General features: G+C 53.5%; 257 protein-coding genes, 1 tRNA gene and 3 pseudogenes (2 of these 261 cut by a window edge). 129 read left to right on the top strand and 132 right to left on the bottom strand.

The genetic code is table 11. The features are described from left to right. Positions 1–90: the end of a DUF1559 family PulG-like putative transporter gene (locus tag SH573x_RS02565; protein ID WP_479352730.1), read on the top strand. 1491 nt of this gene lie to the left of the window's left edge; the window shows 90 of its 1581 coding nt (coding positions 1492–1581); the start codon falls outside the window, past its left edge; it ends in the stop codon at positions 88–90. Positions 91–937: 847 nt separating this feature from the next. Here SH573x_RS02565 and SH573x_RS02560 read toward each other — a convergent pair. Continuing rightward, on the bottom strand, positions 938–1888 hold the full coding sequence (locus SH573x_RS02560) for a nucleoside hydrolase (RefSeq protein ID WP_479352729.1): 951 nt from the start codon (positions 1886–1888) through the stop codon (positions 938–940). 356 nt (positions 1889–2244) lie between these two features. Here SH573x_RS02560 and SH573x_RS02555 point away from each other — a divergent pair, with 356 nt between their 5' ends. Beyond that, positions 2245–3276, top strand: coding sequence for a hypothetical protein (locus tag SH573x_RS02555; protein ID WP_479352728.1), 1032 nt, complete (start codon positions 2245–2247; stop codon positions 3274–3276). Positions 3277–3482: 206 nt separating this feature from the next. On the opposite strand, the gene SH573x_RS02550 is transcribed toward SH573x_RS02555, so the two are convergent. The 3 genes from SH573x_RS02550 to SH573x_RS02540 all read right to left on the bottom strand — a co-directional run bounded on the left by SH573x_RS02550 (position 3483) and on the right by SH573x_RS02540 (position 8930). Beyond that, entirely contained in the window at positions 3483–4868 is a 1386-nt protein-coding gene (locus SH573x_RS02550; protein ID WP_479352726.1) for a dockerin type I domain-containing protein, read from the bottom strand. A gap of 120 nt (positions 4869–4988) precedes the next feature. Continuing rightward, complete coding sequence (locus SH573x_RS02545) at positions 4989–8330, bottom strand: protein kinase domain-containing protein (RefSeq protein ID WP_479352724.1); 3342 nt, start codon at positions 8328–8330, stop codon at positions 4989–4991. 15 nt (positions 8331–8345) lie between these two features. After that, positions 8346–8930: a sigma-70 family RNA polymerase sigma factor gene (locus tag SH573x_RS02540; protein WP_479352722.1), complete on the bottom strand. Its 585-nt coding sequence runs from the start codon at positions 8928–8930 to the stop codon at positions 8346–8348. Positions 8931–9221: 291 nt separating this feature from the next. Between SH573x_RS02540 and SH573x_RS02535 the strand changes: the two genes are divergently transcribed. The 3 genes from SH573x_RS02535 to SH573x_RS02525 all read left to right on the top strand — a co-directional run bounded on the left by SH573x_RS02535 (position 9222) and on the right by SH573x_RS02525 (position 46027). Then, the gene (locus tag SH573x_RS02535; protein ID WP_479352721.1) at positions 9222–24770 is read left to right on the top strand and encodes a putative Ig domain-containing protein; all 15549 of its coding nucleotides are present in this window, start codon (positions 9222–9224) and stop codon (positions 24768–24770) included. A 625-nt stretch (positions 24771–25395) separates the two neighbouring features. After that, complete coding sequence (locus SH573x_RS02530; protein WP_479352719.1) at positions 25396–45066, top strand: putative Ig domain-containing protein; 19671 nt, start codon at positions 25396–25398, stop codon at positions 45064–45066. 133 nt (positions 45067–45199) lie between these two features. After that, on the top strand, positions 45200–46027 hold the full coding sequence (locus tag SH573x_RS02525) for a hypothetical protein (protein WP_479352718.1): 828 nt from the start codon (positions 45200–45202) through the stop codon (positions 46025–46027). A 197-nt stretch (positions 46028–46224) separates the two neighbouring features. Here SH573x_RS02525 and SH573x_RS02520 read toward each other — a convergent pair whose 3' ends face one another. Next, entirely contained in the window at positions 46225–46794 is a 570-nt protein-coding gene (locus SH573x_RS02520) for a Uma2 family endonuclease (RefSeq protein WP_479352717.1), read from the bottom strand. Positions 46795–47073: 279 nt separating this feature from the next. Continuing rightward, positions 47074–47757 carry a PEP-CTERM sorting domain-containing protein gene (locus SH573x_RS02515; RefSeq protein WP_479352716.1) on the bottom strand — a complete coding sequence of 228 codons (684 nt, stop codon included), beginning with the start codon at positions 47755–47757 and terminating at the stop codon, positions 47074–47076. 223 nt (positions 47758–47980) lie between these two features. Here SH573x_RS02515 and SH573x_RS02510 point away from each other — a divergent pair, with 223 nt between their 5' ends. Next, a complete protein-coding gene (locus SH573x_RS02510) occupies positions 47981–48556 on the top strand; it encodes a sigma-70 family RNA polymerase sigma factor (RefSeq protein WP_479352715.1) in 576 nt (191 codons plus the stop codon). Positions 48557–48605: 49 nt separating this feature from the next. After that, complete coding sequence (locus tag SH573x_RS02505) at positions 48606–52112, top strand: WD40 repeat domain-containing serine/threonine protein kinase (protein ID WP_479352714.1); 3507 nt, start codon at positions 48606–48608, stop codon at positions 52110–52112. Between the two features lie 93 nt (positions 52113–52205). Here the strand turns inward: SH573x_RS02505 and SH573x_RS02500 are convergent, their stop codons facing one another. Continuing rightward, positions 52206–53171 carry a longin-like domain-containing protein gene (locus tag SH573x_RS02500; RefSeq protein WP_479352713.1) on the bottom strand — a complete coding sequence of 322 codons (966 nt, stop codon included), beginning with the start codon at positions 53169–53171 and terminating at the stop codon, positions 52206–52208. Positions 53172–53245: 74 nt separating this feature from the next. Here SH573x_RS02500 and SH573x_RS02495 point away from each other — a divergent pair, with 74 nt between their 5' ends. Beyond that, positions 53246–53605, top strand: a complete 360-nt coding sequence (locus tag SH573x_RS02495) for a DUF2834 domain-containing protein (RefSeq protein WP_479352712.1) — start codon at positions 53246–53248, stop codon at positions 53603–53605. Positions 53606–53724: 119 nt separating this feature from the next. Here the strand turns inward: SH573x_RS02495 and SH573x_RS02490 are convergent, their stop codons facing one another. Next, a complete protein-coding gene (locus SH573x_RS02490; RefSeq protein WP_479352711.1) occupies positions 53725–54594 on the bottom strand; it encodes an SDR family NAD(P)-dependent oxidoreductase in 870 nt (289 codons plus the stop codon). A gap of 74 nt (positions 54595–54668) precedes the next feature. Beyond that, a complete protein-coding gene (locus SH573x_RS02485; protein ID WP_479352710.1) occupies positions 54669–55700 on the bottom strand; it encodes an SDR family NAD(P)-dependent oxidoreductase in 1032 nt (343 codons plus the stop codon). A 305-nt stretch (positions 55701–56005) separates the two neighbouring features. On the opposite strand from SH573x_RS02485, the gene SH573x_RS02480 reads away from it, so the two are divergent. Continuing rightward, the gene (locus tag SH573x_RS02480) at positions 56006–56173 is read left to right on the top strand and encodes a hypothetical protein (RefSeq protein ID WP_479352709.1); all 168 of its coding nucleotides are present in this window, start codon (positions 56006–56008) and stop codon (positions 56171–56173) included. 124 nt (positions 56174–56297) lie between these two features. Here SH573x_RS02480 and SH573x_RS02475 read toward each other — a convergent pair whose 3' ends face one another. From SH573x_RS02475 to SH573x_RS02455, 5 genes are all read right to left on the bottom strand, one after another. After that, positions 56298–57470: a zinc-dependent alcohol dehydrogenase gene (locus SH573x_RS02475; protein ID WP_479352708.1), complete on the bottom strand. Its 1173-nt coding sequence runs from the start codon at positions 57468–57470 to the stop codon at positions 56298–56300. A gap of 39 nt (positions 57471–57509) precedes the next feature. Next, entirely contained in the window at positions 57510–57950 is a 441-nt protein-coding gene (locus SH573x_RS02470) for a hypothetical protein (protein ID WP_479352707.1), read from the bottom strand. Positions 57951–58311: 361 nt separating this feature from the next. Continuing rightward, positions 58312–60669 (bottom strand): alpha/beta hydrolase-fold protein, encoded by a 2358-nt coding sequence (locus SH573x_RS02465; protein ID WP_479352706.1) that lies wholly within the window; start codon positions 60667–60669, stop codon positions 58312–58314. 40 nt (positions 60670–60709) lie between these two features. Then, positions 60710–61171, bottom strand: coding sequence for a MarR family winged helix-turn-helix transcriptional regulator (locus SH573x_RS02460; RefSeq protein WP_479352705.1), 462 nt, complete (start codon positions 61169–61171; stop codon positions 60710–60712). Positions 61172–61421: 250 nt separating this feature from the next. Beyond that, on the bottom strand, positions 61422–61745 hold the full coding sequence (locus tag SH573x_RS02455; protein ID WP_479352704.1) for a tetratricopeptide repeat protein: 324 nt from the start codon (positions 61743–61745) through the stop codon (positions 61422–61424). A gap of 254 nt (positions 61746–61999) precedes the next feature. Here SH573x_RS02455 and SH573x_RS02450 point away from each other — a divergent pair, with 254 nt between their 5' ends. Together SH573x_RS02450 and SH573x_RS02445 are read left to right on the top strand one after the other, a co-directional pair. Then, entirely contained in the window at positions 62000–63631 is a 1632-nt protein-coding gene (locus SH573x_RS02450) for a dockerin type I domain-containing protein (RefSeq protein WP_479352703.1), read from the top strand. Positions 63632–63685: 54 nt separating this feature from the next. After that, a complete protein-coding gene (locus SH573x_RS02445; protein WP_479352702.1) occupies positions 63686–64960 on the top strand; it encodes an RNA polymerase sigma factor in 1275 nt (424 codons plus the stop codon). A 74-nt stretch (positions 64961–65034) separates the two neighbouring features. On the opposite strand, the gene SH573x_RS02440 is transcribed toward SH573x_RS02445, so the two are convergent. The 3 genes and pseudogenes from SH573x_RS02440 to SH573x_RS02430 all read right to left on the bottom strand — a co-directional run. After that, a complete protein-coding gene (locus SH573x_RS02440) occupies positions 65035–65529 on the bottom strand; it encodes a hypothetical protein (RefSeq protein ID WP_479352701.1) in 495 nt (164 codons plus the stop codon). A gap of 15 nt (positions 65530–65544) precedes the next feature. Then, positions 65545–66177 carry a PEP-CTERM sorting domain-containing protein gene (locus tag SH573x_RS02435; protein WP_479352700.1) on the bottom strand — a complete coding sequence of 211 codons (633 nt, stop codon included), beginning with the start codon at positions 66175–66177 and terminating at the stop codon, positions 65545–65547. A gap of 551 nt (positions 66178–66728) precedes the next feature. Further along, a pseudogene (locus tag SH573x_RS02430) lies at positions 66729–66989 on the bottom strand (DUF1559 family PulG-like putative transporter); the annotation flags it as partial. A gap of 1547 nt (positions 66990–68536) precedes the next feature. Between SH573x_RS02430 and SH573x_RS02425 the strand changes: the two are divergent. Next, a complete protein-coding gene (locus tag SH573x_RS02425) occupies positions 68537–76147 on the top strand; it encodes an SdrD B-like domain-containing protein (protein WP_479352699.1) in 7611 nt (2536 codons plus the stop codon). A 105-nt stretch (positions 76148–76252) separates the two neighbouring features. On the opposite strand, the gene SH573x_RS02420 is transcribed toward SH573x_RS02425, so the two are convergent. The 3 genes from SH573x_RS02420 to SH573x_RS02410 form a co-directional block, all read right to left on the bottom strand. Continuing rightward, positions 76253–76603 (bottom strand): hypothetical protein, encoded by a 351-nt coding sequence (locus tag SH573x_RS02420; RefSeq protein WP_479352698.1) that lies wholly within the window; start codon positions 76601–76603, stop codon positions 76253–76255. Then, positions 76600–78060, bottom strand: coding sequence for a Gfo/Idh/MocA family protein (locus tag SH573x_RS02415; RefSeq protein ID WP_479352697.1), 1461 nt, complete (start codon positions 78058–78060; stop codon positions 76600–76602). The genes SH573x_RS02420 and SH573x_RS02415 overlap by 4 nt, the downstream gene beginning before the upstream one ends. Positions 78061–78661: 601 nt before the next feature. Then, on the bottom strand, positions 78662–81730 hold the full coding sequence (locus tag SH573x_RS02410) for a hypothetical protein (RefSeq protein WP_479352696.1): 3069 nt from the start codon (positions 81728–81730) through the stop codon (positions 78662–78664). Positions 81731–82121: 391 nt separating this feature from the next. Here SH573x_RS02410 and SH573x_RS02405 point away from each other — a divergent pair, with 391 nt between their 5' ends. Then, complete coding sequence (locus SH573x_RS02405) at positions 82122–86750, top strand: CARDB domain-containing protein (protein WP_479352695.1); 4629 nt, start codon at positions 82122–82124, stop codon at positions 86748–86750. 87 nt (positions 86751–86837) lie between these two features. Here SH573x_RS02405 and ispH (SH573x_RS02400) read toward each other — a convergent pair whose 3' ends face one another. The 5 genes from ispH (SH573x_RS02400) to SH573x_RS02380 all read right to left on the bottom strand — a co-directional run bounded on the left by ispH (SH573x_RS02400) (position 86838) and on the right by SH573x_RS02380 (position 91148). Continuing rightward, positions 86838–87707, bottom strand: a complete 870-nt coding sequence (gene ispH, locus SH573x_RS02400) for a 4-hydroxy-3-methylbut-2-enyl diphosphate reductase (RefSeq protein WP_479352694.1) — start codon at positions 87705–87707, stop codon at positions 86838–86840. A 91-nt stretch (positions 87708–87798) separates the two neighbouring features. Then, positions 87799–88218, bottom strand: coding sequence for a transcriptional regulator (locus SH573x_RS02395; protein WP_479352693.1), 420 nt, complete (start codon positions 88216–88218; stop codon positions 87799–87801). Continuing rightward, positions 88208–88819, bottom strand: coding sequence for a hypothetical protein (locus SH573x_RS02390; protein ID WP_479352692.1), 612 nt, complete (start codon positions 88817–88819; stop codon positions 88208–88210). Before SH573x_RS02390 ends, SH573x_RS02395 begins: the two co-directional genes overlap by 11 nt. A 69-nt stretch (positions 88820–88888) precedes the next feature. Beyond that, a complete protein-coding gene (locus tag SH573x_RS02385) occupies positions 88889–89683 on the bottom strand; it encodes an MBL fold metallo-hydrolase (protein ID WP_479352691.1) in 795 nt (264 codons plus the stop codon). Between the two features lie 25 nt (positions 89684–89708). Next, the gene (locus tag SH573x_RS02380; protein WP_479352690.1) at positions 89709–91148 is read right to left on the bottom strand and encodes a PhoPQ-activated pathogenicity-related family protein; all 1440 of its coding nucleotides are present in this window, start codon (positions 91146–91148) and stop codon (positions 89709–89711) included. A 269-nt stretch (positions 91149–91417) separates the two neighbouring features. Between SH573x_RS02380 and SH573x_RS02375 the strand changes: the two genes are divergently transcribed. Then, the gene (locus tag SH573x_RS02375; protein WP_479352689.1) at positions 91418–91972 is read left to right on the top strand and encodes a Uma2 family endonuclease; all 555 of its coding nucleotides are present in this window, start codon (positions 91418–91420) and stop codon (positions 91970–91972) included. Between the two features lie 14 nt (positions 91973–91986). On the opposite strand, the gene SH573x_RS02370 is transcribed toward SH573x_RS02375, so the two are convergent. From SH573x_RS02370 to SH573x_RS02350, 5 genes are all read right to left on the bottom strand, one after another. Then, on the bottom strand, positions 91987–92367 hold the full coding sequence (locus tag SH573x_RS02370) for a hypothetical protein (RefSeq protein WP_479352688.1): 381 nt from the start codon (positions 92365–92367) through the stop codon (positions 91987–91989). Between the two features lie 84 nt (positions 92368–92451). Further along, positions 92452–93726, bottom strand: coding sequence for an ABC transporter permease (locus SH573x_RS02365; protein ID WP_479352687.1), 1275 nt, complete (start codon positions 93724–93726; stop codon positions 92452–92454). Then, positions 93723–94703, bottom strand: a complete 981-nt coding sequence (locus SH573x_RS02360) for an ABC transporter ATP-binding protein (protein ID WP_479352686.1) — start codon at positions 94701–94703, stop codon at positions 93723–93725. Before SH573x_RS02360 ends, SH573x_RS02365 begins: the two co-directional genes overlap by 4 nt. 262 nt (positions 94704–94965) lie before the next feature. Further along, a complete protein-coding gene (locus SH573x_RS02355) occupies positions 94966–98235 on the bottom strand; it encodes a protein kinase domain-containing protein (RefSeq protein ID WP_479352685.1) in 3270 nt (1089 codons plus the stop codon). Beyond that, positions 98232–98798 (bottom strand): sigma-70 family RNA polymerase sigma factor, encoded by a 567-nt coding sequence (locus tag SH573x_RS02350; RefSeq protein WP_479352684.1) that lies wholly within the window; start codon positions 98796–98798, stop codon positions 98232–98234. Before SH573x_RS02350 ends, SH573x_RS02355 begins: the two co-directional genes overlap by 4 nt. Before the next feature lie 185 nt (positions 98799–98983). On the opposite strand from SH573x_RS02350, the gene SH573x_RS02345 reads away from it, so the two are divergent. The 4 genes from SH573x_RS02345 to SH573x_RS02330 all read left to right on the top strand — a co-directional run bounded on the left by SH573x_RS02345 (position 98984) and on the right by SH573x_RS02330 (position 121544). Then, positions 98984–99532 carry a cysteine hydrolase family protein gene (locus SH573x_RS02345; protein WP_479352683.1) on the top strand — a complete coding sequence of 183 codons (549 nt, stop codon included), beginning with the start codon at positions 98984–98986 and terminating at the stop codon, positions 99530–99532. 319 nt (positions 99533–99851) lie between these two features. Then, a complete protein-coding gene (locus SH573x_RS02340) occupies positions 99852–117815 on the top strand; it encodes a putative Ig domain-containing protein (protein WP_479352682.1) in 17964 nt (5987 codons plus the stop codon). Between the two features lie 246 nt (positions 117816–118061). After that, the gene (locus tag SH573x_RS02335; protein WP_479352681.1) at positions 118062–118628 is read left to right on the top strand and encodes a hypothetical protein; all 567 of its coding nucleotides are present in this window, start codon (positions 118062–118064) and stop codon (positions 118626–118628) included. A gap of 282 nt (positions 118629–118910) precedes the next feature. After that, positions 118911–121544, top strand: a complete 2634-nt coding sequence (locus SH573x_RS02330) for an SDR family oxidoreductase (protein ID WP_479352680.1) — start codon at positions 118911–118913, stop codon at positions 121542–121544. Positions 121545–121569: 25 nt separating this feature from the next. On the opposite strand, the gene SH573x_RS02325 is transcribed toward SH573x_RS02330, so the two are convergent. The 9 genes from SH573x_RS02325 to SH573x_RS02285 form a co-directional block, all read right to left on the bottom strand. Then, entirely contained in the window at positions 121570–122052 is a 483-nt protein-coding gene (locus SH573x_RS02325; protein ID WP_479352679.1) for a DUF6714 family protein, read from the bottom strand. Between the two features lie 108 nt (positions 122053–122160). Continuing rightward, complete coding sequence (locus SH573x_RS02320; RefSeq protein WP_479352678.1) at positions 122161–123501, bottom strand: ankyrin repeat domain-containing protein; 1341 nt, start codon at positions 123499–123501, stop codon at positions 122161–122163. 215 nt (positions 123502–123716) lie between these two features. Continuing rightward, complete coding sequence (locus tag SH573x_RS02315; RefSeq protein ID WP_479352677.1) at positions 123717–127289, bottom strand: beta strand repeat-containing protein; 3573 nt, start codon at positions 127287–127289, stop codon at positions 123717–123719. Between the two features lie 156 nt (positions 127290–127445). After that, positions 127446–130805: a protein kinase domain-containing protein gene (locus SH573x_RS02310; protein WP_479352676.1), complete on the bottom strand. Its 3360-nt coding sequence runs from the start codon at positions 130803–130805 to the stop codon at positions 127446–127448. Positions 130806–130827: 22 nt separating this feature from the next. Then, positions 130828–131427, bottom strand: coding sequence for a sigma-70 family RNA polymerase sigma factor (locus tag SH573x_RS02305; RefSeq protein ID WP_479352675.1), 600 nt, complete (start codon positions 131425–131427; stop codon positions 130828–130830). Between the two features lie 118 nt (positions 131428–131545). After that, entirely contained in the window at positions 131546–135217 is a 3672-nt protein-coding gene (locus SH573x_RS02300) for a hypothetical protein (RefSeq protein ID WP_479352674.1), read from the bottom strand. 549 nt (positions 135218–135766) lie between these two features. Further along, complete coding sequence (locus tag SH573x_RS02295; RefSeq protein WP_479352673.1) at positions 135767–136297, bottom strand: AAA family ATPase; 531 nt, start codon at positions 136295–136297, stop codon at positions 135767–135769. 36 nt (positions 136298–136333) lie between these two features. Then, positions 136334–149578, bottom strand: a complete 13245-nt coding sequence (locus tag SH573x_RS02290) for a cadherin-like domain-containing protein (RefSeq protein ID WP_479352672.1) — start codon at positions 149576–149578, stop codon at positions 136334–136336. 584 nt (positions 149579–150162) lie between these two features. Continuing rightward, on the bottom strand, positions 150163–155007 hold the full coding sequence (locus tag SH573x_RS02285; protein WP_479352671.1) for a PKD domain-containing protein: 4845 nt from the start codon (positions 155005–155007) through the stop codon (positions 150163–150165). A 338-nt stretch (positions 155008–155345) separates the two neighbouring features. On the opposite strand from SH573x_RS02285, the gene SH573x_RS02280 reads away from it, so the two are divergent. The 6 genes from SH573x_RS02280 to SH573x_RS02255 all read left to right on the top strand — a co-directional run bounded on the left by SH573x_RS02280 (position 155346) and on the right by SH573x_RS02255 (position 163232). After that, on the top strand, positions 155346–158846 hold the full coding sequence (locus SH573x_RS02280; RefSeq protein ID WP_479352670.1) for a serine/threonine protein kinase: 3501 nt from the start codon (positions 155346–155348) through the stop codon (positions 158844–158846). Positions 158847–158853: 7 nt separating this feature from the next. After that, positions 158854–159411 carry an ECF-type sigma factor gene (locus SH573x_RS02275; protein ID WP_479352669.1) on the top strand — a complete coding sequence of 186 codons (558 nt, stop codon included), beginning with the start codon at positions 158854–158856 and terminating at the stop codon, positions 159409–159411. A gap of 253 nt (positions 159412–159664) precedes the next feature. Then, entirely contained in the window at positions 159665–160702 is a 1038-nt protein-coding gene (locus tag SH573x_RS02270) for a heparin lyase I family protein (RefSeq protein ID WP_479352668.1), read from the top strand. A gap of 158 nt (positions 160703–160860) precedes the next feature. Beyond that, positions 160861–161796, top strand: coding sequence for an SRPBCC family protein (locus tag SH573x_RS02265; protein ID WP_479352667.1), 936 nt, complete (start codon positions 160861–160863; stop codon positions 161794–161796). 61 nt (positions 161797–161857) lie between these two features. Then, positions 161858–162517 carry a hypothetical protein gene (locus tag SH573x_RS02260; protein ID WP_479352666.1) on the top strand — a complete coding sequence of 220 codons (660 nt, stop codon included), beginning with the start codon at positions 161858–161860 and terminating at the stop codon, positions 162515–162517. 82 nt (positions 162518–162599) lie between these two features. Further along, positions 162600–163232: a hypothetical protein gene (locus SH573x_RS02255; RefSeq protein WP_479352665.1), complete on the top strand. Its 633-nt coding sequence runs from the start codon at positions 162600–162602 to the stop codon at positions 163230–163232. A gap of 60 nt (positions 163233–163292) precedes the next feature. Here SH573x_RS02255 and SH573x_RS02250 read toward each other — a convergent pair whose 3' ends face one another. The 3 genes from SH573x_RS02250 to SH573x_RS02240 form a co-directional block, all read right to left on the bottom strand. Beyond that, positions 163293–163517, bottom strand: a complete 225-nt coding sequence (locus tag SH573x_RS02250) for a hypothetical protein (RefSeq protein WP_479352664.1) — start codon at positions 163515–163517, stop codon at positions 163293–163295. Positions 163518–163745: 228 nt separating this feature from the next. After that, positions 163746–164006, bottom strand: coding sequence for a hypothetical protein (locus SH573x_RS02245; RefSeq protein WP_479352663.1), 261 nt, complete (start codon positions 164004–164006; stop codon positions 163746–163748). Between the two features lie 301 nt (positions 164007–164307). After that, on the bottom strand, positions 164308–164805 hold the full coding sequence (locus SH573x_RS02240) for an FtsH/Yme1/Tma family ATP-dependent metallopeptidase (protein ID WP_479356857.1): 498 nt from the start codon (positions 164803–164805) through the stop codon (positions 164308–164310). Between the two features lie 117 nt (positions 164806–164922). Here SH573x_RS02240 and SH573x_RS02235 point away from each other — a divergent pair, with 117 nt between their 5' ends. Beyond that, positions 164923–166866, top strand: a complete 1944-nt coding sequence (locus SH573x_RS02235; RefSeq protein WP_479352662.1) for an SGNH/GDSL hydrolase family protein — start codon at positions 164923–164925, stop codon at positions 166864–166866. 261 nt (positions 166867–167127) lie between these two features. Here the strand turns inward: SH573x_RS02235 and SH573x_RS02230 are convergent, their stop codons facing one another. Further along, the gene (locus SH573x_RS02230; RefSeq protein WP_479352661.1) at positions 167128–168126 is read right to left on the bottom strand and encodes an SMP-30/gluconolactonase/LRE family protein; all 999 of its coding nucleotides are present in this window, start codon (positions 168124–168126) and stop codon (positions 167128–167130) included. Between the two features lie 193 nt (positions 168127–168319). Between SH573x_RS02230 and SH573x_RS02225 the strand changes: the two genes are divergently transcribed. The 6 genes from SH573x_RS02225 (at position 168320) to SH573x_RS02200 (ending at position 176333) form a co-directional block, all read left to right on the top strand. Next, positions 168320–172021: a hypothetical protein gene (locus SH573x_RS02225; protein WP_479352660.1), complete on the top strand. Its 3702-nt coding sequence runs from the start codon at positions 168320–168322 to the stop codon at positions 172019–172021. 335 nt (positions 172022–172356) lie between these two features. Then, the gene (locus SH573x_RS02220) at positions 172357–172941 is read left to right on the top strand and encodes a thioredoxin family protein (protein ID WP_479352659.1); all 585 of its coding nucleotides are present in this window, start codon (positions 172357–172359) and stop codon (positions 172939–172941) included. A 109-nt stretch (positions 172942–173050) separates the two neighbouring features. After that, complete coding sequence (locus SH573x_RS02215; protein WP_479352658.1) at positions 173051–173989, top strand: glycosyl hydrolase family 18 protein; 939 nt, start codon at positions 173051–173053, stop codon at positions 173987–173989. A 175-nt stretch (positions 173990–174164) separates the two neighbouring features. Beyond that, the gene (locus SH573x_RS02210; protein WP_479352657.1) at positions 174165–174872 is read left to right on the top strand and encodes a hypothetical protein; all 708 of its coding nucleotides are present in this window, start codon (positions 174165–174167) and stop codon (positions 174870–174872) included. Continuing rightward, positions 174865–175443, top strand: coding sequence for an RNA polymerase sigma factor (locus SH573x_RS02205; RefSeq protein ID WP_479352656.1), 579 nt, complete (start codon positions 174865–174867; stop codon positions 175441–175443). The genes SH573x_RS02210 and SH573x_RS02205 overlap by 8 nt, the downstream gene beginning before the upstream one ends. A 614-nt stretch (positions 175444–176057) precedes the next feature. After that, positions 176058–176333: a hypothetical protein gene (locus SH573x_RS02200; protein ID WP_479352655.1), complete on the top strand. Its 276-nt coding sequence runs from the start codon at positions 176058–176060 to the stop codon at positions 176331–176333. Between the two features lie 12 nt (positions 176334–176345). Here SH573x_RS02200 and SH573x_RS02195 read toward each other — a convergent pair whose 3' ends face one another. Further along, positions 176346–177824: a S8 family peptidase gene (locus SH573x_RS02195; RefSeq protein ID WP_479352654.1), complete on the bottom strand. Its 1479-nt coding sequence runs from the start codon at positions 177822–177824 to the stop codon at positions 176346–176348. A 756-nt stretch (positions 177825–178580) separates the two neighbouring features. Between SH573x_RS02195 and SH573x_RS02190 the strand changes: the two genes are divergently transcribed. Then, positions 178581–179246: an ACT domain-containing protein gene (locus SH573x_RS02190; protein WP_479352653.1), complete on the top strand. Its 666-nt coding sequence runs from the start codon at positions 178581–178583 to the stop codon at positions 179244–179246. A gap of 70 nt (positions 179247–179316) precedes the next feature. Beyond that, positions 179317–180054 carry a hypothetical protein gene (locus tag SH573x_RS02185; protein WP_479352652.1) on the top strand — a complete coding sequence of 246 codons (738 nt, stop codon included), beginning with the start codon at positions 179317–179319 and terminating at the stop codon, positions 180052–180054. A 13-nt stretch (positions 180055–180067) separates the two neighbouring features. On the opposite strand, the gene SH573x_RS02180 is transcribed toward SH573x_RS02185, so the two are convergent. The 3 genes from SH573x_RS02180 to SH573x_RS02170 all read right to left on the bottom strand — a co-directional run bounded on the left by SH573x_RS02180 (position 180068) and on the right by SH573x_RS02170 (position 189220). After that, a complete protein-coding gene (locus tag SH573x_RS02180) occupies positions 180068–184051 on the bottom strand; it encodes an RAD55 family ATPase (RefSeq protein WP_479352651.1) in 3984 nt (1327 codons plus the stop codon). Then, complete coding sequence (locus tag SH573x_RS02175) at positions 184048–184677, bottom strand: hypothetical protein (protein ID WP_479352650.1); 630 nt, start codon at positions 184675–184677, stop codon at positions 184048–184050. Before SH573x_RS02175 ends, SH573x_RS02180 begins: the two co-directional genes overlap by 4 nt. Before the next feature lie 598 nt (positions 184678–185275). Continuing rightward, entirely contained in the window at positions 185276–189220 is a 3945-nt protein-coding gene (locus SH573x_RS02170) for an SUMF1/EgtB/PvdO family nonheme iron enzyme (RefSeq protein WP_479352649.1), read from the bottom strand. Positions 189221–189512: 292 nt separating this feature from the next. On the opposite strand from SH573x_RS02170, the gene SH573x_RS02165 reads away from it, so the two are divergent. The 4 genes from SH573x_RS02165 to SH573x_RS02150 all read left to right on the top strand — a co-directional run bounded on the left by SH573x_RS02165 (position 189513) and on the right by SH573x_RS02150 (position 193162). Beyond that, entirely contained in the window at positions 189513–190244 is a 732-nt protein-coding gene (locus SH573x_RS02165; protein WP_479352648.1) for a zinc ribbon domain-containing protein, read from the top strand. Positions 190245–190427: 183 nt separating this feature from the next. Then, a complete protein-coding gene (locus SH573x_RS02160; protein WP_479352647.1) occupies positions 190428–191303 on the top strand; it encodes a ThuA domain-containing protein in 876 nt (291 codons plus the stop codon). Between the two features lie 128 nt (positions 191304–191431). Continuing rightward, a complete protein-coding gene (locus tag SH573x_RS02155) occupies positions 191432–192778 on the top strand; it encodes a sensor histidine kinase (protein WP_479352646.1) in 1347 nt (448 codons plus the stop codon). A 192-nt stretch (positions 192779–192970) separates the two neighbouring features. Continuing rightward, positions 192971–193162 (top strand): hypothetical protein, encoded by a 192-nt coding sequence (locus SH573x_RS02150; RefSeq protein WP_479352645.1) that lies wholly within the window; start codon positions 192971–192973, stop codon positions 193160–193162. 84 nt (positions 193163–193246) lie between these two features. On the opposite strand, the gene SH573x_RS02145 is transcribed toward SH573x_RS02150, so the two are convergent. Further along, positions 193247–193543 (bottom strand): cupin domain-containing protein, encoded by a 297-nt coding sequence (locus SH573x_RS02145; protein WP_479352644.1) that lies wholly within the window; start codon positions 193541–193543, stop codon positions 193247–193249. Positions 193544–193926: 383 nt separating this feature from the next. On the opposite strand from SH573x_RS02145, the gene SH573x_RS02140 reads away from it, so the two are divergent. After that, positions 193927–195147: an Lpg1974 family pore-forming outer membrane protein gene (locus SH573x_RS02140; RefSeq protein WP_479352643.1), complete on the top strand. Its 1221-nt coding sequence runs from the start codon at positions 193927–193929 to the stop codon at positions 195145–195147. 134 nt (positions 195148–195281) lie between these two features. Here SH573x_RS02140 and SH573x_RS02135 read toward each other — a convergent pair whose 3' ends face one another. Further along, on the bottom strand, positions 195282–208556 hold the full coding sequence (locus SH573x_RS02135; RefSeq protein ID WP_479352642.1) for a DUF4394 domain-containing protein: 13275 nt from the start codon (positions 208554–208556) through the stop codon (positions 195282–195284). Here SH573x_RS02135 and SH573x_RS02130 point away from each other — a divergent pair. Next, complete coding sequence (locus SH573x_RS02130) at positions 208555–208731, top strand: hypothetical protein (protein ID WP_479352641.1); 177 nt, start codon at positions 208555–208557, stop codon at positions 208729–208731. The two genes, SH573x_RS02135 and SH573x_RS02130, sit on opposite strands and share 2 nt — an antisense overlap. 261 nt (positions 208732–208992) lie before the next feature. Here the strand turns inward: SH573x_RS02130 and SH573x_RS02125 are convergent, their stop codons facing one another. The 8 genes from SH573x_RS02125 to SH573x_RS02090 all read right to left on the bottom strand — a co-directional run bounded on the left by SH573x_RS02125 (position 208993) and on the right by SH573x_RS02090 (position 221345). Continuing rightward, positions 208993–209298, bottom strand: coding sequence for an alpha/beta hydrolase (locus SH573x_RS02125; RefSeq protein WP_479356856.1), 306 nt, complete (start codon positions 209296–209298; stop codon positions 208993–208995). A gap of 72 nt (positions 209299–209370) precedes the next feature. Continuing rightward, positions 209371–210948, bottom strand: coding sequence for a hypothetical protein (locus SH573x_RS02120; protein ID WP_479352640.1), 1578 nt, complete (start codon positions 210946–210948; stop codon positions 209371–209373). A gap of 53 nt (positions 210949–211001) precedes the next feature. Next, positions 211002–211793: a YopT-type cysteine protease domain-containing protein gene (locus SH573x_RS02115; RefSeq protein WP_479352639.1), complete on the bottom strand. Its 792-nt coding sequence runs from the start codon at positions 211791–211793 to the stop codon at positions 211002–211004. A gap of 11 nt (positions 211794–211804) precedes the next feature. After that, positions 211805–212935 carry a hypothetical protein gene (locus tag SH573x_RS02110; protein ID WP_479352638.1) on the bottom strand — a complete coding sequence of 377 codons (1131 nt, stop codon included), beginning with the start codon at positions 212933–212935 and terminating at the stop codon, positions 211805–211807. A 149-nt stretch (positions 212936–213084) separates the two neighbouring features. Next, on the bottom strand, positions 213085–215046 hold the full coding sequence (locus SH573x_RS02105) for a hypothetical protein (RefSeq protein ID WP_479352637.1): 1962 nt from the start codon (positions 215044–215046) through the stop codon (positions 213085–213087). Continuing rightward, complete coding sequence (locus SH573x_RS02100) at positions 215046–217367, bottom strand: hypothetical protein (RefSeq protein WP_479352636.1); 2322 nt, start codon at positions 217365–217367, stop codon at positions 215046–215048. The genes SH573x_RS02105 and SH573x_RS02100 overlap by 1 nt, the downstream gene beginning before the upstream one ends. A gap of 84 nt (positions 217368–217451) precedes the next feature. Then, positions 217452–219581 (bottom strand): hypothetical protein, encoded by a 2130-nt coding sequence (locus SH573x_RS02095; RefSeq protein WP_479352635.1) that lies wholly within the window; start codon positions 219579–219581, stop codon positions 217452–217454. 111 nt (positions 219582–219692) lie between these two features. Continuing rightward, positions 219693–221345, bottom strand: a complete 1653-nt coding sequence (locus SH573x_RS02090; protein WP_479352634.1) for a hypothetical protein — start codon at positions 221343–221345, stop codon at positions 219693–219695. A gap of 326 nt (positions 221346–221671) precedes the next feature. Here SH573x_RS02090 and SH573x_RS02085 point away from each other — a divergent pair, with 326 nt between their 5' ends. Continuing rightward, a complete protein-coding gene (locus SH573x_RS02085) occupies positions 221672–222304 on the top strand; it encodes a sigma-70 family RNA polymerase sigma factor (RefSeq protein ID WP_479352633.1) in 633 nt (210 codons plus the stop codon). Between the two features lie 59 nt (positions 222305–222363). Here the strand turns inward: SH573x_RS02085 and SH573x_RS02080 are convergent, their stop codons facing one another. From SH573x_RS02080 to SH573x_RS02065, 4 genes are all read right to left on the bottom strand, one after another. After that, the gene (locus tag SH573x_RS02080) at positions 222364–227061 is read right to left on the bottom strand and encodes a protein kinase domain-containing protein (protein WP_479352632.1); all 4698 of its coding nucleotides are present in this window, start codon (positions 227059–227061) and stop codon (positions 222364–222366) included. Between the two features lie 277 nt (positions 227062–227338). Beyond that, a complete protein-coding gene (locus tag SH573x_RS02075) occupies positions 227339–227518 on the bottom strand; it encodes a hypothetical protein (protein ID WP_479352631.1) in 180 nt (59 codons plus the stop codon). Next, entirely contained in the window at positions 227508–227987 is a 480-nt protein-coding gene (locus tag SH573x_RS02070) for a hypothetical protein (protein WP_479352630.1), read from the bottom strand. The genes SH573x_RS02075 and SH573x_RS02070 overlap by 11 nt, the downstream gene beginning before the upstream one ends. 75 nt (positions 227988–228062) lie before the next feature. Further along, on the bottom strand, positions 228063–230105 hold the full coding sequence (locus tag SH573x_RS02065) for a hybrid sensor histidine kinase/response regulator (RefSeq protein WP_479352629.1): 2043 nt from the start codon (positions 230103–230105) through the stop codon (positions 228063–228065). A gap of 540 nt (positions 230106–230645) precedes the next feature. Here SH573x_RS02065 and SH573x_RS02060 point away from each other — a divergent pair. The 6 genes from SH573x_RS02060 (at position 230646) to SH573x_RS02035 (ending at position 247816) form a co-directional block, all read left to right on the top strand. Next, on the top strand, positions 230646–231794 hold the full coding sequence (locus SH573x_RS02060; RefSeq protein WP_479352628.1) for a fasciclin domain-containing protein: 1149 nt from the start codon (positions 230646–230648) through the stop codon (positions 231792–231794). Positions 231795–231833: 39 nt separating this feature from the next. After that, a complete protein-coding gene (locus tag SH573x_RS02055; RefSeq protein ID WP_479352627.1) occupies positions 231834–232490 on the top strand; it encodes an RNA polymerase sigma factor in 657 nt (218 codons plus the stop codon). Beyond that, positions 232490–233275, top strand: coding sequence for an anti-sigma factor domain-containing protein (locus SH573x_RS02050; protein ID WP_479352626.1), 786 nt, complete (start codon positions 232490–232492; stop codon positions 233273–233275). The genes SH573x_RS02055 and SH573x_RS02050 overlap by 1 nt, the downstream gene beginning before the upstream one ends. A gap of 148 nt (positions 233276–233423) precedes the next feature. Next, positions 233424–242909 carry an ELWxxDGT repeat protein gene (locus SH573x_RS02045; protein WP_479352625.1) on the top strand — a complete coding sequence of 3162 codons (9486 nt, stop codon included), beginning with the start codon at positions 233424–233426 and terminating at the stop codon, positions 242907–242909. A gap of 131 nt (positions 242910–243040) precedes the next feature. Next, entirely contained in the window at positions 243041–246433 is a 3393-nt protein-coding gene (locus SH573x_RS02040; protein ID WP_479352624.1) for a DEAD/DEAH box helicase, read from the top strand. A gap of 1008 nt (positions 246434–247441) precedes the next feature. Next, positions 247442–247816 (top strand): hypothetical protein, encoded by a 375-nt coding sequence (locus SH573x_RS02035; RefSeq protein ID WP_479352623.1) that lies wholly within the window; start codon positions 247442–247444, stop codon positions 247814–247816. A 427-nt stretch (positions 247817–248243) separates the two neighbouring features. Here the strand turns inward: SH573x_RS02035 and SH573x_RS02030 are convergent, their stop codons facing one another. The 6 genes from SH573x_RS02030 to SH573x_RS02005 all read right to left on the bottom strand — a co-directional run bounded on the left by SH573x_RS02030 (position 248244) and on the right by SH573x_RS02005 (position 253167). Continuing rightward, a complete protein-coding gene (locus SH573x_RS02030; protein ID WP_479352622.1) occupies positions 248244–250202 on the bottom strand; it encodes a fructose-bisphosphatase class III in 1959 nt (652 codons plus the stop codon). A 172-nt stretch (positions 250203–250374) separates the two neighbouring features. Further along, a complete protein-coding gene (locus SH573x_RS02025; protein ID WP_479352621.1) occupies positions 250375–250704 on the bottom strand; it encodes a hypothetical protein in 330 nt (109 codons plus the stop codon). 431 nt (positions 250705–251135) lie between these two features. After that, a complete protein-coding gene (locus SH573x_RS02020) occupies positions 251136–251873 on the bottom strand; it encodes a hypothetical protein (RefSeq protein ID WP_479352620.1) in 738 nt (245 codons plus the stop codon). A gap of 186 nt (positions 251874–252059) precedes the next feature. Further along, complete coding sequence (locus SH573x_RS02015; RefSeq protein ID WP_479352619.1) at positions 252060–252647, bottom strand: hypothetical protein; 588 nt, start codon at positions 252645–252647, stop codon at positions 252060–252062. Positions 252648–252667: 20 nt separating this feature from the next. Beyond that, entirely contained in the window at positions 252668–252862 is a 195-nt protein-coding gene (locus SH573x_RS02010; RefSeq protein ID WP_479352618.1) for a hypothetical protein, read from the bottom strand. Between the two features lie 35 nt (positions 252863–252897). Next, positions 252898–253167 (bottom strand): hypothetical protein, encoded by a 270-nt coding sequence (locus SH573x_RS02005; protein ID WP_479352617.1) that lies wholly within the window; start codon positions 253165–253167, stop codon positions 252898–252900. Between the two features lie 433 nt (positions 253168–253600). On the opposite strand from SH573x_RS02005, the gene SH573x_RS02000 reads away from it, so the two are divergent. From SH573x_RS02000 to SH573x_RS01965, 8 genes are all read left to right on the top strand, one after another. Beyond that, positions 253601–253885, top strand: coding sequence for a hypothetical protein (locus SH573x_RS02000; protein ID WP_479352616.1), 285 nt, complete (start codon positions 253601–253603; stop codon positions 253883–253885). Positions 253886–253982: 97 nt separating this feature from the next. Continuing rightward, positions 253983–254921 carry a hypothetical protein gene (locus SH573x_RS01995; protein ID WP_479352615.1) on the top strand — a complete coding sequence of 313 codons (939 nt, stop codon included), beginning with the start codon at positions 253983–253985 and terminating at the stop codon, positions 254919–254921. Positions 254922–255005: 84 nt separating this feature from the next. After that, a complete protein-coding gene (locus SH573x_RS01990) occupies positions 255006–255854 on the top strand; it encodes a hypothetical protein (RefSeq protein ID WP_479352614.1) in 849 nt (282 codons plus the stop codon). Beyond that, entirely contained in the window at positions 255851–256696 is an 846-nt protein-coding gene (locus SH573x_RS01985; protein WP_479352613.1) for a hypothetical protein, read from the top strand. The genes SH573x_RS01990 and SH573x_RS01985 overlap by 4 nt, the downstream gene beginning before the upstream one ends. A gap of 5 nt (positions 256697–256701) precedes the next feature. Next, entirely contained in the window at positions 256702–257535 is an 834-nt protein-coding gene (locus tag SH573x_RS01980) for a hypothetical protein (RefSeq protein ID WP_479352612.1), read from the top strand. Continuing rightward, positions 257532–257999: a hypothetical protein gene (locus SH573x_RS01975; RefSeq protein ID WP_479352611.1), complete on the top strand. Its 468-nt coding sequence runs from the start codon at positions 257532–257534 to the stop codon at positions 257997–257999. The genes SH573x_RS01980 and SH573x_RS01975 overlap by 4 nt, the downstream gene beginning before the upstream one ends. Next, positions 257986–258519: a hypothetical protein gene (locus SH573x_RS01970; RefSeq protein WP_479352610.1), complete on the top strand. Its 534-nt coding sequence runs from the start codon at positions 257986–257988 to the stop codon at positions 258517–258519. Before SH573x_RS01975 ends, SH573x_RS01970 begins: the two co-directional genes overlap by 14 nt. 29 nt (positions 258520–258548) lie before the next feature. Next, positions 258549–259334 (top strand): hypothetical protein, encoded by a 786-nt coding sequence (locus SH573x_RS01965; protein ID WP_479352609.1) that lies wholly within the window; start codon positions 258549–258551, stop codon positions 259332–259334. Positions 259335–259452: 118 nt separating this feature from the next. Here SH573x_RS01965 and SH573x_RS01960 read toward each other — a convergent pair whose 3' ends face one another. Genes SH573x_RS01960 through SH573x_RS01950 form a run of 3 tightly spaced genes read right to left on the bottom strand, consistent with a single transcriptional unit; the run spans position 259453 to position 263723 of the window. Beyond that, the gene (locus SH573x_RS01960) at positions 259453–259911 is read right to left on the bottom strand and encodes a DUF5990 family protein (protein ID WP_479352608.1); all 459 of its coding nucleotides are present in this window, start codon (positions 259909–259911) and stop codon (positions 259453–259455) included. 17 nt (positions 259912–259928) lie between these two features. Further along, a complete protein-coding gene (locus SH573x_RS01955) occupies positions 259929–260225 on the bottom strand; it encodes a hypothetical protein (protein ID WP_479352607.1) in 297 nt (98 codons plus the stop codon). A 54-nt stretch (positions 260226–260279) separates the two neighbouring features. Further along, positions 260280–263723, bottom strand: a complete 3444-nt coding sequence (locus SH573x_RS01950) for a PAS domain-containing protein (protein ID WP_479352606.1) — start codon at positions 263721–263723, stop codon at positions 260280–260282. 364 nt (positions 263724–264087) lie between these two features. On the opposite strand from SH573x_RS01950, the gene SH573x_RS01945 reads away from it, so the two are divergent. From SH573x_RS01945 to SH573x_RS01935, 3 genes are read left to right on the top strand one after another with little or no spacing between them, the layout of a single operon-like run. Then, positions 264088–266445 (top strand): PSD1 and planctomycete cytochrome C domain-containing protein, encoded by a 2358-nt coding sequence (locus SH573x_RS01945; RefSeq protein ID WP_479352605.1) that lies wholly within the window; start codon positions 264088–264090, stop codon positions 266443–266445. Further along, positions 266435–267856 (top strand): DUF1501 domain-containing protein, encoded by a 1422-nt coding sequence (locus SH573x_RS01940; RefSeq protein ID WP_479352604.1) that lies wholly within the window; start codon positions 266435–266437, stop codon positions 267854–267856. The genes SH573x_RS01945 and SH573x_RS01940 overlap by 11 nt, the downstream gene beginning before the upstream one ends. Before the next feature lie 46 nt (positions 267857–267902). Then, entirely contained in the window at positions 267903–268427 is a 525-nt protein-coding gene (locus SH573x_RS01935; protein ID WP_479352603.1) for an HD domain-containing protein, read from the top strand. 107 nt (positions 268428–268534) lie between these two features. Here SH573x_RS01935 and SH573x_RS01930 read toward each other — a convergent pair whose 3' ends face one another. From SH573x_RS01930 to SH573x_RS01920, 3 genes are all read right to left on the bottom strand, one after another. Beyond that, a complete protein-coding gene (locus SH573x_RS01930) occupies positions 268535–269821 on the bottom strand; it encodes a class II aldolase/adducin family protein (RefSeq protein ID WP_479352602.1) in 1287 nt (428 codons plus the stop codon). A gap of 237 nt (positions 269822–270058) precedes the next feature. Continuing rightward, positions 270059–271549, bottom strand: a complete 1491-nt coding sequence (locus SH573x_RS01925; protein ID WP_479352601.1) for an aldehyde dehydrogenase family protein — start codon at positions 271547–271549, stop codon at positions 270059–270061. 122 nt (positions 271550–271671) lie between these two features. Further along, positions 271672–272403, bottom strand: coding sequence for a hypothetical protein (locus tag SH573x_RS01920; RefSeq protein WP_479352600.1), 732 nt, complete (start codon positions 272401–272403; stop codon positions 271672–271674). A 571-nt stretch (positions 272404–272974) separates the two neighbouring features. Here SH573x_RS01920 and SH573x_RS01915 point away from each other — a divergent pair. The 7 genes from SH573x_RS01915 to SH573x_RS01885 all read left to right on the top strand — a co-directional run bounded on the left by SH573x_RS01915 (position 272975) and on the right by SH573x_RS01885 (position 281548). Beyond that, positions 272975–273970 carry a DUF3592 domain-containing protein gene (locus SH573x_RS01915; protein ID WP_479352599.1) on the top strand — a complete coding sequence of 332 codons (996 nt, stop codon included), beginning with the start codon at positions 272975–272977 and terminating at the stop codon, positions 273968–273970. 436 nt (positions 273971–274406) lie between these two features. Further along, positions 274407–277187, top strand: coding sequence for a DUF1549 and DUF1553 domain-containing protein (locus SH573x_RS01910; RefSeq protein ID WP_479352598.1), 2781 nt, complete (start codon positions 274407–274409; stop codon positions 277185–277187). An 18-nt stretch (positions 277188–277205) separates the two neighbouring features. Then, entirely contained in the window at positions 277206–278720 is a 1515-nt protein-coding gene (locus tag SH573x_RS01905) for a DUF1501 domain-containing protein (protein ID WP_479352597.1), read from the top strand. Between the two features lie 164 nt (positions 278721–278884). Continuing rightward, positions 278885–279034: a PEP-CTERM sorting domain-containing protein gene (locus tag SH573x_RS01900; RefSeq protein ID WP_479356854.1), complete on the top strand. Its 150-nt coding sequence runs from the start codon at positions 278885–278887 to the stop codon at positions 279032–279034. A 193-nt stretch (positions 279035–279227) separates the two neighbouring features. Further along, entirely contained in the window at positions 279228–279869 is a 642-nt protein-coding gene (locus SH573x_RS01895) for a hypothetical protein (protein WP_479352596.1), read from the top strand. 231 nt (positions 279870–280100) lie between these two features. Further along, on the top strand, positions 280101–281114 hold the full coding sequence (locus SH573x_RS01890; protein WP_479352595.1) for a TadG family pilus assembly protein: 1014 nt from the start codon (positions 280101–280103) through the stop codon (positions 281112–281114). Continuing rightward, the gene (locus SH573x_RS01885; protein ID WP_479352594.1) at positions 281114–281548 is read left to right on the top strand and encodes a TadE/TadG family type IV pilus assembly protein; all 435 of its coding nucleotides are present in this window, start codon (positions 281114–281116) and stop codon (positions 281546–281548) included. The genes SH573x_RS01890 and SH573x_RS01885 overlap by 1 nt, the downstream gene beginning before the upstream one ends. A gap of 142 nt (positions 281549–281690) precedes the next feature. Here the strand turns inward: SH573x_RS01885 and SH573x_RS01880 are convergent, their stop codons facing one another. From SH573x_RS01880 to SH573x_RS01850, 7 genes are all read right to left on the bottom strand, one after another. Beyond that, on the bottom strand, positions 281691–284435 hold the full coding sequence (locus tag SH573x_RS01880) for a formylglycine-generating enzyme family protein (protein WP_479352593.1): 2745 nt from the start codon (positions 284433–284435) through the stop codon (positions 281691–281693). Between the two features lie 86 nt (positions 284436–284521). After that, positions 284522–286039 carry a hypothetical protein gene (locus SH573x_RS01875; protein ID WP_479352592.1) on the bottom strand — a complete coding sequence of 506 codons (1518 nt, stop codon included), beginning with the start codon at positions 286037–286039 and terminating at the stop codon, positions 284522–284524. Beyond that, entirely contained in the window at positions 286032–286748 is a 717-nt protein-coding gene (locus tag SH573x_RS01870) for a hypothetical protein (protein WP_479352591.1), read from the bottom strand. The genes SH573x_RS01875 and SH573x_RS01870 overlap by 8 nt, the downstream gene beginning before the upstream one ends. Positions 286749–286974: 226 nt before the next feature. After that, the gene (locus SH573x_RS01865; protein ID WP_479352590.1) at positions 286975–288042 is read right to left on the bottom strand and encodes a hypothetical protein; all 1068 of its coding nucleotides are present in this window, start codon (positions 288040–288042) and stop codon (positions 286975–286977) included. Between the two features lie 546 nt (positions 288043–288588). Beyond that, positions 288589–290625, bottom strand: coding sequence for a glycoside hydrolase family 97 protein (locus SH573x_RS01860; protein ID WP_479352589.1), 2037 nt, complete (start codon positions 290623–290625; stop codon positions 288589–288591). A gap of 31 nt (positions 290626–290656) precedes the next feature. Further along, the gene (locus tag SH573x_RS01855; RefSeq protein ID WP_479352588.1) at positions 290657–291820 is read right to left on the bottom strand and encodes a cysteine desulfurase family protein; all 1164 of its coding nucleotides are present in this window, start codon (positions 291818–291820) and stop codon (positions 290657–290659) included. Beyond that, the gene (locus SH573x_RS01850; protein WP_479352587.1) at positions 291817–292215 is read right to left on the bottom strand and encodes an ArsR/SmtB family transcription factor; all 399 of its coding nucleotides are present in this window, start codon (positions 292213–292215) and stop codon (positions 291817–291819) included. Before SH573x_RS01850 ends, SH573x_RS01855 begins: the two co-directional genes overlap by 4 nt. Before the next feature lie 82 nt (positions 292216–292297). Here SH573x_RS01850 and SH573x_RS01845 point away from each other — a divergent pair, with 82 nt between their 5' ends. The 3 genes from SH573x_RS01845 (at position 292298) to SH573x_RS01835 (ending at position 294464) form a co-directional block, all read left to right on the top strand. Beyond that, positions 292298–292846: a class I SAM-dependent methyltransferase gene (locus SH573x_RS01845; protein WP_479352586.1), complete on the top strand. Its 549-nt coding sequence runs from the start codon at positions 292298–292300 to the stop codon at positions 292844–292846. A 123-nt stretch (positions 292847–292969) separates the two neighbouring features. After that, entirely contained in the window at positions 292970–294052 is a 1083-nt protein-coding gene (locus SH573x_RS01840; protein ID WP_479352585.1) for a DUF4380 domain-containing protein, read from the top strand. Positions 294053–294167: 115 nt separating this feature from the next. Continuing rightward, positions 294168–294464: a hypothetical protein gene (locus SH573x_RS01835; protein WP_479352584.1), complete on the top strand. Its 297-nt coding sequence runs from the start codon at positions 294168–294170 to the stop codon at positions 294462–294464. A gap of 13 nt (positions 294465–294477) precedes the next feature. Here the strand turns inward: SH573x_RS01835 and SH573x_RS01830 are convergent, their stop codons facing one another. Then, positions 294478–294903 (bottom strand): IS1096 element passenger TnpR family protein, encoded by a 426-nt coding sequence (locus SH573x_RS01830; protein WP_479352583.1) that lies wholly within the window; start codon positions 294901–294903, stop codon positions 294478–294480. 555 nt (positions 294904–295458) lie between these two features. Then, on the bottom strand, positions 295459–296154 hold the full coding sequence (locus SH573x_RS01825) for a PEP-CTERM sorting domain-containing protein (RefSeq protein WP_479352582.1): 696 nt from the start codon (positions 296152–296154) through the stop codon (positions 295459–295461). 1340 nt (positions 296155–297494) lie between these two features. On the opposite strand from SH573x_RS01825, the gene SH573x_RS01820 reads away from it, so the two are divergent. From SH573x_RS01820 to SH573x_RS01805, 4 genes are all read left to right on the top strand, one after another. Then, positions 297495–297842, top strand: coding sequence for an ArsR/SmtB family transcription factor (locus SH573x_RS01820; RefSeq protein ID WP_479352581.1), 348 nt, complete (start codon positions 297495–297497; stop codon positions 297840–297842). A gap of 27 nt (positions 297843–297869) precedes the next feature. After that, entirely contained in the window at positions 297870–298337 is a 468-nt protein-coding gene (locus tag SH573x_RS01815; protein WP_479352580.1) for an SRPBCC family protein, read from the top strand. A 303-nt stretch (positions 298338–298640) separates the two neighbouring features. Next, on the top strand, positions 298641–299453 hold the full coding sequence (locus tag SH573x_RS01810; protein WP_479352579.1) for a DUF899 domain-containing protein: 813 nt from the start codon (positions 298641–298643) through the stop codon (positions 299451–299453). 44 nt (positions 299454–299497) lie between these two features. After that, positions 299498–300487: a DUF3224 domain-containing protein gene (locus tag SH573x_RS01805; protein WP_479352578.1), complete on the top strand. Its 990-nt coding sequence runs from the start codon at positions 299498–299500 to the stop codon at positions 300485–300487. A gap of 131 nt (positions 300488–300618) precedes the next feature. On the opposite strand, the gene SH573x_RS01800 is transcribed toward SH573x_RS01805, so the two are convergent. Both SH573x_RS01800 and SH573x_RS01795 read right to left on the bottom strand, forming a co-directional pair. Next, entirely contained in the window at positions 300619–303171 is a 2553-nt protein-coding gene (locus tag SH573x_RS01800; protein ID WP_479352577.1) for a hybrid sensor histidine kinase/response regulator, read from the bottom strand. Positions 303172–303296: 125 nt separating this feature from the next. After that, entirely contained in the window at positions 303297–303515 is a 219-nt protein-coding gene (locus SH573x_RS01795) for a hypothetical protein (RefSeq protein ID WP_479352576.1), read from the bottom strand. Positions 303516–303564: 49 nt separating this feature from the next. On the opposite strand from SH573x_RS01795, the gene SH573x_RS01790 reads away from it, so the two are divergent. Continuing rightward, entirely contained in the window at positions 303565–303777 is a 213-nt protein-coding gene (locus tag SH573x_RS01790; RefSeq protein ID WP_479352575.1) for a response regulator, read from the top strand. 346 nt (positions 303778–304123) lie between these two features. Here SH573x_RS01790 and SH573x_RS01785 read toward each other — a convergent pair whose 3' ends face one another. Further along, positions 304124–304441, bottom strand: coding sequence for a response regulator (locus tag SH573x_RS01785; protein ID WP_479356852.1), 318 nt, complete (start codon positions 304439–304441; stop codon positions 304124–304126). Between the two features lie 239 nt (positions 304442–304680). After that, a complete protein-coding gene (locus SH573x_RS01780) occupies positions 304681–306741 on the bottom strand; it encodes a hybrid sensor histidine kinase/response regulator (protein WP_479352574.1) in 2061 nt (686 codons plus the stop codon). A gap of 485 nt (positions 306742–307226) precedes the next feature. Between SH573x_RS01780 and SH573x_RS01775 the strand changes: the two genes are divergently transcribed. After that, positions 307227–307493, top strand: coding sequence for a hypothetical protein (locus SH573x_RS01775; RefSeq protein WP_479352573.1), 267 nt, complete (start codon positions 307227–307229; stop codon positions 307491–307493). Positions 307494–309845: 2352 nt separating this feature from the next. Here the strand turns inward: SH573x_RS01775 and SH573x_RS01770 are convergent. Continuing rightward, positions 309846–311660, bottom strand: a complete 1815-nt coding sequence (locus tag SH573x_RS01770; RefSeq protein WP_479352572.1) for an alpha-amylase family glycosyl hydrolase — start codon at positions 311658–311660, stop codon at positions 309846–309848. Positions 311661–311919: 259 nt separating this feature from the next. Between SH573x_RS01770 and SH573x_RS01765 the strand changes: the two genes are divergently transcribed. The 4 genes from SH573x_RS01765 (at position 311920) to SH573x_RS01750 (ending at position 317831) form a co-directional block, all read left to right on the top strand. Next, positions 311920–313812: an AI-2E family transporter gene (locus tag SH573x_RS01765; RefSeq protein WP_479352571.1), complete on the top strand. Its 1893-nt coding sequence runs from the start codon at positions 311920–311922 to the stop codon at positions 313810–313812. Positions 313813–313855: 43 nt separating this feature from the next. After that, positions 313856–316447 (top strand): response regulator, encoded by a 2592-nt coding sequence (locus SH573x_RS01760; protein ID WP_479356849.1) that lies wholly within the window; start codon positions 313856–313858, stop codon positions 316445–316447. Positions 316448–316559: 112 nt separating this feature from the next. Beyond that, positions 316560–316916, top strand: coding sequence for a response regulator (locus SH573x_RS01755; RefSeq protein ID WP_479352570.1), 357 nt, complete (start codon positions 316560–316562; stop codon positions 316914–316916). A gap of 84 nt (positions 316917–317000) precedes the next feature. Next, a complete protein-coding gene (locus SH573x_RS01750) occupies positions 317001–317831 on the top strand; it encodes a transglutaminase-like domain-containing protein (protein WP_479352569.1) in 831 nt (276 codons plus the stop codon). Positions 317832–317870: 39 nt separating this feature from the next. Here the strand turns inward: SH573x_RS01750 and SH573x_RS01745 are convergent, their stop codons facing one another. From SH573x_RS01745 to SH573x_RS01735, 3 genes and pseudogenes are all read right to left on the bottom strand, one after another. After that, positions 317871–322805, bottom strand: a complete 4935-nt coding sequence (locus SH573x_RS01745) for a PAS domain-containing protein (RefSeq protein ID WP_479356847.1) — start codon at positions 322803–322805, stop codon at positions 317871–317873. Between the two features lie 6 nt (positions 322806–322811). Continuing rightward, a pseudogene (locus tag SH573x_RS01740) lies at positions 322812–323597 on the bottom strand (chemotaxis protein CheB); the annotation flags it as partial. A gap of 359 nt (positions 323598–323956) precedes the next feature. Continuing rightward, on the bottom strand, positions 323957–325768 hold the full coding sequence (locus SH573x_RS01735; RefSeq protein WP_479352568.1) for an FAD/NAD(P)-binding protein: 1812 nt from the start codon (positions 325766–325768) through the stop codon (positions 323957–323959). A 63-nt stretch (positions 325769–325831) separates the two neighbouring features. Between SH573x_RS01735 and SH573x_RS01730 the strand changes: the two genes are divergently transcribed. From SH573x_RS01730 to SH573x_RS01710, 5 genes are all read left to right on the top strand, one after another. Then, positions 325832–326341 carry an MOSC domain-containing protein gene (locus SH573x_RS01730; protein ID WP_479352567.1) on the top strand — a complete coding sequence of 170 codons (510 nt, stop codon included), beginning with the start codon at positions 325832–325834 and terminating at the stop codon, positions 326339–326341. After that, positions 326338–326583 (top strand): DUF3891 family protein, encoded by a 246-nt coding sequence (locus SH573x_RS01725; RefSeq protein ID WP_479352566.1) that lies wholly within the window; start codon positions 326338–326340, stop codon positions 326581–326583. Before SH573x_RS01730 ends, SH573x_RS01725 begins: the two co-directional genes overlap by 4 nt. 733 nt (positions 326584–327316) lie before the next feature. After that, positions 327317–327592, top strand: coding sequence for a hypothetical protein (locus tag SH573x_RS01720; protein WP_479352565.1), 276 nt, complete (start codon positions 327317–327319; stop codon positions 327590–327592). An 847-nt stretch (positions 327593–328439) separates the two neighbouring features. Then, a complete protein-coding gene (locus SH573x_RS01715) occupies positions 328440–329486 on the top strand; it encodes a hypothetical protein (RefSeq protein ID WP_479352564.1) in 1047 nt (348 codons plus the stop codon). Between the two features lie 55 nt (positions 329487–329541). Beyond that, positions 329542–330795: a hypothetical protein gene (locus SH573x_RS01710; protein ID WP_479352563.1), complete on the top strand. Its 1254-nt coding sequence runs from the start codon at positions 329542–329544 to the stop codon at positions 330793–330795. Between the two features lie 57 nt (positions 330796–330852). On the opposite strand, the gene SH573x_RS01705 is transcribed toward SH573x_RS01710, so the two are convergent. Together SH573x_RS01705 and SH573x_RS01700 are read right to left on the bottom strand one after the other, a co-directional pair. Further along, the gene (locus SH573x_RS01705) at positions 330853–334218 is read right to left on the bottom strand and encodes a patatin-like phospholipase family protein (RefSeq protein WP_479352562.1); all 3366 of its coding nucleotides are present in this window, start codon (positions 334216–334218) and stop codon (positions 330853–330855) included. A 98-nt stretch (positions 334219–334316) separates the two neighbouring features. Continuing rightward, positions 334317–334667 carry a helix-turn-helix domain-containing protein gene (locus SH573x_RS01700; RefSeq protein ID WP_479352561.1) on the bottom strand — a complete coding sequence of 117 codons (351 nt, stop codon included), beginning with the start codon at positions 334665–334667 and terminating at the stop codon, positions 334317–334319. A 319-nt stretch (positions 334668–334986) separates the two neighbouring features. Here SH573x_RS01700 and SH573x_RS01695 point away from each other — a divergent pair, with 319 nt between their 5' ends. From SH573x_RS01695 to SH573x_RS01640, 12 genes are all read left to right on the top strand, one after another. Continuing rightward, positions 334987–340518: a DEAD/DEAH box helicase gene (locus SH573x_RS01695; protein WP_479352560.1), complete on the top strand. Its 5532-nt coding sequence runs from the start codon at positions 334987–334989 to the stop codon at positions 340516–340518. A 1-nt stretch (position 340519) separates the two neighbouring features. After that, positions 340520–342589 (top strand): 3'-5' exonuclease, encoded by a 2070-nt coding sequence (locus SH573x_RS01690; RefSeq protein ID WP_479352559.1) that lies wholly within the window; start codon positions 340520–340522, stop codon positions 342587–342589. A 3-nt stretch (positions 342590–342592) separates the two neighbouring features. Next, on the top strand, positions 342593–345475 hold the full coding sequence (locus SH573x_RS01685; protein ID WP_479352558.1) for a DUF8741 domain-containing protein: 2883 nt from the start codon (positions 342593–342595) through the stop codon (positions 345473–345475). An 11-nt stretch (positions 345476–345486) separates the two neighbouring features. Continuing rightward, positions 345487–346287 carry a DUF429 domain-containing protein gene (locus SH573x_RS01680; protein ID WP_479352557.1) on the top strand — a complete coding sequence of 267 codons (801 nt, stop codon included), beginning with the start codon at positions 345487–345489 and terminating at the stop codon, positions 346285–346287. Between the two features lie 81 nt (positions 346288–346368). Then, positions 346369–351207 (top strand): Eco57I restriction-modification methylase domain-containing protein, encoded by a 4839-nt coding sequence (locus tag SH573x_RS01675; protein WP_479352556.1) that lies wholly within the window; start codon positions 346369–346371, stop codon positions 351205–351207. After that, positions 351185–353155, top strand: coding sequence for a hypothetical protein (locus tag SH573x_RS01670; protein WP_479352555.1), 1971 nt, complete (start codon positions 351185–351187; stop codon positions 353153–353155). Before SH573x_RS01675 ends, SH573x_RS01670 begins: the two co-directional genes overlap by 23 nt. Before the next feature lie 44 nt (positions 353156–353199). Next, positions 353200–354201: a restriction endonuclease gene (locus SH573x_RS01665; RefSeq protein WP_479352554.1), complete on the top strand. Its 1002-nt coding sequence runs from the start codon at positions 353200–353202 to the stop codon at positions 354199–354201. 122 nt (positions 354202–354323) lie between these two features. Further along, positions 354324–357041, top strand: a complete 2718-nt coding sequence (locus SH573x_RS01660; protein ID WP_479352553.1) for an AlbA family DNA-binding domain-containing protein — start codon at positions 354324–354326, stop codon at positions 357039–357041. Positions 357042–357061: 20 nt separating this feature from the next. Continuing rightward, on the top strand, positions 357062–358156 hold the full coding sequence (locus tag SH573x_RS01655) for a protein-tyrosine phosphatase family protein (protein WP_479352552.1): 1095 nt from the start codon (positions 357062–357064) through the stop codon (positions 358154–358156). A 53-nt stretch (positions 358157–358209) separates the two neighbouring features. Further along, positions 358210–360312, top strand: coding sequence for an AAA family ATPase (locus SH573x_RS01650; RefSeq protein ID WP_479352551.1), 2103 nt, complete (start codon positions 358210–358212; stop codon positions 360310–360312). Position 360313: 1 nt separating this feature from the next. Further along, positions 360314–361429, top strand: a complete 1116-nt coding sequence (locus tag SH573x_RS01645; protein ID WP_479352550.1) for a 5-methylcytosine restriction system specificity protein McrC — start codon at positions 360314–360316, stop codon at positions 361427–361429. 92 nt (positions 361430–361521) lie between these two features. Further along, complete coding sequence (locus tag SH573x_RS01640; RefSeq protein ID WP_479352549.1) at positions 361522–362346, top strand: DUF8606 domain-containing protein; 825 nt, start codon at positions 361522–361524, stop codon at positions 362344–362346. Between the two features lie 462 nt (positions 362347–362808). Here SH573x_RS01640 and SH573x_RS01635 read toward each other — a convergent pair whose 3' ends face one another. Further along, positions 362809–363450: a hypothetical protein gene (locus tag SH573x_RS01635; protein ID WP_479352548.1), complete on the bottom strand. Its 642-nt coding sequence runs from the start codon at positions 363448–363450 to the stop codon at positions 362809–362811. A gap of 44 nt (positions 363451–363494) precedes the next feature. After that, entirely contained in the window at positions 363495–363692 is a 198-nt protein-coding gene (locus tag SH573x_RS01630) for a hypothetical protein (protein ID WP_479352547.1), read from the bottom strand. 274 nt (positions 363693–363966) lie between these two features. Here SH573x_RS01630 and SH573x_RS01625 point away from each other — a divergent pair, with 274 nt between their 5' ends. Further along, positions 363967–364212, top strand: a complete 246-nt coding sequence (locus tag SH573x_RS01625; RefSeq protein ID WP_479352546.1) for a helix-turn-helix transcriptional regulator — start codon at positions 363967–363969, stop codon at positions 364210–364212. Positions 364213–365032: 820 nt separating this feature from the next. Here the strand turns inward: SH573x_RS01625 and SH573x_RS01620 are convergent. Next, entirely contained in the window at positions 365033–365254 is a 222-nt protein-coding gene (locus SH573x_RS01620; protein WP_479352545.1) for a hypothetical protein, read from the bottom strand. Between SH573x_RS01620 and SH573x_RS01615 the strand changes: the two are divergent. Beyond that, positions 365168–365629, top strand: a pseudogene (locus tag SH573x_RS01615) (tyrosine-type recombinase/integrase); the annotation flags it as partial. The gene SH573x_RS01620 and the pseudogene SH573x_RS01615 overlap by 87 nt on opposite strands. A gap of 262 nt (positions 365630–365891) precedes the next feature. Here SH573x_RS01615 and SH573x_RS01610 read toward each other — a convergent pair. The 5 genes from SH573x_RS01610 to SH573x_RS01590 form a co-directional block, all read right to left on the bottom strand. Then, positions 365892–365965, bottom strand: a tRNA-Val gene (locus SH573x_RS01610). An 85-nt stretch (positions 365966–366050) separates the two neighbouring features. Continuing rightward, positions 366051–367463 (bottom strand): RsmB/NOP family class I SAM-dependent RNA methyltransferase, encoded by a 1413-nt coding sequence (locus tag SH573x_RS01605; RefSeq protein ID WP_479352544.1) that lies wholly within the window; start codon positions 367461–367463, stop codon positions 366051–366053. A 230-nt stretch (positions 367464–367693) separates the two neighbouring features. Then, a complete protein-coding gene (mobA, locus tag SH573x_RS01600) occupies positions 367694–368263 on the bottom strand; it encodes a molybdenum cofactor guanylyltransferase (RefSeq protein ID WP_479352543.1) in 570 nt (189 codons plus the stop codon). A 329-nt stretch (positions 368264–368592) separates the two neighbouring features. After that, positions 368593–371040: a flagellar hook-basal body complex protein gene (locus SH573x_RS01595; protein WP_479352542.1), complete on the bottom strand. Its 2448-nt coding sequence runs from the start codon at positions 371038–371040 to the stop codon at positions 368593–368595. 161 nt (positions 371041–371201) lie between these two features. Then, complete coding sequence (locus tag SH573x_RS01590; protein WP_479352541.1) at positions 371202–371639, bottom strand: flagellar hook assembly protein FlgD; 438 nt, start codon at positions 371637–371639, stop codon at positions 371202–371204. 211 nt (positions 371640–371850) lie between these two features. On the opposite strand from SH573x_RS01590, the gene flhA reads away from it, so the two are divergent. From flhA to SH573x_RS01565, 5 genes are all read left to right on the top strand, one after another. Beyond that, the gene (gene flhA, locus SH573x_RS01585) at positions 371851–373941 is read left to right on the top strand and encodes a flagellar biosynthesis protein FlhA (RefSeq protein WP_479352540.1); all 2091 of its coding nucleotides are present in this window, start codon (positions 371851–371853) and stop codon (positions 373939–373941) included. A gap of 108 nt (positions 373942–374049) precedes the next feature. Beyond that, the gene (gene flhF, locus SH573x_RS01580) at positions 374050–375267 is read left to right on the top strand and encodes a flagellar biosynthesis GTPase FlhF (protein ID WP_479352539.1); all 1218 of its coding nucleotides are present in this window, start codon (positions 374050–374052) and stop codon (positions 375265–375267) included. Next, entirely contained in the window at positions 375264–376373 is a 1110-nt protein-coding gene (locus SH573x_RS01575) for a hypothetical protein (RefSeq protein WP_479352538.1), read from the top strand. Before flhF ends, SH573x_RS01575 begins: the two co-directional genes overlap by 4 nt. A gap of 84 nt (positions 376374–376457) precedes the next feature. After that, positions 376458–376709, top strand: coding sequence for a hypothetical protein (locus SH573x_RS01570; RefSeq protein WP_479352537.1), 252 nt, complete (start codon positions 376458–376460; stop codon positions 376707–376709). Positions 376710–376835: 126 nt separating this feature from the next. Beyond that, on the top strand, positions 376836–377621 hold the full coding sequence (locus tag SH573x_RS01565) for a FliA/WhiG family RNA polymerase sigma factor (RefSeq protein ID WP_479352536.1): 786 nt from the start codon (positions 376836–376838) through the stop codon (positions 377619–377621). A gap of 416 nt (positions 377622–378037) precedes the next feature. Here SH573x_RS01565 and SH573x_RS01560 read toward each other — a convergent pair whose 3' ends face one another. Beyond that, complete coding sequence (locus tag SH573x_RS01560; protein WP_479352535.1) at positions 378038–380446, bottom strand: ribonuclease R family protein; 2409 nt, start codon at positions 380444–380446, stop codon at positions 378038–378040. A 144-nt stretch (positions 380447–380590) separates the two neighbouring features. On the opposite strand from SH573x_RS01560, the gene SH573x_RS01555 reads away from it, so the two are divergent. The 4 genes from SH573x_RS01555 (at position 380591) to SH573x_RS01540 (ending at position 384346) form a co-directional block, all read left to right on the top strand. Further along, on the top strand, positions 380591–381001 hold the full coding sequence (locus tag SH573x_RS01555) for a response regulator transcription factor (RefSeq protein ID WP_479352534.1): 411 nt from the start codon (positions 380591–380593) through the stop codon (positions 380999–381001). 182 nt (positions 381002–381183) lie between these two features. After that, the gene (locus tag SH573x_RS01550; RefSeq protein WP_479352533.1) at positions 381184–381594 is read left to right on the top strand and encodes a DUF423 domain-containing protein; all 411 of its coding nucleotides are present in this window, start codon (positions 381184–381186) and stop codon (positions 381592–381594) included. 339 nt (positions 381595–381933) lie between these two features. Continuing rightward, positions 381934–382584 (top strand): hypothetical protein, encoded by a 651-nt coding sequence (locus tag SH573x_RS01545; RefSeq protein ID WP_479352532.1) that lies wholly within the window; start codon positions 381934–381936, stop codon positions 382582–382584. Between the two features lie 217 nt (positions 382585–382801). Continuing rightward, complete coding sequence (locus SH573x_RS01540; protein WP_479352531.1) at positions 382802–384346, top strand: PAS domain-containing sensor histidine kinase; 1545 nt, start codon at positions 382802–382804, stop codon at positions 384344–384346. A 112-nt stretch (positions 384347–384458) separates the two neighbouring features. Here SH573x_RS01540 and SH573x_RS01535 read toward each other — a convergent pair whose 3' ends face one another. The 3 genes from SH573x_RS01535 to SH573x_RS01525 all read right to left on the bottom strand — a co-directional run bounded on the left by SH573x_RS01535 (position 384459) and on the right by SH573x_RS01525 (position 387080). Further along, positions 384459–385442 carry a GspE/PulE family protein gene (locus tag SH573x_RS01535; RefSeq protein WP_479352530.1) on the bottom strand — a complete coding sequence of 328 codons (984 nt, stop codon included), beginning with the start codon at positions 385440–385442 and terminating at the stop codon, positions 384459–384461. A 67-nt stretch (positions 385443–385509) separates the two neighbouring features. Continuing rightward, positions 385510–385989: a hypothetical protein gene (locus tag SH573x_RS01530; protein ID WP_479352529.1), complete on the bottom strand. Its 480-nt coding sequence runs from the start codon at positions 385987–385989 to the stop codon at positions 385510–385512. 20 nt (positions 385990–386009) lie between these two features. Next, positions 386010–387080, bottom strand: coding sequence for a lactonase family protein (locus SH573x_RS01525; RefSeq protein WP_479352528.1), 1071 nt, complete (start codon positions 387078–387080; stop codon positions 386010–386012). Positions 387081–387341: 261 nt separating this feature from the next. Here SH573x_RS01525 and SH573x_RS01520 point away from each other — a divergent pair, with 261 nt between their 5' ends. The 8 genes from SH573x_RS01520 (at position 387342) to SH573x_RS01485 (ending at position 396419) form a co-directional block, all read left to right on the top strand. Further along, positions 387342–388310 carry a type II secretion system F family protein gene (locus SH573x_RS01520; RefSeq protein ID WP_479352527.1) on the top strand — a complete coding sequence of 323 codons (969 nt, stop codon included), beginning with the start codon at positions 387342–387344 and terminating at the stop codon, positions 388308–388310. A gap of 42 nt (positions 388311–388352) precedes the next feature. Then, positions 388353–389615, top strand: coding sequence for a type II secretion system F family protein (locus SH573x_RS01515; RefSeq protein WP_479352526.1), 1263 nt, complete (start codon positions 388353–388355; stop codon positions 389613–389615). Between the two features lie 47 nt (positions 389616–389662). After that, positions 389663–390121 carry a hypothetical protein gene (locus SH573x_RS01510; protein WP_479352525.1) on the top strand — a complete coding sequence of 153 codons (459 nt, stop codon included), beginning with the start codon at positions 389663–389665 and terminating at the stop codon, positions 390119–390121. Next, positions 390111–390659 (top strand): hypothetical protein, encoded by a 549-nt coding sequence (locus SH573x_RS01505; RefSeq protein ID WP_479352524.1) that lies wholly within the window; start codon positions 390111–390113, stop codon positions 390657–390659. The genes SH573x_RS01510 and SH573x_RS01505 overlap by 11 nt, the downstream gene beginning before the upstream one ends. Before the next feature lie 109 nt (positions 390660–390768). Further along, complete coding sequence (locus SH573x_RS01500; protein WP_479352523.1) at positions 390769–391137, top strand: hypothetical protein; 369 nt, start codon at positions 390769–390771, stop codon at positions 391135–391137. 27 nt (positions 391138–391164) lie between these two features. Beyond that, positions 391165–392193, top strand: coding sequence for a DUF1559 family PulG-like putative transporter (locus SH573x_RS01495; RefSeq protein ID WP_479352522.1), 1029 nt, complete (start codon positions 391165–391167; stop codon positions 392191–392193). A 2-nt stretch (positions 392194–392195) separates the two neighbouring features. Next, positions 392196–392639, top strand: coding sequence for a hypothetical protein (locus SH573x_RS01490; protein ID WP_479352521.1), 444 nt, complete (start codon positions 392196–392198; stop codon positions 392637–392639). Between the two features lie 99 nt (positions 392640–392738). Then, complete coding sequence (locus SH573x_RS01485) at positions 392739–396419, top strand: mechanosensitive ion channel domain-containing protein (RefSeq protein WP_479352520.1); 3681 nt, start codon at positions 392739–392741, stop codon at positions 396417–396419. Between the two features lie 182 nt (positions 396420–396601). On the opposite strand, the gene SH573x_RS01480 is transcribed toward SH573x_RS01485, so the two are convergent. The 9 genes from SH573x_RS01480 to SH573x_RS01440 form a co-directional block, all read right to left on the bottom strand. Next, positions 396602–397390, bottom strand: a complete 789-nt coding sequence (locus SH573x_RS01480; RefSeq protein WP_479352519.1) for a transposase — start codon at positions 397388–397390, stop codon at positions 396602–396604. A 197-nt stretch (positions 397391–397587) separates the two neighbouring features. Next, entirely contained in the window at positions 397588–399039 is a 1452-nt protein-coding gene (locus SH573x_RS01475) for a c-type cytochrome (protein WP_479352518.1), read from the bottom strand. A gap of 210 nt (positions 399040–399249) precedes the next feature. Beyond that, positions 399250–400773, bottom strand: coding sequence for an OprO/OprP family phosphate-selective porin (locus SH573x_RS01470; protein ID WP_479352517.1), 1524 nt, complete (start codon positions 400771–400773; stop codon positions 399250–399252). Positions 400774–401216: 443 nt separating this feature from the next. After that, positions 401217–405275 carry an ATP-dependent RNA helicase HrpA gene (gene hrpA / locus SH573x_RS01465; protein ID WP_479352516.1) on the bottom strand — a complete coding sequence of 1353 codons (4059 nt, stop codon included), beginning with the start codon at positions 405273–405275 and terminating at the stop codon, positions 401217–401219. Then, positions 405259–405966 carry a phosphorylase family protein gene (locus SH573x_RS01460; protein ID WP_479352515.1) on the bottom strand — a complete coding sequence of 236 codons (708 nt, stop codon included), beginning with the start codon at positions 405964–405966 and terminating at the stop codon, positions 405259–405261. The genes hrpA and SH573x_RS01460 overlap by 17 nt, the downstream gene beginning before the upstream one ends. After that, positions 405966–407099: an adenosyl-hopene transferase HpnH gene (gene hpnH / locus SH573x_RS01455; RefSeq protein ID WP_479352514.1), complete on the bottom strand. Its 1134-nt coding sequence runs from the start codon at positions 407097–407099 to the stop codon at positions 405966–405968. Before hpnH ends, SH573x_RS01460 begins: the two co-directional genes overlap by 1 nt. Then, a complete protein-coding gene (locus tag SH573x_RS01450; RefSeq protein WP_479352513.1) occupies positions 407096–409261 on the bottom strand; it encodes a terpene cyclase/mutase family protein in 2166 nt (721 codons plus the stop codon). Before SH573x_RS01450 ends, hpnH begins: the two co-directional genes overlap by 4 nt. Positions 409262–409437: 176 nt before the next feature. Beyond that, the gene (locus SH573x_RS01445) at positions 409438–410058 is read right to left on the bottom strand and encodes a superoxide dismutase (protein WP_479352512.1); all 621 of its coding nucleotides are present in this window, start codon (positions 410056–410058) and stop codon (positions 409438–409440) included. Positions 410059–410396: 338 nt separating this feature from the next. Continuing rightward, positions 410397–412670, bottom strand: a complete 2274-nt coding sequence (locus SH573x_RS01440; protein WP_479352511.1) for a bifunctional diguanylate cyclase/phosphohydrolase — start codon at positions 412668–412670, stop codon at positions 410397–410399. 439 nt (positions 412671–413109) lie between these two features. Here SH573x_RS01440 and SH573x_RS01435 point away from each other — a divergent pair, with 439 nt between their 5' ends. After that, complete coding sequence (locus SH573x_RS01435) at positions 413110–415026, top strand: hypothetical protein (RefSeq protein WP_479352510.1); 1917 nt, start codon at positions 413110–413112, stop codon at positions 415024–415026. A 781-nt stretch (positions 415027–415807) separates the two neighbouring features. On the opposite strand, the gene wecB is transcribed toward SH573x_RS01435, so the two are convergent. The 7 genes from wecB to ispH (SH573x_RS01400) form a co-directional block, all read right to left on the bottom strand. Continuing rightward, on the bottom strand, positions 415808–416953 hold the full coding sequence (wecB, locus tag SH573x_RS01430) for a non-hydrolyzing UDP-N-acetylglucosamine 2-epimerase (protein ID WP_479352509.1): 1146 nt from the start codon (positions 416951–416953) through the stop codon (positions 415808–415810). 81 nt (positions 416954–417034) lie between these two features. Beyond that, positions 417035–418165 carry an anti-sigma factor family protein gene (locus SH573x_RS01425; RefSeq protein WP_479352508.1) on the bottom strand — a complete coding sequence of 377 codons (1131 nt, stop codon included), beginning with the start codon at positions 418163–418165 and terminating at the stop codon, positions 417035–417037. 121 nt (positions 418166–418286) lie between these two features. Then, positions 418287–418934 (bottom strand): RNA polymerase sigma factor, encoded by a 648-nt coding sequence (locus SH573x_RS01420; protein WP_479352507.1) that lies wholly within the window; start codon positions 418932–418934, stop codon positions 418287–418289. Between the two features lie 82 nt (positions 418935–419016). Next, positions 419017–419901, bottom strand: a complete 885-nt coding sequence (locus tag SH573x_RS01415) for a bestrophin family protein (protein WP_479352506.1) — start codon at positions 419899–419901, stop codon at positions 419017–419019. Positions 419902–420141: 240 nt separating this feature from the next. Beyond that, complete coding sequence (locus tag SH573x_RS01410; RefSeq protein WP_479352505.1) at positions 420142–421446, bottom strand: dihydroorotase; 1305 nt, start codon at positions 421444–421446, stop codon at positions 420142–420144. A 133-nt stretch (positions 421447–421579) separates the two neighbouring features. Then, entirely contained in the window at positions 421580–422557 is a 978-nt protein-coding gene (locus SH573x_RS01405) for an aspartate carbamoyltransferase catalytic subunit (RefSeq protein ID WP_479352504.1), read from the bottom strand. Positions 422558–422662: 105 nt separating this feature from the next. Continuing rightward, positions 422663–423598 carry a 4-hydroxy-3-methylbut-2-enyl diphosphate reductase gene (ispH, locus tag SH573x_RS01400; protein ID WP_479352503.1) on the bottom strand — a complete coding sequence of 312 codons (936 nt, stop codon included), beginning with the start codon at positions 423596–423598 and terminating at the stop codon, positions 422663–422665. A gap of 189 nt (positions 423599–423787) precedes the next feature. Here ispH (SH573x_RS01400) and hpnC point away from each other — a divergent pair, with 189 nt between their 5' ends. The 4 genes from hpnC (at position 423788) to SH573x_RS01380 (ending at position 427601) form a co-directional block, all read left to right on the top strand. Then, positions 423788–424660: a squalene synthase HpnC gene (gene hpnC / locus SH573x_RS01395; protein WP_479352502.1), complete on the top strand. Its 873-nt coding sequence runs from the start codon at positions 423788–423790 to the stop codon at positions 424658–424660. A 74-nt stretch (positions 424661–424734) separates the two neighbouring features. After that, a complete protein-coding gene (locus SH573x_RS01390; RefSeq protein ID WP_479352501.1) occupies positions 424735–425718 on the top strand; it encodes a phytoene/squalene synthase family protein in 984 nt (327 codons plus the stop codon). Beyond that, positions 425711–427087 (top strand): hydroxysqualene dehydroxylase HpnE, encoded by a 1377-nt coding sequence (hpnE, locus tag SH573x_RS01385; RefSeq protein ID WP_479352500.1) that lies wholly within the window; start codon positions 425711–425713, stop codon positions 427085–427087. Before SH573x_RS01390 ends, hpnE begins: the two co-directional genes overlap by 8 nt. A gap of 292 nt (positions 427088–427379) precedes the next feature. Then, positions 427380–427601, top strand: a complete 222-nt coding sequence (locus SH573x_RS01380) for a hypothetical protein (protein ID WP_479352499.1) — start codon at positions 427380–427382, stop codon at positions 427599–427601. Positions 427602–427799: 198 nt separating this feature from the next. Here the strand turns inward: SH573x_RS01380 and SH573x_RS01375 are convergent, their stop codons facing one another. Then, entirely contained in the window at positions 427800–429287 is a 1488-nt protein-coding gene (locus SH573x_RS01375) for a deoxyribodipyrimidine photolyase (RefSeq protein ID WP_479352498.1), read from the bottom strand. A 178-nt stretch (positions 429288–429465) separates the two neighbouring features. Between SH573x_RS01375 and SH573x_RS01370 the strand changes: the two genes are divergently transcribed. Continuing rightward, a complete protein-coding gene (locus SH573x_RS01370; RefSeq protein WP_479352497.1) occupies positions 429466–430521 on the top strand; it encodes a prepilin peptidase in 1056 nt (351 codons plus the stop codon). Positions 430522–430523: 2 nt separating this feature from the next. On the opposite strand, the gene SH573x_RS01365 is transcribed toward SH573x_RS01370, so the two are convergent. From SH573x_RS01365 to SH573x_RS01355, 3 genes are all read right to left on the bottom strand, one after another. Further along, complete coding sequence (locus tag SH573x_RS01365; protein WP_479352496.1) at positions 430524–431840, bottom strand: hemolysin family protein; 1317 nt, start codon at positions 431838–431840, stop codon at positions 430524–430526. Between the two features lie 131 nt (positions 431841–431971). Next, a complete protein-coding gene (locus tag SH573x_RS01360) occupies positions 431972–433387 on the bottom strand; it encodes an FAD-dependent thymidylate synthase (protein WP_479352495.1) in 1416 nt (471 codons plus the stop codon). Positions 433388–433424: 37 nt separating this feature from the next. Beyond that, entirely contained in the window at positions 433425–437621 is a 4197-nt protein-coding gene (locus SH573x_RS01355; protein ID WP_479352494.1) for a hypothetical protein, read from the bottom strand. Positions 437622–438002: 381 nt separating this feature from the next. Between SH573x_RS01355 and SH573x_RS01350 the strand changes: the two genes are divergently transcribed. The 6 genes from SH573x_RS01350 to SH573x_RS01325 all read left to right on the top strand — a co-directional run bounded on the left by SH573x_RS01350 (position 438003) and on the right by SH573x_RS01325 (position 445703). After that, entirely contained in the window at positions 438003–438809 is an 807-nt protein-coding gene (locus tag SH573x_RS01350) for a hypothetical protein (RefSeq protein WP_479352493.1), read from the top strand. A 338-nt stretch (positions 438810–439147) separates the two neighbouring features. Beyond that, entirely contained in the window at positions 439148–439837 is a 690-nt protein-coding gene (locus tag SH573x_RS01345; protein ID WP_479352492.1) for an FHA domain-containing protein, read from the top strand. A 165-nt stretch (positions 439838–440002) separates the two neighbouring features. After that, complete coding sequence (locus tag SH573x_RS01340) at positions 440003–442120, top strand: serine/threonine-protein kinase (protein ID WP_479352491.1); 2118 nt, start codon at positions 440003–440005, stop codon at positions 442118–442120. Positions 442121–442124: 4 nt separating this feature from the next. Beyond that, on the top strand, positions 442125–443474 hold the full coding sequence (locus SH573x_RS01335; RefSeq protein WP_479352490.1) for a hypothetical protein: 1350 nt from the start codon (positions 442125–442127) through the stop codon (positions 443472–443474). Between the two features lie 39 nt (positions 443475–443513). Continuing rightward, positions 443514–444185, top strand: coding sequence for an RNA polymerase sigma factor (locus SH573x_RS01330; protein WP_479352489.1), 672 nt, complete (start codon positions 443514–443516; stop codon positions 444183–444185). A 396-nt stretch (positions 444186–444581) separates the two neighbouring features. Then, on the top strand, positions 444582–445703 hold the full coding sequence (locus tag SH573x_RS01325; RefSeq protein WP_479352488.1) for a TlpA family protein disulfide reductase: 1122 nt from the start codon (positions 444582–444584) through the stop codon (positions 445701–445703). Positions 445704–445877: 174 nt separating this feature from the next. On the opposite strand, the gene SH573x_RS01320 is transcribed toward SH573x_RS01325, so the two are convergent. Beyond that, complete coding sequence (locus SH573x_RS01320; protein ID WP_479352487.1) at positions 445878–446903, bottom strand: dihydrodipicolinate synthase family protein; 1026 nt, start codon at positions 446901–446903, stop codon at positions 445878–445880. 221 nt (positions 446904–447124) lie between these two features. Here SH573x_RS01320 and SH573x_RS01315 point away from each other — a divergent pair, with 221 nt between their 5' ends. After that, a complete protein-coding gene (locus SH573x_RS01315) occupies positions 447125–449437 on the top strand; it encodes an ArnT family glycosyltransferase (RefSeq protein WP_479352486.1) in 2313 nt (770 codons plus the stop codon). A gap of 145 nt (positions 449438–449582) precedes the next feature. Here the strand turns inward: SH573x_RS01315 and SH573x_RS01310 are convergent, their stop codons facing one another. From SH573x_RS01310 to SH573x_RS01290, 5 genes are all read right to left on the bottom strand, one after another. Beyond that, entirely contained in the window at positions 449583–450569 is a 987-nt protein-coding gene (locus SH573x_RS01310; RefSeq protein ID WP_479352485.1) for a hypothetical protein, read from the bottom strand. 14 nt (positions 450570–450583) lie between these two features. After that, complete coding sequence (locus tag SH573x_RS01305; protein WP_479352484.1) at positions 450584–451084, bottom strand: hypothetical protein; 501 nt, start codon at positions 451082–451084, stop codon at positions 450584–450586. A 421-nt stretch (positions 451085–451505) separates the two neighbouring features. Next, complete coding sequence (locus SH573x_RS01300; protein ID WP_479352483.1) at positions 451506–452063, bottom strand: hypothetical protein; 558 nt, start codon at positions 452061–452063, stop codon at positions 451506–451508. A gap of 66 nt (positions 452064–452129) precedes the next feature. Beyond that, positions 452130–453237, bottom strand: a protein-coding gene (prfB, locus tag SH573x_RS01295) for a peptide chain release factor 2 (RefSeq protein ID WP_479352482.1) whose coding sequence is annotated in 2 segments (ribosomal slippage) — positions 452130–453164 and positions 453166–453237 — 1107 coding nt in all. Because the reading frame shifts where the segments join, the coding sequence is not laid out codon by codon here. 210 nt (positions 453238–453447) lie between these two features. Further along, the gene (locus tag SH573x_RS01290; RefSeq protein WP_479352481.1) at positions 453448–455007 is read right to left on the bottom strand and encodes a hypothetical protein; all 1560 of its coding nucleotides are present in this window, start codon (positions 455005–455007) and stop codon (positions 453448–453450) included. Between the two features lie 287 nt (positions 455008–455294). Between SH573x_RS01290 and SH573x_RS01285 the strand changes: the two genes are divergently transcribed. The 3 genes from SH573x_RS01285 (at position 455295) to SH573x_RS01275 (ending at position 459677) form a co-directional block, all read left to right on the top strand. Continuing rightward, entirely contained in the window at positions 455295–457001 is a 1707-nt protein-coding gene (locus SH573x_RS01285) for a PulJ/GspJ family protein (RefSeq protein ID WP_479352480.1), read from the top strand. Between the two features lie 24 nt (positions 457002–457025). Next, positions 457026–457412, top strand: a complete 387-nt coding sequence (locus SH573x_RS01280) for a hypothetical protein (protein ID WP_479352479.1) — start codon at positions 457026–457028, stop codon at positions 457410–457412. Positions 457413–458330: 918 nt separating this feature from the next. Then, positions 458331–459677: a 3-keto-alpha-glucoside-1,2-lyase-like domain-containing protein gene (locus tag SH573x_RS01275; protein ID WP_479352478.1), complete on the top strand. Its 1347-nt coding sequence runs from the start codon at positions 458331–458333 to the stop codon at positions 459675–459677. A 24-nt stretch (positions 459678–459701) separates the two neighbouring features. Here SH573x_RS01275 and SH573x_RS01270 read toward each other — a convergent pair whose 3' ends face one another. Then, complete coding sequence (locus SH573x_RS01270) at positions 459702–460211, bottom strand: hypothetical protein (protein ID WP_479352477.1); 510 nt, start codon at positions 460209–460211, stop codon at positions 459702–459704. Between the two features lie 256 nt (positions 460212–460467). Then, positions 460468–461373, bottom strand: the 3' portion of a protein-coding gene (locus tag SH573x_RS01265; RefSeq protein ID WP_479356846.1) for an ABC transporter permease. The gene runs 741 nt beyond the window's last position; 906 of the gene's 1647 nt are visible here — the last part of the coding sequence; its start codon lies beyond the right edge, outside the window — the gene reads right to left on this strand; it ends in the stop codon at positions 460468–460470.

Genomic DNA, 461373 nt, shown 5'->3' with positions numbered 1-461373 from the left:
TCGGTGGTGCTGCTACCGGGCAACTTGCCTAAAGAAACGCTTGTCCATCTGTTTCAAATGAACGACGGTCAGGCCATCCAATTGCCATAGTCGCTGAATCTACCTGAGCAGCTCGTTTAACCCGTAGCCGCCAGGCGAGGCGCACCCTCTAACCCAAGCCTGCGTTTACCTGAGCATCTGCATGCTTAAAAAAAAGACTGACCACTGCACGTGCACTCCTGCGATTGCCTAGCCTTCGGCTACGGGTTAAACGATGCATCTCGTTTAACCCGTAGCCGCCAGGCGAGGCGCACCCTCTAACCCAAGCCTGCGTTTACCTGAGCATCTGCGTGCTTAACCACATGACTCACCCCTGCACGTGCACTCCTGCGATTGCCTAGCCTTCGGCTACGGGTTAAACGATACATCTCGTTTAACCCGTAGCCGCCAGGCGAGGCGAACCCTCTAACCCAAGCCTGCGTTTACCTAAGCATCTGCGTGCTTAACAAGAAGACTGACCACTGCACGTGCACTCCTGCGATTGCCTAGCCTTCGGCTACGGGTTAAACGATGCATCTCGTTTAACCCGTAGCCGCCAGGCGAGGCGCACCCGCTAACCCATGTCTGCGTTTACCTGAGCATCTGCATGCTTAACAAGAAGACTGACCACTGCACGTGCACTCCTGCGATTGCCTAGCCTTCGGCTACGGGTTAAACGATGCATCTTCGTTTAACCCGCAGCCGCCAGGCGAGGCGAACCCGCTAACCCAAGCCTGCGTTTACCTGAGCATCTGCATGCTTAACAAGAAGACTGACCACTGCACGTGCACTCCTGCGATTCCGTAGCCGCCAGGCGAGGCGCACCCGCTAACCCATGCCTGCGTTTATCTGAGCATCTACGTGCTCAACAACAAGACTGACCACTGCACGTGCACTCCTGCGATTGCCTAGCCTTCGGCTACGGGTTAAACGATTGGGTCGTAGCGGCTTCTAGCGCTCGCCAGAAGTCGAGCCGCATACCTTCGGCATCGATGGATTTGAAGACTTGGACCTTACGCGGATTATCGGGATATTGCTCGACGTGGTCGGCGGCGTGAATGATCGGAGCGCCGACGAACACCGGTGTAGCCAACTCGGGACGCAGCAAGGCTTCGATTAAGGCGATATCCCACATAACTTTGGATTGACTCTTGGCAGTTCGAGGGAACGTCTCCCAGCGATTTACAAGCAGATCCCACACCCCGCCTTTGCCTTTGAGCTTTTCATCAACTTCGGACTTACCGAGTTTCATGTCGATGCTCACCGAACGGGCCGGCATGTGTATATATTCAACTTGAGATTCGAAAATAGCTTTAACAGCGTGAATGTCATTGCGCCAGTTAAAGATGCCAGGCCCCCATTGACCATCTTTGTAGTCTCCATCTATAAAAGCAAAGGTCACCTTGGGCTGGATCGAAGGATCTAACACAAGTGCTGAAGCCAGATTCGTGCAGGCGCCTAGCGCGACAACCAGCAACTTGTCCTCAGGACTACCGGCATGCGCCTGCTGGATGATCAAACGAGCCGCAGGAGAATCGACCGGTGTTGTGGGCGAAGACATCGAACGATCGGCGCCGACTGGATGGGGAATCCGATCCTTCAGTTTCATCGCCACCAACAGCTGCTCATTGAGTGCTTGGCTTTTATGGACCGAGTCGTTACTTTCGGTGGATCGCGTAAAGTGGGCTGAAGTCACTCCCACCACCCGGAACTCCGGGGCCACCAGAGCGCGAACGATGGCATAAAGATCGTCGATTTCATTCGCCGTGTCAGCATCGACAATAAGTCTCCGGCGCTCTTGGCCATAGCTAAGCGAGCAGTGGGCCACAGCCAGGATTATGAGCATCGCGCGGATAAGATGGATGGGCATCGTCAATATTGTATTCAATAGCTTGTGGTAGCGACGCGAGACAAACGATCGTGGCATTCTAAGCTAGCTGCGGCCGTAACCCAAGTCTGCGTTTACCTAAGCATCTCGTTTAACCCGTAGCCGCCAGGCGAGGCGCACCCTCTAACCCAAGCCTGCATATACGTGAGCATCTGCGTGCTTAACGACAAGACTGACCACTGCACGTGTGCTCCTTCGTTTGCCTCGCCTTCGGCTACGGGTTAAACGATCAAGGCTAGGCGAAATTTTTGTTTCGTTATGGACTGCTGGCGGCATTGGACTGCTAGCGGTCCAAGCACCATCAGGCATTCAGCAGCTCCCAAGGGACGAGTCAGAACATGAGATTTCAACATTTGCTGGCAGTCGCCACTGTCAGTGGCTTACTTACACTCGTCAGTACGGAGTCAGGCATGTCGCAGTCAGCGGAGTCCATCGCGGTCGTTACTTCGTTTGATCGTGAAGATTATCGTGGTCAGGTAAACGTGCGCTGGTCGAGTGACGCAACTACTACTTTTGCGTTCAAAGGCACCGACAAGTGGTTAACATCTGATCAAGTCCGACTGCCTGCTGGCCTGAAAGATATCACGATCGATGGCGCCATGGACTGGACACATTACAGCGAGGGGAAACAAAAGTCGGCCGGCAAATCGACTCGATCGGTCGTCGATCTAACAAAAGCGATGCAGACGTTGCGATCCCAGGAATCTTGGGGCAAACGCATGCAGAAGTTTGTCGCTGCTTTGGGAAAAATCGAAAGCCAATACCCAGATCCTCAAATAGCTCCGTCGGAGTGGATCGAACAAAGCGAACCAGCTATGCCTGCCCAAATCAAAGCCATGGAACAGAAACTGAAGCTTGATCTGCCCCCAGAGCACAAGCAGATGATGCAAGACTACGGAACGTGGTCTCTGGCCGACTCCTTTTGTGTGTCACTTGACCAATTAGATCGATCCGACAAGCAGATGCTTTCGGTCTGGGAATCCCCGGCCTCAGAGTTCGCTTCGCTTTCCGCAGCCACCAAAGAGATCTATCGATCGAGTGTGATGTTGTTTGTCGAAGCAGGAGATGGGTATGGAGCTATGATCTATCGTCCCACGGCTGCTGGTGGCGAGTACTATTGGACACATCAAGATCAGCTCGACCAGCCCCTTAAGTTGATCGATAGCCGAGGTCAAGCCCGTGATTACTCAGGCGCCATGCGATGGTTAATCGCAACACAGGTGCTATTGCAGTATGAGAACGCGTGGCCCGAGGCCGTGTTCATCGACCGCAGTTCACCACAGCCGGTGAGCTATCAACTACGACTCGATTTTCCTGACCTCAAGAAGATCGACGCTCGACTGGAGTTAGAATGGGCCAAACTCGAATGACCTGGGCTATTAACTCCTTCACGTGCCTGGCCTGCGTTTACCTAAGCATCTTCGTTTAACCCGTAGCCGCCAGGCTAGGCGCACCCTCTAACCCAAGCCTGCGTTTACCTAAGCGTCTGCGTGCTTAACAACAAGACTGGCCACTGCACGTGCACTCCTGCGATTGCCTAGCCTTCGGCTACGGGGTAAACGATTAGGAACCCAACTTAGCGCCACGAAATCCGCTTCGTTTCAAACTGTTCGAGCGGCGCTGGTAACTGGGCGCTTTCACCGGTGGGTGATGCTGTGTTCAAATAATTGATGATGAGTAAGACATCTAGCGCCGCCACGACTCCATCTTGATTGACGTCCCACTTGTACGGGGATTCTAGTTCAAGGGCGCTCAGCGTTCGAGCGCCACCGCTGTTCAGCTCGTTGATGACCAGGAGGGCATCGATGGGTGTGACTTGACCGCTAACGTTGACATCTAGAGGGTTGCGATAGTTGTGCCAGGGTGAGGGAAACAGATCGGGCGTTGCTACGATCATGCCATAGGTCAGCGAGCCGCTGGAATCCATGGCCGCTACTCCCAAATATAATTCTCCATCACGCTCGATCAGATCCGTGAAGGTCGGGCTGGTGAAGCTCTGATTCTGTAGAATCGCCAGTTCTGATGCGAGAACCGGAACGTCGACTTCGATGCCTAAAAGACTGGCCAGTGCCGGATCACGAATGATTACAGCGTTCCCAAGATCGGTATCGACCAACATCGCGTACCCAGAAGCTTTCAGCGCCACCAAATTTTCGAAACCATCCTGCGGTACGAGGTTGCCCTGCATATTCCACAAAACGATACGCGATTGTCCCGCAGCGTCGATGGTCGTGCCGGTGTAATAGTCTTGGCTCGCCAGCCGGCTCAGCCCCACGGGTGCCGCAAACGTAGAATCTGTCGGCATAGTCAAAGAAGTTTCAGTAACCACCAGTTCTTGATCCAGCCTGGCAGCCACAGGCACCTCGTTCTCCGCCCCCATAATAACCAGGCCATCCACCGTCACTGCAGCATTGCTGTAAATCTCGCCATTCAAACTAACCGAGTTCAATTGGGCGCCGTCCAATCCAAAACGAACCACCTGAATCAACTGATTGGATTCGTAGGCAACCACCACGGAACCATCCGAATGTTGATATCCGTCCAACGGTACCACGTTCCCAAGCGATATTGGCAGGTCAGGATTCAGCCAGAGAATCGCGTGGGTAACGCCTTCTTCAAACGACGCGAAACCTATCCCAGTATCCGCATCGAAGGCTTTCTCCAGCACCGCATCGACGGCCCCCACTGGCAAGGTCAGCGACTGTGAAGCCGTGCCCAGCGAATGGCCTTGCGGATGCACACCTGTGGTCTTAATCTCGTTATCGGACACGATCGAAAACTGTCGATACTGATCAGTCGCCGTGGACTGAACGCTAGAGGCCAACGCAGGATTGATGGCCACGTCTTTCACGTGCCAGCCAAACGGTAGAAAGGCCTGCGCAGCCATCACGCATCTCAACTCCAGTGCCTCTTGCGATAGGTGCCGCTTCGAAGAGTGCCACTGCGAACCACGGGAATTCATCGTATCGCTGCAATCAAAGGTTGGAGACGGGGATAGAGCAACCAGGCCGTTCAGTTGGCTGGATGTCTGTGTTACCCGACTGGAGCCTCAATCTTGCAGATCGCCCATGAAAATAACCGATCAATTCTCTGGTTTGTCTTCCATAATGGGACTGAACGCGGCGAGTTCACCGTCGGCAGCGCCCAGTTTTTTGGCGCGCTCAAGCAGCTGGCGGACGGCAACTTTAACGGCAGGGTCCAGTGCCTGAATATCCTGAATATCTGAACCGACCATGGCACTGGCCTCGATCAGTAACGCGTTTTTCATGCCCAAAGGCAGATCGGGTAACGCGTCACCCGGGTCCGCTTGTTTAGCCCGCTCAGCTTCCATGGCTTCCAGCAGGGTACGTGCCTCTCGTGCAGTCTCCAGAGCGAGCGGATACTGCTGAGCATCCAAGAATGTACGGGCGTAATCATTGAGCGCGCGTGGGACTTCGACTTGATATTCGGCCACCTCGGATTGGCCAGCGGCTAACTGGCGAGCCAATTCAAGACTCTGTTGTGCCAGCTGTTTTCTAAGGTCCAGGTCACTATCGGTTTGTTGCGTCAGCAGTTCCAGGCGCGCATGCATACTATCGAGCAAGTGCCCGCGCGCAGGCGTGAAGGCAGCGTCTTTCTCTAATATTTGATGGACAATTGCATCGCTGGCATCAAGTGCCTGTAAGGCTTCTGGCCAGCGCTTGAGTTGAATGAAGGTCGAAGCCAGTTCATAGTGATTGAGGGCGACCGGCAGATATGCTTCGGACGAATAGTCCAATTGCTCAGCTTGGATACGCAACGTTTCGGTCGCAGCCTGCAGGGGCTCGATGGCTTCAGTTAGTTTGCCCATATCTCTCAAGACGATAGCGATATTGCTCTGCAGCATGGCCTTCACTTGCTGGTACCTCCGATTGGCTGGGTCGCCAGCGATCAACTTATCGAGCACTGGCACAGTGGCTTGCCATCGCTCAACCAACGGCCCCTGGTTGCCCAGCTCCAATTCTGGACCACCAGAGTTCAGAGCTGCCACGACCAGATTCCATTGATGACTGGGCACACCTGGTTCCAATTCAATCAATCGCTGCGTCTGGGCAATAGCGGCCTCATAGTTGGCTTTGGCTCCAACGTTGTTACCCATGCGGCGTTCCGCTAGCGCCAGATTGGTCAAGACCTTAATCTTTAATTCTCGAATGCGGAGCGAGATAGCGTCGTCTTCTTGTACCTGGTTGAGTAACTCTAACGCATGGCTGAGATGTTGCTTGCTGTCGGCGGCTTGATTCAGATCCAGAGCAATCGTGGCTAGCGTCATGTCGCAAGCGGCGGCGCTGCGTAGATAGGCGGGATGATCTGGATAGTCCCTACGCAATGCCGCAAAGGCATCTCGCGCCTCCTTCAATAAAGGCAGAGCATCATCGCGTTTGCCTACCCACGTAAACGCACTGGCCATGGCAAAAGTGGAACTAGCGAAGCTGGCTCGCAATTCACGTTCGATAGAGCTTGGGCCGGATGCTTGCCGAGCATCCGCCGGGGCATTCGATTCCATCACACTTCGGCACGCAGCCGTCGCCTCTTCCAACATAGGAATAGCTCGTTTGGCTTCGCCCGATTCGATCAAGTGATTGGCCATGACAACTAATGTATCGGCAACCAGCGAAGCACGTTCAGCCGGCGAAATCTCGCTGTCGGGTATAAGATCAATCAGCGCCAGGGCGGCTTCGGTTTCTCGTTCGAGAGCGGCTGTATCGCCCACGCGCATGGCGACTGCGCCCAGTCCCGCATGCGCTCGCGCTAGTTGGTAAGTCAGCGTGGGATTGCCCGTATTAGCGTCCAGAAAGCTACGGAAGTAATCCCGCGCGCGTTCCAACAATTTGCGCGTAACCTCTTGCGATCCAGGTGCCCGCGGCAGAAACTCCGTTTCAGTCGTAACGGCCAATAGAAGTTCATCGGCGGCCTCGATGGATGCCTTCAGTGCGTCTTCGGCCGAACGTTTGGCTGCCGCTTCGCTGGCCACAGCAGTTGACAACTGCAGGTTCTGTTCGCGAAAGATGACCGCCGCCGCAGTGCTGCCGACCATCAACAAAGCGACCAGTCCTACGCAAGCAGTCAACATGGCCGTGAAAGATGGATTGCGACGCAAAAAACGCCACGCTTTGCCAGCAGCAGACATCGGGCGTGCGTGAATGGCTTGCCCACTGGCAAAGGCTCGCAGATCTTCGGCAAACTGTTGCATAGATGCGTATCGCGCGGCCGGTTCCGATCGCATCGCATGCAAACAAATGGTTTCCAAATCAGGGGGAATCGCAGGCGCAATCAGTCGAGGTGGTACCGGTGAGCTTTCAACAATTTGCCTGAGTACTGCCGCCGCTCCACCGCGATACGGGGCGACGCTGGTCAGTAGTTGATAGAGAGTAGCGCCTAGCGAATAAATGTCACTGGCAGGCGTAAGACACGCATCGGCGGTCACTTGCTCTGGGCTCATGAAATCCGGCGTGCCCAGCAGGTCACCGGTGCGCGTAACCTGAGTTGCATCCACATCGGTCTGCCTGGCCAAGCCGAAATCGGCGACCTTGATGCAAGACCAATCGAACGCAAGCAGCAAGTTGCCAGGCTTGACATCGCGATGCACCAGCGACCGCGCATGAGCCGCCGCCAATCCATCCGCTGCAGTAGCCACCAGAGTTGCCAGTCGCTGGTAACTCATAGCTCTTGGGTCCACGCTGCGTTCACTCAGCAACTCAGCCTTTCGGCCTACGGATGGATCGACCCGCAGCGAATTAGCCGTCCCGCCCGAGACGTACTCCATAACCAGGTACAATTGAGGGTTATCGCTCGCCAATGTGCCGAAGTCGAATATCCGCACAATATTGGGATGCTCAAGCTCTGCCAATAAGCGAGCTTCACGCAAGAAACGTTGTCGGTCGCGTTGTGAATCTCTCGAGAGGACTTTGATCGCCACTTCGCGCTGCAAACGCTGATCGTAAGCCAGGTAAACCGATCCTGAACCGCCTGTGGCCAGTAAACGATCGACTACGAATCGATCCGCGGGCAAACGCCGCTGCAAGCCGTCAATGGAGAGTACGTCTCGCGCGAACGCATCGACCGCAGTCGGCTGCACCTGTTCTCGTTGGGTCGTAGGCGGGTCGGTGCTGATAACCTTGTCGGTCGGGCTGGCCGGATCGACGGGCCACTGGTTCAACCTAGAGCGCAGCCGCTCGAATTCAGGTTCGCTCGAGTACACAGCCGCTGATTTGGCGCGGACGCCTTCAGCCAGTAACTGCAGTTCATCATCGTCGCTCAAAGCAGCCAAAGATTGTGCACACCGGCTACAGTTTTGTACGTGCAATACAACTGTAGAGTCCAGCTCCTCCACACCATCTAACCATTGACGCAACTGCCGAGTCGTAGGACACAGATCAGAGCTGCCCGGTGATCCATCGGAATTCATGCTACGCGCAACCTATTAAATGGGAAGGTCGTCAGCTAGCAGGGCCACCTCATATCGCAATCGCTTCAGTACCCGACTGCGAGCTACGTAGATGCGATCGATGCTGGTCCCCAGATCCTTAGCCAATTGCTCTGCGTCAATCTTTTCAATCCAAGACTTTGCAAACATTATCCATGTCTCTTCACTGAAGTGAGGTCTGCTGCGCTCCAGAGCTTTGGCAAATATGGTTTGTTGAAACTGCTCGTTCCACATGCTGTCGGTCAAACTAACGTCCTGATCCAGATCACCCGGCGCGGTGGTCACATCGATCTGCTTCCTGGCAAGCCGCCGAATTTCATTGAGGACAATGCGTGCCAGCCAGTCGCGGAAAAATCCCTTGGTGCGATCATATTCAAAATTGCGAATGGCTTTGGATACGCGCAGCAATACCTCTTGTGTCACATCGGCCGCGTCAGATGATTGCAACTCGCGCCAGCGACAATAGTTGTAGATCAATGGGCTGTAGACATCCACAAATTCTGTCCAAGCCTTGGCGTCGGAATGATCGCGCAAACGCATAACCAGGCTTGGCGGCGTCGGAGCATCTATCTTGCGGCTCAACTGGTTACCCTTCGCGTAGCAAAATCTTGCGCGGCATTCTCCTGGAAACATACATATTGTAGCTGAATTATTTGCAATCTCCTCCGCGGAACATCTTGGAGTTCGAGGATTCGCAGCGAAGCCCCGCTTCGGCAATATCGACCAGGCTGGTCTTTAATCGTTTCTTTCACAAAGTCGGAAATCGAGTGCAAGATTTGAGAGATAGGCAGGTAACTCGGGCAGCCATGACTTTAGCTTTGCTCAAATTGAATCGGTCTCCAGACCACGGTTCTTTGCCAGCGGAAAATCCTGATGCAGCCCGAACACCTCCTCTCGCCCAGCCATCGTCGCGTCTCTAGTCGATCCAACCAAGGCTCAAGCCGCCTCCAGCGCCAGCAACGACGAATTCTATTCGAACAGTTAGAAGCCCGGCGAGTTATGGCCGCGGCACTGCTCGAGAGCACTGCCCTGCCCCTCCCAGAGTACGGGATCGAGCTGGCAACCACTCGTCTGGCTAGTGACAACCTACCTGCCGAAGGTGAAGGCAACGAGCCTGCCACCTTCTATTACAGTCCCAGCATCCCGGGTTACGTCAAGAACAGCAACCATTCCAAACTGTTCGTCGATGACTCCGACATCGTCAAACTGACTGTCTACTCCAATCACAATTGGAAACACGAAGTCTACTTCGATGGCAGCGATGTCGGACTGAGTAGCGATGGCGAAAACGTCGATGCCTTTGCCATTCGCGCCGACGGTAGCCTGCTGTTTTCGACCACGGGACATGCCTACGTCTCCGGCGTTACCGCCGCCTCCGAAGACATCATGCTCTTCCGGCCAACCAAACTCGGCTCACACACAGCCGGCTCCTGGGAAATGTTCTTCGATGGCAGCGATGTCGGACTGAGCAACTGGGAAAGCCTCGATGGCATCTCCGAGTTACCCGACGGTCGACTGATCATCTCTGCTCAACGCAGTGCACAAGTGCCCGGTGTCAGCGGCACCATTCAACCCGAAGATCTCTTAGCCTTCAGGCCTATTACCACTGGCAGCCATACTTCAGGCACGTGGTCCAACTACTTCGATGGCAGCGATGTCCATCTCGGGGGCTGCCTGGAGAACATCGATGGTGTCTCCGTGGATAACGATGGGACTACCATTCACTTATCCACCACCAGCTTGTTTTGGGTACCCGGTCTGCTCGGATTCGGACGCGACATCTTTACCTTCGAAGCTACCCAGTTAGGCTCAACCACTCGCGGCAGTTTCAATACCCCGCTGACGCTCAACGGCAGCCATCGCGGACTGCTGTTCAATTCGATTAACGCCATTCACGTGCCCAGCGCAGCTGTCGTCAATCAACCGCCAGTGATTGCCGCCATCGGTTCACCTTCGATTCCGGAACTGGCCCCCTACTCTCTCCAGCTCGTGGCCAATGATCCCGATACGCCCAACTCGCAGCTAGCCTGGTCGCTGATCTCGGGGCCAGCAGGCGCCGCGCTGAGTGCCACAGGTCAATTCACTTGGGCTCCAACTGAATCCCAAGGACCTGGAAACTTTCCCGTGATCGTGGCTGTCTCCGATGGCAGTCTCTCGGCTCAAGCTACCTTTACGATCTCGGTTACCGAAGTCAATCAAGCGCCGACTATCGCACCACTGGGCAGTCAATCCATTGATGAAGGAGCGTTACTCAGCGTGCAAGTGGGCGCCAGCGACGCCGACTTGCCGGCTCAGGCCCTGACCTATTCGCTCGGACCGGGCGCACCCAGTGGAGCAACCATCAGTAGCAGTGGACTATTTCAATACACACCCACTGAAGCTGATGGGCCGGGCGAGTTGATCGTGCCGGTGATTGTGACCGATGCATTGGGTGCTTCCAGCACCGCCAGTATTTCCATCACGGTGCGCGAAGTCAACCAAGCACCAATCATCGCGCCGCTGGCTTCGCCCACTATCGAAGAGGGCTTCACTTATAACATTCTGTTGTCGGTCAACGATCCAGATCTGCCAGCGCAAACCTTGACTTGGTCGCTGGTGTCAGGCCCCACCGGCGCAGTGCTCAATCCCACCACCGGTCGCTTCGCTTGGCGGCCCACCGAAGCGCAAGGGCCCGGCGTGTTTCCGATCGTGGTCGCGGTTTCCGATGGCGATGTGAGTGCGCAAGCTACCTTCACTATCACGGTTACCGAAGTCAATCAAGCACCGATCATCGCACCGATTGTTTCGCCCACTATCGAAGAGAATGAAACCTATAACGTTTTATTCTCAGTCAGCGATCCGGATCTGCCTGCACAAACCTTGACCTGGTCGCTCGATTCAGGTCCCACTGGTGCAGTTGTCAATTCCACCACCGGCCGCTTTGCCTGGCGACCCACCGAATCGCAAGGGCCTGGCGAGTTTCCAATCGTGGTATCCGTCTCCGATGGGAACTTGAGCACGCAAGCTACATTCACCGTTACGGTTACCGAAGTCAACCAGCCGCCGGTGATTCAGCCTATCAGCGATCAAACGCTCAATAACAATCAAACCCTCAGCTTAGTAGCGGTGGCCAGCGATCCGGATCTGCCGGCTGGTACCCTTACCTTTAGTCTGGTCACCGCTCCGACTTCCGCTACGATAAATCCACAAACTGGCCAGATCACCTGGCTGGCCGATCAAACCGGTACGGTTCCGTTCACCGTGCAAGTCACCGATCAAGGTGGGCTATCAGCTACGCAATCTTTCCAAGTCAATGTGGTGGGCTTGGAACTGCGCGAGCTGGATAACTTTGCCACGGAGTTCATCCAAACGCTGACGTTACCCAGCGCTGCTTCGGCTCTGCACATCGAATTCGAAACGCCCAGCTTCGATAGCACCAGCCAGCGCGATATTCGCGATGCCTTTGAGATCGAGCTAATGGATCTAAACGGCGATCCGTTGGTCTTGCCGTACACCAGTGGCACTGAAGCAAGTTTCAATTGGAGCGAAGGACTGCCGCCTCTTCAAGCCGAAGGTGTCATCGCGAGCATCGCCAATCCTGGCGCGGTATCGTCGGTGACGATCAACCTGGCGGGTCTGGAGACCGGAACACAATTTCAATTGCGATTGCGACTGGTCAACAACGATAGTGACAATGGCACAATCGTGCGCATCAATAATTTCGACTTTGTCACGGCTACCACTGCCCGGCCGGCCGGTGCCACCTTTGCGACTCCTACTAGTCTTGCCGGCGAGATCAACTTCGCCACGCTGCAAGACGTCACCGGCAATTTCGCCCTGAGCTATGGCCGCACGACCCTGGCTGGTGAAAATGACCGACTGCTCGTCGACGTGCAGTTACAGAATGAGAGTTCTCAAACGTTCCGCGATCCAGTGCTGCTGGTTATTAAGAATCTCTCGAGTCTCGACGTAAACGCCTTACGCCCAGATGGCCTAACGCCCGAAGGCCATCCTTATTTTCGTGTTTCCGCTGTCGGTGACACACTCTCGACCAGTCAAACTTCGTTGGCTCGACAGATTGGTTTCTTGAACTCCAGCAACGCTCGCTTTGACTATGAAGTACAAATCCTGGCAGCGGTCAATTCGGCGCAGGGTAACTTTGTTAGTGTTCCATTGACGAGTATCGAAGCGGGTGATGTCTACAGCTACATCGCCCAGGCGAGTGATGCAGATGGTGATGCGCTGAGTTACTCAATTGCTGCTGGACCGAGCGTGGCCTCGATCGATCCGGCGACGGGCCAGTTGACTTGGACTACGACCAGTGGCGATGTGGGCCTGCACCGCATCACCATCCGCGCGACCGATACCTTTGGAGCATTTATTGAGCAGACCTTTGATTTGCAAGTATTCTTGACGCTGCAGAATCGTCCACCAGTGTTTACGAGCGACCCAGTCACCGATGCGATCGCTTCGAGCGGCTTTGAAATCAGCACCGTGGCCACGGGCAACAGGACAGCCGGCGTGAGTGTCATCAGCGGATTGCAAGGACCGCGGTTGGTATCCATCAATGCCGGCGATCAGTCGGTCAGTGTGCATGCGGGCCAGAACAATGATCGGTTTGATGATACGACCGTTTATTCCACTGGTGAACCCAAGCCGACTGGTGCTGTGATCGACGTGGGCTATACGGTGGATGTGGGATTGCCGCCGTTCCTTGTTTCGCAAGATCGCAATGAGGTCCTGGGCATGGATCAAGGCGATCTCAATGGCGATGGAATTCTGGATTTGGTAGTGATGACTGCGAGAATTGAATCGACAAAAGCGCAGGGCCAACGCAACTACATTGAAATCAACCGTATGCTCGGAGATGGGGACGGCAATTTCGATGCACCAACCGTGATCGCTTCGATTCCGACGAATAGCTTTACAGACTCAATAAGCCAAGCCAAGCTTCTAACGATTGCCGATATTGATGGCGACGGCCGTATGGATGTGACTGCACTTCAAGAAACCACGCCGCGATTGGTTACCGTTCGAGGACTGGGCGACGGTAGCTTCGAGCCAGTCGTGTTCACTACGCTGGCTACGCCGCTGAACGACTACCGATTGGTGGACCTTGATCAAGATGGCAACTTGGACATCGTCGGACGCACTACATCGTTTGTTGATTTGGGTTGGATGCGCGGTGCCGGCAATGGCACTTTTGCTCCTTTTGTGCGACTAGCAGTCGGGGGAGGTAGTTGGGGACTAACGAGCTCGGATCACTCGCGACCCTATGGTTTCGCTGATATGGATGGTGACGGAGATATCGACATCGTCAATAGCCAAGGTATCGGCGCTAACATCGTCACCTGGCTGAATGATGGCTCGGAGAATTTTACAGTTGGGGCTACGATCGATCCGCCTGGCAGCGGAAATCGTGGTGCATATGTGTTGCACGTTGCCGATTTTACCGGTGATGGAAGGTTGGATATATTCACGATCAATTTAAATCCAAGCGTGGAACGTGTTGAACTGTTTATTAGAAGTTCAACTGGTTTGAGTTTCACCCCGCAACTGAGCGCCGATGTATATGACCTTGCAGGAAATTTGGCAGGTAGCGATCGACCTGTAGACATCGACGGAGATGGTGACCTGGATTTCATCATTGCCAACAATATCGACTCCAACCCGACATCACCTCAAGTCTTGGTCAACGATGGCACGGGACAATTCAAGCGAACCGATTACCCGATGGCCGATTTTCCAGGGCATATTCTGGCTACGGCAGGGACCAACCGCGATGTTGCGCGGGGAGCGATGTTTGGGGACTACAATCGCGACGGTGTGATTGACTTCTCTTACATGACGTCAAATGAAGATGGTGGCTATGACTTCAACGGCGTTGGAATTCGCCTGGGAACGCGGCCAGGTGAGTTTGGTGCCACGCGAACTGTTGAAAACATGACCCTCAATTTTAACGATCAAGAAGTCCACGCAGCAGATTTCAATCTTGACGGTAGGATGGACCTGCTCACTTTGAGCAACGCGCGGATGTCGCTGGGAAATGGCGATGGTACCTTCCAGCCCTCCTTTCCAGCCACTTCGATCTCCGCAGGTTTTGACAATGGAGTTATTGCGGACTTTAATTTGGATGGCATCCCTGATTATGTCGCTGGACGTGCGGCGGGCAGCAGTGACACCAGAAAGTTCTACGTCGCATTGGGGAATGGTGACGGGACATTTGATGCAACCTTGGGACCTGTATCACCCGGACAATTTTATCAATACTCAGACATTCGAACGGCAGATTTTAACGGCGATGGCTATCTGGACTTGATTGCCAGAGCTTCCGTAGAGAGGTTTACCGATGTTTATCTGAACGACCCCGCCAATCCCGGTACCTTCACTGGCTCGTTTCGCACTGTGACTACGGTTCAAGGTGTCAATGCGACGGGCTTTGAGCAAACAATTGCCACGGGCGATTTTGATAGTGATGGAAAAGCGGACTTCGTCACCGTTGATCAAGTGGCCGGCCAGCCGCTCAAGCTGCAGACATTTTCAGGCGATGGAGCCGGTAACTTTACAGTCACCGGCGAATCGTTTGCCTTCGACGACGCGATGTTTGCGGTCAATTTTTACTACCCCTATGTGCTGCAGTCTGGGGATGTTAACGGCGACGGTCTACTGGATGTCGTTTCCTTCGGCTCGTATGGGTTCATCATTCATCTCGGTCATGGCGACGGTTTGTTCACCTCCATTGATCACTATCCTATAGAGAGAATCAATCCAGCTAGAGCGAAAACGGGTTTCTTGGTCGACTTCAATCAAGACTCGCACCTTGATCTGATTCATCATTCGTTTAATGAAACGCTTTCGATTCGACTTGGAAAGGGAGACGGCAATTTCGCCGAGCCGCAACGTGTCGGCACGCTGGGCGGTGGCGATGTCCTGACCTTTGCAGACTTTGATAACGATAGCCATTTGGACATGGCCGTAGTGATGACGCAAGCCGACAACTATAGCAACGAAGATGTTGTCTTCTATTACGGCACTCGCAATGGACTCATCGATCAACTCGCTGTCGACCTCGATGGCGATGGTAATGAAGAGGTACTAGCGGTCAACGAAGCCAACGATCGCTTGAAGATTTTTACAGGCGACAATCTCGATCGCTTGAATCGTCGCAATGACTTGCTCACCGGACGAGCACCTCAAGCGGTCGCGACAGGAGATCTAAACCGCGACGGTCGCCCAGAGATCATCACCGCCAATCGGGCTGGTCGATCGATCTCTGTCTTTAGCGGATCACTGGCCAGCGGTTACACATCTAGTGAAATTCTCGTTGGCAGCGCACCGATCGATGTGCTTACTCGCGATATCAACGGCGACGGACATACCGACGTACTTGTCCTGGATGAAGTTGCCAATGCCATCTGGGTTCTCAGCGGTAGTGCGAGCGGTGCTCTATCAACTCCAGTAGCTATCACTTTAGGCGACAAACCAGGCAAATTCACCGTGGCTGATGCAACCGGCGACGGACAACTCGACGCAGTCATCACACTCCCCGACTCCAATCGACTGATGATCCTGAGTGGCATAGGCTTCCAGCCTGTGGGCGCACCCATCTACGTCTCTCTCACTGATTCACCTGGCGATATCCAAGTCACCGACCTCAACGCCGACGGCAATCCCGACTTGGCTACTACGTTACCAGGCTCGAACGTCCTGAGCGTTCTCTATGGTCGCGGCAACAATCAATTTGCCCGAGCCCAAAACATCTCAGTCGGCGACAAGCCCACGCGAGTCACTCTGGCTGACGCTGATGAAGACGGCCGCATGGACTTGATCGTCGCCAACTCGGGCGATAACACGGCTAGCGTCATCTACAATCGCTTCGATCCTAACGAAGTCTATCGCTACGACTCCGATGCCATTGATCCCGACAACGACACACTTACCTATTCGATCGTCGATGGTCCCGGCGGTTTGATTATCAACAGTACAACTGGTCAACTGCTGTGGGCCGCTTCTCCCGATCAAGTCGGCGAGCACACTGTGACGATCGCCGCCAACGATGGTCGCGGTGGTATCGCCACGCAGTCGTTCAAGATCGATGTCCAGCCTGCTCGCGACAATGCCTTGCCACTGATTGCCACCGAGCCCAACACAAAAATGGGTGCTGGCGAGACCTTTACTTATCAAGCCACTGCGCTGGACAATGATCGAGATACCTTGCGCTATAGCTTGATCAATGCGCCTGCGGGTGCCACCGTTGATCCGACCACTGGCAAAGTCACTTGGGACGCACGAGCCGATATGGCGCTGAGCCTTGCTCCGCATGGAATCAACAGCACAGGTCATGTTGAAATCGAAGCTCACCCGAGCCTTCAACCGACCAGTCTCACGGCCGAGGGATGGTACCACTTTACTGGATTGCCAGCGAGCAATGGGCGCTCCAACATCATTACTTCGGGGCCTGCCACATCAACTGGCACGTCCTATACTTTGTACAACTCTGGCAATACATCCCTACGATTGGAAATCGATTATCCATCGCCCGCAGCAACGTTCACTTACAGCATCCCGTACGTGCCTACTGCTAATCGTTGGACGCATTTTGCCATCACTATCGACGATTCCACACGCGCGGCCAAGATCTACGTTGACGGGGTGGAACGCGGTTCGACTACCATACCCGCTCCGCTAGTCTACAATCCGACTGAGAATTACCGCGTTGGCGACAGCAGTGTCTTCTTCACGCGATCAATCATCGACAACTATCGCTTGTGGAATGTCGTTCGTACTCCAGCAGAAATCGCTGAAGGTCTGTCGAGGCAGTACGATGGCGATACACGCTTAGTGCTGGACTATCGTTTCGACGAACCTCAAACACTAACCGTTCGCGACTTTTCACCCGCAGGTAACGACGGTTATCGCACGGCCAATGGTCTGCTGCCAGTGTTCGTGCCCGGCCTGGCCGAGACCGGCAGTCATCAATTCACCATCGGCGTCGAAGATGGCCGCGGCGGCTTTGACGAGCAATCTTTTACGCTCGATATCCTGCCTGAACTACGCGGCTCAATACGCGGTCAAGCCTTTGATGATCTCGACAGCAGCGGTGCGCGCAATGGCACCGAACCTGTTCGCCCCGGCGTGCACTTGTTTATCGATGCCAACAACAATGGCTATCCTGATCCAAGCGAATCGCAAACCACCACCGATGCCAGCGGCAACTATCAATTTAACGGACTTTTGCCTGGTGAATATGCCGTTCGCGTGTCAACGTTGGCTGGCTACCAGACGCCATCGCCGGGCAATGTTTCGGTGACGCCCAACACAAACAGTGTGGTTGATCTGGCGATGGTGCAATTGGCGTTGGGGCAGGTCCAGGGGCAGCTTCGCACCGAAGAGCTCGATGCGATCGCCTATTGGAAAGTCTTTGCCGATTTAGATAACGATGGCCAGCTCGACGCGGGCGAACCAACGACGATCAGCGATCGCAATGGAAACTTCGCGCTTGGTGGACTGAGCGCTGGCACCTATACGATTCGCGCAGAATTGCCAGCGGGTTGGAGTGTCGCTAACGGAACGAATGGCCAGACCGTAACACTGCCTGCGAACTCCATTTCGACTGGCAATAACTTTACGCTTGAACCCACCAATTCTTCGGCTGCCGGTGGCTTGAGCTTTGTTACTACGCCCACACTATCCCTGGAGGCTCGACAGACGTTTCGCTATCCATCGGTAGCGATGAGCATTCGTAACGATGCACTCCGTTATGACCTAGCGCTAGCTCCAGAAGGCATGTCGATTGATCCAGTTACGGGATTGATTGGGTGGCGGCCAGCGATTGCACAAGTCGGCGAGCATCCAGTGGTTGTGCGTGCCATGAGCGCTGCTGGATCCATTGCTTTGCAAGACTTTACCTTGACTGTCACCGCTCCCAATACTCCGCCCATATTGACGAATGAGTTTCCTGGTACAGCCTACGTCGGACTTGTCTATGCCGTGAATCTACTCGCGCAAGACTCCGATTCCCAAGCGATCACCTTCAGTCTGCTGAGCGGTCCAAGCACTGCCACGTTGAATGCAACGACGGGTGAACTGCGTTGGACACCCACGTTGACTGATGTGGGTAACGCCACCTTCTCGATCGAACTGCGCGATAGCAGCGGTGCAAGCAGTGTTGTGAGCTCCTCGATTGAGGTGGTCAATTCACAGCCTGCTGCCACGCCATTTTCGATCACGCTCCCGCGCACCCAAGTCGGTCTGGGGCAAAACTACCTGGCCCGAGTCCAGGGTACCGATGCTCTGGGTCGACCGCTGACATGGAGTTTGTTCACGGGGCCGACGGGTTTACTGGTAAGTTCCAGTGGCACGCTCGAGTGGACACCGGGTAATGACGACTTCGGCGCGCACTCTGTTGTGCTTGAGGCCACCGCTGTTGATGGCGCTACCCAGAGCAGTTCCTTTACATTGCAAGTCGTGGGACGCCCGGTGAACAGTTCACCAAGCGTGACTTCGACACCCACCACTTCCACTACGCTGGGCAGAGAATACCAATACGATGTCCAGGTGGTCGATAGCGACACAGATCCACTGTCCTACGCTTTGTTGAATGCACCGGTTGGCATGAGTATTCATCCATCGCTGGGCACTATTCGCTGGACGCCTGCTGTGGACCAATTGGGCGAAAGCGATGTATCGGTGCAAGTAACGGATCCAGATGGAGCTACGGCGACTCAAAACTTCAAAGTCAAAGTATCGCGCTCAGGCGGACCTCCAGCCATCACCTCCGTCCCACCCACCGAAGCGTCCGTGGGTACGGGATATTTGTATAGCATCGTAGCTCGCGATGCCGAAGGTGACCCGCTAACCTTCCGCTTGTTGGCCGCACCAGTTGGCATGACCATCGCGCAGACCACCGGCGTGATCTCCTGGACACCTCAAGCCGGTCAAGTGGGTCAGCAAGATGTGGTCATCGAAGTCAGCGATGGCATCGGCGGCGCGGTCACGCAAGCCTTTGCCATTCGCGTGGCCGCCGGTGCGCCGAACTTGCCGCCGGTGATCAGCAGCAATGCGCCACGTTTTGGTTCCGTGGGTGCGGAGTATAGCTACACACTGCAAGCGACCGATCCTGAAGCGACAGCGATTGTCTATTCACTGGGTCAAGCACCCGTGGGTATGACCATTAATCCAGTGAACGGTGCGGTCGCTTGGACGCCTGCCGTCGGGCAAACGGGCAAGTTTGTGGTGACGCTGATTGCCACAGATGCAGGTGGCGCCAGCGCCATCGAATCATTCGAGCTGGATATTCTGGCCGCCAATAGTTTGCCCACGATTATCAGCACCGCTCCGCAGGAAGTCACCGCTGGCGCCCTCTTCACTTATCAAGTACTTGGTCGCGATGCCGACCTTGACTTACTGCGATACGAACTGACTACAGCACCAGCCGGCGCAACCATCGACAGCTTTGGCAAGATCAGTTGGCCAACTACCGTCGCGCTGATTGGCCCACACAACTTTGCGTTGCGCGTCAGCGACTCACGCGGCGGTGTCGTCACGCAAAGCTTTACGTTGAACGTTATCGAAGATGTGGTAGCTCCCAGGGTCAGCGTCATCGAAAGTCTGGGCGATGCCAATCGCAACATTTTGCCATGGCAAGGTCCATTCATCGTTTATGTCCGCGCCATAGATAACGTGGCGGTGGCTTCGCTAACGCTCTCGGCTAACGGTCAAGATATCGCGCTCGACGCTGCCGGAACCGCTACGTTTACTTTCGAAGACTGGGGCTTCCAAACGATCAATGCCACCGCTACGGCAACGGATACCAACGGTAATGTTACTACGCGCACTATCAGCTTTGACTACGATATCCCCGAAGGTTGGAGTGGTGCCGGTACGGAAGACATTCCCGTCGTGACTATCACCAGTCCAAGCGATACAGCTGCGGCATTTGGGCGAGTCGTCATCAATGGTACGGCCACCAGTCCTAACTTCGGCAGCTATACGCTCTCCTATCGTCGCTTGGAAGGTGTTACCTACACACAGTTCTTCGAGAACACGAGCGCTGTAGCCAATGGTCAGCTGGGTGTGTGGGACACGACTCAGCTAGTCAACGGCGAGTACGTCCTGCGCCTCGAAGCACGTTCCAATAACGGTATTGTCAATGTCGTCGAACATAACGTGGGAGTCAGCGGCAATTTGAAGCTCGGCAATTTCAACTTGAGCTTTACTGATATGGTTGTGCCGATTTCAGGTATTCCGATCGCGGTGACTCGCATCTACGATTCGCTCCAGGCAGATAGTACCGATGACTTTGGTTACGGCTGGCGACTCGAGTACCGCAATACCGATCTGCGCGTGGGGCTGCCCAAGAGTGGACTGGAAGACATCGGCATTTACACACCACTACGGTCGGGAGTAAAGGTGTATTTGAATGTGCCCGGCCAAGGTCGTCAGGGCTTTACCTTTGATCCTGAGAATCGCGTCCTGCCTGGCTTTGGTGGTAACAATCTAGTCTTGGCACGACCACGCTTCACACCGGATCCAGGTGTGACCAGCTCGCTTAGCACCGGTACCAGCAGCTACTTACTAGTTAACGAACTCGGTGAACTCTTTGCACCAGGTAACATTCCTTACAATCCAGCTTCGCCCGACTTTGGCGGCACTTACACGCTGACCACGCGCGATGGAATTGTTTATCGCATCAATGGCGCCGATGGCAAGCTTAACTCAGCCACTGATGCCAATGGCAATCGGATCACCTTTACCGAGTCCGGTATCTCCGGCGATACGGCTAGCAACATCGAGATCCAGCGCGACGCGCGGGGACGCATCACCTCGATTATCGACCCCGAGGGACAAGCAGTCCGCTACGCTTACTCGGCTGCCGGTGATCTGATCTCTGCAACCGATCGCAATAACAACACGGCCACCTATCAATACGATCCTGCGCGACCCCATTACCTGTCCGCGGTGCTCGATCCGCTAGGCAACACCGGCATACGCGGTGAATACGACAGCCAGAACCGATTAATTTCACTGACCGATCCAAGCGGTAATCGGCTGAACATTACGACTCAGCTAGATAACAGCAGCCAGTTGGTCGTGGATGACCTGGGCAATGCCACCTTGTACGTCTACGACAACCAAGGCAATACCAGCGCCGTCACCAACGCGCTGGGCAATACGACGCTCAGCAACTACGATGCCCGCAATAATCTCTTGGCCGAAGTCGACGCGCTCGGTCGCGAAACTCGCTACACCTACGATGCGTTTGGCAATGTGCTGTCCATTACCAATGCGGATGGCGGTGTAACGCGTACCAGCTATATCAATGCAGCTCGCGGACTGGTCGGCTCGGTCACCGATCCACTGGGTAACACGACGACCTACACATACGACGCCGCCGGTAATCCGTTGAGCTCGGTAGATAGCACCGGGGCCACCGCCATTTCCACGTACGATGCTCGAGGAAATCGCACGCGTTTCGATAACCCGGTCAGCGGCACAGTGACGACTACCTACGATGCCAATGGCCACGTCGCTTCCGAGACCAACGCCCTGGGTCAACAGCGAACCTTTGTCACCAATCTTCGCGGCCAGGTTACTTCGCGCAGCTGGACGCAGACGATCGAAGGCACACTGACGACGCTGACCGAGTCCTTCCAGTACGATGCCAACGGCAACTTGATTCGTCAGACCGATGCCTTGGGCAATGTAACTCAGTTCACTTACGATGCCAACGATCGCAAGACCAGTAGCACAGACGCGCTGGGCCGCACCACGCGCTTCAACTATAACAATCGCGGTCTGCTGGTCGAGATCGTCCATCCCGATGCCACCCCAGCTACGCTGGCCGACAATCCTCGCGAGCTGTTTGAGTACGATGTTCTCGGTCGCAGAGTGGCAACAACTGATGAAGCCGGACGCACGACGCGCACGGTCTACGATGCAGTGGGCCAAGCCCTACAGGAACTATTCCCGGATGACACGCCAGCCAACCAGACCGACAATTCGCGCACGACGTTCCAGTACGACGCAGCCGGGCAATTGATTGCCATGATCGATGCCAACGGCAATCGAACGGAATATGAGTACAACGATCTGGGCAATCGTACGCTGACTCGCGATGCCTTGGGCAATGAAACGACGGTACAGTTCGATGCCCAAGGTCGACGTACTCGTGCGACCAATGCTCTGGGTCAAACGACCCAGTACTTCTACGATGCCAGTGGTCGATTGGTAGAAACTATCACCGCCGATGGTGCACGCACGCGGCAAACGTATGCAGCCAATGGACTATTAACAGCTCAGCTCGACGCAAGCGGCCAGGCGACCAGTCTTGAGTATGACGCGCTGGGCCGAGTGGCCCGCACGATCGATGCAGTAGGGGCAGTATCTGAGTTCACCTATGACGAGCGCGGCAACCTCGTGACAGTGCGCGATGCCAACGGCCAAGTGACTACGTATCATTACGATGCGTTGTCGCGCCAAGTCGCTGAGCAGAAGCCGCTGGGACAAAGTGATCGTAAGAGCTTTGATGCTGTCGGCAATATGATTGCTTACACTGATTTCAACGGTGCGCAGCATACCTATGCCTACGACGAGCGGAATCAGCTGACGCGCAAATCGATCGCCGGTCAAGCGGACGTGCTGAAGAGTTACCTGGCCAACGGTCTGTTGGCCGCCGAGACCGATGCTCGCGGGACCACGGTTTATAACTACGATAGCCGCAATCGTCTGATCAGTCGCATCGATCCCGATGCGACCACGCTCAGCTATAGCTACGATGCCGTGGGCAACCGCACGACGGTGACCTCGATCGCGGGCAGCACCAGCTACGAGTTTGATGCTCTGAATCGTTTGCAATCGGTAACGGATCCAAATGCGGCTGAAACGACTTATACCTACGACGCGATTGGTCGGATTACCCGTATCAACTTTGGCAATGGAACCCTGGAAGAGCGCGATTACGACGCGGCTCACCGCGTAGTGCGTATCGAGACACTGCGAGGCGCTACGACGCTCGAACGATTGCTGTATACCTATGATGCCAACGGCAACCGCACGGCGGAGACTGATTTAGCTGGTCGCCGCACCGTGTATGTCTACGATGCCGAAGATCGCCTGGTCCGAGCCAGCCAATTCGCTGCTGGTAGTTCTGTGCCAAGTCAAGTTACCAGTTACGCTCTTGATGCGACCGGCAATCGGCTACTCCGTGTAGACTCAGCGGAAGGCACGACCAGCTATATCTACGATGCCAACGATCGACTGCTGACCGAAACGACCGGTGGTGTCACGACAACGTATGCGTATGACGCCAACGGTAACCTGCTCAGCAAGACGCAAGGCACTGCAGTCACTCGTTATCAATACACGGGCGAGAATCGCTTGTTATCGGCGGACACCGATGGCAATGGAGTTGCCGAGGTTGTCTACCAGTACGATTCGCAAGGCAATCGCATTGCTCGCACCGAAAATGGTGTCACGGTACGGTACCAGGTCGATACCAATCGGGCTCTGTCGGAAGCTCTAGTTGAGTATGTGGCCGGTACGGGCGTGGTTACGTCGTATACGGTTGGTCACAAGCTGATCTCGCAGCAGCGCGGTGCGACGACGGCCTATTATCATGCCGACGCCCTGGGCAGCACGCGGCAGCTGACCGATCAAGCAGGTAACGCAGTAAAGACCTACAGTTACGATGCCTTTGGTCAAGTCGAATCGGAGACCGGTTCGTTCACCAACGATTTCCTCTATGCCGGTCAGCGCCGCGATCCGACGACTGAGCTCGACTATCTGCGCGCTCGCAACTACGACGCGGCGACGGGCCGCTTCACGAGCGTCGATCCGTTTGCGGGCAATCTGTTCTCCGGCATAACGCGCCATGATTATGTCTATGGCAATGCCAACCCGCTCAAGTTCGTCGATCCGACAGGTCGCTTCTCGATCACCGAGTTCAGCTTTGTGAACAATACGCTGCTGGACATTCAGACTGCGTTTATCTCCGAAGGCTTTGCAGCGTTCAAGCGGGTTGGTCGCATCGCGGACAAGCTACTGTTGCCGGGAACCGTCATGCAGAACGTGGGCATGGACTTGATTGCGTCGAATAGTCCATCGGCCGTCTATGGGTTCAATATGTTTATGATCGGGACACAGATGCGGGCGGCGGGGCTGGACTTTGTGCGCCTGGCGGTTGGTGCGATCTATATCAACACAGCTCGCGCGGCTACGACGATCGAAGGCAAGATTGGCCCGATCGAATTCGAGCTGAGTCTACTGGGTGACGTGTTTGAGACCGACATCGACGTGGATGGATTGCTGGACGAGTTCATCGCCAGCACTGAAAGCGTCTTAGAGGTCAATGGTTTGACCGAGTACATCGTCGATGGCACCGGACCGTTTGAATCCGGACTCAACCAGTACTTGGGCATAGCCGAGGAAATACTGGGGCTGTGAGATGTGAGGTGCAATGTGTAACTCAACCGCAACGCAGGGCTGTTTTGTTTAACTGAAACCGAAGCCGAAGGTTTTGATGTTGCGCCTTTTGAGTGGCCATCGTCGTGCGGTCGGTGATTTTCCTCGGGCGGCGATCACTAATGGTGCGTGGTTTTGAGTGAATTGATCGAGTACGAAGAAATCCAAACCTAACTCGGCTCGGTCACTTCTCAGACTGTTTGGTGACAGCAAACCAGAAAGGTACGGTGCCACCAAATTGCCAATTTTTTTCCGAGTATTTTCGTACTCGTACTCGTACTCGTACTCGATCGGTTTACTCGGACACTATCACTGAGCATTGACCGCCGGCTGATGAGTTGGCTGGTTTGCGTTTCGGCGTTGAGTGAATCGATACTTCTTACCAGTTTTTCTTGCAGGTGAGTGCAAGATTCAGCTACCAGGCAGGTAACTCAGGCGACCAGGTCTCTATTCTGGGCCCACCGCCGGGCCAATTTGCTTGAGCCCCCTCATACGGTAGCTGCTGATGCCTCTTCTTCCACCGCGATCCTCCGCCCGTTCACGTCCCTCTGCTCGTCAATCGCATAAGCGATCCATCCACCTAGAACAGCTCGAAGCTCGCCGCGTCATGGCCGCTGCTCTGCTTGAGAGCCTTTCCCTGCCCAGGCACGATTACGGTATCGAACCAGCCATCGCCCAGATGGCCACCTTGCCTATGCCTGCCGAAGGTGAAGGCAACCAGCCTGCCACCTTCTATTACAGTCCCAGCATCCCAGGTTACGTCAAGAACAGCAACCATTCCAAGCTGTTCGTCGATGACTCCGACATCGTCAAATTGACCGTCTACTCCAATCACAATTGGAAACACGAAGTCTACTTCGATGGCAGCGATGTCGGACTGAGTAGCGATGGCGAAAATGTCGATGCCTTCGCCATTCGTGCCGACGGTAGCCTGCTGTTTTCGACCACGGGACATGCCTACGTCTCCGGCGTTACCGCCGCCTCTGAAGACATCATGCTCTTCCGGCCAACCAAACTCGGCTCGCAGACAGCCGGCTCCTGGGAAATGTTCTTCGATGGCAGCGATGTCGGACTGAGCAACTGGGAAAGCCTCGATGGCATCTCCGAGTTACCCGACGGTCGACTGATCATCTCTGCTCAACGCAGTGCACAAGTGCCCGGCGTTAGCGGCACCATTCAACCCGAAGATCTCTTAGCCTTCCGGCCCATTACCACTGGCAGCCATACTACCGGCACGTGGTCCAACTACTTCGATGGCAGCGATGTCCATCTCGGGGGCTGTCTGGAGAATATCGATGGTGTCTCCGTGGATGACGATGGGACTACCATTCACTTATCCACCACCAGCTTGTTTTGGGTACCCGGTCTGCTCGGATTCGGGCGCGACATTTTTACTTTTGAAGCTACCCAGTTAGGCTCAACCACTCGCGGCAGTTTCAATACCCCGCTGACGCTCAACGGCAGCCATCGCGGACTGCTGTTCAATTCGATTAACGCCATTCATGTGCCCAGCGCAGCTGTCGTCAATCAACCGCCAGTGATTGCCGCCATCGGTTCACCTGCGATTCCGGAACTGGCCCCCTACTCTCTCCAGCTCGTGGCCAATGATCCCGATACGCCCAACTCGCAGCTAGCCTGGTCGCTGATCTCGGGGCCAGCAGGCGCGGCGCTGAGTGCCACGGGTCAATTCACTTGGGCTCCAACTGAAGCTCAAGGACCTGGAAGCTTTCCCGTGATCGTAGCTGTCTCCGATGGCAGTCTCTCGGCTCAAGCTACCTTTACAATCTCAGTTACCGAAGTTAATCAAGCGCCCAGTATCGCGCCCATTGCTTCGCCGACTATCGAAGTCAATACAACGTATAACGTCCTTTTGTCGGCCAGCGATCTTGATCTGCCGGCTAATACTTTGACCTGGTCATTGGTATCCGGTCCACAGGGGTCTGTAGTCAACTCTACGACTGGCCGCTTTGCCTGGCGACCTACAAGCGCGCAGGGAGCTGGCGTGTATCCGATCGTGGTAGCGGTCTCCGATGGCAGCGCGAGCACGCAAGCCACTTTCACGGTGACCGTTACTGCAACCAATCAACCACCCAACATCGCGCCGATCGTTTCACCGACCATCGACGAGGGCACCACTTATAACGTTCTGTTGTCCGCCAGCGATCCGGATCTACCTGCGCAAACCTTGACCTGGTCGCTCGATTCAGGGCCCAACGGCGCAGTGCTCAATTCCACCACCGGTCGTTTCGCTTGGCGGCCCACCGAAGCGCAAGGGCCCGGCGTGTTTCCGATTGTGGTCGCAGTTTCCGATGGCAGCTTGAGTACGCAAGCTACGTTCACCATCACTGTAACCGAAGTCAATCAAGCGCCGATCATCGCACCGATTGCTTCGCCCACTATCGAAGAGAATGAAACCTATAACGTTTTATTCTCAGCCAGCGATCCGGATCTACCTGCGCAAACCTTGACATGGTCGCTGGTGTCAGGACCCACCGGCGCAGTGCTCAATTCCACCACTGGTCGCTTCGCTTGGCGGCCCACTGAAGCGCAAGGACCTGGCGAGTTTCCTATCGTGGTCGCAGTATCCGATGGCGATCTGAGTGCGCAAGCTACCTTCACTATTACGGTCACGGAAGTCAATCAAGCACCCAGCATCGCACCGATCGTTTCGCCCACTATCGAAGAGAATGAAACCTATAACGTTTTATTCTCAGCCAGCGATGCGGATCAGCCTGCGCAAACGTTGACATGGTCGCTGGTGTCAGGCCCCACCGGCGCAGTGCTGAATCCGACCACCGGTCGATTTGCTTGGCGCCCAACCGAATCGCAAGGACCTGGCGACTTTCCGATCGTGGTCGCAGTTTCCGACGGCAGCTTGAGTACGCAGGCCACCTTCACGATTACCGTGACCGAAGTTAATCAAGCACCAATCATCGCGTCGATCGCTTCGCCAACGATCGAAGAAGGCGCCACCTACAACGTTCCGCTGTCAGCCAGCGATCCTGATTTGCCTGCGCAAGAGTTGACATGGTCATTGGTGTCCGGCCCCAGTGGTGCAGTAGTCAACGCCACCACCGGCCGTTTCGCCTGGCGACCCACCGAATCGCAAGGGCCGGGCGTATTTCCAATCGCCGTAGAAGTCTCCGATGGCAATCTGAGCACGCAAGCCACGTTCACCGTCACCGTGACCGAAGTCAATCAGGCGCCGGTGTTCGTGCCCATTGGCAATCAGACGATGAGCAACAATCAAACCCTCAGCTTATTAGCGGTGGCCACGGATCCGGATCTGCCGGCCAATGCACTTACCTATAGTCTCGTCACCGCTCCGACTACCGCCACGATAAATCCTCAGACCGGTCTGATTACTTGGTTAGCCGATCAAACTGGTACGGTCCCGTTCACGGTTCAAGTCACGGACAACGGCACACCAGCTCTGTTCGATACAGAGTCGTTCACCATTATGCTTGCTAGTTGTTCGTTCGATGCCGAGGCTTATACCTTCGGCGAATCGGGCGGTAGTACAAACCCAGGGAGTGGTTCGATTGCGGGGTGCGGTGTACAGTTGGTCGAAGGAGATTCGTTTGCAGTCAATGCGAGTGTGGATGTTACGATTCCCGCCGAGCCTTCGCATTTTGTTTTCCGCTACAGCGACCTCAATTTTGATAATGCCGATAACCGTGGCTTTGTAAATGACGCTTTCGAAGTCGCCATTGTTGATGCCGCAGGAAACTCACTGGTGCACGCAGTTGAGCCAGGGCGTGACGCGTATTTCAATGTTTCGGAACAAGCGTTAACTCAGGCTGGCGTCAACGCGCAGGTTACCGGCAACGAAGTCAAACTTGACCTCTCCCATATTCCTGCTGATACTGTCGCAACGATCATTTTCCGGCTCGTCAACAACGATGCCGACCAAACGACGGGCGTGCGTATTACGCCCGTTTCTATCACGCCTGGCGCATTGGGCACACCGAGCGGTCTTGTTCCGCCAGCAATCGTGGAAAATCCGGTTGTCAACCTCAACGCATTCTCCGACGTTACGCCGAGCATGGCGGTGCACTACGGCAATTCATCGTATAACCCTGCGAGCGGCTCGTACTTCGCCAACTATTCGCTTCAGAATTTAGCCAACTACGCCATTGATGGTCCGTTTGTGGTGATCGTCAAGAATATTAGTTCTGCCGCCGTAGCGATCGTCGCTCCCGATGGATTTACAACTACTGGCGAGCCTTACTACATTGTAAACGGTTCCGAAGTATCCGCCGATGGAAGCTTGGCTGCAGGTGCCGCTAGCTCTAATAACGTCCTCGAATTCCGCAACGCCACTGGCACTCAGTTCTCTTATGAGCTGCAGATTCTCGCTTCACCGAATGCAGCCCCTGAATTTGTCAGCACACCAATCATTCTGGTCGAAGCCGGACGATCTTATGCGTACGCTTCGCGAGCCGTTGACCCGAACGCAAGCGATACACTTACGTACGAACTGCTGGTTGCGCCGAGCGGCATGTCCATCGACCCTGCTACAGGCTTGATCAATTGGTCTACGCAAACGGCCAGTATTGGTAACAACTTGGTTCGCATCAAGGTAAACGATGGTCGAGGTGGAGCCGACGAACAGGCATTTGCCGTTGAAGTTCGTACCGTCGTTCCCAACCGCCCGCCCGTGATTATCTCAACGCCAGAAGTTACGGCCTATGTCGCCAGCGCCACTTATCAATATTCAGTGAATGCGATCGATGCTGATGGGGACGCAATCACATACAGCCTCGATGTTGCACCGGTCGGTATGTCTATTATTCCGACGACCGGTCAGATTACTTGGCACCCCACGTCAAGTCAACTTGGCGTTCACACCGTTCGAGTCATTGCGAACGATGGACGTGGCGGCACCGCGACTCAAGAGTATCAAATGCGGGTTCTACAGGATGCGGAAAACAACGCGCCGGTGATTGTCAGCGACCCCGTCGAATCACTATTTGTTCCAGGCTTCTCCAATCCCGCTTCAGGCACCGTTTCGCCCCAGCGAATCAGCTTGGATCTTGGCAACGGACAATCATTTGACGGCACCGTCTCGATCACTCTACCCGACGACGCAGCTCGCTTTGCGGATATTGTGTTGGCAGTCGACGAATCGGGTTCGATGGGAGGTGACCAAGCTTGGGTGGCGGGAATGATTCCACTGCTTGACACGGCCTTGAAAGCTCAGGGAATTGGCTCAGATACCGCCCATCCCAATCGCTTTGCCGTTATCGGATTCGGCGGTGGGCGCGATGGCATCACCGTTGGGCACTTCCTGAACCAGGAACAGCCGACAAAATACACGCTCTACGGCCCGAACAATACGGTAGTGGCATCGGGGTTGTACAACGAAGTCGTACCCGAAGAGTTGCTGAATCTCGCGTTGCCTGACGACGGTCGCTATGTCTTAGTAGTCGAAGCGGCCAATCCAACGGATCTGGCTGCCGGAATCGACATTGGCATCGAAGGCAAATTGAGCGAGGGAATCCGCCAAGAATCATTAATCCTCGGTACCTTGGTCAATGATCGCCTTTCGCCGGGACAACCAGTTCAATACTCATTCTCGCTAACGACTCCGACGCTGTTGTATTTCGACTCTCTAGAGAAAGATTCGCGCATCCAGTGGACACTACGCGGTCCGAGTGGGACGCTTGGGAGCTCAATTGACTTCGACAGCTCCGATGTCTCACTAGCAAACCCTGTCTACGACGCGGCGGCAGGTGCGTACACACTCACGATTGATTCGAACGTCGATGTTGCTGCGGATTACCGGTTCCGCGTTCTCGATCTCTCAGCAGCACCACAAATTACTTCGGGCGACTTGGTCGCTGGTGAGTTCACTGAAAAGAATGAAACTTTTGCCTATCGATTGCAAGTCCCGGCTGGCCAGCAATTCGAATTTGTCAACACGATCACGGCAGCTCATGCCGGCAGTAAGTGGCGATTGATTGGGCCTGAAGGCAACGTCGTGACTCTACCCGGCAATGTTCCCTCGCGATTGCTCGGCGTCAATCAGCCGAAGTTTAAACTGGCGACCGGTGGTGAATATTTCCTTTTGTTGGAAGCGGCACAAAGCCCGAGGGAAGGGAACGCAGCTCTCCGAGTCCCATCGAGATTCACTTTCACCGCTACCATCGCCGATCCTATCCCGCCCACACCTCTTGCATTGGGCGACTCAGTCAATGGCGTAATCGCTTACGTAGGCGATTTCGTCGAGTACTCGTTTAGCTTAGCAGAGCGAACCAATTTGTACCTAGATTCGCTAGTTGCCAACGGCATGACCTGGACGCTAGCTGGTCCTGCAGGCACGCGCTCGGCAATTCGATTCGACCAAACCGATTCGTTCAATAGTGCTGACCCTGTGCTTGACCTGGTGTCAGGTGACTATCAGTTGCGCGTCGATAGCAATGGTTTGCAGGGACCTTTTGCATTCAGACTGTTCGATCTTGATACTGCCAACGTCATTACTCCGGGCACAACCTTCAGCGGCGAATTGACGATACCCAGTGAAACTGATTTCTATAAATTCAACGCCAGCGCAGGCGATGAGTTCACCATCGATGTGGTCACGGCCAGCGATGCAATCAACACCGAATACAAAATCTACAACGCGCACGGTTTGAAAATCTTCGAATCGAGCCGGCACACAGATGCTTCATCCATCAAGATTCCAGTCTCTGGAGCTTACTACCTGTTGGTCGAAGGTTGGGGTGAAAACGCCGGTCTGGATACGTATTCAATGAACGTGGTTCCGATCGTTACCTCAACACTACCACTTTCTTTTGGGACAGCAGTCAACGCAGCGATCACAACGCCCGGCCAGAAATTCGTCTATACGTTTAACCTTGCTAGCGATCGTCAGCTTTACTTCGATGCCCTCACGAACAATGCAAACTTGGTTTGGTCGCTTGATGGCCCAACTGGCAATATCACTACCAGTCTCCGGTTTACTCAGAGTGATTCGAACGATCGTGTGGACGCGTCGATCGATGCCCGCGCAGGAGATTATCGCTTAACTGTGAATGCTCTCGCCGACAATCTCGGCAATTTTAGTTTTGCAGTTTTAGATCTATTCAACCCAGTGCATTCAACCGCCGTCACGCCAAGCCCTGGAATCGCGAATCCAGCGGTGACGATTACTCCAACATCAGGCTTGCTCGCGAATCAAACCGAAGTATTCCGCTTCAATGCAATAGCCGGCGATGTGTTCTCATTTGTGACCACTGTGGTCGGTACAACGCAAAGTTATTATCGCATTCTCGACAGCAATGCAGTTGAAGTTATTCCACGGACGGCAATTGCCACCGATCAGCTAAACAAAGTTTTTAGTAAAGGTGGAACCTACTACTTGCTCGTTGAAGGCAGGATATCGGACACAGTGGTCGACAACTGGTCCATGGCTATGAATTACGTTCAAAACAACGGACCCACAACTTTCGGTGGAACTCCGCTAGTTTTGGGAACGGCCACCAGTGGCAATCTTTCGGTTGCAGCACAAGTCGACTTGTACAAATTCAGCGTTCCAACTCGTGGAAATTATTACTTCGATTCTCTGACAAATGTTGGAACCATTCGCTGGGACCTGATCGGACCAACAGGGACGTTGGTTTCGAATCGCCCCTTTAACGCGACTGACGCACAGAACCAAGCGAACGTTGCCTTCGATCTAATACATGGCGACTATCAGATTCAGATCGATGCTACTAGCGGAACGCCTGGAGCGTACAACTTCAAATTTGTCGCCTTGGAAGCCGCTACTCCCATCGCGTTTGGGACACCCTTCGGCGGGAATCTAACTCCGCCCAACGCAACCGATTTTTATAAATTCAACGTCGTTGCTGGAGAGCAATTCTATTTTTCAGTGGAAGCAGCCAGCGATGTCGACAACTCCGTCTATCGCGTGATTGATCCGTTTGGTCAAACTGTTTTCACAGCCAATGGCCTACGGAATTTCGGCCCTACGACACTGGATTTCAACGGCACTTACACGCTGCTCGTCGAAGGCGAGCGCGCCAATACGGGTATTGATACCTACAGCCTCAATGTTCATAAAATTCCAGTTGCCGCTGAAACGCCGCTTGTCTTTGGGGCTACGCTCGCCAATTCCTTCACCACGCTTGGTCAATCAGCGGTTTACACTTTCTCAATAGCTGACCACACACAAGTCCACTTTGACTCGCTTACCAACTCAGCAGTCTACAACTGGACATTGACGAATGCGTTCTCGACGATTGTCAATGCGAGGCGTTTCGATCAAAGCGACTCATCCAATGTTGCGCAAAGTGTGATTGAATTGCCGCCCGGTGAGTACCGACTAACCGTTGCTGGCATAGGGGAAACTCAGCCTTACTCCTTCCGCTTGCTTGATATTTCCAGTGCAACAGCCATAGCATTGGACACACCGACCACTTCGATTCATGCCAACACGAAGTCGACTCAAGTTTTCGATTTTCTGGTCGACGCGGGCGACACACTCTTCTTTGACGCCCAGGGTGCGACCGGCTTTAGCACCTCGGCAACTTGGAGATTGATCGATCCCTATGGAAATGAAGTCTTCGAGCAGGCCCTTACGACCGACTCTGGCTTGCTGACACTGGAGCATGGTGGCAGATATCGCATCCTTGTCGAAGGTCGATTCAGCGATACGGGATCCAACGGCCAATTTGTTTTTGAAGTCGTCGATTTGGGCAATAGCCTCGCTCCCGTCGCTCCAACCACGCTCATTCTTGGAACGGTCGTCAATGGGAGCATTAGCAAGAGGTTTGAGACCGATCGCTTCACGTTTACATTGAACGAAAATGCGTTGGTATATTTCGATTCCCTGACGAACGACGCGACGTTGACATGGACACTTGAGAATGCAGCTCGCACGTTAGTAGCCGGTCGAAGTTTCGAATCTTCGGATTCGTCCAGTAATGCCGCACCGGTGCTGAGCCTCAAAGCTGGCGAGTACACGTTGAGCGTGACATCATCCGAGATCGAGCCCTATAGCTTCAGTCTTCAAGACCTTTCAATGGCGGTGCCGGTGGTATTAGGCACGCCGTTCACTGCTGAATTGAATCCCGGCAGGCAGACTGACATCTATACATTTACAGCCAACGCCAATGAGCCGATATTCCTAGACGTAGTAACAACCTCGAGTGCTGGTTCAGCCTACGTGCGCGTCGTCGATCAATTCGGAGCCGTTGTCAAGCAACAAACGAGTTTAGCTGACATCGAAACATTCACACTCCCTGTGACCGGGACGTACACGTTGTTGGTCGAGGGCTTGCGTACCGTCACAGCACCCGTGAGCTACGAGATCAACCTGATTCCGCCTTCCAGGCTTCAAGTGCCTCTGGTAGTCGGCGAAACGCAGGCAGGATCGATCGCTGGGATTGGCGATGTCGTCGAATACGCGTTCAATCTGCCCAACCAGGCGAACTTGTACTTCGACTCGCTCACGAATACTTCAACTACCACTTGGACCTTGGAGGGTCCGGCAGGAGTCGTAGTTAGCAATAGGCCATTTGACCTTAGCGATTCGTTTAATTTTGAGACTCCGCTGCTGTCTCTGCCTGCTGGCAATTACAAATTGACGGTCGATGGAACTGGCGAAGCCGTAGGCAATTTTTCGTTCCGGATGCTGGATGTCGCCGCCAATGCCACTCCGATTGCTTTAGATTCCAGCTTCAGCGATACCTTATCTATTCCCAACCAGACCAACATCTACCAGTTTGACGCGATTCTTGGTCAGAAAATCCTCGTAGATTTTATGGCAGCGAGTGATACAGACAACTCACTCTATCGCATCTTCGATCCGCTCGGAAACGAAGTGTTTGAACTGCGAGATTTACTCGATGCCGAACTCAACGCATTGCAGCGGACGGGTTCGTACACCCTACTCGTCGAAGGCTGGCGAGCGAACACCGGTCTGGACACCTACGAATTTGCGATTCGATCGCGAAACACTCGCAGCGAATCGCTCACTTTAGGTTCAGTGGTAGCCGACACATTAGCGATTGGAGAAGAAGTCGAATACTCAGTGACTATCCCGAATGATATGTTTGTGGTCTTCGACTCACTCACCAACGCATCGCGACTGACTTGGTCCATCGCCGGGCCAACAGGCCAGGTGATTTCGAACCGTCCATTCAATTTCTTTTCAACGACCACGTCCGCGTTTGAGCTTCGCGCTGGAACTTACGTGTTGTCCGTTGATGGTGCCACCGATTTTTCCGGTGACTTCGGATTCAGCCTGACTGACATCGCGACGGCCACGCCTTTGACACCTGGAATACCGATTGTTGGCACTCTCAACCCTGCCGACGAATCGCAACTGTTTAAATTTAACGCTGTGGCTGGTGACAACTACTCATTCGATGCAATCTCGGCGACGAATAATCTGGGAGCTTACCGTTTGATCGACCCCTATGGTCGCGTTGTATTCTCGCAGACCATCAATGGTGATCGACTGAATGTCGCGTTGACCATGACAGGCAGTTACACATTGCAAGTCGAGGGTCGATTTGATGCGACTGTGCCAAATGCCTACCAACTGAATGTTTTGTTTAACAGTAATACGCCGCCACCTGCATTTGTCGGTGCTACGCTCGTGCTAGGTGCGACGCAGTCTGGCAATTTGTCAACCGCCGCGCAAATCGATTCCTATCGTTTCACACTTGCCGACCGCTCCCTAGTGCACATGGACGCGTTCACCAATAGCAGCACGGTTCGTTGGTCACTCCGTGGACCGCGTGGTGTCGAAGTTACCAATCTCGCATTCACGTCTACCGATTCGTTTGGATCGACCACGTCACACTTGAATCTATTCCCGGGCGAATACCAACTTGATATTGCCGCAAGTAGCGGAACACCCAGTGCATACGCATTTGCGCTTCGCGACTTTGACGATGCGATTCCCGTTACACCAGGTACTGTATTTCCCAGTGTGCCCGAGGATACGATTGGCGTAGAAACGGACCTCTACAGGTTCAGCGCATTGGCAGGCGAGCGTTACCTGATTGACATCGTTTCGACAGGTGCAGTGAACGACGCGGAATTCAAACTGATCGATCAGTACGGCACCGTCATCAAGACTTCTGTCAGCGGGCTGCGAGACTTGGATCAAGTGGTCATACCGCACAACGGAGTCTACACGCTGTTGGTCGAAGGGCGCGTAAGTAACACAGTGCCCGACCAATACTCTGTAAATATCGTGCCAATCCTGACAACAACCAGCATACTCGCACCGGGAGTTTCCACCGTTGCCACGTTGACCAGCGGTCAAGAGAGAGCGTATACGTTCTCGATCTCTTCACCATCGCTAGTCCTGTTCTCGCCGCAGACGAGTTCGAGTCTTGTTCAATGGTCGCTTGTTGGAGATGGTGCTGCCTCTATCGTTACGTCGCGAGAGTTCGATGATGGAGTTTTTTCGCTTGACTTGCCAGTTGGCAACTACACGCTCAGCGTTGATGGTGTGAATGACTATGCTTCCGCTGCGAATTTCACCGTGTTGGTGGCAGATAACACAAATGTGCTCGTCAACGATGCGATAGCAAATACTCAGTTGTCCATGACGAGTGCGGCCAAGATCTATCAGTTCAATGGCCTGGCTGGCCAACACTTTGCCTTGCTGCCCGATTACAACTTGCAATTCGGTGACTCGGCGCGAGCAGCCGTAACGGCAGGTAGATTCGTGTCGAACGCCGACCCAGAAGATGGTTGGTCTGGAATCGACGTGGCAGTGCGGGCGAATGTGTTCCGCGAAGGAGCGGCGATCAACTACATCGTCGTGACTGATGAGGATCGCGATATTCAGGACGACAACCTGGACTTCGCGCAAATGTTCGGAAACTTATCGGCCCAAAGCGCTCTTCTGAATATGGTCGTCGCCAATACCTTGCGTGACTCGACCAATGCGCAAGTCATCGGTGTGGACAGCAATGGCGTCGCTTACAAAGCCGATGGCTCCGGCGGGTTCACCACGTCCAGCGGTGGCTTTGCAGTCAGTCCTCAGATTTCCGTCCAACAAGATTACATGGATCTTGCCTGGGCGCTCGACGGCGCCGTCTGGGATTTGAATTTGCTGCGCAGCGGCGGCACAAATGCTCAGTCGTTTACCAATGCGTTTATCGATGTGAAAGTCGCCGAAATTCTTGAGCAGACATCCTTGCGATTGATAGCCTCCGATCCGTCAGCTGATTTTCAAGTCATTACGCCGGTAGGTGGAAAGTACGATACGATTACAGGCGGCCAAACCTACAATTTCGATGTGCATGTTGGGAATGGTGATCGTCCACAGTCCTACGACCTGCTGTTTAAGCAAGGCCAAACCGTGGGATCGATTCCTGTTTATATCATTTCGCCATATGAATACGGCGCAATAGCAGTTGACTCCGATGGCGACACACTGACATGGTCACTCGTAGAAGGGCCTGTCGGACTAGCCATTGATGCCACCTCAGGCATTCTGGCCTGGGGCGTTGATAGTGTTAGCTACGGGCAACATAGCATCACGGTTCGAGTTGAAGACGGTCGCGGTGGGATTGATGAGCAGTCGTTTGTACTGGATATCAACGGTGGTCAAGCTGCCAGTATTGATGGGCAAGTTTATGACTCAAGCGTAACAACCGATGCCCAAGTTCTGCCTCCGAATTCTTACCTCTCCGTTTTGGACAGTCCAATCAGAGGCAATCTGCGATTTGTGGTTGAAGACTTCGAAGATGGTCTCAACACGCCTGGCGTGAGTCTATCTGGCGGTAACTTGACTTCACAGGTTGCTAGCCGCGCATTCATCGACTCAGTTGACGCAGACGATGGTTCGATTGATGGAAACGGAAACGGAGGTGATAGCTGGAATTTTCAAGACGGAGACCTTGGCATCACGATTACCTTTGATGAAACGGTGCTGGGCCAATTGCCGACAGACGCTGGCGTCGTATGGACCGATGGAATGGGGGAAATCACGTTTCAGGCATTTGATCGGCAAGGAAACTTGTTCGCTGAAATTTCCGGTGACTTTGCAGACGATCTTTTCACTGGCGGCACTGCAGAGGACACTTTCTTTGGAGCCACGAATCCTTTTGGAATTTCTGCGATCAGGATTAGCAACGCAGAAGGCGCGATCGAGATTGATCATGTGCAATACAGTATCTCCGACTTGCCTGTCGCCGATGTCCGCCCGTGGACAATCTATCTCGATCAGAATCGAAATGGTTTGCGGGATGACGACGAGCAGTTCACTGAAACAGATTTATCAGGGAAATTCACTTTCGAGAATCTCAGTGCTGGAACGTATGTAGTCGTCCAACAGTCAAAGGCCGGCTGGCGGCAGTCGATTCCTGCTGATGGCATCTACGAAATTACAATCGGACAAGGCGAAGACGTTGATGACTTGCTGTTTGGGAATCGTCCGATTCCGCTTGTAAACTCCGATCCGCTGATCACGAGCACTCCGCTTCAGACGATTGTGGCTAGCGAAGACTACCGTTATCAGCCAACGGTTACCGAACTCGACGGCGACACGTTGGCTTTCGACCTGCCGCTGGCTCCGGCTGGCATGGCAGTGAATCCTCGCAATGGAAGTATCTCTTGGACGCCAAAATTGATTCAAGTTGGTCAGAACAACGTACTGCTGCGAGTTCGTGACGGGCGCGGTGGATTCGATCTGCAGTACTTTACGATCACTGTCGCCAAGCCGAACACCGCGCCCATCATTACGTCGACTCCACCCTCGGGACCAGCCGGCGTGGGACTGCCGCTTGTCTACGATGTCAACGCCATCGACGCCGATGGTGACTCGCTTACGTTCACCCTCAGTTCCGCTCCGATCGGCACGACCATTGATGCAGCAACCGGTATCATCCAATGGACGCCAACACCTGGGCAACTGGGCACACAATCGTTTACAGTTTCGGTCAACGACGGGCGCGGATTGACCGCCGAGCAAGCATTTGTCTTAGCGGTTCAAATCAATCCTGCCAACGCCGATCCTATCTTCTTGTCCGAACCGCCTGTCGAAGTGCGTTTGGGTGATGTCTATCTGTATCGTCCCGAAGTCTTAGACGCCAATGGCGATCCGCTCGACATTTCGCTAGCTGCAGCACCGGCAGGTATGCAGCTGGTCGACAATTTGATCAGTTGGACGCCCAGTCCAAATCAATTGGGAAATCAGACCGTGCGTATCCTGGCCAATGATGGACGTGGCGGTATTGTCTCGCAGGAATATACGATTCGAGTTTCTACTCAGCCGATCAATAATCCGCCAACCATCACGTCAGTACCCATCACTTCGGCCGTAGCCAACATCGCGTACCAGTTTTTGCCAACCGCGAATGATCCCAATGGCGATAACCTGTTCTGGTCGCTCGAAGAGGGCCCAGCAGGAATGTCGATGGACCCAATTACTGGCCGAGTCGATTGGCTGCCTACTATCGACGACCTAGGCCCCCACGTAGTAACGATTCAAGTGATCGATACACATGGAAGCGGCGTGCAGCGAACCTTCACGTTAACGGTCCGCGCCGTCAATACCCCACCAATTATTTTGTCGACGCCTCGCACCGACGCCGCTGTAGGGGCAACGTATCTCTATCAGGTCACCGCTCAAGACGTTGACCAAGATCGATTGACCTTCTCTTTGGCCAATGCTCCCAGCGGAATGACGATCGATGCAGATACGGGACGTATCGTTTGGACGCCAATCGCTGGTCAAGCCGGTTCACAAAACGTCTCGGTCATTGTCCGAGACAGCGCTGGTGCCACCGTCGCGCAGACTTACTCGATCGCAGTAGCCGCCGGGCAGCCCAATCAATTGCCGGTCATCACATCGTCCGCAAAATTCTATGCAACCGTTGATGCAGTTTACAGCTACGATGTCGATGCAATTGATCCCGATGGTAACGCAATCACCTATTCGTTGCTCACTAGCCCAGCGGGCATGAACATCATTGCTAACAGCGGTCTGATTACTTGGACACCAGGCTCCGTGTTTGTCGACCCCGTACTCGTCGAAGTTTTTGCTCAAGATCAATCTGGCGGCGGTAGCGTACAAGGTTTCGGAATTCGAGTTCAAGCAGCGAACAACGCGCCGGTAATTACATCCACTCCACCGACAACTCTTGCGCCCGGCCAGTCGTTCCGCTACGACATTCTCGCGACTGATGCTGATGGCGACGCCTTGACCTATCAGTTGGTTAATGGACCGACTGGCATGTTGATTGATGGAGTCGGTCGCATGTTCTGGATACCAACCGCCGATCAAATCGGCAGCAACGCTGTGGAAGTCAGAGTCACGGACACTCGCGGCGCGTCGGCCACTCAAGCGTTTTCGGTCACCGTCGCTGCTGACACGACCGCACCGCAAGTCGCGATCCTGCTCAGCCGCAATCCAGTCAACATCGGCACGCAAGTCGACATTCGGGTTTCCGCAGTCGACAACGTCGGTGTCAACTCCATCGTCCTGACTGTTGGCGGAGTCGCTGTACCCTTGGACTCACGAGGCATCGCGAGAGTACAGATGAACACGCTTGGTTCCGTCACTGCTAGCGCAATTGTGACCGACGCAGCCGGTAACTCAACGACGCAGCAAATCGAGATCTTGGTATCGGATCCAAACGACGTAAATGGCCCGACGCTTTTAATTACGTCACCTGTGGACGGTGGAACGATCACTGCTCCCACCAACGTCATCGGCTCCGTCACGGACGCCACCCTAGTCTCTTATCGCCTACTGCTGGCCGAATTCGGCTCCAGCAACTTTAAAGTCATCGGCAGTGGAACCCAAAACGTCAACAACGGCGTCCTTGGTCAAATCGATCCAACGCTATTGCAGAATGGTAGCTATGTCTTGCGGCTAGAGGCGTTCGATGCGGGAGGAATAGGGAATGTTGTTGAACAAAGTGTAGAAGTTAGTGGTGAACTGAAACTGGGTAACTTCCAACTCTCCTTCACCGATCTCGTCCTCCCGATCTCGGGCATTCCGATTGCTGTCACCCGCGTTTACGATTCGCTTCAGGCCGATCGAAGTGCAGATTTGGGTTATGGTTGGCGGCTCGACTACCGCAACGCCGACCTTCGCGTAGGTGTTCCTTCCAGCGGCTTAGAATCCAGTGGACTCTACTCACCGATGCGAACGGGTGTCAAAGTCTATCTGACCCTACCGGGACAAAACCGGCTGGGCTGGACCTTTAATCCGTCGATTCGTGTCTTGCCAGGATCCGGCGGAAGTCTTGTGCTGGCTTCGCCTCGATTCACGCCAGATCCAGGCAATACAGCCGAACTTTCAGCAGGCAGTGGCCAACTCTTTGTCAACGAATTTGGCGAGTTGTTTGCAGCGGGCAGCATCCCGTGGAATCCCGCTTCACCGGACTTCGGAGGTGGCTACACCGTTCGTACTTCGGATGGACGAAGCTACTTCATCAACGGCAGGACCGGCAAGATTGACTCCATCACTGATGCCAATGGAAACCGGCTTACACTGAATGATGCTGGCATCAGTGGAGCCGGTGTCTCGGTCACCTTGGAACGCGATCAGGCCGATCGCATTACCGCGCTCGTCGCTCCCGACGGGAGTCGCATCTCCTACCGATACAACTCGGCTGGCGACCTGGTATCAGTCATCGATGCCAAGGGCAATGCAAGTCAGTTGATCTACAGCTCCACTCGCCCACACTACCTGGAATCCGTGATTGACCCGTTGGGCAACACCGGCGTCCGTGGCGAATACGACGCCAGCGGTCGCTTGATTTCGCTCATGGATTCAAGCGGCAACAGCCTGGCGATCACCACTAATCTCGGCAACAACTCGCAAGTGGTTGTCGATGAGTTGGGCCATCAGACGATCTACCAATACGATTCGCAAGGCAACACCACCTCAGAAACGAATGCACTTGGGCACACGACTGCCAGCACATTCGATTCCAACAACAACCTGCTGACGAAGACGGACCCACTCGGTCGTGTAACCACTTACACCTACGACATCTTCAACAATGTCCGAACTGTCACCGATCCGTCTGGCGGAGTAACGACCTTCACCTATGCAGATGCCAGGCGAGGGCTCGTAAGAACGATCACCGATTCCTTGGGGAACACTACAACCTATACCTACGATGGTAAAGGAAACCCAATATCGGTCACCGACTCGGCTGGTCTCTCTTCCACCAATACGTTCGACGCTCGCGGCAACTTTGCCATTCTTGATAATCCAGTTCAGGGTGCTGTCGCGTACACTTATGACTCGCGAGGAAACGTAACGTCGACGACCGACGTGGCCGGCAATGTCAGAACCTTCACCCACAACGACGTCAACCAGGTCACGTCTCGCTCTTGGATTCAAACAGTTGCAGGCGTAGCGACGACCTTGACGGAGCAACTCGAATATGACCCGAACGGAAACTTGATTCGCTTCGTCGACGCTCAAGGCAACCAAACGCTCTATGCCTACGATGCGGCCGACAATCTGATTGCCGAGACCGACGCGCTCGGACGTGTCACAAGATTCGTGTACAACCCGAACGGCGATCTGATCACGAAAATCTACCCCGATTCCACTCCGGCCGATCTGTCGGACAATCCTCGAGTCTCCTTCGACTATGACGAACTCGGTCGTATGATTTCGGAATCCGACGAACTGGGACGCGTCACCGAAACCGTCTACGATGCGATAGGACAAGCCATCGAAGAGCTCTTCCCGGACAATACACCTGCTGACTCGTCGGACAATCCGCGTCGAAGAATGGAATACGATGCGGCAGGTCAAATGATCGCCACCATCGACGAAAATGGTAATCGAACTGAGTTTGAATACGATCTATCTGGAAACGTCATTCTGATTCGGGATGCACTCGGTCGAGAGTCCACTTTCGAATATGACGCCCTGGGACGTCAGACTAAGGCCAAAGATGCCTTGGGCCACGAGACCTCTTATGAATACGATCGAACAGGCCGAATGACGGTGACGACCTACGCCGACAATACCAAGGCCAGGTTCGTTTACAGCGGTAGTGGATTGGTGCTGTCACAGATCGATCAGAATGGACACGCGATATCCTTCGAATACGATGATCAAGGGCGTGTAGCGAAGGTGACGGAGTCGAATGGAGCGGTTACGGAGTACACCTACGACGAGGTCGGAAATCTCATCACTCTGGAAGATGCGAACGAACATGTCACCCTCTACCAATACGACGAATTGAACCGCCGCATCAGCGTGGTACGGCCGCTTGGCGAAAGCGACCTGTCCGAATATGATGCCGTGGGCAATCTGGTGTCTTACACCGATTTCAACGGCGACGTCCAAACCTTTCAATACGATACCCGTGATCGACTGACTCGCAAGGCCATCGCTGGTGAACCCGACGTTCTCTTCAGCTACCTATTGAATGGGCTGATCGCTACGGTAACCGATGCGCGCGGCACAACCAGCTACACCTATGATGTTCGCGACCGCCTGATCAATGAGACGCTTCCGGATGCATCGACGCTCGTCTACACCTATGATGCGGCGAGCAACCTCCTGACGCTCAGTTCGTTGGCTGGAATCACCCAATACGAGTACGATGCACTCAACCGCATCCAACTCGTCACGGACATCGACGGTGGGAACACGAACTACACCTATGATGAAGTGGGGCGGCTCACCAGTACCACGTTCGCCAATGGTGTCGTCGAATCGAGAACCTACACTGTCAACGGATACGTGGCTTCGATCGAAACGTCGCTCGGCGCGACCATCCTTTCAAGACTCAGCTACACGCATGATAGCAAGGGTCAAAGATTGTCAATGACCGAGCTCAGCGGCCGACGAGTTGAATACCTCTACGATAACGTCGATCGCCTGATTGCCGAAAACACCTTCGAAAGCGGCACGACTGTCGCCGACCGAACTGTCACCTACTCCTACGACGACGTCGGCAATCGATTGCAGAAGGTCGATTCAAACGCCGGAACAACGATCTCCAGTTACGACGCAAACGATCGGTTGCTATCGGAGCTAAACGGAACGACGACGACCACCTATGGATATGATCTCAATGGAAACCAAAACCGCAAGTCCGTTGGTACGAACACGACGCTGTTTGCCTATTCGCCTGAAAATCGATTGCTGAGCGTCGATACCAATGGGGATAGTGTGCCCGAGATCACCTACAACTACGACACCTTCGGAAATCGAGTGTCGCGTACCGAGGCTGGAAACACGGTCTACTACCAGGTGGATACCAACCGCGGGCTGGCAGAAGCGATGGTCGAGTATTCGCTCGGAGGATCGGTCATCACGTCTTACACGATCGGCAACTCGCTGATTTCGCAACATCGCGGCCCGGAAACAGCCTATTATCAGGCCGATAGTTTGGGAAGTACTCGGCAGTTAACAGACGAAAGTGGAGCCGTGTTGAACGAGTACACCTACGATGCATTTGGAGCGGTGATCGCTCAGACGGGAATTTTTGAAAACGACTTCCTGTTCGACGGCCAGCGTCGCGATGCAACGACGGGACTCGATTATCTACGCGCTCGCAACTACGATGCCTCCACCGGTCGAATGACCGGAGTGGATCCCTTCGATGGCTCCCTACAACGTCCCGGCAGTCTTCACAACTATACCTATGCAGGCAATAACCCGATCAACGCTAGTGACCCTAGCGGTCGGATCACGCTGGTCGAAATTCAATTTAGTTCCAATTCGTTGTTGACCATTCAAAAATCGTTTGCAACGGCAGCGAACGACGGTCTCAAGCGAGTGGGCCGGATTGCAGATAAACTTCTGTATCCCGGGGCGCAAATGCAAAACATCGGAATGCAAATCGCGTTCTCGCAACGATCCGACCGAGATCTTGGATACGAAGTCTATCTAGCCGGAACCATGTTCTGGGCCGCAGGGTTCTCCGCACTTCAAGTGGCGATCTCCGGCATCTATGCAGATACGCTGGCGAATATCGGAACCGCAACTGTCAAAAACGCATTTAAAGCGACCAGTTCGGCAGCTGCGCAGGCTCTTGAGCAGTATGAAAACACGAAGGAACAATTCGAGTTCATCGACCGTCGCCTAAAGCTGAAGGATAAGTTCGACAAAACGTTTGAGTTCAAGAAGCCACCAGAACCATTGATCGACCAATTGATCAAATCCTACATCGATTCTTCGAACTCGGCTCTAAGTGGCTCCGGACTGGCGCGATACGTCGCCGGGAAGCCAAGCGATTACGAGGGTGCCATCACTAAGTCCATCGGACTTGGCAGCGATCTCAGCTTTGCTCTGAAGAAAGCGGGTATTGGTGGATAAGAGCGGGCGGATTAAAGGGGTCAGGTCTCTTTAATGCGGTTCGCCCCGCAACTGGATTGAGCACGTGAAAGAAAACATTTCGCCTCGAAGTCACTCGCAGCATGTCGTACCTTACTTTACAGGAAATCGAGTCATGAACGTTAGTCCCATGGGATTCATTGGTCGAGGTCTCTTCGCAAGACTGTGCCTGCCACTAGTGTCAGCTTTGGTTTTCGCTTGGGGGACAGCGCCCCTGCGAGCCGACATGATCTTGATGGATGATATGTCGAACCCGCTGTACTCGATATTTTCGTTCAACAACGCCTCGAACGGTTCTAATCTGGACGACCTTAGTTCTGCTGGATTCACTCCGATGGGTTTGGGAGGCAATCCTGGTCCATATCTTGAAGTGCTGCACGAACACGATGTGCAACGCGATATTAATGGAGATCCGCTCAACGGCAATGGATTCGCTGTCGTCCAGTCATTTTTGGTCGAGCAATCGCAAACCTATACGCCTTCGACTGACGGAGCGATACAGGATATCACCTTTTCGCTGGACATCCTGTTTCCGGTAAGTTCCAGTAGCACGCAATTCGATCAAATGTTTTTCATCCTTGAAAATGCAAACATTGGCCAACTGGCGGGATTCACGAGCATCACTGGCCAAGCTGGCTGGCAAACGATTACGGTTTCAGGCCTGACCAATGCCGACTTCCCCGGGCTGGACTTTAACGGAGCGTTTGCCCTCTCGGCCGGCTTTGGATTCGTGTCAAGCGGCGACGTAGCTGCGGGATTTGATAGCCTGGCCATGCGAGTTGACAATTTCACAGTCAGTGTCAATGCAGTTCCAGAACCCGGTGCTGTCTTAGGCTGCCTGGCACTGACCGTAATCGGATTGCTGCGATGTGTGCGTCGCGCCCCGACATTGACAAATACTTTACGCGTAAAGCATCCGCTGTCGGCGCACATGTGCCCTTAACACGAATTGTGTTTGTTAGTGGGACAGAAGTCTATTTTAGCCAGCCCACTCGCGGACAGCAATTTGAGAAGAAGGTAGCAGCCGCTCTACAACGTTTCTTTTTGAAACGCAGAGATCGCAGAGCCCGCAGAGAAAACGCTGACTTCTCTGCGATTCTCCGTTTCTCTGCGTTTTAATAATAGGGTCGTCTCGCTCATCTATGCGGAAGGCATATCGCCAAACAGTTCTCGCACATCCAGCGGTACGCTGCATGCTACCAATGGCGAGAGTTGTTGACCAACGTTTACCAGGATTCGATCTCTGTAATGACCAGCTTCAGGTCGTCGAAAAACGTGAATACATTTCGCTTGTACATCCACAATCCAGTACTCGACAATGCCCGCTTCGGCATACAGAGAAGCCTTGTCAGAGAGGTCGAACTGCAAACTGCTATCAGCAACTTCGATCGCCAAATTCACGTCTGCGGCCGTTGGGTGGCAATCCCGATATCGGTCAGCTCGCACCCACATCAGATCAGGCTCAGGACGGCTCTCCTGCTCTAGCAGTTCAAGCCCGGTTTGGGAGGTTACGCGAATACACCGACGCTCAGTACAAAGAAACGACCATTCTAACAAGTACGAAATTAGGTCGTCATGCAATGGCCCAGCAGGATTCATTTCGCATATTTCTCCCCGAATCAGTTCGACTTTGCGATTCAAGTGATCGAACGCTCCGAGTTCAACCATGCGATTGTAGTCGACTGTAGTTAAACGGAGATGAGTACTCATGAACTGGTCGTCTCACAAGCCATTGGATGCACTGACAATAACAAACTTGTTTCAGGCTCAATTATATCTTCATTGGTTCACGCGGCAAAGCTTTCACAGCCAGCTCCGACGCTAGTGCCAACGAAAGTCGAGCCAAAAAGAGAGCCGACCCAGACCTCACCCCATTTCAACTGAAAAGGAGTCCGAGTTCCAGTTTCGTGGCAACTCGGATCGTGACGAGTTCAACCAGCGTTACAGGCAAGCGACTTGCCGGGTGCGGAGCGGCTGGGGACAGCCGCTCTACAACTGCGTCTTGCGGCGATTGCGATACTTGACTAGCCCCAGGCCAGCTAGAGATAGCAGAGCGAAACTGCTGGGCTCCGGAACAGCAGCGACTGTTAGAAAGCGACTACTGCCAACGACGGCCAGCGGATTGGCGGCGCCCAGGCCGGCATCCAGGAAAACGTCGAAGGGATCAGGTCCTGATAGTTGGTTCGCAAATCCGAAGGGTATCCCCGAAATTATACCGTTAAAGGGCAGCGAGTCGTTGGTATACAAACGAGTTGGACCAGCGAACATTTCCCAACGCATGCGCAGATCAGAAACCATACCCGAAGTGATGACGCCACCACCATCGCGAACAATACTAGTCAGTTGACCGCCCACAAACTCCAATTCGGGGGACAACGTCGAGCCCGCGAAGCCGGCGGGGCCATTGACATTGAGCGTTCCGGTAACGTTCATAATGGCCATAGAGGGTGCATTGAGCACCGAATCGTCCAAGGTGAAGGTCAGTGGGCCCGTGGCTTCAAAGTCCAGGATTGTTCCGACGCCCAGTCCCGCCAAGGGACCGTCGACGACTGTAAATCTAAAATTGGCTTGGAAGTGATTGCTAAAAACGATATCAGCTTTGGCAATCAACGGCGTAACGGCGATAACTGCCGCAAAAATCGCCTTTAGCGCGACACGAAATAGGGTGGGCATAGATGCATACTCATGGATGAAAGAAAAAGAGAACACAGCGGACACACTTCCCGCTCTAAGCCTTTAGCCGTAATCCAAGTCGATTCTTTTCGACAATTTCCAAAAAATGATTAAAGTATCGTCTGTGACGTTCAATTCACGTCACACCGGACAATGGTTATCCAAGCAACCTGTCGCAGGCCACGACAGTTAGCCAAGAATAAAGTGGGCTACGGAAGACTTGATGGAACGTTCGACAGCTGAGATCTTGGCGCTGCTCGATGAAGCGCGAAATGGATCGAACTCGAAGCTGGGTTCACTACTGGAACACTTTCGCCCTCAGTTGGTTTTGCAAGCCGAAAAGTCGGTGGGTAAACTGCTGCGCAGACGCATGTCGATCTCCGACTTGGTTCAAGAAACCATGGTGACGGCGACCAGTCAGTTTCAATCTTTTCGCGGCCGATCCGAACAGGAACTGGCCGGCTGGTTACAAGAGATGCTGCGGTCGCGTCTGGTCGATGGCATGCGGCGGCATCGCATTGCTGAGCGGCGACGCGTTAGTCGCGAGATTCCTTCCACCGGTAGCAAGCTGGTTGATGACAACCCTACCGCCGAGCAACAGGTGGCAGCGGTCGATCAGGCCAACGAACTTCTCTTGGCACTTCAAGATCTGCCACCCGAGCTCCAACAGATCGTGCGCCTGCGATACCTGGAGGATCAAACGTTCGAGAATATCGCTAGTTTGCTGAACACTCCTCTGACGACCGTGTGGCGGCGTTGGATGGATGCACTCGAGAAGCTGAAGAATCGACTCCAGTAAACAGTGTGAACTAAACCACCTCGTCAATTTTCCAAGCAATCCACTTCTGATGACTAAAGCCGGCAGTGACGAAAACTTCGAAGGGCAGAAGACCGTCATGCGGCTAAGCCGATTGGTGGCTTACGATGAACGATTGAGAACCGATCAGTCTCACACGGCTCAAGACGAGGAGCTGGAGGCGCAGGCACCAGAGCTGACCAAAGCGATGCGAGCTCTGCGCGACGCACTGCGCTTCGAATCGCCCAACGACCTGCTGGCGGCCAATCGAGATGCGGAGAGCTTGGACACTTGTGCGATGTCTGAGAACTCAACTCCCGCAGGTCCTGTTACAGGCGAACTGGCGGCTGAGCCACTGGCCCCCGATCGCTTTGAGCTGATTGCGAAACTAGGTAGCGGCGGTTTTGGGATCGTCTACCAAGCTTACGACACCTGGTTGAAACGCCATGTGGCCATCAAATTTCTGCGCCCAGAACTGCTGAGCAATGCCACACTCAGGCAACGTTTCTTGCGCGAGTCACGAGCCGCCGCGAGACTAAATCATCCCTTTATCGTGCGGGTGCTAGAGGTTTCGGAAGCTGCCGGGAGTACCTGGCAAGTTTGCGAGCTGGTAGAAGGTGCGCCGCTATCAGAACATATTTCTGTGGGAGCCTTGCAGCCAAACATAGCCGCTCGGCTCACCCGCGACCTGGCCGACGCGGTGGCTCATGCGCATACGTCAAGTGTGCTGCACCGCGATATAAAACCTGACAACATCATGGTTGATCGTCAAGCGGGAGAATCGCTCGAAACAGCTACCTTGCGACTGACCGACTTTGGTCTGGCGCGCTTAACCGATATTGATGCGACTCTGTTGAGCCATACAGGAATGCTGGTCGGCACCCCGCGCTATATGGCACCCGAACAGCTCTCCGGAAAAGTTGACGAGCACGGCGTGGGGACGGATATCTATGCCATTGGCATCGTGTTGTACGAATTGCTGTCGGGCAAAAGTCCATTTGGCCAATCCAGCAGCTTGCAAGAACGCCTGGCTAAGCTCCACCACCCAATTACCTATGTGGGCAAGCTTTCCCCGCAGGTCCCGCGCGATCTGGCGACTATCTGTCACAAGTGTTTGGAGTATCGCCCGGACAGAAGATACTTGAGTGCCGCCGAGCTGCGCGAAGACCTCGATCGCTTCTTGCGCGGTGATCCCACCCAGGCCCGGCCCCTGCCACTGCACGAACATCTGTGGCGCTGGTCGATGAGACACCGCACATCTGCGAGCGTCTTATGCATCCTGATTCTCATGACGGGTCTGATCTTAGCCCTGACGCTGCGCAATAACTCCATCTACCGTTGGCAGAATACGCAGCTCTCTAAAGTGAATGAAGAGCTAACCAAGCAAGAACATCATGCGCGCGAACTCGCCAACCTCGCCGACAAGTTGCGAGAGGAAGCTATCGGCAAGCAAGAAAGATTCGTTGACCTGGCTTGGAAAAAAGGGATTCGAGAAGCTTACACAGCGTGGCACGAAAGGAACTATGCAGAGGCCAATGAACTTCTGGCTAGTCTGTCCGAATCTCACCCCGATGCAGTATCGCGAGTCGAATGGCGACTGTTGCGAACGGATATCGATCGACAAGTTAAACTCTTGCTGGACTTGCCGTGCACGATTCATGAAGTTCGAGTGATCCCCAACAGCCATCGCGTAGCTGCGGCAGCGGCCGATGGGACACTCTACATCGTCGACATCATTACCGGACAGTTGACTGGTCAAATCGCAACTGGCATTCGTTCGCTACACGCTTTGGCCATTAGCCCGGATGGCCAACTGGCAGCTGTTGGCGGTAGCCCCAGTTTGATTCCCAATTGGTCTTTTCCCAAGATCTATAACTTGGACACCCTGCAGCTAGTCACACAATTGCCTGGTCAGGTCACCACTATCGAATCGCTTGAATTCTCTACCGACGGCAAGCGACTAGCATGCGGTTGTCGATATTCTAAGGTAAAGGTCTATGAGCTCGATACCGAACAGATGATCGAGCTGCCGACCGAGCGAAGAAATACATGGTTGTCTGCATCGCCTATCAGCAATCGTTTCGCGATGCAAGGAGTTGATAAATCTGTGATCATCTCGGACCCACAGCGTGAGGGCGAGTATCAGCAAACCGAACTTCGTTATCCCCTGGTCTGCGCCAGTTGGCTGCATGCAAGTAACGCCCTGATCTTGGGTTCACGATTTGAACAGCGACTGATTCTTGAAACCGATGAAACGCCGGCTCGCAACTTTGCTCTGGGTGGAGTCCCGCCTTCTGCCGAGCTATCTTCGCTAACTACAAGTGACGGGCTGATCGCGGCCAGTATGTTAACCGGCGAAGTGCTGGTATGGCGCGATGAGCCTGCACTTTCCGGCGAGGCCGTTCAACCACTAGGCAGTTGGCAGTTGTCCATGAGCCCAATTTACTCTGTCGCTATTGTTGATGACTGGTTTATTTCGGCTTCCCACGATGGAGAATTGATACGGACTCTCATACCCAGGTTCAAGGCCAGCACCACAAAAGAAACACAACCACTCGATTTAGAGTCGATGGATGGTCAAGTCTGTCACTCTTTGGCTTGGGATGCTGACGGCGAACATGCACTTATCGGAAAAGTAAACGGGGAAATGCGGCGCATTAGCCTGGCGGGCGGCCGGAGTGTTCACGCTACCAGCGATCCCAATCTGTCCCATCTTTATTCGCGACAAAGCATATCGGTTACTGATGATGAACATCAACCGATCTTGATAGCACGCCCTCCGAAGGAATCTAGCGAACTTTTTGATTGGATGAACGGAATAGCCACTGCGCCCGATCATCGCCACTGGGCATACTGCCGGCGAACGATGCTGGAGGTGTTAGGAGACTCACCCGGTGCGATCGGGTCATCTGTGGTATTTCGTGCTTCCGCGGCAGGCAGAGATAGCATCGACTGTTTGGCCTTTTCACCAGACTCTTCACGGCTAGCTTGGACTGGCAGCGACGCCAAGATCCACGTCGTCTCTTTAACAGGAGCCGAGCCTGCGGTCATCAGCCAAAAGCTTAAAGGACAGGGAGGCTGCCTGGCCTGGTCACCTCAAGGCGATCGCTTGGCAATCAGTGGTCAATTGCCCGTGTTGGAGTTCAATCCAGACAAGGACGAACTGACAGAGATTGCAGATTATGGACTCCATGCCTTATGCTTGGCCTACAACCAACAGGGCCGAATAGTTTCGGGCCATCGGGACGGAACGATTCGCTTCGTCGATCCAGTTTCGCATCGCACTCATGTTCTACAAATTCATCCTGTAGATGTGCGCAGTATCCTGCTGATAGACGACCAACGCCTTGGCCTCAGTTTAGACATCGACGCCAACATCGGAGTCTGGTTCGCAGATGGTGAACACATTGGCCTGCTAAAACATGATTTACAGTGCGGTTTTGGTACTCATACCATGAACCCGCAAGCTTGGACCGACACGCACTCCACGCTGAAAGTAATATACATCGACCGAGATGGTACTTTGTTACTGGATACCTGGAATATTCGCCAGCCCTGACGTGGAAGACGCCCCCGTAGCGGAAGCCGTCAAGGCTTTCGACGCGTTTGGGATCGAAATGCTTGACGCATTCCGCTACGACGCATTTCGCGCTCAAGCGATTGGTCTGCCCGAGTGGGCTTGGCATAGCTGGTCGTGGATTTCCAGCACCGGTTGTACAAGGTCATGAACCTGGTCGCGACCGAGGGTCGTTACATACTCGCAAGCAGCATAGTCTTTTGCGATTGCTTGGTATTGCTCGATCCAGGCCAGTCGGTGTGCCAGGCTACCAGGATGCACTGGCCAGACACCGGGCCGAGGGCGCATGTGACTGGCGATGCCTATTCGCCACGGTTTGGCAGTCAACCGGGCACGAAAGCAGTGCTGGTTACGACACATGCGTACATAAATAGGATCGACGCCGAAGCATTGAAAGAAACGCGAGACGTCTGCTTCGCTAGGATCAAAAACTCGATGTGTTACGAGAATTCGAAACCCCGCCGGTGTTCGATAAACTCTCAATGTCCACTCCGGGAACTGCTCGGCTCGTTTACTAATTTTGCTTAGCTCGGCATTGGCAGGAGCATCGCCGGATTGCAGGCGACGGGTAACAACCAATTGCAGCCAGACAAGCAGCGGCAGTGATAAGAAACCGGCGATCGTGCCCGCGATAATGGAGCCAGTGGCTAGAGTCACCACGATCCCCAGCATTAAGCAGACGATCAGTGTGTGACCAAGGTAGCTTCTAGTCGCCACGTCGATGTCGGCAAAGAGCGTATCAGGCGTATTCAGACATAGAGCGCCATATGAGTTGCGAGTAATGACATAACGCTCGGTTCGTTGGATTACTTCTTCGCGAATCGGCAAGCCTTCGGCGCCATTGTAGGGCACTTTGCTTTCCCGCCGAGGGACTCGGCCATCTTGGAGCGCCTGCTTGAGGGCCTCTTCAGCCCGAGCCTCGGCGTGCGTCTGGGCCGCAAGTTGGCTCTCGTTGGACCAGCCGAAACGGCGTACCGTCACTTGTTTCTTGGCGCCGCGATGTTGCCGTCTGGCTTCTGCCCAATATTCAGGAATAATCATCGTAACTGCTGCATCTATATCGGCTGCCCTCGAACTGGGACCTAGCGGGTGGATGCGTCCAATTCGAGATGAGTATGTCCATGAAGATCGCGATCGCTCCCTTAGTTGTTGTCTATGCACTACTGGCCGTACTAGGGCTCACGATCCCGTGGTACTATAACTTGAAATACATGCTCATCGAAGGCCAGACATTTACGGTGCAAGCCTTCCTGGCGGCTGGCTTCACCAATACTCTGGCCAGTTCCCTGAGTTCTGACTTCTTTATTGGTTCGACTGCGGTGCTCATTTGGATGATGCACGAAGCCGGCCGCATCGGCATGAAGTATCGCTGGGCCTATTTCGTGATGACCTTTGCCATCGCGTTTGCCTTTGCCTGCCCGCTCTTTCTGTTAATTCGCCACCTGCATTTGCAGAAAGCTACCGCGGCAGCCTGACAGCGCCACGGGCGGCTACTCGTAGCCACCGCTGCCAAGCGGTGGATAGTCAGGCGTAACGCATCCACCGTCTGGCGACGATGACTACGGCAGCTTCCGCGTCAACTAAGCCGAGGGCGTTAGCCGGTGGGTTGGTGGATAATGCCTGAAGAATCAGCCGCCGGCTGGCTGTTGTGGCTGAGCTGTGCGGCATCCGTGTTGATAGCCATGATTTTTTCAATCGCCGAGGGCATGAGCTTATGCAAGAAATTGAAAACGCCGCCCTGCCAACCTGTGATCGTCTCGTCTTCTGGAGAAACGACCAACTGCACCACGGCATCTATGGTGACCTGCGGATCGTAAGTGGGTGGAATGGGCACAGCAGCTCGACCAGTGTAGTTGCCTGCATGCTCAAAGAATTCCGTATCATGGGCCATTGGCATCACGGTGCACACACGAATTGAGTCCGCTTGATCTTGACTCAACTCTTGACGCAAGGCATCAGACAAGCCAACGACTCCATACTTGGCTGCGGCATAAGACGCATAAAGCGGAGCCGGTATTTTGCCGAGCACCGATGCAATGTTGATCAAGATGCCGTGACCACGCTGGCGAAAGTGTTTCAAAGCGCAGTGGCTACCCGCCACAGTTCCCAGGAGGTCGGTCAGCACAATTTGCTCGTGGTCCTTTAATGGCACTTCATGAAATCTGCCGATCGCGGCCACGCCCGCATTGTTGATCCACACATCGAAGCTACCAAAACGCGCACATGCTTGTTCAGCGAGCCGCTCAACTTCGGTGGGATGGCTCACATCGGTCGGTACCACTAACGCTTGCCCTCCCGCCGCTTCGCATTCGCGCGCCACTTCATTCAGAACCTCAGGACTGCGCGAGGCCAAAACTACGTACGCACCACGACGAGCTAGCTCCAGCGCGACACCTCTACCGAACCCGCTCGAAGCGCCGGTAACAACAACTACTTTGCGACTGTAGGGACTGGACTTTGGCATGATGATGACCTCAAAAACTCTAAGTCAGGCGTTTTCGAACTGATCGAATGAACATGTATTGGCAAAGTCAACTGTTACGCATCCATTTCGTTATTTTGAAGCGCAGCCTGTTGAGAAAGCGTAGTAATGAATGACCGAGTAAGAGCGGATTCGCTCTCGTGCCCCTTGGTAGCGACCAGCCCTCGTCCGCCCATTTCTGGCAAGAAGCGATTAGCAAACTCCAGGATCTCGCTGGTTAACTCGGGAAACATGGCCTGGAGATAGGTGGCGATGTTAGCTCGATTGGTAATCAACACTTCTCCGCGACCAGACTGACAAGCGGCAATGATCTGATCGGCCGCATTTTCTGCCGACATGCTCACGATGGGCAGCGAGTCGCCCACGGCAAACCAAGCGTATTCCTGCCGATGCTGCCCCTTGAAAGTCGCATTGCGCGGACTGCCCGTGCGCATCAAACTAGGGCAAGCAGTTGTTACGAAGATGTTCTCGTGTTTTAGTTCAGCTCGCAGACCTTGCGAGAGCCCCACTAATGCAAACTTGCTGGCCACGTAGGGCAACATATGAGGCACGGCTCGTTTGCCACCGAGGGAAGCCACGTTGACGATCCTGCCCCACCCTGCCCTGCGCATGCCTGGTAAAACTGCGCGCGTCGTGCGCAGCGCACCCCAACAGTTGACCTGCATGGCATTCTGAAAGTCGTCCGTCGTCATCGCATCCAGGGGGCCGACTTCGATGATGCCCGCCACATTGAACAAGACTTCCACATCACCCCAGGCGGCTTGAACTTGCGTGACAACATCAGCCACATCGTCATCGCTGCGCACATCGGCGCGCAGTCCCAGTACTCGATCACCCGCGTTGTCGGAACTCAACTGATCGACGGCGCGCTCAATACTCTGGATGTCGCGCGAGCAAATCGCTACTCGAGCACCCATCGCGACCAGTTGACGCGCGAGCACTAGCCCGAGTCCTCGCGAGCCTCCGGTCACTAGCACCACCTTGTCATGAAACGAAAAGTGCCGGCGATAGCGAACTACCGCTCGCAGTGTCTCTAAGCAGGCATAACCGGCCACCGCTCCGAGAGCTATTCGTTGGTACAACTTCATAATCCATCCATCGTCCTTGTACGCACACTTAAAACATGCGTGAGTTTGGTTGCGATGTGCAAGCGTAGCGTACGCAATTGGCAACCAGCCTCGGAGCAACTACGATGCCGCGTTCACTGAGACGCAAGATCCGTTGCATTTAATGGCACCCAAAGCTGATGTCCGCACTCTGGCGAGTGCAGCTACAGCAGGACGCAAGATCCGCTGCATTTAATGGCACCTCAGCGGGCGGTACGTTTTTAGCTTGCCGCTTAAACCAATCGGGTACATATAGACATCTTCAAGTACATTAGGATGGACTAACCATGGCTGACAAACGCACCAATGAAAACACTGGCGATACAGGTTCGCCGACATCACGTCCGCGCGACGATTTGCGGACGGCAACCAAAAAGGACAAGCCCAAAGACCAACGCGCGGAAGGCCGAGATCGATCGGACAAAGATTCCCAGCCAAACCGCGGCGACAAATGACTCAACCCTCGCCCGAAAAACCACTGCCAGACTCGCATGGCATGATTCCGCAATTGCCTGAATCATGTCTGCGAGTAGAAGCAGCCGTTGCAAGCTGCCCTGTGAAATTGCGACTTATCAGCGGTTAAGGTTTTAACACGACTTTGATGCAACCATCCTGCTTGTCGCGAAACTTCTTATAGGCTTCGGGGCCATCACTGAGCGGCAGCTGGTGCGTAATGATTGCCGAGGGATCTATTTCTCCACTCTCGATCTTTTGTAGCAGCAGTTTTGAATACTTGTTGACGTGAGTCTGCCCGGTCTTGACCGTCAGGCCTTTGTTCATCAAGGCGCCGAAAGGAATCTTATCTGGGAAACCGATATACACTCCGGGTATAGACAGTGTTCCACCCTTCCGGCAACACATAATCGCTTCACGCAGCGCGTGAGCTCGATCGGTAGTTAAGCGTACGGCAGATTTCACGCGGTCGACAACTGCATCTAAGCTACCTGTTCCATGGGCTTCGGCACCCACTGCATCGATGCAACAATCAGGTCCACGTCCTTTCGTCTCTTCCATCAAGCGGTCATAAACCTTTTCTTGGCTGAAGTCAATCGTTTCGGCTTTACCGTAGCTGCGCGCTAACTCAAGTCGCTCAGGCACGCAATCGATCGCGAAAACTCTAGCTGCCTTAAACATCCAAGCGCTTTGGATGGCAAACTGCCCAACGGGTCCACAACCCCAGACCGCCACGGTATCACCCGCTTGGATCTGAGCATTGTCCGCGGCCATATATCCAGTTGGAAAGATGTCAGACAAGAATAATACCTTTTCGTCTGGCAAATCGGACTCGATTTTGATGGGCCCCACATCTCCGTAAGGCACTCGCAGATATTCCGCCTGGCCGCCGGCAAATCCGCCTAACATGTGCGAATAACCAAACAAGCCAGAGGGAGACTGTCCCATAGCCGCCTTGGCCATGTCCGCATTGGGATTTGAGTTATCGCATAAGGAAAATAACTGTTGAGAACAGAACCAACATTGACCACACGCGATGGTAAAGGGCACGACAACTCGATCGCCCACTTTGATTTTCTTGACGGCCTTGCCCGTTTCAACCACTACGCCCATCGGTTCGTGCCCGATGACGTCGCCGGCTTGCATAGTGGGCATAAAGCCATCGAGCAAGTGCAAATCGCTGCCGCAAATTGCCGTCGAGGTGATGCGTACGATCACATCTGTAGGGTCAGCAATAACTGGATCGGGAACATTATCGACTCGGACATCGCCGACGCCGTGCCAACAAATGGCCTGCATGTTGTCTACCTCCTGGTGAGTACTGAGTTCGTATTGACGTTAGCCTTCGAGATGCTGCGCAGCCGATAGCTGCAACGCAGCAGCCATATCGAGCGCCGTGACACCTGCCACTGCGGCCGTAGCTTCCATGGCTCGCACTTGCGAATGACGATCGTTGTCGATCATAGCGTTGGTCAAGATGGCCAGGTCCATGACATCGCCAGCCACGCGGGCCCACATGCCATAAGTCGGCCGAGAACAACTGAGAACAGCAATGCCACTGGCGATTTCGCGCAGGCCACAACACTGCATCAGCTCAGTATTGTGAACGCCGCTGGCCCTACCCACCATTCGCGGTGCAAGCATTTGGGCCACGCCGAGTGCGATACTGAACCAGCCCAGTCCATGGGCCAAGCCAGCGCCTGGAGCAAACGTCATATCGGGAGGCGAATGCGACGGAGCATTTCCACGCGTAGGCGTGGCAGAAGTAATACGGGACATGAACAAGCACCTCTAGTTGTTGAGTGAGCGGCCAACGCTCGCTCGGTGCAACAACGGTGCCGTGAATCCCCTCACAGCCCACATTTTCGACAGCTGGACTGTTCTTCGATGAGCTGGAACAGGTTAGAGATGTTGACTCAGCTGGATCAGATAAGCACGTGGACGTATCCACGTGCTTAGCCGGACCGTAGTCAGTATTTTGTTTGCGACCCTTTCCGGACTCTGCGTTTCCACCTCTCTATGTGCAGGAGCCAGGCACCGTTCGTTGACTCTAACGTGAAGCGGGTCAACTGGTCGGTCGAAGATTTGGTTAGAGGGTTCCGAGCGGCTGGGGACAGCCGCTCTACGATGGGTGACCTGCTCAATCCTGGAACAACAGCGGGGCAAACTCGTGCAAACTACGGCGCCAGGTTTGGAATTCGTGAGCGGTATCGGGTGAGATGTAGGCCGTATTCTTGACTTCGGCTTTATTGAGTGCTTCATGGTTAGCCTTGATGCCCTCAGCATTCTCGCGGCTACCACAACTGCAAAAGACGACCTTCACCTTCTCACGAAAACCTGCCGTCTTCTCAACGTCTTCAGGAGTGATCACACCGCCACTGAATAGGCCAATGTGCGAGAACATATCCAGGTTTCGCAAAGTGATTTGCTTGGTTTCCATACCGCCCATCGACAGGCCAGCCATCGCGCGATTGGGTTGATCGGTTAGCGTACGAAAGTTGGCATCGACATAGGGCACCAGCTCGCGCACCAAAACTGTCTCAAAGGCCTCGATCTTGAAATTGCGAATGCCGCCCATGCGGGTGTCATTGGTCATGCCGTAAGTCATAACGACTAAGAATGGTTTGATCTTCTTGTCAGCGATCAGGTTATCCAGGATCAAGTTAGCGCGACCTTGATTGCTCCACGCCGTTTCGTCCTCTCCCCATCCATGCTGCAGATAGAGTACAGGAAACCTCGTCGTTTGATCATGATGGTACGCTGGGGGCGTATAAACGTAGGCCCGACGAACCGAATTGGTGCTCGGCGATGAAAAGAGGATCTGTTGCACACTACCATGGGGAACATCTTTCAGTTCGTAAATGTTTTGATCGTGAGCTGGAACCTCGATTCCACTTTCCCAACGAGTCGATCCATAGTAGTTGAGCGTTCCCGGATCATTGAACACGCCGCCATCGACGGTCAAATGATAATAGTGAAAACCCTCATCTAATTTCTTTTGAGTTACGCCAGTCCACGCGCCATCGTCGCCCTTGGTTAGCTCAAAGCCGCCGCGCTGGAGTCCTCCCAGACTGACCTTTACACTTTGGGCATTAGGGGCTTCGACGCGGAATCGCGCGTAACCTTGTGAGTTGACCTGCGGATATTCTTTGCCCGGCTGATTGAGCGCTGAGGGTTTGAAGTCGTCCGTGATCGTGGGAGCATCGGGCGACTTGACGGGACTGGCCACAAATTCTTCAGTGGCAATATCGCCGACTTTACGCGAAAACTTGATCTCGTCGCCACTCTTTTGTCCAGTGTATTGAATCGTCAGCTCCATATCGCGGAACTTCAGTAGTTCATCGAATGCAATTGTGTTACCGTCGATTCGAAAATTCGAAAGTTGTCCCGTGGAGTTTTCACCATCAAGTTTCATCGTTGAGGTGCCGGTCCATTGCTCGTCCTTGGATTGGATCGTGTACACATACTCTTGCTTGCCGATTTGAGTGTCGATCGTGGCTTTCCACTCTCCATCGAACTTAGTCGCAGGAGCCTTAGCCGCAGGAGCCTTGGTTGAAGTTGTCGAGGCTTGTGTGCCTACGGGTTTTTTGTCCTGAAAGACAGCCTGGCTAAACCAGTACAGACTACTGCTCCAGTGGGCTGGATCGTGACCATGACCATCCACATGCCATACATGTTCGATGTCGTTCTTCTTGAGAAATTGATGTACATTCTGACTAATGCGAATCAAGCCATCTTTGTTGCCGCACGAGATCCAGAGCAGCTTCAGCTTGGCTTTGGCTTTCTCAACGTCTGGAACTAGCTCGGCCGCCGGCTTGGTATTGGGCGCAGCCGAGAAAGGACCTACCCATGCAAAGGTGTCCAGGTTTCCGAGTCCAAAGTTAAACGACTGACCACCACCCATCGACAGGCCGGCAATGGCCCGCTTTTCACGACTGGAGTCGACGGAGTATTTTGATTCGATCGCGGGTATCAGGTCGTTCAGCAGGTCTTTTTCGAATACTGCAAAGGCTGGGGCGCTCTGCATTACGTTGCCTTCCGCTCGATCATTCTTTTGCGCACGACCGTTGGGCATAACCACGATCATAGGCACAGCTTTGCCATCGGCAATCAAGTTATCAAAGAGGACGTTAGGATCGGCAAAGCGCTGCCATTCCGTCTCATCGCCACCGATACCATGCAGCAGATACAGTACGGGATACTTCTTATCGGTCGAATAATTCGGTGGTGTGTAGACGTTGGCTTTGCGCGTAGTTCCAACCGTCTTCGATTCGTACTCGACCATTTCCAGCTTGCCATGAGGAATGTTCTCGCGAACCGATTTAAATCCTTCGGGGGGCGCATCATAGAAAGCCACATCGTCTGGACCAAGTTCGATAGGACCACCAAAACCACCGGGGCGCCGCGGTCGTTCAGGATTGTCCTGAGCGAGACAACACTGCATGAGTACCAAAGCGACTGCCAACATCCCGAGCAGTTCTCGAATTGCGCGATTCATAATTACTCCGCCTTTATTACTGAAGAGAAGTCGATCCCTATCACGAATTGTTCTGTGGTGAAGTCGATGCCAACGCAGTGTCCGACGCCAGCGCCTCGGCAATGCGATGCAAGCCTTTTATCAAAATGCGGACCTCGTTCGGTGGAATGGAGTCGAACATTTGATTGCGGATTTCGTCGCCCGCTTTCCAGAGCTGCCGAAATTTCCGCTTGCCGACAGCTGTCAGACTAACAAGCAGTGCCCGCGAGTCAGTGGGATGGCTTTCGCGCTGGACGAGTCCCTGTTTTTCCAGCAGCACCAACATAGCCCGGACAGTACTCGGGTCCGATGGCATGCGCCTGGCCAGTTCTCGTTGGGTCATTGCACTTCCGCGAGTCAGCGTGGCCAGCAGCACGAATTGGTCAGCTGTCACGCCATACTTGGCAAATTCATTATCCGTCCGGCGATGCATACCCAAGTACGCTGCGCGCAGGGCCATCGGCAATTCATCTTGATCAGCCATGAGAAGTTTTACTCGAAATCCAGATCGGGCGTATACGCACAATGAGCATGCTATCATGCGCTACGACTAGTCGCAACTTTTCTGGCGCGTAGCCACCGTCGCCAGACGGTGGACTCGGCTGGCAGCGCAATCCACCGCTTGGCAGCGGTGGCTACTTAACCCAGAAACTCACTGTCCACCGTCTGGCGACGGTGGCTACGAACGGTCCATCGTCCGGCGACGGTGGCTACCCTGTGACCGCCCCGGTTCTTTAACTCTCGCGACGACGCAAGCGTTCTCGACGCTGGCCGGCTGCGACGTTGATGTTTTCGGGCAGTCCGCGCATGCCGAGCACTCGGTTCAAATCTTCCAAAGCCTTGTCGTCTTCGTTGATCGCCGAATAGGCCAGCGCCCGATTGTAAAGAGCCATACCTAAGACGTCGCTGGGGACGCCGTCGTCTTCAATGGTTGTCGTGTACTCGAGGATCGCTCCAGCGAAATCGCCTTTTTTGGCTTTCAGCATGCCCGAGCGATAACGCGACAGCAACCTCTCGCGGCGGGAGTAGAAACTCTTGAACCACTCGCTAATGCCCATAGTTAGACGGTTCCCAGATCCAGTAGAGTCTGCAAGTGTGGTTCGCTTTAACTGTGACTACCTGCCGGTGAACCCGTGTTGCAACCCACATCATATTCTGACTCTGACCTGGCGTGGGTCGGGCGCACAAACTTCCTGAGATTCCAAGGTGGAGAATTTCCCAAATTTTTTTCTCGGCCCGCGCAGCGGCCTGCATGCGGCCTCGTTATCTGGGTGTACACACCAGTCACACCCTTCGATCCGACGAGGCAGTCATGTTCGCAAAAAGCCGCAAATGTCCACAAATTGGAACCCGCACGCTGCGCCTGGAACAGTTCGAACTGCGACAACTGATGGCCGCCGACTTGGCGTACAACACAGTCAGCACCTCTACGGTGGCTCCGCCTATCGACATTTCGGCTCAAGAGCAGCTGGTTCTCGAACTGGTCAATCGTGCCCGGGCCAATCCGACCGCCGAAGCGAACCGTTTAGGAATCGATTTGAACCAGGGCCTGCCGGCATCGGCGATTTCGACCGCAGCCAAACAACCTTTGGCACCCAACCAGGCGCTGAATTTGGCGGCATCGCAACATTCTCAAGATATGCTCGCCAACAACTACTTTGATCATGCGGGCCTGAATGGTTCGACCCCCTATGATCGCGCTCGTGCCGCCGGTTATTCAGCTGGGGCGGCTGAGAATATCGCGTATCGCTCGTATTGGGGCGACAATGTGGATGCCGCCGTGGCTGCCTCGCATGATATGTTGTTCACAAGCCCTGGCCATCGTCAAAACCTAATGACCGATGCCATGCGTGACTTGGGTATCGGAGTCCGCACCGGTCAGCGGACCTCTGCCAACGGCACCTACTCAGTCGTTATGACCACCGAAAACTTTGGCCGCACCAATACACAACTTCGCGCAGTGACGGGTGTGGCCTACAGCGATCGGATTGTTGACGATAACTTCTACACCATCGGCGAAGGTCAAGCCAATATCTCGATCGTGGCCGAACATGTTGACAGCCATAGAACTTTTTCGACAGTTACTGGAGCTGCGGGTGGCTATGCACTGCAGCTTGAACCGGGCACCTATGTTCTGCGAGCCTTTAACGCCACTACCCATGAAGTAGCCGAGTTAGGTACAGTTCAAGTGCGCGACGTCAACATCAAGGTTGACATGACCCCAGAACAATTCCAACCAGCCAGCCTAACGCCTAAGGTACCCGTGGTGAATGAGCCGGGTGTAAATCAGCCAGGCCCGATTGCGATCTATGACTGCAACCAAGATGGCTTTGTCACCGCTCGAGATGCACTGGATGTCATTAATCAAATCAACAATCCCCAACCAACCTTTAACCAAGCGATCGATATCAACCAAGACACGCATGTCACTGCCTTGGATGCCCTGCTCTTGATCAACTACATCAATGCTCAAAACAATCAGGAACCCGAAGCGTCCGTACCTGGCTCCTCGCCCACCAACAGTTTTGGTGAGACACCGAGTGATCTCCCGACCGGAGGAACCCACGCAGATCCTGACTTAACCAGGTTGACCGATGAGGCACTCAAGCAAGTCAGCGGCTGGTTGCCCGAAACAATCACTGCCGAAGTGATCAGCGTCAAGCACGTTGACTGGGGCAATCCCAACTTGGGACTATCCACAATGCCAGCTACTTCGATAGTGACGCCCGGTTACCAGATTGTGATTCGGGCTGGTGCCAACCTGTTCGAATACCGAGCAGCCAAAAATGGTTCGCTGCGATATGCTGGGCTTGTTCAAGCGACCGAATACATCGCCAATGACCCAGAAAAGATTTGCTGCCCATGGGCACTGGATGCAGTATGCCTGGTGGCCCTTGATGAAGCTCTAATCGATATCACCGAGAACTTTGTGCACTCGATATAATGGCGACCCAGCGTATTCCGAAATCTTGGCAACTCTAACTAAGCACATTTAGCGATGGACTTCGGCAATTCAACCATTATGAGTGTGCTCTTTGGCGTCGCTCAGCACGACCAGGCTGAGCGGCGTCAACAGTTGGAACGTTTTGCTGTGCAGTACACGCAGCCACTGGTTACCTTTCTTGTGCGCGCCAAACGAGCTCCGCTGGAACAAGCCGAAGAGATCGTGCAGGATTTTTGGCTGGCTAAATTGATTCTGCCACCGCCGGACCAGACGATTGCGGCCAAGTACCTGGCCAAGCTTCAAGAGAGAACGACCACACCTGCCGGTTCTTTTCGCCGATATCTGATGCGATCGATTGGCTTTCACTATATCGATTGGTTGCGCAAGAGCAAACACGCACCGGCCAGCCTGGATGCCATGGATGGCTTTGACGCCGTCAGCGAGCAAGATTGCCACGAGTTTGATGCGGCTTGGGCAAACTCAGTCCTTCGAGCTTGTATCAGCGACGTTCGCTCCGAATGCCTGGCCAATAACCAAGAGCCTATGTGGAAACTTTTCTGCTTGCAGATAGTGCTTCCCAAACTCATGGGAACACCTCCGCCGGGATACGCCCACCTGGCTGACCAGTTCCACTTTCAAGATGCCCGCACTGCCGCTAACGCCGTGCGCACCATTACCCGCAAATTTGCACGTCACCTCAAACTTCGCATCGGGGACTACTTGCCAGTGTCTTCGACCGACCAACAAGGCGAACGAGTGGAGCAGGAATACACGGATCTGCTGAGCCTATTATCGAAGCCAGGAATTCTGGATAGCGAGCTCTTTGAGGACATCGTGGCCGACTGCGGGAATCAGTTACCCAAACCCAGTATGCAATCGTCACTAATGTCGATTGCGGGCGACGAACAGAGGTTCATTGAGGATCCAACACAAAGCTTCTACACCACGGAAGCCGACTTGCGCTACCTTTGGAAACAACTGCTCGATACTTCGATCGAAAGCTGGCTAGCAGGCAATGGTGAGTCCTGTTCATGGACGCAGCCGGCCACGATTCAGGACCTGGTCGCGGGTAAATCACTGTCGGTAGAAGTGCTGTTAGCCTTGCGCAACACGGCCAAGCGAGTTGCGCGCGAAGAGCCTGATGAGCCACCGATTGTGCTCGCTATCATCTACCTGGCTTCGATTCTGAGCGGCATCAAGAACCACGGGAAAATGCTAACGGCGGATCCGCCCGAAAAAATTGCTCGTCGCCTCGAGCAGGTGCTACAAAATCACTGGCTCGACGAACACACTCGCCGTCTGTTTACCGAATTCCTCGTAAGGAAGTAGCTGCATGTTGTATCTGTGTTCTGAGCTTCAATCGATGCAGCACTTCAACAAGCACGTGGACACGCCCACACTGCTTAGATCCTGATCTTTCGCAAGCAACTGATGAGCGTGTTGAACACTTGGCTGGCCCACTGATCAAATCCGCCGTTGGAAACTCCCAAGATGCTTGGGATGCAGCCCGCGACGGGCATGAGATGCATCACAACGTCGGTCACCTGCAGCTCAGACAAGGGCAAAGCCCCGGCCAAAGCAGCAGCCAGGCCGGTGCAGCCTTGACACTCTGGCTGTATGGATAGCAGCAGTAAACATAAGCCTATGATTCCGGGCAGATGCCTCCAGCGCCAGCCGAAGACAATGACTTTGCCAAATAGGTTGATAGCCTCCAAAATGAGGACCAGGAAGATGGCAACTTGGTGGAATGGCCGAAACTTTAGCGCGGTTTCGGCCAGGACCAACGAGTCAATCGCCAGTAGTGGTATGAGCAGAGAATATCCCATCACGCCAACAGCGCACCAGAACATAAAGCTGTTTGGAACGATTGCTGACGGGTCGCTCTGTTTCTTACGCACTGGCCGTCGCATGCTTCAAGCAACCCGTCGTTTACGGGCCCAAGCTGCCAAAGCTCCCATGGTACCGACCAGCGCAAGACTGCCGGGTTCAGGCACGCCTGTGACGGTAAAGTTCGCACCCGTGGAAATGTAAGAGAAGGTATTGAAGGTGGAATCAGCGAAGGACGAACCTGGATCAAGCGAAATGGAGAAGTTGCCCGGTCCACTGGTCAGAAAATCAAATCTGCCTAGCAGTAAAGGATTCGTCGCATCAGGAATCGTACGTGGCAGTGGATTGGGCGGTGAAGCAAAGTCGTAACTAACATCGGCCATGGTGAGCGTCGCGCCTGCGTTGGTGACACTCGTTGCACCAAATCCAAACCCGATGTTGCCGCTACGACCTTGGAACACATAGTTACCATCGGTTAGAAACGTTTCCGACTGGGGATCGATGAACGTTACGCCGCTACCTCCAACAATGTTGAGGTTGAACAGCAGCGAATCGAGTTGATCGTTACTGTCGCTATGAACCAGCACATCCACAAAGCCTGAGTCGCCTTGTGTGTAATTCCCAGCCGAAGGCATCATACTGATGACCAGGGCCGCATCAACCACGTCTGAATAAATCAGAAACGTGGCGACCAACATTAAACTACGGATATACGACATGATGCAAAAGGCTCCAGGTGTGAATACTTACTTGTCTATCGGTGACAGTCCATGTCAGTCAACTATCCAAAGGCCATTCTTAAGCCGTCGGCCATTGGCTACTCTGTATCTGGGCAACGACTGGGCAGCGAAAAGTTCTTATCTGTGTCGGCCCAGGCTTTAATCTGCTGCGAAGCAATCAGTTCGACATGACCATCGGCGAACAGGTAGTTCGCATAACCGGTGGCCCGCATGGCTGCAGGGGAACCGAGCGGGGGACCACTGAAACGATCTGGCTGGATGTCCGAGACGATGCGATTCCATGTCGCCGACTTTGGATTGCGAAACCAATTGCGAGAATGGGTGTGATCTTCGGTGATAGCCGTACCGCGAGAATCCGACGCGGTGAAGACGATAATCGTGCGCGAGGTCGACTCGAGAAAATTGATGTTCATCGCAGCCTCCGGGCCTGGTTCGCAGATGTACTCGTTCAAAATGTAACTAGTGCCTTGGTTCTCGAGTTTTTCTTTGCCTCGCGGATCTTCGGGACAGATACGCACGCTATCGACGTTCTCCATGAAGGGCGCAAGTGTGTAGATCCAAGTGTGCTCGAACTGCATCGTGCCGTGCGTGGAGCGGGGAAACTTGCCGCTGTAGGTATTGCAATGCATGTGCATCGCCAACCCAATTTGCTTGAGGTTGTTGGCACACTGCACACGCCGAGCTGCCTCGCGAGCCTTTTGTACCGCTGGCAACAGCAGACCAATCAATATCCCGATGATGGCCAGAACCACCAGCAACTCGACCAGCGTAAACGCATTCCGCGGTTTCATGGAAACCAAGCTCTCTAAACAGATGGGGGCAAAACGAACTTCAAAGACCTACCAAACTGCGATGGAAGTGGGGCAGTTCGGCGCAAGATATCCATCCCAGCTGAACCAGCGCCACGGCCATCAGCTGATTGGACAATTAACCCAAGCCAGGTTTAAGAACAGACCGCGATCGGCGGCCCACGGGCCGTGAAGGCAGCCCGCGCTTGCGCAGTCCTGGCCAGGGGAATACACGCCAGATCGTCACACCAGTCGGCGCACAACTCCGCCTCACACCCCAGCGGCGGACAGGGGGCTTGCGCATAGAAAGAGCAGACAGCACAGTCTCCATCGCAGCCAGACTCACGTTGCCAGGCAACAGCTACAACTTGCGCAGTAACCTTATTTGCCAATCCTCCAGCACTGAGCGACTTGCCCTGGCAACAGCTATGGGAAGAGGAACACTTTTGCCGACATTCAGAATGGCCGACAAATGATCGGTCAGAGTCGACGGGCTGCGCGCAGACTGAATGCTCATGCGGGCTGCGCCCACAAAAACTTTCTGCACAATCGTGCCGGTGCCAGTAAGGCCCTAGGCATGCGGGAATGCCGTAACTGGCTAGCAGTACGACACTCATCAACCGTCGAAAAAACATTGGAGAATTCAGCTCCGCACCTGAGACTGTAGAGTGCGGTCCGACCATCCCAAAGTTTACTCAACGTCACACGTTAGTCAACTGCTAAAGTTATGCATCTACTAATTTGCTGTAGGGGACCGACCGCCTCGCCCCAGAGCTTTCAATTGTCGAGAGGCAAACGCCTGCACCCTGACGCATGGGAACGAGTCCACTTCCCCACTCACGCCCGACGTCTGTCCCCACGTTTTTGAGCGCCTGAGCGCGGGGACACACCACTGGTCTTTTTGCTAGCGTCACCCACGTGCGGGGACAGACCCGACGAGACCACTTCCCGACTGGTGAAATACCAGCAGCCGAAACGCTCGATGGATAGCGATTTCTGTAGCATTGACCCCATGTCAATACCAATTTAATAGCAAATACTCACATTTCGGACTTTGACGGTTAGGTAAAAACTTCTAGCATATAGCCCCTCACGGAATATTCCCCTCCGTCGGTTGGTTCGTTTTTGAATTGAGAGATAGAGTACGATGGCCCGAAGTGAACTGAGTATGGTCGCGCAACACCTCTTTGTGTTTGCGTTAGCAAGTTTGGGCGTTGCCGTTGCAACTGCAGTCCACGACTTTTTCAACGAGCTTGTGTCTTCGACGCTACGAAGCTCGATCACATCGCCTGGTCGTTTAGTGCTCATCTGATTCGAGCGACACAGGCAACGCTGATGTCAGTTACGGCTGACATGCATTTAGGCGGCACAATTTAGTCCTCCCTTACCTGTTTATACAGATGGTAAGGGTGTGGACTTTATGCGCTGAGTCGGGCTGACTGCGGCAGCCTGCTCGCCTCCATACACCGCGACCTCAATTCTTATTGGCGCGGTTCTACTGTTTGCATAGCTGAAGTTTTAACACCTTTGATGGAAGCGGATGGCCAACGATGACAACTGTACAACTAACTAAATTCCAAAATGCGCGCCGCAGGTTGATCGCCCAGAAAGTAGGACGCTACGAATCGTTGGAGAAGCGGCAACTCATGGCCAATGACTTCTTGGCCGGTACCGCCTTCATCGATGCCAACAGTAACGGCACGTTGGATTCAGACGAAGGCTATTTGACCGGTGCGACCATCGAGTTGCGTTCGGCCGACGGTAACACCTTGATTGACACCAAGGTCACGGATGCCAACGGGGGCTACATTTTTACCAATGTCAGCCCCGGTGACTACAAACTCGTCAATCGTTCCGCGCCCAGTTTCGTGGGTAGTGACACCCAGTCCCTGTCACAGATTAGCTCCGTCACTGGCTCGACACTGAACTCCATCGCGGTGACATTGCGATCACCATCTCAGCTCGCCGCCAGCATAGACATGGACCGCTTTATTGACGTAATCGGCCAATATGAGAACGTAGAGGTCTCGATCTTTGGCAACACTATCCAGCGTGCTGTTGGTCAACTACCGACCACGATGTATGATGACAACCTCGGCACCAACCCCAGCTCAGAATTCTTGACGCTGAGCGTTGATCTGTTCAATGGCCTGGATGCCGGCGTCAACGGGCCTTACGCTGTCGATGCCAGCGTGGATCCTGCAGGCTCAGGTTTGTCCGATAACCGCCAGCGCATCGCTTATCTCTTTAACCACTATGGCCAGTCGCAGCAAACCGCTGCCAATGCCGTCGGTTTGCAGTTAGCTGTATGGGAACTACTTTATGACACCGACGATGGGTTCCCAGACGACGATTTGACCACCGGCAACTTCAGTGTCAACACCGCCACTGTTTCGTGGGATGCTCTGCAATCAGCCCAGTGGTATCTGACTGACTCTGTCGGCAAGTCAGAAACGGCCGTTTTTTTGAATGTTGATAGCGAACCAACTTCGCCCACTATCAACCAATCTCAAAGCCTTATCGTTGGCGGCAGCTATAACTTCGCCAATGTGGCTGCAGCCAAAATCGGTGACCTGGTGTGGCACGACAAAAACGTCAATGGCAGGCAAGAAGCGTCCGAACCACGCATCTCAGGTGCGACGGTCAACTTGTACCAAAACGACGTTCTCATCGCCACCACGACCACTAACTCCAGCGGTTTCTATCAGTTTGATCAACTGCTAGCTGGAACCTACAAGGTCGAGTTCGAACTACCCACTGGCTTTACACAGGCCAGTCCCTCGGACATCGCTCCCGATGATGTCGATAGCGACGGACCGGTAACCGGTCCAATTGTTTTGACCACTGGACAAGTCAACAACACCATCGATCAAGGCTTTTACAACCTCGCCAAGTTGGGAGATTTCGTCTGGCACGATAGAAACGGTAATGGTTTCCAGGGCTCTGGAGAAGAAGGTATACCCAATGCGCGCGTCAACCTGTTTCGAAACAATGCATTCGTCGACTCAACACTGACTAACAATGATGGACAATACTTCTTCAATGATCTTCAACCAGGCATTTATAGAGTCGAGTTCATCAAACCGACTGGCTATCTCTATATAAGTCCCAAAGGTCAAGAGTCAGGCGCTTTGGACAGCGATGGCCCAATCGTTCAGAACATCAATCTGGAATCAGGCGAACTCGAAGACAAGATCGATCAAGGCTATTACGGAACTTCGACTCTAGGCAATCTCGTCTGGCATGACGAAGATGCCGATGGCCTTGTGGACATTGACGAAGAGGGTATCGACGGTGTGATCGTTAAACTGCTGCAAGGCACAAACGTCTTGGAAACGACGCAGACTTCCAACGGAGGATCCTACTCCTTCAATGTGGCGCCCGGTACGTACGCAGTTCAGTTCACGCAGCCAACAGATTATACCGAAATCAGTCCCACGGCTACCATCAGCAACGCTCCCGGCAGCGACGGTCTGACCACCATCGAGGTAACAGTCGGTACTGACGATATCGTCAATACGCTGGATATCGGCTTCTACAACCTGGTCACCATTGGCGACACTGTCTGGCACGACGAAAATGCCGATGGCGTTCAGAATGGCACCGAAGATGGTATAGCGGGTGCCACCGTCAGCTTGATGCAAGGTTCGATCGTTGTCGATACAACGGAAACGGACGCAGATGGTCTGTATGCCTTTAGCGTGGTCCCAGGCACTTACTCAGTGATGTTCACTCTGCCGACTGGCTTCACTGAAATCAGCCCACCAGGATCAACGGTCGACGATCTGACCACGGCACCAGTAACCTTGCTCTCCGGTGAAGCCGACAACACGCTTGATCAAGGCTTCTACAACCTGGCCATCATTGGTGACTACGTCTGGGAAGACGATAATGCTGATGGTATCCAGAATAGCACCGAAGACGGCATTGCAGGTGTGACCGTCAACTTGATGCAAGGTTCGATCGTTGTCGATACAACGGAAACGGACGCAGATGGTCTGTATGCCTTTAGCGTAGTCCCAGGCACTTACTCAGTGATGTTCACTCTGCCGACGGGCTTCACTGAAATCAGCCCACCAGGATCAACGGTCGACGATCTGACCACGGCACCAGTAACCTTGCTCTCCGGTCAAGCAGACAACACGCTCGATCAAGGCTTTTACAACCTGGCCATTATCGGCGACACCGTCTGGCATGATGAAAATGCCGATGGCGTTCAGAATGGTACCGAAGAAGGTATCGAAGGTGTAACCGTCAACTTGATGCAAGGCTCGACCGTTGTCGATACAACGGAAACGGACGCGGATGGTCTGTATGCCTTTAGCGTGGTTCCAGGCACTTACTCGGTGATGTTCACTCTGCCGACGGGCTTCACCGAAATTAGTCCTCCTGGATCCACGATCGATGATTTAACTACTGCACCAGTGACCTTGTTCTCAGGTCAAGTAGACAACACACTTGATCAAGCCTTCTACAATCCGGTTACCATTGCCAGCTACGTTTGGCATGACAAGAATGCCGATGGCATCCGCGGTAGCAGCGAAGAAGGCATCGACGGTGCGACCGTCAGCTTGATGCAAGGCTCGATCGTCATTCAGACTACGTTCACCGCCAGTGGGGGCGTGTATGCGTTCACAGTGGACCCCGGCATCTACCAGGTTAAATTCTCTCTGCCCGATGGCTACACCGAGATTAGTCCACCGGGGTCCACTGTCGACGATCTAATTACTGAATCCGTCACCTTGCTGTCAGGACAAACCAACGACACGCTCTTCAAGGGCTTCTACAACCTGGTCAACATTGGCGATACCGTGTGGCACGATGAAAATGCCGATGGCGTTCAGAATGGCACCGAAGATGGCATCGCGGGTGTCACCGTCAACTTGATGCAAGGCTCGATCGTTGTCGATACCACGGAAACGGATGCTGATGGTCTGTATGCCTTTAGCGTGGTCCCAGGCACTTACTCAGTAATGTTCACTCTGCCGACTGGCTTCACTGAAATCAGCCCACCGGGATCAACGGTCGCCGATCTGACCACGGCACCAGTAACCTTGCTCTCCGGTGAAGCCGACAACACGCTCGATCAAGGCTTCTACAACTTGGCCACCATCGGCGACTACGTCTGGGAAGACGATAATGCCGATGGGATTCAGAATAGTACCGAAGACGGCATCGCAGGTGTCACTGTGCAATTGCTGCAAGGGACAAATGTGATCGAGACAAAACAAACAGATAGCCAAGGACGGTACTCCTTTAAAGTTATTCCAGGCACTTACTCCGTTGTATTCACTCAGGCCACAGGCTTCACTCAAATCAGTCCGATCGATGTCGCTACGACTAGCGATGAATTGGACAGCGATGGGCTGACTCCTGCCGCGATTACTGTTTCATCGGGTCAAACGAACAACTCCCTTGATTTAGGCGTTTACAAACTGGCGACAATCGGTGATTACGTCTGGAGCGATCTTGATGCCGATGGTATTCAGGACAGCAACGAGACCGGCATCGATGGAGTAACTGTCAGCTTGCTGCAAGGCACCACGGTGCTGCAAACAACGCAAACGGCTAGTGGCGGCGCGTATGCCTTCAGCGTAACGCCTGGCACCTACACAGTTGCCTTTACCAAGCCTGGCGATTACAGCAGCGTCAGTCCAACCGATGCCACTGGCGATGAGTTGGATAGCGATGGCCTGACGACTGCTGCAGTGACGGTCGTATCTGGTCAGACTAACAATTCCCTGGATCTTGGCCTCTACAATCTGGCCACGGTCGGTAACTACGTGTGGAATGATGCGAATGCCGATGGCATTCTCGATGGCGACGAAGTTGGCATCAATGGTGTAGTCGTCACCTTGCTGCAGGGCACGACTGAAGTAGCCACCACAACCACAACCGGTGGCGGCCTCTATTCGTTTATCGTTGTTCCTGGAACTTACACGGTCAGGTTCACTCAACCCGCCGATTTCAACAGCGTCAGTCCCGCCAACGCTACCGGCGATGAAGCGGATAGCGATGGCCCCATCACCCCGACGTTCACCGTGTTGTCAGGCGAAATCAATAACACTATCGACCAGGGCTTTTACAATATCGCTGTACCTGCTTGCGTCGTGATCGATCTGCAGGGCAACACTTCGACATCGGGCTCCCACGGAAACGTGCGCACCTTCAGTGCGGGTGGAGTCTCGGTGAAAGCCAGCGCCTTCAGCCGTACTAGTAGCGGCAGTTGGTCAGCGGCTTATTTGGGGGCCTATAGTGGCGGCCTCGGGGTCACCGATTCCTCGGAGAGTGGCGATAGCACTACGCACACCATCGACAATACCGGCCGTGTGAACTACGTGCTATTCGAGTTCTCTGAGCAAGTTGTCGTGGATGCTGCTTATTTAGGTTACGTAGTCACCGACAGCGATATGACGGTATGGATCGGTAGTGCCACCAACGCCTTCAACAACCATCAGTCGCTCTCGGATGCATTTTTGAATGGCCTGGGCTTCACCGAAATCAATACGACCACTTCAACCAAAGCTCGTACGGCGGACATCAATGCGGGGAACGTGCGCGGCAACATTCTGGTGATTGCCGCTCAAGCGGACGATACAACTCCGGAAGATTACTTCAAGATCACAAATTTGACTGTCTGCGTTTCCACAGACGTGGCCAGCGCCTCGATTGGCGACTCGGTTTGGCACGATATCAATGGCAATGGCATACAAGACGGTGGTGACGCTGGAATCTCCGGTGCTACGGTGACACTGGTTGGTGGTGGCCCAGACGGAATCATCAATGGAGTTGGCGATACGTCGACCACGACGACCACCGACACCTCAGGCAATTATAGCTTTGCGAACTTGACACCTGGAACTCAGTACCAAGTAACCTTTAGCGTACCCTCAGGCTACGATGCGGCTACTGTTCGCAAAGCCGGAACTAACGGAGCTTTGGACAGCGATGGCTTGACCTCCGACATTATTGTTCTATCAGCTGGTGAAAATAATAGTTCGATCGATGCAGGCTTTTACAAGTATGTGAAAGTCGGTAACTACGTGTGGAACGATTTGGATAAGGACGGCCTGCAAGAGTACGGCGAAGTAGGCATTGGCGGTGTGCAGCTTACGCTGACAGGTACATCCGGCAGTGGTGCCACAGTAACCCAGTCGACGACCACGGCTGCCAATGGCTCCTACCAGTTCATCAATCTAGCCCCTGGCACCTATACAGTGTCTATCGCTGCCAGCAACTTCACGACCGGCGGAGCCTTGGCAGCGTTTACTGCTAGCCCGACGCTTGTTGGTGGTGATCGCGGACTGGACAGCAACGTTCAACCGGCGGCTACCTCTCCAGCGACACTCGCATCCGGGGGCAGCGACTTATCAATGGATTTCGGCTACTACACCAGCACCGTTTTGGCTTGTGTAACCCTGAAGATGGAAGGCAATACTTCGACCAGTGGCACAGCGGGGAATATCCGCACGTTCACTTCGGGCGGTATTTCCGTGAAGGCCAGTGCTTTTGCTCAGGACTCATGGGGCGCTTGGTCATTGGCCTACTTAGGCAGCTACCAAGGTGGCCTGGGAGTAACCGATAACAGTGAAGGTAATGGAGGCAATAACACGCACATGACCGACAATGTCGGCCGCCGCAACTATATCCTCTTTGAGTTTTCGCAAGTTGTGACCATCGATTCAGCGTTCCTGGGATATGTGTATAGCGATAGTGATTTGACCGCATGGATCGGTACTGCGACCGATCCGTTCATCAACCATCGCAACCTGAGCGACTCGTATCTCTCGGGTCTTGGTTACTCAGAAAACAACGATACTTCACTAACCACTACGCGCACCGCGGACCTCAATGCCGGCAATCGTTCGGGCAACGTCTTGGTCATCGCGGCCTCGAAGACTGGAACGCAAAACGATTGGTTCAAATTGGCGGAATTGAAACTATGCGCAACCGTACCGTCCAGTGCCGCTCCCACTAAGTTCTTTGTGGTAGACGACAACTCGGACAAGACATTCAAGTACACCAGTACAGTTCAGTACACCAGCAACCACTCCGTGGTGCCAACCAGTCCCACAGGCATCGCAGCCAATCCAGCCGGCACTCATACCTGGGTATCCGATTCCAATGGAAAGATCTACAAGTCCGACACCAACGGCACGGTCAGCTCCAGCTGGAGCACTGGTATCACGAGTACTCAGGGTGTCTCTACCAACGGTACATCCATTTGGACGGTCAGCAATAGTACGGATCGCGTCTATTTCTATTCGGGCGCTGCCAACTTCGTGCCTAGTTCCAGCAAACCCAACCCCACGTTGACCTCGAGCTTCAGGCTTCACACTTCAAATACCAATCCCAAAGACTTGGCAACCGATGGAGCGTATGTGTGGGTGGTGGACGATGGTTCGGTAAACCTGGTCTACAAATACACGACCTCTGGAACTTACCTCGGTCGCTGGCAATTGGACTCGGCCAACACCAGGCCGACTGGTATCACAATTGATCCCTCCGGCGGCAGCACCATCTGGATCGTTGATTCAGGCACTGACAAGATCTATGAATACAATGGCGCCACAGGTTGTCGCTCCGGCGGCTTGATCGCATCCAAGACTTACGCCTTGAATACGAGTCTAGGCAATTCCAACCCACAAGGTATTGCCGACCCACCGGGAGAAGATGTGGATGGCGACGGAAACTCAGAAGCGCTGGCCGCCTCGCTCTTGGTGGATGGCAGCTTTGTCAACCCCGACGTCAATCCCTATTTCAACATATTGAGTCCTACAGACGTCAATGATGATGGACTGACAACAGCCATCGATGCGCTGATGATCATCAATCGATTGAATTCGGGAGCCGCGGGCCAACTATCGATCGACGCCGTCTCGATGGGCGAGCAGCTTGATTTTGCCGACGTCAACAACGACGGCTCCGCATCACCGCTGGATGCACTGTTGGTGATCAATCAAATCAACCAGGGCTCGCCAGAGATCATTGAGCAACCTGAAGATGAGCAGCCATTGGACGAATCGGAAAACCCGAACGATGCGACGGATGCCGCCGATGCCATCTTCGGTGATATGGGTTCCCAGGCCGAAGGCGAGATGTCCGCAGCCGCGTACCTATTCGACGCCGACGTCACCGAACTTCGCCGACGAAGAGCGTAATTGTCGCCCGCATTTGAGCGACGCAGGCGGAGCCTGCGAGGCAGTGGGTTACCAGGCAGAGCCTGGTAACCAGGCCGAAAGATACTTCTGTGCCGCGCAATGCGCTTAGAAGAAGTTCAGCTCAGCGAACATCCATAGTTCTGCCAAGTCGTCTTCGGTGGGATTCGACTTGGCAACAGCCGAACGCAGAAAGCGATAGTCTGCTTCGCTGATGCGGTTGAAGACCAAACGTGTGGTTGTTCGACGCGCAACAACGCGTTCTGGAGCTGGCTCGAAGACGATCGCGCCGGCTGGAACTTCGACCCACGCGTTGGTGGGCATGGCTTTTAGATCTTTGACCAGTGAACCATATTCACTGCGAATGAAAGCGTCTTCGTTGCCAGGCTGCGACAGCGACACCAGCTTCAGTTTTTCACCCCATTGAACATCAATGAAATTGCTTTGGGCTGCTCTCAACCCTTAAACGGCAATTCCCAACCTTGGCGATATTGGCCGCGGATCAGCTCATCGGCTTGGGGCAAGCCGACGGCTTTCAGGTTAACGCCATCCCAAGTTATCTCCTGGCCAAGACGCACCGCCAGGTTGCCAAGCAAGACGACTTCGGTAAAAGGACCTGCATAGTCAAAGTTAGACAGCGCAGGTGTTTGACCACGAATCGCAGCCAACCATTCTTCATCTTCATTGGCGACGCGTGGGATCGAATTGGGAACATTCGCGAATTCTTCCGCCCGCGCAGAGGGCGTGACGATCCAATTGTTCGATCCACGATTAAACAACATCAAGCCTTCATCACCCACCAGTATCAGGTCCCAGCGGCCCGGCGAATCGATACTTTCGCTTGGTCGATTGCCAGCGAGTTTCTGAGCGGGCTCTTTCGCAGCTGCGGCTGCAGCTTCTTTAGTAGCTCGGGCTAACAAATCATACGGAGCATTCGGCTTACCATCGCGCAGGCCATCGTACCAGGTGAATTTTACTGCGGGTTGATCGACCAGAGCTGTTGGTCCCACTGCAGCGCCGCTGATGCCACCGCCCACGCTTTTTCGGGCTGGGAATTGATACACAATCGTCGACCAGGCGGGGCCGGTCTCTGCGGTAGCATCTCCAGAATGGGCGCTGACGGTTTCAGGTGAGCCCAAGTCCAAAGCCCAGTATGGCATGTCCATAATGTGACAAGCCATATCGCCCAGTGCCCCAGTACCAAAGTCCCACCACCCGCGCCACTTGAACGGTACATAACATGCGTTGTAATCGCGCGGCTGTGCAGGTCCTAGCCACAAATCCCAATCGAGATCGACAGGCTTGGATTGCCCAGCCAATTTACTGCGTTCGCTTAGAGCCGCATCGGCTTGCGGCCAGATGGGACGATTGGTCCAGCAATGAACTTCGCGCACTGCTCCAATGATGCCGGCCCGCACAAGTTCTACTGCGCGACGAATTGGTTCACCAGCGTGAGCTTGATTGCCCATCTGGGTCGCTAGCTTGTAGTGCCTGGCTGCCAGTGTCATCATGCGGGCTTCGTAGATGGTGTGCGTCAGGGGCTTTTGACAGTAAACATGTTTGCCGCGCACCATCGCGGCCAGAGAAGCCACTGCATGCGTGTGATCAGGCGTGCTGACCGTCACCCCATCGATGCCTTTCTCTTTGTCGAGCATGACACGAAAGTCTGTATAGACTTTGGCATTGGGATACTTCTTAAACGTGCCGCTGGCATTGGTGCCATCCACATCACACAGCGCAACGAAAGTAGCGCCAGCTTCCGTCAAGTCCGTGACTTCGCCAGCCCCTTTGCCACCCACGCCAATGCCCGCCAGGTTGATCCGCTCATTGGCACCCCACGCTCGCGCTGGGATGATCGTAAACACTCCACCCCAGGTAGCGGCTTTGAGTACTTGCCGACGACTAAGCGCCTTCATGATGGATCTCCGATGGTTTGGCAGATGGTCTGGTCTACGGGTTTACGACGAGCAAGTTAATTGTAATGCGTAGATCAGAAGACCACTCGATATTTGCCAAAATCTCAACGTATCCTTCGTATGGCACCACGTTGTGAATAGTCATACGCGCTGAGCCCAGAAAGGGCTGATTCGAGGCGTTAACTTCTGTAATCGAGGCAAACACTTTGGAGCTAGGTTTGATATGCGGCCGTGTGATTCGTGGACCGATACTGCCGCGTGCTGAGAACTGTACGTCATAAGAATAGATGTTCATGGTTCTGGTATCCCAAAATGAAATCTCTTTGCTCAAATCTAAGCACGTCGACATGTCCAATTCGGGATTAGGGCACTCTTCGTATCGGGACGACTTAAGCCTGAGATGTGCGCGCAATGTGGACATGCGAAAGCCGCAAGACTTAAAAGTGAAACATGCCCTTGGCGGTGCGCACATTGATCCATTGATCATGCAAGGCGGCTGACAAGAGCCGCCTCGAAAGCGGAAATTTCCCTGAACAAAGATTGAGTTGGTCCGGACCGAAGGCTTGGCACACGAAACCCATTGGCCCCACAGTCCAAGCTATCAAGCTCGGCCAACTCGGCGTCTAGCCGTGGCTTCCGCAAGAATATCGGTCAGCGGTGCGCCGCCCCCAAACACATTGGTGATGGCCACTTGCGCAGTACCCACGGAGAAAGCTGTGGTGCCTCCAGTTATTGTTGCGTCGCCGTATTCCGACTGCTCCGCAGTTGATGCTTGCCCGGTCGTTTGATCCCAAGCTCTAAAGCTAAGAGTCGGTGTTTCGGCGCTGAGCAGATTTAGCCAACAACGCAGCTGAGTAGTCGGGCTGAGCAACAGAGCAGATGAGTTGCTGACGGTCGACAGTGTGACCCAAACTGTACCATCTACTGAATACTGCCAAGTACCAGCTCGCCCCAGCTCCAGCACGGCAATACCGCCGACAGCGGCGTTATCTACATCGTTCCAGTTACTGGAACTCAGCAGCGAACTGACCAGAACCGGCGGAGAAACGAAATCCTGGCCAGTCACCGGCACATTGACCACGGCCCCATCCGTGATTAACGGTGCATCGTTCACACTGTTGACGGTGATGGAAACTGTACCAACGTTAACTGAAAAATTGCTACGGCCACCGACAAAGGTTGCGTTGCGGTACAGCGGTTGTGCCTCTCCCGATACCAGACCGCTATCCCATGCTCGAAATCGCAGTGTGGCTACTTCTCCATTCACTCCGTTGGGTATGTATCGCAACCTGGTAGTCTGACCCAAAATCAACGCCTGCGTATCAGCCACTGGACCGATAGGAGTCCAAATCGATCCAAAATTCGAGTACTGCCATTGTCCGGTGCCGGTGGCACCGATGATAGCCATCCCCGGGACCGCGTTGGCGTCTACATCTTGCCAACCGCTCGTGTTCAAGATCGTACTGACCAAGATCGATTCAGAAACGGTGTTTTCGTTGGTAGGCTGCATAACGACTACAGCATTTTCGACTATGGTCGGCGCATCATTAAACCATCGTACGCTCAAGGACGCGATGGCCGTGGCCACTGAGTAAGCACTTGTGCCGCCGGTAGTATTGGCATTGCCATAGGCACGTGCCGTATTGGTTGAGGCAATGCCGGAGGTTTGATCCCAAGCACGAAAATTCAGGTAGGCAGTCACCGCATCCATGCGATCAGGATCAAAGCGCACTTGAGTACCAGCGTTCAATAACAGCGCGGAAGCCAGCGAAACTTGACCGACATTCACCCACGTTGTGCCATCGGTTGAATACTGCCAGTTGCCACGTCCGGTCGCTGACATGATCGCGATTCCTTTCTGTGCTCCAATATCAACATCACTCCAGGACACTGAGTTTAAAAGGGCCTCGACTTGAGTTGGACTAGAGGTCGTATCTTCGTCGGTGGGGGCTAACTCTACTACTGTGCTTACAATCGTCGGTGCATCGTTGAAACTAACTACTTGCACGGTAGCCTGAGCGTTGCTCAATGAAAACGCGCTGGTTCCACCGCTGGGCGTTATCCGCCCGAAAGATGGCACCGCGTTGGTCGAGGCGATACCGCTGCTCTGGTCCCAGGCTTTGAAGCTGATTCTCGCGGTTTCACCGTTCTTCAAGTCCGGTGAATATCGCAAGCGACTCGAGCCGGAAAGCAGCAAAGCAGACGAACTGCTGACGGTTCCGATGTTCACCCAAGTCACGCCATCGGTTGAATACTGCCAAGAACCAAAGCCCGATTTTGAGCCTATGGCAATGCCCTTTAGAGCTCCGATGTCGACATCATTCCACCCACTCGCACTCAAGAGCGAATCGACCGTCTTATCCGCAGAGATCCTATTCTCGTTGGTTGCAATGAACCTGGTGACTGTACCGTTTGTCATCGTCGGGGCATCGTTGACGCTGGTGACGTTCAGCAGCGCGCGAGATGTGCTGACGGAATAAGCTGTGACTCCACCGTTGACTGTAGCATTACCGTAAGAAGCAGCCGTACCTGTGGATGGCGAGCCACTGGTTTGATCCCAGGCTTTGAAACTGAATGAAGCTGTCTCGCCGTTCAGCAGGTTTGGCAGGTAGCGCAGACGACTGGACGCGCTCAGCAACAGAGATGAGGTATCACTGACTGCAGCGATGTTATTCCAGACCACGCCATCGGTCGAGTATTGCCATCTGCCATTACCTGTCATCGACACAATGGCCGCGCCTCGAGCCGCTCCAATATCAACATCATGGACCAGGCTGGAAATTAAAAACGAGTTCACGCTGATCGCTGCTGAAATGGTATTTTCATTGATCGTCGGCAACCAGACCTGTAAGTTGTTAGCGATCGTCGGTGCATCGTTGACGCTGGTTACAGTCAGTCGAGCACTGGCCGAACCCGCTGAATAAGCAGTCGAGCCCCCGTTAATCGATGCATCTCCGAAACTCGGAGCTCCGGCCCGTGAATTGGGGGTGGCATTGGACGGAATGCCACTCGTCAAATCCCATGCGCGGTAGGTGAAACTTACTTGTTCACCATTAGCACCATCCGGTACATAACACAGCCACTGTGGAAAGACGTAGCCTGCGCTATCTTGAAAATTGGTAGCCAGAAGCAACGCGCTGGTTTCGGAAACTACAGGGACTCGTACCCAAGCGCCATCCAGTTCCGTTGCATATGCCAGGTAACCGCGACCGGTGAAGCCCGTGATGGCAATGCCCCAACCAAACAAGGTATCAGTGTTATCAACATCCGCATAACCTGCGTTCCGCAGCAATGTCGATACAGTGAACACGCCACGCCAGGCGGGACCTGGGTAGTTTTGATCCTCTGTCAGCGTAGGCAAATTGACAACCGCGCCATTGGTGATAATCGGCGCTTGATTGGGCCCTTCCCCTTCGCCAAACAATTGTCCCACCACTTCGTCCGATTCTCGCGTACCGGCCGATCCAGGTAATTGCTTTGTCAGAATCGCAGGTGATGACTCATGGGGTAAGGATGAATTGAGCGCGTCGTCTTGCACTGCCAGTGCGTTGCCCATGGCTAGTGTCAAGTCGGCCGCTAGTAACTGTCTGGATTCAAACTGCTCCAACAACAAGCGGCGAGTAGACCAGCGGCGCGTAGCCATAGAGTTCGGGCGCGGAAGAAAATGCATGAGGGGCTCCAACAACTTCGTCGTTTGCTCGGGAAAGCATTTATTGTCAGTAGACATCTACGGACAAAAATCAAACGCCAGCCGAAACCACAGTCGCCTGCCACCCGTCCAACTCCGGTTTTCGACCCAGCCTACCTGCGTACAAGCAGGGATTGGAGCATTTCCTCATACCGAAATCAAGCTTTGCCCTAGTCAGAGCTTTTGTCGGTTGGACAAATTCTGGTAATTCGTTTTCCGCTTTGCACTACTTTCGGGGCTTATTGAGATAGAGAGTGCGGTGATCGCCCCGCGGTACCAGTTGGAGTCCTCCGATTCCCCGGCGGAGCAAACGGGTATACTCATGCCTCGAGTACAACCACCAGTCAAGACATGCCACATTTTTGAGTAGCCCATGCAATTCCCTCTGTTTCGCTCGAAGAACAAGCGCCGCCCCTCCCCTAAAGGCAAATTGTCGTTTGAAACTCTTGAATCACGCCGCTTGTTGGCAGTACTCGAACCGGTTAATGACACCAGTGCGTTTCCAGCGTCTGCCACTGTGCAAATCATGTCGGTATGGGACATCAACGGTAACAAAAAGTTAGATTCCTCCGATGAACATTTTTTTTGCTCGGGCGCAATGATCAGTAGTTTCCAGGTCTTAAGTGCCGGTCACTGCGTCTTTGATAGTTCGCTTGGTGGGTTTGCAGAGTGGGTTTTCGCACATCCTGGGCGCAAGGGAGAATTCGATCGACCTTTTGGCGAAGCAGCGGCCACAGACATCTATGTGCATTCCAGCTATTCGAGACGCGAAAGCAACAATTACGATGTCAGCATCATCGCGCTGGATAGGAACATCGGAAATCTGACTGGCTGGTTTGGATATACCGCCATCAACGAACCCATAGACCCAGGGCCAAACTTTTCTTTTCGTCCCCAACCACAGTCGTATCACTTAAACGTGTCACATTATCCCGCCGAACATGGTTACTCTGGCGTTGAACAATTCCAAGGTGACACCAACTATGTTGTCTGGCCTCAATCGTGGGTTTCTCCCACGGGACCGCGCTCGTTCTTCAGTATATCGACGACACGGATGTGGACATCAGAGGGTTCCAGCGGCAGCCCATTGTATCTAGATAACGGTCAAATTGTGGGAGTGCTCTCCAACGGATCCGACGTCCCCCTGGGACAATCCGGAATCGACCGCTATGTCAAGCTGAACAACTCCTTGACATTCCCCATCAACTGGATCAACGACATCTTGGCAGAGAATACCAAGCCAAGTGACCGCCCGGTCTTAGTAAATCGAGATCAATGGTTCGGCACCGTCAGTGGGAACCTGATCAGCAATGATACGCCTCATACTGGCGAATCAATCCAAGTCAGAGCTCCTCTATTCAATGCAGGAACGGCAACCGCCACTAATGTCAAAGTACGTTTTCGATTGTCTACGGATAGCAAATACGACACGTCCGACACGTTTTTAGGTGATGCAGTCGTTTCGTCGATCGGTGCATTAAAGAATGCTGACGCAACGCTGACGTTTACTTTGCCGTCGAAAAGCCCTCGAAACTATCGCGTTGTCTGGAGTATCGATCCAGATAATAAAATCAACGAATTTGATGCAGAACTGAACAGTTTCGACCACGGCTTAGGCAAGCTTGGACACCATTATGGCACCAGCGGCCTACTGACAATCGCAGATGACGGTTATGAACCCAACGATACTCAAAGTCAGGCCACCACGATCCCTTCCGGGCAATGGCTGAGTTCGATCAGCGGTCTCGGCGTTCAGTATGACGATGACTTCTATCGCATCGTAGTGCCCACTGGGCAATTAAATGTTCAGGTGTCGCTGAAGTTTCAACATAAACACGGCGACATTGATTTGCAACTGCGGAATGTGTTCAATGAAGTAGTCGCTCGTAGCGTTGGGACAAGCGACAGCGAGTCCATCAGTGTCGTGCTGCCTGCAGGCGGCCCACATTACTTGCGTGTCTTTCTCGGTGACACTGGTAACACCTACGATTTGAAGTGGGAAAGCATCATTCCGCCAGACCTGATGGGCAAGGAAATTGCGTTTACAAGCCAGACATTGGAAGCCGGACAAACTTCTAATCTGAGCTTCCGGGTGGAGAACGCAGGTGGGGCCGTTAACCAGTTCCGCGTGCAGGCTTATCTCAGTCGCGACGCCAACATTGACCCATCGGTCGACTTGATACTGGGCAGAGTAACAATCGCAAGTTTGGGAGCCAACCAGACGACTACCACTCAATCACTGCAGATTCGACTACCTGCCCCAGGCACTTCCTTTTGGGCCGGGGATGGCGAGTACTTTATCGGATTGGTAGTAGACGAAGAAAACGGGATTGTCGAGTCGGATGAAACGAACAACTACTCGCAAGGCATTGGAGTAGACGTCAGTTCGCTGCAAGTCATTGTTCATCCGTACGGAACTTTCACGGTAACGACAGCTGAAGTCAACCGAGTCACACTGCCACGATTTGACCCGACACGTGGCACACTCAGCGGCGTTGAAGTCTCTGTCTTAGTAACTGGTGTAACCGAGTCCCAAGTCTTTCCAGCTACAGCTCCCGGCATACCCACACCCGACATTCACGCAGTCTCGTTTGCCGTAGGTCCTTTCAGCTTTGCCACGACGACCGTAGCACTGCCCAGGTTTTCTCGCGAGAATCATGTTGAACAACTCGCCCCGATTAGTATTTTGAAGACCTATTCCGGTAGTCAACTGGCCGCCTTCCTGGACGACACACAGCAATGGACGTTGCCTACCGGACTGACGACGGGCCCCGGCTTCGGCGGACATGTTCATAACATCAGTGAATTAAACTTCATCACTACAACCAAGTTCCTGTTTGACCCACCACCGGCAGACTTGAAAGCGACCAGCCTGGTTGTTACCAACGGTCCAGACTTTAACGGCAAAGATGCTCGGTCGGTTAACTTAGACTATGTCATCGAGAATCTCGGCCCAGGTCCAGCACCAAGCTTCAAGGCCAGCTTCTATATCAGTGCAGACTCGACAATTACAACCGATGACGTACTGCTAAATACGGTCCCCTACCCGCACGGTATGCCGGCTGAAGGCAACGAACAACAATCGGTCATTTTGACTTTGCCACATGCTACTTCAACGTTTTGGTTGGGCGACCAGCAATACACGATCGGAATGATTATCGACGTGGCTGAACAGGTTCCAGAAACCAATCGCGCGAACAACAGCAATCAAGGCCTCAATATTGACTCTGCACTCATTGACTTCATCGTCAAGCCGCGTGGCACCGATGTAGTATTGACGATTGAACAGAACCAAATCACCCTGCCGGGCTTTGATGATTCGCAGGGAGTTCTGCGACAGATCGAGGGTACGAGCTACCTGATTCAGGGTATTACCAACCCAGGAGGAACTCCTGTCGAAGGCTATCCCTTTATTCACGCGCATGTTTTTGATTTCTCTTTGGGACCATTTGACTACCTCGCCATCGCCTTACCCGCGCCCGCAGGCGCGCCACACCCTCTGACCCCTGCCAACCACGCACGTGTCACTCTATCGGGCTCCGCATTGCAGCCGTTTTTGGACGGTACACGCACCTTGCCCCTGGACCCCAAACCGACCAGCACCGAGGAAATCGGGCATGTCCATACGTTAGAAACAGCCGTCTTTTGGACAGAGTTGTGGTATTCCTTTGACATCATGCCCAATCTCCAGTCCTCCGGCCTTTCAATCGACGGTCAACTGCTTCCAAACGGTACGGCAACGGCACGCTTCAATTTAGCCAATGACTCGGTGGGCGACGCCAGCAACGTTATTGCTCAATTGGTGTTAACGGGCCCCGATGGACTGGCGGGACCTGTCCGCCAGCTGGGACAAACGGAAATCGCCACGTTGAACGCTCAATCATCGAGTGAGCACTCAATTCCATTTACGCTGCCCGCGCTGGATGATGAATTCTGGTCAACTGCGGGGCAGTACGCATTGGCGTTGCTCATCGACCCAGAAGATGCCATCTCCGAATCGAATGAAACTGACAATGTTCTGTCGCTAGCCAATACCGACAACCTCGAATTCGAAGTTGCGCTGAAGTCGGAATTGAATAGCCAGGACCTCGGGAGCATCACTTATCTACAACTAGACCTGGATGGCCTCGGTAGCGATCAGTGGTACCAATTCGAAACTTCTCGGGTGGGCATGTTGACCTCGTTACTAACCACCACGAGCAATCAACCACTTCGACAGAGTCTTTTCCGAGTCCCGGCCGAATTAGTTTCGCAAGTCAACTCCCTCAGCGAACAGACCATTCGCCCCCACCTCATCGGTCAGTCGCTGGCTAAAAACGGCCTATCGCGCCTGGATGTACAGGCGGAAGCAGGTGATGTGTTCCTGCTGCGAGTGGGCGGCGATACATCACAAACCAAATTGATATTGGCAAACGTATTCCAACAGAGTGGTGATCGAGCTACGCTCTACGGCACCGATAATGCAGACCTGATTCAAGTCAGTGCGGGCGCTGATTCTAGAGTCACCATTGGCGAGATCGGCTACACTCTGGATCAGAGCCTACTAACACAGGTCGATTTGCTCGGTGGCGGTGGGCAAGATGAGTACAAAATACAGCCGCTCCATTCAATCGCGGTGAACATCGTTAACGATGCCGACCTGGCGACGCCCATTGAAATTGATGCTCAAGCACTGACTCCGACCATTACTGACAATTCAGTGCTGATAGACCAACGGCAGATCGTTCAGTACCAGACTGGTTCCAATGTGCGCTTGACCAACGTTCCGAACTGGCGAAACCTGATCCTGCATGGTGATGTCAACAATGATGGCGCGATAACGCCGATCGACGCGTTACTAGTGATCAATCAACTAAACAGCGTTGGTCCAGGTACTTTGCCGTCACTGATCGAAATCGGTTCAACCACCGATACGCATGTGGATGTCAGTGGCGACGACTTTCTCTCGGCCATCGACGCGCTGCTGGTTATTAACCTGCTCAATCAACGTACGAACCCTTAACAACCATCTATCCGTAGCGGTGCACAACGGGGCGTGATCTACTTCAACAGTCATGGGGCAACGACGAATCGTGGACGCGAAGGCTGGCTAGCTCATTGCCTGGCCAGCCGCTGTCCTGCCGCTGATTGCTTCCAGAGCTCGTTCCACGGCATCGATGGTTTCGTCGAGCGTCGATGTGCCGGCCGTGAGACCTACCGTTTGTACATCACTGAACCAATGAGGATCCAACTGTTCGGCCGACTCAACTTGCACAGCTGGTTTCAGATGTTCATGACAAAGCTGGACCAGTCGCCGCGTATTGTTGGAATTGCTGCCGCCTACCACCACCACCGCATCAACTTGTACCAGCAGTTCTAATAACGCCGATTGCCGACGGCGAGTTGGATGGCACACGGTATCGACGAATCGGATGTCCGCTAGCGGATTGTGCAACTGAATGTGCGCGCACACCTCAGTCACTACGTCCGGTGGCATAGTGGTCTGGCAGACGATGCCCAAGTGTCGACTCTCATAACACCTAACCTCGCTTGCATCGGCGATCACGTCGTAGCTTACCAGGTCTTCGACAACACCTTGAACTTCGACATGCCCAGGCTTACCAATCAAGAGCACGTGCCGTCCCTCGGCTGCCAGTTCCATGGCCGCCTCATGAACTCGCCGTACCAACGGACACGTTGTATCGATCAGCTGTTTACTGGCGGCTTGCAACCGCTGTCGCTCGGCATTGCTGATGCCGTGGGCGGTGATCAACACCAGTGGCGTATCAGCAGGCTGACCTCGGTCAGCTTCGGACGCTTGATGAAAGCCCGCTTGTGCTAACTGCCGGGTAACTGCCGGATTGTGAACCAGTTCACCATGGATCGTCACTTGTGAAGGATTGGAAACCTGTCGAGCAATCTGCAGCGCGTCGCGGACGCCAAAGCACATGCCCATCTCGGTAGCGCGAATGACTTTCATGCTCAACACCTCTTTCTCAGTTGCAGTTAGCGTTATTCGGCGATTCCGTTACTTTGCCGCACAAAGTCGATAAATAAAAAAGAGAGCCTCCTTACGCGGGCGACCAACCTCCGGAGAGTCCGCGCTGGGTATCACCTTGGCTCTCGGCTTGGGCATCGGCCACGATCTTGGCCAATATGCTGATGTATTCCGTAAAGCGTTTGCGGCCGCTGGTGGTCAAGCGAACCATGGTCTGAGGTCGACGACCCGTCGAACCTTTCCAGATTTCTATCAACCCTGCCTCGCTCAGGACGGCCAGGTGTCGATTCAGATTGCCATCGGTCAGTGTGCACAGTTGTTTCAAGTCATTGAATAGTAGCCCGCGCTCATGTGCAGCCAAGGAAGCCATAATGCTCAACCTGGCCTTCTCGTGCAACACGCGATCGAGGCCTTCGAAAGAGAATCGACCACCTTCATTATCGACAGGTCGCGCATTCTCCAACTCGCATTTAGTCTTCTGCTTACGCGGCATCCCTGCGCTCCAAATTCCAATACAAGATGACCGCACCCAGCAGTTGTCCACCACCAAAGCTCAGCCCCATCTGCCACGGCGCAAACGCATTTTCGTTGCTTCCACTTACCAAACACAGGCAGCCGCTCACGGCATAATAAACGCCGATCCACAGTGCTTGCCGAGGCAGCAAACGATAGGACGCAAAGACACCCAGGCTAAAGAGCAGCGACCACAGCCCCGGCAACATCCAAGCCACTTGCTGTGCACTGGAATAAATGCACAGGGTCAGCAAAGCTCCAATGGCCACGCACGGCACAAACTGTTCAACGGCCAACACCGTCATATCGCGTTCCAGGCTCGGGCCAGCCATACGAGCTTTACGGATCATCTCACCTCCGGTGACCAACAAACTTACTGCGGCCACGCCCATCCATAGACATAGATAACGTTCCAACTGAACGCTTGGATCGATAACCCATCGCGACTGCACGGCCGCAGCCAGCAGACCAAGCAAGCCTGAGAAGCCAACGGTTAACGACCGAAAGCCGCGAAAGACTTCGCTCTGCGCCATCTGTTGGCGAATCTCAGATATCTGCCTTAAGGCCTCGTGCAGTTCCATGAGAATGCCTGAAAGGAACCCGTACCAATTTCACTTTGCCTTACAAAGTAGCATGGGTCAGGCGGCATGTCAATGTTTTTGACTGATGGCTGCCGCGAGCGAAGGAATTCCAGAAGGAAGTTCGCTTGAGTCGTGATAACCGCACATCGAAAGGGGAATATCTGTGCGTCCGACCAGCTGCCGCAGCACATTTAGCGATTGAACGCGCCGCTTATTGTCGTCGGCTCGCAGGGTGGCCAGTTGGTCAACCGGATGCTGCAAGTTGAACAACTCATCGCGCAAGTAATAGGCGTCGCCTACATGCAGTGTCCAGTGGCCTGCACACTCGATCGCCACACCGCAATGCCCGAGGGTGTGTCCAAAGAGTGGAACCAGGCGAATATCGAGCTCTAAAGATGTTTCAACTCTTCGCGACGGCAATCCGAAAAAATCGCTGTCGTTCGCGGCATAAGTTATAAACTCCGGATGGTGGCTGAACTGGGCTGGGCTATATCGCGGGCTACCCAAATCGAGGCTGGCTTTTTCTTCTGCCGACAGGTGAACCTGGGCTAGGGGAAAATCCGCCAAGCCACCCACATGATCCGGATCGCAATGGGTCAGCACAACATCCGTTACCGCTTCTGGCTGTATTCCCAGATGGGCTAACTGCACAAGAGCTGTCACCGATGGAATGAATTGAAAGCCAGCAGCGGTGATCGCTGCTTGGCCTATGCGTGTGACGGGATCGGCAATGTCGTGAATACCAATGCCAGTATCGACCAGCGCGATACCCGTGCTGGTCTGGATCAGTAAGCAGTGACAAGCCGCCGGCGGGAACGGCGGCGCATGCAGCCAACCGAAATTCGCATGTCGAACTTGGCTCATCTTGGCCACCTCACATTAGCCGGGTTTAATTGCCCGCTTGGATCTTGACCTTCTTGGCTCCCGGTTCGTATTCGGCTTTGGTCAGGTCGATGCCTTGGAATGGCAGTGTATCGGGCGTAACGCTGACAGCTGTCGTCAGCTTCAGCGGAAAGGGGCCGCCAACATCATAAGTGAACTCGACGAAGCTGGCCGTCCAACCGGTTTTGCTGGCAGGTGCGGTCGAGACGTACGCGCCTTCGGCATTGGCCTGTAGTTCGGTGTCTTTGAAGACTGGACCGATGGTCATTAGCCGGAAGTCACGCGCCGTAGGATTGTGCGCTTGCCACAGCGTGACCTTGGCAGGTTTTGTCTGGCTGGTTGCGCTAATCGATCCATCTTTCTGAAAGCTCCAGGCGTACTCCGGTCGTGGCTTGCCACTGGAGATCAATCGATAATAAGCCGCGATGCTCTCGATCGCGTCCGAGTTCTTTAAACCGTGATCGGCGTTGGGCACATAGCGCATCAGTTTCTCGCCTTTTAATTCATCGAAGTAGAAGCGAGATGAGTCCGGCAAAAAGAACTGATCGCCCGCAGCGTTGACGATAAACTTGGGCTCGGTCAATCGATCTAGGTTGTAGTAGGGGTCGACGATCTTGTACAACTCTTGCATGCGCGGATGATCAAAGCGCTGCAGGATTTTGTGCTGGTAGTAGTTGCCAATAGCCTCAGCCCAAAAACCGTAAGCTTCAGCATGATGCCGCAGCGAAGGATCCGCGTTCACAACATCGATGACAATTGGCACTACCGCAACGACGCGTGTATCAGCCACGCCAGTCATCCAAGTTGTCCAGCCGCGTTTCGATCCGCCGCCAACCACAAATTTATTGACAGTTCGCTGACCGCCCGCTTCCGAAGCGGCGAACTCCGTAATGCAATCCATGGCCCGCACAGCGCTTTTAACCATCGGCAGGCGCGGTAACCAGGTAGCGTCGCCCGTTTCCAGGAACTGCGACCAGGCGTAGCCAATCAAATCATCTTCGGTACGTGGTTGGCCATCGTTGTGAAAGACCAGCGGTTGGTTGGGCACGTTCTTCAATTCCGCCACGATGCTGCCCGTGGTGCGGGCGATCGTCGAAGTAATGACATCGGCTCCATCAGGCATCTTACTATTGTGGCTGCCGCCACCGATCAACAGAAACGCATGATCGGTCGTGACCTTGGCGGGCACCGTTACGACCAGCCAATGTTCCCAGACTGGCCGATCGACATCTTTTTCCGTGCGCCAAGTCTGCGACTTTAACTTAATGACAACAGTCTTGAGACCATTGCTCTCAACAGTTTTTTCAACCTGCCATTGGTAAGTCTTGTCACCATTGGCCAGGTAGTCGTCTAGCGCCGTCTTGGCGGACTCGGTCGACAACTGGGCGTAGCTATTGCTGACGAGCATGAGTAAGAGCAGGCCGAGCGAAATTAGTCTTGAATGCATGGAACGTGTGGTCCGGGGGTTTTGAAATCGTACGACAGGAAACATGGAACAGGTCGACCATCGATAGGCCGCTACCCATTCAAGCCGCATATTGTAATCTCATTTGGCGGCAGTTTTTTTGGGCCCAGCCGCCGACCGGCTGATTTGACAAAGAATTCACTTGAGCCATGGCCAAATCGACCTATCGAAGATCTACCGCGCCACCAGTGGCTCGTCTAAATTAGTCCCATACGGATCGCCTGACACTGCCAAAGTAAGGACATCGATCGATGGGTACAACCTTGCACTTGAGTGTTGCCGAATACGGTCGGATGATCGAGCGAGGAGCGTTCGACCACTTGAACCGCAAAATCGAGCTCATTCGCGGGGAAATCCATCAAACGAATCCTTCGGGTCCGCCACACGCAGACTTGGTCGACTTCCTGACCGACTGGTCTGTGCGTGCCACAACTCGAGAGATCATTCACGTTCGTGTTCAATCGGGATTGGACTTGTCGGCGTTGGAAAGCCAACCCGAACCCGATCTGCTCTGGGTTCGCGCCGGTCGCTACCGACACCGTCATCCAACAGCCGAGGATGTAAGGCTAGCGATTGAGGTCGCGGACAGCAGCTTGCAGATAGATCTAACTGAGAAAGCGGCTTTGTACGCGGAAGCGGGTATCGTGGAGTATTGGATTGTGGATGTCAAAGCCCAGTGTATCCACGTGTTTCGCTCTCCAGGTGCGGGCGAATTTCGTCAGCGCAGCGTTGCCAAAGTTGGCGAGCAACTCTCGCCAGGTGCACCGTGTTCCACTCCGTTGGATTTGCAGCAGCTCTTTGGGTAACGCAGCTGACGAGCTTAAGATTCGGCCAACTGCGAGTCGCAGCTGGCATGAGTGAGCGATTCGACCCACTTGATATAGTCTTGGGCTATGCGTTGGTAGCCTTCGAAGTAGGCACCAGTCACATCGATTTCGTTCATTTGTCCGAGCTGCAGCGCTTCGGAAAAGAGAACCAGCTGCGCAGCCCGCGGTCGCTGGCCTTGCACTTCGCAATCGTAGATCTCGTTCAGTGCCGCCAGGGCCCCTTGCTGATTCAGCCATAGGCCAAAGCGTTGACCAGCATCCTGAGCCCGACCTGCCTTCATCAGTTCACTGACCTTTAGTGGCAATCGGAAACAACGCTGATAACACTCAGCTTTGGCGGCCATCAAGAAAGCTTGTTCGTCGTACTGAGCCACTATCCAACCTTTGCGTTCGTCCAGCTGACTTTTTTCACTTCGATCTATTCTATACGAAGTGACGCCGGTTCTGGAGCGATGTCGCTAAAAGTTAGCCGAACGCGATCGCAACGTCCACGAGAGTATCTCGAGCCAACTGGGTTCTTTGCCCACCAACAAAATTCCCGCCTCAAAGATGCGACCGGCCAATGTCCTCAGCGCGATGATCGCCACCGCTAAAGCTACCAGCGAAAGCACCAATTCCCAGCCTGGCACGTTGGTCAGCAAGAGACGAATCGGCATGGCCGTCGCCGAGGAACCCGGGATCAGACTCAGCGCTTGCATCCAGGCTCCATCGGGCTTCATCATGGCCATCGCCGAAGCCGCCATCGGCAACACCGGCACAAACATCAGTCCGGATCGAGCCGAGGTATTAGGATCGTTGATGATGGCCGCGATGGCGGCATAAAAACAATTCCAGAGAAACACGCCACCGAGGAAGTACAACAATATGTACCCGATCAGGCTGGCGCGGACCACTGATTCAGGAATGGGGATTTCGTAACCGACCCAGCGGGCCATCGCTAGCGATATCGCGCCGGTCAGCATCAGAGTCAGTACCGAAGCAATGGAAGCCGCGGTTATGCCCAGCAGCTTGCCATCAATCCATGACTGAGCCGATATGGCACTAACAATCTGCTCAGTGACCCTTTGCTGCTTTTCGCCACTGATGCCGGACAAGAAGTAAGCCAGGCCTAACCAACTCGTCAGAATCACCATCAACAACACCATTAGAGCCATTATGCGATCGAGTTTGCTAACGGTGGTTTGATTCAGGTTGGTCACGGTCATGGTTGCCGGAGCGAGGAGTTCCGATAATTGCTCTGCGGTCAATCCTTGCTGGCTCATCGCTTGCCTGGATCGCCATTGATTGAGCGGGGCTTGCAGTTCGTCGAGCCAGGTGGGTTCGCTGCGTACGAACAGTTCGTAGGTGGCATCTGTTCCTGCCGAATTGTTTGTTGCCGGAGTGGATGTTGACTCAGCGGGTAAACTAACCGCTTGAGATGGTAACCCACTGCGGAGGATCAAGGCCGCATCAAACTGTTTACTTAACACAGCCTGCTTGAGTTGCTCGACTGGCTCGGATGAAACTTCCAGCTTGAGTTTGGAATCTGGCGGCAGCTGAAGTTGAAGTTCGGAGCTATTGACGGCAACTTTTATCTCTGAGTTGTACTGAGCCATTTTTACGGAGCCAATTCCGACTAAACCGCCGAGTAAGAGACTGATCATGCCGATTAATTGATCACGCAACTTGTAATATCTGCCGAACTCCCATTTGGCGACGGCCAGAACAGGAGACCACCTGGACGAACGACTCATAACGATACCTCTTGATAAGACATGGAAGCGCCGGATGGATGAGTGGCTGAGTTGCCGAGCGCGCGGAGATAGATTTCGTGCAGCGACAATTGTGAGCTGTTCAAGTTTTCTAAGGTGCCAGCAGTTGCTAACCGCGGCAACCACGTTGGCATCGATGCAGCAGGATCCAATAGAAGTCGAATGTGCCCCGCTTGTCCTGGTTGCAATTCGATGACATCGGGATGATTCTGCAGTTGGGCCAGATCGTCAGCACTAAGTGCCGACTGATATTCGACCTCGAGCACGCGACCGCCATAAGCAGAGTTTTTGATCTGGGAAACGGTGCCGCTGAGAACTTCATGGCCGCGGTTCATCAAGACGACTTGATCGGCGATGCGTTCTACCAGGTTGAGCTGATGAGCGGAAAGCAGAATCGTTGTCCCTTCAGCTTTCAGTTCTTCGATGAGTTCCACTAAGACTTCTTGATTGAGCGGGTCGAGCCCAGAGAACGGCTCGTCGAGCACTGCAAACTTTGGACGATGGACTAGGGCGGCCGCGATTTGAATCTTCTGCTGATTGCCTTTGCTGAGCGTTTCGAGTTTGCTCTTGGCATGCTGCTGCATATCGAGTCGCGCGAGCCAGTGATCGGCTGCTCGAGCAGACTCTGCGGCTGACATGCCTCGCAACTGGGCAAAGTATCGCAGGATCCGCCCGACACATTCGCTCTTGTACAGTCCGCGATCCTCGGGCAAATAGCCGATTTGGGAACGATCCAGCCTTGCTGGCATTCCGGCAGAGTTACACCAAATCACACTGCCGTGGTCGGGCACTAACATCCCGATAATCATCCGCACAACGGTGGACTTGCCAGCACCGTTGGGTCCCAGCAGCGCGAACGTCTCACCGCGATGGACGGTAAACGAAATGTTGTCGACCGCCAGCGTTGTAGCAAACGACTTGCTGACTTGCTGTATTGAAACGATGGGAAGACTCGGCATGCAGCACCCTCTTCAAAAAGCGTAGAGATGAATGGCCTACACCCTAGTAGTCGTCAGCCGCGCAAAACTTAGGCGCGCTACATGCAAGAATTTTTGAGCCCTTGGCAGCAAAACCAACCGCAACCCTGAACGGGGGTATAGTGGCTCTATTGTATTTTGAATAATCAGTGGATCTAATCGAAGGGTCTCCCCTGCGGTTAGCCATTACTTTACGCGTAAAGTAACTCGACGTAAGGTGCGGAGCGACTGCGGACAGACGCGGTTACGCGGGTACCAGACGGGTACCGGCTAGCCAGTCTTGGGGGCCACAATCCGGCCACCGCAGGGCGATGGCTGCGTAGACCGGAAGTAGGGCAAGCATGGACAGATGCAGCGTCGTGGCGAGCCAGCCCAGTTGAGGCATATACAAATCGATAAGTAGAATAAATACGCTGAACAGCAGGATTGGAGACCACGTCACTAGCGAGCGCCATATCATTAGCCAACGACTAGCTCGAGCTCCATTGAGCTTGACGATATAGATTCCTAACAGCAGGAATGGTAGACCTCCACGCGCTAACCCGCTCCATAGAACCAAACCCAGCAATGGCCCTTGGGTGACAACCATCACCGGCCAGTTGCGGTTGAAGGCTGCATCGGTTTCTAGCGCCTGAATGATCCTCCAGCGACGCGCAAGTCGATCCGCGGTCAGCACTTCTCGCTCACTCCGAGGTGAGCTATTGACTAACCGCAGTGCAAAGGTTGAACCCGGCACTTGCTCAAACTGTATATCAGTCGCTTTTTCAACAATCTCACCCACCACTCCGCCCGTCAATATTTGCCGTTGAATGAAACCCGCCGATCGCCAACGCACCGTCAGCTCATCTCGAACCACTTGTTTGTAAGTGGCGATGGGCTCCAGCATCGGCGCCGCCACCCCGTTAACTGCGGCCTGCTGCTCCTGCGTCTGAAGCCACTGCCTGTACCAATCCGGTTTATCAATCAGGCTTTGCAAGGCGCAGGCTTCGATATATCTATCTTCCAGTCGCATCACTTTAACTTGATTACCGACGCGCGACAGCGAAGTCATCGCGCCCACTAAACTCAACAGCGTCATAGCGCTGATGCCGATCATCCAAAAACGCATCGTGGGCGTCACTTGCCACGGCCGGCTGGAGTCTTCACGCAAGTTCTTGTGCAAACTATCCAGGCTTGATCCAGACTGGGCAGCGTGTGCATCGACCAACGTTTGGAGAATCTGAGTCGCGTGAATTGGTACAGGTGCTTCGATTGGGGTTGGAGGTGTGTCAAGCGGCCGGCTGCGACCGGTCAAACTCAAACGCATGGCTTCCAACGCAAATACTTGTTCAGATCGTTGCAGCTGCAAGCCGTTTCGTTGCTCGTCGACTACGGACTTAACACCAGATGTCGGTACAGTATCTTGATTTTCTTTATTCAACACCGGGGGCCCCAGTGGCCAATCGGCGATCACGACTCGTCCTTGCCCATCTAGCCACAACTGATCGAGGCTAGTCAGCTTGAGCTGGGTACGATCATTTCGAGACTGCCGAAACTCATCGACCAGTTGCTCTAAAATCAAGCGAGCTTCACGCCACGACAAGCGTTGCTCAGGTGTAACCCAATAGCGCAACGGAGCGCCGGTCGGCGCAACATACGCAGTCCATGTGAACGACTTCTCTTGACCATGCGCCAAGTACCGCAAGCGTGATGGTCGCGTGTGACTGTGGTCGACTTCGTGGTAACTCTCCAGACTACGGTCGATCAGTAGCCACACGCGTCGATTCAAGTAAGGATCGCGACCGCTTAGCAAAGCTTGCTGCTCTGCCTGCCAGATTACGCCGCTGACCTCATAGGTTCCTAAGGTCGCGGGCCAGCCCGCAGCAGCCGTGGTGCTGAGTTCACGTACCGGCTCTGCAGGCATTAAACGCACGGGTTTAGACGCATGATGGCTAGCGACAACTACCGTGTGGCTAAGCACATCGTGTAGTAATCGTGCACCTGATTTAGATCGTAGCGTAATCAACAGCACGCACAGTCCTAAGATCGAAGCCGCCGATTGCAAAAGCGACTGCACTTCCACGCTGAGGTGCCCAAACAAAATCAGGCTTGAGAAACTAGGCAATACGGAGCCGATGAGCATATAGATCGCAGTGCGCCCAACGATCCTCAGGAAGCCAGCTTGCTCCCCGGTACGGCTGTCGAAGACGCGCAGTTGTAAGGCCACTTTTCCTGGCGTCGCCGACCAGATGCCTTCACTGACGATGAAATACAACCACACGATGGCATTGTAGAACGTCAATTGCTGCAGGGTTTGCGACGTTGGATCAAACAATTGATGGCCCAACATGCCTGATAACGCAAACAGCCCGATCGTGAGCACACATGTATCCAGACCATACGCCGCCAATCGCCTGGCCAAATGAGCGATTGCTTGCCGCCCACTTACAAATGGCTCCAGTGCATTTCTCAGTTGGTCGAGATCCTGAAAGCGTTGATCGCGACTGCGACTTAATCCTCGCTGGACAACCTGCTCCAAGAGTTTTGGCAAGGTTGCATTGAATTGTCGAATGGGCACCGGATCATCGGATACGATGCGCGCGATAACTTGCGTCGACGAGTACTGACCAAATGGAGCTTGCCCGGTCAGCAAGAAGTACAGAGTTGCACAGACACTATATAGATCGGTGCGGAAATCGAGTGGCTCACCGCGAATCTGTTCTGGTGACGCATAAAGTGGCGTACCTATGAAGCTACCCGTCTGCGTCAACTCCGATTCATGTTCAATGGAGCGAGCCAGGCCGAAGTCACCCAACTTGACCCTACCTGAAGACTCCAAAAAACAATTGGCAGGTTTGATGTCGCGATGAATGACTCCACGCTCATGAGCTTCTTTCAAACCATCAATGACATCCAAGATCTTCGATACCGCTTCGGTCGCTGTTAGTGGCCCGGCATTCATGACCAGATCTCGTAGCGTCTTGCCGGACATCAACTCCATGACGATAAAGGGTTGGCCGTTTATCTCGTTTACTGTGCGAACAAATACACACCGCGGATGATTGATCGTGCCCGCCAGAGCACCTTCCAGTTTGAAACGTTGCATCGATTCCGGATTCTTGGACCATTGCTGGTTCAGAATTTTTACAGCTACGTGTTGCCCACTGGGATCGACCGCTTCGTAGACTCGCCCCATGCCTCCTTCACCCAAAAAGGTCAGCAGCCGATAGGGACCGAGGCTCGAAAGAAATGGCTCTCTAGGTTGCGAAGATTGAAGCGCTCGCGATGGCTCGCCAGCTTGATAGTCCGCAGTTTGTTCCAGCAGGTCTGGCGATGCCACCGGCGGGTTCACCAGGCCCAAAGCATTCAGCTCGTTGTCGATGAATTCGGCCAGTTCGTTGCGAATGTGTGGATACCGCTGCAGAAATTCTTCGCGATCGATGCGTTGAGCGTTATCGATCGCTTGGAGATATTCGGCTATGGCACGATCGATATCCGAAGGTTCGAATTCAGAATCCGCAGAAGTACAACTCATGTCTGATTGGCTGCTATTCGCTGACGCAAAGCGGCAGAACCCCGTTTGATAAGACCGGCCACCGCGACGGGCGACTTCTGCATCAATTCAGCAATCTCGGCCAGTGAACGGTTCTGCAGATAACGCAAAGTGAGTGCTTCGCCCTGGGCCGGTGGCAGATCTTGCAAGGCTCTGGCCAGCTGCACGGCCAGTTCGTTACGCTCGAACTTCATGCTAGGAGTCGACAGCTCGGAGCCTACCAAGGCGATCAGCCTGGCCGCCGAAGATTCCAGTTCGACCTGACACTGTTGCTCGCGCCGGACATCGCGTTTACCCCGCGTCTCGCGCCGCAACGCATCAATCAACTTGCCCGATAGCAATTGACGCAACCAGGCCATCCGTGGTGCCGTCCCCTGCCCTGCAAATTGCTCACGCTGGCGATGCGCCTCCAGCAAGGTTTCTTGAACGACATCCGAAGCGTCCACGCGCCCTTGCACACGCATAGGCAACTGCGTCCGCGCCAAAGTCAGCAGGTACGCGCGGTAGTTTTCCAACTCGGGTTGGTCAATTTCTTGCTCGGCCATAGGCTCACTGAGACGAAGATTCAGGTGATGCTCACAGCCGTATTATACAAGCTCCCTCACCCAGAGAGTCGCAGAGAAACCGTATACTTGTTGTCTATCTCCCAAAGCCAACCACCACGATCTCCGTAGCCGAAGTCGCCAGACTTTGGACGCGCTACCATCACACATCCCGAGGAAGTTAAGGTATGAACAGAGCACTACTAGTCATCGACGTGCAGCGAGAATACTTCGAAGGTGCTTTTCCGATTCGCCATCCGGTTGGTCATTTGAGCAACATTCTCGAAGCGATGGACACAGCGCGGAAAGTGAACATCCCCACCGTAGTCGTACGGCATCACCAGCCCGACCCGGAATCGCCCGTGTTTCGCCAGGGAAGCCCGATGTGGCAACTGCATCAAGAAGTCGAATCGAGGCCCCGCGATGTCCTGATTGACAAGCACTTGCCAGGCTCGTTTACAGACACACCTTTGGACCAGTTCTTGAAGGAACGGCAGATCGACACGGTCTGCATAGCTGGTTACATGACGCAAGTTTGCTGCGACACCACGGCGCGTCAAGCCTTTCACCTGGGCTACAAAGTCGAGTTCCTGCGCGATGCGACCGGCACTCTGGACGTTGAAAACAAAGCCGGCTCCGTCACCGCCGAACAGCTCCACCAGGCCATCTTAGTCGCTCAACAAATGTTCATCAGCGACGTCATCGACCAGTCAACCTGGCTGCAAAGAGTAGAATGAGAAGCTTGCTCGGAAGATCGCACAGCTTCTATTGTTGAAATTCCGGGCTCCCGGACCTGCACTGGAAACGCGCAGCATTGCCAGATCATCGAATGGAGTGGAAATCTGACCTGTAATAAACTCCACGCGAAGCCAACTTCACACCACAACAGGCTTGGCTTGAATAATTTCTGAGCCGATTCAGTCGGATTTTACGCATTAGTTACCGAAACAAACCATTTTAAACCGCTAAAGGGCCTGAGAATCCAGTCCGATGCCCGGCCATTTCAGGTCCTTAGCAGGTTGGGGCTTCGCCGCCTGGTTTTGCTGAGGTCTTCTTATGCGCAAGCTACTCTTATCGCGTAAACGCAACTTCCGAAAGCTACTTTCTCGCTTGCGTCGACAGCATTTCCAGCGAAGGATGCCGTTCGAACAGCTCGAACGTCGCGACATGTTGATCGGCTCGGACTGGAATAACGGACTATCTCCGCTAAATGTCAACAATGATCAGGAAGGCTTCATTACGCCCATCGATCTGTTGCAAATCATCAACGAGATAAATACCAAACAGATTTCCGCTCCCAACGGCAAGCTGCCAGCAGTGACTGAGGTGGGAGCCATGCCTCCACCCTACTTAGATGTTAGCTGCGATCAATTCGTAACGCCCATCGATGCGTTGCTGGTTGTCAATCACTTGAATGGGGGTGTGGAGCCAGTCGGTCAAGCCTATACGCGGAGTGACGGGACGAGCGGGAATTTTTCGGCGTTCGGCTGCGGTCCAGCACTTCGCGAAGGAAGTTCTTTCATATCGTCCCTGACTACGCAGCTGGCCATTCCCAGCGATGCAGCGGCTTTGTCGTTTTTGTTGGAAGGCATCGAGTTTGACACCGCCAGCCAGGGGCAGATCCAAGATGGATTCGAAGCAGCACTATTGGACCAATCGGGGCGTTCCTTGGTGCATTCCATTGCGCCAGGACGAGAGGCATTCTTCAACTCCTCTGAAACAAGCTCGCCCCTGGGCAGCTCGCGCGTCGAATTTACCGGCAATCGAGTAACTCTGTCTTTACAAGATGTTCTGCCCGGAACGCAAGCCAGTCTGGTCTTTCGACTCATTAACAATGATGCGGATACGCAAACTGCTGTTGCCATTCGTTCAGTAGAGTTTTTATCCGCATTTGCTGGCGGCCAAGCCCCCCCTTCGCAATCGTCCGACGCACCTCGGTCACTCAGACTCACTACCGGCACTTTATCAGTGGGGGCTTCAAACACTTCGCTAGACATTTTGATCGAGACTCCTATAAATGAGAGCCACTTTGAGGCCGGAACAGAAGTGCTCGTCAGTGGTCATGCACCAGCAGGGTCGTTCCTGAGTCATGTAACCATCGCTGGACAGCCAGTCGAGGCGATGGATGCAGCAGGCAGTTTCTTCACACGCGTTTTGATTCGTCCAGGTCAGAATGTTTTTCAGGTCACCGCGACGGATGTACAAGGGCAAACCGTCAGTAGTACGCTCACACTGGTGGGTGACCAGCCAGCCACAGACGCCATAGATTTCTCATTACTCTCTGACGTCTCGGCCAGCTTCGCCAGTGAGTATGGACGCACGTCATTCGATAGCCAGAACAATGTTTTGTACGCCGACTTGTCATTGCGCAATGCAGGGCAGTATGTGGCCGACGCGCCACTCTTGGTCGGCATTCGCAATATCAGCGATCCGACGATCCGCGTTCAAGATTTCGATGGATTCACACCCGACGGAGTTCCTTTCTATGAATTCACTAAACTGATTTCTGACGGCGTGCTGCTGCCGGGTGAAGCCAGTGACGCACGGTCAGTCAAATTTTTTGTACCGAGCCACTCGCAGTTTACATACGAACTGGTAATCATAGGCGGAGTTAATCAGGCTCCGCGATTCACCTCGGTTCCACTCGTCGAAGCGATTGTTGGTAAAACCTACGCATACGACGTAGAGGCCATCGATGCTGATGACGATCAGCTTACATTCTCTCTCCTCTCCGCTCCAGACGGGATGACGCTGGACAGCAGCACCGGTCTGATTACTGCGAATCTAACAGCAGCAAGCGCCGGAACGCACATGATCCTGGTGCAAGTGGACGATGGTCGCGGAGGCTCGTCCCAACAGCGATTCTCGCTGTCCGCCATCGCATCTCCGCTGAATCGCCCGCCCGTGTTTACGTCGGTACCGCAAAGTTCTGCACAGGTAAGCACGCTCTACCGCTATCAAGCGCGGGCCAACGATGCCGATGAAGACAATCTGAACTTCTCCATACTCAGTGGTCCAACCGGCCTGGTGGTCGATTCGATCAGTGGCCTTATCAGCTGGACAGCCAGCGGCAACCAAGTCGAGCTTCAATCAGTGACTCTGCAAGTCAGCGATGGCCGTGGCGGTACGGCCACGCAAAGTTACTCGATTGCAGTCGGTCAACAACCTGGAAATACGCCACCTGTTATCATCAGCCAGCCCGTGCTGAACTTCGATACGCCACAACTGCCGCATGCACCCTCGGGTGACGTTACACCGATTCGTATCGACCTCGATCTGCCGCTGGGCGCATCGACGACACAAACTGTTTCGCTCACGCTGCCCTCGGTGGCAACCGGGCAGAGCTTTGCAGACATACTCTTCGTCGTCGACGAGTCCACGTCGATGGATGCTGATCAAGATTGGGTCGAAGGGATGATCCCTATCCTCGACGCAGCGCTTGAGGCTCGCGGCATTGGACCCAATCGCTATGTCGTGGTCGGTTACGGCGCCAACGCAACGTTTAGGCCTAGTCGCGAACCGGGCCATCCGTTCAATCTTATCGAAACGGCCACGCTAACTCTCTTCGGTCCAACCAGCAGCGTTGCCGTGGGCAGCGAGGCGCTGGGACCGATTCTAACTCCCAGCGCCTTCGAAGCTACTGCGACCACAACAGGCACACAGTTGCTGCTGGTTTCCGACACTTCCGATCGGCTGGGGGGTTATCGGTTTCGAGTGCTGCAACCAGGCACGACGATCGCTCCCCTGACGCTCAGTGGACTCATCAGCGGGAGTATCGATGTGCCCAGCGAAGAAGATAACTATACATTCACGCTCGCCGAGCCTAAACAACTCTACTTCGATGCACTCACGAACAACCTCGGCTTGAATTGGTCGCTAACGGGTCCAGCGGGGAAAGTCGTCGCTAGTCGCCAGTTCACAGCATCCGATGCGCGCTTTCTATCGGTCAGCCCCATGCTGGACCTGGTGGCTGGCGATTACTCATTGACGGTAACAGGCGCGTCGAGCGTGACTGGAGGGTATCAGTTTCGCTTGACCGACTTGGCCACGGCTACGCCATTGACGCCAGGCACTCCCATTACTTCGCAACTGACTCCAGCCAACAAGAGCGAAGTCTATCGCTTCACAGCCTCGGCTGGTGACCGCTTTTATCTTGACTTGATCGATCGTCCAACCGCAGGCGACGCCTTTTGGAAGTTGCTCGATCCCTACGGTAATCAGTTGATCAAACTTCCACTGTTTGAAGGATTCCAACAAGATGTATCAGGCGTGACGCTCGAGCAACCCGGCGACTACACGCTGCTGCTGGAAGGAGGCATTGGCGACACCGTGGCTGGGACCTACCGCTTGAACGTTCAACCGTCTCCCATCACGACTCTGCCGCTAACGCTTGACACTCAAATCAGTAGCGAGATCGCCGCTGCAGGTGAACTGGAGCGCTTCACGTTTTCTCTGTCCAGTGCAGAACTGCTCTACTTCGATTCGCTTAGCAATGCTGCTGATATCAAGTGGACGCTTTCCGGACCGATGGGATCCTTCGGCACGCATAGTTTCGCAAGCAGCACTGAAGGCGCATCGTTTCAAGGCAATCCTGTCTTCCGAGCGCCCGCCGGTGATTACACGTTAAGCATAGCAGGCGATAATGATGCGACTGGGCCATATGCCTTTCGCGTACGCACGCTGTCGTCAGCGACGGTGTTGACGCCGGGTTCGCCCGTCATCGGCGAACTGGATCCAGCCAACGAAACCGATATTTTTCACTTCACGGCTGCAGCCGGTGACCGATTTTCATTCGACCTGCAAGCCCGCACCAACGGAGGCGCATCGGATTGGCGATTGATCGATCCCTTCGGCAACTTAATCTTCACCAATTTATTTGCTAGTACCACGCAGGCGGATGTGGCTACGCTAACGCTGTCCCAACCGGGTAATTATACGCTGCTCATTGAAGGTCACGTCACCGACGCCTTGAGTGGCACTTATACATTCATGGTGGTGCCTCAAGGAAACATGCCGCCGCAGCCCCCTGAACCCTCTACAGCACTCGCCCTCGGCAGTGTCGTAAATGCTTCGATTGGCGTCGTCGGTGAAGTGGATCGGTATAGCTTTACGCTGGCCAACGCGTCGCTGCTGTACTTTGACTCTTCGACCAACAACAGCAACTTCAATTGGACCTTAACCGGCCCCGCTGGTACGGCTGTTAGCTCGCGAATGTTTAGCGCCAGTGACTCTCTGACCAACGTCAACCCGATCATCGACCTGGTGGCTGGCAACTATACACTGATTGTGGGTACTTTAGCAGGCAACACGGGCAATTACGCATTCCGACTCAGCGAACTCACAGCTGCACCTACGCTCACTCTGGGCACTGTTACCAGCGGCGATCTCACGCCGGCTAACGAAACGGATCTTTACAAATTCAATGCGCAAGCCGGTGAACAGTTCTACTTTGATGTGACTGCTCGAAGCAGTCCGGGTTCGTCGAACTGGCGGCTGGTCGATCCCTATGGCAATATCTTATCCACTACTAGCTTCAATACGACCTCAGCCGACTTCGGTGTTATACTTCTGAACCAAACTGGCGCCTACACACTCTTGCTCGAAGGTGCACCTGGTGACACATCCCCTGGCAATTACAGTTTCAATGTGCAACCTGCACCCGGTAGCACCACGCCGCTGACGTTGGGTAGCACGATCACCGGCTCGCTGGCCACAGCGGGCGATCAAGATCGCTACACGTTCGATCTCTCTACACCTGCTCGGCTCTATTTTGATGCGCTAACCAACAACGCGGATCTTAATTGGACGTTGACCGGCCCAGCAGGTCGGGCTGTCGATGCCCGTTCGTTCACTACTGCCGTTAGCGTTGTCGCAGTTCCGGCCGGCAATTACACGCTGTCGATCGACCTGCCAACAGACAAGACCGGCGACTATTCGTTCCGCCTGAGCGATCTAGCCACCGCGACGTCGCTTGCTATTGGTATTTCGACGAGTGACAACTTATCGCCGGCCAATGGAACCAACCTTTACCGCTTTGATGCCTTGCCAAGTGATCGGCTCTATTTCGACGTTCGGTCGCGCGCCGGTGGAAGTCAGGCCCGTTGGCATTTGCTCGACCCTTACGGCAACAGCGTCTTCAATAATTTCTTTTCGGAAACATCTTTCTCCGACGTCGAAGGGCCCGCCCTGCCCCAACCCGGTACGTACACATTGCTGATCGAAGGCGCAATCACCGACACTTCGGCAGGAGCCTACACGATCAATGTTCATCCATTCACAACCGCAGCGACACCGCTAGTCGTGAACTCGATGGTCAATGGCTCAATTTCCACGGCAGGCGAAAAAGACAACTATGAGTTCACATTGAATAGCCCAGCGCTGCTGGACTTCGATTCGCTAACCAACAGTGGCACGTTGACATGGTCGTTGACCGGTCCAAGTGGAACCATAGTAAGCAATCGCTCATTTTCTGTGAGCGACGGCTTCAATATTGCCAATCCCGTCGTCAACCTGCCTGTTGGCGACTACGTACTGACAGTGGACGGAACCGTTGATGCGCTGGGCGATTATTCTTTCCGCTTGAGCGATTTGGCTGCAGCTGAACCGATCACGCCCGGCACCGCTGTAAGTGGGTCGCTCGATCCTGCCAATGCAACAGAGCTCTACAAATTCGATGCCAATGTAGGAGACCAATTTTACTTCGATGTTCAAGCTCGGGCAGGCGCTACCGGCGCACGCTGGCGATTGATTGACCCATTTGGCGCGGTTCTCTTTAGCACTGCCTTTTCTACCTCCACAGATGTCGACAAGCTCACTCTAACTGCCGCGGGCAGCTATGCGATCCTGATTGAAGGGGCGCTGACGGACACTGGCACAGGAACTTTCACGTTTAACCTGCAACCGTCCACTATCAGTACGCAGATTTTAGACATGGGTAACACGATCAGCGGCTCCATCGGAGTTCCCGGCGAACAGGATCGTTACACATTTACATTGACTGCTTCGTCGCTGCTCTACTTCGACTCGTTGACCAACAATGGCAGCATCAACTGGACACTAATTGGTCCAGCCGGAACAGCCGTGCTCAATCGCCCCTTCAATTTCAACAATGGTGAGGTCAATCAGCCGCTGCTCAATCTCGTCCCTGGACCGTACACACTTACGATTGACGGTAGTATCGACACTATCGCAGCCTACGAATTCCGACTCAGTGAGCTATCCTCCGCCCCCACACTCACTCCGGGAGCTACTGTTTCCAGCACTTTGACGCCTGGCATCGAAAGTGATCTTTATACATTTCAAGCTTCGGCCGGTGATCAATTCTTTTTCGACCAACAAGATCGCACCGGCAATGCAGCCCACTGGCGTTTGTTTGATCCGCTAGGCAACAACCTGTTCCTCAGCAGCTTTGATAATCCTGCCAACGATGTCGATACGTTGACCTTTAGCCAGCCAGGAACTTATTCGTTGCTGATCGAAGGTTCACTGGCTGCAACAACTAATGGAACCTATTCATTTAACGTCCAACCTGTGACTTTCGTTACTCAGCCACTCGTACTGGGAAGCACTATTGCTGGTGCGATCTCCGCGCCTGGTGAGCAGGATCGATATACATTCAGCCTGGCGACTTCGTCACTGCTGTATTTCGACTCGCTGACAAACAATGGCAGAATCAACTGGACGTTGACCGGACCGGCCGGCACGGCTGTGCTCAACCGCAGCTTCAATTTTAACAATGGCGAGTCGAGCAACCCGATACTTAACCTCGTGGCCGGCGATTACACACTCACGGTCGATGGAAGTGGTGATGCCACTTCAACCTACGAATTTAATCTCAGTGAACTGTCGTCAGCGATTGCGCTATCGCCTAATGTCCCGGTCAGCGGCAGCCTGGACCCAGCTAATGAAACGGATCGTTTCCGTTTTACCGCGGCCGCCAACGATCGGTTTTCGTTTGATGTGCAGGCGCGCAATGGTGGACTGGGCGGTGCGCGCTGGAGGCTGATAGATCCTTACGGTTCGATATTGTTCAACACGTCCTTCAACGATACGACATCTGCTGACGTGGCCACGATGACGTTCGAGCAAACTGGCCAATACACGTTGTTGGTCGAAGGTGGCATCGTCGATACAGTCAGTGGAACGTACACTTTCAACGTTGTACCCCAGGGAACTGCCACACCACCACCTCCGTTGCCGTCAACGCCCCTAGTGCTCGGTACGACACTCAGCAACAGTATTTCTGCCGTTGGCGAACTTGATCGATATACCTTTAGCCTATCGACAGCATCGCTGCTCTATTTCGATTCACTCACTAGCAATGGAAACTTGAATTGGACTTTGAGCGGGCCAACTGGCGTCGTTGTAACCAATCGCAGTTTTTCGAGCAGCGATGCAGTCAATGTGGGCGTCAATCCAGTGCTCAACTTGCCGCACGGCGACTACACATTGATAGTGGCGGCCACAGGTAACATTACGGGCGACTATGCTTTTCGCTTGAACGACCTAAACGTGGCGACAGTTGTAACGCCTGGCACACCATTCAGTGGCAGCCTCGATCCCGCCAATGAAACGGATCTTTACCGCTTCAGCGCCGTCTCCGGAGATCGGTTTTACTTTGATACTCAGGCTCGAACTAACGCCGGCAATGCCCGCCAGCGGCTAGTCGATCCCTTCGGCAACATTCTCTTCTTCACTACATTCACGGGTGCCGATGTCGATGTGATCACGCTCGCACAGTCTGGCACCTATACGTGGTTGTTGGAGGGTGGTGTTGGCGATACGGGCATTGGCACCTACACGCTTAACGTGCAACCGATTGTGGGCAGTTCGACTTCGCTGACCTTCGATAGGCTGGTCAGTGGCAGTCTGGCTACGCCAGGTGATCAGGACCGTTATACCTTTACCTTGCTAGACTCTGCCCATCTCGTATTTGACGCCCAAACAAACAATGCCAGCCTCCTTTGGAGCCTCCAGGGTCCAACAGGCACGCTCATCGACAATCGCAATTTCACCAGCAGCGATGCGGCTAACGGTAACCCCGTGCTCAGCGTACCTGCTGGCGACTACACGTTAACGATTGACGCTACGGCTGACATCACCGCAGCCTACAACTTTCGTTTGAATACGTTGGCATCGGCGACCGCACTCATTCCTGGTACGCCCCTCAGTGGCACGCTTGAACCAGCCAATGAGACCGATCTATATCGATTCACGGCTACAGCTGGAGATCGAATCTACTTCGATACAACTGCGCGAACCAACGCTGGAACTGCCCGTCAGAGATTGGTCGATCCCTTCGGTAACATTCTCTTCTTCAACACTTTCATCGGTGCGGATGTCGATGTGATCACCGTCGCCCAGACTGGTACTTACACACTGTTGTTGGAAGGCGGCCTTGGCGACACCGGTAGCGGTACCTATACGATTAGTGTGCAACCAACCTCGTTCATCACTCAACCGCTCGAGCTAAATCGACCTGTCAATGCAGCGCTGTCGATCGTCGGGGAGCAACACAACTACACCTTTAATGGCAACGTTGGTCAGCGTATGTTCTTCGACCGCTTAGGGCCTGCGACGAACAACATTGTGCCAGCGTTATTTGCCCCAAGCGGCACCCAGGTCTTCAGCATCACCGATATTAGCGCCAACTTTGGGCCATTCTTCTTGCCGGAAACCGGTACCTATCGTCTAAGTCTTGACGGACTTGCCGATGCCTTCGGGAACTATGGTTTTCAACTCTATGATATAGCGACTTTGCCGCGGCCTACTGCCAGTGGCGACATCGCCGGTACGCTCGAATTCCCGCTGGGCAGCGATCTCTTCCAGATCGATGTAGCTGCCGGACAAAAACTAGTACTTGCTCCACTCGATGACCTGTATGTCGGTTCAGCTGAGCAAGCATCTGCGGCTATGCGCTCGCTGGTCGCCAACGGAAACTTTGAAGACGGTTACGAAGCGATCAATGTGGGACTAAGTCTGGATGTCTACCGGCCGGGTGCGGCTGTCAATGTCATCTTGGTCAGCGACGAAGATCGTGATGTGCTCGACCCGAGCCTCGATTTCTTATCTACTTTCTCCGCGCTCGAAAGCGTCGGCGCTAAGCTCAATGGTGTTCACGATGCTCAGTTTCGTGATGCCAATAATAACGTGGTTCTGGGTGTCGATTCGCATGGTACCGCTTACATTGCCGACGGCGCGGGCGGCTTCACAACCGCACCAGGCGGCACATTTGTTTCGACGGTCAGGCCGGCGCAAACGACCAAGGCCGATTACATCGACCTGGCCTGGGCGCTCCATGGTGCCGCTTGGGATGTAAACTTGCTGCGCGGTGGCGGACTTCCGGCCGCGTCCTTCACTAAGGCCTTTGTTGAGGTCAAGGCCAACGAGATCGAAGACCAGCTGGCCATCGATCTGGTTGCCTCCAGCTCAAGTGCCAGCGTGGAAAATCTCACCGGACTCGTCACCGGCATCGGAGCTGGCGAGACAGTTACGTTCGATGTCAAGCTGACGGGTGACGGCACCGCTCAGTCCTTCGATCTCCTCTTCACGCGTCCCGGCAGCAACGTAATTCTCGGATCAGTCCCTGTGACATTGAACACTGGCGACTACCTCTATCCGGTCCGAGCTGTTGATGTAGATGGCGATGCAATCACTTTCAGCCTGCTCACGGCACCAACTGATGCCACAATCGATTCCACAAGCGGCCGTATCACCTGGTCACCGCCTGGTGCTGGATCGTATCGCTTTGTCGTGCAAGCCGATGACGGTCGCGGCGGCCGGGATACTCAAGAGTATGATGTGATCGTCACTTCGGGGGCCGCCAACTCCGATCCCACCATAGCTTCCACCGCGCCTACTGAAGCCACGGCTGGACTGCCGCTGGCCTATCCAGTCCAAGCCACTGATCTCGATGGTGATCTGTTGACTTTTTTCCTTGCGCAAGCGCCCGCGGGCATGACCATAGACAGCGGCAGCGGCAATATTGCTTGGACGCCGACTGCCCAACAGATTGGTTCCCACGAAGTCAGCGTCCGAGTTATCGATGGCCGGGGCGGTGAAGTCTCGCAGTCGTTCACTCTCAACGTACTCGCCGATTCTGGTAATCGGTCCCCGCAAATTGTCTCTACGCCGCCGACTGAAGTGGCTACTGGTGAAACCTATCGTTACTCGACCACCGTCATCGATCTTGATAATGATGCACTTACGTTCGATCTGGTTGTGGCACCCAATGGGATGACCGTCGATCCTAACGGTCTCATTGCGTGGCGGCCTGTTGCCGAACACGTAGGCGACAACAATGTCATTCTGCGAGTTCGGGATGGTCGCGGCGGGGTCCACTTGCAATCGTTCCGAGTAACCGTCACGGCACCTGGCACCGCGCCCTGCTTCTCCACGCAGGCGCCGACCATCGATGCTATAGTCGGCCGGCACTACCAATATCAATTCCAAGCTCAAGATGCCGATGGCGATTCCGTCACGTTTCGTATGGACTCCGGGCCGCTCGGCTTGACGATCGATCCTGCCACAGGCGTGCTGGATTGGACTCCCGCGGCAGATCAAGTTGGACCAAATAGTGTAGTCATCACTATTACCGATAGTCAGGGGCTGCGAAGTAATATCCTCTTTACGATCAAAGTACTTGTAGACGAAGCTGTGGCCAACACCGCGCCTGTCATCAACACGCTACCTCGAACTAGCATCGGCCTAGGTGCAACATACCTATATCAAATTGGTGTGTTTGATGCGAACCATGATCCGCTGACGATTGCTCTACAGACGGCTCCAGCAGGCATGACGTTGAGCGACGACGGGATGATCCAGTGGCAGCCCACTCCCGGCCAACATGGCCACAACAATGTGGTGATTCGTGTCGAAGATAGTCGTGGTGGCGTGGTTAGCCAATCCTTTACCATCGAAGTCACCTCTGAGCGTACCAACGTCCCACCACGGATTTCGTCAACACCACTTCTAACAGGAGTAATCGGACGCGAGTATCACTACGACCTACAAGGTATCGATCCAGATAACGATCCTCGGTTTTGGAGTTTAGCAACTGCTCCACGCGGCATGTCGATCCATGAATCGCTGGGCACACTGTGCTGGATGCCGGAGGCTAATCAATTGGGTCCGGCCGATGTAGTCGTTCAACTCGATGATGGCCAGGGCGGATTCTTTACGCAAACATTCACTATCGAGGTCCGCGCCGCCAATCTGCCGCCGACAATTGTCTCGACTCCGACAACATTGGGCGCAATCGTGAGCACCTTCGCCTACGCTGTCCGTGCGGACGATCCAGATGGTGATGCGCTTACTTACTCTTTAACTACACGTCCAGCTGGAATGAACATCGACCCGAGTTCGGGACTGATCAACTGGGCACCCACTGTCGATCAGCTTGGTACGAGCAACGTAGTGGTGACGGTTAGCGATGGCCAAGGTGGTAGCGCGACACAAACGTTTGGCATCCTGGTGAGTACGACACCCTCTAACGAGCCGCCTATTATCACGACCGGACCTACCTTCGTCGCTTCGGTGGGCCTGGCTTACCGCTATCAAGTTGCGGCCACTGATTTCGAGGGAGACACACTCACGTTCGCTTTGACCTCTGCTCCCAGTGGCATGACAATCAATGCAACGACAGGCCTGATTGAATGGACGTCTAACGAGCTGCAGATCGGAAACCAGAACGTGAGGCTGACCGTTACGGATGTAGCAGGTAACGTTGCCAGCCAGCGATACACGCTGCGTGTCCAACCAGCCAATCGCCCACCAGAAATTATATCAGAGGCGGTGCGTCGCACCACAGCTGGATTGATCTATTACTACGACCTAAGTGCAAACGACCCTGACGTTGATCAGTTAACTTACACGCTCGTCTCATCTCCGACTGGAATGAACATTGATGCTTTGGGGCGAATTAGTTGGACGACTGCCATCGCTGACGTAGGCACACATTCGATTGCTGTTCGAGCAATCGATTCATTGGGTGCGTCGGCCAGTCAAAGTTACGAGCTGACTGTCGAGGCCGACATCGAAGCGCCGAACGTTATTGTCGAAGCGAGTGCGTCTCCTGCTGCTCTCGGCACGGAAGTGACCTTGTTCATCTCAGCGACCGACAACGTTGGAGTTGAGAGCCTGGTGCTGCTTGTCAATGGTGCGCCGGTGGCCGTCGATACTAACGGCGTGGCTGTTTTCCTTGCCACGTCCATCGGTACGGTTGCCATTACAGTTGAGGCAGCCGACGCTGCGAACAACCTAGGCCAAGACGCAATGTCATTGCAAGTGATCGATTTAAGCGATGGGGATGCGCCTATTGCTGAAATCACTTCACCCAGCGATGAGGCGGTAATTCGCACTGTGGTAGATATTGTTGGCACGGTCACAGACGACAATTTGCTTTTCTACACATTGGAAGTATCGGTGCTCGGCCTCGATTCATTTATCGAGATATCTCGTGGCACCACCAGCGTGGTTAACGGGGTACTTGGCCAGTTGGACCCAACGATTCTACAGAATGACACTTATGTTTTACGTCTAACAGCAACCGACACGGGCGGCAATACTGCAACGACGGAGCAGATCGTTCATGTCACGGGCGATTTGAAGCTTGGTAACTACAACCTATCGTTCATCGACTTGACCGTACCAGTGTTGGGGATGCCCATCACGGTCGGTAGAACTTACGACACCCTTACTTCGACAGAATCCAGCGATATCGGGTTTGGATGGAGATTGGAATATCGTGACATGCATCTTCGAACAAGTGTTGCCAAGAGCAGCTTCGAAGAGTTTGGCATCTTCAATCCGTTCAAGTCAGGCAGCCGAGTTTATGTAACACTGCCTGGGGGAGAGCGGCAAGGTTTCACGTTCCGGCCGACGGTCGCCGACGGACTTCGTGGTAGTTTTCTAGGAATCTTCGAGCCGCACTTCGTACCCGACGCTGGCGTCAAAAGTTCGCTGACCGTTAATGCGGCTGATCTTCGGTTTAAAGCGGATGGCACGGTCTACGATTTCACAACTGGAACTGCATACAATCCAACCAACCCAGCGTTTGGAGGATTCTATCAGCTAACGACGAAGGAAGGCGTTGCCTACTCGATCAATGGTCAAACCGGCAATCTCACGGCTCTAAGCGATCCCACGAATAACGTCTTGCGATTTACCGACGCTGGGATATTGGGCCCCGAGGGAAATTCGGTCACATTCGAGCGAGATCCTCAGGGCCGTATCACTGCGGTAGTGGATCCGTCCGGTCAGCGCATTGGCTATCGATACGATGCTCGCGGCGACCTTATCGCTGTCACCGACCGAGCGAGCAACACCACGACCTTCGGCTATCGCGATGCTCCATTACACTACTTGGATCAAGTCATTGATCCGCTCGGCCACACGGGTACCCGCACTGAATACGATTCATCGGGCCGCCTTGTGCAGCTCATTGACGCTGCCGGCAATCCTGTACACTTCAGTTACGATCCGAGGCAACTATTCAATACGGTCACTGATCCGCTTGGCAATACGACGACCGAAATCTACGACGAGCAGGGCAACACACTGCGCCACATCGACGCGTTGGGGAACGAGTTTGTTCGCAGTTATGATACCGACAACAATAAACTCAGCGAGACAGATCCGCTAGGGCGGACAACACAGTTTACCTACAATGATCGCGGCGATCTTCTCAGTAGAACTGATCCATTGGGTAACACGACAATCGCAACGTATCAAGCATTCACGCGAGGCACGACTTCGGATGCTGCGGTTCACGGCGAAGCAGCAGCCCCATTTACGCGACTCTTGTCAGAAACCGATCCGCTTGGCAATACGGCGCAATTTAGATATGACGCCAATGGCAATTTGACGACAACGATCGACTATGAGGGTAATGTTACAACGTTGACTTACGATTCGCCGCAACGGCCCGCAGTCGCGCTTACAGACGCTTTGGGAAACGTGACGCGCTTTCAGACAGTCAACGGGCTGCTCGTCCAGCAAGTGGATGCGCTCGGCAATGTGAGCAACTTTACCTACGATGCCAACGGAAATCAGCGTTCCATCGCTTACACGCTGACGTCCCCAGATGGGAATGTGCGCAACGTTACCACACATATTGAGTACGATGCTCAGCAACGCGCAACTGCTGTGACCGACGCCGAGGGCGGCGTTTCTCGCAAGTCCTATGATGCCGTGGGCAATCCGACAACAGAAATCGATGCAAGCGGACGAGTTACTCAAAACAACTATGACAACTTGAATCGATTGATCGAAACGGTCTTTCCCGACGATACACCTAATGATCCTGCTGACAATCCTCGACGCCGTTATGAATACGATGCTGCCGGACGCAGAACTGCGTCCGTCGACGAGGAATCGCGACGCACGGAATTCGAGTACGACGCAATTGGCAGACTCATCCAAACGCGACTCCCAGATGGCACGTCAACGCAATCAGTATATGACGCCAACAGTAACATAATTGCGCGTGTTGATTCTATGGGCCGTCGCAGTGCAATCCAATACGATGCAAATGGACACGAACTTGTTCGGACCGATGCGATTGGAGGTACAACGACTACAAGTTACAACGCTGCCGGACAACCTATCTCTGTTGCCGACCCACTCGGGCACACTACTACTTATGTATATGATGCATCGCTTCGCGTAATTGAGACGCTGTACGCCGACGGAACTAGTATTGTCAACGATTATGACGCAATGGGACGAGTCATCTCCAACACCGACCAGGACGGTCAGAAAGTGCAGTTCCAATACGATGCAATTGGCCGACAAGTCATGATCATTGATCCGCTCGGCAATTCGACAGCTTTCGCCTATGACGAAAATGGAAATCAACTAACCAAAACCACGACTCAAACGGCTTCTGGCGAAACTCGGGACGTTACGATTCAACGCAAATATGATGCCCTCGGGCGAGTTACCTCCACGACTGATGCCGAAGGCCATGTTACGCGATCTGAATATGATGCCGTCGGCAACCTCGTTGCCACAATTGACGCACTCGGCCGACGAACAACATTCCGTTACGATGATCGAAACCAACTTGTCGAAACAATTTATCCCGATAACACGCCATCGACTCTTGAGGACAATCCACGTACACGAAGCGAATACGACGCTGCTGGACAGCAAGTCGCTCGTATTGACGAACTTGGCAGGCGAAAACTCTATCAGTATGACCTCCAAGGTCGACTCATAAAAACAACATTTGCAGACGGCACATTTTTGCGGGCTGAATATGACTCTCTTGGACTGATGATTGCTGAAATCGATGAGCTTGGTAACCGCACCGAGTTCGAATACGACGAAAACGCTCGTCTAAAGTTAAAACGCGACGCGCTCGGCAATTTGAACAGTTACACTTACGACGCTAAGGGTCGGAAGACTTCCCAGACTGACGGTTTAGGTCACACTACTCGCTTCGTGTACGACTCGCTGGGACGACTGGTTGAAACCGAGTACGCAGACGGTACCAGGTCCTCGAACCAATATGATGCACGGGGCCTATTGATTGGTAGCATCGACCAGTTAGGAAGGAAGACGCAGTATCAATACGACGCGATTGGTCGTGCAATTGCAGTGATAGATGCGCTTAGTCAACGCACCGAATACACTTACGATGAGCTAGGCAATTTGGCGAGCCAGCGAGACGCCAATGGCAACGTAACAAGGTTTGAATACGATCGACTTTCCCAGTTGACTGCAACTGTGCTCCCGCTTGGCCAGCGTTCGGAGACGGCTTATGACGCCGTCGGAAACATTGCCACTGTTCGGGACTCCAACGCGGATTCGATCACTTACACCTACGATGCCCGTAACCGCCATACATCGAAACAATTTATCGATGGAAGTTCGGTGACGTACACGTATACGCCTACGGGCCAACTCAGCGCGGTCACGGATGCGCGCGGCTCAACTGTTTACTCTTACGATACACGGGATCGCTTGTTAACTCGCATTGATCCCGATGGTGCACAACTACGCTACACCTACGATGCTGTCGGCAACCCGACTTCAGTGACGGCCAGCATTGACGAATCTAGCTTCACCACGCAATCTACGTTTGATCCGCTCCATCGTTTTCTGACTGTATCCGATCCTGTTAGCGGCACGACGCAATACGAGTACGATGCAGCCGGTAACCTTGTGCAAACGGAACTGCCAAATGGAATTGTGGAAACACGCAGCTACGACGATACGAATCGGCTACTAGTTGTAGAGAGCCTGGGTCCGTCTGGAATCATTGCAAGTGTCCGATACACACTGGGACCAACCGGGCGCAGGGATGCAAAGGTGGAACTTGGAGGTCGTCAGGTCCATTACACGTACGACGATTTGGACCGATTGACTCGCGAGACCACCACCGATGCTGTACTTGGGGACCTGACACTGGATTACGCTTATGATCCAGTTGGCAATCGTTTGACACGCATTGACTCTGCTAAGGGGTCGACCGAGTATGCTTACGATGCCAACGATCGGCTGCTCACGGAGGTATCCAGCTCGGGGCTGACAGAATACACGTATGACGATAACGGCAACACGCTTTCGCGAGTGAGTGCCACGGATCGCGTCTTCAATCAGTGGGATTCAGAGAACCGTTTACTTGCGGTAGACTCCGATGGAGACGGCACGACCGACGTACGGAACAACTACGATTTCCAAGGAATCCGAGTTTCTCAAGAAGTCAATGGCCGTGAGACACGATTCTTGGTCGACGCAAATTCAAATCCACGCGTCTTACTAGAATATCAAGCCGACAGCTTGGTGATCGACTTTTACGTATACGGCAACGGACTCATCAGCCAACAAAGAGACGATGTCCGCTCTTATTATCACGTTGACGGGCTGGGCAGCACACTCGCACTCACAAGTGCCACCGGACAATTGCTCAACAAATATGTGTATGACGCGTTTGGCCAAGTGTTGCAGCAAAGTGGCACTACGCCCAATTCCTATTTGTTCGCCGGTCAACAGCGTGATGCCTCACTCGGTCTTGACTACGCAAGGGCCAGATACTTCGATCCGAGCACCGGTCGATTCACTGCGGCTGATCCACTTCGTGGATATAACAACGAACCGCTTTATGCTTATGCTATGAACAATCCCGTAAACTGGACTGATCCAACGGGCAAGTTCACAGTTCGCGAAACGTTCCTCATACAAGTATTGCTAAGCGAGATCCAAGGGGCAGTCTTAGGCTATTACACGGGAGGCTGGCAGGGTGCCCTGGCCGGTGCAGCTTTCGGCGTCGTTAGCGGTGGCACCTTTGGGACCATGGTGCGTGGTGTCGGCATTGCAGGTGCATCGCGATTTGGACTTTCCGTTGGCACCAGTATCTTCGCTTCTGAACTTGCCTTTAACTTGGCTACCGCAACCTCAGGCATTTACGACGTGCTAACCACCGACGGCAAAGAGAGGGTAGCATCGCTCATGGGCCTAGCCATGGGCGTGGCTGGCTTCGCTCCATATGCTGTCAGTCAAGCCGGTAGTGCTAAAGGACGAGTTTTCGGAGCGAGCAATCCCACAGAGGAAGCCGTGTGGAAATTTGTCGCCCAGCGGACTGGAACAGACATCACCATTGAAGGCACAGGTGCCAACCCGTGGACTAAGAAAGTTCGTATCGAGGGTGGCGTCGGACAGACGACTGGTGAAATCATCAACTTCGAAGGCGTCCATTCAGCCAGCGCGATCGCGAACGAATTGCAACATTCATATGCAAACGTCAAAGTCGCCGTGCTTGACAAAGGTGCCTACAGTCAAGAGCTGGTTAATTATCTGTTCCTGAATGCTGGCAACAGTGCAACGCAAGAGAGCTTTGTAACCGTTCAATTCTGGGAAAGGAGCGGTAATGGATTGGTCAACGTTGGCAGTTATGCAGAGATACCCCCACCATCATTGCTTACGCCGAAGCCAATACCTCCGAAATTGACTGGACCCAAAAATCCCCCACCCCCAGCACCCTCTGTTCCAGCGTCTTACGCAGGGGGTGACGACTAGGACAAGTCGGCTCTTGACTTATCACCGAGCGAAAGTGCCTTCATTGAATGCTCGACCGTTGAAATCTTGCCAATTTATTGCGCCGCTCGACTCCTGGTTTACGCATGAGGTAAGTAGTCCGCAGCACTCAGTGGCTACCTGCCATGAGTCCTTTTAATGAGCAGCCTGTTACTAAAAGCCTGTTACCAAATAGGCACCGTGTTACTTTTCTCTAGCCTAGCGTAACCCAAACTTTGGAGATCAACAATGCAAACGTCAACCAATGCTACAGATGCCAATGAGAGCGGCTTGAGCCGCCGCCGTTGCTTTGCTGCAGGCGCAGCCCTACTTGGGGCTGCCGCGATGTCTGCCTCTGCCAGCGAAGCACAGGCGGATGGCGGGGGCAACGGCGCCAACGACGACGAAATTTTGTATGGCCACGGTACGGTTTGGAATCGCGACCTCCCCGGCCCTGCCGCGGCACTGAATCTCTCGTTCGACATGCGAGTCAACCTCGCAACCGGGCTCGGCTCTGGCAGCGCGCATGATCCAGTTTATCCCGAATGGAATATCCACTTTGCCATTGCTTCGGCCGAAGAGAAGCGACTTCGTGGCGGCGAGAGTCGATTCACATTACGGGGTGTCGTAACGGACGCGATTAGCCCCAACCTGATCGGCTTGCCCGTAAGAATTCTCGCAGAAACGCGACGCGACACCACGGTCGTCGCCATTGCCATCGGTGACTTGGCTTTCGTCGGAGCCGGACTGGTTGTAATTGCCATCATCGCGATCTTAATCGGATTGTTGCTTCCGGCTGTCCAGAAGGTCCGATGAAGAACGAACGCATTCCACCGTCCCACCGTATACTTGTGCATCTCATGACGGCGAGAATAAAGATCCACGATGCTACAATGCGTTCACTGTAGGGGCCTGGACAGCGATCTTGGCCCGCATCTGCGTTGAAAAGTTAACGAATCGCTCGATTTTGGTTAAGAACCTGAACGCACTTCCGGTAAGCGCTCGGGCATTTATTTCCTGTCCGGCCGTAAGCGAGTGAACCGGTTCGGTCGCTGGAAACGTTTCAGCGAGAACCAGATTTGTAGGATTCCATTGAGCGTGTCAGACCTTGAGGGAGAGTGGGTTTTCGTCACCGGCGCGACGGGTTACGTCGGTGGTCGGTTGGTACCGGCCTTGCTGCGAGCTGGTTACATGGTTCGCTGCCTGGCTCGCGAACCACGCAAGTTGGAAGCCAGACCTTGGCGAGCGGACCCTAAAGTCGAGGTGGCCAGCGGAGACTTGTCGGATGTTGAGCAAACCGTCGAACAATTGCGTGGCTGCACTGTCGCGTACTTTCTTGTTCATTCGATGGAAGCTTCAGGCGGCAAATATGCCCAGCGCGATCTGCAACTAGCTTCCAACTTTGCTCAAGCCGCTTCGATCGCTGGCGTGCAGCGGATTATCTACTTGGGAGGCCTTGGCGAACTCGGTGATGGCCTCAGTCAACACTTGCGGTCACGACGCGAAGTCGAATCCATGCTGGCTTCCACTGGCGTCCCGGTCACTACTTTTCGCGCTGCCATGATCATTGGTTCGGGCTCAGCCTCTTTCGAAATCTTGCGCTACCTCGTCGAACGCTTGCCCGTGATGGTGACGCCGTCGTGGGTCTCGACCGAATCTCAACCCGTAGCCATCAGCGATGTATTGCATTGGCTAGTGCAATGTTTGTCCGTACCCGCGACCACTGGCCAAACGTTGGAGATCGGAGGTCCCGATGTTTTGCCGTATCGCGAGTTGATGCGAATCATGGCTGAGGAGCTGCACATTCCGAAGCGATTGATCGTGCCTGTCCCCATACTCACTCCTAAATTGAGCTCGCTGTGGATCAGCCTGGTCACGCCGGTTTCGTACAAGATCGCCAGGCCGCTAGCCGAAGGCCTGCGCAATCGCGTCGTCGTCACCAATGACAAGACGCAACGCATGATGCCACACGCAGCGCTCGGAGTTAGGGAAGCAATCAAACGTGCACTGCACAAGATTGAGCTGAACGAAGTCGAAACCCGCTGGTCAGTTGCAGGTCCCATCGTCGGTGATCCCCATTGGGCAGGTGGAACTGTGTTTACCGATCAACGCTCAGTGATCATTAACGCCGACTCCGCCTCTGTCTTCGCAGCCGTTTGCCGTATCGGCGGTGGCAACGGTTGGTACGCCGGTGATGTTCTGTGGCGACTTCGCGGTTGGATGGACACGCTGGTCGGTGGCCCTGGTTTGCGCCGCGGCCGACGCGACAGCGAGCGCGTAGAGTTTGGCGAAGCCCTCGATTTTTGGCGCGTCGTTGGTATCGATCGCGATCGATCTTTGTCACTGCTGGCAGAAATGAAACTGCCGGGCGTAGCCATGTTGAATTTTGATCTCGAACCTGATGATGTTGGTCGCACCAAATTGACGATGACAGCCAGGTATCGGCCTAAAGGGTTGTTCGGAATTCTGTATTGGTACGCGGTGCTGCCCTTACACAACCTTGTTTTTGGTGGCATGTTGAAAGGTATACGCAAGACAGCCGAGAAGACCCACTTCTCTAAGGCGCACACCGCATCGGAGCCTGTTAAAGATACGATCGTCGCACCTGGCTACGGACGTGCACGACTGTGGTTAGGCATTTCTGCGGTCGGAACAATGGTCACGCTCTCCGCGCTCGGGCTGGCACTGGGCATGCCAGCGGCAATGCGGCCGGCCAGCGATTCCGGCTTTGGCGGCCAGGTTGCCAGTCTTATTTTGTTCTGCTTGATCTACATGTTAATACAGCTACCCTTTGATTTTCTGGGTGGGTACTGGTTGCCCAAACGCTTCGGTCGCGTGCATCCTAATTTCAGCCGGTTTCTAGCTAATCTGCTCCGCGGTGTGGCGAGTCATGGCATCTTGTTGCTGACCACCGCCGTCACGCTGATGCTGGCCGGCAAGTATGCAGGGGTAGGCGGCGTTGTGGCCACCGGATTGATGATCAGTCTGTTATTGTTGCGATTGCGAGTGCACGTGGCCGCGATGATGTCGCCGCTGGGTATGGCAAATGGCACTTCAGCCACCTCCTCGGCCGATGTGTTAAGCGTGATGAATGCCGAAAGTGATGACGAAGGTTTTACGGGAGGCATCGCGGGAGTACTGCGTCCCACTTACCAATTGTTGCCGAAGCGGTGGCAGAAAGTGCTGGGCCCTGAAGGTACTGAGGTGGCCCTCAAACGCCGCAGCTTGGCGACCAAGTCGGGCAGTTGGCTACGAGGAAGAATCGCGGCGCTCAGCTTTACCACGGCCGGTCTGTTAGTGGCCGCTTTGTTAGTAGGCTCATCGCAGCTCGGCACGGCTTGGGGCACCATTCAAGTTAGTCTGTGGTTCAGCCTGTGGTCATTCCTGGGGTTGCTTACCTTGCCTACACTTAGTCGACGCGGCGTAATCGAAGTCGACGAGCGTGCCCAGGCTGAAGGGACACCAGCGTCATTGATGCGAATGGTTACCGAACGTCTCGACCGATTGCAGGACGGCGAACGCGCGCGATCATCGTTGGTTGAGACCATCTTTCATCCTGTACCGAGTGTCGAGAATCGGCTGGAAGGCCCCAGATCCCATCACGTGGTGGGCTTCTGGGATGCGGCTCGGACATCCATCTACCTTAGTATCGCTGGCCTCGGTCTGCTCGGTCGCGCTGTCCACTGCAATTGCGGCCGACCAGCGTTGTGGGTTTTCTTGCCAACCGATTGAGCTCTTTCATCAGCACGTCGACACATCAGTTTTTCAGCCAGAGCTGGGCCGCCGATTCCAGGTTGGATTTGAGGCCTGGTTGGAATTCGCCATAGGCATGCAGGAACTGGACAATCGCCGCTATTTGTTCAGCTGTGAGCTGAGGCTTGAAGCGGTTGATGAATTTGGGGTTGGTCACGCGAACCATGGCCGCATCGACACTGCAGTTAGAGACTTGATGATAATTGCGAAGCGAGAAACACATGGCGGCTGGCAAGTGGAATAAGATACCGGCCGGATCCATGAACGCCATCGCAGAAGGTGTATGCATGATCACCTCGTCAGCAATACGCTTCCAATCGTCGTGCTCGTCGAGGTCGCGAGCTAAGGCCTGCTCCTCTTCGTCATCGTAGTTGTCGATCGCATCGGCTTGACGCACAGAGATTCCTGAACCTAAACGCACATCTGCAAATGCAGCTTCGATGGCGGCGATAGCCGACTGGATGATTTCGGATAATGGCTCGCTCAAACTCAACGCTCCTGAGGCTCACAAATACCGTTTTCGCTGCCGTGGCCAGCGACGGACCTTTCAACTGCCAGCAGAATACACCAAAGCGGCGATGCAGTTAGGAGCGAATTATGGATTCGACCTGCGCTTTGGCAGCGTGGGGCTTTGCAACAGTTCTTTTAAACTACATCCATAATGACCTTTACACAACTCGTCGATGATATCGCCGATGTGGGGATTCGTCTGTCGACTAGCGCCTGCTGTGGCAAGAATTTTTACAATCTCGATCTGACGTGGATACTGCTGCGGATTGCACTTGCTCAAGCCTAGGATCGCTGGTTGAAGTTCATTAACAGAGCCCTGGCCCAGTGGCACACCTGCGTCGAGCAAGAACTTCAAACAATCAACTTCACCTACGCTGAACTCGAGCAATTCAGCGATGGGAGAAATATACCGTTGTTCGTAGGAAATTGGCTGTTCCAGCCGCTTGGCGAAATCCTGCATATCGTACCAACTGCTGCGCCCAAAGATCTTTCGCAATACATCGATGTTTGGTTTCCGAACCGCATTTAAAATCAACTCGTCTCTGCATTGGCTCGGACCTTCTGTCGTGGCGCCAGCATCCAACAGTAAGTGACTGATCTCGTGATAACCCAGTGCCAGCGACAGTGCCAGAACTGGAAGGTTTGCCCGAAGATAGGGATTGAATAGTTGCTCTTCGAAAACCGCACGTGGGTGAGTCGCCAGATATGCTCGAACCTCGTCGACCCGTCTGGTAGCAATCATTTCCGGAAGAGCGTATCGAAAGCCTCGGTCTCTGAATTGTTGAATTGCTCCCGCATCGCCCTGCCAGTCCACGATATCAAGCGCCCGAACGCTAGTTGTCGGCAAATCCTGCAGCAGCAGCTCGATCAACTCTGGTCGGCGGGCGTTTGGATCTGTAACGGTGTAACACAGCAGTCGTTCCCGACTAGAAACGCTGGCCGCGACTCCGGACTCTTCTAGGTATGGAACGCGAACTATTGGCTCGGGGACCTTATCGAGGTGAGGCAGCAGCAACTTTAGGGTTCGCAAGTCTCCTTGGCGTACTAACTCATGGATTTGATACCAATCGGGAAACGCATCGTTTGCGATGAAGGGCTCGACGAGGCGAACATCTCCACTGGTGAAAGCAGTCAGGGCCGCTGACTGAGGATGCGCGTCTCTTTTCAAGAGGTAATCGATCATGGGCACATCCTTGTTCTCAATAGCAGTCAACAGCAGTTGGTCATTCCACGTATTGACTTCAGCGCCTTGATGGATCGCTTGTTCAGCCGCTTGCAGATCACGACGCGACACTGCCTCGTTCAACCGCTGCGCCAGCCGTTCTTCCTTGCTCGGCCCGAAATTCCATCGCCAGAGCACTAGCAGTGCGCAGAAGAGTCCAATCAGTATCACAAAATGCTTGAGACTGAATTGAAAGAATTTCATCGCAGTGCCTGCTCCCGCCATCGGCCAAATCTTGCAGAACCTACTGGTTCCATTGTAGACGAGAGATTCCACTCGTGGCACACATCAACGCTGCAGGCAAATGGGAACGCATGTTATGCACAAAGCAGTGGCCAGTCTTCAATTAGACTGGCCACTGCCAGCGAGGGGATATCTCGGCATTCTGCATGTCAGCACATAAACACGGGAGGACAGCCCTAGGTTGAGTCCCTACCAGCCCCACTGAAGAAACCTAAGAGCCAGTCGTCATTCGCGCCGCCATTCAATTCATCGCCAGCTTGATCATTCGTAATAGTCGCTTGGGGACCACCGATGATCAAAAAGAAGTTCCCGTTGGCTCGTGGTCCAGTACCTACTCCATTCAAGTTTGCCACCCGCTGGGAATAGCTGCGATTGCTGTTCCACTCAGCCACGATGGATTGCAGTGCGGTATCAATGTTGTCATAGATGGTGCTGGAACCAATCAGTATGTCCGTGCCGTTGTTGCCGCTGAGGCAATCAGCTCCCAGACCTCCAATCAGAATATCTCGCCCACCTCCGCCTTCGAGACGATCATTCCCAGAGCCACCCAAGAGCAGATCATTGCCACCACCGCCGCTGAGTTTATCGTTGCCCGCATCACCATGTAATTCCGCGGGCAGATCAACGTTTTCCGACACTTCGATTTCGTCATTGCCGGCATATCCAAAGGCCACAATACGGCTGATTCCCGTAAAGGACATTTCGATATCGTCGCCACAGTGTTCCTCGTCAAACTCAACGCGGATTCGATTATGACACTTCTTGATTTCGATTTCATCGTGTCCACTGGTGCCGCCAATCAGCAGCATGTTCTGACCTACATTCCACGGGTCCGGCAGAACTGCGGCGGCGACAACCGAAACGGCTTTGGAGACCACTTGGCTAACGCCACCGTCCTTGTCCACTACGGTAGCTTTCACTGAGTAGCTGCCATTGTTGGCAAACACACGACTGACCTCCAGCGAAGCGCCGCCAGTGATGGTCTGGTCTACCGAACCATCACCATTCCAGTCGATGCGATAGACGAAGCTGGCTGCAGAGTCCACTGCAGACGCATCGGCCGCTGTAAACGTGAACGCCAGCGACTGTCCTCGAACTCCGATACTCGGACCGGCGACGGTTAACGTCGGATCGACATTCAGTATCGCAATCGTGGCTGAAGCGGTGGCGATCAGTCCACCATCGTCAGTTACTTGCAAGCCCACGGTTCGTGTGGCGGGGCCATCCAGTGCTGCAGCGTTGAATGTTGGAGAAACTCCAGCTTCATCGCCATTCACGGCTGCGGCTCCGACTTCACCATAGATGCCGTCTCCATCTAGGTCCCAGGCATACTGAAGTGTGCTGGCTGTCTGATCTGGATCGCTGGAGCCCATCGCGTTTAGTTGAACTGAACCGCCTTCGGAAACGATGTAAGGGCCGCCTGCATCAGCATTGGGCGGAAGATTCGTAGGGGCCGTCGAAGCGATGCCTGCACTGAATGTCGATGTGCCATCAGTCGTGGTCGCAGTTGAAGTAAACCAACTTCCCATGGAATACGTGTCGGGAATGATGGTTGAGAATACTGCGTTACCCTCTGAATCGGTCGTTGCATCAATGGTTCCCAGGGGCCGCAGTCCAGAGACCCACCCAATTTCGTTAGGTGCATTGCTCGTGTAAAGTTCGATCGTAACAAGAGTGTTAGGAGTGGTATTGATCGTACCTTCAAATATCGTATCGGTCCCAAGTGAGTATGCTGCAGTCAGTATGGGAGTATTCTGAAGATTATTGGCGCCAGTATCGGTATCAAGTTCATCGTTGGGCTCCGGGGCATAGTCACCCAAGTCGATGCTTGGCAACTCGCTATCAGCCATAATGTTGCGACTGACAACATTTCCAACTCCCGAACTAATTAAGACGGCAACTGAATTCGATACGTCGATTCCGGACAGCGTTTTTCCAAGTTGGTTTCCGATGACCTGATTGCCCGAACTTGTCCCAGTAATATGAATTTGCGTTGCACGCGACAAAAAGAAATTTCCAGCCCCAGGGTTGTCACCGCCGATGATGTTGTAGCTTGAGTCTACTACCGACATACCCCAAAAATTTTCGAACGCCACTTCTCCCGTAACATTGGTTACAAGGAGGTTTCCAGCAACAGTGCTGTAGTTGGTTCGTGCTAGGTTGATACCCGAAGATGTAACATTGGACTCGGCGCTATCAAACGTGCCGTCGGAATTGGTGCCAAGTCTAAGGTGATCCGAACCAATCGTAAGTATGCCGTGTTCACAAGGAAAGGAAATGAGACCGGTGATATCAAAACCAATGTAGTTGCCTGCCACGACATTGTTTGGGCTATCTTCAATGCGAACACCATTGGATCGGTCTGGCCCCCCCGCGACGATATTGCGTTCTAATGCATCCGAAACGCCGTCTGCGTTAGTACCGACAAGATTGTCAGAGCTGAGACCAAGAAAGATCGAGCCGCCACCAACACCGTTGCCAAAATTCTGCACTCCTGTTCTGTCCAAACCAACGATATTGCCTGCGATGACAGAGTTGGACATCAAGAGCGTGTAAATTCCGGCAAAAGTGTTGCCAGAAATCAAATTGCCTTCCGCTCCGTCACCGTTTCCATCTCCATCGGTGCCAATCACCAGTTGCTCGACGTAAATCGGCCGTATTCCGACTAGATTGGCGATGGGATAACTGCCTGTTATATCTAAACCCACCGTATTGCCCGAGACCGTATTACCAATTCCACTAACCGTTATCCCATTGGTTTCGTTACCCGAGACGAGGTTACCCTCCAACTCATCTGAAACTCCATCCGAGTTAGTCCCGATTCGAGAATAACTGGACCACATGATGAAGCCTTCAGTGTTCGGAATCGCAAAGCTACCGCCGATATCAGTTCCAATCAGGTTTCCGGCCACGATAACGTTCTCTCCGGCCAAGCTCATACCCGAAGTATTGCCCGAGATTAGATTTCCTTCGACATCGTCGCCTTGCCCATCGCCATTTGTCCCGACGACCAAGTTGGAAATGGTGGAGTAGACTCCGGTCGAGTTACCAATCTTAACGGTTCCCGAAGAATCGGTACCAATTTTGTTGCCCGCAATCGCTACTTGTGCGTCGCTGAACCCGACCAATGAGATCGCCGAACTGAATCCTGAAACGACGTTACCCTCCTGCAAGTCTCCAATTCCGTTGCCGTCAGTTCCAATGCGCGTACTCGATGTGTTTCCAATCAGATAGATGCCGGTTCCTGATGCCGGGCCGACAGTCCCAATTGCGACGGTTCCCGACGAATCCGTTCCAATGTAGCAACCTTCGATTGTCAGGTGCGTTGCATCGATCCCGAGTATGCCGACTTCGAACGAGTTGATGGTGAAGCCACGAACTGTGCTTCCGGAGCTACCGGCCGAGAATTGGAATCCAATGGTACCGTTGGTGTCCATACCTCGAATCTCAATGAGCGGTTGACCCGCGTAGCCTGGCTGGGAGGTACCATCGAGCACTACCGGGTCTGTCAGGGCTGGTAACTCGCTGGCCAATAAAATTGCTTGTACGCCGCCCGCGCCAATGTTGAACTCGATGGTGTCCGGACCGCTGTTTGAATTGGCATCGATGACCGCCTGTCGCAATGAACCCGCACCGCTGTCGTCAGTGTTGGTTACAGCCAGGACCGCCATGAGTCGTCGTTCTTCCAGCGATTCGAAATACGTCTTTCGGATAAGCGAACGCATACGTGAGGATTGCTTGCGGATCATTATTGCTCGATTCGGGGGGAGTGTCTGATGCAAAGTGCATCGAGAAGATTGAGGGAGATCTAACGAGATCTCTCCTAGACACTTTCCCGTCCGAAGTCCGCCGCGCCATATTTAGAAACTTCGAAATTTTTAACCGCAAATCACTGACTTGAATTATCAGTGATCGATGGTCAAGAAACGCAATTTGCCATGCCCTTGATCGTCGAACGAAGAAACTACAACGCGCCGATCAACTTTGGACACAGCCACCGCGGTCAACTGCTCTGCGGGAAACGGAATAGCCAGCAGCTCTTGATGCGTGTAGATCGAGAAAAAACGCAACATCCCATCGCTACCAGCGGTAACCAGGGTTGATTCGTCTTGAGTGACCTGCATATCTGTAATGGTATTGGCGTTCCCAAAAGGCAAACCAGAAGGGCGCGTCTCGTTTACTCTTACTAGCCTCACCAGACCATTGATCGAAGTAATGATCGAGTCTTTGGTGAAAACTGCATTTCCAAAACCAAAACCAAAATCGAAGTCCGTGGGCTGGCCTGCGGGTAACGGCTGCCAACGGCATTGTCCACCATGAGCCACCAAGACCTTGTCATACTCGGGAAAGAACGCCGCCAATGAATCTCCGCCAGAGGTTGGCCACCAGTACTGCACGAACGTTTGCTCTGGTATGCTCCACAGTGTACCACTGGCACAGCTTATATATTGACGGTCACCGCTCAACCAAAAACGCGAGTTCGATTGAGGAAAGGTAGTGACGCAGTTTAGCGATGGCTCGAGTTCCCAATGGCGGGTAACTTTACTTCCTGTCAACAAAGAGTGGTTCGAAGTGAATTCAAAGTCTTCGAATTCCTCTGTGTCCGGGAATCTCTCTACGAGTGCGCCATTGTCGCCGCGACGGAGTTCGAGTCGATTCTCTTTAGTTCTGCAGACGAGCCATTTGCTATCATCCGACCAGGCGAGCGATTCGTAACTGTGATCGCAAAGTGTTACCATATCCGCCAAGCGCTCTGTCTTTTGACTATCGATCAGCGCCACATCGGGCATGCTGCCAGTCACGGCTAGGTAACGCCCCTCAGGCGCATAGCGGCAACACCACAAACGTTGGCTGTTGAAAGGGTAGCTGGCGACTCGGCGGCCGCTTTGGACATCTATTACCTCCACGACCGGCCAGTTGGTTACCGCCAGCAATGTGTTGCCATCTGGCGAATAGTTTAAGGACTGCACCTGGTGCAACGCTGTGAATAAATACTCAGTTCTCTCGGGTTCGCTAACTCGCCATGTCCGTATATTGGCTTCTGCTCCGCCCATCGCGATGGAATCTCCTGTAGGTGACCAGGCGACAGCGAAGATGCCCCAGGTAAAATCATCGATACAGGCGAATTCGGTCAGTTGCGGTAGAGCACTGGTGTCCCAAATGCGGACCTTGGAATCATCGGCGCTGGTAGAAAGAAGATTGCGTGTCGGACTATGTGCAACCGATTGAATGCGCCCTTGATGTGCCTTGATCGTCTGGACTGGTTCTCGAACCTCACGATCCCAGACAATCAGCACACCACTATTGTCTGTGCTGAATACATACTTGCTATCTGCTGAAAATGCGACTCCCACTACTTTGTCATTATGCGATCCCAGCTCGAACGATTGCCAATCGTTAGCTCGATCCCAAATGCGAACTGTCTGATCATCGGAAGCACTGGCCAGCCAGCGATCGTCGGCAGAAAAGCAAACGAAATTCACTTCGTCACTATGTCCCGTCAACACCCTTTCCAGCGTCCCCGGTGACGCTTGTCGGCTGTAGAAACTAGTATCATCCCGCGGAAGCAACGGACGCCAAATACGAATCGATTTATCCTGCGAAGACGTAACCAATAAGTCGCCATTATGCGACCATTCGGTGCAATAGACTTCCTTGGTGTGACCCCGAAAGTGTGGGTAGCGAGTATCACAAATCTGCTTGGCAAAATACCAATCGAGTCCCCGCTGATCGTGCACAGCGTCTGCTGGGTCTTCGCGGTCCAAAGCCTGGTCAGCATTGAACAGATCCGACCGTTGTATCAGCAAATTGGCCACTGCCAGATTGTTATCGTATTGCATCCTGCGGAGGGCCACTTCCTGCTGGAGTGCAACTTTCAATTGCTCCTCAGTGAGCTTTTGTAACTGACCAATCTCGACCGACTTTTGCTCAGCAAGTTCTTTCGATTGCAAAGTTTGAGACTTGGCGTGCAGGATGTAAGAGGTCGTAACCAGTAGCAGCATCACTAGCAAACTTAGCGATAACAGCAGCGAAGCGACGACTTTCGGATAACGTGAGACAATCCGCAGGCAACGATAGGTCAAAGTGGGACGGCGAGCGAAAACAGGCCGCCCATTCAGGAAACGGTCCAAGTCAGCTCGAAATTCCGCCGCTGTCGTGTAACGCGTTTCCAAATCTGACGAGATAGCCTTTAGTACCACTGCCTCCAGCTCCATTGGAATGGCCGGATTGAGCGCGCGAGGTTTGATTGGCTGTCGATGAAGAACTGCATGTGTGAGCGCTGCGCGCGACGAATCCTCAAACGGTGGCTGCAGCGTTAACATCTCATACAGAGACACACCCAGCGAATAGATATCCGTGCGATGGTCAATTTTTGCGCGATCGCCCAATACCTGTTCGCGACTAGCGTAACGCAAGGTGCCGAGCAATTGACCGGTAACTGTCAAATTGTTTGCTTCATGCGAACAGGCCAATCCAAAATCGGCCACAAACACCTTGCCATCACCGTCAAGCAAAAGATTGCTCGGCTTTATGTCACGGTGAATCAAACCCTTCTGATGAGCATAGGACAGTGCGTCTGCAGAATCGTGTCCGAGTTTTGCAACCGTACGAAACCAACATGAGTCAGTTATCTGCTTGGGCAACTGCCCCGCGGGTCCTACATCGCCTCGCAGTCGTTCTATCCAAGCAGCGAGGTTCTCACCCTCGATCAACTGCATGGCGTAATAGTGAATGCCTGCTTCGCAGCCAACTGTGAAAACTTGGACGATGTGCGGATGATGCAGTTTTGCCGCTGCTTGCGACTCGATTTCGAAGCGACGCTGAAATGTCTTATCCAGTAGTGCGCCAGGTTGAAGAATCTTGACCGCAACTTTTCTGCGCAGCGCTGGCTGCTCCGCCAGGTAAATGACTCCCATCCCTCCCCGACCGATGGGTGATAGCAGTCGAAACTCGCCCAGCGATAAATATTCATTGGCCGCGAGATCCGTCGGGGGCAACCCTGCCGACAGACGATTGCTACCCGGATGTGCTCGCTCCGTGCTCAGCGATCCGCTCAACTCATCTTGCGTTACGGACCAAAGCTCTTTCAGCACTGCAATAAAGGGAGAGAGTTCGTGCAGACGATGTTGGTGAGCGGCCGTCCAATTATCGAGCTCAGCCGTAGAACCACTTTGGCAAATTGCCATATACTCTTCCAGTGCAGCCATTGCCTGCTGGCTGGGCGGATCGGACGCCAAGTCGGATTGACTATCATCAAGCTGCATTGACTACACCGTATCTGTATCATTAATCAGACGCAAGTTCCTGGCGCAGTTTTGTTAGTCCTCGCCACCACAATTTCTGAACCGCATCCTCGGACAATTTCAAATGCAAGGCAACCTCGGACATTTTCATTTGTTCGAACACACGCAGTTGTATGACTTCCCGATACCTCGGCGGCATACTAAGGAGAGCTCGCACGATGCGCTGCTTGTCTTCTTGACGGATAATTCTCGCGCGAGGCGATAATTCCAGAGAGGTCAGCGTACCAGCTATGTGGGCCGTCGATCCATAATCTAGAGTAAATTGATTCAGCTCGAGCCGCATTTGACGCTTGGCAGTGCCATGAAAATGCCGAATTTCGTTGATCAAGCTTCGTGCGAGAATCATCCGGAGCCATGCCAATAGCTCCGATTGCGTAGAACCACGAAACGATTTGAAATTCTGTACAGCTCTTAGGCACGTCAATTGGACGACGTCCGATTCGCTGACCTTACCTTGAAGACGACTTTCCAATCGCATACTCGCGTAGGCCAACAACCGTTTGCGAAAAGTCGCTAATACGCGTCCCATCGCATCCGAGTCACCGGCCTTTGCTAACTCGATGTCCTGGTCCCAATTGTTCATAGCACTGCTTCGTGGTCCGTTAACCGCAATTTGCCTGGAGACACAGTATAGTCAGTTTGCGTACCAACACTTACAAGCACGTGGACACGTCCACGTGCTTAGTACTCGGTTGTGTTTTTCAGATATAAGTTACCACTTCGCCCACTTCGACATCACGCACGAAGCCTGCCGTGAATTCCTTGAGTTCATCGGCGAAAAACCAGTCGCGTCCATCGTCACCATAGAAGACATCGACGATCACTGGGTACAGTGGGTAACCCCCGAGATCGTCGAAGACTGAATCCGTCAGCTTGGTATTGAATCGACCGACGCCGATGTCCCGCAGTTGCTCAACGCGATGTTCGTAGTCGCTGTCCGAGAACCACACGCGGGCTATCGCTTGACGCAGGTCTGCTTGAGCTATGTCCCTGAGGATCGGACAAAAGCCACCGATCAATATATCGTCGTCGGCACCTCCGTAGAGAACGTCTTTGCCCCAGTTGCTAATCAAAATGTCTCGGCCAGCTTCGCCGTACAAGCGATCGTCTCCATCGCCACTAAGAATAATGTCGTTGCCGTTGCCACCGTAGACGTGGCCGACGCCAATACTGATCACATCATCGCCATCACCCGCATAAATTTTACCATTGGCCACGGTATCGATGATATCGTTACCCGCTCCTGTGCGCAGCGTCAATTGTTCGCCGAAGCGACGCAGGTCAATTCGGTTGTCGGCTGCGCCAGTAGTAATATCGAAGATCTTTATGTTGGGCAATGAGTACCGTTGACGCTGACTGGTATAGATCACCAGGTAATTTTCCATCACGACATCAGCATCGGCGCGTACCTCAAGTGTGTTATCTCCTCCACCGCCGTTCAGTTCCACCACGCTGCCATTGCCATCGGCAGGTGTACGGAAGCGGTCGTTGTTATTTCCTCCAATCAGACGATCGAAGCCCGAGAAGGTCATAGGCACACGACCTACGGGGCGCACCGAACCGGACATCTGGGACGACAGCACCCAGGTGATGGGCATGTTGTGATTCTCGAGCGACAGTTGATCGATACCATCGCCCCCGCGCAAGCTCATGCCAAATGTGGGCGCATCGAAGTTGCCATCCAGAAGGCTGATCCGGTCATCACCGCCCAGCGCGCTGACAATCAAGGGCTTGCCATTATCGCGCAGCAACGACCAGGGAATAGCCAATCGCTTGGTGCCATTGCCTCCAACTCCATACAACCCGGTGACGGTGAACTTGATTCGTGGATCGGGCGAAAGCTCTGTCAGCACGAGCGCGTTGAGAGTGGTGCTGAACTGCCATTGATTGTCGTGTGACCAGCGATCGGCAATCTCAATTTGCCCGGCTGCGTTTAGGCTAACCGCAATGGAGATAGTCGGCAGATCGACTTTCAGGAAACGCACCGCCATGAAATCAACGTCTGTGCCTAAGGCTGTGGGCTGGTACGAACTGCCGGTGGCCAGGATGCGACCACTAGGCAAAACATGCAGACTGTTGATGCCAGCTCCGGCGATATTCTCGTTGTCTAAGCCTCGGTCTTGGCCCGGCAGTGGCCCGTCCCAAAAGCCATCGCCGTAAAAGCTCGAGTCAAATGTGCCATCGAAGTTGAGCACCGCAACACGATTGTTGAAGAGAACAACGAGTTGCCCCTCCGAACTCTCAACCATGGCGGTTACATTATTCCAAGCGATCGATGGCAGCCGGAAGCTTGGATCGTGGGTGCCATTGTTCAACAGACGCACGATGGTACCATTGCCACCCACGTAATAACTGCCGTCGGCCATGACCAGCAACGAGTGGACTGCTCCAACCAGGTTGGTCGTGAATTTGGAATTGACTCCAAAGCTCCCGTCGGGCGCTCCGTTGGTTAGCAAACGCGTTAGAAAAGTAACCTGGGTATACTGGTCTGGAAATCGCCTATATCGCAAAACGTTGTAACCGCCCGCCAAGATTTTACCATCGGCTTGTAAGGCCATCTGGGTGATGATCGCGCCCGTGGACGCCAGGCTGGCAATGCCATCGGTGCCGTAACTAGTGTCCGCGGATCCGTCGGTGTTATAGAGCAAGAAATGGGTAGTGCGAAACCAGTTGCGGCTGAACGCTGACACCACGATCTTGCCATTGGGCTGAACCAGAATATCGGTGACCGTGTCCTCGTAAGTTCCCAGATCTTTCAGCACGATCCCATCTTCAGAGAAACTGGTATCGAGTTGGCCGCTTGTGGTTAAGCGTGCGATCAGGATCTCTTGATCACCGTTCCGCAATGCCACGTTGCTGGCCAGGACTAGCTTGCCATCGCGACCGACGGCTAGCCCGGCAAAACCACGCATGTAATAGCCTTCAGGCATTGGTATGACCAGTTTGCCACCACTGGCAAAAGTCGTATCCAGTTGACCTGCAGCCGTGTATTGAGAGACGACAATGTTTTGACCAGCAGCCGTGTATTGAGAGACGGCAATGTTTAATGTGTCACTACCGGCAATGGCAAACTTGCCACCAGGTAGCAGCACAGATTCGGTGGCAAAATCGCTGGATGGGCCAGTGGGAACTACCACCATGCCGTCATCACCGAAACTTACATCGTCCACACCAGAGCCGAGCAAGCGGCGCAGGACCATGTGGTGGACAAAATTGAGATTGAGCCCGCCCACTATGACCGCCTTGCCATCGGGCTGGACGGCAATATCGGTGGCTTCCATCCAGCGGACTTGGTAGGTGTAATACAGAGGATCAGCCGCATAGCTTGGGTCATGGGCACCGTCGGGCAACACGCGCAGCAGTCCACCGCGCGTTTGAATCAACATGCGTCCACTAGGTAGCACATGCACCTTCGAACTCTGGAAAACCCGTGCCCTATACTTGGCCATACCATTCTGGCTAAAGCTGTTATCCAGCGAACCATCGCTGCTGAGCCGCACTACTGCCGCGTAGTCGAGATACAGCGCACACGATAACACGATGCGGCCATCGGGTTGCAACGTAACGTGACCACCTTCCTCGGGCGCCGTGTCGCTACCGATGATGTCGACGATCTGCACGCCTCGTTCACCAAAAGCATTATCCAAGCTGCCATTGGGATTGATGCGTGTTACAAACAGATCTTGGATGGACTGAGCGGTTCTGCTAATGCCGGCAACTAAGATACTGCCGTTGTTCTGCAGAGCCAACGATCGGCCGGTCTCCTCGAATCGAAAGCCCTGACGGAATGTGCCATCGCCCGCGAAGGTTGTATCCAGTTGTCCATTTGGTTGTAATCGAGCCACGCCTACCTGATAGTCCGCCGTGCCCGCCACGATGATACGATCAGCCCAATCGACTTCGACCGCGTTGGCAACTTCTTGTTGGCCTCCGAAATCGATCATGACGATTCCTTGATTGCCGAAAGCACCATCCAGTTCGCCGTAGCTTGTATACCGCGCAACCATGTAGTCATCGACAATCGCTGCCGTCGCCGTACCAGCCACGATTAGCGAGCCATCGCTCTGCTTGGCCATCGAACGCACATAGAAGGGAGTGGCCACGCGTCCATCGGGACCAAAGGTCGGATCAAGCTGGCCGTCGCGAGTGTAACGCACCAGCGCATTCTCCCCCGCCACCACGATCTTACCATCAGCTTGCAATGACACATCGAAAGCTTTACCGCTGGAACTGAGTGAATCGCCGAAGTCGGTTTGCACCAGTCCAGCTTCACCAAAGCTGGAATCTATTGTTCCCACGGCCAACAATCGGCGACATTCGAGTTCTTCAATCTTTAAACAATAACGCTGCTTGGGGCGAAGTGGGCGTTTCATGGGCGTGCTCCAATAATCTTCTGGGCGATCCCCTATGATACCCCCAACCACACTGAAGTCGCAGTGCGGCAAAAAAGAGCAGCGAGGCACCGCGGCTACTAGCTTCTGGTAGTCGTTGTAGTCGAAGATTGAGCTTGCACCAACGAACGACGTTCGGATTGCAGGCCGGATTTAATAAAATCTTCTAAGCACGTGGACACATCCAATCCGGGATTAGGGCACAAACCATATCCCAGGAGAATAACACTTAGTACGCTTAACAATCAAAGCTTGGAGTCACTGTTGGATAGAGTTCCTAGCGCTACCGGGTGGGCTTGCTAGTCCGTGATGTTGTCAAGATCGTCGGCTTTGGCTGGAGAAAATGGGCCCGGATTGCAGGTTCGGTTTGATGGGAGGATCGTTTGCGGCCTTTGGCGGTAGTCCTGCACCAACTCAAATTTGTCCGCCGAGCTTCCTATATTTTCTTTCTTAGAATCTTTTCTTCGTTCGGGGCTTAGTTTGCCCCGACGCGCAGAGTGCCCTAATCCCGAATTGGATGTGTCCACGTGCTTAGCAATCATTCAGGATGCTATCGACCGTTAGGTCGTGACGCCAGCGAGCCATCCAGTGTCGGATGGTCGCGGCGGGTACACGATGTGTCTTACGTGTGGCATCCGCAAGTTTGGCGGCCCAAGCATCAAACAATTCATCCGCAACGAACTGTTTGTATTTGAGCAAAACTCGTAACTCCTGCCACCAGGGAGAGTCCGGTTCGGCGAGCTGTACGGAGTAACCATGCTTGACCGCGTAGGCGGCATATTGGCGGGTCTCTAAATTCAGACCATTGCCACGGTCAACAACAATCGGCGAGATTCTTTGCGCAATAGCCGCACAATATCTTTCGAAATTCCAATGCCGTGCCTTCGGCAACAGCTGGTCACTGTAGTCGTACCTTGTTGGATCGTCGCCAACCTGCTTGTAAAAGTACTCATCGGTTTCGCAGACAATTCCATTTTCGCCAGCAAGTCTGCGTGCCATATGACTCTTGCCACTGGCTGGCAGTCCTCTAAGCAAATAGACCTGCTGCGATGATTGCGTCATATCTAAAGCTCTACTTCAAATATGCATATTTGATATCTAAATTGAAATAACTCTGTCCTTGCTATCGTTTCCTTTTAAAGTATCAAGTCCCAGTTCGGCAAAGTACAGATCAACCGAGTTTTTATGACCCTCGAGCTTGTCCTTTTTATCATCGCCAAACACGCTGTTGTTAACACTCAAGAGTCCGCCTGTGCTCGTCAACTGACTGACGATACTGGCCTGACTATTGCCTGATGTCCAGATGTTACGAATTGCGAGGAGCTTTTCTACATCATTATCATGAATAGTCCACCCGCCGACGAACAGATCTCCCGCAGCACTGCTGCCGCCACCGTCGATTTCATCTTTACCCCGGCCGCCGATCAGAATGTCCTTGCCATTCCCACCAGTTAGCTTGTCGTCTCCATCGCCGCCTGAGAGGATATCTCCGACTAAATAGTCCGCCCCTCCATCGCTACACCCGTCGCTGCCGCCATCGCTGCCGCCAGTCAGATCATCATTGCCTAAACCGCCGAGTAAAACGTCTGCGCCCCTGCCGCCGTCGAGGTCGTCGTTACCACTTCCACCGTCAAGCAAGTCGTTACCATCGAAGCCTTCCAGTTCATCGTTGCCCATTCCACCAAGCAGTCTATCGTCACCGCTCCCGCCCTTCAAATGATCATTCCCGTCGCCACCATCGATCAGAGCATCGACATTTATGTTCTTGTGTACCCGTGCATCGTCGTTACCCCCGCACAACAGGATGACAATCTGGTCAACTTGAGAGGCGAGATAATTAATATCAAACTTCTTGCGGCTTGCCCTTTTGTCAAATTCACCTTTAACATTGATAACCTGGTCACTACCGCCGTCACTACCGCCGTCACTACCGCCGTCACTGCCGCCGTCACTACCGCCGTCACTACCCTTCAACTTGATGTCAACTTCATCTTCGCCATTGGATCCGATGACGTACAGAGTCCCATCGACCAACCCCACTCCACCTATAACAACAGTTGAAGTTCTAACAGCAACGCCACCATTCAGATCATTGACCTTTACGGTGACCGTGAAGATGCCACCGGTTGAGTATGTGTGATTTCGGATGAAAGAACCAACATTAGAGGGTTCCACTTCGTTCGCCCAAAATATCTCGGCATCGGCCGAACCCGGCACTACGCCCCAGTCGATAGTAATTAAATGGACATCGCGTGTGTCGATGTCAGCAAACGTCCCGTCAATGGTGACTGGAACATTCACCGTCCCCTTCACGGCTACCGTAGGATTGCTGCTATTGAGTCCGGTAATAATCGGCAGGTCGTTGGTGCCAGTGACCGTGATGGTAAACGAACTACTGTCAGTAGCTGATTGATCGTCGGTTACTGTCCAGTTGACAACTACGTCCAGCTCTTCTCCAGCGGCCAGGTACTGGTAAGCGGCATTGGCTGGATCAAACGACCAGCTGCCACCTGAGCCAAATGTCAACCCAGCTACTGCGGATGTCAAACTGTATGTAGCCGTCGTTCCCAGGACATCCACATCGCTGGAGGATACTTGGCCACTGATGATCACACCATCTTCGGTCGCCGACTCGTCACCCGATACATTGGCGATTGGCAGGTCGTTGGTGCCAGTGACAGTGATGGTAAACGAACTACTGTCGGTAGCGGATTGATCGTCGGTTACTGTCCAGTTGACAACTACATCCAGCTCTTCTCCAGCTGCCAGGTACTGGTAAGCGGCATTGGCTGGATCAAACGACCAGCTGCCACCTGAGCCAAATGTCAACCCAGCTACGGCTGACGTCAAACTGTATGTCGCCGTCGTTCCCAGGACATCCACATCACTGGAGGATACCTGGCCACTGATGATCACACCATCTTCGGTCGCTGATTCATTGCCCGATACATTGGCGATCGGCAGGTCGTTGGTGCCGGTGACCGTGATGGTAAACGAACTACTGTCGGTAGCGGATTGATCGTCGGTTACTGTCCAGTTGACAACTACATCCAGCTCTTCTCCAGCTGCCAGGTACTGGTAAGCGGCATCGCTTGGATCAAATGACCAGCTGCCACCTGAGCCAAATGTCAACCCAGCTACCGCTGATGTCATACTGTATGTGGCCGTCGTTCCCAGGACATCCACATCGCTGGAGGATACCTGACCACTGATAACCACACCATCTTCGGTCGCCGACTCGTCACCCGATACATTGGCGATCGGCAGGTCGTTGGTGCCAGTGACAGTGATGGTAAACGAACTACTGTCAGTAGCGGATTGATCGTCGGTTACTGTCCAGTTGACAACTACGTCCAGCTCTTCTCCAGCTGCCAGGTATTGGTAAGCGGCATTGGCTGGATCAAACGACCAGCTGCCACCTGAGCCAAATGTCAACCCAGCTACTGCGGATGTCAAACTGTATGTAGCCGTCGTTCCCAGGACATCCACATCGCTGGAGGATACTTGGCCACTGATGATCACACCATCTTCGGTCGCCGACTCGTCACCCGATACATTGGCGATTGGCAGGTCGTTGGTGCCAGTGACAGTGATGGTAAACGAACTACTGTCGGTAGCGGATTGATCGTCGGTTACTGTCCAGTTGACAACTACATCCAGCTCTTCTCCAGCTGCCAGGTACTGGTAAGCGGCATCGCTTGGATCAAATGACCAGCTGCCACCTGAGCCAAATGTCAACCCAGCTACCGCTGATGTCATACTGTATGTGGCCGTCGTTCCCAGGACATCCACATCGCTGGAGGATACCTGGCCACTGATGATCACACCATCTTCGGTCGCCGACTCGTCACCCGATACATTGGCGATTGGCAGGTCGTTGGTGCCAGTGACAGTGATGGTAAACGAACTACTGTCAGTAGCGGATTGATCGTCGGTTACTGTCCAGTTGACAACTACGTCCAGCTCTTCTCCAGCTGCCAGGTATTGGTAAGCGGCATTGGCTGGATCAAACGACCAGCTGCCACCTGAGCCAAATGTCAACCCAGCTACTGCGGATGTCAAACTGTATGTAGCCGTCGTTCCCAGGACATCCACATCGCTGGAGGATACTTGGCCACTGATGATCACACCATCTTCGGTCGCCGACTCGTCACCCGATACATTGGCGATTGGCAGGTCGTTGGTGCCAGTGACAGTGATGGTAAACGAACTACTGTCGGTAGCGGATTGATCGTCGGTTACTGTCCAGTTGACAACTACATCCAGCTCTTCTCCAGCTGCCAGGTACTGGTAAGCGGCATTGGCTGGATCAAACGACCAGCTGCCACCTGAGCCAAATGTCAACCCAGCTACGGCTGACGTCAAACTGTATGTCGCCGTCGTTCCCAGGACATCCACATCACTGGAGGATACCTGGCCACTGATGATCACACCATCTTCGGTCGCTGATTCATTGCCCGATACATTGGCGATCGGCAGGTCGTTGGTGCCGGTGACCGTGATGGTAAACGAACTACTGTCGGTAGCGGATTGATCGTCGGTTACTGTCCAGTTGACAACTACATCCAGCTCTTCTCCAGCTGCCAGGTACTGGTAAGCGGCATCGCTTGGATCAAATGACCAGCTGCCACCTGAGCCAAATGTCAACCCAGCTACCGCTGATGTCATACTGTATGTGGCCGTCGTTCCCAGGACATCCACATCACTGGAAGATACCTGGCCACTGATGATCACACCATCTTCGGTCGCCGATTCATTGCCCGATACATTGGCGATCGGCAGGTCGTTGGTGCCAGTGACTGTGATGGTAACCTCTGCAGAACTGGTCGCTCCATCCTCGTCTTCAATCTGATAGGTAAACATCTCGATGGTCACTTCACCTGCAGAGAGGTAGGCGAACTCACCGTTGGTGCTAAATGTAAACGTGCCATCGTGATTGTTTGTCAAGATTCCTCTTGCTGGCGAGGTCAGCCCTATGGTTAAAGCAGGATCGATATTTCCTTCGTTATCGAAATCGATTCCGTTTCCGTTGTCGCCCAAGACATCAATCAAAATCGTTGAGTCCTGGGAAACGGCGACTTCGTCATCGACTGCATCCGGTGGCGTGTTTAGGTCAACTGCGACGTTGAAGGTTTGTGTGATAGCCCCCAGGTCATCATCTTCTAGCGTAACGCTAACTGTGAACGTGCCTTCACTGACATAGGTATAGGTCGGAAGGTCAAATACGCGATCGCCCTGTGAGACAATGAATGTCTGAATCGCGCCAGGTGCTCCGTCGCCGTAGTTGACCGTAACCGTGTGCGAATCCAGCGTCCCCACATCTGAGAAATTAATTCCGACCCGGTCAAAAACCCCGGAATCGATCGGCAGCAAAGCCGCATCAACGAAATCACCTATTCCGGAAACATCATCAAATGCCGGGGCAGCATTGCTGACTGCCACCGAAGTCGCGGCAAACACACCACCACCGTTCGAACCTAGGTTGGCTAGAAATGCATTTGCGATATCGAGCACATCAGCATTCGCCAAGTATTGACCACTGGACCGAGCTACCAGCAAATAATAGATCTCGGAGACCGACGACAGGCCGGTAACTTGGTGAAAGTCATTGTTTGTGTCAGTCGAGAAAGTATGAGAGACTCCAGAACCATCACCTGGAACCATAACAATGTGGTTAATTGATGGATCAAAAGCATTAAAGACACGTTTGATGTAAAGTGTAAACGGAGCTCCGTTGACACTAGTCGAGAGTGTCGTACCGTCGACCGCGCCGGAACCATCGGCCCCATTGTTGCCAGTAATGGTAAAGCTATTGATCGCAGTATCCGTTGCAGCCATCGCAAACATTCCATTGTATTTGGCTGTGAAATATTGGCTGCCCGGACCAAAAGCGTTGGTTGGCACCACCACTTTATTGGTATATGCGATATTACTAGACAAATTTGTATTTAATAGGTTCCCACCATCATACATGTCATTGCCACCATCACCAATATTGGTCCCGGTTGCCCCTTCGGAGAACAGGAATGGCGTCGGCACTTCAGCTAGAATCAATGAGTTGTTTAAATTTAGATTTTCTAATAATTGCTCAATGCCACCGCCTACTGCGCTACCGCTGTCGTCGTCCACCACTTGGACGTTGATTGGTATCAGATCTATACTGGTTCCCGTTGGACTATCGTCTAAGTATTGGTGAGTGTAACTGAACGCACCAGCATTGACGTTGATGTGAGTTTCATCGTAGTTGCCGTCATTGTCCCAATCGATCAACACTGTGAAAGTGTCTAACGTTCCCAAATCAGCTATCGTGCCGCTCAATGTAGTCGAACCATTCTCCTGAATTGCTGTTGTCGACAGATTGCTAATCGTTGGAGCAACGTTGTTGACAGTGACGGTGAGAAGTCGGGTCGATATCGCAAAGCCACCAGTAGATGATTCCGTCGCAATTGCTTTGACAGTTAGCGGAAGTACGGCATCGTCGGGGATCTCGATAGAGAGCCCTACCAACTGCGGAGCCGCGAGAGTCAGTACGCCACCAACTGGAATCAGCAAATCACCGAGAGCATTTGCAAAGATCGCATTGCTTGGAATCCCGCTGATCTCGATCGCTAGCGACTCTGATCCGTCTGTATCGTTAAGTACTGAATTGATCGCCAGGGGAATTGGAGATGCCTCGTTGCCGGACGAGTCGGTGACAGCCAGTGTCGGTGCGTCGGCCACGGCACTCACGTTGATGGTAAATGTCTGACTGGGACTGGTGTCTACGCCCGAGTCATTTGTGCCGCCGTTATCGCTGAGTCTGACTGCAATGATTGCCGAACCATGAGCGTTCGCGGCAGGGGTAAAGGTCAATACTCCACTAGGCGAAATCGACGGCCCAACCGAGAACAGCGTCGGATTGCTGTTGGATGTGACCGTAAATGAAACCGTTTGCAATTCCTCATTCGGGCCTGCCGAAATGTCCGTCGCCCAACTCGCACTCGAGGAACTCGACACAATGCCCAAAGCTAGCGAAGTCAAGTATATAAATGACGTACCGGTATCCAGGCCGTCAACTATCGTCTCAACACCACTTCCATCAAGATTGGAACGCTGGATCAAACCTTGATAACCAGACGCTACTGGGTCAAAGTCTTCGTTGTTCGTCCAGTATATTTTGCCAGCCTCGAAATCAATGTCGAAGCCCAGCGGTAACTGAACACCTGTTACCAAAAGCTCGCGATTCAGACCATTGCTCTGAACACGCTGAATGCTGGTGTTAGTATTGTTGTTCGTCCAGTAGATATAGTCCCCTGATGGAGAGATTTCAATGTCGATCGGAGCGCCAATGCCCGTGTTCTGCAGCAGGACAATTTGGTCTGCGCCCCCACCGGTGATACTCGCCTTCCCGATACTATCGCCACCATTGCCGTTCAACCAGTAAATGAAACCATTGGCAGAATCCACTACCAAATCGTTAACAGTCGAGTTCTGTATGTTCTCAGGGTTGGCTTCAAACAGTGCCTCTTGGTTAGTTCCATCCATGTTCATTCGATTAATCTGGCGACTCCAAGCACCCGTCGGCGTCGATACGCTCGTGATGTAGTACAGCTTGCCACTCAGAACATCCAGTTCCAGTCCACGAATAAATGCACTTCCACCGAGCAACGTCTCTAAACCGCTGCCATCGAGATTGGCCCGCTTGACCGAAGACGATTCTGACCAGTAGATCTTGCCGGCAGCAACATCAACCTGCAGACCATCCGCCGATCCATTGGTGGACGCAATCACCTGACGGTCTGATCCATCAAGCAGTGAACTTTCGATGACTCGAGCTGATGGAGCATTGTTCACCCAGTAGATCCGCGAGGTGGTCGCCACGGAGGCTGACGGGATCGTTTGAGGACCTGCATCTTCAGCTACCGTAACATCACCGCCAACGGTAAACGATGGTGCATCGTTCACGGCACTCACGTTGATGGTAAACGTCTGACTGGGACTGGTGTCTACGCCCGAGTCATTTGTGCCGCCGTTATCGCTGAGTCTGACTGCAATGATTGCCGAACCATGAGCGTTCGCGGCAGGGGTAAAGGTCAATACTCCACTAGGCGAAATCGACGGCCCAACCGAGAACAGCGTCGGATTGCTGTTGGATGTGACCGTAAATGAAACCGTTTGCAATTCCTCATTCGGGCCTGCCGAAATGTCCGTCGCCCAACTCGCACTCGAGGAACTCGACACAATGCCCAAAGCTAGCGAAGTCAAGTATATGAATGACGTACCGGTATCCAGGCCGTCAACTATCGTCTCAACACCACTTCCATCAAGATTGGAACGCTGGATCAAACCTTGATAACCAGACGCTACTGGGTCAAAGTCTTCGTTGTTCGTCCAGTATATTTTGCCAGCCTCGAAATCAATGTCGAAGCCCAGCGGTAACTGAACACCTGTTACCAAAAGCTCGCGATTCAGACCATTGCTCTGAACACGCTGAATGCTGGTGTTAGTATTGTTGTTCGTCCAGTAGATATAGTCCCCTGATGGAGAGATTTCAATGTCGATCGGAGCGCCAATGCCCGTGTTCTGCAGCAGGACAATTTGGTCTGCGCCCCCACCGGTGATACTCGCCTTCCCGATACTATCGCCACCATTGCCGTTCAACCAGTAAATGAAACCATTGGCAGAATCCACTACCAAATCGTTAACAGTCGAGTTCTGTATGTTCTCAGGGTTGGCTTCAAACAGTGCCTCTTGGTTAGTTCCATCCATGTTCATTCGATTAATCTGGCGACTCCAAGCACCCGTCGGCGTCGATACGCTCGTGATGTAGTACAGCTTGCCACTCAGAACATCCAGTTCCAGTCCACGAATAAATGCACTTCCACCGAGCAACGTCTCTAAACCGCTGCCATCGAGATTGGCCCGCTTGACCGAAGACGATTCTGACCAGTAGATCTTGCCGGCAGCAACATCAACCTGCAGACCATCCGCCGATCCATTGGTGGACGCAATCACCTGACGGTCTGATCCATCAAGCAGTGAACTTTCGATGACTCGAGCTGATGGAGCATTGTTCACCCAGTAGATCCGCGAGGTGGTCGCCACGGAGGCTGACGGGATCGTTTGAGGACCTGCATCTTCAGCTACCGTAACATCACCGCCAACGGTAAACGATGGTGCATCGTTCACGGCACTCACGTTGATGGTAAACGTCTGACTGGGACTGGTGTCTACGCCCGAGTCATTTGTGCCGCCGTTATCGCTGAGTCTGACTGCAATGATTGCCGAACCATGAGCGTTCGCGGCAGGGGTAAAGGTCAATACTCCACTAGGCGAAATCGACGGCCCAACCGAGAACAGCGTCGGATTGCTGTTGGATGTGACCGTAAATGAAACCGTTTGCAATTCCTCATTCGGGCCTGCCGAAATGTCCGTCGCCCAACTCGCACTCGAGGAACTCGACACAATGCCCAAAGCTAGCGAAGTCAAGTATATAAATGACGTACCGGTATCCAGGCCGTCAACTATCGTCTCAACACCACTTCCATCAAGATTGGAACGCTGGATCAAACCTTGATAACCAGACGCTACTGGGTCAAAGTCTTCGTTGTTCGTCCAGTATATTTTGCCAGCCTCGAAATCAATGTCGAAGCCCAGCGGTAACTGAACACCTGTTACCAAAAGCTCGCGATTCAGACCATTGCTCTGAACACGCTGAATGCTGGTGTTAGTATTGTTGTTCGTCCAGTAGATATAGTCCCCTGATGGAGAGATTTCAATGTCGATCGGAGCGCCAATGCCCGTGTTCTGCAGCAGGACAATTTGGTCTGCGCCCCCACCGGTGATACTCGCCTTCCCGATACTATCGCCACCATTGCCGTTCAACCAGTAAATGAAACCATTGGCAGAATCCACTACCAAATCGTTAACAGTCGAGTTCTGTATGTTCTCAGGGTTGGCTTCAAACAGTGCCTCTTGGTTAGTTCCATCCATGTTCATTCGATTAATCTGGCGACTCCAAGCACCCGTCGGCGTCGATACGCTCGTGATGTAGTACAGCTTGCCACTCAGAACATCCAGTTCCAGTCCACGAATAAATGCACTTCCACCGAGCAACGTCTCTAAACCGCTGCCATCGAGATTGGCCCGCTTGACCGAAGACGATTCTGACCAGTAGATCTTGCCGGCAGCAACATCAACCTGCAGACCATCCGCCGATCCATTGGTGGACGCAATCACCTGACGGTCTGATCCATCAAGCAGTGAACTTTCGATGACTCGAGCTGATGGAGCATTGTTCACCCAGTAGATCCGCGAGGTGGTCGCCACGGAGGCTGACGGGATCGTTTGAGGACCTGCATCTTCAGCTACCGTAACATCACCGCCAACGGTAAACGATGGTGCATCGTTCACGGCACTCACGTTGATGGTAAACGTCTGACTGGGACTGGTGTCTACGCCCGAGTCATTTGTGCCGCCGTTATCGCTGAGTCTGACTGCAATGATTGCCGAACCATGAGCGTTCGCGGCAGGGGTAAAGGTCAATACTCCACTAGGCGAAATCGACGGCCCAACCGAGAACAGCGTCGGATTGCTGTTGGATGTGACCGTAAATGAAACCGTTTGCAATTCCTCATTCGGGCCTGCCGAAATGTCCGTCGCCCAACTCGCACTCGAGGAACTCGACACAATGCCCAAAGCTAGCGAAGTCAAGTATATAAATGACGTACCGGTATCCAGGCCGTCAACTATCGTCTCAACACCACTTCCATCAAGATTGGAACGCTGGATCAAACCTTGATAACCAGACGCTACTGGGTCAAAGTCTTCGTTGTTCGTCCAGTATATTTTGCCAGCCTCGAAATCAATGTCGAAGCCCAGCGGTAACTGAACACCTGTTACCAAAAGCTCGCGATTCAGACCATTGCTCTGAACACGCTGAATGCTGGTGTTAGTATTGTTGTTCGTCCAGTAGATATAGTCCCCTGATGGAGAGATTTCAATGTCGATCGGAGCGCCAATGCCCGTGTTCTGCAGCAGGACAATTTGGTCTGCGCCCCCACCGGTGATACTCGCCTTCCCGATACTATCGCCACCATTGCCGTTCAACCAGTAAATGAAACCATTGGCAGAATCCACTACCAAATCGTTAACAGTCGAGTTCTGTATGTTCTCAGGGTTGGCTTCAAACAGTGCCTCTTGGTTAGTTCCATCCATGTTCATTCGATTAATCTGGCGACTCCAAGCACCCGTCGGCGTCGATACGCTCGTGATGTAGTACAGCTTGCCACTCAGAACATCCAGTTCCAGTCCACGAATAAATGCACTTCCACCGAGCAACGTCTCTAAACCGCTGCCATCGAGATTGGCCCGCTTGACCGAAGACGATTCTGACCAGTAGATCTTGCCGGCAGCAACATCAACCTGCAGACCATCCGCCGATCCATTGGTGGACGCAATCACCTGACGGTCTGATCCATCAAGCAGTGAACTTTCGATGACTCGAGCTGATGGAGCATTGTTCACCCAGTAGATCCGCGAGGTGGTCGCCACGGAGGCTGACGGGATCGTTTGAGGACCTGCATCTTCAGCCACCGTAACATCACCGCCAACGGTAAACGATGGTGCATCGTTCACGGCACTCACGTTGATATAGACCACGGCTGTCGCTAACGCACCATTAGCATCTTCAATTTGGTAAGTGAATGAATCGGTGCCGTTGAAGTTAGCGTTCGGCTGATAGAGAAACGTGCCGTTCTGGTTATTGGTAAGCGTTCCATTCGCTGGGGATGTCAAATTGATGGTCAATGACGGGGCAATGTTTCCGTCTAAGTCTGAATCAGCACCGTTTCCATTATTCAATAGGACATTGATCGACAAAGGTGAATCCTCAAGTGTCGAAACCGAGTCATCCACGGCCACCGGTGGGACATTGTCACCCAAGTACCTCGCGACGGCAAAATCGTAGGGGTAGTAACCACCAGTTAATTGATTGTAGGTGTACCCCACGACCACGATCGAACTACCCGATAGTGCGACGGCATTGGGAGAGTCCTGGCCTCCAAAGAAGTCGGTGGTCACGCGACCGTCACCGTCAAAACTGCTGTCCAGCGAGCCATCGCTGTTCAATCGCGCAAGGCCAAAATCGTAGTTTGAGGTCGTGGTGTTATAAACTTGACCGGCGACTACGATTTGTCCATCCGGTTCGACCACGACTGAAGTTGCGGAGTCGCTGCTACCAAAGTCTACCTCGGCAATTCCGTCTCCCGAGAAACCAGTGTCAGGTGAACCTGATGAGTTCAGGCGAATCACCCGAAAATCACTGGTTTCATTACCCGCCAATACAACTTCACCACTGGGCCCTACGGAAACCGACCGCAGGCCAGCTCCGGTTCCAACCGTTGTCCAGCCATCGCCCGAAAAAGCTGTATCGGGCATGCCATCGGCAGTGAAGCGTGCCACCGCCCAGGCATAGTTGTAATTGCCATTGTAGAGTTGCCGATAGCCGCCCAGCAGCAGACTGTCACTAGCGCCCAGGGCCAAACTACTTGCCAGGTCGTAATCATTCGAGTTGCTACTTCCCAGATCCAGCGTGGCCACACCATCCCCATCGAAGGTTGTATCCAGCGTGCCATCGGAGTTGTAACGCGCTAAAGCAAAATCATAGTTGGAGTAGCTGCCATGACTGACGTATTGATATCCACCAACGACAATCTTCCCGCTGCTCTGCAAGACCATACCGACCGCATTGATTGGCTGTGCATCGGCAAAGCCGTCGCCGCCAAACGAACTGTCCAGCGCTCCAGTGTCGGTCAATCGAGCTAAGCGATTGTCACCAGATACCAGAATCTTTCCATCCGCTTGTACCGCAATCGAGCGAATCGTTCCAAAACCTCCAAGATACATCTGCCCATCTTCACTGAAGGATGTATCAAGTGACCCATCGGCGTTGTAACGCACGATCGCGCCGCCGTTGTTGTACGGTGAGTAACTTTGCCCCCCCACAAGCAGTTTGCCGTCAGACTGCGTCACCGTTACCGCATAAGCAAAATCATCGCTCGAATTCTGCTGGTCCAGAATGTCGGTCGCAACCAGACCATTTGAGTTGAAACTCGTATCGAGAGATCCGCTAGATGTATACCTCGCGACGGCAAAATCGTAGGGGTAGTAACCACCAGTTAGTTGATTGTAGGTGTACCCCACGACCACGATCGAACTACCCGATAGTGCGACGGCATTGGGAGAGTCCTGGCCTCCAAAGAAGTCGGTAGTCACGCGACCGTCACCATCAAAACTGCTGTCCAGCGAGCCATCGCTGTTCAGGCGCGCAAGGCCAAAATCGTAGTTTGAGGTCGTGGTGTTATAAACTTGACCGGCGACTACGATTTGTCCATCCGGTTCGACCACGACTGAACTTGCCGAGTCGCTGCTACCAAAGTCTACCTCGGCAATTCCGTCTCCCGAGAAACCAGTGTCAGGTGAACCTGATGAGTTCAGGCGAATCACCCGAAAGTCACCGGTTTCATTACCCGCTAATACAACTTCACCACTGGGCCCTACGGAAACCGACCGCAGGCCAGTTCCGGTTCCAACCGCTGTCCAGCCATCGCCCGAAAAAGCTGTATCGGGCATGCCATCGGCAGTGAAGCGTGCCACCGCCCAGGCATAGTTGTAATTGCCATTGTAGAGCCGCTGATAGCCGCCCAGCAGCAGACTATCATTGGCCCCCAGCGCCAAACTGCGCGCCTCGTCGAAATCATTCGAGTCATTACTCCCCAGATCCAGCGTGGCCACACCATCCCCATCGAAAGTTGTGTCCAGCGTGCCATCGGAGTTGTAACGCGCTAAAGCAAAATCATAGTTGGAGTAGCTGCCATGACTGACGTATTGATATCCACCAACGACAATCTTCCCGCTGCTCTGCAAGACCATACCGACCGTACTGATTGGCTGCGCATCGGCAAAGCCGTCGCCGCCAAACGCATTGTCCAGCACTCCAGCGTCGGTCAATCGAGCTAAGCGATTGTTACCAGATACCAGAATCTTTCCATCCGTTTGCACCGCAATCGAGCGAATCTGACCGAGACTTCCAAGATACATCTGCCCATCTTCACTGAAGGATGTATCAAGTGACCCATCTGCGTTGTAACGCACGATCGCGCCGCCATTGCCGTAAGGTGAGGAACTTTGCCCCCCCACAAGCAGTTTGCCGTCAGGCTGCGTCACCGTTACCGCATAAGCATAGTCATTGCTCGAATCCTGCTGGTCCAGAATGTCGGTCGCCACCAGTCCGCCCTGACCAAACGTTGGATCAAGAGAGCCCGCGTCCATTACGCGACGATCCTCCAGCAACTCAAAACGCAACTTTGTCCTGCGCTGCTTTCGACTTGCTGTCTTGCAGAATCGCTTTGTAGGCCCATCACCGGAAGTGGTGTTTTTGCGAGATCTTGCAAATTTCATCTTATTGTCCATTGATCAGTGGGGAGGTATTTGAATTCTTAGGCTCGCAACGATTTGCGTGCAAAGTCATGTTTGTATGTTGATACGGGTGGAGGTTGTGGGCTGACTGTACGCACTTCCCTCGCGTGCACTTTCACTGCACCGCGTGACTGAAGACCCCAAACTGAGGCCAAGGCGCTGGTCATCGACGACGATATCAGCTTGGGTCGCTGAACCGGTAAGAGATGGCATTAACCAAGTTGAGAGCAACAGGAAATTGAATGAACATTGGCGCATACTTTTGGGGGAAAACCAAGGAACCAAGCGGATTCAGACCGCCCTCTAGCCTTTAGCCGTAATCCCACTCGATCCTTTTCAGCAATTTCAAAAAAATGATTAAAGTATCGTCAGCGACGCTCGAATTCACGCCCAACTGGCCCGGTCGTGGGACAAAGCGACATTATTTGGCCTTTCCATGTTGCGAGACGAGCGAAACGACGAGCGTTGTACTAACTATTGCGTCCGATGATCTTGATGTTGTCGACGTTTGCATCTTCGGTTGAGTCACTGACGGTGCTGCGGAAACGTATCTTCAGGTTTGTTGAGGCATACGCCCCTAGATTCACCGTCTCGCTGGACCAGACGTTCTCTGCATTCACATTGCCTTCGAGCCTCTTGACGTTCTGTATCCAAGTGGTTCCACCATTGGTCGAGATATCCAAAGCCAGAAATTCGCCAGCATCAAAGCCACTTTCAATCAGCCAATCAAACGTTAACGTCGCCGAGCTGTATCCGTTGACATTGACTGCACTAGCCATACTCAAAGTGGCGTTGTTGGCCGGGCCGTCGACTTCCGCAGAGCGCGAGCCTTGTGTTGCCCGTTGCGTCGAACGCAGCCAATCGTTCTGACTGTCTTCGACCCAACGGCCATTCCACTCAGCAACTTCAAAGCTGTCCTCAAACAAAGTGGTTTCGGTCGGTGGATTCGTGACAACCAACTGCATGGCATCAACGCCCGAAGCTCCATCGGCATCGGTGACCAGTACCCGCGGTGTAAAGGTGCCCGCAGCTGTCGCCACAAAACTTACATTGGCGCCCAAGGCATCATTGAAGGCCCCATCGTTATCGAGGTCCCAAGCATATTGCACAATGTCCAGGCCGGGATCACTCGATGCCGCGGCCGACAAATTCACTACGGCTCCAACCAAGACAGCTTGATCTGCACCTGCGTTAGCGGTGGGCGCGATGTTGGCGACGACAATTGAAGTGGTCGCCGAAGCAGTGGCGCCACGATTATCCGTGACCAACAACCTGACCAGTTGCGAACCGCTGGCGCGCGTGGTGTAATTGGTCGTGGGTCCGCTAGCGTCATCGTACTGGCCATCGTTATCCAAATCCCAAGCATACGAAACCAGCGTACCGTCTGGATCGGATGAACTGACACCGCTGAGCGTCACCGAGGAACCTTCGTTCATGGAATAGCCGCTACCTGCGTTAGCGATTGGCGGCAGGTTAGGACCGGCCAACAAGCCGGTGATTCGCACGTTGTCCACGTTGGCATCTTCATCGGCCGCGCTAACCAGAGCCCGGAAACGCACACGCAGTTGCGACGACAAGTACTGTGTCAGATCGACCACTTCACTGAACCAGACATTCTCTTGGCTGACGTTGCCTTGTAAGCGGCGCACATCGCTAGTCCATGTCGTGCCTCCGTTGGTCGAGATGTCCAGCGACACGCTTTCACCTGCATCAAAGCCGCTTTCGATCAACCAGCTAAACGTTAGCTCCGCCGACGCCATGGCACTCAGGTCCAGTGAGTTGGCCAATGTCAACGTGGCGTTGCTGGCAGCGCCGTCAACTTCAGCCGACTGGGTTCCATTGGTCGCACGCTGTGTCGAACGGTACCAATCGTTTTGCGAATCTTCGACCCACCTGCCGTTCCATTCGCCAACTTCGAAACTGTCTTCGAACAACAACTGAGGTGCCTCATTGTCGCGATTGATCAGGACCAAACTGGGAATCGACAATCCTTGATAGGCCGAATCACTACTGATCAAAGAGAGAGTGACCGAGAAAGTTATATCACCATCCCTGACCAGATCGTCGACGCCGGCGACTTGAACCGTTTGCGGTTGATTCCAATTGCTGGCGTTAAAGGTCAGCTGAGCTGGAGCGACTGTGCCTTCAGTACCGTCACTCGACTGTAAGGTGAGAACGACGTCGGCAGTGGGTGCAGTGTTGAGCGACACTTGCAGTGCGGTCGATCCTCCGGCCTCTGAGACCTCCAACGCCGCTAGCGGGTTGACCGTTACGCCGGGATTGAGCTTGAAACGCGCCAGGTAGCTAGCCGAACTGTCGGTTTCGGAGAAGATCGCGCCGGTTGGCATGACGACACTGCCGACAAAGCTACCAGCCACAAGAATATCGCCTCGAGCATCAACGGCAAGAGCTCGCAGCGTGCCTCCCGTTGTCGTTAGCGGCAGGATGACTGTATCCAACAAGTTTAAGTTGGAATCCGCGCGGACGATGAAATCTGCATTGACGCCTACCGGCGAGATGGCGGTCACATTTGCGGAGGGATCGAGATCCGTCACGCCTCTTAGGCGACCGGCCATAATGACATTGCCCGCTGCATCGGCGCTCATTTTGAGCAAGGTCAGCAACTGATCGCTCGCCTGCACACCGGCATTGATGAAGTTACCCGCATCATCCCAAACGGAAACAAAGATGTCGTTAGCTTCGGTGCCCAGCAGAGTCGGCGTGCCCGGTCCGAAACTCATATCACCAATGAACTGCGACCCCCAAAAGATTCGTCCAGTACTGCTGCGTGCCAATTTGAGATTTCCTCCGGTACCAGCTTCGCTGATCGCCTGTTTGGCCCATAACACGCTGCCTGTGGCAGACATCTTTAATAGGTAGCCATCAAGGGTGCCCGAGCTAGTCAGCGCGAAGCTGCCTAGCTGAGTGGCTGTGCCAAAGTAGCCGCTGATGTACACATTTCCACTGCTATCCAATTCGAGTTGGCGCCCAAACTCGCTGTTGCTCCCACCCAATGTCGTAACACTTACATAGTTTCCAGCGCTATTTAATCGAAGAAGGTAAAGGTCACTTGCCCCTGCGCTGGTACGCGAGACCGTACCGGTGCCTGGATTAAAATCGAGAGTCCCTTCGTAGTTGCCAACTATAACCACATTACCTGCGGCATCGATCTCCAAATCGCTCACCGAGTCCACGGTAGTGTTGCCCCACGCGCGCGCCCACGTTACGGCACCGCTGGGAGTGAATTTCGCCAGGAACACATCGTATGAACCTTGATTGGTCAAGGTCGTTGTCCCTACCGTCAGATTCGCGCCGTAAAACGTACCGCCGACATAGATGTTGCCTTGCGCGTCCACTTTCAAGACATCGGGTGAAGTAAAAACACCAGTCGATTCGATAGGCACTGCCCATTGCAGCTGACCCGTCGCGCTATAACGAGCGATAAACACATTCGTATCGATCACCGAAGAAAGTATCGTTTGACCAGGTCCTAGATCAAAATCCACCGAGCCACTAAACCGCCCAACTGCAACCGCTCCGCCGTCCGGCGTCGATTCAAAGCCATAGATGGTGATGTTTCCCGAGATCTGTGGCGTTTGTAAGACTCCAACCCAACCGGCCAGTTGATCATCAGCGCGAATGCCCGCCAGAGCTGGTGCAGGCAGCGCTTCGTAAGCCGTATCGGTGGAATGCACCGCTAATTCAACCAAGAAACTGGTGGCGCCTGTGGAGGCGTTGTCTTCCACAGAGGTCACGCTAATCACTTGAGGCAAATGCCAGTTAGTAGCAGTAAAGACAAGCTGAGGGGTCGAGAGCCCAACATGACTGCTACCACTGATGGCCACATCTACCACAACGTCAGCAGTTGGTCGGCTCTGCAAAGCTACTGTGAACTGATCGGAGCGACCGTCTCTATCGACCATCAACGTAGTTGGGGCAGCTACTTCTATGCCAGCAGCAGCGGGCGCTAGTTGAATATTGTATTGTCCAACTCGACCGTATTCTCCTGTACTACGAACTCGCAAATACTGATCCTGAGTTAGCGGTATGCTCATCGCGACGTCGGCAGAGTCACTTGGATCCGCGGACTTGATCACGTTCCCCGACGCGTCCAGCAATTCGATGACTGCGTCCAGGTTCTGACCAATTTCGCTACCTGACACAGTAACCCGCATGCTTTCGCCACTGCCTGCCGGGATTTTCCAGATGTCTACATCGGTCGAAGAACTAATGACTCCAATGCCTTGATACTGATCGCCAGAACTGGCAAAAGTCGATGCACCCGCGATCAAGTCGGCATGATCATCGGTGCGATAACCGAAGCCATTGGTCGAGTTACCCAGAACCGCCATGTCGTCTTGGTTGTTGCCTAGTTCATTGACACCCGTCGTCCAATATGCATCTTCCATCCCCCAAAGAATCGGATACATAATGGTTTGCCATTTCTCAGTCAGGTTGTACCCCTGTTCTTGATGGCGCAGTCCAAAGCTGTGTCCAGCCTCATGTGAGGCCACCGAACCAATTGAGAAAGCCGTCGCAAATGATCCATCGGAACGAACGGGCATGGCGTAGGCCACGTTCGCAATACTACTTGTGAAGGAACTGAGGTATGCGTAACCGATCACGCCGGTACTAAGCCCTAAAAAATCGACGCCGCCGCCAATGGCAACTCGCAATGCATTGCCGTTGGCCAGGCTGGGGTTGAGTCCGGCCGCCAGAGTCGAGGGCTGGACCGTCGTCACGTTAATATTGAACGGGCTAAAGTCTTCGGCCACGATCTTCCATACATCTTCGATGTAGGTCAGCTCTTCATCGCTGAAGCTGGTGGCATCACCATCCATGTCCAGTGGCGGTGAGATTACATTCGTATATGAGCCCCAAACCGGTTCAACGTGGCCATCGAAATCGAGATACAACGACGCTGCCGCTCCGGACAAGCTGTCCAGTGCAGGGACAATGAGACCCGTGTCCATTAAGCTAATCGTCGAGTCCGGAAGCGGCCCCTTCGGCGCCCCAGACCTGGCCGCACTAACTAGCGTAGTCGAAGGCTCTATGATATTCGCTGGAAATGGTTCACAGGCCCAGCCGCCTAGATTGCTCCATGGTTCGATTTCTGGCAAGTCCGCAAAGTCATGGTCGTGCAGGTGCGCATGCTCCTTCAGGGCTTCATCCAGTTCTGCTTGACTCCAGTCATCACTGGACGTGAATCGCGACAAATCGCTCAGGCCATCAGGCTGCCACATGGGATTCAGCGCGATATCTGCGGCCATCAAACATCGCGGTTCGTAACGTTCGACGCGCAGAGATCGTAACATTCTTGATCGCCCCGGATTGGTACATAGCGGTGTTGGGTGGCCTTTCCCGGTGGTGGTACCAAAGAGGCGACGGGGCATTCTTGTTTCTCCCAATAGACATGAGTTGATTTGCTGGCTTACAGATAAAGACGTCAACAGCGTTCGCAACACGTCATTTGCGCAAAAAAATCTCACCGATGCGGGTAGGACACCCTTAAGGCTGTACAACCGTCTACCAATATTCAGCCCACGAGTGATGCGGTTGACTACAATCTTTCTGGCTCTGTGACACACGAGACTGAATTTGTGCGCCTTTACTGACAGTCGTTCTCCACGTATTCATGCCCAGGTGTTTTCCCATGTCTAACAGCCCACCAATTCCCAGAGAGAAAGAGCTGTTGCTGGCCACCATTGATTTGCCGACCGCTGAGCGACAAGCCTATTTGGCTCAGGCGTGCCAGGGGAATCCGGAATTGCGACAGCGTGTGCAGGAGTTGTTGCAGCACGTGCAGTCCAGCGACAGTTTCATGGCTGCACCAGCGGTAGATCTCGGGTCGACAACCGCTTTCAACGTGACTGATATTGGTTCTCAAATCGATCGCTACCGTTTGATGGAACAGATTGGCGAAGGTGGTATGGGCGTTGTCTTTGTCGCAGAACAAACCGAGCCAGTTCGTCGCAAAGTCGCTCTGAAAGTTATCAAACCGGGCATGGACTCCAAAGCCGTTATCGCGCGCTTTGAAGCGGAGCGACAGGCTTTGGCGTTGATGGATCATCCCAATATCGCCCGAGTGCTCGATGCAGGCGCTACCCAGCAACGGCTGCCTTATTTCGTGATGGAATTGGTGCGTGGACTGCCGATCACCGCCTACTGCGATCAGGCCAAATCGAGCATCGACGAACGACTAAGCCTGTTTGTCGACACTTGCAGCGCAGTTCAACATGCTCATCAAAAAGGAATCATCCACCGCGACTTGAAGCCTAGTAATATTCTGGTCACCCTGCACGATGGCAAACCGGTCATCAAGGTCATCGACTTTGGTGTAGCCAAAGCGCTGCATCAGCAGTTGACTCAACACACACTGTATACCGCGCTCAACCAAGTCGTCGGCACGCCACTGTATATGAGCCCTGAACAATTGGAGCTCAGCGGCCTGGATATCGATACGCGTAGCGATGTTTATTCGCTGGGTGTCTTGTTGTACGAGTTGATTTGCGGGACCACTCCATTTGATCGCGAACGCTTGTTCAAGTCTGGCTTTGACGAGATGCGGCGAATTATTCGCGAAGAAGATCCGCCGCGTCCCAGTCATCGCGTCACCACGATGTCTCAACTGGAGAGCTCAACAGTCGCGGAAAAACGTGGTCTGGATCAGCGCACACTGGTCCGATCGATGAGGTCTGAACTGGATTGGATCGTCTTAAAAGCAATTGAAAAAGATCGCAAACGCAGGTATGCCTCAGCCGCTGAGCTGGGCGAGGATGTGACCTGCTACTTAACGAAGCAGACGGTGCGCGCGTGTCCGCCGACGCTTGCCTACCGATTGCGAAAGACGCTCCGCAAGCACCGCTATGCTGTTGTCATTGGCACCGCCGTCTTCGCCAGCTTGTGCTTGGGACTGGTGGCGACAGCCTGGCAGTGGCGTCGAGCGGTCCATGCTGAAGGCGCTAAATCGCAAGCGATGCAGTTGGCGACCCAGCGCGCCGACCTGGCCGACAAGCGCCTGACGATTGCCGAAACTGCCATTGATGTGATGTACACCGAATTTGCCAAGGAATGGCTGGGCAGCCAGGCGGGATATAGTCGGCGACAACAAGCCTTCTTTGACAAAGCTATCGCAGCGTATGAACAACTTGCAGAAGAATTGCCATCAGATACAGCACCTCGACCAGGTGCGATTCGGGCCAACCTGCGAGCGGGACATTTGCTACGGGAACTGGGCGACGAACAGAACGCCATTGAAAAGATCCGTCGCGCTGTGGAGATGTCTTCGCGAGCAATAGCCGATCATCCGCACGACATCGCGTACGCGTTGCTTTTAGCCGAGAGCAATCTCGCGTTAGCCAGTGCTTATCGAAATCGTAGCGAGTATGAGTCATCCATTGCTCACGCCGATAAAGCCTTTGCCTTCTTTAGTTCCATAGCTGATTGGACACCGCTCTCGTTGGACCAGAAGCAGGATCTTATCCGGGGTCTGTCCAATTGTGCGTTGAATTATTCAGCCGAGAAGTCGCGCAAGGCCGAGGCCGCGCAAGCAGCCGACCGAGCCATCCAATTGGCACGCGAGATTCTGCAAACGGAGCCTGACAATCCAGAGTTGATATGGCGTCTGTCATCTGCATTGAGCGCCAAGGGACAACAGACCTTATGGTGGGGACAGAGCAATGAAGCATGCGCAGAAGCCTATGCCGAGGCTATTGAGCTGAAACAGAAGCTGACTGTAATGGCTCCCGACATGAAAGATGCGTTACTCTCGCTTCCCATGGCGATGCAGAACTACAGCGTTGCCTTACGGCGACTCAAACGCCACGAAGAAGCCGACAAGCTGATTGAAGTACGCCTTGAATTCATCAAGCAGCTTGTCGTACGGTTCCCTGAAAGACCTGATTTGCGCCACACCTTGGGCGTATCCTTGCGTATGCAAGGGACAACGCTTGCAAGCGCCGGTCGCATCGACGAGGCGTGGGAGGCGTGGAATGAAGGTTTGCGACAGCACCAACAATTGGTCGACAGCTTCCCGGACATGCGTAGCAATCGCCGGAGCTATGCTTTACTGCTTAGGCAAGTAGGTGGCGAACACAAGAAAGCAGGTCGCCTAGACAAGGCCCACCAAGACCTGCAACGTTGCCATGACTTCCTTGTCGATGCTCTCAAGCGTTTTCCGGGTGACTCAGAGATGTACACCCTCGATCAGCATGCGCTACGCGATATGGCCGTCATCGAGCTGCTGCAAAATCGTCCCGTCGAAGCGTTTGAGCACGCCGTTACCATGTTTAATTCTGAGTTGCGAGAAATCGAAAATCTTGCTGAGGCCCAGCGCAATCCGCAAGACTTCCAAGAGTACATCGGGCACTTACTCATTTGCGAAACAGCTCAACGCATTGCCGGGTACTGCAAACAAGTCTCACCGTCTGCTGGTAGTAACACCGAAATGCAAGAACAGATGGTCGCCAGCTATGATAGTTTTCTACAGCAATGCGAGGACAGACGTTTGCAATTCATGCAAGAGTGGCGTCGCGCGCTCACAGACAGGCACGCGGAATGGTTGGAGATTCTTAAGCGAATCGATGCCAACGAAGCATGGAAGAGCCATCACCGTCATGCAGAGATTGCCAACCTGTTTGACGATTCGATGCTGGCCACCCGGGCCAGGGTTCTGGCAGATCATCTGTCGGCCATTGAGCAGTCCGATAAGTTGCCAGCACACTGGGCAGATGCCGTCTTGGTGGCCGCATCCGCGCCAGAGTACAGCCCCCAGACATCGCAACTAATTGAGCTGACTCGTCGCGGGCTGGCCGAGGACAAGAACAATGCTCAAGCCACACGCGCTGTGGCGTGGGTACTCTTTCGCACTGGTCGATTCGAGAACTGCTTGACGTATTTGGACAAAATCGATTCGACTTCAGCCGATCAGTTCGTGCGATCCATGGCACTCAAGAAGCTTGGAAGAGATATAGAGGCGATGGCCATGCTCCGTAACGCTAAGAGTAGTTTGACAGCGCAGCAAGAGACGCTGGAGGCCAATCGCAAGGCGCCCGTCCCAGTGCATCCTAACGCCAGCACGGTCGATCGTTTGCAAGCTGAAGCCGATTTGTTGGTTGGTTCCGCAGCATCAGAATCGCTAGAGTCGCCGCAGTGAGGTCAAGATGGACTCCAATTCCGACATCACCAGCCTCTTACAGCGCATCGATTCTGGCGACGGCGAAGCCGCTTACGAGTTGTTTCCGTTGGTATACGAAGAACTGAGACGGCTGGCTCGCTGGAAACTGTCGACGGAGAATGCCAGTCATACGCTTCAACCGACAGCGCTCGTCAATGAGGCCTACTTACGCCTGGTAGGTCATAAAACGGAGGTTCGTTACCGTTCGCGGCGAGGCTTCTTTGTGGCGGCGGCCGAAGCTATGCGCCACATTCTGGTCGATGCGGCACGTCGCAAGATGGCACAAAAACGTGGAGGTACTGCCAAACGCGAGCCGATCGACGTCGACTACCTGCATGTAGAACGTCCAGCCGAACTCTTAGGCGTGCACGAAGCCCTCGACGCCTTGGCCGCCCAAGACCCTCAGTGTGCTGAAATGGTCAAACTGCACTACTTCGGTGGCCACAACTTTGACGAAGTCGCCGATTTGCTCGGCGTCTCACGTTCTACCATCAATCGCTGGTGGGTTTATTCCAAAGCCTTCCTCAGATCAGAGCTCGAATAGATAAAAACGGCAGCTCTGTCTCGTCCGTGTTGCGTTGGAGTGCGGTGCCACTTGGCACCGCTTTGATGTAAGCGAAGTCTCTAACCGCAGCCTGAGTCACTCTGAACGCCGGCATCACCTGGTGCGTACTGGTTGCGGTACAGTTGGGTTAACACATCAAAGCTACGGCTGCGCCGCGGCACTCCAATTTCCAATATTGGCCAATCTTCGACGAATAGTACTTAATATCCTTCGTTAAAAAGTGATAGTTGCTATGAAATCGACAATTCGCCTGGCCCTGGTGCTGATTTCAGTTCTCAACGCTGGTTGCAACCGGCCGCAGGTGGTGCCTCCCTTTGAACCAGAGCGGCTCGTGTTAACCTACGAAGCCGATGGCGACAAGTTCTATGTCGTTGACGATGGGAACGCGTATCGCGAAACCAATTCCGGTAAAGCATGGGAACTGGTCACGCGCGTGTTTGATCCCGAAGAGGTAAAGCGGTCCTACGTGACCGAGGATGGTAAAACGTATCGCGTCGATCTTGAAACCCAACAACGATTCGAAGTGCAGCGTGAACTGGCCGAGACTTTCGAAGACATGAGTCCAGGTCTGCCAGGACTGCGCGAGCTGGTCAGCGAGCAGCGACTGCGGTGGGGCGCCTTCACTCTACAGTCTCCAGAGACGCCGAAGGTTTCAGACTATGTGGCGCATCGACAAGAAATGTTAGCTGGTCGAGCGAGCTTCCGAGATTCTCGTGTCGAGCCAACCAGCGAAAAAGCTCATTCTGGGAACATGTCTCTTAAATGCGTAGCCCCTGCCAAACCTGACAGCATGATTACTTGCAAAGCCAGTCTTGAAAGCCCGCTGGTATACTTCCGCGATGGCGACGACTTTTGGTTTGAAGCCTATTATTGGGCTCAGCAGAGTTTTCCCATGACGTTGGTCGATCTCGAGTGCGAATTTGTGGAGGAGCATCCTGGAATTCGGCTGCGCATCTTCGACGATCAGTCGCTAGGTATTGAGCTCAAGGCACTGGACAAGCCGACTTATCGGCAAGCGGCAGAAAATCGCATCACCTTCCCCAGAGACAAGTGGGTGCATGTCCGAGTGCATTATTTTCTGTCAACTACCGATGGCCAGGTGCAAGTGTGGCAGGACGGACAACAGGTCTTGGACCGCACCGGCATCACGCTGCCGTTTCGATCGGCCATTTATAATAGTCTCGAGGTCGGCATCTCCGCTCACAGCAACCCCACGCAGCCTTGCGTGCTGTTCGTGGATGACCTGCGGTGTTCAGCTAAGCCGCTATAAACCAGAGCCGAGGCTCCGAGCCCTGGCATGCATGTACAACGGGGAGTTGCGGACTGCGAGCAGCAGAAAAATCGGTGTGACTCTTTTTTCAAGGCCGGCAAACGCTTAGACTGCTGTGACTTTTACATGTCGCATCACCCAACCATCAAGTTTGTATCATGCCCAAGTTCCAACTGGCACGCACGGCCGTCATCAACGCTTCTCCCGAGCGCGTATTCCAGGTCCTGGCTGATTATCAGACTTGGTCTACCTGGTCGCCATGGCTGATTGCCGAACCAGAAACCAAGGTCACGGTCTCAGCCAATTCGGCCACGGTCGGTTCGACCTATCACTGGCTGGGCACCATTACCGGGGAAGGAGAACTGGTACACAGGCAACTGCAGCCCAACCAATTGATTGAAGATGACTTGACCTTTCTAAAGCCTTTCAAGTCATTGGCTAAGACCGCGTTCCATCTACGCCCCGAGGGCGGGGCAACGCATGTCAGCTGGTTGATGGACAGCAGCTTGCCTTGGTTCTTGTTCTGGATGATTCCCATGATGAGGACATTCATCAGCATGGACTATCAACGTGGCTTGAACATGCTGAAAGATCTAGTCGAAACCGGTTCTATTCCTTCTCAAACGAAAGTGCATGGTTCTGAAGCTGTCCAGCACTTTACGATGGCCGGTGTGTCAGCTGCAAGTTCGGTGGACAAAATTGGTTCTTCGACGGAGCAAACGTTTTCCGTCGCGCAGAAATTGTTCCGCAAGCACGGCCTCCCCATGACCGGTGCGATGATCTCGGTCTACACCAAATTCAACATCAAGGAAGGCATCTTTGAATACATCAGCGGCTACATCATTCCGGATGGCACCGCGATACCGGCTGGTTCTGGATTGACCACCTGGCAGCTTCAAGCCAAAACCGCCTTTCGCGTCGAACACATCGGCGCCTATCGTCACTTAGGCAACGCCTGGAGTGTCGCCAACCAACTAGCGCGGCATCGCAAACTGAAACAAAGCCGCATCGGAACGTACGAAATCTATCGCACTACCCCACCAGAAACTCCAGAACCTGAACTGGCAACCGACATCTACCTACCGCTAAGGTAGTATGTCTCCTTTCGCTCCGCGAAAGGCACCTTCCTTTTGCGGAGCAAAAGGAGACATATTTATGTCGACCGGTGCTCCTCCAAACATCTTCAAACTGCGACTAGCGCACATTTTTGTGTTTACGTGTGCGGTTGCTTTTGTATATGCGGTTCAGACTGCAATTGCGATCAGCATATCGCGTGACACCTCCCAGCAATTGACGGCCAACCTGAGGCCACAGATCGCGGCATTGGCTGTGCTCGATGCAATGGCCAAGGGACTGGCCCTATGCGGTTTGGTAGCATGGATAAACCGTTACCGCAAGTCAGATCGGCCACTGCCGCATCCAGCCGAATATCTTTGGCCTTTCTTGGGGTGCGTTGTATTGTTGACGATCGTGTCTAGATACTTACCATTCGCGCCGCTGGGTGGCCTCTGTCTAATTGGTGGTGGAATTGCCATTTGGCTGGCCAGTGGTATGCGCTGGAAGCTGTTTTATCTATGTGTCACGCTGAGCCCCTTCATCATTTCGATCTTGCTCACGATTGGCTTCACGACGCCTCAAAACGGTATTAGCTTCGCCCTGGCGATGAGAGAAATCGTGATCAGTGGCGTACTCGTTGCGTGTATGATCGGCGACAAACTGACGATGGCTGCGTGGGGCGGGATTGTGTCGCAGTTCAGCTTGACGTCTGTAAGTGTTCTAGTTTTCTTGCTGATCTTCTTCGAACTCTGGCAATGAGATTTCTAACGCATCAAAAATTGATAGACTTCCTTCCCTGTGATCAGCACGTCGACACGTCCAAACTAATCGAAGGTTCAAGATGCAAGAACTCAAGCCATGTGCCACGCCAGGTCCGCTCAAGAAGTCGCTCGACAACGGTGGACGGTTTTACAATTTCCTGGCGGCCGCCGATGACGAAGTCGTTACGCGTGATGAACTGGCCAAAGCTGCGGGCGTGTTCACCGCTGGCATTCAAGCATTTCTATTTCTGGAGATGAGCAAACAAGATTTAAGTGACCAAGACCAAGCGTCGATCCTGGCGCTGCTCGAGCCCAAACTGCGTCGCGATTTTGCCAAGAAAAAGCCGCCACAGATTTCACCCTCGCTAGTCGACTCTGGTCACAAAGCCGGTGAGTCTGTCATCGTTACTGGTTTTGCCCGCGAGATCGGCCAGGAATCGCATTTCACAGGCTTCATTTTTGTGCCGATCATGATCGGTAAAGTAATGACGCCCATGCTAATCCCCATTCACAATCTGTATCGCGTCCTTGAGCTGTTCGAGAATGAGAAGTCGACTGGCCCCAGTGCCATTGTCTGTGCGCCGCTCAAACAAAAACTTGACCTCACGCAGCGCATCCAATTCGGTGGCATACTTAAGAAGCTAGAAAAAACTTCCCAGCAATCATCAACACACCCTGTGTTTCTAGAAGCAATCTTCTGGGCGAAACGGTAAGCACACCGACCAAAAATTTTAGTCGACCAACCACACTTGACAGCTTTGAGCCAGGTGAAATTACTCTCCCCCTTGTTCATCTTCTTTGCGCAGTTTCGCCTCGGTTTCCACTACGTACTCGACGGCTGGCTTGGACACTAAACGTTCTAATTCTTGGAAGGAATGCCCAACCGAGTTTTGTACCTGCCCCCGAGTTCTTGCCCAACTCAAGCTGTAAACCATCAGCCAACCTAGGCCAACGAACATGGCCAGCACCAGCGACAATACCAATACCACCTGTGCCATCGATGTGCCTCCGCCTCAAGAATTATGAGATATGCGTTTGGCACATTCTGATTTGAACCTAGGCGCGCATGGAAACACAAAAAATCCTCCAGAGCGCAAGAATCTTTCGCCCGGCTTTTGAGCCTCAAAAATGAGAGGGTTTCCTTCTTAAAACGCAGAGACGCAGAGGATCGCAGAGAAGACCAAAGGCCGGGACGCGTTGTCAACCGTTGCCCAATGATATAGCCATCAATACTTGATTGCCCCCAGATCGATCTGCTTGTCGGCCTCTGGTTTGAATTTGGCTAGTTCCTTTTGGGCGCCAGGCTTCTCGTCTGCCAGGAGAAAATACTGTTCATCGATTGGCAGTCGAATGTGTACGAGCCTGACAGTTGCGTCTTTGGCCACAGCGCCATGGGGCTGAGTAACTTGACCAGTAATCGTGAACGTATCTGCGCGAAGCGATACACTAACGAGACAACAAACTGCCACGGTTGCCAGGCGGATCATCGGGCGACACTCTTTTATCGAGAAAACCACTTTGGGCCATTAAACCAACACATGCCGCTGGGACCGGCCATTCAGCGTTTGATATCCGAGCTTGGCCTGGGCAATAGAACGCAATACATCCCTTTTGCTTCGACCGCTGAAGTTTAATAGCCATTTGTACAAGCTGCAAGTTAAGCGCAACTTGCAGCGAATTCCTACTCCTACTCCTACTCCTACTCCTACTCCTACTCCTACTCGAATCGATAATCGGATAGCAGGTGCATCAATACGAGGACGAGTAGGAGTACGAGTCGATTGATGTTCAGGCGTCATCGAGCCATTGGCTCGTAATATCATGGATCTGCTCTGAGTCCAGCCACTCGTGGGCCATTAAGTTGTCGGCCAGTTCGGCCACGGCAGCCCAGATGCAATCGTCTTGCAGCAGCTGAACCAGGCGCTGCGTTTCTTGCTCGAGTAGCCGAAGTCGATTGAGTTCGTGGCTTTCCAGCTTACCGGCCGCGGACCAAGCACTGCGCCAGTCATCCGACCACTCAGCCATCATGCCTGGATGATACGGATCGCCCGTGTAGATCATTTCGACTACGGGCCCGGCCAAGGCTACGCGGACCATGGCCAGCGCTAACTCACGATGACTGTAGTTGTCATGCGCCCAGAGCACCGAGGCGTCGCCGAAACGTTCCGGACCATCGTCGCGATCTGGCGAGATCGTAACGTGCTGCACCTGGCCGCCGGCTAGCAGAGCCATGACCACATGACCAGCTTCGTGATACGCCGTTAGTTCATCGCCGTCTTCTTCCATCACTCTTCCATCCTTAGCGGGAACAATCCATAGAATGCAACAGGGATTGGATGCTGTGCGAGAATTTTAGTACACTCGCTGAGAGATTACCAATTGTTCAAATAGTGAGTACCACCCATGCTTGAGTCTGCGATAAAAGCTATCCGCCGCCACTTCAGCCACATGGGCTATCCGCTTTTGTTCTTATGCAGTTTCACAGCTGCCATCGCGGATGATTCGCAAGTCACGGTCCACACCCAGAATCGTCCGCTCACTATCGTTACTTTAGGCGATTCGATAACCAAAGGCGTACGTGCAGGCGTAACCACGGAACAGACATTTGCGGCTTTAGTGGAAAAAGGTCTGTTACGGCATGGAATCGCAACACGCGTCGTCAATGTGGGTATCGGCGGAGAACGCACCGATCAAGCACTGAAGCGACTCGACCAGGTCGTCAAACTTCCCAACGGCATTGATCAGCCAACCACCAATCAAGCCGCGGCCACTGAACATAGCTCTGCTGCAACCCACTCTCAGCCCGATATTGTCATGGTGATGTACGGAACGAATGACAGCTACGTTGACCAAGGTGCAACCACCAGTCGCATAACTGTCGCTGAGTATCGCAACAACCTGGAGACGATCACCGTTGAATTGCTGCGCCGTGGAATTCTGCCAGTTCTGATGACAGAGCCTCGCTGGTCGGACAGCGCAGCGCCTAATGGCCTGGGCGAGAATCCTAATATTCGACTCGAGCCTTTTGTGGTGGCTTGTCGTGAAACGGCTGCCCGCTGGCGAGTGCCATTGATTGATCACTTTGCCGCGTGGACCGATGCCGGTAAAGCCGGCACCGACTTGCACGCGTGGACCACCGATGGCTGTCATCCGAATCCAACCGGGCACCAGGTCATGGCAGAATTAATGCTACCCGTCCTGCAACCTGCCGTGGGGCCGGCACTGAAGATTCGCCACAAGCTGTTGTCGGGCGAAGCCGCGCGAGTCGTTTGTTTTGGTGATAGCGTGACCGGTGTTTATTATCACACCGGTAGTCGGCGAGCCTACGCCGATATGCTAGGAATCGCTCTGCGCCAGCTGGTACCGACATCTAATGTTGAATTGCTCAACGCCGGCATCAGTGGTCACACGACGGTGGACGCATTGGCTCGCATCGATCGCGATGTCATCGCTCACAAACCGGACCTGGTTACGGTGATGTTCGGACTAAATGATATGACTCGCGTACCAATCGAGTCTTATCGCGAAAACTTGAAAGCTATCGTTCAGCGGTGCCAGGCTGCAGGCAGCCAGGTCATTCTGGCAACTCCGAACAATGTCATCACCTCCGCCGATCGTCCGACGGAGAAGTTGATTCAATATTGCGATGTCATCCGACAAGTAGGCATCGAACTAAACGTAACTGTGTGTGACGTGTATCGAGAACTGGATTCCGTGCGAGAAAGCGACGCGACGGAGTGGCGACTGCTGATGAGTGACGCAATTCACCCCAACATGGCCGGCCACAAACGGATCGCCACCTGCCTGGCCCAGTCAATCACTGGGCGACGAGCTTCCCTCGAAAACGTGCCTGTCCCCAACAAGCCTATCGAGCACACTTTGAAGCTACTCAGCGATGGGAAACCGGTTCGAGTCCTCGCCATGCCACCTATTAACGATTGGATCACTCCGGCCTTACGCGAGCTCTATCCCAACGCCGAGATCACGGTCGAGCCGTGGCCAACTGAGAACCTTTCGTTGGCCGAGATTGAAGAGTCCGCTAAGGCACGAGTAAGATCGCTCCAACCAGACTTGGTGCTGATCGCTGTGCCCCGCAGCGCTCCAAGTGGCAGCGATGAAGCATTCTCCGCCTCTTATGCCTGGATCATGAACTGGTCACTGAACTTCGGACCGCCGACATGGGATGTGGTCGTTGTGCACCCCTCAGTGATAGACACAAGTTCAGAACCTACAAAACGTGACGACTTAATTCGAGTTCTAGTCAACGCCCAGGATCTGTCACTGATCGATCGCCCCGCTGGCAGTACGGTAACCGCGCAGGAAATACTGCAGACATGGTTCCGATGAGCAGTATTGTTTAACCCGTGGCCGCAGGCCAGGCAATCGAAGTAGTTCACTCGGCGAGGCCGAGTTCTTATCTTAATCACACAGATGTGCAAGTAAACGCATGGATTGGTTAGAGGGTGCGCCTTGCCTGGCGGCTACGGGTTAAACGATTTGCTCAAGGAGATCACCTACCTCGTGAGGTCAACTTCTTCGCTTACCTAGCCTTCGGCCACGGGTTAAACAACACAGCCCCGGATTGCTTCAGGATTGGGCAAGAACCGTCTAGTGCTTGCCAGCAGTGTAAGTGCGAATGCTCCACAAGCTGCCGCCTGCAGTGACAAACAGAGTTTTGAAGTCATCACCGCCAAAGCCGCAATTGGTGGTTTCGTCGCGAGGAATCGGAGCGAAATCGATCACTTCGCCCGCGGGTGAAAACACATAAATACCGGCGGTAGGATGTTCAGCGGTTTCGTCTGGCAGGTGGGGTTTGTTCAGACCAGCAGCCACGTATAAGTTACCGGCCACATCCAACTTCATACCGTCTGGGCCGCGCGTGGTCCCCCAGTCGTAGATCAGCTTCTGAGTATCAAGCTTCAATGTGCCGTCGGCATCGAGATCAAATCTGTAAAGCTTGCGCGCTCCGCCTTGCGAGTTGTTATTGTCAGCCACGAACATGGTCTTGTCATCGGCTGTGATGATCAGGCCGTTAGCGCGATCCACTTCGCGTCCCAGGACGCGTGTCACGTGGCCATCGGGATCGATACGGTAGACACCTTCGATGGTCCGGCCGGCCTGGTCGACCATTTGCATGTCGTCGCGGTCGCCATAGCGGGGATCAGAAAAGTAGATCCGATCTTTGGAGTCGATCGTCAGATCGTTGGGTTGATTGAACTTTTTGCCATCAAAGGTTTCCGCTAAGACCGTCAACGCGCCATTGAGCTCGAGCCGAGTAACGCGCCGGCGCACGGGTTCACAGACAACCAATCGACCTTGGCGATCGAAGAGCAGTCCGTTGGAGCCAGCGTTCTGCCGAAAGATGGACGACTGGCATTGTTTGTCGCGTCGATGGATATGGCCATCGCCGCTGGTCAGCAACCCCAACTCAGGATGCCAGGCCGGCCCTTCCCCTGCCCCGCTCTCCTGCAACAACTCTGGCGGACCTGCAAATATTTTCGACGGCCCGGCAATAACTGGCGGAACCGGCATCTGAGCCGCAAGGGTTTGAAATGGCACCAACACAAGCGCAAATGCCAGATTCCGCAAATGTACAGACAGGTTCATGTTAAGCACGTCAGCTTTGATGTTAAGAAACGCAAAAGTGTTCAGGAGTCATCAACACCCCCAGTTTACCTATGCACGTCGACACGTTCAAAGTAGCCAAGACAGCGCCTTAGCTGCCCTCTTTTGCCGCACTGCAGCCAGGGTTTTCAAGGGTATCATATAGGCTTATTCACCCCAAGATTGGAATACGCTGATGAAACGCCCAGCTCGTCCCCACCGTAGATATGGTTTACGCCTCGAAGAACTGGAAGGTCGCCGACTGTTGGCCGTCGGAACAACTGACCCCAGCTTTGGTGAAGCTGGACTAGTACAAACCGACTTCGGCGATTCGCTCAGTTCCAGCGGTAAAGCCTTCGATGTGTTGGTCCAAGATAATGGCAAGATTTTAGCCGCCGGTGAGAATGCGATCGTGCGTTACACACGTGATGGCCAGCTTGATCCGACCTTTGGTCCCGATGGACGCGTGGCCACTCCCTTCTATGTGCGTTCGATGGCCAAGCAGAGCGATGGCTCGCTGATTGTCGCCGGTACGGCGACGGCCACGCTGGTCGATGACTACATGGTCGCGCGGTATACGAGCTACGGCGAACTGGATAGTTCTTTCGGCAATCAAGGAATCGTCATGATCGATTTCGGAGGCCAACAAGAAGTTGCCAACGCGGTCGAAGTCGACTGGGCTGATCGTATCATCGTGGCGGGCACGGCAGACTATCAGGTAGGCGTGGCTCGATTACAACCAAATGGACAACTGGATACGACCTTCGCAGGCGATGGTACATTCCAGCGCGGCTTTCAGTCTGAGGAGACCGGCCGCTCGTTAGCTCTGCAGAGCAACGGCAGCATCTTGGTAGCAGGTATCACCAAAAATGCCGAGCGTCTGCAAGATCTGTTTGTAACACGCATCAATCCCAATGGCAGCTTGGACAATGCGTTTGGTGAACAAGGTGTGCGCATCGTCGACATCATCGGCAGCGACACGGCGCCCGAAGAAGGTGGTCACGTTACGTTGCAAACCGACGGCCGCATCGTGCTGTCGTGTGTGCTGTCTGTTCACTATGCAGCGGTCGTGCGACTGAATAGCGATGGGTCACTCGATAACGGCTTTAGCCAAAATGGCATGGCCAAGTACCCAGGCCGGGTCTTTCAGAGTTCGAAGGTGCATGTGCTACCGAGTGGACGCATGTTGATTCAAACTCGCGGTGGTCTGCTGCGCGTGTTTGCCAACGGTGCCCATGATCCAAGCTATGCGGACGATCCTCTGTATTACACCTACCAGGTCCGCTGGATGGAAGCCACAGATGTCGCCGTCCAGCCCGATGGCAAAGCCATCATCGTAGGCGGTCTGGGGCTCAATTTCAGAGGCCACATGGTCCTGCGCCGCTTGCTCGGCTCAGGTGTGGACGATGTGAGTTTCGGTGATGAAGGCATGGTGATAGTTCGCACTGGCCCATCCCGCGATTTTGCCACTGAATCCGTGCTGCTGCCCGGCGGCAAGTTTGCCATTGCCGGTAGTGACACCTTGAATATCGTCGTCTCTCAATACACGGCTGCTGGTCAACTGGATACGACTTTTGCCGATGGTGGCAAACTGATCATGCCACTGCCTGAAGGCTATTACATGCGCGGCTTTGCAGGACTGGCCGTCGGTCGCGATGGCAAACTGGTCCTGGCCAGCAACGTGACTTTGAGGAACGGTGATCAAGAGATCCTGATTGCGCGTTTAACAAATAGCGGCCAGCTCGATACGAGTTTCTCTGAAGATGGGATCGTGCTAAAAGATCTGGGAACTTACGAGGACACGGTCACCGATATTCTGGTTCAAGCCAATGGCAAGATCGTGGTGTCGGCGTTCAGCCGCGACTGGTATCGCACTACCCATTTCTTGCGATACAACGTCGATGGCTCACCAGACACTACTTACGGCACAGATGGCATTGCCAGCCTCGCCTCCACGGGAGTGATCATCACCAAAATGGCCTTGCTGGCAGATGGAAAGATCTTGGCTGGTGGTTACAACCCGTTGCGATATAGAACCTTTCCAGACCAATATACCCAGGTTACTTTCGTAACGCGCTTGCTAACCAATGGCGCGCCCGACGGCAGCTTTGGAGTCAACTCCAAGTTCACTACCAACCTGGTCGGGGCAGTCCGCTCGTTGCTCGTCATGGCCGACGGCAGTTATTACGTGGGTGGCAACGGCACAATTGTGCGTCTGTTTAACAATGGTACCCACGACCCCAGCTTCAGTCCGCCTCCAGTGCCCTATACGAACATCGTCGCCATGGCTGAGAGTGCGGAGGGACAACTCGTCGTCATCTACACTTATCTCGTCTTTCTGGATAGCTATTCTTCCGCCCAATGGTCGAGAGTAGCGGTGCTCAACCTCGACGGCACGTATGACTCGAGCTTCTATGGTGATGGCTTTTGGGATGGACCACTACCCGGCCAAACGCGTAGCTTAGACAGTGAAAACTTGGCCGGCGTAGCGGTCTATAACTTGCATGTCTTGTCCAGCGGTCGCATCCTGGCCACCGGCAGTTCGTACCAGCCCACGGCTCTGGGTTGGGACGTCGATTTCATGGCCGTACGTTTTCTCCGAGTTGATCTGCCAGCCATCTCCATCTCAGTCAGCCTCAACGCGGCCGGGCAAATCGAAATCGCCGATCGCTGGGCGCACGACAACCAATGGCAATTCAGCACCACTCCCGACGCACTCGTTTTGACAGAGCGTTCGTCCAATCCGCGCATCAAGTTCACTGTCACTGGATTGAATGGCGTCGGCGGCCATGGCACCAAGCGATTGCTTATTCCCTGGTCGTTGCTGCGCGATATTGGCAAGCCGTTGATTGTCAGCGCGCTGGGCGGCGACGACCGGATAAGTTTTTTGGATGGCAGCTTTGATGCGCCTACCTTTGGTATGAGCATTCGCGGCGGAGATGGCATCGATCAACTATCGCTCGAGAATCACGACATGCCCATCAACTGGTTGCTGTCGTCCCAGACATCCGGTTCGGTGCGGCCAGTAGGTCGTGTGCCCATGACCTTTTCGAGCTTTGATCGTCTTAAGGGCGGACGAAACACGGATCGTTTTCGGACACCTGCCGATGGCAATGGCAGCGTCGTAGAGCTGCACGGCGGTGGAGCACGTAACGTGCTGGAGGTTCGAGCCGATGCAGACATTCTGGTGGGAAGTTATTTCGTGATCGGTACCAATCAGCGTCAACGATACACGCTGCCCAACATTTCCATCTTTGAGATTACTACGGGTGCATCCGACAACCACATTGATCTAGGCGGCCTCTTTGAAGGACAACTAACTCTGCGTACAGGCGCTGGCAACGACACCATCGAGCCGACATACTGCAACTACTGTCCATCGACTAGTCTCAAGATTTACGCGGGCGACGGTGATGACGTGATCCTGGCTGGAAATCCACCTAGGTACTACACAAATGCGCCTGTTCAGATCTATGGTGGCAATGGCAACGATGTGATTGTGGGTGGCAGTAGCAACGACCGCTTGTACGGCGAGGCCGGCCGAGACATTCTGGTTGGCGATGGAGGAATAGATTCCCTCTACGGAGGCGCCGGCGACGACCTATTGATCGGTGCCTATTGCCCGATCATTAGCGAGAAAGCTCAAGATGAACTGCGCGGTGCTTTAGCTCGCGTGTGGTTCTCCGATAGCGACTACGACACGCGCGTAGAGCAACTTCGCGACCTCGGCGTCGGTCGCTTCAATACCAAGCTAACGGATGCAGTCTTCGATGACTCCAGCGTCGATGTCTTCTATGGTAACGAAGACCGCGATTGGTTCTTGGCCGACGAGCTAACGGAACTCTTGCCGCGCTCCGTGCGCGATCGTCAAGCTGACGAAGTGGTGACCTACACGTAGCCGAGTCTCTCCGAGACTCGCACCGCCTTCGTCTCAAGACTCTGCCGGGAATTGATCAGCGTCTCGGAGAGACGCTGCTACGTGCACGTAGCCGAGTCTCTCCGAGACTCGCAATTCAAAATGCACAAGGAAACTCGATCGAGTGCTGTACTGAGTGGTCGAACATCCGCCCGAACTGAAATAGTGCTCCGAATTCCTGACAACTCTCCTCGTACGGCAGCTAGCCCACTCCGCGAGTCTCGGAGAGACTCGCCTCTCTGGAGCTGCATGCATTACAATCGGTTTCGTGTTGACAAACTCGATTCTACAGAATGCTAACGCAGGAGCCCCGACCGATGAAACGCATTACAGTTGGATTACTTTTCGGGCTGATGCTGATGGGATGTTCCGATGCGCCCAATGTCGAAAAAACTGCTGGCACCGCCGCCATTCCCACTGAGTCGGCAAAGTCAACTTCTGAAGCGAAGACAGCCGATTCAGCGGTCGATGCTCAGGCGCTGCTGAGCTCGACTCTCGAGCTGGCTAAGAAAGAGAACAAGCGAGTGCTAGTGCACCTAGGGGCACCCTGGTGTGGTTGGTGCAAGGTGCTCGAGGAGTTCCTGCATACCAATTCGGCGCTGTTCGCGGACGACTATATTGATTTGAAGATCGACGTCGAGCAAATGCAGCACGGTGAAGAGGTGGCCAAGAAATTACGGGGCGACCGGACGGGCGGAATTCCTTGGATCGTGATCCTCGATAGCAGCGGCCAGGAATTGGTCAGCTCCGATGGCCCCAACGGCAACATAGGTTGTCCGATGGCCGAAGAAGAGCAAGCGTACTTCATCTCCATGCTCGAGAAGACCCGGCAACACGCGCAACCCGATAGAGTCGCAGAAATCGCCAAAGCCCTGGCGCAGTTCGCGCAGAAGAAGAAATAGAAGCAGTGCGCATGGCGATAAATGATGCCGCCCTGGCAGTCGGTGATCGCTAAGCTAATTTAGGCTTGAGACCTTCGCGAAACCGCTTGGCATTGAAGAGTTTGCACTCATGGTAAAACGAAAACTGCTGGCAGTCGCCTGCCTATTCATTTGCGGTATGGCTTTCAGTACAAAAGCGGACGATCCCGTACCGCCAGCCCCGTCCAGTTTTCGCATTGTGGGTTACTTGCCGGACTACCGGACATTCGATTCAGTTCAAGCCGAGTTCCTGACTGATCTAATCATCTTCTCAGCCCAGCCGACTGAACAAGGCGAGATCGATATGAGCCGCCTCAACCGAGTCGCTTGGTCACAATTGCTGGATGCCAAGCGGACGCATAAGCTGCGATTGATCCTCTGTATCGGAGGCTGGGAACGATCGACACACTTTGCGAAAGTGGCGGCCTCCAAGCAACTGCGTGCCAATTTTGTGACTTCTGCGCGTAAGATCTGCCTTGAGAGGCAGCTGGATGGAATTGACATTGACTGGGAACATCCGCGAGATGCACAAGAGCAGAATTCGTATGCAGTCTTGCTGCAAGACTTGCAACGCGAGCTTGGCCCGGCAGACCTTTCGGTATCGCTAACCATGGCAGCCTGGCAGGCTGTGCCACGCCAGGCGTTCGAAGCCGTGGATTGGGTTCAAGTCATGGCCTATGACCATCCTGGTCGTCATTCAACTTTCGAGAATGCCCAGGCAGACATCAACAAGATGGTACAAGCTGGCGTGCCTGAGCACAAAATCACGTTGGGCCTACCCTTCTACGGACGTTCGATCCAGCAAGCCGAGCGCAGTCTGACGTATCGCGAGATTGTCCAACAGTATCGACCAGCGCTAGCCGTCGATGAAGTCGACGGAATCTACTTCAACGGACCGGCCACAATTCGACGCAAGACCCAGCTCGCCCGCGACTCAAAACTTGCCGGAGTCATGATCTGGGAACTAGGCCAAGACTCTCCCGCCCCAGCCTCACTTCTGCAAGCTATCCACACCGCGATACGGCCCTAAACGATCGATACCTCAGCTACCTCAGCCAGAGCCGAAATGCAATTTGGGGGAGGTTTGGGAAATTTTTGCCAAAATAATTTGGCCAAGCGGTACGAAATGCTGTTTCCGAGGACTTAGTACTCTTGCGGGATCTGCCTGCATCTATAGCACCCACTTTTTGATTAGGAGCTCAATAATGAGTGAAGACCACATGAATCCGTCCAAGCGCACGTCCCATCCCCCGGATATCAACCATCCATTATTGAAAGCTATGGACCTACTGGCTGATGAGGTTCATGAAGGGGTTGCCCCCATACCTGAACATCTACTGGCAGGCATGATCAAGTCGGTTAGTCGCAGCATGCAAACCTGCCGCCGATTGCAAGTTGTATCTGCCGCTAGCAACGCAAGTGCTTTTGCGGGCTTGGTTGCAGGAGAGGACCAAAGGGTTCTAATCAAAGACGAAGACGACCAGACGTTTTGTCAGGCGGTTCTGGAACCTCTACCAACACCGAATCGAGCGGGCCTGGGCCGGCCAACTTTCGCGCGCTCCGAGGAGCACATCCTGGCAGCCGACGGGGATGACGATGAGGAGGAAAGTCAGTTGGCATGGGGGACTGCGGCTCTGGCAGTACCCACTGCAAAACGTCCAGAGCTGAGAGCTAAGCCTTGGAGGTGCTGGCTCACTTCTGTTAATTGGCCTGCACAGTGGCGATTGACTGCGGTCCATATTTGCGACGCCCCAGCAACCCAATCGCCCGAGCCACTCGCAGTGCTCACGGTACGAACAGTGGCAGGCGGTTTCGAATTGACCTGCGACCAATCCGAATTGGATTTGCTCGCTAGCCCAAATGTATTTGCAGATCTATGTGTAATACCCGCCAATGGAGACAACCATGTGTGAGTCGCATTTTAGGAGTTGTAGCGATGACGAACTCGTGGAACTGATCCTCAGCGGTGAGCAAGCGGCCGCACGAGTTCTGGTTGAACGCTACCATCGATACTTGCTGGCCGTACTTTTCTCTTGGCATCTGCAAGCATGCGACCAGGAAGACGTTCTGCAGCAAACCTGGTCGAGCGCTTTTCGGGCGCTGGGTAATGCGAATTTTTCGCGAGCCTGGCTAGCCAAGATTGCCAACAATGCGGCGTGCAAGTTAACTCAGGCGCGAAAAAAGAAGCCTATGCAGCCACTGCCCGAGTTCGAAACAGCCAGTCCTGAACCCAGCGTACTCCAGTTACTTGGCTACCGAGAGCTTCTCGACCTGCTAGAACTCAGATTGCCCGCCCTCGAATATCAAGTGCTGTACGAGAGCATTGTCAACGGTCGACCGCCACGCGAACTTGCCACGCTGCTTGGCCAACCAATCGAGGCAATCTATCGCCTGAAGCGACAAGCCCTTAAGTCTGCTCGTGCTGTCGCTATGGAGCTATCAAATCCTCCTGCTTCGCAAAGGAACTTCGACCACACGCTCTAGGACAGGAGCCTTCTCTTTTTTCTGTTTGAACGCTAACAGCGAATTGGACTCTTCCGCGTGCATTAGCACTCTCAGCACGTGGACACGTGCTTGAAACTATCTGCTGGCGATTTGGCACGTCGACGCGCCTAGAAATCGGCACGGTAGGGCCTTTGTTCTACCGCGCCGATTCGTCTTTAATGGTGTAGCGCTCTGCTGAAAGTTCTCTGGCCCCGCCTGACGCATGGGGAACTTTCTCACTGTGCTTGCTTCTAAGAACTGGCTGCTGTGCATGCATCGATCGCTACGCTGCTGCGGCTGAAAGCTGCGAACTGTGGGATAAAAGCGATAGATGATGCCGCAGGCACTGGCGATTCAGAGGACGTGTAGCCAATAAAATATGCTATTCATAAGGGCGACTAGGTCCAGAGAGTGGCAATGCGAGCATTCATTTAATAAACTAGCGAACTTTCGCCTGGAAGAGCCGCAAATATCGCCCTGGGAATGCCTTATGCTGATCTGATACAACCCACACCGATTTGTCAGAAAATGGCCCCCGCACCATAATTGTTGTTAAAAAAAGGTTTTGGTAAGCCGAATACTTGGCGATACACCGCTTACCGGCCTGAGGAAGTATGACTGCTATTCGTACAGTGATCGTGTTTTTCTCCCCACGCTTGTTGGCAACGTCACATGAAATGGTCGATGAGACGCCATCGATGCTACTCGATGCTGTAGATGCTATCCGGCGCAATGTTCGGGGAGTGATCATCGGACGAGTTCTGCCCAATGCCGGGGCTGCGCAGCTGAAATTGCCCGACACCTCGTTAGACATGCTGGATCGATTCTTGCAACAGCAGACGATCGGTTCTTTTGAACTCGACGAAGATCACAGCGTAACGGGTTGGTGATGAGCGTCGGAATCAAGAGCGCAGCGCTCGCTCGGTCTCTTCGATATCCAGGCGCCAACTGTTACTTCGCGCAACTTGTTTTAGCGCAGTGGCTACTTCTATAGCAGAGCAGTTGGTCTTCTCGCTCAAACTGGCAAGCAAACCAGAAAGAACGCCTGTCGCCAACGAGGTACCCGAGTGCATGCCAATAGAGTGCTTGCCGAGTTCAGGCAACCAGGGTTGGACGACCAGCAAATCAACGCCCGGTGCTAAAACATCGTAGAGATCCAACGATCCTGACCAACAGTTCCCCTTACTGTCGCACGCGCCGACGTACAATCCCTCTGTGCCCAATCGATTGGTATGCGCCCCCCGATTTCCAGCCGACATGACGGGCACGATTCCAATCGCCTTTATCTCGCGAAGAATCCAATCGATCGCTTTAACGCTGCCAGCGCATAACTTGATTGGCAATGCGATGCTGATGTTACAAATATCTGGGCCTACAAGCCCGTGATGACTCAGCGAACGTCTGCCACGGCTGATAACCTCGTCCAAGCCTCCAACAACCTGCAGCTTGGTACCACCTTCGCGCATGGGACCGCCCGACAACGCGTTGATGACAATGGCCTGGGATTGTGGCGCAATGCCAATTTGCACTTCCCCGCTGGTTGGCAGTCCCAAGCTCTTTTGCCCAACTGGTCGGGCGAGAATACTCCCCAGCACTTTCGTTCCATGGCAACCTCGATCCTGGCAATAGAGGTTGTGCTTGACGAAGCCCTCGTAGTCTAAATGAACATATTCCTGAACCGATTGATTCAAGGCTGGGTGTTTTTCGTCGCAACCAGAATCGATGGAGAAGATGGACTTACCACGCCCCACATATTCCGCCGCCAATCTGTCGAGTCCTGGAACACCTAGCGATTCCAAATAGGCATAACGCCCCTGTCCAAGCTGGCGGACGTGAGCCAAGACTCTGTCAAAGTTCTCGCTGGGGTCATAGACCGCCGCTGTCACAAATTCTTCCTGGCCTCTTTCCGGAACGTAACAAGGTTGATCAATGACGATGCCAGTAACGGGTGAACAAGCGGCAGTTAGTTGGTCAAGACTCAAGAAACGCAGCAAGTCTTCCTGCGGCGCTCGTACCAGAACCACACCGACTTCAGCCCAAATATGGAGCTTGTCAAACGGATAGCAGTGATTGCCATATCGATCCCAGAGTTCGATCATCCGATAGTACTGACGAAACTTTGAGTCGAAGGACCTATTAAGCTTGTCGACGAGCGGCAGGTCCGACGCCCATACCTTCAGCATGTCGTCATCGGCACGCAACAAGAAGCCTATCGAGTGGATTCCTGAATACTGCGCGGACAAGTAAGCAATCGCTTCATCCCGATCAGCGGTCGAGAGCGGTAGGGCTCGATCGGTCATGTCGAAGTGACGGGAAGAATCCCATTCCGACTCCGATGCAATAGAATCAGCGCCGAAAGGCGGAGCTAATGTTGGAGGCATCACAAATCCTTTGCTGACGTGCCTATTCCTTTAGGAACGACAAGTGAAACACAAGAACTCTGGCAGGCAGGCAGGCGGAGGTGGGAGCAACCAGGCTGATGCTAGTTGCCTGAGATTAGATTGGACAGCTTCTGAAATTATATCGTTTACAGCAAGCCGGGCAAGTGATGGCATATTAAGGCACTGCAAAACAATAAACTACCGGACTTATCGTAACGGGGTAACTTGTCCTACATTGAAACTTGTTAGCGTTCATGGGTTCGATGCCGATGATCCAACTAAGCCGAACATCATACTGTGGCTACAGTTGCGTCAAGCGATCCACTGCAGCTTCGCTTTTTCCGCAAACTGCATTTCGACATCGTTGTTCGCAGATTGAATTCAACTGAACTGTCTTTGATGTCAACATCATTTGAGTCTTGAGAACTGGGAGTCCGGTAGTTTATTGTTTTGCAGTGCCTAACCGCGCGGGGACATGTCCAACCCCAGCGCTAATCTTATTTTGCATATTTTCGCGACCTCTCGCGCAAATCTTGCGTCAACGATGCCTTCATAAAGTTGTCTGAAATCGATTGACCGGGAGCCGCGGGATTTGCTGTTGGGCGACCTCTGTGCAACCTCCTCGACCTTTGAGTCAAAGATGAACTGACGACAAAATTTTGGCAAAAGTTTCGATTCGATTGAAACTTTGGGGATTATCTAACGGCGAGCAAATTCGCTCGCGTGTGACTGATCACTTTTCAAAGGAGCGCGACCATGTCTGCATCGACCTCGTACGGTATTCTGACCACAGTTGGCCTGGATCAAATCGGCTATGTAAACAAAGTGACGGACTATCTGGCTGAAAAACATGCCAACGTCGAAATTCAAACGTGCACCAAGCTGGGTGGCTATTACGTGACGAGCACCTGGTTCTCGGCCACGCCAGAATCGATGTCGATCATTTGCAATTCAGTTAATTCCAGTCTCAGTGCCTATCATCCGCAGTTGCTACCGGTCGATGCGCCGATCACTACTACAGACAGTTCGGCATCCGCGATCGATTGTCTCTTGTCCCTGTTTGCACAGGACAGTCCTGGCATTTTACGACAGTTAACCGAGTTATTGGCACGCAAACATGTCACGGTTGCATCGATGGCCGCATCTACCTACCCGGCGCCGTTCCAAGGCGCCCCAGTGTTCATGGCTGAACTCAAGCTCTGCGTTCCTCATACCAACACCATACGCTGGCTAGCCGCATCGATTGAAGCCTGGGAGGCGCGTTACGGTTGGGATCTTACGCTCGAGATCGAAACACCGGACAAGCCGTTGAAGACATTGGTTCCACATCATGCACCTTACCCCCCTGGCCGCTTGTTTGAACAAGCATTCTCAACAGCCGAAGAAACTGACTGGGGATATCGATTGGCCGAAGGTACTTAGTCCGGACTTCAACCAACTCTTCTGTTTTTACTGCAACCTATGTGCGGCATAGTTTGCATTGGAGGGCATCATGACTGGCGGCGATCATACTTGGTCCGAGCTTGCGAGTATTCGCGACATCGTAGCTGCTAAGCACCGCCAGCATTTTCCAACGGCATGCTCGCAGGACTTGGAAGACGATATCAATGGTGCCTTCGCCTTGTTAGTTTCCAAGTTGAACGAAGGAAGCTTTGTCTGGAAGCACATCGGTGGCGCTGTCAACTTCGCCACCACAGCTGCCAGACACTTGGCTCTCAAACGACTCGAAAGGTCTTATAAATACCAAAGCTACGACGAGCAGTTAGCGGAGTTCAGCTTGGCGGACAATCGCGAGCTTTGCGACGAAGCCGTTCAAGCGATCTCGCAAGCAAACCTCTCGCCCCGAACCTGGCTGGCACTCCACTTGCTTTCCTGCGGAATAAGCCCGGACAATATCACCAAGTTTTTCGCATCTTATGCGTACCGATACGAACTGCGCCGGCTCGGTCGTCGCCTGCCCCGATCAACTCTGCTAGCAGTGTACCGGGGACAACTCGAATCGCCGATAGTCTCGCCCCTGCAAGCCGAAGAGCTGAGGGAGCAGACCAAAATCTTGCGAAACGAAGTCATGCTCGAGCTAAAGCGACGAAGATTGCGACCGGATGCCCATGCTACGTCAATCGACTCGCATCTGGTCACCATCGCCGATCGTGACTTGCTCGACATCTGCGCGTCACTGACCCAACTAATTATGCTCGCCAATTCAAATGAAACTCAGCGACGCGCGTAGTCGATTCGGTAGGTTATGGTTTTACAGTGCCTAAAAACCGTTGCCAAATATCTTCGATGGCCGCCTTATTGGGCTGTGGCAAGCGAACCAACTGCTTGAGAGCGAAGCTTAACATGCCACTTAAGTTTCTATAATCTGCGATTCGCGAGCGGCAAATGGTTCGAATCTCGGGCCCTGCCCCGTTAAGGAAAAAGTCGGTATCGAAACACCCCGTGATTGGACCAATGCGAGACGAACTTAACTCACTAAGCTCGATTACTGGCAACCCCACGCCAAGCCTGAATCGATCGCCGTCAGCGTTCTTTCCCGCGATGTACTGAACTAATTTGCTGCCAGCTTCAATTCCAATCGACTTGGCGAGTATCCCCAAATACCATTCTCCGGAAACGGAAACATGTTGAGGAAGCCGTCGGATAACCAAGTCCTGAATCCCGTGAAGCTGACCGGAATTGCGATCATCGTCAGAAAGTGATCGAACCTCTTCTATGGTTTGCCTGAGCGTTGTAAACCAGTGCCGGGACACCACTGCGTTTGTATGTGAGACGTCATACTTGGCACCTGCGAGCCCTGAACCGATTGACAACTGACGCGAGTATTCGCGATGGAGCAGCCGATGATAGATGATGGAAGAATTAACGAAAGCCTCTGAGATCTTCGGGTTGGTACAACCTTCCGAGGCCAGTGATTGAAACGGTACTTTCTCGCGTATGGCACCTGGTTCCAATCTGCTGAGCACGAAATCCGGCGAAGTGGCTGCCAGGATTTCCAAGAACAAGCAGTTCCAGTTCTCCGCCTCGCCCATGGGGAATGAGAAGAATGGCGCAGCATCTCTAGACTCGACAGAAGGTTGACCTTTGTAGTACTCTGCGGATGCACGCAGAATTCCATCCCAAGTAACGTCACTATCCAATAACGACTGGAGTCCGTGCGACTTGTCTATCAGTAAACAGCTTGAGTTATCGAAGAATGGGACCGCCCGATAGGTTCCATTTTCTACGCCAGCCGTGTCGCTAATCTCTGCCAGCCGTGAGCAAAAGCGGTGGGCATACTGCCGCCTGCCATCGGGGCTGGGAAGATCCGCCAAATAGTGAACCGCGTCTTCCAATTCAAACTCGTCGATCTCCACAATGGTCAACGAGTTCAACTTCAAACTGTTCGACAGTTCATAGGGAAAGCGGTGACCGAACGAACCATTCTCCTGAAAATAGACCTTAGCCGGTATTACGGAGTGAATGATCGTTTCCAAGGCGTTCCAATATTTGTCGCTCAAACGCGTTTGACGGCGACGAACAATGCGGACCTCCATGGGCCGAATGTTGCCGTCGGCATCGTACATAAGCGGGTCGATGGTCTCGAATGACAGTGGTTTCCGATCCATCCTATAAACAGCTGTCCGATGGTTCATGTTGGGCGAGCGATTGATCTGAATGGTGTTGACACGTTCGCCCGCCAGGACCCGTCTGCCTAAAGAGATTGATGTGTCCACCTGTTCCAGGATTGCGCGAATAAATCGTGAATCCTTGGGTGCAATCTGTCTATTGGTGACGAGAATTCGAACCCCAAAGGACTTTAGGAGTTTGACTAGCGTGACAGCCCATAGTGGATCCCCCGCCAGCAACGGGCAGAGGTCTTCCCACTCGCCTGGATTGTCCAGCAAGACTCGATGCACATGTTGTGTCTTTGTTCGAGATTCTTCCAGTTTCTTTCGAATGTTCTTAAAGATCTCGTCGGGATAGACCTTACCGGAAGGAATATGACAGCTTTCCACACACCTGCCACCATGCACGTTGAACTCTTTGGTAGGTTGATCTGCAAATACCCTTTCCGTTAACTTCTTGCTGATTTCTTCTTGGGTATAACGCATGCTGATAATCAGCCCAACTCCATACTCACCTTTGTCCTTATCCACGATGGGATCGTCTTGCGACTTTAAAAACTCGAGACCGAATTGGGTTTTGTAAGTTCCCAGTTCGCCTTCCAAGAAGACTACACCACCGCAATTGGGAGACTGGTTATCGCCTTCGAGGATCTCGTCGAGTTTGGGAATGCCGAACTTGGCTGGATACACCTGCCCACCTTCCCGCCGGGAGAGAATGGCCGCATTGGCTTCAGTCGATAGGCTAACTTGAAACCCTCGACCAGAGGTGATCTCGAAGGGATGAAAACCCGGATGTTCTTTCTGATAGCGCGACTTGGTCACGACCATAGTTCGCGTGGTCATACCTAAGCGATCAAAATCGGCAGATGGTCGGTTGTCGTTGGGTCCAGACAAGCGAATGACCGTGTCGGAGATGTCTTCGCCGAAGCTGGTCCAAGTTTTATCATCTTCCTCGGAAAGCAGTACGATGTTTGTTCCCAGGTTCGTCGATTTTCGTAACTCGTTCAAAACCAGGCGGCGTAACGCCGGGTCGTCGAGTTCTGGTTTGTTCCGCCTGGAAACTTTGTCACCGCTAGTGAGCAAGTCTTCGCCAGCCTGCGAAGAATTGCCTTGCCCAGGCGAACTGGTGCCCTCGCCTTTCTCTATATCTTCCAGAATGCGATTGCTAATTGCATTGAGAGAATCAACCACGATCACGCGTGGAAAAACTGGCAACCTTGAACTGGCCACTGTTTGAATCATCTCAAAAAGTGTACGGCCGTGAATCGGATTCTTCACGTCCGGAGCCACTGCCACCAACAGAATGGCCCCGTCCATCGCGGTGAGATAATCTTCTGCGCTCAATTTCCTTCGGCGAATGAAATGATTGGTCACCTTTTTAGGATCGGTGAATATCTTGAACCCCAATCCCGATGTACTGAGCCCCAGCCTCTCTAGGTTGAAATATGCCTGCTGCTCGTCAAACTCCATCGCAAAATACACCGCCAGCCCACCGAGCCTGGCGACGGAGGCGGCCATGGTTAGTCCCAGACTGGTTTTGCCTGTCCCGTATCCGCCGCGCACTAATACGATTCGGCCCGGCATACTATGAGATTCTGATTCGCGATAGGCTGAATCTACATGAGTTTGATCATAGAAAAAGATTCCTCCGCCACCAAAAAGCTCGTTGATCCCTTTGCCGACCAGAGGGAATCCAAACAATAACGACAGAACATACTCTGCGTCGACATTCAAAGAGTTGGAGAGGAAATTAAAAGCATGACCGGTATATTCACAGTCCCCTAGCAACAAGAGATAAGACAAGAAAATACCTGATCTCTTAATCGAATCCAGACCTGGCCCAGCGTCAAATGGACAGCGCGAAACACCAGACAGGCTCAACACAACGGTCGCGGCTTTGTGGTCTTGCCTGCTATCAGCAATCTTGTCACACGATTGCTGAATGATGCGGGCCGTATCTGAATCGAGTTCTGCACCACAACGCCTTCGAATACTCCAGGCAATGCAGTATCGGATTTCATCCCGGCTCATCGTCGGTGCAATATTCAGCCAAATATCATGGTCTTTAGCACTCGCCGCTTGCATGAGCATGCGAGTATTTAATTGGCCAGAACTGGAGACCAAACGCTTCTCTTGAGAGTTTTTGATGCTGATCTTTTCAAGGAATAGCACGAGCGACTCTCGCAGTACATCCGCGTTCAGCCCTTTTCTCAGCGTACCAGAAGCACGGGCAAAATCGATAAAGCCAACAAACGTATCTTCGCTAGCAGCTTTCAGCGACTCGAACAACTTTGCCAGTTGCTCGTCCGAGTGTTGACTCAAGCCACTTAGAGATGGAAATACGGATTCGATCGCCGTGCATTGCTTTTCGAATTCTCTGTCGATTCGCGCATGATCCTCGACATTAGATTTGGATTTGCCTTTCGCAACTTGCAAGCGGCTCTTCTTGAGCTCGTACTTCGATTTCCGCATCAATGATAGGCATGCGAACCTGAGCTCTTGCCAGCCCATGTAGCAGGCAAAGTCTGCAAACCACATCACAGCAGCGCGTGGACCACCAAGCTCCGCAATCCATTGCCGTTCGTCTACGCCAGATAGGGTGGGTTCTTTTTCTTTCATGACGCTCCGACAGTTTCCTCATCTTCTACGTCGGTCTCGGACCAGCCTGCTCCATTAAAGACCCGAAGCGTCTCTGGCGTGTTGTCCACTTTGAAACTGCCAGGTTTGATCACTGGACGCGGGAGGCCACCGATTGACTTGACGGGAGCCTCAAGTTCGAACCGCACTTCGCCTGCGTATATGCCCAGTTCGGAGTTCTGCAAATCTATAAACTGCTGCAGCATATCAAGAGCCGATTGCAGGATATGCCTCTCCTCTATATCTCTACGAAGCATACTCTCCAGAATGCCATTGGCCTCCGATAGCGCTCCAGCCGGCAGTGATTTTCTAAGCCCGTATTTGAATGCTTCATCCACTTTAGGGAAGTTAGCTAGTGGCGATATGTGCCAAGGCGCGCCGCGGGCTTCAGGACTTCGCTTAAAACGAAGCTCAAGCTTATTCTGCTTGGCACGCAGTACAAAGAGATACAGAGAAAATGCATGCTTCCAGACTTTCGCCCAGTCAAACTTTCGTTGTTTCCTGTAGTCTACGATCGTCGTTCGAATACGAGTTGGCAAACGCAGCGAGATTTGCTCCTCTGGTGAGGCGGGCTCACTTCCAATCGAGTCATCAGTTGAAATATTCATCTTCTAATATCATTAAAGTCAGGTCTGGATTCCCGTCTAACGCCACTTTGCTCGCCAGAGATTCAAGAGCCTCAAACAGGCTCGTCAACATCCTATCGGAGTTAATGTATTCAGATCGGGGAATCGCCAAGACTACGAGCTCATCACCGTTGAATTCAAAACATTGATAAGCATTTTCAATCGCGTTCCATGACAGATGTTCAGGGAAGCATCTGTTCGTTGGAGTGGGCCGCTCATTTTCCATGGCTACCCACCGCTGAGCACAAGAGCCACCGACGATAATGAGACGACTGTATTTCGGTGGAATCATTTAAGGCACAGACAGAATGACCTGGCAGCTTGCACAGATCGGGCAAACTGAACTCGATGATAAACGCAGCCCCGAAACTGCCTTCGGGCTCGCGCTGGTTTGTTAGTTTACCCATCGTACTGGCCTTCGTCACGCAATTATTTCTCCAGGCGTGATATTAGTAGCCCTCACCTGGCTCGTCAACGATAGTTTCGACACCTACCACAGCATAAACCACAAAAAAACCTTGCGATTCACAACATTTTGTCACTTTGTGGTAGATCCTCCAGCAACAATCTACCACAGCCACTATCCTGGCGGGCGGCAACCAAACCTAAACCCCAGCCAGGCTTCGCGTTTCTCGCGAACCATCTCGGGCCTGGAGCAAATCGACTTGCAATTGGAGGCGCCGTCTTTCCATCCGCCACCGCAGCCGGCCGCTCGATCCTTTCTGCGAGCTCCCGGGGAAAAGGCCCACTCAACGACGTTGCCATGCATATCGAACAACCCATAGGCATTGGGCGCGTAGCTTCCCACCGGAGACGTCCCGCCAACATGATTTCCGTAATTGGCCTCAGTGTGAAGCAACACCTCGCCCTGATGAAAGTCTGTATGCGTTCCAGCTCGACAAGCAAACTCCCATTGCGTTCGAGTAGGCAGGAAATAGTCTTTCCCAAGCCATTTGCAAAAAGCCCAGGCATCATAAAAAGTTACACATACAATCGGAAACGCGTCATTTGGCGGTTGATCATCAAAGCGACGCCCGCAACCAACCAGGATCGCTTGGATGCAATGGTGAGTGCCATCACTAACTTGCAATCTGCTGTTTTCAAATGCTATATCGAAGACTTGGTATTGCGATCTGGTAACGGGCGTCGCGCTCATCAAGATGGCTGACGAGTCCAGTGGACACTCAACCATAGTGGACGACTTGCTTTGCCAGCTCTCGCTCTGCCAATCAGAGAGCAACTGCGAACTAGAATTTTCCTTGGCTGCGAACTTTTTTATTTGAAAGCTACGCACCAGTTCACCGCTTTTCTCTCGGAAGACCTCCAGTGCCAGCTTACGACTGGCAACAACCTCCGAGTGACTCTCTATTTCCTGAGCGTTGCCCAGCAGCAGTTTCTCGCCGAGCCTCCGCCTGTCTTCACCGTTTAATTCACTGCCTTTGACAAACTTACCTTCCCAGGGGAATAATCGCTCGCACAAAAGCTCATCATCGAACTCGAACAGATGCCAACAACGGTATGTCAGTTCCGTTGGCCGGACGTCCCGACCTTCGATCGCTTTCGGTTGCCGAAACAGTACGCTCAAGGAGCGACAGGCTATCGCGTGATCCATAACCGCATGTTTGATGACTCCGTTCGGATCCTTTGAGACCTCAAGGGGAAGCTGAGGCATTTCGATGGCCAGTTTCCAGGTCTCCTGCCATTCTGGATGCGACGTATAATCCCAAGCGCATAGCTTGGAGAGATCTTGCTTGACAAACCTATCGACAACCGGCCCTGGTCTACGATCTCCGTCGGCAATGATATCCCACTGGGTGGCGTAGCGAGTCAGGTATCGAGCTGCGTGGCATTCGAGCATCTTTCGACTGCGAAACACCAAACGAGCATCTTGGTAGGCTTCCGTTACACTGCGATTACTCAACTCAATGGTTTTCAGCAATTCAATGGCAGTGTTCCAACGGATCTGCGCTTGCAGGATGTCAGCTCTCATTACTTCACGCTGAAATGGACTGGCCTTTTGATAGCGATGCTCCAATTCAAACAAATATCGCTCCAGGCACAATCTCTCGAAATTTTCGACAGCCTCCGTTCCTTCTATCCTTCCGCTGTATTCTTCCAGGAGCATCATTTCAAACGCAAACAGCGTTAACACATGCTCCACCAATTCGAGCCCTCCAGCTGTTTGGACTACCGTGGGATCAACCTGCCGGCCCATCGTTCGAATTTCGATTTTGCTACTGTTCTTGACGATTGCGCGATCAAGCAACTTGCGCGAAGTTACCAAGTAGAGCTGGCTGAGCGAAGAGAATACTGGCAGTGGAGCCCCACGTTCGTCGGCATCATCAATTAAAACACGTATCATCCACAACACCATCGGCAACCCAAGCAACTCGCTCATCGAATCACGATCGGCCAGCGTCTCGGTCCAGCGAGGTCCGATGGCTTTTCCATTGGTGTCAGCGATTCGAAAATACTGGTCTTGTTGTGCTCGATCGAAGGTGTTGATTCTGACCCTCATCCACTGGTCGCTGGAAAATTGTGGTTTCCCATCGCGGTATTCATCGATCGCATGGACACGGCTAGTAATCACCCAGTAGCAACGGTCCGCATCTGTATCGGCTTCGAATAAGTCCAGGATGTGCTGGCGTTCATCACGACGCAACTGGTCAAAACCATCCAAGATCAGCACGGCCCTTTGATGGCGAAGTACATGAGCCACTATTTGATTGGCCCCGGGCTGCGCTTCGATCTCGTTTCGACCTGCCTCCTGCTTGAAGACACGTTCAAGCACTTCACGAACCGAGAGCAGGCGGCCCGAATTTACATATTCCCTCGGCCAACTTCCTTCAAGTCGAATAACCAGAGGTGGTGACTTACAGCCGAACAGTCGCTCCCAATGATTGGGATCTGTCAACAAATAGCTGATTCGATGACTGCAGACCGTCTTACCTGCGCCAGCCACATCGTAGAACAGAATTTTGCTGCCCGGTCGCAGACTATTGGGAGCGCCATTCCACTTTTGCTTTTGAAGCGACAAGGCCAGGACTTTTAACAGACGCTCGTCTTCTTTACCTGGAACCTCTACCATTTCCGGGGCTCCACCGGTTTCGACACGAGGTTGTCCCTCAATCCGCAGACTAGGAGAAACGTAACAATTGAAGCAGTGATCAAGCCATGCGATCGCCTCGCCCTGAGCATTTGGTTGGCAAGCGTTTTTCCACCTCTGATGTACGCGGTTGGCGTGCCTTTCTACTTTGACATCAAAAGAGGAATCGCCCCAAAGTGCAACGATTAGTTCGCCGAAACTGCTCACCGGCGTTACGCGTGGCGTCTCGCTCTCGCCGTGAGCATCTAACCATTGATCATGATTCTCTGGGTGAAGAAAGAACTCATTGAGCCCATGTTGAACCTGCCAGGCTTCTGCCAGCTTATTGACCGTTCCGCGAATCGGGATCAGCCTGAGGTCGTCTATGGTTAGTGGTGCAAGTTCATTCGTCATAAGATCTGGCTGTGCTTGCAACGCGGCGGCCGTGACCCCAATGCGACACGTCGTTGATTTCTGTGGATCGAGTCGTCGCCCAATAGCGGTAGCGATCATGCCAGCGGCTAACAAACCACTGGCCGATGCACCGCTTACCTTGGCCACCAAGGGCGAACAGGCGAGTTTCAGTCGGAGCGTTTGTCTGGCCTCGATGCGCTCAGTCTGCCTGGCACAGCGAGCCGCCAACCAAATGCTCTGCTGCATCGAACGGTCGACCTCGGTGATCCCAAAACTCAATGGATCGAGATAGACGGGAAACTCGGGTTCAAAGGGTTCGACAATCTTCTCGATTCGAAACTTGAGGATTTCGCCAAGAGCATTGCCTCTGATCGTCAATGCTTTGAGTTCATTCCAGCTAACTACCGGTTGCGGGTCTGATTCGAAAATATGCGATAACAATTGATGCAGCGTCATCCAAGTGGCGGAAGTTATGGCAGTTTGTGCGAATGCACCGTAGTGCCAAGCAAAATCCAAGAACCGCAACGCTTCGTCGGTAATTGCCACATTTTCGATGCTTGCGCTCGAGGGCGGAGCGGAATCATGTATGTAGCTTTGTAACTGAACTTTCCAGGCGTGTTGGTAGTGATAACCGGCTTGGGCTAAGTGCCTACAAGCGAGAGCTTGCCAACCTTTGTCACTCTTTCGCCAATGCAGCGCAGCCAGGGTCGTTCGTGTGAGGGCATGCACAACGTCGTCAATCTGCGATTCGGCCGCTTCACCCAAGATGTTCTGGCAAACTTTTTCCAGGTGTCCAAGCGCCGCAGCATCACCGGCCGGAGAAAGTGCCCAACGCGCATACTCAACCAATACAATGCATTCCGGCTGTCTGCCCGCGACTGCTTGAGAATCTGCCGTGGGAAACTGATGGGCAAAATCGCTCAAACTTACCGACCCACGCCAGGATCCAATACACGTTTGCCAATCTTCTTTCATCAACCAAGCGCGGGCAGCTACCTCTAATAATTCATCAAGCCGGGTAGTCATGTTTTCGTCCTTTCAGTTAACGTCCGTTTGCGTTCACCACCTCGCTGTACTCCGACGTTCAAAAAGACCGTCACCAAGCAGCCTCTAACAATACAAAGGCTGCAGATAGCTGTTTTTGACAAAAATTGCATTGGCAATAAGTCCAAAGTGCGAAAAGATTCATCGCAAACATTGCGAATTTGTCAGGAGCGATCTGGATGGCGATTCGTTGTGTTACGATAAGTGCCCCAACCCCGAATTGGAAGTGTCCAGGCGCTTATTGCCGCTGATGTCTTACTGCTGAACCCGCAACATGAAAGTACTTTTTCTGCATGGCTGGCGCAGTGTCATTGGTGGTGTGAAACCAACTTATCTCGCACAGGCAGGCCATAAAGTCTTCAACCCGGCCCTGGACGACGATGATTTCGCCTTGGCCTTGCAAACGGCTCAAACAGAGTATGATCGCCACTTACCCGATGTCATCGTGGGCAGTTCTCGTGGCGGCGCTGTGGCCCTGAACCTGCATAGCCGTGAAACTCCGCTGGTGCTTCTCTGCCCAGCGTGGAAAAGGTGGGGCGAGGCACGAACGCTCAAAGCCAACTCGGTCATATTGCATAGCCGCTTCGACGAAGTTATTCCCTTTGAAGACTCGGAGCAACTGGTTGCCGAGAGCGGTTTGCCAGCGGAAAGTTTGATCGAAGTAGGCAGCGACCATCGACTGGCCGATGACTCAGCGCTAGCCGTCATGCTCTGGGTCTGCGAGCTCTTGAGCTCAGGCCAGCAACTTCCGCAGTTGGATCAGGCCCGTTCGCCCAGCCACGCGCTCAAACCAGGCAACTCCGCCGGCTCGCTGGCCGAAGGCAGCTATATCTGCGATGGCTGCGGGGAGGAGATTGTGATCCCGCTGGATTTAACCGAAGGCCAATCGCAAACATACATCGAAGATTGCCCGGTATGCTGCCGTGCAAGCATCATCCATGTGAGTGTTGCTGTCGATGGCATCGTCGAAGTCTGGGCTGAAGCAGAGCAAGACCGCGACAACTGACCACTCGACAATTTTGACCTGTGGTGTCGCAGTGACCGCACCTGGCGATTCCGCCATGGTCAGTACACCGCAAAAGCAGCGCATGATCTATGTGCCGGTCTATTATCCCTTAATCAGTCACCCCGCAGTAGAATAATGCTGCCTGGTCCAGACTTCGTTGAATAACCCCGAGGAGACACAGTCATGAATCGATGGGTCGTTGTCATGCTGTTGATAATTGCGTGGCCTAGTCTCAGTTGCAGCCTGTACGCCAGCGAGAACGAGTGCATCTTAATTGTGGTCGGACCTTCCAACCATCCACCTGGCACACATGAAGTTGCGGCTGTTGGAAGGCTGATCGAGTATTGCCTGGAGCATATGGAACATAAGTCCGATCTGAAGGTTGAGGTCGTTTATGAATGGCCCGATGCCAAACTGCGTGACTCGGCAATTTCGGTTGTGTTCATCGGTGATACGTTTCCCGCCAACCGCTTGCCCAATGCTGCGCAAAACTTAGCCGACCTCCAAGTCATGATGGACCGTGGCTGTGGCATTGTCTGCGTGCACTATGCGACGGGTTTGTTAGGAGAAGATGTCCAGGCCGATGGTGATCATCCACTGCTGCGTTGGATGGGAGGCTACTTTGCCAATAGCTCCTGCCGCCATCACGAGTCGTTTGCCAAGATTTTTCCTTCGGCAACCATCAAGCCTGCGGCTGCTCAGCATGCCATATGGCGAGGCTGTAGTGAATTCACTTTGAACGATGAACCGTACACCAACAACTACTTCGGCAGCCAAAGCAACCAGCCTGCGGCAAACGTCACTGTCTTGGCAACTTCTATGTTGCCTCCTGAAGCTCCCAAATCCGAAGCAGTGTCTTGGTGCGTTCAGCGCAGCGATAGTGGGCGCGGATTTGCCGTGGTGATGCCGCACTTTTACAGCAGCTGGAAGAATGAAGACCTCAGACGTTTCATACTCAATGGCATTGTATGGACCGCCCATCAGGAGGTCCCGTCAAGCGGCGTACAGACCACGTTACCCGACCTGAAACAATTTCGCCCCGAAGCTCTCAAGCCCTAAACGCTTGGCGAGCGTACGAGAAATTGCGACTGTTTCACAATTGCAAAATGGAGGGCAAGGTATAATTTTCCAAGGGAGGAACCTCCACCGAGTTCCCCTGCAGGCTTCACAAACGAATGATAGCAAAGATGAACCGCGATCGACAGTCCGATGATCAGTTAGCAGCGCTCGCAACCTATTTTACCTCACGTCGATCGGCGATCCTGAACGCCTGGCGAACATCCGTAGAAAATGATCGGGAGCTTACCGCGCCTACTTCCCTCCCTTCAACGCAGTTCAACGATCACATACCTAACCTTCTAGAGGCCTTCGAAAAACGTTTGCGCGAGTGGCCTGGTTCGGAGAGCGCGAACTCGGAACGACAGCGAGCCAAAGATGCAGCCAACCACGGCTTGCAACGCTGGCAACAAGGGTATCGCCTACGCGAAGTTACGCGGGAGTGGGGGCACTTACATTTGTGCCTCGTCGCTGAGTTGGAGGGCTATACGGCCGCTCATCCAAACCTGGAGTCGCGCGTTATGCCAACAGCTTGGCGAGCGCTGGCGGAGTTGTGTAGTCAAGGTGTCAGCGACAGCACGACGGAGTACTTCGAACTGGAAAAGATTGAGGCCGCAGGGCACGTCCGGGATATGGAACAAACGCTGCAAGAAGTGCGTGCATTAGAGCGGCGACGTACAGAGCTCTTTCGGCAGGCCGCGCATGATTTGCGGGGTAATGTGGGCGTAGTCAAAAACGTCACTACGGGCCTTACCCATGAGGATTTTCCGCAGGCCATGCGGGATGAGTTTCTCGGCCTTCTACTACGGAGTGTGACGTCTTTGCATTCAATGCTTGACGAAGTAATGGATTTGGCTCGCCTCCAGGCTGGCCACGAACTTCGTGACGTAGCGCCCTTCGACGCAGCAACATTGTTGAGGGAACTGTCTGAGACTTTGCAACCCTTGGCAAACGAACGAGGCTTGATTTTGACGGTCGACGGCCCCGCTTCCCTATCTGTCGAAGGCGATGCCGTCAAAACGCGTCGCATCACCCAGAACTTGCTGCTGAACGCTCTTAAATACACTACGGAAGGTGGCGTGACAATTAGTTGGGGAGACAGTCGTGACAACGATCCGAAACGTTGGATACTGTGCGTGCAAGACACAGGCCCAGGCATACATGCCGGTCCCGGCGCTCCTTTGGTTGAGGCATTGCAAGAGGCGACAACGGAGTCACTTCAAGTGGAAGCAAAAATAGCTAAAGCAGGCCGGGACTCAGATCCAGTCAATGAATCAGCGTCGTTGGATGCTGCTCCAAAGGGTCCAGATGCACGCCCGGTCCATCAAGCTCGCGGCGAGGGAATAGGCCTATCCATTGTTAAACGACTTTGTGAGATTTTGGACGCAAGTATCGAGGTTGAGTCCACCATCGGCCAGGGTACTACATTCAGAGTTGTACTTCCTCGAAGTTACGCGCTGTGTGAGCAAAGGAAATAGTGAAATACATCTAAGCCGTCAGGTCCAGTGTTGAGGGCGTACCGTTGTTCATCATCAACCGCCAAGTCGCATTGGCTGGCGCTCAGCCGCCCGATACTTTTCTTCAAGCATTCCAGCATGTAGGCTCAGTTTGATCCAAGATAAGCGTTGGCTGCGCGAACAGTCTTTCGTCACAGGCACTGGAGGCGAATTATGCCAAACCAAGCAGAGTTTTTCGTTGGCTGGGGAACCCTATCGTTGATAAACGCCGGCCTGGCTCAGTCCAAAGGCCGCAGCGGTTTCGCGTGGTGGTTGATATCGCTATTCCTTGGGCCGATGGCCACGTTTTTGATCGTGGTCTTTCCCGCGGTGATTTCCATTCAAGCTCTGCCTAAAGAGCTGTAGCAAAAATGTATCGTCGATGTAACATCGCCTTCGCTCTACTTTATCAACGTCAATAGCATCACGACTGGAGTTACTGCTTTGATGCTATGTGGCGTGTTGGCGACCATTTGTATCCAAGTTCCGGGCTTGCCCCTCGACCGACTCATCACCAAAGGTCAAAACCACCGCGCCGGAGATGATCTGTATCGTTGCCTCAAGCGGTGCAACATGCTCGGCCAGTCCCGCACCAGCCGCAAACGAAAACAAAAGCGACTTGGTTTTTGAGGTATCGCTTAAGACAACGCTCTGCCGTCGAACCGAGAAGCCAGCTTCAATAGCTTTGCGGAGCTGATGGACGTTCTCATGAATGTCTGCCAATAGGCCAAGTTTTATACTGCCCACCCTGCCCCGTCTATTCTTGATTTGACAACTTCGAAAGAGGTATTCACCATTGAGTGCCTGCATTACAAGCAAACTTGCTTAGCACGGAACCACAATTGGATTGCCCAAGTTGAAAGCATGCAAAGCACAGCAACATGGGGCTTCCGCAATCCAACGCGATTTCTTGCGGATTTTCCCCCAATTTTCCGTTAATTTGTAGCGGACACGCAAGCTGTCCGTCTGCGAAAACTTATCCGAAGATTCTAGTGGCAACTCTTCCGATGCTTATGACACATGGTGAGTGCTGAACGGTTCTGCGGATGATGCGCTGGTCCGGTAGCGCTCGGGGCTCGGATTCCCCTGTCCGATGTTTCTCAAGTTACCTACCAGGCAAGGAGCTCAATATGGGCGGTCGATGGATCAAGATTGCTGTGTCCCACCTAGCAGTTGCCAGCTTCGGCATGACAGGTCTCCTGAACCAGCTTGCCAAGGCTGAAGAACTGCCGCCAGTCGTCACCACCGAAGCGACTCGGGAACTCGATCAGCAAACTTTAGAAGAAGCTCGTCAAATTATTGACGTAACCAATATCCCTTCCGTGTTCGACTCGGCGGACTCAGCCGTTCAGCCCGTTTCGTTCTCGCCGAACGGTGGATGTGGCACTAGCTGTGACACCGCCTGTGATAGCGCATGTGCAAGCGAATGCTTTCCCAAGGCAAGCTGCGTTCCTTGGTGGGCTCATCGTTCCGGGGGGTTTGGCGAATTGCTCTACCTCAGCCCAGGCAACAGCGACCTGATTTATGCTGTCGAGCAGACAGGCGCAGTGCAACAAGCCTCGCCGACCGGCCCTATTGGAATCAGCAATATTGATGAACACGTCGGATACCGCGTTGGTATAACCTTGGCTCACTCCAATTGCAGCAGTCTTGCTGCCAGTTACACGCGTTGGGACGGTGAAACAACCAGTCTTTTGCAAGCTACCGGCAACAATGTATTGAATTCTACAGTCATCCATCCCAGCACAGCCACAACTGGTGCTGCCAGCCTCGAAGCCACGGCCAGGCAACTGGCTAACTTTCAGTTTGCTGACGTGATGCTGCGTCGCGTCTATCGCTCGAGCGATTGCGGCGTGCTCAACTGGAACGCCGGCTTGCGATACGGCAACCTTGAGCAAGGTCTGTCGGTTGATCAAACGGTATCCGTCGCTACCGGCTTAACCAATGTTTCCAGCGATATCGATTTCAATGGTTTCGGTATCACCGGTGGTCTGGATGGCGCACGTCACAGCACTCACACAGGCTTTTTGGTCTACGGCCGCGCCCTGGGCAGTTTGTTGGCCGGTAACTGGCAAGCCGACTATCGCCAGACAAATCAATTCGGTGGGGGCGTGATCGCCAATCGCTACGATGACTATCGCGTCACGCCAGTTGTCGATACCGAACTGGGTGTAGGCTGGCAGAATTGCAGCGGTTGCTTGCGAGTGACTACCGGTTACCTGTTTAGCACATGGTTCAACGCCGTCACCACCCGCGACTATATCCAATCGGTTCGCACCGGTAACATGCTGAACATGGACGACAACCTTACATTCAGTGGTTTGAGCCTACGCACCGATCTGCGATTCTAACGTCGCTATATGTCACCTTCTCCCAAGCTTCGCGTGGGAGAAAGTGAGTCAACCGTAGCGCGCTGCCCCCTCCCGGAGCCCTCGCTGAAAGTTCGGGCCCGACCTTCCCCGACTTCGTCGGGAGAGGTAACTGCCTACTTTGCGCGGCGCTTCTTAACCGCTTCAGTTCCCAGATCCTCAAAGAAGTTATCAGCTGCCGAAACATACTGCGCAGTTGACGATCTGTCTTCTCCTTCGCCACTGCCGACCTGGCGGTTCAGTTCGTTAATCACCAACAGCGCATCGATGGCCGATACAGTGCGGTCACCGTTGGTATCCGCCTTTATTTCGCCAATCGTGTAGTAAGCTCGAACTGGACTGTTGGCTGGAATGTTCGGATAAGTATTCAGCACGTTGATGGCCAGTAGCGCATCGAGGGCTGTTACAAATCCATCGCCATTGATGTCCAGCGGATCTGGCTGGCGGTGCAGAATGTTGTTTTCCAGCGTATTGTTATCCACTGGTGGATCAAAATTGCCGAAGATCGGTAGAGCCAGTTCATCGCCGAACTGCGCAAACAAATCGTTGCCCAGCGGATCAGGACTGTACGCATCGAACACATCGGCCGGGTTCGGCGCCACGCGATCCGATAACCAGAAGTAATACTCGGCGGCATCGCGCGGCAGCGTGCCTTGGCGATCTTTGACCCACAGACCAATATCATCAATACCATCCAGGTTTAAGTCGCCCGCTACAGGTCGATCCGTAAATCCGCTCAGGCCCACGAAGCGATTCACATCATCGGCTACATTCCAAGTGAAGTTAGCCACGCCGTCGCGATTGGTATCAAAAATAAACTGATTGGTGGCATTGTTGAACGCAGCCAAATCATCGCTGCCGTCGCCGTTGAAATCCCCGACAACTGGAATGCCATTGAAGTTCGAGGCAAAACGCTCGCCCAGATCGATCCGGTTGTTGCCGTTGAGGTCCAAGTACCAGAATGTACCATCGAACAAACCAATCTCATCGCCTGGATGAGCCGCGTTGAAGTTGCCGGCCACAGGATTGCCGTTGACTTGATAAGCCGCTGGCATCACCGAGGTAAAGTCACCAACTCCGTCGTCATTGGTATCCAGTATGAAACTGTACACGCCTGCAAAACGGCCATAGGCGCCTAACTTGTCAAAGCCACTCGCGGCCGCTGCGCCGGTCGGTGCAAAGTTACCTGCAAAGTGTGCATCGACCAGCTGCCCAAACTGGAACACAAAGTCACGATTGGTCTTGTCATCGTCTTTACCAGTCGGATCCCACAGCATATTACCATTGATGTCGACATAGACCAGTCCTTCGCTGACTGCGCCAATCTCAGGACGACTATCGACCGTAAAGCGAGCCACAAAATCTCCTCCAGCTATACCGTTACCAGATGGCAATACGTTGACGGCTGTCCCAGGCGATTGGGCTTGCGAATCACCGTCGAGGAAATTCTGGGCTGCATCGGAGATCGAATCATCCAGCGTCAAAGTAAAGCGATCGTCAGGCAGTGGTGCGTTGAAATCCAATCGCACAACGACGGTCGTATCACTCTGACTGACCACCGCTGCATTGGTGATCAAGATGTTACCGTTGTGATCGCCTACTAACTGGTAGTTACCCGTGTCGGTGGCCAAGCCTGTATCAACCGCTACCAGGTTAAATCCACCCGCCGAAACAGGTCCACCCGTAAACGTGACGAACAGCGAGGTTACCACTGGAGTCGGGCGCAGCAATGGCTTTTGTTGGAAGATCGAATCGCCGTTGGGATACGTCACGGACGAGATGATCGGCGAAGTTGTATCAATCATGATGTCGAGTGCTTGAGGCAATGAGACATTGCCCGCCACGTCTTCGGCGGTGATAAACAAGTGCCGCACACCGTCTTTGCCGATCGCCGCCACGATGTCCGGTGAATTCAAACCAGTCGTCGCCGTGATCTCCCATTGACCCAAGCTCTGATTGGTGCCGTCCAATGCGGAAGCAACTGTTTGGCCGAGCAGTATGTCGTCGGCCGAGAAACCATTGTTAGTACGATCCACGTACAATCGCATAATCGAGTTGGCTTCCGCCGAACCATACATGGTTGGCGTAATGTCATTGGTAATGCGGTCGACGAAGCTCGCCATGATCGTTGCGATGCCACTGTCGCTCGACTGCAACAGTCCATCGGTCGCACTGACCGAGTTACCGAAGAAGACTGGCGGTACCACGGTATCGACGATGACTTCCAGAGCTTCGCTGCGCGCACCCCAACCTGTTTGTAGCGGTGCTGCTGGATCAACCATCTGCACGCGAGCCGTCAAGAAATGTGTCCCATCGCTTAGCGCAGGCGTTGTGAATTGATATACGCCCGGCGATACAAAAGTCGCAAAGCCGATCGGATCTTGAGGTGGTGTGCCTACTTGAGTGCCTGGCGCTGGCGAGCTGCCTTCATCGAAGATGGCTACGCGATAGCCCGTAATACCAGCTGCTGCTTGGAATGGAATAGCGATAACTTCATCAGGTGGCGAACCAGCCGAACTGTTGCCAGGCAAGTCTTGCAAGAAGATGGCATCGTCCAGTCGGAACACCAACGTCGGCGTGTTGTCGCGCGTGATATTGTCGAACTGGCTGCGGCCAGTGTCGCTGTTGGAAGCCAACGGTGGATCTTGCGAGACCGGGTTGTCCAGCAGCTCGATATTGGCTGGAGTGGGCGGGGCGTAGTTATCAATAGTGATGTTGTAAGTATTGATCGCGGTGCCGCTGGCGAAGACACGCAAGTAATAAGTCTGACCAGCCACTGACGGTATGCGCACGCGCTCGTCGTTGGTGGCATCATTCGTACCAAAACCACTGATGACATTCCCCGCCGTATCTGTCACTTGAATATCCAAGTTGCCCGCATTCGGGAGCCCTGGTCGACCGCTAGCGACTGGACCAACTTGACGGAAGTAGACTTGGAAGTCTAACACGCCGGTTGTTTCGGCAACCACGCGATACCAGTCTTCATCGGCCGGGAAGTTAAAGTTAGGATCAACGCCGGGATTGATCGTTGGATCGACATTGATCGCATCATTGGCACCCAGATAAGTCGCCAATGTACGAGCGTTGTTGAACTCGTATGTGTCATGCTTGAAGACAACCACATCGCCACCAGCCGCCGTAATCGGTTGAGCCACTTCGACGTTGACGAAGGTAACTACCAGTGGTTCTGCGTTACCAGGACCAACGGTCATTGCACCACTATTATCCGTCGTGCCCTTCTCGTGCAGAATCAAGTCGCCCGTGCCCAGGTCGACCACACCCAGGCGATCGCCGGTGCTACCTTCGCCACCATCCACATCGACGCGCAGTGAATTCACACTCGCATCCGTTCCTATAGCGTCAGCCCACTGGACACGAATCGTATCAGCGCCAGCGCTGCTATCGACGTACACGCGTTCAACGGTGCGTATGGCGCCGCTCAGTACCAGAGTGTCGGTTTGTGAATCACCATTGACAACATGTGTGAGCGAAGTAGCGGCAGTTTGCGAGATTTCGATCACATCGTTGCCCGCACCACCGCGCACTAGTATCGTGTCAAAGCCACTGCCACCATCGAAGGTGTCGGCGCCAGCGCCACCCCACATAGTGTCGTCGCCTTCATTGCCGAACAACTGATCATCACCCGCCCCACCTTCCAGCGTATCGTTGCCAATGCCTCCGATTAGCATGGCATCCGCTGACAAACTGTCGTTGCCACCGCCACCGGCCAAGGTAATGCCCACGATGGCTTCAACATTCAGTGCTCCGGCACCGGTTGGATTGATTGTCTTGATGGTGTCGTCGCCTTCGTTGCCACGAATCGTCAAGCGATCTGCCGTATCAGCACCAATCACGCGTACGTCGTACGGCAAACCAGCGACTCGCAGTACCGAAGTCACTGCGTTCTCAACCGAAACTGTCAAGTTGTCAGCCGTGGTGCGACCATCGATGAACACGTTATCTGCCGCATCGGCTGCTTCCGTAATATTAATTATGCGAACTTCCGTGGTGGACAGGTCGCTGAGGCTGGCGGTTGGGTCGGTATAAGGCGATGTGGGCGCCGTTACACTGCCCGAGTCACCGTTATTGGCTCTACCAACGACATAAGAATCGGAGCCCGAATTTCCTTGCAAATTGATCTGATCGATACCCGCCATATCCATCGTGATATTGCCTGTGTTGCGGAACAAAATGGCCCGCGCTGGATCGCTGAGCTTGGCGAACACGTTGAACGTTTCCGCCCCAGCGCCACCGAAGAAGACCAACACGTCGGTTTCGCCTGCACCACCTTCAATGATGTCACTGCCATCGCCGGGCTCCCACACGAACGTGTCGGAACCTGCACCGCCATGGAACTGATCGTTGCCTGCATCATCAGCCACACCATTCCCGACTGCGGACGCATTGCCAAACGTATCGTTGCCATCTTCACCGAACAGTTGGTCACTATTGCCGGCGCCGATGAGAATATCGTTACCGCGACCGCCGAAGATCAGATCGATGTTGGGGCTGCCGATGATCACGTCATCGCCGTCGCCACCGTAGATCACGGGATCGGCCGGATCGACGGCTACGCCCAGCAAGTTAACTGAGTCACTGCCAGCGCCTGCGTCGATAACTTTCTTTAGTCCTGCTAAGGTCAGGTCGAGGTCGATATTATCGTTGCCATCAAACGTGTTGATGTTCAGCTGATCCATGCCAGCGCCCAGTGTCACGGCGCCGCCCAGCGTCACGGTGTTGGCATTCGATGTGACCGTGTCCGGACCGACTGTACCATTGATCTCAACCAGGTCGAAACCACCAGCGCCTGGGGTTACCGTTAACGCGTCGAACGATTTGAAGATGAACAATGGGCTAGCTGTCGAGGCGAACGTACCGCTGCCGGCATTGGTTGGATTGACCACCGTGGCGTCATCCGCGGCTGTGCCATTGATGGTCACGTTGTCATCGATCGCCGGAGCGCCTTCGCCATTGAGCTCGACTAGCTCGACGCCACCTTGGTTGGAGATATAGATAAACGCAGCGGGCGGACAATCGAAGATAAACGCACCGAAGGTAATCAGCGAATCGGTTGCGGCTGCATCGTAAATACCATTGGCATTTTTATCCAGCACCAGGTTGCCGGAATCGAAACCGGTCGGATTGAAGATCACATCGTCAAAGCCACCTGCACTGTTAGGCGTTTCGACGACCAGTCGGTCCGCTTCGGGAGCAGCGCCGATCGAAGGCGAACCACCCGCTACGCGCACGCTAACATCCCACGCGGCTTCGTTCGGTGCTGAAGCGCGAATGACTATGTCGTCATCTCCAGCCATCGCATCGACATAGACATCCGCCGTATTAAGCAACACGACATTCAAGCCAGCATTGACCGAGAAGGTCATGTCTTGCACACCATCGGCGCCAACGGTCGTCGATGCATCGCGTGCGATGATCGTAATATCATCGTCGCCGTTAGTGCCAAGGATCAAGAACGGACAACCCACGATCGCGGCGACTGTCAGCGATTCGATGTGATCAAAGCTGACATCTTCACCGGCCGTGGTCACACCGCCTTCGTCATTTTCAGGACCCGCAAAGAAGCCAACGGCTCCGTTGACAATCAAATGGTCACCCGGCAGTATGCCGATTGGATCGCTGCCGTCGATAAAGACAGGCACAGCGCCAGGTGTCACAGTGAATGTATCGGCGCCCTGCAGACCGTAAATCGACAAGGCTTCAATTCCACCCGCGGCAAAGTTGACGATGCCACCGAAGGCACCTGTGTTTACCACCCTGGCCGACACGTCGACCGTGATGGCCTCGCCTTGCGTAGTTCCACGTACAGTCAACGTATCATTGCCTGCGCCCAAGTCGATGGTTGTGCTGGTAGCATTGCTCAAATTGAACAGCGTATTCAAGCCTGCATTGGTAAACGTGCCCCCTGTCGCGCTCGTGGGCGTGTAGGTTAGCGAGTCCGACTGCGTGGTACCATTGACCGTCAAACTATTGCCGGTCGTATCTAAGTTGGCCACCTCGACACCCTTTAAGGTCACGGTAGCGCCATAACCTGAAACGCCTGAATCAGTTGCCAGAGTTGGATCCGCCAAGGTGACACTGACAGCACCAATCGCGCCAGCGAGATTGAGCACATCGCTGGCCGATGGACTACCGCCATCAATGACAACACCACCGGTTAGCGCTGCCAGAGTGCCGTTTACATTGAAGACATCGTCACCATCCAAACCGCGGGCTTCCAGCGAAAAGATGTTATTCAAATTGAACAGGTTAGTAACAAAGCCAGCCGTCGCATTGAGCACTTGAATCGTCGTACCCGAGATGTTAAACGTGTCGCTGTTGGCCGTGCCGTTGAACTCAACGATGTCGCCAACTCCAGCTAACGTCACTGTGCCCAGGGCACCGATGTGCGCATAGGTCAGCGGCACGGAACCGGTGCCTGCACCAAAGCCTTGAGACACAATTGTACCCGAGTCGGCATTGGTGCCCGGGGTCACCGTAGTACGATGACCGGACGGCGAAGTAACTGTGAGGTTATCGGTACCGCCCAGACCATCGATCACCAGCGATTCGGTCGTAGTAAAGTTAACCGTGGCCGTACCAGTAATGGCTACCGTCCCTGCGCCGACCGTGTTGCTGACTGCGTAATTGATCGCGTCATTGCCCGCCGAACCACTCACCACTAATTCATCGCTGGCTGTCGGATCACCACCCGCTACGTTGATCGTTGTCACTCCGACTAGTCCGATCGGAAGCACGTTGATCTTATCATCACCGAACAAGCCATTCATGTTGACTGTGGCATAATCAGCAAATGTGTACACCGCGCGATCATTGACCCACACTCGATTGGCACCGCCCAGGAACTGCAGAGCCAACGTGTCGTTGTCATGCGTGCCTTGAATGTTGAATGTGTTGGCACCAGCCGCACCGGTCACGTTAAAGAACTCAATACCTGAGTAGTTGATCGCGCCATCGGGATTGGTGATCACGCCCGCATCCGGTGTGGCGCCAGCAGCCGCGGCAGTGGTGCCGGCGGTGGCCAAGGTAATGTTCAGCACATCGGCTGCTGCACCCGCATTCGAAGTGGGCGAGCCACCAACGATGTTAAGAACCTGTGCGTTGGCTGTTATGCCGCTAACGTTGATCACGTCATTGCCGTCACCAGCCTCGATGGTGACGTTCTCGGTGCTTGCAGCCGCAATGGTCACCGCTTGTGTCGCACCAACTTGCACCGTCGTGTTAGCACCCTTGACAATCGCGATCGTGTCGGCAGCAGCGGTCCCATTGACCGTTACTGTATCAACGCCACCAGCGCCTCCCAGTGTAACTGCCCCGACAATGCCAATGAAGTTTAGCTGCGCATTCAAGCCGGCTCTCGTAATCGAGCCAGCCGCTGCGCCGGTGCCCGTGTAAGTTAACGCATCAGGCTGCGTGGTACCATTGACCGTCAAACTATTGCCGGTCGTATCTAAGTTGGCCACCTCGACACCCTTTAAGGTCACGGTAGCGCCATAACCTGAAACGCCTGAATCAGTTGCCAGAGTTGGATCAGCCAAGGTGACACTGACAGCCCCAATCGCGCCAGCGAGATTGAGCACATCGCTGGCCGATGGACTACCGCCATCAATGACAACACCACCGGTTAGCGCTGCCAGAGTGCCGTTTACATTGAAGACATCGTCACCATCCAAACCGCGGGCTTCCAGCGAAAAGATGTTATTCAAATTGAACAGGTTAGTAACAAAGCCAGCCGTCGCATTGAGCACTTGAATCGTCGTACCCGAGATGTTAAACGTGTCGCTGTTGGCCGTGCCGTTGAACTCAACGATGTCGCCAACTCCAGCTAACGTCACTGTGCCCAAGGCACCGATGTGCGCATAGGTCAGCGGCACGGAACCGGTGCCTGCACCAAAGCCTTGAGACACAATTGTACCCGAGTCGGCATTGGTGCCCGGGGTCACCGTAGTACGATGACCGGACGGCGAAGTAACTGTGAGGTTATCGGTACCGCCCAGACCATCGATCACCAGCGATTCGGTCGTAGTAAAGTTAACCGTGGCCGTACCAGTAATGGCTACCGTCCCTGCGCCGACCGTGTTGCTGACTGCGTAATTGATCGCGTCATTGCCCGCCGAACCACTCACCACTAATTCATCGCTGGCTGTCGGATCACCACCGTCGACGTTAATTGTGGCCAGTCCAGTGGGTGTACTTGCATTATTGAGATTGACTTTGTCATCACCGGCCAGCGCATTAATGGTCAAGGTTACTTTGTTCGAGAACTCGATGGTTTCAAAGCCATCGATGCTGACTAAACCGTTGGCGGCAACACTTCCTTGCCTGTAATCAATTGCGTTGTCAGCATTGGTGGCCACTACCACCAGCGGACCCGCGACTAGATCGATGACCGGTTCCAGAGCATTGAATCGCACAACTTGTGTTACGTCGCCAATGACAATTGTGCTCGTGCCTTCGCTGACGCTTGGGCCAACTGTGTAAGTGTTCGCGGTGGCTGTGCCGCCGGTGAGTGTCAATAAGTCCGCATTGTTACCACCGTTGTAGCTGACTGGAATCGGAATGGCGCCGCCCGTGCTATCCACGGTCAAGGAGTCGTTACCCGCAGAGCCTTGCACCAAGAGTTGCTCGATCCCTGAGGTAGCGATAGGCCCGCCAATGAAGTTGCTATAGGTCGTGGTTACGCCATCCACGGTGGCAATCAATTGGCCAGTCGGACCTAGAGACAAGTCGAATGTGTCAACACCATCGGTGCCGGCCAACAGGATAGTGTCGCCAATCGAAGAACCGGCTCCACCACCTACATTGTCCGCGCCCCCATTGCCGACGAATGTGTCATCGCTAGCCCCTCCGTCAAATATCTGATCGCCAGCCCCGCCAACCAAGAGGTCGTCCCCTTCGTTCCCGATTAAGTTCCGAACGTTGCCGGTCAGCTGATCATTGCCCAATCCGCCAGCTAGCGTGATAGTCATAATCGTTTCTGTGCCTGGTGCGGCAGTGACCTGATCGTTACCCGCATTGGCATTCATGGTCAACGTGTCAGTTGATTCAGCAGAGCCAACGACGACACTATAAGGCAGCCCTGCGATCGTCAGGCTGGTCGCGCCTGACTGGGTGAGCATTAGGTTGTCATCAATTGTGAGCCCCGCTACTACGACGGCATCTGTAGCTCCGTCGAGTCCCAAGTTAACATTGATCGCACCAACCGCAGTGCTCGATAGGTCGTTGATAGCGATAGAGTCCGCACCGCCGTTGGCATTCAGATTGATTTGCTCAACCTCTGCCAGATCCATATCGATGGCGCCCAAACTGCGCAAGAACTCCAGTCGGGTTCCGACTGCGTTGAAGGTAAACGCTTCTACGCCGACACTGCCGTTGAAGATCATTACGTCGGTGCCGGTACCGCCTTCGAACAGGTCGCTGCCATCACCGGGATCCCAAGTGAGCGTATCAGAACCATCGCCACCAAAGAACTGATCGTTGCCAGCGTCGTTAGCTACCGGATCAGCCACTACCGGATCGCCGAAGCGATCATTGCCGGCTTCACCATAGCCCACGTCAATACCAGCTCCACCGATGATCACATCATTGCCATCACCGCCATAAATCAAGTCGGCTTGCGGTGAACCCACCAGCACGTCGTCACCCTCACCGCCCAGCACAGTGGTCGTAATCGGTGCGAGCACTCCTGCGAGATTGACATTGTCGGCACCTGCCAAGGTACTCACCGCTACGGAGTTGATACCGGCGCCGAGCGTAATGATGGCCAGCGAACCAACCGAATTGACAGTAATCGCATTGGCTGCGGAAGTCACCGTGTCCACACCAGCCGATCCGATCAGATTCACCTGGTCGGTGGAGGGACCGCCATTGATGGTGATGCGTGCGGAACGCAGCGACTCAAACTCCGGACTGACGAACGAGGAGAAGGTCCCTTTAAGCAGGCTCGCGTCGAAGGTGAACGTGTTATTCGTTACCGGACCGTTAATCGTTAGGTTGTCGAGTGCTGCGAGATCGTTGCCGTCATAAACAACGTGTTCCGTCGTGGTGAAATTCACTGGGGATGCCAGCCCGGTGAGCGAACCGGAGCTGGCTGTTGCAGGCGCAAACGCGACCGTGTCGACACCCGGCGTGCCAATGATCAAGAGTTTGTCGCTGGCCGTGGGATCGCCGCCGCTAACGTTGATCGACGTAAGCGCGAGTGGGCCGGCCGTCAGAGAGATGGCGTCATCGCCGGCTAGTGCGTTGATTTGTAGGCTAGTAACGGCATTGAAATGTAGCGCAGGTCCACCATCGACTGTGGCGCTCAATGAACCGACAGCAGTACCGACTACGTTGATAATGTTGTTGCCATTGTTACCGACGACCGTAGCTGCCGCGCTGTTATTGACGGTGACGCCTTCGACGCGGCCAAAGTTAACTGCAGCTCGAGGTGCTCCCGCCAGGTTCGCGACAATGCTACCGCTATCGCTGGTCGCTCCCGCTTGAATGGAAACCTGGTTCGCAGGACTGGCCGGTGCGTCAATGACCACTCGATCGACCGACAGTGGATTGAAGGTTGGCGCACCACCATCGATGTTCAGGACAGTACCGCTGGCGCTAGGAATCACGTTAAACGTGTCGTCCCCGGCGCGGCCTTCAAAGTTGATCGCCGTTACAAAGAACTGCGCGCCACCCGGTGCGACCGCTGCCACGTTTTCGATTTGCAACAACTGAACTGCGTTGGCATCGAGATCTACCACCGGCTCAGCATCGTTACCGGCTGCATCGGGGCGAATTGTAAAACTGTCCGGCAGATTGCTATCTAATCCTCGAACCGTCAACGTGTCCGTGTCTCCTGCGGAGCCATCATTGAGCAAGAAACTCAGGTCTTCCGTTTCTGTATAGTGAATGGTGACCACGCCAGGCACGGCGATCTCGCCGGCACCGATTACTATTGTTGGCGTTACCGTCACATTCTCACTGACACCTGACACGCTGCCGTTGGCAATCAGATCTAGCGCAGCAACCGCATTCGCATTTCCATAAAAGATGTCGTCATCACCGCTACCCAAATTGACATCCACCACGATGTCCCAAGTTTGCGTTGTGCTGGCAAACGGATCGAGCGTCACGTCGTCATCCAGATCGAATGTGTTGACGTTCAAGTTCGTCACGCCCGTTAACAGAACCACCTGCGGTGCCGCAATGTTGTTCAGTCGCAGGGCACCTGCGCCGGGAGCGGTTCCACTCACTTCAACCACATCGGTATCATCAACGCCGGCCCCGCCAGCCGCCGTACCTTGACCTTCATCACCTACGATGTTCAGCTCGCCATTACCGGGCTGTAAATTGATGTTCTCAAAATCCAGCGCGGTCAATGCGCCTGGGAACCCGAGTTCAAAGCCGTAGTTGCCAGCTTGTTCAAAGACGGTAATCGAGTTGGGTGGATTGAGAATCAGCGTGTCGATCCCGCCGTTGGCATCGGCAGTCGTGGGCACTGATGTACTCGAAACCGTCACGACGTTGGGGCCCGATCCGGTGGCCAACAACAGACTCGTCGCGTTCGAATAAGTGACTCCACCAAACCCGGCAGGCGACGATCGCGTCACCGTTGTGGCTGTGATGCTGTAGTTGGCTGCGACTGCAGCCCCCGTTCCATCAACGGTGAGGTTTGCACCGCCCGCTCCGCCGTTGACAGACACTGGACCGACGACAGGAGTCAGCAGACCAGGCGCACCCAAGGTGCCATTGTTACCAACATTGATCAGATCGAGACCATCGCCACCATTGAGTGTCACTGATACGCTGGAGGAAGCTTGCAAACTGACCGAATCAGCACCTTCGTCAGCGTTGATGGTGATGCCCGTTAGTCCGACCGGAAAATTGCTGAAGTTCAGCAAGATATTGTCTGCCAAATCTCCACCGACGACACCATCACCCGCGTTGATGATCAATTGACCTTTGTTGTTGAATTCAATCGGCTCAAAAGCATCGACAGAGACTAGCAAACGCGGTGCAGCTCCGTTGGTAACGCTGATGTTGTTGGCCGCGTCGGTGGCATTCACGGTAAGTGATGCAGCGATCACGGTGTCAACAATCGGAGCCAGGCCAGTAAAGCGAATATCGACAGGCGTCGGGCCAGTAAAGCGAATCAAGCCATCGCCATTGTTGCCTGGACCGCCACCGATCGGCGGTGTGGTAGTGCCAACAAAGTAGGTTTCACTAAAGGCCGCGCTACCGCCACCCAGCAACTGCAAGTTATCGCCGGCCTGGCCACCACCGTGATAAGTGACACCTTGCGCCGGTGCAAACAATCCACCGACTGGATTATTGATCGTGAGCGTATCGCTGCCAGCAGCTGCTTGAAAACTGAAACTTGAAATATTGTTGAATGGTACGGCTGGACCACCATTGAGCGTATAGCTGCCGCTGCCGGTACCGGTGGCGTTCACAACTAGAACATCATCGGCGGCAGATCCCGCCACTGTGATGGTATTAAGCGCTGCGGACAGCCCCCTGAAAGTATCAGCGCCTCCCCCAATGGCTCCCCTATCCGTTAACAGCCCGGTCGCCAGGTTGACGGTGTACAGTCGGCCTTCGGATGTTGCATAGGCAGTGGTCGTGCCACCGAGAGTCGTTATCTCCAGACCATATACATCGGTCGAGACGACGCCTGTACCGCCGATGATGTTGATCACTCCAGTGTTGGGTGATGGAGTACCGTTCAGGCCACCGATCGTCACCAGTTCGTCGGTATCAAACAGCATTCCGTAGAGCGTAGTCGTTGTCAGCGCACCATCGTTGTTCGTATACGATACGCCGTTAATGCCACTCAAACTCAAGTTGGCATCGGTGCCTGCCAGTGCGCCCGTGTCGGGATGGACACGGAAGTTCTCGCCATTGCGATTGGTGACGCGAATGCGGTCCACATTGGGATTGAAGTTGAAGCCGACAAACTCCGTATCACTTAAGGTCGTGCTCCAAGGTGCACCTCCAACTGGAGAGGCAACACCCGTTGTGGGATCGAGCGTATAAATGCGACCAGTGCGAGTCGCTCCGTCATCCACGAGTCCGAACGCATAGAGCCGGCCGGTGGCAGGTCGCGTATCAATACCAACGACACTTTCACCTGCGACCAATCCAGTTATGGCGACGCTATTGTTAACCGTGCCAGGTGTGGAGCTGTCAAAGGTTAGCAACTGATTGCTATCGGTCACCGCATACATCGTGGCCAGTACGCGTCGTTCTTCCAATGACTCGAGCATCCCCAGCCGCCGCACAACCGGATTAACGTCCAATGAATCGCCGATAAGCGAGCTCCACAGTCGTTTGAGAAACCACTGTCGTTTGCGTTGCCGTTGGGAGGACGTTTTATTGGAGGAAGGCACGAACATGAAAAGTCACTCCGAGAACACAGGTGGGTCAAACATGAAGATTGCTCAATCGCGCAGTGGTGGCAAATCGGATGAACGAGAGATGTACGGCTATCTCCACACGCACGATTGCGCACTGCTATTGTCACCCCCTAGTAAAGACCCCGCGGGGGGGCGCGTCAATCAACTTTGCTAAAATAGATAATTTACACCATGGGTGTTTAGCTCACTCCATAGTCAATTTCGCTCTACTTTACTACCCATGTGACTTGCTCCTTTGTCAGCCCAGGGTAGGCCTTGCACCAATCGGGTAAGCGGGGATTCGATCGCTTACGCTAGAGGCATTTTCGTTAAAGAGCAAAATGTGCTCATGCCTGCATTGGCTTTAGATTTTTTCCTAACATGCAATACAGTCGCATGACGGCTTATTATTTGCCACCAGGTTCAATACTCTGTTCTAGCATCGCAATGCTACGCAGCCAGTCAGCACAACGTTCGGTCCAAGCGGAACAGGCTCGCTTGTCTTGCGAACCCCAAACCCATGCCCGCCATGCGCGTAAACGTGAAGTTCCGTCGTAATGCCCGCATTCTTCATTGCACTAAGCATGACCAGACTGTTCTCGGCACCTGCGACGTTATCGTCACTCGCATGAACCCAGAATATCGGTGGAGTTTGGGCGGGTACTTCCATATACGAAGCAAGATTGGCAGTGTTAACTTCGACACCCGGTTGGCTCTGTTGAACTAGATATTCCGGATAGATGGCAGCTGCAAAATTCGGCCGACAGCTGCTCTCATCAATTTTGTCGATTGGTTCATAGTCATGTCCACGTGCTTATTTCTTGGTAACGATAAGGCCTCGTTCGGAACCATTGCACCACAGAGTCACCTTGTACTCTTTCTTGACATCGACATCCCTAAAGAGCGTCTGCAGCTCCATTTGATCTTTGGTCTTCTTCTCTACCGAGCGTAGGAACATAAACTTGGAACGCAGGAGTAGCGTTTCGGCGTCAAGCTCACCTTTGGCTGAGGCTCGAGCCTTCTGGAACTGTGCACCGATCGCACCTTTTATAAAGGTGTCCACACTGTAGTCTTTTATGTTTGCCTTGGTGACGCCTGAGCCTGCGATGATCAAGTTGGTTGCCTCGCTCATCCCCTTAGCTAGGGCCTTCTGCACTGCATTCCAATCCAACTTGTAATCGGTTGTACTCAAATGCGCCCCACCGTCCGAGTTTTTTGACTCAGAGATCTTGGAGACGATGGTCAATGTCCACACGGCATCATTCTGTTTGATACGAGTGATCCCGCCTGCCGCCTTCGAACCGCCAGCCTTGGTCGGCATGAGGGCTGTATTGATCTCGGAAAGCTCCGCCAACAGTTTCCAAGTCAGGTCCTTGAAAACATCGGCAATGCGTTTTGACTCGGCTTGGTGGTCCATCGCTGTATTCAAGTTAGCCGTAAGCATACCGGAACTCATGCGGTAACCAAAAACAACCTTGTCGTACCAATCCTTCTTGGCAAGTTCAATCTTCTCTTCGCGCTTGGTCTTCTGACTACTAAACTGCTCGGCACTGTTAGAAAGCTCATAGGCTTTGATTTCCCAAGCGAGGCTCTGAATATCCGGTGCATCTGCGAAGTTATCGATGGCGACGAATTTCCCTTCCCGATTGATCATCAAGTTATTCAGATTCAAGGTGGGCTTCTGCAAACGATCTTCATTGCCCAAATAAGCATCTGCAATACTTAGCCGACCCAGTGTTTCCATCTGAGCAGTGTCGCTCAGGGCTTTCAGCAACGCGTTCACGGCAGCAAGTCGCTCATTGAATTGTGGATTTTTGCCGAGCAAAACGGTTGTTTTGACCGGTACCTTTGGGCCTTTCGGATTCTTGGCGTCAGCTGGCGGTCCCAAATACTCTGTCAAACCATTTAAAACTCCCTGCACAGACTCCGATCCGCCTGCACCAGCAATCAAGGTTTGAATCTGCACTACGGAGGCAGGTGCTACGGTATCTGCATACACTCTCTTTACTCGGTCAGACCCGTTCTGGCTGAGTTCAGTCACTTTATTGAAGACGCTTTCGAACTCCTTAGAGCCCTTGCTGAAGGTAATCGTCTGCGGTGTTGGCACATTCACCAATCCCAAAATGGCCTCTGCAATTAGCACGCGGCTCGGAGATTCGTCGACAAATTTCACGACGCTTCTTTGCTTGCTATCGCCAACAAAGAAGACGCCCCCCACACCACTCCCCGGGGAAGATATCTCCATCCAGGACGCTGTTTCCACTGTCTGAGCGCAGGCCGACTCCACACCAAAGCAACTCGCAAGAGCTACAAAAACACAAGCAATCGAGAATGAGCCACGGGGGTTCCTACGACTCCGTGCACCGTATCGTATTTCAGTTTGGTTCATCATATTTTCTTTCCTCATTAGATTGGGTAATTGTGTGGACGGGTTGTGGGCTTCAGCTATTTCTTAACGGATGTGATGGTTACGCAACTCAATCGAGTGATGCTGTCTCGCTTTGTCTTTGTCGCGATCTTGTCCGCGATCTTGTCGAACCACATACCTAGATCTGCTTTGGTGAACTTACTTGAAAAGTCTTCTCCCTGATTGGGGTCAAACAAATAGACCTTCTTGTCTTTCCCAAAAGCGGCTACGGTATGTGCAGCGCCACTATTAAATCGCACGTTGATCATCATGAATGTCGTATCCGCCGAGATCAAAACATTCGTCATCTTGGTCAGTGTTGGATCCTGTGCATCTGAAAACTCGAAACTCTGCCCTGGCTCGATGCGCCTGAAATAGGTAGAACCGAGCGGCTTATTCATTTCGACTAGAGCGAATCGAGAGGACATCCGTACCAAGGGGTCGGAATCGTACTCCGGATACTCCAGTTTGATGCGGTCGAACATATTGAGGTATCGTGTGTATCGCTTGGCAAAGTCAGCTGTACCTCCTTGTTTTTTAAGGAGATCAACACGTCCCGTACCGCCATCTTTTTTAAATACCAGACTTGGGTCGCTGCCATTGAGCTGGGACATCCCCAAATCAATCCATCCCAAGGACAACGACCAGCAGATTCCTCTTTTCCACTCTGGATGCTTGTTCCAGTTTGCGGAGTCATTAGCGGCCAAACTGGAAAGAACGGACGCTTGATCAAACGGAATAAAGTACAGATCCTGACTATAAGTCGGTGTAGTCAGGTAACTCGCGACTAACACAAGGATGAAGAGCATGTTTAAGGTGAACTTGGTCATCGGCACATCGCCTAATAAGTTAAAGGACTAAATTTCCACTCTTGACTGTCAATGGTCATTTTTGAGGGTGCGGAGTTGTCGCGGGACCAATCGAGTTTGCCGGTCGCTCTACCAAGGATTCGATCACCGCGAAGATACGTGACGTAGAGATCGTTACCTCGCATAAAAGCTTCTACGCGATTCCACTGATCCGGTGACGCGGGAGGGTCAGCGGTTATTCCTGACATTCGATCGACGCCAAGGACAAATTTGAAAGTCCGCCCGTCAGGTGCCTTCCAATAGCCACTGTCCACTTCAGGTGGGAGGTAACGCCAGACCAGCGACTTTCCATTGGAGAACGACAGGTTCAAGCGTCTCTCCTGCCGGTCTTCTTGGTAGGTTGCGATGATGAGCGAGGAGAAGTATCCGTTGCTTCCCGAGAATCGGCCTTCCAGCATGCCCCGGCGCCACTGTCCATCAAAAATGGTCCACAAGTTGTAGTATTGATCAATACCCGCGTCTTTGATTTTTTGCTCGATCCGATTGATCGAGCCATCGCCGTTTGACCAATGCTGGCTCGGGTGAGCGACGAGCCGAACGCCCTCATCCAATTCGATCGAGACTCGCTGTTGAAGCGCTACGTCCTCCCATTCACCAACAAGATTGGGCCGCTCCCTCAGGATCTCCAAGGGTTGATCCAGTTTGCGCCAAAGTTCAGCCGTTAGCTCAGCCGCCGTGTTACCCGATGCATTCGCATACGCAGTGATTACGGCGATCTCATTGCTTCGATCGGCAGAAGCGAGCGTCGCGGAAATCTCGAATCGCTGAGTATCAGCCTTCTCGACAGTACAATTCAACAAAAGAAAGTCTGGCTCGACCGCCTCATCTTCAACGCGATTGAGCTCTTGCAGTTGGGCACGAGACTCCATCAGAGCGTTGGACGGAATCTTTCTGAAGTAGATCGAACCATTCTTGGCCGCGGCCGCCAGCTTGTTATCCAGTGAGGCAGCGGTCCAACCCACGCCCGGACCAATCGTAAAGGGAGCGACCGCCAGTTTGTACTTCTTGACATTCGAGTCGCCATCGTTGTTTGCAGGCTGTGGTGCAGGCTGTGGTGCAGACTGTGGTGCAGGCTGTGGTTGTGGGGTTGGCGTTGGGCCCACTCGCTTCTTCGCATCTTTTGTTTGCGCAGAGGACTGTGCAACCATCCCTAATGCGATGAGGCTGAAGAAAAGCAAAAACTGGACCATAGTTTTGGGACGTTGAATCATGTAACACGCTTCTGTGACGGAGAAATCACTTTGCCGATGGGCTAGCGATCGATGATAATGAGACCTTCAATGCCGGTTGCTTCGGTCACCCAATCCTGGCGGCTGGGGGACCAGTACTGGACCTCTAGCTGAATCTCTGACTGCTTGGTTCGAACTGGAAGTTCGATAGTTGCGGTGCCTGACTTTTTGGTGGCAACTCCAGAGAATTCTTGAGACTCGCCCGGATAGCGCAAGCGCACTTTGAACTGTTCGGAGTCATCACCAAAGATGGCGGCATCCACCAGCACAGTGATGGGCAAGAACTGATCTTGTGCGGAAACAACTTTAAAATCGGGAGCTTTAACTCGACATTCCGTTGTCGCCTGCTGGTCACTGCTTCTCTGATTATGAAAGTAGCTTTCCAAAGAGATCTGAAGTGGCAGCCCTACTGAACGCAAATAGAGTTCTCTCAGTTCCTGAGCATCGCTCTCGGAAGCCGTCAGCTTGAGGGCCACCACATCCGGTTGAACCACGCGGAAATCCTGCAACCGGATGGTAGACTTACGATCACCCGACTTTTCTATGTTTGCCAAAGCAGCGCTTGATTGCTTTGGAAAACCAAGTTGGATATCTGCGCTTCTGAGTTGCTCGAATCGGTTGTCCTCAGCTAGTTTGTTCTTGAGCAGCCCCAGTTTCTCGCTAGTCCATACCATGGGCTTGGATGACTTGAGAATCATGAGCAAGGTCAGGGGACGATTGGCTATTTTCAACTGAAAAGCTTGCCCATTGGTGGGTTCCCAATTCAATTCTGCGGGAACCAACCGACCTTTATTCGTACGGGCATTGTAAAACAGGGTCCAGTTTTCGTTATCAACCTGGACCGGCAACCTGAAGATCAGATCTTCAAATTCCGCGATAGCGTTGACGGCTGCGCCTCGAACTCGTGACGTCTCGACCGTACCCAACTCTGCGGAGATACTCGAGGCGAAACGCGTGATTAGGTTAAGCCGACCAAGAATGTAAGAGGCCTGCAAAAACTGCCGTTCAGAAAAATCGTACTGATTGATCAGCTCCTGCGTATCTGCGGTGAGCCCAATCAGGAACTCCCTTTCCATTCTCTCCAAGTCGATAACTAGGGCCTGAGTTATAGCCCCGGGGAACCACATACAGACCATATTCCCATTGGTAAACAGCTTGGCCTCAGGCAGAGGCTTGGCTGCAAGCACTTGTTGAAGCGCAGATTTAAGCTCTGAGGAAATACTGTCCAGCGGAATGCTGGAAGTGTAAGAAATTCGGATCAGGCCAACGACAAACTCAACGGTTCCCGTAACCGCGAGCCCGTCCGACTCGTCTAAGGCTAGTCTATAACTTCGCTGACAACCGCTGTTGGCATCTGAGTTCAAGCTGCGGAGTTGGATCTGCCCCTGCTGCACAGCAGGCAGTTCCACCAGCTTGTCTTTTTTGGCTTGTGCATCTCTCTCGGCAGCGGACCTGATGAACCGGCGGGCTGAGCCTGAGTAGCTGTATTTGTGCAGTTCGCCCGAGGTTGGCTTGGTCGTATCCCAATACTTGAACTCAAGACTGTTGGGAGAGGCTGCGATGGGCAATTGCCGCACTTGAGCATTGTTGCCAACGGCTCCACCCACACAACTTACAGCGGGAGAATCGTAGTCGACAGCTCCAAAATTCATCTGCATCACCCGCACACCGGATGGATCTTTCCTCAAGCGCGTTGCGCGGTCAGTCGGAGTTTGCTCTACCCACGCGATCGAATGCTGCTCACCTAAAGTAACACCGAGAACCTGCACGGGCCCTGGGAAATTCATTCTTCCATCGCTAAATGTCGCTTGCTGATACGTCTCGTTGGAGAGCTGTGAATAGAATCTAAGTGAATCGGCTATCGTCAACTTTGGAATCTCCGATCTAGCGATCGCGGGATCGCCGATCAAGTTCAAGCCAACAACAGCCAACAACATAAACCGCAGGATTACGTGGTGGACCGGATAAACTCGAGGCAACAACATCAGCTCCCGCTCGCATTGGAACCAAGAACCGAATTAGCAGCCGAGTCATCCAGGTAAACGATCTCGTCAAATACGCCCGCTGGCTCCCTTTTCTCCCATGCCATCGGTTGTGTAGCCGTTTTCACCCGACCGTCTTTCATTCGACAGGCATAGACCCGCCATCGCAGGCTCAGTTGTTCTGAGTACCGGCTCTTGAATTGCCAAACATATGGCTGATCGATGGGCATCAAGAACTTTTGAGACTTTGAAAAGTTGGATACAAGGTCAGTGAACTGAGCCTCGATTCCAACGGACTGGATCCCCCGCTCGTCCCACTCGCCGATTGGCCAGAAATGAATGCGTTGATCCGTCTCTCGTTCGTACCCAGGTACATACAGCTCTTCAAGTGCCCAGTCTGCCTGGTTCATATCGGTTTCAAATTGCCGATACCGCTCGACCAACGACCAGCCTTGCAGCGTTCTGTCTAACGCTCCGACTAATTCACCTTGGGCTGTCAGTGGCTGCGCAATCAATTGAAGTGCCTGACTCGCCCCGCTATCAAGCAGATCGTATTTCAACCAAGCTTGTCGAAGCTGAGCAAATAACGCCAACTTCTGTTCGAGGCTATGTGGACGCGGAGTCAACTTGGAAAACACGCCGGGCTGATCAATGCAAAACTCGATAAACGCTTCGATTTGATCCGCCGAACTGCAAGGGAACCTGCCATCGTCCTCGGCAACTGCTGATTTTTGTGTTCGGGCCGACCATGCTTGGCAGGTTTTGGTGAACTCAGACCTAACAGCGCGGAAGGTCAACGCGTCAGCATCCTCGATCCAAACGTAGTCGTGGGCTACTGCATGGGACCGAATCAGTGGTTGTTGTGCTCGATTCACCTTTCGCTGTTGACCCTCGGAATCCTTAATAGAAGCGGGTAACCAAAGTGAATCCAACTCCTGGCGGCTGAGTTTGGAATCAACAAAAAATGAAAGTTGTGTTGGCTTGTCATAGGTCAGCTTTCGCAATCTGGCTTCAGGTCCCAATCGCAATTCGAGCGCCGTCCAAGCCAAATCAGCGGGCAAGATTTTCTCGCCCAGACTGACGGGCGGATGCGAAGCAAGTAAACGAAACTGGATGTAGCCGCCTTGTCTGGGGGCATTGGCTTCATCGTTCGTCATGCTGTATTTGACCAGTCGAAATCCTGAGTCCCGGCTGGTATCGATCGTTAGCCGCAGCGGTAACGCACCACGTGCGTCAGTGAGTCCCTTTGGCCCCCGCAAAAGCTCCCACGAGTCCATGGCGCTCGTATTGAATGGCGCGGTGTCCTTTTCTGCATTCGAATTCTCAGCCTTGGAACCCTCAGGCGACTTGGGAACCTCCAACTTTGCATCTTGCTTGTCCGACCGACTTACGGTGTTCTCTTTTCTAAGAATGTCACTCCAGTCCTTTAGGGAGTAGACCACTTCGCGTTCTGACTCTGGATTCGTGAAGGCAAAGCTATCCTTAAGCGACATCTGTAGCTTGGAGCTTTGCCTGGCTCTTTCGGTTAACACGAACTGGCGGGAGGTTTCTGGATTCTCTGATTTGGACGGGCGATCTGAAGACGGCTCAATGAGCTTAAAGTGTTTCGTCAGGCGTCCGACCAATTCAGACCGGACAGGGGCGGAGTCACCGCCGTTTTCCCACTTCACGGCAACCTTGCAGGCTTGTTCAAGCTCAGCAACTGTAAACGGCTCGCTGCCGAGTGCTTCAACTAGTTTGACTGTATCAACCGAGTAGGTAGCGGTTACCTGCGAACCTTTCTTGAGCGCGATCGTCAATCGCAGTTGGATTCTCGGATCGCCTGCCTGCAGTTGCTCGAACAACTGGTTAGCACCAGAGTCTTCTCGGGTAGATGTTGCAGATCCATCTATCACAACTATCGAGGCTCGCAAGCCATTCTCGTTGAGGATATACGTGTTGGGCTTTTGAGGATCATCTGGCAGCAACTTAACTATGGTTCGCCCTTGCCCGTCGGGTTCTTGGGTAACGAGTTCGGCGCGGGATGTTATTTCCGTTGGCGACAATCGTTGCACTGTCCAACCGGGGTGTGCTTTTTCGATTCTCTCTTTGTCTGCAACCAGGCTATCGAAGTCTAGCTGCAGCCGGATGGAGCACGATCTGGGTTGTGTACCGGGCTCTGCGAATATGGCTGTCAATTGACGTGTCCCCACCTTGACGCGCGTCGGAAAGACTAAGCACTTTTTGTCAGTAGGATTTTCCCATTGGGAGGTTTCCTCGCCTCGCACCGTAGTCGCAAATTGCAAAAGCAAAATTGCGACGATCGATATCCGAAGTGTCTGCATCGAGCACCTACCTTTTGAGTTGCCCAAGTGGAAGGTTGAAAGCAGTTCGTAAAACTGCTTTCTTCGATCAGTGACGAGGAGGGCTTAGGGATTGGTTGCGACGAGGTCAGGAAAGACGGACATCAGATCAACCGTAATCGTGCTATCCGCTTCGTAGGGTACATCCTTGAATTGTTTGGTTCGCGGCTTGCCCTGAGCATCACGGCCTGCTTGAACCGTATACGAAATCGTAAAGCTCGCCGCAGGTGACGGAAACAAATACAAATCGCCACTTTGCGTTTCAAACCAATCGCTTTCGGCCTTGATGCTGGGCAGTGCGATGCTCGCGGTACCTTTCTTGTTTTGCAATTCAGGACTCTTGTTTTTATCCACTTTCAGTAGTTTGGTTTTGGCATCAATCACTGGTATAGAAGTAGTTACATTCTGGTTGAGTGTTATGCTGCTGATACCCACGTTGCCTTGAGCACCAAACGTCAGCTTAAGATCGCCGTAGTTTTCTGGGGAAACAATGCTGAATTTAACCCGTGAGAGCTGAGGTTTGACAGCAATCGCAGCTTCACTGATCAAAGCGTTAGGCTGACGACTGTAATCATTGTCCAGTGGGATGGAGATTGTGGTTCCATAGATAGCCTTATAGATCGTGCTCGCAGCGACCAAGGAGGCCTTCGTCTCCTGGCTGCTTACATTGATCCCAGCGCTCTCAAGCGAGGCTGGATTGGAATTGAAAGCACATTGAAAAGTAATCGGAACTACCGGGCTTGCGCCTTTGCCAGGCGCGTCAAATACTCCGTAGCTTGCCACCTGGCCAAAAACTATTGGCTTACTCGGAGTTGGTACAGTTCGTACCTGTGGCCCTTTGGGTCCCGGCCAAGCAATGGTGGCTGAATTGCTAACGAACCACGGTTGCAGGTCCATGGCAAATTCGACACCCGGCGTCGAAACCTCCCAGCCAGATGAATTCACCTCGACGAGGTGATACTTGGGATCGATATCGCCGAAGTCTAATTTCGCATAGCGGTAATCTACTGTCTCAACCATCTGGTAACCTCTCTGAGTGTAAGAGATGCTACCGGTCTTCCTTTTGTCCACTTCCTTCATCGCAAAGCCGATACTGACCCCAACCGGCTTGCCAAACAGTTCTCCTTTTGAATCACCTGCCTTGCCTTGATCTGCACCCAACTGATCCTCTGCCGAGGGCTTAATTGTGTCGGTATCGAAAACAGACTTCATGATCTGATCGATGACCCGCTGTTTAATTTCCTCAGTTGGGTCGTACTCTGATCCGTCGGGCTTCTTCGCCTTGGGTTGCCCTGAGATGTTGATTTCAATCTTGGAGTTAGTAGCGATTTCCGAGGTCGTCTTCTGATAGGAAGCATTGGAATCGAAAAACCAGTAGCTGGCTTTGGCCTCGGCCTTAGTATCCGATGCTTTGTAGACCTCTGACCAATCGCCCTTGACGCTTACCTCATACGGGACGTCGAACCCGCTGTACTTCATGGTCAGAGCGATATCAATCGGCGCATCGGCAAACCCCTTGTTTTCGATCACGGGAATCAAGATATCGGTAGCAGATCGCGAGAGAGGTGCCATGATCGAGACGATGTCATCCGAGATCGGCGCACCAAAAGGTCCAAGCTGGACTTTTACGTCCTTATTCTCTGGATCTGTTATGGAGACCACAAAACTGGCCGAGTCCAAAGGAAATCTGCCAAGCTTGAAGGTCTTTTCAGCTCCGGGGTTCGCTTTCTTGAGATACTCGGCCAAAGCGTTGCGCATGGTCTGCAACTCCCCAGGATAAAGGCCGAAGGTAAACGTCGCCTTTAACACTCCACCCTGGTAGACCTCGTTATCTTGCTTTCTCTCTTCCTCGGACTTCTTGGTGAGATCAACCCAGTTGCCGTTGTTATATGCCAAGTTGAACTTCAAGATGGTAAACATTGGTCGGTTCGTCGCAGGTGTTTTGGGATCAGCTGCCTTGTTGTTGTCAGTCGCCTGCGCGAAGCGTATGTTCGACGGCATGTAGTAGTACTGATTTTTATCAAGGTGCGATTGATAGATCGTCTTCACTGGCGGATTGGGGATCTTGACGTCAGTTTCAACATCGATTCGCGACATGTACAGCAGAGCATCGGAAGCTTGCACACTTGATGGCCCGCTAGCCATTTGCACTACGAGGGCTGACAGAAGCACAGTAAGAGAGAACGCTCGAAACATAAGGTTGCTCCGTGAGGGTTAATTGTGGCTCGAAGTAAATCACTTTGAGGAATACATTTCGATTGGCTGGTAGATTCCGAGAATCGCTTGTCTTACCTCTCTGCTAAGGACTCAACGCGACGGGATAGATTTTTTCCATGGATCATTTTTAAGCTCACCGGGCTGAAGCTCCTTGCCCAGAATGGTCTCTGAGCGCACCAGAGTGCCAGTCGCACTGTGGGGCAGTTTTACCTCCACCATCTGCTCACCCACCGAAACCATTCTCTGGTATAGGTCGCGATAATCGACAGTGATGGTTTGCTGACCAATCTGGGGCTGATCTAGATTTACCTTGCTGACCTTAAAGACTAGATTGGCTTCTTGAATACTCAGCCGACCAGGCGCAGGTCCTTGCGCTGTAGTGATAATTTGCTCATTCGAAAGCTGCTTGAGCGACTCAAAATTCTTAGGGTCGACTGGAAGCGTTCGAAAGAGATCGTTCGCTCCAGCCAACCTAACACCCCAATCCACGTGTCTTCGCTTGCTTTGATCCGGCGGTGCGAATGCGAGGTACTTGCCGGTTGTTGGATTCTTGGGGATCGCGAGCTTCTCCACGTACTGCCGCAACAGCCTCTGCTGATCTGGCCACTCGGCACCCAATCGTTCAATCTCAAATAAGATCTCGTCGGGGTCGCCAGCGATTCGAACTGTCAAGCGGAACAATTCCTGATTGGAATCGCCGGGCCTGGTCCAGCCACCAATCAGCGGGATACCCGCATGAAGTTCCGCGCCTGGGATCTTACCCAGTGTTTTGTCTTCGAGCTGGAACTGCAACTCGCCAATGCGCTTCTGCACCTGATCCGCGTCAAACCCACTCCACACAAAACCCAAATGCGATTCAAGAAACGCCAACTGCCGTCCGAGCAGCAGTGCCTCTCTCTGAAAGCTAGGATCCTTGAACTGACTGGTGCGTTCGAACCCGCGCAACAGTTCCGCAATGAACTCAGGCGACTTCTCCAAGTCCTTATCGAGCAACTTAGGATGGCGACTGACCACCCTACGCCACTCATCGCCTTCGAAAACGATCCGCCTGCCCGTGGCCTCAATGGTGCCAATCTTCTCGGCGACAATTGATGGAGTTTTTTCACGTCCGAACTTGTAGTCATGGTGCATGAACTTAAAGTTCGCAGACAAAACTCCCTTTGCCGACCCAATTGTGCCCCTCGCAAAACTCCAGTCACCACTACCAGGCCTGAGCGGGGCATCCAAAAGGCGAACAATCAAATTCGATTCCCAGTGCGTGATCAAGTATTGCGACTTGGTTTTTGTGTTTTCCCACTTACCCGAAAGCACTGGCGTTGCAGCTTGCGAAAACGCTTGATCGATCTTTGCAAACAAATCATCAACCATGCTGGCAAGGTCATTGCCGCTTGCCCGTATAACGGCTATTTGTGGTTCGGTTTTACTGGCCAACAAGCCGCGTGCACTCAACGCACCAGAGCCATCTTTACCTATGACGCCCGACAATAGAAAAACATCGGGCTCCCCTTCGTTCCATTGAATTTTGCTCAGATCTGCGACCGATGCCCCAGAACTCAACACTGCATTGGACGATAGGATGCGAATATTTTTGAGGATTCGTGGCGTTGCCAACTCGAGAGTCAATTCGTCCTGATCGACGGCATTCTTTTGGATGGCGAACTGCGCCACGGCCACGTTCAACTGTGCACTGGTGGTGCCGCAAACAAAGCAGATCAACCCAAGCACCAGCAGACAGGGTTGCATCGTCCTCCCATTCATGAGGACTACCCCCATTGCACAAGCAGCGTTGCCAATCGAGGCGCGCCAAGGTGTTGAGAACAGGAGGGGTATGCGCATAAAGTTCAAGATCAGAGTGTTAGGGGGCATCGCAAGTAGTACTGCCGTCGAGAGCCTTCTAACTCTAACTCTGCAATTGCGTTCCAAAGCGCGACACGAATTGTCGAAAAATTTTTGGAGCGCGCGAATGAAGTTGATACGTGCGGGGTAGAATGAGCAGCCAGCCGTGGATCTCTGATTCCCTTTCCAGGCGTAGCGTCATCCGGTCAACTACGTGTGATCCCCCACAAGCTATGCAATCTCATCCGGACATCACCGAAAAGACTCTCATTACACTGGCCGCCAATGGCGATTCGAATGCATTCGAGCAGTTGGTTATGCTCCACAGCGATCGACTCAGAAGGATGATCGCAGCCAGAATGGATCAGCGTTTGACTCGCTGCATGGAGACATCGGATATACTGCAGGAAGTGCACATCGAGATCTCAAGGAGGCTGCCCGAGTTTTTGTGCAAGGCGGATATGCCTTACTTCGTTTGGGTACGTTTGCTGGCCAAACAAAAGCTGGCGGAGTTAGTGCGCCGCCACATCTTGACCCAAGCCAGAGACATTCGTCGGGAACAGACTTTGCCTAGAAGTTCCAATGATTCCTCGAATGTACTAACTGGTTACTTTAGTGACCGTATTGATAGCCCCAGCTCGATTTTTCGAAAGGTAGAACTTCGCGAGCTATTGGTACAGGCCATCGAGTCCCTCCCCGAGACCGACCGAGAAATTTTGTTGCTGCGCCATGTCGAACAATTGACGACCGTAGAGGCAGCCGCAGAGCTTGGAATTTGTGAAAACAACTGTCGGCAGCGGCATCTGCGTGCTCTGAAACGGATGAAAGATCTGCTTCAGAAAAACAACATCACCTGGTCTGAATGAACTAGCGTTTTCTCCGCTATCCTTCGCGCACTCTGATTGCCCCATGAGCGTGTGGGTGGCTAGCGATCCGTGGCCGGCAAAGTTCGCACGACTCGAAACCCATTGGAATTGAACTCTTCGTTCGGCTGCGCGGTGCCCATACGGGTAACGCGCATATAGCGAATGCCGCCGGCGGCAGCGCCACCGCGAATGGCCCGCTCGACGCGATTTTGCGGACTAAGATCGTTGCACCACTCAGCCACATTTCCCAAGACGTCAAACAAACCGTATTCGTTTGGTAATAATTGCCCTACCGGCTTGGAGCGCGCGATATCTGGATCTGCATACAGGGAGCGCAGATAACTTCGATGTCTGGCAGTGAAGCTGGACGCATTGTCCAGACACCAATCGTAGTGGACCAATAAACTCTCATCAGTTCCGAAAGGCCTATCGGTTATCGTACCGCCGCGTGCCGCCCATTCCCACTCAGCTTCCTGTGGCAAACGGTAACCGCTTCCATTGAGATCAGACTCCGAAGGTTGCCAACTGGCAAGCTCCTCTTGGTCGTTAGGGTAGAACTCCTTCAAGCCCTCTTGCGCTGAAAGCCAATTGCAGTAAGCGGCAGCATCCTTCCACTTAATAATATTCGCGGGGCAGTCACCCGTCGGCCCAAATTCGTCGGAGAAGTAACGCCCGGGAATGAAGGCGCGGAATTGATCGATAGTCACCTCGTGTGCAGAAATCAGAAAATCGCGACCAATTGATCCAACCGATCTACCATCGATCTTTACCATTAGCGCCCCTGAAGGCGTTACTAGCCACCGCTGGGGCTGGCGTGGGCCATGTCGATTGTCTTCGTTGGTGCTCTTGGGCACTGAGGTTAACATCGCGGTGTCGTTCCATTGCGTGAGGCACCAGTGGGCCGAACTGTGTACACCTGCATCGGGATGATGATGATACAACTCGGCAATTCTGGTCAGGGTTCGCTCATCCAAATTTGTACGTTCCGCCGTTATGCCGCCGAGTATCTGCAGCAAAGCAGTCAACACACCAGGGTCGGTCTCCTCGAGCAGGCGTCGCTGGATTTTCTCCGCAGGCACTCTAAACTCGCTTGCCAACTGAATAGCCAATGAACGGCTCGTCAGGTCCGTCGTGCGGTGAAAGACTGTCCAAGCGATGGGATCGGTATGTTGTGTCAGCAGCATTAAAGTGGCGGCCATCGCGCGGCGCTGGACTATGGGTAGGTGATTTTGGTCACCGGGCGGTGAAGTCTCCGCCTTGCTGAACTCAGCTCGCAATGCGTCCGCATCTAGTTTATCAATCGCGGGCACTATGTAGGGTCGCTGCCATTTCGAAGCGGACAGGCACTGAACGGTTTGTCGACGCTGATCACGGCTGGTGAAATCGCGCAGCAATGATAGAGATGAGAAAGCCTGACTGTCATAATCGGGGTGACCAATCGTCTGTTGAAGAACGGACACTAAGTGATCGGATATGGGGCGCAGCGATTCCACGATTGTGTTGTATTGATTGGGATGTTGTGTAGCCGCGCGTACAGCGATCGTAGCCGCAGTTGGGCCAAGCTTAGTCCAGCGATCGCCCGGCAGTTCATGGCTGGTCGGCTGCGACCTGACTTCGGATGAGTTGCTACCAGGATCGACGGCAGCTAACAAGACTAGGGCATGGAGGTGCGAGTCGTCCGCAGCACGGGGCAGCTGAGAGCGTGTATTCTGGAACTCGATCTCAGCAGACTCAATGATTTTCCAGCACTCGACGGCAATCTCCACGGCGTAAGGCTGCAGTGCTTTGCATGCTAGCTCGACTTCCGTCAGCTCTGCTTGATGAAGTGCATAATCGAGCACAGATCGCTTGAGCTCTGGGTGTCGAGGTAGCTGCGCAAGCTGGAGTAAAAAATTCTCGCGAGTGCTGCTGCCGTCGCGGTCGAGTGCTGACTCTAGTGCTCTCTGCGCAGACGGTCCATACCGGTCGATTTCGGCTAACAATCGTGGGACCTGCGAAGTCTCGGCCACTTGTAGTCGTGAGACCAGCGAGTTGATGCTGAGCGCCTGCAAGGTAGTCTGCGCGCCCCAAGCTGCTACCAACAAGATGGCGATGGCCAAACCGATTTGTATCCATGAAAGGCGATCGCGGGCTCTTAACATTTCCGCTTCGAGGACGCCTAGTCGGTTTCGCGGAAGCAGAAACAGGGCTTGTAGCCATTCCCAGAAGCTGGGCAAAAACCTGCGTTGGCGATTATGGGACCAGTACTCCGCCTGCTGTAGGATCGTCTGCTCGACTCGGCCTCGCCAGGTTCGTTTCTGTTGTGTCGATAACCAGTCACGAATCGAGGGTACCAGGAAGTCATGTGACAGTTGATAGGTCGTGGGCTCGCTCTCCACCGTGCTGGAATCGGACCGCGTACGATCATAAGCGTCCGTCGCTGTTATTAGCTTTAGCTCGGACTCGAGGACCGTCATCAGACTCTGGAACGCATCGCGGTCAGTGTAACCACTGGCAGCGCGAAGTTCCTCCAATGATCGACGACGAGTTTTGATATCCGTACCAGTCATGGGCAACATCGACATGAGGACGGACTTCGCGGCTTCTGCATGCAGACGCTGTCTGGCTGGGGCATAGCCTACCGAAAAGGACTCACTCAGAAACTGCGATCCAATGCCGATGGATCCACCCAAGCGTTCCAACGTAGCCAGCGACCAGTCCCGCGACTTAACCATTTCGGCAAACAGCGATAATTGAACTGGTATGATCTTGTTCTGAACCACCAGGCTCTGGATCGCACCCTCGAGAAACTGCTCTTGATCGCGTGAGAGCTGTGCAGGTTTCGCAGGTAGCACACCATAGCCTCTTCCGAATTCCGTGAGCACTTTCTTGGCATGCCGCGGATCAAAGAGATCGACCATCATCGCATTTCGCCCCAGGAGCAGCGGCGATTCAGCGGCTTTCATAAATCGCGATAAGGCCAGCCAGAAGTCATCTCGAATCAGCAGCAGATATTGCACTCGGCTGCTATCGCTTTGCCGTACGGCCCGGAGCAACTCTGTTTCCATTGGCTCAGAGTTTCCATGCAACCATTGCTCGAACTGATCGATGATGATCAGCAGCTTTTTTCCAGACGGCAGTCCGCCACCGCGGCGCACCTCCATCACGATCTCCGGTAGAGTCGTCGCAGCCGTTAGATTGCAGCAGCGTTCGAGCTGACTGAGCAGATGCTTTTCCGTCAGATCGGGAGTTGCTTCCACCAGGACCGTTATCACCTCTGGCCCAAGCAGAGGAACCAGGCCTGCACGCATCAAGGAAGACTTGCCGCAACCGGTCGGTCCTGAAATCACACCCACGCGATACCATTCGCTCAGGCTCTCAGGTGTCTCTACCCAGCTCTTCCAGTGCGCAAGCGTCTCTGGAAGTCCGTCGCGATCGCGGACACCCGGTATCAGGTCCAAATAGAAATAAGAATCCCGTTGAGAGAAGGCTCGCAGTCCGCGAGGCACGACTGTTGTACTTGGTACCCTGCGCGCCGGCTCTATCACCGCTAGTGACCGGGTAAGATCATCAACAGAGGCAGCTGTACTATCGTCAGCCAGATGGTCGTTGATACGCTCCAGTTTCTGCCAATGACGCAGATCATCCCTTAAGGCTTGCATATCGTCGTAGCGTTCCGATGCCAGCCGGGACAGGAGCTTCATGCAAATGCGATTCAGTTCGTGAGGAACCGCTGAGTTCATCTGCAGGGGTGCAACTGGATCGGTGGACAGTATCTGCCGCATTACTTCTGTAGTGTTGCTACCCTGGAATGGTCGAGCAGCCGTTAAGAGTTCGTACATCACGATCCCTAAACTGAATTGGTCCGATCGGCCATCAACACGGTGGCCTTCGCGACGAATCTGCTCGGGACTCATGTAAGTTGGGGTACCCAGCAGCGCGGCGTTCTCGTCAACCGCTGACTCGGCCAGCGCCAGTCCAAAGTCCGCCACGTAGATCTTTTGGTCGTGACCAACGAGAATATTGGCTGGCTTCATATCACGGTGCACGATAGAAGCTCGATGAACGTAGTCTAGCGCTTCAGCCACGATGGATACTAACCTGGCGGTTTCATCTGGGGTGAACCGCTTGGTCTTCAACAGTTGAGCCAGGTCTTGCCCGTCAACATACTTCGAGACCACAAAGCACCGCCCATCGGTCATCATTCCAAAATCGTACACCGGAACTATGTTGGGGTGGTCCAGCCTGGCGAGCGTTCGTGCCTCCAGTAGATAAGACCGTTTGGCCGAACCACTGGCCATACGATGACGATGTGCAAGTTTGATGGCAACCAACCGATCCAGTTCTGTATCACTACCAAGATAAACTGTGCCAAACCCGCCACAGCCAAGTTGCCGAAGTATCTTGTACCTCCCAATAAATGCACCGCTGGCTTCGAATTCGCCTGGCGTTGTAACAACTGCCTGAGTGCTTCTCGATGCGTACTCAGGCAACCGAGACTCGACCAAGAACTTAGATGAAGTATCGTTAGCAGAGTCCCTAGGCGCAGAATGTTCTGGGACCGAATGACCGGGTGAAAGAAGGTCAACCAGCATGAGCACGGACCATACCTCACGAATCTCTGCCTCCATCTGAGGATGTCGATCAAGATACTCCTGGATCTGTGGTTGCTGTCCAGATTGTTGTTGCGCAACAATCTGCTCAACAATGCGATCAAGGACAGGAGATTCGCGTGCCAGCGCAACGCTTTTCCTGGGCAATTCTTGGGGATCTTGCATAGCCAAAAGCAATAACTGGCGGTGGGCCGAAAAGAGTCTGATGAGGTAGGTTCAAGTCTATCAGCACGTGGGGCGTGCACATCGGGATTTGGGCACCTATCGTAACACAAACGGATCATGCTTCCAAAGTAAAATCGAAGCCAACACAGTCGGACATAATTGATACCAACTATGTTGCAACGCAAGCCTCCTGCACCCCCAGCCATTACTTGCTAATGCCCCAAAATAGTATGGTACTAGCTCACGCTGTGTCGTGTCGAATATCGCAAAATAGCCATCACAAAACAGCGTGCACCACGATCAAGTACTGTAATTTGGGATCAAGTTGGATCGGATACTCGCCATTCCATAGGCTTGGGCCAGCCGTCGAACCGAGAAGCCAGCGATAAAAATGACCAATGAAGATCACCGGTTGGGTGACTTTCTCAAGTATGTCTGCCAACTGGTCAAGTTTCATACAGCCCACCCTTCCTTAGTCTACTGAGTCGGATCTCAGCGGGCGCAGGTATTGATTCGGCACATTCTTGAGCTCGTAATGCATTCCGTACCGATATTGGATGATCGTTTGCACGATCTTTGAAATGGTAGCTTCGTCGCGGTGCATTTGCGGCAACAGTCCCATCATGGCGTACGGTGAAGCGTTGTGAGACGAGCGAAGGATCTGCCTCAATCAACGCGCTAAGAGCCTCGGCGTCATCAAGCAATACCGTCAGTATCGCCGCGTGATCATATTTCAGTCCGTGGTCAACGAATGCTCGCACGCATTGCTTGAATGTCGGGCCTCTCCCATATTCGCTGACTAGTTCGTGAAAGAGCGGTTCATTCCGAAAAATCACATTTGGATCGACTCCGTTTTGAAAACACACTTTGATCGCGCCCACGTCATGAATTTCAATGTCTTCAATCACCTTAGCCATGTAATCCATAGTTGATTCTCGAGTGGTGTTAAAAGGATAAATAAGCACGTGTCCACGTGCTTGGATCCACTGCCGAATTAGCCTTCAGCAAGCTCTGGGGGCACCGAGCAAAGTGCGAAGCGTGGAAATCTCAATTGGTTTAACAACGTGGTGATCAAACCCGGCTTCTTGGGATCGTGCGCGATCTTCTTCTTGGCCCCAGCCGGTAAGTGCAACGATGGTTACGGTTGCCGACCAAGATTGCTCGCGCATTCGCCTGCAGGTCTCGTAACCATCCATCAACGGCATACCTAAATCCAATAGTATTACGCTTGGTCGAAACGAATTAGCACACTCTAGTGCCGCCTGGCCAGAATGTGCCGTCATTACTTCGTGGTGATACAGCTTGCAGATTAATGCAAGTGACTCTGCAGCATCACGATTGTCATCAACAACCAGAATTCGATGCTTTACGAGTTCGCTTGCACTTGCGGAATCTTCGATGCCTTCAGGCAAAATCGCTTTACTTGTCAGCGGCAAACGCACTTCGAATTGGCTACCCAGGTTGACACCAGCACTGCGCGCAACAATTCGGCCTCCCAGCAGCTCTACTATCGCTTTGGCCAATGCCAAGCCGATGCCCAGCCCACCGCGTGATTCATCCGCGTCTTGCCCATCTACTTGGATAAATATGTCGAATACCCGCTCAATCATGTGGCTGGGAATTCCATTCCCGTTGTCCGTGACCGTGACAACTACTGCACCTTGATCCTTAGCGGTACTTATCAATATGGTTCCGCCAGCGGGAGTATACTTTGCTGCATTGGTCAATAGGTTGATGAACACCTGCGTTAGACGCGAGCTGTCTACCTCGACCAGAAAACGCTCGGTCGCCAGAGCGAGGTTCAATGTGTGATGCTTTTCGTCGACAATTGCCCGCGCAGCTTCGATGGCTTCAGTAATTATCCCGTGTACATCCACGACCTGGCTTTTGATCACGAGCTTACCAAGCGAGATACGATTCACATCCAGTAAATCGTCGACCATGCGAATCATTCGGTGCAGTTGCCGTTGCGTGATTCCTTGGGCAAAGTTGCGTTCGTCTGCCCCTGCTGCCTCAAGCACCATCAATTGCAGGCTGCTTTGAATCGCAGCGATGGGGTTTCTCAATTCGTGAGCCAGCGTTGCCAGAAACTGGTTCTTTCGGATGTCTGCTTGTTTTAGTCTATTCTCGCTGGCTGCCAACTCCGCAGTCCTAGTCTTTACGCGTTCTTCTAGTCTTACATTGAGTTCGGCAAGGCTATCAAGGGCGTTCTTGTACTGTAGCGACAACGCCGCAACCAATACGGACGAAATGGCCGTGATGGACAGAAAACACTGCAAAACAATAGTGTGCGTTTTTAAATCCTCTGGACTGCGCTCAAGGGGCATTTGGGTAACTGACACGGCGGTTTCGATCAGCACTAAGGCGATTGCTATTGACGCTCCAGTTAACTGGAAGCGCAGGGCAACCCACAAGGCAAAGGGCAGTACGAAGTAAATCGTGGGCAGATAATCGTACAGGCCCAACGCGCAAACCACTGCGAGGAAAGTTAGTACCAACCATGCCTCAAGATGCCTAAGAATTGAGAATTTCTTTCTCTGCTGCCATTCGGTAATTAGAGCGATGGTTACCGGCGCTACGGCGAGAAAGCCCGTTGCATCCCCCAGCCAAGCTAGCGGGAATGCAGTGCTAAACGTATGCTTCCCAATCAAAGCGTCCGTGGAAGCGATAATCAGTGCGCCGGCCAGCGGTGATAGGAGGGCCCCGACAACGATCGCGACAATGGAACCTTTGATCGACTGGAACGCTTGATTTGAACCTACCAGCCAAGTCGTCAAAGAAGCAGTGATGGACGCTTCGATTGCGTTTGCCAAAAAGTAGACCAGTGCAAATTGAATCGGGTTATGGAACCAGATCCAATTGCATGTCATTTCTGCTGCAAATGCAGTAAGCAACCACCAGTGCCAAATTCTACTTCCCGACTTCAACAGTACACCGGTCAGGAGACCTGCTGGTGGCCAGATTGTAATGGCCACTCCCGGGATGATCGCCAGCCCCTGCCCTAACCCTCCAGCAGTGACATACGCCAGGAAGAAGACAATCAAATACGGAACTTTGGATCGGAATGTCGGCGGCGGAGACGATAGACTTTCGGAGGCAAGCTCTGGCATCAGCCCTTGGCCGTCGGTTAACTCGGGTTTCGGAGCATTCATTCGCGGACCTGAACTTGACGAACTTTCGCGATTGACTTAGCGCGGGATTAAAGGCCGAACCCCAGAAGGCCTTGTTAGTGAACAAAGTTCGGAGCCGGCACATTCTACACTCCGTCGACTCTGAAGGTTTCGTGCGTGCAATCACAATTGGCACGTTGGATGACGCCATGCAAATGCTGTCGCCGATGCTTGGCTAGCTGAAAACGCGCTTCCGCCGAAGTGGGATTGGCGAGGAACTCTGATAGTCGCTGACAGTCTGGACAGCTGCACGGCAGTTCGCCTCCAACTCATGGACTTGCGAAACAAGCTCACGCAGCCTCGAGTGAATTCCTAAAAATTCGTGAATTCTTGCATCCAGTTGCCTTCTGTCTACGAAATCGTTGGCAAGTATCGATCATGGCTTTCGAATTTTCAATGGATAGGGAGAAGACGATGAGAATGGGGATTTGTCGCGCGTTGGCTCTGGCTACGGCCGTGGGTTGGGCCACTGTTTGTCAGGCAGCTGATATTGTGGAGACGGCGGTCAAAGCCGGCCAGTTCAAAACTTTGGCGACAGCGTTGGCTTCAGCTGAATTGGTCGACACGCTCAAAGGCAAAGGGCCGTTCACTGTGTTTGCGCCCACCGATGAAGCCTTTGCCAAGCTGCCTCCAGAAACGGTAGCCGATCTACTCAAGCCAGAGAACCGCCGGAAACTGGTCGCCATCTTGACCTACCACGTCGTCCCAGGGAAAGTCACTGCCAAAGAAGTGGTGAAACTGCGCGGTGCGGTGACTGTCAACGGACAACGCGTGGATATTCAGACTGATAAAGACGGCGTCAAGGTTGACACGGCGAAGGTGCTAACCGCGGATATCATGTGCGATAACGGAGTGATCCATGTCATCGATTCGGTGATCCTGCCCGCCACCCAAACCATTCCCGAAACCGCGAAGGCCGCAGGCAAGTTCGAAACGCTGCTGGCCGCAGCCAAGGCTGCTGGGCTGGCCGAAGTATTGGCTGGCGAAGGTCCATTTACCGTATTTGCTCCCACCGATGAAGCCTTTGCGAAACTACCCGGCGGAACCGTCGAGTCATTGCTCAAGCCCGAGAACAAAGGCAAGCTGGTCGATATTCTCAAGTACCACGTCGTCGCGGGCCGCGTCTATTCCGAGCAGGTACTCGCCAGCAAGACAGTGAAGACACTGCAAGGAGCAAGCGCCAACGTGGCCATCCAAGATAGTGCCCCAACGATCCAGGGAGCCAAGATCTTAGCCACCGATGTCGACGCCTCCAACGGCGTTATCCATATCATCGACAGCGTCATCATGCCGCCCGCCAAGGGAGCACAGGTACAACGTAAGTTGGCAGATGCCATAGCCCAGGGTGCACCGCTGTACAACGCCGGCCACCACTCCGCGTGCGCCACCGTCTACAGCAATACCATGCACGAGTTGATGTCAACTTCGCTGCCAGCTGGCGTGAGGTCGCACATGTCCAGCGTGATTCGACAGGCTAGCCATACCCAATGTCCCACCGAGCAAGCGTGGATTCTGCGTCGGGGCATTGATCAAATGTTCGCGCAGCTCGAAACTCATCAATAGTTCAAAAGTGATCGTCAAAGAGTTGCTTCTGGAGACTCGGTGCCCCAAACTAAGGGCACCGAGTTGTATGCATTCTTAGCTGCTGCAGGTGTTATGGACGATTCAGCTTATAGTCAACCGTCAGCGGATGCTTTCGCAGGAGCTCCTCTCCTACCGCAAATTGCGGCTGGGGATGTGTCTGCCGTGAATCGCTTTGTCGAGAGATACGGTGGACTGATCTGGTCACTGGCGCGTCGTATGACCAGAACTTCGCACGATGCAGAAGATGTTGTCCAAGAGATCTTTATCGATCTGTGGAAGAATGCCAGCTCCTTTCAACCCGATCGCGGTAGTGAAGTTACCTTTGTATCCATCATCGCCAGGCGTAGACTGGTCGATCGTATTCGCAAGCAAGCAGCGACGGTACAGGTTATGGAGCTGAGCGATCAAACAGTTCTGCAAACTGTGGCCAGTAGTTCCAATTCACTCGAGCTAGCCGATGAACTCACGAAGGTGCGCAGCTGCATGGAGCAGCTCACCGCGCACGCGCAGAGCGTACTGAAGTTGATTCTCCATGAAGGCATGTCGCATCAAGAAGTCTCAACGTCACTGTGCATGCCTCTGGGTAGTGTCAAATCATTTGCGCGACGAGGGTTGCTGGCACTTCGCGACTGCGTTAAACGACCGCTAACCACTTCGCTGCAGGAGGCACAATAGTGAAGCCTTCAAGAGAGTCTGAATTAGAAGAATACCTGGCAGGCTTTGTATTGGGTGAGCTATCTGAAGATGAGTTCGCACAGCTGGGCAATGTAACCGACTCCGCAAGTGCCGGTATGGTGAAGGATTTGGAAAGAATCGCCGCGCTAGCCACATTGTCTGGGGCAGACCTTAGTGAGACCATGCCTGACAAGCTGCGTCTGGCCATAACTGCCGCCGGCCGAGCTCACGTATCGGCCAACAGCTCAGCGTCGCAGGCAGAGGTGGTACCGCGCGCCATTTATCGCGCCGCGCGGTTGCGCGAAAGGCTGGCGTGGCTGGCTTGCCTGGCTGCCTCGGTGATGGCGCTGATAGCCTGGCGAAACTCCAATCAGCACACTCTGCCCGGTGACAACCCAGCGGGCACGCGGCAAAGGCTGATCGCTTCGGCACAGGACCTCATTCAAACAGGGTGGACTGAGGGCAAGACTCCGCTACCGACGAAGGTGACGGGTGATGTAGTGTGGAGCAATTCCGCGCAGAGTGGATACATGAGATTTGTCGATATGCCAATCAATGATCCGAGGCTTGAGCAATATCAACTGTGGATCATCGATCCATCTCGGGACGACGAACCGATCGACGGCGGCGTATTCAATATTACTTCGCAGGGAGAATCGATCATACCCATCCAAGCCAAGCTGGCTGTGGGACAACCCAAAGCCTTCGCCGTAACCATCGAGAAACCCGGCGGAGTAGTCGTATCGACGCAGGATCGCTTACCTCTCCTGGCAATGGTGCCATAACGGTTTACCGCTGCTGGCGGGGGCTATGGTGATGTTGGTATGTGGGGTAGTGGAACTCAGTTGGCGCAACCTCACTTTTCTTGTGCCGGCCTGCGCGCATTAGTTATAATCGGGCGACCGAGTTTGATTCGCCCGAGGATTCGTACCGATGAAAGACCACTGCAAGTGGCTAAGTGGAAAGCTTAAATTCCGTTCGCGCCGGCCTAAGCCAGTTTTGGGCTTTGAACAGTTTGAGACTCGCCGATTGCTGGCCAATGATGTCCGTCTGGTCCAGGACATCAACCCGCAGAACGACTTGACTAGTCTTCCAATGAGTGACTTTGTTCAAGTTGGATCGTGGGTCTATTTCTCCGCAGAGACCGTGGAGTACGGAAAAGAGTTGTGGCGAACCGATGGAACACCGTCCGGCACCGAATTGGTGAAAGATATCTATCTTGGACAACCCTCTTCATACCTGAGCGACTTGGTCAACGTAAACGGCACGTTGTTCTTTAGGGCCAACGATGGAAAAAGCGGCGCCGAGTTATGGAAGAGCGACGGCACGCCCGACGGTACGGTCATGGTCAACGATATCCGCGTTGGTGAGGGCGGTTCGTCACCTTCGGGGCTCTTTGTACTGGGCGACGCATTATTCTTTTCAGCCACGCCTGCTTCCGGCTCCACCGTTTCGTACGTGATCGAAAGTATCGGTCAACCGCCCCGGCAGTTTAGTGACGGCATTCTGAGCAACGCTTTGGTGGTCAACGGCCAGGCGTTCTTGTCCACGCAACCAGTTGGCTTATCCGATTTTAACTCTCGCTTGTTCACTTCTAACGGAACGCTGGCAGGTACCACTCTTGTTAAGACCATTTCTGGGGCACTCAGCGATTTCGTAACTGCCGACGGAAAGTTGTTCTTTCAAAATCAGCTCAACATTTTTATACGAGAATTGTGGAGAAGCGATGGCACGGCTGCTGGAACCACTGCTTCCATGCCGTTGACCGCAGAAGTCGATTTCCGCAGCTACGGTGGTCTTCTCTATTTCAGCAATACGGATCCTGCCAACGGAGAAGAATTGTGGAAGACCGATGGGACTGTGGCTGGTTCGTCACTGGTTAAAGACATTAATCCAGGAGTTGATAGCTCGTCTCCACAATTCGTCGGCGAATTTGGAAACGAGATGTTCCTGCGCGTTGCTAAACCCAGCGGAGGCTTTGCACTCTGGAAGTCCAATGGGACAAGCACCGGGACCGTCTTGGTAAAAGATGCAGACGGTTTCGACGTTACAAGTCTAGGCAGCTCGGCTGTGTTCAGGGGTGCTGAATCCAATCAAAATTTCGAATTGTGGCGAACGGATGGAACGACTACCGGCACTTCCCTGCTGAAAGAGTTTTTGCCCGGTTCGAATGCCGGGCTGGAAAATATCTATCCAGCCCTTGGAAAATCACTGTTGACAGTAAATGACGATGTTGGTCCCAGTCCGGTGCAGAGCAACTCGACACAATTGTGGCTCAGCGATGGGACAGTCGCCGGAACTATTTTCCTGAAAGACTTCGAGCGTCCCTCGAGTTCTAATCCATCATCATTGATCAATGTTAATGGCATACTCTATTTCACGGCCGACGATGGCAACCATGGCAAAGAACTCTGGCGCTCCGATGGGACCGCTGCTGGCACTTTCGTAATCGACATTCGACCCGGTAACGGTAGTTCGTATCCACATGCGCTTACTGAGTCGAATGGAAGTCTGTTCTTCTTCGCCAACGATGGAACGCATGGTTTCGAACTATGGCGATCCGACGGCACCATTGCAGGCACGCAGCTAGTCAGGGACGCCAATCCGAATAATTCAACTGCCAGCTACAACGCTTTTGCCCTGGGCGAGTTGGTTAACCTCGGTGGGCAACTGTATTTCGCGAGCAGCGATGGCGTCACGGGCGGCGAGCTCTGGCGCAGCGATGGAACGGCCAGCGGAACCAATCTGGCAGTCGACATCTTCCCCGGTTCGCAGTCTTCTAATCCCAGCAAGTTGACCGTGGTGGGCTCGAGGCTCTTTTTCCGCGCACGCGGAGCGACTCAGCAAGGCTACGAAGTGTGGAGGAGCGATGGTACTGCAGCCGGCACAGCCATGGTTATCGATCTGACCGCTGGTCCATCTTCGACATTGATAACTACGGTCGCAGAGTTCAATGGCAAGTTTCTGTTCCAACATGGAACAGAACTTTACTACACCGATGGTACGGCAAGTGGAACCGGCGCGTTTGACATCAATTTCAGAGGCGAACTGGCCAATGTAAATGGAACTCTATACTTCGGATTATCTACCTCAAGGGCACCCAATACAGGTGTTGAACTGTGGAAGACCGACGGCACGGTTCAAGGGATGACGCTGGTCAAAGACATCGTTCCGGGTGGTGCCAGCAGCAATCCGTTCCGACTGACCAATGTCAATGGGCAACTCTACTTCTTTACCGATAGTGCTGCTGCACAGAAGGGATTGTGGACCAGCGACGGAACTGCCACAGGTACGCGCATGGTAAAGCAGTTGACGACCGATGCGAGTTTTTACTTCTTGCGGGCGAAGCTTGCCAATCTTAATGGCAGCGTGTACTTCACCGCTAGCCAGACCGCGCTCTGGTCCACAGATGGAACGACTCAAGGCACGCAACCAGTTGTCGATCCCAGCGGTCGCGCGGCTCCAGTTGTGACATCGGACCTGGTTGAAATCGGTGGGACAATTTACTTTGGTGGGCTTAATAACGACGTAGGTAGCGAACTCTTTGCACTGGTAGCCAGCGATTATGGCGATGCACCGTTTGGAACTCGACTTGCCGATAACGGCGCACGACATCTGGGCTTTGGACCGATACTGGGCCTGAGTCGGGACACTGGTGAACCAGATGGCATGCCTACTGCGGAAGCCAACGGTGATGACACGTCGGGCAACGACGACGAGGACGGTTGGTCAAGCGTCACCAATCTGGAGAGTGGCACCAACTATACCCTGACAACATTGATTAGCAACGCCACCGCTCAAACGCGTTTGTACGCGTGGATCGATTGGAATCAAGATGGTGATTGGCAAGATGCCGGTGAACATGTCGTCGCTGGAGCATCGGTCGTCTCAGGTACGAATCAACACAGCTTTGCGGTTCCTAGTAGTGCCAAGGCCGGCAAAACATTCGCGCGCTTGAGAATTGCGAACGAATCCGGACTAACTCCGCTTGGACCAGCTGCGACTGGCGAAGTCGAAGACTATGCGCTGGAAGTCTCTGCCAATTCCATTGTTGACCTGACCAGCGCCAGCAGCACTAACTTGACAATCAAGCGCAGCGGCTCGGATATAGTCGTGATCGACAACACCACGCAAAGTAACTTGCTCGTCAGTTCACTTGCTTCCACAAATTCAGTGTTGATCCTTGGCTCGGATAGCGGGTCGGATACGATCCTCGTAGATTATGCCAGTGGAGGTTTCTTCTCGTTGCCTGGCGGGCTCCAACTGCGGGCTCAGGGCGGGAGCGACTCGGTTAGCGTACTAGGATTTGGTAATACAGACGGAACCTACAGCCAACACGATTCAGTGCGGCGCTTTGATACTTTCGACGGCGCGCCGTTCAGCACGGTAACGATGGCTGACTTTGAAACGCTGGCCTTCAAAGCTTATGGGAAGGTTAATTTCGCTTCCAGCTTTGACATCGGTGCCGCTGATATCTCGATCGAGGCCGTATTGCCATTGGAGCTGCCACTGAGTTCATCAATTGATGGCGGAACACTCACGGCGCGTCAGATCAACTTGGGTGCAGGCGCACAACTGAGTGGCCACGGGTCCATTCACGGTGAGTTTAGTGGTGCTGCCGACTCGCTAGTTTCTCTCGATGGTGATCTGACAGTAGGTGATGCGTCGTCCAGCGTCGGGTTCGTATCACACGGCACGACAGATATCGGCCCACATACATTAACTGTGCTGGATGAAGACGAGGCAGTCCCAGGCAGCCTGACCAAACTGGGTGTCGACGCAGCTCCCGGTAACCTGATTGCCGCCCAAGGACTTACAATACTCGATTCCTACGTGGTCACCGGATTCGGAGTCATTCAGACACCCAATACCGACAATAACCCGATACGCAACCTCGGCAAGCTGGCAGGTCAAAGCAGCTCGCGGCCGCTGACCGTGGCTGGTTACCTGGTTGGAGATGGACTGCTGGAACGAGTCGAGATAACTGGCACATACGCGCCCATTGCCGGACCTGCAACCTCGGTAAACAGTGACACCGAGTATGTAGGAACGTTGATCGCGGATATCGGTGGAACAACTGCGGGCGCGCAGCATGATCAATATCACGACCTCGGAACGGCAACTCTGGGCGGTCAACTAGTTGTAAAATCTCTGGACGGCTATGTGCCTACAAGTGATGTGCCCTACGAGATCATTACAGCCTCATCCGCAGTGACTGGGACGTTCACAAGCCTGGTCGCCCCCACACCGCCCGTCGGCAAAAGCTGGAAGCTCATCTACGGTGACAAGTCCGTACAACTGGCACTGACCGAGTTAACATTGACCATCGATCCTGCGGAGATCAGCGAAGTTGGGGGCATCGCACGCGCAAGTCTAAGACGGGCCGGGTCCGATAGCCAATCAAAAGTAGTGGTTAACCTATCAACCAATGACTCTAGCGAAGTTAGCTTGCCCGCATCAGTTACGCTGGAAGCCGGACAAATCGAAGCTCTCTTCGACATCACCGCCATCGACGACGCTGTGTTGGATGGAACGCAAACTGTCGTCATCATGGCCAGCGCGGTTGACTATCCAGCAGCAACCGCAGAGCTCCGCGTGCTGGACTACGAATCGCTGTCGGTCAGCATCGAGCCCCAGGAGATAAGCGAGTTTGGTGGTAGTGCTATCGGTACACTCACTCGTAGCAATACCGACAACAGTTCACCACTGTTGGTACGCTTGTTAAGTCAGGATACAACTGAAGCCAGTGTGCCTGCGGAAGTCGTGATACCGGCAGGCCAGTCATCGACAACCTTTACCATCACGGCGGTGGACGATGACCTGCTGGACGGTCAACGTTTCTCGTCGATTCTCGCCTCGGCTGACGGATATGTATCGGGCGACGCGATGGTCTTCGTCCAAGACTTTGAAACTTTAAGCATCACGTTCGACCCCAGTGTGATTCGCGAAGACAACCAGGAAGCCACCGCGACAATCACGCGATCCAATACTGATATCGAGAATCCCGTCGTGGTAGAACTCACGAATTTGGATGCCAGTGAGTTAAGCATTCCGATGTCGGTCACCATTCCCGCCTTCCAATCATCGGCGACCTTTACGGTTACGAGCATTGACGATAGCTTGCTCGACGGCCCCCAAACTGTCACGATCATTGCCAACGCAGTGAACTATGTCCCACACGGATCGCAAATTACTGTGACGGATGCTGAATTCTTGTCGCTGTCGCTCTCAAGTGGAAAAGCCAACGAGAATAGTCAAACAGTTACTGCCACCGTATCTCGCAGTAACACAGACATCGGTAGTTCGTTGACTGTCACACTCACCAGTTCGGATGTAACGGAAGCCACCGTGCCGACCACGGTTGTCATTCCCTCTGGACAAAGCAGCGCCGCGTTTTCTGTTACCACGATTGATGATGCCTTGTTAGACGGTTCACAGAGCGTGAGCATTAGTGTCAGTGCCACAGGCTACGTGGGGGACACTCAAACGTTTACCGTGAATGATGTCGAGAACCTCGAGCTCACGTTCGATAGTACCTCGATCAGTGAGCAAAATGGATCGGCCGTCGGTACCGTCCGTCGCAGTAACATCGACCTGCAGCAGCCGCTGGTGGTCAATCTCTCGCTGTCCGATACGACAGAAGCCAACATTCCCACGAGCGTCACCATCCCTGCAGGCGCGAGTTCAGCGACCTTTACGCTGAATTCCGTCGATGATGCACTATTGGATGGCGAACAAGTTGCGGTCGTGACGGCTAGCGCCGTTGGCTATTCTTCGTCAAACGCCTCAATTGCAGTAAGTGACTACGAGATCGTTCAAGTTACGCTCTCGCCCAACCAAATGTCGGAGAATTCCGGAACTCTCATTGGCACGGTTACTCGGAGCAACACCGACAGCAGCCTGGCACTCGTGGTAACGCTTGCCAGCAGCGACACGAGCGAAGCCACGGTACCGGCATCGGTTACGATTCCTGCTGGTCAGGCCGCCGTTTCCTTCACCGTCAACGGCGTTGATGATTCGCTGCTTGATGGTAGTCAGCAGGTAACAATTGCGGCTACGGCGGCTGGATACGTGGGTAGCGACGCAAGCATCGAGGTTAGCGACCATGAGACACTTGTTGTCTCGGTCGCCCCCGGGGCGATCAGTGAAATTGACGGAGTTGCCACAGGCACTGTTACCCGTAGCAATGTCGACTTGGATCAACCTGTTACCGTTCAACTCTTCATAGACGATCCCACAGAAGCAACCGCACCGACCAGCGTTGTGATACCTGCTGGTCGAGCGTCGGTGACGTTTGCGATTACAGGGGTCGATGATTCGTTGCTTGATGGCACGCAAGCGGTATCGCTTCGGGGCACGAGTGTTGGCTACGTCGATGGCGCGACCACTTTCAATATCCTCGACTCTGAATCGCTGTCAGTGATCTTTAGTGCAAGTTCGATGAGTGAGTTTAGTGGATCGCTCGAAGCGACGGTAACCCGTAGTAACACCGACATCGATTCAGTGCTACTGGTAAATGTTTCCGGCGGTGATGAGAGCGAGTTGACATTCCCTGGGCTAATTCAAATTGCCGCTGGCCAGACCTTGGCCAAGTTCACCATTACTTCTCGTGATGATGATTTGCTCGACGGTCCGCAACTAGTTAGCCTCACTGTTTCCGCTACGGGCTATAGGTCGAGCTCGGGTCAGGTTACCGTAACGGACTACGAGTACCTGACCTTTACTCCGGCTGAAGCGTCGGTGGCGGAAGACCGCGGTCAAATGACCGCCATCGTAAAGCGCAGCAACACCGATATGGCGGCTCCTCTGGTATTCACGCTCACCAGCAGTGACACGACTGAAGTCACCGTGCCGCCGACACTCACTATTCCAGCCGGGCAAAGCGAAGTCGCCTTTACCATTAACGTGATTGACGATGCGATTCTCGATGGTTCTCAACAACTCACCATCACCGCGCGGGCTGCAGGCTATGTCGACTTTCCTTATAGCTTTGTGGTGACTGATGCAGAATCGTTGGAGCTGGAATTAGGCGGCGCGTTGACTCCCGAGCAAGGCGGTGGCGCAGCGGCAACCGTCACACGCAGCAACACTAACATCGATCAGGACTTAGTTGTCTTTATCCACATCTCCGACAAGACTCAGGCCGCTGCACCCACGTCCTTTACCATTCCGGCTGGCCAATCGGTCGGCTACTTCCTGATCGATGCTGTCGACGATGATTTGCTCGATGGTACGCAACGCGTAACGATTACAGTAACAAGTCCTGGTTATGTCGGTTCGTCGCAATTCCTGGATATCACCGACGTCGAATACCTGTACATCGAGGCTGCACCCAGCATCATCAGCGAAAATGATGGCTCGACGATGGCCACGGTCACACGTGGAAACAGCGACGTTGATCAACCTCTGACGGTCGAAGTCGGTGTCAATGCGCTTCACAAAGTTGTCGTACCTACGACGATCGTGATCCCAGCCGGTCAGCGCTCGACGACGTTCCCGGTCACTGCGGTAGACGACCAGGAGCTGTTTGTTTTTCCAATAATACGTTTGCAAGTAACGGCGCCCGGTTACCAGTTCGGGGCTGGCTTCTTCACGATTACCGATTACGAAACTCTGTCGCTTACGCTGGGCAGTTCCGAAGTATCCGAAGCAACTGGGTCGGTGATGGCAACGGTCACGCGCAACAACACCAACATCGAGCAACCCATTACCGTCAATGTAAGTAGCAGTAACGCCAGTACCGCACGCCCTCCCGCGACGGTCGTTATACCTGCGGGCGAGAAGTCCGTCAGTTTTTCGATAGACATTTTGGATAACAATTTGTTAGACGGAGATCGAGTCGCTCGAATCGCCGTCAGCTCTGCGGGATACATCCCAGGAGCGGAAGTCGATTTGACCATCACGGATGTTGAACGACTCACACTCAGCCTGGCTGCAACGCAGATCAGCGAAAAGAACGGCCAGACCACCGCCACTGTCTCGCGCGGTAACTCGGCTTTCGACCAGGCAATCATCGTTCAATTAAGCGGTAGCGATGCCAGTGAAGCGACCTTGCCCTCGAGTATTGTCATACCTGCTGGACAACAGTCCGTCAGCTTTACGATTGATGCTGTGGATGACGAGCTGCTCGATGGCTCCCAGGCACTATCGATTATTGCTAGGGCGGCTGGTTTTATTGAGAACGTTGCCAGCCTGTCCGTGACAGACTTTGAGGAACTGTCCATTGCCCCGCTGGCAGCGGTTGCTGAGAATGACGGGTTCGGTAATCTGATCGTGACACTCAGTAACACCGATACGCAGGTTGGTCGGACGTTGTTTTTGACCAGCAGCGCTCCAGCAGTTATCTCGGTTCCCAATAGCGTTGAGCTGTCAGCCGGATTCAACCGGTTTTCGATCGGTTATACGATTTTGGATGACAACTTGTTGGAGGGCACACAGCAAGCCACGATAACCATTGCCTCACCTGGCTACGAAAGCACCTCGGCTGTTGTAACAGTGCTTGACTACGAAACATTGTCCGTTGCCATAGACCGCGCTATCATGCTTGAGAAAGATGGGTCGGCCATTGGCACGGTGACCCGCGGCAACGTCGATATAAGTCTGCCCCTGATCGTTCAACTGATCAGCGAGGATATCACTGAGTTAAGCGTACCGCCACAGGTCACCATCCCTGGCGGTCAGTCATCGATTGACTTTACGATTTCATCAGTTGACGACACACTGCTCGACGGGCAACAAGAGGTTCGAATCCACGCACAAGCTGTAGGTTACGTCGACGGAACTGACAGTATCGGGGTTGTCGACTTCGAGCAGTTAAGTCTGCACTTCAGCGTGAGTGCAATTAACGAACGCGACGGAGTGGCCACCTGGCAAGTCATCCGTGATAACACGGATATCAGCCAACCTCTGACAGTAGAACTTCAAAGCACAGATGTGACCGAAGCGACCGTTCCTGCGAGCGTTACCATACCGGCCGGGCGACAATCAGCCAGCTTTATGATTTCCGCCGTTGACGACTTGTTGCTCGATGGTGATCAAGGTGCAGAGATTGTGGCCCGCGCCCAGGGCTATGTCGATGCCAGGCGCACGATCACGATTACCGATAACGAGCGTGCGTTTCCATGGCAGAACCCGCGCAATTCATTGGATGTAAACGATGATGGGTTTGTAACTGCACTGGACGCCCTGCTCGTCGTCAATGCCCTCAATACGAATTTCCAGTTACCTGCGCAGTTGCCCGAACCCTTCGATCCAGTCCGCTACCTGGACGTAAACGCCAACGGCAGCGTGACACCAATCGACGCGCTATTGGTTATCAACGAGCTTAACCGACCGCGAAGCGGCGAAGGCGAGTCGGATGATAGCTTGGTCGACATGCTGAGCCAGGAGTGGCAGCGCTTGAGAAAACGCCAGCACTAGGCGCGTGGACACATCCAGCTTCATTCGCATGGATGACTCCCTCCTGCGGTCGCCTTGCCTTGGGTTTGGAGGTAGGATAGGTCTCATGATTTGCCTGTTCGCCCGTAAGTTAGGAATTGTGAAAGAAAGCGATGGGTCGCAGAAAACGCAAGTTTAGTACGGCTGTTGAGAAAGCTCTTCGCAAACTAAAGCAAATGCAAGCCCAGGGCTTGGTCGTCGGTGACCAGTTTGCACATGATGAACACGAGTCATCGCTCACCAGCGCGACAACCCAAAGCGTAGTTACCCCCAATCTGCCTTCGCCCCAGCCAAAGTCAGTATCGAAGCCTGAGCCCAGTCGTTTGAGCCCGCCGGCTCTCGAACGGGCTACCCTCTGGCGGAAGGAGTACTTTTTGCTACGCGATCGCTTTCCCAGCGAGGCGCGTAACAGAATGTCGCTACGCAATTCAGGCTTTCGCATAACTGCGTTTTACGCTGACGGCACCATCACCGGTACATACTCCGACCAGGCTCAAGCATTCAACGTCTTCGCCAGTTTGAAAAACCCTTCCATCGGCTGCAGTTGTCGCCAGTCCCAAGGACGTTTTGTTTGCGAACATAACTGGGGCTTTGTGGAAAAAGTTCTCGCAGAACTAGGCACCAACGGCGAGTTGGTCGCACGCATTAACGCCGGCCAGTTTTCCGAAGGCAGTTTCGACATTTCCAACTTTCAGTTTGACGAAACCAATGATCGCCTGCATAACCTAACTAACTTCTTAGATGTCAAGCCGCTCGACTCGGACATTGCCCTACCGCCAATCGAAACGGTCCAACGCGAGCGCATTGGCTGGCAAGTTGGCCTGAACCCAGACATCAGCCTGGCTTTGATAGTCCAGGGTATGAGCAAGCGGGGCGATCGCTGGAAGAAGGGGCGTACAACTTCATTACAGTTACTCGATTCTGCGGTAGAACGTACCGCCGCCGACCTGGCGGTGCTGCGAATCCTCGGTCAGAACGCCAGCTGGAACTCGACGATCCAATCCCAAGCTGTGGAAGCCCTGCTTTGCCTGATTGGACAGCCGAACGTCATTGTCGATTCCGACGAGTATGAGGTGCTAGCAGGAAATGCCGTTCTAAAGCTAATTGAAGTCAATGGCGCTTGGAGCGTCGAATTATTCGAAACGGCGACTCCTTCGGCAGACTTAAAGATCAAGTTTGGACGCGATGGAGTCGTGTCAATCGATTCCGTAAAACAACAATTGTATGTCACGCGACTAGCGAACTCCCAAGTGCGTTGTATGCAGGCACTCATCGCAATCCCGCCTGTGCGTAAACCACACCACGTGCAGACTTTCATCAACCGCTGCCAACAACTCCAGTCGCTCGCCAATATTATCCTGCCTGAGAAATTTGGTCACACCATCGAAGAGCCTGTTGTGCCAGTATTTTTACTGCGCTATCGGCCTGAGGGATTCCTCGAATATGGCATTCGGCTGCGCGACTCACAAGGCAAACTTCATATGCCTGGCGAAGGCACGATGATTTTTTCGACCGTGGAGAATGAGCAACCCATTCAACACACACGTTCTGCCGCCCACGAACGGGCCGTCGCTCAACAGCTTCAAACCGAATTTGGTCTTGAGCGAGGCACAATCCATGGACGCGTTTCCTTCGAGCAAGGCCTGCAGTTGATCGAACAACTGGAGCGGCGGTCGGGTGAAATCGAAGTCCTATGGGACGAACACACTGAGACGCCCATGCGTTCGCTGGGTACGCTGACAAACAAGAATTTGCGCGTATCTATTTCTAAAAAACGTGATTGGTTCCAGTTGAATGGCCGCTGCGAACTGGATGGTGGTAATATCGATTTAAGTGAGCTGATCAATTCGCTCAGCAGTTCGGAAACCGAGAGCGTGGGTGACTATGTAAAGATTGGCGATCATGGTTGGGCCAAGATTTCTGAAGAGTTGAAAGAGGGTCTGCAAAAGCTGGCGGATGCAGTCAATGTCGAACGCGGTCAAATGAAGTTCGACCGCACCGCGGCCATCGCGATGCGCGAGCTTGGAGAGAGCGTGACGGTTGATGCCTCACAAGCCTGGCAACAATGCCTCGAGCGATTAGCTCATGCAGAAGCTCTCGAACCTGAAGTGCCCCAGGCTTTGAACGCGGAACTTCGCGACTATCAGGCGGATGGTTTTAAGTGGTTGAGGCGATTGTCTGAATGGGGCGTCGGTGGTGTCCTGGCCGATGACATGGGACTGGGCAAGACAGTTCAAACATTGGCCGTACTAGTCGATCGCGCCCCGGGTGGTCCGTCACTTGTAATTGCTCCCACCAGTGTTGGCTTCAATTGGCTCCGCGAGATTCAGCGCTTCGCGCCACAACTGAGCGTACACTCCTATCGCGATACCGATCGCCATGAATTCTTTCACGAGCTGGGGCCGGGACATATAGTGGTTTGTTCGTACGGTTTGGCACTGCGTGATGCGGATAAGCTTGCCAAGGTTTCGTGGGCCAACCTGGTTCTTGACGAAGCCCAAGCCATCAAGAATAGCCAGAGCAAAACATCGCAGGCGATCGCCAATATCGAGGCGGATTGGAAAGTAGCTCTGACAGGTACCCCGGTCGAGAATCATCTCGGCGAGCTCTGGAGCTTGTTCCACATAATTTCGCCGGGACTGTTTGGTGGATGGGAACAATTTCGTCGCCGCTTTGCCACTCCGATCGAGAAGCACGGAGACGAGGCCCGACGCATGGCGCTGCGCGAGCGTCTAAAGCCGTTCATCTTGCGCCGCACCAAGCGTGAGGTCTTAAAAGACCTGCCTGCCCGAACTGAACAGAACCTGGTCGTCGAGTTAAGCCCGGCAGAACGCCAGGTTTACGATAAGTATCGCCTGTCCATCCTCGATCAAGCCAATCAGATTGCCAAGCTGCCCGACATCAAAGATCAGCGTTTCAAGTTACTGGCCTTGCTGACTCGTCTCAGGCAAATCGCCTGTCATGTCCGTTTAGTTGAAGACCAATGGAAGCCGCGTTCAACTAAGCTCGAAAGTTTGCTGGAGACGCTCAAAGAGTTGCGAGAAGAAGGCCACCGCACCTTGATCTTCAGCCAATTCGTACAGCACTTGCAATTAATCCGAACGATGCTGGATGAAGAAAAGTTCACCTACCAGTACCTCGATGGCTCGACCTCACCGGTTCAGCGACAACAGCAGGTCGACAAGTTCCAAAACGGTGATGCCACTGCCTTCTTGATCTCATTGAAGGCTGGGGGTACAGGCCTGAATCTAACCGGCGCCGACTACGTCATCCACATGGACCCCTGGTGGAACCCGGCTGTAGAAGACCAAGCCACCGACCGCGCCCATCGCATCGGCCAAACCAAACCCGTGATGGTTTATCGCCTGATCGCCAAGAACACCATCGAAGAAGAAATCCTCAAACTTCACGAAGACAAACGCGATCTGGTCGCCGGAATACTCGACGGCACACACGCAGCCAGCTCCCTATCGACTCAAGAACTAATCGCACTCTTGACCAAGTAAGCATCCATAGAGCCCGCAATCCCACCTGACTCGGCGTCAGTTTGCGCAGGAGTCACCACGCTTGCCACCTGCGCCTTCTGATCCATGTTTCAGCCTGCTCGACACTTTCTGACTCAACCGGCCAAATCGTATAAGCTGCCAGCCTACGGTCTCTTCGAGTGCTGCCCCAGTGGCGTCCTCGGGAGTATCCTTCATAGACAAGCAGTATTCGCCAGAACGTCGATCCGATTTGGCTACACATCAATGAGATGTGAGGGTAACTCGGGCAGTGTTCGAATACACAACGTAGATACTTGAGGTCATGCAACTCAAACCGGCTGTGGCTTGGCGGACGGCCGGACCGATCTTACGCTACGATTTCAAGGCGTAAACATCAACCCACTCTTCCCGTCCGCTTCTCCGGACTCAAGCTTCGTAATCGTCAGCACGGCCAGCGTAAAATTGGCTAGATTGTGGACGTCGCCTGGCAACACCCAGTAGCCGCTAAAGCCGTATTCCGCTCCAGTTGATGATGCACGCAGCCTAAAGTGAACACGACTACGATCACAAAGGCTGCAAAACATCTCCAAACCGGCCTGGGCTCTTTAGCCAATCCTGGTTGTTGATAGCCAACTAACGTACTGTTGAATGACGCAGCCATGTCGATCGTATCGTCTTTGCCGGCCCGATCTCGTTAGTCTCATCAGTCCAAAAAACAGCAAGGCTGTTCCGCAAACCAACACGCCAATCACGTCGAAACTGAGATTGCCAAGATGGCCGAAGAAAACGCGAAAAGCTACCGAAACGAGCTACGAAAAGGCAGAGAAGCTCATGAAGGATCGCATAGGGTAGAGAGCCACGAGGCTCTCTGCGGCTAGTCCAGCTGCATAGCGACAAACCCCACCTATGACCAAGGACTGTCTTTCACATAGAGGGCAGGCTAGGTCTTAAGTGTACTAAGCAAAACGTAAACTTAAGCTACAATTTGATAAAGTGGCATCTTTGGGCAAACTGCAAGGAGTGCCTGGGATGAGTATGGTTCGATTGTTTCTTGAGGAGCATCTGATGATGAAAAGCGTTGTTGGGTTGTTTATGTTCGCGCTGTGTGGACTGGGCCTGGTTGGCCAGACGGGCGTAGTTAGCGCCGGTGGTCCATGCTGCAAGCCAGTGTGCTGCGCACCACCGCCACCGGTCGAAGTGACTTGGTGCGTCGAGGATCCTTGCACCTGCTGCAAATACACCGTAGCGGCTTGCTTGCCCGCATGCTGCCAGTGCGAAACTCCCTGCCTGGTCGGATGGAAGCCGGGCTTGCTCGGACGCAAAGTCCTGACCTACAAGTTCCCCTGCGGTGAATGCGTCGAAGTCGTTATCACCAAGCACGGCAAGACCATCGTTCGCGCTTAAGTCCGTATCACGCGCAAGGCTGACACACCGCGCCCGGAACCACCAATCGCCCGGACACTAACCCTGTGCTACTTTACGCGTAAAGTATTTCAGGGTTTTTCATTTTACGAGTTGCGATCGCTGCGAATCCGCTTGACGGCTACCAATCGAAGCGTCCGCAGGGCTGTTTTGTTTAACCCGTGGCCGCAGGCTAGGAAACCGGAGGGCGGAATGATCGGCCGCCGATCGACTTGGGATAAGCAATCGCGCCAAGGAAATGTTCACACCAAACGCTGGGCCCCATGGCGCTACAGCTGGTTAGCACTTCACCTCGCCTAACGGCTACGGGTTAAACAAAACAGCCCTGCGTTCGACTTTACGTAATTGATCAACAATGCGCAGCTTGTCGTCGGGGACGGTGGTTCGCATACCAAACCCTCGATAGTTTTCAAGTTACTGGACGTTCATGCATTCGATTGGTTTGGTAAGCTTCGATCAGCCGTTCGAGCATTTCGATGCGGTAGGCGATTCGCTTGCCACGTTCGGTGTCTTTAGTATTACGAGGCGATTCAAAGGCGCGAACGCATTGCACTTTTGGAACAATGTCCACCCCTCGTTGAATCGCCGACTCTACGGAATCGAAGTGGGAATGCTGGGCTAACACAATACGATCCGGTTCCAGTAGCAAAGTGTAGCCATAGTCACCGTATGCTTCTGAAAAAGCACCGTCGATCGTAATTGCTTTGCCGCTGCGTTTGAGCGGCGATTCGCCGGCTTCGACCTTGACAGGCACATGGCCATTGACAATCAATCCGCCCTCGGTTTCCATACCGAACTCCGTCAATACCTTGTCGCAAAACTCAACTTCGTGGATCAGCGAAAAGTAGCTGTCCTTGACCTCATGATGAGTTGACTTGTCGGCGATAAAGTCGCGCTCCAAGGTAGCGATACGGTCTTTGCCGAACAAAGGCGAGTGTGGACCACTCCACAAATACCACAGAAAGTCGAGATCGGATTGATTCGAATTGACAACGGCGCGTCGAACTACTTTTTCAATCTTTTCGAACATCGCTCTCCCAGCCAGCAACTGCCCATCGATCGACAGTGAATTAAAGTTACCGGCTGAATCGGTAGGAACGCACCCGTGAAAAATGAGGCAATTGTCACGCCGCAAATACATAGAACCATGGCCAACCAAAACGCGCATTTGCTCTTGCAATTTTTGGCTATGCAAAAACGAGTGCTTCAGTCTCTGCAGGCAACTCGTTTCAGCAGTTGACAACTCATAGGGGTTTTGGGGATCAACCGTTGGAAAATGCCTATCGCGGAGTGCGTAAGTCTGGCCGTCGATTTCGATATGGCCGTTGAGATAGTCGATGCGGTGCAGCAACCGTCGATGGTTCAAGCCCCATTGCGGATTGCGCTCAATGACCTGTCCTTCAAGCTTAAACTGCATGATGGCGGCCGCCTTCTGCATCCTCGCCACCAGCACATTGGGACGCAATCCGTCCTTTTTGGGCATGAAATGCTCGGCAGGATCATTGGCGTAAACCGTTTGAGCCAAATGTTCCAGCGGAGTCAGCGGAACGCTGTACCCTTCGTCAAGCTGGCCGAGTTGGCGATAACGCAGCGAGATTCGTAGTACCGTGCAGATGAGCGCCTCGTGTCCCAACGAAGCACCCAACCACGAGACATCGTGATTGCCCCAAATGAACTCGACGTTGGGTTGCAACCGCAAATAGTCCATCACGCGATCGCCGCGAGGGCCGCGGTCCCAGAGATCACCAGCAATAATCAATTCGTCCACCGCCAGATTGCGAATCAATCGTCCGAGCAGGTGAATAACGTGCAAGGCACGACCGCGACGCACCAGTTCACCCAATATGGCGTCGATGAAGTCGGGGCCACGTTCTGTGGACGGGGCATGCATCATTTCCAACAAGAGTTCGCGATACTCTGGTGGAAACAGATCCGTCGCCAACCGCAAACTGTAGTTAGAAATCAGATAGCGGAGCAGCTCGAGCTGTGGTTTAACCATCCGCTGCGCGTACGCCTTGATTTCGGATGAACTCAAGTGCAAATCGGCAACCCGCCGCGTCACCTCAGCCGGGTAAAAGACCAATTTCAAAAACTCTGCTCTCTCTGTTTCCGACATCGTCGTCGCAAACATTGCCTCGACGATTGGTCGCAGCGTACCGGAAGCATTGTTGATGACATGCTGGAGTTTTTTATCTTCGCCATGGATATCGCTGATGACATGCACAACACCTTTGGGAAGTGTTTGCACTGCGGCCAGACGCGACAATTCAGCGATAGCCGCATCGACATTGGGGAACTTCAGAGCCAATAGTTCCAAAGCGGAAAGATCGGCCTCAGGCCTTTTGAACGAATGAATTATGGATGGCACGAAACTGGATCGCCAAGTGCAAAGGAGTAACGGCGTAAAGGAACGGAATCTTGCTCAATGATAACACAAACGGGAATTTGGCAGTTCAATACTTCACTTTACGCATTTAGCGTACATTTCCAGCCAAGCTCAGACGGCGCGATGCTGGGAAGGACTCCGCGGCGATAGTGAGTTACTGGCGTGCAGCAATACGTTGGGCTGAGCGAGCGCGGTCGGACTCGCGCGATTCGATTTCGTCAACACCGGCAAAGGTGATCGACCAAGGGCCTGAGACTTCGCGTTGTATCCAGCCTTTCTCACAGATGTACCACAGGTGGAACTCAAGTGACCCGGCAGGCATCTTCATCATCTCTTCCATAGTGGTAATGCCCAGCCCTGGCTGCTTCATGTTCTTGCGTCGCGTTGTATAAAACAGGCCGAGCAAACGCTGGCGTACGGCAGAATCATTGGCCATGGGGCTGAGTTCCAGCGTTTTCACATCGACAGAGGTTCGGTCAGTCATACTAGGCATCTTCCGCAAGCAGGCCTTGTCGATTGTTCACACGGTGAATACCGGGAGCACGCCACAATAGCTACACAACCTTAGCTCACTCTTGAATCAAGCATTCGACCCAACCTACAGTACTGAACTGCTTTGAGGCAAAGATGAAAAAGTAATAGCCGGCTGACACACGTGTCAGACACTGGATGTCCGGCTTCGAACCTGCCAGCCGTTCAATCGGAACAATTGACGAATTAACACTGATTGCGCTGGTATCGGAAGATCCTGAGGATTGGCAGCAAGCCCAGAGCGTCTGGCCTCGCTATCGGACGCGGGCCGTGTGCGAGTTCATCGATTCGTTACCCTTGAATGCGACGGCGCGCGAGGCGGCCTTCGCAGCTCAAGAGAGTTCAGAGTTATGCGTTGAGGCCATGAACGAAGGGCGCGCAGGCCTAGTGCTTTTTCCACGCATCCATACGTTTACCTGGCCCGCGAAAATGGATTTTGATCGAATCGGTCAGATTATAATGATCGGGCCCGAAAATAGTTCCAACAGCCACATTGAGACTAGCAGACACATTGTCCGATTTGAAATCCCAGTTGTCGTCCCCTGCGCCGATTTCCGCTTCGACCCGGCGCTCTTTGGCTGAAACAACGAAGACGGTATTTCGAGTGAGTGCGAAGCTGACCGAACCATGAATGTAGGCGGCGTCGGCTCGCGAAATCGACCCGGCCGTCAGCCCATAACTACCGAGTCCATAAAAGGTTGTATTGATAAAGCGATCCGCATTGCGGACCTGGCGTCGATTGATCAAATCGCTCAACCTGTGCCGACCTGTACGCAATCGCGGAAGTGCGCCTACCAAAGCCAAGACGGAGTCTGCTCCGCGTTCGACGAACTGGGGCATGTAAGCCGTATCGCCCGTCAAGACCCCATTATCCAAGAAGTGATTGACGAGCGGAAAATCAAGAGCCGTGATGTTGCACCCATACCCGACGTTCATCACTTCTGACTGCGGCATCTCAATAACGATGTTCCCGAAATCAGGCACATGGTCGTGATTATATCCCGGCTCATACGGACTGACCGGTTGACCATACTCAGCAAAGTTATTGATCTCTGCATACTGTAGATCGGCGTAACTAGTGCATCGCCACACTTTGGCTCTATCATCGTAGGACCAGCTCATATCTTTCCCCCTGACTTCAATCGACGCAAGCATCTGCAATGACAGTTATCGCGAGATAGAAGCTCGGGTTGCGTAAGTTTCCGAATTTTTTTGCCGGCTGTGTAGTAAAGCTAGCGAATCGCTGCTGGCGGTGCCGCACCTAAGCACGTGGACACATCGTTGGGTTGGATTCGCTCACTAATAGCCTCATTCGTTCTCAGATCGCGATTTGACCCATTGTTCGTCTTCTTCGGTTGCCGTGACCAATGGAAAGTCGAGCAAGTTTCCCTCGCGGCTGAATTTACAGCTATTGCCGTTATGTTTAACGACCATCTTGGAATGGCTGAGCCGAGCGAACCCCAACGCGATCAAGTCACCATGGCTAATTTCTGGCGCCACGTCCCATAATCCAATCAACGTGTTACAGCTGAAGTATTCAAACACCGAATATAGTAAGTTTTTGTGGACGGCATGCGTGCAAGGCGCCAGCACGATGCGATAGAAAACCACTAGTTCAAAAACCGGCAAATCGAAGTTAAGCTCCTTGCGCCAATTGCCCCGTTTGTCAATCAGGTCTCGGTAAACTTCCTCCCAAGAATCACAATCGAACACGTCGATCAAACGCAGCCCGACCTCCTCGGCTTTCGACAAATGCAGAATATCACCAGTCAACTGGCCAACCATGTACTCAGAGCCTTGGTCATCAAAACCAACCACAGTCACCAGCACGGGTCGAGTGTAAGAGTTGGGATCTTCTCTGAACACAGGCACCGTCGTTTCGAGCCTGATTTCCATAGTTTAATGATCTCGCCTACTCAGGAATTCAACATCGCCGAGGAACTGCTGTAGAACTCATTCCCAAGCAGTCTTATAAACGCGTCGACTTGGTCATGGCTCAATTCACAAACAATGTCGACATCCATCGTACTGCGAGCCGCCCCGTGGTAGGAACTGGCGATACTTCCACCGACATAGTAGGCCACACGAAGTTCCCGCAGTGCACGGTCCACGGGGCCAAGCGCCGCAGTAAGATCATTACTGGTGCTCACTGGCCATGCCGCCCTGCCAAAAGGTCACGCACGCCGTCGGCTAACTCCTGGCCGTAAACCTGCTCGATGAACAACAACCGAATTTCTTGTTCGCTCAACTCGGGATGCATTCTCGTCAGGGCGGCCAGCGACATACTCTTTAACTGCCGAGATAGCTCAACCGTTCGCTGAATGTGTCGAGTCGGTGGCATCTGGCGGATCAGCTGGAGCTGAACCTCGTGAGCTTCACGATGAGTGTCAGAAGTAGTGGCGGTTGGGTGTTGCACAGTCTTGATATCTCGGAGCGTCGTTCCATGGCGGCGATCACTGAAATGTCTGCCGCTTACGCACTCACCCAATTCTACCCCACAAGGAGAGAGAATTCACTCGGCTATTACGCGATTAACGACCGAAACGCTCTCATCGTCCTGCAACGGTTCACATCACCCCAAGGACAAGAAAAGCATAACATTGGTCGGCGGCTCGGTCGAGAATTTTGTGCGTTGAACCGCTTGGTCTTCTCAGTTGATTCCCTGGCCGCGAACGATTGAGCAACTAACACTAGTGAGAAGCGTTTCGCAAGAATCTCACTCGATTCTCTCAAGACCGGCACAAAATCGCTCGCCAACTGCCTTTCTAGTTGTGTCGGTTGGTGACGTCGGTTGGCAAAGTCAACTGGCACTGTGAACTGAATCCAGTGACTTGCGAGGGGGATCGGTCATGCGCACTGCCTGCTGCTTGGGTTGGATGACCATCGGTGTCTGCGCCTTGGTGACCGTCGGTGCCAGTGGTTGCGGTGTGAAGGAGGCCGTGCCGGCTCGTGTTCATAAAGCCGAGCCTGCGCAAGCGGCGTCTCTTGATTTAGATCACCAATCCGAGGTTGCAGGTATGCCTCGCAGCACTCCAACCGCTACGCCGGTTTCTGCGACCAAGCAGTCCGCCGCCGATCCGATCGAATCGATCTTTGAAGACGCGGTCAGTGATCTGCTGTCTGAGAAGAAGTAGTTGGATTGCGCATCTTTATTTCGCCTTTCGCGGAGCGAAAGGAGACTCTTGTCGCACGATGCTTAGTCTTTTCCTGTTTTATATTTTGGAAGGATCGATGATGCTTCACGTCTATTGGTATCGAGCTCAGCTCCAGCAGGCACTATTCCAAGTCTTGTGCCTGGCGATCGCAATGATCTTGGCTGGTCAGTTGGCCAATCGTGCACTGGCTCAAGATGGTGGCCTGGTTGTTGAAACCAACGAGAACTTGCCGATCGAGCCGGTTACCGCCGAACAAGTTACGGAGCGCATTCACAAACTCGCCCTGGCGGCGGAAGCTTACCGTCAAGCCGGTGAGGATGCGCTCAAGAATTTTAAAGGCGATCCGGGTGCGGCGGCCCGCATTTGTTTACTGCGCTTGAAGGTGCTCGAAAATGTAGCCCAGGCGCTGAGCGCTTCTGCGGGGGCTATCGAGAACTTTCGTTGCACGGTCGCCATCCAAAAGTCGCGACTAAAAGCTGAATGCGCGGCCATCAGCGCCCAAGTCAAACAGCTCGAAAGCGAAATCGACCTCCACGAAAGTAAAGTTCGCTTGGTGGCTGGCAATCTCGAAGGCAGTGACGTCGACGTACTGCTGCTAGCCAAGAAGATCGAACGGCTGACCGAGCTGAAAGATGATGTCGCTAACATTGAACGTTCGCAACTAGCGACCAGCAAAGCCCTGGCCAACTTGCGCACGCTCGACACGTCGTTGAAAACGTACAGCCTGCTGATGGAAGAGGAAACCCTGCGCCAAGCCAGTTCTCTCCGCAGCTCTCGCGTAACCGCTCAGTCGATCGTGCTCAATCAACAAGCCGAACAGTTGTACACCTCCGTTCAATCCTTGGCACCACTGGTCAAGTCGGTCGTCAGTTCACCCAGTGCCCGCGCGGTTGCGCCTGAAATCATCGCGCCCGAACTGCCCGCTTCGCTCAAGCCCAACGTCACTCCGCAGATCAAACAGCAAGTGACCGACTACCTCAAGAGCAAGCACACCTCCAAAACAGCCTCGCGCTAATGTGGCATAGGCTTCCAGCCTGTGTCTGTGGCATAGGCTTCCAGCCTGTGTCTTCTATCCCACGTCTTACCTGAAAGGACCATCATGTTCGTCAAGCATCCAACCATCGTCACCACCTTGACCTTGTCGCTGCTGATCGCTGTGTGCATCAGTGGCTCCAGCGTCACGGCTCAAACACCAACCCAGCCCAGCCCTGACCAGGCTACAAATGCGCCGCTGGCTACACCGGCGGTCAACGTGCCCAAGTACGTTGAGCAACTTAGTCGCTTGCCGGATAGCGAAGTGGATGCGGCTGCCGCGACTTTGGTCAACAAACTGCTTGGTGAATTTCGTCACGGTGCTGCGATTGAACAGTCGCGCAATCGTCGCGCCTCTTATCAGCGCCATCGTCATGCCTTGCAAGCCGACCTGGCGCAGTGCGAAACCGACTACCAGCAACTGACTAAGTGGTTGCTCACGCAAAAGAAGCAAATCGAAAGCCAAGCCGCTAAGGCCAAGCAGAGCGAAGAACTCACGCGGCAACGTATCGAGCTCTTGATTCAGCGACAGGCCGATCGCGCCCTGGCCATCGAAGCTCGTCGCGAAGACTTGCAAGGTCAAGTCGCCCAGCTCGATGAACACATCGATAGCGAACTAACCAAAGAAGCGTTGAACCGCGACCGTCTCGATTCGGTCAACCACACGAACATGCCTGACAAAGTTGTAGCCTTGCCCGACCGTTTCGATTCGGTGTGGGAATCGGCGAGCGACTTGCCGTTGCCGCTGAGTCCATCATCGGTCAAGTCGCAGCGCCAAGCTGCCAAAGTTCTCGTCAACGGGACTACCGATCGCTCACCCTCGGATCGCGTGGCCTCCGTTCAGCTCGACCCCAAACAAGCCGCAGCTGCGAAACGTTTGTTGGATGCTCTCAAAGAACAGGAGAAAACGAAATGAGTCGACTTGAACGTGAACTGCTGGCACTGGCCTATTGGCTGGTGCCGAGTCTTGTCTTTGGCATCTTGATCATCGGCTTGCTCGGTGCCGGTGGTGGAGGCCGTGAATCAGTCGATGGTGAAATTAGCGATGGTGGCACTCCGGCGGACACCAAGGTTCTCGAACTGGGTTCGAAGAAGAAGGCTACGCGCGAACCAACACCGCTGATGAACGTCGCTGAGCCTGAAAAACCTGCGGCACCTGAGAAACCTGTGCAGCCTCAAGCGGTCAACCCCGTGGAAGCTGCGGTCGAACCGGTCCATGTACTGAGCGCCCCGAAGCTGAAACAACTGACCGAGCAGTATCAACGCGCAGTCTCGGCCAAGAACGTTCGCATTCGCTTGATCCCCGAACAGCTCGATACGCGCAGCCTGGGCGAAGTCTACCTGTTCGAGTTAGTCAATCGAAACTTCGTGCCCTTTGATAGTCGTGGTCGAGTCGAAGAGAAGCCCAGCAACTACTGGGTACGCGTGCCTGCCAGGTCGGTACCTCCCGATGTGCTACGCCATGCGTCAGATAACTACGGGGCCAGCATGATTGGCGATCCGCTGCTAGTCCTCAGTCAACGCGTCGTGGTGCAAATGCATCGCTCGCTCTACCAGTACCTGGCCAGCCAGGGACAAGCCGACCTGCAATCCGATAGTGACTACACCGCGACGATCCAAGCAACCTCCGGGCTGCGTCCTCGGTCGTCGGGGTATGGTAGCCCAGCCAGCATCGCCAGCGGCGACGGTACCGATCTAACGTTTAAGTGGAGCGTTTTGCGCTATACCCCCACAGCCTCGTATCAAGAAGGGAAGTGATTGTGATGTCCGACTATCTCGTGGCCAATATCATCTGTTTCATCTTGTTGGGTTTCTTGTTGATCACCATCCACGCGATGGTGTATCGCTGGTTGTTTGTCAGACCACTGACATTGCCTTGCCCGAGCGAGATCTTCAACTCGCTGGTTCTGAACGAAGCTGGCGCCGTCAATTGGGCAGCGCTCTTCCAATACTGGAAGTCGCGTTCCGTGGATCTAGGCTGGCTGAACGATTGCTTGAATGAATCAACCGCATCGGCGGCCTTGGCCAAGGCTGAAGAGATTGGTAACGAGCAGGATAGTTATCTGCAGCCGCTCCTCTTGATTTGCAGTCTCAGTACTTTGTTCGGCCTGTTGGGCACGGTCGGGGCGTTCTTGGTTAGCGACGATGTGAACGAAGTTGCTTTCAGCACCGCCTTTCGTACCACGGCACTGGGCATCCTGGTCAGTATGCCACCAGCTTTTTACATAGCGCTGACACACAATGCTCGAAGTCGCTTCGACAAGCAGTTCGACCGCTTTGTTGACTTTGCCCATCAATTCGCCACTCAGCCGCAGGCAGTGCGCGTGGTTGCCAAGGAGGTGAAACCTCAGCCGGTGGTTGCCTTGCCGCCAGATTTGGCAGCGCCGTTGGTTGCGCCGGTAATTGCGCCGTTGGTTGCACCAGTGACTTCACCATCAACAGGCAAACAACCGACTCAGCCACCACCAATCCATCACCCTGGTCCAGGCCATCACGCTGGTCCAGATTACGTCCACGGGATGCCCACGGGCTATCTGTACAAGCAGTCCGATGCCGAGAGCGTGGCGCGCCAAGCGCTCGAAGGAGGTTCAGCATGAAGCGGCGAAGTTCCAAGTCGAATCTGCAAGCGATGTTTGTACTGTCGCCTGCGTTCATTGACATCATGGCGATCCCTTTGCTGGTGCTGGCCAGTCGACATCAGCATCACTACGACAGTCTACCGGCGGTCACGCGCGACCGCGGCCAGGCTAAGGCCCAACAAATTCCCGAGAAGACCAAGCCCCATCGCCTTGAGCTGACCACCGACTCGCTGAAGCTGGATGGCCAAGCGGTCGCCTGGGACGAGTTGCCGGAGAAGGTTACGGCTCAAGAGCCTGATTCAAAGTTGCTGGTGTATGTAACCACCGATGCACAAGGCAACGGCTCGATCAGTAGCTTGTTGCGGCTATCTGCAGCAGCTGCTCAGCACAACTTCAGTTCACGCGTATTCGTGGTCAGCCGCGAATCGGAAGACACACCTACTCATCTCGGCAACACGGAGAGCCAGCATGAACCGCGCTAACAAACACCAAACCACTATGCACTGGTTGCTCTTTGGCTGCGCGCTAGCGCTGCTGCTAACGAGTGCCGGTTGTCAGAAATTCAATGCTTCGTCCACTAAAACGCCCAGTGAACTGCCTTTTAGTAATGGGCAGACCAGTGGCCAACCGCCTTACGCTTTGGAGTCAACCTATGCAGCCAACCAACAACCACCAGCACAGCCGACCGCCACCCCAGTTGCTTCCTCCTCTACGGGCCAAGTTTCCACGGGCCAAGTTGACGTGCAACAGTGGTCCGATGCCATGGCCATCGAGATCGCACACAACGCGCTGGGCTATCGATGCCAACGTATCGCGGAGCAGATTCTGCCCGAGTTAGATCGCATGCAAGCGGAATTGAAGGACCGCATGCTGGCGATGAATCATCCAGAGTACCTGCGCCAACTGGCGGTGATCGTCACCGTGCGTCGGCAATGGACCACCGAGCTTCAGTCGCTGCGTCAGCAACTGGGCAAGCTTGAACGTTCAAGCAAACAACTTTAGATTTACTTTACATGTAAAGGAACTATGTGATGTTGCAGAAAGTTGCCGTGGGTGTGGGAGTTGTGTTGGGATTGCTCGGGCTGGCGCTCAGTGGCAATCTGGTCCCGTACCTCAAGTCCGCTCGAAGCGGCTTGGAGAATACGCTGGAAGGCCTGGTTGACAAGTACACCTACAAACTCAACCAGGCCGAAGCCAAGGCGGCCAGCTATGAACTGGTCATCTTCGACCAGGCTAGCAAGCGATCCAAGCTGGGCGCGATGGTGCAGAGCTTGGATCGGGACATCGAATCATCGCAGCTGGCGATGGACAGCAGTCGCGAAGAGCTGGCTAGCCTGCGTACGCGGTTGCTGGAGCACGGTTTTGTGTCGACTCGCGACGGCGAGATGTCCAAGGAACAGGTGCAAGCGGCCATCGATCGCAACAGCCGCACTCTCAAGAGTGCCCAGCAGCGGATCGAGACGCTCAACACCTTGCGAACTCCTTGCCAACAACAACTGGCCGTGTTGACGCGAGCTTGTGAGTTAGCACCGGAGAAGATGCACGAGCTGAAGACACTCTGCCAAGATCTAAAAAGCAAGATCGCCTTGGCTCGCGAAATGAAGGACATGACCAACCAAATGCGTTCGATGAACAGCGCTTACGGCACGAGCACCGACGACATCGTCAAATCGCTGCGCGACATTGAAGTCGACATCGACGGCGAAATCGCCGGACTGAGTGCCCTACTAGCCATCCAAAACGCCCCCGACTCCGCCTCTGGAAACCTGAGCACCGAAGCCCTCATCAGCCGCTGCGAACTGGCGCTGAAGAACTAATCGGCAATCAGCGGTTGTTCAAACCTAACTAAAACCGCAGGGCGGGTTGTTACTCGCCGTGCGGTTTCTTGTTTGTGCTCCGAGTGCGATCAGAAGCCAGTCACGCGGGTTGAGCTTTTCAATCACAGACATGCCAGCCATCGATTGGCTGAATGGTAGCACAACTTGGCCCACCATCCCTGGCAGTGCCTGGCAGTCTTGCTTGCAGTACTTTTTTCGCAGAAGCGGTTTGCTCAACCAGCGGCCAAGTTATGCCTGCCAATGGCACTTTCAATCGTCGGTCCCACAGGCTATCGGCTTGCCCAGCAGACTTTCCAATATTGAGATAGATGAATCTGGCTGTCGGTGGTCCTTGTGCCAGTGAACCAGAGAAGTTTGGCAGGCCGAGCTCGTTCTGCTTAACCGGCAATTCTATCTCGAATACGAGGTCCCTGTCTCTGGACCTTTGTAACAAGGTCACTTGATAACCCGCACCTTTTCCCTTTTGAACACCATAGTCGACACCTGCCAGCGGCGCAACCACGATGATCCGCAGCGTCACCAAGAGTTCTGTTGATTGTGCAGGTTGCTTCTTCATGACGGCACCTATGACCACTATTCGTCGTTTCCTGGTTCACCTCCATACATGGCAAAGACCGATTTTACGTGGAAAGCTAACACACGTACAAGAACTGCGTCTTTTGCCGAGACAGCCTGAGTCGGCGTAACATCTCCGCTGCGTTCCGCCAGTACTAAGGCAGCGACCACATGCTGCACATCCACCGGCAAATTGGTGATCTCCTCCAGACTCAGCGCCAGATCAAACAGCGTTTCATTCAAAGCAGCTGCGATTGTTGCTTGCCCCTTCGCATCCACACTGATCCCAGGGACTATTTGCCGTTCGGAGCCCATACCTGCTTGCTTTCATTGCTGATCGTCAACCTCGAGCCGGGGAATTGTAAGTGGTCACTGATTATTTGACCTAACGTCTTCAAGTATTTTTTCAAGGTCAGAAATCTCAACCGGCTTAACAAGATGACCGTAGCAACCTGCAACCCTTGACTCTTCGCGGTCGCTTTCCTGTCCCCAGCCTGTTAGCGCAACGATGCGTATGCTCTTTCCCCAGGGCTGGTTCTTAATGATACGCGTTGCTTCCAGCCCGCTTATCTCAGGCAGCCCAATATCCATGAGTATCAAGTCTGGTTTGAATAATTCAGCAGTCTCTATTGCCTTGCGTCCGTCATGCGCAGTAGCCACGTCGTTGCCAAGAAGTCGAAGCATCATGGCCATCGTAGCTGCGCCGTCACAGTTGTCGTCCACCACCAGTACGCGGCACTTGGCTTGTTTACTCGGGGATGCGCTGTCCAAAATCCCATTTGCATCTAAGCGACCCTCGACTACGGGAAAGCTTACTGTAAAGGTACTCCCCTTGCCTTCAATACTTTCCACGGCGACGCGACCGCCATGCATCTCGACCAGGCCCTTGACGAGAGCGAGGCCAATACCGAGGCCGCCCGTGCTTCTTTCTGTCCTTCTGTCTACTTGCCTGAACATATCGAAGATCCGTGGAAGTTCCGTTTTGGGAATCCCAAGGCCGGTGTCGGTGATTGATATCCGCGCTTCCTTTTCCACCCGTCTAGCGCTCACCGAAATCTTGCCGCCACGCGGCGTGTATTTTGCGCTATTTGTGAGAAGATTCGAGAGCACTTGGGCGAGCCTCGTTAAGTCGGCATTCAGGAGTACTTCCTCCGCGGGAATATCTACGTGAAGCTCATGTCCTGCATTAGCAACTAAATGACCCGCCCCTTCAACGCCGCTATGAACCACTTCGGCAAGCGTGATCGTCCTCTTTCGTAACTCCATTTTGTTAGTAGTTATTCGGGATATATCCAGAAGATCGTCGATCAGCCGCACCATGTGAGAGAGTTGCCTATCCATCATCTCCCGCGCCTTTACCATCGCCTGTTCGTCTCCTTCGGCCAGACGAAGCACTTGGAGGCCATTTCGAATCGGAGCGAGAGGATTTCTTAGCTCATGCGCCAGGAGAGCGATGAAGCTGTCTTTTTTCCTATCGGCCTCAAGGATCGCTTCTTCGGCGGCTTTTCTCTCTGTCACATCGCGAGTCGTCCCGGCCACCGCCTCTACCTCTCCATTGGCATCAAAGACTGGTACAAAAATATAATCGTATATACGATTCCCAAGTGTGCCATTGAACGGCACTTCACCCCTTATAGGCTTCTTGGTGGCTCTGACTGTATCTACCTCGTGCTCATGCATTTCCGCGTGCCAGGCCTCATACCCGATTTCCAGGAACGTTTTCCCGACGGCTTCATCCCACCTGCGGCCCCACATGCGCAGCAGCGGATCGTTACAGTAGATGAAGCGATGGTCTAGGCCAATGACGTACGCAAAGTCAGGCGTGTTTGACAGAATGGTTTCGTAAATGCGTCTTCGTCTTTCAGACTCAGCAGTTACTGTGGCAAGTTCGCTTTGTGCGAGTTTGCGATCAGTAATATCAATTACGACACCTGGAAACCTGAGCGGGAGACCTTCAGAGTTGCGTTCGACCTTTCCCCGTGCGGTAACCCATTTGAACGTGCCATCTGGTTGATTAACTCGGTAGTCGGCTTCGTAGCTTTCACCCGAGTGCAGGGCCTCTGCGACCAGTTTAACAACACGCTCACGATCCTCTATATGGATAGACTCAAAAATACGAGCTATATGTCCACCCGAAACATGCCGAGGATCTACAGCAAAGATTCTTGCAAGGCTCGCGTCGCCATGAAAGGCGTCAGCCTGTACGTCCCAACTCCAGGTCCCAATAGCCCCCGCCTCTAACGCCGCCTCCATGCGTGCGCGGATGTCGCTTAGCGCAGCTTCTGTTTCCTTACGATGGGTAACGTCTCTCGCCGTCCCAAACCATTCGAGAATTTCACCCTGCTCGTTGAAGATTGGAACCGCTCTTGATAGTGTCCAGCCAATTGATCCATCCTCTCGCCGCACCTGGTGTTCCAGCTCAAACACGGACTTTTGCGAGACCGCCGCCGCTATGGCTTCGTTTATGCGAACATGCTCACTGGCCGGAATGTTCTTTTCCATCCAGTTTCGAATGGGCTCTTCGTTACTGGCAACCAACCCTCGTCCATCAAGAGGGTAGAGTTCCGACCAGTCGCTGCTCATCCTGTATACAACATCCGAAGTTGCAGTAACCAGGGCCCTATGACGCTGCTCGCTTGCCTTCACCAATTCTTCCGACCGCTTTCTGTCTGAAATCTGGCGAGTTGACCCGGCTACCGCGTCAACCGCTCCAAGGGACCCGATCACTGGCGTGAAAATATATTCATATATTTCAGTGCCAACGGCGCTTGTATAGGCCGTCTCGTCCCGCAATGGCAAAGCGGTGTCAATAACTTGCTGAATTTGTCTTTGGAGCTTGGCTGCAATTTCAAACGGGTAGTCTAAATCGTGGAAGTTCTTGCCGACAGCGTCTTCCAAGTCCCTTCCCCACAAGTTCAGCAGAGCTTTATTGATATAGATAAACCTCCCGCTGGTATCGAACATGTATACAAAGTCAGCCGTGTGACTGAGTGCAGTCTCGTACATACGCTGCAGTCTGACTCTCTCCGCTGTGGCCTGAACCAAGCCCTCTTCTGCTTCGCGACGCTTGGTAAGATCGATTCCTTGGGCGATAACCCCCGTCACCGTGCCTTCCGAATCGAATATTGGCTGGTAAACAAATTCGAGCGATTTGTTGACGGGGCCTTCTGGATGCAACAGCGTTACATTGGCATTGACTTCGGTGTGCGGTATCCCGGTCTGATAGACCCGATCCAGGAGCTCGATGTACCCCTGACTTATTACCTCGGGGAGCGCTTCCCTGACGGGAAGGCCAATCACCCGTCTTCCTCCAACTAGCTGCGCGTAGCGCTCATTGACGCGCTCAAAGACGTGATTTGGTCCGCGCAGTACGGCCATGAAAGATGGAGCATGCTGAAATACTTCCTCAAGACGTCTTTTCTCACTATTTGCATCGGCATGATGCTTGGCTGCTTCCAGGGTAGCGGCAGTTTGGGACGTAATGTCTTCAAGGGTTCCTACCCATTGGCGGATGGACCCGTCCTCGTGGAGGATTGGGCAGCCACGCGCTCTTACATCCTTCCACTGCAGTGTTTTTGACCGCACCCTGAACGTGATGTCGTAAGGTGACCCGGTTGAAACTGCGCCGTTCCATGTTTCTTGAGTCGGAACTCGGTCTTCAGGATGCAGCATTTCAAGCCAGGCGTTTTCGCCCTGCTGCTGATCAAACTGGGATTGCCCTGTCAGAGTTTCCCACCATACTCGGGCGGAATCCGAATCTATCGCGTTACCGCGGGAGCTGAAGCTCCAGACTACTTGCCCGATCGTTTTCATCAGTGCCCTACACTCTTCTTCGCTCTGCGCAGACTCTGCGCACTCAGCTGAACACATATTCGAATGGCTGAACTTGATTGCTGCTCATGACGCGACTACGACAAAGGGCGGCTCTAAGCGGCAGGTGGACAACATGTCAGTCTAGTGAGGAGCCGTTGTTGTTGGGAAGACGTTCCACCACTAGACAGAAATGGGTTTGCAATGACCAGCCGTCTCTCGCAAAAAGTGGATCTGCACAGAGTTTTAGTGTGTGGCCCACTAGATTGCATATCGATAGGATATCGCGACTCTCGCGCATTACAGGTGCGATTTGTGTCATAATGCTTGTGCCAACCCACACCCTCCAGAGTCGTAATGAACTATCGTGTGCAGCCCAAACTCAAAACTCCGAGTACTTCTGGCGATCACGATTTGTTGGATCGCTTACAGTCGTTTCGCGCGGGCGGACCAGCCACCAGCCGATGACGCAAGTGTGCAGTTCTTCCACCAGAAGATCGAACCTGTACTTCGACGCGATTGTTATGGCTGTCACTCCCAACAGTCCGGCGCCAAGATCGAAGCAGGCTTGCGACTGGATGCACCTGACACCTTGGATAAAGGCGGTGATAGTGGGCCTGCCATCGATCGACAAGCGCCTTCGCAGAGCCTGATTCTGCAGGCCATTAAACATCAAGGTGGACTGGCCATGCCACCGGAGCGCGAGCGACTATCCGCAGCGGTCATTGCGGATTTCGAACAATGGCTCAAACTCGGAGCGCCTGATCCACGCCCGCTTTCTGAAGACTCGACCACGGCCACTGCGCTTACCAAAGCGCGCGAGCATTATGCATTCCAACCATTGAATGATGCCAGGCCGCCCAGCGTGGCAGCGGAAAACGATGTTTATCAAGCGATCGATACCTTCTTGCTGGCTCAATTGAAATCTCATGGACGAGCCTTTGCACCGCTCGCTTCACGGCGAACATGGTTGCGACGAATCACACTGGATGTGACAGGCTTACCACCAACAACCGAGTTTCTCAATGAGTTTGACGATGACGATAGACCCGATGCATATGAGCGCGTCGTCGACAGACTACTTTCCTCACCTCAATATGGTGCCCGCTGGGCGCAGCATTGGCTCGATGTGGTACGTTATGCGGAAAGCGAAGGCTATGAATATGATCGTCATTTGCCGGACGCTTGGCGATATCGCGATTACGTAATCGACTCACTCAACGCCGATAAACCATACGATCAGTTTGTTACCGAACAAATCGCTGGCGACGAATTGGATGCACACAACCCGGAGTATCTTACTGCCGCTATCTTTCATCGCTTGGGGCCAGTTCGTCGCAACGCTGGCAATGCCGAGATTGCGCTCAGTCGCAATGAAGTGCTGACCGAACGCACCGATATCCTGGGCAACGCGATTCTAGGCATGACCATTGGCTGTGCTCGTTGTCATAATCACAAGCTGGAACCCATCACTCAGCGAGACTATTACCAACTGCAAGCCTACCTGGCCGCGACGGCCGAAAACAATTTTTCATTGGCCGAGGCGGACAAGCAGGCTCAATGGGATGCAGAGACCCAGCGGATCAAAAGCGAAATTCAATCACTGCAAACAGCCTCTAAGAAGGCGACCGGGATCGCGAAAGACCAGCTCAGCCAGCAGATCAAAGTTCTCGACGAATCGCTGCCGGCGCCGTTGCCGATGATACCCACGATCCGCAATGACTGGTCCGAGCGCACCGAGATTCATGTCTTGCGGCGCGGCGTGTGGGAATTAAAGGGAGCCCCGGTAGCACCTTCTCCGCCTGGCATACTTATATCCACTTGGAAAGGTAACGAGAGTTTTGGCCAGACCATCGCGGCGGATGATCCACATCCTAGAAGTCATCTAGCCAGGTGGCTCACCGAGCATCCGTTGTCGGCGCGGGTCATCGTCAATCGACTGTGGCAACATCATTTTGGAATCGGTCTTGTCAAAACGGCCAATGACTTTGGGCTGCAGGGCGATCCACCCAGCCATCCAGAGTTACTCGACTACCTGGCATCAAGGCTGATCAAACATCAATGGCAATGCAAACCCATCCATCGGCAACTGCTGCTCAGTCGAGCCTATCGTCAGAGCGACGTCAATGATGCAGACTTGCTGGAGAGCGACCCCGAAAACCGCTGGCTTGGTCGCTTTTCGCGCCGGCGTCTTAGTGGCGAAGAGATCCGTGACTGCATGTTAGCCATTTCAGGCCAATTGAACTTGCAGGCACGTGGAACCAGCGTCATGCTGCCGGTCGATAGCGAAATGGTTCAATTACTCTACAAGCCTTCGCAGTGGGCAGTTGATAAAGACCCTGCGGCTCACATGCGGCGTTCGATCTATCTTTTTGCCAAGCGCAACTTACGACTACCGATGTTAGAAAATCTCGACGCGCCCGCTATGCTTAGCAGCTGTTCGCGCCGGGAATCGAGCATCCATGCCCCCCAGGCGCTCGAACTGATGAATGGCAGGGAGTCTAATCAATTGGCGATGGCCTTTGCGCAGCGACTGCGTGATGCTTCCTACGGTTCCCTTCACCACCAACAGAGTTCACTGGTCATGGCCGCCTTCGACACGGCCCTGGGACGCAAACCTACTGAGCAAGAGCAGAAACTATCAGAAGAGTTTCTTCAGCATCATGCGCTCAGCGAATTTGCCCTGGCCATGTTTAATTTGAATGAGTTCGTTTATGTTCGCTAATCCGCACTCGATACCTACTAATTCGCGACGACAATTCATACGCGATGCATTCTGCGGTTTTGGCGGCATAGCGTTGACGGCTATGGATGCAGGTCAAAACAGGTCAGCCCAAGCCGGCGAACAAGATCGAGTTGTTCATCGGCCCGCCGGTCCCGCTACGGCTGTCATCTTTTTGTTCATGGCTGGTGGCCCAAGCCATATAGAAACGTTCGATCCCAAACCACTGCTCAACCAGCTCGACGGTCAGAAGCGACCGGCCGAATTTGGTGAAGCCAAGTATCAGTTCATCGAGAACGACGCACGGCTGTTAGGTACGCGCCGCAAGTTTGCTCGGTATGGACAAAGCGGAATCGAAGTATCTGACCTGTTCCCGCATACGGCCAAATGCATCGATGATTTGGCAGTAATACGATCTTGTTATGGTGACATGGTCGTGCATTCAGCAGCACAGTACGAACTGTTCACCGGAAGAGTCATTCCCGGTTTCCCGAGTATGGGCTCTTGGCTGCTGTATGGCCTTGGCAGCGTCAGCCAAACACTTCCGTCTTATGTAGTAATGCCAGACCCGCTCGGTGCGTTGGAAGCCGGTCAGCCGATGTATATGCATGGATTTTTGCCCGCGCGGTTTCAACCGACCATGTTTCGACCAAGCCAACGCCCCGTGCTGAACCTCGAACCGCCGCCCCATGTTTCCACCGACCAACGCCGAGCGACCTGGCAGCTCGTTCAACAACTCAACCAGGCCACAATCGGCCCGGAAGATCATGAATTCCATGCTCGATTGGAGGCCTATGATTTGGCATTCCGCATGCAAGCAGAAGCACCCGCAATTTTCAATCTGTCAAGTGAGTCGCAAGAAACCTTGGATCTATACGGCTTGGGCCAGAAGCCTACCGACGATTACGGGCGGCGTTGTTTACTGGCTCGCAAATTGGTCGAAGAGGGCGTGCGCTTTGTCTGCGTAGTATCGGGCGGCGGCGCGGGCAATATGCAATGGGACGCGCACAGCGATATCGAAGAGAACCATCTTCGTAAAGCCGCCGAGACCGACCAGCCGGTTGCGGGATTGCTAACAGATTTAAAGAGGCGCGGCCTGCTGGATACGACTTTGGTCCTATGGGGTGGCGAATTCGGACGTTCGCCCGAAGCCCAATCGAGCAAAGGTCGAGATCATCACAATTTAGGCTTTAGCATGTGGATGGCCGGGGGCGGAATTCATGGTGGCCGAGTCGTCGGTGCTACCGACGACATTGGCCTACGCGCCATCGAACGTCCCTATCATTTCCGTGACATCCACGCCACCATCTTGCACCAACTGGGCTTGGACCAAACGCAACTAACCTACCCTCACCTGGGCCGCAACGAACGCCTGACATTCTTGGAAGGAAAGGTTATCGAAGAAATTCTGTAACCTGGAAAGTCCACCACCTGTGGGCCACGATCATGTTGGAGAGAACATGAACCTCAGACCGGTACTTCAAGCGATCCTCCTAGAGTATGCCCTGCCATGGGATGGCGATCACGGCATAGCGCATTGGGCGCGTGTACTTGAGAACGGATTGAGATTGGCTGGCGAGACAGGAGCAAACGTCGAAGTTGTTTCTTTGTTTGCTGTGCTGCACGACTCACAACGTCAAAACGAAATGACCGATCCGGAACATGGCCCACGTGCAGCTGAGTTTGCCAGGACGCTACAGGGCAGCGTATTTGACCTCGATGACCATAACTTCCAGTTGCTCTACCGAGCATGTGCGGGGCACACGCATGAGAGGAACCATCCCGACATCACCATCCAGACGTGCTGGGATTCCGATCGACTTGACCTTGGCCGAGTCGGTATCACTCCGCACGCCAGCCGACTGTGTACCACGACGGCCAAACGCCCCGAGATCATTCACTGGGCTGATGGTCGAGCTAGTTTTCGTGTCGTCCCTGAATTCATAGCCACTGAATGGGAAATCGTATTGCCCACGGCTGGATAAGCGAGATGTTTCAGACGTTGTTCAAACATTCTTCGGGTCGACTACGCCAACGCGCCGCTAGCTGCGGAGCGACGGCATTAAGCCTCTATCGCGTTGGACCGGTTCACTCAAGTCAAACCAAAGGCCTGGCGCAATTCGTCGATCACTGCATTGGGCATCGAGGCTACCGTACCAATAGCACCTGCATTGATGAGCGCTTCGGCCGTGGCTTCCAGAACTTCCAAACGATCAAATGCATCCAGTACGGTGCGGCCGGTGACAATCACTCCGTCGTTTTCGAGTAGTGCCGCCGGATTGGCTGTAGAAACATACTGTGCCAACTCTGGCTCGCTACCATACTGCAAACCGTACGGGACACGTTTGACATCGCGCAGAAACACATAGCTCTCGGGAATTGTGCGAACATCAAAGTCCGATTCGGTAATGCTGAACGCGGTGGCGTTTACCGGATGAGCAAACACGATAGCCTGTACGTTCGGATGCTGCTCATAAATGGCTTGGTGGGCACGAGCGGCTCGGCTGGCGAGCTTGCCCGCCTCACGAAGATTGCCTGCTACCAGGACGATGTCGTTGACGCGTAGCAGTTCGCGATCCTGTTGCGTTGGAGTTATCAAGAAGGCGTGCTCATTCAGGCGAGCCGAAAAACTCCCTTCAGTACTAATCAGTAACCGTTGGCGACAGCCTCGCCGAACGAAATCACACAGCTGCCTGCGTAACTCTTGCTCGTGAGGCGTAGCGGCCGGTGGCTCGTACGAATCAAAATCGACTCGCCGCTGAGCAGCCCTCTGAAGATGTGCATCGTCGAGATAGCGTACTTGTCCAAGCTGATTGGCTTTTACGAGCGTCTTGCCTGCAAATTCAAACGCTTCAAATCTTTCAAAGGCGCTCGCCAGCGAATCGCCTCCGACGACCACTCCATGATTTTCAAGGATCACGCTATCGCAACCGTCCGCGAACGTGGCGGCAATGTTGGCGCCCAGTTGCTCGCTGCCAGGACAAGCATAACGTGCAAAGCCCACTCGTCCGCATACGGAATGCGCCTGATGAAACATGCGCGTGTTAGGACACTGCCCGCAAATGCTGAAGGCCACTAATGCCGTCGGGTGCGCGTGCACGATTGCACGCACATCTGGCCTGGCTTGATAAATGGCTCTATGAAAAGGAAACTCGGAGGAAGGCGGATGATTGCCTTCGACCGAGCCATCGGCACGTACGCATACAATATCGCTTCGAGTCAAATTGCCTTTATCAACTCTTGCCGGAGAAATCCAAATGGTGTCTTCGGTATCCCTGATAGAGAGATTACCTCCCGAGGTTGTGGTCATGCGATAACGATAGATTCGGTCCATCGTGCGCATGATTTCATCGCGCGGGTGAATGAGGTTTCTTGGCATAGTTGATGTTTGTCGGAGGTCGAAGTGGTGGACTTCGTCGTTTAACCCGCAGCCGCAGGCGAGGAAACCGAAGTAGATGACGTGCAAGGCTCGATTTTTCGTTTACGCCCATCGGTCACGCGGGAATATCTTCCCGCTTAAGTAGGGCTTGATTGATTTGGAGACATCGGGCGGTCCACCGCTTGGAAGCGGTGGCTACGGCAGAGTTGCTCATCCCAATCTCATAGCTTGATCGCCCTACCCTAGCGGTCGCACGACGGAAGTGCTGCGATAGTAGTCCATCAGCGTTTCGATGGACAAGACGCCACCGCCCATACCGCTTTTGTTGATACCGCCATAAGGTACACCCTGAGCAAAGACGTTGTGAGCATTCACCCAACTGTTGCCCGCGACCATTGCTTCCGCCACGCGTGCGGCTCGCGCAAGATCGCGAGTCCAAACACTATTGGCCAACCCGTAATCGGTCGAATTTACCATCTTCAACGCTTCCTCTTCCGAGTCGAAGGGGGCCAGAAAAGCGACTGGGCCAAAGATCTCTTCGCGAGCAGCAATATTGTCGAGCGATCCAACCAGCAGGGCAGGCTTGACATAGTTACCACTAAAGCCATCCACCGAAGCAGTGCCGCCTTCTAGCAAGCACTGTGCACCCTCGGCAACACCTTTCTGCAAGTAACCTAAGACACGTTTGCATTGCTTCGGATTGACGACTGGCCCCATCTGACTGTTGGGGTCCAGGGGGTGACCGATGCGTACTTCTTTGAGCAAAGTAACGCAGCGCTCGACGAAGCGATCAAAGATCTTGCGATGGACGATCCATCGCGTAGCATCGCAACAAACTTGTCCCGTATGAAACGTAATGGCACCTACGAGTTTGGCAGCCGTATCGTCGACATCCACATCATCGAAGACCACGGCCGCCCCTTTGCCGCCCAGTTCCAGTTTGACCGGCACCAGATTCCGACCGCACGCTTCGGCCACCATTTGGCCAACTTCGGGTGAACCGGTAAACGACATGCGCTTGATTTTCGCGTTGCTGGAAAGTGCGGCGCCCGTTGTCGCGCCGCGGCCGGTCACGACATTGATCACACCATCAGGAACACCGACTTGCTTTGCCAGCCTCGCCAGATAGATGGCCGACAACGAGGTATCTTCGGCTGGTTTGATCACCACCGTATTACCAGCCGCCAAAGCCGGTGAGATGCCCCAGCCGATCAGCAGGAACGGAAAATTCCAGGGGAAGATGAACGCGCATGCGCCCCAGGGCTGCTTGTAGGTCCAGGCTTCATAACCCGGCACATCGAGTTTATTGCGAACCTGTACTTGCCCAGACAGTTTGACGAAGTACCGCAGCGTGTCTACAAAGTTTTGAACATCGCCTTGTGCTTGAGCTTCAATCTTTCCAGCATCGAGTGCTTCGATCTGAGCGATGATAGCTTTGTGCTGTTCTACGGCATCTGCCAGTTTCAACAAGATCTGCGAACGTTCCGCAACGGACATTCCAGACCAGGCAGGAAATGCCTGGCGAGCCGCTTCCACGGCTGCATCGACTTCGGCAGCCCCGAGATCGCATAGATCGGCCAGCTTCCGCCCCGAACCTGGATCCAAGGTCTCCAACGTCGCTCCACTAAACGCCGTGACATCCTTTCCAGCTACGAAAGCAGGCAACAAGCCTGGTTTCAAGAACGCTTCCACTTCCGGTAACAAAGCAAGTTCGGCAACGGTACTCATCTGCGTCAACCCTTCATTCAATGGGACAGCCCGGGGGATAGTTACTGTTCATTTTAACGACTTACAGCGTTCAGTCACACGTGTCGTGCTCGACAATCGTGTTCCACCCGAATTAGTCGTTATCAACTTTTGCGATTGCCCGTGAAGTCAATGCGACCTGAGTTGTCCCCCAGTTCGTAGTCGATTATTCCCTTGATCTTGTCGCCGTAGGGTCTGCCCTTGTAGTCGGCTTTGATCTTCGTGCCGCGAACTTCGCCACTGATCGAAAACCACAACTCGTTGTTTTCAATCTTCATATTGGTAGCTTCGAGCTCAATATCTTCGCCGCTGACGTACTTGCCAGTATAATTTTCGCCAACTTTTGCGATTGTCAGGACTGGTTCCAAGATGTTTCCGTCAGCGTCAATACGCAATTGCCACTTTCCGACTGCATCGTCCATGGTGACGCTGCGTTTGGGCGTCCAGGGAAAATCGCGAGACGTTTCGGATGTGGTCGCTGTGACATTGCCTTCAATGTCATCTTTGTTGATCTTGCCCTTGAACTCGAGTTTGATGTCCGCACCCTGGAAGTCGACAGTGAAGTGAAACGAGAGCGTATCTCCTTCCATCTTGCCGTCTTTGATTTCGATCCCCTTTTCCGTTCGCCCCTGAAAGACTCCAACGACAGTCGAATCCTTGGCGAGATTCAATCGCAATGAATCTTTCATCGTCTGTCCGTCCAGTTCGTACTCCCACCGCCATGTCCCCGATGGGTCCACGAGAGCAGGTTTGTCTTTCGGCTTGTCCTGAGCCATGCTGGGTATCGCCAGAAGAATTACTCCCAAGCTAACCATGCCTGTCATCCACTTCGTCATATTGTCCTCGTTTGCAAATCGTACCGACTGTTTGAAACTTGAAACTTACAGACTAACTGAAGCACTCTGCGATTATACTCGGCATCGCCCTGTCCCTTCGTGCCCCATTGACAGGCTGTTATGTTTTCCAGCCAATCAATGCATCAGTCCGTTTCCAGTCCATCAAGGATTGTAGTGGATAGTTTGGACTCCATCTTTAACTTTAACCCGTAGCCGCCGGCGATGATTTCGAAGTAAGTGACGTGCCAAGGCAGGTGGTTGGTGTAAGCCCACGGTCTTGGCCGAGCCAAGGCAGATTTACTGGCCAAGGTCACAAAAGCAGTTACCGAAGTCAACTCCTATTCGATCTCCTATTTCCAACGTCCAGCGATCCGCCGACAACCGCTGAAAATGAATTCGAAACAGCCTTCATCGGAAGTGCCCTTAAGCCGACGTACGGCCTAAAACCTATAAACAACATTTCTTAAAGCTGCGATGGTCAAAAAGAAATATATAGTGACTTAGCAAATCCGTGTTATGATTATGCCTCGGCTGATGAAACTCTTATCCTACGCCCATGGGAGGTTTGTCGATGAATAACTTACGAGTCGAGATTCCCGCCACACAAATGTGGTTCGTGTTAGGCGCACTACTCGGCATTTTGACTGTGATAACTACGATCTTTTCACAAGGCAGTTACGCGTGGGTAGGGACAGCTATTCTCGGAGTGCTCGCAGCTGCACCCATTGCTTGGGGACTGTTTGGTGCGAAGCGATTCATCGAGTTCGGCGATTCAATAACAATACACTACTTGCTAAAACAGCGACGGATTCCGTGGAGCAAGGTGTCATTCGTTAGCTTCGAGTGCACGGAAGTGCGCCATCGAACTGGCATTCCGTTTGTACACATACCCACCCAAAATCATGTCATGACGATACGCCTCCAAGATGACAGCACAGTTTGCGCAGATATCAAACCGGTTCAGATCGCACCAATACAGGAAATTTTTAATCAGCGAGCAACCTTGAATGTTCAGCGCGAGAAGGAACGATTGGTAGCCGAGTTGGTATCAGAGCAGAGGTTCGCTCTGCTCTTGCGTGCAGCTATGGGGTTTACGTTTTCTGTCATAGGCATTTACATCGCCTACTTGATGCTTGATGAAATCAAAGATGGAACAGCTAGCGTCAACTGGCCCGAGGTACCCGGCAGTATTGTCAGCTCTTCGTATACATCTGAAACCACTTCGGGTCGACGCGGGCGCAAAGACACGATTTACACACCCGCAGTGCAGTACACTTTCGAAGTAGAGGGGGTGGAATACTCTAGCAAACGCTTACAGTTCTCACCGATCACCTCTGAAGACCCTCAGGAGATTCAATCGCTCGTCAATCAGCTTCCGATGGGTAGCATAGTCAAGGTGCGTTACAAGCCAACAGATCCATCCGTCGCAGTATTGATTCCAGGAATCGGCACGGGTCGCTACATATTCTTCGGAGTGTTAATCGTGGTAGGGATTGGAGCGCTGATCTTTGCGATCGTCAACGTGTTTCGCTACCTGCATTCGCGGAGTCCTCAAACTGTCACATGAATGGCAGCACATGCATTCCATTGGCACAACCCAGCGCAGGCGAAAGAACCTCAATTTGCGACGCTCCCACACGATGTCAACATCCATCGTACTGCGAGCCGCGCGATGTCCTTTAACTGACGAGATTGCTCGACGGCCCGCTAGATGTGACCGACCGATGGCATTGCGCGGATCAGCTTAAGCTGCACCAGCTGGGCATCAGCGTCGGTGTCGGTCGTGTAAGCGGGTTCGAAACGCACAGGTCGTAGCTCTTAATACTTCGATCTGGTATTGCTTTTGGTTGACTGTAGCCACTGGTTGCCCTACCATCTTATCCAAGGGCAAATGCGTTTGCCTTCCCGCCTCACCTTCCCACCTCATACAGGCTCTTTGGAATATGGCTTGGCTTTGCCCATCAAAACGATGCCAAATACTGTGGAGCACATGCCTGTTGTTGATGTTCGTTCCGCTCGTGGCAAGTGCGCGACCGCCGTACAAGCAGAGTTTGAAGAAACTGTATGGCGATCGCCTAAGCGCCAACGTACATCAATGCGCCACTTGCCACTTAACCGCAGATGACGTTGTTAATAACGAAGATTTTGACGAAGAGAACCCATCGCACAATAGTTTTGGTAACCGTCTTCGCGAATTGGGAGAATCGGTTGGCGAAGGCGAACCAGGCCACGATATCCTTTCTCGGTTACGCCGCATCGCTGACGAAGATGCCGATGGCGATGGCGTGGCCAACGAGTTGGAGATACTCTCAGGAAAGTTTCCAGGCCGGGCGCCAAGTCGCCCTGATGAACAGGAATTAATGGCAGCTCGATCGGCCCAGGCGGCGCGACTGCGCGAAGCCACTGGCTATGCGTGGGAACCATTCCAAAGAGTAAACCGGCCAGAGGTTCCCGAATCCAAATTAATCGCTTGGGGCCGAACTCCCATCGACGCATTCATAGCTGCGGAATACGAGCGTCTGGGGTTATCACCGACAACCGAGGCCAGCAAACCTAACCTGCTGCGCCGAGTCTATTTGGATCTCGTGGGCTTACCTCCTACGCGAGAAGAATTGACTCAATTTTTGACCGACGATTCGCCGAGTGCCTACGAGCGAGTCGTCGAGCGACTATTGGCCAGCCCAGCTTATGGTCAACGTTGGGGACGGCACTGGATGGATGTCTGGCGTTATAGCGACTGGGCGGGTTGGACGGGCGGCAACCAAATCCGCGATAGCCAACCGCATATTTGGAGATGGCGCGATTGGATTATCGAATCGCTCAACGAGGATCGTCGCTATGACTCAATGGTGCGAGCCATGTTGGCCGCCGACGAGCTTTCGCCAGTTGACACTAATGACTTGCGAGCTACCGGTTACTTGGTCCGCAATTACAAGATGCTAAGTCGCGAAACGTGGATGCAGGACACTGTAGAGCACACGTGTAAGGCATTTCTGGCCCTGACGCTGAATTGCGCTCGGTGTCATGATCACATGTACGATCCGGTTTCCCAATCGGAATACTATCAGTTCCGCGCTATCTTTGAACCTCACCATGTGCGTTCCGATCGGCTTGCCCACCAAGCGGATGTGAATATCGATGGGTTGGTCCGCGCCTATGACGCTGAGCCTGAGGCAGCGACCTACCTGTTCGTCAAAGGTGATGATCGCAATCCTGACAAGGATCGCTCGATCACGCCTGGGGTGCCATCGATCCTCGGGCAAAAACTTTTGATCTCCTCTGTGAACCTGCCTGTCAGCGCCTATTACCCTGGTATGCAACCTTTCGTTCGCGATCAAGTTATTGGGGCGGCCAAGCAATCGCTGGAAAAAGCGCGTCAAGATTTGACCAATGCCCAGTCTGCCACGGCGGAAGCCTGCCAGGTAGTCGCTAACGAAAATGCTACCGACGAACATCGCGCGAACTACAATCTGGCCCAGCAGCGACTCGCCGTAATGCAGTTGGCGGTCGCCGCAGCTCAATCGCAGTTAAGCAGCGTTCAAGCTCGAATAGCGGCCGATGACCTCAAGTACTCGACAGAACTCAGTTCGAGCGCTGCCAGGGAAGAGGCGGCAAAGAATGCTGCGACTCTAGAACAGCAAGCATCGTTAACCGCCTTGGAATTGGCTTGGCATCAATCTCAATTGGCCGTCGCTGAGTCCGAGGCAGGACTCAAGCCGAACCCTGAGGATGCTGGCCTCAAGAACAAAGTGGCGGATGCGAAAGGGAAACAGGAACAAGCGGCCAAGGCTTTCGCTGAGGCCAAAACGAAGGCTGAGACTCCCCTTGCAACCTACACGCCATTGACTCCCGTCTACCCTCAACAAAGCAGCGGACGCAGATCCGCGCTCGCCCAATGGATGACCTCGCGTGACAACCCGCTGACAGCTCGAGTGGCTGTCAATCACATTTGGAATCGTCACTTCGGTCGCGGACTTGTACCCAGCGTATTTGACTTCGGCCAAAACGGTAAACCACCAACGCACCCTGCTCTGCTCGACTGGTTGGCCGCTGAACTGATGGAGCCAACTCAAGTAAAAGGTTCTACAGAAAACGGTGCACACGCGGCCCAGCCGTGGTCGATGAAGCACATTCATCGCTTGATAGTGACGAGTAGCGTCTATCGATTGTCGACTCAGATCGATGCTCAGCAGATCGCCAAAGATCCCGACAACGAGTACTTGGCGCGAGCCCGAACTAAACGGATGGAAGCCGAGGTCGTGCGAGACGCTGTGCTATATGTGGCGGGAAATCTTGATTTGGGAATGGGAGGACCTGACATAGATTACGAAAAGGGATTCGAGATACCGCGACGCAGCCTCTATTTCCGACATGCGGCTGAAAAAGAAATGACCTTCCTGAAGGTATTTGACGCAGCCGCAGTGTCTGAATGCTACCAACGCAAAAGCAGCGTCATGCCCCAACAAGCGTTAGCCATGATCAACAGCGAACTGACGATTACTCAAGCCAGGCGACTGGTGCGTTGCTGGCCAGGGGAACCGTTGGAAGACGACCGTTCGTTTGTTAAAGCCATGTTCGAACACATTCTGTCGCGGCCGGCTACGGATGATGAAGTGAAAACCTGCGAGCAATTCCTCGATGAATGTGCCAGGCGACCGGTGGAAGTCGCATTGGCTGTGAACGTGGACGATTTTGAAAAGCCTTCGGCGGACACTGTGACGCGTTCGCGCGAACAGTTGGTTCACGTGTTGATGAACCATCACGAATTTGTATCGACCTATTGAAATGATGACCTGACAACCATGCGAGAATCCCAACTCCCCAGCGTCTCAGCCAATCCTCTGCATGGAACAAGAAATGCCCGCGGATGCACAGGTGTCTCGCGACGATCGTTTCTGACCGATACAGGTATGGGTTTCACCGGGCTTGCGCTCAGTGCGATGCTCAGCCGCGATCGAGCCAATGCACAAGCCCCCATTGAGACCGACGCCTCAAAGATAGTCAGGCAGCCGCGCGCTCGGAGTGTGATTTGGATCTTCTTATGCGGTGGGGTCAGTCACATTGAATCGTTTGATCCCAAACCGTTGCTTAACAAGTTCGATGGTAAGAGCGCGGACGACACACCGTACAAAGAGCTTTTTGATCCTCAGCGTGTGAACCAAAATCTTGTGGGCATCAATCCTGGCCATCATCCCCACAAGAAACTGTTTGGTATGCAAACCGGTTTCCAACGCCATGGTGATTGTGGACTAGAAGTCGGAAACTGGTTTGCCAAAACCGGCTCCTGTGCGGATGACCTGGCGGTCGTACGTTCGCTGTGGACCATACACAACGATCATGGGACACAGTTGACGTGGCATACCGGGCGTCATCCGCGCGAAGGTTCATTTCCGACTATTGGCTCCTGGGTAGCTTACGGGCTGGGAACTATGAATCAGAATTTGCCCGAATACGTGGTGCTTGGCACTCCCACGGGTGATTGCTGCGGAGGTGAATGGACTTATGGTGCTGGCTATCTGGGACCCGAGTATGCGGGCGTACAGCTGGAGGTTGGCGAAAAGGATCCGCTGCCCTACGTGTCGTCGTCTAAATTCGGTGTATCGCTTGCCGATCAGAAGGCTGAATTCAGTTTGTTAGGCAGATTGAATCAGTTGGCGGGAATCGAGTATCCAGATGACCCGGAATTGCGGGCGCGAATTAAGTCGTATGAGCTGGCGTACGGTATGCAAATGGCTGTGCCAGATGCGATGGGACTGACCCAAGAGACGGCTGAGACCCTGGCACTGTACGGTATGAACGACAAAGTTACAGAGCCGTTTGGGAAACTGTGTTTGACCGCGCGGCGCATGGTGGAACGAGGCGTGCGCTTCGTACAGATATTTCACGGAGGCGGTGGCGGAGGAGCTTGGGATGCCCATGGTGAGTTGAAAAAGAATCATACGGATTTATCGGCTCAAGTCGACGTGCCAATCGCGGCGTTGCTCAAAGACCTTAAACGCAGCGGCTTATTGGACGACACGATTGTAGTGTGGGGAACCGAGTTCGGTCGAACTCCGGGCGCACAAGGCGCCGATGGCCGGGATCATCATCCGAATGCATTCTGCGCGTGGTTAGCAGGCGGCGGAGTTCGTGGCGGTACAACGTATGGTGCCACCGATGAACTTGGCTTCTACGCCGCGGAGAACCCGCGTTATGTGACTGATATCCATGCGACGGTGTTACATCAACTTGGGCTCGACCCCAAAACCCTCGATTTCCCCGAACGCCGAAGATTAGATATCGATCATGGACGACCGATCGCGGAGATCTTGAGCTGAATGTTCAGCTTGCGCCAGGAACGCATTGGCTTTCCGTATCACCCAGTATCGGGAACGACCCTGGTACTGGAGGCTTCTTGGCTTCCTATCTTTCGTCAACTGACAAGACGAATGCAGACGGCGCTCCTACGGGCAACAATGCCACCAGCTTCATAAAGTCAAACGTGGACGACTACGCTGCCCTGCCGTGGGATCTTTCGATAGGGATTGCTGGGGTCGCCGTGGTACCGGAACCATCGTCTCTTCTGCTTGCCACCGTGGGCGGATTTGGAATCGTCGCGGCACGTAGGAAGAAGCGGTTGGACAATCGCTAGTCTTACTGCCTGCAGACCCGTGATTTGAAAACACTCGCGTCGAATATAGCCATGTTGGCTTGCGCACAATTCTGGTGAAGTTTTTCTTGACTTTAGGCTATTTCTTCCTGTGCCACTCTTGGATTGTAATTTTGCTCTTTCCGTGACGTAATCTTGTAATCGAGGGCAGATGGTTATTTTTGGAGGGGGGGCCATGGTACAAATTCAGCTTCATTGGCAGGGTCGCAATCGGTTTGTAATTGTCTATGGGCTTCTCCTGTGCACGATTAGTCTAACCACCAGAGGCGTGCTTGCACAATCCAATGTTGTGCGTATCGAAGAACATTGGGAATTGGCCATCTCGCAAGCCGATAGCCAGACCAATGCACCTCAAATCATGATGCAATTCAGTCCGTTCGGGCAGCATGAAGAGATGCATTTTGAGTTCGATCTAAATCACGCTTCGCTACCAGGCTACGCTCCCGGAGGATTTCAAGTTCGCGCCATGGACGGAAGTCGCGTTGTCAGTGATGTCCGGCAATTAGACAATAATCGCCTCGCTTCTCAAGCTGAATTGCTGAGTTGGGTACTGATAGCGCAGAGACAACCAACTGGTTGGGCATTTGCTGTTGGTTATGGTAACTCGACTTCATGGGGAACCTTTGGTGGCCCAGGAACTGTTGTGGCACTTTCATCGGGTGACCTGCCGTTAACGTATTCGCCGATGGAATCGTTGCGAAACTCCGGCGTCATCTACGCAAAAAATCGCGTGCAGCGACTTACGTTGCGAAAGGTAAGATACTACTCCAGCGCAAACGAGTTCCAAGATGTGCCCGTTGGCCTCAATGTTGAATGATCTCGAACAAACTGCATGCGATCGCCGTCTCATTTAAGGAGACATCTCGTGATACTGCGTTTCTTTACCGCGCGTTCTTTGGGTCGTCGTCCTATCAAACGCTCAATCGCCCCGCGATCGCGTTCGCGACAGGGAGCAACTCTAATACTAACAGCCTTTACACTGTTCGTCCTCTTTGCGTTCCTTGCCTATAGTGTCGACACGGGTTTCTTAGCGGGCGCAAGAGCAGAAATGCGCCGCAGTGCAGACGCATCGTCTATGGCAGGCTGTTGGGAAATCTACAATCAACTGAAGCGCGGTGAATCGTTTGAAGCGGCCCAGGCTACAGCTCGGGAAAGTGCCGCGCAATATGCTCTGGCTAACAAAGTTGTCAACAGTGGTTTGATCATGGATACCGGACCTCAGTCGACTGAGGTGCGAATTGGCTACCTGTCGAACCTCAGTCGCACTACTCAACTTAGCGAAGATTCGACCTCACCGTTTATGGCCGTGCAAGTCTCTGTCATTAAGAACCCCGAGCGGAATGGAGAAGTGCCGTTTTACTTCGGCAAGATTTTCGGCAAGTCGGGACAAAGTATGCAAGCCTCCGCTACGAGTGTCATGGCAAGGTCGATTAGTGGCTTCTCCCTTGCTTCAGGAAGTGGCGACAATTTGCAGATTCTCCCCTTCGCCCTTGATTTGGAAACCTGGAACACGATCAACAACCAATGCTCTGACGACAACTATTGCTTTGACGAAAACCTGCAAAGAGTTGTCACCGGAGGTGACGGAGTTCCAGAGGTCAACCTCTATCCGCAAGGGGCTGGATCGCCCGGTAACCGTGGTACGGTGGACATTGGCGGGGCCAACAATTCGACTGCAGACATTGCCCGGCAAATACTGCAAGGGATCTCCGCTGAAGATCTTCAAGCGCTGAACAAGCCTCTCGCCTTAGACGACAACGGGCAATTGACACTCAATGGCGATACGGGGATAAGTGCAGGCGTGAAAGATGAGCTGACGAGCATAATCGGGAAGGCAAGGATAGTTCCGATCTTTGAATCAGTCACCGGAAACGGCAACAACGCTGTGTACAAGATCGTCAAATGGGCGGGCGTTCGAATTCTGGATGTTCGACTAACTGGTCCGATGTCCAAGAAGATGGTCATGGTCCAGCCTACACCGATCATCAGTCGCAATGTGATTGTAGGTTCAAGCTCGGGAGCAAGTTCCAATATCTTTTCTCCAGTACTGTTGGTGCGATAATGAATCGTAGATTCAGGTACAAAGGGTCCAAGCTTGCCAGGCTGAAAAAACAACATGGCGCTGCGGTAGTCGAGTTTGCGGTTGTTGCGCCTCTTCTGATCACCATGACCTTCGGTATGATCGAGATAAGCCGCGTGGTGATGGTCAAACAAATGCTGATCAATGCATCGAGAGAAGGTGCACGACTGGCAGTTCTGCCAACGGCCAACGAGTTCGAGGTGCATGCACAGGTCGAAAGCGAACTTGCGGCTGCCTACATCAATGGTGCAACCGTCTCGATTACCCCCGAGTCGCTTAGCAGTGCACCGGCTGGGACGCCGGTGACAATCTCGATTGAGGTCAACGCTGCTTCTATCAGCTGGCTTCCCAAACCTATGTTTGTAATCTCGCAAACCATCAGCGCGGCCACGACGATGCGCCGTGAAAGTTTGTAAAGAACTCCGCCAGTAATCTTGCTAACCGGGCTCGTTCTACGTTGCGAATGACATTTGGTCCAGCACCAGAATTAAGAGCTTTGTACATTGTGGGTCCAACCTTACAAACGATTTCGACCAGTCGAGTGCGTAACGAATAAGGCTACCTTGCTACTCGAACTCCAAACGCGCGAAACGCACTGTAGGGTGGTTTCGCACTGCGGTAGGAACACCGAGTTGTGCATGAATGAGAATTGAATGCGCCACCGCGTACCGAGCGGAAAACCGTTGCATCTGATGCCGGGTCGTTGGATCGGTGATAGACTGCTGCAAGGTCTGAACACGGGTCTTCGCACCACTCCCTAACATTGCCAAGCATATCCATCAGTCCAAGCTGCTCATTTTTGTCTATCTGCTTCGACCCCGGTGAAGCTCGCGAAGGATGGGCAACCAGGGTTTTGCCAATTCTCTGTCTAACGTTGACGTAATTACTTCCTCGGGACCTCTGGATCCACGTTTCGACGCAATTAATGTGCTCTGCATCGCGATCGACATCAAACTCGTCACCCCACCAGTATCGCCAGTGCCAGTTCTCGGGCCTTAATCCAAGCTTAGCAGCGTATTCCCATTCATCTTCAAAGGGCAGTCGACAGCTTTTCCCGCCCCAGCGCAGCCATTGACAAATCACCCAGCCGTCGAACCAGCTCAAATAAATAGCCGGATGCCGGTCTGATTGAGAATACCTGCGGTAGTTCCTCCACAGGTGGCTCCTCCGCTCGCCATAGTTTGGGTCAAACAAGCGGACAAATTCATTCGTTAAAGGAAATCGTCCCAAATGGAATGAGGCTACCGATGTGACAATCTCTGGTTGATTAATGGGAAAATTGTCGGTCATGAATTGATGGAGCGCTTCATCGGATGCACTTGATCGGGCCAAACGTATCCAGCGGCGCGCATACTTTTGCCTGGGCGTAAGTCCGATACGTTGCTGAACCAACTGATCGAAGTGTTCGTTAACTTTCGTCTCTGGGTCGATACGGAATTCGGCAAACGTTTGGTGCCAGTCTCGAAGCCAGTTGGGAGATAGTGCTTGATACCCCTGTTTGTCGAGTGTTGTTCCCATCCGAAAACTACCGCCAGGTAGCTGCAAGAGATGATCCACTATGTTGCGCGCAATTCGCTGCTTTCTTTTGCCATACCAGCATTTGTACAAGATCCGTTCGAACTCACCCCACCAACGCTCGCGAATTGCGAGTGCCCGACGGTTTCCTGCTCGGCAATACTCGTCGAGCGGCCTCCAGGATCGGTAGATCATCTCGGTCGATCGCTTAGCCATGAATTGCCCACCGTCAATGTTAGGTTGGCTAAGCACAGGTTGATAGAGCAACTCAATTGCATTGAGCCACGTAGTCTGATTGCGAGCATCCGCTGGCATCTCGCAAAGGAACTGCCAAAAGTGATAGTAGCTTTCTGTGACAACTTGATCCTTCAAGTAAATCCAATCCCACAATCGAGCACAGTCGTCGGAAGTCGCCAATTGGGAGAAGTAGTAGGCGAGCAAAAATTCGTGCAGACTGCGGTTGGCCCAGATAATTTGATCTAAGCGTCCCACGCAATCCTCAAACAGCCCATGTTCGAGAAATTCGCTGTTGAGAGACGCGATACCATTCCAATTCAAATCGAAATCGCCGCGTAGTTTGAGTGCAGTGCATATTGATTCGATCTGCCTTTGGACTTCGCCAAAGTCGCCTTTGTTTACGTCGTGCACATAAGGGTAGGCGAAAGAAGCCTCATCAACTTCCGGTCCAGACGGACAATTCGGCCAACTTGGAGCTTTCCGATGGTGGTGAATGAGCGAGCAATAGGCTGTAATTGCCAACAGACTGATGGCGGTAACTACTTGAATGTTAGTGACTTCGAAGGTGCCATCGGTGCGAAGCTCTAAGCGATCTGATGAAGCCCGACCGATCATCGCAGCAGCCTTCGACCGGCGCATCCCTTCAAGGAGAATCTTATTGATCGCGTGCCAATAGACGTCAGCGGGGTAGCGAAAGTCGCTCATTTCTTGCTTGCAACGCAGATAAGACAGTACGCGAGGAACTGCCAGGATACTATGGGCCTCCGATGGTATATCGTCAAACCGCCGCCTGCCGTTCCGCAACCACCCCAAGTAGCGTACTTGTTGAGCACGCGTAAAACCCTCGACGCGAACGAACTGCCATGGTGTTGATTCATCATCGGTCGCAAACAGCGAATCCCAATGAACTAAGAGTGCGTGCGGCCGCCCAGCTAAGACGAACCTGCATTTTTGAAATAATGGTGCTTGCAGAATCTCTGCCAGGACAGCTACGTCATCATTGAGTGCCTGGTCCAATCCATCGAAGATAAGACATAAGCGGCCCTGTCGTGCCATTCCTTGCACATAGAGTTCAGCCTGCGCAGTCGGCAGTTCGGATCGCCTGGGCTGCTTGGTGTAAAATTGCCAAATCTTGGCTACCGCTCGGATTAGTCCGCTTTCACTTTCGTACTTCTTGAGACTGAACGTCTGGACCGCCTCTCTGAGATCAAACCGGACCGCCATCATACGACAATCTGGCTGACTTATTCTGTACCGAAGCCATTCGAGCGATTTTGATTTACCAACCCCAGCGTCGGACGTTAACACCAATCGCTGAAACGCTCGACCATGGCTGTTCAGATTCCGGGCGACTTCTTGACGGTCGATTCTCGTCCACTGACTTCTACGCTCACAGTCCCCTGAGATGCGATCGCGTCGCACGCCCTGCTTGACTATGCATCCACGAACATCGACGTGTTTCGAGCGGTCCAGCCAACTCCACTGCTGGTCATGAATGAACCAAGGCAAATCACCGTTAGTGGCAAGACTAGACTTGGGCTGTTGCGTCATGATATAGCTGTCCTTCGTTGCCAAGATTTACGGCAGGCCTCAATTCAAGCGATTGCCATTGTCTCGAATTGGACGTGTCCGGGTTCTTATACCAGTTCACTGTCATTGGCTTCATGTGGATGAGCCTCATCATCTTCGTCGGGCTCGGTAGCCCCACCAACTGGTCGCATCATGTACTCGAGACTACCAGTATTAACTCGGCCTTGGGGGCTATCTTGATCGGCGAGCGGCTTGCCGTCCGCACCCAAGTACCTCTGCTCCGCATCCCGCGCAGTCCCCCACTGACTCTCCCACGCCAGCTGGCAATAGTCGTTGTATGCCTGTTTCCATCGATTGACATCCAGCATCCAATCCAAAGCATCGCCAATGGTTTGGCAGTTTCCAAGTACATTCAGTCCGCGATAACTCATTGAAGAATTTTTTTGAGCACTATCGATTTGTTGATTGGCTTTATCGAAATCTTCCGAGCAAACAATTGCACTATCGAACAAGGAGCCCGCGTCGGCGGTATTCGTATAGTGGACCATTGCATCCATCTTGAAGCTCCCCGCTTCAACCGGCGCTAGCTTTGTTTCCGAGTTTGCCATTGCGGTCCCCTCTGGCGGCAAAGTCAATTGCGCCGTGATGGCAACAAAGGGAGTTAGAGTAAACGGAGTACGCCTCTCATCCAGATAAAAGTACTCGATCTTCCGCTGGCCCTGGTCTGCGACCACCGTTGGTATCTCTCCGGCTGCAGCCCACATCGTCGCCAGAGCCGCTGCCTGAATTGAATAACCGGACAGATAGGGCAAGTAAGGCACGTTTTTGAACACAGCAAAATCAGAAAACGCCTCGCCAGAGTTGGGAGCGCGGCTGCGAACCCTCCATAAACAACGATAGCGTGAACCCAGACCAGACGCACGCCAAACTTGGTTCACTGGATCGACAAGCCCCGATATATCCATCAGTCCATGCGCAAGCATATCCGGCATAACTGCGCCAACAAAATCTCCGAATAACTCCACTTCGAACCAGAGCACATAGCCCTTTTGCAATTTCCTATCGTGAAACAAAACTGGGGTAATGGCCGAACGCGGAATCGCTTCTTCCGATCCCCTCGAGACGGAAGTTCGGTAAGGCCTCTTCGAATCGCCAAACTTCCGTTGTAGAAAATCGGCAACAATCCAAAATCCATTCGTGGCGCGATAGTGCTCAAGTAACTGGTCCAGCAATAGATAGGCCCCAGGACGCTCCGCGCTACCTCGATGCTCTTGAGATACATCGAGCTCCAAGGGCTTACTGGGAACATATGCATTGAGCGCCTCAATCGCAGCCTGCAGATCCTTGATGGATTCTCGAGGGTCTCCAGTCGGGTTGTCACGCAATTTGGCTGTCGTACGATACAATCGCATTAGGATCTCGGCGATCTTGGGCGCAAAATCACCCAAACGCTGCTTTAAATCACTTCCTACTACCCTCTGATGAAGTGATTCAAGCACAGTGACGTCACATTCACCTCTAACTAGTCTCGCCGAGAGTTCACTCTGGTCGCCAAATATCATCGAATCGGCAATAGACTCACTGGGTAACTTAACAGCGACGTGTAAGGGATAGTCTTCAGGCATCCTGATTCCTTTCAAGTTGTTTGATGAGCGAGTTGAGCTTAGCGTCCGCAATTGCGGCTTCAGCCAACGGAGTCCCTAGTAACTCGCGAACTTGTTCGATTGTAGCTTCCCTCAAGATGTCTTCTGAGGTGAACGAGACACAAACTTTTCCCTTTTTGGCTTTCACCATTTCTTTCTGCTCGGGTGACAGGATCACATCTGCAATCAAGCTTAAGGATCCTGGCATCGCGATACGCAGCCACTTCTGAATGGTATCGCCCTCTTCATTCAATAAGCCGACGAGAATGACACCGAACTCGAGCTGCTCAAACAGGCTACGATCGAGGTTAATCCGCACTCGCCCGAGGTCATCGAGATCGTAGCTATATTCCGGATTGACGTCCCCCATGATCACTTCTTCGTAGGTCAGCCACCGGATGCTCGCTGGCGAGTCCGTCTTCCGATCACGAAGCCGTACAGGAGAATCTGACTCAACTGGCAAGGCATTCTTCCAGTCGTGCACATTGCCGAGAATATCGATGCGTCCTAAAGCGGTCGGCGCTAGGAAACGGAGGCGATAACTCTGACCAACTTTCATGCTTGGCAGTTTCACTATGCCTTGTCCACTGGTCGCGCCTTCGCAAACGATGCTTCCTTCTTTATCTTGCAGCTGCCACGCAATATTGGCCAGCTTCTCGTCTCCAGCGACTCCGTCCGAAACGTACAGCAACGCTGACGACTCAGGTTGACGCGACGTAAAAGAAACCAACCGGACAGTTACTTGCTCTCGTGACGCCTGCCACCGAGCGCCTCCTACGATAGGATGTTCCGCCATCATCGAATTCAAGTCGCTTATCAGCGATGCTCTCGCATTCGATTCCAGTTGCCCGATCAATCTATTGTTCATGTTTGTTGACCTAGTGAACTATTGTCTAAGTGCTTGGTTTTACGTGGATTCAATCCAGCGATTCATCGCCTCGGGCTATACGTTCAGCCAAATTTCTGAGCTGCATAAGCAACTCGCGATGTCGCTCGGTGAATCTTTGGCGAACACGCGGAGTCATCGACTCTTCGAAGAGTTCGCAGTAGACGCCCGGGGCACGTTGCTTCAGTAGTTCGAGAAACAGCTTGTCGACACGCTGCTGTCGCGTAGGAGGGACAGCGTTGCTGGCCGTGTCTAGATGAGCTTCAAGTGAGGACGCTGGGAACATGCATGTTCGGTGTCGCAATTCCCCCTCGCAGAACTGACAACTTAGACCTTTCTCTTTCTTGAGCCCAACGTCAACTACTGAATCTAGTTTTGTACACTCACTACAGTAGCGAACCGTTTTCGCTCGACGCGTACCGACCGGAAAGAAACGATACTGGAACTCTTTGTGATCAATCTCGGGGTGGCAGTTACTGTATCCACCACATTTTCCCTTGTCCGAGATCTCGCCATGCCCAGGAAAAATACATCGAGCCGTTGGGCCACAGGCTATCGCCCCGTAATCCACTCCTTCGACCTCGACCTGGAGGTGGAATGCCAGAAGGCTATATCGGAGGTGATTGACGCGAGCCGCGAAACCACCCCAAGGCCAATCGCCTTTAGCGTTGGTTGGCATGGACAAAATGGCTTCGCACAGGTGTGAATCTATATCAGTCGGGCCAGTATTCGGTGCACCTGACAAATGATACTTGATCGGAATCCATGGTCCGGCTTTTTCACCGAGCAATGTTTGAACTCGCTCGAAATCGCATGGCTGTGGCGATACCGCCAGATAATGGCCAGCCAACAACATGCACAAAGACAAATGCGGCAACGAAACGTCATATTCGTTGTTTTGAAATTCGAAGGGCATGTTTTCGGAAAACCACTGACGCTGCGATCGCAAATCCAACTTGTATCCAAACTCCAAGAAGAATTTCATTGGCGGAATTAAGCGAGGATACAGGTACAGGCTCAGCCAAACCACGCTGTCCTGATCGCCAGCTTTCAAACTGGATAGGTGGCTAACACTAAGAGCGGGTGGCCCTTTGATCATTCGGCTACTCCTAGCTACAGAGAAGTCTCAAGCTCCAATCGCCTAAACCTCTAAAGGCAGATACTCCGGTGGCTCGTAAAGAATTTTCTAGAAACTTCTGGCCTGAGCTCAGATTTATAAGCCTACGAAGGCTTGCTATCATTGCAGCTACTTGGGGGGCTGGCAAGGCATACTGGGATCATCGCGTCCGCTGCCTTTTGCCCAATCGTATCGAAATGTCCGAAAACCCACTGTCTCGAAGGCGACGTTTTCGCTGAGAGCAGCAACGCTAAGTGTGTCGCTTCCGTAGACCGAGTCACGCACCGATAGACACCATCGAATACAACTATTTCGTTTTGATCGGTTTGCTCAAAGACGCTCCAGCAGGATGTGTCCCAATGAAGCTGTGAGGTCTTTTTTCTCTATCGATGGTCAAGCGGGCATTTTGAGGAAGGCAGGCAGTCGTACTTTTGTGAATCAATTTTGATTAAAAGCTACCAGTCTGAAATTTACCGGCTCAGTACTTCTATCTTGGATCGCAAGCGTTTTCGAACGCATCGTGAAGCTTCAAGGAGCGGAACTTGGGCGGATTGGTACTGCTTGGGCCACGAATCCCCCATTCTCAACCATTACGATCTTCAATATATCTTCTGCTCTCAGAGACTTCCGGATGTGATCCACCGATGTCGCATTGCCATTATTTTCATCCTGGTACAAGTCGATGTCATAGATTCCATTGCCCAGAAAGTTTAAAGGCAACTCCAACGATTTCATTGCCTTGGCCGTCATGCCACCTAGATACCAGGTATCACCGCTACGTCTCGCGATGACAATATATTCATCTAACTTCGCATCAAGCACCCACGTCTCGTCCCATGTCGTTGGCACTTTCACGACAAAATCGAAGCCATCTTGATTGACGTAAGCCTGTGGGTAGTCGGCGATCATCGGCAAGTGATTCTGGTACACGACATACATGGCCAATTGATGACAGCGTGTTCCTTGTACCATCGGTGCAATGTCGCGAAATCGATAGTCTTTGGGAAAGACGCTTCTCATACCGCCTTGGTGATAGTCAAGCGGTCCCGCGAGCAACCGTACAAAGGCAACGTCGAGATTGTGTTCAGGAGGCGTACCTCTCACACCCGGCGGTTGCCACTTATTGTATTCTTGATTCAGAACGGCTTCATAGCTTAGAACGTTGGGCCAAGTTCTTTCCATACCGGTTGGCTTATACGCTCCATGCCAGGTTACCGTCAAATGATGCTCGGCGGCCTTGCGTGCAACTTCATGATACCACTGCACCATTTCCTGGTCGTCGCGGTCCATAAAGTCGATCATGACTCCTTCAATCCCCCACTGCTCGTAAGTTCGAAACGCTTCGTCAAGCTGCGGACGCAGTGCTTTCCAATGCATCCAAAGTCGCAAACGCACGCCTTTGCTTTTGGCATAGCTCAACAATTCTGGCATGTCGATGGTCGGCGCAGCTTTCGTAACATCTGTCGGCCCTTGGGGCGCGATTGGTCCGCCATACCAAGCGATGTCTAATCCATCCAGCGAGTGATACTCGACGCCATGTTTACTGCAGAAGTCAATGTAGTGCTTCATAGTGGCGGTGTTGACACCTGGTTCAAAGTCGACACCTTCCAGTACGTAGTGATTCCACCAAGGAAAGGTCGTCTTCCCCGGCTTGATCCACGATGGATCTGCGATTGCTACCGGATCATTTAGGTTGAACACTAGATTCGACTCGATCAAATCGCCAGGCTTGTCCGCAACCATGAAAACTCGCCATGGCGACGCAAACGGAGCACTTCCTATAACCTTGGCTCCATCTTGTCGGCCTGGTAGAGGCGATAGTTTTGAGACTAGGGCGCCGCTGTGCGTGGCAGACGGCGTTAGATACATACCTGCGTAGTTGGTCAGGTTCGCTTCGGTGAATGCCACCCAGCAGTCCTCACTGGCTGAGGACAGCAAGCAAGGCAGCCCAATCAGACGGTTCGGCCGAATCTCCGATACAGGCAAGGAATCGTAGTACCATTCGTAGGACGTTGTATACCCAGCCAAGGGAAGCACTTTCGCACTCCGATTGCTAGGAAACGTGAGACTAGTATGTTCATCGGTCAATACAAAATTAGTGACTGCCGACTGTTCAGGAATCAAATACTGAAATGCAAAACCATCGTTGAAAGCTCGCACAACCAGGTCTAGTCGGCGATGGGGTGCCGGTACCTCATCTAACGACACTTTGAGCTCGTTGTGAGCATCTCTGGCTTTGGATGTCTTTCCGACTGCGATCACATATTCGCTGTCTCGGCTAACTCGCTCGGCACTTACTAGTTTCAAATTTTTAGTGAGCCGTCCGGTCTCCAAGAACTCCAAGCCGAGTGTTGCTTGGGCTACCGAGATTCCTCGATACGTCCCAGCCAACACTGGCTGCCCGTCAGCAGCCAAGCTTAACGTGACTTCCAACCGCCCGTCAGGTGAAGATAGCAAATAAGTTTGCGCCGCCTTCTCCTGTGAAAACACGAACCCGATCATTTGGAGAACACCAAACGCGACAAGCAAACATTGAAAGTGTCGTCGGCGAAGTAAAAAATCCATAGTCACCTACTCAATTCAAAGCGTTGGAACTCTACCTGGCCAATCCATGAGACGAGTTGGTTGAATCTGTCGCCAGTTGGTCACTCAGAGCAGACACAACATAGTCAATCTCTTCTTTAGAGCTTGATCTGCCAAGACTGAAGCGAATGGCACCCAAACATCTTTCTGTACTTAGCCCCATCGCGGAAAGAACCGGGCTTAAATGCTGCTTGCCAGCGTGGCAAGCAGAACCCGTGGATGCAGCCAATAAGGGCAGCTTGGCCAGCAGATCGTACCCCGCGAATCCATCGAAGCTGATATTCAACGTATTGGGCAGCCGTTTCGTAGGATGGCCATTCAGACAAACACGTTCGCCGAGTTCACTTCGTATTTGCTCCCAGAAGTAATCTCGCACCTCTTCGATTCGAGCGTTGTCTATCCAATCGCCTGCTTCTTGACAGGCGACTCCGAGGGCTGCAATCTCCAGGATATTTTCGGTTCCCGCGCGTCGTCCTCCTTCGTGCCCCGCGCCGTGCATGAACGGTACTAGCTCAATGCCCTCGCGAACGTACAGCGCGCCAATGCCTTGAGGTGCATAAAGTTTGTGACCCGCGATCGACAACATATCAACTCCCATCGATTCAACGTCAACTGGGATCTTGCCGACCGCTTGGGCGGCGTCCGTGTGCACTAAGATTCCATACTCGTGGGCAATTGCGGCAATATCTTCGATCGGCTCAATCGTGCCCACTTCATTGTTGGCCAACATGATTGAGATGAGCACCGTATCAGGGGTAATGGCTCTCGATATATCCGCAGGATCGACAAGCCCAAACTGATTAACAGGCACTTGTGTGATGCTGGCCCCCAGCGTCTCAAGAAATCGCAATGGCTCGACGACAGCTGGGTGCTCGACGGAACTAATGATGAAGTGAGGTCGCTTCAGTCGCTGGCGGCTAGCAAAGAACAAGCCTTTGATCGCGTAGTTATTGGCTTCAGTGCCGCCGGAAGTGAAAATGATCTCGGTCGGATCACAACCGATGAGTGAGGCAACGCGAATCCTCGACAGTTCGACGATCTCTGCTGCGGACGTTCCTGCCCAGTGTCGGCTGGATGGATTACCAAGCTCCAGCTCAAGCAATCTCAGCAGCTCTGCCCTGACCAACGGCGAGAGTGGAGTTGTCGCGTTGTAATCCAGGTAAAATCGCCGGCTCATGCACGTGACCTCGCAGTACGATTGCTTGCCTGTTTTGACTTCTTTGGGTTCGTGACTTGCTTCGCCTCGAGCTTAGCTTTTTCGGCTTTGATCTGCTCCGTTGACTTCGCTACTGGGTCTTCATTGCGAGCAAGTTCATCAAGCAGCAATCGAGTCATTTTTGGTCTGGCGAGATAGTAGCATCGAGTCTGAGCGTCTTGAGCAAAGTCAACCAAATGCGTATGTCTGAGGAGCGACAAATGTTGGGACAAGTTCGCTTGACGCGCGGGTAGCAAGTCTTCGAGGTCCGTGACGCATTTCGGCCCTTTTGAGAGTTCTTGAAGTATGGCCAGCCGAGTCGGATGAGCAAAGGCTCGCAGAAGAACGGCAGCTGATTTCGTATCGAGCTCAGTCAAGATCTTCCTCCGGGTTGTTGTATTCGCATATCTGAATACAATCTAAGTGTTTGTAAATCGCCGCACAAGATGAGCAACGGCCATGGACAGGACTCAACATTGGGAACAGGTGTACCAAACAAAGAGTTCGACCGAAGTGAGGTGGTACGAACCCGATCCTAAACAGTCTCTCGATCTAATCTTAGGCGTTGCAGGTGCCTGTCGCGGGCGTGTGATCGATATCGGCGGAGGCCAGTCGTTCCTCGTTGATCGCTTGCAGGACGCTGGTTTCAAGCATGTGGCTGTTCTCGACATATCTCAAACAGCGATCGAGGCAACCAAGGCTCGACTCGGCCAGCACGCGTCGCAAGTCGAATGGATAGTAGCCGACATCACGCATCTCGATTCATTGGGCGAGTTTGATATCTGGCACGACCGAGCGGTGTTTCATTTCATCACCGATCCGAACGACCGAAAGCTCTATTTGGAATTGCTGAAGCGATCCTTGCAAATCGGTGGCTATTTTATTGTTGGCACGTTTGCCAAAGACGGTCCAGAAAAGTGCAGTGGGCTACCGATTTGCCAATACGATGCAGCCACGATGCAAGCAGAGTTAGGCTCTTCGTTTGAACCCGTAAAATGCAGTGAATAAGGGCCGTTAACAATTGCCCAACTGAGCTGCAGCCCGCGCCGCTTATCCGGCGAGCGAGCTGAGACAGCGAGGACGGTCGGTCGTGGTACGTTTCATTTGCGGTTGCGTTCGCCACGCACTATCATGCGAACTCTATCAGCCAATTTCTTGACATCTATGAACCATCAGGCGGGCATCGTGCGGGACGTCAACGATCAGAAACAGCGCGAGAGAAGTGTGCGACGGTTGTACCGGTCAGTTCTCGCAGTGGTGCTCGTGTGCTTATTAGGGCTCGAGTGCCAGGCAGCGACTGGCGCGAAGGTAGTAACCTTTTATGGATACGATGACTGCATCGAGCTGAGTAATGGAACAGCCAGAGCTGTCCTCTGCCCTGCCGCCGGCGGACGCATACTGTTCTATGGAATCGACGATCGAAACATCTTGTACTTGCCACCTGGTAACGAGGGTTGGGTGTGGGATGGCAAGTCGTCGTCTGCGCCAATGGACGCGGGCCGTTGTGACATTGGACCAGAGCAAATCGTGCCTCGACGAAGCTTGTTATGGCAAGGACGATGGACAGGCAAGATCACAGGTGATCGACAAGCGGTGCTTGAGAGCCAAGATGATCCATCCACGGGCGTTCGCTTGCAACGCACGTTTGAACTGGCGGCCGACTCCAGTCAACTCAAGTTCACACAAACGATAATTAACGTGAGTACTAAACCCGTTGAATACTGTCACTGGAGTCGTACATTCGCGCAGGGCAAAGGTCTATGCCTGATACCTGTCAGTCAGCCTGGTCGGTTCCCACACCACTATGTTCGCTACGATGCACCAGGCAACCTGATTAACTTCGCGGCAGAGGACCCCAGTATTAAACTGGTCGACGACTGCTTGTTGATACAAGATCATCCTCGGTATCCCAAGCTTGGATTCGACTCGCACCGCGGCTGGCTGGCCTATTGTTCGCCGCAGAACTTACTCTTTGTAAAGCGATTTCCGACGTATCCTGATCGAGCATACAACGAGGTTGCTGGGCTGACCATCTCGGTATGGTACCCGGCGGATAACTTGGTCGAACTGGAACCAATCGGACCGCGTGAACATCTGACCCCTGGTCAATCGAGTCAGTTTACCGAGACCTGGTATCTGGCAGATTATCGATATCCCGAATCAAAGTCTGTCTCGACGCAGGACATCAAGTCCAAGGTAGAGTCGCTCCGATAGCTGTCCGCGTGCGGTTCACCGGCTCAAACCCAACTCAACTGACCAATTTCAACGGGTTTTGTTTGTCGCAGCGTCTACCTCCACCAATGCGATAGAGCTCTGGCGGAGCGATGGCATGAGCGGAGAGGAGTTGTGGATAAGCGATGGCAGCCTGTTGCGAACCAAGTTACTGGATGAAGTGATACCCGGCAGCGCAGGCAGCAATCCAACCAACTACTTTCGTTTCGGTTCCCAGATCTTCTTCAGCGCCTATGGTGAAAGCGTTGGGCGCGAGTTGTGGAAAGTTGCGGGACCACCCGCCGGAACGCACATTGACTCTGATCAACTCCGAGACGGCTTCGCAGCGCCGTGTATACAAGATCTTCGGCAACGGCGAACTCCATGGAAGTCTGCGGCGCCGCTGAAACGCTGAAACAGTCGCGCAGCTAATAGAAGTCGTCGTAGACGTACTGTTTCGGTCGCTTACCTTTAGTACGCGCGACTCGAGGATACTTGCTGCGCTTGGATGGTTCTTTGAGGGGCTTTCGGCTTTTGAGAATCTTGAAAACCCACTCGTCTCCCCAGTCGAAAAGATAGAACAAACTTTGTTTCTCGGGCAGGGGAAAGACTTCTTTGATCGGTATGTTGACGACGGACTCTTCGATGTCCACAAGAAATCGCCTATCCCGACTGAATACATCCTTGGCTACGAAGAAAGTGTACAAGTGAGCGTCGTCCGAGAAGCGAACGGCCTTGAAAATCGCTTGGTGGAGATCGTCCAGTAACGCACTCTCCTCGATCTCAATATCAACTTCCCAATCGTGTTCCGCGTAACGACCGCCGACCAGCCGAGCAGTCAGGGTTATGATCATGAGAAGCTCCTGAGCATCCAGCTCTTTGAAGTACTTCCAAGACGTCGGGGATGAGCACCCGGTTTGCAAGAATCCTATGCAAAAATCAGAGAATTTTGTAGTGGGCGGTACAGAACTCGAATCTGTGACCTCAACGATGTCAACGTTCGGCATCGATTCAAATCGACAACAAAAAACAAGGAAAAACGCAACTTCTGAAATCACGTTGCACCCCACGTTGCACTTGGAGGCTCTAGCTGACAAGTTGTTTCAACATTTGCCAAAGGCTGATGTAAGAAAGTTGCTCTCCTTGCTGCTCGATCGACTCACTAGGTCCTAGCGACGAACAATTGTCCGCGTCTCCTTGACTCCACGCCTTCTACCACCCAACGAAACAGCGGGTTGCAAAATCACCAACGAAAAACGTCGAATTCGATAAGCTCGACAAACACATGCTCCGGTGCTTGCACCAACTTGCAAGACTGGAAGATGAGATGATCAAAAAATCGCTACGTCACACGCTAGGACAATAGCAATTTCTAAATTGCGTTGCGCCAATCTTCGCACCTGAACTTTCTAAGAGATTACCGCCTTGGTCAGAGCGACGGGAGTCCGCCGTTTTTTTACGAAAGCGTATGCCAATCCGCATGCTCCCATGAGCATCAAACTACTAGGCTCCGGTACTGCAGTTATCGTAACAAACTGATTTGCCGTAGTTTCAAATCCGACCGAACGGACCAGTACGTCAAATGGTGTGGCAGAATTGAGGTCATCCACCGACACCAAGGCGAATCCGTATTTAAGACCTCCGACGCCATCAAATCGAAGCCCCAGATAGCCCGTTTGTCCACCGAAATTTCCAGTGGCTCCCGGATCGCCTGGAAAGGTAGAATATAGATTCCCCAAATCGAATGCAGCCGAAGTAAAACTGCTGCTGCTCGAAACCAGATTGCCTATGTTCAATCGGCTGGCAGTTGGGAAGCCATCTCCTGTCGGCAAGTCAACAACTACACCGTTGTTGCTGCTAAATGGAGCATCCGTTTGCGCGAAGCCCAGTACAAAGTTCGGATCGTCTGAAAAGAAATTCGTAAACGTGAAATCGGTTGTGCCGTTGCCGTCAACATCCAAGTCGTATTCTCCAAGATCTATCGCACTGATTCTAACATTGACGTCGCGGAAAACCATCTCAGCTCGACTTTCGGAAACTGTCAGACCGAGGATGATGATCAGGCTAATCCACTTGAAACCAGAATTCGCTGCATGGGGACACATTGAGGGCTACTTTTTTGTAAAAAGACGGGGCGAACAAAACAGAGTTTGGAAATCGCGAGTGCAGGCGAAATCTGACTTGTTCTTAATGCATATCTCATTCCATGCGTTAGTTAGGTCAGCTGCCTCCGAAACCGATCTAGCTGCAGCGGCAATCTTCGCCACTGGAGCCGCAGAACAGACAACTCATTCCACCAGCGACAACGCGAAGAAAACGAATCGAAGCTGGCGGATTCCGCCATTCTCTGCGTGCGGCTGTAGACCACGCTCGCAAACCTGCTAGGTTGATGAGCGTCAGGGAGCTCTTAATAAAGCTCGCAGGCATATTTCCTTCTGGTGACGGTCGGAAATCCCCGGTGCGGACAGCGGACAAACTGTGTGCAGCCCGCGATAGCAAAACTATCGCGGTCTTATTTCTCAATTGCGTTAAGCAGCATTATGCCATCGAGACAAGCGGAGTTAACAGTTGCATTTTCATAGTTAGCAATTACATCAACGTCACCATCGCGGGGCAGCGCTGTCTCCCGAACTATAAACAGCTCCAAACCTAGCTGTATGATTGTTTTTCCGAACGGGAAGAAACTTCGCGACGAGTTAACGAGACCGGCAACTCAAAAAAATGGGCTCCAGCTACTGGAAAATGATGCGCTCACTGAAAATGCTGAGAGTGTTCGTGCCGTGATAGCGAGACAAGTCGAGCAGATCGTACACTTGGTTGACGATTTGCTCGACATCTCCTGTATTAGTTGCAGGAAGGTGATAAACAGGTTTTCGAAGGCATTGGAAAGGTCAGTTGCCAGGCAACTACGATCGAAAGAAGCTCAACGCTGAAAAGCCTGGCTCACCTTGATTCGAATCAAAAATTCGGTAGTCAACTAAACCTGCTTTTTGCTTTTTTTGTGGTACGGCTGCAGATCGATGTTGACCAACTTCGGGCTAGCTCGCTTGCCTGCCAGCTTGCGCTGGTTGGCAGCGAAGGTTTCCCAGACCGTCGTCACACTGGTCGAACCGTGCCGACCTGTTCCGAATCAACTTTCGTTATCGCAAACGAGAACGATGCCCGCGACTTTTGCGTCATGAGTTGAAAATGTAATCCGAATCGGCAGTTTGCTATTGTAAAGATTGAGTGACGAAGGACAGACCAGAGCTTTCGAGACGTCGCGCTACCCACTGAGCTAAGGCGACTCGCGCCACTGGGGAGATGCGAACTCACGCCATGGTCTCCGATCAAGTCAGTCGGCCAGTTGTATTCAGAGTGCCGTATCATTCTTTCCGCGTTTCGATAAGGATCTCAATTCGAAAATCGCACTTGACATATTCCGTCTTAGGAATACGATAGCGGCATGCCTCCAACACCGACCACTAACGACATCTTTAGCGCCATCGCTGAACCGAATCGACGAGAGCTGGTATCGCTCTTGGCTCGACGCGGTCCAATGGCCGTTGGTGACATCGTTGAGGCGACAGAGCTTTCGCAGCCTTCGGTTTCCAAACACTTGGGCGTGCTGTTCGAAGTCGGCGTAGTGTCGGTCGATCGGCAGGGCAAACAGCGGATCTACAAACTGGAGGCCGCAAAATTGAAGGCTGTATATGACTGGGCCAAGAGTTTTGAATCACTTTGGGATCATCAACTGGCACGAATCAAGGCGAAGGCAGAAACCCGCGCTGCAGCGGCTCGAAAGAACAACTGACTAACCTCTCACCTATTCGGAGTATTAATGGTCAACCGCACTGAACCACAGACTAGCTTCAAGACTTCTGTAATCGAACGCGTTGTTGAGATCGATGCGCCAATCGAATTCGCATTTGATGCGATTCTCGATCAGCTGGGGCCAGATTGCGAGATGCCTGGCGGAAAGGCATTTCCGTTGCAGTTGGAAACTTGGCCAGGCGGTCGTTGGTTCCGCGACCTCGGTAACAACACTGGACATCTATGGGGGCACGTCCAGGTCATCAAGCCGCCGACACTAATCGAAATAACAGGGCCATTGATGATGTCCTATGCAGCAATCAATCACCTTTCGTATCGACTCAGCGGCGAAGGTACCGCGACCAAGTTGAACTTTCACCATCAGGCTGCTGGTTTACTCGATACCGACCATCTCGATGGACTTTCATCGGGGTGGGAGTATTGGATTGAACGCGTCCGCAAACTAGCAGCCGTTAAAGCGAAGGATGCGAAATGAGTTGCTGCTGCAAAAAGCGAACATCGCTTGAGAATCGAACGTGGCTTATACGGACAAGTGCTGCACTGCAGTGGGTTGTTCCGAGCATTGCTCTGGCGTTAGTTCCCAAGTGCCCGGCTTGTGTTGCTGCCTATCTCGCTCTCTGGACGGGACTTGGTGTCAGCTTCACTTCCGCAACTTATCTGCGATGGACCTTGATCGGGATATGCGTCACTGCCTTGGCGGTCGCTGCTTGTATGCAGCTTGGCGTTCTACGAAAACTTCTTTTGGCATTATTTAGTCAGATTACTTGGAGAAAGAAATATGCAACGTGAAATCGTAAGTCGAGATGTTTGGATTGAAGCGAGGAAAGAGTTGCTAGAGGCTGAGAAGGAGCTAACGCGTCGCAGCGACGAAGTCGCCAATCAGCGCCTTCAATTGCCCTGCGTACGCATCGATAAAAAGTATGAATTCGAAACCGAGCGTGGTGCTTCGTCGCTTGTCGATTTGTTTCAAGGCCGAAGTCAACTGTTGATGTACCATTTCATGTATGGTCCTGACTACGAAGCTGGATGTGTCTCTTGTTCTGCAATTGCGGATGCGTTTAACGGGTTGCACTCGCATCTTGCCGGTCACGACGTAACGCTGTGCGCGGTGTCTAGCGCACCGCTTGCAAAGCTTGTCGCCTATCGGAAGCGGATGGGTTGGACGTTTCTGTGGGCCTCCTCAGGTGGCAGCGACTTCAATCAAGATTTCGGTGTCGGATTCACCGAACTGCAGCAGTTCGAGATTGGTCTCAACTACAACTATCGCGATGAACCTGTGTGGCTCAAGCGAAGCGACGAAGGCATGGCTAGCCGAATGCAAAACTCGCCCGTCGGAATCAACGCCTCGATGACTGGAACGGACATTGCGACTTACACGCGGGAACGTCCTGGAATGAGTGCATTTCAAATCGAAGACGGAATCATCTATCACACCTATTCGACTTTTGCTCGCGGGCTGGATGTTCTCTGGTCCCAATATCAATGGCTCGATCGCGCGCCCAAGGGTCGTAACGAAACCGCCGTTTGGTGGCGACGGCATGATGAATACGCGAAATCTCAAGCCGAAGTCTCATGCTGTTGCGGGTCTTAATCACTATCTCTGCTCTCTGTCTTGAAAAGAAAGTACGCAAACGAATGAAAACGCATCTACTTATCACCTTGGCATCACTTTTGATTTTTCCCATGACAGGAGTTTCTCAGGAGCAAACGAGCTCAAAAGCCACGCAGCATTTCACTACTTCCATAACCGTTGACGAATCCCCCAAAAAGGTCTTCGATGCAATCAACGACATTCAAGGTTGGTGGTCCGTGGAAGTGGAAGGCGAAACCAAAAAGCTAAATGGTATCTTCCACTACCACTTTCAAGACGTTCATCGATGCACGATGAAGGTAGTCGAGTTCGAGCCCGTGAAACGCGTCGTCTGGCTCGTGCAGAAGAATCATTTCAACTTCACCAAGAACCCAAATGAATGGCTGGGTGATAGGCTGACATTTGACATCAAACGCGTCGGCAACCAGACCGTTCTTACTTTCACGCAGATGGGTTTAACTCCTGAAGATGAATGTTATTCCATCTGCGAGAATGCTTGGAAACGGTACATTCAGCAGAGCTTGTTCTTACTAATTACCACTGGCAAAGGTCAACCAAACGGCACAGGCGTTGCTCAAACCGAAGATGAAAAAAGGCTGGCGATGAAAGCGCAGAAAACAGAGAAATCCGTGGATGAAACTGTCGTCGAGGGTGAGTTCGACGTCAAAATGGCTCCGCAAGAGTCTACAGATCCAAAGCTAGGATTAATTACCCTCAATAAAGTTTATCGCGGAAATCTCGACGCCGAAGGCGCGGGTCGCATGCTTACCGGAATGACGGAAGTTCCGTCTTCTGCTGCGTATGTCGCAATCGAGAAGATTAATGGGAATTTGGATGGCAAGCAGGGTTCCTTCGTTATTTATCATTGCGGAGTCATGCATGGCGGCGAGCAAAAACTTGACATCGCAATTGTTCCCCAATCAGGAACCGGCGAACTCAAGGGCATTCGCGGCACAATGAAAGTTGACATTCGTGACGGCAAGCACTTTTACAAGCTTGCCTACTCCTTTGACTTAAGTAGCGGAAACAAGTAAACGCACCTAAGTTCTTTCTCCAGTTTGGGTATTCATTGCCGTGATCTACATTCAACTACAGGTCGGATTGCCTGCTGTGGGTTCCCACTTCATTCTTTCGTCGGCCCTGCCCGCTCTGAACCATTCGATTATCAGTCCACTTGCTCAGTCGGAAGCTGTTTCGCATGCCAATCTGCACCACGCACTGATAAAAGGTCTACGACCAAGCATTTGAGTTCGTCAAGATTTATGGGCTTTACAAGATGCCCGTCAAAACCTGCTTCATTCGATTTTCGGCGATCTTCCTCCTGCCCCCAGCCTGTCAGCGCAACCAGCGCCATATTTTTTCCCCAAGACTCGGCTCGGATCCTTCGGGCAACCTCGAAACCGTTTAGCTTAGGCAAACCAATATCAAGTAGCACTACGTCTGGACGGAATTCGCCTGCAACTTCTACGGCTTCCTCACCATCGTATGCGGTTCGAGTTTCATTTCGCATGAGTTTGAGCAACATTGCCAGTGTTTTTGCGGAATCACGGTTGTCATCAACAACGAGCACTTTTAGCGAGTGAAAGTCGGACGCTGTAGTAGGTGATTCGACTTTTGCATCGCCGGCGACGGCTATAGGTAGGCGCACGCTAAACTCGCTGCCTTTACCAATTCCAGGGCTACTTGCCGAAACAGTACCGCCATGCAGACTGACTAAACTCTGCACAAGTGAAAGTCCAATTCCCAACCCGCCCTGAGATCGTTCTAGAGAGTTATCCACCTGCATGAAGAGTTGAAATATTTTCGGAAGCATTGACGCATCGATACCGACGCCTGCATCCCTTACTGAGACCACCACTTCACTGTCTTGGACTTGAACTGACAGCCAGATTTGGCCGTTTGGGTCGCTATATTTGCAAGCGTTGTTCAGAAGGTTTCCGAACACTTGAACAAGGCGAACGGGGTCAGCCCTAACCAGGATCGAATTATGCGGCTTTTGGATCCAAAGCTGATGCCCGCTCGACTTGATCATCGGCGCAGTACTTTCAATTGCTTGCCGAATGATTGGAATAATGTCGACTTCTTGAAGCCTCAGTTCAATTTTCCCTCTAGTGATACGACTCACGTCAAGTAGGTCGTCAACCAGCCTAACCATGTGGCAGATCTGACGATTCATCAATTCGGCGGTGGCTCGTACAACGCTTTCGTCATAGGACGATAGCTCGATCACCGAGAGGGCGTTTCGAATCGGAGCCAACGGGTTTCTTAGTTCGTGCGCCAACATTGCGAGAAACTCATTTTTCCGATGGTCTGCTTCGGAAAGACTAGCAGCAATCCGTCTAAGCTCGTTCTCCATTTGTTTTCGTTTGGTAATGTCTACCACCGTGCCGTCGAGGCTTACAACGCGTCTGTCGACACCCTCACCGGAAAAATTAGCGCGACCCTTGGCAAAAATCCAGTGTGTCGAGTCGTCAGCCCAGGTTACCCGATATTCTGCTTCATATGGCGTTGGATCAATGAGGCTCACCGCAGCAGCAACCCCATCTCGAACCTTTTTCCTATCGTCCGGATGAATCAGCGCAAACGCTTGTTCGTAACTTAGATTGGCATTAGTCCCTGAGAAAATGCGTCTGAAACGTTCGTCGCAAGTTAGAACTTCTGTCGCAACATCAATGTTCCATGTCCCTAGTTCGGCGGCATCCAGGGCTAACTGTCTTCGGTCTTCACTGGCTTGAAGCTCGGCCTCTACACGCTTCTGGTCTGTGATGTCCACCAATACGCCCGGTAACGATACCGCTTTGCCGTCAGCATCACGTTCGATGACTCCGCGTGCCACAACCCATCGTATGCCACGGTCGCGAAATAACAGACGGTATTCTGCCTCAAATGAACCGTGGGAACTCACAGCATTTCTAATCTGTTCAGCTACGCGTGCTCGATCGTCAGGGTGAACTACTGCCAGGTAAAGCGCCAGAGGTGCGCCTGCGGCCTCAGTTTCACTTATCTCGAACACCTGGGCTAGATTTCGGTCGGCACGAACTTGGTCGGCCTCTATATCGTAGACCCATGTGCCGATCTCTCCGGCAATAAGTGTCGACTCTATTCTTGTTCGGATTTCGCTCAATTCCGTTTCAGCTTTTTCCATTGCCTGCAAGCGATGGAGAAGGCTGACGGCCGCCGAGGCAAACTGGGTTAGGTTTGTTACAACACGAACATCCTCCGAGTCGAATTTTCTACTGTCATCGTGCATTACCACCCAGACCGTTCCGACCGGTTTCTCTCCGTCAAAAAACGGAACCAACAAGACTTCGCTGACTGGCGAATTGAGTTTTGCGACATCAGGAAAAACGCGAACCGGATCCGACATCAACACCACAGTCTTGCGATCGAGCACCGTACCACATGGACTAAATCCACGAGGAAGCGTTTGTAATTTGTGGCTTGCGTACTTACCAGAAGTCGCTTGCCAACAGAACTCACTCGGTTCGACGCTTTGATTCAAAATGCTAATGCCGGCCGACCCCGCCATGCAAAGGTCACGTGCTCCCTCGACGAGCTTTTGTAAAAGGTCTTGTGGTGCGTCAGCGATAGATGATGCAAGTGTCGTTAAGACGCGGTTTTCGGCTGCAAAGTCCGGTTTTTTTGACGGTCGCGTTTCCAACTGCGATGTAATAATCACATCGTCAACACATTCCCGAATTGGATTGCTTATGCTCAATGTTTCTCACCCGCTCTCTCTACAGTACTCAAACGACGGCTCTCAGTGCAGTTCGATTTGGACGCCTCGTCCAGGGGAAACGGTCATTTTAACACAAGGGCAACCGCTCAACGATCCTTTCCGCCCTAAACTGAGTTGTGGTAACGCCAGCGTAAGCGCCCACTAGTACCATTGGCTGACCACGTTTCCGCGACGTCGGTTGAGGCGACCGGGGCGGTGGGCAGCCGGCGGGCGGCATCGAGCTGTTTTCGATCAGCTTCATCGCGACGTTCTTCAACTCGATATTGGCGAACCGCATTCGGAGGACACCAGCGAACTTCTGATTTTCCAGCCTTGAATTCCATTAAGGATTTGGGGGCATTCGCTCCAGACATCATTCTTATGGACATAGGGATGCCCCGCATGAACGGCTACGAAGCCTGCCAGGCGATACGTAAGTTGCCCAATGGAAACAAACCTGTTATCGTCGCCTGCACGGGTTGGGGACAAGAGGAAGATCGTCAACGCAGCCGCGCTTCGGGGTTCAATTTTCATTTAGTTAAAACAGTTGATCCATCCAGTCTTGAAAAGCTTCTTGCAAACTTGTCGGACTCAGATGTTCATTAACACTGACAACTCGATTGTGCTAGGCGGTGAGTCCCATCGGCGTGATCTTTTTGTATTGCAAGCGCCGTAAGTCTCCCAAAGAATTTTGGATGCCATAGCGTATGATGCGCGCGAAGGAAATGATCGGCAAATCGAGATCAACAACTATCGCTTGATGAAATTCTAAGTTCTGCGATTAGTGACTAAGACTACCCCGAAACCGAAACCCAAATTCGCATGAGAAACTGGGAGCGTTAGTTGGGAATTTAGAAAAGTACGGCACGCTGTGCTCATACAATGGAGAGCGGCAACGTGCCGGCCGCGAGGGGCATGCCTGCTTAATCTCCGATTGGCTCTACGATGCTCCCTATTGAAATTCGCTTCTCAGACTCTTCAAATTTGGAGAAGACAAAAGTTGGTAGAGTATATCGACTTTAATTGGTTTGATAAGGTGCGCGTCAAAACCCGCTGACAGTGACGCTTGCTCGCTCGAATGTTCACCATTGCCTGTCATGGCTACTATGTACAGCCCGCGCGTGTCGGGGCGTTTGCGCAAGGCTCGGACAAATTCGTAGCCATCCATTTCCGGCATGGAAATGTCGGAGAAAATTATGTCAGCCTGAAAGTGGTTAAGCGTCTCGAGCGCTTGCATGACGGAGCCAACGGAATTGACGTTGTGGCTCATCCTCTGCAACAGGCACGTCAAAACGACACGCACTTCCAACATGTCGTCGACCACAAGCACTTGGTAGCTCGTGTCATCGGTTAATCGAGTTTCGATGCCATTCTCCCTTCGCCTAGATCATCGACCGCGGCCACAATTGGTCATATTGACAAATGTTTGCCTTACGAGCATCGCGAAAAGTACTAACTGGCCACTGGTGGATTCCGCCATTGTCCGAACGGTCCTATTGCGACGAACTCTTAGTCTCGTAGTCTCCGATTGGACTGTTTGAATTTGTCTTGCTCGTCTGAACTCCCCTTTTCCGCCAGCCAATCTAGTACATCTCGTGTCTTACGAATAAGCGTGGTAGGTGTGTAGGGTTTCTGCAGGTATGCGACGTCGGCATTCAAGATACCGTGGCGTACGACGGCGTCGTCGGTATATCCGCTCGAAAACAATACACCTATGAGAGGATTCCATGTCAGCAATTCCTTCGCGAGTTTCGGTCCGCTTGTCGTGGGTAACACAACGTCAGTGATCAAAAGATCTACCTTGCCATTATGCGCTTGCACCAAGCAAATTGCCTCTTCCGCGTTTGCTGCGAGTAAGACTTCATAACCGCATTTGCGGAGAACAAGCGCCGCGAAGTTCCTAACGGCATCTTCGTCTTCGACGAGAAGAATTGTTTCGGTGGCAGTTCCGAAATTGGCTAGTTCAACATTTTCGACTTTGTCGACTACCGCCACGTCGATTGCAGGGAGGTAGATTTTTATCGTTGTCCCGAAACCCGACTCCGAATACGCTCCAATCTTTCCACTCCACTGCTTCACGATCCCGTGCACGACCGATAGTCCGAGGCCAGTCCCTTTCCCAGGTGGCTTTGTCGTGAAGAATGGTTCAAAAATGCGTGACCGCACGTCTGGTGACATGCCGACTCCATTGTCCGACACAGTTAGTAAGGTATGCTTTCCCGCTTCAACTTCAACGTGAGTGTTTACATAGGCCTCGTCAAGTTCGACATTCTTTGTGGCAATCGTCAATTCGCCACCGTCTGCCATAGCATCGCGAGCATTCACTGCAAGATTGATTATGACCTGCTCCAACTGTGCTTTATCTGTATGAACAGGTTGCGTATTTGGGTCAAGTAGTATCGTCAGCCGGATGTTTTCACCAATTAGCCTGCGAAGTAGCAACTCTGTATTGTTCACCACGGCATTTATGTCGACCGCCTCGCGTTCTACAATTGATTGCCTGCTAAAGAGAAGCAATTGACGCGTCAACCTAGCTGCTTTTTCCGCCGCATCGCTAATTGCGAAGATCGAAGCGCTTTGCGGCACGTCTGAGGGAATCTCGTCCCGCAACATTTCGCTGTAGCCCGAGATCACGGTCAAGTAATTGTTGAAGTCATGGGCAATACCGCTGGCTAACTGGCCAATGGCTTGCATCTTTTGCGACTGGCGGACCTGTTCTTCAAGATTCTTGCGTTCGGTTATGTCCATACAAACACCGGTCCATTCAATTAAATGCCCGCTTTCTGAAATGACTGGCGCTGCGTAAATTGCAAAGTTTCGCAGAATGCCGTCAGCGCGACGTACTCGACATTCAACATCGAATGACTTTACACCACTGAACGCATCGCGAAATAATTTTTCCACACGTATCTGATCGTCGCACGGCATAGATTTTAACCATCCCCAACCACGGGCGTCTTCTTCCGTCTGCCCTGTAAAGTTGTGCCATGGTGGAGTTGTATTTCGTTCATGTCCCGTCGCATCGCTATTCCAAACCATCACTGACAATGCATCGATGATGGCTCTCCCCCGTGCCTCACTTCGGCTGAGCTTCTCAGTCACAGTAGAAAGTTCGCGAGTGCGCTCGGTTACTCTCTGCTCCAGTTGATCTCGGCTTATTCGCAGCTGTTCTTCCTGTCGCTTTCGCTGGGTAAGATCACGAGTCACTTTCGCGAAGCCTAAACTTCGCCCGGACTCGTCGGTTAGCGCGGTAATAACTACGTTTGCCCAAAATTGTGAGCCATCTTTTCTGATACGCCATCCCTCATCTTCGCACCTTCCCTGAAGTCTTGCCGTCTTCAACAGTTCGCAAGGTCTATTCTCCGCAAGGTCCTCTGCCGTATAAAAAATTGAAAAATGCTTCCCGATGATGTCGTCTGCTTCATAACCTTTAATTCGTTTTGCGCCGCTATTCCATGAAGCAATGTTGCCGTCTGGGTTAAGTAAAAAAATGGCGTAATCTGAGACAGCGTCAACAAGTATTTTAAATTGTTGAACGTCTTCCACTCTGCCAGCAGATTGAATGTCCATTTTGTCCTCGCGGGCGCTGGGGATATGATGTGAGAAGAGTCGCTTGCAGAAAACCTGATTCTCAACGTGCGCAGTCGGAGACAAACTCGATCTCTGCTCGTGGCCCGCGAGGGAGAGAAAAGCATGCCTTAGACCAGACTACGCTTTTGACTTTGCGATAGCAAGCACATGACAAGATGACATTCTGCGGTCCTGCAGCAGTTCGTCGCTGTTTCAGGAACAAAACTTGGTTCGATGTGCTGGTAGTGGGTGGCAGGGCATGACTGCGACGTGCGGTTAGTGTACGAAGCCGAGGAGCAAAAGCCGGAATGCATTGAGAGACCCAAGCTTCAGGGTCGGCCGTATGTCGATGCGACTTGGTGGTGGGAGGTTAATGCTTGGTGGTGTAGGTGGCAAAGGTGCGTCCCTCGGACTTCTGCTTCTTTTGGCACAGTATTTCCTCAACAGACATCATCCCGTTTCCATTTCTATTGAGTTTCTAATACATGCCACACCGAATTACGTTTACGAGCTTCGAACAACCGATCGCTGAAGGAGCCCATGCCTTCATCGGGGAGATAGATGAATATCAGTTCGACGTTCTTACAACCAGCAGGCACGCAAGTGCCAAAATTGTTAACTTAGCCATCCGCCGAGAGGGAGCCGAGGTCTTCAAATGGGACGAGGCGTCAGAGCATGAGCCGACCGAAGAAAAAGTGAAGGAACTTGTAGGTTGCCTCTGTGATGAGCTGGCTCAGTACATTTTGCCATGAAGTAGTTGGCAGCAGAGGACCTTCTTGTTCTCAAGCGAATCTTGATTCGCCCTAATTGCAATAGGGCAACCGAGCCGGGTTGCTGGCTTTACCCTCATGTCTCGACGTTTGTACGGCAAAAACGAACGCATACTTCAGTGTCATTATTGATCGATATGCGCGAGCCCGTTGCCCACCGCCGCTCATCATCCCGACGTTGAACTAACGATCGCACAACATAGGAGCAGCCTTCGATTCTTTTTGGTCAGGTAATGACGGTGCTCTGCGCACCAGCGGTTCATTCGGGCGTCAAAACCGGGCCGAACGTAGCTGTGAGGTTAGAGGAGATTTCAGTTTGCAAGACACTCTGTCGGTTTGCGTACAATGGCCGAACTGAGCATGAAATGGAAGCAGGGCGCTGGTACGATTTCAACCCAACTGCAGTGAAAGTGCTGCCCTCTTCTAGCAACTCATCTTTCCGAAGAAAATATGACTCTTACATCGGACGATATTCGTGTTCTCCTTGCGCAATGCATGGAAGCGCCCAAACCACCCGTAAAGATCAAATACATCGAGTTCTTCGATGCGGGAAGGCTAATAACGGTCGAGGTTGATCAGCTCCTAGACGAGCAATTGGTCGGTGAAATAATTGACCTTTGTGCCGAGTATGAGATCAGAACATCTTCGGCGGCACGTCATTACTTGGCCCCGCGGGTCCCGAAGGGACACGTGACAAAAGTAGGTTACGAGCTCACACTCAACAAGGATGCGAGTAAACACTGACCAACCGCTGCTATTCGCGTGGCTGCAATGTGCTATTCTCGCAATATCCAGCGTGTGGTATGGTCATTATGGCCAATTCCTCGACTAGGGGGCCCCTGAGCACTTTACGTTGACATTGGCCGTTGACAATAATTGCTCATTGCTTTCGTGTGTTTTGGAAATAAGTGCGAACGGCAGCTGTAGCACTTGGGCCGATGTGCTACGGTTGCGCGTTCAAAACCTATTTCAATAGGTCACGGCCCCCACACGTATGAGCAAAATTTGTATGTCGATAAACCCAAGCGGTTTTATAATGTGCATGAGCCTGTCTGCCGGCCGATCACGGTCGGACAGTGTAGCCACAAGACAGCCAGGCGACTGACAGGCCACCCGATGCGCAATTGGTAGTCCTGACTCACAGTCAATGTCAATCAACACTACATTACGTGCATCTAGAGTAAACTGCTCAGCATCTGAAAGGGTTGCCACAACGACATCCGCTATGGTGTGCCTGAGACAGTCAGCCAGTTGCCCCATCTCGCCAACGTCTTTCCCTACCAGTACAAACTTTACACCTTCAACCATCACAGGCTCCTAGTTGGTTGAAGACGATGGAATGACTGAACGTATCTGCGAATGAGATGCCAGTACGTCGGCAAGACAATTAGATAATCCATGTTCAAATAGAGGGCGAGGCTATAGCGTCGCCTGCCTACGGTCATTAGTGTCAGCCCCGTATACTGCCAGCAGTGGTCAATTTGAATGCCGCTGATCAATGCGTCTGAGATATAACTGTCGCTTTATGCACACGCTGACGGACGATCGAGCCATCACGAGTCAGCGTTATTTAATCTCAATGGATCTGGGCGAGAATTTCGATTCGATACCGAAGCCCGAAGACTATCCAGCTTCCTTCAACCATTTCCTCGCTCCTGCCTCGTTGTAAAATGCTCGGACGCTGTCGTGCTCTCGACTAGCCCAAAGAGCGATCAGATGGCAGGAGGTAGCATGTCCTACGCCTGAATACAGTAATGCGATCCGCTGATAGATGTCTGTCCGCAAATGGTCAACGAACAAAACCCAGTCGACTAAAGGGGAAATGTCAGTTTGCATACCGCGGAAATCGAATAGCATCGGTACGGTATTATTGGTAGTCAATGTAGCAATCGACTGGGGTACAAGGAGGCGATCGTATGGCGTTACCGGGCGGAGCAGAGATACGACAATAATGGACTCTTGAGAGTCCAGTTGAACATGATAGGGCATCGAGCTTTCCTGGTGTCAAACAAGTTGCAACTCTATTGAAGTCGCAACTTTCAGACCAATGTCCAGAACCCCTGCTTAATCATGGCAAAGTGAGATCTACGAATTCTAGCCGTGGGGAAAAGCCCGTGAAGTCCACACAAATGGCGGGCGGCTAACCTTGCTCATGAGTGACATGAAAATCGCTCAGCATCTTTGAACCTGTTCAACTAACAGTCAGTATGGCGACAAGCGTGCCTGCCGCCCGCGACAGTGGAAGTCTGTTCGGAGTTTTGGTTGCGGTGCCGTACAGGGTTAAATCTCCAGCTGTAAGCGGTGGATCCGCAGATTTATGCAGATTCTTGTTACCTAACCAACGTCCTGCGAATAGATAAGCACCGTGTACGGTGGCAAACCGAAATGGCCGATATTGGGTTGGCCGTCTTGGTTACCGGGCTCAGCCGCAAGCTGGGCCAACGAACCTCCTCCAAAATCATCGTCATATTTTTCACGGTTGCTGCTGAAGCGACGCTTCCAGGGGCCAATACTTGGAAGCCCGATGGTGTAGTGCTCGAAAAACTGGTTGGAAAAATTGACAACAATGATGCAGTCATCACCGGGTCCGCCGTCGAAGCTGCGGCGGAACGCAACGACCTTGCCTGAATCATTGATGTGAAAGACGTCGATGCTTTGGCCAGTGAGTCCTTTAGTAAATCCATCTCTGTTGAGGCGGAGTCGAACAAGATCTGCAGTCAATTCGACAATGCCACCGAACTGATCCGCTTTATCCCAATCAAGTTCGTCAGTATCTTTGAACCATCCGTCTTGCAGGAACTCTTGACCTTGAAATAACATTGGAATTCCAGGGGTGGTCATCACGAGGGCCATGCCCAATGTCGCGCGCTTCTTCGCGTACCAGTTTTCTGGATTGGCAGCGTCCACTTCGCTAGGGATGCGTGACTTCCCGTTGGCCACTTCATCATGCGATTCCGTGTACACAACACGTTGAAACGCGTCGCCGTTATAGCCGTGAACAAGCGCGTCGCGAACTTTGTTCATGTCGCGACTACCATCGTCGGCTTGCGTGATGACATCGCGGATCGGGTGAACAAAATTGGCATCCCATTGTGTCGAAAAACCAGCACCGCCTTCCATGTCGCTCTTAGTCAGAAATGGGTTGTTTTGAAGATCTTCAGCGATCGTGATGGCCGACGGTTTGAATGCATGAATCTCGCGATTGAGCCATTGCGTCAGGCCCCATCCCTCTGGAATCTCCTGCGTTCCGCTGGCGTCAATGCTGCGAATGTATAGCGTCATGTCATAACGTAAACCATCGACGTGATAGTCCTCAAGCCACATCATGGCGTTGTCGCGAATGTATGAGCGAACTTCCCCGCGTCCATAGTCAGGTCGCGTATCGCCCCACGGAGTGCTGGAGCGATGATCGTTGTAAAAATAGATGCCGCCTTTCCCATTTTCGCTCCAACCATCGAACTGCCAGAGATCTAAGTCGCTTGGGCCGAAGTGATTGTACACGACGTCTAAAATCACAGCGAAACCTGCCTTGTGTGCTTCGCGCACAAACGTCCTGAAGCCATCAACACCACCATAAGCGGTTTCGATAGCATACGGATGCGCAGGGTTATATCCCCACGACAGATCGCCCGCAAACTCGGCGATTGGCATCACTTGCAGGCAGTTAACGCCCAGTTTTTTAAGGTGATTGAATCTTTTGATGTAGTTCTCGAACGTACCGACTTGCTCTTTGCCATCGCGATGAAAAGTACCAATGTGCGTTTCGTAGATGATGAGTTCGTTCCACTTCGGCATTTCGAAATCATCATTTTGCCAATCGAAATTCGGATCATGAATAAGGCCATTGCCAACTGAGTTCGTTACTTCGCGCACGCGCGGGTCGATCCGATTGAACGATGCCTCACCATTTCTAATGGCGTACTTGTACTCGTTACCGACTTTTGCATTTTCGATCAACGCATACCAGCACCCACTGTCCTCGCGGGCCATCGGATTCGCATCAGATTGCCAGTTATTGAAATCGCCAATAACGCTAACCGAATCAGCATGGGGTGCCCAGACGCGAAAGGCCGTTCCTCGCTCGAGGGCGATGGGGCCCATTCCATGAATTACGTTTTGAGTATCTTTTCCAAGGGTAACCTGTGACATCGCCAGCTCTATTCTTGTTTCTGGTTGCAAAACGCTTGTTTACTTGACCAACAACTGATCGCTGCGCGCTCAAAGCGGAAGCCAATCAGTATCGAATCTGCCCCTATTGCATCTTTCATGCCGATCTTACGTGCATACCAAAGTTCTGGCGCGATACTTGCTTGTTGGTGACGGACTTTGCAGCTTCACTTGCAGTCCAATCGTAGTCTGCTTGGACACGAAGCTCCTAAGACGCAAAGTTAAAGAAGGGAATTCGTTCATGGCGGAACGCAAAAGCGAAATTGTCCGGCGGTCAGGTACCATAGGCATTGCACGGACTTTTTACACGCTCGGTGCGGTTTCGCTTGTATTGACCTTGCTTTACGTAGGCCGCCCTGTTCTGGTGCCAGTCGCACTGAGCGTGTTACTGGCATTCATTCTGACGCCATTGATCGCGAAGTTAGAGCATTGGCGACTCGGTCGAATCCCTTCGGTGCTTTTAGCAAGCGCCTTGGCTTTTTCGTCAATCGCTCTGTGTGGCTGGGCAGTGCTAACTCAGATCCGGCATTTGGCAAACGAATTACCAAATCACCGCCAAGAGATACGTTCGAAGATTGATGCGCTGAGTACAACGGGGCAATCTAGTTTCGCGCGTGTTACTAGCATGTTCAAGGAGTTAGGCAAGGATATTGGTAAGCCAGCCGAGCCAGTCAATCGACAAGACTCATTGCTAGATAGAGTCGCTATTTGGCCGATTCCCGTGGTCGTGCAAAACGAAGGCCAGTCGCCTATTGAATCGGCGACGTCCATTCTTGGCCCGATTGTCGAGCCGCTCGGACAATCCGCGCTCGTAGTAGTATTAGTGTTGTTCTTGCTGATTCAACGCGAAGATATGCGATTCAGACTAATCTCGCTGATGGGTGACGCGGCGCTGACAGGCACGACGCGGCTGATGCGGGATACGGCCGAACGAGTGAGCAACTATCTTCTGGGGCTATTCATTGTCAATGCCGGATTTGGTCTGTGGTTTGGTATAGGTCTGTATTTGCTCGGCGTTCCCTATGCGCCTCTGTGGGGTTTTTTAACTTTCGTACTTCGATTCATACCGTTCTTGGGCAGTCCTGCATCTGTCCTATTTCCCTTCGTGATTAGCATCGCGACTTCAGATGGCTGGTCGCAGCCCGTGTACCTGTTGATTTTGTTCGTAGCTTCGGAACTTTTCACTAACAACGTCATCGAAACGCTCGTATTCGGTAAGTCCACAGGACTGACTCCTGTCGCACTCATCGTGGCAGCTTCTTTCTGGGCATGGATCTGGGGACCAGTGGGATTAGTGCTATCCACACCATTAACAGTTTGCCTCGTAGTGCTTGGACAACATCTGCCACATTTCCGGTCATTGAAGGTGTTACTGGCCGAGCAACCGTCTCTAGACCCACGGTTGCAGTTTTTTCAACGCCTTCTTGCGGGCGACGCAGGAGAAGCTCTACGGGTTTTTAATGCACATGCAGCCGAACACGGACGCGAGTGCGCCTTCGATGACGTGGTAATTCCTGCACTGCGTTGGACGCGTAGAGAAAGATTGAAACAAGTGGTAACGGCCGAAGAGGAAGAATTCATTTACGCAGCCAGTCATGCGACGGTAGCAGACGGAACCGTTACCCTCGATAGAACGGAAAAGGAAATTTCGCCGTCGAAGGTAAAAACACTGTCAGTGTTCGGCTATCCGGTACATCACGAGTCGGAAGAGATCACCTTGTTGATGCTGGAAGAAATGCTACGAGAACATTGCATCTTTAACCTGGCCACGACAAAGCAACTTCCGTCTAAAGTTGTCCGGCAAATTCAGTTGGACAAGCCTGACCTCGTGGTGCTGGCAGCTATGCCTCCAGGAGGGATGCCGCAGGTTCGTTACATGTGCAAGGAGATCCGCCAAGTTTGTCCGGACATGACTATCATCGTCGCCTGCTTTGCAAAGCTAACAAATTACGACGAGATGCTCGTGACCTTGCGTACTTCGGGAGCGAGTTATCTGACAACTTCGCTTGGGCAAACCAAGCAGCAAATAGAAAAGATGCTAGAGGAACTGATGCAGTCAGAAGCCGCTCATAGGCCCGACGATATCCGCCACGATACCACCATAGACACTAAAGGGGCAAACCTTGCTGGCTAAATCCCCGTTAGGTCGATACGTAACTCCTTTCGTTTTGGTTGGAGTGTTCCTGGGAATACTGTTGAGCTCATTATGGACATACAGCAATGTAGAATCGTTCTCGCAGACGGCCAAATGGCTAGCACACACACGCGAGGTCGCCACCGTGACCGAACAACTTTCGTGGGCGATTAGCCGAGCGAACTCGTCGAGCCGCGGATTTTGGGTGTCTGGTGATCCGCAGTTCCGCGACAACCTAGATCAGGCCATTTCAAGAATTGATAATCGCTTGGCGAAGTTGCGAGAATTGACCGTGGACAACCCCTGGCAACTCGAAAAGCTCGGCATCCTTCAAAAACATGTAGATGGTGCTACCACTCAATTGCGTCAGTTCACGACAACATCGCGAGAGGCGATCAGCACCGACTCGGACAAGGAAGTATCGATGTTGAGAGCAGCCATGTCAGCCATGGCTCCAATAGAGAGTGCGCTCGCAGAAATTAAGGAGCACGAAGAAGAATTGCTCGATCAGCGTACCACCCAATTCCAACGACGACTTAATCAAACGCGCGCTAATCTACTGTTCTCGTCGTTGCTCAGCGTTGCATTGGTCTCACTAGCATTTGTTGTACTGCGACAGCATTGGAGCTCGGTGCAAAAATCCGTGGCAGACATTGCCACATTGACTCGCGAAAAGAGTTCACTTTCGCGCTACAACGCCAGACTTCTAGAATCGACTAGCGAAGGCATTTATGGGATCGACGTTCTTGGACGTTGCACATTCATGAACTCCGCCGCAGCTCAACTACTTGGAGGAAAACCAACCGACTTCCTTGGTAAAAATCTGCATCACGCAGTCCACCATACGCGCAATGACGGCGAGGTCTATCGCGAGGAAGAATGCCCGATTTTCGTATCAGCACGCAAGGGTGAAAGCTGCTTTGTCGACACGGAAGTCTTCTGGAAGTCGGATGGAGAGTCGTTTGCCGTAGAGTACACCTCTTCGCCTATCAAAGATGGCGATCACATTGAAGGTGCTGTGGTCACGTTCAAAGATGTGACCGAAAAACGCAAAGCTCAACTGGAGTTGCAGCAGGCGAAAGATGCTGCTGAAGCGGCCAATGAATCAAAGAGTCAATTCCTGGCTAACATGAGCCATGAGCTACGGACGCCGCTAAATGCTGTCATCATGTACAGTGAATTGCTATGCGAGGAAGCGGAAGAGCAGAACGTACCGGATTTTATCCCCGATCTGAATCGAATTCGCTCGGCCGGGAAACATCTGCTGGAACTTGTCAACGGCGTTTTGGATTTATCGAAGATCGATGCCGGCAAGATGGAGATATTCACAGAGGAAATAGATCTTCGCGCGATGGTGGACGAAGTCGTGTCCACTATGACACCGCTGATCGAAAAAAATCGCAATGTGTTGACGACTTCAATCGACGATTCGCTCGAAACGATGACCGGTGATTTGACCAAGTTGCGACAAGTTTTGTTCAATTTGATTTCTAACGCCAGCAAATTCACCGAAGATGGCGAGATTCAGTTGATCGTTCGCCATCCGAGTGATACGTCGAAAATTTGCTTTTCTGTGGCGGATTCGGGCATCGGAATGACGCAGGAGCAAATCTCGCGACTTTTCCAGCCGTTCATGCAGGCTGATGCATCAACAACTCGGAAATATGGAGGCACCGGCTTAGGTTTGGCAATCATCAAGCGATTTAGCGAATTGATGCAAGGCGAAGTTAGCGTACAAAGCACTCCAGGCAGTGGAACGACGTTCGAAGTTACCCTGCCCTTAGCTTTCGACAACGATGTATCCTCAACAGCTATCGTACCGAGGATGGTGACGTCGGATTTGAATTTTGTACGTGAAGCATTTACGAATGATACGAAGGCTTTTGAAAGCGACCGACCGAAGGTTCTAATTATCGACGACGATCCGGTAGTGATCGATATAGTACGTCGCATACTCACGAGCGAGGGCTTAGAAACCATTGCAGCCATCGATGGCGAACAAGGATTGCGACTCGCTGAACAACTGCATCCTGCGTTGATTATTCTCGACGTGGACTTACCCAAGATTGATGGTTGGTCAATTTTGGTGACTCTAAAATCGGATGAACGTCTGTCGGACATTCCGATCATCATGCAGTCGGGCAACGACAACAAAGAGCTCGGATTTATGTTGGGTGCTAGCGACTACTTAGTGAAACCAATCGATAGAAGCAGGTTAGTTAAAATCATGCGGCGTCATGTACTCCATGAAGGCGCTACGATCTTGATAGTAGAAGACGATGAGGCGATTCAACGCGCGCTTTCACGCTCTCTTCGTAAGGAGGGCTGGAAAGTAAAGCTGGCTTCTAACGGAGCAGAAGCGTTAGTGTCGGTCGACAAAGAACGCCCGACGGCTATCATTCTGGATTTAACCATGCCGGTGATGGATGGGTTGGAATTCTTGGAAATTTTGAGAGCGAATCCCGCCTGGAGCGATATACCGGTCGTCGTTTCCACTTCCAAAGATTTGACAGCCGATGATCGCCAACGACTCAAAGGCACGGTTCAGCGCGTAGTGGCTAAGGGTTCCATAACTCGCGACGGTCTAGTGGATGAAGTCCGGAAGATCGTCAAGTCTCACGTAGAAGTAAAATAGGCTGCCCAAGCGCAAGATAGAGTTCCTACCGCTCGACATGGGTAATTTGAATTGACGCACGTGGATCATTCCCCACGTGGATACACGGACTTTGCATACGGAGAATAGGATTGTGCCCCGCATACTGATCGTAGATGACAATGAAGATAACCGAGATGTACTTTCGCGTCGTTTGCAGCGCAAAGGCTTTGAAGTCACTTGCGCCAGCGGAGGTCAAGAGGCCATTGACCAAGCCAAGACGGATAAACCCGACTTGATTTTGATGGACATGAATATGCCCAAGTTAGACGGTTGGGAAGCGACATCGCGGATCCGCAAAGACGGCATCATGATACCCATCATCGCATTGACAGCCCATGCCATGACCGGCGACCGAGAACGCGCGATCGAGGCTGGTTGCACCGATTATCATACCAAGCCTATTGAGCTCGACAAATTGCTGGAACTCATGGAGACGATGCTCACTTGATGGGCAGGCTGACAACACGATGTCGCCACGCTTCAAACCAATCTCAAAATTTCCACTTCACGTTACTCTTAGATGGACTGTATTTTGTCACTACTGCAAATTGGAAGCGAACTAACCTATGAAGTTCGCACTCCCACTATTTTTCTGCTCCAGATCACAGCCGCAACCACAACGCATCAACGAGTCGCTTGGGAAAATCTAACATTTGATCCATGGTTAAATGTAGAAAATTGTCAAGTTGGATTGGAAGGAAATCGACTCCATCGAGTCGTCGTTCAGCCGTGCCGTCTGTCAATCAAGTATCAAGCGACTGTGGAATTGAGCCCCAACGTTGATCGCCCTGATATGATCAACGAAATGATCGCATCGCGGATGCCACCAGAGGTTCTCACCTACATGAATCCGAGTCGATACTGCGAAAGTGAGCTGATGGGCCGGTTTGCGATGGAAGAATTCGGCGCGATGCAACCAGGATTCGGTCGAGTGCAAGCGATCTGTGATTGGGTCTATGACCACCTTGAATACACACCCGGCAGTACGACGCCAACGACGACCGCCTCCGATGTTCTGGTTCAGCGAGTTGGGGTATGTCGAGATTACGCGCACCTGGCGATCACGCTATGTCGCGGACTTGGTATCCCGGCCCGTTACGTCTCCGGGTACGCTGTGGATCTACAACCGCCGGACTTCCATGGTTTCATGGAAGCGTATCTGGACGGTAATTGGTATCTTTTCGACCCCACCCGACTCGCCTCCACTTTAGGACTGGTTAGGATCGGAACTGGACGAGACGCTGCCGATGTTCCTTTTTCGACACTGACTGGGCAATCGACGCTGTTGAACAAAAACGTTTGGGCGAACTTCAGTCAGGACGCTCCCGATCTGAACCAAATGCCTGCAGTGTCGATAGCCTAACATGCCCGCTCATCGCCAGTCGATGCCTACATTATCGATTTACGCTGGGGAAGTCATTTCATAGACTTTGGCAACTAATGTTTTCGCGTTGATCGGTTTGGTCAAATGGTCGTTACAGCCGGCGTTAATGCACTTAATAGCGTCACCTTTCATAGCGTCGGCAGTCAGAGCGATGATCGGACCTTTATAATTGAGAAGGCGGAGTTGCCGGGCGGTCTCGTAGCCATCCAAATTGGGCATTTGCATATCGAGCAAAATTAGATCTGGGCAGTCGCCGTCGTGAAGACATCGCTTAATGTGATCGACTGCGAGTTGCCCGTCCTCACATTCGTCGACGGTTGCACCGGCTTTGGTCAGTAGCCTCTTGCTGAGAAATCGAATGTCGCGACGGTCGTCGACAACCAGGACACGGCAATTTAGTAGAGGCGTAAAAGCTTCTAGTTCCACCGTGCCGGGCACCTTTGACAGGCTTGACTCATGAACAAGATAAGGGCTTGTGGTGTTGGAATTCATCGACACTGTGTCACGGAAATCGACTAATTGCACATCCATTGCTGTGCCAGTACCGATTGAAACTGAAAAGGTGCTTCCGACACCTAGCGTACTACTGACCGAAACCTTGCCACCGAGCATCCCTGCAAGTCTTTGACTAATCGTCAGCCCCAATCCTGTTCCGCCGAAGACTCTGGTCACACTGCCATCGCCCTGCGAGAAGGGCTGGAACAATTTTGCTCGTTGCTCGTCGCTCATCCCGATACCGGTGTCAATTATATCGATGTGCAACAGAGCGGCAGTATTACTGGCAGATCGCTCGCCGGTCTCGGATCGAATCAGACCATCGGCGATCGCGGGCTGATACTGCACACGGATTGTCACGCTACCTTTGGGAGTGAACTTAATTGCATTGCCGACAAGGTTGATCAGAATCTGTTTGAGACGCTTAGCATCTGATTTAATTGTTAGCGGCAACCTGGTGGCGTAGTCAACGGTTAACTCGAGACCGCGCTCCCGAGCACGGACTTCCATGATGCTACGGACGTCTTCAATGACGAGCTTGGTTTGCAATTGTTCACTATCTATTTCCAGCATGCCCGCTTCGATCTTGGATAGATCCAAAATGTCATTGATGATCTCAAGCAAGTAATCGCCATTGCGTTGGATCACGGCCAGGTGCTGTTTCGCTTCCGGGTTCGTAATCAACTCATTGATCAATTCTGAATAGCCAAGAATTGCCGTCATGGGTGTGCGAATTTCGTGGCTCATATTTGCTACAAACTCACTCTTGGACGCATTCGCAGCCTGCGCGGCGTCACGAGCCCGTTGCAACTCTGCTCGAACCTCTCGCTGCAGGGATATATCCATCTCCACACCTACCAAACGCATCGTTTTATTGCTGTCGTCCTGCAACGGTTTGCCCATCGACAGCAGCCAGCGGTAAGAACCGTCTGAACGCCGCATTCTAAACTCGGCGCGGTAGGGCGATCCCTCAGCGATGGCTTGCTCCACCTTTGCAACGACATCGTCACGATCGTCTTCGTGGACCAAGTTGAGAAAATCACTGAAGCCACCGGGCGACTGTTGCGGTTGAATTCCCTGTTTCTCAAATAATTCATCAGCCCATGTGATTTGGTCCGTAGCAAGATCCCACTCCCACAGCGACAGTTCTGCGGCCCCCATTGCTAATCGCAACCGTTCTTCGCTGGCGCGGACACGCTCTTCAGCAAACTTGGTATCGGTAATGTCGCGCGAAACCGCAACAAATCTGTTGATTTGCCCCGAGGACTCGCGGACTGGAGTGACGATTACATCCCACCATTTGGGAGTACCCTTAGCCGTTGGACATAACGCCTGAAATCGACCACTACCTTCGCGTCTAGCGTCGTTGATGGCTTGCAAGACGATTGAACGCGTCTCGTCTGGCCACAAACTCGCCCATTGCCTGCCACAAAACGGCACAAAGTCGTCGATCTCCATCTGACACATGCCGAGATCGTTCATCATTTGCAGACTACCGTCGCTGTCGAGAACTTTGACGCAGTCGGGACTTGACTGCAATACACTGCGGCTGAATTCCTCTGAAGATTTCAATTTCTGCTCTGCCGCGTATCGTTCGCGAATATCCACCCCAGACGGTATTAAGAACTGAACTTCTCCGTTATCACCCATAACCGGGGCGATCATGAAATCAATCATCACCCCCTCGTCGCCATGTGCGAACAATGAAACGTCGTAACGGACGACTTCGCCGGTAAAAGCCCGCTTCATCGCTGCGCGCATTTGGTCGGCGACCGCTTTGTCGTAGCTCCACCATGGAGCGTCAGCAAAGTGTTTGCCGATCACGTCTTCGCGCTTTATCTTCGCAATCTCAATACTGCGATCGTCTACCTCAACTAACCGACCTTGAACATCAATGACTCCGACTAAACCCAATTGGTTGTTGATGACTCGGCGCAGGTGAGCCTCCCGGTCGGCCAATTCTGTTTCAGCCTGCTTTCTTGCAGTGATATCTCGTGTGACCAGCGTCGCATGTGTTGGCCGCGGTGGATAGGTGCTGCGATCAAAGTAGACCTGCTTACGTGCAGAGACCCAACGTACGGAACCATCGCTGTGGACTATCCGATGTTCGAGCTCAAGCCGCCCTTGACCAGCGGGATCGAGACACGCGTCAATCGCCCGCTCAAGCATCTCTAAGTCTTGGGGATGAAACGTTGAATGCATAGCATCGCGCGATGTTGTATTTTCATTGTCACCCAATCCATAAATCGCGGCTGCTTTGGCCGACAACCGAACGGTATCCTCACGGTAATCGACAACCGCTGTGCCTAAGTGCGCAACTTCAAGGCTTATTTCAAGTCGATCCTTTGTTTCACGGACTTCATTCTCAACTTGCTTTCGATCAGTGATATCCGTATCTGTGCCAACCATACGCAACGCGGTTCCATCCGCAGCGCGCTCAACGACGCGCCCACGTTTTAGCGTCCATCGGTACGCACCGGACTTAGTACGCAGTCGACTTTCGCAATAAAGCGCAGTCGTTTCGCCAGCGAGACATCTATCTAAGGTTTCTCGACTACGACTCAAGTCATCGGGATGCGAGATGCTTTCCCAAAAGCTAATATGGTTTGTGATTTCGTCACGGGTGTAACCAAGTAAGGCAATCCATTGATCAGAAAGCATTAGATCACCTGTAGCGATGTACCAGTCCCATGCCCCATCGCTAGTAGCGTCGAGTACCATGGAAAGATGTCGTTCACTTTCCGCCAGTCGCGTAGCGTCAGCGAACGTTACAACGAAGCCATCTTGATTGCCGTCGGCATTGTAGTAAGCATGAATTCGGCGAACATAGGACCTCCCGTTCTGCGCTTTGACAACGATGTCAGCTGATAATTCTTCCGCCAGCGCTCGGCGTTTTAACTCCACATTTGCTGCTAAATCTTTGGCAACAGGGTTAACGCTTAAACGGGCAACATCCAGCGTTGGCATAGAGTCAACCTTCGGTACGAACATCGACAGCGGACGGCCCACGTCCGCCGGAATTAATTCGTAGATCTGTGTCACCGCAGGTGTGAAAAAGCGTATGCACAGTTCAGCATCGAGAAAAACGGCTGCAATCTCTGAACTGCGCAACAAGTTTTTCAAATCGCTGTTGACTTGCGAAAAGGCATCGCTGGTCGCGCGGATTTCCTCTTTCGATGTTTCCAACTCTTCATTGGTCGAATGGAGTTCCTCATTCATCGACAACAATTCTTCATTGGATATTTTGAGTTCCTCGTTTGCTGCCTCCATCTCCTGAATTGACTGTTCCAGATCCAAACGAACTGTTTCCAGTTCACACTCAAGCTGATGAATTGTCGCGTTGGCGTCACGACCGTTCGTACTTTGAACAAGTTCCAATGAATTATCGGACTGAGTCACTAACTTGGACGGCGCGCCCAGGTCATGAAATACGATCATGAAAAGATCACTTTCGTCACCCGTCCGCATAATCGGCTGAACCGTGATCATTACAGCTTGCTTTCCCGAGTCGGTTTGCACCGACAGGTGCTCGTGCGTGACCTGGCAGCGTTTCTTTTTCGCCTCGGCTAAAGCCGCTCGCAGTCCGTTCCGAAGGCCACGACGTCCCATCTTGACAATATCGTTTTCGAACTTACCTTCGCCCGCCGTGATGTACTTACTTACGTCTGACGAGACAAATAGTATCCTTCTATCCTCATCAACCACACAGCACTTGGGTGCAAACTGATCGAGCAGAATACGTTGCGTAAGCTGCGAGATGTCGTTGAGATTTTGGCGGTCAGCCGATAAATCTGGTAAACCACTGCGCGATGATTGACTTGTGGACAAAAGTATGTCTCGCGAAACGACAGTTCCTCTCCTCTTACTTATTCGGTGCTTGCTATCGATGCTCGTGAAAAGTTCCGTATTGAATGCAATGGATTCGCTCGGGCCGAGAAACAGATACCCTTCCGGACGTAAAGCATTATGGAAGAGCGGGATCAGTTTCTTTTGCAGATGTGCCCCCAAGTAGATTAGCAAGTTACGGCACGAGATCAGATCTTGACGTAAAAATGGAGGATCGCTTATTAGGTTGTGCGTAGAAAACCGTACCAGATCGCGAATCTCTTTCTTAACTGTGTAGTGATTGTCCTGCCACACGAAAAAACGCTCAAGTCGTTCCGTTGCAACGTGTTCTGCAACGGTGGCTGGATAGATCCCAGAGCGAGCGAATTTTAACGCTCGTTCGTCAATATCGGTGGCAAGAATTTGGACTTGATAATCATCTGTCAGATTATCCATGTACTCGCGACACAACATTGCGATCGAATACGCTTCTTGGCCAGTCGCGCAGCCGGGTACCCAGATGCGAACGATGTCATCAGGTGCCCGCTTGCTAAATAGTTGTGGAATAGTGGTTTTGGCCAACACATCAAACGACTCGGGGTCGCGGAAAAATGCAGTTACCCCTATCAGCAATTCACGAAATAAGCTTTGCGTTTCGGCTGGGTCGTTTTGAATGCAATCGACGTAATCTTGTACGTTCGAAATCTGTAGCAGCAACATCCGACGTTGAATCCGACGGCCGATTGTGCTCGTTTTGTAGTGTTGAAAGTCATAGTTGGTATCTCGCAGCAAGGCCGCTGAGATCATTGGAATGGCTGCCTCAATATCATGGACTAATGAACCTTCCTTTGACGCGGCTCGCAAATCGTGTCGAAATTCGGCGCAGCGGATTAGTTCGGCTGCGATGTCCATGGGCGTCATCACATAATCCGCCACTCCCGTCGTTGCCGCGCTACGAGGCATCGAGTCGAATTTCGCAGACGAGGGCTCCTGGGCAAAGGTCAAGCCTCCCGCGTCGCTGATCGCCTTTAGTCCGAGCGTTCCATCGCTGCCGGTGCCGGACAGGATCACGCCAACGGCTCGTTCTCTAGCCTCATCAGCCAGCGAATGAAAAAAATGGTCGATCACTGAGGTGGCGTCTTGGGTACCCGTGCATGGTTGGGTTTTGATGGTGAATTGATCGACAGAAAGCAGTCGTTTTGGAGACGCCACATAAATGTGTCCGGCCAGCAACTTCGTTTGCTCAGAAAGCAATTGAACTGGCAAGTCCGTCAAGTCTGAAAGCAAATCAACCAGATGCGATTTGCCGTCGTCCTGCCAGTGCAGTGCAAAAACGATCGCCAATCGCGTCTCACCACCCAACGCCTCTAACAATTGGCCAAAGGCCTCCAACCCGCCAGCCGAAGCTCCTACCCCCACGATCATCGGGGTTAGATGAGTGGATCGTGATCGCTTCTGGTTCATTGAGACGGTATCCAAGTCATCCAACGGGTCAGAGACTCCCGCTAGTCTATTCTTCGTTGGATTAAAAGTCACTGCAGTTTAGTTGGCTGCCAGCAAAAGTGTCAACAATCCACCTTTCAAATTCGATTCTGGCCGAAGATGGGCCTCAGATCTGTCGCCGTTGTTAGGATATAGCCGACTATCACTGCCGTTCGTAGTGAGCTTCATGTGTTCCTTAACCAAGTTACCTTTGGCAACAACACACGCGGTTGATTTCCGCCGATAGCTTCTTTTCCCTCACTTTTGAATCAACATTGATCGCACAGAAGTCAATCGTTTTTTCAGGCCGACGTTGGCAATCCCTCGTAAATCCGTGTCACGGCTTCAGGTAACGAGGCGGTTTCTTCGGTTGCAGCGAAATCGCTGATCAACGTCTGAACGACAATTGCGGCGGTCGTGTTGCATGCTTGAAGCCCATAAGAATAGGGACGGACGCCCGTAGCGTGAGGAAATGCGATGTCGAATATGCGTGGATTTGGCTGATCATCGTCGCCGATGATTCGAAAGTAGCCATCGATTGCAATTCCACCTAGCTTCAGCTTCGCTTGACCGCCACAATCGACCAGCTTCTCGCGCAGTTTCTCATCGAACGCGTCGATCGAATCTCGATCACGCAGAAACGCCGTCGCCTCGACTACCGCCCCGGATTCAACAAGGCTGGGAAACGGAAAGCGATCCATTTCGACAGAGCCTTGCCCAGTGCAATCGACAAACATTTGGTAACTACCCCCCAATATTTGGCCATCATTTTCCACTTCGATAACAGTCTCACCTGCCAGTTTCTGTCGAATGGCCACATGCCCCGGCACTAGTTCCAACCGCCCCGCGTCGTAGAGAGCCAACAGTGTCTTCGCCGAATTTAAGGGCATTGCCGCAATTACGTTCATCAAAAACGGCACTATGGTTTCACGGTAGGTAAGCACATCCTCGGCACACAGCCACTCGAAATGGAAGTTAAGTGTGAACATTAAATCATCGAGTACTTCCTTCCAATGGATTGGTTTACCACGACGAATTGAATACTCCGCCTCCGGCATCTCAGCCCGCATACCCTCGAATGGCTCATCGTACTCGTGCACGCCGGTCATCAACTTGACAAAATTGGTCAGCGTGAACGTCGGCTCGTTTAGCCTGGCAACAATGTCCTGCCGACTATCTTTCGCGAATGCTTTGATGAGGGCAGGTCGGCACACATGGTCGAAGTAGTCGTTCAATAAAAGGTCACCATTGGTATCGCGAAGTGCGAGCAACTGTGCTCGAGTCGTGTGTCGATATATCTCGCGGAAAGGCTCTTCTTGTTCGTATTGCAAGTGCGGTAACCATCCATTGGCGGAATGCAGCACAATGCGAAAATCAAGAGCTTCCGCATTGGGATGAAAGACCAACTTATTCCCCACCGTTTCGAATTTGCCATGGCGATTGGAAAGAGATGCCACGACGTCATAGGCGCTCAAGGAAGCACCCAACGTTCCAATTGTGAAGTTGTGAACGCTACCGGGCTTGGGCAACAGTTTTTGCATGGGCCAAGGTGATGCAAAATAGCCCGAGGCCGGTTCATCATCGTCCTTGAAAGCGTGGCCCGTAGCAATGATCACCCGATCGAAATCAATGCACTTGCCAGTAGCTAGTTTGATCGTGACGGTTGCCGATTCTCGCGCATCAATCACGTCCTCAACCAGACAATTGGGGTGTTCCATGACTGACACGCCTGCATGCCTTAAGGCGTCGACAAGTCTTTGGTACTGTGACTGAAAGTACTCCCCCAATGCTATCCGACTGTAGGTTTCTCCATCATCAATTTCTCCGCGCGAAATATTATGCTTGGCCAAACTTGCATCGTCGAGTGTTGCTAACCATTGGACCAATGATTGACACAACGCCGGGATTTCTGCGGAAGAGATGTTGCACAGGTTAAATCGATCTGTAGTGATGGGACTGTACGGCATCCCAATACCCAGTACCGGCCCCTGCTCGAAGACGTGAATTTGCTCGATACACGATCTGAACCGTTGCAGGTTGTCAGACATATGCTTAAGAACGAAGATTGCAGAAGCGCCTGAGCCGATAATGGCAAGTCGAGTTGGCGGTTTCATCTTGAGTAGCAGCATCCTAGTAATTGCTGGTGAACGGCACGCAGAGTGCAGACGAGGCCAACTATGGCAAATCATGCGCCAATAGAGTTGGCAAACTATCAAATAATCAGCGTCTTCATCTCCTCCGGTCACGATTATTGGACTAAGGGCGGAGAAAAGCCGTTTCAACATGGCGTTCAGGAACTCATGAAGGTCGAGTGCATGGCTGGCAGAGGGTTGCGTGGCGACAGACACTCGTTTGGAAAGGCGAATAGGAAAGGTCAAATCACTTTCATGTCCGAGTCTGCGATTGACGAAATACGATCTGAATTTGATCTGCCGCATTTACCGGCGTCCGTCTTTCGCCGCAATGTTGTCGTTCGCGGCGTTGACTTAGCCTTGCTGCTGAACAGGCAGTTTGAGATGCAGGGAGTTTGGTTTGAAGGTGCCCAGGAATGCAAGCCTTGCCATTGGATGGATCAAGTGGTGGCTCCTGGAGCAACAAGGTTCATGCGAAAGTGTTTTCGGGGTGGACTGAGGGCAAAAATTCTCTGCGATGGAATTTTGAAAACGATTGCAAGTGAAACAGCATGATTGTTCGATCGGTGTATGAGGGCTGGCAGGTCGTATTCCATTCTTCACACGGTTTGTTGGCGCAAAGACTCGCCAGTCAACTTGCCGAACCGCGCACTTTGCCATTTTGGTTTGAAACTCAAGTGGCCATCGGTTTGCACGATGACATGCACCGTGTTTACGAACCTGGAAACCATGATCACCTGACAAAGGCTGGCGCGCCACTCGACTTCACTCTCGTCCCAATGCGAGACGACGTGTGAACGAAGTGGGCAAACTTTCCATTAGATGACCTTCGGAATGTGCTGCCTAAATCCAACGCATCCCCACAAAGATGCTCCTAAGGTGAAAAGCATGATGCTTGAGGGCTCGTGGACTGCCGATACGGTAATTGCAAATCGCTCCTCCTAATATTCGCGAGTCAATGTCCGCGTTTTATGCAGGATCTTCAACCAAAACAAAATCCGCAAACGGACTCTCAAAGGTCGTCGAAAGTGTTGTGCCAGCTGAAAATCGGGTAAACGTGAACGTGGAAACCGATTCAATGGCAAACTCAACAGGCTAACGACCGTTTTATAAAAGACAGTTACAAGGTTCTCGGCAGTTAGCCTTGTTATTTGCCTCGCATATCTCCTGTGCGCGGTTGCCGTCCATCGTGCGAAAGATTTGTCGTAACTGGTCTTTGGTCATGTTTTGCACACCTGTTGAAATAGAGCAAACACCATGAGCTATGCTACTGACTCGCGCCACGACCGAGAGCAGGAACCGCTTACGGGGGTCATCAGCGAAGGTGCTTAGTTGGTGGATAACCATTCGTGGGTATATAGTGGAGACAGCGGGCGACCCAGACAGGCTCAAGACCGTAGCACCATTTGTCAGTGAAGGTTTTCGTAAAGCTCTGCTCAATCCAGTGATTGCTCGAATCTTTTCACTTAACGAGATTGTCGAAACCCATAGAATGCACAACTTCAATAATCACCAAATAGGCGGCCGACTATGAATGAGGCTACAATCGCCGCATGCGCACACCTGCGCAATGTCCTAGAACTCCGGCTACGAGCATGGGACGAGACGTTACGCGCCGAAAAACTCCTCAAATCGAGTATCAATACGATGAGCATTGAGGTCGATTGTGCATTGGCATTTTTAGACGAACCGAGTGGTGCGGCACTGTTGACAGATCAAGAAGTCTTGGAGATTTTTGCTTTGGATTTTGAGGGTTTTGTCAGAACTGGGCCTTTTGACGCTCGTCGTAAGAACAACGAGCACTAGGGCTTAGAGAAAGGGTTGTTTACCCTGCCAAGGCACAGGACCTCGCTGAATCTCCTGTAAATCATGCAGCCACAATGCCGACATTCAACAATTTGGGATCATCTCGGCCGCGCGGTTCGAGAGTGATGACCATAACGAGGTCAACGTTCGGGCACTCTTCCAATCACCAACCAAAACCGGAGCGAACGCATGTGCTGAAATTGCGTTGCACCAGCAGTTGCACCTTGCAGCCGTGGCTGGATGGCTGCATTTTTCTAAGGCTATAAACTGCTGACTGCGGGGGGCGAGCGTATGCACGCTGAGCTCCGTGAGTTTCCTAATCATACAAGTAAAAGATCAAAATATCGCTAAGTAGCGCGCCTCAAACCCGCCCACTTACAGCCTATTAAGGTGAGGGGGAAGAAGAAGTATCTTTGCAGCACACGCTGCGGTACCGGGGTCTATGCTGGATCACCGGGCTCTAAGGAATCAACTGGGCCACCAGTACGTACTGAGGCTTTGTGGACCGATTGCGAGGTGATTCGATAGGGATCTCGTTTAGATGAAGTAAGACGATGATTCTTGTGCCACATAATAGGGACTCTCTTTCTCCTTGGCTTCTTCCTTCGTGTCTCTGCGCTTGGTGTCCTCTGTCTTGCGTCCTTAATCGTAAGTCTTAGCCTTGGTTTGGATTGAGGTTTTTTTGGTGCTGAAGGGTTTGTGTCTAGGCCTTGGCTAAATAACCGATTTTTTTTTTCTCGCGACGCGCGTCTCAATTGAGCACGTTTGGAGCCTTATCTTCCAGAGCGCCTTATCTTCCAGAGAGCAATTAGTACATTGCTCAACCTACAACCTTTGGAGCACGACAATGCCTTACTCTGTTGACCATGTTAGACTTCACCTTGCCGCCGAACTGTTTCCGCCTATGACGGAAGTACAATACCTTGCTTTTCGTGAAGCCATCAAACGGACAAACGGACCTAAGAGGAAGTTGCTTTTTCTGGCCGACGAGTTAGTCGACGGAGTGCACCGTTTGCGTGCCTGTGCGGATCTGGACATCGATTATCGGCAGTTTGTGGAACAATTACCTACCGGCGTTGATCCTTTCGAAATTGCGATCCGAGAGAACGCGTCTCGCCGCCAGATGACCAAAAGCCAGCTCGCCATAACCGCGGCAAAGTACCTGCTCATCGAATCCCAAAAGCAAAAGGCTGTTAGCGTTAAGAACCTTAGACGTGGAACCAAAACTCCCGAGTTGTCGAAAGTGACAACTCGGGAGAACGTCAACAGTCGTGCTCAGATAGCCGGGCAGTTTGGGATCGGAGGCACCATACTGGGGCAAGCTCTCAAGATCATTAAAGCCGGAAAACAGGAGCTTATCCAGCGAGTTTCGAACGGGGAATGGACTATATCGGAAGCGTTGGTGATCCTTGCGAACTCACCCAAGAAACGTCGGAAGCGGAGAGTTACAAAGGCCAGTGCAATCTCCAGGATGGGCGATGTTGTATCGCCACTTAATGCGCTCCCATCACAGCCGATGAAACTCTTACCTAGTGGTGGAACACCTACAGGCCTCACGACAGTACCTGTTCATCCCCCACCAAAATTCCCAAGCTTTGATCTGAATTCGGATTTTGGTCAGTCTGATTTTTCCAGCCTTCCCACTGAAGCCCTTCAAGACCTCCAACGTTCTATTGGCGAGGTACTCCGGGCCCGCAGCAAACTGGACCGTCCTGAACTATGGAAACTTTCGCTGATGACGGATAAGTTGCGAATCTTGTACCTGAAGAAGTATTTCAAGCCACCCCAAATCCTCCAAATCCTCAACGACAAGGGTTATCAGATTGACGGCAAACCGTGGACTAGGTCAACGGTAAGAAAGTTCATTCAAAGCCTTAAGAATGAGGATTTTTAGTGTCTGTACTTCTGACATTGTCCGTGTCTCGGTCACAACAGGTTGGAAAACCAAGATGAGTCAATATTGTATCGTCCCCGTTTCATTTGAGCTTCCAGATGATTCTCCGTTTAGAGACCAGCTCTACCGCCTAGCCGAACTGATGATGATTCTTACTTCAATGACTGCGGAAGCAAGGGAAGGCGAATTCATCGACCTGTCTAAAATCTTGCTCAGGCGTGAGTTCGGTGGCAACGCCCATGAGGTTGTCCGCCTTGCTGAAGTCATTGAACTTATCGAGCGAGACCATTCCTACAAAACAGGGCGGTATCCAAAGGGAGCAAGGCTAACCGACGAGTACCGCACTGGTCGCTCTCGGACAGCTATACTACTCCGCCGGATGCGTCTACCGCGTGAACAATTGGATGAGGTTAGCCAGTGGCTCAAACGTTGCTTCGATCGTTTTACGCTTCCCCCTTACCTCGGCGACGATCATTGGAGAAAGTTCGCAGTCAACGCGGTGCGCGATCGGAGGTGGCGCATTCTTCGGGACCAGTTCGGGAATCGAGTACACACGAACTTCACGTCACTCAGCATCCCAGACCGAAGGCTCCTCACGCAAGTCGATGTCGATTCAATCGGATCGCCGAGAAGTGTCGACCCTGAAAACCAGCTTGTCGAGATTGATGTGAAAAACTGCCAGCCTCTGCTTTTAGGGTACTTGGCAAGAACTTGGTGGAGATCGAACGCTGGCTCCATTCCTGATGACATCAGCGAATGGATAGAAGTTTGTCAACGAGGTGAGTTCTATGAGGCTCTGGCGACCAAGGCGAATCGTCTAACCAAAAATGGGCTTCCTGATCGCGAGTGGGTTAAACAACGAGTGATGCAATCACACTATGCTCAGCAACATCTCGTGGATCGTTGCGACTTGGCCAAAGTAGAAATGCGTCACTTCCCTAGTGTCTACAATTTTCTGTGCTGGCTGCGCAAGCAACCTATCGTAGGAGATCCGCAACGGAGGTGGTACCGCTCCACAGCGATGGAGGCACAGCGACTCGAATCGAAGATTGTCATAGACGGATTCTGTCGCATATTCATGAGTCGACATGAAAATGTTCCAATACTCACGGTACACGATGCGATTATTGTGCCTGCAGAATATTCAGCTTCAGCGCAGACGCTGCTGAAGCTCTCATTCGGGCGATTTGGATTATCACCATCCTTGAAACCGACTCCGCTGACTGAATTATCAGAGAAACCAAAACTTTCGGAAAGTACGCGTAAACGCAGAAATCGACGATATGCCGCGAAACGGAAAAAGGGATAAGAACTGTCCCTACGTGGGTCCAATGTAAAGCACACAACTCTGTCCGTACGTGAAAGTCTATCCCGTCCTATCCTCTTGCTGTATTGCCTCACCAGACGCAACCTCGTCTTGTGCCAAGGGACTGCTTATCCAGCGACGGTCTTTGCGAAGATCCTTTACAAATACCTTTCGCGCAACCAAAAAATGAGGTTCAATTGTGTCCCACAGTTTGGCAAAGGCGTGTGTATTCATCCATATCCGTATGACTCGCATCCATCCGCGCGTACGGTTCGAATCGTACATCTGAAGGTTCAGGTCGGTCATCACATCGTCGAGCAGTGTAATTGCCTCTGCCATCCAAGCTTGTTCCGCACAATCTTCATCGGGTGTTCGCCTTTGATTGAAAGAATCCCGTAGCTCTTGCTCTAGCTCTCGGCGGTCATCTGTCCATCTTGAAGTCGAATTATCTGGCGAGTACCAGTTTTTTTCCGACAAGCTGATGATCTTCGAGATCGTCTCCACCTGAATCCGGAGCGTAGCGAGGCGAATGTCACCAAGAAGCCGCGAAACGAGCTCCGCATACCTCTTGTTAAACGAAAGTGCGTTAGCTTCCCAATCATCCGTTTCTCTCCAGCGGTTGTTGGCAACTACGATTTCTAAAAACGTTCGTAGTTGTACTTCATTCCTAGGCTTCTCTGGAGGTCGCCGTGGGTGTCCTTTTTCATAAAGCTCTAGGCTATCAACCAAAACTTTCCGCCCAACAGTTAGTCCTAACCGTCTGTAGCACTCGAACTGCGACTCGGAATAGAACTGATGTATGGTTGACTGATGCGGGAATGACTTGTGAAGCTTCTGATAGGTCGTAATTTCAACAGGCTCATTACCGGTCATGGTCATCTTCATGTAGATCAAGAATCCTCTTGACTCTCTAAGCTCACCAAACCTTGGATAAGTTATCTCTCCCACCGCAACACAACTGCTGGACAGCCCAGTTTCTTTCTCAATCTCAAGTTCGGAGGTATCCATGTCAACTTGAATTCCAAAATCCACAGTTGCTTTACGGAGCACCATCCCAAGCTCGTTACAACTCCCCTTTGTATCAGCGCCCGCGTCAGAAACAAAAATGTACTTCACTCTTCGCCGTAACAACTCATAAACGCCAAGATTGTCGAAGTGACCGCCGTCAGAAAGATAGACGTAGTCGCTAGTCGATGCGGTAGCACTGAGTGATTCTTTCACGAGATGAATCCAGCCAGATAACGGCCCATAGCGATGCCATTTGTAACGCTTCGGATTTCCGCACCACGCGCCCAAACGCAAGTTGAAAACTGTCAGTAGCGCAGTGACTGCTGGCGAGGAATAGTAACCCATACTCGGACTCACTGCTGCGCCGGATAATGCCATGGCTCTTCCAAGTTTCAGTCCATTACCATATCCGCGAGTCTTGATCTTTCGTGTACCCAAACATGGCCACCAGACGTCGCGCTCGCTTGGTTCCGTTTTTCGGTAACCCAAAGAGTTAGCCCCACAATAAAGTGGACTCAATGTAAAGCTGTCGGCCTTACGCTCTTGGTGTTCCAGTACCACATCCTGGCAGTAGTTAACCGCCAGATTAATAAGTTGTAGCGGACCGGTATACGGTGGAATTGCCTGGACCATAGGAGGATTTGAGAACTTCAGATTCGCAAGATCAAGGTCGTCTTCTGTCGAAAGTTGCGTTATCGAGTTGGGGACGCGAACGGATCCGTGAGCTCGGATCGGTGAACCGAGCTCTTGGTCTTCCGTCCGCCTCCGCGAGGCTCCTAGGAACGCCCTGACAAGTCGTGACTGATACATCTCTTGTAGCGAGAAGATGTTAATGTCGACGATCAGACCAACGATGGCGGCGACAAACAATGAAAAGACAAAAAGCCCTACGTAAGAATCAAAACCCGTTCCGACCAGTGCATTCACAAATACGGATACAAGCACGGTGCAACCGATTAGGAAAATGGGAGGTCCGAGTAGAATCAAGTAGTCCAACCATCTAGCACGGGCTAGACCGCTAAATCCGGAACCATGCGCCAATTTCAAGCAAGTCACTGCGATCGTTCCCCAAACCGCTCCTGCAGCTGCAGATGATGTTGCGCCCCATTCTCCTACTATCTCTTGTCCGACGTATCGAATTAGAAACACAGACAACAATGCAGTGAACGCAAATCGCAAGCAGTAGGACTGAAAGACCGATGTCCATTCACGAGCTTCTGGACTTTCAACTCGACAGATAATTGCTGTGCGTATGCTTTCACAGACAAAGACCGCCAACAGGACCGAGGGGAAAGCGACATGGGATGCTAACATAGCGTCAGACTTAGTCATCGCGATCCTGATCGCAACCAACAGGACTATCCCTAGAGCACCGGATATGAACCCAGCGCAGAATCGAAAGAAGACACTAGAAGCGGCTTGCAACGGAACAAAACCAAGAACAAACACAAATTGAATGATGCCACTGAGAAGACCGTAGCCCACAGCAAGAATACCAACTTGAGCCACATAGTCATTCGTGAGGAACCGTTTACCACCAGAGGCGAGGAGTCGATCAAAGTTGCTGCGAGTGGATGACAAGTCCAACGATAAGGAGAATGAGGAGAGAATCAAAATGCACATGCCGACGTAGAAAAACCATCGCAACCTCTGCTCATATTGCTTAGCTACCTGTTCGTCTTTAGTTGGCTCCGCGGCATTCCGAAGCACATTCACAAGACACGCTTGCTGTAGTACTGAGGATGCTATGAGCAGCGCAATGGTACCCCCGAAAACAACTGGTGGACTGTAGTTATCGATCTTGGTGTATAGCTCACATAGAATTAGGACTGCGGTTACCACTGCCAGCACGGTAGGTACTACGACAAGCGAATTTAGAAACACGTTTCGTACGTATATCGTTACCATGGCCCAAGAATCGGTCGAAAACACCCCAGGACGCAATGCAAGATAATTGGAGCTCGCACGCAGATGACGAATCGATTCAGGCTCATCACAAAACGCTTCGGTTGTTTCATGTGCTATCGGGTCACGCGTTGCTTCAGTCGACCTGACGTGACGTTCCGCTTTGTTGTTAGTATCGCGGTCTGGAGCCAACAGCATTTCAGCGTTAGTCACGTCACCATCCCTATATATCCAAGCTGTTAACCAACTGCCGATATAACCGCCACCCGATACAGTCGATAAGTAATCGAGATTGGATATCAATCGCTGCTCGGCGAATGCTTGTAAGATGCCGAGGTTAAACGTTGCGCTGCGAATACCGCCGCCTGACAACGCAAGCCCGACTGTCCCGTCCAGTTTCTCACTTTCCGTACCTTCAACTGGTTCCGTTTTTCCATTCAACCATTCTCGACGATTGTCGATTATCTGATTCTCTTCAATCTGAACAGTCTTGAAATCGACTGGTATCGACATGGCAACGCCCTAAACTGATTGATGCACCGCGCGTCGGTGCTCCAATCAAAAAAGTTTGGCACGCGCAGCATCCTCTGCTCGTGAAGTTTCAGACCTTATCACCGTGGCGCTGACATTGCATCGCATTGCTCAGCTACTTGGTTTAGAACTTTGTGAACCTCGTGATCGTCAAGCAAAGCCAAGCGTCTGAAGACGCTATGGTTTTGCTGGATCAATTGACCAATACGGACTGGCACACGATTCGTTAGAAGCAGCAGTTCATCTGCGTCTGCCTCTAGCACTGCCGCAAGTTTGCCTACGAACTTCTCGCTCGGAAAATCACCGAAGTGCAGATTGTTGTTCTCGACCTTGCATATGTAGCTGATGCTAACGCCCAGTCTCTCCGCGAGTTCACGCTGAGTCAGTTCCATCTTGTGGCGCATCTCGCGCACGCGACTTCCAAAAGTCATGGTCGGCCCCCACGGCTTGGAAACAAAATCCCTACCTGCTAATTGCTAGCAACACCTGCAGATGGTATCTTTGCCGTACTTTCAGGTCAAGCTACCGCGGACTTAACCCCGAGTATTATTGGGTTCGCAAAAGCGGCTCGCCCCTTCCCCCTCGAATATTCTCCTATGTGCGTGAACGATTTGTTTTCATCTCCCGTCAGTTCAAGCCGCGCAGCGCTGGCGATCTGGACCTGAGAGTTCCCCGCACCAATTCTTTGGGCAACCTCTCAATTTGCTTCTCGCCAATAACCGCTCATCCCTCGCCACCCGGGCCTCGTCTATGGACGTCTTCAAGCTTCGAGAAACCGTTGTATCCGACTACGCCGAGTACATCAGCAGCTTTATCAGTATTCGCGATCCGCGTTTGCGGAAGTTCGTTGACGAGGGACTGGCACAACAAGCACTTTGGCCGCAGCCTCTCATACAAATGAACCCGAGCTTTGCTTCGGGTGGCTGGATCGACTCGCTGGTCGACCAACGAATTCTGCGAGAAACTTGTCGATCGATCTTTCGGATTAAGTCCGAGTCGAACACAACCGGCGAGCCGATGCTGCTTCATCGTCATCAAGTGGATGCTATATCTTGTGCCGCCCAGCGCGAGAGTTATGTGCTGACGACTGGCACCGGCTCAGGCAAAAGTTTGTCGTACATAGTCCCAATAGTTGACTTCGTGTTGCGCAACGGCAGCAAGCGAGGCATCCAAGCGATCGTGGTTTATCCCATGAATGCTTTGTGCAACAGCCAGTACGGCGAGCTTGAAAAGTTTCTGCGCGTTGGTTTTTCGCCAGGCAAGGAACCAGTGCGATTCGGAAAATATACCGGCCAAGAGTCGATGGAGGTTCGTGATGAGATGTGCCACAACCCACCGGATATCCTCTTGACCAACTACGTCATGTTGGAGCTGCTACTCACTCGTCCCTATGAGCGCAACCTTGTTACAGGCGCAACCAATCTCTCATTCTTAGTTCTGGACGAGTTGCATACTTACCGTGGCCGCCAGGGCAGCGACGTGGCGATGCTAGTTCGCCGTGTTCGCGAGGCCAGTGGCTCGAAGAACCTGCTCTGTGTGGGAACGTCGGCAACAATGGCTAGCGGTGGCTCATACGATGAACAACGAGCCACAATTGCCGATGTTGCTACTAAGTTATTCGGCACGACGGTCAAAACTGAGAACATAATTGGCGAGACCCTGCGCCGCGCGACCCCAGAATTCACATTCAAGTCGGCTGGCGAAATGCACGACCTCAAGTTGTGCATAAATAGTCTCGACTCCATTCCATCCGGCTACGATGACTTTACATCGTCAGCGATAGCCAGCTGGTTGGAAACCACATTCGGCGTTCGCGTTGATCCAGAATCGGGCCGACTGGTGCGTGCCGTACCCAGAAGTATTGAGGGCGAACATGGCGTGGCCAAAGAGCTCAGCGAGCTCACAAACGTGCCAATTGATCAATGCAATGCCGCGATCCAAGCTTGGCTACTCGCCGGATACCACTGCGAGAAACATCCAGAAACGAATCAGAAACCATTCGCGTTTCGGTTGCATCAATTCATTAGTCGCGGCGATACCGTTTATGCATCTCTTGAAGATTTTCCGAACAAGTACCTTTCGCTATCGGGACAACTATACGTTCCCGGCAGTGACAAATCTCAATTCTTGCTGCCGCTATGCTTCTGCCGCGAGTGCGGCGCAGACTACTATTCGGTGTGGAAGATCACACATGAGAATGGGCAAGTAACGTTCCGGTCACGTGAAATGAGCCTCCAAGGCGACGAGCCCGACAATGGAGAAGCTGGATTCCTATACCGTGATGCTGAAAGCCCCTGGCCCGGCCAAGATGATGATTCCATTTTTGAACGCGTTCCTGACGATTGGCTTGAGGAGAACAATGGGCGTCAACGCTTTCGCTCCGGCTACAAGGACTATCTGCCGACCACTGTATTTCTTAGTCCTTCCGGCGCTGTGAGCCCCGACGGTTGCCGCTACGAATTCGTTTCGACTCCATTTCGATTTTGCATGAATTGCGGCGTCTCTTATCGCGTTCGTAAAGGCTCAAGCGACTATGGACAATTGTCGACACTTTCGAGTGGTGGCCGCAGCACAGCCACGACAATTCTAAGTATTTCAAATGTTCGATTTCTGCAACGCGAAGAGTCAATCGCCGACATTGCTAAGAAGTTGCTCAGCTTTACCGACAATCGACAAGACGCCTCTCTCCAGGCAGGCCACTTTAACGACTTTGTCGAGGTCAGCCTGCTAAGGTCAAGCCTTTACAAGGCGGTCAGCTTAGCAGGTGAGGATGGCATCTGTCACGACGAGCTAACGCAGAGGGTATTCAAAGCGCTTAACTTGCCAATCGAACTTTTCGCACGTGAGCCAGGTGTTCAGTTTGCGCAGAAGCAAGACACTGAACGCGCCTTCCGCAACGTTCTGGGATATCGCATCTATCGCGACCAACGACGTGGTTGGCGAATCACTTCTCCCAATCTTGAGCAATGCGGTCTGCTTAGAATTGAATACCCATCTCTTGTTGAATTGGCTGCGTCGAATTCTTCCTGGGATGGGAGCCACGCGGCGCTCACTACTGCCTCGGCCAAAACCCGGTATGACGTGTGCAAGGTTTTGTTGGACTATATGCGGCGCGAGCTGGCGATTAACGTCGACTTTCTCACGCCGGAGTTCTTCGAACGAATCCAGCAGCAAAGCTCGCAAAGCTTACGTGATCCCTGGGCCATCGACGAAAATGAGCGCATGGAGTCAGCGACCGTAATCTTTCCTCGAAGCCGAAATCCGCATGACCGCATGTACTACAGTTATCTTTCTGGCCGAAGCGGCTTCGGCTTATTCTTGAATCGCAGTTCGACATTTCCCGAGCTAGACCGTAAGACACATGCACTCAAGCTCGCCGACAAAGAAACAATTATCCGAGACCTGCTTCGAGTCCTCAGTAAAGCTGGTTTTACAGTGCCAGCGATCACATCTGATGAACCCAACTCAGTGCCTGGCTATCAGATAGCCGCTGCAGCCATGAAGTGGACGATTAGTGACGGTCAACGAGCGTTTCATGATCCGATTCGAGTTCCACGTGCGCCAAAGGAAGGCGGTCGTACGAACAAGTTCTTTGTCGATTTCTACCGAACTGTCGCAGCCGACCTAAGGGGACTCGAAGCTCGTGAGCATACTGCACAGGTTCCATATGAACTTCGCGAGCAACGCGAACGCGATTTCGGCAGTGCAAAGCTTAAAGTGATGTATTGTTCGCCCACCATGGAGCTTGGTGTGGACATTCGTCAGCTCAACGTAGTCAACATGCGTAATGTTCCGCCGACGCCTGCCAACTACGCGCAGCGTAGTGGCCGCGCTGGCCGCAGTGGTCAACCGGCATTAGTGATCACCTATTGCACTAGCGGTAGCTCACACGACCAGTATTTTTTCCGCCAGCCGCGCCGCATGGTATCGGGATACGTCAGCCCTCCTCAGCTTGATCTGGCCAATGAAGATCTTATTCGCGCTCACATACAAGCCATTTGGCTCGGTGAGACGATGGAGTCACTTGGCAACTCTCTAACAGATATACTCGATGTCGAGGGAGTTAAGCCGACACTCGAACTATTGCCGAGCAAGAAAGCTGGACTCAGCAAGGCTGATGCTCGCGCAAGAGCAAAACAGGTTTCACGTAACATCATTTGTTCGATTAAGGATGAGCTGAACAAGGAACGCGCACCATGGTTCACCGATGGCTGGGTTGATATCGTCATCGATCAAACCCTGCTCTCGTTCGAGCAGGCATGTCAGCGATGGAAAGATCTGTTCAACGCTGCCAAGAAGCAGGCAGAATTTCAGAATGCGATCATCAACGATGTCGCTCGCCGCGCTCAGCATGACGAAGCCAAGCGATTGCGACGTGAAGCTGAGTCCCAGATTGAGTTACTAACAGATTCGCGTAACGTGGCGCAATCGGACTTTTATACTTATCGGTATTTCGCCAGTGAAGGTTTCCTACCGGGCTATAATTTTCCTCGTTTACCATTGTCGGCCTTTATTGGTGCGCGCCGCCGTGGCAAGGGACAAGACGAATATCTTTCACGACCGAGGTTCTTGGCTATCTCCGAGTTTGGTCCGCGAAGCATTATCTACCACGAGGGATCTCGCTATGTCGTCAACCGTGTAATCCTGCCCGTCGGTGATGGGAATAGTCCCGTGACCATATCTGCCAAGCTCTGCGTTGACTGTGGATATCTGCATGAGGGTACCGCTCCTACGCAAGGCAGCGATGTCTGCGATAATTGTACAAGTGCTCGCTTGTCACCGATCGGCTCGATGCTGCGACTGCAAAACGTGGCCACCAAACGTCGTGATCGCATTAACAGTGACGAGGAAGAGCGACTGCGGATGGGGTACGAGATAATTACCGGCATGCGTTACAAGGATGTATCTGGCCGCAAAGTGTGCCAAGTTGCTGAGGTAAATTGCAATGACAAGACCGAGCTGAAACTCTCCTACGGCGATGCGGCGACCATTTGGCGAATTAATCTCGGCTGGCGTCGTAGAGCGGATAAGTCGCAGCGCGGCTTTGTTCTGGATACTGAACGTGGTTACTGGCAAAGCAACAACCAATTGAGTGACGAAGACGATCCAGAGGATCCTCTGGGCAATCGAACGCATCGAGTCGTGCCGTTCGTGGAGGATCGTCGCAACTGCATGGTCATCGAGCCAGTTGAAGATCTGTCGTTGACTCAAATGGCGTCGTTTCAAGCCGTTCTAAAGAAAGCAATACAAGGGCTGTACCAACTCGAAGATAACGAATTGGCAAGCGAACCGCTGCCTTCCAGCGACAATCGCAAACGTATCTTGATGTATGAATCCGCTGAGGGCGGTGCAGGTGTACTGCGAAGACTATTGGAGAGTAAAACGTCAATTGCCGATCTTGCGCTCGAAGCTTTAAGGCTATGTCACTTTACTGCCGACGGTGAAGATCTTAGGCGAGCTGAAGGCGCATCTGAAGATTGTGAAGCTGCCTGCTATGACTGTTTGCAGAGTTACTCAAATCAGCGCGACCACGATTTTCTTGATCGGCATTCAATTCGCGATTTTCTGTTGTGCCTTTCGACTGGCACCGTCAGTCACTCGCCAACGGAAGCAAACTTCGCGGTGCATCTGCACGAACTAAAGGCTCGCTGTGGTAGCAGCCTGGAGCGGAAGTGGCTCGACTTCCTGGTCACCAACGGGCTCAACTTGCCGACGAGTACCCAGAAATTTTTTGAGCGAACGAACACTCGCCCCGACTTTCAATATGAACAGCACAAGGTCATGGTGTATATCGATGGGCCGGTCCACGACTTTCCTGATCGCGTCAATCGAGACAATGAGAAGACTCTCGATCTCGAAGATCTTGACTACACTGTGGTGCGATTCTTACACGACGAGAGTTGGTATGGAGTGGTGGCCAAGTTTCCCCACGTGTTCGGCGCATGCAAGGCACTGCCAATTGACACCGCAGTGGCTGAGGCGGCAGTTCCCACTCCCGACCTCGATTTGTACTCTAGCGACTGGCAACCTTTGGTTCGAGAGTTGTCCCAAGTTGCGGTTCTGTCACTGGAACCAGGAGGGGACGTTCAGTCCAACGGTCGGGTCATTGGTAAATATGAACTGCTAGCTATTCGCGACAACCAAGAACTCTATATCGTCGACACCTCCCAGTCAAGTTGCGACCAAGTTCTGCAGGCCTTAAAGGACAACGGTAAGTCGGCCATCGCTCTTGCTCCAACAGATGGTGATGCAATTAAGAGAATCACCCGGGGAGCCAACTAGCATGAGCTCAGTAACGGTGGCTGATACGTTTCGTAAATCGATCGAACGCTTCTCTTCGAACGAACAGGGCAAGATCCTCCGCTTCTTAATGAAGTTCATGGAGAATCCGGCGAACACAGGACTCAACCTAGAATCGGTAACAAACGCAGTTGATGGCGGTATGAAATCCGCGCGAATCGATCGGGGTATCCGCGCCATTGTCCATCAGACCCCACATCAATTCACGTTGCTACACGTTGACTCACACGATGATGCGTATAAATGGGCATCTAAGCGACGCGTCGAGCAGCATCCAGTGACCGGGGTCCTGCAGTTAGTCGAATCGGCTGAGAGCGTGGAATCCATGCTCAAGGCAGTGCCAACGGATTCTGACGTCGACGAACCGTCTCCGAAAGGATTGTTTGAGAAGTACGCCAATGATTACCTGCATAGTTTGGGAGTCCCTGAGGATTGGCTGGCAACCATTCGTCAAATCCAAAACGATGATCAATTACTTTTGGCAGCCAGTAAGTTGCCAGGCGATGTGGGAGAAGCCCTTATTGCACTGGCCGCCGGACAGTTCGTTACGCCACCGAAACCCAAAGTCGCCACACCGGCAGTCGCAGCAGTTAACGGATCTCGCTTTTGGGTGGTCGAGAACGCGAGCGACTTGATCTCTCTGTTAACGCAACCCATTGAAGAATGGATACGTTTTCTCCATCCCTCGCAACGAAAACTCGTCACCGCCAAGTTCTCCGGGCCAAGCAAAGTGACTGGACCCGCCGGTACCGGAAAAACCGTAGTGGGACTACACCGAGCGCATCGCCTGCACAAGGAAGGCAAACGCGTACTGATGACGTCGTATGTGAGGACGCTATGCCAGAACAACGCCAAAAACCTCAGGATACTTCGCGCTGGTAATGGTAAGAAACCAGCCGATGATTCTGTCGGAGTTATTTGCAGCACGGTTCATTCAGAGGCTCTGCAGATTGCCAAAGCCGTCAAACCAAATCTCAAGCCCATCAACGCCGACAAAATTCCTGCCCTCATAGAGCGATTTCAATCGCGCGGTGATGCCAGCATCTCGTTGGGATTCTTGGAAAGCGAATGGAATGGCGTCATCGAACCGCAGGGAATTTATACCTGGGACGAATATCGAGATGCCACACGCATGGGCCGTGGCAGGCCACTAACCATTAAGCAACGTAAATCCTGTTGGAACGTTTTCGAAGGCATGCGTGATGCCATGCACTCGGCCAACCAGGTTACGTGGTCTGGCATTTGTCGCGTGGCTAGATTAGCGATTGAAGAAGGTAAAGTCGCTAGTCCTTACGACGCAGTCATTGTGGACGAAGTCCAAGATCTGCAAGTGCAGGAGTTGTTATTTCTAAGAGCGCTGGTAGCTGAGAATCTCGGTGAACTAATGCTGCTGGGAGATGCTGGCCAGCGCATCTATCCGGGCGGATTCAGTCTGAAGAAGCTAGGCATCAACACTGTTGGACGTTCCTTTCCTCTGCGTATCAACTATCGAACGACAGAACAGATTCGACAGTTCTCCGATGCAATTCTGCCTGATAGCGTGGACGACTTTGACGAAGGTAGTGAACGTCGCAAGTCCATTAGCTTGCTACATGGCCCCATGCCTGTAGTTCAAGGCTTTGCTAATTCAGCCGATGAAGTACAGTACGTTCTTAGCGAGGTCCAAGCCATCTCGCACGAAAAGATCTCGCCCCATGAGATTGCGATTTTCGCTCGATCAGCAAGCGTACTAAAACCATTCGAGTCGGCATTCGCTGAGGTTGGTATCGCGACGGTAGCTTTGGATAATGACGAAGCTTCTGGCGAAGTGGATGGAGTCTATCTCGGCACAATGCACCGAGCTAAAGGACTAGAGTTCAAAGTCGTTTTCGTAGTAGATGCTAACGAAAACTCTATACCCAATCAGTTCGTAATGAGCAAAATGCGAGATCAGGGTGATTACGACTTGGCCATGCAGCGTGAGCGACAGTTGCTCTACGTCGCTATGACACGTGCACGGGATGAGCTGTACATAACCTATGTGGGCAATGCCTCTCCATTCCTAAAAAAGTAGACCATGTATACGCCGGGAACACTAGTTCGATCGCGTTGCCGCGAATGGGTAGTCCTACCAGAATCCGAAGAGGACTTTTTGGTTCTCAGACCGCTGGGCGGGACCGACCAGGAAATTGCGGGCATCGACCCCCGCATTGAAGAAGTTCAGCCAGCCACTTTTGAGCTGCCTGATCCGACGCAACTCGGCGACCATCGCTCGTGTCGCTTGCTTCGCGACGCAATCCGATTAGGTTTTCGATCTTCCGCTGGTCCGTTTCGCTCACTGGGCAAGATTGCGGTTCAACCGCGAACCTATCAGTACGTACCGTTATTGATGGCACTGCGGCAGGATACAGTACGTCTGTTGATTGCGGACGACGTGGGTATCGGAAAAACGGTCGAGGCCCTTATGATCGCCAAGGAGATGATTGAACGTGGCGAGGTACAGCGACTTGCTGTGCTCTGTCCACCGCACCTAGCTGAGCAATGGAAGTCAGAGCTGCTGCACAAGTTCCATATCAATGCCGAGCTAGTACTGGCAAGCACTGCTCGTCGGCTTGATAAATATTGCGGTGGCAAATCGGTCTTCGAAGTCTTTCCCTTTGTTGTCGTGTCACTCGACTATATCAAGTCGGAAGGCCGCCGAGCGGAGTTCATTCGTGCATGTCCAGAGTTCGTGATCGTAGACGAAGCTCACACATGCACAACGCTTTCCAATCAATCTTCCAGTGGCAGTCGGCAACAACGCCATGAAGTCATTCGCAAACTAGCAGAGAATCCCAATCGGCATATGTTGTTTGTGACTGCAACGCCCCACTCTGGCAACGAACAAGGTTTTCGGTCTTTATTGCATCTACTTAATCCAGCCTTCGAACAATTGCCCGATGACTTGTCGGGGGATGCCAACCGCAAGAACCGAGAGCAGCTAGCCAAGCATTTCGTCCAGCGGCGGCGGAAGGATATTGAAACCTACATTGCGAATGATACAGCCTTTCCCGAGCGTTTGGAGCGTGAGGAAACGTATAAGCTGGAACGTTCAGAATACCGGCAGTTATTCGATCGGTTGCTCGACTATGCGAGAGGCGTCGTTCGAGGTTCGGAAGGAATGTCACGTGTTCGCCAGCGTGTGCGCTGGTGGGCAGCTCTGGCTCTGCTCCGCGCATTGGCCAGTAGTCCAGCTGCTGCTGCAGCTACACTGCGAAGCAAACTGCAATCGATGGCTGCCGACACTCCCGAAGAAGTTGATCAACTTAGTCGGCCATTGGTGCTGGACGAAGATACAGATGAAGCTCAAGAAGCACCCGACGTGACTGCGGGGGCAGACATCTCAGAATTGCAAGCGAGTGAAAGTGAACAAGGATCGGAGCGACGTCGGCTACTCGATATGGCAGGTGCTGCCGACAAGCTACAAGGTGATGGGGATCCCAAGCTCAAGAAAATAGTTCCTATCATCAAGCAGCTGATCGAAGAAGGTCATCATCCGATTCTGTTTTGCCGGTTTATAGCTACGGCCGAGTATCTCGCAGAGCAGCTGCGAGCTCGTTTGCCGAAGGATGTGGCCGTAGTCTCGGTAACCGGCTTGATTCCTCCGGACGAGCGCGAGAATCGTATTGCCGAACTTCAGGATTTACCCAAATCGGTACTGGTGTGCACAGACTGTTTGAGTGAAGGGATCAACTTGCAGCACTTGTTCAGCGCGGTGATCCACTACGATCTCTCGTGGAACCCAACACGTCATGAACAACGCGAAGGCCGCGTCGACCGCTTCGGGCAACCAAAGCCTGAAGTAAAAGTTTTGACCTACTACAGCACAGATAATCAGATCGATGGGCTGGTCTTAGAGGTTCTGATCAACAAACACAAGAAAATTCGCAAAGCCACCGGTGTTTCCGTCCCAGTACCGACCAGCAGCAACACTGTACTGGAGGCATTATACGAAGGCTTGCTGCTGCGCAATCGAAATCCTGATCAGCTGCTTTTGGAGTTTGAGGGTGGTCTCGATGAAAAAGCTGCTGAGTTCAACAGCGAGTGGCAAATGGCTGCCGACAGAGAGAAGAAGAGTCGATCCCTCTTCGCGCAACACTCTATCAAACCAGATGAAGTCGCCAGCGAAGTCGCATCGGCATTAAGCGCTATCGGATCCACGGCGGACCTGCAGACATTTGTGACCGAGGCGGTTGTCAGCTTGGGTGGGACATGTACGGAACACAACCATCGCTATACGATTGATCTATCGGAAACGCCTCGTCCGATACGCGAAAGCGTCCAGCAACTGGTGCAATCCAGGGCTCGTGGCGTTTTAATTGGTGATTCCGCCAAGAGCATACTGCGGTTCAATGCCAGGTTTCATCCGGTAGTTGCCACAAATGAGTTGTACCTGTCACGGACCAACTCCATTGTGGAGTCGATCTCCAGCTTCGTCATGGACAGGGCGCTAGATACGACTACCGGTGGTGACTCGATTGCCCGACGCTGCGGAGCCATTCGCACGGATGCCGTTTCGATTCGGACGACGCTGTTACTCTTGCGACTGCGGTATCACATTCTTGTGATCAAGGGCGACGAGATGTCTCCCTTGCTGGCCGAAGATAGCTTGGTAGTCGGCTTTGAGAGCGCACCTTCCAACGCGCGTTGGTTGCCAGTGGATCAGGCGGAAGAGTTGTTGGCCGCCACTCCTTCCAGCAACATCACACCCGATATTGCCCGCGAGTCACTCGAAAAGGTCCTGCGCGAATTTGACATCCTATACCCTCAGCTAAACGCGATCGCAGAAACCCACGGCAAGCGACTTCTGGATTCGCATCAACGCGTCCGCACCGCAAGTCAACGGCGTCATATTCGTTACGGCATCGAGCCACAGTTACCACCCGATGTCCTCGGCGTTTACTTGTATTTACCATCGTAGAGTTTTCATTCATGACAATTACAGCCGCATGTGTCGATGTCACTGGTTCTTCGCGAGCGATGGATGTCGCGTATATCGAAGACAATACAGTACGCCTTGCTCGATTGAACAACGTTCAATCTCTGTACGTTTGGCTAGCTGAGAATGAACCACAAGTGTTGGCAATTGACGCCCCATCGGCGAACAATAAGAACTGCATCGCATCAAACCCGGGAGCCTATGGAGTACCAAAAGGTAAGTATGAAAATTTTCGTGTCTGCGAAGCACAACTTAGAATGAAAGGTATTGGACTTTACAACACTCCCCGAAGCGATCCGCCTACGTGGATCGAACGAGGTTGGGAGATTTACAAGAATGTAGAGTCCCAAGGCTACGAGCTTTACCGTGCTCCTGGTGTCGTTAAGTTCAAACCCAACGAGAAGTATGTTTTTGAAGTTCATCCCCACGCTTCTTTTGTTGTTGGGTTAGGCTGGATTCCACAAACGAAATCATCACTTGCGGGGCAAGTCGAAAGAATTGCATACCTACGCAAGCAAGCGGAACTCTTTAATTTGGACATGAGTGAAACCGCGCTGTCACGAGAGCTTCTTAGCGAATTTGAATCCGCTTTCGCAAATTGGGACAAAATCCTAGCCGACGGTCTTGATTTCCCTGAGATTTCGCATGACGAATTGGATTCAATCGTTGGTCTATTCACCGCACAAAATGTCATCAGCAATGATGCCTTTGCCACAGGTATTGCCGATGACGGTGTGATCGTCACGCCATCTAAACTTGCAGTAACAACTTATTGCACGAAAAGTCGACCGTAGTTCCCAATGCAAAACCCATTTAGCTCCATCACTGCTGCTGGCCTCCTGCTACCGCTCGACCTACTAACCCGAGTCGGTAGCATGGATCGCGCGCTTCCTGGCATGACGCCAGCCGATTATCACGTGCCGGGTTCAATTCGCCTCAATGAAGCCGCAACCGCTGCCTACAGCCGTGCTCTGGCGTATTGGAAATCGTTCCGTAAGAAATTCGACGCTTTGCCTGCGTCAGATACCGGCACAACGCTCACAAGGGATGAGTGGCTATTGCCGCTGTTTGATTGCCTTGGCTACGGGCGGCTGCAGAACAAGCGGGCCATCACGATCGACAACAAGGACTATCCCATCAGCCATGGATGGGAAGATCATGTTCCCATCCACTTGTTATCCGCGAGGCTTCCGCTCGACAAGCGAACGCAGAATGTTTCGGGCGCAGCAACACGCAGCCCCTACAGCTTGGTTCAGGAGCTATTGAACCGCAGCTCGAAACATCGCTGGGGCTTTGTTTCGAATGGTCTGAAACTCTATGTCCTCCGCGACAACGCTTCGCTAACACGCTCGGCCAACGTCGAGTTCGATCTAGAAACGATGATGGACGGCGAATACCACGCCGACTTCACAGTTCTCTTCCTGATCTGCCATCAATCGCGCTTTGAGATTCAGCCTACGCCGATTGTCGACAACAAGAGCTCAAACAAGAAGGCTGCCAAACCCGCCAAAGCAAAAAGGAGTGCATCCAAGGTCGCCGAGAAATTGGGCAAGTACCAGCTAGATCTCGACGATGAGGCTTCTGAAGAATCAGAGTTAGACGTTGACGAAGAAGCCATCGAGATTGGAGAGCCGACGCGTCTTGGCCCCGAGAACTGCTGGCTGGAGGTTTGGACCAAGCTAGCCGGTGATCAGGGAACAAGAGCCAAAGAGAGGCTACGCGATGGAGTCCAGCTCGCAATCCAAACCTTCGGTGCTGGCTTTTATACCTGCACAAGCAATGCTGTACTTCACGAGCGCCTTCGATCTGGTGAACTATCGACGCAAGATTACTATCGCCAATTGCTGCGCCTTGTCTATCGCCTGCTGATGCTAATGGTCGCCGAGGACAAGCGTACCGAGTCGGGGCAGAATCTCCTTCATCCTATCGATACCCCAGCCCACATTCGCGATCGCTACAACCAGTTCTATAGCGTCGGTCGTATTCGCAAGCTCGCCAATGAACGTCGTGGCACGCCACACCGCGACCTCTACGAAAGCCTGAAGACAACTTTCCTGAAGCTGCGCGACGGCTATGCTCCGCTCGGGATTCCCGGCATTGGTTCGTTTCTGTTCTCCAACACTGCGACGCCTGATCTTGACACCGCTCAGATCTCGAACGAAGCACTGCTCGATGCCTTCCGGCATCTTTGCTTTACCGACGACGCAACGGGCCGTGGCGGCAGTATTCGTCGCGCTGTCGACTTCGGCAATCTTGGTTCCGAAGAGCTGGGTTCGATCTACGAATCATTGCTCGAACTCCATCCTGAGATCGACAGCCAGGAAGGACCCTTCGTACTTCGCACTGCTGCTGGCAACGAACGGAAGACGAGCGGTAGCTATTACACTCCAACATCGCTGATCAACTGCCTGCTTGATTCGGCGCTTGATCCCGTTGTCAACCAAGCCATCGATGTGCCCGATCGCGACGAAGCCAAACGACGCCTACTGAATCTAAAGGTCTGTGATCCCGCCTGCGGATCTGGCCACTTCTTGATTGCTGCAGCCAACCGCATGGCCTTGCACCTTGCTCGCCTTGAAACACAAGACACCGAGCCAACAACACTTCAGATTCAGCATGCAAAACGCCAGATCATCGGTCGTTGCATCTACGGCGTCGACATCAACGAAATGGCCGTCGAACTTTGCAAAGTCAGTCTTTGGATGGAAGCCCTCGAGCCAGGTAAACCGTTTTCGTTTCTTGATAATCACATTAAATGCGGAAACAGCCTCTTAGGAGCAACGCCGCGCTTACTCAACGAAGGAATTCCCGATGAAGCCTTCAATCCAATTGAGGGCGATGACAAAGAAATTTGCACACAACTCAAGAAGCAAAATAAACGCGATCGAATCGATCACAAGTCAGGCCAGCGTTCGCTGTTCGAGCCATTCTACAAGCTGGGCAATATGGCTGATCGGTTTGCGAAGCTATCTGCAGCCGATGACGAGTCGCTCGACGCGATCGCCGACAAGCAGAAGCAATATGATGAATTAATCAAGGGCGTTCCTTATTTGAATGCGCGATTTTGGGCCGATACGTGGTGTGCTGCTTTCGTTTGGGAGAAGGTTGACACTGATTTAGGACGATTGTGCCCTACTGACCGAAAATTCCGCGAGATTGAACGACATCCGCACAGCGCGTCGCCAATGATTCGCGACGAAGTAATACGGCTTTCTGATCAATATCAGTTTTTCCATTGGCACCTATCGTTTCCTGATGTGTTTGCATTGCCAGAGGACCCAAAAGTTGAACAGAACACTCAAACCGGCTGGAGTCATGGATTCGATGCTGTTCTAGGCAATCCTCCCTGGGATCAAGTTCAAGCGAATGCACAAGAGTTTTTTGCACAATTGCTTCCTCACGTGGCGAAGATAAAGCGAAAGTCCGATCGAGATGATGCAATTCATAAACTGACAACAGAACAACCTGAGCTCATCAGGCGGTTTCGTGATGAAAACCGTAAGATCGCTGCGCAGCAACATTGGTTGCACAACAGTAGACGCTTTCCACTAGCAACGCGAGGACGTTTGAATACGGCACCACTGTTTCTTGAGCTCTCATGCACCCTGTCATCTTCCGCCTACGTCGGGCTGATTCTTCCCACAGGAATTGCGACGGATACGTTTACTCGACACTTGTTTTCGGATTTGGTCTCGAATGGCCGACTGACCAGTCTATTTGACTTCGAGAATGAGGAATTTCTGTTTCCCAATGTTCATCACGCGATGCGATTCTGTCTGATTACTGTTGGACCATACCGGTCAAATCATCCGTTCATCGACCTTATGTTTTTCGCTCGTCAAGTTCAGGAATTAAATGATCCTCGCAGACGATTCTCGCTTGAGCCTAGTGATTTTTCATTGCTAAATCCAAACACCGGCACCTGCCCGGTTTTTAGATACGCGAGCGATGTGGTCCTTCTTAAGCATTTTGCCAGCTCCATACCTGTGCTTTACGACCAGAGATCTGATTCGAGCTCCTGGAGTTTTTCAGGTTTTCTGATGTTCATGATGGATGCAGGGAATGCTACCTTTCACGATCGGCAACAGCTTGCTTTGAGCGGATTTACTCAACGGTCTAATCAATTGTGTCGGGAAAACGAGCTTGCATTGCCCCTTTTTGAAGGAAAGATGGTGCATCATTTTGATCACCGATTTGGAACTTATGAGAACCAAACTCCAGCTCAGTCGAGACAGGGCAAATTGCCAGAAGTAGCACTTGAAGATCACCAAGATGCCACATTTCAATCTGTTCCGCGATACTGGGTTCCAGAGTCAGTTGTTCGCACTCGCGTGCGAGATAGATGGCCATTCAATTGGTTCTTATGCTGGCGCGACATTACGAACGCAAAGAATGAGCGAACAGTAATTTCTGCAATTACCCCATTTGTAGCCGCTGGAGACACATTACCAATTGCTCTTTTGTCTCCTGAGTACCTGCAGAAATTTCCAGCATTCTTGTCAAATCTCTGCTCATTCGTATTTGATTACTGTGCACGTCAAAAAGTCAGCGGTATGCATTTGAGGTTTAATCAAATGCAACAGCTTCCCGTACTACCGCCGAGTAGCTACGGAATCTATCAATCCGTAAGCTTCTCCACGCAATGCATCCGAAACAGGGTTTTAGAACTAACTTACACGGCTTGGGATGTTTCTGCGTTCGCTAGCGATTTTGGGTATGACGGCGCGCCATTTTTGTGGAATGCGATTCGCCGCTTTCAAATACGTTGCGAACTTGACGCAGGCTATTTTCAGCTCTACTTGGGGCGAAAGAGTGATTGGGGATTTGTTCATGGGGTAGATCAAAGCAATAGGCGCAATGAAGCACTTCTGGAAATGTTCCCAACACCGCGAGATGCCGTCAGCTATATCATGGACACCTTTCCTATTGTCCGCCGCAAGGACGAAGCCAAGTACGGCGAGTACCGCACAAAACGACTCATCCTCGAAATCTACGACCAGATGACCGAGATCATCGAAGCCAACGAAGCTATCCGCGCCGCCAACCCCGGTAAATCCGAAGAAGAACTCCGCCCGCTCCTCCGCAGCTACCAATCACCCCTCAATCCTCCCCCCGGCCCGCCCACCGATGCCAACGGCAACTTCATCCCCTACGCCGACTGGACCGACGAGATCCGCCAGGCGTATTGCGAAGTCATTCACATCGATTCCGTATCGCCAAGCCAGAGTGACAAGGATAGATCCAGAGAGCGGCAACGCTTGGAGCAAGGCCAGGGAATTTTACACCTACGGTTAATCCTCAAAGAACGTAATGTTCCTGTCCAGTTCGAAGTGCTTGCTTCCGATCTCTGCTTCGCCCTCAACTCTGGCTTGCGTCGCAGATTTCTTTTGGACGAGCCCGTCCCGGAGAATGAGCGAGCCAACGCAAGTACCACAGCGATGCTCCCGAGTCTGGTTGCGCAGCTAGAAGCACTTCATGCAAACGGTGTTGTGACCATGGAAACCAAACGAGGTCGACGAATAGTCGGCTTGGCTGACATCAGCGGATTGGATTCTGAACTTTCAAAGGCCATGGCAGCTCATGTGAAGGAGGCAATCGAAGCGACTACGAAGCTCATGGGCAAACGCGACGACGACATGTTCAGCGCCAACGCGTTTGATGAACTCCAACCCTTCATCAAAGAGGATGAGCTTGAAAACCTTACCACTCTTTGATGAGAGCCGTGAAGCCCTTAGTTGGATTCCAGCGAGACCAGCGCCGCTGTTTTGGCTCAAAGAAGTTCGACTCTTACGTTCGCTAGGCGAGGATGCGGAGCTTATCCGTGATCCCATCGAGTTCCGTCGTGGATTGAATATCATCGCCACGACGGAAAACACGGGAGCATCCGAAGGAGGAATAGGGCACAACGTTGGGAAAAGCACCCTCATGCGTCTGATTCGGTATTGCTTGGGTGAGGTAAGTTTTGCCGAGAAAGTAGTGCGGCAAGCTATTTGCGATTTGTTTCCCGATGGTTACATCGTTGCAACTTTCGAAATCGGCACAGAGACTTGGTTCGTTGCGCGTCCGATTGGACTCTACACGTCTCAAGCACAATCTTTTGCCTCCAAGATCAGAATCGAGTCACTGGCGGATAGGGAATTGCGCGAGCCGTACGCCAATTTCCTCCAGACGATGGAACGCATCGTTATCGCTCCCTTGGCTAAGACGAAGTTACCAATGAGCAAACGCGAGCTCCGCTGGGTAGACGTGATCGGATGGTTGGCACCAGATCAAAAGTGCGCTCATAAGTCTCACGTAAACTGGCGTCCCGGAGGTGCTGAGCCGTTTCAGCGCGGTCTGTCCATCGAAGACAACCATATCCTCGTTAGAACGGTGATGGATCTGCTGAATGCGGAAGACTCTGGATTGATCGAATCCCACAAAACGCTTTTGAGTGCCCGCGGAAAGCTTGCACGACAGATCGACCTGAAACGTGCTGTCCAAGCGGAGAGCCTCCAGGAACTCTTGGGCTTACTACCCGAAGGTATTCAGGAGTTCGAAGGAGAGTTGCTCGCGGCCCAGGCGATCACCTACGCGAGCACGAGAAGAGTAAAGGCTGAGAAAAGCCTGGCGAACGAGATGAGTCTTGACTCTCTTCACGATTGGCGCAAGTCCAATAACGAATTACAGCAGGACATTGGCCGACTACGCGCGAAGATCGGTCATGAAGAGACTGACATCAAAGAGGCCGAGACGTTTCTAAAGTCCGTTGATGACGGCTCCTACAAGACGCAGTTGCTTTCCAACGCGGACATGGGTGTGTTTTGCCACCTGTTCAATACCAAGTCCGAAGCGATATCAAAGGGTTGTCCAGGAAGCACGGCACGGATTGCTCCAAAGTACGATCCAGACTTGGAGCGGATGAAAGCCGAAAAGCAGTCGATCATCGATGCTTGTCAATCGCGCCTCAATAGTCTTCGAATGGAATTGGCAGAGAAAGAGAGCCTGGTAGCGACATCAGAGGCGGCATACACGGAGGCTCAAACAGCCGCTGAAGCAGTTCGGCAGCCATTGCGTGATACCATCAACGAGATGCGCATTCTTGAGATAACGGCTAAACGATATCAACGTGTCTGTGAGGAGCTGAGTCAGTTAGTGAATTCCCAAGATGCGTTCCCTGCATCGATTAGAGCATCGCTTGAGCAGCGGCGTAAAGCAGATCAGCGCTATAAGAAGAATCGCAAGACGATCACCGAGTGTTTTATCGAAGCATTGTTCCGCACTACCGGCTCGCGATTCGAGGCCTCCATCGAAATCAACGCCAACGGCATTCATCCCCGATTGGGCGCAGGCTTCCAATCTTCAGGGGAAGCGATGGGTACTTCGACCATTTTAGCGTTCGACCTTGCCTGCATGATGGCAAGCATGAGGTCTATCGGTAACCATCCGCGTTTTCTCCTCGACGACAGCCCACGTGACGCTGATATAGAACCTTATCTATATCAGCGATTCCTTCAGTCCATCGCAGATCTAGAACAACTTTCCCCCGGTACTGAAGCGGCGTTCCAGTACATTGTTACGACGACAACGCGACCGATGGGCTCGTTAGCCAAAGAGCCATTTCTTCGGCTCACACTGGATAGGATCAACGATGCGAACATGCTTTTTGGTGTTCGGTTTTAGGAGCATTTACGATTCATGAGTCTACGACACAGTGGGGTTTACAGATGGCGAAGCAAAACGGAAATAATAATTCGGTGAACGGCCCATTCGATGACGCTGCGATTGTAGTCGATTTCGAGGAAGCCCGGAAATCAACAAAAAACGGCAAGGTTCCATTGGCGCACGTTTTCAAAGGTAGAACGTTTATTTACAGGGCAAGACTATTTCGCGGTCGCGCCTTCTTCACATTTGATCGCCATACAGGCAATCATATTCTTCAAGAGTCTACGATCGAATCGCTTTCGAATGAATACAATGCTTATCTAAAAGCAAAGCGTATTAGGGTTCGCGTTCATATATCCATAACTCCGCTGGTAATTCAGCTAGAAATCAATCCCGAGGACGCTGACTACTGGTGGTCAAAGGTTTGGGATGTTTCATGTGACCTTCGCAAGCTGGAAAGAGTATTGTTCGACGGCCCCATGGATATCACTGAAGGGTTTCGATTTCCCAATCACCTTCTTCGGGTTCATTCGAAGCATCCTGATGGCGACTTGGTTGAAGTAGATTTTGATGCATTACGCGACATATCTGAAACGCTAACGTTCAATTTCGAACGCATTCGTTCCCTCAAGCCAAGAGAGATGGAAATGCTCGTGGCCGCCATCTACTGCAGTACAGGCTATTTCGACCGAGTAATTCTGACACCTGCAACAAGAGACCACGGAAGAGACGTAATTCTTGAGCGCGATGATTGGGACGGCCGCAGGTTCTTGATCGAGGTCAAGGCCGATTCCGGCAAGAAAAAGACACTCCCTGCAAAAGTTGATGCGATCTTGGGCGTAGGAGCCGGAGAGAAACCAGGCTCGTGCGTTGCTCTGTTTTCAACCTCAGCTTTTTCGAGGGAAATTGAGAAACGTCCAAATGTCCATAAGACGATTCGAAAGACGCTGCAGCTTGTGGATTTCGTCGGTCTGGTTGAAGCCGCGATCCAAGCAAGTTACACGAAATGCCCGGACGTGCTGTCTGAGCTCCGACGAATGGCAATCGAAAGGCAGAGTTGGTGATGCTCTTAAGTGCACCTGGAGACTTTTAATCTTTGGCTTGGTGCGAAAGATTGATTAGAACAGAACGGCATTGCGCGGGTTTGGAATCGCGGGTCACAAATCATAAGAATTGGCGGGGCAAGATGTTGGATTTGGATGCAGTCCGAGAACTGTTGCAGAAAGGTGAATCTGAGAACGTTGAAGCTTGGACAAATGCTGCAGACCTTGAGGGCATCCGGCGCACGGTTTGCGCCTTTGCAAACACGAATGGTGGGCATCTAATCATCGGAGTTGCAAAGCGTGCGAATCCTCCGAACGAGCACGAGCGATTTCGGTACGACGGCGTCGTAGCGGCGCGCGGATTGGAACGCGAACTGCGCGAGGTAGGAAATGTATTAATACCTCGGACTAGAGTAGACGTCGATTCAGTTAGGCTTGAAAACAAAGCGTCAATTTTCGTTATCGGCGTTTTGTCAAGTCGCAAGTTTGTCTGCTTCTCAGACGGTACTGCCTATCGACGACTGGGTGCTTCGACTGTCGAAGACCTACATCGCGAAGATGTTCCTGGTTCAGGCGGGCCTACCTCGGAGCGGCAAACGGAAGAGATCAAAATACTCCAGTTTTTATCGGCGACGAAAGACGGATCGGTGCGTGCGTCTGATGTAGCTGAGACCACCAATATCGAATTGGATCGCGTCGAAGCACATCTAGAGCTAATGGGACAGATGGGCGTGCTTCGAAAAACGATTCGAACGAATCTCGGTCTCCTCGCTGACGTGACCCCGGCTGATCGCACAGAAATCGAGGCTAGGATTGACCAGCTTTCACGATCGGTTGATGAGGTTGAATTGTCGGATAAAGCGCACGCCGAAATCGAACGATCCTCTGATGGTCTTGATCCCAGCGACCCATTTGAAGAATCTCCGGAAGATTCGCAGCAGCGTTCGCTTATAGACGATAGTGAAGCGGCAGTAAGCCTCCGACAATCGATAAATGAAGTATTCGAGCGGTTGACACCTGATCTGCAGATAGAGTTTGCAAGAATTCAGATCGGGACAGGGTCATTGCAGACCTCCTGGCGAACCAACTTTATTGACATGTTGAATTATTCGAGAGCTGACAAACTCAAGAGCGTAGCGAGGGTTCTTGATGAGTTTCGCAAGAGAAACGGTCGCTATTTCGGGGACCGCAGCAACTACCGTCGTGATGCGACTGAGCAGGAGGAATGCGTTAACATCAAAACTTACGCGAGTGTTCTAACGCGGTTCTTTTCATCTACTAGTGACGACGTTTGTTTTGGGCTTTTTGGCCATTGGGGGCGTGGCAAATCCACATTGATGAAGAAAGTGGGCAATTCTTTGATCCGCGAACATCAATATCAAGCGGTGAGGTTCAGCGCATGGAAGTACCGTACAAATCCGGAACTTTGGATTCATTTGTACCAATCTACGGTAAGCGCGATGAAGAACGGTGACAGTTTTGTACGCTTGTTTGTTCCCTTCCGAGCTGCGCTGGCCAGGAGCGGAATTTGGCCAATGGTCTTTCTTTTAGCGTGCCAGGTATTTGCTCTTATATCATTTAATGAAAAGTACTGGGTCTTGCGGTTTGCCGTTCAATTTCTGGGCCTAGGTGGGATGATCTATCTGATCTTTTTCTACCTTCGAGCCCGGAGGATTGCCCTAGGTTTGACGACATATTTCCAACTAGCCGATCACTCAAGCAAACTAGGATTACAGGCGACTGTCGGCGATGACTTGAAGTATCTGCTTTGCGGTTGGATGCCGAAATACAAATGGCTACCCGCGTATAGATCGGATTCTACAGATACAAGCGGTGCTAACAGTGGGAAAAACAAATCGGCATCGCTTTTAACTTGGCTGGGAATTGCTTGCTACTACGCTTTGGCGATTTACTCACTGTTCCTACTTTATCCGAGTGTAGAGTCTCCAATCGTTTGGTTTGGGAAAGGTTGGGATGTTTCGGTTCCGACTTGGTTGGTACGGCTAATTGAATATGTAAGTGCAATTTTTCTTATTGTCTTTCCACTAATGGCATTCAATCTAGCGAAGGGCCCCAAGCGAATTTTACTTATTGTAGACGACCTCGACCGCTGCGCTCCATCACAGTCGCTTGAGATCGTTGAATCAATCATGCTTCTCTTAGATGACGAAGAGATAAGGAATCGGTTGCAAGTTGCAGTCTTGGTTGAGGAGGAAGCAATTAATCATGCCATCGCGGAAAAGTATCGATACATGTGGGACGAGAAGGATGGTGTTAGAAATCTCTCCCGGCGTTCTACGGTAATTCAAGAGAATGTGGACAAGCTGTTCTTGGTGCACCTTCGGCTTGGGGAGTTAAATGTTGCGGAGGTCTTGGAGGTTGCCGATCATTATACACGTGAAGGTAGAAGTGCGTCGGTAGCTACTCCAAGTCCAAATCAAGTTAACAAGGATTTGGGTGACGCCGTGTATCCGCATGTTGAAGGTACAACTGATTTCGATAGAGCAACCCATTTGTCAGTACAAACTGCCGATACTTCAGTCTCAAGCAGCGAGGATCTGAAAGACGAAGATTTTCTTACGCTAACTAAGTTCGAAAGCGAAGTCTTGATGTCCGAGCTTCAGGCAAGTCGTATCGGCGCTGAAAATCGTTGGGGGCCAAGGGCGATTCGATGTCTGCTCAATAAGTACGTATTGGCACGTGAGCTTTTGCTGGAAATCCACCCCGACAATTTTTCCGATCCGCGTCGTTTGGCCCAGGCAATTCTGCAAGGCGACGAACCGTCTAAACAGCAGTCGCCACGATCAGCAGACCTTACTGATTTCAAAAGTGTTGAATATGTGTCTCGGCTGGTCAAATAGATGTTGTCGGATCATAACGAATGAGTGAATCGGAAAAACAGACAGTCCCACCGCTGCCAAGGACGTACTGGGTAAACGATAGTAAATTCTTGGCGGGAGCGTATGCAGGGCAACAGTCGGCAGCAGACCATGAAGCGCGACTGAATGGCTTGCTCCGTATTGGCATTCGTACGATCGTCAACCTGATGGAGCAGAACGAAGTTAATAACGAAGGTCGATCTTTCATTCTATACGAATCCGACTTCCATCGACTTGCAGAACCATTCGGTAATTCAGTGAGCTGCCAGAGGTTCCCAATTGTGGATCATAAGGTGACAACCAATGAGTACATGGATCAGATACTTGCAGCGATCGATCAATCGCTACAGGACGATAAACCCGTCTATGTTCATTGCTTCGGTGGCATCGGCCGCACGGGGACCGTTGTCTGTTGTTGGCTGCTGAAGCATGGCTACCGTGGTTTGCCGCGCCGACAATGGGAGCGGTTCGCAAGATTGGTCCTCGAAGCGGCTTATGAAGCCACACTGGCGGCCGGTGTGCTGAACGCGCACCGCACGGGTAGCAAGGATGTGTATTTGACGTTATTAGGTGGCGGTGCCTTTGGCAACGACCAACAGTGGATCTTGGATGCCATGCGCCGCGCATGTCAACTTTATCAAGCGCATGACCTCAACGTGAAAGTGGTCAGCTACCAACATTCGAATCCATCAGTGAAAGAACTAGCGATTGAGTTCGCAACAACCGTCGCCACGAGTTCCGCGAAATCCAGCCGCACCACTGGTACACCTCAGCATTACTGTCCGAGTTGCGGTCAGGCACAAGATGCATTTCTGTGCTATCCCTGGTACATCTGCAGCCAATGCTTGAATTTTGCGGTCGATGGGAATGGTCGCGCACTTGAGTTCCACAACGCCGGGTCGTCTGGTGGGTTGTGTTGGCGATATCGCGACCAATCCGACGGCCATTCCACCGAATGCAGGGCAATCTGTTGCTTGATTCATGGCCGACCTGTCATCGTGACCGAAGCTCGCTTTGGTGGCATTGTGGCACAGCCCGTGACTTCAGAGCCCATGCAAGAAACGGATTTGATCGATCTGGTCAACCGAAAGCCATGACCCCGACCTCCCTGCTCCAGTACCCTTCCAACACCAAGCTGAACTGATTGAGTATGACCGACGCACCTGCAAATCGATTTACCTGGGTTCCCCTGTACACCGAAATTGGCAAGCTGTTAGTTCCTTGGGAAAGCCGCCAGGACGAACTGATCCAGTTCCTAGAAAGCCTGCGATCCGAAGGAATCGTGGTCACGCCACTGGAGGACCGCGACAAGAATGGCAAAACGCATTTGCTGCGTGAGATTGATCCGTTTACTTTTTTGGGGACATTTAATCGTGGGATAAGGGATGCCGAGCGGCTGGCTATCCTGAATCGGGTAAAGACGCTCCTTGGTGCTTCGAGCCCGCTACCTGAGGACTTCTTCGGCGTACCCTTACTCAACAATCAAAGGTCGTGGTTCATCAACTACGAGGCGGATCGTGGGGTAAACGATGTTCAGAAGCTGTGGGAAGTCTTTCGTTTGGCACAGAACGACGACGCTTCCACAAACGAACAGTTCGCGGATGCCCTTGATGCCGCATGGGAAGTTCAGGGGGTGGCAACAAACCTGACGATGGGACTCTTCTGGATCCGTCCTGATCGGTATCTAAACCTTGATCAAGTCAACCGCAAGTTTCTGAAATTGAAGCTGCCTTCAAAAGGGCTGAATGCCGAGTTCTACTTGAGTACCCTCCGGACGATCAGCCAACAATGGGATTCGTTTACCCATTTGTCGTATCAAGCTTGGCTAGTGGCCAAAAGCCCCGACCCCGATCCTTTGCCTAAAGATAACAATTACTGGTTGGTTTCATCGTCTTGGTTTCAAGTTGATCCACCTGACCAAACAGCGCGCTTTCTCAGTGAGGGCGTCTGGCAGAATGGCTATCCGGATAAGTATATGGATGAAGTGAAGTCGATGAAGGTGGGTGACAAAATCGCTCTCAAGGCGACCTACACTCAGAAGAAGAACTTACCATTTGAGACGCGAGGTAGAACTATTTCGTGCATGACCGTTAAGGCAGTCGGAACCATTGTTGCCAATCGCAATGATGGCAAGACGGTGGACGTAGAGTGGGACACAAACTTTAAATCCAAGACATGGTACTTCTTTACCTACCAACAAGGTATCTGGCGTCTTCGTCGGGATGCCAACTATGAATACCGCGAGATGGTGGAAAAGCTGATCGACTTCGTTTGGAACGATAGGCCACAGGACTACGATTGGTTCTGCCAACGTTTTTTCAAAGAGGATCAGCCATCTAACCCAGATCCAGGTCCGACACCGAACGAGCCTTTTGGGGTAGAAGACATCGTTTCGTCAGGCGTCTTCATGGAGCTCGATGAAGCGAGGCGAATGATCAATCGTATTTGTTCCAAGAAGAATCTAATCCTTCAGGGTGCACCTGGGGTTGGTAAGTCATTTGTGGCTAAGAAGCTCGCATATGCGATACTCGGCGAAATAGATCCAAGTCGAGTTGAGATGGTGCAGTTTCATCAGACCTATTCTTATGAAGACTTCATTCGCGGTTACCGGCCACTCGACACAGCCGGAACTTTCGGCCTGCAGGACTCCGTGTTCTACCTGTTCTGTAAACGTGCACAGGAGCAGATCGACTTGCCACACGTCTTCATCATCGATGAAATCAACCGTGGCAATTTGAGCCAGATTTTTGGCGAACTGCTGATGTTGATTGAAGTTGACAAGCGAGGCACTGAGTACGCAGTACCGCTCGTATATCAGCGGCCAAACGAGCCTAGGTTCTTTGTGCCTGAGAACGTCTACATAGTTGGCCTCATGAATATCGCCGACCGTTCGTTGGCGATCGTGGACTATGCCCTTCGACGTAGATTTTGCTTCAAAACTTTGAAGCCCCAATATGGCAGCCCGATGTTCCGGACGTGGCTGCATGACCGCCGAATGGAGGCTTCCCTGGCAAACTTGATTGTCGAGCGAATGACTCGCCTGAACCAAGAGATATGCGATGATCCACTTCTAGGCGAAAACTTCCAGGTAGGACATAGTTTCTTCTGTCCCAATGGCGAAGATTTCTCCGAGCTTAAAGCCGACTGGTTCTTCGAGATTGTCGAATCGGAAATCGTGCCGTTGCTAAAGGAATACTGGTTTGACAATCCCAAGCAAGTCACGAAAGTAGAGGAATGGCTAAGGGCACACTGATATGAGCTCAAAAGCAGCACAGGTTGCCAAGACCAAATCGGGCATCCCGATCCGCAACATCTGGCATATGCTCATGTACGCCTGGGGTACACAGAGTCTTAGGTCCTATTGGCGCGGGGCTGTCGAGGATGCGCCAACCCTTGACGCGCTATTGGCTGGAGTGCTTAACCGGCTAATCCAGCAGCGCCTCCGAATCGGTCTAGGTCGCGACTACCTACAAACCCTGTCGGAACTGGCTGGCATTCGCGGTCGAGTCGAGTTCACCGATTGCATCAAGCGCATGTCCTTCCAGCATGGCCGCGCGGTTTGTCGCTATCAAACCTACAGCTCCAACGTGCTGAAGAACCAAATCGTAAAGGGTACGCTGAATTGGCTGATTCACAAAGGCGAGTTCAGCGACAGCAAATACGGTCATGAGCTACGTGCCACGCTTCGCAGCACAGTGCGCAGTATGGACGCCGTCCAGGACATCGCTCTGTCTATCGATGTCATCGCCCGCGAAAACGGCAAACGTCAAGATCGCGACTACGGACTCATGCTGTCCATTTGCAATCTGATATTAAAGCGACAAATGCCCATGGAGGACGACGGGCTCAAGATTTTGTCGATGGTCGATCGTGATAGTATGACGCTCTGGTTGGTCTATGAACAGTTTGTAGCCAACTTCTATCAGCACCATCTGACTAATTGCATTGTCTATTCGCAAGCCCGCTTTCTTTGGCCAAGTGAAACTCCATCACCGTTCCTGCCCGTAATGCGTCCCGATTTAGTGATTGAAGGTTCCCATCCCAAGCAACTGATTGTTCTGGACACAAAGTTCTACGTCGAATGCCTCGTAAAATCCACGAAGTCCGACAGGCAGAGATTTCGTTCGTCGAACTTGTACCAGATGTATGCTTACCTTATGTCGCAATCTGAAAAGTCTCCCATACATAGAACTGCGACAGGCATCCTACTCTACCCGACGGTGGATGAGGCTGTTTCGGAGAGCGTCAAAATACAAGGCCATCGCATTGCATTTGAAACAGTGGATCTGCGAGAGCCATGGCCAGAGATCGAAGAACATCTGATTGACGTATTTCGGCGAGCTTCTTTGACGCGATGGGGTTATGCATAGGGCAAATGAACTCGATCAATGAGCAACTGATTCAGGCGAAAGCATACGCCACAGTACCACTCTAGTCCCCGCAGATACCGTGGAGAGGTTCGATGAGCAAAGCCAATAGGGATTCGATACCTAACAACGACTACTATGTCTACGTTTACATCGACCCACGAAATTATGAAGAGTTTTATTACGGCAAGGGCCGAGGTCCCCGGAAGCTTGCACATCTCAAAGACAAAGCCGACAACGACAAGACTCGTCGTATCGCAGAGATCCGCAGACATGGGCTGGAGCCAATCGTTCGCGTGATCGCGCGCGGCTTAACGGCGCAAGAGGCGTTGTTAGTTGAAAAGACATTATTGTGGAAACTAGGCAAATGGACGGTTAACGTTGCGACTGGCCATTTCGCCGATAAGTTCCGACCCCAAGATACTTTTCACCAAGATCTTCCTGGCTTTGATTTTCAGAACAGCCTGTATTACTACAACGTCGGCGAGAATTCGGCTCGCAACTGGGAAGACTACGTCAGGTTGGGGTATATCGCAGCCGGTTGGGGCCCTCGATATCGAGACGCCATAAAGGCATTCTGTGTTGGAGATGTCTTCGTAGCATACTTGAAAAGACATGGTTACGTCGGCATTGGTCGCATCAAAAGTTCGGCACAGAAGATCAAAGACGCCAGGATTGGATCTGATCGCCTTCTTGATCTAGTGACCAGTGAGGACGCTGCACACGACCTTCGCGACCCAGAAAGGTGTGAGTATGTTTGTCTGGTCAAATGGATCAAAACCGTACCCCGCGGAAAAGCGATTCCCGCCGCTGGTCATTTCACTACGCCAATGGTTCGAGCCTCACTTGATGGCCAACTTGACACCGTTGAGTACCTGGAACAGCATTTTGGTGTTCCTATCAGGTCTAAGCTTAGTTAAGTTTCAAGCCCTTTGACGACAATGCGAAGCAAGTCTCCTATGAGCACATGTCATCAAAAGTACTCCCGAGGCTTGAAGCGTGATGCGTTCTTTCCTAGTCTTCAGGCGCTGATTGGGGGTTGGGGGTGGTACGGCTACAGCTATTTCTGAATGGAGTACAGTTTCGTGGCCAAGTTGTGGGACGATTCGTATCCTTTTGATTCGCGACGCAAGGAGTTTCGGCTCTGCGTGCGGGCGTTGAGGGAGGACTGGCTAGATGAGGCTGAAGCGAGCGACCTAATAGACCAAGGTGTAGAGGCTGTGCTGTCAGGCCAGCTTGACTTGCGCGACACTCTGAATTTTTTCAAGTCAGTCTGCATCTACGACAAGAGGCGGCGAGATCTTTGGGGGAAGGAGCGGCTTGCTCTGGTGCGATCTCTGCTCTTGGAAACGCCTGAGCCCAAAAACTAAAAGCGGAGTGGCTCAAGTGAGTGGCTTACCGCTTTCCCACTCAAACTTCCCACCGAAGGTCGTTAGATACAGCGTGGCCTCAACGGAGAAGCGCCAGAGCTCGAAGAAGATCCAGGCAATGTCTTCCGCCGCAGTGTTTACATCTCCATGGACGTATGCTTTGCGAATTGGATCGAAGTAGTCTGTGCTAGAGTCTTGGACACCTGGCTTGTCACGCAAAAAGAAGAAGCCTGAACGGTTTCGGAGAACCTGCACAGCTTCGTCCGCAAAGAGCATGGGGCGAGGCAGGTCAATTTCAAAGTGATGTTCGAGGAAAACAAATTGGACGAACCGGTTCGATTGCTCATCGGATCGCCAGCCATCTCCGTTCGAGCCATTGCTCGCTGCGATATCATATGTTGGGTCTTTGACCGGCAAGTCGAACTCTGGGCAGCCGTTTGCCGAAGTCAACGTTGGGATTTGGCGATGCTGTCGGGCGGGTGCTTCCTCTCTGGCCCTCAGGCGGTCGAAGAATTCGGTAACGGAATCTCGCTCTTCAATGATCAGGTAGCAACATCCTTTCACTTGCCTGACAGTGCGGCGATGCATGGGCTTAAGGGCCTGCGCAAATTGCGCTATGCGACGCTGCTTCTCGGTAGCGTAGTTGAAGTACATCTGTGGCCTCACCGTATGCATCTTTTCTAGACGGTCTTCAGAACTTACTCCGCTGAGTCAGTGTGCCTATCGGCTCTTGCTTCCAAGTCGGCTATGCGTTGCTCAAATTCAATCAACTCTTGCTCTGTCGCGGGACGGCAATGCAGTGCCTCGAACAAAGCCAGAGCCACTGCGGCCATATCTGCAATGGTCGAATCCTTCGTTAGCGGGCCAAAATAGAATCGCTTCTGTTTAGGATCCACTACGGTGAACTCCAAGCTAGGACAAATGGTTGAAGCCGAAGTAGATAGGGCCCTCTTCCAACCGAAACTAGGCGCTAATCGCTGCTATACATGCCCAAGCCGGGCGGTACAGCGCGAGTGTAACGGTTCGCCAAATCCCGCAGATGCATACGGTTTCGACTTGCGATCGTGCTCGAAGAGACGGCCTTCGTCTGCGTAAGGTTGCAAGACAGGAGGTGAATTTGAGAGACTTGCGATGTCCACAACAGTCAGCTCAAGACATTGGAGTACCAGAATGCCAAAGCCGAATTTCTCGGATCAGACCGCGTCCAATGAACAATCCAACTCTGCCAGCCCGATGTTGGATGTTGATGCGGTAGCGGCCCTAGTCAGTTGCTCGTCAAGACATGTCGTTCGGATGGCCGACTCCGGACGCATGCCTCCGCCAATCAAACTCGGTAGGCTGCGTCGCTGGCATCGATCGGTCATTCTTGAGTGGATGAATGATGGTTGCCCGACTGCAAGACGTCGACCAAAGTAGTCCAACTGATCATTTAGGATCTAAGTCTATACGGCGCGACCATTTGCGCGCCTAAACAACTATCGGTTTCAGCCTTAAGGACGGTGATCGGTAGTGACTTTCTGGAACGTTTGAAGATTTGTGAATTGCAAAAATTTGGAGCCGAACATTGGGTACTGTCTACCGCAAAATTAGCACTCGTCCGCTACCTAAATCCGCGGTCGTAAAGACTCGAACTCAGAAGCTGAAGAACGGACTAGCGGAAGACGTTCTGGTGGCGACTTGGACTGACGGCAAGGGGCGGTCAAAGTCGGCACCTGTGTCCGTGGGAACCAACGGCGACTACCGGATCCAGACTCGCGCATCGACATGGACTGCCAAATACCGTGATCGCCATGGTGTGGTGCACGAAATTGCAACAGGTTGCAGGGATCGCCAAGCTGCGCAAGCAGTACTTCACGATCTGACCACCCGAGACGAACTCGTGAAAGCGAAAGTTCTGACGAATGAACAAGCTTCTGTGGCAGACTTTCAGGACATTCCCCTCTTGGAACATGTCGAGGCATTCCTCGCTTATCAGCGCGAGAAGTCGACGCATCGCATTCGCATCAAGGCGTACGATACAAGACTCAAGGAATCTGCTAGTGCTTGTGGATTCAAATTCCTGTGTGAGCTGTCCAGCGACACCCTGGTTACCTGGCTAACAGGCCAGGTCGATGGCCCGCGAAATATGTCAGCCTCGGTATACAACGGCTACGTCGAAGCTTGGATGGCCTTCGGCAATTGGTGTATCGGTAAGCGGACTCGTGGCAAGAAGGCACATGATAAGGGCCAGCGACGCCTATTGGCTAATCCGTTTGAAGGTTTGCAAAAGCTGGACGAGAAGGCGGATCGTCGGCGAACCGCACGGGCGCTGACTGAGGAAGAGTTGCAACTGCTGCTCGATGCCGCCCGGCGACGCCCTTTCAAGGACGCGATGACCGTTCGCCGAGGTGCGAACAAAGGGCAGCTGGTGGCCAAGCTCGGCGAGGAGCGCAAGGCGGCTTTGGAACGGTTGGGCCATGAGAGATCGCTGATCTACAAGACGGCGATCTTGACAGGCCTGCGGTCCAATGAGCTACGCACCCTCCGAGTTAACGATCTCTCGTTCGGTGATGTACCGTTCATTCACCTACAGCGGTCCAACGAGAAGAACCGCAAGGGCTCGTCCGTTCCCCTGCGTAGCGATCTGGCGGTCGACCTGAAGCAGTGGTGCTCCGGTAAAGAACTCGACGAGCCGGTATTCAATGTACCGACGGGACTACTCCGGATCATGAATCGCGATCTGGCCGAGGCTGGGATCGCCAAGAAGGGCAAGGACGGCTCGGTGATTCACCTGCACGCCTTGCGGCATTCGTTTGGGACACACCTGTCACGGGCTGGCGTGGCCCCGCGGACGGCTCAGGCGGCCATGCGTCATAGCAACATTGCCTTGACCATGAACACCTATACAGATTCTCGGCTGCTCGATACGGCGGCGGCGGTCGAGGCGTTGCCGACGCTGACGCTAGGGCAGAGTACCGTTGCACCAACGGTTGCACCTGATCCAGTCAATCAGGGTCATTTAGGGTCATTTACTGACCCTTCTGGGCAATTTGGAGAAGATCCGGCAGAAGGCCGGAATCGTGAGAAAACCCTTGAAAAACAAGGGAATTTTGTAGTGGGCGGTACAGAACTCGAATCTGTGACCTCAACGATGTCAACGTTGCGCTCTAACCAACTGAGCTAACCGCCCGGGTGTTCGATTTTTGTGAGCTGCGCGAGAGCAGTGGGGCTCGGGGCAGCGCGGGATTTGAGTTTCGCTGGTGGGGGACCGTTCGTCAAGTGGGTGTGGTTGAGACTTGCTTCAAGTTGGGCTGGCGTAAGGGTTTAGGTAGGTGATTCTTTAACTGACCTGCCGCTAACTTTGACCAGGCTATCGAACGACCCCGCCACATGACTACTCGCCAGGGTCGGACGGCCGAGGAACTTGGCGTTGGTGCGGGCTCTTTCAAATCCGTGGCTAAGTGCAAGGATGTGCCGCTGAAGAAGTTTAAAGCTGCTTGATCCGATAACTCCTCGCGGTGATGAGGCTGGAAGCTGAGCGATGGCACGCTCGATGGGGGCGCGAGGGTCGCAAGCGGCCAGGCGGGTTGCCAGTGATTGCCGAACTGAGTCGCTAATGCAATTCCATTCCATGCCAGCTGTCGCCAGGCGTCGGGTATCAAAGGACTAAACCAACTGACCGCTTGCTTGTGTTGCCACATCTGCAAATCATCAACAAACGTTCCCCACGCCGCTAACTCCGAGCGAAAGTCGATGGCTTGCCAGGGTTGATGTCGACCGGTTGAAGTGGACCCTGCAGCAGAACTTGATGTCGCTATATCATCCTCGGGGCGTAGCAGTGCAGCGGCGAAGCCACCGGCACAATGGTCGCGATGCGGCCACACGCGATAGCAACCTGCATTGCCCGGCGTCTGCCATGGCTCTAGTTCCGGCAGCACAACAGGTTGCCAACCAGGGAGCTTGTCGCGCAGCCACTTGATGATGGCTTCGTTCTCTTCGAATGCAAACGTGCAAGTCGAATAAACCAAACGTCCACCTGGCCGCACAAGCTCAACGGCCGACTCGAGGATCGTACGCTGACGCGCCGCGCTGTGCGCAATTTGATGTTCGCTGAAAGCCGACATCGATTGCTTGTCACGACTCACCAGCGATTGACCAGTACACGGTGCATCCACTAACACGCAATCAAACTGAGCACCCAAACCAGCGCTCAATCGCTCGACGGGTTGATGCGTGAGCATGTAATTGCTCTGACCAGTGCGACCTAGGGTTAGCTGCAAAGTCTCAATGCGCGATGCGATCACTTCGTTGCTGACTAGCAAACCTGAGCCATCTAACTGCTCGAGTATCGCAGCTGATTTGCCGCCCGGCGCAGCGCAACAATCAATAATCGTCTGACCAGGCTGGATCTGCATCAACGTCAATGGCAACAGCGATGCTGCGTCTTGAACCGCATAATCACCCACCGCAAAATTCAAAAGCCCACCAGGTCGAATGTGGCTGTCAGTTAAAAATCGCCCCAGCGGTGACCATGGCACAGACGTAACTGCAAAAGGAAGTTGCGCATCCGTAATACCAGGACGCGGACGAATGCAACGCCAGCCAAATCGACTGAGCGATTCGGTGAGCTCGGATAGCTCTTCTGCCGAGAAGTGAGCTGCGAGCGGACCTAGAGATGAATGGAACATTTACGATTTACGATTTTAGATTGGCGATTTTAGATTTTAGAATTACCATTGGGCCCCCTTTGCAGCGAAACAAATTGTGAGGTGCATTCTGATGCGGAACACTTTCGCTTCGGTAATGGGCCCCCTCCCGCAGACTTCGGCTGAACGCCTCGTCTGCGATCTCCCCCGGCTTCGCCGGGGGAGGTGACATGCAGCCCTTCACGCAGATAACTTAAGAGCTTTACGATCTCTTAGCCAGGGTAGTTGACGTTAAAGGACCAGTGGCTGGGTGGGAGTTCAGTTTCAAGTCTGATGGCGGAGGCGGCGTTCAGTAGGGATTGCAGCGATAGTTGTTGTTGGTCCAACCTGGCACGCACTTCGTCGAGCAACGAACCATGATACAGACCTGGCAGTGGGTGCCAATGGTGATCGAAAAATGCGACCGCCTTGGCTGACGAAGTTATGGCATTGACTAGCTGTGTGTACCACTGCGGATCCCAGTGGGCTTGATCGCAGTTGACTAACATGATCCAGCCTGACTCAGGCGATGCATCGCCAGCCAACGTATCTACATGATGTGCTAACGCAGTAGCCAGTCCAGCCAACGGTCCCCTGCCCGGCAGCTCGTCCGCCAGACAAGTGATACCGAGATCCGTATAACGCTCGGCGCGATCAGCCACTATATGTACTTGATGGCCACAATCGACTAGCCGCTGCATCAAGCGAAGCAGTTGTGGTTGGCCGTCGATCACGTGTCGCGATTTGTCACTGCCAAAGCGACGGCTCTGGCCGCCTGAGAGGATGTAAGCTGGGTATGGCATCCATGCATTGTAACATTCGCACCGCTGGGCGATGCGATCGCGAAGGTTGAGTTGGTTAGAGGGTGCGCCTCGCCTTAATCGTTTAACCCGTAGCCGTAGGTTAGGCAAACGAAGGAGTGCAGCTAGCAGTGAAAAGTCTTCGAATTAAGCAACGCGGAAGGTTGGATAACGCAGAGTTTGGTTAGAGGGTGCGCCTCGCCTGGCGGCTACGGGTTAAACGAGGGCGCTGAATACAGAGCCACAGGCTGGAAGCCTATGCCACATGAAGACACAGGCTGGAAGCCTATGCCACACTCATGCTGGAAGCCTATGCCACACTATGCAACAAGTTATCGTCTGAGGTTTAGCAGTTCGTCGAAGAGCTGCTGGGTGGCAGTGATGACTCGAGCGTTGCTTCGATATTGTGTCGAAGCTAAGACGAGGTCGACCAGGTCGCCTCCGATGTCGGTGTTCGATAACTCTAACGATCCGGCTACGACGGTACCGATGCCGTTTTCACCGGGACGACCTTCGATGGGCAAACCGGTATTGATACCTTGCGCATACATGTTCTGACCGCGCTGTTCCAAACCTTGGGGATTGGCAAAGCGGGCCAAACGCACTTGCCCCAAGTCGCGCGAGACACCGTTGCTGAAGACACCTCGCACCGTGCCGTCTTCGCCGATGACATAGCTGGTCAGCGTACCAGGAGGCGAACCATCTTGACGCGATGCAGCCAGGCTGGCTTCGGCAGTGGCCAAACCCGATACTTTGCTGAAGTCAATCTCGAATTGCAGCGGCGATACGCTCGGCAAGCCACTGCGATCGATCGCGACCGTGGTCTTCGTAGCTGATACAAAGTTACCGTTTCCGTCGAAGGTCAGGAGACCTGAACCTACGGCGATGCCGGCACCCGAAGCCGAAGAGTTATCAGCCGAATCTGCGAACCAGCGATACACCGTGGCTGTATCATCGCGGCTTTCCAATACCGCTGTAACACGCGTACGAATCGGTAGGCCCAGCGTATCGTAGGATATGAAGTCAGCTACGGCGCTTTGGCCTTGAGCGGTTTGCACGCTGCCGAAAGCTAAGTTGGGCGTGGTTACTGCGCCTGTGGGCGTTTTGATGCGGAAACTTGTCAGATCGATTTCAACTGCATTGTCTTCGCCATTGTTGCTGACAAAGCGAATCTGACCGTTGCGAATGTACGAGCCCGGTAGCAACGTACCGGTCTCACCACTGATATTGTTGACCGAGCCCGGCAGCGGATTGGCTGAGTCACCGCTGTCGGTCTGGATGCCCATCGCATCTTCCATAAACGTTACCAGATCCTGAACCGTGCTGGTGGCAGTGATCTGGAACGCTTTGGTTTCGAGATTGCGTCCACCCTTGCGGGCATTGAAGGTCAATTCGCCTTCGCTGAATACATTGTTATAGGACAAGCCATCGCGCTTGAGCACGTTGGTCAGCAGCGTGTTACTGTCAATCTGCGGACCATCAAGATCCGCCTTTTGATTGCCCGAAATGGACAAGTCGCTGATGGCCGCGTCCGATTTGTTGTCCGTGTAATCGTCACCAGGAGCAATCGTATCGACTAGATAGAATGAGTTCTGATCGCCAGCCGTGTTGCGATAGATTCGAATCGAATCATAAGCGGGAAAGCCACCGCTGGAGGGCGGCGTGGGTGGCGTAGGCAAACCGGTCAAATGCACACGACCGTTGACAATATTCTGCGGCCCCAATAGCGCCGATGGTCGCGTCTCAGGCTCACCCGATTTGAAATAGGTGATCATGTACGAGTAGTTGCCATTGAGAGTCGACGAATCGAGCGTCGTACCACCAACAGCTCCATTGTCCGTGTAGCTGCCACCGGTGGCCACCGTGTCTAACTTCTTGAACTCTGTACCGCCAGCATCGGTGCGATAGATGGCGATTTGTGTGTACTCAGTACCAGCTGTCGGCAAGTTGTTCAGCGTGACAGTGTTATCTGCCAAACCGTTGCCTACAGGAATCGTGACCGAGATGGCATTACTAGGTACGCTCTCTTTACCAGAGGCATCCACAAACGCAATACGATATTGATACACATCACCTTCAGCCAGCGTACCGCCGCCTTGATTGTGAGCGACCGTCACCGCGGCTGAGCTGGCGTTGGTAGCCGCGGCTACACCTACACCAGTCACATCGGGGCGCGGTACGTTGGCATCACCCAAGATCGAACTTTGAATTACTTCAGCCGTGTCGGCAATGTCGCCGTTGGGCGTCAGCGTACCTTCCATGACCACATTCTCGGTCGCTTTGGCAACCGCTTCCGAGCCAAGTGGAATGGTCAGTGGAACAAGATTGGTGGTCTGGACTCGGAACTGTTCGTCAATACCGTATCCAAGCAAGCGATTGCCATTGGAGCTAACCAATTCGTTAGCGCTGTTGAGCTTGAAGTTGCCGTTGCGCGTGTAGAGCTTCTCGTCGTTGGAACCTTGAACGATAAAGAAGCCATCGCCTTGGATCGCCAGGTCCGAGGGCGTCGAGCTGATTTGCAACGTGCCTTGAGTAAACTTGGGCGTAATCCCCGCCACTTGTACGCCCAGGCCAGTCTGCCTGGGATTGGTACCGCCGTTGTCAGAGGTTGGTGCGGCACCCAATGACAGCGTCTGCAAGAACTGATTAGCGAACACCACGTCGGACGATTTGAAGCCGACGGTTTGCGAGTTGGCTAAGTTGTTGCCAAGAACGTCGATCTGAGTTTCGGCCGCGTTGAGACCAGTAAGCGCGGTGCTGAGTGAAGAAGTCAGACCCATTCGACTACCCCTACTTATAAAGCTATTGAGTGAGCCAGACAATGTCGGGCCACGATCGCTTTGCTAGCCTTGGGGCGCAGGGCTGGCCGGCTGATAGTGGGTGCCTTTCGCGGAGCGATCGGGGCACGCGTGCCTTTCGCGGAGCGAAAGGAGACAATCGTCTAGCTTTGATTAATCTCCCGGATGTTGCTGATATCGACAGTCGAAGTCCCAATATGCACTTTCACTGTACGCTTCGTCTTGTCTTCGGCGTCAGTGGTTACCGTAACTTTGTCAACTACGCCAGTTACCTCTTTTGCGTCGTCATCCAAAGCACTGACCTTTTTCCCAATCAGACCACTGGCCATCGTCAATCCTTGGCCAGTCGCAAAGGAAGTCAGCGTTTCGGTAAGCTGGTTAGTTGAGCCAATTTCGCGGATCTGGCTAATCTGCTGCAACATCTGCGAATTATCCATGGGGTTCAACGGATCCTGATTCTGCATTTCAGTTACGAGCAGAGTGAGGAACTGGTTGAGATCCACGTCGCGGAGGTCGTTACCGGTGGTTTTGCCCGAGTTACTAGTGGACGAACTGCCAGTGGTACCGGAAATGGAGGACATGAGTTGCTCCTAAAGTGTCTTGAGTACGGCGCGTGATGGCCACAGTTGCCGAGCGAAGCCGATGCGTCAAGAGCAGAATTCGAATTTTCTGATAGCAGATTTCGGTTTGGAGAACTGAAATTAGCTTTGCTGTATTTCGAGGAATCTTGTATGTACTCGTAGTGGATCGCATCTGGCTTGCGTCCGGCGTCAGCGGCTACGGGTTAACAAATTGAACTTTGCAGCGTTCTTAAATCGATTTCGAGATCTGGTATTGCCCGTGGCCATCATTGGCTGCGTAGGCGTGATTCTCGTTCCGCTGCCGACGATCATGATTGACATCCTGTTGGCTGCTAATGTCGCTGTGTCGATTCTAGTGCTGCTGACCACGATCTACATTCGTACGCCGCTCGAGTTCAATGTGTTTCCTACATTGCTGGTGGCCACGACCCTGGCGCGGCTGGTATTGAACGTCGCCACCACGCGCTTGATCTTGACGCGGGCTGATTCGGATGCCGAATCGGCAGCCGGCGGTGTTATCCAAGCGTTCGGTCAGTTTGTAGCTGGCGATCGTATCGAAGTTGGTATCATTCTGTTCGTGATCATTGTCGCGATTCAGTTCTTGGTCATCACCAAAGGTGCCACGCGCGTCAGCGAAGTGGCAGCACGATTCTCGTTAGACGGCATGCCTGGTCGCCAAATGGCGATCGATGCGGATTTGAACGCCGGCGTTATCGATGAACAAGAAGCGACGCGTCGTCGTGAGTTAGTAACGCGTCAGGCCGATTTCTATGGTGCGATGGACGGTGCCAGCAAATTCGTGCGCGGTGACGCAATTGCCGGTATCTTGATCACCCTGATCAATATTATTGGTGGTCTATACATTGGCATGATGTATGCCAATATGGACCTGAGCCAGTCGTTTGCACTTTTCACACGCCTGACAATCGGCGATGGATTGGCTAGCCAGGTACCAGCGTTTTTGATTTCGCTAGCCGCCGCGCTGTTGGTCACACGTAGTACACAACAAGTCAATTTGCCGATTGAGTTTCTCAATCAGTTGGTGTCGCGACCACAAGCCCTGGCTGTGGCTGGCGGATTCATGATTCTGCTCATCTTTACGCACTTGCCAACTCTACCACTGCTGACGCTAGGCGGTAGTTGCGTGGCCTTGGCCTACATGGTCCAGAAGCAGAATGCCGAGCTGGAGAAGCGGCAACAAAAAGTCCAGAATGATGCCGAAGTAGCCAAACATAAGCCGCCAGAAAAGAAGGCTGAAGACTATCTCGAGATCGATCCGATGCGCATCGAGATCGGCGCGGCGCTACTGCCGCTGGCGGATCCACGCCGAGGTGGCGATTTGATGGATCGCATTAGCGCAGTGCGGGCAATTCTGGCTAGCGACATGGGTATCCTGCTGCCCAAAGTGCGGATGAAGGACAAGCTCAGCTTGCCTGAAACCGTGTACGAAATACAGATCGCGGGCAATCGCGTGGATCGCGGTGAAGTTCGACCTGGGCGATTGCTGGCCATTGATACCGGCCGCAGTTCAGCTCCTTTGGCTGGTGACCCCATTCGCGAACCGGCAGCGGGTCGAACGGCTTACTGGATTACCACTGAAGAACAACCGCGAGCTGAGTTATATGGTTATGAAGTGGTGACGCCGGCAGCAGTCGTGTCTACACATTTGCAGGAGATCGCGCGACGTCATGCACATGAATTGCTGACGCGCGATGCGGCCAAGCAACTAGTTGATCAACTCAAACAAGCTAGCCCAACGGTTGTCGAAGAACTCATCCCGGGCACAATGAAGTTGAGCGATGTCCAAACTATTCTGCAGATGTTGCTCCGCGAAGATGTGCCGATTCGTCAATTGGGGCTGATCTTCGAAACGTTAGGCGACTACGCTTCACGCGTTAAAGAGCTGGTGGTGCTGTGCGAAATGGTGCGAGCCCGATTGGCGCGTACGATTTGCCAACGTTTTCGCGATGCCAATGGCCAGCTGCATGTGATCACGATGGATCCCGCAATGGAAGATCGGATCGCCGCCGGCTTTGAAATCGAAGGCCGGGGTTTGCGCATTCGCATGTCGCCTCAAGCGGTCGACATTACGGTATCGCAAATCGCCAAGCAACTACGGCAACTCACTCAAGCTGGTCATCGGCCGGTGCTGGTCGTCAGCCCACGTATTCGACCTGCAGTGCGTGAGTTGACTCAAGACAAGCTGCCGGATCTGCGCGTGCTAAGTCATCAAGAGATTACGCAACAGACTCAGTTGGTGTCAGTCGGTATGGTCACTGATCCGGTACCTGCCAAGGCGTAAAGGTACAAACGCTGGCTCAGCGGTGGATTGGTGATGTGGTGGGTGTGGTGGTGCGGTTGAGAATGGATTAGGGGCGAACTTACTTTCGCGGAGCGAAAGGAGACATTGGTGGAAATCTTCACTTATCGAGCTCAATCATTGCAAGAGGCGTTGATGCTGGTCCGACATGAGTTGGGGCCGGAAGCTTCGGTGATTCAGACGCGCGAAGTCGGTGGAAAATTCTTTGGCCTCTTTGGCAAGTGCCAGGTCGAAGTGCAAGCCAGTCGCGATGCCAAAGTCGTGCGGCGACTGACCGATAGCCATACCCAGACGGCGCTGGTGGATATCGAGGAGGCTGCAGAACATTTCGCTACGGACGCGATGGCTGAACCAGATCGTTTCGACATGAGCGAAGAAGATGCGGGCGAAACAGCTACGCTAATTCGCTACGATCAAGAAGATAACGATACACCCCAGTCGTTCGATCCGTCGGAATCAACGCGAGTAGAACGATTCTCAACGCAGCCCAGCGAAAGCAGCGGGGCAATCAACTATCTTTCGCCCGCCATGTTCGAGGTCTTTACAGAGATGCTAGACGCGGACGTTGATCCAGATGCCGCGCGATTGATGTTGCAGGAAGTCGCCCTGCACTGCTCGCCCGCTCAACTGAATGATCCTTGGTTGATCAAAGGCCGACTGTGTCAATTCATTCAACAGCGTATTTCGGTTTCGGGGCCCATTGATGTGCAATCGGGCCGTCAGCAGATCGTGGCCTTGGTTGGTCCAACTGGGGTCGGCAAGACAACCACGCTTGCCAAGCTAGCGGCTGGATTTCATTTCGATCAAGGCACTCAAGTTGGCTTGGTTACTCTCGACACATTTCGATTGGGAGCTGTCGATCAACTCCAGAAGTACGCTGACTTGATGGGGGCAACATGCGAAGTTGTGGCTGCTCCCGATCAAATGGTACCGGCGCTTCATAGGCTTCGGCACTGTCATCTCATCTTGATCGATACGGCGGGCCGTTCACCGCGCGATGAGGCGCAGCTGAAGGTGCTGAAACAGTATTTGCAGATTGCTGAACCTACGCAAGTTCACCTGGTCCTGAGCGCAGCCAGTTCACCACGGCATGCAGAAATGGCGATGCAGCATTTCAGCTCGCTAGGGCCAACACATTTGTTGCTGACCAAACTGGATGAAGCGATCTGCCTGGGCAGTTGGTATCGACTCTTGTCGATGGGCAAGTGGCCGCTGAGCTACTTGACCACGGGCCAGCACGTTCCTGAAGACATACTGACTGCCAATCGCCGACGCGTAGCGAGTCTGATTATGGGGCAACAATCATGATCTTCGACCACTGGCTGCCCAAGGACAAGCAAACGGACCAGGCAGCTGGACTGCGTCAGCGCATTCGCGTTGACGAGGCCCATGGCGCCGCCAGTGTTCGTGTATTGCCTTGGCCGCGAGTGGTCATGATTAGTGAGCTACCGGGGTCGGATGTGGGAGCCAGGTTTGCTTTTCATTTGGCCGCAGCGCTAGGGCGAAGTGTTGAGGGGGGACAAGGCGGTGGAGTTGGTGCGAGTGCAGGTGTAGGTGTAGGTGCAGGAGTGGGAGTAGGAGTAGGAGTAGGAGTAGGAGTAGGAGTAGGAGTAGGAAGGGGGCCTTTCGCGGAGCGAAAGGAGACGCTTTTGATCGACTTGGCGCCGGCGGCTAGTCGCTTGCCGCATGTGCTGGCCGATCATGTACCTGGGCCAGCTTACCCGGCGCTATGGAATTCAATTGCAGCGGGCAAGGCTTTGGCGACTTGCCAACTAAATCAACGGCTGCATGTATCGATTGCAGCTGAAGCGACTTCGGCACCTTGCGCAGTTGACCAACTGCCTCGTATCTATGAACAACTGATACGCACGATTTGTCGACAAGTGGAGCGTTATCGCTGGATAGTGATGCTGGGCTTGGATACGGTCGTACCACTGGACAAAGCGTGCTGGCAAGCGGCTGACGATGTCATTTTGGTCGGTGGCCATGAACTTTCAGGTTGCAATCGACAAGCAGCGGTGCTGCGTAGTCGCATTGATGATGCGGAACCGGAGCGCACGATCTGGACGTTGCCCAAGCGGCCGTTCAGTTGGATGCGCTCGTGGAATCCGCTGTGGTTGAGTTCACGTAAAGATGCGGTCTGGCAGACACAATGGTTGGATGCGGGTGTAGCCTCCAAGTCGTTGCCCGTGGTGGGCTGGCCGGAGCGTTGTCAGGCAGATAGTTTGCGAAGTGGTTCGTGGACCGATGGGATGTTGGCGCGTTGTGCGCAGCGTGTTGGTCAGCGGTTGCGATTAGCGGCCGCCTGTCAAGATAGTGATACTTTGGTTAACTCTGCGGGCACGCAGAAAAAGATTCAACTCAGCCTAGGTAGTCGACCGATAAATCAGTTGACGGAAGAGTTCCGCGCATGACAGCGCACTTACTGAAGAACTCTTATACGACGTTTACGATAAGTAGCATGGAAGCTGACGCAAGGCAGCATGGAGGCTGATCTAATGGCGCGAGCATACTCTGGCGTGCTGGGCGCGATTGCGATCACCTTTGTGATTTTGCGCGGACTATTGTTGGGGATGCTGGCCGACGAGATTCTCGGATTGTGCCTGGTAGTGTTCACTGCGTTTGCTGCAGTCGGATATGTAATCGGCTCGATTGCTGACCGGACTGTGTGCGATTCGGTGGAAAATCGCTTTCGCAGCGAGATCGCGCGATTGCAGGCTGCCTCGGCGTCAAACGAAAAAGCGGAATGACCGCAAGTTTGGCATAGATTCTCCCACTAGAGTTCGCTAAAAGATTCGCCGCGGCAGGGATAGCTGCTTGTCAAACGCCTGGGACTCGGCCTGGCCGAACCTGCTTGCAGATTCACGGAGGATTGGATGGCAACGACGATCGCGGCTCAAGATGATATTCAGGAAGTATGGAAGAAATACAAGGACGACCCGAACAACGTCGAACTGCGCAATCGCTTGATTGAGCAGTATATGCCGCTGGTCCGTTATAACGCTGACCGCATATGGCAACGACTACCCGACGGCGTCGAACTGGATGACCTGATTAGCGCAGGCATCTTTGGTCTGATGGACGCCATCGACGCGTTCGATACCGCTCGCGGTGTCAAGTTCGAAACCTACTGCGTGCCACGTATTCGTGGTGCAATTCTGGACGAACTGCGCACGATGGACTGGGTGCCTCGGTTGGTTCGCAGCAAAGCGAGCAAACTGGGTGAAGCCAAAAAGCAACTGGAAGCTCGTTATGGTCGCGCTCCTACCGATCGCGAACTGTCCGAGCACATGCAGATCAGCATTCAAGAGCTGGAAAAGATGCAGATGGAGGCTAACGCTGTTAACCTCGTCAGCTTGAACAAGAAGTGGTACGAGACCGACAGCTACAAAGATGTACGCGAGATCGACATCCTCGAAGACAAGAAGGGTGAAGATCCCACGCGCCGCATTCAGAAAAGCGACCTCATGCGCTTGGTGACCAAAGGTCTCAACCGCAATGAGCGTTTGATCATCATTCTGTATTACTACGAAGAGTTGACCATGAAGGAAATCGGGGCTACGCTCGACCTGAGCGAAAGCCGCGTCAGCCAGATGCACTCCAGCATCGTGGCCCGCCTTCAAGAACAACTCGGTCGTCGTCGACCCGAGTTTGGTACCTAACGCACCACTGCATCGAACTTGCAATCATTATGGGTGACAATCTCTGTCACCCATTTTTTTTGGTGGATGCGGATGAGGCAGAAGTCTTGCCTAACGCTGGGCCCCCTCCCGCAGATGAAGGCTGAACGCCTCGTCTGCGACCTCCCCCGCTGCGCGGGGAGAGGTGACAGTCACCTCTCCAAGGCTTCCGCCTTGGGGAGGTCCAATCGAGCCTTAGCGAGATTCGGGAGGGGTCAGGGCACGTAGCCGACCTTGCCAGAGTTTGGAAATCAATTGGTGACGCGTCCAAAGTCTGGCGACTTCGGCTACAGGTGGTACCGCAGGAGTCTTGTCTAGCGCTGGGCCCCCTCCCGCAGACGAAGGCTGAACGCCTCGTCTGCGACCTCCCCCGCTGCGCGGGGGAGGTGACAGGCACCCTACTTCTTCTTGCCTTTGCGCGAGGAGTGTTGCTTCTTGGTGGCCTTGGGTTTGCTCTTGGTCGCGGTCTTTTTCAGGCCGGATGTCTTCAAACCTGCAGTGGGCTTCAAACCTGCGGTGTGATTGTTCACGACCTTTAGCAACAGGGCGCGGCGGGCCAGGTCGATCGATTCGATGTTGACAGTCAGTTCATCACCCAGTCGATAGCGATTGCCTTCGCGGAAGCCTTCGATCACATGACCGCGACGCTCGAAGCGGTAGCGATCTTCGGGCAGACTGCCGATGGACACGAAGCCTTCAGCAGGAATCGTGGTACCGCGGACGTAGAAGCCTTCAGGCGTTACGCCACTGATGACGCCCTTCATGGTTTCGCCGATCTTCTTGTTGAGGTAATGCAAGAGTTTGATCTTGGTTATCTCACGTTCGGCTTGCTCGGCATTCTGTTCTTGGTCAGAACAGTGATGGCCCAGCCCGATCAGCACCGCAAATGGATCGCCTGGCGAGGTGTGACGATCGAGCATGCGCTCGACCGTGCGATGGACTTGCAAATCGGGATAGCGACGAATGGGGCTAGTGAAGTGGCAATAATGATCGAAGTTCAACGCGTAATGGATTTCGAAATCCGGCTGATACACAGCTTTGCTCATCGACTTCAGAATGGCATAGTTGACAGCGTACTCGGTAGGTTTGCCGCGAACTTGTTTGACAACCTTCTGAATCTCGAAACGACTTTCGAGGCTAGCGACTTGGATTCCCAAGTCTTGCACGAATTCAGTGAGCTTCTTCAGTTTGCGAGGTTCGGGCGCTGCGTGGGCACGGCGCAAAAACGGTATCTGGCGATCATCCATCCAAGTGGCCACCGTTTGATTGGCCGCCAGCATGAACTCTTCGATTACTTGATGACTCTCGGTGTATTCGACCAGCCTGGCACCTTTGACTTTGCCACTCTTGTCTAGCTCCAGCTTGATCTCGGGCAAGAACAACTCGAGCGAACCGTTCTTCATGCGGTTCTTGCGCAGCACCATCGCCAAGGTATGCATGTCGCGCAGCAGTTGCCATATCGCCGGTTGCAACCGGCTGCGCCACGGTTCGGGATCAGCCAGGTATTGGTCGACTTGTTCGTAATTGAGTCGCTGTTGATTGAGGATCGCGGAGTTGAAGACTTCCCAGTGGATGAGCGTGCCATCGTCCGACATTTCCATCAGGACCGATTTGGTTAAGCGCACACGATCCGGTTGCAAACTGGCCAGGTGATTACTGATCAGTTCGGGAAGCATCGGAATGACGCGGTCGGGCAGATAGACGCTGGTGGCGCGCCGTTTGGCTTCGGCATCCAGCGGCGAGCCAATCGGTACAAAGTGAGCGACATCGGCAATGTGGACCATCAACTCCCAATGACCTTTGTCATTGCGCGAGAGCGAGATGGCGTCATCAAAGTCACGCGCATCAAATGGATCGATCGTGAGCGTCGGCACTTTGGTCAGATCGCGCCGGTCGCTGGGTATATCGCCTTCGACAAAGGCGTCTGCTTGTTGGCGAGCTTGATCGATGACCTCGTCAGGAAACTTTTCAATCAAACCAAATTGATGCATGACGGCCAGGGTATCGACGGCTGGGTTCTTGCTGGACCCCAGCACTTCCATGATGACGCCTTCGCCCACATGCACGCCGTCGGGAAACTTAACCAGCTCCACCACGACTTTATCTCCGGGCTCGACCGGCAGACCTCGCACGTCGCCGACATTGATGGGTGAGCCGACTGAGACGCCATCCAGATGCACGATGCTTTTGCCGTCGAGCAGATCGTAGGAACCTGAGAACTGGCGTCGAGCGCGCTCGACGACTTCCACGACAACACCTTCTTGACCACTGCCTGCGCGGCGGCTGGGGCGCACGCGCACGTCGACCATATCACCATCCATGGCGGTGCCGATCGAATCGCTGGGTATGAAGATGTCCTCGGTAAAACCTTCTTCGGTGCCAGCAGAGGGTCGTACAAAGCCAAAACCGGCGGCAGCTTGTCGAAACTTGCCGCGAATTGCCTTGGCCCTGGGAGTCGACTTGGATTTTGACTTCGTCGATTCGACCTCTGTGATGAGCGGCAGATCCGTATCCAACTCGATATCAACCCCACTGTCTTCAGGCCCAGGGCGGCGTTTCTTTTTGGTTACGGGCGGAGTCGCTGGGGTCGTCGGTTTGGCAATGGGCACGATCAGGTGGTTGGAGGCATACGCCACTTCGCCATCTAAAACCATGCGTTTGATGAGTTTGCGCAGACCTCGATAGGCATCGTCGTCCAGTTTTAGCTGTCGATGAATGTCTTTGGGTTTACTAGGGCGGTAGCTGGGTCCATACACTAAGTCGAGGACACGTTGACGCAGCGCTGGGGCTTCGGAAGAGTCTGTCACTGATGAAATGCCAGGGGTAAATGCCAGGGGTAAATAACTGGACTGGGGAAATTTGGTCTATAATCAGTGTGACGCGAGAGGGTCCGCTGTAAAAGTACGAAACTCGCGCAAGGCGTATATTTTCAGGGCGAAAGACATCCATTGATGAGCGAAGTAGAGAATTCACCGCCAGAGAGCAACGACAAGCCGGCCATGCCTCGTGTGCTTCTGGTTGACGATGATGGCGAAATTGTAGAAGCGATGCGCTATGCCTTGGAAGCCAATGGCTTTGCCGTCAGCGTGGCTCGCGATGGCAATCAGGGGTTGGCACTGACTGAAAGCATGCAGCCGGATCTGCTGGTGCTGGACATGATGATGCCCAAACGCAGTGGTTTTCTAGTGCTGGAAGCTCTGCGACGTAGCGGCAATGACAAAGTCAAAGTCATCATGATCACCGCCAATGAAGGCAACCGCCATAAAGCCTATGCTGAAATGCTGGGCGTCAACGATTACTTGCGCAAACCATTCCCCATGGACAAATTGATCGATAGCGCTCGCAAATTGCTCGGGAGTTAGGTTCTTAGTAGCGGAAGCCGTCAAGGCTTTCGGCGAATTGCGGGATAGGGCCATAAGGGCCAAACTCTGGCGAATTCAGCTACGGTGCTCCAAACTCTGGCGAGTTCGGCTACGGCGAGTTCGGCTACGGCGAGTTCGGCTACGGCGAGTTCGGCTACATAGATTTTTGAAGGGATTTCAAAGTGATTCGCTGGTTGGTGTTGGTGGCAGGAGTGATCGGCGCGGTGGGAGTGGGATTGGGAGCGTATGCTGCGCATGGATTGGAGGCTAGCTTGGTCAAGTCAGGCTTGCCGAGCGAAGAGGTCGCCAAGAAACTTGCCACCTGCGATATCGCGGTCCGCTACCACTTAATTCATGCGGTGGCACTGTTGGCGCTGGCCGCGGCGCCGGCGTCGTTTGCGCCCAAACATCGCAGCCTGGCTGCGCTGCTGTTTCTGCTGGGACTGGCCTTGTTCTGTGGCTTGTTGTATGCCAAAGCGATGGCGGATTTGAAGGGACTGGACCTGGTCGTGCCCTTTGGAGGCATGAGTTTTATCTTGGGCTGGGTATGCATTGCCTGCCTGGGCTTCAGAAAAACTAGCCCTTCTCCTTGACGCGCTCCCTATAACATTATGGACCTGAACTGCCAGGCTCGCGATGATGCGGCTGCATTAGGTGTCCATGTGTTCACTTATACGTATGGGAGATCGTACTGCTTTTGAGTCGATGCCCCGAAACGATTTGTGTGGTGCAATCTGCTGCAGAACACTTTCGTTTCGGGGGGGCCATTTTGCGCTGCGGACTCTTGCCCTTCGGCACGCGGCCCTCCCGGAGCCTAGCTAAACGCTGGCTCCGACCTCCCCCAAGCAAAGCTCGGGAGAGGTGACATAAAGCCCTTCCATCAAACGACTTAAAAGCCGTTCAATCTCATAGGATTGAAGAAGGAGCAGTCGATGACCCAGGCCGTGCACGTAATGTGGGGCGTTTATGGACTATGGTTGCCCAGGTGCCCTGAAGGATCTTGGCAGGAATTCGTGACTCAGTGGGAACTGGCGGTATATGGTCAGACCCGCAGTCCGCAACTGGGCCAGCAGTTTGAACCCGCTGATTACAAGACCTCCAAACTGTTATCGGCGGGACGCTGGAAGCAAGCGTCGCAACCCTTTAGCCCGTTCCAGCGGCGCGCGATCCACACGGGCTTTGAAATCTATCTGCGAAAGCATCGCTCTACGGTTCTGGCCTGCGCAATCCTGCCGCAGCATGTTCAGGTCGTCTATTGCCCGTCGCCGCTGGAGCGAGCCGATGTCGGCATCACGCTCCGAGCTGAAATCACGCGGCAGCTGCGCCGCCTGCAAGCGAAAGACCCTAGTGACTGCGGGTTGATGCTATCGCCGGACAAGTTTTGGTCGCCGATCCGCTGGCGCAAGGACTTGGAAGATGAACGCGACATTTTGTCGGCGGTCAACTACGTATCAGGTCTTTACAGTATCGAGCGGGTCGAAGCCCAACCGGCTGGCTTTGTAAAGCAATTCGCATCGCACCTGGGTTGTCGCGAAGACACGTCAACTTACACATTTGATTCTGAATGGAGGATGGCCGGATGAGCCCGCACCCACCAATTGAGCTGCCTCCATATACCCCCGCCGCGATGACAAAACGTTTATGTTTTGGTAAAGTACATGGGTGCAAATGCTTGGTTTCCTTAACACCTTGGGTTATTTTGCAAAGTGGTCAGCAAGTGCGCGAGCGGTTGCGCATGGCTGATGGTTTCAAATACGTAAAGGTAAGCGGCTCACCCTCTGCCGAACGCCCCAAAATACCATGGACAAGACGGCTAGACACCAAACCATTGCCGATGCGTTGCGCGAAAGCGAGCAGCGGTTTCGTGCTTTGGTGGAAGGTATGGCGTTAACGGTCTGGGAGACCGATCCGACAGGCTGTCGAATGGTCGAATCGCCCTCGTGGCAAGAAGTTACCGGCTATAGTTTGAAGCACGATCATCATTGGCTGGATGCGGTTCATCCCGATGATCGCGATGTGGTCGCCCTGCACTGGAGTCACTGTGTTGCCAGAAAGTGTCAATTCACCAGCGAGTTTCGGTTGAAGTGCCAGGCTCGGGACTGGTGCTGGACGCAAGCTCATGCGGCGCCGCTGTTGGATGAAAAGCATCAAGTCACCAAGTGGGTCGGCATGAATGTCGACATTAGCGAACGAAAGCTGGCCGAGCAGCAATTGCTGAAGAATCAGCGTCAAACTTCGCTGGCTCTCGACATAACACGCATGGGATTCTGGAGTCTGGATCCGACCACTCAAAAAGTTCGTATGGATGCGCGCATGCGAAATGTGTGGGGCGAATCCTCCGATGAAGAGCTCTATGGACTGGATGCGGTACTGCGGCGCATTCACCCCGATGACCGGCCGCTGGTGAGTGAGTCGGTAAATGCGGCTCTCGATCCCAATGGATCAGGGTACTACAAGCCGACCGATTATCGCTTGATTTTAGATGATGGATCCACGCGCTGGCTCGCGGCCAACGGTATGACGTTGTATGCCGGTCGTGGTCGCGATCGCAAAGCGATTGAGTTGTTCGGTACCGTGCTGGATATTACGCATCGCAAGTTGATCGAAGACTCGCTACGAGAGAGCGAAGAGCGTTTGCAGCAGCTTAACAGCCAACTCGAGGATCGCGTGCAAGCGCGAACGCGTGAACTAGTCGAGAGCGAAGCTCGCTTGCGTCGCCTGGCGTTGGAATTGTCCAGGGCAGAAGAGCGCGAGCGCCGCCGCTTGGCTCAGATACTGCACGACCATGTGCAGCAGTTGTTGGTGGGAGCCAAGATGCGTGTGGAAGCGGTTCATGCGCGTGCGGTCAGCGACGAAACTCAAGAACAATTGGTGGGCGTCACGACGGTTCTGGACATGGCGATCAACGCGACGCGCTCGCTGGCAGTTGAATTAGTACCCCCAGTGCTGCACGCTCAAGGTTTACCGACTGCGCTACAGTGGTTGGCCGTTCAATTCAAGGATCAGCACAAGCTGACCATCAATATCGACATCGATGCTACCGCTAATCCCACCGGTGAAGAGGCTCGCGATTTGCTATTTCAGGCCGCGCGCGAGTTCCTATTGAATGTGCTGAAACATGCACATGTGCCTCAGGCAAAGCTGCAGCTAAAGCAATCTAGCTCCGCGATCAAACTGTCGGTCTGTGATGAAGGCGCCGGCTTCCCCCCTGAGTCCAACGGCACCAGCCACACCACTTTCGGTTTGTTTCACTTGCGTGAACGCTTGATGGCCTTGGGCGGTGAAATGAATATCCAAAGTCAGCTTGGCCGCGGCACGATCGTCACCGTCACCCTCCCGCGATAGGCTCGCGTAACGCGGCCAAAGTCTGGCGACTTCAGCTACGGGATCCGTAGCCGAGGCGCGCCAGAGATTGGATGAAGTTACGCGTGACGCGGCCAAAGTCTGGCGACTTCAGCTACGGGAGAAGTATCGAGCGGGCTAAGTCGCCTTCCAGTTCTGGGAGGAACTCTACTTTCAAACTGCGTCCGACTTTAGTGGTGTACTGACACTCTGGGCAACCGGTGGAGCAGGTGCATGGTCGCGACGGCAATTGCTGCGTAGTGAGTAAGTTAAGACTGCTGAGAATATGCTGAGGTGGAACTTGCATGTCGATCAAGCGTTGCAGGGCTTCTCGGGGACTGCGAGCATGCATGGTAGTCAGTACAAGTTGGCCCGTCAGGCTGGCGCGAAACACAGTCTGCGCCGTTTGTGCATCGCGTATCTCGCCGATCAGCACGACTTCGGCGTCTTGCCGCAATATGGACTTGAGTCCCACGATCCATTCGAAGCCAGCGTGAGGATCGATTTGCGATTGGGCTACACAGGCCAATTCACTTTCGATCGGATCTTCTAGCGTCACGATGCATCTGCCCTGCCCTGCCAGCCATCGCAAGGCTGCATAGGCGGTGGTGGTTTTGCCTGTCCCCACAGCCCCGCTAATGACAATCACTCCGGTGGGCGTCGACAAAGCTTGCCGATGCCGTTGGAGTTGATCCGTTGTCAGGCCCAGATCTTCCAATTGCCATGCCCGAGACTCGGTGGCCACCAGGCGCAGGACGATACGCTCACCATGCAGTGTTGGAAAGGTCGATACTCGAGCTTCGCGTTTTTCCCGATCCTTGATTCCACCGAAGAGGATACGACCTTCTTGCGGAATATCTTGACGATACGTCAACAGACCAGCCAACGATTTGATGCGGTTGGAAATGCTGGTTTGCTTGCCCTTAGGAACCTCGCCTAGATTCAGCAGGCTACCACTCACTCGCAAACGAATGATGTGTCCGGAAGCTGTTGAATCCAAATGCACATCACTGGCCCCACGCTCAGCAGCCACCTGCAAGATGCGCTCCACCAGTTTCACTGCATAATCACCACTGGCTGAATCGAGGTCATTCCACATGTGTAGGAGTAGGAGTAGGAGTAGGAGTGTCTCCTTTCGCTCCGCGAAAGGAAAGTTAAGGCGCATACTACGATAGTTGCTGCATGGCACTACGGTAAATAGTCTGGTCGATTTGGTTGATCAAGAATTGGTGGGTAAGGATATACTTCTGAATGCGCTGTGCATCTTGTTCGCGGTGGTCGAGGCGATAAGCGACTCGGTCCAAACGATAGTTGTCGTTCAGATCCGCCAGCTTGACGCGTCGGGCGATAGGATTGTCCGCCAATCGCACCACATATTCTGCATAGCTATCGGTATCGCGATGGGTAAGCAAATCGACAGCCTCGATGACTTCGGCGTGAAACCCTTGATCCCGCAGTTCATCGAGCGTCACGGTGGTATCTTCGACCACATCGTGCAGCACCGCAGCTTGTCGCGACAGATCGTCCGACTGCGTTAACATGACTCTTAAACAGTGCAGAATGTAAGGCTGTCCAGCTTTATCGACCACTCCTCGAAACTGCTGGCAGGCCAAGATTAAGGCATCATCAACGGTGGCAATGGCCATGGGCAATAGTCACGAAAAAATCAGGTGTGGGAAACAAACTTAATACAACATGGATTGCCCACAGTAACTGGTGGTGCGGTTTGTGTAAGTCGGCCACTGGACTGGTCGATTTGAAACACGACGATCGAATCAGAGTCTTGATTGGCAACCAGCAGGTATTGGCCGGTAGGATCGATACGGAAGTTGCGCGGCGTTTTTCCACCGCTGGCAACGTGCTCGATCAGTGTAAGGCAACCCGCTTGGATATCAAAAGCGTAGACAGCCAGACTATCGTGACCGCGATTGGAGCCATACACCCAGCGGCCATTGGGATGTACCAAGATTTCAGCCGTCGTATTTTCGGCAGTGAAATCCGGCGGTAGTGTGTCGATACTACTGAGCCTGGTCAGCTGACCTGTGCTCGCGTTCCAACTGGCTGAGGTAATGGTGTTGCCCATTTCATTGATAATGAACACCTGCTGTCCGCTGGGATGAAAAGCGATGTGCCTGGGTCCCTGCCCGGGTTCGGCGTGAAATTGACTCGCCGGTTGAGGGTTGAGCGAGCCGCGGCTGATGTCGAGCTGGTAGATGATAACCTGATCCAGTCCAAGATCGACCGCGCAGGCATAGCGGTTACTGGGATCAGGCAGGATGCAATGTGCGTGCGGGCCTGCTTGACGATCGGGATTGATGCTATGGCCGCTATGTTGAATAGTGGTTACCAGTGACCGCAGCGAGCCATCGTCGGCTAGCGAGATCGATCCCACGCTACCACTACCGTAGTTGGCCACCAGCACAACTTTACCGGATCGATCCACTGACAGATAACATGGTCCACTGCCACCGCTGGGCTGGGCCCCGATCGCCGTCAGCTGGCCACTGGCATCCATTTTGAAGGCGACGACCTGCGAGCCTTCGCGTTTGCCGTCGCGCCGAACTTCGCGACAGGAGTATAACACTGGCAGGGTTGGGTGTAGCGTCAGAAACGTAGGATTATCGACCTCGGTCGCCAGCTGCACGTTTTCGATGTTGGCCGTCTGCGTATTTAGAACGGCGCGATAAATACCTCGACTAAGGCCCGAGGTGTAAGTGCCGATATAAAATGAAATCATGAATCGTCTCGAAGTGCTGCAGGTTTTCGCAATCGCTTTCAACTTCGCACAGGTAGCGGAAGCCGTCAAGGCTTTCGACATGTATGTCTGTTTGGGCGTTATGTAGCGGAAGCCGTCAAGGCTTTCGACAAGCGTGTCTGCTTGGGCGTTATGGTTCGGTAGTGCGCGAAGAGTAGAGCTCGAAATGCTTGACGCATTCCGCTACGGGGTTCTGAGTTATAATGCTGGCCGAGTTATTTATCGGGTAAGAGGTTAGCTGAAATGAACATGGCTGCGGAGATCCTCAAACTGCGAATCGCTGCTCAGGTAGCGCCGCATGCGTGGCAATCTAGTCTGCGGCAGTTCACCTTGGACTTGGAAAGTGGTCAGGACTGGGATCAAGCTGTGGGCAAACTCTCAGCATCGAAGCCGGATTTGGGGTCACTCTTGAAAGCTGCCGGTCAAGCTGGGCAACCGGCCGACATTACCTTGGCAATCATTCGGCAGCGCAATGCGGGACGAGCGGCCTGGCGACGATTCTTAGCAGGTCTGATCTATCCGCTGGGCATGCTCGCGCTGGCTTTGGTGGTAGCATCGCTGGTCAGCATAACGCTATCGTCGATATTGAAAGAATTCCAAGCCGGCTGGGGTGGGTTTGGTTGGGGTAATGTGAACAATACATTCAGCAGAATAGACGATCTTTATCATGCGTCGATGGGTGGCTTGGTCGTAGTGACCTGGCTGAGTTTGTTTTGTTCGACGATCTATCTTGTGGCTACGCCGGGTGCCAGGTTGAAGTTGATTGGATCCGTACCTTATGTGGGGCGCATCTATCGCTGGATGGCTATGTCGGAACTCTTGATGCGAGTATCTGTGTTCAGTCGACATCAACCGGTCTTGGGAGCGGCGCTGCAGTTGACCGCCATGTCGTTTGGCCGTAGTCCATTAGCCGCCATTACCCGGTATGTTGCTCAGCGTGTGGACGCTGGAGAAGGATTTCAGAATGCGTTGCATTCGACGATTGTCAGCGATTCACGCGCTGGCCTGGCGCTAACGCTGATTGAAAAAGAGTCGATAGGCCCCTCAGCAGGATTGGCTGCCAGGCTGTTGGAACAGATGGTTGAATTGACTTGCGCTCGACTGGCCTTGATCATGCCCGCTTTGATACTGTTTGCGATTGTCAGCATCATCTGGGGAACGTGGAGCAGTTTTGCGGATGTACTTAGTAACATCTTGAATGCACTGGCGTAAGGCGTTCGGAGAACGTGGACGCGTCCAATTCGGGATTAGGGCATGAATATCAACCTCGCAAATTTGATTCTGCTGTTGCCTGTGGCGACAACGCTGGCAGTCATTTTGGCCGTGACCGGCGGCCAGATTCTCCGACCCAAGCTCGATGCAGTTCGCACCTTCGTGCATATCGTGATCTGGGTGCTGATTGCGTTGTCGCTGTTTGGTTTGTTGGGCAGACTGATTCCCATGGGTGGAGTGCTGACGATTTGTTTCGTGATGCTGGTGATCGGCTTGCTCACGACCGAACGCAGCATAGCGCGCAGCATGATTCTGCTGACCCTACTGGCTCATCATGGCAACCAGCGCAGGTTGGCCGGTGTCGCACGTTATCTAAGTTTGGAGGGCATTGGTTATTGGAAGAGGCTGGGTGCCAGGTTCGAGAGTGCATTTGCCAGTACCGGCGATTGGATGCTGGCGACCAAGCAGGCGCGAATCGCGCGCGACGAATATGACTACATGGCCTTGGGGACGCTGGAGCAAACGGGTGATCGCACTGCCAGTCGGCAGCAGATCATGCGCGCCATTGAACTGCGCCAACAAGGATCAATATGGCGGGGTCGAGTGGTGGCGGCCTCGATCAGCCTGGTTCCACTCATGGCAAGCGGCATTTTCTACTCCACCGGCATGACTCTCCGTGGTCGAAATCTCTTTGCCGCCATGTTGGAAGAACTTAACATACCGATCACTCCAGAATTCAGTCGCTGGATGGCTGTATCGGAACTGCAACTCCATGTTCTTGTGCCGCTGTTGGTCTGGGGTGGCTTGTTGGTCGCTTACCTAGTCAAGTCGATACCGACTCTGACTGGCTGGCCGCCAATATCTTGGCTCTTTCGAAGTTATCATCGCGCGCTCTGCCTGGCAGGGTTGTCGGAAGTGGTCAAAGGCCAGCCCGAAGTAGCGCAAGCGTGCCGCAGTGTGGCTCAGTCCATGATGGTCAATGGCTGGGCCCGCCGCTTGAACACCGCAGCCAGTCGCATTGAAGCGGGCGAAGAATTTTCTCTAGCCTTAAAGAAAAGTGGCTTGGTCAAACATCAAGAATCTACGGCATTAACTCTTTGTCGCGATTCAGAGTCGTTGGCTTGGGCACTGCATGAAATCGGTCAAGCTGTCGAGCAGCGGACTCAGAATCGAACCAACGTCATGGTACAATTCTTGGTGGTGGCATTGATTTTAGTTTCTGCCTGGTTGACCTCGCTGATCGCAATTTCGGTCATCAGTTCGCTGGCTACGTTTATCCTGCATACGGATCAATTGCCCCCGTAAGTGCTCAAGCCACATCCACTGTTCGCGATTATACGTTGATGGAAACAATGATCCGTCGCAGAATGTCATCATGCCCGACGCCTGATAGCCGCTGTCTGAGTTGCAGCCGCGCGGGCGCCACGACATTGGAGATGATCGCAGCCGTAGGCTTGCTCGGGACGGCCTTGATAACGACTCAAGCGTTTTATAGTCGCATCGCTGATGGCCGACAGATGCTGATGCACACCAATCGCATCCAACGCGCCTTGAGTAACGCCCGAGCAGAGCTGGCCACGTGGCCGCCCCAGCAATTAACGCCAGAGCGTATCAGCCAACTCCCGCTCGCCTTGGAACTCGATGGTCCCGCGCAGCCCAAATGGTCAGTTGAGGTCAAAGATCTGCGGGAACCTATGCCTTGCAAACAGATTTCGCTAGGAGTTGTGTGGCAAGCCCGCGGACAATCTCATACCAGTCGATCGTTGACGTTCTGGTTAGTCTCCCCAGCGGATTCGTCCGATGCTCAGTAACCCTCGGCGATCTCTCCTGGCCACGACGTACGGTCGAGCCCAATCGGTCGAGCACGCCCGCCACCCTGGGTCGTCTTTGATGGAGATGGTGTTACTGATGACGCTGATCGGACTCATTTTGATGATGAGTGTCAAACTGATGAGCCGCGCGGTTGCTGTCCACCAGGTAGCCGTAACTTCCGTGACCGATGTGCGCGTGTCCGAAGCGATCGAACAACGCCTGCGAAGCGATCTGTCGCGTTGCCGCGCAGCATCCATCAACGCAGCTACAGTAGTGTTGGTGATCGATGACCAACAGAGTATCCATTACGAAGTACTGCCACCCAACCAGACTGAACTTGTGCGGCGTGTCATTACCCCAGATCAACCAGACAAGCTCGATAGTTGGCAATTGCCCCATCGCGTTCAATTGACCTTCAAGAGCGAAACCACTCCCGCTGGTCCAACGTTAGTTCGTATTGGAGTTCACTCAGCTAGTGAAACACCGACCATTCGCCAGGTGAGCTTAGATGTGGTAGGCAGCTGTGATGCGCAGTAGTATTTTGACGCTGTGCCCCCTCCCGCAGACTTCGGCTGAACGCCTCGTCTGCGACCTCCCCCGCTGCGCGGGAGAGGTGACAGTCGCCTCTCCAAGGCGCCAGGGTAGCATGCTGGTGTGTGTTTTGGTGGTTCTGCTGGTGACTGGCATGTTGATGATGCTGGGCTTGCGACTCGTGCTGGCATCGTCCAATGCACAGCGTGAGCGTGCCAAACTGCTGCAAGCTCAAGAGCTGGTTGGACTGGGTCGCCTGGTATTGTCCCAGCGCTTGGAACAGGCGCCAGATTCTGTCCCACTGCAAGTCGCGCCGATAGAATTGAGCTTTCCAGCTCAACCAAAGTCCGAGCCACTACCTGCACGGATCACGCTGGAGACGGTTATCGACCAAGCCAAACCTCAATGGCGGATCGAAGCTCGATATCCTTACAATCAACCCGGTGAAGTCCAAGCCACCTGGCAAGGCGCTCCCGGTGACTAATTTATCTGCTTTGCAAGAACGAATTCAATGATGACCACTGACGATTCGCAGAAGAAGTGTTGGGGATTCACCTTGGTCGAGTTGCTGGTGGTCATTGCGGTGATCGGTATCTTGGTGGGGTTGTTATTGCCCGCTGTTCAATCGGCACGCGAAGCGGCCAGGCGAACGCAGTGCACAAACAACCTGTATCAGATAACGATGGCGGTTGCCAATTATCAGCTGGCTCATGGCTGTTTGCCGCCGGGATCGATCGATGCCAAAGGACCCGTGGTCAATATCGCCAATGGGTTCCATCATTCATGGGCCATCCAATTGCTTCCCTACTTGGATGAACGCAATGCCTATCGCAAGCTGAAACATGATCAATCGGTTTATGCGGCGGCCAATGCGCCAGTTCGAGCCTATCAGCTGGCTATCTTAAGATGTGCGTCGTCGCCTTCCAGTGGACCGTACTCCCACTATGCCGGAGTGCACCATAGTTTTGAAACACCGATCGATGTGAACAACAACGGTCTATACTTTCTGAACAGTCATCTGACATATGATGACATCGAGGATGGACTAGCGCATACGCTTGCCTTCGGTGAGAAGGACATCGAGCCGACCGATCTCGGTTGGGGCAGCGGCACGCGTGCGACTTTGCGGAACCTTGGTAGTCCCATCGAGACTTCTTCATCGCCCGCATTTCAAGGCACGCCACCTGGACTGGTCCCGGCCAACTCCAACGGCGAACCACTTGCGGTAGACGAGGGAATGATGGAGGTCGATGCATTTGAAGTGTTGACCGAGGAAGTTGAATTTACCGAACGATGGACATCTGAGCCGGGAGACCCGGCAACGTGGATTGCCATTGGCGATTTGCCTGAATTCATTGCAGGCGCAGTCAATAACGGCACTCAAGTGGGCGGCTTTAGCAGCCATCATGGATCCGTGGTTAACTTCGCCCGCGCTGACGGATCGGTGCATGGTGTTTCGCTGTCGACGGACCGCGTGACTTTGCAGCGCTTGGCCAATCGCCGCGATGGCCAACTGATCAGTCCCAAAGTGAGTCAATAAACGTGCTTATAGACGACGAATTCACGATGAGCGATGGAGCAACTGAGCGTCAGCTCGGTACTCACTTCGGTCGCGCGCATAAGAGTTCGTATTCGCTACTGCTGCTGTTTTATCTGACCACGGTGGCTGCGATTCTAGTAGCGGCTTGTCGGATGGCCTTTACGACCAGACTTTGGACCTGGAACCTTTTTTTTGTCGGGTACATAGGGGCAAGTTTCTGGTTGGTGTGGCTATCAGCGATAATTGGCTATGCCCTCTGTCGCAAACCACGGGGCATTGCCTTGGGAGTGTTGGCTGGGTTGATATGTGGTTTGCTAGCCATCTTTATGGTCCTGGTCCAACCCCTGCACTATTTAACCGCATGCATGATTCTCGGCGGTGGATCGTGGATATTGGCGCTAGTGGCTGTGCTGGCCAGTCGCCAACAGCAGCCTTCTCGAGACTAAACAGACATTGTCCCAATTGGTGAGATTGGGTACACAGGGCAGTTGGCGCAGAGGGTACGTGGCGGACTGGGCCGACTTCTACAGGTAAGGGAAGAAGCAATGTTTGGACAACGGTGGCAGCCAGTCCACTGGGCACTGCTAACGGTCTGTTTTTGGGTGCTTGTGCCCGGTAGCAGCGCGCGAGCTCAATTGCAGCTAGAAGGCCCTGCGCCGGCGCCTGTGCAAAACGGGACTGCCGCGCCGCCGAGCGAGGCCACCAATTTGCCCGAGCTCCTAAATAGTTCAGGAACTCCGGCAACCATCGGGGCCAATGCACAACCACCAGCCAACCTCGCGGTTCCCACAGTCGCAGTTCCACCCTCAACGGTCCAGGCACCGACAACTCCGCCAGCACCCGCCCCCAATACATCCAGTCCCACCACGCCGACGGCACCGACAATTGGACTGACCAGCGAACTGGTCAATTCACGCTTGGAGCAAGTCCAACGTACTTCGGACATCGAGACGAATGTCAAAGAAGCGTTGGTCTCACTTTATCAACGTGCCTTGGTCGATCTGAAGTCTGCAGCCGATGCGGCGCGCTTGCGCAAGGAGCTGGCCGGCAGGCAAACCGCAGCCCCCAAAGCCCTGGCCGATGCCAAGCAAAAGAAAGAGAATCAACCGCCGCGCATCGATGATATCAGCGAGTTCTTGAGCTTCGAAGAGCTGCAGCAACAATCGCAGTCGGCGCAAACGGCTCTGACCAGTGCCACAGAACTGCGCACTAAGTTGAGCGAACAGGTCGATACGCGCGAGAAGCGTCGCAAAGATCTGCCGCAACTGATATCCGAAGCCCGGGCCAAGGTCGAACAAGTCGATCGCGAACAGGCGAGTTCGCCAGGTGCGGCTACGGATCCTCTGTTAAAAGAGGCGACCACTTGGGGCCAGCTGGCGCAGAAGATGGCGGTCAGCGAGCAAGTGCTGCTGCTGGAACAAGAGCAACGCGTCTTTGAAGCTGAGACGGAGCTCTTGCCGCTGCAACTGGAGTTGGCGCGCGCCGATGAAAAGTATCTGCAGGATTTGGTGCGACGCCTAACCGAAGAGCTTGATCGACGGCGGCAGCAGGACATTGTTCAACAGCTGCAGCAAGTTCGTGAGCTTGTCGAAGAGATTCCGCCAGGTCCGAATACTCCTGTCGAACTGCGCAAGCTTGGTCAGCAGTTGATGGAGCGCATCAATCAGTGGCTGGCCCTGGTGAAGAAGAAAGCCGAGATCACCAACGAACTAAATGGGTCCAAGGCCCTGTTGGAGAAGTGGAAGGATCGCTTCACCAAGATGGCCAATCGGGTCGAGCCGCAAGCTGGCCAAGATGTGGTAGCCGGTTTCAATAGTTGGGTCGGACTGATGCTACGTAAACAACGCAACGAACTGCCCGATACACAGAAACTCGAGCGGCAAATACGCGATTACCAACAAGAGACACAAGCCGTCGATGTGCTCTTGTTCGAACTGGAAGATGCACTGCAACAGATCAGCTCCTGGAGTGATGACGGTCAATCCAACTTTGCGGCTAACACGCTGCGCAGCTCGCTGGACGTGTCTGTTCCCAGCGATAATCCAGTGACTCGCAGCGATGTTTCGGTCGATTTGCGTCCCACTTACGATCGGCTCTTGGCCAAGGACAAAGAGCTCATCGAAAAGATGAAGATCGACATCGATACGTACCTGAATAACTTGTATCAGGTGGCGGATCTCAAGACACAAACCAAAGCCTTGGTCGGCGATTATCATACTTTCATCGAAAAGCACGTACTCTGGATTCGCAGCAGCGAGCAGATCGATAAGTCTGACTTTCGCGAAGCGGCTAGTGCATTCCACTGGCTGGTCGGTTACGAAAACTGGCGTCGGCTGACAAGTATGCTGGTACAGGATGTACTCAGACGACCATGGTGGCTGATCATTATCATCATCGGGTTTGTGGCTGTGTTGTTCAATCACACTCGCATGCGGCGCATGTTGGCCGCTTGTAGCGAGAAAGCCGCCAAACGCTCAACGACCGACTTCCGCTTAACCACACACTCCTTCCTATTGACTGTCGCCATATCGATACCGGTGCCGCTGGCCCTGTTGTACTTGCATTGGCGATTGGAGAGTTTGGATGAAAACGGCGATGTATTCAATCAAGCCATATCGCATGGATTATTGATTGCGGCGGCAGTGTTCGCACCGTTCGAGTTCTTGCGGCAAATGTGCCGACCCAGCGGTTTAGGTGTCAAACATTTTGAGTGGTCCGATACGGCTGCCAAACTCTTGAGCGCAAACTTGCGCTGGCTAATCGACTTGGCTACGCCGATTGCTTTGTTGATCGGAGTCATGGAAGGTCAATCGAACACGCGATTCCAATCATCGCTCGGCAGATTGTCCTTCTTAGTATTAATGACGCTCATCCTGGCATTTTCGGCGCGCGTATTTTGGCCTGGCAGCGGTGTATTTGCAGACTATTTGAAACAATATCGAGGCGGCTGGTTGGATCGCTTGCGTTGGATTTGGTATCCGTTGATCGTCGCCAGTCCAATTGCCTTAGCCGCACTGAGTTTCATCGGCTTTCATTACACCTCACTGCGACTTGCCCTGCACTTGCACAGCAGTTTCTGGTCGGTCGTAGCGTTATTGACCGTGTATAGTTTGATGCGCCGCTGGCTGCTGCTATCGAGGCGCAAGATCATGGTCGAACAAGCCAAACAGCGCCTGGCCGAAGCAGCCAGGCGTGATCCATCGCAGAGCGTACCCACTCCATCCACGAGCGATGAGTCCGAACTGAATCTATCGGCCATCAACGAACAGACGATGCGCTTGGTTACTAGTTTTATGATCGTGATCGGGCTAGTGGCAATGAGTGTCATCTGGTCGGACGTTTTGCCAGCGATTGGCATGCTCGAGAATTTCAAACTGTGGGATGTGCAAGGCAGCAAGCCCAACGAGGTTGTGACGATTACCTTAGCCAACCTGGTAATTGTCATACCTATCTTTATCTTGACAGTCATCGCTGGTCGCAATCTACCGGGTTTGATGGAAATCGCCTTGTTGCAGCATCTGCCGCTGACAGGTGCGGCTCGCTATGCGATCTCGACACTCAGCCGTTATGCAATTTTGATCTTGGGCATCGTGACCAGTTCTAGTGCTATTGGTCTGCGATGGTCCAGCATCCAATGGCTGGTGGCTGCGTTGGGCGTGGGTTTGGGTTTCGGTTTACAAGAGATCTTTGCGAATTTTGTCTCAGGCATCATCCTACTCTTCGAGCAACCCATTCGCGTCGGGGACATCATAACGCTCGACGGCGTTACCGGCAGTGTGTCGAAGATACGGATGCGAGCAACGACGGTCGTCAACTGGGACCGGCAAGAACTGATTATTCCGAACAAGGATTTGATTACCGGCAAGCTACTGAACTGGACGTTGTCGGACACGACCAATCGTATACAGATTCGAGTCTCGCTGGCCCATGGCAGCGATACGGATGAAGCCTGTCGAATTATGAAAGAGCTGGTCTTGAATCATCCCAACATCATGCGTGAACCAGCCGCCACCGTGACGTTTGAAAGTTTTGGTCAAGGCACGCTGGATCTAACCGTGCGTGCGTTCCTGGCCAATCTCGAAGTGCGGTTAGACACGCTGCATGAACTGCACACGCAAATCTATCAAGGCCTGATGTCCGCTGGCATCGAGATCGCTTTGCCTCAACGCGAATTGCGTATCCGATCGTTGCCAGAGAAATTTCTGCATTCAATAGCCGGTAAGTGACGGTGAATGCCTCGCTCTCCACCCGAGCTCGTCTCGGTGGAAGCAACGACTGATAGGCTAGGTAAACGCATGGCTCTCCATCCGAGCTTGCCTCGGTGGAAGCACGACTGACAGGCTAGATGAACGCATCGCTCTCCATCCGAGCTTGCCTCGGTGGGAGCACGACTGATTGGCTAGCCAGCTCAGACTTTCTTTTTTCTAATTGCGGCCATGTCATATGCGCCGACTGTGCCAACGTAATAGCCGTCCATCCATAGACGTTGAGCTTGGTGAGTTTCGCAGACTTCGTTCATGACCTTAATGACTAGCTCCGATGGCGACATCTCGTAATGCAGGCGCAAGCTGATGTGAACGTGATCAGCCAACGGAGCTATTCTGCCGGCCGGACAATCGCTTTCCGCCAACACTCCGCGAATCGTATTGCAAGTCTGCTCCACAAAATCACGGTCCGCTTCACACCACCTCTGAGCGTGTACTAGTACCACATGCAAACCGAGTGAATACTGGCCATGAGCACTCTGAATCGGCTCGGTTATATCCAGCCGTGAGTCATACCATTGCAGAGCGGCCAGATTGCTTTGAGCCATCGCTGACGCCATTTTATGATGCTCTAGTTGCTTCGCAACATAGGTATCTACTATGGAGGCGTTCGCATCACCCACAGTCGCGAGCCGAAAATTGCGCCGCCACTCGACCCGCTCGCGGCCCCGAAGCAAATACTGCAAGCGACCTTTAACACGCTGCACAATGACTTTGGGGATCACGTGCGGTTGTGTACTCAGCAGTAGTGATAAGACATTGCGATCCGAGCGCGTAGCTTCCAGCACCCGAATTCCGTCTGGTTCGCATGCTTGCGATAACTCTTCAACCCAGTCGATCGTCTCGCCAAACGCTGTCGTCGGAAAAATGCTCAGTGACCACCTGAGCTGATAAGCAACCGACAGCGATAATGCTGTGTAGGGCGTAAACACAACAAGCTCCCTCCGACTTTTTTAACGCTCCATTATATTGCACTCTATTGACCGAGTGTCAGTGGACGCGGTGGCTTATTCATCTAGCCTGTCAGTCGTGCTTCCACCGAGGCAAGCTCGGATGGAGAGCCATGCATTCAGCTAGCCAATCAGTCGTGCTTCCACTGACGCAAGGTCAGTGGAGAGCCATGCCGTCATCACAACGTCTTCAAATACTCTAGCACCGCTTGGCGGTCGTCTTCGCTGAGAGCGCTGGGGAAATCATGTCCTGAGTTGCTCTTGCCGAAGCTGCGAGTATCGAAGTACTGCCGACGATCGCGAGTAGAAGTGCCGACGGGGACATCGCTCAGCTGGTCAACTTGCAAACCTACTCGCTGCTGGTCCATCGCTAGCGATGTACGAGTCCACACCACGGGTCTCGATTCGGGATGCAGTACGTGCCAGAGAGTTGGCACCGAGCCATTGTGGAAATACGGTGGTGACGCCCAAATTCCATCCAGAGGCGGTGCCATGTAGCCTTGCGGGTCAGACCAAGTCTCATGTTGGCCAAAGTGGGCGAACCAGCTTTCGCCATAATGCTCACGATGCTGCGGAGTCAATGAATCCAAGCGCACGCGGTCAGTGCCAATCTCGTCGATGGGAATCAGCTTTTCGGGATAAACAGAATTTTCACCATACGTGCCGTGGCACTGGGCACAATTGTCATTAAAGACTCTTCGGCCACGCTCGGACAAGGCGACATCAATTGGCCCAGCGTATTTGGGCGGTCGCACGCTTTCGATGAAAGCGTAGACGTCTTCGAAATCCTTCTCCCATTGCTTGAATTTGTCGGGGCCATTTTCGCGGACCAACATAAACTGCATCAAACCGCGCACACCCTTTTGAGCAAATCCATCAGCGTAGATGCGTTGCTTGCGATGGAAGAGCCACCAGGCCGGTGGATCCATATCGTGGTGAACCATCTTGGGCGCGGCGCGCAATGACTGAACATTCAGTTCAGAGTCTCGATAATTCATCAGTGCCACGCCAAACATTACTGCATTGGTTGTACCTACAGTTGTACCCAGGGGCATGAACGCTGAACCGATATCCATCTGCGCCAAGGGTTTGCCCAAGCGAAGCTTGGTGGCCCGCGAATCTTCGGTCAAGCTCTGCAACTGATACAGGTTGTTAGGCGCGCCGGGCAGCGTATGCCCGTAGACCGAACCCCCGTGGCAGGAAAAACAGTTCATCACCCAGCGACCTGCGTCATCGACCGCGTACTGCAGAGGACGCGGCGTGCCGTCGCCAGGCCGTTCGGTCAACCCATATTTCACGAACGCATGCGCGCGGTCTTGGTCTAGTTCGGGTGGAACTTGCACGGGCTGAAGGATGTGAGGCTTCGATTTGGCGCGACTAACGAGCTCATCGAAAACCTCGTCATCCAAATCGGCCGGCACATACGCGGATTGAGTCAGATGGGCGTAACCCCGCTGAGCCGGTAAGGGCAATTCGTTGAGCCAGCGGTCAACCTTGGCCAAGTCGACCTTGATCTGATCGATTTTGGATTGAGGCGCAACCGGCACTGCCGGAGGCTGGTCATCCGCCCGCGCGGTCCAGCACCCCCAAAGTGTCAACGCACCGCACAGTAACCACTGCCGAAGTCGCATCTGTCTCCGATCCCTAATTGCCTATGCCAATAGCAAGCAAAACTTTCTAGCAGTTATTGTAACCGTTGAGATACGGGTGCGTTAACCGATTGCCGGGCCTAACGTTGCTCAGCAACCGCGGCCGGTTCCTAAACCGTGGGCGTTAGCCCCGATTACTACACCAACTACGAGAACGTTCAATAACCGCAGCTAACGCCGTCGGTTTAGGCGCTAGAAGTCGATCTGAACTCGAGTGCCATAGATGTGGCTCGAGCTGCCGATGAGGGTGCCGGGCACGGTAGTCGGAAAGTAGTCGCGGCCATCGACCTGGGCGTTTATGTAATTGAAGACCCACTTGCAGTAGGGGTTGATGTACCAGTTGATACCGGCGGTCCAGTTGTCCATGTTGCCACCATCGATGGCTTCATCGCTCAAATCGATCGTTGAATAGCGCAGGGCCACTTCCCAGGCGCCCCGGCCGCCACAACCGACGCTATTGAAGGGCATCACACGATCGATCGCACCGGCCTGGCGATCATATGGCCGATGTTCGCCAGTTATAAAGTAACCAACTTGCGTGTAAGCGCCGCGCAGCAACGCATTGCGTCCAGGCATATTGACTGATGCAGCCATGGCTTCGCTCTGAACCGACAGCGGACCGCGAACCCACAAGCTCTCCAGTCCAAACGTGTTGATGTTGGATACACCATTAATCGCGCCGGTATCGACAAAGAACGGCGTTCCGTTCAGTGCGCCTGGTACCGCTTGCCCACTAGTCCCAACCGCGCCGGGAGCAAACTCTCCCACAAACATTTCAGGAATCGAACGGAAGCGAGCTGCATCGCGTGGCGGTGAATTCAGAAAGTAACCACTACCGAGATGCAAATAGTCTTCACCATGCTGGCCGTAGTACCACAGTAGTTGAGTCAACCGAGCCGAAACACCGTTGCCGCCATCGGTACTAAGCGAACTGCCAAACTGATCTTGCCCGGTGCGAAAGCACGAGGCTGCCCAGGTAGTATTCAAATTCTCTGAATGGTTGTAGAAACCAACACCCAAGTGACGGAACGGCGTGAATGGTTGAAACAACGACGAGCGTTCCATAAAGGTCGTATATCGAAAGCTACTGACAACTTCCAAACTGAATGGCTGCTTCCATTGACCGGCGCGCACGGTCCCCAAGATGGGCACGTTTTTTTGTTCTACCCACACGTCGGTAAATGTAGGTCGGCCAAAGAAACCGAAGTCCATCTGCATGAAGGCGTCCATCGATTCGGTCACATTCGCCTTGGCACCGAGACGAGCGCGACGGAAGTCTGCACCGCTTTCGATACTGCCAAATTGATCTCGCGATGTATCCGATTGGTTGAACCACACCCCATCAGCCTGGAACACACCACTCATGGTGATCTTGGGAAGCTTGCTTTTTTCAGCCGCAGCGGCATCTAATTTCTGCTCAATCTTACTCAGTCGCTCGAGAACCGCGGGCGAAGTTTGAGGGAGCGGAACATAGGGCACCGCTGACCCCTGCGGCGATTGCATCATCGTCGCATCGTAGTAGGGTGTTCCGTACGATGGATCCACGACCGGCTGAGTGGCCGACTGCATCGGACTGGCCATGGCCGGTACCTGGCTGGGCACCTCGGGTATTGGCGCGTACGGGTTGAGTTGAAAATCCTGGGCGCTTGCAAAACTACCGACGCTTACAGCCAGTGCTATCACAAGCTGTTGTAATCTACGGTACTTAGAAAGCATGTTCCACCTTTGACGAAAACGACTCGGCCACCGTTGTCATCGTCAAAGTATGGGCAAGAAGATAAGTCTGCCTGAGCTGCACAGTATGCAATAGCGTTACAAGATGACGGCAAAGTTTGACTAAATTGACTGGCTTGCGTTGCTGGGGAGGGCGTTGCTCACCTGTAGCGAAGGGCGGAAGTGGTGATTTGGCTGCTTTGCAAGAGCTTGCAAACGGTTAGAGGGTGCCTTGGTGCGCCTTTTCAAAACGCAGAGACGCAGAGGATCGCGGAGAAGAGCAGGCCTTGAAAGGGCTCCCTATAACAGATGGTAATTGAAAGCTGTGGCCCTCGGCATTTCCTCCGCGGGCTCTGCGCACTCTGCGTTTAAAAGATGATTAAACAACCGGTCGGTCGAGGATTGAGTTGGAGGGTGCCGAGCGGCTGGGGACAGCCGCTCTACTACTAAGAGAGTCGCTCTTCGATACGCTTTACGCTCACGCTTTGTCGAGTACCTAACTGTTGGGCAAAGATGGAGACACGCAGCTCTTCGATCAAGATACGCACCTCCGACAAGGCTGGCGCGTGAGCCGGCTCGGCTTGCAAAACTTCGCGATAGCGATTCAATAGCCGATCGACCGACTCACGCTGCTTGCGATCCTTCGGTACACCGCCGCTGCGCAACTTCTCCCAACGCATGCGAGCGGCTTGCAGATACCGTGGGTATTCTTTCAGCTGAGGCCACGGCACGCGCTTCAAGAAATGATCGGCCGTCAATTCGGACAGTTGCGTCGCAATATCGTCAGCCACCTCTTTCCATGGCCCTGGCGCAGACTCAACGGCCAATCGCACCGCATGATAGTGTTCGGCCAGGCCCGGTAACCACGATGCAACTTCTTGAGTCGCTATGGAAATGCGCCGCGTGCTATCGGCCGCGCGAGCTTCGTATTCAAGCACTTCATGCAACGGGGCTTGATTGTCGATAAAGGCGATCCTGGCGATTAGATCACGCAACTGTTCGCGCAACACTGCAGGCGATACCAGTCGCGCCAGGAGCACAGCATGTTTTTCAATGCCGGGCAGATGCGCGACTTGGCTGGTCAGTTCGCGGCGAAACTTGATCGCAAACAGTCGCATCCAACCCTGTACGCTTTGCTGCTGCGATGTATGTCGGTCTTCGACTAGTTTCATAATGACCGCATCGCCATCATCGACGAGAGTCGGAAAGGCCGCCACCTTGACTCCACCGCGCATGACCACAATTGATTCGGGAATATTACGAATATCGAGCGCCGTAACACGACGTTCGTTCCACTCGCGAGGCAAGGGCGCGGCTGGCGTCGACTGTGGCAAACCGACCACTGTGTCAGCGTGTTTCGATTGCAGCTGGACGATATCGCGACTGGACTGAATCACCTTCCCCGAATCGTCCACCAGATTGATGCGGAACCGCAAGTGTTCGGGTAACTTCTCGGCTTGCACGTCGGACAGTTTAACGGGCTCGCCCGCATAACGTGTCATGACTTGGGCGATGGCACTGGAGAACGGAATATCACGTGAACTGGCCAAGAGCTCTGCAGCCAATTTGCGCGCCACATCGGGTGCAGGTACAAAATTGCGCCGCAACTGTTTGGGCAGCGAGCGAATGATATGGAGCAGTTTTTCTTCCAACAAACCTGGAACGAGCCAGCCGAGCGCTTCATCGCTGACCTGTCGCAGAGCCACCTTCGGTAGCGTAACGGTCACACCATCGCCAGGATCACCCGGTGCGAAACGATAGCTGAGCGGTAAACGCGTGGGACCAATCTCGAGCTGCGCTGGAAAGTGCTCCGCCGGCGGCGGTTGCACCGGGCCACCTAACACATCTTCTGGCTTGAGGAACAGTGCTTCCGCCGTAGGAGATTTTTCATGTTTAGCGAGCCACTTGCGCAGCGATGGCAAATCAATTACCTCAGCCGGCAAACGCTGGGCATAGAACTGCTCGAGAGCGAACGGATCAACCAGCAATTCACGACGACGCGACTTTTCAGCGAGGGCGTGTAGTTCGGCCAGTACTTGTTGATTCTGCAGCAAGAACTTCTCACGGCACTGCGATTCACCTTGAATGAGTGCGTGCGTAATAAAGAAGTTGCGAGCCAGGTCGGGATCGATAGGCGCGAGCTGTACGGCGCGCCGCTCGGCAATCGGCAGACCGTAAAGAGTGCTGCGTCGATAGACAAGCGCCGCTTGCGCCTTGCGACTCCAATGTGGATCGGAGTAACTATGTTTAAGCAGCGGCGCTGCTAACTTCTCGACCCAAGCTACATCGATCTCGGCCGCCGTACGCCCATAGCGTTTGGTGGTCTCCAGCACTTCGGCCACCATGATCCATTTGGGCGTGCGTTGAAACAGACCTGAACCGGGCCACAGTGCAAAACTCGAATTGTGGGCACCCAGATACTGACGGTTATCACCGAGTTGACCAATTCCGCTCAGCAGGCCGGTCAGCAGTGCTTGATGAATGTCTTCATAACCTTGAGGACGATCTTTGACTGTGACTTTCGGAGCCGACTGCTTGGGGTGTCGGTTGGACGGCATAGACTGAGCAGGCTCGGCCTCGAAGATCACATCCGGCAAATCGATATGTGCCGATCCAATTCTCATACCCGCCGTATGCAGCATTTCCTTGAGTTGACGAACGATATCCGCCCATTCGCGAAAGCGTTGCAACGATAGAAACTTTTGTTCGAGCGCCTTGCCCAAGCGCGAACGACTGAGCGAACTTCGCAGGCGTTCGTAGAAATGCCACAATCGCAACAAGCTCAAGAAGTCGCTGTGGGGATCACGAAATTCTTTGTGCGCTTCGTCGGCCGCGGGTTGTTGGCCTTGGGGTCGCAACCTCACATCTTGCGATTCCAGGGCGGCAGCGATGACTAGCACATCGGCTAGAACATTGTGCTCATGAGCGGCCAACAGCATGCGACCGACGCGCGGGTCACATGGCAAGCGTCCGAGTTGTTGACCGATCTTAGTCAGATCCCCTCGGTCGCTGATGGCGCCGATTTCGATCAGCGTCTTCTGTCCGTCGCGCACTGCTTCCGGTGAAGGTGGATCCAGCAGTGGCAATTCCAAGAGTGAACCCAGTCGCAACGTGGCGCATTGCAAGATGACTGCGGCCAAATCGCTGCGACGAATTTCGGGTGTCGTGTAACGCGTGCGGCCCAGGTAATCGGCTTGCGCGTATAACCGAATGCAAATACCAGGTCCCAAACGACCGCAACGACCCGCGCGCTGATCCGCCGAAGCCTGCGAGACAGCCTCGATCGGCAACCGCTGTACACGTTGACGCGGCGCATAACGACTGATGCGGACCGTGCCGGTATCGATCACAAAGTGAATGCCTGGCACGGTCAAGGACGACTCGGCCACGTTGGTCGACAGTACGATGCGACGCTTGGCATGTGATTGAAAAATGCGATTCTGCTCTGGTTCACTCAACCGCGCATACAAAGGCAAAATGTCGAAATGCGATTGTCGCCCCTGCATGGTAAACCAACCGCGCAGGTACTTGGCGGCCAGGCGAATGTCGCGTTCGGTGGGCAGAAAGACGAGCACATCGCCCTGCCCTGCTCCACAAACTTCATCAACAGCATGCGCTAGGGCTTTTAGCGGCGTACCGTCGGTTGGTGAATCAGGCACCGGTCCTTCGTCATCATCCTCTTCGACGTCGCGGTAGCGTATTTCGACCGGATAGGTTCTCCCCTGCACTTCCACAATGGGCGCTGGACCAAGATCATCCGCAAAGTGATCGGCAAACTTCTGAGGATCGATGGTGGCTGAGGTGATGATCAGTTTCAGATCGTGACGACGCGCTATCAGTTGCCGCAGGTACGCTAACAAGAAGTCGATGTTCAGCGAACGTTCATGCGCTTCGTCGATGATGATCGCTTCATACTGATCGAGAAAGCGATCGGACTGGGTTTCAGCCAATAGCACGCCATCGGTCATCAACTTGATCAGCGTCGTAGGCGCGGTCTTGTCGGTGAAGCGAATTTTGAATCCGACTTGATCACCCACGCGCGTGCCGAGTTCTTCAGCTACGCGAGCCGCGACGGCTCGCGCGGCCAGGCGGCGAGGTTGCGTATGACCGATGATGCCTCGACGACCTAGCCCCGCCTCCAAACAGATCTTGGGCAGTTGCGTACTCTTGCCCGAACCCGTCTCACCGCACAACACAATGGTTTGACGGCTACGAATGAGTTCGGCGATCTCGGCGCGGCGAGCGGTGATCGGCAATTCGGGATCGAAGGACATCGGGCCAACCGATCGATCACGCTCCAGGGCCAGATCGATGGACGCTTGTAGTGAGGCTTGCCACTGTTGAAACTGATTTTGCCAACCGACCTGTGGCTGGGGATCAGCCGACTGGGTTGGTTGTTGGCTGTGCAGACGTTGCCATGTGCTGCGCAATCGATGACGATCGCGTTGCATACACTTGTCCAACACTTCGGCGAGATCCGTCAGATTGTCAGGCCGATCGTACATGCGCTACGAGATCTCGGGTCAATTGAGTCAGTTGTCGTTGGAGAGAGTGCATTCGCACACCCAAGCGTACCAAGGATGGTAAATCTTGAGGATGGGTGACCAGCTGGCCGACCAGCTTCAGCCAGCGTCTTTTGGCAATCAAACCCGGCAAAATGGCGGTCCACTCTTTCAATTCTTCGCTGGACGAGTCGCTGACGACGCGAATTCCCAACCAAGGAATCTGTCGCTCTTGGCAGGCACTGGCCACCGCATACGTTTCCATATCGCACAGCCCGGCGGCCGGCTTCTGCGCAGCTACTGCGCGCTTTTGGGCCACAGTGAACGCGGCCTTCTGCAGGCTGACCAAAGTGGCACGACGCGCATTGGATTCTAAAAACTCTAATCGCGCAGTGAGCCACGTACTGTTGTCCAGGCAACCCACTTGTTGGATCCATGCCCAATCGCCGAGTCGAAAATCCGGAGTTAGCGCGCCGGCTAGACCGATCGAAAAAACCCACTTTGGCTGGTCGATACGACTGAGCACTTGTTCCATCGCGCGCCTGGCTGCGGGAAGGCCGATGCCGGTTTCCAGCACAGCGCACGGCTGGCCGGCGATGGCGATTCTAGGAAGACCATCCACACTGCCCAAAGGTTCGCCCGCGCGCAAAATAGCGGACGTCTCCTGAGCAAAGGCGGTTTGGATCAAGATCATCAGGCAGCGTGCGTCTTCTCGGGAGTCTTGATATTGACCAGGTTGCTCATCGACGAGTCATTGCTGGCGGGGCTGAGATTGCTTTGCTCAGCAAACACTGCCGGCACGCGAGGCAAACTGTTGGGACGCAGCATGGCCTGAATCGTACCGACCAGGCCGCGCGTGGTCGACAGAGTTTGTGCCACCGCCGTGGGTTCAAAACCACAATGCGTCATGCACTGGCTGCACTTCGAATTGCCTGAGCGATGTCCATAGGCTGGCCAATTAGTAGTGGACATCAATTCACCGAAGCTAGCCGCGTAACCTTCATCAATCAAGTAACAAGGCTTTTGCCAACCAAACAAGTTATAAGTTGGACTGCCCCAAGGCGTGCAGTCCATACTCCAGCGGCCGCGCAAGAACTGGAGATAAAGCGGCGATTGATTGAATCGCCAACGACTAGCATGCGGATGTTGCATCACTTCGTCCAGCAAACCAGTGGCTTGCCGATCGTTCATGAAGTGCTGTTGATCAGGGGCTTTTTCGTAAGCAAAGCCGGGCGAGACCATCATGCCTTCAACGCCTAGTCCGGATAGCGTGTCGAAGAGCTCGACCAAGTCTGACGTGCGCGTGTGCGAAAAGATGGTGGTGTTGGTGGTGACGCGGAATCCCGCCGCGCGGGCCGCTTTGATCGCCGAGATGGCTTTATCAAATATGCCCTCGCGGCAAACGGCGCGATCATGCAATTCGCGTGGACCATCGACATGCACTGAAAATGCCAACTGCGCCGAAGGTGTGAATAGCGGTAGTGATTCTTCCAGCTTGATGGCGTTCGTACACAAATAGATAAAACGATTCAGCTTTACCAGGCCGCGGACAATCTGATCGATATGCGGATGCAGCAGCGGTTCACCGCCTGGAATCGAAACGATCGGCGCGCCGCATTGTTCGGCTGCGTCCAAACATTGATCGACCGATAGATGTCGCTTGAGGACCGCAGCCGGATGCTGAATCTTGCCACAACCTGCGCAGGCCAGGTTACAGCGCAACAATGGTTCGAGCATCAAGACTAACGGATAACGCGAGTTGCCCAGCAAGCGGTTCTTCCACACATGCGTAAGTACCGCAATCGTTTGTCGTACTGGTACGCTCATCGCGATTCTCCAGATAGAAGGTCCGTTGCCATAGCAGATGTTGTTTCTCTGGTTGCCGCCGGGGCCAGCGGAGACAATCGAGGCCATACGCTGCGATGCGCGGTGGTGGCGAAGTTATTCCAGTCCGCACCCCAGTTGGCTCTGGCATAAGTGCCTAAGGCCAACATGGGAAAATAATGGGGATACATGTGATAGCGAAGATAAAACACCCGCGGAAAGCCGGTGCCAGTAAATTCGGTCTCATCCCACGAGCCCACGGAGTTCTGCGTTGCTAACAAGTATTGGACACCACGTTGCACGGCAGAACTATTGGCTCGTCCAGCTGCGATCAACCCCAGTAGAGCCCAGGCTGTTTGCGAAGCTGTCACCGGGCCACGACCGCGATAGCTGGGATCATCATAGCTGGCCGGCGTTTCACCCCAGCCACCACCGTCTTGTTGCACCGACTCAAGCCAATCAGCGCCGCGTACCATCGCTTGTTCCGTGAGCGAGCAACCGATGCGAGCCATCCCGACGAGCACTTGCCAGGTGCCATAAATATGATTCACACCCCAACGGCCAAACCAACTGCCATCGGCTTCTTGCGTTTGACGAATATAACTCAGAGCTCGATCGACGGCGGGGTCACCAACTTTATAGTCCCAATCAGCCAGAGCCTCGAGCACGCGCGCGGTAATGTCCGGCGTGCTCGGATCGATCATAGCGTTATGATCGGCAAATGGCACGGCGCACAGAAACTCGGCATCGTTATCTCGATCAAAGGCGCCCCAACCGCCATCGCGATTCTGCATTGCCAAGACCCACTGGACACCGCGCTGGGCCGCACTGCGAATGTGCTCATGGCGTTCCAGCCAATGCCTGGCCGCATTCATCGACTCGACGCGCGCCACTTGTACCTGCGTCTTGGCACTATTATCGCTTGGGAGTTGTGTCTTGAGCGCCATCAAGGCCATGATGGTATCGTCGATGTCGGGGTAGAACTCGTTATGAAATTCGAAGAACCAACCACCCGGTTCGACATCGGTGCGCTGGGACCAATCGCCGGCGCGAGTAACTTGTTTATCCAATAGCCACTGCGTGGCCGCAGTCAGGTGCGGATCTTCTGGGCTGACTCCAGCCATATCCAGTGCGCGAACTGCGATGGTCGTATCCCAGACTGGTGACTGGCAAGGTTGGACACGCAAGTGCGAACCATCAGGTGACTTGAGAATCAAAACGTTCAGCTGCTCATCGCAGTAACGCACTTCCGCCGAGTCGGCTTTATAGCCTAAGCACTCCAGTGCGATACGGCTCCACACGATTGGTGGAAAGATCGCACCCAGTCCGTCGCTATCGACAAAGCGATCCAACATCCAACGCTCGGCTTTGCGCATGGCTAGCCCGCGGAGCGGACGCAGATGATTTCTCTCGAGAAACTTGGCCAGCCGATCGCCCCATCGAAACACAGTTTCCCACGAGAAGAACTGGGGCTCTGGCGGCAGCCCCGGACTGCGCAAGGCGGGCCAGAGATGAGGCAAGTCAACATATAACTCTTCGATGCCCTGTTGCGCGGGCAGATGCCGTACCGGGCGATGAGCCCACATGATCGCTAGTGGTACCACCATCGTGCGCGACCAGGCGCTGATGCGATACATATTGATGGGCAGCCACTTGGGCAACAATACAGCTTCAGGTGGCACGGCAGGACAATGGACGTAGTCGATCTGGCCGAGCAAGGCGAGATAGAAACGCGTAAAGCTGTTGACGCGATCAGCACCACCGGCGGTGCGAATAGCTTGACGAGCTCGCAGCATGTGCGGCGCCGTCGCCGCGCGGCCACATATCTTTAGCGCGAAGTAAGCTTTCACGCTGGCGCTGATCTCTAGTGGTGCCCCGGGATACATGCCCCAACCACCATCGGCATTCTGGCTGAGCTCCAGAGCGCGAGCCGCCTGCTCTACGCGCGGATCATCCAGCCGGCCAAGGTAGGCATCCAGCAGGATCAACTCGCTTTCCAGAATGGAATCGCCCTCCAGGACCGCGCACCAATAGCCCTCCGCCGCCTGGCGATCCCACAACCATTGAGTAGCTTGGGAGAGCGACTGGTCCAGCTGCCCACCAGTAATGCTCGCACCAGTAACGCTCATAGAATCGGCGAGTTTGAATTGCTGACTGGCATCCATGCTAAATTCAACCTTCCCCTACTGAAATCGACACACCGTTGACCGATTGGCCCTAAGACATTGTTGACCAACCATAAGAAAAAATGTCGACCGTTGGAATAGTAATGTAGCCGGCGTAGAAGCCGGCTAGCGGTTGAATATCAAGTTTGGAAATTCTGTAAATCTCGCCTACGTGATTACGCGGCTTTCATACGCCGGGTGACTTCATTCCAATTGACCAGGTTCCAAAATGCGCCGATGTAATCTGGGCGACGGTTCTGGTACTTCAGATAGTAAGCGTGTTCCCAAACATCCAGCCCCAGAATGGGCGTTCCGCCAATACCCGCCACAGCTTTGCCCATCAGCGGGCTATCTTGATTGGCCGTCGAGCCGACCGCCAACTTGCCACCTTCGACATACAGCCAAGCCCAGCCGCTGCCGAAGCGCGTGGTAGCCGCAGTGGCGAAGAGTTCTTTAAATTTGTCAAAGCTGCCAAAAGTACTGTCGATCGCCGTAGCTAGCTCGCCGGTTGGCGGGCCACCAGCTCCTGGACCAATCACCGTCCAAAACAGCGAGTGATTGGCGTGACCACCACCGTTGTTGCGCACCGCGCCGCGTTTGTCTTCGGGCACCACGGTCATGTCGGCAATCAACGCTTCGACCGACTTGCCGTCCAGTCCAGTACCGGCCAGGGCTTCGTTGACCTTGGTGATGTAAGCCTGATGATGTTTGGTGTGATGGATCTCCATCGTTTGTGCATCGATGTGCGGCTCGAGGGCATTGTAAGCGTACGGGAGCTTGGGTAGCTCGTAGGGCATAGCTGTAACTCCTGGCGAGAAATGGGCAGTAAGATAGTAACTGTTAACTTTGCACGATACGGCTAAACCGAGCTTCTGACAACCGGGGGCGCTGTGAACTGAATTGCAGGTCTGTTGCGTGCTGGGTCGCCAGCCACAGCTTTGATGTCCTAACCCCAACCGTACCGCAGCCCACACGAAACCACTGGTTCTGGCCGTCACGCGCTGGCTACGGAACGAGCCCGGCGTGACGCAACCGAGGCTAACGCCTACGGCTGAGGGTCGTGGTGCGACCGAGGCTAACGCCTGCGGCTGAGGGTCGTGGTGCAACCGAGGCTAACGCCTGCGGCTGAGGGCGTTTACTTTGTCGGACCGAAGTCAGCGCTGCGAATCTTGCGCCGTGTATTCTCGTCCAGCTCCTGGGCACCCATATAAGCGACGACGCTGCGTAAGATTTGGGAGCCTTGCTCGAGCAAAGCAGCCATGCGGCGGTCGCGAGTTTTTGTGGAACCAACACCAATTTGCAGCCAGGTTTTGGTTTGATCCATGCCTTGGCGGCCTTCGACAATCACTTGCGCCCACTTGATCTTGAGGATCATGTGGGTTGGACGGTCCGCCTGGCGACGAGCCTGGTTGCCATTGCGGCAATCGATTTGCAAAGTCGCTTGATCGGCTTGGATGTCCAGGATGGTGGCCTTGTGGTCGTTGATAAAGCCGCTCAGCTTCTCGACGGCCACGTCGACGGGCACGGGCGTCAAGAATTCTTTTTGTACTATCGAAGATCCCGCATCGCGTTTTCGGAACCAGCTCAGCCAACCTCGTTGCTCGCTGGTATCAATGGAGTCGGTTTGACCGGCACCGAGTTGGACAACTCGGTTACGACCTGTTTCTTTGGCCAGTAGCAAAGCCCGGTCGGCGCGAGCCAGAAACGACTCATCGGTATCGCCGGCTTGAACTTCAGTCACACCAAAACTGGCTGTCATGCTTTGACCACGCAGCGAGGGCAGCGAGCGATGTTCCACGGCGCGGCGTATCTCTTCGGCGCGAGCAGTTGCGGTAGCGTTATCGCAGTCGGCGCACAGCACCACAAACTCTTCGCCACCATAACGACCCACCATGTCCGATTCGCGCGCATGTTCGCACAGTACGCTGGCAAACACAATGAGCGCTTCGTCACCGGCCTGGTGACCGTGCGTATCATTGATGCGTTTGAAGTGATCGATGTCGCAGATAATCAAGCTGCCGGGCAGTCCCAAGTCCAATCTGGCGGGCACAAATTCGGCCAGGCGTCGATCGAGTTCTGCGCGATTGTTGACTCCGGTCAGCGGATCACGCGTGGCTTTTTCGTGTAACGTTTGCACACGCTCTTCCAAACTGACCTGCGCGCTGGCGTCGCGAACCAGCAGAATGGCTCCGCAAAATTCACGACGATTGTTGATGACTGGTAAGGCTTGTAGATTGACTTTGAATACGCGACCATCGCGATGCGAGACTTCCAGTCGACGGGCTGTATGCACGCGATTGTTGAATACATCTTTCATAGGACACTGTTCGGCCGTCAACGGATTGCTCGACTCATCGCGCAGCCCCATAATGTCCGCGGACCAAATACTGTGCATGACGGCCGAAGCGTTTTGACCAGTCATGCGCTCGGCGGCTCGATTCCAATGCAAAATGCGGCCACCGCAGTCGACATAAACTGCCGCATCGTTCATGGCTTCCAACAATTGACGATGGTAGAGCGTATCGACCATCGTTTGCACGGCCCCGGAGCTGACCGGAGTATCGTTTTCCCAGAAGCCCGGCGTGGCTTGCGGACGCAGATCACTCAACCAACGGCGCACTAGCAGCGCTTCCAGTTGAGGCGCAGGCTGGGTAATCAACAATCCGAATTCTTTGACGAGGCTCGGGTCGAATTGAGTGCCGGCGCATTCGAACAGTTCGGCCACCGCTCGTTCGCGACTGAGCGCGCGGCGGAAGACTTGTTCGCTGGTCATCGAATCAAAGGCGTCGACGATGGCAATCATGCGACTGGCCAACGGCAGTTCTTGCTGCTCTTGTTCCGTTGCGCCTGGCATGCGGAACCACTGACGATAGTTGCCGATGATACTAAGCATCTCTTGCGATGCGCCCGCGCCGCGTAGCAGTTCCAAGCCGACTTGAATGTGCAACTCCATCAGCGCCTGCTCATCGCCGACTAATTGGGAGTTCTTTTGCAGGACGCGATCCGGAATGCCGAGCTTGCCCAGGTCGTGCAACAGTGCGGCTACTTCCAACATATCGCGTTGGTGCTCGGGCATTTGCCGCGCCTCGGCCCACTTGGAACAGCTAAGGGCGACACGCAAAGAGTGCATGGCTGTGGGCGGATGTTTGGCGCGCAGGGCCAGGTACAAGCCATACACAATGCCCAGCCGCGAGCGAGCCATGCGCATCTCCATATCCGGTGGCAGAGCATCAGTGGTCTGCGAGCGCAGTGGGGCGCTGGGCATAGAACCAGCACCGCTGGCCATTGGTGGGCCGGACGGGACTTGAGCCGCTGTGGGCTGGGCGTGGGGCTGCCCAGGCACCGTCGGCGCCGGTCCGGATGAGTGACCAGCCTGGATATCAGGCATGTTCGAGGAAGTTGGCACCATTAGTTTATGCAGCTCATCAGGGATCGAAGGCCTGGCGCAGTCGGCTTTGATCGAGCATCGACCACGCTGAGTTCGACCCTGGACCGAAGCTGGACGAAATTGCCATAGCTTTAGTGATCGCGCTAGCAAAACTAGTTTAGGTGGCACAGACGCAGCCACTTGACGCTGCACTTGACGCTGGGAATGACGCTGGGTTTGACGCTGGGTTTGAGTTGGCAGGCGAGTTATCTCGTTTAACCCGTAGCCGCCAGGCGAGGCGCACCCGCTAACCAATTTCAACCTGCGGCCGACGGGTTAAACGATTTATCCCATGCAACTTCTTTAACTGCGCCATAACCGATCTTGACGCCAAGGGCAGAATTTCAGACTCTTCGCAGTTCATGCTGGCGTATCCTCTGGTCTTCTGTTTGCATCTTTCGCCTAATTGGAGTTTTTCACGATGCCGTTGTCGAGAAATCCACGGATGGATCGTCGGCGGCGCACCATCCGTGAAAGCTTGAGCGTTGTCAGCGATGGGTCTGATGAAGGTCGAGTCTCGCCCTCGCGCACGACGCGCAATGCCGAATTGCCTGAGCTGACCAAGAGGGAACGTGGCGTCGCTTACAGTCATAGTGTGCGCCGCGCGTGCCAACATCGACTGGTGCAGTTTATCCCAGTCCGCAAACTCAGCTTGACCGGTGCAGTGGCGGCCAGCCTATTCATTCCGGTCACGTTGGCTGTCCTGCATTATTTGGTTTTTGTAACCGGGACGTTGGACTGGTCGGGCCATCCGATGAGTGCACTCCTGAATGCCAATAGCCCGCGGTCACTGGCCGCCTGGCTGAGCAGCCATTTGTGGTTGTTATGTTTGGCGTCGACCGTGTTAACTTTTCGTCTGCGCAAGCACAAACTCGACGACTACGATGGCGAATATCGACTTTGGTTTTGGCTAGTGTTTACGTGCATCATCGGCAGTATTGATTCGACGACGCGTTTGACGGAACTCTTCGGCGCGGCCCTAGACCGGTGGAGCCAATTGCATGTAGGTTGGAGCGGTGGGGCCATTGTCCAAGCGACGCTGGCCACGCTGATTGGCATGTTGGGTTTGCGATTGTGCACCGAACTGAAGTCGGTTCCGACTAGCCTGGTCTTGTGGTTAGTGGGCTTGGTTTGTTGGGCTGGCAGTGCCGCGCTCAGCCAAAGTCTCTTGCAGCTCGATATGTCGCAGCCGGTTCGCTCGTGGCTGCGCGCGTCGTTGTGGCTGGGTGGATTGACGTCGATTTGGCTGTGCAGTTTGTATTTTCTGCGCGCGACTTTTATGGAAGCTCAAAAGCGGTTCCTTAGTCGTGCTCTCACTTCAGCCAACGCAGTGCCGTGGCAACAGCGTCTGCGTGAATCCATGCCTGCTATGCCCACGATGCCACGCTTCGGCTTTGGCAACGGCAAACAGCAGCTGGATGAAGTCGATGAAGAACAAAAGACGAGTACGCGCAGAAAGAAACGACCTGTTCAGCCGGACAGTCAAGTTGATGATGACCGCCAAGAAACAGTTACTCGTCGCCCCGATACCGAGCGATCGACCACGGCTGCGAATTCGGCGATGCCGGCGAGGTCGAACTCTGCGGCCAACTCCGGGCAAAGCACCAAACCTCAATCTGCTGCTGGTGCGGAGAATGAACCCTCGACACCGGGCAAGCGCGGCTGGGGTTTAGGACTGGGTAAACTCACCTTGCGTCCACCTGCTGCCAAGGCACCTGGTTCTTCGAACAACTTAGTTGACGGCGATGATTCCGATGAAGCCTCGCAGCTGGACCGCGAATATGGCAAGAAGTCGGGAGGTTGGTTTGGAAAACGTAGAACAGAGTCCGCGGAACAGTCAACCAAAACGGAGCGAACGGTCGAGCCAAACCAGCCCAGTTCGCCGAAGACTAAACGTTCGTTAAAGGAACGTTTTGCCTGGTCGCGCAAAGGCAACGACCAAGCCGTAGCCGAACGAAAAGCCACCAAAGAAGCCAAGCGTCAACAGAGCGAAGATCAAGGCGAAGGTCAAGGCGAAGAGACCAAGAGCAAGCGCTCGTGGTTGAAACTGCCCAGACCTAGTCTGCCGAAAATGTCGTTGCCCAAAGCGCGTTTGCCCAAGCTGAAGCTACCCAGTTTCCGTTTGCCACCCCCAGGGGAATCATCCGAGTCGGCGCGTGAAGGGTCCAACTCTGTACCCAGTATCAATCAATCGCGACCACTTCCAAGTACCAGCAGCTCACGGCCCGACCACGCGCAATCCGACGAGCAAGACAGCGACAACGCGCGCGGCCTGAGCAAAGCTGAGCGCAAACGTCTGAAACGCTTGCAGCAGGAAAACGAACGTCGAGCCGCCTAGGCCGTAGAGCGGCTGTCCCCAGCCGCTCCGCACCCTCTGAGCAAGCGTCTTCAAACCTGGATCCCCCGAGGGACAGACCACCGGCGACTCAGTCGCCAGTGATGATAGCTTTGGTCACCACCACGATCCGTTCACGATCCGTTTATGTCCCCCGTCGCACCCGGGGACACAGCACGCGCGCGGTACCATAGTACGTGGTCTGTCCCCGAACCGTAGAGCGGCTGTCCCCAGCCGCTCCGCACCCCTGGGCAAGCGTCTTCAAACCTGGTTTCCCCCAGGGACAGACCACCGGCGACTCCGTCGCCAGTAATGATAGCGTTGGTCACCACCACGATCCGATGTTTATGTCCCCCGTCGCACCCGGGGACACAGCACGCGCGCGGTACCATAGTACGTGGTCTGTCCCCGAACCGTAGAGCGGCTGTCCCCAGCCGCTCCGCACCCTCTGGGCAAGCGTCTTCAAACCTGGTTTCCCCCAGGGACAGACCACCGTTGAATCCGACGCAAGCAATGATAGCTTTGGCCGCCACCACGACACCGAGGTGTATGTCCCCCGGCGCGCCTGGGGACAGAGCACCGGCGCGTTCGCACGCGGGTCCGAAGTACGTGGTCTGTCCCCGCACTCGATCGGGGACAGAGCCTGGGCGCATGGTAGTGCTAGCTTACAAGGCAAAACGGGCTGCGTTTGGAGTTTGATTAGGACATCAAAGCGGTGCCGAGGCACCGCACTCCAAGGTTGGTGCGGGCGGCTAGGGACAGCCGCTCTACGATTGCTGAGGACTTAGGCCTCCAGCACGTGGCGGATGCGCTGGGCGGCCAAGCCGTCGCCGTAGGGATTGGCTAGGGCTGAGCGGCGAGCGTACTCTTGCGTGTCATCCAGGAGCAAAGCGGCTTCGGCAATGATCCGCTCGGGATCGGTGCCGACCAGGCGGCAGGTGCCGGCGGCAATACCTTCGGGGCGTTCAGTCGTGTCGCGCATTACCAAGACGGGCTTGCCCAACGACGGTGCCTCTTCTTGTACACCACCAGAATCGCTGATCAAGAAACTACACCGGTTCATCAGCCAGACAAACTGAACATAGTCAACCGGTTCAATGAGCGCTATGGTGGATCGCGAACCCAGCCAACGATGCACCGGTTCACGCACGTTGGGATTCAGATGCACTGGATACAAGATACCTACATCCGGATAACGCTCAGCCAATTCGGCCAACGCTTGACATATACGTTCAAAGCCACCACCAAACGATTCGCGACGATGACCAGTGACTAGAATCCAACGCTGGTCGGACTCGAGAAAACGCTCCGCAAACGCAGCCGGTATGCCCGTGGCCAATGCAAGGCTGCTAGCAGTTACACCAATGGAATCCAAGCGATCTCGGACCCACAGCAGCGCATCGACCACCGTGTTGCCGGTGATATGAATGTCTTGAACGTTAATCGCTTCGTTGACCAAATTCTCACGACTAATGTCCGTCGGGCAAAAGTGCCATTTGGCCATTGGACTAGTCAGCCGTCGATTCATCTCCTCTGGAAATGGCGAACGCATGTTGCCAGTTCGTAGTCCCGCTTCGACATGACCGACCGGGATGTCTTGATAAAAAGCGGCCAGCGCCGAAGCCAAGACCGTCGTCGTGTCACCTTGCACCAGCAAAGCATCGGGTTTGACCTCTTGGCACCACTGCGACACCGCGGTTATGACGCGCGAAGTTAACTCCGGCAGCGATTGCCCAGGCTGCATCAGATTCAAATCGAACTCGGGTTGAATATCGAAGACCTTCAAAGTCTGATCGAGCATCTGACGATGCTGAGCAGTGGCTAAAAAAATCGGCTCCAAAGTTTGGCTACGCTGGAGCTCGAAATAGACCGGAGCCATCTTGATACACTCAGGCCGAGTGCCAGCTACAACCGCGATACGCTTCTTCATCAAAATGGCTTTCAAGGCAACATCAAACAGTCACAGGCGATGAGGCTGACTATGATAACCCGAATTGACACAGGTTGTGCCTTAGCGTGCCTTGGGCACTGAAGAACTCGAGCCGAGCGCGGCATCGTTTGGCTGAAGACCATAGGTCAGCTGGCCGGCTACGTTACGGAAGGGATAGTCTTGTGCAGCTGACCATTCCGATGCACGTACAACTGCTTTGCGACTGCACTTGGATTGGTCTTCGCGAATCAGGCTGGTTTCATCATGTGCCGACTGGCAGTGCGGCAGATTTGAGAAGCCTACGTGACCGTCTTCGTAATAAATGTTGATTCCGCGCCCTTCATGAGCATAAAACACATCGCGATCCGCTTCGATCTGAGGCGCATCGGCCAGGATGGCGAAGTGCGTGCGGCCTTCCAGCTTAGGGCCCACAATGCGATCATTTTCAATCACGCCGAAATTGTAGGCATAGTCGCCACCAATTTGATTGCGCCACAGTGCTTGCTGCACTGTATCGGCATCGAGAAACATTTTGGTCGTTGGAATACAAATAATGCGTGGCCCGGCCGAGTCGCTGCCGGGGATGCTAATGCAATGCAATAGCCCCGACGATTCCAACAAGCCTCTATCTCGCAACTTCAACACAAATCGGCCAGCAAAACTCTCGTTGCCCGCCCAGGGTATGGCAGGGAAACGATGCTCATTGTCCAGCATGGCTAGTTGCGTCAGGTCATGACCCAACATGCGGAGGTTATTGGCGCACTGATTCTGGCGACTGAGCGAGCGGCCTTGGAGCATCAGTGGCAACATCAAGCAAGCCATGGCCGCGACCGACACAGTGAGAAACGCCGAGTCCCAGACGCTGCGGCGCGAACGCCCTTGCAGCCCCACATCGCTAGGGCGCAGTCGCACATAGTTCCTATCAGCCCCCTCCGGATGTTTTCCCGCAGGACTGGCTCCCGTGCCCCCAACCGGCTCAAGCGGCGGTGTCGCAGCGGCGTAGTCGATAAAGTTCATGGTGCGCGAAAGTAAATCGCTCGGCGGCTCTATGGAAGACTGCAGCGAGTCCAACATGCCCAGCGCCGCCCGCAATTCGTGTAAACGTTCGGCCACCCCCGGATCGGACCCAAGTGCAGCCTCCACTCGACGAACCAGCTCAGCATTGCCTTGGTCAAGCAAATAGTCGATTAGTTCTTCGTCTCGAATGTTCATAAGAAATTTGGACGGACTTTAGCGGTCGGATGCGCGTCGCACTAGCTCTGCCGAGCCTCACCACTCCCAAGTTCTTTCGCTCGATGAAGTAGCACAAGCAAAAAACAAGCTTGAATCTGGCTCAGAATTGATCTGCACTCTTGACAGTACGTTTCCAGATATCGGCGAGTTTGCGGATGGCCGTGTGAACGCGACTTTTTACCGTACCGACCGGGACATCCAGAATGTCTGCCGCGTCACGGTATTGGAGACCTTGCAAATAAACCAGCTCAACCGCACTGCGGCCCGGCTCGCCCAATTCCTCCAAAGCGGCGCGAATTTGCTCCGACTGCTCCTGGCAAATCAACGGATCCAGCACACTGCCGCGATGGTCGGGAAGCGAACCGGCATGGGTCGTCTCGCGTAAGTCATTATACGAGCCGGTTGTATCCAGGCTCTTGTGACGACGACGCTTTTCGCGGCGTTTCAAATCGATGGCTTGATTGGTCGCCACTCCATAGAGCCATGGTCGAAAGCGTCGGCTGGCATCAAAGAGCCCCGCCTTCTTGTGAACTTGGAGAAACGTCAATTGAAACGCATCTTCAGCCAATCCATCATCACCAAGATATCGGCGCAAGAAGCTGAATAGCTCGATCTGATAGCGTCGCACCAGCGCTTCCAAACTCGCCCGATCCTGAGTATCGCGATAAGCGATCAATAACGCTTCGTCGCTAGCGCTCTCGTATTCGGCTAGGATAGGCTGCTCAATTTGTTGGCTGGGAGGAGACATGCGCGGGATCCTTCTGCCTGAATGGAATGTGGCCTGGCCACCCCCAAGATTGTAATCCAAGTGCTGCAGACAATGCAAACGTTTAGGTCTCGCGGAAGATCTCAGTCGCGGAAAGATGAATTGTGCGGCACATCCCATCCAAGTCCAAATCGTCGTCGTCATAGCCAAACGGCTCTTCGACGTGCTCGGCCACGATCTCCAATCCAAGCATAAAATACGCAGTCATCGCCGTCAGGGGAACCGTCCACCAGCCAAAATCTTGCACAATCCCCCAGGGCAGCGTGAACAAAAACAGCATGACTACTTGTCGGGCAAAGACCCGGTAGGAGCGAATAATCCTGGTTTTTTGAATCCGTTCGCAGGCTCCACAAATGTCCATCAGCCTCAAGGCCTCAGCGTCGATCACCCGCAACTCGTCACCATCGATGGCTCCGCTAGCTTTCCAAGACCCCATCAGTCGATAAAGTTCATCGACAATTGCCAGCGGCGCATGAGACAAGCTGACCGGCTGCGGCTCGGCATAGGGCTGCGGGCGCTGGCTGGGAGTTGATATCAACCCCTCGGCAATAATTTGCGCCGCCGGTTCTTGGCGCAAATGCAGTTTCAACGCAACCGCGAAATCCGTAACCAGTTGCCGGACTTTCTGTTTGTCCGCAGCCGGCACCGAACCCAAGCGCGAGATCTTCAGCGATAGATTGCGCGAAGCATTAATCAGCGCGCCCCATAAGGTCCGAGCTTCCCACCACCGCGCATGGGCGGTGTTGGTGCGAAAGACCAACAACCAGCCCACAATGAGCGACAAGGCGGCATGCAGTTCAGGCGCTGTGTCACCATACTCGTGATATGGCGACATCTCTTTGATCATCGGCAAACAACTATACAACCCCGTCAGCGCCGCCAACGTCAGCACATACGACAGCGTTCGGCCCGACCGAAAGTAATCGCGCAAGATCGAATATCCAAACATCCTCGTCGCCGTACTCCTCTAGCCATGTGGCATAGGCTTCCAGCCTGTGTATTGGTGTGGCATAGGCTTCCAGCCTGTGTATTGGTGTGGCATAGGCTTCCAGCCTGTGATTATTCTTTAGCCAGCCTCAAACTCCGTGACGCAACAAGGAATACACAAACCTGAAAGGCTGTGCACACAAATGCACACAGGCTGGAAGCCTATGCCACATGCACACAGGCTGGAAGCCTATGCCACACTCTACGCTAACACAAATTTGCGTTGGCCGCCGACCCAGGTCATCACCGCCCGCCCGATCAGCTCTTGGCCCAACAGCGGCGTATTACGGCTGCGCGAACGAAGTTGGCTCGGTTCGACAATCCAGCGGTGTTCGGGATCGACCAAGGTAACATCGCCAGGCTTGCCCACACGCAACGTACCGGCATCGATATCAATTACGGCAGCGGGACTGGAGGACATGCACTGGATCACGCGTTGCCATGAAAGATGACCCGGTCGAATCAAACGCGTGTTGATCAGCGACAAGGCGGTATCCAACGAAGTAACACCAAAGGGAACATTATCGAGTTCCTGCATCTTCTTTTCGAGCGACCGTGGTTGATGACCGCTGCTGATCAAATCCACAGTTCCATCGCGGACCGCTTCTAAACACGCGTCGATGTGAGCGCGATCGCGCAGAGGCGGATTGACTTTGTAGTTGGCATCAAACGTCCGCAGGTTCTCGTCATCGAAACACAAGTTCATCACCCGCACTCCGGCGGTGACTTGCACTCCGCGAGCCTTGCTGCGCCGCAACAGCTCGACCGAACCGGCCGTCGAGATACTGCTTAGATGCAAGCGACCACCGGTGGTTTCCAGCATTCGCAAGTCACGAGCAGTTGCCAGATCTTCGGCTTCAGCTGGTAGTGGAGCCAAACCCAAAACCAATTGGGTCAGCCCCTCATGCATCACGCCGCCATGCGTCAGACTGATAACTTCGGGTCGATCGAAAATAGGTCGATCGAACATCAAACAGTATTCAAGAGCACGTCTCAACAAGGCTGTGTTCTCGATGGGCCGCGGTACATCGGACAGCGCCACAGCCCCAGCTTCGACCAGCGAACCGATCTCCGCCATCTCTTGGCCCGCGCGATCTTTGCTAACACAGCCGATCACATAGACGCGACAACGATCCGCTCGCGCCGCCTTCTGCCGCACAAACTCGACCGCGGCGGCCGTGTCGATCGGTGGATCCGTATTGGGTGTACAAGCAATCGAAGTGAAACCGCCAGCTAGCGCAGCCAAGGCACCGGTGAGTATCGTCTCATCTTCTTCGCAACCAGGCTCTCCCAGTTCGACGCCCAAATCAACCAGCCCAGGTATCAGCAGATGACCGCGAGCCTGAACGCGCTTGGCAAAGGCCGGCACATCGCCATCGATCGGATCAATCGCGGCGATCTCGCCATCAACCAATAACAATCGGCCCACGCGATCCAGATCCTGCGCAGGATCGATCAAGCGTGCATCTTCAATCAACCAGGCTCGTTCGCGGCCTTCAGTGGACATACCTCTCCTCTAACTCTGTGTTGGTTCAGCTGGAGCAGCGGAATACATCAAACATTTCGTGCCCACCGTTTCGAAGGCCTCACCTCGAAAGCCTTGACGGCTTCCGCTACCAATTCCTTCGCAGGCTGGAACTCTATGCCACATTGGGCTTGCCTCCGACCAGCAGCCAGAGGGCGGCCATGCGGATGGCGATGCCATTGGTGACTTGTTGCAGGATGACTGAATGCGGGCCGTCTGCGACTTCGGGTGTGATTTCCACGCCGCGATTGATGGGTCCCGGCGCCATGATCAAAATGTCGGGCTTGCTATGCCGCATACGCTCCGAGTTCATGGCATACAATAGTGCATATTCGTGAACTGAGGGAAACGGCCGAGTGGCTTGACGTTCGAACTGAATGCGCAGCAAGTTCAGCACATCGCAGCGCGGCAAGATCTCGTCGAGGTTATAAGCCACTTCCACACCAAAAGTCTCCCATTGTTTGGAGACCAACGTAGCTGGCCCACACACAATCACATGCGCGCCTAACTTTTTAAGCCCCCAGATATTCGAGCGCGCGGTGCGCGAGTGCGCAATATCGCCGACTAGCGCCACGGTCAGCCCCTCCAGCGAACCTCGCTTCTGACGAATGGTCAAAATGTCCAGCAACCCCTGTGTGGGATGTTCATGCGGACCGTCGCCAGCGTTGAGCACACTGCAGTCCATATGCCTGGCCAATAAATGCGGTGTGCCGGGCGCACTGTGCCTGACCACCACCGCATCCACTCCCATGGCTTCGATCGTCTTGGCCGTATCGATAAAGGTCTCGCCTTTGGCAACCGATGAACCACCAGAGGAGAACTCGATCGTATCGGCCCCCAGTCGCTTGGCCGCCAACGAAAAACTGTTACGTGTGCGCGTACTGTTTTCAAAGAAGACGTTGGCGATCGTCCGGCCGCGCAACAAACTCAGCTTTTCATGCCGGGCAGAGAAGGCGGCCTGTAGTTGCTCGGCCGTGTCCAGCAGCAGAGTTATCTCATCCGCCGTCAATCGTTCCAGATCCAGTAAATGTCGATGAGTCCAGTGAGCCGGATAAGTTGGCAAAGGCACATCCTGCTCGTCTACAACATTCATGGACCGCGATTCCCCCAAACACACCCGGCGATCAATATTAGAAACTGGGCAAGATTGTATGTTTGACAGGGGAAGTGTGAAAGACCTCAGCGCGCGGCCGCGTGCTCAGCCCACCGTGGCGGTGCGCAGCGGTTTAGGTAACGGGAAGTGCACTTCTTCTTGACGAATAACGCGCTCTTGGACTTTAGCGTCAAAGCGCTCGACCAGCCAGGCGATCGTTTCTTGAACCACCGATTCTGGAGCGCTAGCCCCAGCGGTGATCAACACGTTTTCATCGCCCTTGAACCAAGTGGGATCGATATCCTGAGGACCGTCGATCAGATAGGCAGCTTTGTTCGTCTCGCGACCAAGTTCGCGCAAGCGTTGGCTATTGCTGCTGTTTTGACTGCCCAACACCACCACAACATCGGCTTCTTCGACCAGCAACCGCACGGCTTCTTGTCGATTCTGGGTGGCGTAACAAATATCTTCTTTGGGCGGACTCTCAATCCAGGGAAAACGCTCGCGCAAGCGATGGATGATGCGATTGGCGTCATCAACGCTGAGCGTGGTTTGCGTCAGATAAGCCAGTTTGGTATCGGGTGTAAAGCTGAGTTGGTCGACGTCCTCTTGGTCTTCCACCAAGATGATCGCTTCGGGCGCTTCACCCATCGTGCCTAAAACTTCGTCGTGACCATCATGGCCAATCAGAATAATGGTGTAACCACCTTTGGCGTACTTGATGGCTTCCAGGTGGACTTTCGTGACCAAGGGGCAAGTCGCATCGATGGCAAACAGCTTGCGTTCGCGAGCAATGCGTCGAATCTCGGGCGACACACCGTGAGCCGAAAAGAGTACGGTGGAACCGGTGGGTACTTCCATCAGTGAATCGACGAAGACCGCACCTTTGTCGCGAAAGGTGCGAACCACGTACTGGTTGTGGACGATTTCATGATAAACGTAAATCGGGACACCAAAGCGTTCGATCGCCAGGTTCAGGCTCTCGATCGCCATGTTGACACCAGCGCAAAAGCCGCGCGGAGCTGCCAGAATTATCTGCATAGTTTCAAACGCTATGGTGGTTTCGGTTGGGCATGGACGGCTAGGCTCCGGCCCCCTACCCTACTGAACCGGAAAGTGTCGCCGACGTACAATTCGTCTCACTATCTTTATTATGACGAAAGCTGATCAATTGTGGGGACGAAACGCTGGGTTTTTTCGCGTGAACTGGGGAGATTCGGTCCTGCGGCAATGCAGGGTCTCGCGATTTCGCCGCTGCCGCTGGACCAGTGCCAGGCGTACTGCCGCTGGGTAGCGCAGACGCACTACGAAAATTTCCAAATCGCCAGCCGCCTCTTACCGCGACCGTTGCGCCAGCACTTTCATAACATCTACGCCTATTGCCGCTGGTCAGATGATTTGGCAGACGAAGCCAGTTCGACCAGTGAAGCCACGGAGTTGCTCAAGTGGTGGCGCGGCGAAGTGGACTCGCTATTTAACCACCACGGTTCGCACCATCCGGTGTTGCGCGCACTCGAAACCACGATTCGTCAATACGAGTTACCCAAGAGACCCTTCGCCGACTTGCTTAGTGCCTTCGAGCAAGACCAGGTTCGGTTTCGCTACGATAGCGTGCAGTCGCTGATCAACTATTGTCAGCGTTCGGCCGATCCTGTGGGGCGTTTGGTGCTAGGGTTGGCCTACGCGGCGGACGATGCCGAGAACTTGCGGCTGAGCGATTCGATCTGCACGGGTTTGCAACTGGCCAACTTTTGTCAGGATATTTACCGCGATTCCCAGTTGGGCCGCATCTATGTGCCTGAAGAACTTTGGGGGCGGCATGCGGTCGATGAAGCGATGATGGTACGCGGCCAGTCGACGCCGCAGTTGGCTAGTTTGCTGGCAGAATTTGTCGGGCTAGCGCGACGTTATTTGCTCGCCGGTGAACCGCTTGCCCAGCGCGTGCCGCGTTGGCTAAGCCTGGATGTGCGGCTGTTTCGCGCCGGCGGGCTGGCCATACTCGATCAGATCGAGCGCGCCGGTTACGATGTCTGGTCGCGGCGGCCGACGGTGGGCAAGTGGCGCAAGGCACGCCTACTGTTACGCGAACTGATTCGGAAGTAATCTTTCGCCTGGATGGATTTCTCCAGGCGGCAAGTGATGCAGAATCTCGACCTCGGCTTGAGCGAAGAACGACTTTGGGAAAGACACTGAGCCAAAGCTATGACTGGTGCTATCGCGTAGCCCGCGGCAGTGGCAGCAGCTTCTATCGCGCGTTCTGGTTGCTGAACAAGCCGCAGCGTATGGCCATGTTCGCCTTGTACGCCTTTGCGCGCATCACCGATGATTTGGGTGATGGCTCGAGCACTGAAGCTGGAGTATCGCTGGAGCCCGACAAGCTTGACCTGGAAGCTTCTGCCAAGGCCGCACGCCTGGCTGCATGGGGACGATTGTTGGCCGATCACTTAGCCGAGTCGGTATCACGCTCGGGGCCGAGTGATATCGACGCGGTCACCAGTGGCCTGGAATTCAACTTCGACAAGTACGATCGACTCTGGCCAGCTCTGCGCGATACGGTGGTCCGTTACGGTGTGCCGCCTTCGCTATTGCAAGAACTCGTAACGGGCGTGGCCATGGATGCTGGACCGGTGCGATTTGCCGACTGGGCTGCAATCGATAACTACTCGTATCATGTCGCTTCGACGGTGGGCCTGGCCTGCACTCGCATATGGCAAGCAGCCGATACTTTGCCTAAGACGCCAGCGATCGATTGTGGTTTAGCCTTTCAGCTGACCAATATCTTGCGAGACGTACGCGAAGATGCGGCTCGCAATCGCATCTACTTACCGGTCAGCGAGCTAGAGAAGTTTGGCTGCGATGAAACCTCGTGGTTAGCCGGCCAACCGCAAGGCGACTGGTCGGGACTGGTCAACAGTGTTATCCACCGTGCGCGCGGACTCTACGAGAGCGGCAAACATACGATCGATCATTTACCGCGGCCCGGCAAACGTATCTTCGGATTGATGTGGTCCACCTATCATCAGTTACTCAATACACTCGATCGACACCAATCCGAATTATGGTCACCCCAACGGCTGCGTTTATCGGCCTGGCAGCGCACGCGGTTGCTGCTAGGCGCGCTTGCCTCCACACCCAGTTCCAAGAGCCTGGGCCGTGGCTGATTCTGCAACCGCCGAAACATTTGTGATCATCGGCGGTGGATTGGCCGGTTGCACCGCTGCCCTCAGCCTCGCGCGGCGGACGCCCCAGCCACGCATCGTGTTGGTCGAAGCTAAGAGCCGCTTGGGTGGTCGCGTTGGATCGTATACCGATCAGGCCAGCGGGCAAACGATCGACTACTGCCAGCATGTGGGCATGAATTGTTGCACCTCGCTCAAACAACTGATCCAGTGGCTCGGCCAGCCAGCGCAGTGGCAAACCCAACGCGAGCTTTATTTCTATGGGCCCGAGCAACAACGCCAGCGCCTGCGTGGCCTCAATTGGCTGCCAGCACCATTGCACTTGAGTGGTTGGCTCTGGAGCTGGCCGGGCTTGAATCTGACTGAGCGATTTCAAATCGCCCGTGGCATGCTAGCCATCAACCGCGTACCACTGACCGGCGATCGAGCTGCAGACCTGGATCAGGTCTCGGCGCTGGAGTGGCTAAAGTCGCACGGTCAGTCCACCGGCGCTTTGGAACGATTCTGGGGAACGATCATCGTCAGCGCCTTAGGGGAACAATTGGAGAGAGTGGGTTTGCTGCCCGTGGCCAAAGTATTCCAAGATGGTTTCCTGCGCTCGCGCGATGCCTGGCACTTGCTCGTGCCCCAACGCCCACTGAGCGAACTGTTCGGAACACAGATGCTGGCTGCTCTACGAGCTCAGCGCGTCGATGTACGCCTGAATACCACGGTCGACAACATTCAATGGCACGCGGCTCAAGCGCAACGCCTGACTCTTTCCAGCGGTGAATCGATCGAACCGGATAAAGTTGTGGTGGCAGTGCCTTGGTACGCAGTGCCTGGTCTTCTGGAAAGCTGCCCAGATGCACAAGTGCAACAGATCGTGGCTGGATCGCGACAACTAAGTAGCTCACCGATTAGTGGTGTGCACACTTGGTGGGATTGCGCCTGGTTGCCCACGCCTCACGCGGTCTTAGTCGGACGACTTTGCCAATGGATCTTCCCGCATGCGTGCGCCTTAGAGACTGCAGATGTGACCAGCGATGTAGCTAGTAATGTAGCTAGCCATGAGCATTACTATCAGATTGTAATTAGCGCTTCGCGCAGTTTGCCTAAAGGCGATGTAACCACAGTTCGTCAGCTGATTGAAGATGACATTCGGGCGATCTTTCCTGAAGCTCGCGATGCGAGACTTCTGCGACTGCGCGTGGTAACTGATCCGCTGGCTGTGTTTGCAGTGGGGCCAGGTACGATGCAACTGCGACCAAAGGCGGGCAGCCAAACTGGCAATTTAATCTGGGCTGGTGATTGGACGGACACGGGTTGGCCGGCCACGATGGAAGGCGCCATTCGCAGTGGGATGCTATAGCTCTGTTCTCAAATTGCATCAAGTTGTGTCGTATTGCTGCTGCACATTTTGGCAGGGCACGCGAACTGGGAAATTTATCGAAAAATATTTCCTAACCAGAGCATGTGACATTTCGCCAATGTTTTTCGGTTAAATGCAAAAGGGCTGATCCAATTTGCTCATGCCGACCGATGGATTCGGCATCAGAATTGCCAAGGTAGGCATGAACCTGACACGCCTCGCGTGCGTCCAAATAATCGGACCCGAGAGGAACTGTCGTTCGGCCCAGGCATTTGAGTTAAGGCGCACTGTCATGACTAATTACGAAGCCAACAATTCCAGCAGCGCCACCCGTTCGGTTGCCCCCACTTCTGCGTGGCAGTGGTTAACCGATCGCCTCCCCTCCCAGGGGCTGGAAAATCTTGATTCTTGGATAAGCTCTGACTTAGCAGTGCTCGAGTCAGCTCTCGAACACATGGAATCGCCGCGCAGCCGCCAACGCGACCTGCGTCAAGAATTTTCGTCCGGCCGCTAAGCCGACGGCGTTAGCCGCGGTTGAACTAAGCCGACGGCGTTAGCCGCGGTTGTTTGCTGGCGTCACCGTTTGAGTATGTACGCACGAGGCGACGCGAATGACTAGTGGTTCGTACGGGCTGCGGTACCGTTGGGTTATTACATCAAAGCTACGGCTGCGCCGCAGCACTCCAAAAAAACCGGGGCTAACGCCCTCGGCTTAGGCGAAGCGCTTTAAGTACTCTTTCAATTTCACTTTCTTGGCAGTGTTCTCGCTGCTCATGTAACGGATTTTGCCGTAGATGGGACGTTCGGGGCCCCAAGCGCGATCGTAGCGGCCCAAGACCCAGAAGATGCCGCTGTACGAATTGGGATCGCGACCATCTAGGGCGTACTTGTTATTCAGTTCGAGCATCCAGTCGAGGGCGACTTGCGCATTGGGCGTCCACTCCAAGAAGCGTTTGCCCCAGAGCATGCGCAGGTAATTGTGGATGCGACCTTCGCTGACGAGTTGCCGTTGGGCTGCGTTCCACAGTTGGTCATAGGTGCGGCCCTGTTCGAGCTCCTCAAATGAATACAGCTTGGGTCGTTTGTCCGCTTCGTGATCGGCCAGGGTTTTGCGAGCCCACTCGGGTAGCGATTCATAGCGATCATAGTTCGGCTCGCGGTAGCACATGTTGAAACCGATCTCGCGCCATGTGCAGAGTTGATCGAGTAAGGCTTCGGCCGATGGTCCCGCGTTCCAGAAGCCCTCCATACTGCCGTTGGGTTTGGCCAGCTTGTCCGGCGTCCATTTCACTTGTCGCATGATGGACCAAAAGACCTCGTGTGCTGAAAGGTGTCCGAAGTGCAAATAGGGTGAAAGTTGTGTCGAACCCGATTTGTCCGGATCATTGCGATCCTCGTTGTAATGATCCAGTTGGCGAGAAACGAATTGCCGGAGCTTGCGCCGGGCGGTGTGCCCACCACCAATTTCAGCCACTGGTATCACATCGTGATTGATCGGGAGCATGGACAATCCAGGCTCGTCCATCAGTTCGTAGAACTTGGCCTGCGGCCAGCGCTGCATGACGTGAAAGGGGAACTCTTCGACTGTCATCCGCGGGATACCGGCACACGAACGGGCCAGGAGCGGATTTTCGTCGGGCGACCGATCGAGATACTTGGGGATGATCTTCTGCATGGCGCGGCGATACGAATGGGCCACAGTGAATGTCCGATCCCAGGCCCGCAGCGGGATCAGGCAGTTGCTGTCGACCACTTCTAAGCGAGCTGACAGAGTTTTCGCGGCGATCTTGAGCATCTGCGGATAGAAGAAGCAGGGATAGTCGTCGGTGACTACCAGGCAAGCCTCTTTGGAGAGAGCTTCGATCATGCCACTGCCCCGGCCAGGCTCGGGTTCGACATAGGGATAATAGTGCGCCATGGTCTCGGCGATCTCCAAGCCGTTGTCCATCATGCCTTCGATGATAAAGCTGTGCAGGCGATCGCTGGCCCACTGATAACGCACGCGCAAGGCTTCGACGATTAGAATGGGACGCTTGAGCTCTTTGGCCCAATCGCGGACGCGTTGCAGAGCAAAATTGGAGCGTGTGCGCCGCGCGGCGGTCATCCAATACAGGATGTATTTTCCATCCTGCCGCACCGGAATGTCGTTGGCTTGAACCACGCGCTGGTCATACAAGTCCGAATGAATTGAACTGGCCATAGCTGTTTCCTGGTTGTCGGTAATCGACGCAGTGTACTGCCGTATCTACAATCATGTCAGCCGCCGGCGCATCAGCCGCGGATCTAGAATCCTCAATATTTTCCTCGCCGCTTATCCCTGTTACCAGCAACCGTTCAAGCCTGCCACGCATGTCCGACCTGGGCTCATTGAGTACTTCATGCCGCGTCGCCGTCGATTTCGCCTGAACTACCCGCTGTTGGCGGCGCAGGCCGTGTTGTTGTTGGTGATAGGTTCATACGTGGGGTTGGGTGTCCTGTCAGCCTGGCTGACGACAAAACCCTCGGGGATGTCCAATACGCTGTATTTGGCTTTTGTGGCTAAATGTCTCGATGCCACGCTGGCAGTTTGGTTTTTTGCAGTTGGCGCTTCGATCGGGTCGTTCTTGAACGTAGTCGCCTATCGTTTGCCACTGGGCAAGACGCTGGGCGGCCATTCGGCTTGCCCGTTTTGCACTACACCGATTCGCTCCTCCGATAATATCCCGGTGTTGGCCTGGCTGCGACTGCGGGGACGTTGCCGTACTTGTCACTTGCCCATTTCGATTCAGTATCCGCTCGTGGAACTGGCGGTGGGCCTGGTGTTCTTGTCGATCTACTTCACCGAGTTTGGATTAGCCGGCACGAACTTGCCAGGCTCCGGTCGCTCGCCCCAAAGCTTGGGATTGGTGTGGATGTCAGTCAGCAACCTGCTCATCATCCGCATCATCCTGTACGCCTATGTGCTCAGTGGCTTTATCGCTGCGGCATTGATGATCGTGCGCCACAGTCGTCCGCCACTGTCCCTCTATGCCTGGTTAGGCCTGCCGCTGGTCATCGCGCCGGCTATCCATCCGGCACTGGTGGTTTTGCCTTGGAATGGAGTTCGAGCGGACAGCATCATCACACACGTCGATGTGGTCCTAACTCTGGCGTGTGGACTGGCCTGCGGCTTGGTGACCAGCGCACTGACTGTACCGTTAATCTACCGAGTCCGTAACTCAGAGGGCGACATGTCGACTGTAGATGCGAACCAAAGTCCGCTCGCCTGGATCGGCACAGCTGTCTGCGTCGGGTTGCTCTTAGGCTGGCAATCTGTGCCCATGGTGGTGGGCGCAGCCATGGTAATTGCGTGGTTAGTGCCACGCTGGCGCGATCCAGTGATCTGGGCCTGGCTCAGCCTGCTGGTCTTTCGAGCCAACTGGAAGTGGATCGTAAATCTGAAATTTGAATTTTGAAATTACGAATCGTCTTCCACAGGCCTGGTGATCTTCAGCCTCAAGCGCGTGACGCGATCGTCGGCCACGGCTAGCACTTTGGCTTCAGCGACGCCTAGATCGATAACATCACCGGCAGTGAGAATGCGCTCGGCCACATCCATCAGCAGGCCGGCCATCGTATCGACATCGGCATCGCCGAAGGACAACTCCAGCTGACTTTCGACGTCGCCCACCGCGGCACTGCCTTGGATAATGTAGGCTTCGGGTCCATCGGGAACGATTTCAGGATCTTCGATATCAAACTCATCGGCCACATCACCGATGATCTCTTCTAAGACATTCTCCAGAGTGACCACACCGATAATGGTCCCGTATTCGTCGATCACAAACGCCAAGAGTTGATGGGTGCCTTGAAAGTGCCGCAGCAGTTTGCTGATCGGCATGTTCTCGGGCACTTTCTTGGGCGGTCGCATGATCGAACGAAAGTCGAAACTATCGGCGATGGGCCGACCGACCAGGTCTTTCACATGGATCACGCCCAAGACTTCATCCAACGATCCGTCGCACACGGGGTAACGCGTGTGCTTGGTCCGGCGCATCATGTCCAAGATCTCGGAGATCGTTTCATTGATATCGATGAAGTCGATTTCACCACGCGGGACCATGATGCGGCGGCAGACCATATCATCAAATTCAAAGACCGCATCGATCAAGCGATGTTCCGACCGCGTCAAGTTGCCGTGAATGTGGGCTTCGCGCAGCAGAGCTCGAATCTCTTGTTCGGTATAGGGAATATCTTGTTCGCCCGTTTCGCTCAGCCCGATCGAGCGCAGCAGAAAGTCGGTCGAGGCGCTCAGGGCGGTCATCAATGGATAGGTAGACAGATAGAAGATCTTCAGCGGGACCGCGCACCACAGCAGCAGTACTTCGGGCTGGCGGATGGCAAAGATCTTGGGCGCTTGTTCGCCGACGACCAGGTGTAGCGAAGTGATCACGGTGAACGAAGCAATAAAGGCGATCGCGTGCACTACGGTCTCGGAAGTGATGCCCATGCCTCGCAGGACTGGCTCGAGCAGGGCTTCGAAAGCCGGTTCGCCCACATAACCCAAGGCCAGCGAAGCCATGGTGATGCCTAACTGGCACGCCGACAGCGATCGTTCGAGCCGTTCGGCCAACCAGCGGGCCGTTTTGGCGAAGAGGCGTTTGGCAACGACCAGCTGTTCGATGCGGCTGATCCGAATCTTGACCAGCGAAAACTCCGCTGCCACGAAGAACCCGTTGATAGCCACCAATAACAAAGCCACCAGGATTCTAATGAGCGAAGACCACTCGGACATCGATGTTCAAAGTTGAAGGTTAGTAAGGTACCCAGACACAGCGCCGCCCCATTGTAGCCGGAGAACCGCTCGTTGTGGGCGCAAATGCTACGAAAGGGAAATAGCCCGTCACTTCCGCCGGGCAAAGCGCACTATTCCGGTTCGGCCGTACCTGCTCGGACGTACTGGGCCGTGGCTGGAAAACGCTGGTGCCAGAGCTCCAGGGCTTCGGCCATACGGGCGGCATATTGATAATGCGACCCCAAACCGGTGCGCAGTTCGGCTTGATACAGAAAATGGTTGGCCGTGGTGGTGTGTTCGTAGAAACACTGCACACCCATCGGTAGCCAATACAGAAACGCTGGATTGCCTGCGAGCAACTGTTGATATCCGGCTTGCGCCGCAGCAATTCCTGCCTTGCGCAAGCTGCGCAGGCCATTGCAAATATCTTGCAGCGACGTATGAGCCGCCTGCACGCGCTGGACTTCATCGTCGGCCAGGTAGGTTCCAATCGGGGCCAGCGTGAAATACTTGGAACCGGTGCGATGCCGATTCAAATCGCGAATCTCTGCCAGCGGAATCGCTTGCCACCCGAAGCGGACGGAGGTGCGCTGCAACTGCGAGCCTATAAAATCGTAACGGCCGCGATGAAACTGGACGGCTTGGACTAAATCAGTTTCGCTAATACCGCTGGGCAACATCACATCCAGGAACGGCCGACTGCTTGCGGGGCCCTGCAGAGAAGCGGGATCGCTTTGCTGAGCAACTTGGACGCTGCGCTCGAACTCTTGCCTGGCACCAGCTGCGTAACTGTCATCGAAGCGGGCATGACGAATCAGCCGCGGCGCCACGCGGGCGAGTTCTTCACGCAAGCGGTCGGCCAACTGCCGACACTCCGATAACTGCTCGGAGGCCAGTTGTTTTATCAGCGATACCCAACCGCGAGCGGACATCAGCAGCATGACGTTGGTCATCGATGACATTGGCAAGTAATACCGCGCTCGATCAAAGGCAAAGTTGCGACAAATGCGTTCGACCTTGCGTTTGTCTTTGGCATCGGTCGACTCGATCAGGCTGGCCGGCAAACGCAACAGCGATGGCTCGCGACGGGCAGCCTCGTTCCAATATTCCAAGGCTTGTGCATATGCCGCAAAACAATCGGTCAACACCGCGGCATACTGACCCTGCATCGTCTGGTCGATGTACTGCGCATCGCTAACGGTGGCCGCGGCGCTCAGTTCGATGTACCGCGTCGATGACTCCTGACCGCCAGCGGTGGGCGAGGCCCACCACATGCGCAGGGCTAGCCACAACGAAACGCGATCGATGAACATGGCCACAGGCACCATATCGGCGATCGATTGATGACCATAGTCCACCATGCGAAAGATCGAATCGACCGCGGCATCTTCGTTATTGGAATCGACTTTGGCAAGGATAGCTGACAAGCCCTCACCGTTGCGCGAGTAACGCGCTCCGCAGGCGGCCAACAGTTCAGGAGTCAAGGCAGGTGCGTTGGCATCAAGGAGTGCTCGGGTCGGTTTGATGCCCACGCAGGTGACTTGCATGTCGATTGCTTTCTTACAAGAACAAGGACGTATTGGTCTATTCCGGCAGATTGCGTTTGCCGGCTGAATTGAGTTGATCGACAATCTGTTCGGCAGACACATGACGATAGGCGACGGCCGAATCGTACTGCGGGCGCTGCGAGAACCCGCGCTGACTCTCCAGCACGCGATCGACCTCTTCTTCCAGAGCCGCCAACCACTGCGGTATATCCAGGCCGACTCCCGTGGGTTGTTCCATCATCAACTTGCACTCGTCGATCAACAATTCAAAGCTGTCGTTGGCCTGGCCCGTAGCGCTAAAGTAGCGCACAGCCGGCCCGACCAGTGCCTTCATGCGATCGATGGTCATCGGTCGCGTGAAGCGTTCCTGCAGTCGATCGGCCACCGTCGGCATGCGCATCGCATATTTGGCTTGCAGTTTGCCCAGATGTTCCAAGTACAGCTCGGCTTCGCTGCCAATGCGTTCGGCGAGCGCCCGACGCCACTGCTGGGCGCTCAAGTGACATCCACCGCGGACCAGTACCTCATGCGTCCAAAAGATCGGCCGCAGGTTCCAGCACACGCGATCGTAACGCACGCGCAACCGTAGAAAATCGAGCAGCATGTACAACATCTCGCCACGATCGGATTGCGTGGTCGTGCTGTTGTAATCGCGATACTCACCGTTGTGATCGATGATGGCTTCTAAGACGACACCCAAGAGATGCACGGCGTTCTCGCGAGGAATGATACCCTCCTCGATCGCATCGATCAGCGGTTGTACTTCTTCGCTGCCACCATCCTCGATGACTTTCTCCAACCACTTATCGACGCCTTGATGCAGAATGGCGCGCACGTTACCCAGCCGCAAGAAGTTTTGCGTAAACAGCGGTGCGCCGTAGCGCTGAATGAAATCGACCAGCTGCTTCCAGCTCTTCGTATTGTCGACCATCTCCAGCACGCTCAGGCGCAAGGTTCGTGAATGGGCCAGCCAACTACCCAGCAGCACTTCGGTCAGTTGCTGCAAAACCGAAATCAAATCATCGCCATTAGGCTCGAGGTCACCCAGCGAATCTCCATCGTGCTTGTCCAAGTCGGGCACTTCCAAGTGCTCCACCATGTCTGGCTGAGAGAGTTGCAGTTCCAGGATGCGCCAGGCGTAAGCATTTTTGACGACCGAGCGCACCATAGCCTTGTAGGCCAGTTTGAACATGTCATCAAACTCAGTGATCGCGCCGTTGCCGACCGGATTCTGATGCTCCATATACCGGGCGGTTTCAATCAACTGGCACGCTGCATAAAACAAACCTTGACGAGGCAACCAGACCAGCAAGTGCGAGAGCACTCGGCGGCGCAGACGCACGGCGTAGATTTGTGCCGGATCACCCAGTCGCGCCAGTGGTATGTAGAGCAAGTACTTGGGTCGCAGCGCGGCTAGCAGTCGTGGAAAATGTCGTTCGACTTGTTCGTGGTCGCCTTTGAGCAAGAATCCAAAGATCTCCACTGCCAGGCGATCGTCGTCGGTGAGCGACGAGATGGCGTTGAGCGCATCGCGACTGGCCTGGCCGCTGCTGTGTAACGTGGCCAGCAACATGCGTCGCGAGTCGGCAGTCTCTACCGCCGTGGAGATGATGCGATCCAGCAGTGACTCTTTCAATACGCGCTGCCGATCGTAACGCGACATGGCTTCTAGATCAGAGCCGGCTTTCGAGATGTTGTAGTCTTTGACTTCGCTCAGCAGCCCACTCAAGCCCTTGCCATTATGCGAAGCCTGCTGAGCCCATTGTTCAAGCGATTGCAAACAGCGCTCGGCCTCGGGTCCGCCCTGCTGAATTTGCTGCCGTACATGAGGGCTAAGGGCTGCGGTCTTCCAAATCTGCGCCAGCGCGCTCAGGAAGGTTAAATGTTGACCAAGCCGATTGGATTCCAGCAGCAGTTCGTCTTGATTGTCGCTGCCTTCGTCAGCCGTCTCACTTTCGTGACCGTCATCGGTTGAATCGACAAACGTCACCTCGTCGTAAGCGGCATCCAGCATACCGCCTTCGGTATCATCGTCGTCTTCACCTTCATGATCATCGTCATCGTGATCTAAACCCGACACGCTCATCTCGTCGCGCCCGCGCCGTGGTTTGCGTCCCAGCGATGCCAATAGGAATCGTGGTGGTTGCAGGAAAGCACCAGCGTTCGACTCCAAGCGATCGATGAATTTCTGCGCCAGCGACCAATCCAATTGAGTCTTATCAGCTGCTGTGGATGGCGCTGATGGATCGGCGGTTGGCTGGGCCAGTGGATCGCTCAACTTGGTTTCCAAGCGCTGCAACCATTGCCGAGCCAAATCAGAAAACGATGCACCGCCCGATTGCAAACCAACTTTCTCGGCTTCGCTGAGCCAATGAATCAACAGCGACATGGCCGCCACGAAATCGTGACGATCTAGCAGCGATTCAACCACCAGCGCATACGCTTTGGGTGAATTGAATAGCTCAGCATGCGGTTTCCAGAAGCCCACATCGCCGGTAGCCGATCCGCCCTTGTTCCAGAGCGCTAAGGCTTTGGAAACCAACTTGGCCGATTCGTAAGTTTCGTGAGGATCGGTCGCATTGACTTCACTGACTTGATGCGCGGCAAACTGATGCCACCAGTTGGCGTGTTCGCGGAAATTGCGTTTGGTCAGTTCACACAAGTCTTCGCGACCAGCGCCGGCCGCTTCGCGCCAAATGCGCGATAGCAAGGCAAAGATCTGCTCCATCAAGGTGACCAGATCTTCGACGCGATGATCGTGAACCGCAGAGTCAGGTCCATGAAAACGCGAAAAGTTGCCACTAAAGCCCAGGATATTCCACGGATCGACGATCGCGCCGCAGCCGACAGCGCGGTGGACCCAGTCCATAATCTGCGGAATAACCTCCGCCGCTTCGTCCAAACGTCCCGCTTGTAGGGCATGATTGCCAGTGGTCAGCAAGCAATCGATCGTGGCGATCAGCCGAGCCGAAGGTACCGAAACATAGTCCGATTGTTCGCGGGCAGCTTGCGCGTGGCCCATGCGGGCAAACAGCCGCGCTAGTTGCATATGTTCGAGTTGACTGGCACGCTGCCGAGCCAAATAGGTATTCAAATGTTGCCGCGCGCCGCCGAAGGGCTGACGCCGAATCTTTTGCTCTTCCAGCAATCGTTCGGCATGTGGACCAGAAAGCGTATCGAGAAACTGCTCGTAAAATTCATCGCGATACTGGGCGATCGGACCCATCAAACTGCCGAGGGTAACCACGGATGAAAATGTGGCTGGACCGCTACCGCTAATCCCGGAACCCATCAGCATGGTACCCGCCAATACGGCGGCCGCTTCCATAACCAGTTCGTCGTGTGGCGAGGACTCTTCGAGCGTGCGGGCCAAGAGCGCATCGAGCGTAACTTGCTGAATCACAAACCGGCGATAGTAGCCCGATCCATCAATCAAGTTCGGATCCCACTGTCCGAAGTGATAATTGGGTCGACGATTGACCGGATGATCAAAGTCGTAGGCCCGCATATCGAGGGCCAATTCGTCGAGCATATCGAAATCGAAGTAGGCTCGTTGCAAGAGATGCGGGTCGCAATTGCGCAAGATCTCCAGCGCTTGCATAATAATCTTGTAGTACGGGCCAGAGGTTACCCCAGCTCCAGCTATATACAGCGGCATGGGCCGCGACCATTCGTGCGGATACGGCTCCAGACGCCGGCCTTCCAACACCGCAATCGGTCGATGGCCCACAAAGTCGTTCAATGTGTCGAGCGCGCCGCTGACGATGCGATCCAGTTCGTCCCACGGTCCGCTCTGCTGCAACACGGCTTCGATCGCTCGGCCCAGGAAGAATCCGTTGAACAGCCCTTCCCCTTCCTGATGGAACAGCAGATCGCGGTGAAAATCCAGGTAAGCGGGTAAAAACTCCATCCACACTACTTCCAGCGTGGCGGTCGCCTGCGTGCAATCGGCAAAAGCCGTATTGGTTTCGGGCAGCTTGCCCAGTTGGTCGCCCAGCCACTGATAAATCTGGATGTAGGCGGGAAGACCTTCGAAGGGCGTTCGAGGAACCGCTCGACCGTAGAGGCGATTGAGAGCTGCCAGCGTCTTGATATCTGGCTTGCCAGCCGAGAAGTTCAGATAGCCCAGCACCTGCGTAAGGTCAGAAACGAATTGCGCATCGTCCTGCAATTGCACCTGTTCCACGCCAGTCACCGTGCCAGTAGGCAGTTTGCTTGCAAAAGGATGAGCCACTCCGCCAATCCGCTTGACCCATCCATGGCGTGATACTCACTTTAAGTGCAAACATGCCACCCATACTGGGCAATTCAAACGGCCGTCGTCTCGGGCTCTCGGGGCTTGAGAGTCAGAGGGACAATCGTAAAGGATTCTACGATTTGGTCTAGGGCGGCTCGGGAATTGAAAATTCAAATCTCAAATTTGAAATTGTTGCCAAGATCCTCGGCCCGGCCAGCGAAAGACTACCTGTGGGAAGCAAGGCCGGTGGCAGTGAGGGTCGGCAGACAAGCGACAAAGCGGGAAGCTTTCCAAAGCAAACAAACAAATCGGGCGACGCACGGGTGGATTTACCGCAGCGGAGCGAAGGCAATCCTAAACAACGAGGGATGCGGAACTATGGTCAAGAAGTTTTTTCTGTTAGGGGCTGTCGCAGCGGTAGGTTTGGCAGCCATTTTCGGTACGACAGCTCGCAGCTATGTACGTACTGCCTGGCATTCGGCCAGCGATTCGGTACGTCAGAACGTACCGCTGGAGTTCGAGATTCAGCGTGCTCGCGACATGATTCGGGAACTGAAACCCGAAATCGCCGCCAACATGCAATTGGTAGCCCGCGAGGAAGCTGGCGTGGAGCGACTGGCCACTGAGGTGCAAACTAAGACCCAGCAAATCGCCAAGGCCAAGAACGACATCATGCGTCTCAAGGGTGACCTGGAGAGCGGATCGGTCAAGTTTGTGTATGCCAATCGCGAGTACAGCAAGCAACAAGTTCGCGACGACCTGTCGGCGCGCTTCAAGCAGTTCCAAGTTCACGAGCAAACCGCCAGCAAGCTCGAGCAAGTTCTGGCAGCTCGCGAAAAGAACCTCGACGCAGCCCGTCGCAAACTGGACGAAATGCTGTCGGCCAAGCGTCAATTGGAAGTCGAAATCGAGAACCTGCAAGCTCGTTTGACGATGGTTCAAGTCGCTCAAACCGCCAATCCAGTTACCCTGGACGATAGCCACCTGGGCAGCACCCGTCAGTTGTTGGAGGACATCCGCAGCCGCATCGATGTGGCTGAAAAGCTGGCCGCCAGCGAAGGCGCCCTGGAAGGCACGATTCCCCTGGAAGAGAGTGCATCGCCTGACCTGCTGAATGAAATCGCTGACTACTTTGGTGAAGGCCGAGCCGAAGTCGAGTCCCTGGTCAGCCAGGTTGGCGAATAATTCGACGGTGGAGTCTGCGAAAGTTCCACAGCCCGGCAGCCAAAGCTGCCGGGCTTTTTTCCAAAATGTGGTTCTGCTGCTTCGCTAAGCTGTTAAAAGAGCTGATCAAACGTCTCGTAGCGGAAGCCGTCAAGGCTTTCGAAAAACCTGGCTTATCGCAGCCAACATCGCTGGGACTTGAGCCTCAAAGGCAGACCCAGCCTAGGCTCGAAATGCTTGACACATTCCGCTACCAAACCTTTTATCAGCCCAGTCCAGCAACGGAAGTCTCGACGCGGCGCGTCGGGCCACACTACGATAGTTAGGTGGAGTCACCGAGGCTTATGGGTTCAATGGTCATGTCGAAACCAAATTATCCTGCTCAATCAATGAGCACCCATGCCATGCATGCACCCGATCAAACGGCTCATGCCAGTTTGAGCTCGGCCGCCAAGCATGCGATTCTATGGATCGATGGCATCGGCGGTTATCTGCTGTGGGATAAACCTGAGCTGGTCTTGGGTCAAGCCTTCGCCGATGGTCATGCTGATGTAGGCATCACCGGTGATCTTAGTCGCCGAGCCGCCATCATTCGCCGCATGGGCAGCGACTACCTGATTCAACCGCTGCAGGCCACCAAGCTCAGCGGCGTAGCCATCGATCGAGCTCAACTGCTTCGCGATGGTGCGATCATCGAATTAGGCAGTAGTGTCAAACTGCGATTCTGTCGGCCCAATGTGCTAACGGGCACAGCGCGGCTGGAGATGGTCAGCATTCATCGCTGGAAACCTAACGTGGATGCCATCATGCTGTTGGCCGATTGTTGCATGATTGGTCCACGCGTGGGCAGTCACATTGCTTGTCCCGATTGGCGGAACGAGGTCTTGCTGCTACCCAAGAACACCAAGCCTACCGATCCGCCTTACGGCGCGTGGCAAATGCGCGTGGCCGAAGAAGTCCAAGTCAACGGTCAGAAGATGTCTGGCCAGTTCGCTCTCGCTAGCAACATGCACGTCCGCGGCGAGGATTTTTCATTAAGTTTCGAATAGTCGTCAAGACCAAGCGCCCCTAACCGAAAAGTTAGAGGCCTTAAAACACAGTCCGATGCAAACTAAAGCCCTACGCAGTGGGCACGGACGCGTTCCTGAGAGCGCGTTCCTTTCGCGGAGCGAAAGGCGACAGACGCTGACTTTAAAACACGAGTTGACACAGCCATGCTCCAGTTACTTCGACCACACAAGTCGCCCGAAAAAAAAGATCCTGGTGCAGTACTTCCAGCTCAGCAAGGCAAGGCTATGAAGTTCACATTGAGCACGGGCGATAAACCGCTGCCCGGATACACCATCAAGCGCGGCGTGGGCATTGGCGGCTTCGGCGAGGTCTACTTTGCCGTCAACGACGCTGGCAAAGAAGTCGCCCTGAAGCGCATTCAACGCAACCTCGATATCGAAGTGCGCGGCGTGCGTCAGTGCTTGAACCTCAAGCATCCCAACCTGATCGCGCTGTATGACATTCAGTTTGATGCCGACCAGCAAGGTTGGATCGTGATGGAGTATGTCTCGGGGCCCAGCCTGCGCGACATGATCGATCGCTATCCCACCGGTATGCCCGCGATGGAACTGCGCAATTGGTTCGGGCAGATTTCTAGCGCCGTGACTTACTTGCATGATCATGGCATCGTGCACCGCGACTTGAAGCCCGCCAACATCTTCGCCGATGAAGGCATCGTCAAGATCGGCGACTATGGGCTGAGCAAGTTCATCTCCTGCTCGCGTCGTGGTGGCCAAACCGAGAGCGTCGGCACCTTCCACTACATGGCGCCCGAAATCGGTAAAGGGGAATACGGCAAAGAGATCGACATCTATGCCCTGGGCATCATGTTGTACGAGATGGCCACAGGTTGCATTCCCTTTGATGGTGAAAGCAGCCAGGAGATCATCATGAAACACTTGACGGCCGATCCCGACTTGTCGCGGGTCTCCAGTCCCATTCGTGAAGTGGTAGGCAAGGCTCTGCAAAAGAACCCAGCCAATCGCTTCTCCGATGTGCGTCAAATGATTTCAGCCATGGGCATGGACCTCGACCAGCGTTACATAGTGATCGACCGCACAACCGGTTCCACGCTAGATGCATCCAACAACGCTCAGTTGCCACCAGTGGTCGAACCGATTCCGCTGACCTATGCCACGGCCAGTCACCAGGCGGCCCCCAACCATGCCAAGTCACCGGTCTCGGAAGAAACGCACGCTCGCCTGCGCAACGAAGAACCAATCGCCCGCATGGTCAAGCTCAACTGGCGGCGCATCACCGATGCTTGGAACAATAATCAAATGGCGCCTGGTGCGCGGGCAGCAGTCATTGCCGTGATCGTGATCATGTGCGTGATGAACCTGGGAACCATGATCGCTGCGGCCGTGATGCTCGGCACGATCTATCTGCCCTACTACATCGTGTGGGCCATCGTCATGGGTGGCACTAAGGGCAGCTCCAAGAAAGCTTACAACGCCGCCACAGTGGCTCACAATCGACGCGCTCCAAACGCCGCCGGCCAGGTGCCTCCTCAAGTTCAACCGGTCGTGGCCAAGCCTGGTCCGGCCGTGCGGCCACCTGTGCCCAAACCACTTTCGATCAAGCAATGGAAAGTTGCCAAACGCCGTCAACTGGCCTTGGCTAAACCGAGCATGATCGGTGCGGAACTGACTAGCAGTTGGATTGGTTCGGCTATCGTGATCGCCGTCTTCACGGCCTTGGTAGCCATCTTTCAAGTCGGTCAATTCGGTTCCAGCGATATTCAGCAAGGCAAAGTAGTCGGCTTGGTATGGGCCGCGACTATGTCGTTCATCTGCGCAGCAGTGACCATGATTCTGGGCAAGCGTTGGCAGACCAGCGAAGGCGACTCCGCCGTGCGAGCCTTTGTGCAACTAACGCTTGGCCTGGTGATTGGTGCGGTCGCTTATGTGCTAAGCGAATTCCTGATGGTGCCTTGGGCTTCGATCGCTCATGAGAACTTTGGTGATCTGCCAGTGCAACGTTGGAAAGGCTTCTTCGCAGCTGACAAGTCGCCTCTGTTCCCTGCCTACCTGGCGTACTTCCCGCTGATGATGGGCATGGTTCACTGGTGGAAACAAGCCGATCCACTGCGTCGCACACGCTTCAGTCTCTTCTCCGTCCTATGGTCGCTGCTGATGGCCGGTTTGGTCCAACTGATCATTCCTTTCCCACAGCCCTGGGGTGCCCTGGTGTTTGCTGGAACGTCGATCGCCGTTCAACTGGCTACGCCTTGGTACAACTCCGATGAACGTTTGGAACTGACTCATCAACAAGTTGCCTAAAACTATGAACGCAAACGCTATCGATAAATTGACTATGACGCTGCGTCAACGCCTGTGGTACCGCCTCGCGCTGCCAACGGTCAGCTTGCAACTCATCGCCCTGGCGACCTCTGGCACCCTGGTCAGTTCGTCAAGTGTACTAGTGGCCGACGAGCCACCCGTGGTCGCCGAGCTACCTGATGAAGGCCAGCCGCCCGCCCCAGACCCAGTCGAACCTGAACCCGTAGCGGAACCCGTAGCGGAACCCGTAGCGGAACCAGTCGCTGAACCCGTAGCGGAAGCCGTCAAGGCTTTCGAACAGGACCCCGTCGCAGAGGCTTCCGAACCGCCTGCCGCTGCAGAACCTGCCCCCGAAACAGAACCTGCCTCCGAAACGCCGGCTGTTGAAAACGCCGCGCCGGCTGCCAGCGAGCCAGCCACTACGACAACAGATAAGGCTTCAACGGATAACGCCGCGACTGAGCCTGTTGCAGTTGAGACCACCGCAGCGGAAGTCACCAGCGACGAGCAACTGGGTGAACCAGACGTGCGGGGATTGTCGGTGCCCCCGACCGAAGAGCCCAAACGTTTGTTGCCCACCAATCGGCCGGCCTGGATTGCGGCTGAACCAGATCTCTCTGGCAGCGTGCATCTGCTGTACGTGGGCTCGTTGCCAACGGATACCGAAGAAGAAGCGGAATCCAACGACGCCATCGAGCAGGCGTTAGTCCATGCGATGGACGCTTACTTGAGCAATCACCTGGAAATAGAGGCCGATTGTGCGAGCCTGCACATTACGGCTGCGGAAATTCGCGAGCAGCTGGTCGATGAAAAGGCGAGTATCATCCTGCCGCTGGATGCCGGTGGCGAAGTGAACTTTCAGAAGTGGGTCGTGTTGAATATCACCGAAGCCCAACGTCAGGATTTTCAGCAGCGGTATCACCAATATCTGCAGCGTGAACGATTAATGGTGTTAGGCATCAGCTTGGCTAGCCTGCTAGGACTGACAGGCATGGTCAACCTGGCTTTCACACGCAGAAAAAAGCGTTATCCCAGTCTCGGATTGCCACCGACGACTATGCCGCTCTTGTCAGCCATGGCCGGTCATGATCACAATCAAGTGCATGTGGTCCGGCGCGAACTGCCCGTTGTTCAGGCCGCGCCTCGACGTCGGTGCTGTTCTACGAAACGTGGGTTGATTTTCTTGGTGGCAGTGGTCATGGTCGTCGCCGTGTTCATTCCGCGGGCGGCCACGCGACATTACGAAGCGCAGCGCATTGAGATCAAGCAGGACCAATTTGAAGATGCTGCAGACTTCGACAACGACTTGCGTCACCACTTGCGTCACGAAATTCGACAGGCTTTGGGTCAATGATCGATTGGCCGCCAAAATAAAAAACAGTATTGGTGATTGATGGCCGATTATTCCCAGAGCACACAAGGCACTAGCTCCTTCGACGCTGATCAGTTCTTAGTGCAGCGCATCGAAGAAGGCGACTCGGCTGCTTGGGAAGAGCTAATCTCGCGCTACGAAGGTCGGCTGTTGGCCTTTGTGGAACATCGCCTGCGCAATCGAGCCAGTGCTGAAGACATTGTCCAAGAGACCTTCATAGGCTTTCTCAATAGCTTGCCTAACTATGATCGTCGCAGGCCGCTAGAAAGCTATCTATTTACGATCTGCTCGTACAAGTTGACCGACCACTTACGTCGAGAAGGCAGGCGGCCGGCTTTGGCCATGTCTCAGTCGGGCGAAGGTTCCAGCGATGCCGCGTGGCAAGTTGTAGGCCTGGGGGCCCGGCCGGCCAGCAGTATCGCTCGCAGCGGCGAGCGCCGCGGCTTGGAAGAGCAAGCCATCGTCAGTGCCCTTCGCGACCAGCTCGACAAGTGGCGTGAACGCGGCGACTGGCTCAAGCTGCAGTGCATCGAACTCCTGTTTGTGGTCGGCCTGGGCAATAAAGAGGTCGCTCAAGCGCTAAAGATCACCGAACAGCAGGTAGCCAATTTCAAGTTCGACTTCCTGGCCCGGACCAAAGCCCTCGTAGCCCGCCAAAATCTCAGCGCCGAAGTCTTCCCAGAACTCGAGTAGCCAAAATGTAGAGCGGCTGTCCCCAGCCGCTCAGCACCCGGCAAGTCGCTCAGCTGTCACGTTGGTCGCTCGGTCGGAAGAGACTTGGGTGTAGAGCGGCTGTCCCCAGCCGCTCAGCACCCGGCAAGTCGCTCAGCTGTCACGTTGGTCGCTTGGTCGGAAGAGACTTGGGTGTAGAGCGGCTGTCCCCAGCCGCTCAGCGCCCGGCAAGTCGCTCAGCTGTCACGTTGGTCGCTGGGTCGGAAGATCCTTGGGTTAGAGGGTTCCGAGCAGCTGAGGACAGCTGCTCTACTGGGCTATACGTTGTTTGCCTAGACTTCGGTATACTACAGAGTGCATTCGTCTGCATTTTTATTTGCAGAGCACAAATTCAATATCCTTGAACTGGAGCAAATTATGTTACGTCGGTTCCTGTGCTGCGTTTTGGCGACGGCCGGTTTGTTTACAAGCTGGACCAGTGCCCAGGCAGCCGATGCCCTGACCATTGGATCCGATGCACCTGCACTGGACATCGAACACTGGGTTCAAGACGGGAAAGGCAAATTCAAACCTGTAACCAAGTTTGAAGCCGGCAAAGTCTACGTGGTCGAGTTCTGGGCAACTTGGTGTGGTCCTTGCATCATGAGCATGCCGCACCTGGCTGAAACACAAACCAAGTACGCCAGCAAAGGCGTGCAGATCATCAGCATCAGCGATGAAGAACTCGAGACGGTTGAAAAGTTCCTCGAAGGCGAAGTTCGCGGCCAAAAGGAAGAAACCGAAAAGCCCAAGACGTATCGCGATCTGACTAGCGCTTATTGCCTAACGACCGATCCTGATCAATCGTGTTACACCGACTACATGGAAGCCGCCGGACAAAACGGTATCCCGACCTCCTTCATCGTCGGCAAGGATCGCAAGATCGAGTGGATCGGTCACCCCATGGAAATGGACGAACCGCTCGAACAAGTTGTCGCCGGCAAGTGGGATCGCGCCCAGTTTGCTGAAGACTTCAAAGGCAAGCAAGAAGCCGAAGCGCTTATGCAAGAAGTCTCGATGGCTTTCCGCAAAAAGGATTTCAACAAAGCTCTCGAACTGCTAGATCAAGCGATTTCGAAGACCAAAAGCGATTCGGCCAAGATCGGTTTGTATATGGGCAAGCTGCAAGTGACCACGCAAGTCCCCGAGCTGAAAGACAAACTGGCTGATACCGCCGCCGAAACCTTTGCGGCCATCAAGTCAGAACCTGCTGCTGTCAATCAAGCCGCTTGGATGCTGGTCAGCATGATGGAAAATGGAGCACTCGATAAAGACAAGAAGATTATCGAAGCTGCCTTGGCAGCCACCGAAGTCGCCGCCAAAGCCGGTGAAGGTGACTCACGCGCTGCCGTCATGGACACGCTGGCTCACCTGCAGTTCCTCAACGGCGACCTGGACGCAGCCTTGGCTACGCAAAAAGCCGCCGTCGACATGGCTTCCGATGCCGCCAAGAAGGAACTCGAAGGCTTCCTGAAACAGCTCGAAGACGAAAAGAAGTAATTGCACCTTCGTAGCGGAAGCCGTCAAGGCTTTCGAAGCATCTGGTAGCGGAAGCCGTCAAGGCTTTCGAAACTCCGCTACCAACTACACTTAAACGAAAACGATCTACAACGTTCGAAATGCTTGACGCATTCCGCTACAACGTTCGAAATGCTTGACGCATTCCGCTACGGGTTAGCGTTGTAGATTTTGCATGACTTCACGCACGATGCGTTCGATGAAATCGTCGGACGCATCGCTCTTGGCCGCTCCGGGCCGTTGTACGACGTGCGCGGGAGCGATATCGGGCAGCCACTGCGATAGTTCGCTGAGCATTTGCCCGAGTTGCTGCTGAGTCTTTTGGGCGGTGGCCATTTGTTCAGCCGACAAGGGTTGACGACTTTGGCCGAGATCCCAGCCGCGTGTCAGCGCTCCACGGCGGAAGCCTTCGGGAAACTCAGGCTGCTGAATCATCGCATCAAACAGCGGCAACAAGCGATACTGCAACTGCATCGCTCGATCCCATTGACCACGCTGGGCAGCTTCGAAGATCGCGCGAGTCAGTTCCGGTACCACACCGCTGGTTGCATTGGTGCCGCCATTGCAACCGATGAGCAGCATTGGGACCAAGGCAGCATCCCAACCGGTCAAGAACGAGAACTCGGGTCGTTGAGGACGCACGGCTGCAATCATGCGCATCATGTGCGGAATATCGCCCGAAGAATCTTTGATGCCCACAATGCGCGGGCAGTCGGCGGCCAGGCGACGGACCGTCGCTACATCGATCGGCGATGCAAACAAGGGAATGTTGTACAACGTGACGTCGACGGTGACGTGATCGCCGATCTCTTTGAAGTATTGATAAACGGCTTCTGGGCCGAGTTTGTAATAGAACGGTGCCACAATGGCCACCGCCCGCACTCCCATCGCTCCATAGGCTTCGCAGGCGTCGATCGTTTCACGCACGTTGGCTTCGGCAGCCCCAGCTAAAATGGGCACGCGGCCATTGACGTGTTTCATCAAGACTTCGATGATGCGTCGACGTTCCTGCGCGGTAAATCGCGTGAACTCGCCAGTGCTACCGTTGGGGTACAGACCATGAACACCGCGATCGATCAACCAATCGACGTAAGCGCACAGGGTATCCTCGTCAACTCGCCCCTTGGCATCGACGGGTGTAATGTTCGGGGTATAAATACCTTCCATCGGTGGCTTATTCATAGCTTGCTCTTTCTGTAGGCTCTGGGGGCCGATTTCTCCGAAATCTGCCTCGCGTAGGACCGCATCGAAGTGTGGTCAGCTTCGATAGGTCGATTTCGGAGAAACCGACCTACTGCGGACGACATTGTAGTTTAAGATGCACAATTTGCGCTATCTACCAGGCTGAACTTTTCCGATCAGACTGGGCTGGTTTGTCGTAGCGATTATGCTGATTAGTCCTTATGCCATCGACTCGCTTCACACTCTTGAGCCTCGCCTGCTGCACTGCTATCGGTGTGTATTGGCTGACATTTCTGCGTCAACCGATTGTCGAAGGCGCATCGGACTACACGCGCGGCGCGTTTGTGCTCAATTCGCTCTTGGTCCCCGAGTCAATCATTTCCACCTGGACCGGCACGGGTCGCTTGGTCATTGGTTGGCTGGATCGTCTGCCGATCCTTCTATCGACCCTGGCATGGCTGGGACTGGCTTGCCTGCTGGCCCGCGGCCATCGACCCAGCGCAGAGCCCACTTCGACTACTGACAAGTTATTCGCTCTCAGCCTGGCCACGTTAATTGGGCTGGCGATCCTCTCAACGCTGACACTCGCAGTGGGACTGGTCGGCGGGCTCGGGTCGCGCTGGCCACTGGTCGTTACGCTGAGTCTACTACTGGTAATCAGTTATCGCGTTCGCCGTTGGCTGGGTAGTTGGACCGACGAGCAAGTTGAATCTGGTGGTGAGGCTCAAGACCATGTGGTGGGCGATGAGAAGAATAGTGGAGCCAAAGTCTGGCGACTTCAGCTACAGGACTCCAAAGTCTGGCGACTTCAGCTACAGGACTCCAAAGTCTGGCGACTTCAGCTACATGGGCCGTTTGATAATGCGCTGCGCATGGCGGCTGTTGGGCTCGCGCTGTGGTGTGGCGCGGTGATTATGCTCGGCGCTTGGGTGCCGCCAGCCGAATTCGATGTGCTCGAGTATCATCTGCAGGCGCCCAAAGAGTTTTATGCTCAGGGTGCAATCCGCTTTGTGCCTCACAACATTTATGCCAACATGCCGCTGGGCGTGGAGATGCATGCGCTCTCGGCGATGACGCTATTGCAACAGCCCCACGCATGGTTGGGTGGCCTGGTTGGCAAATCGATCAGCGCAGCGATCAGTTTGTTGGGGGCCGCGCTATTGGGCAGTTGGATGGCGAGGCGCTTTGGTAAGCTCGTCGGTTGGTGGTCGGCTGGCATTTGGCTAGCCACGCCTGGCATCGCGCACGTGGCTACGCAGGGTTTGATCGATGGCGCTCTGGCAACCTATTGCCTGGCGACTGCGATAGCCACCTGGCAAATGATTCAAGCGATGCACACCGGCCAGCCAGTCGGTCAAGCGCTGCGGTGGGCAGCGGTAGCCGTGTTGTTGGGCGGAGCCACTGCCGCCATGAAGTATCCAGGCTTGGTCTTTGCCACCCTACCCTGCCTGGTGGCAGTTGGTGGGTGTGGAGTTCGATTGTGGCGGCAGGGTCAGCGATCTCACTTTTGGAAACTTGCGTGCCTGGTGGCAGCGAGCCTGCTCGTCACCTGCGGGCCATGGTATGCCAAGAACTGGTTGCTGACTGGCAATCCGGTCTATCCCTTGGCAGCCAAGTGGTTGGGTGGTCAAACACTAACGGCCAGCAAGATCGCGCAGTGGCATCAGGCGCATCAGATTCCACCAGCCTCGACGCTGCCGTTGGATATCGCGCGTGTGACAGTTAGTTCCTCGTTTGTTCAGCCCGCAATGATCCTCGGGCTGACGATCGCCATAGTGTTACTCGCTCAGGAGACTTTACGTCGTCGCCAGCCGACATGGCGTACTCAGCCTGGTTACGTGCTGCCTGGTTACTTGCTGCTGGCCTGGTCGTTATGGTTGTTGGCAGTCTGGTGGTTGGCGACGCATCGCATCGATCGTTTTTGGTTGCCGATAACTGGATTGTGGGCAGCCCTGGCTGCGTGGGGCATAGGTCAATTAGCGCACCGCTCGATATGGCTGGCGCATGCGGTGGTGATGCCGGGACTACTCTATGGTGCCTTGATCAATTGCTCGCCCATCGTGGGTGACAATCGTTACTTCGTTTCGTTGGCGACACTACGCGATGATGTGGGCGATAAATTAACGGTGCCGCGCATCGCGCTGGCGCAAGGTTGGATCCATGAGCATCTGGATAGTCAGGCCGTTAAGATCTTGCTGGTGGGTGAAGCCCGCGTATTCGAATATCGCGTACCTGTGCTCTACAGCACCTGCTTTGACACTAACCCTGGCGAACTGATGTTGGCTGGCAAATCACCAGCGGAACAACGCGCGGCACTGGAGGCAGCGGGTATTACGCACATCATGGTCAACTGGGTCGAAATCAATCGCTATCGCAGTCCCGGCAACTACGGCTTCAGCCGCTGGCCGCAGCCCGAGGACGTTCAAGCCTTAATCGATTCCGGCGTAGTCGAGCCAGTCAAGTGGAACTTGAGTGACATGCAAGCCCAGTTGCTCAAGGTCCTTGGGAGTGCGGTGCCCGAGGCACCGCTTTGATGTAAGCGTTGACTGTCCCGCAGCCTGTACAAACGTGGCAACGTTCATAACCACTGGTTCGTACAGGCTGCGGTACGGCTGGGTTATTACATCAAAGCTACGGCTGCGCCGCAGCACTCCAAAAACCGGGGCTAACGCCCTCGGTTTAGTTGCGCCACAGGGTTCCTTGCTGTGCGGTACGATCTGAGGCTGCTGGTTGTGCGAGCTGCTGGGCTTCTTGTCTGCCCATCATCTCGTTGGCTTGCACCAAATCGATGGCTGTAAAACCCGTCGATTCAGGCATCGCATAGCGCAGCGCTTCGTTGCCGCTGGCTTCATTGAGAATGTAGTTGCCGACGCGAATCGTAAAGGCCATGACTTGACCGGTGTCGGGGATCAGCTGCATCTCGATTTTGTGCGGCAGCGTTCCGTTGATCGCGTTGTAGACTTGGTGTTCGCTTTGATTGGCCGTGGCCACCATGCGGTCGTCGGGATCTTTCAAAATCAATTGCCGCAGCGTTGCATACTTGGGTTCGATAATGGCGATGCGTTTATAGGTGCCGCGATGAGTGGGAATCAGCGAGCGAATCTCGACATTGCCATCAGGGCGTTCGATCGGACCTTCGTGATGCCAATTGGGATCGAACTCGATCACCCCTAAGGCTTCGCGAATCCACAACGGCGATATAGGCAGTATGCGTCGGGGACCGGTTTGCATTTCGAATTGCTGATGCGAAGCAAAGTAGAGCGTGGCCGGCTCGCCCGGAATCTTGGTCAGCATCCAGAACTTTTCAGAGTTGCTGCCCGCATCCAGGGCATCGCCCAGAATCATGCTCCCGGCCGGATAGGCTTTCAAACGAAAATCATAATCTCGATGCCAAGAGAGATCGCCCTTCAGTTCCATCGATGATTCAGGACTGGACAGCAGCAGCGTGCTCGATTGTATGCGCTCAATGTTTTGGGTGCCATTGAAGTGCGCTATCAATTCTTCGAGCGTTGCCTTTTCTTTGAAGACAATCGGTGGAGCGAATTCGGACGAAGGACGATGGCGCGCGCAAGTGGCGCCGCCGCAAGGAAACAGAATCAATAGCAGCCACAAAATCAGAGACCAACCTGTCGGATGTGCGATTCTGTGAGTGCGGTTTGAATTCATGTGGCGTCAGCCGATCATTCTTCGGTAAACAGCAAGCGAGTCAGCTCTTGTTGAATTGTTTCCACCGTATCGGCTGTCGGCAGCGACATCGGAATGGTCCATTGTCGGCCATCGACTGGATGCTGCAGATGCCACAGCGCCGAGGGTTCATCGGTCGCTTGACAAGCCATCGCGGGATCTTCGGTTAGCACTCGGCGGCGAACCAGCAAGACGGCCAGCAAGTAGGCCAAGGCTTCACTATCGGGTCGCTCGACCAACTGGCTGAGCGTTTCCAGCAGTACGCTATCGGGAGCTGCGCGCATCTTGCGCGCACCGGCCGGAGGCATTTGCGAGCGCCACCACCCGATTGTATGCGGCGGTGGACCTTGCCAATTCTGAGCCGCGATATCGGCGCGCGTAATCTGTTCGCCTTCAGCAATAATCACCGAATAGAACGGCTCACCCGGCTCCAAGCCGCGCTGGCCCACCAGGCACCGGCGCGAACATCGCGAGAAAGTGAAATCGGTTTGTTGCATGCCCCAGTCATCCTTGACCAGCGGTGCAGAAATAACGACACGTACGACAACCTAAGGGAAATAGCAGTTTCCAGAATTGGGAGCAAGGTCTCCTTCTGCTCCGTAACCTCTCCAAGGCTTCGCCTTGGGGAGGTCAAATCGAGCCGTAGCGAGATTCGGGAGGGGTCTGGGCATGTAGCCGATCTCGCCAGAGATTGGAAATAGATCGGTGACGCGTCCAAAGTCTGGCGACTTCGGCTACAGCAGAGTACCGCAAAAGTTCTGCTTTGCGCTCGGCCCCCTCCCGCAGACTTCGGCTGAACGCCTCGTCTGCGACCTCCCCCGCTGCGCGGGAGAGGTGACAGTCACCTCTCCAAGGCTTCGCCTTGGGGAGGTCGAATCGAGCCGTAGCGAGATTCGGGAGGGGTCTGGGCTGTTCCTACTACGCCAACTTCAGACGATAAGCCCACTGGGTGGTGGAGGGGGTATTGGTTGGCAAGGCGGCGGGGGCCAGGATCAGCTTGTCGCCTTGAGTTTGAAAGGTGCTCGGCGAGATGGCTTCCAATGTCAGAACCAGTTCGCCCAGGGCACACTGCCAAGTGCCGCCGATCGGAGTCCAGTCAGGGCTGTGTTGATAAACGCAGCCCAAGCTATCGGGGATCAGCGGCGAACGGCAAGCGAACTCGACGATCCAACCTTTTAATTCCGGAACCATGGTAAAGCTGGCCGACCAATGACCGCGGCCGGACATGCCCACACCAAAGATCACTTCGCGACCATCATCGAACGATTGCAAGTGAACTTGCTGCAGTGGAGGACTGATGGGCCAAATAGCGTCGGCGGTCGATTCAACTGAACGCAGCATCGCATTGGACTGGCCCGCACCAGGGAATTGCCACTGATGCCGATAGCGGTCACCGGTCCAATGGAAATCCACGCGGCCCAGTTTGCCAGCGTCCAGGTGCATCGGTTCGTGAGCTCGACCAGCGCTTTTGGTCATCAGTTATGTTCCTTTATTGCTACCCATCATAACCCGGCGCGGTAGGCCTGGGTGGTGATGGCTGTCTCACGGAGCGTTCTCGGCCATGCGATAACGCAGGAAGGCTTCCAGGAAACCTTGGATATCGCCAGCCATAACAGCGTGAAAACTATTTTGTAAATGTTCGGTGCGTGAATCTTTGACGCGTTGCTCGGGGTGCAAGAAGTAGTTGCGAATCTGCGAACCAAAGCCTACGCGGGCTTTGTTCTTGTACTTGGCCAGCTGCTCGGCTTCGCGACGTTCTTCTTCAACGCGAGCCATACGCGCTCGCAACATTTTCCAGGCCATGGCGCGGTTCTTGTGTTGACTGCGCTCGCTTTGACAACTGGCCACAATTCCCGTGGGAATGTGAGTCAAGCGCACGGCACTATCGGTCTTGTTCACGTGCTGGCCGCCCGCGCCGCTGGCGCGGTATGTATCTTCGCGAATATCTTTGTCAGCTATTTCAACTTCAGTTGAATCGCTGATGTCAGGTGAAACATCGACGGCGGCAAAGCTGGTTTGGCGTTTGCCTTCCGCATTAAAGGGGCTGATACGCACCAGGCGATGCATGCCCTCTTCGCCTTTTAAATAGCCATACGCCATGGGACCGCGAATCGCAATCGAAGCGTGCGTGATGCCTGCCTCTTCGTTGTCCTGACGATCCATCAGTTCCACCGTGTATCCACGTGCACCCGCCCAAGCGATGTACATGTTCAGGACCATCTCGGCCCAATCGTTGGCATCGACACCCCCGTCCCGCGCGTACACGCTCAAGATGGCGCCGTCGGCATCGTGTGGCCCGCTCAGCATGGCTTGCAGTTCCAACTGCTCGACCTCGTGCTCCAGGCGTACAATCTCTTGAGCCACTTCGGCTTCCAAGGATTCGTCCTCGACAGCCATTTCCAGCAGACCATCCAGGTCAGCCGCGGCATCCAGCGCGGCCTTCAGCGGACTGACCACGGCGCGCAACCCTTTCAGCTGGGCCACGGTCTGCTGGGCGCGCTCCGAATTGCCCCAGAAGTCAGCGGCGGCCATTTGGGCTTCGATGGCCTCGACGTGAGAAGCTTTACTAGCGTAGTCAAAGACTGTCCCGCAACTGCGTCAAACGTTGACGAATGACTGCAGCTCGATCGGCCAACTCTTGGCTGCTCATCGGGACATCCTTTCTAAGAATCAAAAGAAAACATAGGTCACTTGTAGGCTTCACAGTATACCCGTAATCGCTATTCGCGAAACCGCACCAGTTGCGCTGGGCGAAATCCAAACTCTGGCGAGTTCGGCTACGACGCTAACTTCCAAACTCTGGCGAGTTCGGCTACGGGGTAAGTCGGCTACGGGGTAAATCGGCTACGGGGTAAATCGGTTACGGATGAAAGCGAATCAGTTGCACGCCACCGAAATCGTAGATCTCGCTCGATTTCAATCCTGCTAACTGAAGGCGCCGGTCCAGAGCGATACGTCTACAGCGCACCGCCAACCACCAGGAGCCGGCCGAACCGATGTGAGGCTCGATGCGCTCCCTCCAAGTAACAGGATCATTGAGCAGTCCGATAACTCGCGCCTTTTGGCCAGGTCGATAGATGCTCTGCAGTGGCAGCGACAAATACGTCGCGAAGTCTTCGGGTAGACGTGCCGCGTGGTGTTGGCTGGAGTTGCCTTCGATCAAGCTGCTCGCGCAGAAGACCAGCGGCTGAGGTTCGCTCGACTGGAGGATCGTGGCCCGCACGGCTCGCCAATCTTCGCCCCGCAGCGGGCCGGCCAGCTCGCCTCGACTCCAGCTGGTTAGCGTGCCTTGTTGAACGACCAACATCAGCGGCATCGCGATCACCGTGCACCAACCATACGGACTGGGCCAGCGGTGCATAACGCTGGCTGCCCACATGATTAGCAAGGGCGATGAAGCAAACAGATAACGCGGATGCATCAGCGGCGCAATCCCAGCCGCCGTTAGCCCGACTGCTAACAGGAGCGGAATCGCCCAGGCGGACAACCAAAACCACTGCATGCAATTCAAGTGATTGGCTGGTGTAGAGCGGCTGTCCCCAGCCGCTCCGCAGCCGGCAAGTCGCTCGCCTGAAACACGCCTCACGCCAAGTATCGCACGCTGGCATGCGTACAGTGAGCAGCCGAGCATCACGGGAACTGCTATCGGCAGAATCGGTAGTTGATGGACGACATTGCCCAAGCTGGTATCGGCCGCAAAGGCTGCCCAGGCCCTGCGGGCTTGCCAGGTGCCCCCCAGCACCCACCCGGCTGGCGCACTGCCCAGGATGAAAACACTGACGGCCAGCAGCAGGAGCTTGAACCAGACGACTTGCCGAGTGACCGCGGCCATGGCCAACAGCGTGCACCCTTGCGCAACCCACGACAACACCATGGTTGGCTGCAACCAGAAGCCCAGGAGATTCAGCCCTAACCACCAACCCACAGGACGCCCCTGCCATCGCCAGTTCGAATCGAGTCCAGCAGTAGTGAGCACTTTGGCCAGTTGCCACCAGGCCAACAAGTTCACCAGGGCCAGCACCGCGTAGGGCCGAGCTTCGGAGGCGAAGAACACTTGCAGGCGATCCAGCCCAAGCACCGCCAGCGGGCCGAAGATAAACCACGGGGCGCGCGAGCGCGCCGCCCCAGCCCAAAACGTGGCGAAAGTCACCAACATGGCTAACCACGCGATGAGCGAAGTGGCCCGCAACGCGAGTTCACTTTGACCAACTGTCTGCACGACCAGCCATTGCCACCAGAAATAAACTGGCAACTGATTTCCCAGGGCTGCCCGCGGCCCCACCTCCCCCAATCGGCCGTCCGCGGCCCAAGCGGTATGCAGTTCATCCAACCACAGCGACTGGCTGAGTCCTACCCCGGCGGTAGCCAAGCTCATGACAAAGGTCATCACTGCGATCGAACAGCCAGTTTTGTGCGGCATGTGTTGGCAGTCGACCTGCAGCAGAATTGGGGGAAACCAGGGAAACCTGGATTGTAATCACTTGACTTAAAACCCGCGGCGTTGTGCAATAAAGATAGTGGGGAGTAAACTAGAGAGGCCCAAGTGTCTCCTTTCGCTCCGCGAAAGGAACGGCGTAACCGCACGAGATCACCACTTCATCCAACACGTGGATGGAGAAAAGTGAAGTTTCGTAAGTTAGCCGCGACCAGGGGCCGCCAGCGCCGGGACACCAACACCGGCGGCACAGCCTTCACAAGGAACTCCTCATGTCTTCTCGTCTTCTGCCTACTCGACTTCGTGCGGCGCGTCGCCGTCGCGGCTTTACGCTCTTAGAAGTGCTGATCGCGACCGCCATCACGCTGCTGATGATGCTCTCGCTGGTCCAAGTCTTCAAGATTATTGGCGACAGTATGAAGCAAGGCCGAGCTGCCCTGCAGATGAACAACACGCTGCGAGCCGTCACCTTCCGCCTGCGCAACGACCTCAGCAACTTAACCGTCCGCGTCGACCCACCGGCCGACCAAGGCTCCGGTGGTGGGTACCTCGAGTACTTTGATGGGTCGATGACGGATTATACAGCGGGGCTGTATGCGGGCGCCAGTTCAAATCGCTTCGGCGACGCTGATGACATCTTGATGTTTACTGCGCGTGCAGGCGATTCTTGGTTTACTGGCCAAGTACCGGGAGTCGTTGTAGGAGGCACTGGAACGGTAACATTAACATCGCAGCTCGCGGAAATTGCCGTTTTTGCTCGGCCCTTACTCGATGCTTCGGGTGCAATGCTTGACGTTGACTTGAACAGGTTTCCTGACGGATACCAATTACATTACCGAGTTCTCCTTATACGGCCGGATTTGAATAATGCTTCCGGAACGTTGAATTCGCTAACTGTTCCTGCCGATACGCCAACTGCCATGGCCGATGCTTTTCAAGTCTGCGATCTCTCAATGCACCGAGTGTACAATTCCAGTGACGGGCTTGGAGGCGGCCAAGATTATGTTGCAGCAAATAGCCTGGAAGACCTAGCCAATCCCACCAATCGATTCGCGCACTATCAATTTGTACTTCCGGCGCCTCCGTATGGAGGATCTGTCTCCACTACCATGCCACTGCTAGTCTTGGATCCCATACCGAACTCACAGTTTGGTGCATTTAGCGCCAGCGATCGGGACCCAGGAACTGCAGGTGGATTGGCTGGAAACTTTTTGCATCGCAGTTACGTCTTGCATGATACAAGAATAGGTGAAGACATTCTTGCGACCAATGTCTTGGCTTTTGACGTCAAGGGTTATGACTCCGGCGCTGCGGTTATTGGAATTCCTGGACCAACGAACAGCGGGGCATTCACTGGCGCAGATGGCTCAGATGATCTGGTGCTTACCCCGAACGATCCTGGTTATCCTGCTGCTGCAGTCGGTAGTCCAAACATCGTTTCCTACGGCAGTTACGTAGACCTGATGTGGGGGCGGAAGACGATCGCTGCCGGTGGTTCAGGAAGCCTTCTGTTGTCCACGGAACTAAGCGGATTGAATTCATCTGGGACAGGTTACTCAGACGGTTTATTGAAATCTGGAAAAGTTCTTTATAACTCTGCGGCACCATTGGTCACGCCTCTTGTCTTACAACCGACCTTCGACACTTGGACGACCTCGTACGAATCAAACGGCACGCTTGAGGCTGAACTTTCCGCTGGTTTCGGATTGGTTGCTGTTGATAATCTCGCCCGAAGAAATGGTTCTGGTGGTAGTGATGCACTTACCGCCCGTACAGTTTGGCGTCGAACTGTTGTTGATGGTGGCACAGACGGCATCGACAACAATGGCACGGGTGGAGTTGATGAGGCGGCTGAGCGTGAGACATCGCCTCCGTTTCCAGTCAAGCTGCGCGGCATTAAAGTTTCCGTACGCATTGAAGACATCAGTACGCGGCAAGTGAAACAGATGTCGGTGGCCAACGAGTTTGTGACTCAGTAGTTTGATAACCGGTTGCGATCGAATATGACCACGCATCGCATCCGCTTGCCTGCGCCATGGCAAGTGCGCGAAGCCAGCGACCGACTGCAGAAACGCTGGCACATCCAGCGCAAGTTCAATAGGCCCACGGGTATCGCCAGCGATACCCAGTTGGCCATCGAGGTCGCGATGCCTGCTGGCGGCACGCTAGTGCAACTGAACTGTCGGCTGAACTCGCAATTGCTTCTAGTTGCCTCCCCCGAGACACTGCCTACTAGCGGGGAGCTTGATGTAGTTCGTTACAGTCTGCCTCTGGACATCCTGGCCGACGTTAACCTCGTAGAGCTCGAGTTGGAATTCGCTCAACCTCAAGAGCTAGTCTGGCCGCAAGTTTGTTTGGCGTTGGCCTCGGGAGGGCGAAGGTCCTCCTGAGATGTAGAGCGGCTGTCCCCAGCCGCTCAGCACCCGGCAAGTCGCTCGGCTGTAACTTTGGTCGCTTGGCCGGACGAGACTTGGGTTAGAGGGTTCCGAGCAGCTGAGGACAGCTGCTCTACCACTGAGATGTAGAGCGGCTGTCCCCAGCCGCTCAGCACCCGGCAAGTCGCTCAGATGTAACGTTGGTCGCTTGGCCCGACGAAACTTGGGTTAGAGGGTTCCGAGCAGCTGAGGACAGCTGCTCTACCACTGAGATGTAGAGCGGCTGTCCCCAGCCGCTCAGCACCCGGCAAGTCGCTCAGCTGTAACGTTGGTCGCTTGGCCGGACGAGACTTGGGTTAGAGGGTTCCGAGCAGCTGAGGACAGCTGCTCTACCACTGAGATGTAGAGCGGCTGTCCCCAGCCGCTCAGCACCCGGCAAGTCGCTCAGCTGTAACGTTGGTCGCTTGGCCGGACGAGACTTGGGTTAGAGGGTTCCGAGCAGTTGAGGACAGCTGTTCTACCACTGAGATGTAGAGCGGCTGTCCCCAGCCGCTCAGCACCCGGCAAGTCGCTCGGCTGTAACTTTGGTCGCTTGGCCGGACGAGACTTGGGTTAGAGGGTTCCGAGCAGTTGAGGACAGCTGTTCTACCACTGAGATGTAGAGCGGCTGTCCCCAGCCGCTCAGCACCCGGCAAGTCGCTCAGCTGTAACTTTGGTCGCTTGGCCGGACGAGACTTGGGTTAGAGGGTTCCGAGCAGCTGAGGACAGCTGCTCTACAACATCCGTTGTTCGTGACGGTGTTGGGCTCAGCTACGAGCATTCGCCCTCCCTGTAAAAGGCGGAGCCGAGACAAATGTGGGTTGCGCAATTAAGATAAAGATATCGCCCCTCCGAAGCTCTCATCAGAAATTGTCTTATCGCACAAGGTTCACAATGGTAAAGCGATGGCTTGCGCTGTTGGTATGTCTGCTGCCGGTTGCCGGTACGGGATGTTCCAGTGAGTCCGATTTGGCACGACCGACTTCGGATTCGCAGCAAGAAATGAACGCACTGCCGCCCAACCGGGGTGAACAAGCTCGCATCGGGAAACTCCAAATTCCGCTGGCAGGTCCCGCAGTGATCCCTGCGGTGCAGGAATTTGAGGCCAAGAGCTTGCTGGAAAGCTGCTTGCCACCCGCACAACTGTCCGACGGTTGGGTGCGGCTGTACGACAGCTCGACGCCCCTGGGTTGGTTCTTCATGGGGTCCGCTAACTGGCAATTCGATGGTGGAATGATCACTGCCGACGCGGGAGAACCGAGTGTGCTGTGCACCAGTTTCAAGATCAGCGACTTCGAGCTGTTAGTGGACTTCAAATGCCCCACCAGTACCAACAGCGGAGTCTTTCTACGGACCGTGGCCGACCCACGCGACGTGGAACGCGAATGCTATGAGCTGAACATCGCTCCGCCTGAGAATCCCTTTCCCACCGGCAGCCTGGTCAAACGACACAAAGTCGAACCGGCCGAGCTAGGCTCGGTCGATCCCGATCAATGGCACACGTATCGCGTTATCTGCCAAGGCGATCAAGTCACCGTGTGGCTCGACGAGAAACAGATCGTCGATTACACCGATCCCAAAAAACTGCGCACCGGTTACATCGGCTTGCAGTATCGCGAGGGCACCGTTCACTTTCGCAACGTGTTGATGCGACCGTTGAATACTGAAAAGATCAGCACCGGTAGTGATTGGCAAGATGCTTGGACAACGCTCGATAATTCCGATACCACTTTAAAAGTGGATAGCGTCGATGATGGCCTGCACATTCAAGGCGGCCCAGCTCAACTGGCAACCAAGGACCAGTTTAAAGACGTCATCATTCAAGCCGTCTACACTACGGCTCGACCAGACGTCGATAGCGGCATTCTATTCCGCTGTGTACCAGGCCAGCTTTTGCAAGGCTACGAGATGCCGATCTACCACGGACCGTACAACCCCAAGGAGAATCCGAAACAACAAACCGGAGCTCTCTCGATTCCCACCAAAGGCGATTATACCAACGCCAGAGAACTGGTAGGCGATGGTTCTGAGCCTACCTATGTAACTATCATCGCCGATCAAGGTCAGTTCACGACGTTCGTCAATGGCTTGATGATTCAAGACATGTCAGATACGCGTGCCCAGCATGCCAACCCCAGGCACGGCTGCCGTTTCGAGGCCGGCCCGATCGCGCTGGAAGCTGCCGATGCGAGCACCGACGTAACCTTCAGCCAGATCAGCGTCAGCCGAATCGAGCACTAATCTCGAATTGGACGGCCCACGTGCCTAGGTCCCTTTGACCGAGTCGAAGAACATTTCTAACGTCGTGCGCTGATCGTAATTGACGATCAAATGATCGCCAGGCATCAGCGCGTAGTTCTCTTCCAGGTTCTTAACTTTGCCCGTGTCTTTGACTTGCACGTCCATGCGCACCGGCGGAGTGTTGGGGCCGGTGGGACGCATGATAGAGATGTTGACTCCACCGACGCGCTCATGAATCTTGGCGTCCTGGACCAGCGTCTCGACAAACATTGGTCGGTCTTTGGACAACGGAATGCGTTCCACGTGTGGCTTGTCGCCAGGATTGCGGACTTCCATGATGATCGACTGACCATCGCTAGCCCATTGGCCAGTGGGAGTCGGCATGCCGCCCGGTGGAATCGAATAACCTGCCGCTTGCAAATACGACGTATCAAGCTTTTCCGATCGCTTCTTACCCAACAATGTGAAGCAGCCTGTTTGGCTGAGCATGATCACGCTGAGGCCCAGCCCAATCCATTGAGTCTTCGTTTTCACTTTTGCTAGCTTTCGGTAGATGAATACGGCTTCCTGCCCGTCTTCTAGATAGATCGACCGCGGGCAGGCCGTAAATTTAGCCAAAGCAGAAAAGTTTACTCAAACGCCCCAAAGCGGCTGCCGGGCTGTAGAGCAGCTGTCCTCAGCTGCTCCGAACCCTCTAACCAAAGTCTCTTCCGACCTCTGGTCCAGCGTTACAGGCAAGCGACTTGCCGGGTGCTGAGCAGCTGGGGACAGCTGCTCTACGGTCTGCGAGCTACCGACCTGTCATGCCGACGCGTTTTTGTAGTAGGAAAGCGGTCACGCCGAACATGGCTGCGATGGCCAAGGCGCTGAAGGCGAAGTAACGCGCTACTAACATCCAGCCATGCCAGACGTCGACTTTGGCCCAATCGTTTTCCAGCGGTACCCAGAACGAAGTCATCAGCGGGCTGCCGATGCCAATCCACTGCAACGTCTCCATGACGCGCGAGTTATCGCCACTGACATTCGTGGCCAAATACCAAGCGGCCACAGGCAGAAAGTAGACGCCAATCAGCACGGCGTAAGACATCAGCATGGCTACCGAAGTTCGTTTGCAGAGTGCCGAACATAACATGGCACTTACGGAATTGAATACAGCCGCCACAAACACGATGATGAAGAACGTCAGAATCGACATCCAAATCGCGTAGTAAAAGGGTAACGCCAATACGAAAGCCAGCACGACCGGCCACATCAAGAACATCGTCAAGACATAACTGACGCGAAACCCGGCCAGCAATTTCCCCCACATGATTTGACTGGGTGCCAAGACTGTCGTGAGCAATAATTCAAACGTTTGTCGTTCGCGTTCGCTAGTGAGCGAACCGGCTGAAAACACCGGAGCAACCAGGATGTTAAACAGCAACACATAACAAATGTACCAGGGCACCAGTTCGGGCGGCTGGTCAGGATTAAATGAGAATAACGTCACAGCCATCAGCGGAATGGCCAGGAGCATACTGATCTGAATGACCAGTCGCAACATGAGCGTACCTTGGCTGAACAGTTCGGCGTGGATCTCTTTGTCGTAGACCGGGTTGGCGTTGTCGTGCATGAGCGTCGTACGACGCGGCGGCGCGAACAGGCGATCTGGAAATTGATCGCGCTGAATCACCATGCCAATCGCTTCCTTGGATTC

The organism is Rania fehmarnensis (assembly GCF_056494185.1).
Note: the sequence above shows the minus strand (reverse complement) of the source record. Positions and strands in the feature narration are given on the sequence as shown.

Coding starts and splice junctions, on each gene's coding strand:
- SH573x_RS02515 (WP_479352716.1), bottom strand. CDS start 47,757: ATGCCCACCCTATTTCGTGTCGCGCTAAAGGCGATTTTTGCGGCAGTT.
- SH573x_RS02480 (WP_479352709.1), top strand. CDS start 56,006: ATGGCTGACAAACGCACCAATGAAAACACTGGCGATACAGGTTCGCCG.
- SH573x_RS02255 (WP_479352665.1), top strand. CDS start 162,600: ATGCAAGAACTCAAGCCATGTGCCACGCCAGGTCCGCTCAAGAAGTCG.
- SH573x_RS01330 (WP_479352489.1), top strand. CDS start 443,514: ATGGCCGATTATTCCCAGAGCACACAAGGCACTAGCTCCTTCGACGCT.
- SH573x_RS01510 (WP_479352525.1), top strand. CDS start 389,663: ATGATCCGTCGCAGAATGTCATCATGCCCGACGCCTGATAGCCGCTGT.
- SH573x_RS01285 (WP_479352480.1), top strand. CDS start 455,295: ATGTCTTCTCGTCTTCTGCCTACTCGACTTCGTGCGGCGCGTCGCCGT.
- SH573x_RS01895 (WP_479352596.1), top strand. CDS start 279,228: ATGGTACAAATTCAGCTTCATTGGCAGGGTCGCAATCGGTTTGTAATT.
- SH573x_RS02170 (WP_479352649.1), bottom strand. CDS start 189,220: ATGACTACCCGGCTTGATGAATTATTAGAGGTAGCTGCCCGCGCTTGG.
- SH573x_RS01965 (WP_479352609.1), top strand. CDS start 258,549: ATGTTGCAGAAAGTTGCCGTGGGTGTGGGAGTTGTGTTGGGATTGCTC.
- SH573x_RS01280 (WP_479352479.1), top strand. CDS start 457,026: ATGACCACGCATCGCATCCGCTTGCCTGCGCCATGGCAAGTGCGCGAA.
- SH573x_RS01880 (WP_479352593.1), bottom strand. CDS start 284,435: ATGACGCAACAGCCCAAGTCTAGTCTTGCCACTAACGGTGATTTGCCT.
- ispH (WP_479352503.1), bottom strand. CDS start 423,598: ATGCAGATAATTCTGGCAGCTCCGCGCGGCTTTTGCGCTGGTGTCAAC.
- SH573x_RS02080 (WP_479352632.1), bottom strand. CDS start 227,061: ATGCAAGATCCCCAAGAATTGCCCAGGAAAAGCGTTGCGCTGGCACGC.
- SH573x_RS01980 (WP_479352612.1), top strand. CDS start 256,702: ATGTCCGACTATCTCGTGGCCAATATCATCTGTTTCATCTTGTTGGGT.
- SH573x_RS01470 (WP_479352517.1), bottom strand. CDS start 400,773: ATGCTTTCTAAGTACCGTAGATTACAACAGCTTGTGATAGCACTGGCT.
- SH573x_RS01705 (WP_479352562.1), bottom strand. CDS start 334,218: ATGTCGATACCAGTCGATTTCAAGACTGTTCAGATTGAAGAGAATCAG.
- SH573x_RS02460 (WP_479352705.1), bottom strand. CDS start 61,171: ATGGCTGATCAAGATGAATTGCCGATGGCCCTGCGCGCAGCGTACTTG.
- SH573x_RS02150 (WP_479352645.1), top strand. CDS start 192,971: ATGCCAAACCAAGCAGAGTTTTTCGTTGGCTGGGGAACCCTATCGTTG.
- SH573x_RS02520 (WP_479352717.1), bottom strand. CDS start 46,794: ATGAGTACTCATCTCCGTTTAACTACAGTCGACTACAATCGCATGGTT.
- SH573x_RS01305 (WP_479352484.1), bottom strand. CDS start 451,084: ATGCAACAAACCGATTTCACTTTCTCGCGATGTTCGCGCCGGTGCCTG.
- wecB (WP_479352509.1), bottom strand. CDS start 416,953: ATGAAGAAGCGTATCGCGGTTGTAGCTGGCACTCGGCCTGAGTGTATC.
- SH573x_RS02035 (WP_479352623.1), top strand. CDS start 247,442: ATGAGTATGGTTCGATTGTTTCTTGAGGAGCATCTGATGATGAAAAGC.
- SH573x_RS01855 (WP_479352588.1), bottom strand. CDS start 291,820: ATGAGCCGGCGATTTTACCTGGATTACAACGCGACAACTCCACTCTCG.
- SH573x_RS01635 (WP_479352548.1), bottom strand. CDS start 363,450: ATGTACTTCAACTACGCTACCGAGAAGCAGCGTCGCATAGCGCAATTT.
- SH573x_RS02295 (WP_479352673.1), bottom strand. CDS start 136,297: ATGACGCAATCATCGCAGCAGGTCTATTTGCTTAGAGGACTGCCAGCC.
- SH573x_RS02225 (WP_479352660.1), top strand. CDS start 168,320: ATGAAACGCCCAGCTCGTCCCCACCGTAGATATGGTTTACGCCTCGAA.
- SH573x_RS01325 (WP_479352488.1), top strand. CDS start 444,582: ATGTTACGTCGGTTCCTGTGCTGCGTTTTGGCGACGGCCGGTTTGTTT.
- SH573x_RS02260 (WP_479352666.1), top strand. CDS start 161,858: ATGTCGACCGGTGCTCCTCCAAACATCTTCAAACTGCGACTAGCGCAC.
- SH573x_RS01700 (WP_479352561.1), bottom strand. CDS start 334,667: ATGACTTTTGGAAGTCGCGTGCGCGAGATGCGCCACAAGATGGAACTG.
- SH573x_RS01720 (WP_479352565.1), top strand. CDS start 327,317: ATGAATGAGGCTACAATCGCCGCATGCGCACACCTGCGCAATGTCCTA.
- SH573x_RS01420 (WP_479352507.1), bottom strand. CDS start 418,934: ATGTCTCCTCCCAGCCAACAAATTGAGCAGCCTATCCTAGCCGAATAC.
- SH573x_RS01820 (WP_479352581.1), top strand. CDS start 297,495: ATGCCTCCAACACCGACCACTAACGACATCTTTAGCGCCATCGCTGAA.
- SH573x_RS01495 (WP_479352522.1), top strand. CDS start 391,165: ATGATGACCACTGACGATTCGCAGAAGAAGTGTTGGGGATTCACCTTG.
- SH573x_RS02025 (WP_479352621.1), bottom strand. CDS start 250,704: ATGACTGACCGAACCTCTGTCGATGTGAAAACGCTGGAACTCAGCCCC.
- SH573x_RS02305 (WP_479352675.1), bottom strand. CDS start 131,427: ATGAACAATTGGGACCAGGACATCGAGTTAGCAAAGGCCGGTGACTCG.
- SH573x_RS02415 (WP_479352697.1), bottom strand. CDS start 78,060: ATGAAGGCGCTTAGTCGTCGGCAAGTACTCAAAGCCGCTACCTGGGGT.
- SH573x_RS01645 (WP_479352550.1), top strand. CDS start 360,314: ATGAGCTCAAAAGCAGCACAGGTTGCCAAGACCAAATCGGGCATCCCG.
- SH573x_RS02405 (WP_479352695.1), top strand. CDS start 82,122: ATGCAATTCCCTCTGTTTCGCTCGAAGAACAAGCGCCGCCCCTCCCCT.
- SH573x_RS02095 (WP_479352635.1), bottom strand. CDS start 219,581: ATGTTTCGAGCGTTCTCTCTTACTGTGCTTCTGTCAGCCCTCGTAGTG.
- SH573x_RS02155 (WP_479352646.1), top strand. CDS start 191,432: ATGAACCGCGATCGACAGTCCGATGATCAGTTAGCAGCGCTCGCAACC.
- SH573x_RS02285 (WP_479352671.1), bottom strand. CDS start 155,007: ATGTTACGATCTCTGCGCGTCGAACGTTACGAACCGCGATGTTTGATG.
- SH573x_RS01540 (WP_479352531.1), top strand. CDS start 382,802: ATGGACAAGACGGCTAGACACCAAACCATTGCCGATGCGTTGCGCGAA.
- SH573x_RS02360 (WP_479352686.1), bottom strand. CDS start 94,703: ATGCCGAGTCTTCCCATCGTTTCAATACAGCAAGTCAGCAAGTCGTTT.
- SH573x_RS01765 (WP_479352571.1), top strand. CDS start 311,920: ATGGCGGAACGCAAAAGCGAAATTGTCCGGCGGTCAGGTACCATAGGC.
- SH573x_RS02180 (WP_479352651.1), bottom strand. CDS start 184,051: ATGAAAGAAAAAGAACCCACCCTATCTGGCGTAGACGAACGGCAATGG.
- SH573x_RS02490 (WP_479352711.1), bottom strand. CDS start 54,594: ATGCCAAAGTCCAGTCCCTACAGTCGCAAAGTAGTTGTTGTTACCGGC.
- SH573x_RS01500 (WP_479352523.1), top strand. CDS start 390,769: ATGCTGGTGTGTGTTTTGGTGGTTCTGCTGGTGACTGGCATGTTGATG.
- SH573x_RS01725 (WP_479352566.1), top strand. CDS start 326,338: ATGATTGTTCGATCGGTGTATGAGGGCTGGCAGGTCGTATTCCATTCT.
- SH573x_RS02350 (WP_479352684.1), bottom strand. CDS start 98,798: ATGGCCGAGCAAGAAATTGACCAACCCGAGTTGGAAAACTACCGCGCG.
- SH573x_RS02395 (WP_479352693.1), bottom strand. CDS start 88,218: ATGCCGCGTAAGCAGAAGACTAAATGCGAGTTGGAGAATGCGCGACCT.
- SH573x_RS01790 (WP_479352575.1), top strand. CDS start 303,565: ATGCCCCGCATGAACGGCTACGAAGCCTGCCAGGCGATACGTAAGTTG.
- hrpA (WP_479352516.1), bottom strand. CDS start 405,275: ATGTACGATCGGCCTGACAATCTGACGGATCTCGCCGAAGTGTTGGAC.
- SH573x_RS01770 (WP_479352572.1), bottom strand. CDS start 311,660: ATGTCACAGGTTACCCTTGGAAAAGATACTCAAAACGTAATTCATGGA.
- SH573x_RS01915 (WP_479352599.1), top strand. CDS start 272,975: ATGAATAACTTACGAGTCGAGATTCCCGCCACACAAATGTGGTTCGTG.
- SH573x_RS02355 (WP_479352685.1), bottom strand. CDS start 98,235: ATGAGTTGTACTTCTGCGGATTCTGAATTCGAACCTTCGGATATCGAT.
- mobA (WP_479352543.1), bottom strand. CDS start 368,263: ATGCCATACCCAGCTTACATCCTCTCAGGCGGCCAGAGCCGTCGCTTT.
- SH573x_RS01835 (WP_479352584.1), top strand. CDS start 294,168: ATGAGCGGAGAGGAGTTGTGGATAAGCGATGGCAGCCTGTTGCGAACC.
- SH573x_RS02500 (WP_479352713.1), bottom strand. CDS start 53,171: ATGATTATTCCTGAATATTGGGCAGAAGCCAGACGGCAACATCGCGGC.
- SH573x_RS02040 (WP_479352624.1), top strand. CDS start 243,041: ATGGGTCGCAGAAAACGCAAGTTTAGTACGGCTGTTGAGAAAGCTCTT.
- SH573x_RS02130 (WP_479352641.1), top strand. CDS start 208,555: ATGAAAAGTCACTCCGAGAACACAGGTGGGTCAAACATGAAGATTGCT.
- SH573x_RS02020 (WP_479352620.1), bottom strand. CDS start 251,873: ATGAGCTGGTCCTACGATGATAGAGCCAAAGTGTGGCGATGCACTAGT.
- SH573x_RS01605 (WP_479352544.1), bottom strand. CDS start 367,463: ATGTTCCATTCATCTCTAGGTCCGCTCGCAGCTCACTTCTCGGCAGAA.
- SH573x_RS01370 (WP_479352497.1), top strand. CDS start 429,466: ATGCCGCGTCGCCGTCGATTTCGCCTGAACTACCCGCTGTTGGCGGCG.
- SH573x_RS02100 (WP_479352636.1), bottom strand. CDS start 217,367: ATGCAGACACTTCGGATATCGATCGTCGCAATTTTGCTTTTGCAATTT.
- SH573x_RS01565 (WP_479352536.1), top strand. CDS start 376,836: ATGGCAACGACGATCGCGGCTCAAGATGATATTCAGGAAGTATGGAAG.
- SH573x_RS01525 (WP_479352528.1), bottom strand. CDS start 387,080: ATGATTTCATTTTATATCGGCACTTACACCTCGGGCCTTAGTCGAGGT.
- SH573x_RS02265 (WP_479352667.1), top strand. CDS start 160,861: ATGCCCAAGTTCCAACTGGCACGCACGGCCGTCATCAACGCTTCTCCC.
- SH573x_RS02510 (WP_479352715.1), top strand. CDS start 47,981: ATGGAACGTTCGACAGCTGAGATCTTGGCGCTGCTCGATGAAGCGCGA.
- SH573x_RS01620 (WP_479352545.1), bottom strand. CDS start 365,254: ATGGCCCAACCGTTCCAAAGCCGCCTTGCGCTCCTCGCCGAGCTTGGC.
- SH573x_RS01410 (WP_479352505.1), bottom strand. CDS start 421,446: ATGTCCACTGAAGGCCGCGAACGAGCCTGGTTGATTGAAGATGCACGC.
- SH573x_RS01640 (WP_479352549.1), top strand. CDS start 361,522: ATGAGCAAAGCCAATAGGGATTCGATACCTAACAACGACTACTATGTC.
- SH573x_RS01960 (WP_479352608.1), bottom strand. CDS start 259,911: ATGAAGAAGCAACCTGCACAATCAACAGAACTCTTGGTGACGCTGCGG.
- SH573x_RS02205 (WP_479352656.1), top strand. CDS start 174,865: ATGTGTGAGTCGCATTTTAGGAGTTGTAGCGATGACGAACTCGTGGAA.
- SH573x_RS02250 (WP_479352664.1), bottom strand. CDS start 163,517: ATGGCACAGGTGGTATTGGTATTGTCGCTGGTGCTGGCCATGTTCGTT.
- SH573x_RS01435 (WP_479352510.1), top strand. CDS start 413,110: ATGCCGTTGTCGAGAAATCCACGGATGGATCGTCGGCGGCGCACCATC.
- SH573x_RS02535 (WP_479352721.1), top strand. CDS start 9,222: ATGCAGCCCGAACACCTCCTCTCGCCCAGCCATCGTCGCGTCTCTAGT.
- SH573x_RS01695 (WP_479352560.1), top strand. CDS start 334,987: ATGGACGTCTTCAAGCTTCGAGAAACCGTTGTATCCGACTACGCCGAG.
- SH573x_RS01485 (WP_479352520.1), top strand. CDS start 392,739: ATGTTTGGACAACGGTGGCAGCCAGTCCACTGGGCACTGCTAACGGTC.
- SH573x_RS02245 (WP_479352663.1), bottom strand. CDS start 164,006: ATGATCCGCCTGGCAACCGTGGCAGTTTGTTGTCTCGTTAGTGTATCG.
- SH573x_RS01865 (WP_479352590.1), bottom strand. CDS start 288,042: ATGATCAAAGGGCCACCCGCTCTTAGTGTTAGCCACCTATCCAGTTTG.
- SH573x_RS01290 (WP_479352481.1), bottom strand. CDS start 455,007: ATGCCGCACAAAACTGGCTGTTCGATCGCAGTGATGACCTTTGTCATG.
- SH573x_RS02200 (WP_479352655.1), top strand. CDS start 176,058: ATGACTGCTATTCGTACAGTGATCGTGTTTTTCTCCCCACGCTTGTTG.
- SH573x_RS01985 (WP_479352613.1), top strand. CDS start 255,851: ATGAGTCGACTTGAACGTGAACTGCTGGCACTGGCCTATTGGCTGGTG.
- SH573x_RS02280 (WP_479352670.1), top strand. CDS start 155,346: ATGTCTAACAGCCCACCAATTCCCAGAGAGAAAGAGCTGTTGCTGGCC.
- SH573x_RS02375 (WP_479352689.1), top strand. CDS start 91,418: ATGGGTACAACCTTGCACTTGAGTGTTGCCGAATACGGTCGGATGATC.
- SH573x_RS02485 (WP_479352710.1), bottom strand. CDS start 55,700: ATGAAGTTGTACCAACGAATAGCTCTCGGAGCGGTGGCCGGTTATGCC.
- SH573x_RS01505 (WP_479352524.1), top strand. CDS start 390,111: ATGCTCAGTAACCCTCGGCGATCTCTCCTGGCCACGACGTACGGTCGA.
- SH573x_RS02175 (WP_479352650.1), bottom strand. CDS start 184,677: ATGAATATTTCAACTGATGACTCGATTGGAAGTGAGCCCGCCTCACCA.
- SH573x_RS02320 (WP_479352678.1), bottom strand. CDS start 123,501: ATGAAATTCTTTCAATTCAGTCTCAAGCATTTTGTGATACTGATTGGA.
- SH573x_RS01545 (WP_479352532.1), top strand. CDS start 381,934: ATGACCCAGGCCGTGCACGTAATGTGGGGCGTTTATGGACTATGGTTG.
- SH573x_RS01415 (WP_479352506.1), bottom strand. CDS start 419,901: ATGTTTGGATATTCGATCTTGCGCGATTACTTTCGGTCGGGCCGAACG.
- SH573x_RS02120 (WP_479352640.1), bottom strand. CDS start 210,948: ATGATGAACCAAACTGAAATACGATACGGTGCACGGAGTCGTAGGAAC.
- SH573x_RS01310 (WP_479352485.1), bottom strand. CDS start 450,569: ATGAATTCAAACCGCACTCACAGAATCGCACATCCGACAGGTTGGTCT.
- SH573x_RS02365 (WP_479352687.1), bottom strand. CDS start 93,726: ATGAGTCGTTCGTCCAGGTGGTCTCCTGTTCTGGCCGTCGCCAAATGG.
- SH573x_RS02060 (WP_479352628.1), top strand. CDS start 230,646: ATGAGAATGGGGATTTGTCGCGCGTTGGCTCTGGCTACGGCCGTGGGT.
- SH573x_RS02270 (WP_479352668.1), top strand. CDS start 159,665: ATGAAATCGACAATTCGCCTGGCCCTGGTGCTGATTTCAGTTCTCAAC.
- SH573x_RS01335 (WP_479352490.1), top strand. CDS start 442,125: ATGAACGCAAACGCTATCGATAAATTGACTATGACGCTGCGTCAACGC.
- SH573x_RS02380 (WP_479352690.1), bottom strand. CDS start 91,148: ATGCATTCAAGACTAATTTCGCTCGGCCTGCTCTTACTCATGCTCGTC.
- SH573x_RS01735 (WP_479352568.1), bottom strand. CDS start 325,768: ATGAAACCGCCAACTCGACTTGCCATTATCGGCTCAGGCGCTTCTGCA.
- SH573x_RS02075 (WP_479352631.1), bottom strand. CDS start 227,518: ATGAAACTTGACCAGTTGGCAGACATACTTGAGAAAGTCACCCAACCG.
- SH573x_RS02140 (WP_479352643.1), top strand. CDS start 193,927: ATGGGCGGTCGATGGATCAAGATTGCTGTGTCCCACCTAGCAGTTGCC.
- SH573x_RS02530 (WP_479352719.1), top strand. CDS start 25,396: ATGGCCGCTGCTCTGCTTGAGAGCCTTTCCCTGCCCAGGCACGATTAC.
- SH573x_RS02165 (WP_479352648.1), top strand. CDS start 189,513: ATGAAAGTACTTTTTCTGCATGGCTGGCGCAGTGTCATTGGTGGTGTG.
- SH573x_RS02235 (WP_479352662.1), top strand. CDS start 164,923: ATGCTTGAGTCTGCGATAAAAGCTATCCGCCGCCACTTCAGCCACATG.
- SH573x_RS02560 (WP_479352729.1), bottom strand. CDS start 1,888: ATGCCCATCCATCTTATCCGCGCGATGCTCATAATCCTGGCTGTGGCC.
- SH573x_RS01930 (WP_479352602.1), bottom strand. CDS start 269,821: ATGCCAAGAAACCTCATTCACCCGCGCGATGAAATCATGCGCACGATG.
- SH573x_RS01795 (WP_479352576.1), bottom strand. CDS start 303,515: ATGGAATTCAAGGCTGGAAAATCAGAAGTTCGCTGGTGTCCTCCGAAT.
- SH573x_RS02525 (WP_479352718.1), top strand. CDS start 45,200: ATGAACGTTAGTCCCATGGGATTCATTGGTCGAGGTCTCTTCGCAAGA.
- SH573x_RS02505 (WP_479352714.1), top strand. CDS start 48,606: ATGACTAAAGCCGGCAGTGACGAAAACTTCGAAGGGCAGAAGACCGTC.
- SH573x_RS02115 (WP_479352639.1), bottom strand. CDS start 211,793: ATGACCAAGTTCACCTTAAACATGCTCTTCATCCTTGTGTTAGTCGCG.
- SH573x_RS01885 (WP_479352594.1), top strand. CDS start 281,114: ATGAATCGTAGATTCAGGTACAAAGGGTCCAAGCTTGCCAGGCTGAAA.
- SH573x_RS02470 (WP_479352707.1), bottom strand. CDS start 57,950: ATGTCCCGTATTACTTCTGCCACGCCTACGCGTGGAAATGCTCCGTCG.
- SH573x_RS01405 (WP_479352504.1), bottom strand. CDS start 422,557: ATGAATGTTGTAGACGAGCAGGATGTGCCTTTGCCAACTTATCCGGCT.
- SH573x_RS01775 (WP_479352573.1), top strand. CDS start 307,227: ATGCCACACCGAATTACGTTTACGAGCTTCGAACAACCGATCGCTGAA.
- SH573x_RS02445 (WP_479352702.1), top strand. CDS start 63,686: ATGGACTTCGGCAATTCAACCATTATGAGTGTGCTCTTTGGCGTCGCT.
- SH573x_RS01440 (WP_479352511.1), bottom strand. CDS start 412,670: ATGGTGCCAACTTCCTCGAACATGCCTGATATCCAGGCTGGTCACTCA.
- SH573x_RS01570 (WP_479352537.1), top strand. CDS start 376,458: ATGGCGCGAGCATACTCTGGCGTGCTGGGCGCGATTGCGATCACCTTT.
- SH573x_RS02315 (WP_479352677.1), bottom strand. CDS start 127,289: ATGATCCGCAAGCAATCCTCACGTATGCGTTCGCTTATCCGAAAGACG.
- SH573x_RS01845 (WP_479352586.1), top strand. CDS start 292,298: ATGGACAGGACTCAACATTGGGAACAGGTGTACCAAACAAAGAGTTCG.
- SH573x_RS02160 (WP_479352647.1), top strand. CDS start 190,428: ATGAATCGATGGGTCGTTGTCATGCTGTTGATAATTGCGTGGCCTAGT.
- SH573x_RS01320 (WP_479352487.1), bottom strand. CDS start 446,903: ATGAATAAGCCACCGATGGAAGGTATTTATACCCCGAACATTACACCC.
- SH573x_RS01860 (WP_479352589.1), bottom strand. CDS start 290,625: ATGGATTTTTTACTTCGCCGACGACACTTTCAATGTTTGCTTGTCGCG.
- SH573x_RS02275 (WP_479352669.1), top strand. CDS start 158,854: ATGGACTCCAATTCCGACATCACCAGCCTCTTACAGCGCATCGATTCT.
- SH573x_RS02090 (WP_479352634.1), bottom strand. CDS start 221,345: ATGCAACCCTGTCTGCTGGTGCTTGGGTTGATCTGCTTTGTTTGCGGC.
- SH573x_RS01825 (WP_479352582.1), bottom strand. CDS start 296,154: ATGTGTCCCCATGCAGCGAATTCTGGTTTCAAGTGGATTAGCCTGATC.
- SH573x_RS01665 (WP_479352554.1), top strand. CDS start 353,200: ATGGCGAAGCAAAACGGAAATAATAATTCGGTGAACGGCCCATTCGAT.
- SH573x_RS02450 (WP_479352703.1), top strand. CDS start 62,000: ATGTTCGCAAAAAGCCGCAAATGTCCACAAATTGGAACCCGCACGCTG.
- hpnC (WP_479352502.1), top strand. CDS start 423,788: ATGCAGGGTCTCGCGATTTCGCCGCTGCCGCTGGACCAGTGCCAGGCG.
- SH573x_RS02015 (WP_479352619.1), bottom strand. CDS start 252,647: ATGGAAATCAGGCTCGAAACGACGGTGCCTGTGTTCAGAGAAGATCCC.
- SH573x_RS01710 (WP_479352563.1), top strand. CDS start 329,542: ATGAGTCAATATTGTATCGTCCCCGTTTCATTTGAGCTTCCAGATGAT.
- SH573x_RS01360 (WP_479352495.1), bottom strand. CDS start 433,387: ATGCAAGTCACCTGCGTGGGCATCAAACCGACCCGAGCACTCCTTGAT.
- SH573x_RS01515 (WP_479352526.1), top strand. CDS start 388,353: ATGAATATCAACCTCGCAAATTTGATTCTGCTGTTGCCTGTGGCGACA.
- SH573x_RS02435 (WP_479352700.1), bottom strand. CDS start 66,177: ATGTCGTATATCCGTAGTTTAATGTTGGTCGCCACGTTTCTGATTTAT.
- SH573x_RS01910 (WP_479352598.1), top strand. CDS start 274,407: ATGTTCGTTCCGCTCGTGGCAAGTGCGCGACCGCCGTACAAGCAGAGT.
- SH573x_RS01365 (WP_479352496.1), bottom strand. CDS start 431,840: ATGTCCGAGTGGTCTTCGCTCATTAGAATCCTGGTGGCTTTGTTATTG.
- SH573x_RS01350 (WP_479352493.1), top strand. CDS start 438,003: ATGGTCAAGAAGTTTTTTCTGTTAGGGGCTGTCGCAGCGGTAGGTTTG.
- SH573x_RS01340 (WP_479352491.1), top strand. CDS start 440,003: ATGCTCCAGTTACTTCGACCACACAAGTCGCCCGAAAAAAAAGATCCT.
- SH573x_RS02220 (WP_479352659.1), top strand. CDS start 172,357: ATGAAACGCATTACAGTTGGATTACTTTTCGGGCTGATGCTGATGGGA.
- SH573x_RS01380 (WP_479352499.1), top strand. CDS start 427,380: ATGACTAATTACGAAGCCAACAATTCCAGCAGCGCCACCCGTTCGGTT.
- SH573x_RS01315 (WP_479352486.1), top strand. CDS start 447,125: ATGCCATCGACTCGCTTCACACTCTTGAGCCTCGCCTGCTGCACTGCT.
- SH573x_RS02410 (WP_479352696.1), bottom strand. CDS start 81,730: ATGCATTTTCTTCCGCGCCCGAACTCTATGGCTACGCGCCGCTGGTCT.
- SH573x_RS01805 (WP_479352578.1), top strand. CDS start 299,498: ATGAAAACGCATCTACTTATCACCTTGGCATCACTTTTGATTTTTCCC.
- SH573x_RS01625 (WP_479352546.1), top strand. CDS start 363,967: ATGCCAAAGCCGAATTTCTCGGATCAGACCGCGTCCAATGAACAATCC.
- SH573x_RS02185 (WP_479352652.1), top strand. CDS start 179,317: ATGACTGGCGGCGATCATACTTGGTCCGAGCTTGCGAGTATTCGCGAC.
- SH573x_RS02550 (WP_479352726.1), bottom strand. CDS start 4,868: ATGAATTCCCGTGGTTCGCAGTGGCACTCTTCGAAGCGGCACCTATCG.
- SH573x_RS01890 (WP_479352595.1), top strand. CDS start 280,101: ATGCGCCGCAGTGCAGACGCATCGTCTATGGCAGGCTGTTGGGAAATC.
- SH573x_RS01595 (WP_479352542.1), bottom strand. CDS start 371,040: ATGGGTCTGACTTCTTCACTCAGCACCGCGCTTACTGGTCTCAACGCG.
- SH573x_RS01815 (WP_479352580.1), top strand. CDS start 297,870: ATGGTCAACCGCACTGAACCACAGACTAGCTTCAAGACTTCTGTAATC.
- SH573x_RS02190 (WP_479352653.1), top strand. CDS start 178,581: ATGTCTGCATCGACCTCGTACGGTATTCTGACCACAGTTGGCCTGGAT.
- SH573x_RS01575 (WP_479352538.1), top strand. CDS start 375,264: ATGATCTTCGACCACTGGCTGCCCAAGGACAAGCAAACGGACCAGGCA.
- SH573x_RS02230 (WP_479352661.1), bottom strand. CDS start 168,126: ATGAACCTGTCTGTACATTTGCGGAATCTGGCATTTGCGCTTGTGTTG.
- SH573x_RS01590 (WP_479352541.1), bottom strand. CDS start 371,639: ATGTCCTCCATTTCCGGTACCACTGGCAGTTCGTCCACTAGTAACTCG.
- SH573x_RS02495 (WP_479352712.1), top strand. CDS start 53,246: ATGTCCATGAAGATCGCGATCGCTCCCTTAGTTGTTGTCTATGCACTA.
- hpnH (WP_479352514.1), bottom strand. CDS start 407,099: ATGAGCGTACCAGTACGACAAACGATTGCGGTACTTACGCATGTGTGG.
- SH573x_RS01685 (WP_479352558.1), top strand. CDS start 342,593: ATGTATACGCCGGGAACACTAGTTCGATCGCGTTGCCGCGAATGGGTA.
- SH573x_RS01690 (WP_479352559.1), top strand. CDS start 340,520: ATGAGCTCAGTAACGGTGGCTGATACGTTTCGTAAATCGATCGAACGC.
- SH573x_RS02135 (WP_479352642.1), bottom strand. CDS start 208,556: ATGTTCGTGCCTTCCTCCAATAAAACGTCCTCCCAACGGCAACGCAAA.
- SH573x_RS02300 (WP_479352674.1), bottom strand. CDS start 135,217: ATGAAACGCCCACTTCGCCCCAAGCAGCGTTATTGTTTAAAGATTGAA.
- SH573x_RS02340 (WP_479352682.1), top strand. CDS start 99,852: ATGCGCAAGCTACTCTTATCGCGTAAACGCAACTTCCGAAAGCTACTT.
- SH573x_RS01650 (WP_479352551.1), top strand. CDS start 358,210: ATGACCGACGCACCTGCAAATCGATTTACCTGGGTTCCCCTGTACACC.
- SH573x_RS02545 (WP_479352724.1), bottom strand. CDS start 8,330: ATGAATTCCGATGGATCACCGGGCAGCTCTGATCTGTGTCCTACGACT.
- SH573x_RS01345 (WP_479352492.1), top strand. CDS start 439,148: ATGTCGAAACCAAATTATCCTGCTCAATCAATGAGCACCCATGCCATG.
- SH573x_RS01990 (WP_479352614.1), top strand. CDS start 255,006: ATGTTCGTCAAGCATCCAACCATCGTCACCACCTTGACCTTGTCGCTG.
- SH573x_RS01785 (WP_479356852.1), bottom strand. CDS start 304,441: ATGAGCCACAACGTCAATTCCGTTGGCTCCGTCATGCAAGCGCTCGAG.
- SH573x_RS01445 (WP_479352512.1), bottom strand. CDS start 410,058: ATGCCCTACGAGCTACCCAAGCTCCCGTACGCTTACAATGCCCTCGAG.
- SH573x_RS01970 (WP_479352610.1), top strand. CDS start 257,986: ATGAACCGCGCTAACAAACACCAAACCACTATGCACTGGTTGCTCTTT.
- SH573x_RS02425 (WP_479352699.1), top strand. CDS start 68,537: ATGACAACTGTACAACTAACTAAATTCCAAAATGCGCGCCGCAGGTTG.
- SH573x_RS02310 (WP_479352676.1), bottom strand. CDS start 130,805: ATGCAGCTTGATGATAGTCAATCCGACTTGGCGTCCGATCCGCCCAGC.
- SH573x_RS01660 (WP_479352553.1), top strand. CDS start 354,324: ATGTTGGATTTGGATGCAGTCCGAGAACTGTTGCAGAAAGGTGAATCT.
- SH573x_RS01905 (WP_479352597.1), top strand. CDS start 277,206: ATGCGAGAATCCCAACTCCCCAGCGTCTCAGCCAATCCTCTGCATGGA.
- SH573x_RS01975 (WP_479352611.1), top strand. CDS start 257,532: ATGAAGCGGCGAAGTTCCAAGTCGAATCTGCAAGCGATGTTTGTACTG.
- SH573x_RS02455 (WP_479352704.1), bottom strand. CDS start 61,745: ATGGGCATTAGCGAGTGGTTCAAGAGTTTCTACTCCCGCCGCGAGAGG.
- SH573x_RS02465 (WP_479352706.1), bottom strand. CDS start 60,669: ATGAATCGCGCAATTCGAGAACTGCTCGGGATGTTGGCAGTCGCTTTG.
- SH573x_RS01995 (WP_479352615.1), top strand. CDS start 253,983: ATGATGCTTCACGTCTATTGGTATCGAGCTCAGCTCCAGCAGGCACTA.
- SH573x_RS01425 (WP_479352508.1), bottom strand. CDS start 418,165: ATGAACATTCGAGACGAAGAACTAATCGACTATTTGCTTGACCAAGGC.
- ispH (WP_479352694.1), bottom strand. CDS start 87,707: ATGAAAGTCATTCGCGCTACCGAGATGGGCATGTGCTTTGGCGTCCGC.
- SH573x_RS01715 (WP_479352564.1), top strand. CDS start 328,440: ATGCCTTACTCTGTTGACCATGTTAGACTTCACCTTGCCGCCGAACTG.
- SH573x_RS02215 (WP_479352658.1), top strand. CDS start 173,051: ATGGTAAAACGAAAACTGCTGGCAGTCGCCTGCCTATTCATTTGCGGT.
- SH573x_RS01555 (WP_479352534.1), top strand. CDS start 380,591: ATGAGCGAAGTAGAGAATTCACCGCCAGAGAGCAACGACAAGCCGGCC.
- SH573x_RS01810 (WP_479352579.1), top strand. CDS start 298,641: ATGCAACGTGAAATCGTAAGTCGAGATGTTTGGATTGAAGCGAGGAAA.
- SH573x_RS01450 (WP_479352513.1), bottom strand. CDS start 409,261: ATGGATGCCAGTCAGCAATTCAAACTCGCCGATTCTATGAGCGTTACT.
- SH573x_RS01950 (WP_479352606.1), bottom strand. CDS start 263,723: ATGAAAACGATCGGGCAAGTAGTCTGGAGCTTCAGCTCCCGCGGTAAC.
- SH573x_RS02335 (WP_479352681.1), top strand. CDS start 118,062: ATGCAAACGTCAACCAATGCTACAGATGCCAATGAGAGCGGCTTGAGC.
- SH573x_RS01680 (WP_479352557.1), top strand. CDS start 345,487: ATGACAATTACAGCCGCATGTGTCGATGTCACTGGTTCTTCGCGAGCG.
- SH573x_RS02345 (WP_479352683.1), top strand. CDS start 98,984: ATGAACAGAGCACTACTAGTCATCGACGTGCAGCGAGAATACTTCGAA.
- SH573x_RS02555 (WP_479352728.1), top strand. CDS start 2,245: ATGAGATTTCAACATTTGCTGGCAGTCGCCACTGTCAGTGGCTTACTT.
- SH573x_RS01875 (WP_479352592.1), bottom strand. CDS start 286,039: ATGCCTGAAGACTATCCCTTACACGTCGCTGTTAAGTTACCCAGTGAG.
- SH573x_RS02085 (WP_479352633.1), top strand. CDS start 221,672: ATGCAATCTCATCCGGACATCACCGAAAAGACTCTCATTACACTGGCC.
- SH573x_RS01830 (WP_479352583.1), bottom strand. CDS start 294,903: ATGATCATAACCCTGACTGCTCGGCTGGTCGGCGGTCGTTACGCGGAA.
- SH573x_RS01300 (WP_479352483.1), bottom strand. CDS start 452,063: ATGACCAAAAGCGCTGGTCGAGCTCACGAACCGATGCACCTGGACGCT.
- SH573x_RS02390 (WP_479352692.1), bottom strand. CDS start 88,819: ATGGAACTGCACGAGGCCTTAAGGCAGATATCTGAGATTCGCCAACAG.
- SH573x_RS01520 (WP_479352527.1), top strand. CDS start 387,342: ATGAACATGGCTGCGGAGATCCTCAAACTGCGAATCGCTGCTCAGGTA.
- SH573x_RS01675 (WP_479352556.1), top strand. CDS start 346,369: ATGGATCGCGCGCTTCCTGGCATGACGCCAGCCGATTATCACGTGCCG.
- SH573x_RS02385 (WP_479352691.1), bottom strand. CDS start 89,683: ATGAGCCAAGTTCGACATGCGAATTTCGGTTGGCTGCATGCGCCGCCG.
- SH573x_RS02195 (WP_479352654.1), bottom strand. CDS start 177,824: ATGCCTCCAACATTAGCTCCGCCTTTCGGCGCTGATTCTATTGCATCG.
- SH573x_RS02105 (WP_479352637.1), bottom strand. CDS start 215,046: ATGTTGTTGCCTCGAGTTTATCCGGTCCACCACGTAATCCTGCGGTTT.
- SH573x_RS01935 (WP_479352603.1), top strand. CDS start 267,903: ATGAACCTCAGACCGGTACTTCAAGCGATCCTCCTAGAGTATGCCCTG.
- SH573x_RS02210 (WP_479352657.1), top strand. CDS start 174,165: ATGAGTGAAGACCACATGAATCCGTCCAAGCGCACGTCCCATCCCCCG.
- SH573x_RS01655 (WP_479352552.1), top strand. CDS start 357,062: ATGAGTGAATCGGAAAAACAGACAGTCCCACCGCTGCCAAGGACGTAC.
- SH573x_RS01275 (WP_479352478.1), top strand. CDS start 458,331: ATGGTAAAGCGATGGCTTGCGCTGTTGGTATGTCTGCTGCCGGTTGCC.
- SH573x_RS02045 (WP_479352625.1), top strand. CDS start 233,424: ATGAAAGACCACTGCAAGTGGCTAAGTGGAAAGCTTAAATTCCGTTCG.
- SH573x_RS01940 (WP_479352604.1), top strand. CDS start 266,435: ATGTTCGCTAATCCGCACTCGATACCTACTAATTCGCGACGACAATTC.
- SH573x_RS01375 (WP_479352498.1), bottom strand. CDS start 429,287: ATGGCCAGTTCAATTCATTCGGACTTGTATGACCAGCGCGTGGTTCAA.
- SH573x_RS01475 (WP_479352518.1), bottom strand. CDS start 399,039: ATGCGACTTCGGCAGTGGTTACTGTGCGGTGCGTTGACACTTTGGGGG.
- SH573x_RS02000 (WP_479352616.1), top strand. CDS start 253,601: ATGCGCACTGCCTGCTGCTTGGGTTGGATGACCATCGGTGTCTGCGCC.
- SH573x_RS01925 (WP_479352601.1), bottom strand. CDS start 271,549: ATGAGTACCGTTGCCGAACTTGCTTTGTTACCGGAAGTGGAAGCGTTC.
- SH573x_RS01840 (WP_479352585.1), top strand. CDS start 292,970: ATGCGAACTCTATCAGCCAATTTCTTGACATCTATGAACCATCAGGCG.
- SH573x_RS01730 (WP_479352567.1), top strand. CDS start 325,832: ATGGCAAATCATGCGCCAATAGAGTTGGCAAACTATCAAATAATCAGC.
- SH573x_RS01530 (WP_479352529.1), bottom strand. CDS start 385,989: ATGGCCATTGCCACCGTTGATGATGCCTTAATCTTGGCCTGCCAGCAG.
- SH573x_RS02240 (WP_479356857.1), bottom strand. CDS start 164,805: ATGGAAGAAGACGGCGATGAACTAACGGCGTATCACGAAGCTGGTCAT.
- SH573x_RS02475 (WP_479352708.1), bottom strand. CDS start 57,470: ATGCAGGCCATTTGTTGGCACGGCGTCGGCGATGTCCGAGTCGATAAT.
- SH573x_RS01460 (WP_479352515.1), bottom strand. CDS start 405,966: ATGATCTTGATCCAAACCGCCTTTGCTCAGGAGACGTCCGCTATTTTG.
- SH573x_RS01955 (WP_479352607.1), bottom strand. CDS start 260,225: ATGGGCTCCGAACGGCAAATAGTCCCTGGGATCAGTGTGGATGCGAAG.
- SH573x_RS01920 (WP_479352600.1), bottom strand. CDS start 272,403: ATGACGAAGTGGATGACAGGCATGGTTAGCTTGGGAGTAATTCTTCTG.
- SH573x_RS01535 (WP_479352530.1), bottom strand. CDS start 385,442: ATGTGGAATGACCTCGATTCAGCCAGTGGTGATTATGCAGTGAAACTG.
- SH573x_RS01780 (WP_479352574.1), bottom strand. CDS start 306,741: ATGGACATTCAATCTGCTGGCAGAGTGGAAGACGTTCAACAATTTAAA.
- SH573x_RS02070 (WP_479352630.1), bottom strand. CDS start 227,987: ATGGATTACATGGCTAAGGTGATTGAAGACATTGAAATTCATGACGTG.